The organism is Qipengyuania benthica (assembly GCF_030717865.1).
GTDB classification, from domain to species: Bacteria; Pseudomonadota; Alphaproteobacteria; order Sphingomonadales; family Sphingomonadaceae; genus Qipengyuania; species Qipengyuania benthica.
This window is the reverse complement of the sequence record NZ_JAVAIL010000002.1, coordinates 281764-735204: the sequence shown is the minus strand read 5'-3', so window position 1 is coordinate 735204 and position 453441 is coordinate 281764. Positions and strand designations below refer to the sequence as shown.

The following is a 453441-nucleotide window of genomic DNA, read 5'->3' as shown; positions in this document are numbered from 1 at the left end:
AAGATCGTCCACGCCGTACTGGCCGGTCAGATGCGCCGCGGCGGGGAGGACGCGCTTCTTGTCCTTGAGATAGCTCTCGGCCATCTGGATGGCGCTGGTGGCGGGGGCGTAGAAGGCCGAGCCGTTGCCCAGCAGCGCCACGATCTCGCCGCCGCCCTTGCGGGTGCGATCGACGATCGCATCCATCTTTTCCTGCGTCGACCAACCCATCTTGATGAGGTCGGGCACGGGGATGCCCGCGACGGTCGAATATTCCAGGATCGGCACCATGGTGTCACCGTGCCCGCCGAGCACGAAGGCGGTGACGTCTTCCATGCTGACGTCGAATTCCTCGGCGAGGAAGTGGCGGAAGCGTGCGCTATCGAGCACGCCGGCCATGCCGACCACCTTGTTGTGCGGGAGGCCCGAGAATTCGCGCAGCGCCCAGACCATCGCGTCCAATGGGTTGGTGATGCAGATCACGAAGGCGTCGGGGCAGTTGGCCCTGATGCCTTCGCCGACCGCCTTCATCACCTTGAGGTTGATGCCGAGCAGATCGTCGCGGCTCATGCCGGGCTTGCGCGGCACGCCGGCGGTGACGATCACCACATCCGCGCCCGCGATATCCTTGTAGTCGCTGGTGCCCTTGAGCTTGGCGTCGAAGCCTTCGACCGGACCGGCCTGGCTCAGATCGAGCGCCTTGCCCGCGGGCATGCCTTCGGCGATGTCGAACAGGACGATGTCGCCCATTTCCTTCATCGCGGCGAGATGGGCGAGCGTGCCGCCGATCATGCCGGCGCCGACGAGTGCGATCTTGTTGCGGGCGATTGTCTTGCTGGCCATGCGGGTGGTGCGTCCTTTTGAACCTGCGGGACGGGATCCTGCCGAACTGGCGCGCATCCGCATCCCGCGTGGATGCAGCGCCGGGCGTGTGCCCTGCGGGTTAGGCGGCGCCCCACCCGATTGCAACCGGAAAACCAGAGGCTTGCGGCACTATCTTTGCGATTGGTTCGCAATTGCAATAGGGGCGTGCGCAGCCGCTCCGCCCTCGCGGAAAGGAGCGCACTGAATCAGACGAGCGGGCTCGCGAGAGGTTCCCGACGAAGAGGTTCGCCGGCCACCGGGTTGCGGTCGCCCGAGAGCGGCTCAGCCCGTCTGCGTCTTGATATGAGTATGGTGCTCCTGCGCCAGCAACATGGCGGCGAGGTAATCGGGCACCGCGCGGCTGAAATAGAAGCCTTGGCCAAGCGTACAGCCCGCATCGCGCACCGCCTGGACCTGCTCGATGGTCTCGAGCCCTTCGGCGACGATGGTCATGTCGAGCGTGGCCGCCATCTGGGAGACCGCGCGGATGATCGCATCGCTCTTGCGCCCGACATGAGGGCCCGAAACGAAGCTGCGATCGACCTTGATCTTCGAAAACGGCCAATTGTGGATGTAGGCGAGCGAAGAATAGCCCGTGCCGAAATCGTCGAGCGCGAATTGCACCCCGACCTTCGACAGCACCTCCACGAAGCTGCGCACCACCGGGCTGTCTTCGAGGAACAGGCTTTCGGTCACTTCCAGCTCGAGCCGGGCAGGGTCGAGCTGGGCTTCCTTGAGCGCCTTGAGGATCCCCACCGCCGCGCCCGGCGCCTTGATCTGTAGCGGCGAGAGATTGACCGCAAGCGTCACATCGGCGGGCCATTGCGCCGCCGCCCGCGCCGCCTGCGCGGTGATCCAGTTTCCGAGCGCGACGATCACGCCCGATTCCTCGGCCACGGGGATGAATTCGTCGGGCTTGAGTTCGCCCTTCTCGGGATGGAACCAGCGGACCAGTGCTTCGAAGGTCCGGATCCGGCCGGTTTCCAGATCGACGATCGGCTGGAAGAAGATCGACAGCTCGTCGCGCTGCAGCGCCAGCCGCAGCTCGGCCTCGATCTCGCGGCGGCGCACGAGTTCGCGGGTCATCGTCGCATCGAAGAAGCAGGCCTGGTTCTTGCCATTGGCCTTGGCGCGATAGAGCGCCAGATCGGCCGCCTTCATCAGCGCATCGGCATCCTTGCCGTCGTCGGGAAGGCAGGCGATGCCGATCGAGGCCTGCATTTCCAGACGCTCGCCGTCGAGCCCGATCGGGCGGGTGATCTCGTCCTGGACGAGCGCTGCAATCTTTTCGCAGGCATGCTTGTCGGCCACGCGGGTGCAGATGACGAATTCGTCGCCGCCGAAGCGGGCGATCGTGTCGCCCGCAGGCAGGGTGGCGCGCAACCGTCGGCCGATCTCGGCCAGCACCCGGTCGCCGGTCTGATGGCCGAGCAGGTCGTTGACCTCCTTGAACCGGTCGAGGTCGATCCAGAATAGTCCCAGCGCCGCTTCGGCAGGCAGATCGACCAGCGCCTCGACCAGCGCGTGGTTGAGCCCTGCGCGATTGGCGAGGCCGGTGACCACGTCGGTGCGCGCGAGCACCTGCATCCGCTCGGCAAGCGCCTGGCTGCGTTCGGCTTCGGCGATCGATTCGCGCAGCACCTTGAAGACGTTCAGCGTGATCGACGACATAGCGGGCAGCAGCAGGAGCAAATTGACCGCCAGAAGGACCATCGCCAGCCCGCCGAGCATGATACAGGCAAGCATGATCGGAAGCACCACCAGCAGGAGCTGGCCCAGCGCGATGACGGGCCGCCCGGCGTTGCGCGCGCAGATGCCGATGCCGTAGCCCAGTGCGTTGGCCACCATCAGCAGCTCGATGCCCACGGGAAGTTCCATCAGCATCGTCGCTGCCGCGACCAGCCCGAGCACCAGCGAATAGGCGAAGGCGCCGACTTCGTAGGCGATCTCGAGCTTGCGGACGTCGCCAGACCCGGTGTGCGCCGGCAGGTAGAACGCCATCGCCACGCGGGCGATCGCTACCGCAGTAAGGGCTGCCGCGAGAATGAACAGCAAGCGCTCGCCGCCGAGAAACGCGGCGACGGCGCTCGAGATCGCGCCATTGGCGGCGCCGATCGCGAGGCTGGTCGGTTGGGTGTAGAGCGTGCGGACAAGCAGCATACGGACCCGGTCGCTCAGCGCGTCCGTGCCTTCCCGATGGGGCAAGAACCTTTCGAGGCTCCTTCGTGGCCTGGTGTTCGCCATCACATGGCTATAGGCACACAGACATCATAATTTGGTTAAGACCGAAACGGAGGTTTTACCCGCCGCGCTTGGAATATCGCGACCCGGACCTCCGCCGACCCGGCGCCTCTCGCCTCGCAGACCGGCTCAGCCGATCAGCGTCTCCCCGGTGCTGCGATCAACGGTGCTGCGGTCGAGATCCGCGGCGAGGCGGCGGTCGAGCGCGCGGCATACGCCCAGCCACCAGCGGTAGCCTTGACCATCGCCGCTGAAGAACGCCCGCTCCGCCTGCTTGCGCGCCTCGCGGGCGGCGCCCAGTCCATGTTCGGCGAAGTGGCGCAGCGCGGCCTTGAGCATGAAATCCTGCCCGCCCATCGCTCCGGCGGGATCGGTCTCGGCGCAAGGGTTGTCGTTGGCGGCGCGCCCGAGCGCTTTTTTGGCCAGCGCGCGGGCGATCGGCGAATGCGCGGTCGAGCGGGCGGCGGCGAAATGGAACGACATCGGAACAAGTCTCCTGGAGGCCTGATCGTGATCTAAGCGCCTCTTCCTAAAACAATCTTCGGAAGGAGGGTTTCCAACCTGTGAACGCGGTTGTTGGCCTGGACCTTGGCGGGGGCCTTGGCTGGCCTAGCGGGCTGCGGGCGCCTTGCCGGGCTGGGCGATCCACTGGCCGCTGCGGCGGTATTCCGCCTTGACCGTGCCGCCGTCGGGAAGCCGATCGTCGACCCTGGGCGCACGCGCCGGCTCGACCGGCCCATTGCCGGGCGGGGCCGAGAAAGCTTCGTTGGGCGCGGGCGGAGTGGCGAAGCTGCGCGGCGCGGGTGTGTCCGGCGTGCCGGAGGCGACCGGCTCCGCGCTCTCGGCGGTGCGCGGACGCGGCGCGGCGAAGGGTTCGCCGCCGCGATAGCTCATGGTGAAGGCATCGACCTGGCCCGCGCGGCCCTTCCAGCGATAGAAGCGGTGCGCGCCGATCGAGCCAATCAGGTCGAGGCTGGGCGCCCAATAGGGGTTCACCGCATGGGTGTGGTAGTGCGTCGCGGTGCCCACGGCGGCGAACACCTGGCCCGACAGCGCCGACAGCGCCACCGATTGCGCGGTCGCCCAGCTCGCGCGCGCGGGCTGACGCGCCAGGCTGCCGTCGCAGGTGAAGGTGAACTGGCAGCCGGTCCTGCGCTCCGATCCCTGGAACACCACTCCGCAGACGCTCGCGGGGTAGGCCGGATGCGCCACCCGATTGAGCACCACCTGCGCCACCGCGCGCTGGCCGTCGTAGCTCTCGCTCGCCGCCTCGTAATAGACCGCCATCGACAGGCATTGCAGCGCCCGCGCGCGGTCCACCGCCGAACCCGCCGACTGGAACGCGCGCGCCGCAAGCCCGGGATCGTGGCTCTGCGCGAAACGGATCGTGTCGCCCTGCACCGCCTCGGGCGAGCGCAGATCGTCGAGATCGTAGCCCTGCCCGGAGACATCCCCGGGAACACCGTCGAGATAGTAGAAGGCCGAGCCGGGAAAATTGGTGTCCGCGCGCTCGAACGGCATCGCGGCCAGCGGCGCGCTCTCGCTGCCGACACCGAAGGCGCGAGCCGTGAGATCGTCCAGACCCAGCGGCGCGGCCAGCGCAGGCACCGCCACCGCGATCGTCAGCGCGCCAACCGCGGCGAAGCGCCGGCGCAGCAACGAGCTGTGCGCCGTGCGCCGCCTGCGGCTGGCGGCGCGCCGGGCGACGCGCTCGGCACCGCGCCGCGCGGCCTCGTCGGCATCGCGCAGGGAGTGAGGCCCAGAACCCGAGGCGGACAGACGAGCAGGCTCGCGGGGATCGCTCCCCGGTACCGCGCCTGTGTCTGTCATGCCGTGCCGTTCCAATCGGGGATCCTCGAACCGGGTGAATGCGCCCGCGCCTCTAGCAGCGCAAAGCTTTCCCTAGCACTAATTTGCTTGTCCCGCGCGCGCTCTCGCTGCGGCCATCCCGAAATCGGACACGCTCGCTTGGACCCGTCGCTTGCCCGGCACCGCTTGCAAGCGCGCAAAGCTTGGCCTAGGGGCCGCCGCGCGTCATGGGTGCCGGTTCGCGCCGGCCTAAGAGGGAACGGAGTTCGATACTTCGGCTGCCCCCGCAACTGTGACCGGTGAGGTGCGCTCCAACATGCCACTGCGACAAGCGGGAAGGCGGGGCGCAGCGGTGATCCGGGAGCCAGGAGACCTGCCCATGCGTGTCGTTCAGCCGCGGGCGGGGTGTACCGATGGCAAACGGGTGAGCTGGCGTTTCGACGCAAGCTCCCTCCGTCGTGAGCGGCGTTCGTTCATGATAGGAGAATTCCGTGCGTAAATTTCCGTTTTTGCTGACCGTCGCCACGATTCCGGCTGCGATTCCCGCTGCGGCTACCGCCCAGCCCGTGCAGTCCCTCGACCAGGTCGAGGAGACGGTCCTCGCCGACGACGCCGACGACGCCGATGACGCCGACGCGACCGGGGAAGTCGAGGCGATCACCGTCACCGCCACCGGGCTGTTCACGCGCATCGAGAACACCGGCCAGGCTGTCACCGTGATCGGCCGCGACGAGATCGAGGCGGTGCAGGGCGCCGACATCACCCGCGTGCTCGCTCGCGCTCCGGGCGTCGCCTTCAGCCGCAACGGACCGCCCGGCGCCTTCACCGGCGTGCGCGTGCGCGGGGGAGAGGCCGAGCAATTGCTCGTCCTGATCGACGGCGTGCGGGTGGCCGATCCGGCCTCGCCGTCGGGCGGGTTCGACTTCGGCACGCTGACCACCGGTACGGTGGGCAAGATCGACCTGCTGCGCGGCTCCAACAGCACGATCTGGGGTTCGGACGCGATCGCGGGCGTGCTCGACATCTCGACCCGCGGGCGCAGCGGACTGGCGGGCAGCGTCGAATACGGCGCGCGCGACACGCTGTTCGCCAGTGCCACCGGCGGGCTCTCCGAAGACGCCTATTTTGCCGGGCTCGCCGCGTCCTTTTTCCGCACCGACGGCTTCTCTTCCGCCGCAGCGGGGACCGAAGCCGACGGATCGGAGCAGTTCACGCTGGGCGGGTCGGTCTTCGTCGATCTGACCGACCAGCTCGAACTGTTCGCCAACACGCGTTACGCCAACAGCGACATCGACATCGATGGCTTCCCCGCGCCCAGTTACACGCTGGGCGACACCTCCGAAACGCAGGAGACCGAGCAGCTCTCGGGCGCGCTGGGCCTCGCCTACTACGGGCAGGACCTGACCTTGCGCGCCTCCTATGCGCTGGCCGACACCGCGCGCGACAATTTCGACCCCGCGCTGGGTGCAGCGCCGCTGTTCACCAGCGACGGCAATTCGCAGAACCTGTCGCTGCGCGGCGAATACCGGCTGATCGGCGGGCTGACGCTGGCCTTCGGCGGCAATCGCGAATGGAGCGAATACCAGACCGACAGCGATACGGGCGAGGATGCCACGATCACCGGCGCCTATGTGCAGGCGGGCTGGGTGCTGGGTGGGCTGGCGGCGCATGTCGGCGCGCGGGTGGACGATCACGACCGCTTCGGCAGCGCCACCAGCTTCGGCGGCGATGTCAGCTACAGGGTCGGCGGCGGCTGGCGGCTCCGCGCGAGCGTCGGCGAAGGGTTCAAGGCCCCGACCCTGTACCAGCTCTATTCTCCCTACGGGAATCTCGACCTGCAGCCCGAGCAGTCCACCAGCGCCGATTTCGGGGTCGAACACGGCGTGCGCGGATCGGATTTCCACGCCGCACTCACGCTGTTCCGCCGCGACAGCGAGAACCTGATCGGGTTCGACAACGCCACTTTCACCTATGCCAACATCGCCCGCGCGCGGGCGCAGGGTATCGAGGCGGAACTGGGCGTCGATCTGGCACCATCGCTGCGCCTCGCGGGCGTCTACAGCCTCGTCGACACCGAGAACCGCGAGACGGATAACGAGCTCGCCCGCCGCCCGCGCCACAGCGCCACTTTGTTTGCCGACTGGCAGACCCCGCTCGGGCTGGTGATCGGCGGCGATCTGCGGCTGGTCGGCGACAGTTTCGACAATGCCGCGAACACCGTCCGGCTCGAAGGCTATGAGGTGTTCGACCTGCGTGCCTCCTACCCCTTCGGCGACGGCGTCGAACTGTTCGGCCGGGTCGAGAACGTCTTCGACGAGGAGTATCAGACCGCCGCGGGCTATGGTTCGCCCGGGCGAGGCGCCTTCCTCGGGGTGAGGGCGCAGATGTGATCCGGATCGGGCTGGCGGCGCTGCTGCTGGCGGGATGCGCGGAGAGTCGCGCGCCCGAGATTCAGAACGCGGCACTGGCCGAACGCCTGCCAGCCCGACCGAGCATCGTCAGCCTCAACCCCTGCAGCGATGCAGTGCTGGCGGAGGTCGCAGACCCGGCACAACTGCTCGCGATCTCGCATTACAGCCACGATCCGCGCGCCAGCTCGATGGATGTAGCGCATGCGCGCCGCTTCGCCGTCACTGGCGGGACGGCCGAGGAAGTGCTCGCGCTGGACCCCGATGTGGTGGTGGCGAGCCCTTTCCTCGCCCCCGCGACCCGCGCCGCGCTGGAGGACATGGGGATCGCAGTGGTCTCCTTCGGGATCGCCAGCGGGGTCGAGGACAGCATCGCGCAGGTCCGCGAACTGGCGCAGCTTGCGGGCGATGCGGCGGCGGGCGAGCGGCTGGCGGCGCGGATCGCGGCCGCCGCCGTTCCGGTCGAAGGCGAGCGCGTGGCTACCGTGCTGTGGCAATCGGGCGGAATCGTCGCGGGCGAGGCGGCGCTGGTCACCGATCTGCTCAGCCGCGCGGGTTTCACCAGCCATTCGGCGGCGCGCGGGCTGGGGCAGGCGGATTATCTCAGCCTCGAACGGGTCGCCGCCGATCCGCCCGAACTGCTGCTGGTCGCGGGCAACGAGCCGGGGCAGAACCATTCGCTGCTGGACCATCTCACCCGGACCCGCGTCGAGCCCTTCGATCCGGGCCTCGTCTATTGCGGCGGTCCGACGATCATCCGCGCGATGGACCGGTTGCGGAGCCTGCGGACCGCGATGCTCGACCGACGCCTCGCCAGCGCCGCGCCGCCGCAGTGACCCGCGCCATCGCCCTCTTCGCGCTGCTGCTCGCGCTGGCACTGCCGCTCTCGCTGCTCGCGGGCCGCGTCTGGCTCGACCCCGCGAGCACCCCCAATGCGACGCTCATCCTCGCCGAGTTGCGGCTGCCGCGCTCGCTGCTGGCGATCGTGGTCGGCGCCGGGCTGGGCGCGGCGGGCGCCGCGATGCAGGGCTATCTGCGCAATCCGCTCGCCGACCCCGGCCTGTTCGGCATCGCGCCGGGCGCGGCGCTGGGCGCGGTGGTGGCGCTGTGGTTCGGCTATGCCGCATCGCCGCTGCTGCTGCCGCTGTTCGCGCTGCTGGGCGCAGGGGGCGCGATGGCGCTGCTCGCCGCGATCGCCGGGCGCACCGGGGGCATCGCGCTGTTCACGCTCGCCGGACTGATGGTGGCGAGCCTCGCCGGCGCGCTCACCGCGCTGGCGATCAGCCTCGCACCCAACGCCTTCGCGATGAGCGAGATCGTGATGTGGCTCAACGGCGCGCTGACCGATCGCGGCTGGCGCGAGGTCTGGCTCGCCGCGCCGCTCGTCGCGCTCGGCGTGACGCTGCTGTGGCGCGCCGGGCCTTCGCTCGACGCGCTCACGCTGGGCGAGCCGGTGGCGCGCTCGCTCGGGATCGATACCTCCCGGCTGCTGTGGCTGCTGATCGCGGGGGTGGGCCTGACCGTGGGCGCCAGCGTCGCCGTAGCGGGGATCATCGGCTTCGTCGGGCTGATCGTCCCGCATCTGGTCCGCCCCTTCACCGACCGCCGCCCCTCGCGGCTGATTCTGCCCAGCGCGCTGGCGGGCGCGCTGCTGGTGCTGGTGGCGGACAGTCTGGTGCGGGTGCTGCCGCTGGTCACCGAACTCAGGCTCGGGATCGCGCTCAGCCTGCTCGGCGCGCCGTTTTTCCTGTGGCTGCTGCTGCGGCTGCGGAGGGGGCTGCTGTGAACGGGTCCGGCCAGGTGCTGAGCGCCGAGGGGCTGACCGTGACGGCGCGCCTCGATGCGGTCTCGCTCGAGCTTCAGCGCGGGCAGATCACGGCGATCTGCGGCCCCAATGGCGCGGGCAAATCGACGCTGCTCGAGACGCTCGCGGGGCTGATAACTCCCGACTCCGGCAAGGTGATGCTGGACGGCGAGGACCTCGCGCAGTTCCACCCGCGCGACCGTGCCAGGCGGCTGGGCTATCTGCCGCAGACCCCCGAGATCGCCTGGGACGTGCCGGTGCGCAGCCTGATCGAATTGGGGCGGATGCCGCATGGCGACCGGCTGGCAGCGCCGGTCGATGCTGCCATCGCCGCGCTCGATCTGGGCGCCTTCGCCGAGCGCCGCGCGCTCTCGCTTTCGGGCGGCGAGACCGCGCGGGTGCTGCTGGCGCGGGTACTCGCGGGGACGCCCGAATGGATCCTCGCCGACGAACCGCTCGCCGCGCTCGATCTTGCGCACCAGCATGCGCTGCTGCGTCATCTGCGCTGCGCAGCCGAGGCAGGGGCGGGGCCGGGAGCAGGGGTGGTGCTGGTGCTCCACGATCTCGCGCTGGCGATGAACCATGCCGACCGGGTGGTGGTGCTCGACGGCGGGAGCGTCGCCGCCGACGGCGCTCCTGAAGAGGCGCTCGCCGCAGAAGTCATCGCGCGCGTCTGGGATGTCGCGGTCGAGTGGATCGGCGAGCCGGGGCGCCGGGCGCTCGTCACCCGCTGACCGCGCGCACAGAAAAGGGGCCGGACCTCGCGGTCCGACCCCTGTTCTTGCATCTGGCGAAGGCTCAGTCCCTGATCGGACCCGTACCTGCATCGCCGACCTGCGCGGGGCCGTCGTCGGCCACTTCGCTGTCCGCCGCCTCGTCGCCCGGGATCAGCCCGCGCGCCTCGAGCATCGGGGCGATGTTCGGCTGGCGACCGGCGAAATTCTCGAACATGTCGAAATAATCCATCGTGCCGCCGCGGCTGAGCACGGTGGCGCGATAGTGATCGCCATTGGCGCGGGTCAGCCCGCCGTTCTCGCGAAACCACTTGCGGCTGTCGCGATCGAGCATCTCGGTCCACAGATAGCTGTAATAGCCCGCGCTGTAGCCGGCGGGCGAGCTGAAGATGTGGTTGAAATAGGTGCTGCGATAGCGCGGCGGCACCAGATCGACCTCGAGCCCCAGTTCGGTCAGCGCCTGCCGTTCGAAGGCATCGACCTTGGCCGGGGTATCGATCGCCCGCGCCTGTGCGGGGGTGAGCGCGTGCCACTTCATGTCGAGCAGCGCCGCGGCCACCACTTCGCCGAAATCATAGCCCTGGTTGAACTTGGCCGCGGCCTCGATCTTGGCGATCATTTCGGGCGGGATGGTCTCGCCGGTCTCGTAATGCTTGGCGTAGTTCGCCAGCACTTCGGGATAGGTCGCCCACATCTCGTGGACCTGGCTGGGATATTCGACGAAGTCGCGCGCCGTGGCGGTGCCCGACAGGCTCTCGTAGCGCTGGTCGGCGAAGAAGCCGTGCAGCGCGTGGCCGAACTCGTGGAACGCGGTGTTGACCCAGTCGAAGCTGACCAGCTGCGGTTCGCCCTCGGCGGCCTTGGGAATGTTGAGCACATTGTAGATCACCGGCTTGGTGCCCCACAGATCGCTCTGCTCGACGAAATTGCTCATCCATGCGCCGCCGCGCTTGGAGGGGCGCTGGAACGGGTCGAAATAGAACAGCCCCAGCTCCGAACCGTCGCGGTCGAACACGGTGTAGGTCCACACATCGGGGTGATAGACCGGCAGGTCCGTGCGTCGCTCGAAGGTCAGCCCGTAGAGCTTCTCCGCCATGTAGAAGATACCGTCCTCGAGCACGGGCTCGAGCTGGAAATATTCCATCACCGCGTCTTCATCGAGGTCGTAGCGCTCGGCCTTGACCATGTTGGCGTAGCGATACCAGTCCCACGGCTGGACCTCGAAATTCTCGCCGCTGGCTTCGATCACCTCGTTGAGCAGCGCGGCCTCGCGGCGTTGCGTCGCGGCGAGCGCGGGGACCATCTGGCCCATGAAGCCCAGCGCGGTTTCGGGGTTCTCCGCCATCCGGTCCCACATCGCATAGGTCGCCCAGTCGGGCGCGCCGAACAGCGCGGCCTTCTCGGCGCGCAGCGCGGCGATCTCGGCGATCAGCGGCCGCGTATCGACCGCGAGCTGGCCATCGGCGCGGTGATAGCTGAGCTTGAACAGCTTCTCGCGCACCGCCCGGTTTTCGAGGCTGGGGAGCACCGGCTGCTGGGTGGTGTTCTGCAGCGCGATCGCGAACTTGCCCGGATAGCCCTTCTCGGTCGCAAGATCGGCGGCGGCCTGGATATCGGCATCCGACAGGCCCGCCAGTTCCTCGCGGGTGTCGACCACCAGCGGCTGGTCGGTCATCGCCGAACGCACCTTCTGGCCCAGTTCGGTGGTGATCGTCGACAGCTGGGTGTTGATCGCCTTGACCTGCTCGCGCTGGGCGTCGGTCAGCATCGCACCGGCGTGGACCATGCCCTCGTAGGTGTTCTCGAGCAGCGTCGCGTCCTCGGGGGTCATCGCCATCGCGGCGCGGTTGTCGTAGACCGCCTTCACGCGCTGGAACAGCGCGGGGTTGAGCGTGATCGAATCGTAATGCGCCGACAGCACCGGGCTGATCTCGGTGTTGATTGCGTCGAGCCGATCGGTGGTGTTGGAGCCCGTCAGTGCGAAGAACACATTGCCGACGCGGTCGAGCATCCGGCCCGATTTCTCCAGCGCGACGATGGTGTTGGCGAAGGTCGGCGCAGCCGGGTTGGCGACGATCGCCTCGACCTCGGCCTTCTGGATCGCCATGCCCTGCTCGAAGGCGGGGAGGTAGTCGGCCTCGGAAATCTTGCTGAAATCGGGGGTCAGGAACGGCAGCGTGCTGTCGGCGGCGAAATAGCCGGTGCCTTGCGGGATTGCGACATCGGCGGCGGTCTCGGTCCCGGGGAGGGGACGATCCATCGCGCCGTCGGTCTGGGTGGTGGTGCAGCCGGCCAGCAGGGCAGCGGCGGCGGTCGTGGCCATGATCTGGGCCTTCATAGATATCTCCGGTTCGTTTCGCATGTCGAGGCGCGAGCGCGCCCATGGATAAAAAACGTATAGGCTGGCGCGCTTGAACAGGGGATTGCCAGCGAATGCAAGGGGCTGGCGCGGATCGCCGCGTCCTGCGGACCCTCAGCCGCCGGGGACCAGCTCGCCTTCGCGGTCCTGCGCCGCGCTCCTCGCCGCATCCGCCGCCTCGGCGAGCGCCTGCCGGTTGACGGTGACCAGCCGCGGGCGACCGCCCTCCTGATCGACCACCAGCCACAGCGAACCCAGTTCGAAGAACCCGCCGCGCTCGGGAACCACGGTCATGTCTGCAAGGTCGAGCCGTTCGAGCGTGCGCATCAGCTCGGCGTCGAAGACCTCGTCGGCCAGCGCCGCCGCGCGCGCCTCGTCGAGTTCCACGCTTTGCCCCGCGCGATCGATATAGAGCAGCGGGATCCCGACCTCGGCCAGCACGCGGCGGCTGTCGCCCGAACGGGCGGCTGCGCGCAGCGCCTCGATCGCCGCCTGGAACTGGCTCGGGCTGGTCCCGGTGGCGCAGGAAATCGCGCCGCCATCGACCAGATCATGCGCGCGGTCGAACTCGATGTCGCGCTCCTGCTGGTTCGACCACACCATCAGCAGGCAATCGTCGGGAGCGGTCGCCATCGCTTCCTCCAGCCCGCGCCGTTCCCGGGTTTCGGCGCTGGCAACGGCGGCAAGGGACTGGTCCTCTTCGGGTGCTGCCGAACAGCCGAAACTGCCCAGTGCCAGCATGGAGGCGAGCAACGGCGAAAGAGAGATCGGTCGGGTCATATCAGGCAAATCTGTAGCGCATTACGGGTTCGTAGGTCGATCCTCCGGGATCCAGCCGGCTTTCGTACAGCACGAAGGAATCCACCGGCCAGGGCTCCGAAGCCAGATCGGCGTGGCGCGCCAGCCATTCCTCGGGTGGCGCGGTCGAGCGGTTGAGCCGGGCGATGGTGATGTGCGGGGCGAACTTGCGTGTCTCGGCGGGAAACCCCGCCCGGCGGCAGGCCCGCTCGACACGGTTGCGCAGCACCGCGAGGCGTTCCGATTGCGTCACCCCCGCCCACAGCGTGTGCGGCACGCCCTTGCGTTCGAAGTGCCCGACGCCCGCGATCGCCAGCGCGAAGGGCGGGGCCGACACCGACTGCAGCGCCGCCATCAGATCGTCCACCTGCCGCGGGTCGGCTTCGCCCACAAAGCGCAGCGTGAGGTGGAGCTGGTCGTCGTCCTGCCAGCGCGCCCCGTCGAGCGCTTCCATCCGGTCGATCAGAGAATCGCGGATCTCGCCCGGTGGACGGATGGCGATGAAGAAGCGTTGCGCCATCGCGGCATCCTATCACACATCCACCCGTCACACATCGGTGCGCGTAGAGCGGATCTCGCGCGGATCGTCATAGACCGCGTCGAGAAAGATCGAGGCGCGCCGCTCGCTGCGGAATTCCAGCCCGCGCGCCACGCGTCCCGCGGCATGGGTGTAGTCGAGTTCGGAAGCGATCCGGTCGTAATCGCCGGCATCGATCGCCGCGTTGAGCCGCGGGCTTTCGGAAGCCGAGACATTGCCGGGCCCGACATTGTAGACCAGATCGACCAGCGCATCGAACTCGTGCTGGAACAGCGGCAGACCGCCCACCAGATCGCGGACGTGGCCTTCCGCCTCGGCGAGATCGGCATCGAGAAAACGCAGCACTTGCTGCTTGCTCACCCGGTCGCCGACGCGCAGATTGTCGTGCGGCTTGATCAGATGGCCGACGCCGACCGTGGGATAGCCCGCGACATCGCGATAGACCACCTGGCGGACGCCCTCTTCCTCGATCAGCGCCTGCTTGAACTGGTCGCTGGTCGAGATCCGGCTGGCGTGCACGCGGGTCTGGGTGGGGTCCTCGGGTTCCATCACGAAGCCGGTTTCGGCGTCGTCGGAACCCGTGCGCAGGGCCGATGGCCCGGTGAAGGCCGCAAGCCCGACCGCGCCGGCGGTGAGCATGGCGGTGGCCCGCTGGCGCGCCGAGCGCGAGGGGTTGACCCGGAATACCTTGCGCGCGGCGCGGCGCGCGCGCCGCAGATCGCCATCATCGCGGGCTTCATCGCGGGCTTTGGCCGAGTTCCGGTCGGGCGATGCGCCGAGCGGGGTATCGAGATCCTGCAGCAGCCGCCGCACGCGCTCTCGCGCCCCCGGTGTCGACGCCGACGACGCCGATGACGCCGATGATGCGGGGGAACGGCCCGACGACGGCTCGGAATCGGCCTGCACGGGCGAAGGTCGGTAAGTTCTGGCGTCGGCATTCCCGGCGCTAATGGGGTTCTCGACGCTCCTGGGGTTCTCGACGCTCTGGGGGTTGGGGTTGGACATGGGTGGCGAATGCTCCGGCGTTGCTGCTTGGGGCGGGCTTTGCGTCCGATTTTCCCGGGTCCCGCTTCGTTGGGCTCCCTTCTCTGGGCCCATTCGTGGGGGGTAGGGCGGGTCGGACAGGCGAAAAGCCCCCGTGGTTACCTAAAGAACGGCTCAACCCCGCCATCGGTCCTCAACTCGTCCGTCCTGAGGGGCGGTCTGCGACCCGAACCGGCTCTTTTCGGGTGCCGGATAGCTCGCCGGCCAGCAGGGCTTGGTCTGCGCCCGGAAGCCTGGCTAAGGGGGAGCATGACCGACCTCTCCACGCTTGCCCGCGACCCCGAATGGCTGCCGCACCGGATCGATCCCGCCGCCGGGACACTGCAATTCCTGCACATCCCCCGCGGCGATCTGTCCGGACCCCAATTCCTCGCCGAGCGCACCCCCGCGACCCCTGCCGACGAAGCCTTCCTCCCGCTCGATGCGCTCGATGCACTCGGCGCGGAGCAGCCCGACCCCGGCCCGCTGCATTTCATCTTCCACACCGCCTTCTGCCGTTCGACGCTGCTGGTGCGCGCGCTCGATATCCCCGGTCTCGCCACCGGGCTGAGCGAGCCGGGCATTCTGGTCAGCCTGACGAATATGGGCGACGCGGGTCGCCCGCTGGTTAAACCGATGCTCGATCTGCTGGCGCGCCGCCACGGGAGCGGCGACGGGGAAGGCGAGGCGGCGGTGGTGGTCAAGCCGACCAACCACGCCAACCGGCTGATCCCGGCGCTGCTCGACGCGCGGCCCGATGCGAAGGCGGTGCTGATGACCAACCCGCTGTCCGCCTTCCTCGCCGCGGTGGTGCGCAAGGGGATGATGGGCCGTCGCTGGGGCCGGCAGCTCTATCTCGAGACGATGGGCTATGCCGGGATGGATCTGGGGATGGATGCGCGCGAGCAATTCGCGATGACCGATCTCCAGGCGGCGGGGCTCGCGTGGTTCCTCAACCAGCGCTATTTCGCAGGCCTCGCGCAGGCCTATGGCGAGCGGGTGCGCGTGCTCGACGGCGACCGGTTCGATGCCGCCCGGGCGGAGACGCTGGCCGCCTTCGGCGCCTTCACCGGAATCGGGATCGACGCTGCCAGGGCGCAGGCGATCGCGGATGACCCCGTGTTCGCGCGCGACGCCAAGACGGGGGGCGATTTCGCCGATAAATCCGCCCGCGATGCCGCCGCCAGCCAAAGTGCGGTGGTGGAGGACGAGATCGCCAAGGTCGGCGAGTGGATCGGCCTGATCGCGCGGCAAGGCGGCATCGAAGCGCCGTTGCGGCAGACGCTGTTCTAGCTCCACTCGATCCGCAGAAAAGAGTACCTGCGTTAAATATTAGGGATTTTACTTTATCTACGCCTAATATAGCTTCTGAACTGTACGTACGGAGGCAAGGGGTGTTGAGATGATAGAACGGTTCTTTGTGGCGCTTGTTCTGAGCGCGAGCGGCCCAACAATAGTAGCAGCTCAAACAGAGCAGGGAGCAGCCAGCGTAACAACCGATGCGGAACTGGTAGCAGCGATAGCTAATGCAAGGGCTGCGCGCGATGACGCCGCGCGCGCATTGCTGAAGGCAGAACAGAGCGAAGCGCGGCTGCAGCAGCTGCGTACCGAACTCGCCGCCCCGGAGAGGAGTCAAGCGGTTGCGGCCGCCGCCAAGTCCCCGACCGTTCCGACGATCCCCGCTGATGTGAATAGCGGACGCAACGCAACTGCTCCCGTCGGTTGCGAAGGGATGCCGCTTACTGGCAAAGATCTGAATGATTGGGTCAGTGAATGTTTGAAACTCACTTCCCCCAAAGACTACAAGGCGACCGACGTTGCGTTCGCCACCGCAGTTTCGAAAAGCGACGAAGTGTTCGAGGCGAACTTGGGGCGGACGTTTCGGTATCCCTATAGTTTTCCGGCCTTAACCGGGGGCCAGAAAACCAATGGTGCGGAGACCGATGGTAAGACGTCGCGCGCGCGGTACTGGAAGGCCCAGGTCGGTGTCTTCGCGACCGAGGACGATGGAGTGGCGACCCTAGCACGTTTCGACGAGGCCACGAGCGGTTCCGGGATCGTTGTCGGTCTAGAACATGGCTGGTTCCGGCCTCAGACCAAAGCTGAGGCAGGGAAGCAGTTCAACAAGGCCGTCGAAACCGCACGCCAGGCATGTGTCGCCGATAAGCTGGTTTCAAAAGACGGGGCCGACTTGGCCGAGGCCAGGGCTGCATGTGCCGGAACCGGGCTTTGGAACTGGATCGGAACCGAGAAGAACGGCTCGACCTACTGGGCCTCCACGGCCGGCGCCCTCTACGGTGCTGATGCGACGCCGAGTTGGGTGGTGGGGGTCAAAGGCCGATTCGGATGGACATCGCGTAAGTACCTGACACCGGAAATCCTCGGCACACTTGATGCGACCAGCAGGTTCGGAGATCTCGACGCGCTCCAGCTTGAGGATGAGACCAATCCCTATTCCATCACGCTTTACGGCGGCGGCGCGATCACTCAGGTCAAAAACTATCTGCAGGACAAAAACGACGACGAGGACAGCTGGATCGAGGGACTCGGTGTGGGCTGGATCGCATCACTCGGCTACGTCCATGATTTCGAGTTCGCTAGCAGCGTGAAGGAAAAGACCGTCTGCCTGCCTGTCAAGGATGAGGTATATCAGAGCTGCGGCGAATTCAATCTGGCACCTCCAGTGCGGATCGACGAGTTTGTGCCCGGGCTCGCGGTCCATTTCAACTCGCCTGCGGTCTCCATTCTCCCGCAGTTCGGACTTTCGCTCGAAGGGACTTACAGCACGAGGACTGATCGATTGGGCATACAGATCCCGGTCTATTTCGCGCTGTCCGAAGGGAAGCTCACTGGCGGGATCAAGTACTTCCATCGTTCTTCAGGTACCGGATCTAGTGGCGAAATCCTTGAGCAGGAAGACGGATTGGTGGTGTTCCTCGGCACAACCTTCGATCTGCTTGGCGGTCGCTGACCGGCGGGGCCAAAACCCACATCCGGGAACGGGGGCATTCCTGCCAAGGGAGTCGTGAGCGTGTCCTTCAGCACTTATCTTGACATTCTTTCCGTCCCACAAGTCATGCACTGCGGTGGGCGATTGATCCGAGCCAAAGCCCCCTAGACTTACCTCTCTTCAGACCCCACTTGGGCTCGCCTATGGCACTTACTAAAATTTCCGTGCGCGGTGCGCGCGAGCATAACCTCAAGGGCATCGATATCGACCTGCCGCGCGATGCGCTGATCGTGATCACCGGGCTTTCGGGCTCGGGCAAGTCGAGCCTCGCTTTCGACACCATCTATGCCGAGGGGCAGCGGCGCTATGTCGAGAGCCTGAGCGCCTATGCGCGGCAGTTCCTCGAGATGATGCAGAAGCCCGATGTCGAGCATATCGACGGGCTCAGCCCCGCGATCTCGATCGAGCAGAAAACCACTTCGCGCAACCCGCGCTCGACCGTGGCGACCGTCACCGAGATCTACGATTACATGCGGCTTTTGTGGGCGCGCGTCGGCACCCCCTATTCGCCCGCCACCGGGCTGCCGATCGAGGCGCAGACTGTCTCCAACATGGTCGACCGGGTGATGGCGCTGCCCGAGGGCACGCGGCTCTATCTGCTCGCCCCCGCGGTGCGCGGGCGCAAGGGCGAGTACCGCAAGGAGCTCGCCGAATGGCAGAAATCGGGCTTTACCCGGGTGCGGATCGACGGGGAGATCTACCCGATCGAGGAAGCGCCCTCGCTCGACAAGAAGCTCAAGCACGACATCGAGGTGGTGGTCGACCGGCTGGCGGTGAAGGAAGGGCTCGAGACGCGGCTGGCGGACAGTTTCGAGCAGGCGCTCAGGCTCGCCGACGGGCTCGCCTATGTCGATCTGGCCGATGGCGTGGTTGCGGAGCTGCTCGCCGAAGGAAACGTCATCCCAGCGAAAGCTGGGATCGCTCACGAAGGCGCGCAACCGACAGAGACCCCAGCTTCCGCTGGGGTGACGACGACCAAGATGGTGGCGAGCGAAGCGAGCGGCGGCAAGATGAAGGGCGCCGGGGTGCCGCCCAACCGCATCGTCTTCTCCGAGAAATTCGCCTGTCCGGTCAGCGGCTTCACGATCGAGGAGATCGAGCCGCGATTGTTCTCCTTCAACGCGCCGCAGGGGGCCTGCTCGACCTGCGACGGGCTGGGCGAAAAGCAATTGTTCGACCCGCAGCTGGTCGTCCCCAACGAGGCGCTGAGCCTCAAGAAGGGGGCGGTGGTGCCCTGGGCCAAGTCCAACCCGCCGTCGCCCTATTACATGCAGGTGCTGGCCAGCCTCGCTGCGGAGTTCGGTTTCGACCTGACCACGCCGTGGCAGGAGCTGGCGCAGGAGCACCGCGAGGTGATCCTGCATGGCACCAAGGGCGCGCGGGTGCCGCTGACCTTCAAGGACGGGCGCAAGCAATACACCGTCAACAAGGCGTTCGAGGGGGTGATCGGCAATCTCAACCGAAGGCTGCTGCAGACCGAGAGCGCGTGGATGCGCGAGGAGCTGGCCAAGTTCCAGACCGCGCAGCCCTGCGAGGCGTGCGGCGGCAAGCGGCTCAACGACAAGGCGCTGGCGGTGAAGATTCCCGGCGGCTCCGGCCCCACCGACATCGCCACCCCGACGCAGATGAGCGTCGCCGACGCCAAGGTCTGGTTCCTCGGGCTCGACGATCACCTCAACCCGCAGCAGAGCCAGATCGCCAAGGCCATCCTCAAGGAGATCAACGAGCGGCTGGGCTTCCTCGACAATGTCGGGCTGGATTATCTAAACCTCGACCGAACTTCAGGAACGCTGAGCGGCGGCGAGAGCCAGCGCATCCGCCTCGCCAGCCAGATCGGCAGCGGCCTCAGCGGCGTGCTCTACGTCCTCGACGAGCCCAGCATCGGCCTCCACCAGCGCGACAACGACCGGCTGCTCGAAACGCTCAAGCGGCTGCGCGATCTGGGCAACACCGTCATCGTCGTCGAGCATGACGAGGATGCGATCCGCCAGGCCGACCATGTCGTCGATCTCGGCCCCGGCGCGGGGGTGCGCGGGGGCGAGATCGTCGCGCAAGGCACGCTCAAGCAGGTCCTCAAGGCCAAGAACTCGCTCACCGCCGACTATCTCACCGGCCGCCGCAAGATCGCGGTCCCCGAGACCCGCCGCAAGGGCAATGGCAAGAAGCTCACCGTCCACGGCGCGCGCGCCAACAACCTCCAGAACGTCACCGCCTCGCTCCCGCTGGGCACCTTCGCCTGCGTCACCGGGGTTTCGGGTTCGGGCAAGTCCTCCTTCACCATCGACACGCTCTACGCCGCCGCCGCGCGCCAGCTCAACGGCGCGCGAATCATCGCCGGCGCGCACGACAAGGTCACCGGGCTCGAACATTGCGACAAGGTGATCGAGATCGACCAGTCGCCGATCGGCCGCACGCCGCGCTCCAACCCCGCCACCTACACTGGTGCCTTCACCCAGATCCGCGACTGGTTCGCGGGCCTCCCCGAGAGCCTCGCGCGCGGCTACAAGCCCGGGCGCTTCAGCTTCAACGTCAAGGGCGGCCGCTGCGAGGCCTGCCAGGGCGACGGGCTGATCAAGATCGAGATGCACTTCCTCCCCGACGTCTACGTCACCTGCGAGGAATGCCACGGCAAGCGCTACAACCGCGAGACGCTCGAGGTGCGCTTCAAGGGCCTCTCGATCGCCGACGTGCTCGACATGACGATCGAGGATGCCGAGGAGTTCTTCAAGGCGGTCCCGCCGATCCGCGAGAAGATGCGGATGCTGGGCGAGGTCGGGCTCGGCTATGTCAAGGTCGGCCAGCAGGCGACGACCCTGTCGGGCGGAGAAGCCCAACGAGTCAAGCTCGCCAAGGAACTCGCGCGCCGCTCCACCGGGCAGACGCTCTACATCCTCGACGAGCCGACCACCGGGCTGCATTTCGAGGATGTCCGCAAGCTGCTCGAAGTGCTCCACCGGCTGGTCGACCAGGGCAATTCGGTGGTGGTGATCGAGCACAATCTCGACGTCATCAAGACCGCCGACTGGATCCTCGATCTCGGCCCCGACGGCGGCGTGCGCGGCGGGGAGGTGGTCGCGCAGGGCACCCCCGAACAGGTCGCGAAGGAAGAGCGCAGCGTGACGGGGCACTATCTGGCGCCGATGCTCGCGCGCTGATTCTCCGCGCGAGGAAGGCCCCGCCAAAGATCCTCCCCATCGCAGATGGGGAGGGGGACCATCCGCAGGATGGTGGAGGGGTAAAGCCCCAAGCGCGCGCCCCCGCAATCCCGCTCCCCCCGCTCCCCACACCCCGCGAAAACCCGGAACCTCCTCCGCCCGAGCCCATTGAATCGGCATCGCAAAAGGAGAAAACCCATGAAGAAACCCGCACTTGCCGCCGCCGCGCTGGCGGCTTTCGCCACCTCGGGCTGCGCCGCGCTGCTGGGCGCCGGAGCCGGCGCCGCTGCCGTCACCTGCGCCCCCGACGACGTCGATTGCGTCGAGGAAGTCGAGAACGAAGCCGAGGATGTCGCGGACGATATTTAGGCTCACATTAAGGACGCAAAGGTCCTCCCCATCTTACGATGGAGAGGGGGACCATCCGCAGGATGGTGGAGCGGTGCCGCGTTGCACGCGGCCGAGGCTTATCCACGGCTGACGAGCACGTCCTTCGATAAACTAAGGACAAAGGGATCGATAATTTTTGCCCACGGGCAGTTGGTCAAGGTATTGCGCGACTGAAAGCTAGACCTTCTCTCTTACACGGCGCCCTTACGCATAATCCGATCGCCAAATCTGCAGAGCGCGGTTTGCCATCGAGATCTGTCGCGCGTTTAATCTGGCGGGCGTCCAATCTTCTGGAGCGTATTCCGCGACCTTCTGCGTAAGCCGATATTGACTTGTAGGATAAACTAGCACCTTCTCGCCGTATGGCTTATTTCCAATGTCTCGATTTTTATTAACTTCGAGCAGGGTAAGATTGCCGACACGATATATCGATTGTTCCCAAAGCTCCTCTGGAAACATGATTGTCCAATCCTGTGACGGATTTTCTGGCAAGATATGCTCAATCGAACCGCTATCGGTTTCCGGGTCCCGCGGTATTCCAGAAACATGAGACTCAAGCTTTGCTAGAATGTACCGAACGAGCTTTTTGCTCTGGCCGCTACCGCTCACAGAGAAACTGGAGAAGTCGGATTTAAATTTGTCATCACCGACGTAAATGCGACGCAAGTCCCTCGCTGAATCACTTGCCCTTGTTGACGATCCATCCAAAATATTTTTAGCGCCTTCGTGGTAAATCGGCTCCAAGGTATTTGTATTCAAGTCGCTTATTACATTATATCTAAAAGAAATAATTGATATTAGTTTGAGGAGCTTGACAAATTCTTCGATGGAGTACTTTTCCCAAGCAGCGAATAGCGTTGGCGTCATTTGCCGTACTCGAAATAATTTGAAATCGAGTATATACGGCCGTGCAGAAGGCGTCTCCTGCCAATATCCGTGTGTCGGATCTTTTAGCGCTGCATAAATTTCCGCGCGGGGTTCAAGCTCATCTAGTAACTTAAATACGTCCTGCGGTTCTTTTATTTGCTCTCGGAATATCTTGAATAGCCGTTGAGTCCGAACCTTTGGGTATTTCGTAAGAAGGTGATAGCGGAGAAATTCCGGAAAGCTTGGGGCCGTTACTTTGGCGATCAAGGATTGCCACCGACGATGTAATACGTCACGATCGGTTTTTACAGAAATGCGAGAAAACATGTAATTCTTAAGGAGGTCTGTTGAAGTTAGCTCCAAGCCGCGCGCATTAAGTGTCTCGAAGACTGTATACGCATTTAACTCGTCATCGACACTGATCCGTATAAACATTAGTTGGCGGCCAATCGTCTCAGATAGTAGAGTGGCGAGCCTTTCTCCGTCTTCGCAAAACTCGAGTTGCGATAATTGCTTTGAAAAATATTCGAAGCATGTCCAAAGAAGCTTATTGGATTTTTCTAATCCTCTAGGATTTAGCGGGCTCTTTAGCTGTATTAAGTAGTCTTGGTAAAAGCTATTGTTGTTTTCGTTAAGATATAATTTGCTGGCCTCTATTAACGAGGCAGGGTCCTTTTGCCCAAGGAATATCGACCGCAGCGCTTGAGCGCGCTCTTGGTTTTTATCCCTCTCAATATCGCGGGCAGCTAGATTTTGGAGCCTAGCGATGATAGCGAGGGCAAGTAGACTGATTGTTGCTAGCCTTTGTTGTCCGTCGATAATCTCGAATTCACGGTCCGATTTGGCCTCTACTACAAGAGCCCCTAGGTAATGCTTATCGTCGGGCTTCTGAACGAGCTCCGTTACATCGGTCCATAGGTCTTCCCATTGCTCTTCACCCCACGAATAGTCGCGCTGATAGGGCGGAACGCGAAAGATTCTTCCGTTGCCAATTAGCTCCACGACGTTTGCGGTGTTTGTATCGAGCAAGTTTGCTTTGGCCATGGCGCGATTCATACCTGACGGACTAGCCGCAGCAATGTCAAAGTTTCGAACAAATCATTTTCCTACAGACCCCCACATGCCATAGATGGTTCGATTCGTTCATCCCCACGGAGATCGGATCATGCCTCAGAGTCTTTTTGTTTTCGCCTCAGGCGCCGGCGCGCGCATCCGCGCGCTAGGCTTTCGGCCTGACCGGCCGGCGCGCGGTCGCGCTTGCGGCGCTTCGCGCCGTTTAGCGTTCTCCGCTAGCTGTTCGGCGCTCTCTCGCACGGGAGGCGTGGCATGACCGACACTCCCGATATCGCCCACCGCTTCGACAAATTCACCATGCCTTGCGATAATCCCGATGGCGATGGGGCGGCGGGTAGCGAGCGGTCCGCTGGCGGCCTGAGGTCCCCGCCTTCGCGGGGACTCCCGCAGGATTACGGCGTCCCCACGCAGGACTGGTTGTCGCGCGGGCTCAAGAGCAAGGCCGGGCGGGGGTGGGAGGCGGAGGCGCCGTACGGCGACCCCGACCCCGAACCCGACACCGACGACGATCCCTACTACGGGCTGTCCTACGATTACGGGCAGGACCCCCGCAGCGCCGCGCAGGGTTCCGCCAGCCCCGCCGCCAAGACCCCCTACGACCATTACCCCTCCAGCGCCGCGCTGCTGCAGGCGCGGCAGGCGGGCCGGATGGGCGGCTCTGGTCGCAACTCCGCCGCCCCGCAATGGCCTGGGGGCTGGTTGCCCGGCGATCCGCCGCGCGAAATCGTGCTGGATTCCGACCCTTGGGCGGACCCCTGTTCCGGCCCCGGCGATCCCACGCCCGCCAACTCGAAATTCGGCGCGGCGCAGCAGGTGCGGTTTCTCGATGGCCTCGCGCTCCACGGCAATGTCCGCGCCGCGGCGGCGCGGGTCGGGGTGAGCCGCGACACCGTCTATCGGTTTCGCCGCCGCGAGCCCGCTTTCGCGAACTTGTGGGAGGCGGCGCTGGTCCATGCGCGCGCCGCGGGCGAGGCTGAGCTGGCCTCCCGCGCCTTCGACGGGGTGGCCGTGCCGGTGTTCTGCCGCGGCGAGCATGTCGCCACCTGGCGGCGCCACGATCCGCGCTATCTGCTCACCCATCTCGCGCGGCTCGACCGGCGGATTGCGGCGGGCGGGAGCGGCGAGCGCGAGGCGCAAGCGCGCGCGGAATGTTTCGACACGCTGCTCGCCGCGCGCGCCGGGCAGAGCGTCCCCGAGCACCATTCCCGCGCGGCGCAGCTCGGCGTGCGGCTGGCGGCGGAGGATTGCGAGCACGCCTGGCCCGAAACCGGAACCGCTGCGGGCGAGACGCCGACCGCGCCTGCCGCTCCGGTCTGCGCGGATCTTCCGCCCAGCCGCCTGGGGGTGTTCGGGCTCGCCTGCGAGGAGGCGCTCGAAGCGCAGGAGGCGGCGGTGGCGGCGGGTCGGAAGGACTACCGCGACGCCGCCGCGCGCCACCGCGCCGACGACCGCGCGGTCGAGCGCGCGACCGCCAAGGCGCTGGCGCGCTTCGAGCAATGGCAGGCCGAGGGCCGCGAACTGCTCGACCGCGTGCTGGCTGGGGAGGCTGGGGAAGGGGAGGCTGGGGAAGGGGACGCGGAGGACTTCAGAGCGGACGCGGCGCCGCAAGGTGACGGTTCGGGCGCAGCGCCTGCCTCGCAAGGTGACGCTTTGGCGGCAGGCTCAGTCAGCGATTCCAGTGGCTTGGCGGACGAGGCCGCGAGCGATTTCGCACAACCCGGGCCCCGCCGCGACCCCGTGTCGCAAGTGTCAGCCGCGCCCGGCTCCCCTCGCTCCGGTTCCTCTCGCTCCGGTTCCTCTCAGGCCGGCACTCCCTCCAGCACGACCGGGACATACATGCCGAAACCCAAGGCGGAGGCGGTCGCATCCAGCCCCACCGAGGCGAGCACCGTCAGCAGCAGCAGCAGGCTGAGCCAGCGCCGGCGGACGAAGGGCAGGGCGAGCAGGGCGACGATCCCCGCTGCGGTCGCGATGTCGCCCACCAGCCCGAGCGTCGCGAATTCGGGCGGCGCGGGCAGTTCGGGATATTCCACCTCCGCCAAGGTCAGCGCCGCCTCCTGCGCGAGCGACAGGCCGATCATCCCCAGCACCACGAATTTGCGGTGCGCGAAATAATAGTCGTCGAGATCGGCCCAGGCCTCGGGATGTTCGGGCCACAGCAGGCTGGCGATCACGTAATAGCTGCCGATGAACAGCAGCACGCACAGCACCGAAGCGAGGTTGAACGGGAGCTGGTTCTGGATCTGGTAGATGTCGAGCCAGAAGGTCGAGAGCATCGCGAGGAACATCAGGATCAGCAGCGGGAGCAGGAGGCCGATCCGCTGCGGATTCTGGGGGGGCGGATGGTCGCTCTCGGGAGCGCCCGGAACGCGGCGCCGAGCGCGCAGCTTGAGCATCGCGGCATACCCGCCCAGCGCCTCGGCCATCGCCAGCCCGAGCAGCAGCGTGAACCCCTCGAACAGGAAATCGAAACCCGCCATCGCTCGCGTCCTCCCCCGCGCGATCTATCGCGGGAAGCGCGGGCCCCGGCAAGCCGGAGAATGGTGCGGGGTAGTGAAGGGGGGGTAGTGGGGGAGGTGGTTAGCTGAGGAGCTCGAGCTCGACCGTGCCGTGGCCGCGGTTGACCAGCCCGATCTCCTGCGCGGCGGCGCGCGAGAGATCGATCGTGCGGTGGCGCGAGAACGGACCGCGGTCGTTGATCCGCACCGTGACCGAGCGGCCCGAGCGCGGATCGGTGACGCGGACCTCGCTGCCGAACGGCAGGCTGCGGTGCGCCGCGGTCAGCGCGTGCATGTCGAACCGCTCGCCGCTGGCGGTGCGGCGACCGTGGAACTTGGCGCCGTAATAGGAGGCGACCCCGCTGCCGAGCGACTGCGCATCGTCTTCGACGGCGGCTTCGGGAGCGGGAGCGGGCGGGACCTGCTGGACCACGGGGCCGGCTTCGAACCGGATCGGCGCGGCGGGAGTCTCGCCGGATTGGTCTGCATTGTGATCCACCGGAGTGGCGGCGCTGGCCGGAACCGCGATCGCGGCGGCCAGAAAAAAGAGCTTCAAACTGCGATGGGACAAAACTGTTCCCTCCAATTGTTGCGGCACCTCTCTAGCCCATTGCGGAGGGCTGTGCCGGAACCCCGGCGGCAACCGCCCCATTGCTGCCACAGTTCGTCGCGCTTTGCGGCGGTGCACAGCGGAAACCGAGCGCCGGGTGCGGTTTCCATTTTCCTGCAGCGGTGTGGAGAGCGCATCAGAAACGACCGATTCGCTGCGCGGAAGGATCCGGCGAACGAAGGAGCGAGCGAGCGAAGCGGGAGCGACGGAGAACGGAGAGCGCCGTCACGAGAAGGCGCGGTCTGCGGGGCATAGCAAAATGGGGCCGGCATCGCTGCCGACCCCACTCTCACCGATGCGTGGTCCCGCCGAAACGGGCGCTTGGCATCCGGCGGTTTCCCAGATGCGCACCGAAGCGCGCAATCGGGTCCGTCGCCGGCGCTCGCACCGGCATCCGGGAACACCCTCCTGTTATCCCGCGTGGCCGATCCGGGGCGAACCCCTTCGCAGGCCATGCGCGAAAACGCTCGACGGGCATTTCCGCGACCGGGATTTCCTTATGGCCGGCGCCGTTGGGACCTCGGTTCGGATCAAGGATCCTCCCCGATACCTCGCGGGCATCCGACCGGTCGGCCCGATCCGCAGCGACGCGCCTTTGCGCCTATCCGTCATCGACCGCCGAGCCTGCAGACAAAGTCCTTGTACTCGGCAATCTCGAGACAGGCGTGGACAGACTTCGCCACGTCTTTCCGGTTCGAATTTGTCGAGCGATCTCAGGTCGTTGGACCGTCGATCTCCCGGCATTTCCGCGCCGTTCCGATGGATTGAGACTGCGCCCGCGATGCCAACTCCACAAGCATTCCGAGCCCGGCTTATCCACCGCCGCCCGATTTCGCTGTGGACGCGAGTGGATAACTCAACGCTTCGGCGCAAGAGCAGGTGCTCTGCGCAAAGCTGCGAAACAATATTGCCGAGCTCGTCCGCTATCCCGCGCTGCGATCGCGTTGCGCCAGCAGCCTGAGTCGCAGCGCGTTCAATTTGATGAAGCCCTCGGCGTCCTTCTGGTCGTAGGCTCCGGCATCGTCCTCGAAGGTGACGTGCGCTTCGGAATAGAGCGAGTTCGCCGATTTACGCCCGACTACGCTGGTCGTGCCCTTGTAGAGCTTGAGTCGCACGGTGCCGTCCACCTTCTGCTGGCTGAGGTCCACCGCCGCCTGCAGCATCTCGCGCTCGGGGCTGAACCACAGACCGTTGTAGATCAGTTCGGCATAGCGCGGCATCAGCTCGTCTTTCAGATGCGCCGCGCCGCGGTCGAGCGTGAGCTGCTCGATCCCGCGATGCGCGCGGGCGTAGATCTCGCCGCCGGGCGTCTCGTACATCCCGCGGCTTTTCATGCCGACGAAGCGGTTCTCGACCAGATCGAGCCGGCCGATCCCGTGGCGCCGACCGAGCTCGTTGAGCGCGGTCAGCAGCGCGGCGGGGCTCAGCGCCTCGCCATTGAGCGCCACCCCGTCCCCGTGCTCGAACTCCAGCGTGATGTATTCGGGCGCGTCGGGTGCCTGCTCGGGATGCTCGGTGCGCGAATAGACATAGTCGGGCGTCTCCTCCCACGGATCCTCGAGCACCTTGCCCTCCGACGATGTATGCAGGAGGTTGGCATCGGTGGAGAAGGGGCTCTCGCCGCGCTTGTCCTTGGGCACCGCGATCTGGTGCGCTTCGGCCCAGGCGATCAGCGCGGTGCGGCTGGTCAGATCCCACTCGCGCCACGGCGCGATCACCGTGATGTCGGGCGCGAGTGCATAGGCGGACAGCTCGAAACGGACCTGGTCGTTGCCCTTGCCGGTGGCGCCATGCGCGATCGCGTCGGCGCCGGTCTCGCGCGCGATCTCGACCAGCCGCTTCGAGATCAGCGGGCGGGCGATGCTGGTGCCGAGCAGATAGTCGCCCTCGTAGCGGGCGTTGGCGCGCATCATCGGGAAGACGAAATCGCGCACGAACTCCTCGCGCAGATCCTCGATGAAGATGTTGGCGTCGGGGATCCCCATCGCGCGGGCCTTGTCGCGCGCCGGCTCGATCTCCTCGCCCTGGCCCAAATCGGCGGTAAAGGTCACGACCTCGCAGCCGCGCTCGACGCTCAGCCATTTGGCGATCACCGAGGTGTCGAGCCCGCCCGAATAGGCGAGGACGACTTTACGGGGATGGGCTTCGGAGGTGCTGGGCATGAAGGGCAGTTCCTGAAATACCGACCTGCAAGCCAGGCCCGGGGTGCGCGCGCCCGTTACCAGCGTGCGGCGCGAGCGGCAATCCAAACGGCGCATCACGAGCCGTGCGAAACATTTGGGCGGTTCAAGCGCTGCTATATCTCGAAAGGAACCATTTCATGGCTGCACGCGCCTATTGGCAGGGTCAGATCCGGCTCGCGCTGGTCTCGATCCCGGTCGAGCTTTATTCCGCGACGCAATCGGGAGCCAAGATCAGCTTCCGGCAGATCCACGAGCCTTCGGGCAAAAGGATCGCCTACGACAAGGTCGTCGCCGGGGTCGGTCCGGTCGACCGCGACGAGATCGTCAAGGGCTATGAATTGTCCAAGGGCAATTACGTGTTGCTCGAGGACGAGGAGATCGAGGCGGTCAAGGTCGAGAGCAAGCGCACGCTCGAACTGGTCCAGTTCGTCGAGGCGCATGAGATCGACGCGCTCTATTACGAGAAGCCCTATTACGTCGTCCCCAAGGACGAGCTCGCCGAGGAGGCCTTCATCGTGCTGCGCGATGCGCTGCGCGCAGCGGGCAAGGTCGGGCTGGGGCAATTGTCGGTGCGCGGCGCGGAGAAGCTGGTCGCGGTCAAGCCCTGCGGCAAGGGACTGCTGCTCGAGACGCTGCGCTATGCCGACGAGGTCCGCAAGGGTCAGTCCTTTTTCGGCGAGATCGGCGACGACAAGCCCGACGAGGATCTGCTCGAGCTCGCCACCAGCCTGATCGACAAGAAGACCGCCCCCTTCGATGCGGGCGAGTTCGAGGATCGCTACGCCCAGGCGCTGCGCAAGCTGATCGACAAGAAGGCCAAGGCCAAGGACGGCAAGCGGATCCTCGAGGAGGTCGACGAGCCCGGCGGTGCCGCGGGCGGCAATGTCATCGATCTGATGGCGGCGCTGAAGAAATCGGTCGCCGCCGAGAAGGGCACGGGCAAACCGGCGAAGGGGGCGGCAAAGAGCACCGCGCGCAAGAAGAAATCCGCTTGATCGATGGCGCGCACCGATCCCCTCGCCACCTACAACGCCAAGCGCGACTTCGGGAAGACGCCCGAGCCTTCTGGCAAGGCGCAGAGCAGCTCGGGCGGCGATCTCTTCATCGTCCAGAAGCACGATGCGACGCGGCTGCACTGGGATTTGCGGCTGGAAGTGGACGGCGTGCTCAAGAGCTGGGCGGTCACCAAGGGGCCATCACCCGATCCCGACATCAAGCGGCTGGCGGTGCGCACGGAGGATCATCCGATGTCCTATGCCGAGTTCGAGGGGACCATTCCGAAGGAGGAATATGGCGGCGGGACGGTGATGCTGTGGGATCGCGGGACCTGGGCGCCGATCGCAGGCAAGAGCGCTTCGGATCTCGACAAGGGCCATCTCCACTTCTGTCTTGAGGGCGAGCGGATGAAGGGCGAATGGCTGCTGATCCGGCTGAAGAAGAAGCCCGGCGAGAAGCGCGAGAACTGGCTCCTGCGCAAGCTGCAGGACGACCATGCGCAGGAGGGCGATGCGTTGGTCCAGCGCGAACTGACCAGCGTGCTGACCGGTCGCTCGATGGCGGAGATCGCGGCGGACCGCAAAGGCGAGTACTCGCTGGCGGGCAAGAAGGACGATGCCTTTCTGGCGCAGATGGAAAAGGCCGCCTCGCGCAATGCGGGGAAGGCCAGGACCGCCAAACCCGCCAAACCCGCTCCGCTGCCCAATTTTCGCAAGCCGCAGCTCGCCACGCTGGTCGACGATGTGCCCACCGGCAATCGCTGGATGCACGAGATCAAGTTCGACGGCTATCGGGCGCTGGTCGCGGCGAAGGGCGAGGAGGTCCGGGTCTACACACGCAATGGCAAGGACTGGACCGACAAGTTCGCTCCGCTGGTCGAGAGCTTCGCCGCGCTCGATCTCCCGAGCTGCCTGATCGATGGCGAGATCGTCGCCACCGACGCGGATGGCAACCCCGATTTCTCATCACTGCAGAGCGTGCTCAAGCGCGGGCATGGGGCGCAGGGGAAGGGCGATGATCTGCTCTTCTACGCCTTCGATCTGCTCGAGGCCGAAGGGGAGGACCTGACCGACCTGCCGAATGTGGAGCGCAAGGAGCGGCTCGAAGCGCTGCTCGACCGTGCCGAGCCGCCGATCCATGTCGCCCAGCATGTCATCGGGGCGGGGGAGAAGCTCTACCGCGCGATGTGCGGCGCGAAGCAGGAAGGGATCATCTCCAAGACCATCGACGGCCGCTATGCTTCGCGCCGGTCGAAATCCTGGGTGAAGGTCAAATGCACGCGGCGGCAGGAGTTCGTCGTGATCGGCTGGAAGAAGTCGTCGGCCAAGGCGCGTCCCTTTTCGTCGCTGCTGCTGGCGCAGCATGAGGGTGACGAACTCGTCTACAAGGGCAACGTCGGCACCGGCTTCTCGCAGGACGACATGGAGGAACTGGCGGGCAAGCTGAAGCGGCTGGCCCGCAAGACACCGCCCGCCGAGGTCGACAAGGTATCGAGCCGCGGGGTCTCCTGGGTGACGCCGAAACTGGTCGCCGAGATCGCCTTCGCCGAATTCACCGCCGCGGGAAATGTCCGCCACGGCAGCTATCTCGGTCTGCGCACCGACAAGCCGGCCGAGGACGTCACCCCGGAGCTACCCGCCGATCCCCCGGCGCCCGCCGCCCAGGTCGCGATCAGCAGCCGCGAGCGGGTCGTTTTTCCCGAGAGCGGGCAGACCAAGGGGCAGCTCGCCGACTACTACGAGATGGTCGCCTCGATCATGCTGCCGTTCGCTGCGGAACGCCCGGTCAGCTTGGTGCGCTGCCCGCAGGGGCGAGCCAAGAAGTGCTTTTTTCAGAAGCACGACAGCGGCAGCTTCGGCGACGCGGTGCGCCACGTGCCGATCGTCGAAAAAGACGGCGGCAGCGAGGATTATCTGTTCGTCGAGGATGCGCGCGGGTTGCTGCAATGCGTCCAGATGGGAACGATCGAGTTCCACGGCTGGGGATCGCGCAGCGGCGATGTCGAGGCGCCCGACCGGATGGTGTTCGATCTCGATCCCGACGAGGGGCTCGATTTCGAAGACGTAAAGAGCGCGGCACGCGATATCCGCGACCGGCTCTCCGATCTGGGACTGGTGAGTTTCGCCATGCTCTCTGGTGGGAAGGGCGTGCATGTGGTGGTCCCGCTGACTCCGGGCCACGATTGGAACGCGCACAAGGATTTCAGCCGCCGGTTTGCCGAGGCGCTCAGCCTTGCCGAGCCCGAGCGCTTCACCGCGACGATGAGCAAGGCCAAGCGCAAGGGGAAGATCTTCATCGACTGGCTGCGCAACCAGCGCGGCAGCACGGCGGTGCTGCCCTATTCCGCCCGTGCGCGCAGCGGCGCACCGGTTGCGGCACCGATCGCGTGGAACGAGTTGAAGGCCTTGAAGGATGCGAAGCTGTTTTCGATCGACGATGGCAAGCGCCTGATCGACCGCGCCGCGAGCAAGAGCCTAGCGGGATGGGGCTTCGCCAGCCAGCGCCTGCCCGACCTCTGAGGCACGCGCGGCTAGCGCAGCTGGCTGTCCTTGCTGCCGCGGCGGTTGATCCCCGAGGCGCGCGCGCTGGAATCGAGCCCCGATTGACAGGCGACGCAGCGCTTGACGCCGGGCAGGGCCTCGCGCCGCCGCTCGGGAATCTCCTCGCCGCACTCGACGCAATAGCGCTCGCTCTCGCCCACCGGCATTCGCGACCGCGCCGCCTTGACCGCGTCCGAAATGGTGTCGTCGATCTGATCCTGAACCGCGCCATCGCGCGCCCAACCACCGGCCATGCCGCTTATCTCCTTCCGGCTTCAAGAGAACTACGCTGGCGGAGGCCGCTAGATCCCCGCGTACCACTGATAGCCGCGATCTTCCCAGTAGCCGCCTTCTCCGCCGCCGATGTCGTCGAGGCTCGCCACTGCCATGATCGCGGTAAGATATTTGGCGTGCTTGTAACCCAATTGCCGCTCGATCCGCATCCGCAAGGGGGCGCCGTTGCGGATCGGCAGCGGCTCGCCGTTGAGGCTGTGCGCTACGATCGTCTGCGGGTGGAAGGCGTCGATCAGATCGATGCTCTCGTAATACCGGTCCCCATTGAGTTCATCGGCACAGAGGAACAGGATGTATTTCGCCTCGGGGCGCAGACCGGCAGCCTCGAGCAGCAGCGACAATTGCGGCCCGGTCCATTGCCCGATCGCGCTCCACCCTTCGACGCAATCGTGGCGAGTGATCTGGGTGCGCTGGGGCAGCCGCCGGATGTTGTCGAGCGACAGCGCCATCGGGGTCTCGACCAGCCCGCCCACCGCCAGCCGCCACTCGGCAAAGCCTTGCGTGGCATGGGCTTGATAGGCCGGGCTTTGCGGATCTGTGGTGCCATTGCCGCGAAAGAAGGGCGAGATCTCGCCGGGCGCGAACTCCGGCGCCAGCGCTTCGCGGTCGCGCAGGAAGCGATGCGCGCCCAGGTGCCAGCGCTCGGCGGCGGAAAGCAGTTTCGCTCCCGGCCCGCTCTCGGCGAATTTGTTGCAGCCCGCCAGCAGCGCCGCGCCTGCGGCGACGAGGAAGTTCCTACGGCGCATCGGCTTCTCCATCTTTGCCTTTGCCGCCTGTGATCATGTCGCTGACCTGCCGCGCCGGTCCGGCCAGCATCACCATCACCACATGGACGACGAAGAAACCGAACAACGCGAAGGCGAAGATGAAATGAAGGCCGCGCGCGGATTGCCGGCCGCCCAGCAGATCGATCAGCCAGCCGAAGGTCGGTCCCAGACCCGGGCTGATCGCGATGCCGGTGAAGATCATCATCGGCAGGAAGAGGCCGAACACCAGCCCATAGGCGAGTTTCTGGAAGAAGTTGTACTTGCCCGCGCCGTGGTCGAAGTCGAGCCGGAGATGCGCGGCGATGTCGCGGCGGATGTTTCGCGGCTGCCATTCCTCCGCCGTGGTCGCGATGTCGCGCTTGAAATGGCGGTTCGCCAGCATCGCGACCCAGATGAACAGCAGCATCAGCGCGAAAGGCCAGACCGCCAGATTGTGCCAGTCGCGCGCCACCGCGAGGCTGTAGTATCCCGGGATCGTCATCCAGTCGGGAAAGCGCGGCACGGCCAGCCACGCCTCTTGCGGCATGAAGCCCGCTTCGCCCCAATAGAGCCAGGGGTGGGCATTGGAGATGGTGAGGCCCGACATGAACAGGATCACCACGAGGACGGCGCTGATCCAGTGCCAGATGCGCGTGGTCAGGGCGTGGCGTTTCATGCATTCTCTCCGCTGCGGACCTGTTCGCGGGCAAGATAGATGACGTCGCGGTGCTGATCGAGCAGGTGCTGCCCGCTGTCGACGAACAGCGTCTGCCCGCTTGCGAGCCACCCCTGCGCCAGGAACAGCGCTGCGTTGGCGATTTCGATCGGCGCGGTCTTGCGCTTCAGCAGGTTGAGCCGGTGGGAAATCTCGGTTTCCTCCTGCGCCTGATCGTGGCTGGCGAGGATGGCACCCGGGGCCAATCCATATACCCGGTCCTGCGCCCGCTGGCGCGCCTTGCTCAACATGGCGATCGTGGCGTCGAGCGCGTGCTTGCTCATCGTGTAGCTGAAGAAATCCGGATTCGGATTGCGGATCTTCTGGTCGGTCATCTGGATGACGCGGCGTCCCGCGTCAGCTCCGGGATGCGCGAGAAATGCCTGGGCCATGCGCGCGGGGGTACGGGCGTTTACCTCCATGGCGCGGCGGTTGATCTGCGGATCGAGTGCGCTGGCCTCGTCGGGCTCGAACACGCTTGCGCAATTGACCAGCACCCGCCAATCGTTCCGTCGCTCCGCCAACCGCCCGACCAGCGCCACCGAAGCATCGCCATCGGAGAGGTCACAGGTCACCGTCTCGGCGCTGGACAGATCGTCGGCCAGAGCTTGAGCCGCCTCGCGCGAGCGTCCGTAGTGGATGATCACGTGCCACCCGGCTTCGCCGAATGCGCGAGCGATCGCGGCACCGAGGCGTTTCGCTCCGCCGGTTATGAGAACCGCCGGGGGCATCAGTCGATGGATATGCTGTTGCAAAGCATGGCCGACCTTCAACCATCATCGATAGGCCATGCAAAGCTCTTTCTCGGAACGCCTGCGCGGATGTAGCGCTTTGATTGCAACGGGAGATGGAGCTATGGCGCTCGAACGCTCGATGGGGCTGGGCACCCTAACATTCTACGGAACCGGAACCATACTGGGCGCGGGCATCTTTGTGGTGGTCGGCGAAGTCGTAGGCGAGGCGGGCGTCCTTGCGCCGATCGCCTATCTACTTGCCGGACTGGTGGCCTTCACCACGGCGCTGTCGTTTGCGGAGATGGGGGCGCGGGTCCCCGATTCGGGCGGTCCGATGGAATATGCCGCGAAGGGGTTTGGCCGCGAATGGCTGTCCGGGGCGACCGGTTGGATGTTGATCGTGGCCAATCTGGTGTCCGCCGCCACGATCGTCACCGGCTTCGTCAGCTACCTCGATACCTTCATCGAGGTGCCCGGCTGGATGGCCAAGCTCGGGCTGGTGGTCGCGATCACCGGAGTGTCGATCGCGGGCATGAAGCAGAGCGCCTGGTTCATGACCGTGACGACGCTGATCGGCATGGCCACGCTGCTGTTCGTGCTGTGGGTGACGAAAGACTCTTTGATCGCCGCACCTGGAAAGATCGTTTCGGCGGACGGTCTGGGAACCGGAGCAGCGACGGGTATCTTCGCCGGCGCCTTCCTCGCCATCTACAGCTTCATCGGTTTCGGCGACATGGGTCAGACGGCGGAGGAGGTGAAGGACGTCAAGAAGACGCTGCCGCGCGCCATGATTACCTCGCTGATCATCGTCTTCGCGTTCTACATCGCCATCTCGCTGGCTCTGGTCGGGAGCGACGACATCGAGGGCATCGCCGATGCGCGGGCCCCGCTGGTCGAAGCGGTGACCCAGGAGGGCTGGCCGAAGTTGCCCGTCGCGATCGCCAGCCTGTTCGTCATCGTCAACGGTGCGCTGGCGCAGATCGTTGCGGCCAGTCGCATGATGATGGACATGGCGCGCGACGATCGCAGCGTCATGCCCAAGCAGATGGAACGGGTCAGCGACCGGACCAACACGCCGATCAGGGCAACGGTCGTGTCCGGCGCCGTGGTCCTCGCCCTCGCGCTGTTCTTCCCGCTTGAGACTTTGGCGAGCGGAACCAGCCTGGCGATCCTGCTGGTGTTCGTAGTGGTCAATGCGGCTCTATGGCGCCTTAAGCGCAAGTCACAGCCGGAGGATGTGCCCGATATGTGGTTGGCGGTGCCGATCCTGGGAACTGCCTTTTGCGCGCTGGCGGTGGTCGGACAGGTCGCCTTGTGGGTGCTGGGTATTGGAGGCGGAGGCGGCCACTAGGTGGTGGGCATGCGCGGACCGTAGATCGGCTGGTTCCGGGGCGGAGCGAGGGACGGATGAAACAGGCTAGGCCGAACTGGCCCTCGCTGCCTGGTTCCGCCAAGTCTCGCACAGCCGGTCCAGCGCCGCAATCTCGCACAGTTCGTCGGCGCTTGCCCGCTGCGAAGGATCGTAGAGCCCGGCGAAGAGCCGCGCGACGCTCCAATCCCGGTGCCCGGTCTCGACGCGCCGTATGCTATCCCCGGATCGCGCCTCGCCTTCTTCGACTACGCGGTAATACCAGCCGCAATTGTGGTTCGTAACGATGCGCTTCACCATGCCCTTGCGACCGAAGCGATGCTCGAGTTTCCAGCATGGCTGGCGCGGCTGGCTGACCTCGAGCAGCGCGGAGCCCAGCCGAAAGCGGTCGCCGATATGAACATCGGTTTCGATCATCCCGCTCGCGACGATGTTCTCGCCGAAAGGCGCGTCGCAGCCGAGCACTTCATGGCCGCCCAGCCATTCGCTCCAACCGGCGTAATGCTCGCGAGGATAGTGATGGACCGCCATATCGGGTCCGCCATGGTGCTTGGTGTCGGCAACCATGTCGCCCTCGAGCCCGAAGCTGCGGATCGCGATCGGACCTGCGACGGCGCGTTTGGCGATGGCGCTAAGCTCGGCGCCATTGAACGGCTGCGGCTGGCCGATGCAGAGCGCATGAACCGTGGCCGCGCGAGTCATGGTTTGCGGACCGTCAGCGCGCTCCAGTCGCGCACCACTCCATCGGCTCCTTCGCCGGTGTAAACCGTGGATTCCTCAATCGCGAACTCGGCGCCGCGATAGACTTCCTCCAGCCAATCGCCGGAGGGGAAATTGTGCAACCTGCCGTGGCGATCGCGTCCCTCGCCATTGCCGAGCTTGTAGTTGGCGAAATGCCATCCGCCGGGCCTGAGCGAGCGGTGGATGGCCGACAGCACCGATGGCATTGCGGCGCGCTCCACATGGATCAGGCAGGCGTGCGCCCAGACGGCGTCGTAGGCTTCTTGAGCGTCGAGCTCCTCGAACCGCATCAACCGCGCGCCGACGTCGAATCGCTCGTTGGCCTTCCCGACCATCGCCGGCGTCGCATCGGTGGCGTCGAGATCGAAGCCCCGCTCGCGAATCCGGGCGGAATCCCGGCCGCCGCCGCAACCCAGCTCGAGGATGCGTGCGCCCGATGGCAGGCGATCGAGAAAACGGTCGAGATGGCGGCTGGGCGCCTGGCCGAAACTCATCGTGTAACGCGGCGCCTGCTCCTGATAGAAAGCAAGGGTCGCGGCGTCGGCCATCAGGCGACCGCAGCCTCCGCCGCTTCGCGGTCGCGCTGCGCCCGGCTCTTCTTCTGGGCCGAGGTCTTGAGCTGACCGCAGGCGGCATCGATGTCGCGACCGCGGGGTGTGCGCACGGGTGCCGAAATACCAGCATCGAACACGATGCTGCTGAAGGAGCGGATCCGCTCGGGTGTGGAGCATTCGTAAGCGGAACCCGGCCAGGGATTGAACGGGATCAGATTGACCTTGGCGGGCAGATCGTATTCGCGCAGCAGGCGGACGAGCTCGTGCGCATCCGCGTCGCTGTCGTTCTTGTCCTTGAGCATCACATATTCGAAGGTGATCCGCCGCGCGTTGTTGGCGCTGGGATAATCGGCGCAGGCCTGGAGCAGCTCCTCGATGCCGTATTTGCGGTTGATCGGAACGATCTCGTCGCGCACTTCCTTGGTCACCGCGTGGAGCGAAACCGCGAGATTGACGCCGATCTCCTCGCCGCAGCGCGCCATCATCGGCACCACGCCGCTGGTCGACAGCGTGATGCGGCGCTTGGACAGCGCCAGCCCCTCGCCATCCATCACCAGTTGCAGCGCGTCGCGAACATTGTCGAAATTGTAGAGCGGCTCGCCCATTCCCATCATCACGATGTTGGTGAGCAGCCTGCCGTCAGCGCGATAATCGGCCTCGGTCTCCTCGCCCGCGAAATCCATCTTGCCCTTGGGCCATTCGCCCAGAGCATCGCGCGCGAGCATCACCTGGCCGACGATCTCGCCAGGGGTCAAATTGCGGACCAGGCGCATCGTTCCTGTGTGGCAGAAGGTGCAGTTGAGCGTGCAGCCGACCTGGCTCGAGACGCACAGCGTGCCGCGATCGGCATCGGGGATGAAGACCATCTCGAACTCGTGCCCGTCGCTGGTCTGCAGCAGCCACTTGCGCGTGCCGTCGCTCGAATGCTGCGCCTCGACGATCTGCGGGCGGCCGATCACGAAACGCTCGGTCAGCCAGGGGCGCATCGCCTTGGCAATGTCAGTCATCTTGGCGAAATCGGTAATGCCGCGATGATAGAGCCAGTGGAACAACTGCTTGGCGCGAAGCTTGGCCTGTTTCGGATCGAGTCCGGCGTCCTCCAGCAGCGCGCGAAGGCGGGGGCGTGGCAGTCCGAGCAGATCGATGCGGCCGTCCGCTCGCGGCGTGATGTCGCGCGAGGTCGGGACCGGATCGACCTGTCCTGGAATGGTCATGAGGGTCGTGTCTGTCATTGGAGGCCTTCATATAGGCGTGCGCGAGGATTTGCGAAAGGCTCGCCCGTGCCTCCCCGCGTCAGCTGCCCGATCGGGATCTCCGTTCCTCAAAACCGTCGAAATATTTGCACAGGTCGGCGCACGATAGTTACTGAAATGCAACAGATCCTTGTTGTTTCCTGTTCATGAAACTGCGCTGCCCATCTTCCCGTTGATCAGGTCCACGCGGCAGAACCCGCGGGTTTACGATAACGGAGTATATTCAATGAAATACGCAACAGTCCTTCTGGTCGCAGGTTCGGCTCTTTCGATTTCCGCCCCGGCGATGGCCCAGAGCGCGGTCGACGGCACGTTCACCGGCCCCCGCGTCGAGATTCTCGGCGGTTATGACAGCAGTTCCGCTGGCAGCTCGATCGACGACGATTCGAGCGTCGACAATGATCAGTCGATCGAGGGCGTCGTCTATGGCGGCGGCCTGGGTTACGACTTCAACGCCGGCGGCGTCGTGCTGGGCGTCGAAGGCGAATACACTGGCTCGACCGCCGATGTCGAGTTCCAGGATGGCGACTTCGAGGGTTTCGGTCTGGGCAATGTCGAGACCGGCCGCGACCTCTACATCGGCGCGCGGGTCGGCCTTCTCGCTCAGCCTGACCTGCTGGTCTATGCCAAGGGCGGCTACACCAACGCCAAGTACAACATCCGGTCGACCTTCGGCACGGAGACCTTCGATGAGGATATCGACGCCGACGGTTACCGCGTTGGTGCGGGCGTCGAATATGCGATGAACGAACGCAGCTTCGTGAAGCTGGAATATCGCTATTCGAACTACAGCGATGCCGAGATCGACTATGCCGGCGATGCGCCCGACACGGCGAATTTCGACATCGACACCGATCGTCATCAGGTCGTGGCCGGGGTCGGCTTCCGCTTCTGATCGAAAGAGGTGCAAGGATCGGCGGGTCGCAGCCTCGTGCTGCGGCTCGCCTTTTCTTTTTGGTTCCTAGCCGCGTCTTGCGCAGCCGACGGTCGCGGCATCCATCGCCGATGCCACGCCGCTCAACGCGTAGCTGTCGACGAAGCGGCGCCCGCGCGTGTCGGTAGCGGTCACCCTCATCTGCTTTGCCGATCGCAACGCCGCAGTGATAGCGGCATCCATCCGGCGATCGGCCCCCCAGGCGTTCACGCCGCCGCCGGTCAGTTCGAAGCGTTCGCTACCGATCTGCAACGTCGCCGCGCTGTCGACCCGCCTTGCGCGCGACAGACGGAAATGAACTTGGCCGCGGATCTCGCGCTGCGGCCAGGTGGCGATGCTCGCAAAGGCTTGCGCATCGCGGGAACCGGTGTTCGCGCGCGGGACGGCAATCGCATAGCAGCGTGGCCCCGCCTCGTCCCGGAAGGCGCCCCAGCCATCGAAAACGCCTAGGCTCTCCTTGGCCGCTAGCGGCAGGGCGATGGCGAGCAGAAGAACGAGGAAGCCCAGCCTAGCCATAGGCGATATCGATCACTTCCCATTCCTTCACCCCGCGCGGCAGGCGGACCGAGCGCAGATCGCCGACCGAAGCGCCCTTTAACGCGCGCGCCAGTGGCGAAGACCAGCCGATTAGTCCTTGGGCCGCATCCTGCTCATCGTCGCCGACCAGGGTCACGCATTTCTGTTCGTCGTCCTCATCCGCAAGCGTCACCGTCGCGCCGAAAAAGGCGCGCTGCTTGTCAGGCTGCTCGCTCGGATCGATGACGCGCGCCGCCTTCAACCGCCGCGCCAGATGCGCGAGCTCGCGGTCGATCTCGCGCATCCGCTTGCGGCCATAGATGTAATCACCATTCTCGCTGCGATCGCCATTGCCCGCCGCCCAGCTCACGATCTCGACGATCGCCGGGCGTTCGGTGCCCAGCAGATGATCGTAGCGCGCCTTGAGCGCCTGGTGCCCGAATGGCGTGATGGGGTTGGCGGGCGCGGGCATGGTGCGCCTCCCTAACGCATTCTAGCGGAGGAAGTCACTCACCGTCCGCGCCCGGCCATAGGGCGTCCGATCGGGATAGAGCTGTTCGTAGACCGCCGCGTTCTCGATCACCCGGTGGATGTAGTTCTTGGTTTCGAAGAACGGCACCTTCTCGATCCATTCGAGCCAGCCGATCGCGCCCGTGCGCGGGTCGCCATTGGCGCGGAGCCATTTGTTCACATTGCCCGGTCCGGCGTTGTAGGCGGCGAAGGCGAGCGGATAGCTGCCGTCGTAATAGGAGACGAGCCGCTCGATGTGGTTGCTGCCCAGCCGGATGTTGTAATTCGCGTCCTCGATCAGGTCGGCGCTCATGTAATTCATGCCCGCGCGACCGGCTTCCTCGCGGGCGGTGCCGGGCATCAGCTGCATCAGCCCGCGTGCACCGGCATGGCTGATCGCGTTCTGCGCGAACTGGCTTTCCTGGCGGGCGATCGCGTGGACGAGCGTGAAATTCGCTCCCTGGGGCAGCGTGAGCGTGGGGAAGCCCTGCGCCACGAAGCTGTCCACTCCGTCCGCCGCAGCCGCTTCGGTGACGTTGACGGCGAGGTCGCGGCGCCCGATCTCGCGAGCGAGCTCGGCCACCAATGCGTGTTCTTCGGGCGTATCGGCGGATTGGGCCAGCTCGCGATAGAACTGGATTCCCGTGCTCCACGGTGCGCCCTGAGCAACCTGACGGGTCGCTGCCACCAGCGGCGAGTTGGCGAATTCGCGGCGCTGCTCTTGGGTCGGCGTGGCGACGGCGACGCGCTGCAGCGGCGGTACCGGTCGTCCGAGCTTGTCGAGCGCCAACTGGCCGTAGAAGCGGTCGGGATATTGCGCCGCGAGGTTGAAATAGCGCTCGGCCTCCTGCGTCATTCCCGCGCGCGAAGCCGCGAGCCCGGCCCAGTAGAAGCCCTTGGAGCGGGTTTGCGGGGTCTTGGCCGCCGCACCGTAGCGATAGAACAGGGGGGCGGCGCGCGCACCGTCGCCGAGATCCCACAATGCGCTGGTACCGCCCAGCCACATCAGCGAGGTGTAATCGTCGCGCAGACGATAGGCGCCATCGCTGACGTCGTAGCCGGGGGCGAACAGATCGTCGACCGAGGCGGCTATCCGCGCTGCCTGATCGGATCCGGCGCCGCGCGCGACGCGCAGCATCTCGCCGATCATGGCCTCTCCATCGAAAGCGGGACGGGTGAAGGTCGGACGGCTGGTCAGCAGCGCCGCCGCCTGCGGAATCTGATCGCTCGTGCGATAGTGGCGGAGGAGATTGTAGACATAGCCCGGATCGGACCGCGCATCGTCGGGAACCGCGAGGCCGGCGGAGGAGGGCGTCTCGCCCTGGATCAGCGCCAGCCGCGCCATGGCCAGATCGCGCTGCGCCGGAGAGACGCGCAGGACGTGCCGCGCGGCCCCTTCGCTATCGCCCTGCCACAGCAGCGCGTTCATTCGCTCGTCGTGATCCTCGGCGGTGAAGCGGGCGCCGTAGAGGCCCTGCAGATAGGCTTCAGCGGTGCCGCTCATCGTGCCGCCGCGCCAGGCATCGCGCGCCACTCCGAAGGCTTCGGGGCGGTTCTGGGTCGCCAGCGCCAGCGCGTAGCGCGCCTTCGCGGCATTGGTCACCGGCGGATTGCGATCGAAGAAGGCGACCAGCGTTTCGGGACCGACCGGATCGCTGTCCAGCGCGGCTTCGGCGCGTTGCTGCAACCGGTCCTGCATGGGGAAGCCGGGATAGGTGGTGATGAAATTGGCATAAGTCGCGAACGGCAGGTTCTGCTGTTCGCGCAGATAGTTCCAGCGGTCGACCGCTTCGGCCATCCGGGTGGGCTGCATCGCGACCATGTTCGAGCGAGCGTCCTGCGCAATGTCCATGGACTGCGCAGCCAACGGTGGGGCCAGCGCGGTGCCGGCGAGGAGTGCGAAAGATGTAAGTGTTTTGTGACCCATGCTGGACATAATGCCTCTCGGCTCCTTATCAGGCGCTGAACGATTTACCTCCCAGCGCGCAAGAATTCTGCGTTCATGGGACCAATGCAGGACTTCCGTAAATGTTCTCTGGCTCGATACCGGCCCTGGTGACTCCTTTTCGCGACGGAACGTTCGACGAGGGCGCTTTCCGGCGGCTGGTCGACTGGCAGATCGACAATGGCAGCTCGGCTCTGGTGCCTTGCGGCACGACCGGCGAGGCCTCGACGCTGTCCAACGCCGAGCACCATCGCGTGGTCGAGGTCTGCATCGAGCAGGCCGCGGGCCGCGTGCCGGTGATCGCCGGCTGCGGCAGCAACGACACCAAGAACGCGCTCCTGCACATGCATTTTTCGAAGAAGGCCGGTGCCGCGGCGGCGCTGTGCGTGGCGCCCTATTACAACCGCCCCAGTCAGGCGGGTCTGATTGCGCACTTCAGCCATCTGGCGGAGAACTGCGATCTGCCGATCGTGCTCTACAATGTCCCGGCGCGAACGGTGACAGATATCGCACCCGAAACCACGATCGCGCTGGCGAACAGATATCCCGACAACATCATCGCCATCAAGGATGCCAGCGAGGATCTGAGCCGGGTTGCCGATCATCGCATGGGGATCGGCAAGGAATTCTGCCAGCTTTCGGGCAATGACGAACTGGCGTTGCCGTTCAATGCCGCGGGCGGGAAGGGCTGTATCTCGGTCACGGCCAATGTCGCGCCCGCCCTGTGCGCCGAGTTTCAGCAGGCCTGCGCGGACAATGATCTGGTCAAGGCGCGCCAATTGAACGACCGGCTCTATCCCTTGCATTACGCCATGTTCGAGGACAGCTCGCCCGCCCCGGTCAAATACGCGCTGTCGCGGGTTCACGGCTGGCTGACCGACGAGGTGCGCCTGCCGCTGTGCGCCTGCAGTCCCGAGGCGCGCAAGGCGGTCGACGCCGCGCTGGAGCACGCCGGGCTGGTGTAACATCCCGCCTCTGGGTCTTTCCGGCCAGAGCGCCCCCGGGGGCAACATCGCACCCGGCCCCTTTCCCTTTGCCATCCGCCGTCCTAAGTGGCCGTCATCATGGCCCGTCCCAAGCCCGCCACTTTCGACAAGCAGAAGACCGTCGCCGACAACCGGCGCGTGCGGTTCGACTATCACGTCGAGGACACGCTCGAAGCCGGACTGGCGCTGTCCGGTACCGAGGTGAAGGCGCTGCGCGCAGGCCAGGCCTCGATCAAGGAAAGCTATGCCGAGATCCGCGGCGGGCAGGTCTGGCTGGTCAACGCCAACATTCCCGAATACGCGCATGGCAACCGCGAGAACCACGAGCCCAAGCGCCCGCGCAAGCTGTTGCTGCACGAGCGCGAGATCGAACGCCTGTTCGGCGCGATCGAGCGCAAGGGCATGACGCTGGTGCCGCTGTCGGTCTATTTCAACTCGACCGGCCGCGCGAAGGTCGAGCTGGCGCTGGCCAAGGGAAAGCAGGCGCACGACAAGCGCCAGACGATCAAGGATCGCGATTGGCAGAGGGACAAGGCGCGCCTGATGCGCGACCGCGGCTAGCCGCTTCGCGTTGTACGCACAATCTGTGGGTTGAATTCACGCAGCCGACAGGCCCGTGCCCCTAATCACCCAAGCTCGGATGCTCTTCATGCCGCCAACCTTTTCAGCCCCCTTGCGTCGCGCCATTTGGCGGCACAATGCTGCGGCGAAGCGATGAGCAGTCGGCGATCCAAGACCTTTTTGGCGGACTTTCTCCGCAAGCATATGCCGACGCGCGAGCAGATGGCGCGCAACAAATATCTGCAGCCGATCGGTCACCGCTTCCTCAGCCCGGAGCTGTGGCGGTTCACCCGGCGCTCGGTACCGCGGGGGGTCGCGCTCGGCCTGTTTGCTGCATTCATCGTGCCGTTGGGGCAAATATTCCTCGCTGCGTTCCTCGCGCTGCCATCCCGGGCCAATGTGCCGCTCGCGGCAGCGGTCACCTTCGTGACGAATCCGTTCACCTTCCCTTTCTGGGTGCTGGTGGCCAATAAGGTCGGCGCCACCGTCCTCAATATCGACGCCGCGGTCGGCGTCGGGGCTGCGTCCGAAATTGCCCACGACCGGGGGCCTCTGGCGGAGCTCTTCGAGATGGCGGGCACTACCGCGTTCGGCTTCATCGTCTTGGCGGTCGTGGGCGCGGCCTTGGGTTATCTTATCGCCGGGTTCGTCTGGCGAAATCTGGTGATACGTCGGCGCAAAAAGCGGCTCGATTCTATGGATGGGACGATTGTCCGATCAAAGGCGGAGGACGCATGATGACCGCGAACGAGGACGGTCTTTTGCGCCTGCCCCCGATCCCGCTGCTCATCGGCCTGCTGATTGCCATGGTTCTGTCGGCCGGGTTGCTCTGGCTGATAGGGTCGAGCGGTCTAATCGCGACTGCCTACGCCGGGGGGCTGCTCACTCTCGTGCTGGGCCTGCTGTTGGCCGGTCGCTTGAAGGCCACACAGACCGTGATCGATCTCGCGCCGCCCGATTGGTCGGTGACCCATGCGGCGATCGAGAACAAGCGGACCGCCATTGCGATCACCGATCGTGCGAACCGGTTGACCTGTGCCAATTCCACCTACCGCCACTGGTTCGGTATGGACGCGGAGCCGCAGGCGCTGGCTCTGGACGAGCATGGGCGGGAGGCCGCCAACGCTGCCGCGCGGGCGGCATGGCGCGACGGTGTCGGCGAGGCCGAGGCGCTTCGTCTCGCTCATGGCGAACGGACTTTTCGCGTTGCGGTAGAGCGCAGCGGGCGCGGCGAGAACTATCTGATCTGGCGGTTCAACGAGATCGTCGAGCACCGCAGCTACGACGGGTTGGGGGAGCGCATTTCCGGGCCATTCGGCGCGACGATATCGCGCGCCGGGCTGGAGGTCGCTCTGGTCGCGCCCGATGGCGTCGTGATCGACCACACCCCGGGGCTGGCCGAGCGGACGACCGGCAATGCGGAACGCTCGCTCTCGGGGAAGGATTTCGTCCAGCTGCTTCGTTCCGACGACCGCGACCGGATATATTTCGCCCGCGAAGGGCAGCAGGGATCGCCGCAGACTCTGGTTCACATCCCGCTCGACGAGCCCGGCCGCAGGCAGGTGAGCGGTGCCGACGAGGCGCCGTCGCTGATGTTGTTGGTCGACAGCAGCGTGGGGGTCGGCGGCTCTTGGGAGGGCAGCGGGCGCGCGGCGGTTCCGCAGCTCGAAGCCTTGCTTTCGGCATTGCCGCTGGGGCTGGCGTTGACCGACCGCGACGGCCGCTTCCTGTTCGCCAATAAGGCGTTCTTGCGCGCTATCGATCGGGAAAAATCCGGTCTGCCCCAATTTCCCTCCGACCTTGTCGTCGCCGAAGACAAGGCGGCGATCTCCGACACCGTACGACGCTTTGCCAAGGGCGTCGCGGCGAGCGGCGACATGGCGGTGCGACTGGGGGGCGACAAGGAAGAGCCGGTGAGCATCGGGCTTGCCGGGGTGCGCGGGCTGGGCGATGCGGCGGTCCTCCTGTCCTTGTCCGACTCGACGGAAGAGAAGCGCCTGAGGCGCCAGGTCGCGCAGGCCACCAAGATGCAGGCGGTGGGTCAGCTGGCAGGCGGCGTGGCGCATGATTTCAACAATGTGCTCACTGCGATCATCGGCTATTGCGACCTTATGCTGCTGCGCCACACGCCGGGCGACAGCGATTACGACGACATCCAGCAGATCAAGGCCAATTCAAACCGCGCCGCCTCGCTCACTCGCCAGCTGCTCGCCTTCAGCCGCCAGCAGACGCTGCGCCCGGTGGTGTTGCAGATGCCCGACGTGGTCAGCGAGGTGAGCCAATTGCTCAAGCGGCTGATGGGCGGCAAGGTCGAGTTCTCCGTTCGCCACGATCGCGAACTGGGGCCCGTTCGCGCCGACCCGCAGCAACTCGAGCAGGTCATCATCAATCTCGCGGTGAACGCTCGGGATGCCATGCAGGCCTATGCCGAGCGTAAGGGTCAGCCCGATCTCAAGGGTAGGCTGACGCTGGCGACGCGGCACGTCTCGGCGCGCGACGTGCGCAAGATGGGCATCGATATCATGCCCGCCAACGACTACACCGTCCTCATCGTCCAGGACACCGGCGGGGGCATACCCGAGAACGTGATCAACAAGATCTTCGAGCCCTTCTTCACGACCAAGGAGCAGGGCAAGGGCACGGGGCTGGGGCTTTCGACCGTCTACGGCATCGTCAAGCAATCCAACGGTTTCATCTTTGCCGACAATGTTCCGGGTCCTGACGGATCGCCTGTGGGCGCGCGGTTCACTGTCTATCTGCCGGTCCATAAGGGCGAAATGCCGGCTCCGCGGCAGCGCGAGGAGGTGGACGATGCCAAGGCCAGCGACTGGTCGGGCGGAGGCAATCTGCTGCTGGTGGAAGACGAGGACATGGTTCGCGCTGTGGCCGAGCGCGCTTTGACCCGCGCGGGCTACTCGGTCACCTCTGCCGCCGATGGCGAGGCCGGGCTCGCGGCGGTGGCCAACAGCGGGATCGAATTCGACCTCATCGTCTCGGATGTCGTGATGCCGGCGATGGACGGCCCGGCGATGGCGCGCGCGGTTCGCAGGGTGAAACCCAAGATCCCCATCCTGTTCATGTCGGGCTATGCCGAGGAACAGCTGCGCAACGACATCGATATCGAGAATATGCACTTCATTCCCAAGCCGTTCAGCGTCCAGCAGATCAACGCGAAAGTCGCCGAGGTGCTGAGCGAACAGGGCCAATTCGAGAGCTGAACTTCCGCTCGGACCGAATTTTTACGTTCCACTCTTGTTCTGCCGGAACAAAAGCGGTACACACTCTTTCGTTGATGAGTCGGCAGCGACTCTGGTCAAGCGCAGGAGGGAATGTCATGGCGGCAAGTCTGAAGCTCGTAAAAGACAAGGAAGTCGACGTGGACCGTCAAAAGGCACTCGATGCCGCACTTGCGCAGATCGATCGCGCATTCGGCAAGGGCTCGGCGATGAAGCTGGGCCAGAAGGAAGCGATGAGCATCGAGTCGATCTCGACGGGATCGCTCGGGCTCGACATTGCGCTCGGCGTCGGCGGCCTGCCCAAGGGGCGCGTGATCGAAGTCTATGGGCCGGAAAGCTCGGGCAAGACCACGCTCGCGCTGCATGTCATCGCCGAGGCGCAGAAGGGCGGGGGCACCGCCGCCTTCGTCGATGCCGAGCATGCGCTCGATCCGGTCTATGCCAAGAAGCTGGGGGTCGATATCGACGAATTGATCGTCTCGCAGCCGGACACCGGCGAGCAGGCGCTCGAGATCGTCGATACGCTGGTCCGCTCGAACGCGATCGACGTGCTGGTGATCGATTCGGTCGCCGCGCTGGTGCCGCGCGCCGAGATCGAGGGCGAGATGGGCGACAGCCATGTCGGGCTCCAGGCCCGCCTGATGAGCCAGTCGCTGCGCAAGCTGACCGGCTCGATCAGCCGCTCGAAATGCATGGTGATCTTCATCAACCAGCTGCGCATGAAGATCGGCGTCATGTACGGCAATCCCGAGACCACCACCGGCGGGAACGCGCTCAAGTTCTACGCGTCGGTCCGGCTCGACATCCGCCGCACCGGACAGATCAAGGATCGCGACGATATCGTCGGCAATTCCACCCGCGTCAAAGTGGTCAAGAACAAGGTCGCACCGCCGTTCAAACAGGTCGAATTCGACATCATGTATGGCGAGGGCATCTCCAAGATCGGCGAGATTCTCGATCTCGGCGTCAAGGCCGGGATCGTCGAGAAATCGGGTTCCTGGTTCAGCTACGACAGCATCCGGATCGGGCAGGGCCGCGAAAACGCCAAGACCTATCTGAAGGAGAACCCCGAAGTTTGCGACCGGTTGGAAGCCGCCATTCGCGGCCGCACCGACGAAGTCGCCGAGAAGATGATGACCGGTCCTGACGCGGAGGACTGAACGCATCTTCTCAAGCGGACGCCGCAGCCGTCACCCCCGGCTGTCCCCATAAGCGGTGTCCGGACACGCGGAAAGCCGCCGTGCGCAAGGACAGACCCTCCAAGGCCTCTTGTCGCGGCGGCTTTTCGCTGCGTGTCTCGCTGTGCGTCCCGCCGGGTGTTCAGGCCGCGAGGGCCCGAAGGGCGGCTGTCGGATGATCTCACATGGTAGTGGCCCCGCCGGTGCGGATGGCATAGGCTCGGTCGCGAACCATCACCCGAACCAGCGCCAGCGTCCGAACCAGTCAGGAATCCCAGCATGACCATCACCGTCCACCATCTCAACAACAGCCGTTCTCAGCGGATCCTCTGGCTGCTCGAGGAATTAGGCGCCGATTACACGATCGTCCCTTACCAGCGCGACGCCACCACCAATCTCGCGCCGCCCGAACTCAAGCAGGCGCACCCGCTCGGCAAATCGCCGGTGATCGAGGACGAGGGCCGGATGATCTCCGAAAGCGCCGCGATAATCCAGTATCTGTGCGAGCGGCATGGCGGCGATGCCTGGCTCCCGCCGCGCGACAGCGCGCAATGGGTGGAATACCTCGAATGGATGCAGTTCGGCGAGAGCAGCTTCTTCGTCCCCGTCATGCTCAAGCTCTATAGCGCCCGATTGGGCGAGGCCGCTGCACCGCTGATGCCGCGGATCGAGGAACAGCTCGAGGCGCATGTCCTGTTCACCGAACGCGAACTCGGCGAAGCCCTTCATTTCGTCGGCAACGACTGGTCCGCCGCCGACGTGCTGATGAGCTTCCCCGCCGAGATCGCGGTCATGCAGGGCTATGCCGAGCGCGCGCCAAAGCTGGCGCGCTTCGTCGAGGCGGTCCACGCCCGCCCCGCCTGGCAGCGCGCGCGCGAGCGCGGCGGTCCCTATTTCGCCTGGTAGGGGGGCTCGCCCCCCTCTCGCCGTCCCCGCGCCACCGCGCGCGATCACCGCAATCGCCTTTCCGCGCTTGTCGCTCGGGCGGCGATTGCCTAACTGCGCCTCATGACTTCGACCAACGACATCCGCCGGTCCTTCCTCGACTATTTCGCCGCCGCCGATCATGCGCAGGTGGCGTCCGCGCCGCTCGTGCCGTTCAGCGACCCGACGCTGATGTTCGTCAACGCCGGCATGGTGCCGTTCAAGAATGCCTTCACCGGGCTTGAAACCCCGCCGAGCCCCCGCGCGGCCAGCAGCCAGAAATGCGTCCGCGCCGGGGGCAAGCACAATGATCTCGACAATGTCGGCTACACCGCGCGCCACCACACCTTCTTCGAAATGCTCGGCAATTTCAGCTTCGGCGACTATTTCAAGGAGCAGGCGATCGAGCACGCCTGGAACCTGCTCACCAGGGAATGGGGCCTGCCCGCGGACCGGCTCACCGCCACCGTCTATCATACCGACGACGAAGCCTTCGATCTGTGGCGCAAGATCAGCGGCCTGCCCGAGGAGCGGATCATCCGCATCGCCACCGCCGACAATTTCTGGTCGATGGGCGACACCGGCCCCTGCGGCCCGTGCTCGGAAATCTTCTACGATCATGGCGAGCATATCTGGGGCGGCCCTCCGGGTTCGCCCGAGGAGGATGGCGATCGCTTCGTCGAGATCTGGAACCTGGTGTTCATGCAGTTCGAGCAGCAGGCCGACGGCAGCCGCGAAGCGCTGCCCAAGCCTTCGATCGACACCGGCATGGGGCTCGAACGCATCGCCGCGGTGTTGCAGGGCGTCCACGACAATTACGACACCGACACCTTCAAGGCGCTGATTGCGGCGGGCGAGAGCCTGACCGGCGTCCTCGCGCAGGGCGACAACACCGCCAGCCACCGGGTGATCGCCGATCATCTGCGCTCGACCGGCTTCCTGCTTGCCGATGGCGTGCTGCCTTCGAACGAAGGGCGCGGCTATGTGCTGCGGCGGATCATGCGCCGCGCGATGCGCCACGCGCATCTGCTCGGCACCGCAGAACCGCTGATGCATCGCCTGGTCCCCGCGCTGGTTACCGAGATGGGTCAGGCCTATCCCGAATTGCAGCGCGGCCAGGCGCTAATCGAGGAAGTGCTCGAGCGCGAGGAGACGCAGTTCCGGCGCACGCTCGACAAGGGGCTGCGCCTGCTCGACGAAGCCACCGGCGCAATGGGCGAGGGCGGCACGCTCGACGGCGCCACCGCGTTCAAGCTGTACGACACCTATGGCTTCCCCTACGATCTCACCGAGGATGCGCTGCGCAGCCGCGGCATCGCGGTCGATCGCACCGGCTTCGATTCCGCGATGGCGCAGCAGAAGGCCGCTGCCCGCGCGGCATGGAAGGGTTCGGGCGATTCCGCGAGCGAGGAGGTATGGTTCGACATTGCCGATCGCGAGGGCTCGACCGAGTTCACCGGCTACAGTTCGACTACCGGCGAGGGCGCCGTCATCGCCATCGTCCGCGACGGGGCCGAGGTCGAGAGCGCGAGCGAGGGCGAGAGCGTGATCTTGCTCACCAATCAGACGCCCTTCTACGGCGAGAGCGGCGGCCAGACCGGCGATGCCGGGCGGATCTGGACCCCAGAAGGGCTAGAATTCGCGGTCGAAACCACCAACAAGCCGCTCGGCCGGCTGCACACCCATGTGGGCCGCGTCACCAAGGGCGCGGTGAAGCGCGGGAACACGGTCCACCTCGAGGTCGATGCCCCAAGGCGCGACCGCATCCGCGCGAACCATTCCTCGACCCATCTACTCCACGCCGCGCTGCGCGATCAGCTCGGCGAGCATGTGACGCAGAAAGGTTCGCTGGTGGCGGACGACCGCTTCCGGTTCGATTTCTCGCACCCCAAGCCTCTCACGCCCGAGGAAATCGCGGCGATCGAGGCCGAGGTCAATGCGGAGATTCGCGCCAACGAGGCGGTCCAGACGCGGCTGATGACCCCCGACGACGCGGTCGCCGCCGGCGCGCTGGCGCTGTTCGGCGAGAAATACGGCGACGAGGTCCGCGTGCTGTCGATGGGCACCGGCCGCGAGGGCCGTCGCAACTATTCGGTCGAGCTGTGCGGCGGCATCCATGTCGAAGCGACAGGTGATATCGGTCTGTTCAAGATCGTCTCGGACAGCGCCGTGAGTTCCGGGGTGCGCCGGATCGAGGCGGTGACCGGCGAGGCGGCGCGCCAGTGGCTCGGCGCGCGCGATCAGGCGCTGCAGGCGATCGCCGGCACGCTGCGCACCTCGCCCGACGAGGCCGCGGCGCGGGTCGAGGCTTTGGTCGAGGAGCGCAAGAAGCTCGAAAAGGAACTCGCCGAGGCCCGGCGTGCGCTGGCGCTCGCGGGCGACGGAGCGAGCCCGAGCAGCGAGGCAACCGCGGACGAAGATATCGGCGGCGTGGCCTATTCGGGCAGGGTCATCGAGGGGCTAGACCCCAAGGATCTGCGCCCGCTTCTCGACGAAGCGAAGAAGCGGATGGGCTCGGGCGTCGCGGCGATCTGCGCGGTCAACGACGGCAAAGGTGCCTTCGCAGTCGCGGTCACCGACGATCTCACCGATCGCTTCGACGCTGTGGCGCTGATGCGTGCGGGTGTGGAGGCGCTGGGCGGAAAGGGTGGCGGTGGCCGCGTGGACATGGCGCAGGGCGGCGGTCCGGACGGCGCAAAGGCGGCGGGAGCCATCGCGGCAGTGCGCGAGACACTGGCGAGGCAGTCCGCCTAACTTTGCCCTGAGGTCTTGCTAGCGGCTCGGCGTTTCCTTGGTGACGCCGCTGCTGCCCTGCTCGATGTCCATTCCGCCCGTGTCGCCTGGCTTGCCACGGTCCTTCCCGCTCTGCTGCGGATCCTGGACGTTCTGCGGCTTGAACTTTTCCTTGTTCGGAGTCGGTTTGGTGGGGTCGTTGTCGGCCATTGCGATTTCTCCTTTCCTCCCCAACGCATGGAGCGGCGGAGAGTTCACCGATCGGTATCGCAACCCTCAGGATTGGGCGGTGCTGGTGCGCAGCTTGGGCTTGTAGGCCAGCGCGCCCTCTTCTTCGATCTGGACGCGATATTCGTCGCGCTTCTCGTGGATCGATGCGATCACCGGCCCCATTGCCACGCCGATATCGACCAGCACCGCTTCGCTGAGCTGGAGCGAGGCCTCGAGCGCTTCGGGCACCGCATGGCTGGCACCGGCACGGTAGAGTTCGGCGGCATGCCGCGTGTCGCGTGCGCGGGCGACGATCAGGAGATCGGGATAGTCCTTGCGCAGCCTAGTCACCAGGCGCTGCGCCAGGACCGGCTCGTCCATGGTCAGCACCACCGCCAGCGCGTCTTCGACCCCGAGCTTGCTTAGCGCGACGCCGCGCGCCGCATCGCCGAAGGTGGCGCGAATGCCAGCCCGCTTGGCGTCGGCAACAAGATCGGAATTGGAATCCAGCGCGACATAGGGCTTGCCGTGTTTTTCCAGCATGCGCGCGACGAGGCGACCGACCCGGCCCGCGCCGATGATGATGACACGAGGCTCGCCCGCGTCCTCGGGCGGCAAGTCCGGGACCGCTTCGACCTGACGGCCGATAACTCGGCCGAGGCGCGCAAGAAGCGGGGTAACCGTCAAGCCGATGGCGGTGACGATCTGCCAGAATTGCGCTGTGCCGGGCTGGATCAGCAATGCCGATCCTGCCGCTGCAAGCACGATGAGCGTTGTCTCCGAAGGACTCGCCATCAAGATGCCGGTCTCGGCGGCAGTCGAGCGGCGTGCGCCCATCAACCGCAGCAGCATGCCCGTCACGAGGGCCTTGAACACCAGCACGCCCACCACCGCGGCGGCCACCGCGCCGACGTTTTGCCAGATCGTGGTGAGATCGATGCTCATCCCGACGGTTATGAGGAAGATGCCCAGCGCCAGCCCCTTGAAGGGCTCGATGATCCCCTCGACCTCGGTGTGATATTCGGTCTCGGCGATCAGCAGGCCCGCGATCAGCGCACCGACGATCGGCGACAGGCCCGCGAGCGCGGTGGCCAAGCTCGCCCCGATCACCACCAGCAGGCTGGCGGCGAGGAACAGTTCGGGGCTCTTGGTGCGCGCGGCCTGCGCGAACAGGCGGGGCAGGGCGATCCGCCCGACGACCAACAGCACGGTGATGACCGCCGCTCCGAGCAGCAGCGTATCGAGCAATCCTTCCCAGCCTTCGGCTTGCGCAGTCGGTCCCATGGCGCCCAAAATGAAGATGATCGGGACGATCATGATGTCTTCGAACAATAGCATCGACAGCGCCGCGCGCCCGACTGGGCTGTTGGTGCCCGAGATCGGCAGGACGATCGCGGTGGAGGAGAAGGCGAGCGCCAGTCCGAGGGCCAGTGCGCCGGTCCAGTACTGCCCCATCATCCCGAGAAAGATCGCCAGCAAGGCGCCAATGATCACTAGCTCCAGCGCTCCGAGCCCGAACACCAGCCTGCGCATCTGCCACAATCGATTGAAGCTCAACTCCAGCCCGATCGTGAACAGCAGCAGGATGATGCCGAGTTCGGCGAAGGGCTCGAGCGCCTCCGGATCGGTGATGGTGATGTGGGTGAGCCAAGGTCGCTCGAACACCAGCTGGCCCAGGCCGTACGGCCCGACCGCAATGCCGATCAGGATGAAACCGATGACCGGGGTGATCCGGAACCGGGCGAAGATGGGGATCACGAGCCCCGCCGCGCCCAGAATCACCAGAGCATCGGACATCATCGGGGTTGCTTCGATTTCGCCAGCCATGATCAGCGACTAGCCGCAGCCTTGCCGCCTGTCACCCGGCACGCGTCTCTCTTGCATGCATGTGGGGTGCGGCTGGCTACCCGCCGCCGACGCTCTGAGGTCCCAGCGGCTCGGTGCGGGGCCGGGTCTTGCCGGGATGATCGCCATCCTCGTCCCATTCGATTCGGTAGAGATCGAAGCGACGATCCGCGAGATTGCGCACCGTGCCTTCCGCCCGGGCCCAGGACAGGTCCGCGAGATTGACGTCGCTGATGGTCAGCGTCTCGACGTTCTCGGTCGCCTCGGCTGCGATCCCGTCGCGTGCGAAGGGGAAGTCGCAAGGGGTGAGGATGCAGCTCTGCGCGTACTGGATATCCATGTTGGCGACGTTGGGCAGATTGCCGACATTGCCGCTCAGCACCACGAAGCACTGGTTCTCGATCGCGCGCGCGGCGGAGCAATAGCGGACCCTGAGATAGCCTTGGCGGCTGTCGGTGCAGAACGGCACGAAGATGATCCGCGCACCTTCGTCGGCCAACTTGCGCGACAGTTCGGGGAATTCGGAATCGTAGCAGATCTGCACCCCGATCGGGCCACAGTCGGTCTGGATCACGTTGATCTTGTCGCCGCCGCGGATGTTCCACCAATAGCGCTCGTTGGGCGTGGGGTGGATCTTCTCCTGCTCGTGGACCGAGCCGTCGCGCAGGCAGATATAGGCGACGTTGTGGATGTCGCCGTCTTCCATCCGGGTGGGATGCGAGCCCGCAATGATGTTGATGTTGTAGCGCATCGCGAAGTCCGAGATGTCGGTCTTCAGTCGCGGGGTGTATTCCGAAAGCCGCTCGATCGCCTCCATCGGCGAGAGTTCCTCTTCCTCGAAGCTCAGCAGCATCAGCGTGAAGAGTTCCGGGAAGACGATGAAATCGGCTTCGTAGTCGCTGGCGACATCGATGAAATAGCGGATCGCGCGCAGGAATTCGTCGTAATCCTTCACCGCGCGCGCCTGCAGCTGGCAGGTTGCGACGCGGACCGATTCGACCCCGCGCGGGATGCGCATCTTCACCGGCGTGTCGCGCTCGATATAGGGGTTGCGCCACACCATCTTGACCGCATTGCCCGCCGAACGCTTGTCCTCGGGCAGATAGCCTTCCAGAATCCCGACCGCCTCGAACCCGTTGGCGAGCTGGAAGCGCAGCACAGGATCGTGGATCTTGCCCGCGATCACCTGGTCGAGATAGTCCTGCGGGCCCTCGACCTTGCGCTGGTGGCGGCGGTAGTTGGGCATTCGCCCGCCGAACACGATGCCGGTCAGCTCGCGCTCCTCGGCCAGCGCGCGGCGTTCCTCGTAGAGCCGCCGACCGATACGCACGCCGCGCACCTTGGGGTCGACGCACATCTCGTAGCCGTAGAGCCAGTCGCCGGTCGGATCGTGGCGGCTGCCGTAGCCATTGCCCGAGATCTCGTCCCAATCATGCGGCGCGAACACCACCGGTTCGGGCAATTGCATCGAGGCGCAATAGCCCACGACCTGCTCGTCGAGCAGCGCCACGAAACAGCCTTGCGGGAAGTTGTTGATCTGGCCGCGAATTTCGCTCTGCTTGTAGGCGGGCAGATCGTCATAGGCGCGGCGGACAAGCGCGGCGATGCCGCGGATGTCCTTGATCATCGCCTGACGGACGATCAGCCGCGCCTTGCCGACCTTCTCGCCCGCCTTGCGCGCGGAAGGACGCTTCTTCGCAGCCTTGGCCATCGCGTTCAGCTCCCTGGAAAGGGGAACCGGAGCCTCAGCTCCAGTTCGCCATTTCCTGCTCGAGATTGGTCACGATCGCCTCGAAGAACTGCTCGGTGGTGAGCCAGTTCTGCTGCGGACCGATCAGCAGCGCGAGATCCTTGGTCATCTGGCCGTTCTCGACGGTCTGGATGCAGACCCGCTCCAGCGTCTCGGCGAAGCGCACCACATCGGGAGTTTCGTCGAACTTGCCGCGATACATCAGCCCGCGAGTCCAGGCGAAGATGCTGGCGATCGGGTTGGTGCTGGTCGCCTTGCCCTGCTGGTGCTGGCGATAGTGGCGGGTGACGGTGCCGTGCGCCGCCTCCGCCTCGACGGTCTTGCCGTCGGGGGTCATCAGCACGCTGGTCATGAGGCCAAGCGAGCCGAAGCCTTGCGCCACGATGTCCGACTGGACGTCGCCGTCGTAGTTCTTGCAGGCCCAGACGAACTTGCCGCTCCACTTGAGCGCGGAGGCGACCATGTCGTCGATTAGGCGGTGCTCGTAGCTGATCCCGGCCTTGTCGAAATCGGCCTTGTATTCGGCTTCGAAGATCTCTTCGAACAGGTCCTTGAAGCGCCCGTCGTATTTCTTGAGGATGGTGTTCTTGGTCGAGAGATAGACCGGCCATTTGCGGTCGAGCCCGTAGGCGAAGCTGGCGCGCGCGAAATCGCGGATCGAATCGTCGAGATTGTACATCGTCATGGCGACGCCGGGGCTGGGGAACTCGAACACGTCGATATCGATGTTCTTGCCGTCCTCGCCCTCGAACACCATCCGCAGCTTGCCCTTGCCGGGGATCAGCGTGTCCTTGGCGCGGTACTGGTCGCCATAGGCGTGGCGGCCGACCACGATCGGGTCGGTCCAGCCCGGCACCAGCCGCGGCACGTTGTCGATCACGATCGGCTCGCGGAACACCACGCCGCCCAGGATGTTGCGGATCGTGCCGTTGGGGCTGACCCACATCTTCTTGAGCCCGAATTCCTCGACCCGCTGCTCGTCGGGAGTGATCGTGGCGCATTTGACGCCGACGCCGTATTCCTTGATCGCATTGGCGGCATCGACGGTGATCTGATCGTCGGTCTCGTCGCGCTTCTCGATCGACAGGTCGTAATACTTCAGGTCGATATCGAGATAGGGGAGGATCAGCCGCTCGCGGATCCACTCCCAGATGATCTTCGTCATTTCGTCGCCGTCGAGTTCGACGACCGGGTTCTTGACCTGAATTTTTTGCATGAGTGCCCTGCTTGTCTAGAATGTCCGGGAATATGTGAGTCCCGCGCGCTTTAGCAGAGCGAGGGGAGGGCGCAAGGCGAGGGGGCCGACAGTCTGGCCGCAGTAGGCGGTCGCAGACGCCTATCGGCTCAGCAGTTTGCGATTCCATCCTCGATTCCGTCGTAGATCGACGCAAGATCCTCGTCCGAAATGCAGTAGGGCGGCATGACGTAGACGGCGTTGCCCAGCGGGCGCAGCAACAGGTCGGCCTGGCGGAAGCGCGACAGAAGCGCCGGACCGAGCCGGGACAGGTAGCCATCCTGCGCATCCTCGATCTCGACGGCGGTGATCGTGCCGGCGCGGCGGGGGTTGGCCACCCGGGGATTGCGCGCCAGCTTCTCGAGCTGTGTCGCCTGACGTTCGGCGAGGCCGCCGATCCGCTCGAGCACCGGTTCGTTCTGCCAGATCGCGATGTTGGCTGCCGCCGCGGCGCAGGCGAGCGGGTTCGCAGTGTAGCTGGACGAGTGGAAGAACATCCGCGCGCGGTCCTGCGACAGATGGGCCGCGAAGATCGGCTCGGTCGCCATCGTCACCGCCAGCGGCATGGCGCCGCCGGTCAGGCCTTTCGAGAGGCAGAGAATATCGGGGACGATCCCGGCCTGTTCGCAGGCCAGCAGCGTGCCGGTGCGTCCCCAGCCGGTCATCACCTCGTCGGCGATCAAGAGCACATCGTGAGCCGTGCAGATCCGGCGCATTTCGGCGAGGACATCCGCATCGTAGATTTTCATGCCGCCGGCGCCGCATATCAGCGGCTCGACGATCAGCGCGGCGGGTTCTTCGCGGCACAGGGCGGTGAGTTGTTCTAGAGTCGTCGAGCCGTCGCCGTGCGGAAAGGGCAGCGTTTCGACATCGAACAGCAGCGGCGCATAGGCGGCGTTGAAGACCCCGCGCGCGCCCACCGACATCGCGCCCACCGTGTCGCCGTGATAGGCATGCTCGAGCACCAGGATCTTGTGCCGGGGCCGACCGGTGTTCGCCCAATATCCGAGCGCCATCTTGAGCGCGACCTCCACGCTGGTGGATCCGGAGTCCGAAAAGAACACGCGGGTCAACTCGTTGGGCATCAATTGTAGCAGGCCCTGCGCAACCGCTTCGGCGGGTTCGTGCGTCCAGCCGGCGAAGATGATCTGGTCGAGCTTTCCGGCCTGTTCCGCGATCGCCGCCATGATCGCGGGATGGCAATGGCCATGGGTCGTCACCCACCACGACGAGATCGCATCGACGATTCGGCGGCCGTCGGCGGTGAAGAGCGCTGCGCCCTCGGCGCGGGCTATCCGCGGGATCGGCTCGCCAAGCCCGTGTTGCGTGAAGGGGTGCCAGACGGGTGAAGCACTCACCGGAAGTCCTCCAGCCGGAAACTGGCCGCGAAAGCGCTCGCCAGAGCAGCCGGGGTCAGGGGGTCGAGCAGGGGCAGCCGACCCAGCCTGCGAACGCCGCCGATATGCGCGATGGTGCTCTCGCTCTCCGCGTTGGGGTCTCCGACGAAGGCGATTCCGAGGATCGCGACGCCGCGATTGCGCAGCGCCTCGATGGTGAGCAGGCTGTGGTTGATAGTGCCGAGCCCCGTGCGCGCCACGACGATTGCGGGCAGGCCCCAGCGGGCGAAGACATCGGCGAACAACAGCTCGCGCGTCAGCGGCACCAGCGCGCCCCCCGCGCCTTCGATCACCAGCGGGCGGACCGCGGGCGGCGCGAGCCGGGACGGGTCGATCGCGATCCCGTCGCGCCGCGCCGCCTCGTGGGGGGAACACGGCGTGGTCAGCCGGTAGGCTTCGGGCAGGATGTTCGCCGCCGGCAAACCGCTCAGCGCCGCCACCCGGTCGCGATCGCCGCCGCCGTCCACGCCCGCCTGGACCGGCTTCCAGTAATGCGCCTGCAGTGCACCGGCGAGCGCGGCGGCGAACACGGTCTTGCCGATCTCGGTGTCGGTGCCGGTGACGACCCATGCCGGCCCGCTCATGGCAGGACCTCGGCCAGAGCCTCCGCCAGAGCATCCGCCAGAGCCGCGATATCCGGCTCGTCCGTGTTGAGCGTGATCGAAATGCGCAGGCGCGAGCCTCCTTCCGGGACCGTGGGGGGACGAATGCCGCGCACGTCGAAGCCGCTCTCCTGCAAAGCCTCCGCCAATGCTATCGTCCGCGCCGGGTCGCCGATCACCAGCGGCAGGATCGGCGAGGCGGTGCTGCGGACCCCCAGCGGCGCGAGCAGGTCTTCCGCCTGTGCGACCAGCGCTGCGAGCCCGGTCCGCCGCTCGGGTTCGTCCGCCAGGATGCGCAGCGCCTCGCGCACCGCGCTGGCCATCAAAGGCGAGGGCGCCGTCGAGAAGATGAACCCGCGCCCGCGATTGACGAGGAAGTCGGTCACGACCCGCGGACCGCACAGCAATGCGCCTTCGCAGCCCAGCGCCTTGCCGCAGGTCTTCAGCGTCACGACGTCCGGTCGCCCGTCGAGCGCGGCTGCCAGCCCGCGCCCGTCGGGTCCGAACACGCCGGTTGCATGCGCTTCGTCGATCAGCAGGATCGCTTCGCGACGCTCGGCGATCGCTGCCAGATCCGTCAGCGGAGCCCTGGTGCCGTCCATGCTGTAGAGGCTCTCCACCGCGATCCACGGGCGCCCGGTTCCTCCTCTACGCCGCCAGCCGGCTATCGCCTCGTCGAAGGCACCCGCATCATTGTGCGCAACCGTCAAAGCCCCGCAGCGGGCGAGACGGAGGCCCTCGTGCGCGCTGGCGTGGATCAGTTCGTCGTGAAGGATCAGGTCGTCCGGTTGCGGCAAGGTCGCGAGCAACGCGGAATTGGCCGCGAAGCCGGTCGAGAAGAACAGCGCGGCCTCGCTCCCGAAAAAACCCGCCGCCTCGGCCTCGAGCGCCTCGTGCTCGGGATGGTTGCCGCGCAGCAGCCGCGAACCGCCCGAGCCCACCGGGACGCCCCGCGCGATCGCATCGCCCACCGCGCGCGACAGTCGCGGCGAACCGGCGAGCGCCAGATAGTCGTTTGACGAAAAATCGATCCCCCGGCGCGGCTGCAAACGCCTCGTCCTGCCCTCGACCGCAAGCCGCTCGAGATCGGTCGCCTGGCTCGCGAACAGCCCACGATGGCTGGCAGGCGGCAGGACGGGAGGGTAGGGCGCACGCGTATCGGTCAGCATCGCGGCCCTCTGCATCAGCCGCCCCGGGAACTCAACCGGTCGCGACCCGCGTCGCTCCCTCAGCCGCTTTCGCTCAGATCGCAGCCCCGGCACCGGTGCGCGCGGTGCCGTTGTCGGTCCCGCAATAGCGTCGATATTCCTCGGCGTAGCGCTCCTGCAGCCGGGCCTTGCGTTCCGGGGCCATCTCCTTCGCGAGGTCGGGAAGCCAGCTGTCCTCTTCCTGATAGATATGCTGCGCGACCGCGCTCTCGATGTGCTCGAGCTTCTCCGTCCATTCCTTGCTGCCCGGCGCCATATCCTTGAGCTTGGCGAGCTGGATCTTGGTCATGGCATGCTCTTCATAGGCCATCCCCGCATGGAGCTTGCTGCTCTTGTCGGCGATGTCCGGATAGAGCACGGCTTCTTCCGCATTCGCATGGCCGGTGAGGACCGTGGAGAGCCGCTCCACCGCCTCGTGCGAGGGCGCGGCGTGGGCTTCGCGGAAGCAGGTTTCGATCTCCCGGTGCTGATCCACGATGGGCTGGATCCAGGGCTCGCGGGCGGCGAGCGCATCGATGTTGCGCCGCGCCTCGTTGCGGGATTCCTCGGAAGCGGCAGGCGTAACGGCGGCGGCGATGCGATCGAGAAATGACATGGTGATATTTCCTTGAATTGGTCGGGCGCCCTGGAAAGGTAGAGACAAGACGGATCAGGCGATCTGATCCCTCAACCGTTCCATGGCGGCGAGGTGACGCTCGACCACCGGAGCGGTGCCGGCCGCAAACGAGCGCAACTGGGCGTTGTCGCCGCTGTCCTTGAACCCGTTCATCAGATCGACCGTCTCCTTGTGAGCGAGGATCTGCTGATCGAGATAGGTCGCGTCGAACTTGTCTGCGGGGGCGGCCTGAAGATGGTCGAGCATCGTCTTGCGCCGCGCGTCGATCGAGTCGGGGAGCGCCGGAACGCCTTTGGTCTCGTTCATGATCATCGCCGAACGCAATTGATGCGTGCTGGTCGTGTGATCGGCGATCATCTTGAGGGCCGCAGCCTTTACCAGATCCGATTGGGCGTGCTGGAGGGCCACCTTCGCCGCCGCGATCTCGTACATGTCGCCGATCGCGGCGTTCTCCACGAAGCTGGCCGCCGAGGTCGAACCCGCCGTATTCGCCGCGGCGCGACCGACCATCCCGCCCAGGGCGTCGGAGGTCTTGTCGACCGCGCGGTGCAGGGTGCCGTGCTTCTCGTTGCGCTCGGTCATCATGCGTTCTCCGTTTGATTTTGGGCGGGATGCTGGCCGTGGCCGTGCCGGGCGTGGCGTTCGATCGTCTCCATGTAGATCGTCCCTTCGGCGGTGCCGCTTTCGTCCAGCGCCGCGATCGGGTGGCTGCCCTCGGTCGAGAAGCGGTACTCGCCGCCCAGTTCCTCGCGGTGGCGACGGATCACGTCCTCGCTGGGGACGCCGCCCGCATTGACGGTGGCCTGATAGTCGAAGAAGCGGTGATCCGCCGGAAGCTGGTCGACCGGAATGAATTGCGAATCGCTGGCCGAATTGGTGACCGTGCGGGCCAGCACGTCGCGGACATATTGCTTGTTCGGCTCGAAGGTCATCGGCGCGCTGACGCCTTCCTTGGGGAAGATGTCCGCCGGGTCGATCCGGTCGACTTCCTTCATCATCTCGCAGGCGAGCCGCAGATGCTCGATCTCCATCGCGAGATGGGTTTCCCAGACCTGCTTGATGCGCGGGTTGGTCTCGGTCTCCATGCACGACCAGTAGAGCCAGCACTCGTTGTATTCGTGCAGCGCCAGGTTGAGCAGTTCGGGCGTGCTCGGATCGAGGATCGATTCGTAATGCGAGACGTGCTGTTCCTCGACCATCGCGATCTCGAGATAGAGCGAGCGAGCCATCGGATCTTCCGGGCGATTGCCCGAATTCATGTAGAAGTTCATCGTCTGCTGTTCGGCCGAAACGACCGTCAGCGCGTTGAGGATCGACTGGAAGGAACTGGCCTCGACCGTCATCGGTCGGCGCAGCTCGTCATGCGGGTGGCGGTGATGGAAGATCGTCGGCCGTCCGGGAAGTACTTCGGTCAGATCGCCGGTGATCTCTTCGGCCTTGCGGCGTTCGCCCATCAGATCCATCAGATTGGCGTAGCGATAGAGGTGGTCGTAATCCTCGAGCACGCCGAATTCGTAGACCTGATTGAGATAGGGGTCGGGCTCGTGACGCGCGATCCAGCTGGTGAGGTCGACCGCGACCTGTTCGTAGCCGATGGTGTTGGCGATCGTACTCTCGCTTCCCGGGATCAGCCAGTTCACCGCCTTCTGCTGCTGCTGCTCGGCCTTGCGGACCAGCGCCAGCATCTGCTTGATACCGGTATCGGCGATCCGGCGCGCCGCATTGTGCGAATTGATGATCGCCTCGACCTCGATCCCGTTCATCAGGATCACCCGGCAGCGGGTGTAGGGATGCACATCGCGCGTGTCGTAAGGCTGGCTCGCCAGTTCCGACCAGCTGCGGAACTGGCGCTCGATCGGAATGCCTTTTTCGGTCAGCGGATTGAATGCCATCGGTATCTCCTGCGGGAAGCGATCGTAAATCGCATGGATACCCGAGGAATTGCCAAGTCAGGGAAGCGTTCCGCTCCAATTGATTATCAAATGCGAACAGCGATGTTAACAAAAGTAAGGGTATTTACATAAGTTAGACTATGGATTTGGAGAGTCATCCGCGATCACCCGGCTGTCGCGCAAAGAAAAACCCCGCAAATCCGACGATTTGCGGGGTTTTCGAATGGTGGGCGTAGAGAGAGTTGAACTCCCGGCCCCTGCGATGTCAACACAGTGCTCTACCACTGAGCTATACGCCCACGATATCGAGTGTATCGCGCCCCTGGAAGGGTGCTGCGACAGGCGGGCCATTTAGCGAGCAGGCCCCGCGCGCGCAAGAGGTCATTTGAGGCCCGACTAGAGGATCGCCGAAATCCGGTCTTCGAGCACGCGCTCGACCTCGAGCACCAGATCCTTAAGGTGGAAGGGCTTGGATAGCACCTTGGCCTGCGGCTGTTCGCGGCTGGCCTTGAGCGTCACCGCGGCAAAGCCGGTGATGAACATCACCTTGGTATCCGCACTGAGCTCGTTGCATCGCTGCGCAAGTTCGATTCCGTCCATCTCCGGCATGACGATGTCGGACAAAAGCAGGTCGTAATGCGTCGCCTCGAGGAGAGGCAGCGCCGCGGTCCCGCGATCGACCGCATCGACCGAGAAGCCCGCCTGCTCCAGCGCGCGGACCAGATAGGATCGCATGGCATCGTCGTCTTCGGCGAGAAGGATTTTGGCGCGCTGAAAATCTGTCATGGCCCTTCCCATACGCCATGCTCCTTAAAAAAGCCTTGGAAGTTGTGCACCTGTCCACGGCTGGGGCAGGTCGCCGGCGGGAATGGTTTTGACTTGCGCGCGCGATCCGTTCAGCAATCGGGCATGGCGTCTTCCAGGATCATCGCTTGGCCGCTGTCCGGCACCCACGAAGGAGGCTGCATCCCCGGGACGCAGGATCCCGCCTTCGTCTTGCACGTGCCCGAGCGGTTGACGCTGCCGATCGTGATCGCCGCGCCCCATGGCGGGCGCAACTATCCTCCCGGTATCGGTGCCACCATGCGCGAGCCCGAATGGTCGATGCTACGGCTGGAGGACCGGCTGGTCGACCGGCTGGCGCGCGAGGTCGCCAGGGCAAGCGGTGCGGCGCTGCTGGTTGCGCATGCCCCGCGCGCGCTACTCGACCTCAACCGCGCGTCCGACGATGTCGACTGGTCGATGGTGGAGGGCGCGTCGCGCGCGGAACGAGCCCCGAACGCATCCAATCGCCGGTCGCGCAGCGGCTTGGGACTGGTTCCACGACGGCTTCCGGGGCTGGGCGAAATCTGGCGCGAAGCGCTTGCGCCCGCAGATCTGACCGAGCGGATCGATACGATCCATCACCCCTACCACTCGGCCCTGCGTGGTGTCCTCGAACAGGTCCGCGATCAATGGGGCGCCGTGCTGTTGCTCGACCTGCATTCCATGCCGCCGCTCAAGGCGCGAAATGGCCAGGATCGTCCGGTCGAATTCGTGATCGGCGATCGTTTCGGCTCGTCGTGCAACGATCTGCTCTCCGCAACGGCGCTGCGGCATCTGTCGGCGGCGGAGCGCCGGGTGACGCACAACCGGCCCTATGCCGGCGGCTATGTGCTTGAGCAGCACGGCTCTCCGCGCCGCGGGATCCACGCGCTGCAGTTGGAAGTGTGCCGCACTGCCTACCTCGACGCGGAGCTGCGCGAGGCCGGGCCGCGAATGCCGGGAATGGTCCGGCTGCTGGCGGGTCTGGTGCGGGCGCTGGCGAGCGAAACCGCCGCGCTGGGCGCGGACGGCAGATTGCCCCAGGCGGCGGAGTAGCCGCTCTCTCCCAGAAAAAAACCACCTCGCGCAAGCTGCACGAGGTGGCCAAGGTTCAGGGAGGAGGTGCATGGTAATGCACCCAGCCGGGCAAGCTATGAGGGGGGATGCCGCCCGGCCCGCACAAGATGGCGCGCCTCCCGGAGGATTCAAGAGGCCGGCAACAGGTCGGCGCAGCCCGATCGGCGCACGTCTGCCCCGTCCTGTCGCAAACGGTTCCACACCCGCGCCAACCACAAGGCGCGGGTACTGGAAAATGCCGCCTAGTTGACGGTCTGGGCGGCTGGCGCTGCGGCGGCCGGAGCCGTACCCTGCTGCACCTGACGCGAGAAGATCGTGCGCATCAGGTCGAGCGAGAAGATATGAGCATGGATCAGCAGCATGAGGCCGTTCTGGTTCCAGGTGCGCAACTGATCGCCGCGAATTTCGAGCAGCTTCTCCTGATTGACCATCTGGAAGCCGCGATAGACGTAAGGCCTGTCGGGGTTATCCTGCTGCTGGATCGAGATTTCCCCATCCATCAGCAGATCGTGCTTCTTGAGCTCGTCGATGAAGGCCTTGGTGCGCTGGCCGGACTGTTCGAACTGCTCGCAGAATTCGAGGATTCGCTTGGTGTTGTCCGAGGCCTGGCCTTCCTCGTTGAACAGCGCTTCGCCTTCTTCGAATTCGCCAATGGCTTCGCTGGTCGGATCGAAGCACAGCGAAAGCTCGTCCTTGTCCTGCTGGAGCTTGGCGAGCATGAAGGGGTAGCGGCGGATGTAGGCCGGCAGGTAGACAGGCTCGTTGATCTTGCCCTTGTCGTCGACGAAGGTGTTGACGCCTTCGTTCATGCCCATCAACGCGAGCGGCAGCGGGTTTTCGCCCGAGGAGAAGACGATCGGATAATTGCGCTGCGCCTGGACGAATTCGTCCACGGTAAGAGGGATCGCATGGGCGTTCTTCATGAAGTCCGCGCTGTCCAGCGAACGCGTCCGCCATTTCTGGTGATCGCGGCTGTTGAGCGGCATGAGGTCGTTGTAGAACAGGGGCAGGCTGGGCTGCGGCGCGCTGGCCATGGAGCGTCTCCGGATCGGACTGGAATGTCGGTCGCGCCCCCGGAACGGGTCCCGGGGGAGCGCATGGAAAGCGCGCTTTAGGCGCTGCCGTTCGCGGGTGCAACCCGGACCAATTTGCCCGGATTGAGGATACCTTTCGGGTCGAGCGCCTGCTTAACCGCGCGCATCATCGTCAGCGCCACCGGATCGCCGAGCCGCTCCAACTCTTTCAGTTTGACCTGCCCGATTCCGTGCTCGGCGCTGATCGAACCTCCCCATCGGGTGACGAGATCGTGGACGAAGCGGCTGATCGCCTGGCCCTGATTGCGCTCCCATTCCCCGCGGACCACGCCGGGAGGGGCGAGAACATGGAAATGGACGTTTCCGTCGCCCAGATGACCGAAGGCGATGGCAGTGGATCCCGGAAAGCGGGCTTCGACTTGCGGGATGGCGGCCTCGACGAAATCGGCCATGGCGGCAACGGGTACCGAGACATCGTGCTGCATCGCCGGGCCGATCGCCCGTTCGGCCGGAGCGATCGCATCGCGCAGCAGCCAGAACGCCTCGGCCTGCGTTTCGCTGGCGGCGATGGTGGCATCCTCGATCAGGCCGCGGTCCAGCGCTGCGGCCAGCAGGTTTTCCGCCAGCGGCTGCAAGCGATCTTCCTCGTCAGCTTCCGCGACCAGTTCGATCAGTGCGTGCCAGCCGTGCCGGCCCTGTAGCGGCGCGCGCGCGTCGGGTAGATGGTCGAGCACCGCGGCGAGCGAATGCGCCGGAATTACCTCGAAGCCTTCGAGTTGGCCCGCCGCTTCGGATTGTGCGTGGAGCAGCAACTGCCGCGCCTGCGCGATCGTGCCGAGGCCAGCCCAGATCACCAGCCGACCGCCGATGTCGGGCAGCAGCCGCAGATTGGCCGCGGTCACAACACCGAGCGTTCCCTCCGAGCCGATCAGCATCTGCTTGAGGTCGAAGCCGCGATTGTCCTTCTTGAGCGGCGTCAGCGAATCGAACACGCTGCCATCGGCGAGAACGGCTTCGAGCCCCAGCACCTGCGCGCGCATCGTGCCGTGGCGCAGCACCTGCGTCCCGCCAGCATTGGTCGAGACCAGCCCGCCGATCGTGGCCGAGCCCTTGCCGCCCAGAGTGAGCGGGAAGCGCATCCGCGCCGCCGCGGCTGCCTCTTGGAGGTCCTGAAGGATCACGCCGGCTTCGCAGACGATCTCGCCGGCTTCGACGTCGAGCGTGCGGATCGTATCCATCCGCCTGAGGCTGAGGAGCAAGGCGCTGCCGCTCTCATCGGGGGTCGCGCCGCCGGACATGCCGCTGTTGCCGCCCTGCGCGACGATCGGCACGCCGTGACTGGCGCACAGCCTTACCAGCGCGGCGACCTTCTGGGTGTTGCACGGCGAGGCCAGCCCGAGGCACGCGCCGGTGTAGCGGCCTCGCCAGTCGGTGAGCCACGGCTCGATCAGTTCGGGATCGCGAGTGAAGCCGCGCTCGCCCAGCAGATCGGCAGCAGCGGAGAGAAACGGTCGATTCGCGTCGGGTTGGGCAGCCATGCCGGTCCCATGCCACATACTCTGCTCGACCCGCCACCACTTGTCGCCACCCCCTTGTCAAAGGGCGACGAGGGATTAAGCCGCTATTCAAACAGGGGAGGCCAACAGCGGATTTCATCGTCCGCTCGCCGCAAGCCCGGCGTGGCCAGGGAGCATCGTTTCGACAACGCAATGAATTCGCTTGCCGCCATTCTCGCGTCCTTCGGACTGCTGTTCCCCACTGCTGGCGGACCCTATCGCCCGGAGGCTTCTGAGGACGCAGGCGCGCGCCTGACCGAGCAAGCCGCTCTGGCAGAGACTCCGGAAGGACGCGCGGTGCGCCTGTTGCCGGCCGCGTATCTGCCGCTTCTGACGCCTCAACAGACACCGACCGTCGAACAGGTGCGGATCGAGCGGCGGGTGATCATCCGAATCTCTCCGCGAGCTGGCCCGATGCGCCAGAACCTGACGGCCACGATGGTGCCGCGCAGTTCTCAGCCGCGCTATCTCGAGCGCCCAATGGGCGATTGCCTGCCGGTGCAGAGCATCGCCGGCGTGCAGGCGGAGGGCAGCAATCGCCTGCTGCTGTTCCTGCGCGACCGACGACTGATTTCCGCCACTCTGGAAAAGGCCTGTTCGGCGCGCGACTTCTATTCGGGCTTCTACGTTGAAAACAGTTCGGACGGGCAGCTATGCGTGGATCGCGACCAATTGCACGCCCGCAGCGGCGCGAAATGCGAAGTGGCGCGGATGAGCCAGTTGATCAGAGTGGCCGAGTAGCCGAAGAATCGTTGTCGCTCCTTTCCTCGCCGGGGAATTCTTGACTTTCGCGAGGTTTCCGGCGATGGGCGCGGCGCTCGTGCTGCATTTGCGGACGCAGCGCCAATTATTCCTTTCCACTATCGGACCACGCGAAACCGCATGACATTTGCCGACCTCGGCCTCTCCCCGACCCTGCTCGAAGCGGTGGAATCTGCGGGCTATACCGTGCCCACCGATATCCAGGCCCAGGCCATTCCGCCGATCCTGATGATGAAGGACATCGTCGGGATCGCTCAGACCGGGACCGGCAAAACCGCCAGCTTCGTCCTGCCGATGATCGATATCATGGCCAGCGGCCGACGCCGCGCGCTGATGCCGCGCTCACTGATCCTCGCCCCGACGCGCGAACTCGCGGCGCAGGTCGCGGAGAATTTCGAGAAATACGGCAAGAACCACGATCTCAAGCTCGCGCTGCTGATCGGCGGGGTCCAGATGGGCGACCAGATCAAGGCGCTCAACGATGGCGTCGACGTGCTGATCGCAACCCCGGGCCGGCTGATGGACCTGTTCGAGCGGGGCAAGATCCTGCTCAACGGCTGCGAACTGCTGGTGATCGACGAGGCCGACCGGATGCTCGACATGGGGTTCATCCCCGATATCGAATTCATCTGCTCCAAACTTCCCGAACAGCGCCAGACCATGCTGTTCTCGGCGACCATGCCGCCGCCGATCGAGAAGCTCTCGAAGAAGTTCATGAACAATCCCAAGCGGATCGAGGTCAGCCGCGCGGCGTCCACCAACAAGGACATCACCGCCTTCAAGATCCAGGTCCCGGCGCGCAAGAAGCGCGAGACGCTCGAATGGCTGCTGCGCAACGATCATGTCGAGACCGCGATCGTATTCTCGAACCGCAAGACCACGGTGCGCGAACTCAACAAGCACCTGCAGCGCGAAGGCTTCTCCAGCGGCGAGATCCATGGCGATATCGATCAGGGAACCCGCATCCAGGAACTGGAGCGGTTCAAATCCGGCGCCATCAATATCCTGGTCGCCAGCGATGTCGCCGCTCGCGGGCTCGATGTGAAGGGCGTCAGCCACGTCTTCAATTACGACACCCCGTGGCACCCGGACGATTACGTCCACCGCATCGGTCGTACCGGTCGCGCGGGAGCCAAGGGACGCGCTTTCACCTTCGTCACCGACGAGGATGCCGAGGCGATCGACAATGTCGAGAAGCTGACGGGTCACAAGATTCCTGTGTTCGGCAAGGGCGATGTCCGCGTCGATCTGAAGGACAGTGGTTCCAGCGCGGAACAGGACAAGCCCTCACAGGCGAAGTCCGCCGAAGACAAGCCAGCTGGCGAGAAGCCCCGCCGCGCGCGCAAGCCGCGCGGTGAAACGGATCGCAGCCGGCGGGAAAACCCGCAGGACGCTCCCGCCGAAGAATCGGCCCGCGTCGAGACTGGCGAGGAGCGTCCCGCCAAGCCGCGCCGCGAGCGGGCGGCCAAGGCCGCTAAGCCCGCATCCCGGCCCGCGAAGTCGCAGCCTCGGGACGATGCTGCAGGCGAAGGCGAATGGAACGGGCCCAAGCCCGATTTCCTCGGCGTAGGTTTCCGCTGAGCGCCGTCCGCGGCCGGTAACGCTACTCCGCGAGCTTGACGAAGCTGTCGAGCACCCGCTTGGTACCGGCCTTCTCGAAGGCGATCTCGAGCTTGTTGCCGTCCTGATCGGCGACCGTCCCGTAACCGAACTTGTCGTGAAAGACCCGTGCGCCGATCGCGACATCGCTGCGCGGCTTGGCGGCGAAACTGGCCGCGCTGCGCTTGTTCTCCGCAACCCGGACCGGCTTGCTGTCGTAGCCGGTCGCCAGCGCCCGCTGCCAGCCGGGGCCGCGGGTCGCCGACTTGTCGGGGCGGGCGGTAGAGACATGCGCGAAGGGATCGTCCTGCTCGCTCCAGTTCGCGCGCCATAGGGAGGCGCCGCCGGTGAGCGTGGTTTCCTGCTCCACATGCTCGCTCGGCAATTCCTCGATGAAGCGGCTGGGGATCGAGCTGGTCCACTGGCCGTAGATCCGCCGGTTCGCGGCATGGAGGATGGTGCAGCGGCGCTTGGCGCGGGTGATCGCGACATAGGCGAGGCGGCGCTCCTCCTCGAGGCTGGCAAGCCCGCCTTCGTCGAGCGCGCGCTGGCTCGGGAACACCCCTTCCTCCCAGCCGGGCAGAAAGACATGATCGAACTCGAGCCCCTTGGCGGCGTGCATGGTCATGATGGTGACCTTCTCGCCCTGATCGCGAGCGTCGTTCTCCATCACCAGGCTGACGTGCTCGAGAAAATCGGTGAGGCTGTCGTAATCCTCCATCGCCCGCGCGAGCTCGGAGAGGTTTTCCAGCCGCCCTGCGCTTTCCGGGCCGCGATCCTTTTGCAGCATCTCCTCGTAACCGCTCTCGGTCACGATCCGGCGCAGCAGGTTGGCGGGCGTCTCGCTCTGCGCGTTCTCGCGCCAGAGCAGAAACTGCTGGAGCAGGGCCTTGAGCGAATTGCGCGCGCGAGCGGGCAGTTCATCACTGTCGCAAAGGTCTATCGAGGCGGCGGCGAGCGGCATGTCCGTGCGTTTCGCGTGGCGCCGCATGGCGTCGAGCGTTTTGGCGCCGAGGCCGCGTTTGGGCTGGTTGTAGATGCGTTCGAAGGCAAGATCGTCGGCGGGCTGCTCGATCACCCGCAGATAGGCGAGCGCATCGCGGATTTCGGCGCGTTCGTAGAAGCGGAAGCCGCCGATAATGCGATAGTTCAGCCCGATCTGAATGAAGCGGTCTTCGACCTCGCGCGTCTGGTATTGCGCGCGCACCAGGATTGCCACTTGGTCCAACGATGCGCCTTCGCGTTCGAGCCGCTCGATATCTTCGCCCAAACGGCGCGCTTCCTCGGGACCATCCCAGACGCCGATCGCCTTGACCCGGTCGCCTGCGGGCAGATCGGTCCACAGCGTCTTGCCGAGCCGCTGGCTGTTGGCATCGATCAGACCGGAGGCTGCGGCGAGGATCTGAGGGGTAGAGCGGTAGTTCTGTTCGAGCTTGATCACCGCCGCGCCGGGGAAGTCCTTCTCGAACTTGAGGATATTGGCCACCTCGGCCCCGCGCCACGAATAGATCGACTGGTCGTCATCGCCCACCACGCAGATGTTGCGGCGCTCCTGCGCCAGCAGGCGGAGCCACAGATACTGGACCTGATTGGTATCCTGGTATTCGTCGACCAGAATGTATTTGAAACGCTGCTGATACTGCTCGAGGACATCGCGGTGCCGCCGCAGGATATTGAGCATGTGCAGCAGCAGATCGCCGAAATCGCAGGCGTTGAGCGTCTTGAGACGTTCCTGGTAGAGCGTATAGAACTGCTGTCCGCGACCATTGGCATAGGCTTCGTTCTCGACCGCATCGAGGTCGCCGGGATTGAGCCCGCGGTTCTTCCAGCGATCAAGCAGGCTCGCGAGCTGGCGCGCCGGCCAGCGCTTCTCGTCGAGATCGTTTTCGCGGATCAGCTGTTTGAGCAGTCGCAGCTGGTCGTCGGTGTCGATGATGGTGTAATTGCTGGCCAACCCGACCAGCTCGGCATGGCGGCGTAGCATCTTCGCGCCGATCGAGTGAAAGGTACCGAGCCAGGGCATCCCCTCGACCGCGTCGCCGATGTGCCGTCCGACCCGCTCGCGCATCTCGCGTGCGGCCTTGTTGGTGAAGGTGACGCAGAGAATCTCGCTCGGCCAGGCGCGGCGCGTAGCGATGAGGTGCGCCAGCCGTGCAGTGAGCGCGGCGGTTTTGCCGGTTCCCGCGCCTGCCAGCATCAGCACCGGTCCCTCGGTGGTCAGCACGGCGTCCTTCTGCGGACCGTTGAGGTTTTTCGCATAGGCGGGCAGCGCACCCGGGTCGGCGGGCGGCGAGGAGGTTTCGAGAGAATTCATGATCATGCGAACAGTTAGGGAACGGCGGGGGGCAAGGCAAGGGTAACGGAACCCACGCGCCGATGCTGCGTAGAGAAGGGGGACAGCAATTGTAATCGGAGACGAATCCTATGCGTAACCTTATTCTTGCCGGCGCCGCAGCGCTGGCATTCTCAGCAGCTCCCGCCATGGCGCAGAATACCGCACAGGACATGGATGCAGGTGCCTACAACATGACCCCGGCTCAGCAGCAGATGTTCATGAACTGGGAAGACGACCAGCGGATCGCCTACACGCGCTGGCCCATCGAAGTTCAGGAATACTACTGGACTTTGAACGATAACCAGATGCGCGGCTGGTGGGTACTCAACGACGAGCAGCGTCTGCGTATCGTCGATATGCAGCCGCAGCAGCGTGCCGCAGCCTGGACCTCGATCATGAACCAGATGAGCGGTGCGACGCCGATGCCCGCCACGCCGAGCGCCACGACCACGGCACCCAGGACGGCGAATACCACGGTAGGTAACATTCAGTACCGGAGCACGGCGGTGGTTCAGAATACCCCTGGCGACCAAGGCCCGCCCACCGGCGATGTCCCGATCTGCTCGCCCAACGAGCAGGACAATTGCATCAATGCCTGGGAAGCCGGCAAGCGGGGCCCGGGTGTAACCAAGCCGCTCGGCTATTGGCCGGGCCAGCCCGCCAGCAACATGTAACGTTGGCTAACTGACGAAGAAGGGCGGGACCGTGCAGACGGTGCCGCCCTTTTCTTTTGTCCGGCACTGGCGCATCTGCGTTACGAAACCTCAAGGGATTCGATACGATGCTGACCGGAGGATGCCATTGCGGGGCGATCCGCTACGAGATTTCCGGCGTCCCGCTCAATCACGCGCTGTGTCACTGCGTCGATTGCCGCCGCGCCTCGGGTGCGCCGATGGTCGGTTGGGCGATGATGACACAGGAACGATTGGCGGTGTCGGGCGAGCCGTCTACTTATGCCTCATCGGAGCATGCCCGTCGCCATTTCTGCATCCAGTGCGGAACGGGCCTGTTCTACACCAACGACGCGATGCTGCCCGGGCTGGTGGACGTGCAGAGCGCCACGCTCGATGAGCCCGACGAGCTTCCTGCGCAGGCGCATATTCAGACGGCAGAGCGGCTCGGCTGGATAGCGGAGGCGCACCGTCTGCCCGAATTCGAGCGCTATCCTCCGCAGGAATGAAAGCTAGCTGGCGAGCCGCAGGAAGGTAAGCTTGGCCTTGCCGACGCGGCGTTCCGCCTCGATGTCGAGTTGCTTGATCGATACGATTTCGTTCACGCCGGTTTCTAGAACGATCCAGCTCGAGGCGTCGAACCAGCCGTAGCGCATCATCCGGTCGAGCGCGACCTGGCCAGCGCCGGTGCCATAGGGCGGATCGAGCAGGATAAGGTCGTGTGCCGAACGGGCAGCGCCCAGCGCCATGACCGAGCCGGCCTGAACGCTGGTCCGATCGCGCGCACCGAAGGCGGCAATATTGGCGCGAATGGCCTTGAGCGCCTCGGGCTCCTGTTCGACGAATAGGCAATGCGCCGCGCCGCGCGACAGCGCTTCCATGCCGAGCGCGCCGGATCCTGCGAAGAGATCGCCCACCGAAAGCCCCTCGAAGCTCCCGAGCCGGCTGGTGAGCATGTTGAACAGCGTCTCGCGCGTGCGGTCGGCGGTGGGACGGGTGGTCTCGCCCTTGGGCGCGACCAGCTTGCGTCCGCGCCAGGCCCCCGCGACGATTCTCATGATTTCGGCCTCATGCCTGCGGCTTCGCTTTCTTGGGTTTGGGCAGGGTGCCCATGAAGCGTTCGACATCGGCGTGGCGGATCTGGACCGCCTGTCCGCGCGGGAGGTCGGCGAGCTCGAAAGGGCCGTAGCCGGTGCGCAGCAGACGGTTCACCTCGAGCCCGAGATGTTCGAGCACGCGTCGCACTTCGCGGTTCTTGCCCTCGGTCAGCGTCAGCACGATCCAGCGATTGCGGCCCGAGCCGCGCTCGAGATCGGCTTCGATGCTGCCATAGCGCATTCCGTCGATTTCGATCCCGTGGGACAGATCGTCGAGCTGCGCCTGGGTGATGTCGCCGAAGGCGCGCGCGCGGTAGGTGCGCGGAATCCCCGAGGACGGCAATTCCATCGCCCGCTTGAGCTCGCCGTCATTGGTGAGCAGCAGCAGCCCCTCGGTGGTGAAATCCAGCCGACCCACCGGCATCAGCCGCGGGGTGTCCTTGGGCAGCGCATTGCGCAGCGCGTCGTAGATCGTCGGACGTCCCGCTGGGTCGCGCTCGGCGGTGATCAGGCCCGAGGGTTTGTGGAAGGCGTAGAGCCTGGCTTCTTCGGCGCGGCCGACCGGCTTTCCGTCCACGGTCACGCCGCGCAAATTGAGCAATTTCACCGCGGGCGTGTCGAGCACCTTGCCCTCGATCGCCACGCGACCATCGGCGATCATGCGCTCGACTTCGCGACGGCTGGCGACGCCGGCGCGGGCGAGCAGCTTGGCGATGCGATCACCGGCTTCGGGCAGTCTGTCGGGCATCTGCGCGCCGCTACGCGCTCACTCGGCGGCGCGCAAGGCTTCCGCCACCGTCTCGTGATAGCGCGCGATCCCGCCTTCGAGCGCACCGAGGATCAATTCGGGCACCGCGCCGGTCGCGAGCCCCTGCTGACCGAGCTCGGCGGCGCGGAAATCCTCGGCGGCGAAGACCCCGCCATCGAGCAGCGCCCAGCTACGCTCCCAATGCGCGCGCGCCTTGTCGGTTGCGGGCTCCTCGGGAATGAGCATGAAGTCTTCGACCAGCGTGAGGTCATGCGCCTGGGGCATCATCACCATGATGTTGAGATAGTCGGGACTGGGGATGATCAGCGCGCCGGGGACCAGTTGATAGGCGAAGGTCACCACCCGCCGGAGCGCAGCCATATCCGCCAGATCGACACTGGCCATGTCTTCCAGCCGTCCGACCGCCGAACGGTGGTGCGGGCCGATCAGATCGCCCGAGGTCACGCCATCCTTGAAGAACGGCCCGATGGTCTTCGCATGGAGCCGGGTGACGTGATAGCTTTCGAGGAAGGCGTCCATGATCAGCTTCCAGTTCGCCTTGACCGTGTGGGTCTTGCGCCGGAACAGCACGTGGTCGGCGGTGCCGAAAGCATCCATATCCTCGCCGATTTGGCGAACGTGGCCGAAATCTGCGCCCTCGACCGGGGCGAACCAGATCAGCCCGCCGCTTTCGCAGCTCGGCAGTTCGACCAGCCCATGCGAATCCTTGTCGATGCCGGGAAAGGTGTCGGGCCGGGGCAGGGCGAGCAGGCGACCATCCACCGAATAGGTCCAGGCGTGATAGGGGCAGACGAGCTTCTTGGTGCAGCGCACCTCTTCGCCCTCGACCAGCCGGGTGCCGCGGTGGCGGCAGACATTGAGGAACACATGGACCTGCCCTTGCGCGTCACGGGTGATCAGCAGCGGGCGTCCGGTGGCGTCGTGCGGCACCGCCATTCCGGGATCGGGCAGCAGGGCGGTGGGGCACAGAATCTGTGGCATCCGCTCGTAGAGCGCGGCCTTCTCGCGCGCAAAATGAGCCGGGTCGGTGTAGACGCTCGCCGGGACCCGCGTTACCGGCTGCTCTGGCGGCCTGCCGCCATCGGCGACCTCGCGGGCCAGCGCGAGCTGCCCGTCGGTGGGCCGGTGATGGGGGGATAGCGCGGTGGGATCGCCCATGCGTCCTGTTCCTTTTCCTGCAACCGACCTAGTGTCGCAAAAAATTCACCGATGCGAAAGGACCCAGACGAATGGCCGAAGCTGCCGAACCGGTTAAGCCTTCCAGCTGGAGCGTGCTCAAACTGGCGTTGAAGAACCGCAAGACCGGGTACATGGCGCTGTTCGGCTTTGCCAGCGGCCTGCCCTTCGCGCTGTTTCTCGGCACGCTCTACGCCTGGCTGAGCGAAGCGGAGGTCGATCTGGAGACGATGGGCGTCTTCTCGCTGATCGGGCTGGCCTACGCCTTCCAGTTCCTGTGGTCGCCGCTGGTCGACCGACTCGACATTCCCGGGCTGCGCCGCCTCGGCAAGCGCAAGCAGTGGATCGCACCGATGCAATTGCTGCTCGGGATCATTCTCGTCACGCTCTCGCTGCTCGATCCCAAGAGCCAGTTGGGCTGGTTCAGCCTTCTGGCCGGGATCGGGGCCTTCGCCAGCGCGACGCAGGACATCGTCATCAACGCCTGGCGTATCGACATCGCCGATGACGAAGCGACGATCGATATCCTCTCGACGGTCACCCAGATGGGCTTTCGCCTCGCCGCGCTGGTCGGCGGCGCGCTGGGGCTGATCATCGCCGAGCGGATCGGCTGGCCGCAGACCTATGTCATCATGGGCCTGATCATGCTGGGTATCGGCATCGCCGGCCTGTTCGCTCCCGACGCCGATGTCGACAAGGCTGCGGCAACGACGATGAACGAGGAAAAGACCGCCGAACTCTACGAGGTCGGCGAGATCGAGCCGCGGGTTCGGAACTGGGCGCTGCTGGCGGTCGGACTGCTGTGGGGCTGGGCGATCGTCACCGTGCTGATCTTCATGGTCCGCTCGCTCACCGCGCTGCCGGAAGACCGGCCCGATCCGACGCTTTTCACCGCGACCTACGGCCCGCTGATCATCGCCGCGACGATCATCGTCCCGGCCTTCATTGCCGCATGGCTGGTCAAGCTGAACCGCGACGGCAAGCATGTCATCAAGGAAGGGCGGGTGGCAAAGAAGGCGGACGGGCTGATCCTCGACCAGCTCTACCGCGCGCTGCTGCTGCCGCTGGTCGAGTTCGTCGGCCGGATGGGCTGGTCTCTGGTGCTCGTGTTCGCGCTCGTGCTGACCTACCGGATTACCGACGCGATCTGGGGCACCTTCGCCTATCCCTTCTATCTCGGCGAGCTGGAATACACGCTCGACGAGGTTGCGGTGGCGTCGAAATTCTTCGGCGTCGGGGCGATCCTGCTTGGCCTCGCGCTGGGCGGCTGGATGATCACCGCATTCGGACGGATGTTCACGCTGACGCTGGGCGCATTCCTCGCCGCGGCCACTAACCTGCTCTACGCCGATCTGGCGCTGGGCGGGGCCCGGATGCAGGCGGTCAGCGATGCGATCGGCTTCACCTGGGCAGTGCTGCAGTTTCCGGGCGGAAGCGAGCGACTGGCGCGGCTGATGATCACCATCGGCGGCGAAAACCTGGCGATCGGCATCGCCGGTGCCGCCTATATCGCCTGGCTCTCGTCGATCGTCGCCAAGGGCTATTCGGCGGTGCAATATGCGCTGCTCGCCTCGCTGACGCTGCTGGTCGGTACGCTGGGGCGCGGGGCATTGGGGCAGATGATCGAGGAGCGCGGCTATTACGACGTCTTCATCTTCACCATGCTGATCGGCATGGTGGCGGTGGTGCTGTGCATCCTCGAATGGATGCGCGAGCACCGGGCAGGGCGCAAATCCGGCGTCGTCGCTGCCGATCCTCCACCCCAGGTGGCGAGGAGCCAGTAATTCCTGCGCTCGGGCAAGCCCTCAGTCGGGCAGCGTTCCGTTGAGCCGCAGCACTTCGCCGGCGAGATAGAGCGAGCCGGACACCAGCACCGGCAGACCGTCATCGGGCAGGACGGCGAGCGCGGTGGGCACGTCCGGTGCCGCTCTGGCGGATGGTCCGAAGACGCTGGCGGGGTGGCACTCGTGCCCGGGAACCGGCACCACCGTGAGGCTGGCGATCGAATCCAGCAGAGGCGCGGTGAGCGCGCGCGGGTCCTTGGCATCGAGCATCCCGACGATCAGATGGAGCCGCTCGCCCGCGAAATGCCGGCCAAGCGCTTCGCCCGCGCTCGGGTTGTGCCCGCCATCGAGCCAGATCGCACGGTCCGCGCTTCCCGCGCTGCGTAGCGTGCCGGGCGCAAGCCCTTGCAGCCGCGCGGGCCAGTCGGCAGTGCGAATCCCCTCGGCCATCGCCTCGCGCGAGACGGAGACGAAGTCCTGATGTCGCAGCATGGCCACCGCCAGCGCCGCGTTCTCGGCCTGATGAGCGCCGGGAAGGGTGGGTAGCGGCAGGACGAGTTCGCCATGGCGGTCGGCGTAGTGGAGGCCGGTTGCGGTGGTGCTGCAATGCCAGTCCCGCCCCCGCATCGCCAGCGGCGCACCGGCGCCCAGCGCCGCCCGCTCGATTTCGGCCTGCGCTTCGGGCGGGTAGGACAGGGTCGCCAGCGAGGACCCGCGCTTAACGATGCCCGCCTTCTCGAAAGCGATCCGCGCGAGCGGTATCTGCGGCGTCCCCTCCTCGGGAGCGAGCAGGAATCGTTCGTGATCGATTCCCAGAGCGGCGATCGCGCAGGCGGCGGGGCTCTCGATCACGTTGGTCGCGTCGAACCGGCCGCCCAGACCGACCTCGATCACGCAGACATCCGCCGGAACCCGCGCGAATTCGGCAAAGGCTGCGGCGATGGTGACCTCGAAAAAGCTCGGCGCCAGACCGTGACCTGCGTCGAGCACTTCGACGAGCAGCGGGGCCAGCCGGTCGTCGGATATGAGCTCGCCCGCGAGCCGAATCCGCTCGTTGTAGCGCACCAGATGCGGACTGGTGGTCATGTGCACCCGCTGGCCATCGGCTTCGAGCATGGCGCGCAGGAAGGCGCAGGTGCTGCCCTTACCATTAGTCCCCGCGATATGGAGCACGGGCGGCAGGCGCTTGTGCGGATCGCCCAGCCGCGCCAGCAGCGCGCGGATCGTCTCCAGGCCCAGCCTGCCCTGCGGCACACTCAGCGCCGCCAGCCGGTCGAGCTGCGCCTGAACGGCGGGATCGGAAGAGGTGGCGAAGTCCTTCACGACCTCATCCCAAGCGGCTTGCGATTACGCCGCAACCTTTGGCTGCAGATAGTCGAGCACAGTCGCCAGCCGGTCCCTGAGATCGTGGCGGTGGACCACCATGTCGACCATACCATGCTTGTGCAGATACTCGGCGCGCTGGAAGCCTTCGGGAAGCTGCTCGCGGATCGTGTCCTGGATCACCCGCTGGCCGGCGAACCCGATCAGCGCACCCGGCTCGGCGATGTGGATATCGCCGAGCATGGCATAGCTGGCGGTGACGCCGCCGGTGGTCGGATCGGTCAGCACGACGATATAGGGCAGGCCTGCTTCCTTGAGCCGCCGCGTCATCACGGTGGCCTTGGGCATCTGCATCAGGCTGAGAATGCCTTCCTGCATCCGCGCGCCGCCCGCCGCGGTGACGACGATGTAGGGGCAACGCCGGGTCAGCGCGCGCTCGGCGCCCTGACAGAAGGCGGTGCCCACCGCCATGCCCATGCTGCCGCCCATGAAGCCGAAATCCTGCACCCCGACCACAGCCGGGCGCTCCTCGATCGTACCCGAGCCAACGGTGAACGCGTCCCTGTGCGGGTTCTTGGCGCGCGCCTGCTTGAGGCGGTCGGTGTATTTCTTGGTGTCGCGGAACTTGAGCGGATCCTCGCGCACCTCGGGCTGGGGCAGCACATCGTAGCCCTCGTCGAGCAATTGCCGCAGCCGCTCGTCGGCCCCGATCCGGCCATGATGCTCGCAGCGCGGGCACACCTGGAGGTTCTCGGCATATTCCTGCGCAAAAACCATCTGCTGGCATCCCGGGCATTTGACCCAGAGATCCTTTTCGGTCGCGCGCTTGGGGAGGAAAGCGAGCGAGTTGCGGACGCGATTGAACCAGTTCATGGGGCAAGCCTATAGGGCGCTGGCCCGGAACCGCCAAGACCGGTCGTTGCTACCTGCCTTCGTCATTGCGAGGAGCGAAGCGACGCGGCAATCCATGGACTAGTCGCGCAACTGGGGTGGTGGCTGAGAGGGCAATGCATAGATTGCCGCACGTCCTGACGGACGCTCGCAATGACGAGTACAGAGGCTAACGCGCCGAGTGGACCGCGTCAGCAAGCGAACGAGTGAGTGCCTGCAGATGCTCCGGCGCTTCCGGTCCGTGCTCGGCAACCAGCTCGACCAGCGCCGATCCGACCACCACGCCATCCGCGACCCGCGCGATTTCAGCGGCTTGCTCGGGTGTTCTCACACCGAATCCCACCGCGACGGGGATATCGGTGGAACGCTTGATGCGCGCGACGTTGTCCTCGATCGATCCGATCGCCGCCTGCTGCATGCCGGTGATCCCCGCCACCGCGACGTAATAGAGGAAGCCTTCGCCCCCCTCGATCACCGCCGGCAGCCGCGCGGCATCGGTGGTGGGGGTGGCGAGGCGAATCGGCGCGATCCCGGCGGCGCGAAGCTGCGGGCCGAGCGCATCGTCCTCCTCGGGCGGAATATCGACGCAGATCACCCCATCGACGCCTGCCTTCTTCGCCGCATCTGCAAACCATTCAGGGCCTCGCCGGATCATCGGATTGGCATAGCCCATCAGGACGAGCGGAACCTCCGGATGGCGCTGGCGAAAGCCCGTTGCGATGGCGAACACGTCGGCGGTGGTCGTGCCTGCCTTGAGCGAGCGAATGTTCGCGTTCTGGATCGCGGGGCCGTCGGCCATCGGATCGGTGAAGGGCATCCCCAGCTCGATCACATCTGCGCCGCCCGCGACCAGGGCGTCAAGATTGGCCGCAGTGTCGCCGTCGCCTGCAGTTACGAAGCAGACGAGCGCGGGGTGGGATTTGGCGAAGGTGGTGGAGAGACGGGTCATTTGTTACCCTGCAGTGCGCGTCGGCGGAAAGCCTCTCCGATCATCATCCCGATCGAAGTGCCGATCGCGACGATCCAGATGGTCGTGAATTGCTCCGGCCAACCGAGCAGATAATGCAGCGTCCCGAGGAGGCCGACGGTAACGAAAAAAGCTTCGGTTCCGCGTTTCAGGATCACCCGCGGATTCATATTTCCACTCCCAGCTTCTCTGCCACGGTGAAGATGTCCTTGTCGCCGCGTCCGCACAGGTTCGCGAGGATGATCGCGTTGCGGTCCATCTCCTTCGCGCGCTTCGTTACCGCGGCGATTGCATGCGCGGGCTCGAGCGCGGGGATGATCCCCTCGGTGCGGCACAGCAACTGGAAGGCTTCGAGCGCCTCGTCGTCGGTCACGGCGGTGTATTCGACGCGACCGCTGACCTTGAGCCAGGCATGCTCGGGCCCGATACCGGGATAGTCCAGCCCGGCGCTGATCGAGTGCCCCTCGGTAATCTGGCCGTCTTCGTCCTGCAGCAGATAGGTCTTGTTGCCGTGGAGCACGCCGGGGAAACCGCCGAGCAGGCTGGCGGCGTGCTCGCTGCCGTCGAGGCCATGCCCCGCTGCCTCGACCCCGAGCATCTTCACGTCGGCATCGTCGAGGAAGGGGTGGAACAGTCCGAGCGCGTTGGAACCGCCGCCGATCGCCGCCACCAGCAGGTCGGGCAGGCGGCCGATGCGGTCCTGCATTTGGCTACGCGCTTCCTTGCCGATGACGCTCTGAAAATCGCGGACCATCTCGGGATAGGGATGCGGGCCTGCTGCAGTACCGATGATGTAGAAGGTGTCGTGGACATTCGCGACCCAGTCGCGCAGCCCTTCGTTCATCGCGTCCTTGAGCGTGCCGCGCCCGCTGGTGACGGGCACCACTTCGGCACCCAGCAGCTTCATGCGGAATACGTTGGGCTGCTGGCGGCGGATATCCTCCGCGCCCATGTAGATCACGCAAGGCAGGCCGAAACGCGCGCAGACCGTGGCGGTGGCGACCCCGTGCTGGCCTGCGCCGGTTTCGGCGATGATGCGCGTCTTGCCCATGCGCATGGCAAGCAAAATCTGGCCGATGCAATTGTTGATCTTGTGCGCGCCGGTGTGGTTCAACTCGTCGCGCTTGAACCACACCTGCGCGCCACCCAGCGCCTCTGTCAGCCGCTCGGCGAAATAGAGCGGGCTGGGGCGGCCGACGTAATGTTCGAGCAGATCGTCGAAGTGCGCCTTGAACGCGGGATCGGCTTGCGCCTTGCTGTATTCGCGCTCGAGATCGAGCACGAGCGGCATCAACGTCTCGGCGACATAGCGACCGCCGTAATCACCGAAGTGGCCGCGTTCGTCGGGTTGGGTACGGAAGGAGTTGGGCTTGGTGTCCATCGGGTCCCCATGGCGGTCGTGCCCGACGAAGTCGAGACAGCTTGCGTTTGTCCCTGCGCACCGCGAGTTTACGCGCTCCGCACGGCCTCGCAGAAGGCGCGGATCAGGTCGACGCTCTTCTCGCCGGGCGCGGTTTCCAGCCCGCTCGAGGCATCCACCAGCGGCGCTCCGGTGGTGGCGATCGCCGCGGCGACGTTGTCGGGCGTCAACCCGCCCGCCAGCGCCCAGGGCATGAACGGCTCCCAGCCCTGCAACAGGTCCCACTGGAACGAGACCCCATTGCCGCCGGGCAACGACTTGGCCGGTGCGTCGAACAGCAGCAGATCGCAGCAGTCCTCGAACTGGCGCGCGCGTTCGAGCGTCGCGGCCTCGCGCAGACCGAGCGCGCGCCAGGTTTCGGTCTTGATCGTCTTGCGCACCAGCGCCATCCATTCGGGCGTCTCGGAGCCGTGGAACTGGATCACATCAGGGCGCAGCGCCTCGTAGCAGCGCGCGAGATATTGCGGCTGCATCGCCACGGTCACCAGCACCAGCTTTACGCCCTCGGGGACCCGGCGGCGCAGCTTGGCGGCGTCTTCCAGCTCGATGTGGCGCGGGCTCTTCTCGTAATGGACCAGTCCGACATGGGTCGCGCCGGCATCGATGGCGGCGTCCATCGTTTCGGGCGTCGAGAGCCCGCAAATCTTGATCTGCGTGGTCATGGGTATCCTACAATGTCGCTTCGATGTCTCTCGCCGCCTGCCGGGGATCGGCAGCCCGGCTGATCGGCCGACCGATCACCAGCACGCTCGCTCCGTCGTCGCGCGCCTGGCGCGGGGTGACGATGCGCTTCTGGTCGCCCGCCGCGCTGCCCGCGGGGCGCAGGCCCGGGACGACCAGGAAGCCATCCTTCCATTCGCGATGCACGGCCGCGACCTCGCGGCCCGAACACACGATTCCGTCGAGCCCGGACTCGCGCGCCAGATCGGCAAGGCGCATGACATGATCGTGAGGCGAACCTGCAACCCCGGTGCGCGCGAGATCGCGCTCGTCGAGGCTAGTGAGCATGGTCACCGCCACCACCTTGCACTGTTCACCGGCGGCCGCCTTGGCATCCTCCATCATCGCGCGCCCGCCGCTGGCATGGACGGTGACGATGGCGGGCTCGAGCACAGCCACGGCCTGCATGGCCCGCGCGGCAGTATTGGGGATGTCGTGCAGCTTGAGATCGAGGAAGATCGGCAGGCCGAGATGCGCAATGTCGAGCACGCCGTGATGGCCGTGCGCGTAGAAGAATTCCATCCCCAGCTTGACCCCGCCGATATGCGGCTTGGCGCGCTCGGCGAGCGTATGCGCTTCGTCAAGCCGGGGTTCGTCGAGCGCGAGATAGACTGGATTGCTCATGGGTTGGTCGTCACTGGCGAGGAAGTCGAAGGAGTTGGCGAAGTCGGCGCCGGGCTCAGCGGAACGGTAGATTCAGAGGTTGGCCGCGTAGGCGCCGGGTTGGCCACCGCATCGGGCTGCGTCGGCGCGCGCGAGCGGCTGCCGACCCGCGCCGCCGATTCCAGCGCCGCGATGCGCCGTTCCAGCCGCCATTTGGTACCGCGATGGATCAGCCACATCGGCACCAGCCCCAGCAGGAAGGCGGCGATCGCCAGCGCCGGGATCTTGGTTTCCAGGACGGTGTTGGTCCAGATCGTCACTTCGACCGGTCGCCAGTTGAAGGCCGTAAAGACGAGCAGCATCACCAGAATCAGCACCCATACGAGCGTGCGAATGATCTGCATGGCCTCCATTCCTTCCTGCTTCGAGGCGCCGATGCTAGGCTCGGGCGACGATTGCGTAAAGCCGCAAGCTCAGCCTTCCGGCTGCTCATCGAACACCCGCGCGAACAACGTGTCGACATGCTTGAAGTGATAGTCGAGGTCGAACTTCTCCTCGAGCTCGCCTTCGGGCAGCGCGGCGGCGACCTCGGAATCCTGCTTGAGCAGGTCGAGCAATTGCAGCCGCCCGTCCGAGTCCCACACCTTCATGGCGTTGCGCTGGACGATGGCATAGGCGTTCTCGCGGCTGACCCCGGCCTGGGTGAGCGCCAGCAGTACCCGCTGCGAATGGACGAGCCCGCCCATCCGATCCATATTCGCCTGCATCCGCGCAGGGTACACCAGCAGCTTTTCGATGACCCCCGTCAGCCGCGCGAGCGCGAAATCGAGCGTAACGGTGGCGTCGGGGCCGATAAAGCGCTCGACCGAAGAATGCGAGATGTCGCGTTCGTGCCACAGCGCCACGTTCTCCAGCGCGGGTAGGGCATAGGCGCGGATCATCCGCGCCTGCCCGGTGAGGTTCTCGGTGAGGATCGGATTGCGCTTGTGCGGCATTGCGCTCGAACCCTTCTGGCCGGGCGAGAAATATTCCTCCGCTTCGAGCACCTCGGTGCGCTGGAGATGGCGGATCTCGACCGCCATCCGCTCGATCGATCCGGCGACCACCGCCAGCGTGGCGAAATACATTGCGTGGCGGTCGCGCGGGATCACCTGGGTCGAAATCGTCTCCGGGACCAGTCCGAGTTTCTGGGCGACATAGGCTTCCACCTCCGGATCGACATTGGCAAAGGTGCCGACCGCACCCGAGATCGCGCAGGTGGCGATCTCGGCGCGCGCATCCCAGAGCCGGGCGCGGCAGCGTTCGAACTCGGCATAGGCCTGTGCCAGCTTGAGGCCGAAGGTCACCGGCTCGGCGTGGATGCCGTGGCTGCGCCCGATGGTGGGGGTGTATTTGTGCTCCATGGCCCGGGTCCGAAGCGCGGCGAGCAGCCCGTCCATGTCCTCGAGCAGCAGATCGGTGGCGCGCGCCAGCTGGACTGCCAGCGTGGTGTCGAGCACGTCGGAGCTGGTCATGCCCTGATGCATGAACCGCGCCCAGTCCTGCCCCGAATGCGCCGCGACCTGTTCTGACACCCAGGTGAGGAAGGCGATGACATCGTGCTTGGTGACCGCCTCGATCGCGTCGATCGCCTCGACATCGATTTGCGGGTCGGTGGCCCACCAGTCCCACAGCGCCTTGCCGGCTGCTTCCGGCACCACGCCCAATTCGCCCAGCTTCTGCGTCGCATGCGCCTCGATCTCGAACCAGATGCGATATTTCGCCTCGGGTTCCCAGATGGCGGTCATGGCGGGGCGGGCGTAACGGGGGACCATGGGAAACTCCGGGGGCAGGGGGATCGCTGCGCGGCTAGAAGGCCGCTGCCCGCTTGGCAAGTCGGCTGCATTCGCCAGACGATTGATCTTTGCGAGACTACGGGGCAGTGTCGCTCGAAGCCGGGGTGGGACGCCCGGTCGGGGGAACAGCATGCAATTCAACAGGGTCGCCGCCGCGCTTGCCACATCTTGCGCCGCCTTTATCGTCTTTCCGGCCTACGCCGGGGAGGTTCCGCTCTACGACACGCCGCCCTCCTGGGCCGAGGTCGCCGAGCTGGATGAGATGCGCGAAAGTCGCAATCCGCTGCTGCTGGCGGAAAAGCAGGTGCGGTTGGAAGAAGGGCGGCTGTGGGTCTACACCGACGCTGCGATCAGGCTCGATTCTCCGGAAATGCTGACGCAGATGGGGACGCTTCAGACGGCGTGGTTCCCGGACAAGGGCGATCTGACCGTCCACCGGGTCGAATTGCTGCGCGGCGACGAGGTGATCGACGTGCTGGCCGGCGGCACTCGCTTCGAGGTGCTGCGGCGGGAGGCGCGCCTTGAGCAGCGGGAGCTCAACGGTCTGCTGACTGCGACGATGCCGCTTTCGGGCGCGCAGATCGGCGATGTGCTGCGGATGGCTTTCTCCACAACAGTATCCGATCAGGCGCTGGGTCGCGAGGTTCAATGGACCGACCAGCTGATCGCCGAGCCGATCCCGCTGGAGAATGGCAGGGTAGTCGTATCCTGGCCCGAGGAATTGGACATCGAATGGAAGATCGGCGGTGTCGACGCCGAAATTGTCCCGCAAACCAGCGGCGGATATCGCGTGATCGATATCGATCTGCCGTTGGCCAAAGCACCCGAAAAGCCCGACAGCGCTCCGTTTCGCTATCTGCTGGGTCCGATGGTGCAGGTCACCAGCTTTGCGGATTACGCCGAAGTCTCCGCGGTGATGGCGCCGCTCTATCGCACCCAAGGCACGATCGCGCCGGATAGTGCGCTGGCCGCCGAAGTCGCGGAGATCGCTGCGCAGACCGACGATCCGCTCGAGCGCGCTGCGCTCGCAACCCGTCTCGTGCAGGACAAGATCAGCTATCTCGCGAACGGGATGGCGGGAGGCAATTATCTCCCCCAGTCGCCGCAGGAAACCTGGGATTATCGCTACGGCGACTGCAAGGCGAAAACCTATCTCCTGCTCGCGATGCTACGCGACCTCGGGATCGACGGCGAGGCTGCGCTGGTTCGCAGCAATGGCGGCGATGCGGTGGCCGAACTGTTGCCGATGGCGAGCAGTTTCGATCACGTCATCGTGCGCGCCTGGATCGCAGGCCGGAACTACTGGCTCGACGGGACGAGTGCCGGCACCCGGCTGGCGAACATCGACGAGGTCCCCCGTTTCTTTCACGCGCTTCCGCTGCGCGAAGGCGGCGCGGAGCTCGTCGAACTGGACGAACGCCCTCAATCCATGCCGGACCAGGTGATCCGGATCACACTGGACCAGAGTGCCGGGGTCGGGGTTCCCGCCCTGTTCGATATCGAGATCGTCCGCAGCGGGTCGATGGGTGCACAATTGCGCTCGACCGCCGATCTGGACGAAGGCAAATTGCAGCGCGACGCAGTCTACAAGGTCGTCGCTTCCGAGCTCGGCCCGGTGCAGATTGTCGACTACACGGTTGCCTATGACGACCAGCCCGGTCTGGCGACAATCACCGCGAGCGGGGTGATGACCTCGCCCTGGAAACAGGAGCGCGGCATCTACGAACTCTCTCCTCCGGCCCAGGTGGCGGCGCAGATCGACTTCGACGCCTCTCGTGCCCGCTCGGAATGGCGGGACATTCCGGTGCGTTTGAACGGCCCCTATTACGTCGCGACCGAGCTCGAGATATTGCTCCCGGAAGCGGGCGAGGGCTTCACCCTTCGCAATGCCGAGCCAATCGAACAGGAGATCGGCGGGGTCGAAGTTCGTTCGGATGTGACGCTGACGGGAGAGAGGTTGACGCTGAGTCAGTCGCGACGCGCCTATCGTGAAGAACTGCCCGCCTCGGAACTGACGGCGGTCAAGCGCCAGTTGGCGCAACATCTGCGGGCACTCCCAATCGCCCGCGCGCCCGCCACCACACGGCGTCAGTGGGATTACGGCACCGACCGATCGGCGCTTGCCGCTCTGGAAGAAGCCTACGCCGCGCTAATCGAGGATGCGGAGGAATTCGACAGCTCCGCTCTGATGAACCGCGCCGCCTTCCGCAGCGGTACGTTCGATCACGCAGGCAGCATCGCGGACTATGATGCGGCCATCGCCATGGACCCGACAGCCGATCTCTACTTCGCCCGCGCCAGCGCTCGCTTCATGCTGGGCGAATTGGAGGCGGCCCTGGAGGATCTTCGCCTGGCCGAAGATAGCGAGCCGGACGGCAGCACCTATTCCAGCCAGATCGAGATGCTTGGTCTGCTCGGCCGTGGTGAGGAAGCCCGGGCTCTTGCCGAGGATTATGCCGCTTTTGCCGAAGCACCGCACGAGGCGGACGAGGTTCTCGGCGTCGCCTTGGGATGGGCTGGAAATCCTCGAGAGGGAATCGAACTGATCCGTTCCACGCTCGCCGCCAGGCCGGGCGATGGCGATCTGCTCAACACGCTGTGCTGGGAGAGCGGCAAGTGGAATCTCGTGACCGCCGAGGTTCTCGAAACCTGTGTCGGGGCGGTCGAGAAATCCGACTTCTCGCCGTCCGCGCTCGATAGCCGGGCACTGGCGCATTATCGCCTCGGCAATTACGAAGCGGCTCTGACCGATGCGAACGCAGCGCTGGGCGAATACCGCGAGATGCCCGACACCCGCTTCCTCAAGGGCCTGATCCTGATCGCCATGGGAGACAGAAAGGCCGGACAGGCCTCGATCGCGGAGGCCAAGATCATGAAGCCGAGCGTCGAGCGTCAATATGCCGCCTGGGGGCTGACGCCCTAGCTACTGGCCTCTCGAACCCTTGGTCCTAGATCAGGCCCTTCGCCCGTAGGGAAACATGGCTGTCGCCCCCGACGATCACATGGTCGTGGACGGTGATGTCGAGATGGCGACCGGCCTCGGCGATGCGGTTGGTGATGTCGATATCGGCGCGGCTGGGTTCGGGGCTGCCGCTGGGGTGGTTGTGGACCAGGATCAGCGCGGTGGCGCCGATGTCGAAGGCCTTGCGGATCACCTCGCGCGGATGAATCGCCGCCTGGTCTATCGAACCTTCGCTGGCGAGATGGTCGAGCACGAGGCGGTTCTGCGAATTGAGGAACAGCACCCGCACGCGCTCGTGGTTGAGATGCGCCATGTCGAGCGCGAGGTAATCCAGCAGCGCCTGCCAGCTGCCCAGCACCGGCGCGTTCTGCACCCGTCCCCTGGCCATACGCCGCGCCGCGAGCGAAACGCTCCGTAAGGCTGCGGCACCGGCGTCGCCGACACCCTTGACCTGCTTCAATGCCGCCGGCTCCGCGCTAAGCACCGCGGAGATCGAACCGAAATGCGCGATCAGCGCCTTCGCCGTAGGTTTGGTGTCGCCCTGGCGTGCCGCAGCGAAGAGCAGGAATTCGAGCAATTCGTAGTCGGCAAGCGCATCGGGGCCACCGGCAAGCAGCCGCTCGCGCAGCCGGGCGCGGTGACCGCTGCCGGGATGGCCGCTGCCGGGGTGGATCGGTTTTCTGCCCGTCTCCTGCGGCAATCCCTTTGCTCCGCTCGACGTTGATCGACGCTGCATTGCCTTTCACCGGGCTTGCGCGCAAGGGCAGGCAAATGGACGGGGCCGATACCCAAGCGACCGCAGAGGCGGAGCAGCCTCGCGAACGGCGGTCGCGTTGGCGCAAGAAACGCTGGATGGGTCCGCTCGGCATCGTGCTGGCGATGCTGCTGGCGGTGCTCGCCACATGGCTGATGCGCGAACGCATCGCGGGCGACATCATCGAGGACCAGCTCGCGCTCTACGACATCCCTGCGAGCTACGACATCGCCGAGATCGGCGCGCAGAGGCAAATCCTGACCAATATCGTGCTGGGCGATCCGGCGCAGCCCGATTTCACCGCCGAACGCGTGGAACTGCGCCTGCGCCACCGTTTCGGCACCCCCACGATCGAGCGGGTTATCCTGTTCAAGCCGCGCCTCTACGGGGTGCTGCGGGGATCGACGCCGAGTTTCGGATCTCTCGATCCGCTGATCTTCGCCGAGACCGACGGGGAGCCGGGGCTGCCCGAGCTGAATCTCGCGGTGCGCGACGGGCGTGGGCTGCTCGAGACCGCTTACGGTCCGATCGGCATCAAGCTGGAGGGCGAGGGCCGGATCGACGACGGTTTCTCCGGAATCGCCGCCGCCGCCGCACCCGCGCTCGATCTGCCCGGCTGCGCGCTGCGCCAGGCGAGCGTCTATGGCAGGCTGACGACCGCTGATGGCGAACCCGCCTTCACCGGTCCGGTTCGGCTTGGCTCGGGAGCGTGCGGTGCGCTCACGCTGGCGCAGTTCGCAGCGGGTGTGCGGGCGAAGGCGAGCTCGGATCTCAGGGATTTCAGCGGCCGCGCATCGCTGCAGTCGAGCCGAATCGCCGGCAGCGGCTTTTCGGCGAAGGGGCTCGACGGGACCATGCGCGCAAGCTGGCGCGATGGCATCTTCGCCGCGAACCACACCCTGGCGCTTCGCGGCGTCGATACGCCGCAAGTGTCCGGTGCGCTTCTGACGCTGGAGGGCACCGCGCGCGCGACATCTGGCTTCGCGAATGCGACCTGGAGGGGCGATGTCGAGGCGAATGGCCTGCGCCCCGGGCGTCAGGCCGAAGCGGCACTGTCGGGACTGGCGGGGACGGGGGCGGGCACACTGGTCGAGCCGATCGTTCGCCGGATCGCTGCGGCTTTGCGGCGCGAGGCGCAGGGAAGCGCTTTCACCGCAGACCTGACCGCGCGTCGGAAAGAGGGCGGGATCGCGCTGTTTATGGCACAAGGCGAATTGCGGGGGGGCAGTGGCCGGAAACTCGTGTCTCTCTCGCAGATCCAAGCCAGCCAAGCAGGGGAGGCTCCGGCGCGGTTCTCGGGAAATTTCGCCATGGGCGGTTCGGATCTGCCCACCATGAGCGGCCGCATGGAGAGCGGCGGTGCCGGCGCGTTGGTTTTCCGGCTGGCGATGGCGCCCTACGAGGCGGACGGTTCGGAGATCGCCATCCCGCGGCTGGCGCTGGCCCAGCGCGCCGATGGGGGCTTCGACTTCACCGGCGAGGCCCTGATGAGCGGCGCGCTCCCAGATGGCTCGGGGCGCGAGTTGCAGTTGCCGCTTTCGGGGCGGTGGTCGCCCGGTCGCTCGCTGGCGCTGTGGCGGGAATGCACGGACATCCGCTTCGCGCAGCTGCAATTCTCCAACCTCAATCTCGATCGGCAGTCGTTGACTGTGTGCCCGCCGCCGGGTCGCGCAATCGTCGAGAACGGACCGCAAGGCGTGCGGATCGCGGCGGGCGCGCCCCGGCTCGATCTTGCGGGCAGGCTGGGCGCCACGCCGATCCGTCTGTCCGCCGGCGCGGTCGGTTTCGCCTATCCCGGGGTCCTCACCGCACGTCGGATCGATGCGTCGCTGGGCCCGGCGGACACCGCCAGCCGCTTCGCCATAGATAACCTCGATGCCCGCTTCGGCGATGTGATCGGGGGTCGGTTCGCCGACGCCGACGTCACGCTCCACGCGGTACCGCTCGATATTCGCGGCACCAGCGGCGAATGGCGCTATGCCGAGGGACAGCTGGATCTGACCGGCGGCAGCTTCCGGCTGGTCGATCGTGCGGAGCCCCACCGATTCGAGCCGCTCGAAGCGCGCGAAGCACGGCTCACGCTCGTCGAAAACATCATCACCGCCTTTGCCGAATTGCGCCATCCGGGCAGCGACCGGGTGGTGACCGCGGTGGATATCCACCACGATCTTTCGACCGGTCGGGGCGAGGCGGAGCTTGCCGTGGCGGGGCTGCGATTCGATCGTCAGCTACAGCCCGACGATCTCTCGCGGCTGGCGCTGGGCGTGATCGCAAATGCCGATGGCCTGATCGCGGGTACCGGCCGTGTCGAATGGGACGAGGCCGGCGTCACCAGTTCGGGGGTTCTCGAAACCGAGGAATTCGATTTCGCGGCTGCCTTCGGTCCGGTGCGCGGAGCCAGCGGCAGGATCGTGTTCACCGACCTGCTGAGCCTGACCACGGCTCCCGATCAGCGATTGAGCATCGGATCGGTCAATCCCGGGGTCGAGGTCACTGATGGCACGCTGGATTTCGCGCTTCGCGATTGGACATTGCTGTCGGTCGAAGGCGGGCGCTGGCCGTTCATGGGGGGCGAACTCATCCTGCGCGAGGTCGATCTCAATTTCGGGATCTCGGAACAGCGGCGCTATGTCTTCGAGATCGTCGGGCTCGATGCGGGGGTCTTCGTCGAACAGATGGATATCGGCAATCTGGCGGCGACGGGCATTTTCGACGGCACGGTCCCGATCGTCTTCGACGTCTCGGGAAACGGCCGGATCGACGAGGGCGAACTGGTCTCGCGCGCGCCCGGCGGCAACATCTCCTATGTCGGCGAGCTTACCTACGAGGACCTTTCGCCGATGGCCGATTTCGCCTTCGACGCGCTGCGCAGCCTCGACTATTCGCGAATGCGCCTGGTGATGGAGGGGCCGCTGACCGGCGAAATCGTCACGAGGGTGCGGTTCGACGGGATCAGCCAGGGTGAGGGCACCGCGAGCAATTTCATCACCCGGCGGCTGGCGCGTCTGCCCTTGCGGTTCCGGATCAACATCCGCGCGCAATTCTATCAGCTCATCAATTCGATGAAATCGCTCTACGATCCCGCAGCGGTGCGCGATCCTCGCGAACTGGGGCTGCTGTCCGACGACGGCAGCCGGTTGATCCGGCGCGAGATCACCGGCGAGGAAGCGGGACCGGAAGACGACCCGGACGATCCGTTCGCGGCGGAAGTCACCATTCAGGAGCAGGAAAGCGAGTGAGCGCTATGACAGGGCAAGAATTGACGGGCCGCGCGCGGCTTGCGACACCCGGCATCATGCAGCGGGCATGGGCGCAGGGGGTGGACAGCCAGCGGGGCCGCAAGGCGGGCGCAATCGGAAAGGCGTTGCCGATCTTGGGCGCGCTGGCGCTGGGAGGATGCATCACGGTCAACGCGCCCGAGGACGCGATCGTCATCGAGCTCAACGTGAACATCCGTCAAGAGGTGATCTACCGGCTGGCCGCCGATGCAGGCAATACGATCGAAGAAAACGCGGACATCTTCTGATCCGCAGTGCTAGACCGACCCGCGCGACATTCGCACCAGAGGTGACATGATGAACAGACTGACCAAATCGGCGCTGGGTTTTGCCGGCGCGACGCTCGCCCTCGGCGCGCTTGCTGCGCCTGCTTTCGCGCAGCGCGATCCCGCCTACGACAACGCCCGCTCGGCCGGCCATGTCGGCGAGAAGATGGACGGCTATCTCGGGATCGTGGTGCCGGAAACCGAGGCTCTGCGGCGGATCGTCAACAGCATCAACATCAAGCGTCGGGCGGTCTATTCGGACAAGGCGCAGGCCGCCAATGCGACGCTCGAGGAATACGCTTTTGCCGCCGGATGCCAGGCGATCCTCAAGACCGTCCCGGGGGAAAAGTACCAGGCGCCCGACGGCAGCTGGCAGACCCGCGGTCCCGGCGCACCCCAGCGCGATCCGCGCTGCCCCTGAACGACGCGGCGCAGCCGGGTGGTGCCGGCCCGCCTACGATAGGGCTTCTCACGGGCGCGCCGCGTGTTGACTCGTTTCCGACCCCCGCCTAAGGGGTCGGCGCCCTCGGCGGGCGGCTTTGCCCGTGCTGCGCATTCCCATCAAACGGAGGCTGGCATGAGCGACGAGAAGCCCGCAAGAGAACCCATCGGCGAAGATGCGCGGATCGACGCGCTCGAGGCGCGGCTCAAGGCCGCACGCGAGCGGGAAGAACAGCGCAACAAGCCGCGGAGTTCGGGTGCCGATGCGAATTACAGCAGCGGCAACCGCGTTCTGGCCGATTTGCTCGGCGGGATTCTCGGCGGTCTGGTGCTCGGCTGGTTGTTCGACTGGCTGTTCGGCACCTTGCCCTGGGGCCTGTTGACCGGACTGTTCCTCGGGATAGTCGTGGCCTTCAGAAACGTCATTCGTTCCGCGAGCAGGAGTTCGGACGAGCGTACCCGTGACGGGAACGCACCGAACTCGGGACCACAGGATTAGGGATTTTCTTCAAGTGGCAGAAGAAGCCAAGGTCGATCCGATGCGCCAGTTCACGATCGAGCCGCTAGGCGGCACGTCGGAATGGGAAGTCGCGGGCTACGCCATCCCCTTCACCAACAGTGCACTGTGGATGCTGATCACCACGGTGGTGCTGTTCGCGTTCGTGCTGCTGGGCATGAAGCGCGAACTCGTGCCCGGGCGCTGGCAGATGATGGTCGAGAGCCTGACCGGGTTTATCGACGACATGCTTGAAGCCAATATCGGCAAGGCCGGGCGCAAATACGTGCCCTATGTGTTCAGTCTGTTCATGTTCATCCTGTTCGCCAATCTGCTCGGGCTGATGCCGCTGGGCGTGGTGGGCGTGCACCCCTTCACATTCACCAGCCATTTCACCGTTACCGGTATCCTCGCGGTCATCTCGTTCTCGATCGTACTTGGGGTCGGTTTCTGGAAGCACGGGCTCAAGTTCTTCGGTCTGTTCGTGCCGCACGGCACCCCGCTGCCGATGATCCCTTTCATCGCGCCGATCGAGTTCATCTCCTTCATGGTGCGCCCGTTCAGTCTCGCACTGCGACTGTTCGTCGCGATGATGGCAGGTCATATCCTGCTCGAAGTGCTGTCCAGCTTCGTCATCGACGGCAGCAACGCAGGCTACGGCTTCGCCCTGCTGGTCGGCGTACCCAGTTTCATCCTGATGATCGGCATCTGCGCGCTGGAATTGCTCGTCGCCGGCATCCAGGCCTATGTCTTCGCGCTGTTGACTGCCCTGTACATCAACGACGCCGAGAACCTTCACTAAGCCTCAAGAACCACCTACGACGTTCACACGAAAGGAATATCTCATGGAAATGGAAGCAGCCAAACTGCTCGGTGCCGGCCTCGCCGCAATCGGAGCCGGACTCGCTTCGCTCGGCGTCGGCAATGTCTTTGCCAAGTATCTCGAAGGCGCTCTGCGCAATCCGGGTGCCGCCGACGGCCAGCAGGGTCGCCTGTTCATCGGCTTCGCCGCCGCCGAACTGCTCGGCCTGCTGGCCTTCGTCGTCGCGATGATCCTGATCTTCGTCGCCTAAGACACGAACACAATCGGGCGCGGGCCGGGGTTCTTGCTCCGGCCCGCGGCCGCTGCAAGAGCACGCCTCATGCCCCAGATTGCCCAAGCCGCCGAAACCTTCTCCAGCCAGCTGTTCTGGCTGCTGGTGTTCTTCGGCCTCACCTTCTTCGTGATCGGTCGCGGCATGGTGCCGCGGGTGATGGAAACCGTGTCGATGCGCGACAAGCAGATCTCCGACGATCTCGCTGCCGCGCAACTCGCGCGTGACCACGCCGATGCGGAAGAAGAGGCATGGCGTGAACGTGAGAATGCCAATCGTGCGGCTGCGCACGACCTCGTCGTCAAGGCCAAGGCCGATGCGGCGAGGAAATCCGAACAACACCTCGCCGAGGCGCAGGAGCGGCTCGATACGCAGCTGGCCGAGGCCGAGCAGCGGATCGAGACTGCGCGGACCGAAGCCATGAACGAGGTCGAGATGGTCGCCGCCGATGCCGCGCAGGACATCGTCCGGCGGCTGGCCGGGGTCGAGGTAAGCCGGCCGGTTGCAACCCAGGCCGTTAAGGAATCGCTTGCTCATGGCTAACGCTCCCGAAGTTTTCGCCACCGAAGCCGGCGCGGCCTACACCGAAATCGACGCCGGCGCGGCCAAGCACATCGAACCCACGCTGATGGGGCTGGCGCCCTACCAGTGGGTCTCGATCGCGATGCTGGTGCTGCTGCTCATCGCCTTCTTCGGCGCCAAGGTGCACAAGACCATCGCCGGCGGGCTCGACAGCCGGATCGCCGCGATCCGCGAGCAGCTCGACGAAGCCAAGAAGCTGCGCGCGGAGGCCGAGGCCCTGCGCGACGAATACGCCGCCAAGATCGCCGACGCACAGAAGGATGCCGAAGCGATGCTGGCCAATGCGCGCACCGAGGCCGGTGCGGTCCTCCAGCGGGCGGAAGAAGATAGCGCGGAAATGGTCGCGCGTCGCCAGCGGATGGCGGAGGACAAGATCGCCGCCGCCGAACGCGATTCGATCGAAGACGTGCGCAATCGCGCTGCACGGGCGGCGACCGCTGCCAGCCGCAAGCTGATCTCCGAAAAGCACGATGCCGCCAGGGATCGCGAACTGGCCGACGAGATCATCTCGGGACTGTAGGCTTTACGGTTCGAGGACGATCTTACCGACGATCTCGCCGCGCTCCATCGCCTGAAAGGCTTCCCGCCAGTCGGCGAGCTGCAGAATCCGGTCGATATGCGGGGCGATTTTGCCGGCGCTCGCCAGTTCGTCGATGGCCGCGGCGATCTGCCGGCCACGTTCGGGAAAGCGGCGGGCATATTCGCCGGCGCGCACTCCCACGACAGAGAACCCCTTGATCAGCGGTATGTTGACCGCGATCTCGGGTATCCGCCCGGCGACGAAGCCCACCACCAGCAGTTTGCCGCCGAATGCGACGCAGCGCGTGCTTTCATCGAAGACATCGCCGCCGACTGGATCGAAAACAAGATCGCAGAGGCGGTCTCCGGTCAGTTCGGCCACTTCCTCGCGGAACCTGCCGGTGTTGAGGATGGTCGCGTCGGGCCGGGCGATCGCCCCCAGCGCGTCGCGCTTGTCGCCCCGGTGGGTGGCGGCGATCACCCTCGCTCCCAGCGACCGCGCCAGATCGCAGGCCGCCAGACCGACCCCGCCGCTGGCCCCATGGACCAGCACCGCCTGGCCCGCCTGCAATTGTCCCAGTTCGACCAGCGCCACATAGGCGGTGTGGTAGGCAGCGCCCATCGCGGCAGCCTGCGGATAGGATAGGCCGTCTGGCACGGGACGGAGCGCGCCGGGGGGCAGGGCGGCGTATTCGGCGAACGCTCCGGTCTTGGCGCCGCCCATGACACGATCGCCGGCGGCAAAGCCGCTCTCGGCGTCGGCTTCGACGACATCGCCCGCCATCTCGAGACCCGAGACGAACGGCAGCGGCGGTTTGAACTGATACTCGCCGCGCGTCATCAGCAGGTCGGGATAGTTGAGCGAGGCGGCGCGGACCCGCACCAGCACTTCGCCGCGGCCCCGCTCCGGCCGCGGGATATCGGCCAGCGCCAGTCCGGAAAGATCGGGGCTGAGCGCGGTTACCCGGAGCGCCTTCAAGAGCGGACACCCACCGCCTGATCCAGGCTAGAAATTGTCCTTGCCTGCGCGCAGCGCGGCGAAGGTCTGCGCCGGGTCTTCTCCCCCCCATCGTGCCTGCAAGGCGGGCTCGTCCGCGCGCAGGAAGGGGTTGGTCGCAAGCTCGCGGTCGAGCCGGGTGGGAACGGTCGGCTCGCCGCGCGCGCGCTTGTCGTCGATCTCCTGCGCATAGGTCTGCAATGCCGTATTGCCGGGATCGGCGTGGAGCGCGAAGCGGGCGTTGGCCTGCGTGTATTCATGCGCGCAATAGAGCACCGTTTCGGCGGGGAGCGCCTTGATCCGCTGGAGACTGTCCCAGAACTGCGCCGGCTCGCCCTCGAACATCCGCCCGCAGCCCAGCGCGAAGACGCTGTCGCCCACGAAGGCGATGCCGTCCGCGGGCAGATGATAGGCGATGTGGCCATTGGTGTGGCCCGAGACGTCGATCACCCGCGCCTCGTGTTCGCCCAGCATCACCACATCCCCCTCGGCAATTTGGCGATCGATCGGTGCCAGCCGCTCGACTTCCTGAGGCGCAATCACGGTCGCGCCGGTCGCCTCGACGATCGCCGCATTGCCGCCCGCGTGATCGGGATGCCAGTGGGTGTTCCAGATCTGCGTGATCGTCCAGCCCTTGGCCGCAGCCTGGCGGAGGTATTCCGCGCCGTCGGGGGTGTCGATCGCCGCGGTCTCGCCGCTGGCGGGATCGTGGAGCAGGAAACCGTAATTGTCGGTCAGGCAGGGGAATTGGTGAATCTGGAGCATGGCGCAATTCTACGCGGCCATTCCCAAAAGGAAAGGCCCGCCTTCCCCGATGGGGAGGGCGGGCCTTGCCGTTCATTGTCGTGAGCTTCTTACGATTCGTCGGACTTCTTCAGCGCGGCACCGAGGATGTCGCCGAGCGAGGCGCCCGAGTCGGACGAACCGAACTGCGCCACGGCTTCCTTCTCGTCGGCGATCTGACGCGCCTTGATCGAGAAGGTCGGCTTCTTGGAACGATCGAAGCCGGTGACCAGCGCATCGATCTTCTGGCCGGTCTGGAAGCGGTCGGGACGCTGCTCGTCGCGGTCGCGGCCGAGATCCGAACGCTTGATGAAGCCGGTCGCGCCGTCTTCGCCGACCTGCACTTCGAGCCCGCCATCGCGCACTTCGAGGACGTTGACGGTGACCGTCTCGCCCTTGCGCAGCGAACCGGTGGCGGCGCCTTCGCTCGGCGCACCCTTTTCGAGCTGCTTCATGCCCAAGCTGATGCGCTCCTTGTCGACGTCGACGTCGAGCACGATCGCCTCGACCTCTTCACCCTTGCGGTGAAGCGCCAGCGCGTCTTCGCCCGAGATGCCCCAGGCGATGTCGGACATGTGGACCATGCCGTCGACGTCGCCGGGCAGGCCGATGAACAGGCCGAACTCGGTGGCGTTCTTGACTTCGCCCTCGACCTTGCTGCCGACCGGATATTTCTCGGCGAAATCGTCCCACGGATTGCCCTGGGCCTGCTTGAGGCCGAGCGAGATGCGACGCTTCTCGCTGTCGACCTCGAGCACCATCACGTCGACTTCCTGCGACGTGCTGACGATCTTGCCCGGGTGGACGTTCTTCTTGGTCCAGCTCATCTCGGAGACGTGGACGAGGCCTTCGATGCCGGCTTCGATCTCGACGAAGGCGCCGTATTCGGTGATGTTGGTCACCGTGCCGGTGAGCTTCATGCCGATCGGGTACTTGGCGCCGACGCCGTCCCACGGATCGCTTTCCAGCTGCTTCATGCCGAGGCTGATGCGCTGGGTTTCCTCGTTGATGCGGACGATCTGGACGGTCACGGTCTGGCCGATCTCGATCATTTCGCTGGGGTGGTTGACGCGCTTGTAGCTCATGTCGGTGACATGGAGCAGGCCGTCGATACCGCCCAGATCCACGAAGGCACCGTAATCGGTGATGTTCTTGACGACGCCGTCGATGACCTGCCCCTCGGCGAGATCGTTGATAAGCTCGCTGCGCTGTTCGGCGCGGGTTTCCTCGAGCACGGCACGGCGCGAGACGACGATATTGCCGCGGCGACGGTCCATCTTGAGGATCTGGAAGGGCTGCGGCATTTCCATCAGCGGGGTGATGTCGCGGACCGGACGAATATCGACCTGGCTGCCGGGCAGGAACGCCACGGCGCCGTCGAGATCGACGGTGAAGCCGCCCTTGACGCGGCCGAAGATGCGGCCCTCGACGCGCTTGCCTTCGCCGAACTCGCTTTCCAGCTTGTCCCAGGCGGCTTCGCGGCGGGCGCGGTCGCGGCTGAGCATCGCTTCGCCATCGGCGTTCTCGACGCGGTCGACATAGACTTCGACTTCGGAGCCGACGGCCAGGCCGTGCTCTTCGGTGCCGCGCATGAACTCCTTGAGATCGACGCGGCCTTCGCTCTTGAGGCCGACATCGATGGTCGCCATGCCATTGTCGATGGCGGTGACAGTGCCCTTGACGACGCGGCCTTCGAAGCCGCCTTCATCGGCAGAGCCGAGTTGCTCGTCGAGCATTTTCGCGAAATCGTCGCGGGTGGGATTGGGCGCAGTTGCCATGCGTGGGGTGGTCCTGTTCATTCGAATTTCCGGCCGCCGGTTCTACCGGGGTCTTTTCTCCACCGAGGCGGAATTGCCATCGGTGGGCCAAGAGGCCGTCGTTTTGCGCGGGGCCGGTTGCCGTCGCGCAAGCTCTCCGAGCGGAACGGGATGGCGGCGAAAAAGCGAGCGGCGGGGCGCGGGGCGCCCTCGGAAACATCGGTCCTGTCGCTTGACCTGCCGCGGACCTATTCTGTCCGTCGAACGGCGGCGCGCTTAGCCGAAGCGGGTGCTGTAGGCAAGCGAAATGAGGCGGGTGGCGGGATGGTCGGACACATCTGACACGGGCATCGCGAGACTGTTTGGCGACCCGTTGTTGGAGTGCCCCAACGGCAATCCTAATCCCGGCGCCTTCAGCGCTTCGCGTCGCCCATTGCGAAAGTCACAGCCTCGATCGCGGCGGCGATCGCCTCGTCGCGGTCGAGCGCGCTGGTGTCGATCACCATCGCGTCCTCGGCGGGGCGCAGCGGGGCGACCGAACGGTTGCGGTCGCGTTCGTCGCGGCGGCGCAGATCGTCCTGGATCTCGATCAGCGCAACCTTCACCCCGCGCTCGCGCATTTCGAGGAAGCGGCGGTGCGCGCGCGCCTCGACGCTGGCGGTGATGAACAGCTTGGCCGCGGCTTCGGGAGCGATCACCGTGCCGATGTCCCGTCCGTCGAGCACCGCGCCGCCATCTTGCGTGGCAAAAGCGCGCTGACGGGCGAACAGCGCCTCGCGCACTGGCGGGTGGACGGAGACCCGGCTCGCAAGCCCGCCGGTTTCCTCGTCGCGCAGCACCGGATCCTCGAGCAGCGCGTCCTCGAACCGGCAGGCGGCCAGCGCATCGTCGGGATCGCCGGGATCGCCCCCGGCCAGCAGCACCTGCCGCCCGACTGCGCGGTAGAGCAGCCCGGTGTCCAGATGCGGGACTCCGAAATGCGCCGAAAGCGCTTTGGCGATGGTGCCCTTGCCGCTGGCAGTGGGGCCGTCGACGGCGATGATCATGATCTACTCCTGTGGTCGCGAACCGCCTTTGCCAAGCCCCACAGCGCGATCGCTGCCCAGAATCCTTCCAGCACCAGGCTGGGCCAATTCGTGTGGACCACCAGCGATACCGTCAGCAGCGCCGCCCCGGCGAGATTGGTGCCATGCAGGAGGAAGGGGTTGGGTTCGGGTTTCCAGGTGAGATAGGCATAGGCGGCGATGATGCAGGCCATACCGAGAAAGCCGACGAAAGTGGCGACATCGGGGTGGATCATCGCCGCCATCACTGCGCGGCCCGAGCCAGCAGCTTGAGAAAGCCCGGAAAGCTGGTGGCGATTGGCGCGGCATCGTCGATTGCGACGCCATCGGTGCTGGCAAGCCCCGCCACCGCCATGCTCATTGCAATCCGGTGATCGAGCCGAGTGGCGACCGGCCCGCCACCCGCGAGCGGTCTGCCCGCCGAGCCTTCGATCACCAGCCCGTCCGCGCGCTCCTCGACGCCGGCGCCCACTGCGCTCAGCGCCGCCGCCATGGTCGCCAGCCGGTCGCTTTCCTTGACGCGCAACTCCTCCAGCCCCGAAGTGACCGTGCGCCCCTCGGCGAGCGCGGCGGCGACGAACAGCACGGGGAATTCGTCGATCATGCTGGGCGCGATAGCGGAATCGACCTCCACCCCCTTGAGCGCGGAATGCCGCACCCGCAGATCGGCCACCGGTTCGCCGCCCACCTCGCGGCACTCGAGTTCCTCGATCGATCCGCCCATTGCGCGCAGCACGCGGAAGATGCCGTCGCGAGTCGGATTGAGGCCGACGTTCTCGATCACCAGATCGCTGCCCGGCACCAGCAGCGCCGCAACCGCGAAGAAGGCGGCGGAGGAGGGATCGCCGGGCACGGTGAGCGTGCAGGGGGTCATGTCGCAGGGTCCGTGGATCGCGATGGTGCGCGCGCCGTCCCCATCCTCGGTGTTATCCTCGCCGATGGTTACATCGACCCCGAATGCCGAGAGCATCCGCTCGGTGTGATCGCGCGTCGGCACGGGTTCGATCACCGTGGTGATCCCCGGCGTGTTGAGCGCCGCGAGCAGCACTGCGCTTTTGACTTGCGCGCTGGCGACGGGGAGCCGGTAGGTGATCGGCACCGCCGGATGCGCGCCTTCCATAAGGATGGGCAGCCGGTCGCCGCCGCGCGCGGTAAAGCTCGCGCCCATCTGAGAGAGCGGCGCGATCACTCGCGCCATCGGCCGCGCGGAAAGGCTGGCATCGCCGGTGAAGCTGGCCTGGAAGCCGTGGCTGGCGAGCAGGCCCATCAAGAGTCGGGTCGAGGTGCCGCTATTGCCCATCTCAAGCGGAACAGCCGGTTCGAGCAACCCGCCGACGCCGACGCCATGGACCCGCCAGCGCCCGGCCTCGTCCTTCTCGATCCTAGCGCCCATCTGCTGCATCGCGCGCGCGGTGGCATGGACGTCCTCGCCCTCGAGCAGACCGTCGATCAGCGTCTCGCCGATCGCCAGGCTGGCGAACATCAGCGCGCGGTGGCTGATCGACTTGTCGCCCGGAACGCGGATGCGACCGGTGAGCGGGCCCTGGGGGACAAAGCGATGGGTGGAGAAGCGGTGAGCGGACACGCGCGGCTTTCGCTTGGTTTGGAGGGCGCGCGAGCAAAGCAGGCTTGCCGCGCGCCGAGGAGGGCGGGTAGGCGCCGGTCTTTGACAGTGGCATCGCCATCTGGCAAGGCGCGCGCGCAGTCGATCGCGCGCCCGATATCCCGTCTTGATTCTGGGTCAGCGCGATCCCATCACGTATGTAACAAATCATTCAACCTCGCCGCGACCGGCGGGGTCCAGCCAAGGATTACACATGGTCAAACCGGAATGGGGCACCAAGCGGACCTGCCCGAAATGCGGCACCCGCTTCTACGATCTGGGCAAGGACGAGCCCGCGACCTGCATCGAGTGCGGCGAGGAATGGAATCCCGAACCGGTTCTCAAGTCCAAGCAGCCGATTCCCTTCGAGGAAGAGAAGAAGGAGAAGGAAGGCGAAGCCGACTCCGATCTGGCCGATGACGATCTGGAAGACATCGACGAGGACGACGATTCGCCCGACAACGAGGTCGATCTCGGCGGCGACGACGATCTCGGCGTGTCCAAGGGCAAGGGCGACGAAGACGCCGAAGAGAGTTGATTTAGCGGTTGCAAAAGGGGAGCGTCCTGCATAAAGGGCGCTTCCCGCAAGGATAGTGCACCCGCAAGGGCGCGATATCCGCGAAGTGATTGGGGCCTTAGCTCAGCTGGGAGAGCGCAACACTGGCAGTGTTGAGGTCAGCGGTTCGATCCCGCTAGGCTCCACCATTTCCCATCACGCCGGGTTCCGGCGAGATGGCGAAGACAGAAAAAGTCGGCTCTCTCTATAATGAGGACCGCACGCTGGCCGACGAGGTTTCGTCCGCCGGCGTTTTTCGCTTATGGTCGGGGCATCGCGCGCGGCAGCGCCCGGTGCATTCGAAGAGGAGTTGGTGCAGCATGTTCGACAATCTGTCAGATCGGCTCGGCTCCGTCTTCGACAAGCTCAAGGGCCGCGGCGCGCTGTCCGAACAGGATGTCCGCGACGCGATGCGCGAAGTGCGGATCGCGCTGCTCGAGGCCGATGTCGCGCTCCCCGTGGTGCGCCGCTTCATCGATGCGGTCACCGAAAAGGCGATCGGCCAGGACGTGCTGCGCTCGGTCACCCCGGGGCAGCAGGTCGTCAAGATCGTCAACGACGAGCTGATCGAGATGCTCGGCGGCGAAGAGCCCGCCACGCTCAATCTCGATGCCAAGCCCCCGGTGGTGATCATGATGGTCGGCCTCCAGGGCTCGGGCAAGACCACCTCCACCGCCAAGATCGCCAAGCTGCTCAAGGAGAAGCACGGCAAGAAGGCGCTGATGGCCTCGCTCGATGTCAATCGTCCGGCGGCGCAGGAGCAGCTTGCGGTGCTCGGCCAGCAGGCCTCGGTCGCGACGCTGCCGATCATCGCGGGCCAGCAACCGGTCGATATCGCGCGCCGCGCGATGGAAAGCGCCCGGCTGCAATCCGCCGATGTGCTGCTGCTCGACACCGCGGGCCGGCTGCATGTCGACGAAGCGCTGATGGCCGAGATGAAGGCGGTCGCCGGGGTGTCCACCCCCACCGAAGTGCTGCTGGTGGTCGACAGCCTGACCGGGCAGGACGCGGTCAATGTCGCCAAGAGCTTCACCGACGAGGTGCCGCTGACCGGCGTCGTGCTGACGCGGATGGACGGCGATGCGCGCGGCGGCGCGGCGCTGTCGATGCGTTTCGTCACCGGCAAGCCGATCAAGTTCGCCGGCACGGGCGAGAAGCTCGACGCGATCGAGGCTTTCGATGCCAAGCGCGTGGCGGGCCGCATTCTCGGGATGGGCGATGTCGTCAGCCTGGTCGAAAAGGCCGCCGCGGCGGTCAATCAGGAAGACGCCGAGGCGCTCGCGCGCAAGATGGCCAAGGGCCAGTTCGATCTCGACGATCTGCGGATGCAGTTGCGCCAGATGCAGAACATGGGCGGGCTGGGCATGCTCGCGGGCATGATGCCGGGAATGAAGAAGGCCAAGGCGGCGATGGCTTCCAGCGGGATGGACGACAAGGTGCTCGTCCACATGGACGCGATCATCGGTTCGATGACGCGCAAGGAACGCGCGAACCCCGCGCTGCTCAACGCCAAGCGCAAGAAGCGCGTCGCGGCGGGCAGCGGGCGGCAGGTGCAGGAGGTCAACAAGGTGCTCAAGATGCACCAGGAGATGTCCCGCGCCATGAAGCAGATCAAGAAGATGGGCGGCTTGAAGGGCCTCGGCGCGCTGTTCGGCGGCGGAGGCATGGGCGGTATGGGTGGCGGTATGCCCGGATTGGACGGCCCCGGCCCCGGCGGACTCCCCGGCATGGGCGGGGGCAGCAAAAGCGGCCCGAGCGTCGATCCGAACACCCTCCCGCCAGACCTGCAGAAGCTCTTAAACAACAAGTAAATTCAATCATTTCCCTTTGAAAGGTACGATCCAATGGCAATTGCACTTCGTCTCAGCCGTGGCGGCGCCAAGAAGCGCCCCTATTATCGCATCGTGGCGGCCGACAACCGTTCGCCTCGCGACGGCAAATATCTCGAGCAGATCGGCGTCTACAATCCGCTGCTCGCCAAGGACGATCCCGCCCGCGTGACGATCAACGAGGACCGTGCGCGTCACTGGCTCGAAGTCGGCGCGCAGCCGTCCGACCGCGTGGCCCGCTTCCTCGACGCCGCGGGCGTCCGCGAGCGTGCGGCGCGCAACAACCCCAACAAGGCCAAGCCGGGCGAGAAGGCCACCGAGCGCGCCGAAGAACGGGCGGCCAAGGAAACCGAGCGCAAGGAAGCCGAAGAGGCGGCCAAGGCCGAAGCCGCAGCCAAACCTGCCGAGGAAGCCAAGGCTGAAGAGGCACCCGCCGAGGAAGCCGCTGCCGAAGCACCTGCCGATGAGGGCGCTGCTGCCGAAGCCACCGATCTCGCCGAAGAAGCCAAGACCGAGGACAAGGCGGAGGGCTGAGCCTTCCGTCCGAATCCGCAATCCGAGCCTGACATGTCCGACAAGCCCGTCACCCTTGCCGCCGTCACCGGTGCGCATGGCGTGGCGGGCGAAGTCCGTCTCAAGCTGTTCGGCGACGGCTGGGAAAGCCTCAAGCCGCACAAGGCGTTCAACGGCGGCGCGCTGACGCTCGCCAAGGTCCGCAGCGACGGCAAGGGCGGGGCGGTCGCCCGTTTCGCCGAAATCGCCGACCGCAACGCTGCCGAGGCGCTGCGGGGCACCGTGCTGACGGTACCGCGCGCCAGCCTCCCGCCGCTCGAAGAGGGCGAGTTCTATTTCTCCGATCTGCTCGATCTGGCGGTGGTCACCGATACCGGCGAGCCGGTCGGTCGGGTCAAGGCGGTCGAGAATTTCGGCGCCACCGATGTTATCGAGATAGAACGACCCGACGGGAAGGCCTTCATGGTCCCGCTGACGCGCGAGGCGGTTCCCGAGTGGGACGGCGAGAGGTTGATCGTCGCCGAGGGTTTCGTCGATTAGGAACTCCCGCCGAAACCGCTGCGTTGGGCGGATATGGCGATCTTTTCAAAAGCCCTAGTCTTGAGTTCCGCCGCGCTCCTTCTGGCGTGTTCGGAGGCCGGCCCCTCGTCTCCCGAGGTCGCTCCGCCGACGGTCGGCCAGGGCGAACCTGCAGCAGGCACCCGGCCGGCGGATCGGCCTCGCCCCGTCACGCTGGAGGGCAGGGTGGAGAGCGGCGTAGAATGTTCGCTCCTGCGAACGCCCGACGGCGAAACCTGGTCCTTCAATGCTCCGGACGGTGCCGACGAGATCGCCTCTGGCGACTACGTTCGGGTAACTGCCGAGATCGCCGACGCAAGCTTCTGCCAGCAGGGTCGCGGCACCTTGATCGTCGAGGCGATCGAGCGCGCCGATCCGCCCGCCAGAGATCGCGACCCGGCCCGCGCCGGGGGAATCGCCGTCACCTCGGAATATGTTCGCGGGAACTGGGTGGCGAAGGGAGTTGGCGCCGATTGTTCGCGGCCCGACTTCGCCGTCACGGCCAATTCGCGAGGGATGAGCATCATCGAGACCCGGATCGACGGGCTGCCCGAAACCGGCGTGGTCGATGTCGGCTCGACTCCCGGCTTGCAATGGGACGAGCCGATCCCGACGCTGCCGATCGAAACCCGAGGCCCCGACGGGCTCGCCGTTATGCCGCCCGACAGCGGTCAGGAGGTGACGCTGGCTGGCCACCCGATCCGAGGCGATGGCGTTGTTTTCGTGAAGTGCAGCGACTAGCGGCGGATTGGACGCTTCGCCGCGAGATGGTTGCGGATCGTCGTCGCGGCGACCCCGGCCTGGCCCATGGCGTGACTGATCTGGTCGAGCCCCACCACGACATCGCCGGCGGCGAACAGGCCGGGGACGCTGGTTTCCAGATGATCGTCGACCTCGATGCAGCCCGCCTCGCTGACACCGGCCCCGCACGCCACCGCGAGCCCTGAACGGATCCGCGATCCCAATGCGGGATAGATGCTGTCGAAGCGCAGTCGGCCCTCGGCGGTGTCGAAGCCGATCCCCTGCATATCCATCCCGAACTCGCCGCAGAGCCCGGCCACGCGTCGGATCCCCGCCTCGTCCAGCGCCGCGCTGCCTTCTTCCGACAGATCGTGGTCGCCATGGGGGCACACCAGCGTCAGATCGCTCGTGTAGCCGCGCAGGAACAGCGCCTCGGCGGTGCCGTGATCGCCGGTTCCCAGCACCGCGACACGCTTGTCGGTGACCTCGTAGCCGTCGCAGACGGGGCAACAGCGGATCAGTCCGCGTGCCAGCGCCTCGTCGTGGAAGGCGTCGTCCATTCCCTCGGGGCGGTTGTTCACCACCCCCGTGGCGAGCAGCACCGAGCGCGCGCGATAGCGCTCCTCGCCGCAATGGACGAGGAATACGCCGCCTTCGCACGATAGATCGGTCACCCGCTTCGGCTCGCGCAATGCACCGTATTTCGCCGCCTGCTCGCGCATCCGGTCGAGCAGTTCGTTGCCGTTGATGCCCTCGGGAAAACCGGCGTGGTTGTGGCTGGTCGGGATCCAGCTGGCGCGACTGGTGCCGCAATCGAACATCCGGATCGAAAGATGATACCTGGCCAGATAGATCGCCGCGGTCAGTCCGGCGGGGCCTGCGCCCACGATTATGCAGTCGTCGATCTCGTTACTCATGGCTCGGTGAACGCGCGGGATGGCAAATGGGTGCCCTTGGAGCTAGGCGGACCCACGTGAGAAGATTGTCGGATTTCGAAATGAAAGACAGTTTGCAATGAGTTTCGCCGCCAGCATCCTGACGCTCTACCCGGAGATGTTTCCCGGGCCGCTCGGGGTGTCGCTCGCCGGGCGCGCGCTCGAGCGGGGGGACTGGTCGTGCGAGACGCTGCAGATCCGCGATTTCGCCACCGACAAACACCGCACCGTGGACGATACGCCGGCGGGCGGCGGCGCGGGGATGGTGCTCAAATGCGATGTGCTGGCAGCGGCGGTGGATCATGCGGTGGCAAAATCGCGCGACAACGGAACGGGGGAAGCAGTTCCGATCCTCGCCATGACCCCGCGTGGGAAACCGATAACGCAGGAGCGCATTCGTGAGATCGCGTCCGGACCGGGTGTCGCTATCCTGTGCGGGCGGTTCGAGGGTTTCGACGAGCGCCTGTTCGAGGCGCGGCCGGAGATCGAGCAGGTGAGCATGGGCGACATCGTGCTCTCGGGCGGGGAGCCGGCCGCGCTGGCCATACTCGATGCTTGCATTCGGCTGCTTCCCGGAGTAATGGGCGCGCCTTCCAGCGGGGCCGAAGAGTCGTTCGAGAACGGCCTGCTCGAATACCCGCAATACACCCGACCTCAGCAATGGGAAGGGCGCACGATCCCTGAAGTGCTGCGGTCGGGGGATCATGCGAAAATCGCGGCGTGGCGCAAGGCACGCAGCGAGGACCACACACGGTTACGCAGGCCGGACCTTTGGGAGCGTTACAGTGACGCTCGGGACCGACCTGCCTCTGGCGCGCGGCGAAAAGACTAGAAAGACCAGGCATATGAACCTGATCCAGCAGCTCGAGGCGGAAGCCATCGAGAACCTCGGCAAGGAAATCCCCGAATTTCGCGCGGGCGACACCGTTCGCGTCGGCGTGAAGGTCGTCGAAGGCACGCGCGAGCGTGTCCAGAACTTCGAAGGCGTCGTGATCGCGCGCTCCAACCGCGGCATGGGTTCGAACTTCACCGTGCGCAAGATGAGCTTCGGCGAGGGCGTGGAACGCGTCTTCCCGCTCTATTCGCCGATCGTCGATTCGATCACCGTGGTCCGCCGCGGCATCGTGCGTCGCGCCAAGCTCTATTACCTGCGCGGTCGCACCGGCAAGCGCGCCCGTATCGCGGAACGCCGCGACAACGCCCCCAAGGCGTAAGGCTTTCGCCATCGCTCTACGAAAGGCGCTCCGGTCTCGTCCGGGGCGCCTTTTGCGTTGGGCGCGGCCCTGCACCTTTGCAAACGCACCTTTGCAAACCGGACGAATTGTCGTCATTGCGAGCGACCGAAGGTTGCGCGGCAATCCGGGGCGCGCCCTGGATTGCTTCGCTTCGCTCGCAATGACGAGGTTCGAATTGACATGCGTTCAATGCTGCTTGCCGCCGCCGCGCTTTGCCTTGCCGCTCCCGCAGTCGCGCAGGACCGCGCGATGACCACCGCTCCCGAGCTGACGTTCGAGCGCGTTTTCGCCAGCCCCGGTCTCGACGGGCCGAGCCCGCGGCAGGCGAAGCTGTCGCCCGATGGCCGCTTCCTGACGCTGCTGCGCAACCGCGAGAGCGATCGCGAGCGCTACGATCTGTGGGGCTACGACCGCACCAGCGGCGAATGGCGGATGCTGGTCGACAGCGAGGCGCTGGGGACGGGGCGCGAATTGTCCGAGGACGAGAAGATGCAGCGCGAGCGCGCGCGCGTCGGCAGCCTCAAGGGCATCATCGACTATCAATGGGCAAGCGACGGCTCGGGTGTGCTGGTCCCGCTCGATGGCGACCTCTATCTCGCGCGGCTCGATGGCAGCACGCTCCGGCTGACCGACACCGAGGAAAGCGAGCTCAACCCCGCGCTGAGCGAGACGGGTGAATACGTCTCCTTCGTGCGCGACCGGCGGCTGTGGGTGGGCGCGGTTGGCGGCGAGGCGGCACCGGTCACCCCTGCCGAAGCCAGCGAGGCGGTGCGCTGGGGCGAGGCGGAGTTCGTCGCGCAGGAGGAAATGGGGCGGCTCACCGGCTATTGGTGGAGCCCGCAGGACCGGCGTATCGCGGTCGAGCGGTTCGACGAGAGCGCGGTCGGCGTGGTTACCCGTGCGGCGATCGGTGCCACCGGGACCAAGGTCTATGATCAGCGCTATCCGGTGGCGGGCAGCGCCAATGCGCTGGTCGAACTGTTCATGATGGACCCCGATGGCGGCAACCGTGTGCAGGTCGATCTTGGCGAGGAGACCGACATCTATATCCCGCGCGTCGACTGGGCGCCCGATGGCAGCGCGCTCTATGTCCAGCGCCAGAACCGCGACCAGACCGTGCTCGACATGCTGCGGGTCGATCCGGCGACGGGTGCGAGCGAGGTGCTGTTCACCGAAAACGCAGCGGTCGAGGACTACTGGATCAATCTCTCCGACAATTACCAGTGGCTCGACGACGGCTCGCTGATCTGGTGGTCCGAGCGCGACGGCTTCGGCCACCTCTATCGCTATGCCGATGGCGAGTGGACGCAGCTCACGAGCGGCGACTGGATGGTCACCAAGCTGGTCGGGGTCGATCAGGTGGCAGGCCGGGTCTATTTCCAGGGCACGATGGACGATGTTCTGGCGCAGCAGGTCTATGCTTTCGATCTCGAGAATCCCGCCGCGATCGAGCGGCTAACCGATCCCGCTTTCGTCAATTCGGCGAGCATGGACTCCAAGGCGCAGACGCTGCTGGTGAGCCGGTCGAAACCCGACCAGCCGACGCAAAGCTATATCGCCGACACCTCGGGTCAGCGGCTGACCTGGATCGAGGAAAACGCTCTGGGCGGCGAGCATCCCTATGCGCCCTTCCTCGGCGGGCATCGCGCGCCCGAATTCGGCACGATCGAGGCCGAGGACGGCAGCACCCTGCACTGGAAGATGATCCGTCCCGAGATGGAGCCGGGGAAGCGCTACCCGGTCTATTACTATCACTACAGCGGCCCCGGCCCGCAGGTGGTGCAGCGAAACTGGAGCGCGCCGCTCGAGCAGGCGATCGTCGATCGGGGTTATATCTATTTCGCACTCGACAACCGCGGTTCGGCCAATCGCGGGGTCGCGTTCGAACAGCCGATCTATCGCGGGATGGGCGGGGTCGAGGTGCGCGACCAGAAGGCGGGGGCGGAATTTCTCAAGACGCTGCCCTTCGTCGATCCCGACAAAATTGCGATCGATGGCTGGTCCTATGGCGGCTATATGACATTGAAGCAGCTGCAGGCCGATCCCGGCCTCTATGCTGCGGGCATCGCGGGCGCGCCGGTAACGCGCTGGGAGCTCTACGACACCCATTACACCGAGCGCTACATGGGCACCCCGCAGGCCGATACCGCCGCCTACGCCGCCGCGTCCGCAATCCCGAATGCCGCAAGGATCACCGACCCGCTGCTGCTGATCCACGGCATGGCGGACGACAATGTCGTGTTCGAGAACGCCACCGAGGTCATCGCCGCGATGCAGGAGGCCAATGTGCCGTTCCAGATGATGCTCTATCCCGGCTACACCCACCGCGTCTCGGGCGAGCAGATCTCGCCGCATCGCTACAACACGGTGTTCCGCTTTCTCGAGCATCATGGGGTGACCCCGCCGGAGTGATCGCCCACTCGCACGGGCTAAGGTTGTGAATGGCACGGGCGTCGCTATGTCCCGCGCTGAAGATCTAGAGGAGACAGCATTTGGGTTATCGTGTGGCAGTCGTCGGTGCGACCGGGAACGTCGGGCGCGAGATGATGCAGGTTCTCGCCGAACGCGAATTCCCCGTCGACGAGATCGCGGCGGTCGCGTCGAGCCGCTCGCACGGCACCGAGGTCGAATATGGCGACACCGGCAAGATGCTGAAGTGCAAGAATATCGAGCATTTCGACTGGGCCGGCTGGGACATCGCACTATTCGCCGCGGGCAGCGGTCCGGCGAAGGAATACGCGCCCAAGGCTGCGGCCGCAGGCTGCGTGGTGATCGACAATTCCTCGCTCTATCGCATGGATCCCGATGTGCCACTGATCGTCCCAGAGGTGAACCCCGAGGCGATCCACGGTTATTCCAAGCGCAACATCATCGCCAATCCCAATTGCTCGACCGCGCAGCTGGTGGTGGCGCTCAAGCCGCTCCACGATGTCGCGCGGATCAAGCGCGTGGTGGTGGCGACCTACCAGTCGGTCTCGGGCGCGGGCAAGGAAGGCATGGACGAGCTGTTCCAGCAGAGCCGTGCGATCTTCGTCGGCGATCCGGTGGAGTCGGTGAAATTCACCAAGCAGATCGCCTTCAACGTCATCCCTCACATCGACAGCTTCCTCGACGACGGTTCGACCAAGGAAGAATGGAAGATGGTGGTCGAGACCAAGAAGATCCTCGACCCGAAGATCAAGCTCACCGCGACCTGCGTGCGGGTGCCGGTGTTCGTCGGCCATTCGGAATCGGTGAACATCGAGTTCGAGCGCGAAATGACCGCCGAGCAGGCGCAGGACATCCTGCGCGAGGCACCGGGCATCATGCTGATCGACAAGCGTGAGGACGGCGGATACGTCACGCCCGTGGAGGCCGCGGGCGACAGCGCGACTTATATCAGCCGGGTGCGCGAGGACCCGACGGTCGAGTTCGGGATCAATTTGTGGTGCGTCTCGGACAATCTGCGCAAGGGCGCGGCCCTGAACGCGGTGCAGATCGCCGAACTGCTCGGCCGCGAGTGTCTCAAGAAGGGGTAGGGGCAGGATGAGCATGCGTTGGACGATGATCGGGGCGGCTGCGCTCGCACTTGCGGGCTGCGGCGAGAGCGCGCCCGAGGAGGCTGCCGAAGGCGCGGACCTCGCCCTGCAGGAAACGCCCAACCTTCCCGCCGATCCGGCCGGCGTCGTCCGGCTGCGCGGCGACGGGCTCGAGGTCACCGGGCCGCTCGGGACCATGCTGACCTTCGGCAGCCTGCGCGCACCCGTCGAAACGGAAATGGCCAAGGTTTTTGGCGAGGCGCGCGATGCGGGGACCAACACCGAATGCGGCGCGGGCCCCATCGCGTTCACCGAATATCCCGGCGGGCTGTCGCTCAATTTCCAGGAAGGCGCGCTGGTCGGCTGGTCGCTGCGCGACAGCGATGCTGAGGGCGCCGATATCGCGACCGCCGAAGGGATAGCGCTCGACAGTAGCGAGGCCGAACTGGCCGAGGCCTACGAGGTCGAGATGATCGCCGACAGCACGCTGGGCGAGGAGTTCACCACCCCCGCTGGCATCTTCGGTTTCCTGACCGGCGAGGGCGCGACTCGGGAAGTGGAATCGCTCCACGCGGGGACGAATTGCTTCTTCCGCTGACCTGCGCGAGGAGGCCGCGATGACGCTGACCGCCGAACTTTATTTCAGCTTCCGCTCGCCCTACAGCTATCTCGCCGTGGGCCGCTATCGCGCGATGGCCGAGACCTATGATCTCGACATCGCGCTGCGCCCGGTCTGGCCATTGGCGATCCGCCAGCCCGATTTCTTCGAGCGCAACCATCCCAACTGGCTCGGCTACACGATGCGCGACATGATGCGCGTGGCGCAGTTCCACGAGATTCCTTTCGGGCCGCCGCGCCCCGATCCGATCGTCCAGGACACCGCGACAAGGAAAATCGCCGAAGACCAGCCGCATATCCGCCGGATCACCCGGCTTGGCCAGGCAGCGGCGCGGCGCGGCAAGGGTCTCGCCTTCGCGCATGAGGCCGGGCGGCTGATCTGGGGCGGGGCGGAAGGCTGGAACGAGGGCGAGCACCTGGCCCGAGCCGCAACCCGCGCCGGTCTCGACCTCGCGGAACTCGACGCGGAGGCGGAACGGGACGCCGAGGTGCTCGATGCCGAGATCGCCGCCAACCAGGACGCGCTCGAAGCCGCAGGCCACTGGGGCGTGCCCACGCTGGTGTTCGACGGCGAACCCTTCTTCGGCCAGGACCGCATCGAGATGGTGCGCTGGCGCATGGAGCAGCGCGGGCTGGCGAAGCGATGAAGTGGGATGCCTTTTTCCAGTATCTCGAGCGGTTCAATGCGATCGTCTTGTTCTGTTTTCTGGCGTTTGCCTCGGTTGCGACCGCGCTGTGGTTTTTCACTCTCGGGGCCGATGGCTTTGATCAGGGGTATCACGACCCCTACGCCGAACAGGGTTTTGCAAACCAGACGAAGTATGAAGGAGAGGAAATCGAGCTCGAGGACGGCTTGGTCGTGAAGTATCAAATCGAAGACGAGGACGAATACGATCTCGATGTCGCTGGATCGAACATCTCTCTAACGAACATGCAGACGGGCGACTCGCATCTGGTTCTCCCCGCAGATAGCGCCCAGATCATCTTGCGCTGGCAAACCATCGGCAGGGAAGGCGAAAATGACGAACACCCTTCCGCCTATCTCGCGTTCACCGGGACGGAGGAGGATTACGCTGCAGGCCTACTCGACGTGGTGGTCGGACGGCTGTCGGATTTTGAGCAGAGAACGCTCGCGCAGCGAGTGCATTTCGTGGACGCGCCGCGCATGATCGACAAGTCGACTCTCTCGATGATCGTATGGACGACACCCGATGACGCCCGCTTTTGGCTGGTCGATCTCGCAACGCTGGAGAAGACACTGGACAGGAAAGTCGAGGTGCCGGCTCCTGGCCGGATCATGAATTCCGGCGCCACCAATGACGATGTTGCCAGCTCTCGCGCGGCCCCGACCAATACTTTTTCCGCAGAGCCTTTTTGATGACCACCGAACGTTTCACCAGCTTCGACGGCATCGAGCTCGCGCTGCACCGGGTCGGCGAGGGGCGGCCGCTGGTGCTGCTCCACGGGTTGTTCTCGAGCGCGCAGATGAACTGGATCAAATGGGGTCACGACCGCGCCATCGCGGAGTTGGGCTACGAAGTGCTGATGCTCGATTTCCGCGTGCATGGCGACAGCGCCTCGCCGCGCGCGCCCGAGGCCTATCCGCCCAACGTGCTGGTCCGCGATGTCGCGGCGTTGGTCGGACATCTCGGGTTGGGGGATTACGATCTGGGCGGCTTCTCGCTGGGCGCGCGGACCTCCCTGCATGGCGTGGCGAGCGGTGCGCTGGCGCCGCAGCGACTGATCGTCGGCGGGATGGGGACTGCAGGGTTGGGCGAATGGCAGAAGCGCGCGGCGCATTTCAAGCGGGTGATCGACGAGTTCGACACGATTGCGCGCGGCGATCCTGCGTATTTCTCGGTGCAGTTCCTCAAGTCGCAAGGCGTCGACCGGGTGGCGGCGCGGCTGCTGCTCGACACCATGCCCGATCTCGATCTGGCGCAATTGGCGAATGTGGCCATGCCGGTGCTGGTGGTCTGCGGCGACGAGGACTGCGACAATGGCTCGGCGGAGGAATTGGCGGCGCTGTTGCCCGATGCGACCTACGTCGAGGTTCCCGGCACCCATATGGGCAGCGTGACCAAACCCGATCTGGGGCGGGCGATGGCCGAATGGCTCGGACCGGCCCAGAGCGCGGCGCGGCGCTTGTGAGCATCGCTCCGCGCAGGTAGGCTGGCGCCCATCGCAGACCGACGCGGCAGCGTGCCGAATCAGGGGAGCATCACGACCGTGCGTATCATTCCGACCCTCGCTTTAGCCTGGGCCCCCGCTGCGCTGGGCCTGGCTGCCTGCGCGCCGATCGCTGCGGATGCACCGACCGTTGCCGACGCGGCAGCGCAGGGCGGCACGCTGTTCGTCGCCAACAAGTTCGGCAACACGCTGACCAAGATCGATCTCGCCACGGGCGAGACGGTGCTGGAGGTTCCGAGCTGCACCAATCCGCACGAGCTGGCGACCTCGCCCGACGGCGCGCATGTTGCGCTCGCCTGCTACGGCGGCACCAGCGTCGATATCTTCCGCACCAGCGACCTCGCCCGCCTGAAGAGCGTCGAACTGGGCGCCAACGCGCGCCCGCACGGCATCGTCTGGCACGCCAATGGCGCGCTCTACGCCACCGCCGAAGGGCGCAAATCGGTGTTCTGGATCCGCGACCCTCTCGGCAAGGCCGAGACCTTCGAATACGGCACCGGGCAGGAGGGCAGCCACATGCTCGCCATTTCGCCCGATGCCCGCCACGCCTGGACCGTGGACATGGGGTCCGGGACGGTGACGCTGGTCGATCTGCTCACCCGCCGCGCGCCGCTGTCGGTCGCGGTCGGGGTCGAACCCGAGGGAATCGCGCTCGCCCCCGACGGCGAGACGCTGTGGGTCAGCGCGCGCGGCTCGGACAAGGCCTTCGCGCTCGATCCCATGAATCTGGAAATCCGCAGCGAGCTCGCCACCGGCGCGTTCCCGCTGCGGCTGGCGATCCGGCCGCAGGGCGATGTCGCGGTCACCTCGGATCTCGCCGACGGCGGGCTGACGGTGATCGATCTGGCGCGTGCCGAGGCAATCCGCTCGATCCCGGTCGCCGGCCCGGAGGGCGCGCAGGAGCGGATGCAGGTCACGGTGATCTGGTCGCAGGACGGGGAACGGATTTATGTCGCCGAGACCGGCGACGATACCATCGCCGAGGTCGATTACGCCAGCGGACGGGTGCGGCGGCGGCTCGAGGCCGGCGATGGCGGCGACGGGCTCGCGGTTCTGCCGTGAAGCAGAAGGTGGAGCCTCTCCCGGCGGTCGGCTGGCGCGAACTGGTGGCGCTGCCCGAACTCGGCCTGACGGCAATCCCGGCAAAGATCGACACCGGGGCGCGCACCTCCTCGCTCCACGGCACGATCCTCGAGCGGTTCGAGCGCGACGGCGAGGCCTATGTCCGTTTCGCGGTCGATTATGCGCGGCAGCACGTCCGGCAGGTGTGCGAGGCGGTGCATGTCGACTGGCGCGGGATCACCAGTTCCAATGGCGAGACCCAGCGGCGGATGATCATCAAGACCCCGATCCGGATCGGTGATGTCGAATTTCGCGCCGAGATCAGCCTTGCCGATCGCTCGGACATGAAATTCCCTATGTTGATCGGTCGCTCCGCTCTACGGCGCCATTTCCTCGTCGATTCGGGCCATTCCTGGCTGCAGACCCCCGGTCGCGAAGTCGCCGTTGGCCACAAACCGTGAGGGTCCCCCGATGAAAATTGCCATGCTCGCGCGCAATGCGAATCTCTATTCGCACCGACGACTGAAGGAGGCGGCGGAGGTACGCGGCCATCAGCTCGACATCCTCAACACGCTGCGCTGCACCGTGCATATCGCCAGCCACCGCCCCGAGGTGTTCTACAATGGCGAGCCGGCCGAAAGCTACGACGCGGTGATCCCGCGCATCGGCGCCTCGATCACCCAATACGGGCTCTCGATCCTGCGCCAGTTCGAGATGCGCGGCACCTGGTCGCTCAACGAAAGCGTCGCCATCGGGCGCAGCCGCGACAAGCTGCGCAGTATGCAGATCCTCGCCAAGCATGGGCTCGGCCTGCCGCTCACCGCCTACGCCAACGATCCCAAGCAGGCAGAGGAGATCATCAAGGCGGTCAAGGGACCCCCGGTGGTGATCAAGCTGCTCGAGGGGACTCAAGGCATCGGCGTGGTGCTGGCCGAGACCATGTCCTCGGCCAAATCGGTGATCGAGGCCTTCCGCGGCGCGAACGTGAACATCCTGGTGCAGGAATTCATCAAGGAAGCCGGCGGCACCGATATCCGCGCGCTGGTGGTTGGCGGCAAGGTGGTCGCCTCGATGAAGCGCACCGGGGCACCCGACGATTTCCGCAGCAATCTTCACCGCGGCGGCAGCGCGCAGCTGATCAAGATCACGCCGGCCGAACGATCGACCGCGGTCAGCGCGGCCAAGCGGATGGGGCTCAACGTCTGCGGCGTCGACATGCTGCGCTCGAACCACGGCCCGGTGATCATGGAGGTCAATTCCTCGCCCGGGCTCGAAGGCATCGAGAAGGCGACCGAGAAGGATATCGCCGGCCAGATCATCGATTTCATGGTTTCGCATGCCCAGGCAGGCAAGACCAAGACCAAGGGGGCGGGGTAACGTCCGAAAGGGAGGAAATGCGTGTGACACGGTCGAGCAGACTCGAATGGGGGCTGAGGCTGGCGCTGGGGATTGGCGCCGCGGGGTTGACGATCGCGGCACCGCTGGCGGCGCAGACCGAAACCTCCCGGCCTGCCGTCGCCGCAACCGAAACCATCCTGCGCGTCGCCGGGGTCGGCAGCATCGCGGCACATCCCGAAGTGATGACCGTGACCGTGGGCGTGGTCACCACTGGCGAGAGCGCCGCTGCTGCGCTCGATGCCAACAACCGCAAGCTCGCCCCGGTGATCGCGGTGCTCCGCGCTGCGGGAATCCCCGCCGAGCAGATTCAGAGCTCCGATCTTTCGGTCGAACCGCAATTCGCCGATACCCGCAACGCGGTGGTCGATCGCATCCTGGGCTTTCGCGCAAGCAGCGCCGTGACGGTGCAAAGCCGCGATCTGGGAAGCGCCGGCGATCTGGTCAGCGCGCTGTTCGATGCGGGGGCGAATTCGATCAGCGGACCCGAGTTCGCTGTGGCCGAGGAAAACGTCGAACGGCTGACGCGGCTCGCCGAGGCCGAAGCGCTGCGCGAAGCGCGTGCGCAGGCGGATGCGACTGCGGCTGCGCTGGGGATGCGGGTCGCCCGGGTGCTGTGGGTGTCGGACAGTCAGGTCCAGCTCGGTAAGGGCAGCGGCTACATCATTGTCACCGGCTCGCGGATCGCCCGGACCCCGATCGAGCCGGGCGAGATCACCGTGGAGGCAAGTTACAATCTCGAATTCGCGCTGGTGCCGCTGCCAGCACGCTGATCCTCCGAACCGGAGCTTGTTCGCCTTGCCGCGCATGAGACGCGTGGCAGTTTCCGCTCTTTGCGAAAGGAGGGCGCGATGGGCGATTTCTCGGTCGAATTCAAAAAGCGGATTTCCGCGGCCATGCTGGCGGACTTGGCCGGTTCGGTGCCGCTGTCGGTGCAGGGGCAGAAGCAGAAGGGCAAGACCTATGCCATCGAAGCACCGTTCGACACCGACAAGGCCTCGCTCAAGAGCCTGCGCCAATCGATCGAGCAGGTGACCGGCAAGGACAGTATCGAGGGGCTCGAGGCGCAGGACGGATGAGGCGCCGCAGGGCTCGGCCGCCCGCCCGCACTCAGCGGAACGGGGGCTCGTTGAAGGCGCGCAGCTTGCGGCTGTGCAGTCGCGGTCCTTCCTCGCGCAGCCGACGGCATGCGGTCACTCCGATCTGGAGATGCGCGGCGATCGCCTGTTCGTAGAACTTGTTGGCCTGTCCGGGCAGCTTGATCTCGCCGTGGAGCGGCTTGTCGCTGACGCACAGCAGCGTGCCGTAGGGCACGCGGAAGCGATAGCCCTGCGCCGCGATGGTGGCGCTCTCCATGTCGATACCGACCGCGCGGCTGAGCGACAGCCGCCGCGCCGAATTGGTGTAGCGCAGCTCCCAATTGCGGTCGTCGGTGGTCACCACGGTCCCGGTCCGCATCCGCCGCTTGAGATCCGAACCGTGTTCGCCCGAGACTTCCTCCGCCGCACCGGCCAGCGCCTGCTGGACTTCGGCGATCGCGGGGAGCGGGATCTCGGGGGGAAGCACCGGGTCGAGCACGTGATCGTCGCGCAGATACGCGTGCGCGAGGACATAGTCGCCGATCTTCTGGCTCGGGCGCAGCCCGCCGCAATGGCCGATCATCAGCCAGGCTTCGGGACGCAGCACCGCGAGATGGTCGCAGATCGTCTTGGCGTTGGAGGGGCCGACCCCGATGTTGACCAGCGTGACCCCCCCGCGACCTTCGCCGACGAGGTGATAGGCGGGCATCTGGTGGCGCCGCCACGCGGTGTCGGACAATTGCGCGCTGGCGTTGGCGGTCTGCTCGGACAGTCGCAACCCGCCTGCGCCGGCGAGTTCGGTATAGCCGTCCTTGCCCAGCTGCGCGCCTGCCCAGTCGACGAACTCGTCGACATAGCGGTGGTAATTGGTGAACAGGATGAAGCGCTGGAAATCCTCCGGCCGCGTGCCGGTGTAATGCGCCAGCCGGGCAAGGCTGAAATCGGTGCGCAGCCCGTCGAACAGCGACAGCGGGATGGGATCGTCCGGGCTTTCCAGCTCGATTCCGTCGGCCAGTTCGTCGCCGATGTCGGCGAGATCGGTGGAGGGGAAATGGCGCGCGACCTCGTTGGGATCGACCCCGGCCAACTCGGCGCCCGCCTGCCCGTCAAGGACGTAGGGGAAAGGGATTTCCTGCTGCGAGGAACCAACCTCGACTTCGACCTCGTAATTGGAGGAGATCAGCTGGAGCTGTTCGGTGAGATAGTCGCGGAACAGCGCGGGGCGGGTAACGGTGGTGGTGTAGAGCCCGGGAGCGTTGAGCCGGCCGAAGGCGCGGCTGCGATCCTCGGGCTGGTCGCCGCCGCGAAACCGCAGCCGCAGTTCGGGATAGGTGTAGGACCCGTCCTTGCGCCGCTCGGGTGCGGGCAGAGAGCGGTCGCGTCCGAAGGCCATCACGTCGCCGCGAAGCCGCTCGACCGCCGCATCGTAGATCGACTGCAGCTTGTCGAGGATGTGGTCGGTCGTTTCCATAAATGTTCCTCTTCGCCCGGCCTTATTCGCCTGACGCCTAATCCGCCAGCCTGACAGCCGAATGATCGCGTGTCTTACAAAAAGGGCGCGGAGACCGAAGCCGCCGCGCCCTGATTGGTGTCCTGAGACTGCGATCAGCCGTTGTCGGCGTCCGGGTCGGTCGCTTCGATCAGCGCTTCGCGACGGGTCATTTCGTCGGGAGTGCTGACACCATCCTCGAGCATGTCGGACGGAATTTCGCCCGGCTCGAGATTGGGATCGATGCGGTTCGATTCGGCCATCTTCTCGATCTCGGCCTGATCGTCCTCGAATGCCTGGGCGAGGACGTCGACGCCCTGGCTCTGCAGTTCGGCCTCGTCCTGCGAACGGGCGACATTGGCCTTGACCGTGATGTGGACCTCGGGGTGGAGCGCCACGGTCACTTCGTGCATGCCGAGCATCTTGATCGGGCTGCCGAGGATGACCTGCTTCTTGTCGACATCGTGGCCCTGGGCTTCGAGCCCGCTGACGATGTCGCGCACATTTACCGAACCGTAGAGCTGGCCGGCGTTCGACGAAGCGCGGATCAGCACGACTTCGGCACCGGCGATCTTCTCGCCAGCGGCCTCGGCTTCCTTGCGGCGGTCGGCGTTCTCGGTTTCGAGCCGCTCGCGATTGGCTTCGAAGACCTTCTTGTTGGTGGCGTTGGCGCGCAGCGCCTTCTTCTGCGGGAGCAGGAAGTTGCGCGCGAACCCGTCCTTGACGGAGACGACATCGCCGATCCCGCCGAGATTGCCGATGCGTTCGAGGAGTATGATATCCATGTCTGTTCTCCTCAGCGCACGATGTAGGGCAGCAGGCCGATCTGGCGTGCCCGCTTGATGGCCTTGGCCAGCTCGCGCTGCTTCTTGCCGCTGACGGCGGTGATGCGGCTGGGGACGATCTTGCCACGCTCGGACATGAAGCCCTGGAGCAGGCGCACGTCCTTGTAGTCGATGACGGGAGCGCCCTTGCCCGAGAACGGGCAGGACTTGCGGCGGCGGAAAAACGGACGGGCCATCAGTTGCGCTCCTCGCGGTCGCTGCGACGCTTCTTGTCGCGCTCGTTCTTGCGCATCATCACGCTGGGGCCTTCCTCGTGCTCGTCGACGCGGATGGTCATGTAGCGGATCACGTCTTCGTTGATGCGCGTCTGGCGCTCGAGCTCGTGGACGACTTCGCCGGGGCCCTCGATGTTGAGCATGACGAAATGCGCCTTGCGGTTGCGGTCGATCTTGTAGGCGAGATTCTTCAGGCCCCAGGTCTCCGTCTTGGTGACGCGGCCTTCGTTCTGCTCGACGATTTCGGTTGCATTGGCGGCCAGCTGGTCGACCTGACTCTGGGAGAGGTCCTGACGCGCCAAGAATACATGCTCGTAGAGAGCCATGTCTTGGTCCTTTCACTAATGCCGATCGCTGGCTTGTCCGCAGCGGTTCCGCGGGGCCCCTCCGGCTTTCTTCGAATCCCTGCACAGGCAGGGAAGCGGCGCACATAGCGCGACGGGTGCAGAAAGCAAGGCTTGTCGGGATGCACCCGGCAGGGCAGGGGCTGGGCGTTTCCAAATTTGACAAAGGATTCTCGATGCCCGGTGGACTGGTCGCACTGCTCGACGACGTATCCGTGATTGCCCGCGCCGCGGCGGCGTCGGTCGACGATATCGGCGTTGCCGCCAGCCGGGCCGGGACCAAGACCGCAGGCGTGGTCATCGACGATGCGGCGGTGACCCCCTCCTACGTGACCGGCTTCAACCCGGCGCGCGAGCTGCCGATCATCTGGGAGATCACCAAGGGCAGTCTCAAGAACAAGCTGCTGATCCTGCTTCCGGGCGCGCTCCTGCTGAGCTTCTTTCTGCCGTCGGCGATCATCTTCATCCTCATGGCCGGCGGGGCCTATCTTTCTTACGAAGGTGCGGAAAAGGTGATGGAGAAGCTGGGCGGTGCCAAGCACGGCAAGACGCTCGACGACCCGATCGAAGATCCGACCGCGTTCGAGAAGCAGCGCGTCGCCAGCGCAATTCGCACCGATCTGATCCTCTCGGCGGAGATCATGGCGATCACTCTCAACGAGGTCGCCGCCGAGGATTTCGTGACCCGCGCCGGGGTGCTGGCAATCGTCGGCATAGCGGTGACCGTCTTCGTTTATGGCGCGGTGGCGCTGATCGTGAAGATGGACGACGTCGGCCTGCATCTTTCCCGAAAACCTTCGCACCTGGCACGCAGGGTCGGTTGCGGTCTGCTCAAGGCCATGCCGGTGTTGCTATTGGTGCTGTCCTTCGTGGGGACCATAGCGATGCTCTGGGTCGGCGGCGGGATCCTCCTGCACGGCGTGCACGAACTCGGTTGGCATGCTCCTTCCGACTGGGCGCATGATGCGCAGTTGGCCGTCGAGACCGCCACCGGCAGTCTGGCGGGCATCCTCGGCTGGGCGACCTACGCCGCCCTGTCCGCACTGGTCGGACTGGTGTTGGGCGCAATCATCGCGCTGGTGCTGCACAAGCTGCTCGGGATCGGAAACGAAACGGCCGATCATTAGTACGACCGCGCAACAACAGGAACTGCGGAAAACCGCTGGCCATCCGGTTTCCCGATTTGGTACATTGACGACAATGGGAGGAAAGTCAGGCAGCGCGACTGCCAGACACGGCTCTCCATTCGCAGGGGAGAGCCGGTGAGGCTATATCGCATTCTTGGGAGGATAGCCTGTGCTCTGGGCCTGCTCTGTGCGGTGCCGAGCGTCGCACAGGCCCTTCCGCTCAAATCCCTGACCTGCACCGGCGGCGCCGAAACCGCTCGCGCCGCTTTCGACCTTTCGCGCGGGCAGCTGGAATGCAGCGGCAGCCGATTCGGATATCGCCATCGGTTCGTAAGAACTTCGGTCCAGTTCGACGGGCTCGTTCTTCACAGCAGCAAGGAACTGGTGTGGCAGACTGTCGCTTCTGACTTCGCGTCGATGCTGGTCCGCTTCACCTATGCCGACGGCACCCAGCGACTGGTCGATGTCGATCGCCAGATGGCGGCGCGCAACTGGTTCGCAGGCAACCGTTTCGATGTACCCATCCCCGACGAGACCGCACCCTTGTCTGCGGTGGATACCGTGGTGGAGCGTCCCTATTCCGCGGCAACCACTGCCAAGGCGCGAATCCTGACGCAGGCTCGCAGTGCCGAGATGCACTATCTGCGTTCGCTGGCCTATGTGCTGGTCATCGGCCTTCTGGTCCTGCCGATGATCTACGACCTTCTGTTCTTCCGTATCCTTCGCCAGTCCTTCGTCTTGTGGCATCTCGGCATGGTTGGCGCGATGACGCTCTACACCCTGCTGCAATCGGGCCTGATCTTCGAACTCGTACCGGATTTGGAGTTGGGCCTGCGCTGGCGAGCCACCGCTGTGGCCTTCGTCCTGGCGCTGTCGAGCGCGGTGATGGTGGTGCGCGGCCTGATCGAGGACCGCTTCCTGAGCAGGCGGATGAGTGCGGCCCTGATCGCTGCCGCGCTGATTCCCGTGCTGGTAAAGATCGTCTCGCTGATCGGCGGCGAGGCCCTGCGGATCACGGTCAACAGCTGGCTTATGGCCAGTCTTATCCCCAGTGCGCTGATCGTGACGACTGCGGTGACGATGGGGCTGGCGCGCGGCAGCCAAGGAGCGCGCTGGGCAGCGCTCGGGCTCTCGGTGCTGATCGCGGTCGGATTGCTGCGCTTGCTGGTGGGCATCGGTCTGATGGACTTCGGCTTTGCGCTCGAGGATGCCACCTTCCCGGCGATGGTCGTGCTTGCCATCTTCACGTCGCTCGGTGTCGGCGACCGCTTCCTGGCCCTGCGGCACGATCGCGACCAGGCCCGTACGCAGGCGGTCCGGTTGGGCCAGATGGCGAACACCGACGGACTCACCGGTCTCGCGAATCGCCGCGCCTTCGACATGGTTGCGCGTCTGAAGACGGGGCAGGGTCTGCTGCTCGCCGATATCGATCGCTTCAAGGCGGTGAACGACGAATACGGGCATCAGATCGGCGACGCGGTGCTGTGCCGGGTTGCTGCGATCTTGCGCGACGCGCTCAACGAGCAGCCGGGGGCGCAGGTCTATCGGCTCGGTGGGGAAGAATTCGCGGTCGTGGCCGACATCTCTGACGGGCAGGAACTGATGCAATTGGCCGACAGGCTGAGGCAAACCGTACTCAGTATCGAGGGGCCGGAAACGCCTGTCGATCTGCCCTCGGTGACGATCAGCATCGGCGCTGTGCTGGGGCATGGACAATTGATGCACCAGGCCTTCGCCGACGCCGATGCCGCGCTCTACCGGGCAAAAGACAGCGGCCGCGATCGCAGCGTCTTGTACAATGCGGGAACGGTTGCAAACGGCTACGGACGGCTCCCCGACGCGAGAGACCCGGCCTAGCGGATCGCGCCCGGCGGATCGCGATCGAGGGGCCGCGCCCGACCGTTCGCGCTTAGGCCAGCCGCTGGTAGAGTTCCCGCGCGAACACCGCGAGCGTGTCGTCGCGCGCGCCCATCACCACGATCCGGTCTCCCGGGCGCGCCAGTTCTGCCAGCCGTTCGCCGACATCGGCGCGCTGCGCAACATGCTCAGCCGCGCCGCCTGCCTGCTCGATCAGCCGGACGATCCGTTCGCTACCTTCGCTGCGATCGACGGTCCCGCCGAAATAGACCGGATCGCACAGGATCACGCGGTCCTCCGCGTCGAGCAGGTTCGCGAAGGTTTCCGCCAGTTCATCGCCCATCTGCCGCAGCGGCCCGTAGCCATGCGGCTGGAAGAAGGCGAGCACGCGGCCCTTGTGCGCTTTGAGCGTCCGCAAGGTCGCCGCGCATTTTTCCGGATTGTGGCCGAAATCGTCGATCACGGTGATGCCGCTGGCGGAGACGCCGACCAGCTCGAAGCGGCGCGCCAGCCCGTCGAAGCCCGCCAGCGCCTCGACCGCGGCGGCCACCGGGACGCCCGCAGCCGCCGCTCCCGCGATCGCGGCGAGCGCGTTGGCAAGGTTGTGCCGGCCCGGCAAGGCGAGCCGGAGCGCATGTTCGCTGCCATCGTGGCGGTCGACGACCATGGCCGCCTGGCGCATCGGTCCTTCCGCGATGGAACCCGGGATCACGCCGATCTGCGCTTTCTCCTGCGCGATCCCGAAGGTGATCGCCTCGCTGGCATGCGGCAGCAGCGCCAGTGCCTCTCTGTCGTCGGCATTGACCACCGCGATCCGGCTGCGGCTGAGATAATCGCCGAACAGCTGGCGCAGTTCCTCCATGCTCTTGTGGTCGAGGCTGACGTTGAGCAGCACGCCCACCGCCGGGCGATAAAGCGCGATCGAGCCGTCGCTCTCGTCGACCTCGCTGACGTAGAGGCTCTGGCTACCAACGACCGCGCTGGCGAAGGGGCGCTCGGGCGAGACGAAATTCTTCATCACCGCGCCGTTCATGATCGTCGGCTCGCGGCCCGTGGCGTGGAGAATCCAGCCGAGCATTCCGGTGACGGTCGATTTGCCGCTGGTCCCCGCCACCGCCAGCCCGGCGCCGCTGGTGTTGAACAGGATCGAATTGAGCTCGGCGCGGGTGAGGCGCAGGCAGTCGAGCGCCCTTGCTCGGGCGATCTCGGGTACGCTGTCTTCGACCGCCGCCGAGGCGACCACGATCTGATCGCGCGAGACGATCCCGCTCCCGTCCTGCGGATGGAGGATGAAGCCCTGCTTCTCCAGCGCGGCGAATTTCTCGGGTGAATGGCCCTGGTCGAAACTGCGATCGGACCCGGCCACCGATGCGCCGCGGCCGCGCAGGATCTGCGCCAGCGGCAGCATCCCCGAGCCGCCGATCCCGACGAAGAAAAAGGGGCGGGCCAGCAGTTCGTCGGGGGTGGGAAAGTCGCTCATCCTGCGATCCGCTATTGGGTTGTGCCGGCGATGACAAGCCGCGAGAGGCGCGCTAGAACGCTCGGCGATGACCCGGATCGCCATCTGCGCCCCCGCTACCCCGATCAAGCGCAAGCTCGCCCAGCGGGTCACGGCGCTAGCGGCGGAGGGCTACCCGCAGCTCGAACTGAGCTTCCACGAACAGTGCTTCGTCAGCGAAGGGCACTTCGCGGGTTCCGATGCGATCCGCCTTGCGGCACTGCTCGAATGCGCCAACGATCCCGGCTTCGATGCGGTCTGGTTCGCCAAGGGCGGTTACGGCTCGAACCGCATCGCCCGGGCGGCGCTGGCGGGAATAGACGAACACGCCGCGCGCAAGAGCTATCTGGGCTATTCGGATTGCGGCACGCTGCTGGGCGCGCTCTATCGCGCGGGAATTGGCCAGCCGGCTCATGCGCCGATGCCGGTCGATCTGAAACGCGAGGGCGGCGAGGCTGCAGTGCGCCGCGCGCTCGACTGGCTGGCGGGCGATCCTTCCGGAAAGGAAGAGAGCGTCGGCGGCGAGCCCGTGGTCGCCTTCAACCTGATGACGCTGGCCATGCTGGTCGGGACCGAATTCATGCCGCCGCTCGCAGGGCATGTGGTGATGATCGAGGAAGTCGCCGAGCATCTCTATGCGGTCGACCGGATGATGTTCCATGTGACCCAGCACCTTCACGGCATCGCGGGCATCCGGCTGGGCGAGGTGTCGAAGGTTCCCGAGAACGACCGCCCCTTCGGCGCCGATGCGGTGGAGATCGTGCAGGACTGGTGCGCCCGCTCGGGCATTCCCTATCTCGGGCGCGCGCAGATTGGGCACAGCGCCGATAACCGGATCGTCCCCTTCGGCCTTGTCGAACCGGCGGGCGCCGCATAGGGGCCTTGCCCCCAGAGGAGAACCGGCATGAGAGCATTCATTTTTCCCGGCCAGGGGAGCCAGAAGATCGGCATGGGCGCCGATCTCGCCGAAGCCAGCGCGCATGCGCGAGAGGTCTTCGAGGAAGTCGACGACGCGCTGGCGCAAAAGCTCTCGGCGGTCATGCGCGAGGGGCCCGAGGACCAGCTCACGCTGACCGCCAACGCCCAGCCCGCGATCATGGCCAACGCCATCGCCACCTTGCGTGTGCTCGAGCGCGAATTCGGCGTCTCGCTGGCGGAGACCGCCGATTGTGTCGCCGGCCATTCGCTCGGCGAATACACCGCGCTCTGCGCCGTGAATGCTTTCACGCTGGGCGATACCGCGCGGCTGCTCAAGCTGCGCGGCGAGGCCATGCAGGAAGCGGTACCCGTCGGCATCGGCGCGATGGCCGCGCTGCTCGGCGCCGATATCGACAAGGCCAGCGCGCTCGCCGAGGCTGCCGCCGAGGGTGAAGTCTGCGAAATCGCCAACGACAACGATCCCACGCAGGTGGTGATCTCGGGCCATACCGAGGCGATCGAGCGCGCCATTGCGCTGACCAAGGACCACGGCATCAAGCGCGGGATCAAGCTGCCGGTCTCGGCGCCGTTCCATTGCTCGCTGATGCAGCCCGCGGCCGAGCGGATGGCGCAGGCGCTCGAGCGCACCCCGCCGCAGGGTTTCGCGCTGCCGCTCTACGCCAACGTCACCGCCGCGCGCGTCACCGATCCGCAGGAGGAGCGCGACCTGCTGGTCCGCCAGGTCACCGGCCGAGTCCGCTGGCGCGAAAGCGTGCTTGCCATGCGCGCGGACGGGGTGGAGCATTTCGCCGAACTGGGCGGCAAGGTGCTCGGCCCGATGGTCGGGCGGATCGCCCCCGAGGCGCGGGTCACCAGCCTGGTGACGATGGCCGACCTCGAAGCTTTTGCAAAGGAGTGCTCGTGATGTTCAGTCTCGAAGGAAAGACCGCCCTCGTCACCGGTGCCAGCGGGGGGATCGGCTCGTCGATCGCCTATGCGCTGGCGCGGCAGGGCGCGCGGCTGGCGCTCTCGGGCTCGAACGGCGGCAAGCTGCGCACATTTCGCGAGCAGTTGATCGAGGAAGTCGGCGGCGACCATGTCGAGGTCACCTGCAACCTCTCGGACACCACGCAGGTCGAGGAACTGGTCCCCGCCACCATCGACACGCTCGGCAAGATCGACATCCTCGTCAACAACGCCGGCATCACCCGCGACAATCTGGCGATGCGGATGAAGGACGAGGATTGGGACGAGGTCATCCGGATCAATCTCGAAGCCGCCTTCCGGCTGATGCGCGCCGCCGCGCGGCCGATGATGAAGGCGCGCCACGGCAGGATCGTCTCGATCACCAGCGTGGTCGGCACCACCGGCAACCCCGGCCAGATGAACTACGCCGCCGCCAAGGCCGGGCTCACCGGCATGTCCAAGAGCCTGGCGCAGGAACTCGCCAGCCGCGGGGTGACCGTCAATTGCGTCGCGCCGGGTTTCATCCGCACGGCGATGACCGGCGAACTGCCCGACGCGCAGAAGGAGGCGCTCAACGCGCGGATCCCGATGGGCCGGATGGGCGAGGGCGAGGATATCGGCGCAGCGGTGGCCTATCTCGCCAGCGACGAGGCGAGCTATGTCACCGGGCAGACGCTGCATGTGAACGGCGGGATGGCGATGCTGGGCTGAGATGCCGGGTCGGTCCTTGTGCACTGGCCGGGTGAAATGGATTTCAGCCGCTTTATCCCCAAGCAATACCGCGCATTAGCGGTTGAACCTTGCCCGGTCTGGCAGCCCCGCTAAGGTCGCGCTGACATATTCCGGCGCTGGTGGGGCGATTCCGGCCTGTCCCGCGCCCTTCAGAGGGACGATAGTCGATACCATGAAGGCCACCATCGAACGCGCGACGCTGCTGCGCTGCCTCTCCCACGTCCAGTCGGTCGTGGAGCGGCGCAACACCATCCCGATCCTCTCGAACGTCCTCATCGAGGCGGGCACCGACAGCTCGCTCAAGGTCATGGCGACCGACCTCGATCTGCAGGTCGTCGAGCATATGGCCGCCGCCAGCGTGGACGATCCCGGCGCGATCACGGTCTCGGCGCATCTGCTGTTCGACATCGCCCGCAAGCTGCCCGAAGGCAGCCAGGTCAGCCTCGAAACCGCGGAAAACCGCATGGACGTCAAGGCCGGCCGCAGTCGTTTCAAGCTGCCGACGCTTCCGCGCGACGATTTCCCGATGATCGTCGAGGGCGATCTGCCGACCAGCTTCGCGCTTCCCGCCAAGGTGCTGGCGGAGATGATCGACCGCACCCGTTTCGCGATCTCGACCGAGGAAACGCGCTATTATCTGAACGGCATCTTCCTTCATGTCTCGGACGAGGACCAGCCGGTGCTGAAAGCCGCCGCCACCGACGGTCACCGGCTTGCGCGCTTCACGCTGCCGCGTCCCGAGGGTGCGGAGGGCATGCCAGACGTCATCGTCCCGCGAAAGGCGGTCGCCGAATTGCGCAAGCTGCTCGAGGAAGCGATGGACGGCGAGGTTCAGATCGATCTGTCGGCCAGCAAGATCCGCTTCACCTTCGGCGGCGCGGGCGGCGTGGTGCTGACCAGCAAACTGATCGACGGCACCTTTCCCGATTACAGCCGGGTCATCCCGACCGGGAACGACAAGCTTCTCAAGGTCGATCCGCGCAGCTTTTTCCAGGGCGTCGACCGCGTCGCGACCATCGCCACCGAGAAGACCCGCGCGGTCAAGATGGGGCTCGAGAAGGACAAGGTGACGCTCACCGTCACCAGCCCCGACAACGGCACCGCGGCCGAGGAGCTGTCGGCGGAGTATTCCTCCGAGCCCTTCGAGATCGGCTTCAACGCCGGCTATCTGAAAGACATCCTCAGCCAGATCGACAGCGACACGGTCGAGCTCCACCTCGCCGATGCCGGCGCGCCGACGCTGATCCGCAAGAGCGAAGACGCGCCCGCGCTCTACGTGCTGATGCCGATGCGGGTGTGACGGTCGGCTAGGCCGGGCGCTCGACTGGCCCGGCCTCGCGGGTGCCGAGCAGCAACCGTTTGAGCGCGCGTCGCGCCGGGGCATCGACTGCGCGATCCAGCCACAGCGCGAGAAAGGGCAGGGCGACCAGCATGGCGGTTTGGAATCCGGCCGCTGTCGCCCAGACGAGCAGCGGGAGGTGGATGCAATAGAGCGGGTAGGACAGCCCGCCCAAGATGGCGGCGGCGCGGGTTTGCGGCACTTCCCAGCAGGTCGCCAGCCAAGTCAGCGCGGGCACGACGAACAGGATTACCAGCAGGCCGGGCAGATTATCCTGCGTCACCAGCGCGCAGATGGTCACGAAGCCGAGCGGCAGCGCCCAGGCGATCGATGTCGCGCGACGTCGCGGCCCGTGCTTTCGCCAATGGTACAGCGCCACTCCGGTACCGAAGGCGAAGCCCAGCCGCGCCAGACCGGGCAGCAACACGCCCCATTCGGCGCCGAAGCTCAGCAGTTTGTCGGGACCCGAGGCGAACCACACCAGAATGGCTGCGCTGGCGAGGATCGAGGTGGCGAGGCCGCGCGCTCCAATCCGGCCCCAAGCCAGCGCCAACACTGCATAGGCCGCCATCTCGAGCAGCAACGACCAATAGGGCGGGTTGGCCGGATAGAGCATGCTGGGCGACAACGGATGGGGCAGCAGAAACAGCAACCCCGCATGTCCGCCATGCAGAACGATCCCTAACATCGCGCCCAGCGCCAGCATCGGCCACAGCCGCGCGATGCGCAACCGCATGAAGGTCCCGAACCCGATCCCTGCGGTCAGCCGCGCGGCATAGGAATGAGCGATGACAAAGCCGCTCAAGGCGAAGAACAGATCGACCGCGAGATAACCGCCAGGAACAGCCAGCCGCGCAGCGGGGTCGAGATGGAACAGCATTACCGCGATCGCCGCGACCCCGCGCAGCGCGTCGATCGTGGCGAAGCGGCCAGCGGACGGGGCGGAGAGGGCCGGACGCTCGAACATCGAGCCCCTGTTAGCGGTGGATTCTTAAAACCAGCTTAGAGCGGGTTGCTACCCGATCTCCACCGCGATCTTGCCGAAGTGCTTGTTGGCTTCCTGATGGCGGAAGGCATCGGCGAGTTCCTGCATCGCGAAACTGTCGCTGATCACCGGGCGGATGCCATTGGCCTCGATCGCGGCGATCAGGTCGAGCTGCATTGCCCGGCTGCCCACCGTTAGCCCCTGAACCTTCAGGTTTTTCGAGAACAGCAGCGCGGTCTGGACCGGGCCGGCCATCCCGGCCAGCACTCCGAGCAGCGCGACATGGCCGCCGATCCTGGTCGCCAGCATCGACTGATCGAGCGTACCCGCGCCGCCGATCTCGACGACGCAGTCGACGCCGCGCCCGCCGGTCAGTTCCAGCGCCCTTGGGCCCCAGGCCTCGACTTCCTTGTAATTGATCAGATGATCCGCTCCGAGTTCCTTCACCCGTTCGAGTTTGGCGTCTGAGGAACTTGTCGCAATCACCGTCGCACCCGCCGCTTTCGCCAGTTGCAGCGCGAAGATCGAGACACCGCCGGTACCTTGGACCAGCACCGTGTCGCCCGGCTTGAGCGAATAGTCGACGAACAGCGCTCGCCAGGCGGTCACTCCGGCGCAGGTCAGGGTAGCAGCCTCGGCATGCGAAAAGCCGGTGGGGGCGCGGGTGAAGGACGCCGCCGAGGCGGTCACATGCTCGCGGGCGTAGCCGTCGATGCCGTCGCCTGGAACGCCGGTAAAGGCGGAGCTGAGCGGCGCGCCATCGAGCCATTCGGGGAAGAAGGTGCTGACGACGCTGTCGCCGACCGAAAACTCGGTCACGCCATCGCCGACCGCGGTCACCTCTCCTGCTCCGTCGGACATCGGGATGCGGCCCTGCGGCGTGGGGATCATCCCCCTGACCACCGCATAATCGTGGTAATTCAGCGAGCTAGCTTTGAGGGCCACTATGATCTCGCCGGGGCCGGGAGCCTTGGCGTCGTCGATATCGACATATTCGAGCGCTTCGAGCGTGGAGGGCGTCGCTCCCGTGCGGATGGCCTTCATTCGGCGGCCTCCGCCAGCTCGACCCGCTGCGGACCGCGGATCAGCCCGCCGGGCGTGGCCCCGGTCCATGCGCCCTCGCGGAAGGTGACGGCGCCGTGTTTGATCGTTGCCACATAACCCTCGGCCTTCTGGAGCAACCGCTTGCCGCCCGCGGGCAGGTCGAAGGCCAGCCAGGGCTTGCCCAGCTTGAGCCGCTCGAAATCGATGATGTTGAGATCGGCGAGATAGCCCGGCGCGATGATGCCGCGATCCTCCAGCCCGTAGAGTCGTGCGGTATCGGCGCATTGGCGCTTGATCGCATTCTCGAGCCCGATCGTGCCGCGCGCCCGATCGCGCACCCAATGCTGGAGCATGAAGGTGGGTGAGGCGGCATCGCAGATCGTCCCGCAATGCGCGCCGCCATCGGAGAGCGAATTGACCGTGTCGGAATCCTGCTGGAGCGTCTCGAGGAAGTCGAGATTGCCATCGGCGTAGTTGAGGATCGGCAGATAGATGAAGCCCTTGCCCTCGTCGCTGCACAGCAGATCGTAGGCGTATTCCTCGCCCGTTCTGCCCGCCGCCTCCGCGCGCGCGGCGATACTTTCCTCGGGCTGGGGCTCGTAATCGAAATCGGAATCCATCTGATATTGCATCGCCCAGCCGCCGCACACCACCATCACCAGCGGCAGGATATCCTGATTGACCTGCGACATGTCGTTCTGTTCGGACAGCAACTGCGCCTTGAATTCGGGATCGAGCAGCTTCGCGCGCTGTTCCTCCCACGGCAGGGTCTCGATCGCCTGGAAGCTCGGGCGGAACCGGAACGGATGGACCGTGCCCTGCCACGCCATCACGATGCCATTGCCGCGCAGCGCGATCTGCGCGACGATATTGGCGCCATTGTCGTTCTCGGCGCGCATCGCGGCGATCTGCTCGTCGAGCGGCATTTCCTTGGCGATCGATTGCAGCGCGGCAAAGGTGACGGGAAGGCCGGTCTCGCGGCTCATGGCGCCCATCCAGCCGAATTCGTCCCACTCGCGCTTCATGTCGCTGGCCATCTCGAACACGCCGTGCCCGGCGCGCCCCATCGCACGGCCGATTTCGATCAATTCCTCGGCGGTGGCGGTGGTGCCCGGGACGACCTCGCCGTCGATATCGCGGTGGATCACGGTGCGGCTGGTCGAGAAGCCGAGAGCGCCGGCGCGCACGCCTTCCTCGACAATCTGCGCCATGCGCGCGATGTCGTCGGCGGTCGGGACCGCCCCGGGCCGCTCGCGCTCGCCCAGCACATAGGCGCGCACCGCGCCATGCGGGACATGAGTCGCGACATCGACCGTGCGCGGCAGTTCTTCCAGCGCATCGAGATATTCCGGGAAGCTCTCCCACTTCCACGTCATGCCTTCGGCCAGAGCGGTGCCGGGGATGTCCTCGACGCCTTCCATCAGCCCGATCAGCCATTCGTGCTGGTCGGGCCGCGCGGGCGCGAAGCCGACGCCGCAATTGCCCATCACCACGGTGGTGACCCCGTGCCAGCTCGAGGGCGCCATTTCCTGGTCCCAGGTCGCCTGGCCGTCGTAATGGGTGTGGATGTCGACGAAGCCGGGCGTCACGAGATGCCCTGCGGCATCGATTTCCTCCGCCGCATCGCCGGCGACGCTGCCGACCTGCGCGATCAGGCCGTCCTTGATCGCGATGTCTCCGGTAAAGCGGCTTTCTCCGGTGCCATCGACGATGGTGCCGTTGCGAATGATCAGGTCGAATGCGGGCATGTTGTGCTCCTCTCTCCGCCGAGGAAGGTTCCACATTGCAACCGATGAGTCCAGCCGGTTGTCGGCGGGATCGCGCTAGGCGGTGCTACTGCTACGCTCGGGCATGCGGACGAACAGCAGCGCGGTCAGCCCGATGGCGAACAGGATCGAGATCGAGGCCATGCCGATCCGCTGATCGGTGAACCACAGCGTGAAATACTCGACCAGCAGCGGCCCCATCCACACCGTGATCGTGCCGGCGATGGCGTAGAGCCCGAAGAACTCGCCGCTGCGCCCTGTCGGGGCAAGGGTCACGAGCATCGATCGGCTCGAGGAGATGCTCGCGGTGGCCGCGACCGCGACCACGCTGATCAGCGAGAGATAGACCACGTCGGACAAGGTCCGGAACGCCAACCCGTCCCAGACGGTGTAGTTGGCGATCAAGCCGAAGGCGAGGCTGTCGCGGGTGATGCTCAATTGGACGACCAGCGCGGCTACCATGGCGACGATCTCCACGATCAACGCGCGCTTCACCCCGAGCCTGGTGTCGAGCCAGCCGCCCAGCAGCCCGCCGCAAAAAGCGCAGGCCGAGGCGAAGATCGCGTAGCAGAGCATCTCGAGAAAGCCCCAGCCCAGGAACAGCGCGACATAGACCGCGCCCAGCGCCAGCAGCGCCGCCATCGCATCGGCATAGAACATCCGCGCGATCAGGAATTTCATCAGCTCGCGATATTGCGCCGCCTCGCGCAGAGTGCGCAGGACGCTCCTCGACCCGTCCACCAGCGCCGCGCGCCAGCTGGCTCCGGGGACACCGGGGTCCCTGGCGTTGAGGAAGAAGGGGATCGAGAAGAGCATCAGCCACACGCCGCAGATCGGTCCCGCAAGACGCATGTGTTCGAATTCGCCGACATCGATTCCGAACAGCGGCGCGGCGAAGGGCCAGCCGGTCAGCGCGGGGAGCACGAACAGCATCACCAGCGCGACGAAGATCAGTGTGGCGGCGAGATTTCCGAGTCCCAGGCCGAGCCCGGAAATCATCGACAGCCGGTCCGGTCGCCCCGCGACGCTGAGCATCGCGTTGTGGGTGACCTCGGAATAGGTGAAGGCGACATAGGCCACCACCAGCAGCGCCATGATTGCCGGGATCGGCAGGCCTTGGCCGCCGGGCCTTGCGAACCACAACAGGCACGAACTGATCGCGATCGTCGCCAGCGCGACCGCCAGCACCGGTTTGAGCCGCCCACCGCGATCGAGCGCGGCACCGAGGAAGGGGGCGGTCAGCGCGGCGATGATACCGGCCCATTTGGTGACCGAGGCGATCGTCGCCTGTCCCTGGGCATTGGCTGCGGCCAGCGCGGCTTCGGGACCGAGATCGGCCAGCGCCCCGCTCGCCAGCAGGTCCGCGCCGATGATGTCGCGCGCGAAATAGGGCGCGAAGACATAGATGACGATCAGAATGTAATAGGGATTGCGCGCCCATTCGAACACCGCCCAGGCGAAGCCCGCCCGGTCGAGCGCGCCGCCTTCGCCCCGGGAGAGACGAGGTGTTGGGTGAGAAGCTGCGGGAAATCCCCCCGAGAGCGGTCGGACGATCGGATCGGGCTGGGCTGATTCCATCGTATTCCTTCGAAATGTTGCCGGAGGTCGACGCGCCCCATGAAGATTCAAGCCGCGCGCTTCAGCTCCGCTGCGGATGGCGGAGCGTCGAGGAAGTCGCGCAGGCAGGCTACGGACTGGCAGGCATGCGTCAACAAGAACAGGTGACCGCCCCCCTCGAATACCTCCAGCCGCGAGTTCGGGATCGCTGTGGCCAGAATGTTGCCGTTGATCGGCGGCACTATGGTGTCGTCCGCCCCCATCATGATCAGCACCTCCTTGTTCAGGAGAGGCAGCGCCGGGAGGTTGGTCCACCCCGCGATCGCGAAGAGTTGATAGGCGTAACCGACGGGGGAAGGCGGCTTGAGCCTCCCGATATGGTCCGCCTCGATGCCTTCGCGTCGGGCCATCCCGCCATAGAGCGACATGAAGAGCTCGTTCAAAAACCTTGGATCGGCGTACCGGCTCGGATCGATCAGTTGGCCAAGGGAGGCGGGATCGCCCGGCACCATCGGCATGCCTGCCGTGGTCGCGGCCAGCACGAGGCGGCGGGTGCGCCCGGGATGCTGGAGCGCGAATTGCTGCGCGATTGCGCCGCCCCAGCTGATTCCCATCACATCGACCTGGTCCAGCCCGAGCCGGTCCAGGATTTGCGCGGCGGTCCAGCTGATGGTCGCAGGGTTGTAGGGTATTGCGGGATCCGGGCTCTCGCCGGTGCCCGGCATGTCGAACATCACGAACCCGCGCTCGGTCAGCCGCTCGGCCAGCGGGGAGAGTACCTCGATATTGGCACCGATGCCGTTGAAGAACAGGATCGGCGGGTGATCGGATGGCTCGCCCAGCCGCCAATGCGCAACGCGCAGGATGCGACCGCCGGCCCGGACCATTTCGATGGTGGCGGTCATGGTATTCGACGCAAATCGGGTCACGCGGTCATCCTGGGTTGCTTGTCGAGCTGCCCCATCGGCCAATCAGCCGCGCGCGGCAATCATGCTGGCGACATCGACGAATTTTTCGCGCGGCGCGCCCTCGCGCGCGGCGGCGATCTCCGCCTGCTCGATCTTCTTCCAGTCGTTGAATGTGACCACGTCGATCCCGCGCGCTTCGGCCAGTTCGTCGAAGCCCTCACGACCGCGCCTACCTTCGCCGGCGCCGATCTCCTCCGCCACCAGATCGATCACCGCATACCCATCGGGCCGATTGGTTCCGATGGTGCCCGAGGGACCGCGCTTGGCCCAGCCGACACAGTAGAGTCCCGGCCCGATCCGGCCATCTTCGTTTGAGAAGTGGCCGGCGCGCTCGTCATAGGGCACCTTGGGGATGGGCGCGGTGCGATAGCCGATACAGCTCACCACCAGATGGGCCGGCAGTTCGTAAGTCTCGCCGGTGCCGACCGGGCGCCCTCCCAACACCGCGGTGCGCTCGACCCTGACGGCGCGGACCTTCCCGTCTTCGCCCAGCAAGGCCTGCGGACTGCAATAGAAGTCGAAGTCGATGCTGACCGGCTTACCGGCGCGATCGCGGTCCGGGATTGCCGCGAAGCTGCGCAGAAGGGCGACCGATTTGCGCAGACCCGGGTCGAGCATGGCGTCTTCGTCGATCGGCGGCAGATCGGCCGGATCGACGCGGGGGCTGGCGCGTTCGAGCTGCGCCAGTTCGCCAAGTTCCTTGGGTGTCATGAGGATATTGTGCGGACCGCGACGGCCCAGGATGGTGATGGTCTCTATTCGGCTCGCAGTCAGCGCGTCGAGCGCGTGCGCGACGATGTCGGAAGCGGCGAATTCGCGCTCGGTCTTGGCGAGAATCCGTGCCACGTCGAGCGCGACGTTGCCCATCCCGATGACGACGGCATGGCGACCGGAGAGATCGGGATCGAGCCCTGCAAACTGGGGATGGCCGTTGTACCAGCCTACGAAGCCCGCGCTGCCAAAGACGTTATCGAGATTTTCTCCGTCGAGGCCGAGCGAGCGATCCTCGGGCGCGCCCGTGGCCAGAATGACGGCATCGTAAAGCGCCTGCAATTCGGCCACGGAGATATGGTCGCCGACAGCGACATTGCCGACGAAGCGGACATGGTCGGTCAGCGCGGTTTTTTCGTAGCGGCGCGCGACGCCTTTGATCGACTGATGATCGGGCGCGACCCCGGTGCGGATGAGGCCGAAAGGCACCGGCAGACGGTCGAAAATATCGATCCGAGCCTCGTCGTCCCAGCGCTTCTGGGCCGCTTCCGCCGTGTAATAGCCTGCGGGTCCGGAACCGATGATCGCAATATGACGCATGTTCGAAACTCCGGACGCGAGCATGGCGGGAGTGTCGGGCGCTGGCAAGCGCAAGCGCGAGCCGCGGGTGGTTATCCATTCGTCAAGAATTCCCGGCTAGGCCCATGCGTGACAACAACGGTTCGCGACCGGCAGCATGCAAATCAGGAGGCCTTGGCACATGGCCATGGGCGGTTTTTTCTCGCGCGTATCGCGCAATGCAGGAGCGAACGACGGGGCGGGTTCGATGCGGCAGGCCGTTCCCCTCGGGGACGACGAGGCCGCGCGCCGGCTCGAATTGCTCGATACCTTTGAAAAGGCCGGGCTCGGCTGGTTCTGGGCAACCGACGCCGATGGCCGTCTGACCTATCTGACGCATTCGGCCTGCGAAGCGCATGGCTGGGCGCCCGAGGACATCCTCGGTACGCCGTTGACCGAACTGTTCACCACCGATTCCGATGGCACCGAGGAGCGCGAGGGGCGTCCCCTCGCTTTCCTGCTCGGCGCGCGCAATTCCATCTCCGAACTGCCGGTGTCGGTAACCCGGGCAAGGGATACCACGTTCTGGGAGATCGCCGGCAAGCCGCAACACGATGATTCCGGCGAATTCACCGGTTACCGCGGCAGTGCCAAGAACATCACCTCCAGTCGCGAAAAGCAGCGCGATGCCGAGCGCATGGCGCAATTCGATTCGCTGACGGGTCTGTCCAACCGTCGCCGTATGGAGATGCGGCTCGACAAGACGCTTAAGTCCTATCGCAATTCCAAGCAGTGCTGCGCACTGATGATGCTCGATCTCGACCGCTTCAAGCAGGTCAACGATACGCTGGGCCACCCTGCGGGCGACGAATTGCTCAAGCAGTTCGCGGCGCGGTTGCAGCAGATGGTCGGCCACATGGGCGATATCGGCCGCGTCGGGGGCGACGAGTTCCAGATCATGCTGCCCAATATCGACGATCGCGGCGTGCTGGGGGATCTGAGCAGTCAGCTGATCCAGATGCTCTCGCAGCCCTATTCGATCAACGGCTTGCGCGCGATCGTCGGTGCTTCGATCGGCGTGGCGATCGCGCCTTATGACGGTCTCGATTCCGAGGAGATCGTCAAGGCCGCCGATCTCGCGCTCTACAGCGCGAAGGGCAGCGGACGCGGCAAATACCGGTTCTACTCGAGCGATCTGAAGGACGGAGCCAATCATCGCCGCCAGGTCGAGGAGGACCTGCGGGACGCACTCGTCAAGAACGAGATGGCGATGCATTACCAGCCGATCATCGACGTTTCCACCAACGAGGTCTCGTGCTTCGAGGCGCTGATGCGCTGGGAGCATCCGGACAAAGGCTTCATTCCACCGGCCGAGTTCATTCCGGTCGCCGAAGAAATCAACGAGATCAAGGCGCTGGGCGACTGGGCGCTGGAGCGGGCCTGCCGAGACGCCGCGGCCTGGCCGGTGCCGCTGCGCGTCGCGGTCAATGTCTCGGCGATCCAGTTCGTCCACGACGATTTTTCCGGCATCGTCGAGCGGGTGCTCAAATCGACCGGTCTCGACCCCAACCGGCTCGAGCTGGAAATCACCGAATCGGTGTTTCTGGGCGATACCGGTCGCACCCAGCGCATGTTCGAGGAGCTCAAGGCGATCGGCGTCAGGCTGGCGCTCGACGATTTCGGCACCGGCTATTCTTCCCTGAGCTATCTGCGCACCGCGCCCTTCGACAAGATCAAGATCGACCAGAGCTTCGTGCGCGGAGCGACCGAGTCGGGCAACAACAACCGTGCCATCATGAGCGCGATCGTCGGCCTCGCCGAAGCGCTCGACATGCAGACCGTGGCCGAAGGGGTCGAGACCAAGGACGAACTCGAACTGGTCAAGGAACGCGGCGCGAGCCATGTCCAGGGCTACATCTTCTCCGCTGCCCTGCCCAATGACGATGTGATGGCGCTGCTCCAGACCGGCTCGCTAGAATACGAAGCACGTGGCCCCGAGAAATATCGCGCGGATCGTCGTACCGTGTTCCGCCGCATCGGCGTGATCATCGAGGATTACCGTTATCGCGCGGTGATGCGCAATCTGTCGAAGACCGGCGCCATGATCGAAGGTCTGGCGGATGTCCCGGTCGGGACCGCTTGCGTGCTCGATCTGGGCGGCGGGCAATTGGCTGTAGGCACGGTGCGGCGCTCGCGCGGGGCGGTCCAGGGGATCGAGTTCGAACACCCGTTGATCAGCGACGGCGCCGAAGGCTGGTGCACGCGCCACCGCGTTTCGCCTTACGAGATCGAGGCAGCGGGCCGACCGCTTACCGCGCTGCCGCAGGATGCCTACACCATGCTGTTCGGCGATCAGCAGGCGAGCGACCCGGGGGGGCGGAAGTTCGCCGAGGTCGAAGTCGGTCCTCCGCGCGCGGCAACCGGGACCCGTCAGGCGGCTTGATCCGAGGGCGCGCATTCCTTCCCAATCTGTCGCTTGGCGCGCGGTGCCGGCGCGGCTATGCGCGGGGGCGATGACCGACCTTTCCAAGATCCGCAATTTTTCCATCATCGCGCATATCGATCATGGCAAGTCCACGCTCGCCGACCGGCTGATCCAGCATTGCGGCGGGCTGACCCTGCGCGAGATGAGCGAGCAAGTCCTTGATAACATGGACATCGAGCGCGAGCGCGGGATCACCATCAAGGCCCAGACCGTCAACCTTCGCTACACCGCCGAGGATGGCGAGACCTACCACCTCAACCTCATGGACACGCCCGGCCATGTCGACTTCGCCTATGAGGTCTCCCGCTCCCTCGCCGCCTGCGAGGGCGCGCTGCTGGTGGTCGACGCCGCGCAAGGGGTCGAGGCGCAGACGCTTGCCAACGTCTACCAGTCGATCGAGCACGACCACGAGATCGTCCCCGTGATCAACAAGATCGATCTCCCCGCCGCCGACCCCGACAAGGTCAAGGCCGAGATCGAGGACATCATCGGCCTCCCCGCCGACGACGCGGTGCTCACCAGCGCCAAATCCGGCATCGGCATCGCCGAGGTGCTGGAAGCCGTGGTCAAGCGCATCCCGCCCCCCGTGGGCGACCGCGAGGCACCGCTCAAGGCCATGCTGGTCGACTCCTGGTACGACCCCTATCTCGGCGTGGTCATCCTCGTCCGGGTGATCGACGGCGTGCTCAAGAAGGGCCAGGGCGTGCGCTTCATGCAGGGCGGCACGCAGCATCTGATCGACCGCGTCGGCGCCTTCACCCCCAAGCGCGTCGAGCTCCCCGAGCTGGGCCCGGGCGAAATCGGCTTCATCACCGCGCAGATCAAGGAGGTCGAGCAGGCCCGCGTCGGCGACACCATCACCACGGTCAAGGGCGGCGCGACCAAGGCGCTGGCGGGCTACAAGGAAGTCCAGCCGGTGGTGTTCTGCGGGCTGTTCCCGGTCGACGCCGCCGAGTTCGAGAAGCTGCGCGAGAGCATCGGCAAGCTGCGGCTCAACGACGCCAGCTTCTCCTACGAGATGGAAAGCTCCGCCGCGCTGGGCTTCGGCTTCCGCTGCGGGTTCCTCGGCCTGCTGCATCTGGAAATCATCCAGGAACGGCTGACCCGCGAATACGATCTCGACCTCATCACCACCGCGCCCTCGGTGGTCTATCGCATCGCATTGGGGCACACCAAGAACGAGGACGCCAAGGTCATCGAGCTGCACAATCCGGCCGATTACCCCGACCCCAGCCGGATCGAGATGATCGAGGAGCCGTGGATCAAGGCGGTGATCTACACCCCCGACGACTATCTCGGCTCGATCCTCAAGCTGTGCCAGGACCGCCGCGGGATCCAGACCGATCTCACCTATGTCGCCGGCCGCGCGCAGGTGACCTACGAGCTGCCGCTCAACGAGGTGGTGTTCGACTTCTACGATCGCCTGAAAAGCATCAGCCGCGGCTACGCCAGCTTCGACTACGAGCAGATCGGGCTGCGCGAGGGCGATCTCGTCAAGATGAGCATCCTCGTCAACAACGAGCCGGTCGACGCGCTCAGCCTGATCGTCCACCGCGCGGTCGCCGAGGAGCGCGGCCGCGGCATGTGCGAGCGGCTCAAGGACCTGATCCCGCGCCACCTGTTCAAGATCCCGATCCAGGCCGCGATCGGCGGCAAGGTGATCGCCCGCGAAACCATCGCCGCGCTGCGCAAGGACGTGACCGCCAAATGCTACGGCGGCGACATCAGCCGCAAGAAGAAGCTGCTCGACAAGCAGAAGAAGGGCAAGGCGCGGATGCGCGAGTATGGGAACGTGAGCATTCCGCAGGAGGCGTTCATTGCCGCGCTGCGGATGGGGGAGGAGTAGGTTTCCTCATCAGCGCAGAATGAGGGCAATGTGGGAGGATCAGAAAACAGTCCGGGGGACTGTTTTCCCGACCACACCGATGCGTGAGTATGGCAATGTGTCGATCCCGCAGGAGGCGCTTATTGCGGCGCTGCGGATGGGGAGGAGTAGGATGTTACTTAGCGAGAGGCTGCCAGTCGACTAATGGACGAAAGCGCTGACTACAATTCTGAGCTTCAGGCCGCTCTGGCGGGTGGCGACCTGCTAGCGTATTTGACAAACGTGTCATTTCGCGCAGCTGAAAACGTAGCTTCTGCACTAGTCCGACTCATGCAAGGTAAAGAAACTGAGCTATACTCCCAAATCAACGCTAAAACACTCTCCGACTTGACCCGAGAAAAGTCGCGCAGCGTTGAGCAAGTTTTGGCCGAAGTGTTGCCCAAGCTTGATGGTGAGCTTTCAGAGTTGCTTGGAATTAGCCATGCGTTGATAGATTTGTGCGAACAGCCGGGATCGGAACACAGTGCTATTTCGATGTTCGAGAAATGGCTGGAGTCTCACGCTTCGAAGAGCGAAGAAGCCCTCAGCGCTTTGGAGTCTGACACCCGTGATAGCCCACTCCTGCTAAGCACTTTACTGGCATTTGCCAAAGTGAACGCTGGCGAAGCGGTGAGCCGAGCTGTTGCGATCTGCGATGACCAGCGTCCTGTCATGCGCCGCCACGCCGTAATGGCACTCGGTTATATGGAGCTATGCGGCGAACACCTACAATCGGCTAATGACTTTCTCGTGGAGCGCTCTGGCCCCGAAACTATGGAACTTGATCGCGCGAACGCGATAAGCGCTATTCATCGCCGTTTGCAGGGCATCGAAGACCAAAAAGACAAACCCCCGCAATTGTTCGAGGCTCTGCAGTCAGCGTGCAACAACCCGTCGCCTGCGGTCGTTAACGAGATTGTCCGTGGGTTGATACTCGAAAAAATCAAGCATCCACCCTCACTCAAAGCGAGCATCTTCGACCTAATGTCCGATGTTCGGGCGGATCAGCCACAGACCATCGATTTGATCGATATGGTACTCTATGGGCTTGATCTTGATGCTGAGCGTGACTTGGTGTTGCGCGTTGTAAGTGGGATGCTGACCAATGGCCCGAAGGCCATTGGGATCGATGCACTTGATTCAACGAAGCACAAGTTAGCAGCGGAACCTCCGAGCGTTCTTGGTTGGTATATCGTTGAGCTGTTGCTTGATGGACGCCAACCTTTGGGCGAGGCGGCGTCGAGAATTTTCCCTCCGCTTGATGTAAAGCTCTATGCCTTCGATCTAGCCCCGCACAACCTTTCACAGAATGAAGTCTTCTATCTCGTTCGGAAGGTCTATGCGTATTTGATGCTTGATCGTGGTCCAGCGGTCTCCTTGCTCGCGGCGTGCCTCAAATTCCTTTCAGGAGAGGTGCTCAAGGCAATGGAAGGCGAGATTGCGTCATTCTGGCTTGAGAATTACCCCGGCGACATCGCCATGTTCGAGAGGGTGCTCGACACGTCACCGGAATTGAAGCCATCAGTGAAGCGGCTCAAGAAGGCGAAAGATGCATACCTGAAAGGCCTGTCTGATGGCCGAGGCAATGATGCCTTCAAGCCTTCACCGCCTGAGCGTCAAGCCCAATGGGATCGTAGGCGCAAAGAGCAGCATGAGATAGCGAAGCAAGCGCACAAATCGTCGGTCTTCCTATCGTTCATCCACACCAAAACGATGCTCTATGGGCGCGGTGCGGTTTCTTATATCTACGGGACCGGGGCGGATGAGCCGACCAGGCATGAAATGCTTTACCAATCGCACGAAACTTCGACACCTATTCCCCGAATGGATTTGCACTGCCCGGAAAGGCTTGCCTATTTGCGGTTGCGCTTTCGAATGGAGGAACGGCCCAAATGAAGGCACTCCTCAAACAATACCTAACATCGCTCAAGGAACGCGATGAACTGGATGTCATATTGCCAGACATTCTGAGTGAAGTCGGCTTCAACGTGATTTCTCGCCCCAAGAGAGGAACGAAGCAATATGGCGTCGATGTTGCCGCTATCGGCACATGGCCAAAGACTGGTGGCAAAGCGCTTTACCTGCTTTCAATTAAATCGGGCGATCTGAAGCGCACAGATTGGGATGTAGGCCAGCAAGCGCTCCGCCCATCACTCAACGAAATACTCGATTACTATATCCCGAAGCACATTCCGAAACGCTATCAGGACCTCCCGGTCGTTATCGCCATGTGTTTTGGCGGCGATATCCATGAGGATATTCGTCCGACGGTCGATAGCTTTGTCGATAAGCATACTGTTGCTCAGCAGATCGAGTTCGAGGAATGGAATGGAGATCACCTTGCGGACCTGATCGCAACGGGGCTCTTGCGTGAGAAAATATTCCCGAAGGAAGTCCAATCGAACTTCCGCAAGGCGGTTGCATTCGTTGATGAACCTCAAGTTTGCCTGACGCATTTCTACGGCGTCCTTGCCGGTCTTGCTTCTCAGGACTTCAAAACAAAGGCCGCCCGCCTAACGGCTGTACGCCAGATTTACCTCGCAGCGTGGACTATTTTTGTTTGGTGTCGCGACGTGAAGAACCTGGAAGCAGCCTACCTTTGCAGTGAGCTAGCGGTGCTTTGGACATGGCATTTCACGCGCGACCAGTTTGAGAAACAGTCAAAGGTCGCAACGGAGTTAGAGAGCGCGGTCAACAAGATCATTCAGCTCCAGCGGAGTATCGGCGGGGCTTACCTCGAAGAGCACGTTTATCCTCTAACCGAGGCCAGAGATGCCCTTGCATCATCGGTTCCATCTTCTTCGGCGCTGGATGTAAATCTGAAGCTCTTCGATGCGATGGGAAGGGTGGCGCTACACGGATTCTGGATATTGTTGACGCGAAATCGGCTTCCAGACGATACTGCTGATGAGGTTCTTCAGCAGTTCAGCGCGGAGATAGAGCGTGTCGAGCGAACGCTTATCAATATGGTTGAGAAAAACCCAGTCTATTTCACGCCGGTCAAAGATGACCACGCTATCGAAATCATGATGGCATGCCTGTTTCTTGCCCATCAGGATCGTCACGATTTCATTCATAAGTGGGTTGAGCAGATCACATACGCGACTATCATGGCCTATCGGCGTGGCGGGTATTATCCTTGCACTTTGCAGGAATACACCGACTTAGCGGAGCACCCGCAGCCTTCTGACGAATACCGAAAAGAAGTAACCGCCGGTTCGATCCTCTATCCTACCCTCGCGATCTGGTTGGCGATTGTTCGTCACGAGCAAGCCCTCAGCGACCTCGCTGATTTCAGTGCTAACAATATGGAGCATTGCACGTTTCAGCTTTGGCTTCCAGACTCCGCGACCGAAGAACACCTGTACCGGAACTCCGCGCGGCATGGCGTTGGCCTTGATGGCTTCGATCTCGAAAATGGGTCTGAGAAGGTTATTGAGTTGATCGACAAAGAGATCCAGGCGAGTCGAGCATTCTACGAGCTGTCAGCATCACGAACTAACCTTTGGCCGATCATTATGATGGCATGCCGACAGTACCGTCTTCCATTGCCGCCGCATTTTTGGACTCTGGCTCCCGTTGAATAAAAGGAGGGCGGCCTGCCATCTGCGCGTGAGTGGGTTTCCGAGGACGGAACTCGTATCTCCGGCTCAGACCGCCACCCGCCGTTCCGCGATTGCTGGGGCAATCGCTCCATGCGTCGCATGACATCGAACGGGTTTAGCTACCGCCGACCCGCCGGCCGGGTTGCGCGATGCGCTGCGCGCACCCGCTTCTAGCGCGTCGTTTGCGGCGCAAACTTTGGCGCTAAGCGCCTTCGCTCACTCCCACCCCTCATCCTTGAGCCCATGTCGGCGCGGGCCGGGCTCTTGCTCGGGCTCCTCCTCCTTTTCTCCCCAGCCGGGCGGGGGGAGGCGGATCGCTTCGGACTCGCCGGCGGCCGCGCGCGCGGCGGCGCCGTGGTAGTCGGGGTGCTCGGGGTCGTGCCACGGGTCGTAGCCCGCAGCGCGGTCCTCTTCCATGATCCTATTGTGCTCGTCGAGCGCGGCGCGGGCGCGCGGGCTCATCCGCCGCATCCGGTTGGTGTGCATAGTGTCGATCCAGGCGTCGATCCGCTCGTAGCTTTCCTGCTCCTCCTCGGTGTCGCGCAGCGCGCGCTCGGCTTCCCAGGTCTCGCGCCATTCCCTGTGCCACTGCTTCTTGAGCCGCGCGAGTTCCATCCGGTCGAGCGCGCTCAGCCCCCTGGCGCGGCCCTCGCTGAAGCGCTGGGGCGCGCGGTTGCGCAGGAGGAACATCAGCAGGCGGTCGTTGTGGACCGTGCGGGAGCCGACGAGCTTGCCGTAGGAATAGACCGGGACCTCGACCCCGTGGAGCGCGCGCTCCATCGCGACGTCCTCGATCCGCTGGATGCCGAGATCGAGCGCGGCAGCCCAAGCGGCGCGGAACTCGCCTGCCTCCGGGTGGCGGCGCAGCAGATAGGCGCCGTGATCGGCGCGCCCGACCGCGCGGCAGGCGCTCGACACGCTGCCGGTGTCGGCCAGCGCCTCGATGAAGGCGCATTGCACCGCGGGGGTCCAGCCGTTGGAGCGCTGCTTGAGCCGCGGGACGGGGGCGAAGGCGGGGAGCGTGCCGCGCGGGGAGTGCGGGGCGAGCGGGGCGGGGGTTTCTGGCGAGTCGGGGGCGGGCGGGGGCGAGTCGGGGGCGGTCATCCACGAGGATGAAGCAGATTTGGGGCGTGTAGGAAAATGCGGGGTTTTTTGTTTTTCGCACGCCCATCCGGGCGCGCGGTGTCCTCGGCCCTGGCGGGCCTGCGGGCGGCCGGTCGGCCTTGCGGACCCTTGCGGGTCCGTGCTCCGCCACCAGGCCGATGGCTTGTGCTGGGACGACGCCGCAGGCGTCGCAAGGGCGACCGCCCACCCGAGCCTATGCGAGGACAAGCCTAAGGGGCCGGATGGCCCCGCCGGCGCCTGAGGCTAGACAAAAAACAAACCCGTCACGGACGGGTTTGCCCGTCCCCATGCACCAGATATTTGAAGCTGGTGAGCTGTTCGAGCCCGACGGGCCCGCGGGCGTGCATCTTGCCCGTCGCGATGCCGATCTCGGCACCCATGCCGAATTCGCCGCCGTCGGAGAACTGGGTCGAGGCGTTGTGCATCACCACCGCGCTGTCGATCGCGGTCATGAAGCGGCGCGCGGCCTCGGCATCCTCGGTGAGGATCGCGTCGGTGTGGTGCGAGCTGTGCTGATCGACCCAGGCGATGCCCTCGGCGAGGCCATCGACGATCTTCACGCTGGCGATCGGGCCGAGATATTCGGTGTCCCAGTCCTCCTCGCTGGCGCGGGTGAGGCGCGAGTCGATCGCGACCGCCTCGTCGTCGCCGCGCAATTCGCATTCGCCCACCATGACGTCGGCGAGCAGCGGGATGACCTGCTTGGCCACCGCGCGGTCGACCACCACGCTCTCGGTCGCGCCGCACACGCCGGTGCGGCGCAGCTTGGCGTTGCGGATGATCGCGACCGCCTTGTCCACGTCGGCGGCTTCGTGGACATAGCTGTGGCAATTGCCGTCGAGGTGGAGCAGCGTGGGAACGCTGGCCTGGTCGCGGACCAGCTCGACCAGCCCGCGCCCGCCGCGCGGGATCACCAGATCGACGAATTCATCGGCCTGGAGCAGCGCGGCGACCGCGGCGCGGTCGGTGGTCTGGACGGTCTGCACCGCATCGGCGGGCAGCCCCGCGGCCTTCAGCCCGGCCTGCATGCAGGCGACGATCTCGCGGGTCGAATGCCGGCTCTCGCTACCCCCGCGCAGGATCACCGCATTGCCCGATTTGAGGCACAGCGCGCTGGCATCGGCGCCGACATTGGGGCGCGATTCGTAGATCATCCCGATCACCCCGATCGGCACCGCGACGCGCTCGATCTTCAAACCGTTGGGGCGGTCGAACTGCGCGAGCTGGCGGCCGACCGGGTCGGGCAGCTCGGCGATCTGCTCGAGCGCGGATGCCATGCCCTCGACTCGGTCCTCGGTCAGCTCGAGCCGGTCGATGAAGCTCGCGTCCTTCTTGCCCGCGACGCTGGCGACGTCCTTGGAGTTGGCCTCGAGCAAAGCGGGCATCGCCGCGCGCAGCGCCTTGGCGGCCTCGGTCAGCGCGGTGTTCTTGGCCTCGGTGCTGGCGGTGAGCAGCTGGCGCGCGGCGGCGCGGGCGCGGCTGCCGAGCTCGTGGATATGGAGCTGCGGGTCGAGTGTCTGGTCGTTCATCGGTTGTGTCCTTGCTTAAGGAGGAGGGAAGGGGACGGGAGCGGGCTGGTCAGCGCAGCTCCACCGCCCGGTCGTAAGCTGCGGCGAGCGTGTCGCGCAGCCTTGCGGAGATCAGCCCGTCGCCATTGAGCGCGTCGAGCCCGGCGGCGGTGGTGCCGCCCTTGCTGGTGACCGAATTGCGCAGGGTTTCCAGATCCGCCGCGCCATGCGCCTCGGCCATGGCGACCGCGCCGCCCATCGTGCCCAGCACCATCGCGCGCGCCTCGTCCTCGGAGAAGCCCATCTCGACCGCCGCTGCGACATAGGCGCGCGTGATCTCGAAGACGTAACCGGGGCCCGAGCCCGCGACAGCGGTCACCCGGTCGAGCTTGTCCTCGCCATCGACCGTCACGGTGGCACCCGTGCGGCGCATCATCGCTTCGGCATGGGTCAGCGGCGCAGCCTCGGCGCCATCTGCGGCGTAGAGCCCGCTCACCCCGCGCCCGACCGCGGCGGGCAGGTTGGGCATGACCCGCACCACCGGCGCGCCGCCCATCGCCCGCGCGATCCGGGCGGCGGAGGTGCCTGCCGCGATCGACAGGACATAGCCGCCCGGCGCGAGGTGATCGCGGTAGGGCGGAATTAGATCGTCGATCATCTGCGGCTTGATCGCGACCACGACGACATCGAAGCGCTCGTCCTCCAGCGCGTCGCGATCGGCAAGCAGCCGCGCGCCATCGGGTGCCTGTTCGAGGCCGGGGTCGACGATGGTGAAGTCCTCGTCGCCCGTCATCCAGTGGTCGAGCAAGGCACCGCCCATCTTACCACAACCGATCATGAGTACTCTTGAAAAAGTGATAAGTCGCTCCTTGCGATTAGGGGCCATTAAGTGAATATTTACTGCCGAGCGTAAAGCTCTATAAAGAAGATAATGTGCCTTCGCCCGCCCCGACAATTCAAAGTGCGCGGAGGGTGAAGAGTTTTCAACCTAGCGGGTTGTGCGCTGCACCATCGCTATCTATGTGGAAACCTCATTGCTTTCAACCCGGTGGATTTTGTCGTGACGACCCAACGCAGCGTAGTCGTAAAGATCGGTTCGGCCTTGCTGGCCAACCAGGACCTGCTCACCCCGCGGTTCGGCTTCCTCCAGCGCCTGCTCGAGGACGTGAACCGGCTGCGCGCGGATGGCTGCAACGTCATCATCTGCTCCTCGGGCTCGGTGGCGCTGGGGCTTCGTCTCGTGGGGGAAACGCCCGAAAGCGCGGGAGTATCCGACAAGCAGGCGGCGGCGGCCTGCGGGATGCCGCTGCTGCTCAACGCCTATCGCCAGGTCGGCCACGAATACGGTTTCGAGATCGCGCAGGTCCTGCTGACGCTGGGCGATTTCGAGGATCACCGCCGCTTCCTCAACACCCGCAACACCGTCCATCGGCTGCTGAAAGCCGGGGTGGTGCCGATCGTCAACGAGAACGACACCATCACAACCGAACAGATCCGGGTCGGCGACAACGACCGGCTGGCGGCCAAGGTGGCGCAGATGATCGGCGCCAAGGATCTGATCATCCTGACAGGCGTCGACGGGCTCTACGATCGCAATCCCGACGATCCCGACGCGGTCTTCATCCCCGAGGTCGAGGACGTGTCGCAATATATGGATGCGACCAAGGGCAAGAGCTCGCTGGGCACCGGCGGGATGGAGACCAAGCTGCTGGCCGCGAACATGGCGCAGGAAGCGGGCTGCACCACCTGGATCGCGCAAGGGGAGGTCGATCGTCCGCTGAGCACCGTGCTGAGCGGCGAGCGCCGCTCCACCAAGGTCCTGCCGCATCCCAATCCGCTGTCGGGCTGGGACAGCTGGATCGCCAACCGCTTGCAGATGGCGGGCAGCCTGTCGGTCAGCAAGGGCGTCGCCAAGGCGCTGGCCAGCGGCGAGCGGCCGATCTGCCGCGAGGACGTGGTCTCGATGGATGGCGATTTCGCGCGCGGCGACGTGCTCCACATCTACGACGGCACCGGGATCGAGCGCGCGCGGGGCCTGAGCGATTTCTCTTCCGAGGAATTGCGCGTGCTGATCAACAATCCCGATACCGAAGCGGAGCAATTGCTGGGCTATCGCACCAAGGGCGAGATCATCCGCAGCTCCAATCTGGTGATGCTGGAAAACCGCCATCTGCTGTGGGATGCGCCCGAAGGGGTGAACTGAGCCGGCGCTTGCCTGCGCTTGCGCCGCCGAAATGCAGCTTCCGTGCATTAAGCGCCGCCGGGTCCATACCTTCACTTGGCGTTCAGCGCGGCGCTGGCTATAGGCCTGCCCCATGACCACAAAGCCGATCCTCGCCGCCGCGCTCGCGGGCGCCACCCTGCTCACCGGCGCCTGCGCCTCCACCGGGAGCGGCGAGCGGGACACCGCCTATGTGGCCCGCGATGTCGAATCGCTCTACACCGTGGCCAAGCAGCGGCTCGACCGCAACCAGCCGACGCTGGCCGCGGCGCTGTTCGACGAGGTCGAGCGCCAGCACCCCTATTCGCCCTGGGCCCGCCGCGCGCAGCTGATGAGCGCGTTCAGCTATTACGCCGGTGCCGATTACAACAAGGCGATCCAGTCGGCGCAGCGCTTCCTGACGATCCACCCGGGCAACAAGGATGCGCCCTACGCTTATTACCTGATCGCGCTGAGCTATTACGAGCAGATCAGCGACGTCCAGCGCGACCAGAAGATCACCGAACAGGCGCGCACCGCGCTGACCGAGGTCAACCGCCGTTTCCCGCAGAGCGAATACGCCGCCGATGCGCGGTTGAAGCTCGACCTGGTGGAAGATCACCTCGCGGGCAAGGAAATGGAGATCGGCCGCTATTACCAGAGCAGCGGCCGCTGGATCGCGGCGCAGATGCGGTTCCAGAACGTGGTCGAGAACTTTCAGACCACCAGTCACGCCCCCGAGGCGCTCTACCGCCTGACCGAAACCAGCCTGGCGCTGGGGATTCCCGAGGAAGCGGTCAAATACGCGGCCGTGCTGGGCGCCAACTACCCCGGCAACAAATGGTACGACCGCGCCTACGAACTGGTGCAGGACCACGCAGCGGGCGTGACCGCGAGCTGATCGGCGAAGCCGGGGGCGGGGGACGCAGCTTCCCACCCCGACCGTCGTCCTCTGACTCACCCCTTCGTAATTGCGAGCCGCCGCAGGCGGCGCGGCGATCCATGGACGAAGCTATCCGCCTTGTCAGGCGAAGGAGACCACTCGCGCACTCAACCATGGATTGGCGCGTTCCTACGCTCCTCGCAATGACGAGAGCGGGTTTCCGGGGGCGAGCGGCGGCCCAGATAAGTCGGGCTCTCCGCTGGCCCGGAGGGTAGCGCGTCGATAAAGTCGGGCCGGAAGCGGAGCGACCGCTTGCTGCGATTCCGTGCCAAAAGCTGCCCGTCGCCAAACGACCCAGTTGCGGACAATAGGTATGCGTGCCACTTTCCTCGAAGGTGGTAAGGGGAGGTTGATGAGCGAGGACGGACGCAATTCGGTTTATCTCTGGTTGGGCACCTTAACGTTGTTTGGCGCCGTCTGGGCTTCCCTCCATTTCGATTTGTTCGAGGGAATCTCTGACACTTGGCTTTGGCCTGTCTTGACGGTGACGATTGTCGCGAACTTAGTTCAGACGGTTTGGGGCTTCTGGCAGCGCCGTGCCTCCAATCCGAAAAATCCAAATCGCCTTTAGCGACCGCTTTCCACCCACTATCGGACCTTCGCGCCGCGACGGGCGACCACCGAAAGTGGACTGACGGCTTGCCGCGATCCCGTGCCAAAAGCGGCCTGACGGGAAACGACCCAGTTGCCGACAGAGCTAAACTGCGCCATTCTTCTCTAACGTGGTGCCATTTATGGGTGATAGGGGATCCCGTATGCTCAATCGATTGCCGCCACGCTTACATTGGTTCCTTCGCAGCATGTTCTTTGCAGCACTAGGCTTTCTAGCTGGGGTCGGGGCTTTGGCTATATATTCTGGCGATGCGGACGGAACGAATTGGTGGCTACTCATACCGTTCAGCATTGGAGCTGCTCTAGCCGCGATTTTTCGCGAAGTGCCATCTCATATCCTGCGTGCTCATCAACAGGCCATAGGTGAACCCTAATGTCTGCTTTCCACCCAAATGTCGCCATTCGATGGGGGCCTTGGCTTTCCCGTAAGCGGACAGGCAGCTTGCGCAGGCGATTGGGAAAGAGCTGCCTGTCGGGTCGCGACCCACTAATAGACATCGGTATCTCTAAAGTGCTTTCATGGATTCCGAGATGCATGACCGGACCGCTCCGTAGAAAGAGACGGCTTTTTCGTCTCCTTCAATCTTCCAAATTAAGTCTTCGCTAGTGAAGCAAGAAATCTGCAAAACAAGGTCGTCCAAATTCTCAACCCAAGAGTCTCCATTCGGGATGTATTCTCCGGACCTGTCTCTGAAGTCCAACTTCCATCCACCCGGCATTTCCTTATAAAATGAGATAAATGTCGGTGGATCAGTCATGTTGGATTGAGCGATGAATGTTGACGTTGCCATCAGATGATGAGCTTCCCCGTTTTGACAACATCGGTTTGGCAGGAGTCAGGCTGTAGGACAACTTCCGCTTTCCACCCAAAGTCGGACATTCGTGCCGCGACGCGCTTTCACCGAAAGCAGCCGGGTGGGGCACCATGATCCGCCAAAAGGTGCCCGGCACGGCGAGGATCAGCCGGCTTTCCGCCCACAATTCGTCACCCTTTTTTCACCCATCTTCCTCGTCATTGCGAGCCACCGCAGGCGGCGTGGCAATCCATGGGTGGAGCCTTCCGCATTCGCGACCGTCGCGACCATGGGCGGCGCCCCGCCATGGATTGCCGCGTCGCTGCGCTCCTCGCAATGACGAGGCGGAGGTGCGGAGCGAGGAGCAAGCGGCGCTCTGCCCTTCGCGCCAAAGCGCGTCGGTCCCTCCGCCCTCGTCAGTCGCGGGTTCGATTGGCAACGCCCTCGCGCCCTTCGCCGCTTGTCTGCAGCCCGGCCAGAAGCTTCGTTTGCGCCTTGTCTCGCGGAATGATCCCCAGTTTTCCGTTGGATTCCAGCACGACCGCCATCACCCCGTCGAGCGAGGGCTGGCCGCTTTCACGCGCGGCGGATTCCAGATCCGCGCGGGCGACCCCTGTCTCGCGCATGGCGTCGTTCTTGCAAGCTCCGTCGAGGAACAGCAGCACCGGCTGGGCGGTGATCAGGCGGCGCAGCCGGGGAATGCGCAATTGCAGTCTCGCTACGACATATTGCAGCAGCACAAGCAGGGTGATCGCGGTCAGCAGTTCCACGAGCGCCACATGCCGCGCAGTGAGCGCGCGGCCGAAGGTGGCGCCGATCGCGATGGTGATGACGAAATCGAAGGAGTTCATCTGGCTGAGCGTGCGCGCGCCGCTCACTTTCAGGATGGCGACGATGGCCAGATAGCCGAGCGTGCCCACCACCAGGATGCGTGCGAGCGGCTCCCAGCCGCCGAACAGGAATACCGGATCCGCCATGGTGATTAGAAGGCGAGGCCTGCCGGTTCGTTCCTGCCGACCTTGTGAACAGCGCGCGTTTGCGGTCGTGACGAGGGGGCGGCGAGCGGCTAGAAGCGGGAGCGATGCTGACCCGGCTTTCCATCCGCAATATCGTGCTGATCGAGGCGCTCGAGCTGGAATTCGGGCGCGGGCTGGGCGTGCTCACCGGCGAAACCGGGGCGGGCAAGTCGATCCTGCTCGACGCGCTGGGGCTGGTGCTGGGCAATCGCGCGGAAAGCGCGCTGGTCCGCGGTGGGGAAGACAAGGCGAGTGTCACCGGCACTTTCGAGTTCGCCACGCTACCGCCGCCCGTGGCCGAGGCGCTGGACGACGCCGGGCTCGAGCTCGAGCCGGGCGAGCCGCTGCTGATCCGCCGCCAGTTGAAGGCCGATGGCGGGAGCAAGGCGTGGATCAACGATCAGCCCGCGGGCGTCGCGCTGCTGCGCGAACTGGCGCCGCATCTGGTCGAACTGCACGGCCAGCACGACGATCGCGGGCTGGTCAATCCGCGCGGCCATCGGCTGCTGCTCGACCGCTATGGCGGGGCGGATGCTGCCGCGCTGGCTGCGGCATGGAGCGCATGGCGAGGGGCGCAGGAGCGGCTGGAACAGGCGCGCGAGCGGCTCGATCAGGCCAAGACCGATCAGGATCTGCTGCTTGCGCATCTGGCGGAGCTGACCGCGCTCGAACCGCAGGCCGGCGAGGAAGCGCGGCTCGCCGGGACCCGCGCGGCGATGCAGAAGGGCGAGAAGCTGTCGGGCGATCTCGAGGAACTGCGCCATATCTGGGAAGGCTCGGATTCGCCGCTGGCGGCGCTGCGCGTGGCGGCGCGGCGGCTCGACCGGATCGCCGAGGAACACCCGCTGCTGGCCGAGGCGCTCGCGGCGCTCGACCGCGCGGTGATCGAGGCGGGCGAGGCCGAGGAGCGGCTGCAGCGCGCCGCCGAAGCGCTCGATCACGATCCCGCCGCGCTCGACGCCGCCGAGACGCGGCTGTTCGAGCTGCGCGCGATCGCCCGCAAGCATCGCTGCGAAGTGGACGAGCTCCCCGAGACGATGCGGAGGATGCGCGCCGCGCTCGATGCGATCGAGGGCGGCGAGGCCGAACTCGATGCGCTCGAGGACGCCGCGCGCCGCACCCGCGAGCGCTACGAGACGCAGGCGCGGGGCTTGCACGATCTGCGGGTCGAGGCGGCGCTGCGGCTCGATGCTGCGGTGGCGGGCGAACTCGCCCCGCTCAAGCTCGACGCCGCCAGTCTGCGCACCGCGGTGGTGGAACTGCCCGAGGAGCGCTGGGGCGCGCATGGCATGGACGGGGTCGAGTTCCTGATTTCGACCAATCCGGGCGCCGATCATGCTCCCTTGGGCAAGATCGCCAGCGGCGGCGAATTGTCGCGCTTCATCCTGGCGCTCAAGGTGGCGCTGGCCGAGCAGGGCGGCGCGGCGACGGTGATCTTCGACGAGATCGACCGCGGGGTCGGCGGCGCGGTGGCATCGGCGATCGGCGAGCGGCTGGCGCGGCTCGCAAGCGGCGGACAATTGCTCGCGGTCACGCACAGCCCGCAGGTCGCCGCCCGCGGGACCACGCATTACATGATCGCCAAGAGCTCCGACGGCACCGTCACCCGCACCAGCGTCGCCCGTCTCGACGAGGCCGGCCGCCAGGAAGAGATCGCGCGGATGCTCAGCGGCGCCGAGGTGACGCCCGAGGCGCGGGCGCAGGCGGATCGTCTGCTGGAGGGGGTGTGATGCGGCCGGGCGAGATTGTTTCTATCGCATTTTTCTTTGGTGCAATCGCTGGACTCACAGCGATCTCGTCGAAGAAAATAGGCGAGGCGGACAGGGAAGCGGCCTTGGCGGCGGCGATCAAGGCTGAATTCCATTGGGTTCCGGGGTTTTCCGTTTACTCCAAAGACCACGATCCATCGACGATCGACACTCTTTGTCTCGAAAGCCGAGAGGCTTACGATCTGAAATCGCTCTCCGGGCATTTGTCGGACACCATCTTACGACCTGTCCCTGTCAGTTTGTGCCGCCGGGAAATCGAGGAAGGCGATTTTGGAATGTTTACAGCTGTTTTTCATCACTTTGGACCCAGAGATGAAAGCGCAGCGCATCTTAAGGTCGCGCAGATCGAATGCCAAACTTCATCGTCATGCACGATCGATATAGACGGTTTCGGCGGTGGCAATCGACATTTTATCGAGCGTAAGGGCCAGGATTGGCAGGTGGTGAAGAGCCAAATGCTCTGGGTCGTATGAGCGCGCATTTAGACCCCACCGAAGCCCAGGCCGCCAACGAGTTGATGCGGCTCGCGCGGGCGATCGCGCGGCACGACCGGCTGTATCATGCCGAGGATGCGCCCGAGGTCAGCGATCAGGAATACGACGCGCTGGTGCGGCGCAATGCCGAGCTGGAGGCGGCGTTTCCGCAGCTGGTGCGCGAGGATTCGCCTTCGCGCAAGGTCGGGCATGCGGTCGCCGCCTCGCCGCTGTCCAAGGTCACGCACGAAGTGCGGATGATGAGCCTCGACAACGCCTTTGCTGCCGAGGAGGTGGGCGAGTGGCTGGCGCGGGTGCGGCGGTTTCTGGCGCTGGCGGAGGACGCGAAGCTGGCGATCACCGCCGAGGACAAGATCGACGGGCTGTCCTGCTCGCTGCGCTACGAGAAGGGTATGCTGGTGCGCGCGGCGACGCGCGGCGACGGACAGGTGGGCGAGGACGTCACCGCCAATGTCGCGCAGATCGGCGATATCCCGCAGCGGCTTGCGGGCGATGGCCCCGAGGTCTTCGAGGTCCGCGGCGAGGTCTATATGGCGCGCGCCGATTTCCTCGCGCTCAACGCAGCGCAGGAGGAAGCGGGCGCCAAGCTGTTCGCCAATCCGCGCAACGCCGCCGCGGGCTCGCTGCGGCAGAAGGACGCGAGCGTCACCGCCGCGCGGCCCTTGCGCTTCTGGGCACATGGCTGGGGCGCCGCGAGCGAGGTGCCGGGCGAGACCCAGCTCCAGGTGATGCGGCAGATCGAGCGCTGGGGTCTGCCGGTCTCGCCGCTGTTCGCGCGGGTCGAAAGCCTCGAGGCGATGCTCTCGCATTACGCGAAGATCGGCGAACAACGCGCTGAATTGCCATACGAAATCGACGGTGTGGTCTACAAGGTCGATCGGCTCGACTGGCAAGGGCGGCTGGGCTTCGTCGCCAAGGCGCCGCGCTGGGCGCTGGCGCATAAATTCCCCGCAGAGCGCGCCGAAACCACGCTGGAAAGCATCGATATCCAGGTCGGGCGCACCGGCAAGCTGACCCCGGTCGGGCGGCTCGCCCCGGTGCTGGTGGGCGGGGTGACGGTAACCAATGTCACGCTCCACAATCGCGACGAGATCGCGCGCCTCGGCGTTAGACCGGGCGACCGGGTGCTGGTCCAGCGCGCGGGCGATGTCATCCCGCAGCTGGTCGAGAACCTGACCCCGGAGGCCAAGCGCACCCCCTACCATTTCCCCGATCATTGCCCGAAGGAATACGGCGGGTGCGGCAGCGAGGCGGTGGCCGAGGAGGGCGAGGTCGATGTCCGCTGCACCGGCGGGCTGATCTGCCCGGCGCAGCGCACCGAGCGTTTGAAGCATTTCGTCAGCCGGGCGGCGCTCGATATCGACGGGCTGGGCGAGAAGACGATCGACCAGTTTTTTGCGCTCGGCTGGCTCGAAAGCCCTGCCGATATCTTCCGGCTGAGGAAGCGCCGGGCGGAGATCCTCGCGCTCGAGGGCTGGCAGGACAAGTCTGTGGACAATCTGTTGGCAAGTATCGAGGCCAAGCGCGCGCCCGATGCCGCGCGGCTGCTGTTCGGGCTCGGCATCCGCCATGTCGGCGCGGTGACCGCGCGCGACCTGTTGAAGGGGCTGGGCGATATTCGCCGCCTGCCGGAAAAAGCCGCCGAATTCGCCGCCTACCGCGAGGCGAACCCGCGCGGCGCGGAGGAAAAGGAAAGCCCGTTCAACAGCCGCATGGTCGAGGCCGTGAAGACCATCTTCGAGGTGCGTGCCGACGGGATCGGCACCGCGGTCGGGCACGCGCTTGCCGATTTCTTCCACGAGCAGCACAATCGCGCCGTGTGGGACGATCTGCTCTCCGAAGTCTCGCCCCCGCGCTATGAGGTCGAGACCAGGGACAGCCCTGTCACCGGCAAGACCGTCGTCTTCACCGGCAAGCTGGAAACCATGAGCCGCGACGAGGCCAAGGCGCAGGCCGAACGGCTGGGCGCCAAGGCTGCGGGCTCGGTCAGCGCCAAGACCGATCTGGTGGTGGCCGGGCCGGGCGCGGGATCGAAGCTCAAGAAGGCCGCGGAGCTCGGCATCGAAGTGATCGAGGAAAGCGAATGGGCGCGGATCGTTGCTGCCGCCCAGTGATCCCGCCCGAACTCGCGATGCGCCGCAAGCTGCCGGAACTTCTAAACAAATTGACGCGAGCGGGAACGCTACGCCCGTGCCACGTTGGACTCGTGTGACACCATGGATACGTTTTCTCGCCCTGTTCCTGCCCGTCCTGATGCTGGCTTTGTTGGTCGCCTGGCTTCCGCGCCTCGTCGGTGACGAGCAGGAGGATGCGAGCGAGCCGGTCGTGGTGCCGCTCGTCCTGACGCCCGCCGAACGCGCGCTGCAGGAGGAGCTGGTGGAACTGGCCGATGGCTTCGATGGCGAGGTCGGGCTGGCGGTGCAGGACGTTTCCACCGGGCGGATTCTCCATGCCAATGGCGATGAACTCTATCCGCAGCAAAGCGTCAGCAAGTTCTGGGTGGCGCTCGCGGCGCTGGGCGAAGCCGACGAAGGCGATTTCGATCTCGCCGAGCAGGTGACGCTGCGCCGCGAGGACATGACGGTGTTCCACCAGCCGCTGCGCGAGATCGTCCGCGCGCGCGGACGCTTCGACACCGATTACGGCGATCTGCTCGACCGCGCGCTCACCCGCAGCGACAACACCGCCAACGATCGCATCCTGCGCCGGATCGGCGGGCCCGAGACGGTCCAGGACTTCATCGACGATGCCGATCTGGAAGGGATCCGCTTCGGCACCGACGAGCGCACCAAGCAGAGCGCCATTGCCGGGCTCGAATGGGACCAGGACTACTCGATCGGCAATGCCTTTTTCGACGCCCGCGAGGAGGTCCCCGATGCGGTGCGCGCGGCCAGCTTCGAAGCCTATCTCGCCGATCCGATCGACGGTGCCTCGCCGATCGCCATCGCGCATGCGCTGGGCCAGCTCGCGCGCGGCGCATTGCTGTCCTCGGTCTCGACCGAGCTGATCCTGTCGACACTGGAGCAGACCCGCAGCGGCCCGCGCCGATTGAAGGGCGGGGTGCCGGCGGGCTGGACGATCGCGCACAAGACCGGAACCGGCCAGTTCTACGGCGGCGAGCAATCGGGCTACAACGATATCGGCATTCTCACCTCGCCCGAGGGGCGCGAATATTCGGTGGTGGCGATGATCCGGCGTACCGGTGCGCCCACCATCGCGCGGATGCAGATGATGCAGGAGGTCGTTCGCGCGATGGTGCGCTACGACGAGGCTGCCTATCCGGACAGCGGCGACGAACCTCAGGGCGACGAGGTCAACACGGAGCCCTGAGGTCTCCCGTCAGTCGTTGGGCATCAGGTGAATTTCGCGCACCGCCGAGGTCTTGCGCTGCGAGAGCGCGAAGACCACCGCATCGGCGACATCTTCGGGCTGGAGCTTTTCGGGCTTGGCCTCTTCGAAGAATGGCGTGTCGACCATGCCCGGCGAGATCACCGTGCAGCGGCCGCCCCATTCGCGCATTTCCTCGGCGAGATTGCCCGCCAGCCCGTGAACGAACCACTTGGTCGCACCATAGACCGAGCCCTTGAGATGGTCGCGGCCCGCTTTGGAGCCGGTGACGACGAAATGGCCTTGTGTCCGACGCAGATGCGGCAGCGTGGCGTGCGCGGTCTGCAATACCGCGAGCACATTGAGGTGGATCATTGCGTGCCATTGCTCGGGATCGCCTTGCTCGACGCCCGGCTTGCTCACACCCATCCCGGCATTGGCGAATACGGCATCGAGCCCGCCGAACTGATCGACAGCCTTGGCGACCGCATCGTCCAGCGCGGCGCGATCGGTGATGTCGCATTCCAGCGCCAGCGCGGAATCGCCGATCTCGCCCGCCAGCTCTGCGAGCTTGTCGCCCGAGCGCGCCAGCAGCGCGACGTTCCAGCCGGCTTTGGCGGCGGCGCGGGCGCTGGCGGCGCCGATCCCGCTGGAGGCGCCGGTGATGAGAAGTGTTCTGGCCATGTGGGTCCCTTTCCGGATGTGGCGTCGGAAGCGGAATGGGCGAGGGCGGAGGCTTGTTCCTGTCAGAGCGGGACGCCGGCTGCCGGATCGGGCTCGTCGATCCATTGCATGACCCCGCCCGCCAGCGGGGTCCACACGCCCATCGTCATGCCCGCATGGGCGAGCGCATCGCCGATCCACTGGTTGCAGGTGTTGGTGAGCGTGTACCGCCCCAGAGCGTCGTAATTCTGCGCGCCGATCTCGTAGCTGGAATAGCTGCGCGGCTTTACGCCGCGGGGCAGCGCCGGGAGCGCGGCCTCGATCCGCGCGACCAGCCGCGCGTATTCCTCCGGGCGCAGCGTCACAGGACGATGATGCTCGGAGGGCATCGGGCGGACGTAATGCCCCACGCGCATCAGCCCCTCGCCGCCGTACAGCACGATGCGGATCACCGTCGCGGGTTTCAGATCGCTCCAGGTCGGGGTCTCGAGGAACACCTCCTTCTCGCCCCAGCTCACCGCCATATGGGTGGGCAATTGCCCGTCGAGCGCGCGCGGCTGCCCGGCGGAGGGGAAGGTGGTGCGCCAGTCCTTCACCGCGCTGACCACCGGCATGACGATCCCGGTGTGGACGCCATTGGTCTCGACCATGATGGTCACGCCGCGCTCGGGCTCGCTCCAGCCGGGATTGCGCGGCAGCGCGGCGCCGATCCAGGCGGCGAGCAGGAAGGCGGCGGCGATGAGCAGCGGAGCCAGCACGACCCCTGCCAGCCAGATCCGCCAGCGCTTCAGCGGGTGCGGCTGTTGCGCAGCCAAAGGATCGACCAGTCGCCGCGCACCAGCCGCCGCGCCAGCCGCATCCCCTGGCGGCGGTAGGCGGCGCGGACCTCGGCTTCCTGCGTCTCGAGCAGACCCGCCAGCACCACATGGCCGCCGGGCGCGGTGGCGGCGGCGAATTCGGGCGCCAGCGCGATCAGCGGGCCGGCGAGGATGTTGGCGATCAGCAGATCGTAGGGACCGCGCGCGCGCAGCAGCGGATCGCCCATCCCGTCGGCAATGGTCGGCATCAGCTGACCGGGACCTTCGCCCAGCGGGATAGCGTTGCTGCGGGCGTTGGTCAGGATCACGTCGAGACAGACCGGGTCGATATCCGACGCGGTGGCAAGGGCGCGCGGCCACAGCTGCATCGCGGCGAAGGCGAGCAGCCCGGTCCCGGTGCCGATATCGGCATGGTTGCGCACCACCAGCCCCTCGCGCTTCATCAGGTCGAGCATCGCGAGGCAGCCTGCGGTGGTGGCGTGCTGGCCGGTACCGAAGGCCTGGCTGGCCGGGATCGCAAGGTTGACGGCGCCGGGATCGGGCGCGTGATCCGGGGTGTGGACGTGAAAGCGGCCGGCACGGATCGGCTCGATCCCCTGCTGGCTGCGCGTGACCCAGTCGGTCGGAGGCAGCTTTTCGACGGTGAAGGTGGGCGGATCGTCCTCGAACAAGGCATTGATGGCGCGCTTGTCCGCAGCGGTGGGGCGGCGCGGCAGCCACGCCTCGATCATCCACTCCTCTGGCCGCGGCTCGGCGATCTCGTGCGCGGAGAGGACGATATCGGGATCCCATCCCTCGTCCTCCGCCTGCCGATCGAGCGCGGCACTCGCCCGCTCGCGCGAGACTGCGCCCGAGATTTTCCAGCCGTCACTCATGGTTCGCTCCCCGCCTCATCAGCGCACATAGCTCGCGCCATTGGCGTCCAGCGTGGTGCCGGTCATGCTGGGCGGGGCGTCGAGCGCGCAGAAGGCGATCATCGCGGCGATTTCCTCGGGCTCGGCGACGCGGCCGAGCGGGATGTCGGCGAGCAGGCCGGGGCCGCCGCGGCTGTCGAGATAGTCGCCCGCCATCGCGGTGTCGGTGAAGCCGGGCGCGATCGCGAAGCTGAGGATGTTCTCGCCGGCATAGGCGCGGGCGATGGTCTTGTGCAGCGCCAGCATCCCGCCCTTGCTGGCGGCATAATGCCAATGCGCCGGGCTGTCGCCGCGATGACCCGCGCGGCTGGCGACATGGACGATCCGCCCGCCGCGCGTGTCGCCCTTGGCGGCGCGCTCCTGCCAGTGGCGCACCGCGAAGCGCGACAATTGCGCCGCGGCGGTCAAATTGATCCGCATGGTGTCCTCGAACGCCGCGAGCCAGTGAAGGTCGGTCGCGTCGATCGGATTGGGGGCGAACAGGCCGGCGTTGTTCACGAGCACATCGATTTCGCCGCCCGCGCGGGCAAGCGCCGCCTGCCACAATTCGTGCGGCGCGAAAGGCTCGGTGAAGTCCGCGGGCACGGTGTCGGTCGCCGAGCTGGTTGTCGCCTGGCCGACGACCGTGGCGCCGCGCGCCTCGAGCGCCGCCTTGGCCGCCGCGCCGATCCCGCGGCTCGATCCGGTGAGCAGGATGCAAGTCATGCAAGCGCCTATTCGCAAATTTGCGCCATTTGTCGAGGGTACCCGCCTTGTCTCTCCCGTCATGTCCGCTAAAGGAGGGCCTCCAATTTCCATCGACCGGACAAAAATCATGGCCGACCGCCCGCTTTCGCCGCACCTCTCGATCTGGAAATGGGGCCCGCATATGCTGGTCTCGATCCTCCACCGCGCCACCGGCGACGGGATGGCGACGCTCGGGCTGGCGCTGGTGCTGTGGTGGCTGGGCGCGCTGGCGGGGGGGGCGGAAAGCTACGCCATTTTCGCGGGCGTGATGGGCAGCCCGCTCGGGATCGTGGTGCTGGTCGCATTGAGCTGGGCGTTCTTCAATCACATGAGCTCGGGCATCCGCCACTTCGTCATGGACATCGGCGCGGGCTTTGAAATCGACAGGAACAAGACCGGAGCCTTCGTCTCGATCGCCTCGGGCATCGTCCTGACGATCCTGTTCTGGGCCGTCGTTCTCCTCACCTGAAAGACACGTTGAATCATGGGCAGACGCACAACACTCGAACGCTACGGCAGCAAGACCACCGCCATCGGGCGGGTTCGCGGGCTCGGCTCCGCGCATGACGGCGCGCATCACTGGCTGATGCAGCGCTTCACCGCGATCGGCAATCTGGTGCTGGTGAGCTTCCTGCTGATCAGCCTGGCGCTGCTCCCGGCGTATGATTACCTCGCCATGTTCGCCTGGGTCGCGCAGCCGCTGGTCGCCACCGCGCTGGCGCTGCTGGTCATCAGCGTGTTCTGGCACGCGCGGATCGGAATGCAGGTGATGATCGAGGATTACGTCGACACGCCGGGCAACAAATTCGCCGCGCTCGCCGCGCTCAATCTCGTCGCGGTCGGGGGCGTGGTCTTCGCCCTGTTCAGCATCGCCCGCATCGCTTTCGCAGGAGTTGCCTGATGGCCAATCCCGCTCCGCAGACCGGCTCCGCGCCGGGTCGCGGCTCGTCCAATGCCGCCTATCCGATCATCGAGCACACCTATGACGTCGTCGTCGTGGGCGCGGGCGGATCGGGGCTGCGCGCCACCATGGGCGCCGCCGAAGCCGGGTTGAAAACCGCCAATATCACCAAGGTCTTCCCCACCCGCTCGCACACCGTGGCGGCGCAGGGCGGCATTGCCGCCAGCCTGGGCAACAACACTCCCGATCACTGGTCGTGGCACATGTACGACACCGTCAAGGGTTCCGACTGGCTCGGCGATCAGGACGCGATCGAATATCTCGTGCGCGAGGCCCCGCAGGCGGTCTACGAGCTCGAGCATGCCGGCGTACCCTTCAGCCGCAACGAAGACGGCACCATCTATCAGCGCCCCTTCGGCGGCCACATGCAGAACATGGGCGCCGGCCCGCCGGTGCAGCGCACCTGCGCCGCGGCCGACCGCACCGGCCACGCCATGCTCCACGCGCTCTATCAGCAGAGCCTGAAGTACTCGGCCGATTTCTTCATCGAATATTTCGCGCTCGACCTGATCATGAAGGACACGCCTTCGGGCAAGGTCTGCGTCGGGGTGATCGCGATGTGCATGGACGACGGCACGATCCACCGCTTCCGCGCGCATTCGGTGGTGCTGGCGACCGGCGGCTACGGCCGCTGCTACTACACCGCCACCAGCGCGCACACCTGCACCGGCGATGGCGGCGGCATGGTGCTGCGCGCCGGGCTGCCGATGCAGGATATGGAATTCGTCCAGTTCCACCCGACCGGGATCTACGGCGCGGGCGTGCTCATCACCGAAGGCGCGCGGGGCGAGGGCGGCTATCTGACCAATTCCGAGGGCGAGCGCTTCATGGAGCGCTATGCGCCTTCCGCGAAGGATCTCGCCAGCCGCGACGTGGTCTCACGCTCGATGGCGCTGGAAATGCGCGAAGGGCGCGGCGTCGGCGCGGAGGGCGATCACATCTTCCTCCACCTCGACCATATCGATCCCGCGATCCTGGCTGAACGCCTTCCGGGAATCACCGAGAGCGGCAAGATCTTCGCCGGCGTCGATCTCACCCGCCAGCCGCTGCCGGTGACCCCGACGGTGCATTACAACATGGGCGGCATCCCCTGCAATTATCACGGCGAAGTGATGGCGGGCGATCCTTCCGATCCCGAGAAGATCGTTCCGGGCCTGTTCGCGGTGGGCGAGGCGGCCTGCGTCTCGGTCCACGGCGCCAACCGGCTGGGTTCGAACTCGCTGATCGATCTGGTCGTGTTCGGCCGCGCGACCGGGCACCGGCTGAACGAGCTGATCAAGCCCGGCGAAAGCCATGACGAACTGCCCGCCGACAGCGCCGATCTGGCGCTGACCCGGCTGGATCACTTCCGCCACGCGAATGGCGGTTCGCCCACCGCCGAGGTTCGCGCCGAAATGCAGAAGGGCATGCAGAAGCACGCCGCAGTGTTCCGCAACAGCGAATTGCTGGCGGAAGGCGTCGAGGCGCTCGCGCGGGTCAACAAGCGGATGGAGGACATTCACGTCACCGACCGCTCGCTGATCTGGAACAGCGATCTGATCGAAACGCTCGAGCTCGACAATCTCATGGCGCAGGCCAATGTCACCATCGCCTCGGCCGAGAACCGCAAGGAAAGCCGCGGCGCGCATGCGCATGAGGATTTCCCCGATCGCGACGACGCCAACTGGATGAAGCACACCATCGCCACCTTCGACGGCTGGGGCGGCAAGGGCGGCAAGATCGAGATCGGTTACCGCCCGGTGCATGAGTTCACGCTGACCGACGATGTCGATTATATCGAGCCCAAGGCGCGGGTGTATTGAGGCGACTGCCTCGAATGACATGACTTCGAAGACGGCCGGGGCGGAAACGCTCCGGCCTTTTTCGTTTACTGCAACCAGCGAGGATTGCCGCTCTCGACAGCGGTGTTTACAAGCGTAGTCCGATCGTCTACAAATGTAATCGAGAGGCCGTAGCAAGAGATTCGATCATGCCGAGCGACCCGTCCGGAGAGCGCATATCCGATGCCGAACATGCGGTGATGGAGGTGTTGTGGGACCAGAGCCCGCGCTCCGCCACCGATGTCTGCGACGCCATTTGCGAAACGCGCGATTGGTCGATCGCTACCGTCAAGACGCTGCTGTCGCGGCTGGTGGTCAAGGGCGCGCTGGCGACCGAGCCCGAAGGGCGCCGATTTCTCTACCGTCCCCTGATTGCCCGCTCGACCTATGTCGGCGGCGAATCGCAGCGGCTGGTCGATCGCCTGTTCGGCGGACGCGCGTCCTCGCTGTTCGCGCAGCTGGCGCAGAGCGAGGCGCTCACCGAGGAGGATCTCGCGGAGATGGAATCCCTGCTCAAGGAGTTGCGTCGATGACCCAATATCTGCTCGACACGCTGGTATGGACCGGGGCGCTGATCGCTCTGGTGCTGCTGCTGCGCCGTCCCGTGGCGCGGCATTTCGGGGCGCAGGCGGCTTATGCGCTGTGGGCGCTGCCGCTGCTGCGGCTGGCGATCCCGCCGATTATCCTGCCCGCCTGGCTTGGTCCCGCCGAGGCCGTGCCGTCGCCGTCGGTCGCAATGGTGTCGCCCGAATCCGCTGCCAGGCCCGCGGCCGATTTCTCCGCTCATGCCGATGGGTTGGCCACGCCCGTTGCCACGCTGCCTTCGCCGATCGACTGGCTTACGCCCTTGCTGGTCCTCTGGCTGGCAGGTGCCGCGATATTTGTGGTACGCCGCTTCGCGCTGTACTTCGCCATGCGAAGCGAATTGCTCGCGGGCGCGAAGCCGGTGGGCGAGGCGGGCCGCGTGCGGCTGGTCGAGACCCCGGCGACGCTCGGACCGGTGGCCTTCGGCGTCTTCGATCCGGTCGTCGCGCTTCCCGAAGGCTTTATGGCGCAGCACGATCGCCGCAGCCGCGATCTCGCCATCGCCCACGAGCTGGCGCATCACCGTGGCCACGATCTGCTCGCCAACGTGCTGGTCCAGCCGCTGTTTGCGCTGCACTGGTTCAACCCGCTCGGCTGGTTCGGCTGGACCGCGATGCGGCGCGATCAGGAGGCCGCCTGCGACACCCGCGTGCTGGCTGCGCGCAGCCGCGAGGAACGCGCCGCCTATGCCGCGATCATCGCCGGTTTCGCCACCGCAGCCGGTGCCGCGCCGCGGCTCGCGCTGGCGGCGCCGATGGCCTGCCCGGTGCTGGGCGACAAATCCATCATTCACCGTCTGAGGAGCCTGACCATGTCCGACATCTCCCCCCGCCGCCGCTTCGCCGCGCGCGCGCTGCTGACAGGTGCGGCGCTGGCGCTGCCGCTGACCGCCTCGATCAGCTACGCCGAGACCGCCGTACCCGAGGCTCCTGCAGCCCCCCAGGCACCGCCTGCGCCCGATGGGCCGATTGCGCCCGCTGCACCGCCCGCTCCCGATGCGCCGCTTGCACCCGCCGCGCCGCTTACACAGCCGCCTGCGCCGACACCGCCTGCGCCACCTGCACCCCCCACGCATCCGGCCGCCTCCGACAGGTCGATGGAGTTCAGCATCGAACGCCATATCGAAGCGCGGGTCGAGCGCGAGCTGGACGCCGCCGAGATCGCAGTGGAGCAAGCCGAGTTCGAGGTGGAGCGGATCCGCGAACACGCGCACGACCGCGCCGAACTGCGCGCCGAGATGGCCGAACTGCGCCGGGAACTCGCTCATGACGGCGAAATGCGGCGCGAGGTCCGGCTCGCCGCAAGCGAGGCTCGGGCCGCGGCGCCCGAGGTGGTGATGAGCTGCCAGCGCGGCCAGACGGAAGTGGTCCGCAGCGGCACCACACGCGGAGGCCGCGAGGCCCTGTTCGTCTGCAAATCCGCCGCGCTGAAAACCGCGCGCGCATCGATCGAGAGCATGCGTCGGACGATCCGCAGCGATCGCAACCTATCGGCGGCGGAGCGCGCCGAGGCGCTGCGCGCGCTCGACGAGGCGCTGGCGGAGATGCGCGCAGAGGGCTGACGCCCCGGCGCGCGCGTCAGCCGATCTGCGTGATCGCGTCGCAGGCGCGGTCGTCGCCGCCAAGGCCGAGGCGGAGAGCCTCGCTGCGCTGGCGGCTGGTGCCGTGGGTGAAATTCTTCTCGCTCACCCTGCCGCCGGTCAGACGGTCGTCGCCGATCGCCGCGGCGGCCTGCAGGCCTTCCTCGATATCGCCCGGTTCGATGAGATTGCGGTTCTTGCCCGCCCAGACCCCGGCATAGCAGTCCGCCTGCAGCTCCATCAGCACCTGCAGCGCATTGCCATCGCCGGATGACTGCTGCTGCGCGCTGCGGATATGACCGGACACGCCGGTCAGTGTCTGAACGTGGTGGCCGTATTCGTGCGCGAGGACATAGTAGCGCGCGAAATCGCCGCTGTTGCCCGCCATTCGCGCGAGCTCGTCGTAGAAGCGGGTGTCGATATAGATCGTCTCGTCGGCGGGGCAGTAGAACGGGCCCATCGCCGCGCTGCCGCTGCCGCAGCGGGTGTTCACTGTGTCGGCGCTGTAGAGATCGAGCGTCGGCCTGCGGAAGGCGGCGGCGAAACCCTGTTCCTCGAAGGTGCGGCTCCAGGTGCTGTCGAGCGATTCCAGCGCGTTGCAGGCTTCGGTCGCATATTGGCTGGCCGAGCACACCGCTTGCGCGTCGGTGTCGACGGCGCTTGCCTGCGAGCTTCCCTGCTGGACGTTTTCCACCGTGGCGGCGGTTTGGATCGGATCGAGCCCGAAGACGAAATAGCCCAGCGCCGCGAGGATGATCGTCCCGCAGCCCAGACCCCCTGCCTTGCCGCCGGGCATTCCGCCCCGGCCGCTCGAGCGCACCTTGATGTTGTTCGCGTTGAACGGATTGAGCCGCATGTCCTACTTCCCCGGTGATGTTCGTCGCTGGACAGCGCGACCCGCTTGCGCGATGCGGCTTGCAACATTGATCAACGTTTGGAGGCCGATTTGTTTCTCGAAGGAAAACGCGCGCTTGTCACCGGGTCGACCTCGGGCATCGGCCTCTCCATTGCGCGAGCGCTGCGGACCGAGGGGGCCGAGATCGTGCTCAACGGTTTCGGCGACGCAGGCGAAATCGCCGCGCTGTGCGAGGAGCTGGGCGCCAGCCATTCGGGTGCCGATCTCACCGATGTCGCGCAGATCGAGGCGATGATGGCCGAAGCGGGCGGAATCGACATTCTCGTCAACAACGCCGGGATGCAGCATGTCGCCCCGGTCGAAGAATTTCCGGTCGCCAAATGGGACACGATCATCGCGCTCAACCTGAATGCCGCTTTCCACACCATCAGGCTCGCGGTGCCGGCGATGAAGCAGCGCGGTTGGGGCCGGATCATCAACACCGCCAGCGCGCATTCCAAGGTCGCGTCGCCGTTCAAGAGCGCCTACAACGCCGCCAAGCACGGGCTCGACGGACTGACCAAAACGGTCGCGCTGGAACTGGCCGAACACGGCGTCACCGCCAATTGCATCAGCCCCGGCTATGTCTGGACTCCGTTGGTCGAGAACCAGATCCCCGACACCATGGCGGCGCGCGGACTGACCCGCGAGCAGGTCGTGAACGACGTTCTTCTGGTCAAGCAGGCGACCAAGAAATTCGTCCAGCCCGCCGAAGTCGGCGCGCTGGCGGTGTTCCTGTGCCGCGACGAGGCGCAGAACGTCACCGGCGCGAACTGGAGCATGGACGGCGGCTGGACCGCGGAGTAGCCGCAATGGGCTCGTTGCAGCTCGTCATGCTCGCCCTGTGCGCGGCAAGTCTGGCAGTGAGTATCGCGACTTTCGTCATGGCCGCACGCGAACCGGACCTGCGCTGGAAGCCTGCGTGGGCGCTGTTGGCACTTGTCGGGACGGGCGGTGCGGCGATGGTGTGGTCGGCACCCGGCAGCGTGTACTGGTTCTTCGGAGTGGCGGTCCCGACCGCATCCTACGCTTCCGTCGATGGCGGCTGGCAACCGGCGATGGTGCGCTGCCTGTTCCCGACGGGAGCGTTGATCGTGTTGCTCCGCCTGTATCTTCATCGTGCCAGGAGGCTGCGCTCGACTCGGCCGACCGAGCCCGTTTCCAGCCGCCCGACGCGAAGCGACGGTCGCGAGGCGTGAAACTCGGAACTTGCTGGCGTGCAACCCGTTCATTACACAAATCCTGCCGACGAACGGCAGTCACGCACGGCCGGCTTCGCAGTTCGGCCAACAGGAGGAAAGATTATGAAAAAGCTCGCACTTGCCATCGCCATTCCCGCCCTGTCGCTCGCGGCTTGCGGCGAAGACACTGCCTATGAGGAAACCGGCGATGCGCTCGAAGAGCGTGCCGATGCCGTCGAAGACGTAGGCGACGATCGTGCCGCGGCGCTCGAAGAAGCCGCCGACGAGGCGCCGACCGATGCCATGGAAGACCGTCTGAACGCCCGCGCCGAGGCGATCGACGATACCGGCGACGAGGCCGCCGACCGCATCAACGAAGTCGCCGACGAAATGGAATAAGCCGCATTCGGGGTGCGAACCCTGATCGCGATAGGAAAGGGCTCCGCCGAGGCGGGGCCCTTTTCGTTTGTGCAGTTCGTTTACGCGGCACGTTTGCGCTACACGTTTCTGCAGCACGCGCGCGCCGCACGCCCGCCTGCCACTAGCGCCCGTCACAAACCGTCGTTACATGGGCCGCCACCTTCCCTCCCGCAGGCGATTCTCAACGTGGCACATCTCGACATTCCCCTCGGCCTGACCTTCGACGACGTGCTGCTGCGCCCCGCCGAGAGCGATATCCTGCCTTCGATGGCGAACACCGCGACCAGGCTGACCCGCGCGATCGGGCTCAACATTCCGGTCATCTCCAGCGCGATGGATACGGTCACCGAGGCCGACATGGCGATCGCCATGGCGCAGATGGGCGGGATCGGCGTGCTGCACCGCAATCTGCTGGTCCCCGACCAGGTCGCCTCGGTGCGTGCGGTCAAGCGCTACGAGAGCGGCATGGTGGTCAACCCGATCACCATCCATCCCGATGCCACGCTGGGCGAGGCGCAGGAGCTGATGGCCGCCAACCGCATCAGCGGCATTCCCGTGACCGACCGCGACGGCAAGCTGGTCGGCATCGTCACCAACCGCGACGTTCGCTTCGCCGAGAACCCGCGCCAGCCGGTGCGCGAGCTGATGACCACCGACGATCTCGCCACCGTGCCGCTGGGCACCGGTCAGGAAGCCGCGCGCCGGCTGCTCCACCAGCGGCGGATCGAGAAGCTGCTGGTGGTCGACGACCACGGCAAATGCGTCGGGCTGATCACGGTCAAGGATATCGAGAAGGCGGTCGCCTATCCCAACGCCACCAAGGACGAGACCGGCCGCCTGCGCGTCGCCGCGGCGACCACGGTGGGCGATGCCGGATTCGAGCGCACCGAGGCGCTGATCGATGCCGAGGTCGATGTGGTGGTGATCGACACCGCGCACGGCCACAACAAGGAAGTCGCGCGCGCGGTCGAGCGGGTCAAGAAGCTGTCCAATTCGGTCCAGGTGATCGCAGGCAACGTCGCCACCGCCGAGGCCACCAGGGCGCTCGCGGGCGCGGGCGCGGATGCGATCAAGGTCGGGATCGGGCCGGGGTCGATCTGTACCACCCGCGTGGTCGCGGGCGTCGGCGTGCCGCAGCTCACCGCGATCATGGAATGCGCCGAGGAAGGCGAGAAGCACGGCGTCCCGGTTATCGGCGATGGCGGGCTCAGGACCAGCGGCGATGCCGCCAAGGCACTGGCTGCGGGCGCTTCCTGCGTCATGATCGGCTCGATGCTCGCGGGGACCGAGGAAGCGCCGGGCGAGACCTTCATCTACCAAGGCCGCAGCTACAAGAGCTATCGCGGGATGGGCAGCGTCGGCGCGATGGCGCGCGGCAGCGCCGACCGCTATTTCCAGCAGGACGTCTCGGCGCAGAAGCTGGTCCCCGAAGGCATCGAGGGTCAGGTGCCCTACAAGGGTCCGGCGAGCGCGGTGGTCCACCAGCTGGTCGGCGGGATCAAGGCGGCGATGGGCTACACCGGCGCCGCGAGCATCGAGGAATTGCGCAGCAAGGCGCAATTCGTCCGCATCACCGGAGCGGGTCTGACCGAGAGCCACGTCCACGACGTTGCGATCACCCGCGAGGCACCGAACTATCCGACGCGATGAATCCTCCCCATTTCCAATGGGGAGGGGGACCACGAAGTGGTGGAGGGGTATTTTGATGAAACGCAAGGCAGACCCCTCCACTGGCCTGCGGCCGGTCCCCCTCCCCAAGCTGGCTTGGGGAGGATCATGACGCCCGCCGCTCGCGTCCAGACCGCGATCGAACTGCTCGACGCGATCATCGCCGCCGCGCGCGGCAAGGGTGCGCCCGCCGACCGAATCCTCGCCGAATGGTTTCGCGCCAACCGGTTCGCCGGTTCGAAGGACCGGCGCGCGATCCGCGAACTGGTCTATCGCACGATTCGCGCCTGCGGGCCGGTTCCCGCCAGCGGGCGCGGGGCGATGCTGCGGCTGGCCGAGACCGATCCTGCCATCCCGCCGCTGTTTGACGGGTCGCAATACGGCCCGGCTCCCATTGACGCGGGCGAAGAGCCGGCGGCAGGCGGAGTGGCCCCCGACTGGCTGGTCGAGCGCCTCGCGCGTTCGGGGGTCGAGGGCGAGCGAGCCGAGGCGCTACTGGGCCGCGCGCCGCTCGATCTGCGTGTCAACGCGCTCAAGGCCGAGCGCGCCACGCTCGACCTGCCCGAACCGGCAGAACCCACCGCCGCGCCGCATGGGCTGCGCGTCGCAACCGGAACTGCGGTCGAGCGATGGCCGCAATGGGCCGACGGGCTGATCGAGGTGCAGGACACGGGCTCGCAGCTCGCCTGTCTGGCGCTGGCTGCGCAGCCCGGCGAGACGGTGGTGGATCTGTGCGCCGGGGGTGGGGGCAAGACGCTGGCGCTGGCCGCCGCGATGGACAATCAGGGCCGGCTGATCGCCGCCGACACGGATCGCAACCGGCTTTCGCGGCTCGCCCCGCGCGCCGAACGCGCCGGGGCCAGCCTGATCGAGACCCGGCTGCTCGATCCGGGCCGCGAGCTGGAAGCGCTCGGCGATCTCGCCGGTCTTGCCGACGCGGTGCTCGTCGATGCGCCGTGCTCGGGCACCGGCACCTGGCGCCGCAATCCCGAGGCGCGCTGGAGGCTCGACGAGACCGAACTGGCGCGGCTGGCGCAATTGCAGGCGCATATCCTCGATCTGGCGGTTGCGCTGCTCAAGCCCGGCGGAAGGCTGGTCTATGTCACCTGCACGCTGCTCGACGCCGAGGGGGCGGATCAGTTCGAGGCACTGCTCGCGCGCCATCCGCAGCTCGCGGCGCAGCCGCTCGCGCTCTCGCTGGGCCGCGAGCGGGGGCAGGGCACCCGCCTCACTCCGCTGCACGACGGGACCGACGGATTTTTCATCGCCTGTGCAGCTTCGGCGTGTTAATCCCGCCGGATCATGGCTGACCAGGCCCATTCCCGCCGTATCGGCACCCCGGAGACCATCATGCGCTTTGCCCCCGCCGCCGCCGCCCTTTCGCTGGCCCTCGTGATGACCGCGAGCGCGAGCATGGGTGCCGACCGCGAACCGGCCCCGCGCGCCGCGATGCTGATCGCCGAGGGCCGCGCCGCGCTCGAAGCGGGCGACACGCAGGTGGCGATCGACTCCTTCGAGGCGGCGCTGACGGTCGATCCGGGCTATACGCCGATCTTCCTCGAACTGGCGCGCGCCGCGCGCAGCGACGAGCTGCAGGGCAAGGCGATCCGCTATTATCGCGAGGCGCTGACCCGCGATCCGGGCAATCTCGCCGCGATATCGGGCGAGGGTGCGGCTCTGGTCGAGAAAGGCGCGGTCGAGAAGGCGCGGCTCAACCTGGCCAAGCTGGAGTCGCTGTGCGGCGAAGCCTGCCCCGAGACGCAGCGTCTGGCGCAGACGATCGCGCAAGGCACCAAGCAGCGCGTGCTGACCGCCGAAATGGTCCTGCCCGATACCGAAGTGGTTCAGTCCAACTGATCTCGGCAGGTCGCGCAGGCTCGCGGTTCAGACCAGTTCGCGGAAGGCCTCCAACACGGTGCGATAGACCCGCTTCTTGAACGGCACGATGAGCTCGGGCAATTGCTCGGGATCGACCCATTTCCAGTCGCAGAATTCGGGCGGATCATGCGCCTCGAGATCGATATCGTCATCGCTGCCGGTGAAGCGCGCGAGATACCAGACCTGCTCCTGCCCGCGATATTTGCCGCCCCACAGCTTGCCGATCAGCTCTTCGGGCAGATCGTAGCGCATCGCCTCGTCCATCCGCTTGAGCAGGGTGACATGCTCGGGCCTGGCGCCGGTTTCCTCGCCCAGTTCCCGCAGCGCTGCTTCCTCGAGATCCTCGCCTTCGTCGACGCCGCCCTGGGGCATCTGCCACCAGTCGCCTTCCTTGTTGTCGATCCGGCGCCCGACGAAGACGCGGCCTTGGGCGTTGACCAGCATCACCCCGACGCAGGGGCGATAACCCAGCTTGTCTTGCGCATCCTTCATCGGGTGAGACGCGCCAGCTTGACCTTGATCGCGCCGAGGAAGGCCTCGAGATCGGCCTGCCCGCTGGGGATCGCCTTGCGCAGCGTGACGAAGCCGTGGATTACGCCGGGAAATTCGAAATAGCTCACCTCGGTCCCCTGCTGGATCAGATGCGCGGCGTATTCGCGTCCGGAATCGCGCAAGGGATCGAGCCCGGCGGTGCAGATTACCGTGGGCGGAGTGTTGGAACAGTCGCCGACCATCGGGGTGTGGCGCGGGTCGCTGGCGTCGCCGCCATATTGCCGGGTGAACCACGCCATCGCCGCGCCGGTCAGCAAAAAGCCTTCGTTGAACAGCGCGAAGCTGCTGTGCTCGGTGATATCGCTCGCCACCGGGTAAATCGGCGCCTGCACCAGCACGGGCACTGCAGCGGGGGTGTTGACCAGCTGGTTGGTGGTGACGATGGTGAGATTGCCGCCGGCGCTGTCGCCGCTGATGACCAGCCCGGTGACCTCGCGGCCCAGCTCGGCGGGAGAGGAGGCGATCCAACGCGCCGCCGCCTCGCAATCGTCGGGCGCGGCAGGGAAAGGGTGTTCGGGAGCGAGCCGATATTCGACCGAGACCACCGGCAGGTCGAGCTGGTGGGCGATCTCGCTGCACAGCGAATCGTAAACCTCGATATCGCCGATCACGAAGCCACCGCCGTGGATGAACACCACGCAGGGTCCGGCCTTGCGGCTTTCCTTCGTGTCGTAGAGCCGCAGCGGGATATCGCCCTCGGGGCCGGGGCAGGTGAGATCGCGGTGCACGGCGAGCGCGCGATTATCGGCTTCGGCGACCGCTTTCATCGCCCGCATCTGCTGGCGGCCATCGACCGCGCCGACTTCCTCGACGCCCTTGCCGCCCATCTGCTCGAGCATGTCGAGAAATCCGCGCACATCCTCGCGCACGTAATGTTCGCTCTTGTCCATCGCCGGTCTCCCTGTTCCCTTTCGCGAAGGCTTAGCGTCTCGACCGGGCTTTGCCAGCCGCGTTTTTGTCGTCGGCGGAGAAAAACTTGATTGCGGGAGCAGGGGGCGGCTCCTAGGTCCCGACTATCGAATGACACCAGCGTCGGATGCGACGCGCGACAAGGAATTACCGGATGGCTACTGCCGCCACCGCGCCGCAGGACGGCATTTCTGACACTCCCGAAGCGGTCGTGGTCCGGTTCGCCGGCGACAGCGGCGACGGCATGCAGCTGACCGGCGGACAGTTCACCCTGTCCACCGCGCTGGCGGGCAACGATCTGGCGACCTTCCCCGATTTCCCCGCCGAAATCCGCGCGCCGCAGGGCACGCTGTTCGGCGTCTCGGCCTTCCAGATCAATTTCGGCAGCCGCGAGATCAACACCGCGGGCGATGCGCCCGACGTGCTGGTGGCGATGAACCCCGCCGCGCTCAAGGTGAACATCGCGGCCTTGAAGCCGGGCGGGCTGGTGATCGCCGACACCGGCGCCTTCACCAAGCGCAATCTCGACAAGGCGCATTACGACGCCAACCCGCTCGAAGACGGCAGCCTGGCCAAATACGACCTGCTCGCCTTCGACATCAGCGAGAAGACGATCGAGGCGGTCAAGCCCTATGGGCTGGGCAACAAGGATGCGCTGCGGTCCAAGAACATGTGGACGCTGGGCCTCGCGCTGTGGCTGTTCGATCGTGATCGCACCCCAATTCACGATTGGCTGCGGGCCAAATTCGCGCGCAAGCCCGATATCGCGGATGCCAATATCGCCGCGCTCGACGCCGGTCACGCCTATGGCGAGACGGCCGAGCTTTCCGGCCCGCTCAAGCAATTGCACATGCCCCCGGTGCCAAGCGAACCGGGGCTCTATCGCACCGTTACCGGCGCCGAGGCGGTGTCGCTCGGGCTGGTGGCGGGCGCGCAGCTGGCGCAACTGCCGCTGTTCTTCGGCGGCTATCCGATCACCCCTGCAAGCGCGATCCTGCACCATCTCGCGGGCCTGAAGGAATTCGGCGTCACCACCTTCCAGGCGGAAGACGAGATCGCCGCGATCTGCGCCGCGATCGGCGCGAGCTACGCCGGGAGCCTCGGGATCACCAGTTCGTCGGGTCCGGGCATCGCGCTCAAGACCGAGGCGATGGGGCTGGGCATCATGACCGAACTGCCGCTGGTGGTGGTCAATTCGCAGCGCGGCGGGCCTTCCACGGGGCTGCCGACCAAGACCGAGCAGAGCGATCTCTATCAGGCGGTCTACGGTCGCAACGGCGATGCGCCGATGCCGGTGATCGCGGCGCGCAGCCCGTCGGATTCCTTCGAATGCGCGATCGAGGCGTGCCGGCTCGCGGTGAAATACATGACCCCGGTGATGCTGCTGACCGATGGCTATATCGCCAATGCCGCCGAGCCATGGAAAGTGCCGGACCCTGCAGATTTCACGCCGTTTCCGGCCGAGTTCCTGACCGAGCCGCGCGGCGAGCAATTGCTGCCCTACAAGCGCAACGACGTCGGGGCACGCCCGTGGATCAAGCCCGGTACGCCCGGCATGATGCATCGCATCGGGGGGATCGAGAAGCACGAGCAAACCGGTAATATCGACTATTCGCCCGACAACCATCAGCGGATGACCGATCTGCGCAAGGCCAAGATCGAGAACATCCCGGTGCCCGATCAGGAGATCGCGCTGGGCGAGCCCGGCGGGACCCTTGCGGTGGTCGGCTGGGGCTCGACCTACGGGCCGATCCTCCAGGCGGTTCGCCGAAGCATCGCCAAGGGGCGCAAGGTCGCGCATATCCACGTCCGCCACATCTGGCCGCTGCCCGCGAATCTGGGCGAGCTGCTGCGCGGGTTCGACCATGTGCTGGTGCCCGAAATGAACACCGGCCAGTTCAAGACCGTGCTGCGCGACCAGTTCCTGATCGATGCCCGTCCGCTGACCAAGACCAGCGGGCAGCCGTTCCAGATCGCGGAGCTGGAAGAAGCGATCGGCAAGTTCTTCGACGGGATCGAAGGCAATGAAGGCGGCGAAGTCGCCGTCAACGAGCAGCAATTGCCCAATCTGGAATCCGGCCATGACGACGGCAGCCAGCCCGATGCGCCGTTCCACGGCGACGGGGCCGCGCTGCCGGGCACGGGAAATCCGAACAAGGCGGTAAACCAATGAACGACATGAGCCCCATCACCACCACGCTCAAGGACTGGGAAACCGACCAGGAGGTGCGCTGGTGCCCCGGTTGCGGCGATTACGCGATCCTGAAAGCGGTCCAGCGCACGCTGCCGCAGCTGGGATGCGATCCCAAGAACACGGTGTTCGTCTCGGGCATCGGCTGTTCGAGCCGCTTCCCCTATTACATCGAAAGCTATGGCTTCCACACCATCCACGGCCGCGCGCCGGCGGTGGCGACGGGGATCAAGCTCGCCAATCCGGCGCTCGACATCTGGCTGGTGACCGGCGACGGCGACGGGCTCTCGATCGGCGGCAACCATCTGATGCATGTGCTGCGCCGCAACGTGAACATGCAGATCATGCTGTTCAACAACGAGATCTACGGCCTCACCAAGGGCCAGGCCTCGCCCACCAGCCGCGAGGGCACGCGCTCGCCCTCCACCCCGATCGGCAGCTACGACCATCCAGCCCGGCCCGCCGCCTTCGCGCTGGGCAGCGGCGCGCGCTTCGTCGCGCGCGGGTTCGACGTGTCGAAGAAGCTCCCCGAAGTGCTGATCGCCGCGCATGCCCATCAGGGGGCGGCCTTCATCGAGATCTTCCAGAACTGCATCGTCTACAACAAGGACGTGTTCGACGATTTCGCCGCCCCCAAGGGTGCCGAGGATCGCCAGCTTTGGCTGGAGGATGGCGAGCCGATGCTGTTCGCGGGCGGGACCAAGGGGCTCGCGCTCGACACAGTCGATCTGCAGCTCGCGGTGGTCGATGTCATCGACGGCGACTGGCAGGCGGCAGGCGTGGTGGTCCACGACGTTCGCAACCGTTCGCTGGCGCATATGCTGGTCGAGATGCCCTTCGGACCGTTCCCGATGGCGCTGGGCGTGCTCTACGACCATCCGCGCCCGACCTACGAAGATGCGGTGATCGCCGAGCGCACCAAGGCGAGCGAGGGCAAGCAGGCGGATCTGGCGAAGCTGCTCGGGACGGGGCAGACCTGGACCGTTGATGCGGCGGGGGAGCCGGTCTGAGTTTGGTTCACACGAAGGCACGAAGATGTCGGACCCAGTCGATATCGAGGCGCTCGCCACCCAGGTGATCGATTGCGGCTTTCACCTGCATAAGGATCTCGGGCCGGGTCTACTGGAAAGTGCCTACGAGCAGTTGATGGCGGCGGAACTGGCGCGGCGCGGGATTGCGGTCTCGCGGCAGGTGGCCATGCCGCTGACATACAAGGGCGTTGTCGTAGACAACGCATTCAAGATCGATCTGCTGGTCGAACGCACGCTGATAGTGGATCTCAAATCGATCGAGCGGCTGGCGCCGGTCCACGGCAAGCAGGTGCTGACTTATCTGCGGCTGATGGGCCTACCGCTCGGACTGCTGATGAATTTCGGGCAAGCCACCTTCAAGGAGGGCCTCCGACGGATGGCCAATGATTACTGGCGGCCGTTGCGTTGAACTCGACATCTTCGTGGCTTCGTGTGAACCCGACTTCCTATGGATAATCTCACCCATTCGCTTGTCGGCGCGTTGATCGGGCAGGCGGGGCTCAAGCGTAAAACGGGGCTCGCGATGCCCGCGCTGATCGTCGGCGCGAACCTGCCCGATGTGGACGCAGCCTGCTTCTTCTGGCTCGACGGGGTGGAGCATCTCGGTTTCCGCCGCGGGATCACCCACGGGCCGATTGCGCTGGTGCTGTTGCCGCTGCTGCTTGCAGGCGGGCTGTGGTGGTTCGACCGCTGGCAGACCGGGCGAGGCAAGCGCCCTGACAAACGCCTGCCGATCCATTTCGGCTGGCTCTACGCGCTCGGCCTGATCGCCTGCCTGTCTCATCCTGCGCTCGATTGGCTCAATGTCTACGGCATCCGTCTGCTCGAGCCGTTCTCCAGCACCTGGTATTATGGCGATGTGCTGTTCATCATCGATATCTGGTTGTGGCTGGTGATGGGCTTTGCGACCTGGTTCTCGCTGCGGCGCGAGAAGCGCGGCGGCGAATGGCGCCGGCCCGCGCGGGTCGCGCTCTCCGTGGCGGCGCTCTATATCGGGCTCAACGGCTGGATCACCGCGCGCGCCGAGGCGGGTCTGGTGTCGAGCCCGGTCGGGACCGATGTCGTCATCGCCAGCCCGCCGCCCTTCTTTTCGCTCGCTCGCGAGATGATCTCCGGAGGCACCGGGCTCTATATGACCGATCGGCGCACGCTCGCCGGGGTGCCGCTCGATGGCTGCGATTTCACCCAAGCCCGGCGCGACAGCAGGGATATCGACGCCTTCCTGTTTTGGTCGCGGACTCCCTTCGTCGAACCGCGCGAGGACGGCACGCTGTGGCTGCGCGACGCGCGCTTCTCCGATTCCAGGGCGGGCGACCGCTTTTCGGTGCAGATTCCAGCCGGGGCCTGTCCGCAGGTGCGCACCGCGCCATGAGCGCTCCGCAGATCGTCTGGCTGCGGCGCGACCTGCGACTCGCCGACCAGCCCGCGCTGCATGCCGCCGCGCAGGCCGGACCGGTGATCCCGGTGTTCGTGCTCGACGAAGCCCGCGCGGGCGATCACGCCTATGGCGGTGCGGCGCGGGTTTGGCTGCATCACTCGCTCGACAGCCTCGCGCGCAGTTTCGGTTCGCGGCATTCGCGGATCGTTCTGCGCCGCGGCGATGCGCCGCAGATTCTCGCCGCCATCGCCGCGCAGACCGGGGCGCGCTGCGTCCACGCCATCCGCCATTACGAGCCTTGGTGGAAGGAGGCCGAGGACGAGTTACGCGATGCGCTGGGCGAGGATGCCGCGCTCGAGCTCTACGACGGCAATTACCTGCTCCCGCCGGGTGCGGTGACCACCGGATCGGGCGATCCCTACAAGATCTACACCCCATTCTCGAAGTCGCTGCTCGAGCGGATGCCGCCACGCGACACGCTGGGCGAGCCCGGGACGATCTCCTCGCCCGAGGCATGGCCCGAAAGCGACGATCTGGACGATTGGAACTTGCTTCCGACCGACCCCGACTGGGCGGGGGGGATCCGCGACTTCTGGCACATCGGTGAAGGCGCTGCGCAGGAGCGGCTGGCGCAATGGAGCGAGTCGGTCGCGGAGTACGACGAGGCGCGCAACCTCCCCTCCGAGGACGGTTCCAGCCGGTTGTCTCCGCATCTCCACTGGGGCGAGATCAGCCCCGCGCAGGTCTGGCATGCGCTCAAGGGGCGGCGCGGACAGGGCTGGCAGACCTTCGCCAAGGAACTGATCTGGCGCGATTACGCGCAGAACGTGATCGACCAGTTCCCCGATTACGCGCGGACGGGCTATCGCGAAGGCTATGACGAGGTCTGGCGCAATCCGAACCGCGGCCATCTGATCGCGGAGGATCTGCGCGCCTGGCAGCGGGGCATGACCGGCTATCCGATCGTCGATGCCGGGATGCGCCAGCTGTGGCGTACCGGCTGGATGCACAACCGCGTCCGGATGATCGCTGCGAGCTTCCTCGTGAAGCATTTGCTGATCGACTGGCGGCATGGCGAGCAGTGGTATTGGGACTGTCTGGTCGATGCCGATTACGCCAACAACGGCGTCAACTGGCAGTGGATTGCGGGCACCGGAGTGGACAGCAACATGTTCGTGCGGATCATGGCGCCGCTGACGCAGAGCGCAAAATTCGCCGCGGGCGATTACATCCGCGAATTCGTCCCCGAACTGGCGCATCTCTGCGATGCCGATATCCACGATCCGCCCGATGGCGAGCGCGGCAATTATCCGGCGCGGATCGTCGAGCACCGCGAAGCGCGCGAACGGGCGCTGACCGCATATCGGGACAGCCGGGGCGAGTAGCTTGCCTGTCGTGCAAGGCCGCGCGATAGGAACCGGCGATGGACATGCAGACCGCCCGAGCCAACAGCGAACCGCGCCCAGCCAATCTGGGTCAGAGCGAGCGGGGGCGCGAATTGCTGCAGGGGGCGCAGCGTTTCGCGCGCAAGCCCGGCCTGCTGGCGCGGCTGACCGCGCCGACGCTGGGCCGGCTGCTCGACCGGATCGACGCCGCGCTGACCCGGGGCACCATCCACGGCACGCTTCCCGACGGCAGCCCTCGCAGGCTCGGCGGGCGTGCACCGGGGTTCGAATGCACCGTCGAACTGCGCAGCTGGAACGCTCTGGTGCGACTGGCTTCCAACGGCTCGGTCGGCTGGTACCAGGCCTGGGAAGCGGGCGAATGGTGGAGCCCCGATCCGGTGCCGCTGTTCGCGCTGTTCATGCAGCATGCCGAGCGGCTGGGCGACACCGCCCGCGCCAAGGGGCCGTTCCGCCACGCGCTTCGGCTGGCGCATCTGTTCAACCGCAACACTCCTGCGGGCGCGCAGAAGAACATCGCGGCGCATTACGACCTCGGCAATGATTTCTACGCGGCCTGGCTCGATCCGACGATGAGCTATTCCTCGGGGGTCGATCTGGGGAATGGCGAATTGGGGGATGGCGATCTCGAGAGGGCGCAGCGGCGCAAGTGGAGCGCACTCGAGCGGCGGCTGGACGGGGCCGGGCGGGTGCTCGAAATCGGCTGCGGCTGGGGCGGGCTGGCGGGGCACCTTGCGCACAGCGGGGCCGATGTGACCGCGATCAGCCTCTCGGCGGAGCAATTGGCCTGGGCGCGGAAACATCACCCTCGCGGGGTCGATTTCCGGATGCAGGATTACCGCGCCACCGACGGGCGCTACGACGCGGTGGTCAGCGTCGAGATGGTCGAGGCGCTGGGGCGCGAATACTGGCCGACCTTCATGGATTGCCTCGCGCGCAATCTGAAGCCGGGCGGGCGCGCGGCGATCCAGTACATCTCCATGCGCGACGATCTCTTCGATGCCTATGCCGCGAGCGCGGATTTCATCCAAGCCTATGTTTTCCCCGGTGGGCTGCTGATCCGCACCAGCGAGTTCCGGCGCCTGGCCGAGCAGCGCGGGCTGCGCTGGACCGACCAGCGCGATTTCGGGCAGGATTACGCCGAAACGCTGCGATCGTGGCGCGCGCGCTTCGATACCGCCGTCGCCGAGCACCGCTTGCCGACCGGCTTCGACGCCAGCTTCGTCGAGCTGTGGCGCTACTATCTGATGTATTGCGAGGGCGGGTTCCGCGGGGGCGGGATCGACGTCCATCAGGTCACCTTGATCAAGGAAAACGAGGGAGAGAGACGATGAGGAAGCGGATGATTTCGAGCGCGCTGGCGGCAATGCTGCTGGCGTCGTGCGCCAGCGTGGAGACGGCCACGCCGCCCGCCGCTGGCGCGATGCTGGCCACGCACGGTGCGGCGGTGCTGCGCACACCCGCGGTCGAGCGCCCGCCCGAGGAATTGCAGGTGCTGTTCTGGGACGAAGCGGCGCGCTCGGCGCGGTTCCGCGACATGGAGAGCTGGTTCGCCGGCCACGAAGTCGCGGCCGATCCGCAACCCCGGCCGCTGCCGGAGGGCGCGCCGCTCCCCGATCCGCTCGCCGCCGAAATCCGTGCCGCCATGGCCACCACCGATGCGGTCGGGGTGATGGTGCTGAAGGACGGCCGGGTGCGCTTCGAGGATTATGCCGCCGGCTTCGGCCCCGAACAGCGCTGGACCAGCTTCTCGGTCGCCAAGAGCTTCACCTCGACCTTGCTCGGCGCGGCGCTGCGCGATGGCCATATCGCCAGCCTCGACGATCCGGTGACCCGCTATGTGCCCGGGCTCGTCGGCTCCGCCTATGACGAGGTATCGGTGCGCCAGCTGGCCACCATGACCTCGGGGGTCGCGTGGAACGAGGATTACACCGACCCCGCCAGCGATGTCGCGCAGCTCAACCGCTTTGTGCTCGAATACGGTCCCGATGCCATCGTCGCGCAGATGAAGGCGCTGCCGCGCGAGGCCCCTCCGGGCGAGAAATGGGTCTACAAGACCGGCGAGACCAATCTGCTCGGGCTGCTGGTCGAGAACGCCGTAGACATGCCGCTCGCCGCCTATGCCAAGCAGAACATCGTCGATCCCGCGGGCTTTGCGGGCGATATGTTCTGGATGACCGATCCGCGCGGCGGCAATGTCGGTGGCTGCTGCCTGTCGCTGCGGCTCGCGGATTATGCGCGCTTCGGCCAGTTCGTGATCGAGGGCGGCGGCGAGGTCGTGCCCGAGGGCTGGTTCGCGAAAGCGGGCGCGCAGCAGGTCGATTTCGGCGGGCAGGGCTTCGGCTATGGCTATCAGTGGTGGACCTATCCCGGTGGCAATTTCGGCGCTCAGGGGATTTTCGGTCAGTCGATCACGCTGGTGCCCGACAGCGATCTGGTGGTCGCGGTGGTCAGCAATTGGCCGACCGCCACCAGCAGCGATCTGCGGCGGCAGTGGCTGGGGATCGCCGCCAGCCTGGCTGAGCTCGACTGAGAAGACAAAGCGGCGGCGGGGATCAGCCTCCGTCGCCGCCATACCGCGCGACGATGTCGCTATGGACGATCGGGCTGAGCAGTTCGGTGAAGGCGCAACCGACGGTGCAATCCTCCCACCAGATCACCTGTGCGGGCAGCGAAGCCAGGCCGGGCATGGTCAGCCAGCACAGCTGGCCCTCGTGCATCCGGTTGATCGCCGCGGCGGAGAAGCCCGAGATCGACAGATCCTGCACGGTGGTGCGAAAACCGCGCCCGCCCGAAGCGCGCAGCTGGGCGGGAATGGCGAGCCGCGAACGAGGGCCGCAGCGATCCTCCTGCGCAGCGCGCTGGTAGCTGTCCTCGAAAGCTCTGGTCGTCATGGCAGCCGGTCCCGATCCGCAAAGGGCGAGGGCGGCGGATAGGGCCGCCCTCGAGTGCGGAGGTTGTCGGCGAAGTTGATTGCCAAACCGGTAGCGCGATTGGTTAATCGGGCTCCGCGACCCTCTCGCGGTGGGGCGTGTCGTAGCCGTTAACCACCAGCTCGACGATCCGGCTCGCGACCACGCCCGGCTGCTTGACCGTCTTGGGATCCTCGCCGGGATAGGCCTTGGCGCGCATCGCGGTGCGCGTGGCGCCGGGATCGAGCACGGCGACGCGGATATTGCCGATCTTCTCGACCTCGCGGGCGTAGGATTCGAGCAGATTGTCGAACGCCGCCTTGGTCGATCCATAGGCCGACCAATAGGCGCGCGGTCCGGCGCCGACGCTGCTGGTGAGGCCGATGACGCGGCCCGCCTCGGCGCGCTTGAGCAGCGGATCGAAGGCGGTGAGCAGCGCCTGGGTGGCCAGAATATTCACCGTCACCGCGCGTCCGAATTCCTTGCGGTCGATCTGGGTTACAGGGCTGAGCGCGGGCAGATAGGCGGCGGAGATGACCAGAATGTCGAGCACGTCCCAGCGCCCGGCGATCGCCTGCGCCAGCCGGGCGATCCCGTCGCTCTCCTCGAAATCGACCGGCGCGATGGTGGCGCTGCCGCCGAGCTCGTGGATGCGGTCCTCGACCTGCTCGAGCGCGCGGACATCGCGCCCCGTCAGCACCACATGCGCGCCGGCCTCGGCCAGCGCCAGCGCGGTGGCGGCGCCGATCCCCTTGCTCGATCCGGTGACGAGCGCGGTCTTGCCCGCAAGCGGCTGTGCGCGATCGGTCATCAGGCGACCTTTCCGACCGGCAGCGACAGCTGCCCCTGGGCATCGTCGCGCTTGGCGAGATCGGTCAGCGAGGTGGGGTAGTCGCCGGTAAAGCAGGCGTCGCAGAATTGCGGGCAGGCACTGTCGCGCGGCTTGTCGCCGACCGCCCGATAGAGCCCGTCGATCGACACGAAAGCGAGGCTGTCGGCCTTGATGAACTGCCGCATCGGTTCGAGATCCATCCGCGCGGCGAGCAGTTTGGAGCGTTCGGGGGTGTCGACGCCATAGAAGCAGCTGTGCGCGGTGGGCGGGCTGGCGACGCGGAAATGCACCTCGGTCGCCCCGGCGTCGCGCATCATCTCGACGATCGAGAGGCTGGTGGTGCCGCGTACGATCGAATCGTCGATCAGCACGATCCGCTTGCCTTCTACGAGGAAGCGATTGGCGTTGTGCTTGCGCTTGACCCCGGCGTGGCGGGCGCCGTCCGACGGCTGGATGAAGGTCCGCCCCACGTAATGCGACCGGATGATGCCCAGTTCGAAGGGCAGCCCCGATTGCTGGGCATAGCCGATCGCTGCGGGAACCCCGCTGTCGGGAACGGGCACCACCAGATCGGCCTCGCAGGGGCTTTCCACCGCCAGCTGTGCGCCGATCGCCTTGCGCGCCTCATAGACGCTGCGCCCGGCGAAGATGCTGTCGGGACGGCTGAAATAGACGTGTTCGAAAATGCAGGGACGCGGCGAGTGGCTGCCGAAGGGATGGAGCGAATCGACATTGCCGTCGAAATCGACCTTGATCAGCTCGCCCGGCTCGACCTCGCGCACCAGTTCGGCACCCATCACGTCGAAGGCGACGCTCTCGCTGGCGAAGACGGTGGCATCGCCGATCCGGCCCATCACCAGCGGGCGGATGCCCATCGGATCGCGGCAGGCGATCATTCCCTGCGGCGTCATGACGATGAGCGCATAGGCCCCTTCGAGCAGGCGCAGCGCGTCGATCAGCCGGTCGGTGATGGTGGGATAGCGGCTGGTGGCCACAAGGTGGATGATGACTTCGGTGTCGCTGGTCGACTGGAAGATCGACCCGCGCCGCACCAGATCCTCGCGCAGCGTCCCGGCGTTGGAGATATTGCCATTGTGCGCCACCGCGAATCCGCCGCCCGCCAGATCGGCATAGAGCGGCTGGACGTTGCGCAGGCCGGCGCCCCCGGTGGTCGAATAGCGGACATGGCCCGCGGCCATCATGCCGGGCAATTCGGCGATAGCGTCCTGACCCGAAAAATTGTCGGCCACATGGCCCAGGCCCCGACGGCTGTAGAATTCGCGCCCGTCGAAGGAGGTGATCCCGGCCGCCTCCTGGCCGCGATGCTGCAGCGCGTGGAGACCAAGCGCCGTCGCCGCGGAAGCGTCGGTCGCGTTGATCGCGCCGAACACGCCGCATTCCTCGCGCAGCTTGTCGCCGTCCGCATCGTGGAAGGGATGGGTAAAGTTCATCGCTCGCCTAATGGAGTGGCCGCTCCGATGGAGTGGTCCGTTCGCTCGCCCTGCCAATGGCGATGTTACGCGGCGATTACAAGGCCAGCGCGACGGATCGTGCAACGCTTGGCCCTGTAGTGATCGGTCGGGCAGTGGCGGCGGAACGCCCGGCGGTGGGTGCGACGGGCAGGGATTTCATTGCAGCGAAAGGAAAGCCTGCCTAGAGCGCTGCACTCCTGCAACCGCACGGTGAACACCCGATCTTGCTGCTCTCTCCCTTCGAATGGACCATCGCCAAGCGCTATCTGCTGCCCGGTAAGAGCGAGGCCTTCATCGCGCTCGTCGCCGGCATATCGGTGGGTGTGGTGATGCTGTCGGTCGCGATGCTGGTCATCGTGATGAGCGTGATGAACGGCTTTCGCGCCGAATTGCTCGACAAGATCGTCGGGCTCAACGGCCATGCCATCGTCCAGGCCTATGGCGGGCGGATGGACGATTGGGAGGATATTCTCGAACAGGTGCGCTCGACTCCCGGCGTGGTAGAGGCCTCGCCGCTGATCGAGCAGCCGCTGCTGACCAGCTTCAACGGCCGGGTCGAGGCGATTCTGGTGCGCGGCAACACCGCCGAGGACATCGCCGATATGGCGCCCAAGGTGGTGAGCGGCGATATCAGCGCGCTGCGACCGGGGTCGAACAACGTCGCCATCGGAGTGCGGCTGGCGCAGAACATCGGCGCGCGGGTCGGCGACACGATTACCATCATCAATCCGCAGGGCCGCTCCACCCCCTTCGGCACGGTCCCGCGGCAGGTCGGCTATACGGTCGCGGCGATCTTCGAGGTGGGGATCTACGAATACGACCAGGCCTTCGTCATGATGCCGATGGCCGATGCCCAGACGCTGCTGCTGATCGGCGATACGGTGGGCATGATCGAGGTGACGGTCGACGATCCCGACCGGGTGGGCGAAATCCTCGCGCCGGTCGCGCAGGCGGTGGCGGGCAGGGCGGTAGTCTCCGACTGGAAGACGATCAATTCCACGCTGTTCGAGGCGCTGCAGGTCGAACGCGTCGCGATGGCCTTCGCGCTCAGCTTCATGGTGCTGGTCGCCGCCTTCAACATCCTCTCCAGCCTGGTGATGCTGGTCCGCGCCAAGACCCGTGACATTGCGATCATGCGCACCATGGGGGCGACGCGGCGAAGCCTGCTCAAGATCTTCGTCACCACCGGCTTCACCGTCGGCGCGATCGGTACCGTGGCGGGGCTGATCCTCGGCACGATCGTCCTCTATTTCCGCCAGCCGATCGTCGAGTTCATCGGGCTGGTGACCGGTCAGGATCTCTGGGACCCCGAAGTGCGCTTCCTCTCGACGCTGCCGGCGCAGGCCGATCCGATCGAGATCGCGCTGATCGTGCTGCTGGCGCTGGGGCTGAGTTTCCTCGCCACGCTTTATCCGGCGCTCAAGGCCTCGGGCACCGATCCCGTGCAGGTGTTGCGTTATGAATAGTCCGGTTCTGGAATTGCGCGGGCTGACCCGCAGCTTCGAACAGGGCGGGGTGCGGATCGACGTGCTGCGCGGTGTGAACATGGCGATCCAGCCGGGCGAGATCGTCGCACTGCTCGGCCCGTCGGGCTCGGGCAAGTCGACGCTGTTGCAGGCGGTCGGGCTGCTCGAAGGCGGTTTCGGCGGCGAGATCCGCATTGCGGGCAAGACGGTCGACCAGAAGGATGCGCATGCGCGCACGCTGCTGCGTCGCGACCATCTCGGCTTCGTCTATCAATTCCACCATCTGCTGCCCGATTTCGATGCGCGAGAGAACGTCGTGCTGCCGCAGATGATCGCGGATCGTTCGCGCGCCGAAGCGGAGTCTCGCGCCGAGGAATTGCTCACCGCGCTCGGGCTGGACCATCGCCTGACCCACCGGCCCAGCCAGTTGTCGGGCGGCGAGCAGCAGCGCGTCGCGGTGGCGCGCGGGCTGGCCAACCGCCCCAAGTTGGTGCTGGCCGACGAGCCCACCGGCAATCTCGACGAGGCGACCAGCGACAAGGTACTGGCGCAATTCCTCGAACTGGTCCGCGGCGAGGGCAGCGCCGCGCTGGTGGCGACTCACAACGAGCGGCTGGCGGCGAAGATGGATCGCGTGCTGCGGCTGCACGAAGGCCTGCTCGAGTGACGGACCCAGCCGGCGGACCCACATTGTCGTCTGGGCGTTGATCCGTCGAAAAGGAGCAATGCATGACCGACCACCCGAGCACCTACAACGCCCGCGACACCCACCGCGCCGGAATCCAGTGGGACGACCGCGCCTCGCTTCACCAGGTCGGCGAGAACAACGGCCTCCTCGACGGCGCCAAGGCGTTGCGAACCGGTACTTTCGCCGAGATCGTCCGCCACATGATGAACCTGCCCGAGGAAACGCGTCGCCGCTATTACATCGAGAAGGCCGGCGACCGCGAATACCGCGCCGACGAAGTGGCCGAACTGGCGCAGCGCAACGATTTCCCACCCCCGGAATGAGCCACCAACCATGACCAATATCGCGGATTTCACCGTCATCACCAATCGCGGCGAGCCGCTCGATCTGGTGGAAAAGCAAGGCAGCGTCCTGCTGGTGGTCAACACCGCGAGCAAATGCGGGTTCACCCCGCAGTATGACGGGCTGGAGGAACTCCACCGCAGATACGGGGAGCGCGGATTTGAGGTGCTCGGCTTTCCCTGCAACCAGTTCGGCGGTCAGGAACCCGGCGATGCGGACGAGATCGCGCAGTTCTGCAAGGTCAATTTCGGCGTCAGTTTCCCGCTGATGGCGAAGGTCGATGTCAACGGACCCGGCGCCAGCCCGCTGTTCGACTGGCTCAAGGGGGAGGCCAGGGGCGTTCTCGGTTCCAAAGCCATCAAGTGGAATTTCACCAAATTCCTGATCGACCGCGACGGCACGGTGGTGAAGCGCTATGGCCCGAGCGACAAGCCCGCGGCGATCGCAGCGGATATCGAAGCGCTGCTCTAAGCACGGGCGCAGGAGAACCGCATGCTCGATGCCTTCAACGACTGGCTCCTGGCGCTCGGCGCGCAGTACAATGTGAACCCCTATGTCTTCGGGGCGATCTATGTCGGTGCGATCCCGTTCTTCTTCGCCTCGATCGCCTGGCTGGTGAAACGCGCGCGGGCGGGCCGCTCGACCGTGGTGCCGACGCTGCTCGCCGGCTTCTTCTTCGTCTCCGCCTACCTCTATCTGGGAATCTACGGACAGGACATCCCGCTGTGGGTGTGGATATTCCTCGGCGCACTGATCCTCTACGGCGCCTGGTCCACAGTGCGCGATACGCGCGCCAAGATCAGGTCCACCGACGAGGTCTGATCCTTTCCGGCGATGCCGGAAAAACTCCCCCGCTCCCTTGGCTAATCCACCCCGGCAGCGCATATCCGCGCCATGAGTTTTGCCCCCTTCGTTCCGCTGCGCGTCCTCTCCGCCTATTCCATGCTCGAGGGCGCGATCGAGCCCAAGGCGATGGCGAAACTGGCCAAGGAACGCGGCTTCCCGGCGATCGCGCTCGCGGATCGCAACGGGCTCTACGGCGCGGTCATGTTCGCCAAGGCCTGTCTCGACGAAGGTATCCAGCCGATCATCGGGACGCTGCTCGGAGTCGCGCGTAGCCGCGAGGACGGCAGCACCGGCAAGCAGGTCGATTACCTCCCGCTCTATGCGCAGGACGAGACCGGCTACGACAATCTGTGCCATCTCGTCAGCAAGGCGCATCTCGCCCGCCCGCTCGAATTCGAGCCGCATGTGGTGCTCGAAGATTTCGAGGGCCGCACCGAGGGGCTGATCGCGCTCACCGGCGCGAGCGAGGGGGCGGTGACCCGGCTGCTCGCCGAGGGGCAGACCGGCCATGCCGAACCCCTGCTCGACCGTCTGCAGGCGCTGTTCCCGGATCGGCTTTATATCGAACTCGCGCGCCGCGGCGATCCGGTGGAGATGGCCGCCGAGGAGGCGCTGATCGCGCTCGCCTATGCGCGCGACCTGCCGCTGGTCGCCACCAACCCCGCCAATTATGCCGAGCCGCATATGCACAAGGCGCATGACGCCATGCTCTGCATCGCCGGCTCGACGCATGTCGATGCCGAGGACCGGCTGCGCTCCAATCCGGAAAGCTTCGTCAAATCGGCGAGCATGATGGAGGAGGGCTTTGCCGATCTGCCCGAAGCCATCGCCAACACGCTGGTGATCGCGCAGCGCTGCGCCTTCGCGCCGCCCAACCGCGCGCCGATCCTCCCCAGCCTCGCGGGCGATGTCGAGGGCGAGGCGCGGATGCTCGCCGCCGATGCCCGCGCCGGGCTCGAGGCGCGGCTGGTGCCCTATGGCGCGATGAGCGAGGAGGAGCGGCGCGTCTATCTCGACCGGCTCGATTACGAGGTCGGGATCATCAACCAGATGGGCTTTCCCGGCTACTTCCTGATCGTTGCCGATTTCATCAAATGGGCCAAGGAACAGGACATTCCGGTGGGTCCGGGACGCGGCTCGGGCGCTGGCAGCCTGGTCGCCTGGGCGCTGACGATCACCGATCTCGATCCCATCAAGCTCGGCTTGCTGTTCGAGCGCTTCCTCAACCCCGAACGCGTGTCGATGCCCGACTTCGACATCGATTTCTGCGAAACCCGCCGCGGCGAGGTGATCCGCTACGTCCAGGACAAATACGGCCACGACCACGTCGCGCAGATCATCACCTTCGGCAAGTTGAAGGCGCGCGCGGTGCTGCGCGACACCGGGCGCATCCTGCAGATGAGCTACGGCCAGGTCGACCGGCTCTGCAAGATGGTGCCCAACCATCCGACCGATCCCTGGACGCTGCCGCGCACGCTCAACGGCGCCGCCGATTTCCGCCGCGAATACGAGAACGACAACGATGTGAAGCGGCTGGTCGATCTGGCAATGCAGCTCGAGGGCTTCCCGCGCAATTCCTCGACCCATGCCGCGGGCGTGGTGATCGGCGACAGGCCGCTGGCGCAGCTGGTCCCGCTCTACCGCGACCCGCGCTCGGACATGCCGGTGACCCAGTTTGACATGAAGCATGTCGAGACCAGCGGGCTGGTGAAATTCGACTTTCTCGGCCTCAAGACGCTGTCGGTGCTCAAGAAGGCGACCGACCTGCTGGAGAAGCGCGGTGTCAGCATCGACCTCGCGCTGCTCGAGCTCGACGATCCGGCGGTCTACGAGCTGATGAAATCGGGCCACACGGTCGGCGTCTTCCAGCTCGAATCCGAAGGCATGCGGCGCACGCTGACGGCAGTGAAGCCGACCAATTTCGGCGACATCATCGCGCTGGTCTCGCTCTATCGCCCCGGCCCGATGGACAACATCCCGCTGTTCGGCAAGCGCAAGGCGGGCGAGGTGCCGATCGAATATCCGCACCCCAAGCTCGAAGAGATTCTCGCCGAAACCTACGGCATCTTCGTCTATCAGGAGCAGGTGATGCAGGCCGCGCAGATCCTCGCGGGCTATTCGCTCGGCGATGCCGACCTGCTGCGCCGCGCGATGGGCAAGAAGGTCCAGGCGGAGATGGACGCGCAGCGCCAGCGCTTCGTCGACGGCTGCAAGACGGTCTCGAGGATCGATGCCCGCAAGGCCAACGAACTGTTCGACTTGATCGACAAATTCGCCGGCTACGGTTTCAACAAATCGCACGCCGCGGCCTATGCGCTGCTCGCCTATCAGACCGCCTGGATGAAGGCGCATTACCCGGAAGAATTCTTCGCCGCCTCGATGTGTTTCGACATGCATCAGTCGGAAAAGCTCGCGGTGTTCGTCGACGATGCGCGCCGATCGCCGCTGCGACCGGGCGGGGTGACGATCGCGCCGCCCTGCATCAACGCCTCGGTCGCCGAATTCGGGGTCGAGCAGACCGACGACGGCTATGCGGTGCGCTATGCGCTCGCCGGCATCCGCAATGTCGGCGGCAAGGCGATGGATGCGATCTGCGCCGAGCGCGAGGCCTCGGGGTCGTTCGAGAGCCTGTCCGACCTGTTCGGACGGCTGCCCAAGGGCTCGATGAATTCGCGCCAGCTCGAGGCGCTGGCCTGCGCGGGCGCACTCGATTCGCTCGAACCCAACCGCGCCAAGGTGTTTGCGAATGCCGACCTGCTGCTGGCGGTCGCCGACGCTGCCGAGCGCGAACGCTCGAGCGGACAGGCGGCGCTGTTCGGCGGCGAGGACACGCAGCAGGGCGAGACTTTGCGGCTCAAGGAGGTCGAGCCCTGGCCGCGCGCGACCATGATGGCGCATGAGCGCGACAATTTCGGCTTCTATTTCTCCGACCACCCGGTCCAGGCCTGGCGCCAGGTCGCCTCGGCCAATGGCGCGCGCAGCTATGCCTCGCTGATGACCGGCGGCGCGCCTGCGGGCGGACGCGCGCCCGCGGTAATGGCGGCGATGATCGAGAAGGTGAACAAGGGTACGACGCGCCGCGGGAAACCCTTCGTCCGCGCCGATTTCTCCGATGCCTCGGGCCAGTTCAGTGCCGCCTGCTTCGAGGAGAGCCTGGTCGAGAATTTCCTCCGCTGGGCCGAGGACCAGACTTGCCTGCTGTTGCAGGTCGAGCTCGACAGCCCGAGTCCCGACGAACCCCCGCGGATCACCGTGCGCGGCGGGGTGCCGCTGGAACAGGTCTCCAGCAGCGCAAGAATGATGCTCAGCCTCGACGTCACCGAGGAAGCCGCGATCGCGGCGCTCCAGCTGGAGCTGGGCGAGAGCGGGGGCACCGGCGAGGTCATCGCTACGCTGCGCACCGGACTGGCGATCGAGCCCACGCTGAAGCTGGGCAGCGGCTTCAAACTCGACGGCGAACTCGCCGAACGCTTGGCAAGCGTGCCCGGGCTTGCCAATGTGCATCTGACCACGCGGCGCGGTGGGGGTCATCTCCGTCTCGTCGCCTGAGCGCATGCCCGCCAATGGGCAGCGAACACGGGAGAGAGATGCGAATGTTCGGAGCCATGCAGGACTGGACCATGCGGGTGACGCATGTGATCGATCACGCCGCACGCGAAGCGGGAAGCCGCGAGATCGTGACCCGCTGGGCCGATGGCAGCGAGACCCGGACCGACTGGAACGGCATTCGCCGCGACGCGCTCAAGATGGCGCAGGCGCTCGAGGCGCTGGGGGTGAAGCCGGGCGACAGGGTCGCCAGCCTGGCGATGAATCATTCGCGCCATCTGGTCAGCTGGTACGGCGTCGCCGGGATGGGCGGGGTGCTCCACACGGTCAACCCGCGGCTGTTCGAGGATCAGCTCGAATATATCGTCAACCACGCCGAGGATAAGGTGCTGTGCTACGACGCGGCATTCCAGCCGATCGTCGACATGATGAAGAGCCGCTGGACCACGATCGAGCACTACATCTGCTACGATTCGGGCGAACACGCCCCCGCCTTCGAGGACTGGATCGGCGCGCAGAACGGTGACTACGCCTGGGTCGAGGGCGACGAACGCGATCCGTGCATGCTGTGCTACACCAGCGGCACCACCGGCCACCCCAAGGGCGTACTCTACGAACACCGTTCGACCGTGCTCCACGCGCTCGCCGGACTGCAGCCCGCCGCGTTCAACTTCAGCGCCTCGAGCGTGATGCTCCCGGTGGTGCCGATGTTCCATGCGGCGAGCTGGGGCCTGCCTTATGCGGGCGCGATGGCGGGGATCAAATTCGTGTTCTCGGCGGTCAACGATCCCGCGGTGCTGTGTGATCTGATGGAGCGCGAAGGCGTCACCGACAGCGCCGGGGTCCCGACCGTCTGGCTCGCGACTTTCCAATATTGCGACAGCGAGGGCAAGGACCTGCCCAGGCTCAAGGCGGCGACCATCGGCGGCTCGGCAGCGCCGCGCTTCATGATCGAGCGGCTGATGAAGAACGGCACCCGCGTCCAGCACGCCTGGGGGATGACCGAGACCAGCCCGATCGGCACCGTGGGCGGGCCGACGCACGATTGGGACCAGCTCAGCTTCGAGGAGAAGGTCGACAAGACCGCCATGCAGGGGCGCCCGACCTTCGGGGTCGAACTGCGCACGGTCAGCCTCGACGATCCCACGCATGTGCTGCCGCGCGACGGCGAAAGTTCGGGCGCGCTGCACATCCGCGGACCGTGGGTGATCCGCCGCTATTTCCGCGCCGAGGAAGACGCGTTGACCGCCGATGGCTGGTTCGACACCGGTGATGTCGCGATCCTGCACCCCGACGGCACGATGCAGATCACCGATCGCACCAAGGACGTGATCAAGTCTGGCGGCGAATGGATCAGCTCGGTCGAGCTCGAAAACGCCGCAGTCGGCCATCCCGCGGTCGCCGAAGCCGCCGCAATCGGCATCCATCACCCGAAATGGGACGAGCGCCCGGTGCTGTTCGTGGTCAAGAAGGCGGGCCAGGAGGTGACCGGCGGCGAGGTGATCGAATTCCTCGCCGACAAGGTCGCCAAATGGTGGCTCCCCGATGCGGTCGAATTCGTCGACGACATCCCGCACACCGCCACCGGCAAGATCAGCAAGAAGGATCTGCGCGACCGCTTCGCGGAGTACCGGCTGGAGGAGTGAACGTATGTCGTTGTTCTCCTCGTCATTGCGAGGAGCGCAGCGACGACGCAATCCATGGCGCGGCGGTGCCGAACCCGCGGCCCATGGATTGCCGCGCAGCCTGACGGCTGCTCGCAATGACGGAGTGAATGATGGCCAGTGAAACCTATATCGACCCCAGCCGCGCCAATTTCGACGCCTTCAAGGAACTGCCGCGCGACCGGCCGATCCACATGCTCAACCTGCTGCACTATCGCGACGTGGCGGAGTACCCGACGGGCCACGAACACGCCGGAAAGGGCTGGGACGGGCGCCGCGCCTATCAGGAATACGGCGCCACTTCGGGCCCGATCTTCAAGCGCGTGGGCGGCACCATCGTCTGGCGGGGCGTATTCGAGACGGTGGTGACCGGCCCCGAGGCGATGCACTGGCACGATGGCTTCGTCGCGCAATATCCCACCGCCAGCGCCTTCCTCGAGATGGTCACCGATCCCGAATACCAGAAAGCGGTGATCAACCGCACCGCCGCACTGACCGACAGTCGCCTGGTACGCTTCTCACCCGGCGAGGCGGGAGAGGGGTTCGGGTAATCTCGGCTGCTAGTGAGACCTCCCGATACGCTGAGCAGGAGAACTATCCGGCTCGGCGGAGCGCGACCGATTCATCGGGTCCAGCAACCGCGGAAGACGGCAAGTCGGCCCCGCGCAGGTGGGTCAAGTATGCGCTCAATTCCCTGGCCATCATGAGCGTGTCGAGGCGGACTCCCGCAACACCCGCTTCGATCCAGCGAATCCGGCCCGGCAGTTCCATGCCATCGTGTTCGACAATGATTTTGTCGTCGGCCACAAAATCGGAATCGCCGAGCCCGCTGACCCGGCATCCTTCGCTCGAGAGTTCAACCAGCAGGCCGCCGCAGTGTCGTCCATCGACGGGGCTCCGCAGGCGAATGGACCGGCGCACTGCATAGCGCCTGTGCGCACGAATTGTCAGGATCATCGATTGCCCCCTTGTCGTCCCTTCCGACCAAGGTCGCGCGATTCGGTTAAGATGTGGTTTCCTCACGGTTCAGCATCTGCGGCCCTTTGCCGCCGAGTCTGAAGCGGATCGGAGCTCACCACCACACGCGGTCCTAAAGCAACCGCATCTGCCCGCCGACCTCCGGCGCCCGAAACCGCGTACAATCCAGCTCGAACTTCGCCTTGCCGATACCGGCGCGCTTGCAGGCGAGGCGGAAGCGGGCGCGGAACAGGTCGGCCCAGACGCCGGTGGGTTTCATTCGGGTGAAGAAGTCGGGATCGTTGTCCTTGCCGCCGCGGATCGAACGGACGATGCCCATCACCTTGTCGCCGCGCTCAGGGTAGTGGACGCTGAGCCATTCGCGGAACAGCGGCGCCACCTCGTGCGGCAGCCGCAGCGGGATCCAACCGCAGCTGGCGATCCCCAGCGCCGCGGCGCGCTGGACGATCTCTTCCATGAACTCGTCGGTGATCGCGGGGATCACCGGGGCGATCGAGCAGTGCGTCGGCACCCCCGCCGCCGCCAGCTTTCCCAAGGCCGCCATGCGCTTGGCAGGCGAAGCGGCGCGCGGTTCGAGCTTGCCCGACAGCACCGGGTCGAGGCTGGTCACCGAAATCGCCACCGCCACCAGCCGCCGCCGCGCCAGTTCTTCGAGCAGATCGAGATCGGCCAGCACCCGGTCGGATTTGGTGGTGATGGTCACCGGGTGGCGGGCGTCGAGACAGACTTCCAGCAGCGCACGGGTGATCCGGTAGCGGTGCTCGATCGGCTGGTAGGGATCGGTGTTGGTCCCCATTGCGATCGGCCCGGGTCGATATTTCGGCTTCGCCAGCGTGGCACGCAGCAAATCTGCGGCCTCGGGCTTGGCGAACAGCCGGGTCTCGAAATCGAGCCCGGGCGAGAGATCGTGATAGGCGTGGGTGGGCCGCGCGAAACAATAGACGCAGCCATGCTCGCAGCCGCGATAGGCGTTAATGGCGCGGTCGAAGGGGATGTCGGGCGAGCGGTTGAACGACAGGATGGTGCGGGGCCGTTCCTCGGTGACCTGCGTGCGCAGCTTGACCGGCGGGCCGCCTTCGGCTTGCGCCAGCGCCGCCATATGGTCGCGCCAGTCGCCATCGGCCTCGCGCGCGGCGAGGCCGAAGCGGCTCGGCACGTTGCGCGATTGCGCCCCGCGGCCGGGGACCGGCGACTCACTGCTGGGTTCCATGAATGGGAACATACACGGAACAAATGCCCAGGTCGAGCCTCAACCCAGCATGATCTGCAGCGCCGCGCCGCCCGTCCACAGTCCCAGCAGCAGCACCGATTCCCAGCCGATACCGCCCGGACCCCGCCGTTCGCGCTGGAGCAGCCCCGTCAGCAGCACCGCGGTCATCACCACCACCAGCGCCATCCAGAATACGGTGCGCTCGGAGATGGCGTTGTAGATGCTGCCGTCGCGATAGGCGATGTCGCTGGAGGCGATGAACAGCGCGTCGAACATATTGCCGCCGATGATCCCGCCGATCGCCAGCTGCAGCGCGCCGCGGCGGACCGCGGCGATGGTGGTCACCAGTTCGGGCAGCGAGGTGACGATCGCGGTGCCCAGCGCGCCGACAACGCCTTGCGAGATGCCGAACCGGCGCGAGAGTTCGATTCCCGCTTCGCCGACCAGCCAGCCGGTAAAGCCGATCACCACCATCAGAACGGCGAACAACCCGCCGATCAGCCACAGCGAGCGCAGGTCGGTCGCTTCATCCGCCTCTTCGTCGCGGGTGTCGGCGGTCAGTCGCGGGAGCCACATCGGCCGCTGGTGCGTCCGGTGCGCGCCGTGCAGCCCGACGAGGTAGACGCCGACCAGCACCGGGGTCAGCGGATGAATTCCGAGGATGGTATAGGGCGGTGCCGCCCAGGCCATGATCGGCAGGGACACGAGAAGGATCAGCGTGGCCGCCTGGTCCAGATTTACCGGGCTGGCGGCGGCGTGCTCGAGATTGATCCTGCGGTAGAAGATATCGGCCAGAGCCAGAAACATCGTCTGCGCGGCGATCCCGCCCATCGCATTGGCGACGCTGAGGTCGGCGGCACCGCTCGCCGCGGTGCTGGTCGAAGTGACGATGCCCGAGATGCTGGTGCCCGCGCCCAGCAGTACCGAACCGATCAACGCCTCGCCGAACCGGGTGCGGTCGGCGATGGTGTCGGCATAGCCCGCCATCTTCGTGCCCAGCAGCGCGATGATCAGCGCACAGCCGGCGAAGATCAGGCAGACGGTCAGCGTCGAATAGGATGCGATGGCGAGCAAACCTGTCCCCCTGTGGCGCCGCGCCGCTGCCCCGCGACCGCGCTTCGTGCCGCTAGCGCTCGCGCAGCCGCGGCATCAGCTCGACGAAATTGCACGGGCGATGGCGGCTGTCGAGCTGCTGGACCAGGATCTTGTCCCAGCCGTCCTTCACCGCGCCGTTCGAACCCGGCAGAGCGAAGATGTAGGTCCCGCGCGCCAGCACCGCGCAGGCGCGGCTCTGGACGGTGCTGGTGCCGATGCTCTCGTAGCTGAGCCAGCGGAACAGCTCGCCGAAACCGGGGATCGCCTTGTCCGCGACCTGATCGAGCGCTTCGGGGGTGACATCGCGGCCGGTCAGCCCGGTGCCCCCGGTGGTGATCACGGCATCGACCTCGGGATCGTCGATCCAGCGATGGAGATGCGCGGCGATTGCGTTCTTGGAATCCTTGCTGATCTCGCGCGCGGCGAGAACATGACCCGCCGCCTCGATCCGCCCGGCGAGCAGATCGCCCGAACTGTCGTCGGCGAGGCTGCGCGTGTCCGAGACGGTCAGCAGCGCGATGCGGACGGGCTTGAAGGGGAGGCTTTCGTCGATCGGCATCTCAGCGCTCCTGCGGGAAGGTCGGCCACTGGTTCTGCGCCAGCGCGGTCCGGCTGGGTGCCTCGGCATCGGCCTGGCGCAGGTACATCCAGTAATTGCGCATCACGATCGCGACATAGGACCGCGTTTCCCAATAGGGGATCGATTCCATCCAGGTCAGCGGATCGCCCTGATCGCGAACCTCGTCGTTCCAGCGCGTCACCGGGGTCAGCCCGGCGTTGTAGGCCGCCATCACCTTAGGCAGGTGGCCCCGGGTCGCACCCGACTGGCTGAGCGCCTCGAGCGCGCGCTGACCGAAAGCGAGATTGGTGGCGGGCTCCTTGAGATCCGCCGTGTCGGCGTTGAGATTGATCGAGCTAGCGTATTCGCGCGCCGCGATCGGGCGGATCTGCATCAGCCCGATGGCATTGGCCGGGCTCACCACCCGCTCGCGGAAATTCGATTCCTGCAGCGCGTGCGCGAAAGCGAGCGCGGGATCGACCTGCCAGCCGCCGCGCGGGGTCTGGTAGGTCACCGGCCAGCGCAGCGAGGGCGGGGGCGCGGTCCCGGCGGGCGCGTTATAGGCCATGAAGCTTTGCGCTGCGGGCAGGCCGAGCGCGCGCGCCAGCCGCGCCAGCGCGGGGAATTCGTCCGGCTCGCCGATCCGCGCCTGATGGGTAAGCGCTTCGGAGGCCTGATCGCGGCGCCCGATCTCGGCGAGCATGACCGCAAGCCGCGGTGCCTGATCGTCGCTCAACCGCTGCCATTCGGCGGCCGTGAGATCGGGGCGGGTGTGGTCGGCGGGAAGCGCCTGCCCGAGCTGTTCGCGCGCCAGCATGCCGTAGAGCGTCTCGGTGAAGCGCGCCGCGCCGCGCAATTGCTCGGCCGCCTGCTCGGGCTCGCGGCAGCGGATCAGCGCGCGGCTGGCCCAGTAATGCGCGGCCGAGGTCAGCTCGGGATCGGTCGAACCCGTCGCTGCGCCGCGAAAGCCGTAGCCTGCGGTGGCGCAATCGCCCAGCCGCCAGGCGGCGAGCCCGACCACCCAGTCGCCCTCGGCGACCCAGGGTCCGCTGCCCTCGGCCACGGTGCGCGCCTGCGCCAGCGCTTCGGCATCGCGGTTCTCGATGTAATAGCTCCAGGCCACCCGCTGGCGCCATTCGGCGCGCGCCTGCGGCGACAGCGAGGCGTCGATTCCGTCGAGCAGCAGTCGCGCGCCGTCCGGATCGTCGTTGCGGATGCGTTCCAGAATGGCGCTGCCGACGCTGGCCGGCATGGTGCCGTCGTCCACCGAGCGCGGCAGCGTCCGGCGGGTCAGCCCCGGCTGGCTGCGCAGTTCGCGGCCGCGCGGCAGGACGGGCATCTCGACCAGCCCGCGTGTCGCCGCCAGTCGTGCGATCTGGTCGGCCTGCGGCAGGTCCGAATAGCGCGAGAGCCAGGCCGAAAGGCGCTCGAGCGGGATTCGCGGGCTTTCGGGATGGAGGAAATATTCGGCCAGCGCCGCGCCGTGGAGCGGGCCGTCGCCACGCTCGCCCAGCATGATTTCGGCGCGGTCCCAATTGCGCGCGTCGATCGCCTCGAACAGCGAGGCGTAGAACAGCCGGTCCTGGTTCGAGAGCAGCGCCGGCAGCGCCGCCGACTTGCCTTGCGAAAAATAGGCGATGCTCGCCTCGTTCGCCTGCGCCGGTCCGGCGACGCTGACAGCAAGTCCGGCGGCCATCGCGGAGGCGGCGAGGAAAAGGGTCTTAGGCATGGGCGCTCCACTCTAGCCATTTGGTCCAGAATTGCTTGCGATGACCGGGCATCCGCGCCAGCCGATCGAGCCGTGGCGCGATCATCAGCGGAATGGCGCGGCCCCCCAGCTGCAGCGCGGGAGCGGGCTCGCCGTTCTCTGCGAGCAACGGCGCCAGACCGCGCCCGAACACCAGCAGCCGCTGCGGTGCGGCCAGCGCGATATGATGGCGGGTGAGATCGCCCAGACCCTGGGCGGCCAGCGCGGTCCAGTCGGGCAGCGGCGCGGGGCGGGGCAGCGCGCTGGCGCAATAGGTATCCTCCTCGGCCAGCCCCATCGCGCGCAGGATGGCAGCGAGCAGCCTTCCCTGAGGCCCGCTCAGCAGCCGCTCGTCATCTTCGCCCTCGGGCTGCGCGACCAGCAGCATCAGCTTCGCGCCGTGCACGCCGCGCGGGGGCACCCGCCCGGACGGACCGCGGTCGTCGAGATCGGGCTGGTTGAGCCAGAAATCGGCAAAACCCTCGAACTTGTCCGGATAGCTCTCCCGCGCTCCGCCGATCCGCGCCCCCCTTGCAACTTCGAGCGCGCGCTGGATCGCGCTGCGCTGCGGTGGGGCTTTCACAACCGGCTCGATCTTGGGCGCTGGCACCTCCTCGGCGGCTTCCGCGCGCGCCAGCCAGTCGGTCGCCTCGTCGGCGAAGTCGCAGTCGACGCCCGCTTCGCGCCACCAGGCGAGCGCGCCGGCGAGCGCCTCCCGGCTCGAAAAATCCTGCAAATGCATGGCGGTCATGGTCATCCTGCGTCCTGGCAGGGTCTTGACCTGTCGCGCCCCGCCAATCAAGGCAGGGCAAAGCGCAATGCGACGAAAAGAGAGACTTATGAGCGAACGTGAATCGATGCCCTGCGATGTCGTCATCATCGGTGGCGGCGTAGCGGGCCTGGCCGCGGCGATCCGGCTCAAGCAGCTGAACGAGGAACTCGAGGTCGTGGTGCTCGAAAAGGGCAGCGAGATCGGCGCGCATGTGCTTTCGGGCGCGGTCGTCGATCCCAAGGCGCTCGACGAGCTGCTGCCCGAATGGCGCACGATGGACTGCCCGATGGCGCAGACCCCGGTGACCGACAATTGGCACTGGGTGATGAGCAAGACCGGCAAATGGGACATGCCGCATCTGCTGATGCCGCCCTTCATGTCCAACGACGGCAATTACACCGGCTCGCTGGGCAATCTGTCGCGGTGGCTCGCCGAACAGGCCGAGGCCCTGGGCGTGATGGTCTTCCCCGGCTTCCCGGCCTCCGAAGTGCTGTTCGACGACAGCGGCGCGGTTGCGGGGGTGCTGACGCAAGACATGGGCATTGCCGAGGACGGCTCGCACAAGCCCGACTACCAGCCGGGGATGGAAATCCTGGCGAAATACACGCTCTTCGCCGAGGGCGTGCGCGGCAACCTCACCAAGAAGATGAAGGCGCGCTTCGATCTGGAAGCCGATTGCCAGCCGCAGATCTACGGGCTCGGGGTCAAGGAATTGTGGGATGTCGATCCCGCCAAGCATGTCCCGGGCCGGGTGATCCACACGCAGGGCTGGCCGCTGTCCGAAAGCCACAGCTGGGGCGGCGGGTTCATCTACCACCAGGCTGACGGCCAGGTCGCGCTCGGCTTCGTCACCGCGCTCGATTACGAGAACCCCTACGTCTCGCCCTATCAGGAATTCCAGCGCTGGAAGCACCACCCCCAGATCGCCGAACTGCTCGAGGGCGGCAAGCGGGTCGCCTATGGCGCGCGCGCGATCAACGAGGGCGGCTGGCAGTCTGTCCCCAAGCTCGCCTTCCCGGGCGGCGCGCTGATCGGCTGCGCCGCGGGCTTCGTCAATGTGCCGCGGATCAAGGGCAGCCACACCGCGATGAAGAGCGGGATGCTCGCCGCCGAGAGCGTGGCCGCAGCCATCGCCGCGGGGCATGAGAAGACCGAGCTGGCCGATTACGACGCCGCCGTGCGCTCGAGCTGGATCGCCGAAGAGCTCAAGAAGGTGCAGAACGCGCAGCCCGCGGTCGCCAAATACGGCGCCGATATCGGCACCGTGCTCGCGGGCATCGACATGTGGATGCGCACGCTCAAGATCGGTCTTCCGATCTCGATGAAGCACGAACCCGATTACACGCATCTGCAGCGCGCGGATCTCTACAAGCCGATCGACTACCCCAAGCCCGACGGCGTGCTGAGTTTCGACCGGCTGACCAATGTCGCCTTCAGCTACACCAATCACGCCGAGAACCAGCCGGTCCACCTCAAGGTCTGCGACATGGAGCTGCAGCGCCGCAGCGAGTTGGAGGTCTTCGCTGGTCCCTCGACCCGCTATTGCCCCGCGGGCGTCTACGAATGGGTGCTGGAGGACGGCAAGGAGCCGGTCTTCGTGATCAATTCGCAGAACTGCGTCCACTGCAAGACCTGCGACATCAAGGACCCCAACCAGAATATCGAATGGGTGACTCCCGAGGGCGGCGGCGGGCCGAACTATCCGAATATGTGAGGCGGGTCCGGTCCCACTCCTTCGGGCGAAATTCTGCGATGCCTGGGGGCACCGGTAGCTAGGAGCGAGTTGATGGCGCGCGGTCTAATCGGTCTATCGGCGCTGCTGATCGTCAGCGTCGGCGGAGCGGCCCTTGCTCAGCCAAGCAAGAGCGACAGCGCACCCGCCGCCATAGAAGTACCAAAAATCGAACAGGAGGGCGTCTGGCAACCCACCCCTGGCGGCACTCAAGTGCCGCTGTGGGCCGAGGATGTCGTTCTGGCAAAGCCGGACTCCGGCGACCATCCCGAGACGACCGGCAACGGCTCCCCCCTCGTCGGCGGCAGGAAATGGCATTGGGCGACCTATGTTACCCGACCGACCATGACCATCTACCGGCCCAAGGGGACCAACACCGGCACGACCATCCTGGTTCTTCCCGGCGGCGGCTTCTACGCCGTGGCGACCGATCTGGAAGGCACCGAGATCTGCGACTGGGTGGTCGCGCAGGGCATGACCTGCGTCTTGCTGAAATACCGCTCGCCGCAGGTCTGGCCCAAGAAAGACGGTGTCGGGCAGCGCCCCGAGATGCTCTTGCCGCTCCAAGACGCGCAGCGTGCGATGGGCTTGCTCCGGCACCGAGCTTCCGAATACGATATCGATCCGCACAGGATCGGCGTCATCGGGTTTTCTGCCGGCGGCTACCTCGCCGCGAATATGAGCAATACCGACGAGCGCACCTATCCGCTGGCCGACGCTGCCGACCGCCAGTCTCCGGTGCCCGATTTCGCGATCATCGCCTACACTGCGCGGCTCTGGGAAGAGAGCGACGACAAGACGGATCTTACTCTGGCACCTTGGGTGGAGATCAGCGCGCAGGCGCCGCCGACATTGCTGATCCATGCGATGGACGACCGGGTCGACAACATCCGCCACCCGATGGCTTACGCTTTGGCCCTGAAAGAGGCAGGAGTAAGGGTGGACATGCGGATTTATGCCGAGGGCGGTCATGCGTTCGGCCTGCGACCGACCGAGCATCCGATCACGACGCAGTGGCCGGGACACGTCGAGCAATGGCTGCGCAACATCGGAATGCTCTAAAAGCGCGCGAAGCCGCTCTGCCAAGCGCCTTGGGCGAAGCTGCGGCTTCGGAAACCACCCACCTGAAGACAATCCCGCCCGCCGTTGCTAGGGCGCACCGATGATCCGCGAAACCGCCTACGCCAAGATCAACCTCGCGCTGCACATCCGGGCACGGCGCGAGGATGGTTATCATGAGCTCGAGACGCTGTTCGCCTTCGTCGATGCCGGCGATGTGCTGACGGCGCGTGCGGCCGAGGCGGACACGCTGGAGCAATATGGCGAATTTGCCGGCGAGCTCGGCACCCCCTTCGGCAATCTGGTGATCCAGGCGCTCGGCGCTCTGCCGCGCCCTGGCGGCCTAGCGATCCAGCTCGAGAAGAACCTGCCGGTCGCCGCGGGGCTGGGGGGCGGCTCGGCGGATGCCGGGGCGGTGTTCCGGATCGTGCGCGAACGCTTCGGTCTGCCCGAGGACTGGCGCGAGCGCGCCGCGAAACTGGGCGCCGATGTCCCGGCCTGCGTCGAAAGCCGGACCTGCATCGGGCGGGGGACCGGAACCGAACTCGAAGCGCTTGCCGACGACAGCCTTGCCGGTGTTCATGTGTTGCTGGTCAATCCGCGTGTGGCGCTGACCACCGGACCGGTGTTCGCGGGATGGGACGGCGTGGATCGTGGGCCGCTCCCAAAAGGGTCGGCGCGCGCCATCTCGCTGGCGGGACGCAACGATCTGACCAAGCCCGCAATTCGGTTGTGCCCGGTCATCGCCGACGTCCTCGCGGCACTCGAAAACACCGTGCCGGTGCTGGTCCGCATGTCGGGCTCGGGTGCGACATGCTTCGCGCTCTACGACAGTGAGGAAGCGCGCGATGCCGCCTCCGAAACAATCGCCACCGCCCATAGAGAATGGTGGCAGATGACGGGGATGCTGAGATGATGATCGACGACAAGCCCTATCGTCAGGTCGGACAGGCGAGCCCGGACGGGATCGTCTGCCTCGCCGATCATGCTTCGAACTTCGTCCCCGAGGACATCGACCTTGGCATCGATCCCGCGCTGCTGGGCGAGCATATCGCAGTCGATATCGGAGTGGAGGGCGTCGCCGATCGGCTCGCGCGCCAGCACGGCATCCCGGCGCATATCGCCTGTGTCAGTCGGCTGGTCTGCGACTTCCACCGCCGCGAGGACGAGCCCGCAGTGGTTCCGGCCGAGAGCGACGGGCATCTGATCCCCGGCAATATCGGTGCCGATATCGAGCGGCGGCTGGCGACCTATCACCGGCCCTATCACGCGGCGCTGGGCGAGTTTATCGCCGACCACTCTCCGCGACTGCTGCTCGCGCTGCACAGCTTCACCCCCAGCCTCGCCTCGCGCAAGGAGGAGCGGCCCTGGGAGGTCGCGTTGCTCTACAACCAAGACGACCGCGCGGCGCGCCACGCGATCAGCCTGTTCGCCGAGCACGGGCTGACCGTGGGCGACAACCAGCCCTATTCGGGAAAGCAGCTCAACGCGACGATGGATCGCCATGCCGAGGCGCGCGGCATACCCTATCTCACCATCGAGGTACGGCAGGATCAGATCGCCACCGAGGCGGGGCAGGCGCGCTGGGCCGCGCTGATCGCCGATGTCGCAAGCCGGACGCAGCTCGCGCTTGACAGGGCCTAAGAAAAGCTAGCCCGCGGGGCCTTGCCATCCTCCGTCACCCCAGCGAAAGCTGGGGTCTCTGGCCGCACGAGATCCCAGCTTTCGCTGGGATGACGAGGATCTTATGCCGACATTCGACAAATCCCGCCTGCCCAGCCGCCATGTCTCGGTCGGTCCCGAGCGCGCGCCGCACCGGTCCTATTATTACGCGATGGGGCTGACCGAGGAAGAGATCGCGCGGCCCTTCGTCGGCATCGCCAGCGCGGGCAACGACAGCGCGCCATGCAACACCACGCTCGATCCGCAGGCGAATATCTGCCGCAAGGGGGTCGAGGAGGGCGGCGGCATGCCGCGCCGCTTCAACACCATCACCGTCACCGACGGCATCGCGATGGGGCACCAGGGGATGAAGAGCTCGCTGGTCAGCCGCGAGGTGATCGCCGATTCGGTCGAGCTCTCGGTGCGCGGCCATTGCTACGACGCGCTGGTGGGCTTCGCGGGCTGCGACAAGAGCCTGCCTGGGATGATGATGGCGATGCTGCGGCTCAACGTGCCTTCGATCTTCGTCTATGGCGGCTCGATCCTGCCCGGCACCTACAAGGGGCACGATGTCACCGTGGTCGACGTATTCGAGGCGGTTGGGCAATATGCCTCGGGCAATTGCCCGCTCAAGGAACTGACCGCGCTCGAAAAGGTCGCCTGTCCCGGCCACGGCGCCTGCGGCGGCCAGTTCACCGCCAACACCATGGCCTGCGTCGGCGAGGCGATCGGTTTGTCCTTGCCCAACAGCAACATGACTCCCGCTCCTTACAAATCGCGCGAGGAAATAGCGGTCGCCGCCGGCCGCCAGGTGATGGCGCTGCTCGAGCGCAATCTGCGCCCGCGCGACATCTGCACCCGCGCTGCCTTCGAAAATGCGGCGCGCGTGGTCGCGGCGACCGGTGGCTCGACAAACGCCGCGCTCCACCTCCCCGCGATGGCGCAAGAGGCGGGGATCCAGTTCGACCTGTTCGATGTCGCCGAGATCTTCAAATCCACGCCCTATATCGCCGATCTCAAACCTGGCGGGCGCTATGTCGCCAAGGACATGCACGAGGCGGGCGGGGTCTATATGGCGATGAAGACGCTGCTCGACGGCGGCTTCATCGATCCCGAGCCGATGACCGTGACCGGCAGGACGCTGGGCGAGAACATCGAGGAGGTCACCTGGAACCCCGACCAGAAGGTGTTCTACGCCTTTTCCGATCCGATCACCCCCACGGGCGGGGTCGTCGGGCTGAGGGGATCGCTCGCGCCCGAGGGGGCGATCGTCAAGGTCGCCGGGATGGAACGGCTGCAGTTCACCGGCCCTGCACGCTGCTTCGATTGCGAGGAGGACGCCTTCGCCGCGGTCGAGGCGCGCGACATCGCCGAGGGCAGCGTGATCGTGATCCGCTACGAAGGGCCCAAGGGCGGGCCGGGGATGCGCGAAATGCTCTCGACCACCGCCGCGCTTTACGGGCAGGGGATGGGCGAGAAGGTCGCGCTCATCACCGACGGGCGCTTCTCGGGCGCGACGCGCGGCTTCTGCATCGGCCATGTCGGTCCCGAGGCGGCCGAGGGCGGTCCGATCGCACTGATCGAGGACGGCGACACCATCGCCATCGACGCCGAGGCGGGCACGATCGATCTGCTCGTCGATGCGGCGATACTGGACGAACGCCGCAAGGCGTGGCAGCCGCGCCGGCATGATTACCAGTCCGGAGCCTTGTGGCGCTATGCCCAGAACGTCGGAGCCGCACGCAGCGGCGCGGTCACGCATCCCGGCGGGGCGAGCGAGACGCATATGTTCGCCGATATCTAGCGCTTTGCTGCTGGCGCTCGCGCTGGCGGCCTGCTCCGACGTGCAGGAGCAGGCGGTCGAGGGTGCGGTGACGATAGATTGCGCGGTGGGCCCCGGCGCCGAGATGGGCGCGGACTGCATGGTCGAGCGCGTCGGCGACACGCTGGTGATCCGCCACCCCGATGGCAGTTTTCGTCGCCTGAACGCCGCCGACCTGAGTGCGGCGGATGGTTCGAATGCGGCGCAGGTCGTCGAGGATGACGAGAGGGTCGAAATCCGCATAGCGGGCGACCGCTATCGCTGGCCGAAGGGGGCTTTCGACAATGGCGAGTGATGCGGTTCTGACCGTTACGGAAATGCGCGCCGCTGAAGCCGCTGCGGTATCGCAAGGCACCAGCGAATGGGAACTGATGCAGCGCGCCGGAGAGGGGGCGGCGGATTATGTCTGGCGGATCGCGGCGGGGCGCGGGGTCACGGTGCTATGCGGCCCCGGCAACAATGGCGGCGACGGCTATGTCATCGCGGAGGTCTTGCGGGCGCGCGGACTCGATGTTGCGGTGGTCGCGCCGGTCGAGCCCGGGACCGAGACTGCCACCACGGCGCGCAAGAATCATCAGGGCGCCGTGCAGACATCTGTCGCCGGTCTCGCCAAGCCCGTCATGGTCGATTGCCTGTTCGGCTACGGCCTCTCGCGTCCGCTCGAAGGCGCCTTCAACCAGGTGTTCGCCGAGGCAACCGCGTCGCACCCCTATCGCATCGCGGTGGATGTCCCCAGCGGGGTCGCCAGCGACAGCGGCGAGCTGCTCGGCGAGGTGCCGCGCTGCGATCTGACGCTGGCGCTGGGTGCCTGGAAGCAGGCGCATTTCCTGATGCCTTCGCTTGCCGTGATGGGCGAGAAGCGGCTGGTGCCGATAGGGCTCGATTTGCCTGAGGATTCAGCACGCCTTGCCCCGCTTCCCGCGCTGTCGCCGCCCGCCGCCAACTCGCACAAATACACTCGCGGCCTGCTGGCGATCGTCGCCGGCGCGATGCCCGGTGCGGCGATGCTGGCTGCGCAGGCGGCGCTGCGCAGCGGCGCGGGCTATGTGAAGCTGATGAGCGAGCATTCGCACCCCGACGCGCCCGCCGAACTCGTGATCGAGGGCGGCGATCTTGCCAAGAGCCTCGATGACGAGCGGATCGCTGCCCTGCTGATCGGCCCCGGGCTCGGCCGCGACAACGGCGCGCGAGACCGGCTCTGCGCGGTGTTCGACACGCGCGTGCCCTGCGTTCTCGATGCCGATGCGCTGCACCTGCTCGATCCCGACCTGCTCGAAGGCTGCGATGCCGCGCGTCTGTTGGTCACGCCGCACGAGGGCGAGCTGGCGAAGCTGTGCGAAGCCTTCGGCATCGAGGAAGAGGGCAAGCTCGACCGCGCCCGCGCGCTGCACGAATCCACCGGTCTCGCGGTGCTGGCCAAGGGTCCGGACACTATCCTGATGGCGGCCGAGGGCCTGCGCTTCTTCCCGCGAGGCTCGAGCTGGCTCTCGGTCGCGGGCACGGGCGATGTCCTCGCCGGGATCGCCGCCGCGCGGCTGGCCGCCCATGGCGATCCCGCGCTGGCTGCGGAGGAAGCCGTGCATCTGCAGCACGAAGCCGCGGCGATTGCCGGTCCCGGCCTCACCGCAGGACAGCTCGCCCACGCCGTCCAGCCAGCCATGGAGCGCTTTTTGTGAGCGACACCGACACCATCCTCCGGATCGCCGCCAAGGGCGACGGGGTCACCGCCGACGGACGCCACGCCGCGGGCGCCGCGCCCGGCGATGTCCTGCTCCCCGATGGCACGCTCCAGCCCGGCCCTCACCGCGCCACTCCGCCCTGCCGGCATTTCGCGCGCTGCGGCGGCTGCCAGCTGCAGCATTGCGACGAGACCGCGCTGCGCGATTTCGTCACCGACCGGGTGGCGCATGCGGCGCAGGGGCAGGGGCTCGAGGTCGGCGAGTTGCTCCCGACCTATCTCTCGCCTCCCGAAAGCCGCCGCCGCGCGACGCTCCACGGCTTGCGGACGCACAAATTCATGCTCGGCTTTCGCGAGGGCCGTTCGCACCGGCTCGTCGATATCGCCGAATGCCCGGTGATGCGCCCCGAACTGTTCGCGATGGTTGCCCCCTTGCGCAAGCTGCTTGGCCCGATGGCGGGGCGCAATCCGGTCGATGTTGCGCTCACGCTGACCGATCAGGGGATCGACTGCCTGCTGACGGGGATCGAACTCGACGGGCTGGGGCCGACCGAGGCGGTGCTCGATTTCGCCCGCGACCGGGGCCTCGCGCGGCTCACGCTCGATCTCGGCTATGGCGCCGAGACGATGTGGGAGCCCGAGCCGGTGACGATCACGCTCTCGGGCGTCGCCGTGCCGTTCCCCGCGGCGGGCTTCCTGCAGCCGACCGCCGATGGCGAAGCGATGCTGGTCGCGGACGCGGTGGAATTCCTCGAAGGCAGCAAGGTCGTCGCCGATCTCTTCGCCGGGCTGGGCACTTTCGCCTTCGCATTGGCACCCCAGGCGCAGACGGTGGCGGTGGAGGCGGCGCGCGATGCCCATCTGGCGTGCAAGCTCGCCGCCGGGCGATCGCGGCTACCGATTGAATCGGTCCATCGCGATCTGTTCCGCAACCCGCTCCAGCCCGACGAACTCGCGCGTTTCGACGCGGTGCTGCTCGATCCGCCCCGCGCCGGCGCGCGCGAGCAGGTGGCGACGATCGCCGCGAGCAGCGTCGAGCGGGTCGCCTATGTCAGCTGCAATCCCTCGAGCTGGGCGCGCGATGCGAAGACGCTGGTGGAGGCGGGGTTCCGGCTCGAGAAGCTGCGCCCGGTGGGGCAGTTTCGCTGGTCCACCCATGTCGAGCTGACCAGCCTGTTCAGCCGCTAGAGCGTGGTGGCTCCGGATAGACCCGGCTTGCTCCTCCCCCTTGCGGGGGGGAGGCCGGGTGGGCGCGTGCAACACCGATTGGGCAGACGCGCATCTGAGGTGCGCTCCCCAGCTCGACCCTCCTCAAGGGGCGGGGGAGATGCCATTTGATGTCAGCCGAACTAGCCTCTCAGCGCTCCGAGCACCTGATCGCGCAGCCATTGTCGCGCATGCGGCTCGACATAGGCATGGCCCGCGCGTGGGCAGCTTGCGATCCGCGGGTCGTCGCCCCAGTTTTCGGCGAAGGCCTGCGCGGTACGATCGGCCTCGGCGAGCAGGATCCGCACCGGCCCGTCGAAAGTCTCGAGCCCGGTGCGCATCTCGGCGGCGAGCGAAGTGGGCGCGGGTTTCGGCTTCGCGGCTTTGGCGATCCCGCGCAGGAGCTTGCGCAGATCGACCTCGCCCGAAACCAGCCGAGCCACTTCGCGCGGGTTTTTCAGCTTGGCCAGATAGCGCGCGCGGATTGCGGAAGCCGGCGGCGTGACATCCGCACCCGCTTCTTCGCCCGTCTCCACGCCCGCTTCGTCGATCGTCCAGGGATTGCTCAGCACCAGCGCATCGCAGCGCGCGCCGCCGGCGAGCATCAGCGCGGACGCGGCATCGCAATTGCCCATTCCGACCACCCGGCCGAGCTGCGGGGCCAGGGCGCGAAAGGCGGCGAGCGCGGCGGCGATATCGTCGGCCTCGTGGCGGAAGCCGCGGTTGGCGCCCTCGCTGTCGCCGGTGCCGCGGCGGTCGAAGCGGAACACGGGGAAGCCCGCGCGCGCGATCTGTGCGGCGAAGCGCGCCTGCCCGGCGAAGGCGCCGCTGCGGATTTCGTTGCCGCCGTTCACCAGCAGCAGGCCAGCGGTCCCCGGCGCGGTGTCGAGGGTGCCTGCCAGCGTCGCGCCCTGGCAGTTGAAGGTGAGCGCCAGCCGGCTCACGAGGCGAGCATCCCGTTTGCGATGATGCGAGCGAGAGCCTCGGCCTGCTCAGGGTCTTCGCCGGGTTCGGCGCGCAGCCATAGCGGCGAGCCGCCCAGCTCGACCTGATCGACGATCCGGACCTGCGGCCCGATCGTCCACTCGGCGGCTTCGAATTCGCGGATCATAGTCGCGCCCAACTGCCAGCCGGCGAGTTCGAGCCCTTCCTCGCGGCCCTGCGCCAGCAGCGTCTCGACCTTCTCCTCGCGACCCGCCTCGCGCGCGGCGATGGTCCGGGCGCGCAGCATTGCGCGCAGCAGCGGTTTACCTCCCGCGGGCGCGTAGAAGAAGGCGGCGGTGTCCCGCGGCGCCAGCAGCGCGCCGCCGCGGATGGCGAGGATGTGGGTGCAGCGAAAATGGGCGAAGGCCGCGCGAGCCGCTTCGCGCCACGAGCTCACCGCCTGGTTATCGAGCGAGGCCAGGCTTTCGTTGCAGCCGGGCAGGTCGGGAAGGAAGCTGTCGATCCCCGCAGCATCTCCCGCCGCATCGAGTTTGCGCATCGTTTCGACGACTTGGCGGCGGGTCTTGTTATGTTCGTCGAACAGCGGCGGCAGCACCAGCAGGCGGCGATCGCGCGAGCTATCGAACCGCAGGACGATTTCCTCGGCGCGTTTCCCGTCGGGGAGGGGCGCGCTCCAGGAATCGTAGATCGCCAAGCTCAGCCCCTTACCGATTTGGCCCCGACCGATTTGGCCCCGACCGATTTGGCCTCGGCGAAGGCGAGCAGGCCGCCATAGGTCTCGAGCATTTCGCCATCGACATCCTCGTCCTCGATGACGATGTCGAGCCGGTCTTCCATCTCGGTCAGCAGCCCCGCCACCGCCATGGAATCGAGCTCGGGCAGATGGCCGAACAGACCCGTGTCGGCATCGAAATCCTCGACCTGCGCTTCGTCGAGGGCGAGCACATCGCGCAGGATCGCGCGCAGCACGGTGTCGATCTGGCTGCGGCTGGGCGCGGTCGCATCGGTCGAGAGGGCGGTCTGGCCGGGCATGAAGGGCGCTTTCGTGCGGTTTGCGGTGAGGATTGCAGGCGGTGCGGCTTAACCGCGTCGCAGGCGCGAGGCAAGCCGGTCGGCGAGCTTGCGCGCCAGCAGGCGCCAGGCGGCGGGTTGCAGCGGATCGATGCAGGTGAGGGTATAGCGCAGCCGCTCGGTGTCCATCCAGTCGCGCTTGTAGCCGTCCTGCCCGGTGCCGAAATCGACGGTTGCGACCGCGTCGATATCGATCACGTGCTCGAACAGTGCCGCGCTCAGCGTGGTCCCGGCGGAAAGCCGTTTGAATTCCTCGTCATAGGCGAGCTTGTGGATGAAGGCCGTGCCGCGTTCGACCGTCCAGAACTGCGCCGCGACCGGCACCCCTTCGTGCCGCGCCACGCCCATCCGCAGGTGCCCCAAGGCGCCCTCGCGGCGGGCGAAGGCCTCGAGCAGATCGGCGTCCTTTTCCCCGGTCTTCCAGCTGCGGTTGTAGATTTCGACATAGGCCTGCCAGGCGGAACTGTCGAATTCGACAAGGATCTCGACCTCGACCTTCTTCGCCTTGCGCCTGAGCGTTGTGCGCATCGGGCCGGGGCGCTGCGCCCAATAGGTTGCGAAGTCGCGCTGCCCCACATCGAGAACGTGGTTGACGTCGCGGGGCTCCATCCGGGTCAGCCAGCCCGCCTTGCGGAAGGCGGCGCGCAGCCGCTCGGCGGTGCCGTGTTCCTCGGGAAGGTAATCCATGGTGACCGAAGGCGCCTGCCTGCGCAGATCGCGGGCGATCGCGAGTAGCAGGGCATCGCCTTCGGGGCCCGGCGCGGCGAGCGGACGCCAGGCGAAGGCGAACCAGTGGTTGAGCGATGCCAGCCCGCTAGCGGTCCGGGTCAGCGGCAACGCGGCGGCATCGCGCCCCTGCTCGGCCATGGCGACCAGCGGCTGCGTGCCGAACCGCGCCAGCAGCCCGTACCAGTCGGAGCGGTCGAAGGGGCTGCGCGCACGATGGTCGAAGGCTTGCAGTTTGCTAACGCTATCGTGATAGCTGACTGTCACACCGCCCGTTCTCGCCATCATCGCTGCCGCCGTCGCTGCCGTCGCCATTGCATCCCCCAGGAGCATTCATGTCACTAGCGCCCGACCCCGTGCCCCGGCCACTGGATTGTCTCGTCGATCGAGGCGAAGCCGATGCCCCGGCGCTGGTCCTGCGCGACCGCATCCTTAGCTATGCCGGGTTAAGAGAGCGTGTCGCGCTGCTCGCGGGCTGGCTGGCGAGCCGGGCGCAGGCGGGCGACCGGGTGGCGAGCTGGGCCGCCAAGGGCGAGCTTACGTGCCTGCTCCCGCTGGCCGCCGCGCGCGCGGGGATGGTGCATGTCCCGATCAACCCGCTGCTCAAGCATGCGCAGGCCGCGCATATCCTCGCCGACAGCGGCGCGGTGCTGCTGATCGGGACCGGTGCGCGGCTGAAGTCGCTGGAACAGCAGGATGTGCCCGGAACTTGCGAGCTGATCGAGGAGGGCGAGGCCTGGCGCAGCGCGGAGGGGTTGGCCACGCCGCTGCCTGCCGCGACCCGCGATCCGCAAGAACTCGCCGCGATCCTCTACACCAGCGGCTCGACCGGGCTCCCCAAGGGGGTGATGCTCAGCCATGCGAACATGTGGCTCGGCGCGGCCAGTGTGGCGCATTACCTTGGCTTGGCGGCGGACGACGTCACGCTGGCGGTGCTGCCGCTGTCCTTCGACTACGGCCAGAGCCAGTTGCTTTCGACCTGGTATGCGGGCGGATCGGTGGTCCCGCTGGACTATCTCTTCCCGCGGGATGTCGCGAAGGCCTGCGCCCGGCATGGCGTCACGACGCTGGCCGCGGTCCCGCCGCTGTGGGTCCAGCTTACCGAGACCGAGTGGGCAGACGAGGCCACACAGACAATGCGCCGGCTGACCAACAGCGGCGGCGCGCTCACCGCCAAGCTGGTCCGTCGCCTGCGCGCACAGTTCCCCACAGCGCCGCTGTTCCCGATGTACGGACTGACCGAGGCCTTCCGCTCGACCTATCTCGACCCCGAGCTGGTCGATGCGCACCCCACCTCGATGGGCCGCGCGATTCCTTTCGCCGAAATCCTCGTGATCGACGACGCGGGCGAGCCCGCTGCTTCCGGCGAGGAGGGCGAGCTGGTCCATTGCGGTCCGCTGGTGGCGCAAGGCTATTGGCAGGATGAGGTGCGGACGGCGGAGAGGTTCAAGCCCGCTCCCACAGCGAGCGAATATGGCGGCATGGCGGTCTGGTCGGGCGACCGGGTTCGGCGCGATGCCGATGGCCTGCTCTATTTCGTCGGACGGCGCGACGCCATGATCAAGAGCGCGGGGAACCGCATCAGCCCCCAGGAAATCGAGGAGGCGGCGCTGGCGACCGGACTGGTGGCGGAAGCGATCGCGCTGGGCGTGCCCGACGAGCGGCTGGGGCAGGCGGTCCATCTCGTGGTCCGCGGCCCATCGGCGGGTTCGGCAGAAAACGAAATGCTTTCCAAGGCCTTGGCGAAGGAACTTCCCAACTTCATGCAACCCCAGGCGATCCACTGGCGCGAGACCATGCCGACCAATCCCAACGGTAAGCTCGACCGCACCGCGCTCGCCCGCGAGCTTGGGGCATGAGCGACAAGCCCAAACCCACCGGGCCGATCCCCGCCGGCTTCGAGGCGCGCGACGGTGCATTGCTGATCGGCACACGCACCGCCGATGAATGGGTCGAGCAGACCGGGCGCACTCCGCTGTTCCTCTATTCGCAAGCCCTGCTCGAGCGCCGGATGGCGGAGCTGCGCGCCGCGATGCCCGAACGATTGCGCATCAATTACGCCATCAAGGCCAACAGCTTCGAGCCGGTGCTGAAGCTGATGGCGACTCTGGTCGATGGGCTCGACATCGCCTCGGGCGGCGAGCTGGCGCTGGTCCAGCAGGCCGGGATCGACACCGCGCGGGTCAGCTTCGCCGGTCCGGGCAAGCGCGACAGCGAACTCGAGGCGGCGATCGCGGCCGGGGTCACGCTCAATCTCGAAAGCGAGGGCGAGGCGGCGCGCGCGCTGGCGATCGCCGAGCGGCTGGGCGTGACCCCGCGGCTCGCGATCCGGGTCAATCCCGATTTCGAGCTCAAGGGCTCTGGCATGAAGATGGGCGGCGGCGCCAAGCCTTTCGGGGTCGATGCCGAGCGCGTCCCCGCGCTGGCGCGCGAGGTGATCGCCGCCGGGGCTGAGTGGCGGGGCTTGCACATCTTCACCGGCAGCCAGGCGCTCGATGCCGAGGCGCTGGTCGAGACCCAGGGCAATGTCCTCGATCTCGCCGACCGAATCGCACGCGAGGCGGAGATCGCCATGCCCAAACTCAACATGGGCGGCGGCTTCGGCATCCCCTATTTCCACGGCGACCAGCCGCTCGACATCGTGCGGGTCGGCGAGGCTCTGGCCGAGCGCTTCGCCGCGCTCCCCGCCAGTCTTGCGGAGGCCGAACTCTACATCGAACTGGGGCGCTATCTGGTCGGCGAGGCCGGGGTCTATCTAACCCGCATCGTCGATCGCAAGGTGAGCCACGGCGAGACCTATCTGGTCACCGATGGCGGTCTGCATCACCAACTCGCCGCCTCGGGCAATTTCGGCACCGTGGTGCGGCGCAACTATCCCGTCGCGCTCGCCGCGCAGCTCGATGCACCGCCCGCTGAGATCGCCAGCGTCGTCGGCTGCCTGTGCACCCCGCTCGACCGGCTGGCGGATCGCGCCGCACTGCCGCGCGCGCAGGTGGGGGATCTGGTTGCGGTGTTCTGTGCCGGAGCTTATGGGGCAAGCGCATCCCCCAGCGCCTTCCTGGGTCAGGGGCCGGCGGCGGAACTGCTCGTCTGACCCTGTCCCGAAATGCGACAGGGGGTAGCGAATCGCCGGTTCGCCGCGGGTTGCACCACAAGGCTAACGGTCTGTTCACCTTTTTTCTGCATTAGGTTGGCTGAAATCCGGGGGAAATGGGTCTGCGATCGCAGCTCGAAAGCACCCCGAAGCGGCCGAGGAACATAAATCCATGCGCAAATTCCGCGTTTCCACTTCCCTCGCGAGCTGCGCGGTCGCAGCGCTGGCTCTGGCCGGTTGCGCAGGGTCCGGCGGGACCGAACTGCCGCCCGCGACCTTCGTCGCGCTGCAGGAAGGGCCGGGCGAGCAATATGTCATCGGCCCGCTCGACAATCTCACGATCCACGTCTGGCGCAACCCCGAGCTAGGGGCCGAGAAGATCCAGGTTCGTCCCGACGGGCGGATCACCATCCCGCTGGTCAAGGACATGCCCGCGGTCGGCAAGACGCCATCGATGCTGGAGGAGGATATCCGGCTCCAGCTTTCGCAATATATCGAGGATCCGCTGGTCTCGGTGATCGTCAACGAATTCGCCGGCACCTTCAGCCAGCAGGTCCGTATCGTCGGCGCCACCGAAAAGCCGGCCTCTATCCCCTATCGCGCCAATATGACCGTGCTCGACGCGATGATCGCGGTCGGCGGACTCAACGATTTCGCCGCGGGCAACCGCGCCAAGTTGATCCGCTTCGACAAGCAGGCGGGGCGCCAGCGCGAATATGCGCTGCGGCTGACCGATCTGCTGCGGCGCGGCGACAGCGAGGCGAATGTGATGCTGCGCGCGGGCGATGTGATCATCATCCCCGAATCGGTATTCTGAGAGCGCACCCGCTATGAACGAGGTCTTCGAGGAACTGCGCGGGGCGCTCCATCAGGTCTGGAACCGGCGCTGGATCGCGCTCGGCGTGGCCTGGGGCGTCTGCGTGCTCGGCTGGCTGGTGGTGGCGCTGATCCCCAACAGCTACGAGAGCCGCGCGCGTATCTATGTGCAGGTCGACGACGTCCTCTCGCAGCAGCTGGAAATCTCCGGCGACGGCAAAAAGGAACTGGTTCGCGTCCGCCAGACTCTGGCCAGCGCGGTCAATCTCGAAAAGGTCGTCCGCGCCACGAAACTGGGCGAGGATATCACCACCGATTCCGAATTGCAGGGCGCGATCACCAATTTGACCGAGAACGTCGTGGTCAAGGGCGAACAGGACAATCTGTTCGAAGTCAGCGCAACCATCGGCAAGGCGGATTTGAGCGATGCCGAAAACGCCAAGCTGTCGCAGGACGTCGTGACCAAGCTGCTCGACATCTTCCGCGAGGAGAACATCTCGGGCAATCGCGGCGAGGTCGCCGATACGCTGGTGTTCCTCGATCGCCAGCTCGAAGAGCGCAAGCAGGAACTCGAAGCCGCCGAACAGCGCCGCCTGACCTTCGAGGCGCAGTATCCCGAACTGATCGGCGGGACCGGCACGGTCTCGACCCGGCTGCAGACGCTGCGCACCGAGATGCGCGGCGTCGATGGCGATATTGCCGCCGCACAGAGCGCGCTGGCCGCCATCAACGGTCAGGTCGCGGGTACGCCGCGCTCGATCCAGATGCCCGGCATGGGCGGCGGCGGGGCGCGCGCCGCATTGATCCAGGCGCAGTCGCAGATGGCCGCGATGCGCTCGCGCGGGCTCACCGACAGCCATCCCGACATCCAGTCCACCCAGCGCCAGATCGAACTGCTCGAACGCCAGGCGGCGAACGAGGGCGATGGCGCCTATGGCCAGCCCAATCCCGCATACACCTCGCTGATCGCCATCCGCGCCGAGCGGCAGGCCAATGTCCAGGCGCTGAGCGCCCGCAAGGCGGCGTTGCAGGCCGACATCTCTGGCCTGATCGCCTCGCAGGCGCAGGAGCCGGAGGTCGCTGCCGAAGCCAACCGCATCTCGCGCGATTACGAGGTGCTCAAGACCAAATATGACGAGCTGCTGCGGGATCGCGAGGAAATGCGCCTGCGCGGCCAGGTCCAGACCGAGCGCAGCGCCTTCCAGTTCGAGGTGGTCGATCCGCCGACGATTCCGCGCAAGCCGGCGGCGCCCAACCGCCCGATCCTGCTGATCGGCGTGCTGTTCGTCGGCCTTGCGGCGGGGGCGGGGACGGCCTTTGTCCTCGGGCAGCTGAAATCCGCATTCTCGACCGCCGACCGGCTCGAGCGCGCGCTCGACCTGCCGGTGGTGGGGACGATCTCGCGATCGATGACCAAGGCGCGCGCCGAGCTTGCGCGCAAACGCTCGAAGCAGTTCGCCGCCGGTGCGGGCGCGCTGGGCGGTGTCTGCCTGCTGCTGCTCGCGGTCGAATTCATCCAGGTCGGAACGGTGGCGTGAGAGGATCGTGAGCGTGAACAAGCCGATCAACATCGTACCCCCCGGCGACGGGAAGGATGAGGCGGACACCCCGCAGGCTTCAGGCAAGCGCTCGTTGTTCGAGCGCGCCAGTGGGGCTTTCGGCTTCGACAGCCTCGCACCCGCCAGGGTTCCGGCCAAGCTGCCGCAGGGCAAGGCAGTTCGCATGCCTACACCGCCGCGCCGCGCGGTTGCGCCCGGCGATGCCGAGGACAGCGCAACGACCCGCGATCTGGCGCCTGCGTCGTCGCAGCCGCCCGTAGTCATCGACGCCGAAGCCGACGCCAGGCCGCCACGCCAGCGCGAAGTCGGAGGTCGGAAGGTCGAATTTACCGGACCGCTGCACCCGGTTTCCCGCGTTCATCTGCGCGAACAGGGGCTGATCGACCCCGATCTGGGATCGAGCGGGCTGGTCGAGGAATTCCGCATCGTCAAACGCCAGGTGCTCGCCACCGCCGAAGCCGACGGCACCGCGAAAGCGCGCCGCGTGCTGATCTGTTCGCCGCATCCGGGCGAAGGCAAGACGTTCTGCGCCACCAATCTCGCCATCGCGCTGGCGGGCGAGCGCGAATCCGAAGTGCTGCTGGTGGATGCCGATTTCGGCAAGCCCTCGATCATGAAGACTTTCGGGCTCGATCCCGCCCCGGGCCTCATGGATGCGCTGCGCGATCCGAGCATCGACGCCGAGAAGCTGGTCGTGGGAACGGACATCCCGGGCCTGTGGATCCTGCCCGCCGGCCAGCGCAGCGGCTCGGATGCCGAGTATCTCGCCAGCGAACGGACCTGGGAAGTGCTCAACCGCCTCAGCCGGGGCGCGCACGACCGCATCCTGATCTTCGACAGCCCCCCCGTCCTCGCAGCCTCGCCCGCAGCCGAGCTCGCCAAGCATTGCGGCCAGACCTTGCTGGTCGCGCGCGCCGAGCAGACCGCGCGCGCCGCGCTGGAAGACGCGATCGATCTTCTCTCGGGCTGTCCCGACATCCGCCTGCTGCTCAACGATGCGACCTTCAGCCCGAGCGGGCGCAGGTTCGGCAAGTATTACGGATACGGGGAGTCGGAATCATGAAGACCCGCTTCATCGCCAGCCTGACGGCCGGCTGCGCGCTGATCGCGCCGCTGCCGCTGATGGCGCAAAGCTATCAGGGCCGCGGTTCGCAGGCCGAGACCGGGGCGGCCGAGGAACCGGGCACGCAGGTCGCCCCGACCGGACGGCGGCTCTCGGTCGAACCCTATATCGAAGTCTCGCAGATCCTCACCGCGCAGCTCTCGCCCTTCGACGACGTGCTGACCTACACCCAGGTCGCCGCCGGGGTCGATGCCTCCTACATCGGGCGCAACAGCGGCGCTTCGGTGTCGCTGCGCTACGAGCACAATTTCGGCTATGGCGACGCCAGCGACAGCGACACCGTCAGCGGGATCGCGCGCGGCTACACCACCCTGGTCCCGCAGATGCTCACGCTCGAAGCGGGGGCGCTGGCCAGCCGCACAACGGTTACGAGCGGCGGTGCGAACGTCTTTGCCGGGCAGAACAATCTCGACAATTCGACCCAGACCTATTCCGCCTATATCGGGCCCAATCTCTCCGCCGAGATCGACCGAGTCGACATCACCGGCAATTACCGGCTGGGCTACACCCGCGTCGACTCGCCCGATTTCGTCGCCCCGGGGGGCAGTCCCGCCGATGTTTTCGACGAGAGCGTCACCCACAGTGCGCAATTGCGCGCGGGAACCCAGCCTGGCGAATACCTCCCCGTCGGGATCGGCGTGGGCGGCGGCTATTTTCGCGAGGATATCGACAATCTCGACCAGCGGGTGATCGATTCCTACCTTCGCGCCGATGTCACCGTGCCGATCACGCCCGCGCTCGCGGTGATCGCCGGGGTCGGCTACGAGGATGTCGAAGTATCGAGCCGCGATGCCTTGCGCGATGCGGCGGGCAATCCCGTCATCGGCCCCGACGGAAGGCTGGTGACCGACGAGACCGGTCCGCGCCGGATCGCCTTCGAAGCCAGCGGCCTGATCTGGGACGTCGGCGTGCTGTGGCGCCCGAGCCAGCGCACTTCGCTCCAGGCGGTCTATGGCCGCCGCTACGACAGCGACACCTATTACGGCAATTTCAGCTGGCGCCCGAGCCGCAACTCCACGCTGGGCGTCAACGTCTACGACACGCTTAGCGGCTTCGGCGGTCGGCTGACCAATTCGCTCGCCGCGCTGCCGACCGATTTCGAGGTCGTCCGCGATCCGATCAGCGGCGCGATCGTCGGCTGCGTCAATTCGGTCAGCGGCGCGAGCTGCCTCGACGGCTTGCTCGGATCGGTGCGCTCCTCGGTGTTCCGCTCGCGCGGGGTCTCGGCCTACTATTCGCGCCAGGTCGGTCGGACCACCGCCGGGATCACCGCGGGCTACGACCGTCGCACCTATCTGGGCGCGCCGGGCACCGTGCTCGAGGCTTCCGACGGCGTCTCGGACGAAAGCCTCTACATCGCCGGCACCGTCACCGGACCGTTGGGACGCGATGCGGGCTATACCATCGCCACGTATGCCAGCTATATCGACAGCGGCTTCGTCGGGGTGGGCGATGCGCTCGCGCTCGGCAGTTCGGCCGCCTACAACCGCAGTTTCACCCGCAATCTCACGGGGCGGGTCGCGGTGGCGGTGAACTATCTCGACAGCGAAGTGTCTGCCGAGGACCTCAAGAGCGCGTCGGCCCTGGTGGGCCTGCGCTACGGCTTCTGATAGGAAGATCCGACCATGTACGAACAATATTACGGCTTCTCGGAACGCCCCTTCCAGCTCACCCCGGATCCGGCCTATTTCTTCGAGAGCATCACCCACAAGAAGGCGCTCTCCTATCTCGGCTACGGGCTGAACCAGGGCGAGGGCTTCGTCGTCATCACCGGCGAGGTCGGCTCGGGCAAGTCGACGCTGGTCGCGCATCTCAAGGAGAAGCTCGACGCCGACCGGATGACCGTGGCCGAAGTGGTCACCAGCGCGCTCGACGGCGAGGAGATGATCCACGTCGCCGCGCGCAGCTTCGGTCTCGATGTCGAGGGCCGCGACAAGGCCGCCGCGCTCGCCGCGATCGAGCATTTCCTCCATGAGGAAGCGCGCAACGGCAAGCGCTGCCTGCTGATCGTCGACGAATCGCAGAACCTGACGATCGGCGCGCTCGAGGAACTGCGGATGCTGTCGAACTTCCAGCTCGGTTCGCATCCGTTGCTGCAGACGCTGCTGCTCGGCCAGCCCGAGTTCAAGCGGCTGCTCGCCGGTTCGCCCGAACTCGAGCAATTGCGCCAGCGGGTGATCGCGGCGCATCACCTCGAACCGATGCAGCCCGGCGAGATCGAACCCTATGTTCGCCACCGGCTCGAACATGTCGGCTGGGACGGCAATCCCGAACTCGACCATGCGATCTTCACCAGGCTCCACCGCGCCACCGGCGGCATCCCGCGCAAGATCAACCAGGTGATGACCCGCCTGCTGCTGCTCGGCGCGGTCGAGGAGCAGGCGGTGATCGATGCCGACATGCTGCAAGCGGTGATCGAGGAAATGGAAGGCGACAGCGCCGCCGAGGAGGATGTCGCGGTGGACGCGATCGCGCCCGATCCTTCGCTGCCCGCATCGCAGGCGATCGCGCAGGCGCGGCGCGCCCAGGCCGAGCGCCAGGCTCCCGAGCGCTCGCAGCACGATGGCCTCGCCGAAGCGCAGATCGTCGCGATCGAACGCGCCTTCGCCGAGCGCGACCGCGAGCTCGACGAATTGCGCCGCGAGATCGGCGAGACCCGCGCCAGCTTTGCGGCGGGTCTCGATTACGATGCCGAGGGAGCCCGCGAGGGCTCCGGCGCGATCGACGAACGGCTTGGGCGGATCGAAGCGCGGCTCGACGAGCAGGAGCAGTCGCTGCGCCACGTGCTCGGGCAGCTGATCGAATTGCTCGAAGCCGGCGGACGGCGCGAAGCCGCCTGAGCGGCGCGAGGGGCAGGCAATTGGAACAGCGCACGATCTCGGCGGCGGGCATCCTCAACGGGCTTTCGGTCGATGTCGAGGACTGGTTCCAGGTCGGCGCCTTCGAATCCACGATCGCCCGCTCGGACTGGGACGGCATGGCGCTGCGCGTGGGCGACAACATCCGCCGCGTGCTCGACCTGTTCGACGAGGTCGGGGTCAAGGCGACCTTCTTCACGCTGGGCTGGGTTGCCGAACGCGATCCGGCCATGGTGCGCTCCATCGTCGAGCGCGGGCACGAGCTTGCCAGCCACGGTTACGACCACACGCGGGTCTTCACCTTCGATGCGCGGGAGTTCGGCGCCGATCTGAGCAAGTCGCGCGCCATCCTCGAGGATGCCGGCGGCACCGAGATCAGCGGTTATCGCGCGCCCAGCTTCTCGATCGACCAGCGCACGCCCTGGGCGTACGAGGTGCTGGCCGAACACGGCTATGCCTATTCCTCCAGCGTCGCGCCGATCCGCCACGATCACTACGGCTGGCGCGAGGCCCCGCGCTTCGCCTTCCGACCGCTTGCCGACGGCGGACTGGTCGAGATTCCCGTGACCACCGCGCAGCTGGGCGAGCGCCGGCTGGCGGCGGGCGGGGGCGGGTTCTTCCGCGTCCTGCCCTATGCCTTCTCGCGCTGGGCGATCGCGCGGGTCAATCGCGACGATCGCCGCCCGGCAGTGTTCTATTTCCACCCCTGGGAAATCGATCCCGGCCAGCCGCGCGTGGCCGATGCCCCGTTGCGCTCGAAGCTGCGGCATTACACCAATCTTTCCGGAATGGCGGACAAGCTGCGCCGGCTGGCGGGGGATTTCCGCTGGGGTCGGATGGACGAACTTGCCAGGATCGAGGCGCAGCGCTGCGTCGAGTTCGCGCCGTGAATGCGCTGCCGCAGGATCTCCGCACCACCCCGGCCGCAGGCGTGACGCTCGCCGATCTGCACGACCCCGACGAGATCGCGCGGATCGAGCGTTTCGTGGCCGAGCAGCGAGGTTCGGTATTCCACCGTCCGGCATGGCTGGCGGCGATCGAGCGCGGCACCGGGCAGCAGGCGCTGGGCCTGATCGCAACCTGCGCGGGCCGGCTGACCGGCTGGCTCCCGCTCAGCGATGTGCATTCGCCTCTGTTCGGGCGGGCGCTGGTGTCGAGCGGCTTTGCGGTCGGCGGCGGGCCGCTGGCAGTGGCGGAGGACGAGAGCCAGGCGCTGTGTCGCGTGGCCGAGGAACTCGCGCTGCGGCGCGGCGCAAACACGATCGAATTGCGCGGCGGACAGGCACCGCAGGACTGGACCGCGACCTGCACCGCGCATTGCAATTTCGCGCGCGATCTTGCCGCCGACGACGAGGCGGAACTGCTCGCCATACCGCGCAAAGCGCGCGCCGAGGTTCGCAAGGGGCTGCGCAACGAGCTGGCCATCGCCATCGGCAGCGATGCCGAGGATCGCACTGCGCATTACGCGGTCTATTCCGAGAGCGTCCGCAATCTGGGTACGCCGGTGTTCCCGCGCGCGCTGTTCGACGCGGTGCTCGACACATTCGGCGCGGACGCCGACATTCTGACGGTGCGCCATCGCGGGGAACCCGTGGCGAGCGTGCTCTCGCTCTATCACCAGGGCGCGGTGATGCCGTTCTGGGGCGGGGGGCGGTATGTCGCGCGCGATCTGCGCGCCAACGAGGTGATGTATTACGAATTGATGCGCCATGCCCGCCAGCGCGGCTGCACCCGCTTCGATTTCGGCCGCTCCAAGACAGGAAGCGGGCCCTATTTCTTCAAGAAGAACTGGGGCTTCACCCCCGAACCGCTGACCTATTCGAGCTGGAATACCCCCGGCGTGGCGCCGCGCAACATCGATCCAACCGACGAGGGCTATTCGCGCGGGATCGCGCTGTGGAAGCGGCTGCCGCTGCCGCTCGCCAATTTTATCGGACCGTTCATCGCCCGCGGGCTGGGCTGATGGGCGAGATCCTGTTTCTTTGCCACCGGGTGCCGTTTCCACCCGACCGGGGCGACAAGATCCGATCCTACCACCTGCTCGAGGCTCTGGCGAAGCTTGCCCCGGTGCATGTCGGGACCTTCGCCGAGACCGCGCAGGACCGCGCGCAGGAATCCGCGCTGGCCGAAGGGACCGCAAGCCATCTGCTGCTCGATCGCGATATGTCGCTGCCAAAGGCGGGGCTGCGCGCGGTCGTAAGCGGCAGGCCCGTCAGCCTGCCAGCCTTTGCCGACGCGAGGCTGTCGCGCTGGGTCGCGCAGACGCTCGCGACCCGTGATATCGACACCATCGTGATCTTCTCGGGCCAGATGGGGCAATATATCCCCGACACCTTCGCCGGGCGCGTGGTGGTCGATCTGTGCGATGTCGATAGCGCCAAGTTCGAGAGCTATGCGCGCGAGGCCGCGTTCCCCCGATCCTGGCTGATGGCGCGCGAGGCGCGTCTGCTGGCGCAAGAGGAGGCGCGGATCGCGCACCGCGCCGATTGCACACTGCTGATCACCGAGCACGAGCGGGCGCTGCTGCACAGCCGCCTGCCGGCGTGGGGGGAGCAGTGCGATCTGCGGGCGCTCGGCAATGGCATCGACGCCGGTTTCTTCGATCCCGCCAAAAGCGAACCGCATCCCGAACTCGCGGCGGAACCGGGGCCGCATTTCGTCTTTACCGGGCAGATGGACTACCCCCCGAATATCGCGGCGGCGAAGCGTTTTGCCCGCGCGATCCTGCCGAGCCTGCGCGAGACTGCGGCTGCGCAGTTCCACATCGTCGGCCGCGCCCCGACTGCGGAGGTGACCCGGCTGGGTGCTCTACCCGGTGTGCGCGTCTGGGGCGAGGTTCCGGATGTCCGGCCGTTTCTCGCAAGCGCGAGCGCGGTGGTGGCGCCGCTGACCATCGCGCGCGGGGTGCAGAACAAGGTCCTCGAGGCGATGGCGATGGCGCGGCCCGTCCTGCTCAGCGCCGAAGCGGCCACCGGGATCGACGCGGCCGATGGCGAGCATTTGGCGATCTGCCGAGACGACGACTCTTTCGTCGCTGCCGCTCACGCGATCGCTGCCGAGCCCGATCGGGCGCAGGCCATGGGGCAGGCCGCGCGGGATTTCGTCGTCGGCAACATGGGCTGGGAAGCGATCGCGGCGCAACTGGCGGCGATAGTCGGGCGCGGGCGGGGCGGGGCGCGCCATGCCGCCTGATCGCGCCGCGACTGTCGAAGTTTCATCGGCCCTGCCGCAGGTTTCCGCGTGGCGCGCGGCGCTGGTGCGGCTGTCGCTCGCAACGCTCGCGCTGATCGCGCTGGCGCTGCGCGAATGGGGCGAGATGGTGCAGATATGGTGGCACAGCGAGAGCTATTCGCACATCCTGCTGATCCCGCCGATCATCGCCTGGCTGGTGTGGATCCGTCGCGAGGATGTCGCGCAAGTGGCTCCGCGCGGCTGGTGGCCGGGGCTGGTGACTGTGGCGCTGGCTCTGACGCTGTGGCTGGCGGGGCGCTATTCGGAGCTCAACCTGCTTGCGCATGCGGGCGCGGTCGCGATGCTGCCGGCGGCGGTGCTTGCGCTGCTTGGTCCGCGCGTCGCGGCGTTGCTCGCGCTGCCGCTGGGTTTCGCGGTGTTCCTCGTGCCCTTCGGCGACGAGATCGTCCCGCCGCTGCAATTTCTCACCGCCGAGATGGCGATCGCGCTGACGCACGCGGTCGGCGTGCCCGCGCGGATCGACGGGATCTACATCCATACGCCCGCCGGGCTGTTCATCGTCGCCGAGGCTTGCGCGGGCGTGCGGTTCCTGATCGCCATGATCGCGCTGGGTGTTCTGACCAGCTTCACCAGCTTCGCCAGCTGGCGCCGCCGCGCAGCTTTCATGCTCGCCTGCTTGGTGGTGCCGGTCGTTGCCAACGGCATCCGCGCCTGGGCGACGATCTACATCGCGCAATTCGTCGGCGCGGAGGCGGCGGGCGGGTTCGACCACATCGTCTACGGCTGGATATTCTTCGCGCTGGTGGTGGCGCTGATCCTCGGCGTCGCCTGGCGCTGGTTCGAGCGCGAGCCCGAGGATGCGGGCTGGTCGCTCGAGGAGTTGCGCGCCAGCGCCATGCTCGCAGCGCTGGAACGGCACTCGGGCGGGACGCGCGCGCTGCTGCTCGGCACCCTTGCGCTGGCGGCGGCAGCGGCGGCGCTCGCCTTCGGCCTTCGGGCGGGCTAGGAACCGCCGCCTATGTGCGGGATCGCAGGCATCTTCCATTGTGGCACGCCCAAGCCGGTCGATCCCCGCCGGGTCGAGCGGATGACCGACGCGCTCGCGCATCGCGGGCCCGACGGTTCGGGCGTCTGGACCGCGCCCGGGGTCGGGCTGGGGCACCGGCGGCTCTCGATCATCGATCTCGCCGGCTCGCCGCAGCCGATGCATTCGGTCGACGATCGCGCGGTGATCGTCTTCAACGGCGAGATCTACAATTACCGCGCGCTGCGCCGCGAGCTCGAGGCGGGCGGCGCGCGCTTCGCCACCAACGGCGACACCGAGGTGATCCTCGCCGCCTGGCAGCGCTGGGGCCCCGACTGCCTCACGCGGCTCGAGGGCATGTTCGCGCTGGCGCTCTACGACCGCGGAAGCCGCCAGCTGTTCCTCGCCCGCGACCGCTTCGGGGTGAAGCCGCTGTTCCTCGCGCGGCTGTCCGACGGCAGCATGGCCTTCGCCTCGGAACTCAAGGGCCTGCTCGCGCATCCGCTGGTCCGCCGCATCGCCGATCCGCTGGCGATCGAGGACTACATGACCTGGGGCTACGTCCCCGATCACCGCTCGATCCTCAAGGGCGTCGAGAAGCTGCCCGCCGGACACTTCCTGTTGCTCGACCACGGGCGCGAACCGCCCGCGCCGCGGCAATGGTGGGACATCTCGTTCGAGGATCGCGCCGGCGGCAGCACCGCCGATCTTTCCGCCGAACTGCTCCACCGCCTGCGCGAGGGCGTCACCAGCCGGATGGTGGCCGACGTACCGCTGGGCGCCTTCCTCTCGGGCGGGGTCGACAGTTCCAGCGTGGTCGCGCTGATGGCCGAGGCCAGCCGCGATCCCGTCCGCAGTTGCTCGATCGGCTTCGATGTCGCCGCGGTGGACGAGACCGGCTATGCCCGGCAGATCGCCGAACGCTTCGGCACCGATCACCGCGAGCGGATCGTCTCGCCCGACGACATCGCCGATCTCGACCGCATCGCCGGCATCTTCGACGAACCCTTCGCCGATGCCTCGGCGCTGCCCACACTGCGGGTCTGCGAACTGGCGCGCGAAAGCGTCAAGGTGGCACTCTCGGGCGATGGCGCGGACGAGGCGCTGGCGGGCTATCGCCGCCAGGTGTTCCATCACCGCGAGAGCCAGGCCCGCGCAATCCTCCCGCAAGGCCTGCGCGCACCGCTATTCGGGACGCTGGGACGGCTCTGGCCCAAGGCCGACTGGGCGCCGCAGGCTTTGCGCGCCAAAACCACGTTCCTCTCGCTCGCCGAGAGCGATGCGCAAGGCTACGCCCGCGCGCTCGCCATTCTCGACGCCCCCGCCCGCGCGCGGCTCTATGGTGCCGACATGCTGCGCGAGCGCGGCGATTATCGCGCCGAAGACCCGCTGATTGCGCTGATGGCGGACGCGCCCGCTCGCAGCGGGCTCGACGCCGCGCAATATGCCGATCTCAAGTTCTGGCTCCCCGGCGACATCCTCACCAAGGTCGACCGCACCAGCATGGCGGTCGGGCTAGAGGCGCGCGAGCCGCTGCTCGACCATCGGCTGGTGGGCTTCGCCGCCAGCCTGCCCGAGCGCCAGCGGGTCCGCGGGCGGCAGGGCAAATGGCTGATGAAGCGCAGCATGGAACGCTATCTGCCGCAGGAGATCCTCTACCGGCCCAAGCAGGGCTTCGTCACCCCGCTGGCGCAATGGTTCCGCGGCCCGCTGGCAGCCACCGCGCGCAGCATCGCCGCGAACGACAGGCTGATCGACAGCGGCTGGTTCGACCGCAATGCGCTGGCGACGCTCACCGAGCAGCATATTTCCGGCCAGTCGGACCACGGGCGGGTGCTGTGGCAATTGGTGATGCTGGAAAAATCCCTGTCCGGCATGGGGTTACGCGGCTGACACACTGGTGCGCCAGGGCAACACCCGTGCCCGCCGGCCTTGTTTCGAGGCGCTATCTTACAGATTCAGGACGATTATTTCATTTGCCAAGCGAGTCCCCCATGGCCTAGATTCTTGGTTAACAAAGTATATCCACCTGATTTTATTGGGATGGGACGGGCCGAAACTTTCGCCGAGGGGGCGCAGATGGAACGGTTGATCAGCGAAACGCATCGTTCTTCACCGGGGTCTTCCCCGGACTTGGACACGTCCGAAGACGCGCATATTCTCCTCTCCGACGAGGCCGAACTCCACGTCGAAAGCGCGCGCCATCTGGCGATCCCCGAGGAACTGTTCCGGCTGAACCAGCTCGATGTCCTCTACGACGGCGATGCCCAGACGCTGTGGACCTATATGCGTCCGCAGGGCCGCCCCAGCTTCACCCCGCCGATGCTCGCCGATTTCGCCAATTGGCAGCGGCTGATCGAGCTGGGCTTCGGCCCCGACAAGGTGCCGCTCAAATTCCTGGTGTTGGGCAGCCGGTCGCCTGGCGTGTTCTGCTTCGGCGGCGATCTCGACCTGTTTCGGCGGCTGATCGAGGCGCGCAACCGCGAGGGGCTGGTGACCTATGGCCACCGCTGCTGCCAGATCCTCCACCGCAACATGAATTCGCTCGATCTGCCGATCGTCACGGTGGGCATGGTCCAGGGCGATGCGCTGGGCGGCGGCTTCGAAGCGCTGCTGTCCTTCGACTACATCGTCGCCGAGCGCGGCGCGAGCTTCGGCCTGCCCGAGATGATGTTCGGTCTGTTCCCGGGGATGGGCGCGCATTCGCTGCTCAGCCGCAAGCTGGGAAGCGCAATGGCCGACCGGCTGATCGTCTCGAACGAGAGCTACAGCGCCGAGCAGCTCTACGATCTCGGCCTCGTCCACGTCCTCGCCGAGAAGGGCGAGGGGTTGCAGGCGACGCGCGATTTCATCCGCAAGAGCGGCCGCAAGCATGCCGGTCTGGTCAATTCGCGCCGGGCGATGAAGCTGTGCTGGGATCTCCAGCTCGAGGAACTGACCCGGATCACCGAATTGTGGGCCGATGCCGCGCTCCAGCTCGGGGCCAAGGATCTCAAGCTGATGGACCGGCTGGTGACCGCCCAGACGAAGCTCGTCCGGGCGGCCTGATCGCCTGACCGGCGCGCCCCGCTAGCGCGCGTCGACCATCACCACTTCGGCATCCTCCAGCGCGAGCACGGTGATCTCGTCCTCGCCGGTGATCGCCACTCCGTCGCGCGGATTGGCCTCGTGGCCATTGACCGAAATCCGCCCGACCGGGGCGACCAGATACTGATGCCGCGCGCCGTCGGTCTTCCAGACCGCCGACTGGCCCGCGCTTAGCGTCGTGGCGAGCACCTTGGCATCGGTGCGGATCGACAGCGCATCGTCTTCCTCGGGGGTGCCGCTGGCGAGCACTTCGAAACCGCCCTCGCGGCTGGCCTTGGGAAACTCGCGCTGGCCCCAGCCGGGCGCCTCGCCGGTGCGGGTGGGCATGATCCAGATCTGGAACAGCGTGGTCTCTTCGTCTTCCTGGTTGAACTCGGCATGGGTGATACCGGTGCCCGCGCTCATCACCTGGACGTCGCCAGCAGCGGTGCGGCCTTCGTTGCCGAGGCTGTCGCGATGCGTGATCGCGCCGCTGCGCACGAAGGTGACGATCTCCATGTCGCGGTGCGGATGCGGCGGAAACCCGCTCCCGCCGGCGATAGTGTCGTCGTTCCACACCCGGATCGGGCCCCAGCCCATCCGCTCGGGATCGTGGTAGGAAGCGAAGCTGAAGTGATGGCGGGCATCGAGCCAGCCGTGATCGGCATGGCCAAGGCTGGCGAAGGGTCGGATATCGATCATGGATGTTCTCGCATCGGCGGGGTGTTGACGCCGGTAAGGGGCATATTTGGGAAGCGGCGGCGCGATATCAACGGGAGGCGGGGAGCGGGGCCCACTCCCCCTCGTCATTGCGAGGAGCCGCAGGCGACGAAGCGATCCAAGGCGCAGGTCCATGGATTGGTAGGCCTCCGGCCGCCTTCGGCCCCCCTTCGCTCGCAATGACGAAACAGGGGCGTAACCGCCAAAACCCGTTCGCCTCGAGCGAAGTCGAGAGGCGCGGGCGCAGCGTGTCTGGGCGGTGCTCGACACGAACGGGGCTGGATTTGCTCTTACCTCGTCATTGCGAGGTGCCGCAGGCGCCGCGGCAATCCAAGGCGCAGGTCCCTGGATTGCTTCGCTACGCTCGCAATGACGACAAGGGTGGGCGGCCAGAGCGAATAGGGTCCGCCTTCAGCCTCCGCTGCCGTGCCCCCGCGCCATATATTCGTCGCTCTGCATCTCCATCAACCGGCTGACGGTGCGGTCGAATTCGAACAGCCCGCCGCCCTCGCTGTGAAGCGCTTGCGGTTCCGCCGCGGCGGTGGCGAAAAGCTTCACGCCGTTCTCGTAGAGCGCATCGATCAGCTTGACGAAGCGCAGCGCCTCGTTGCGCTTCTCGGGGCCGAGCACCGGGATGCCGACCACGATCACCGTGTGATAGGCATGCGCGATCGCGAGGTAATCCGCCGCGCCGCGGTTCTCGCCGCACAAGCGCTTGAAGCTGAACACCGCGACGCCCTTGAGGTCCTTGGGCACGGTCAGCACCCGTCCGCCGCCCAGCGCGAGTTCGCCCGAGGGGACGTGCTCGGCATCCTCCGGGGCGTAGTCGGTCAGGCGGAAGAAGGCCTCGCGCACCTGCGCGGTGGCTTCCTCGCCTAGCGGGGTGTGCCAGGTGTCGAGATCGCCCAGCCGGTCGAGCCGGTAGTCGGTCGGGCCGTTGAGCGGCAGCACATCGAGCTCCGCCAGCACCAGATCGATGAAGGGCAGGAACAGCGAGCGGTTGAGCCCATCCTTGTAGAGATCGCGCGGCGGGCGGTTGCTGGTGGTGACCACGGTCACGCCTTCGTCGCGGATCAGCGCGGTGAACAACCGGCTCATGATCGCGGCATCGGCGGTGTTGGCGACCACCATCTCGTCGAAGGCGAGACAGCGGATGCCTGCGCCCAGCCGCGCGGCGACCGGCGCGATCGGATCGCCGCTCTCGCGCTTGCGCTCCTCGCCGATCATCCGGTCGACCTCGAGCATGAATTCGTGGAAATGGACGCGCCGCTTGGCCTCTATATCCAGAGTGGCGACGAACAAATCCATCAGCATGGATTTCCCGCGCCCGACGCCGCCCCACATATAGACGCCGCGCGGGCGCTCTGGCTGGCGGCCCAGCAATTTGCCGAGGAAGCCGGGCGTTTCGCCGCCCCCCTTCTCGAGCTGGCGCTGGAGCGCATCGAGCCGCTCCGCCGCGGCGCGCTGGTCGGCATCGGGGCGCAATTCGCCCGCTTCGATCAGCGCATCGTAACGCGCCAGCATGCCGGTCATGGTTGGAATTTCACGATCGCTTCACTGCTCGGCGGCGCGCGGGCGCATCTTGCGGACGATGCCCGAGAAGGCCGCGACACGATCCCCCTCCTGCTCGACCGTGCCGCGCACGAACACCAGCTTTCCGGTTTCCTGGACGATCTCGGTCACCGCATCGAGCGGGCGCGCCGGATCGCCCGCGCCGACGAATTGCGTCGAGAGTTCGAGCGTCACCGAAGGCCCGGCATTCCCGCTGCCCAGATTGTGCATGGTGGTGAACAGCGCGATGTCGATCAGCGACAGCGTCACCGCACCATGGACGATGCCCTGCAGATTCTCGTGCCGCCGCTCGGGAAACATGCGCAGCCGCGCGCGGCGCGCATCGCCCTCACCCTCCACGCGGGTGAGGAGCTTGCCCATCACCGCGCCGTTGAACAGCGTCTGGTCCTTCAGGTTCCAGTGGTTCCAGCCCGGATTTTCCGGATCGGGACCGTGTTCGAACACGTCTTCGCTCAAAGCCATCTGCGATCAAAACCTGCCGATCAGAGCGCGCGTTCGACGAGCATCTTCTTGGTCTCGGCGATCGCCTTGGCCGGGTTCAGCCCCTTGGGGCAGACATTGGCGCAATTCATGATCGTGTGGCAGCGATAGAGCCGGAACGGATCCTCGAGCTGGTCGAGCCGCTCGCCGGTCATCTCGTCGCGGCTGTCGGCCAGCCAGCGGAACGCCTGGAGCAGGATCGCCGGGCCGAGGAACTTGTCCGAATTCCACCAATAGCTGGGGCAGGCGGTCGAGCAGCAGGCGCACAGGATGCACTCGTAGAGACCATCGAGCTTCTCGCGCTGCTCGGGGGTCTGGAGCCTCTCCTTGCCGCTGGGCGTGGTCGAGACGGTCTGCAGCCACGGACGGATAGAGGCGTATTGGGCGTAGAAATGGGTGAAGTCGGGGACCAGATCCTTGACCACTTCCATATGCGGCAGCGGGGTGATGCGGATCTCGCCCTTGAGATCGTCGATCGCGGTGGTGCAGGCGAGCCCGTTCTTGCCGTTCATGTTCATCGAGCACGAACCGCAGATGCCCTCGCGGCACGAGCGGCGGAAGGTCAGCGAGGGATCGACCTCGTTTTTGATCTTGAACAACGCGTCGAGCACCATCGGGCCGCAATCGTCGAGGTCGAGCTCGAAGGTGTCGTAGCGCGGGTTCTCGCCGAGATCGGGGTCGTAGCGGTAGATCTTGAACGATTTGACCCGACCCGAGCTGGTCGCGGCGTGCTTGCGGGCCTTGCCGGTGATCTTGGAGTTCTTCGGGAGGGTAAAGGTCGCCATGTTCGTTCCTGTATTCCTGCTTGCGGACGCTCTTAACGCCCCTGCGTCGCGGCACAAGGGAAACGGGCGATAACGCCGCTTCCGGCACTGTAGGGAAAATGGCGGTTTCTGCTGGAAAAACAACACTCCTCACCCATGCTCCCCGCATGTGTTTCATGAACCAGCCTTTTCCCTTTTTGCATCTCCCGCCCGCCGCTCTAGGATCGGCAGGATGAACCACCAGCCATTCGAGCGCGCCGCGATCGTCGGTGCCAGCGGCGGAATCGGCCGCGCGCTGTGCCTGGCGCTGGCAGAGCGGGGCACCCAGGTTTGGGCGCTTTCCCGCTCGGCGACGACCGATTGGCCCGCCGGGATCGACCCGCTGCGCTTCGATCTCGAAGACGAGAACTCGATTGCGCGGGCGGCCGAGACAATGCGGGATGCGCCGCCGCAGCTGGTGGTGGTCTGCACCGGCGCGCTGACGCTGGCCGACGGCACCGGACCCGAGCGCAGCTATCGCCAGCTCGACGGTGCGGCGATGGCCGAGGCGTTCCGCATCAACACCATCGGCCCAGCGCTGATCGCCAAGCACCTGCTCCCGCTGCTGCCCCGCGACCAGCGCACGGTGTTCGCGGCGCTCTCCGCCCGGGTCGGCTCGATTGCGGACAACCGGCTGGGCGGCTGGCACAGCTACCGCGCCAGCAAGGCCGCGCTCAACATGCTGGTGCGCAATTTCGCGATCGAGCTGGCGCGCACGCACCGGGAGGCAAGCGTCGTCGCGCTGCATCCCGGAACGGTCGATACCGGCCTGTCCGAACCCTTCCAGGCCAATCTGCCATCGGGCCAGCTCACCGCTCCCCCCGAGGCCGCGCACCATCTGCTGAATGTGATCGACGGGCTCACCCCCGCCGAGAGCGGCAAGGCCTTCGACTGGAAGGGCGAGGAAATTCCTAGCTGATCAGCGCGTTGCGACGGAAGGATTCGGCCAGGATCGTCTCGAGCAGGTCGGCATGGCTGAACCCGGCCTGCGCCGCGGCCTTGGCCATGACTTTTTCAGACCACAGATTGCAGTTCAGATTGATCTCGATGAAATTGATGTCGCCCGTCTTGGGATCGAAGCGGAACTCGATCCGGCCGTAGTCGAAGGGGTGGAACTCCTGAGCGACCCGGGCGGCGAGATCGGCCATGCGCGGCTCGAACTCGGGATCGTCGAACCGCTTGAGCGCGCTTTTCTCGGTGTTCTGGATCAGGTCGCGCTTCTCGTAATAGGTCCAGAGCCGCTGCGTATCTTCGCGCTCGTACCACAGCATCGGCAGTTGCACCGGTCTGCCGTCGATGGTGATGAAGGCGACCTGGACATCGTAGCCGTCGAGATAGGGCTCGACGATGGCATCGTGACCCTGACCGTGGATATCGGCGACCGCATTGGCGATACCGGCGAAGTCATGCGCGTCGGAAATGCCCCAACTGGCGGAGGAGGCATTGGGCTTGATCACCCAGCGACCGGCGGGCGAGGGCGGGACGTTCGCCTCGTCCACCGAAGCGCCGCGGCGGAAGCAGAACCAGGGTGCGGTCGGCACGCCCGCGTGGGTCGAGACCAGCTTGGAAACCGATTTGTCGTCGCCGAGCCCGCGCAGAAAGGGCATCGCGCCGATGTAGGGAATGCGGTGCATGTTGCACAGCAGCGGGATCAGCATCTCGGAGTTCACGAAGCCGCCGCGATTGAGCAGCGGGAAGACGAAATCCGCCTCGGGCTGTTCGAACAGCACCTTGTAGCTGTCGGCCAGCATCAGGTTGAGACCCATTTGCTCCAGCGTGGTCCGCACTTCGTGGTGATAGATGGCGTGATTGCCGTCCTCGGGGTGCATCCCGCCGCCCCACAGCGCGTGCTTGGCCATGAACAGGACGCGCAACCTCTCCTTGGCGTCTTCGGGAATGCGAAGCGGAGCGATATTCATGGCGGGGGTTATCCTGTTTGGGAGCTTTCGATCGAGCCTCTAGGCGGAATGGTTCGGCGCTTCCAGCCCCCGCAAGAGGAACGAAAAACATTGAGCCGAGCGAATGCGCGGCTAGTCTGCCCCAATCGGGTTTCGAGGAGAGATGCGCAATGGGCCTGGCCAATTGGTACGACCGGCACGTCATGCCGCGGCTCATCACTTTTGCCTGCGGTCAGAAGGGCATCGAAAAACGCCGGCGGCTGGTCCTGCCCCTCGCCTCGGGGAAGGTGTTCGAGCTGGGCTGCGGGGGAGGACTCAACCAGCAGTTCTACGACTGGAGCAGGGTGACGGCATTCTCGGGCATCGACCCTCACGAAGCTCTGCTGGAAAGCGCATGCGAGACGGCCCGGGCGCAGGGGCGGGCGGTCGATCTGCGCCAGGGCCATGGCGAGGACATTCCGTTCTCGAGCAGCAGTTTCGATACGGTGGTGTGTACCTATACGCTGTGTTCGGTGCAGGACCATGGACGGGTCGTTTCCGAACTGCACCGGGTGCTGAAACCCGACGGTCAGCTCTTGTTTCTCGAACACGGACGGGCGCCCGACGAACGGGTCGCCGCATGGCAGGAACGGATAGAGCCCGTCTGGAAACCGCTGGCCGGCGGTTGCCATCTGACCCGCCTCGTGGGCGGTTCGTTGCGCGCCGGGGGGTTCGAGGTCGAGCCGCTGGGCCAGGGCTATCTGGAGAAAGCCCCACGGGTCATGGGCTGGATGGAGTGGGGCATCGCCCGCAAGCGCGGGTACTGATTTCAGACCGCCGACAATAGCCCTCTCCGGGTAGCGCAGTTGCGCCAGTCCGGAGAGGGTTCCGTCCTATTCGCCGAAGGTGCGCTGCCACCAACCGCGGCGCGGCTTTGCAGTCGTACCGTCGTCGGCACCGCCATCTGCCTCTGCGCCGCGGTCGGTAGCGGAATCCACAGGAGCCGTTTTGCCGGTCGGGGCAGTTGCGGGGGATGCGGACGAGGCAACCGGTTCGGGAGCCGGCTTTGCTGCCTCGGTATCGGGAGCAGCAGTCTCGGACGAGCGCGTCGCATCTTGCGCCTTGGCATCCTTAGCCGCTGCAGCCGCAGGCTTGCGCGCACGAGGCTTGCGCCTTTGCTTCGGCTTTTCCTCGCCAGCTTCGGCCTGCGCTTCGGATTCGCCCGAAGGCGCTTCGGCGACTTCCTCCGTGGGCTTCTTGCGGCGAGTCCGCTTCGGCTTGGCAGGGGCCTCTTCCGCTTCTTTCCCCGCAGTGGATTCGGCTGCCGTCACGTTGTCCGACTGGCCACCTTCGGTTTCCGCAGGATCCTCGGCACCCTTCCGGCGCCGCGGCTTGCGCTTGGGCTTGGCTTCCTGCTCATTCGCTGCTTCGGCGGCTTCCGGAGTGCCCTCGGGGCCGGCCACCACCGCCATGTCTTCCACGACCTGCTCGGAAACCTGTTCGAGCTCTTCGGCGTGATTGGCGGTGACTTCGGCCGACTTTTTGCGGCCGCGTCCGCCCCGGCGACCGCGGCGTCGCTTCTTGCGCGAATTGCCGTCGCCCTCGTCGTCGTTTTCGCCGCGATGTTCGTCATTGGGTCCATCATTGCGGTCGTCGCGGCGTTCGCTCTCGTCGCTCTCGTCTTCGTTGTGGCCCGCGTTGCGATCCTCGCCGCCATTCGAGCCCTGCTGATCGTCGCGATCGTTGTTGCGGCTGCGATTGCGACCGCCACGGCGGCGGCGACGTTTCTGATCGCCATCGCGGTTGTGGCGATTGCCGCGGTGTTCGTCGCGGTCGCCGTCTTCGTCGTCGCTCTCGTCGCTTTCGCCGTCGGCGTCGTCGTCCTCGAACTCTTCGTCGTCGTCATCGTCGTCGACGATGGGTTCGAACTTGGGAGCATTGGTCGGACGCGGGCCGGAACTGGACACCGCCATCTTGGCGCCCTCGTCCTCGCCCTCGGGGACCACTTCGATCGTAACTCCGTAGCGATCCTCGATTTCCATCAGATCGCCGCGCTTCTGGTTGAGCAGATAGACCGCCGCCTCGGTGCTCGCCGAGAGGGTGATGATCGTGCCCTTGCCCTTGGCCGCCTCGTCCTCGATCAGGCGCAAGGCCGAGAGGCCCGCGCTCGATGCGGTACGGACCAGCCCGGTACCGTCGCAATGCGGGCACTCGCGCGTCGTCGCCTCGAGCACACCGGTGCGCAGCCGCTGACGGCTCATTTCCATCAGCCCGAAGCTGGAAATCCGCCCGACCTGAATGCGGGCGCGGTCGTTCTTGAGCGCGTCCTTCATCGCCCGTTCGACCTTGCGGGTGTTGCCGCTGCGTTCCATGTCGATGAAATCGATCACGACCAGCCCGGCCATGTCGCGAAGGCGCAGCTGGCGGGCGATTTCGCGCGCCGCCTCGAGATTGGTGGCGACCGCGGTCTGCTCGATCCCGTGCTCCTTGGTGGAACGACCCGAGTTGATATCGATCGAGACCAGCGCCTCGGTCGGGTTGATGACCAGATAGCCGCCCGATTTGAGCTGGACCACCGGGTCGTACATCGCCTTGAGCTGATCCTCCGCGCCGTAGCGCTGGAACATCGGCACCGGATCGCTGTAGCTCTTCACGCGCCGGGCGTGGCTGGGCATCAGCATCTTCATGAAGGATTTGGCGAGCTTGTAGCCCGCTTCGCCCTCGACGATCACTTCCTCGATCTCGCGATTGTAGATGTCGCGGATGGCGCGCTTGATCAGATCGCTGTCCGAATGGATCAGCGCCGGTGCGCTCGAGGCGAGCGTCTTCTCGCGGATGTCGTCCCACAACCGCGCCAAATAGTCGAAGTCGCGCTTGATCTCGGGCTTGGTCCGGCTGAGGCCGGCGGTGCGCACGATCAGACCCATCGACTTGGGCAGCGTCAGATCGGAAACGATCTGCTTCAACCGCTTGCGGTCGTTGGCGGAGTTGATCTTGCGGCTGATGCCGCCGCCGTGGCTGCTGTTGGGCATCAGCACGGTGTAGCGCCCGGCGAGGCTGAGATAGGTGGTCAGCGCGGCGCCCTTGTTGCCGCGCTCTTCCTTGACGACCTGAACCAGCAGCACCTGGCGGCGCTGGATGACGTCCTGGATCTTGTAGCGGCGGCGCAGTTCCATCCGGCGCGCGCGCGCATCGTCGACTTCCTTGGCGCGGCTGCGGCCTTTGCCCTGACGCGGGTTGCGCCCGCGGCCCTTGGCCCTGCGGCCACGACCGTTGCCGCCGCTGCCGCCATTGTCCTCGTCGTCGCTGTCGTCGTCGGAATCATCGTCGTCGTCCTCGCGATCGAGCTGGCCTTCCTCGATCGTGGCGACATCGTCCTTGTCGGAGGTATCGACTTCCTCGAGCCCGTCCTCGGCGAATTCCTCGGCCAGCGCTTCGGAGCTTTCCTCGTCGGCGTCGTATTCGTCGCCGGGCATCTCGCCGCGCTCTTCCTCTTCGGCGCGCAGGCGTTCTTCCTCTTCGGCGACTTCGGCTTCGGCAGCGAGCAGCGCGTCGCGGTCGTCCTTGGGGATCTGGTAGTAATCGGGGTGGATTTCGCTGAACGCGAGGAAACCGTGACGATTGCCGCCGAAGTCGACGAAAGCCGCCTGCAGCGAGGGTTCGACGCGGGTTACCTTGGCGAGATAGATATTGCCTTTGATCTGCCGGTGATCGGCGGATTCGAAATCGAACTCCTCAATCCGATTTCCCTTGAGAACCGCCACCCGGGTTTCTTCCGAGTGGCGCGCATCGATAAGCATGCGCGTTGCCATGTAGATTTCTCCATGCGCAAGGGGCCGGGACGAGCCCGGCAGCCGACTTGCGCCTTGTGATGTGAAAACTGCCGCCGAGAAGCGGATCGGCAGTCGTGGATGACCGGCATCCGCGCCCTGGGGTGCGGAGCCGGAATGTCGTGTCTGCAGCTTGGAACCTGCGCCAATCGAGCGCTGTCCGGCCCGCAATTCCCTCGCGGCAGGCGATTGCCTGTCGAGGGAACAACGAGGGGGAACGGTTCTTGTCCTGCATCAACCTGTCTCAGGGCCACCGATCGAAAAGGGTAGCCGAATTGGCGTATAGCGGGCGGACTGTGGAACGAGAGGCGTTCGCCGCCGGAGCCCGGCTATTACAGCTGAGGCGCTAGCACCGTGGGTATCTTACGGCAACCATATTGCGAGAAAGGGCGCCGCAGCCCTAGGGGAGCGCCATGGCGCGGATCCTGCTCCCAATCGTGCTTACGCTGATCCCGATGGCCCTTCTCACGGTACTCGTCTGGGCGGTCGCGGTCGACCGCTCGCTCGACCTGCCGCAGTTCGGACGCGGCTACGTCCTGCGGGTCGAACTGCCTCCCGCCGGCGACGATCTGCCGCTGCCTGAGATCGCCGGGCAGGGCGCGGGATCGGGCGATGGCAACCGACCGCTGGTCGTGATCGACGCCGGGCACGGCGGCCACGATCCGGGCGCCTCGAATGAGGGGCTGCAAGAGAAAGACCTTGTTCTGCGCCTTGCGCGCGCGCTGCGGGCCCGGTTGCTCGAAGCCGGAGACGTGCGGGTTGCGCTGACTCGCGACGAGGATCGCTACCTCCTGCATGCCGAACGCTACGAGATCGCGCGCCGCTTGGGAGCCGATCTGTTCGTCTCGATCCACGCCGATTCCGCGGGCGAGGCGAGCGAGGTGGCGGGTGCCAGCATCTACACCCTGTCCGAGAGCGCATCGAGCGAGGCGGCGGCGCGCTTTGCCGAACGCGAAAACCGCTCGGACCGGATCAACGGTCAGGACATCGCGGGACAGAGCGATGCGGTGAACACCATCCTGGTCGAACTGTCGCAGCGCCGCACCCAGGCCGAATCCGCCGAATTCGCCTCGCTGATCCAGCGCGAGGGGGAGGGCACGATCCGCTTCCACCCGCAGGCGCGTCGTTCGGCAGCGCTCAAGGTGCTGCGCGCGCCCGACGTGCCCTCGGTGCTCTACGAAAGCGGCTTCATCAGCAACGCCGACGAGGCGCAACGGCTCGCCTCGCCCGAAGGCCGCGCCCGCTTCGCGGAGGTGATGGCGCGCGCCATCCGCATCTATTTCATCCGCCAGCGCGAAGATCTGCTGGAACAGCCGTCCGGCCCGAGCGACGCAGCGAACACGGAAGGCTGACCGGGCGCGTTCCCCATCTGTCGCTTCGTTATGGCGCGAGACAGATTTGCCGTGCTAGGGGCCGGCCTGCAGATTTTGGGACCCCGATGGCCGAGCAATCCAGACTACAGACGATCCGCCAACGCATGCGCGACGACCTGACCGCCGCGCGCGGCTGGTTTGTGCGCAATTGGCGGGAGCATCGCTGGTTTCGCTGGGGCTCCGCGCTGCTGGCGCTGGGTGTGATCGTCCTTGTGCTGGGCTGGACCCTGCTGGCGCGGGGATTGCCCGATGCCGAGAGCCTGCTCGACTACGAGACGCCTTTGCCCACCGTGGTGCGCGGAGTCGACGGCGAGATCGTCCATTCCTACGCGCGCGAACGACGCGTCCAGCTGCAATATGTCGATTTTCCCACCACGCTGGTGGAAGCCTTCCTCGCGGCGGAGGACAAGACCTTCTTCAGCCATGGCGGCGTCGATCTGGCGGGTACGGCCAATGCGGTGTTCGACTATGCCAGCAAGATGGGTTCCGGCGAGCGCGCGGTGGGTGGTTCCACGATCACCCAGCAGGTCGCCAAGAACGTGCTGCTCGGCGATGAATATTCGGTCACCCGCAAGCTCAAGGAGATGATCCTCGCGCGGCGGATCGAAGACGTGTTGAGCAAGCGCGAAATCCTCGAACTCTATCTCAACGAGATTCCGCTCGGACGGCGCAGCTTCGGGGTGCAGGCCGCCAGCCGCGCCTATTTCGACAAGGACGTCGGCGATCTCGATCTGCACGAGATGGCCTTCCTCGCGATCCTGCCCAAGGCTCCCGAGCGCTACGGGCGCCCCCAGCACGAGCAATTGGCGCTCGCACGCCGCAATTTCGTCATCGACCAGATGGTCGCCAACGAGTTCATCACGCCCGAGCAGGGTACGAGCGCGCGCCGCGAGGATCTCGGACTGGTCCAGCAGCGGCAGGAACGATCGGCGGATGCGGGCTATTTCCTCGAGGAAGTGCGGCGCCAGCTGATCGACAAATTCGGCGAGACCGCGGAGGACAGCGGCAACAGCGTCTATGCCGGCGGATTGTGGGTGCGCACCTCGCTCGACATGGAGTTGCAGGATGCGGCGCGCGATGCGTTGCGGACGCAGTTGCTCAGCTATCAAGGCAATCGCGGCTGGAGCGGTCCGGTGGCCACGCTCAATCCCGACAATGGCGACCTGATCGGCCAGTTGCGCTCCTCCAATCTGGGGATCAATTACGAGGACTGGCGCATCGGCGTGGTCACGCAAGCGGGCGGATCGTCGCCCACGATCGGGCTCACCAACGGCGAAACCTATCCGCTGACCGGCGCTCCCGATGCGTTGAAGGTCGGCGATGTGGTCGCCGCGCAGCCAGCGGGCGATGGCTATCGCCTGCGCGCTGTCCCCGAAGTTTCGGGCGCCTTCCTGGCGCAGAACCCGCAGACAGGACGCGTTCTGGCGATGCAGGGCGGGTTCGACGCGCGGCTGGGTTCGTTCAACCGGGCGACGCAGGCGCTTCGCCAGCCGGGATCGACGATCAAGCCTTTCGTCTACGCCACCGGGCTCGAGCACGGCCTGACCCCCGCGAGCCAGGTGCCCGACCAGACCTTCTGCTATTATCAGGGCGCCAATCTGGGCGAAAAATGCTTCCGCAACTTCGGAGGCGGCGGTGGCGGGGTTCACACGATGCGCTGGGGGCTCGAACAGAGCCGCAATCTGATGACCGTCCATATCGCGATGGACGCAGGAATGCCCAATGTTATCAAGACCTTCGAGCAACTCAACATCGGCAGTTACGAACCCTATCCGGCGTTCGCGCTCGGCGCAGGGGACACGACGGTCGAGCGGATGGTCAACGCCTATTCCGCGCTGGTGAACTGGGGGCGGCTCCACCAGCCCAGCGTGATCGACTACGTCCAGGATAGGCGAGGCAAGGTGATCTGGCGCTCCGACCAGCGTGAATGCACCAATTGCAACATGCCCGAATGGGACGGCCAGCCGATGCCCCGCCTCGGCATCGCCGGCAAACAGGTCATGGACCCGCGGACGGCGTTCCAGACCGTTCACATGCTCGAAGGCGTGGTCACGCGCGGCACCGCCGTGCGCTTGCGCGCGCTGGAGATGCCGCTGTTCGGCAAGACCGGAACCACCAGCGGTCCGACCGATGCATGGTTCGTCGGCGGGTCGCCGCAGATCGTGGCCGGCATGTATGTCGGTTTCGATCAGCCGCGCAATCTGGGCGGCTGGGTGCAGGGCGGCAATACCGCGGCGCCGATCTTCAAGCGGTTCGTAGAGGCATCGCGCGAGCGCTGGGACGGCGACGAGTTCGTCGCGCCGGCCGGGGTTCGGATGGTCCGGATCGATCGCCGCAGCGGCAAACGAGTGTTCGACGGCACGCCCAGCGACGATCCCAAGGCGGCGGTCATCTGGGAAGCCTTCAAGCCCGATACCGAGCCCGCCCGGGCCACCAGGCAGGACGAGATCGCCGCCAAACGCAACGCGATCCTCGAACAGATCCGCCGCGGCCGGGTCGCCCAGACCCGCTCGACCGCTCCGGCACGTCGCGAGGAAGCGCCGAGCGATTTCGTCGAACAACAGGGCGGCATCTACTAGCCGGACCGACCCGTATCACCGTCCTGTTGGCGTAAACTTCAGTAAACTTTACAAACGGCGCCTGCGCGTTAAGCGGGCGCTCCCGAGCTTAAACCGAGGAATTGTCCATGCGTGCCGAGGGGCAGGCCTATATCGACCGCATTCAGGCCGCGCTGGCGCTGGTCCGCCAGTCGCTCGACTGGGAGCAGGCGCTGCGCCGTCTCGACGAGCTCAATGCGCGCGTGCAGGATCCCACCTTGTGGGACAATCCCAAGGATGCGCAAGCCGTCAGTCGCGAGCAGAAGCGGCTCGAAGATGCGGTGAACACCGTCAACGAGATCTCCTCCGAAATGGCCGATGCGGTCGAATTCGTCGAGATGGGCGATGCCGAGGGCGACGAGGACGTGGTCAAGGACGGGCTCGCCAGCCTCGAAAAGCTCGCCGCGCGTGCGGATGCCGACAAGGTGCGTGCGCTGCTCTCGGGCGAGGCGGATGGCAACGATACCTACGTCGAAATCCATGCCGGTGCCGGCGGGACCGAGAGCCAGGACTGGGCGGAAATGCTGTTCCGCATGTACACCCGCTGGGCTGAAAGTCGTGGGTTCAAGGTCGAGACGGTGGAGTATCAGGCGGGCGATCAGGCCGGGCTCAAGAGCGCGACGATCCTGGTCAAGGGCGAGAACGCCTATGGTTACGCCAAAACCGAGAGCGGGGTCCACCGACTGGTGCGGATCAGCCCCTACGACAGTTCCGCACGCCGCCACACCAGCTTCAGCTCGGTCTGGGTCTATCCGGTGATCGACGACGATATCGAGATCGAGATCAACGAAAGCGATCTCAAGATCGACACCTATCGCGCCTCGGGCGCCGGCGGGCAGCACATCAACACCACCGACTCCGCAGTCCGGATCACCCATCAGCCGACCGGCATCGTGGTGGCATCGCAGAGCGGACGCTCGCAGCACAAGAACAAGGCCGAGGCGATGAGCATGCTCAAGGCCCGTCTCTACGAGCGCGAGATGGCCGAGCGCGAGGCGGCGGCCAGCGGCGAATATCAGGAGAAGAGCGAGATCGGCTGGGGCCACCAGATCCGCAGCTATGTTCTCCAGCCCTATCAGATGGTGAAGGATCTGCGCACCGGCGTGGTTTCGCCGTCGCCCGACGCGGTGCTCGACGGTGGGATCGACGATTTCATTTCCGCGGCCTTGGCGCAGCGCGTAACCGGTGAGCAGGTCGAGGTGGAAGACGTCGAATAGGCGGTCGGATCTGGGAGACTGCGAATTCTTTGCGCGTCGACCGCACTGGCGCTAGGGCTCGGGCCGATGATCGTATTCAGGCCCCCCCTTTTGCTGCTCGCCTCGGCAGCCGTGCTGGCTGCAACTGGCTGCGAAAAGGTCGACACCACTCGGCCGGAAACCGCGCTCGACTTCCCCTTGCCGGATCGTCCGGTTTCAGATCTGGGTGGCAACGAGTTTTCTACCGAAACGGCGCGCGACAATCGCGGCGAAGCGGAGACGGTGATGGAACTCGCCGGCATAGAAAAAGGCATGACCGTTGCCGACATTGGTGCAGGCGAAGGTTACTACACCGTCCGGCTTGCCGAGCGCGTCGGCGAGGATGGGCGTGTGCTGGCGCAGGATATCGACCGGGCGGCGCTGCAGCGGCTCGGTCAGCGCGTCGAGCGCGAACGGCTCGACAACGTCGCGATCAAGCCGGGGGCTGCCGACGATCCACACCTGCCCGAGAACAGTTTCGACCGGATATTCATGGTCCACATGTACCACGAGATCAGCGAACCCTACGCGCTGTTGTGGCGGATGTGGCCATCGCTGCGCGAGGGCGGCCAGGTCGTCGTGGTCGATGTCGACCGGCCGACCGACCAGCATGGCATCGCTCCGATGCTGCTCGCCTGCGAATTCGAGCGGGCTGGTTACCGCCTGGTGGCGTTCAGGGACGCGCCTCAGCTGGCCGGGTACTATGCACAGTTCGAAAGGGCCGCTAACAGGCCCGAGCCGGACGAAATTCGCCCCTGTCGCGATACGCCGACGGAGGCAGAAACCGCGAGCCGCTAGCTCGCCGAGACGAAAGATTTTTCAATGGCTTTCAAGGGGCTCAGCCCGATAAATTACGGTGGCCGCGAAGTATGGCCGCTGATCGAAGGCGGCAAGGGCGTTTCCGCTTCCAATCACGCGAGCTCGGGCGCCTGGGCCGCCGCGGGCGGAATCGGCACGGTCAGTGCGGTCAATGCCGACAGCTACGATGCCGAGGGCAAGATCGTGCCCCAGGTCTACGACGCGCTGACGCGCAAGGAGCGCCACGAGCAGCTGATCCGCTACGCCATCGACGGCGCCACCGAACAGGTGAAGCGCGCGCATGAGATCGCCGATGGGCAGGGCGCGATCAACATCAACGTGCTGTGGGAAATGGGCGGCGCGCAGCAGGTGCTCGAAGGCGTGCTCGAGAACACCCCCGGCATGATCGCCGGCGTCACCTGCGGCGCGGGCATGCCCTACAAGCTGGCCGAGATCGCGCAGCGCCACAATGTCAGCTACTTGCCGATCATCAGCTCGGCGCGCGCTTTTCGCGCATTGTGGAAGCGCAGCTATTCCAAGGTGCCCGAACTGATGGCCGCGGTGGTCTACGAGGACCCGTGGCTGGCTGGCGGACACAACGGCCTTTCCAACGCCGAAGACCCGACCAAGCCCGAAGATCCCTATCCCCGCGTCAAGGCCTTGCGCGAGACGATGCGCGCCGAAGGCGTTTCGGAAGACGTCGTCATCGTGATGGCGGGCGGCGTGTGGTTCCTGCGCGAATGGAACGACTGGATCGACAATCCCGAGCTGGGCAAGATCGCCTTCCAGTTCGGTACGCGGCCGCTGCTGACCGAGGAAAGCCCGATCCCGCAGGAATGGAAGGACATGCTGCGCAGGGTCGACGAGGGCGAGATCCTGCTGCACAAATTCTCGCCGACGGGGTTCTATTCCTCCGCAGTCAAGAACCCCTTCCTCTACGATCTGATCCATCGCTCGGAGCGTCAGATCCCGATCTTCAAGCGCGGCGAACAGGAGGGCACCATCCCGCTTGCCGATGAAGGCAAGGCGAAGAATTTCTGGGTCTCGCCCGACGACCGACCCAAGGCGCAGGAATGGATGGCGAAGGGCTTCACCGAAGCGCTCAAGACGCCCGATGGCACCGCCGTGTTCGTCACCCCCGACAGCCGCGACACGATCCGCAAGGACCAGCAGGACTGCATGGGCTGCCTGTCCCACTGCCTGTTCTCGAGCTGGAAGGATCACGACGACTACACCACCGGGCGCCTCGCGGATCCGCGCAGCTTCTGCATCCAGAAGACGCTGCAGGATATCGCCCATGGCGGTCCGGTAGACGAGAATCTGGCCTTCGCCGGCCACTCGGCCTACCGTTTCAAGCAGGACCCGTTCTACTCGAACAATTTCACGCCATCGGTGAAACAACTGGTCGATCGAATCCTGACCGGAGACTGATCCCTCAGCGTTCCAGCCCGGTCAGGACCTGGTCGGGCGGGCGGTGCCCGTCGACCCACATCCGGATGTTGGCGATCACCTTGAGGCCCGATTCCTCCCGGCCCTCGCGGGTCGCGCTGCCGATATGGGGCAGGGTCATCACATTGGGATGCGCAATCAGCCGCGGATCGACGTTCGGTTCGTCGGGATAGACGTCCAGCCCCGCGCCGGCGAGCTGGCCGCTCTCCAGCGCCGCGATCATCGCTTCCTGCTCGATCAGGTCGCCGCGCGCGGTGTTGATGATACAGGCGCCTTCCTTCATCAGCCCGATTCGCCGTGCATCGATCATCCCCCGGCTATCGGAATTGGCGGGACAATGCAGGGTGAGGATATCGGCCTGCGCCACCAGCTCGTCGAGGCTCTCCACGAAGCGCGCCGCGAACATCCGCTCGACCGCCTCGGGCAGCCGCTTGCGATTGTGATAGGCGATTTCCAGCCCGAAGGCGCGCGCGCGATGGGCGACCGCCTGACCGATGCGGCCCATTCCGACGATGCCGAGCACCTTGCCGCCCAGTTTGCGCCCGAGCAGCGAAGTCGGGGTCCAGCCGGTCCATTCCCCGCTGCGGATCAATTGCACGCCCTCGCGGATCCGGCGCGGCACGCCGATAATCCCGGCCATCGTGAGGTCGGCCGTGTCGTCCGTGAAGACGCCGGGGGTGTTGGTGACGATGATCTTCCGCTCGGCGGCGGCTGCAAGATCGATATGGTCGGTCCCGGCGCCGAAGCTGGCGATCAGCCCCAAATTGCTTCCCGCCGCCTCGATGAGGTGTCGATCGATCCGGTCGGTGACGGTAGGGACCAGCACATCGCATGCGGCCATAGCCTCGGCCAGCTCTGCGCGCGAAAACGGTTCATCGGGCGTGTTGAGGCGTGCGTCGAACAGCTCGCTGAACCGCGCCTCGACTTCGGGCAGAAGACGGCGGGTAACCACCACGCGCGGCGGGCGGCTGAGGCGGCGTGTAGGGCGGTCGGGCGTGTCGGTCATGGTGAGCCTCGGGCTAGGCGCTGGGGTGGCGGAGGGTCAAGCGCCGGATTGAGCACGGCAATCGTGACCGGCTGCCTTGCCGGGCCGAGTCGATTGCGGTAAATCGCTGATCAGCCATGAGAACCTGCCTTGCTCTCCTGCTTGCCGCCGCGGCGCTCTTTGCCGCTCCTGCCCAGGCGCAGGAGCGAAGCGTACCCTATTGGGCCAGCATCCGTGCCTCGGAACTCAACATGCGGGTCGGGCCCAGCCGCGACTACAAGGTGTCCTGGGTCTATCGTCGCCCGGGTCTGCCGGTGAAGGTGGTCCGGGTGATGGAGGGCTGGCGACTGATCCGCGATCCCGACGGCGAACAGGGCTGGGTGGTGGCGCGGCTGCTCAGCCCCGATCGCACGGCGATGGTGATCGGGGAAGGACCGCTCGAGATGCGCGATGCACCCGACGCCAGCAGCGGATTGCGCTGGCGCCTCGCTCCCGGCGTCGTCGGACTGCTCGACGATTGCTCGGAAGGCTGGTGCGCCTTCGAAGTCGATGGACGCGAGGGCTGGGTGCGGCAGGACCGGCTTTTCGGTGCGCAGGAACCCTGACGAAGAACCTCATGTGCGCCTCTCGATCGCCGTGGTGAGAGCTACCATCGGATAATCGCGGATAATCGGGGCCTCAGCCGGCTGCGCTTTCTCCATTCCGCCGATCTGGCGGGCGCTATCCTACTGTTCCAATACGCCGCATGCCGGCCCCCCGAGGCGATCGGTGCGCGCGGCGCTTTGTCTGCGTCAGACCAGCTCGACCGCGATTGCCGTCGCCTCTCCGCCGCCGATGCACAGGCTTGCGATCCCGCGCGTCTTGCCCTGCCGCTTGAGCGCGTTGAGCAGGGTCACGATGATCCGCGTCCCGCTGGCGCCGATCGGGTGGCCCAAGGCAGTGCCGCCGCCGTTGACGTTGATCCGGTCGTGCGGGATGCCGATGTCGCGCATGGTGAACATGGCGACGCAGGCGAAGGCTTCGTTGACTTCCCACAGCTCGACATCGCCCGCGTCCCAGCCGGCTTTCTCGAGCACCTTGTTGATCGCACCGATGGGCGCAACGGTGAACTTGGCGGGTTCCTGCGCATGCGCTGCCATCGCCACGATCCGCGCGACCGGCTGCTGGCCGTTCTGTTTGGCCACGCTCTCGCGCGTCAGCACCACCGCCGCCGCGCCGTCGGAGATCGAGCTCGAGGTCGCCGCGGTGATCGTCCCGTCCTTGGCGAATGCCGGGCGAAGGGTCGGGATCTTGTCGGGCAGGCCCTTGCCGGGCTGCTCGTCGTGTTCGACTTTGTGTTCGCCCTTGCGGGTGGTGATCGTCACCGGGACCACTTCGTCGGCGAAGGCACCCGACTCGATCGCGGCGTTCGCGCGGCGCAGCGATTCGATGGAATATTCGTCCATCTCCTCGCGCGTCATCTGATATTCGTCGGCGGTGTCCTGCGCGAAGGTGCCCATCGCGCGGCCTTCCTCATAGGCGTCTTCGAGTCCGTCGAGGAACATGTGATCATAAGCCGTGTCGTGGCCCAGCCGGGCGCCCGAACGGTGCTTCTTGAGCAGATAGGGTGCATTGGTCATGCTCTCCATTCCGCCCGCGACCACATAATCGATCGATCCGCTGGCCAGCGCCTCGGCGCCCATGATGACGGTCTGCATGCCGCTGCCGCAGACCTTGTTCACCGTCGTCGCCTGCACCGATTTGGGCAGGCCGGCCTTGATCGCCGCCTGGCGCGCGGGCGCCTGGCCGAGCCCGGCGGGCAGCACGCAGCCCATATAGGCGCGGTCGAACTTGTCTCCCGCGACGCCGGAACGCTCCACCGCCGCCTTCACTGCCGTCGCGCCCAGATCGGTCGCGGAAGCCTCGGCCAGAGCGCCCTGCATGCCGCCCATCGGGGTGCGCGCGTAGGAGAGAATGACGACGGGGTCTGCGGCGCTGAACTGGGTCATGCTTGTGCTGGTCCTTCGGTTCTGGAATATCGGTACGCGAGCGATCTAGTGCTGCAACGCATCAATTTCAAACGGAGAGCAATATGACGGACAACCGCAAGAGCGACATGGAAGATGTCCTGCGCAGGCAGCGCTCCGCTCACCACCAGACCCGGCCGGAACCGATGGCTCTGCGCAAGGACCGCATCGAGCGCGCGATCAAGCTGCTCAAGGACAATGCCGAGGATCTGACCAAGGTGATGAGCGCCGATTTCGGCAGCCGTTCGCCCCAACAGTCGATGATTACCGATATCGCCGGGACGATCGCTTTCGGTCGCTATTGTCTCAAGCACATGGATGGCTGGGCCAAACCCGACAAGCGGCACGTCCAGTTCCCGCTCGGCCTGCTCGGGGCGAAAGCCGAGGTGCGCTACGAGCCCAAGGGCGTGGTCGGCATCCTCAGTCCGTGGAATTTCCCGGTCAATCTGACCTTCGGGCCGCTGATGCAGGTCTTCGCCGCGGGCAACCGCGCGATGATCAAGCCCAGCGAGTTCACCGAGCGGACTAGCATGCTGATGCGCGAACTGGTGGCGAAGGTTTTCACGCCCGACGAATGCGCGGTGTTCACGGGGCCGCCGGAAGTGGCCGCGGCGTTCAGTTCGCTGCCGTTCGATCATCTGGTCTTCACGGGATCGACCGCCACCGGACGCAGGGTGATGGAGGCGGCTTCTGCCAATCTGGTCCCGGTAACGCTGGAGCTGGGCGGCAAGAGCCCGGTGTTCATGGGCCGCAGCGCCGATTTCACCAAGGCCGGCGAACGGGTCGCGATGGGCAAGATGCTCAATGCGGGGCAGATATGTCTTGCGCCCGACTATCTCTACGTCCCCGAGGACAAGCAGGACGAGGCGATCCACGGCGTCTGGCAAGGCACGGCGAACATGTATTCTTCGCTGCTCGACAACGAGGACTACGCCAGCGTCGTGACTGACCGGCATTTCGACCGGCTCAAGGCGATGGTCGCCGATGCGCGCGACAAGGGTGCCGAGGTGATCGAGGTCAATCCGGGCAATGAGGATTTCTCCAACACCAACGCGCGCAAGATGCCGCTGACGATCCTGAAGAACGTCACCGACGACATGCAGGCCATGCAGGAGGAAATCTTCGGCCCTGTCCTGCCGGTGAAGACCTATCGCGAGATCGACGAGGCGATCGACTACGTGAACGCCAACGACCGTCCACTGGGGCTTTATTATTTCGGCAGCGACCGGAAGGAGCAGGAAAAGGTGCTCAAGCGGACGATCTCGGGCGGTGTGACCGTCAACGACGTGATCTTCCACGTCTCGATGGACGACCTGCCGTTCGGCGGAGTCGGGCCCTCGGGAATGGGCAGCTATCACGGGGTCGAGGGATTCCGCGAATTCAGCCACGCGCGCAGCGTCTACACGCAGACCAAGGTCGATGTCGCCAAGCTCAGCGGGCTGAAGCCTCCCTATGGCGCCAAGACGCTTAAGACCGTGAAGTCGATGATGAAATAAGCTTCACGCACACATGCGCAGCTTGCAAGGGCCGGACCCTTGCACCCGCGCGGCGAGGGGCCTAGAGGCGAGCGCAACTGGCGCCTCCAGGCTTAGGAATCACACGTGGTCGATCTCGAGCAGTATCTGCCGATCCTCATCTTTCTGTTCATCGCGGTCGCTTTGTCGGCGGCGTTCGTGTTCCTGCCAATGGGCGTTTCGCGCCTGACGGGTACGCACAATCCCGATGCGGAAAAGCTCAGCGAGTATGAATGCGGCTTCCCCGCCTTCGAGGAGCCGCGCAGCCAGTTCGACGTGCGGTTCTACCTCGTCGCGCTGCTGTTTATCGTTTTCGACCTCGAGGCCGCCTTCCTGTTTCCATGGGCGGTCAGCCTCCAGTTCACGGGCTGGGAGGGCTGGATCGGGATGATGGTCTTTCTGACGATCCTCGCCATCGGGCTCGCGTATGAGTGGAAGAAAGGAGCGCTGGAGTGGGAGTAGATCGCACAGGCGATGCGCAGCCGCGCGTGGATCACTATCGTCCGCTGACCGCCGATCACAACCAGTCGCTGCACGACGCGCCGACGGCCCGTGCCGGCGAGCTTCGCCAGCCGGATCCGGAATATTTCAACGCGCTCCAAACCGAAGTGAACGACAAGGGCTTCCTCGTCGCCAGCACCGAGGACCTGTTCCAGTGGGCGCGCACCGGTTCGCTGTGGTGGATGACCTTCGGCCTCGCCTGCTGCGCGGTGGAGATGATCCACGTCAACATGCCGCGTTATGATATGGAGCGGTTCGGCGTCGCCCCGCGCGCCAGCCCCCGCCAGTCGGACGTGATGATCGTCGCAGGGACGCTGTGCAACAAGATGGCGCCGGCGCTGCGCAAGGTCTACGACCAGATGTCGGACCCGAAATACGTGATCAGCATGGGATCGTGCGCCAATGGCGGCGGCTATTATCACTATAGCTATTCGGTCGTGCGCGGTTGCGACCGGATCGTGCCGGTGGATATCTATGTGCCGGGCTGCCCGCCGAGCGCCGAGGCGCTGCTCTACGGTGTGATGCAGCTGCAGCGGAAGATCCGTCGCAGCGGAACGATCGAACGGTAAGGTAGGCGCATGACCGTATTTCATCCCGCGCCCCGTTTCACCCGGATCGAGGGCCTCAAGGGCACGCTTTCGCGCGCGCTGGGCGATCATCTGATCCGGGCCCATGAAGAGCATGGCGAACTGATGCTGACCGTCCGGCGCGGCAGCATCGAGGATGCGCTCCGCACTTTGCGCGACGATCACGCCTATCAGCAGCTGATGGAAATCGCCGGAGTGGATTATCCCGGGCGCCCCGAGCGCTTCGAGGTTGTCTATATGTTGCTCAGCCTCACCACCAACAGCCGCATCATGGTGAAGGTGACGACGAGCGAAGAGGTGCCTGTTCCGACGGTCACGACGCTTTGGCCCAACGCCGGATGGCTCGAGCGCGAGGTGTTCGACATGTTCGGCGTGCTGTTCGACGGCAACACCGATCTGCGCCGGATCCTCACCGATTACGGTTTCGAGGGGCATCCCTTCCGCAAGGATTTCCCGCTGACCGGCTATCAGGAATTGCGCTATTCCGAAGACGAGAAGCGGGTGGTCTACGAACCCGTCGATCTGCCGCAGGATCTGCGCCAGTTCGATTTCCTGTCACCCTGGGAAGGCGCGGACTATGTTCTGCCCGGCGACGAGAAGGCTGAAGTTCCGCCGGTCGACGAGGTCAAGACGACCGACAGCACCAAGGACACCGGCGCTGGCAAGAAGACCGACGAGAAGGCAGCCGAACACGTGGCTCCCGCCAAGCTCAGGAGCGGGATTGCCGGTCAAGGCGATGGCGAACCCGCGCCCGTGGATTCCGACATAGACGAGCCGGGCGCGCCCGACCCGACCGAAGATCGCCTCGACCAGCCGGCGCGGGAAAACACCGCGAAAGATACCGGCGGTGCGACCGAAGTCGACAAAGAGGAGCGTGACACGTGAACAGGATCCTGACCGTCGCGACCGCGCTTCTGGTCGCCGGATGTTCGCAAGAACCCGCCAGCAGCGAAACCGCGGGTGATTTCGCCGATCGCGTCGGCGCCCCGGGTGCGGTCGCGGAAGGCGTGCCCGCACCGGTCGAAACCACGGCAGTCAAGGCTGCACCGCCCGCGAATGCCGATGTTTTCCAGCTCGAGAAGCTGGGCAATATTGGCGGGGTCGATCTGGGTCCGCGCGCAGGCGGCTGCACCTTCAGCGTCGAGGGGCAGGAAATGCTGATCGCCGCAGCCCCCGCCGACCGCGCGCTGCCGGGCAAGGCAACCGTTCGCATCGGCGGCCAGTTGCTGCTGCTCGACGCGCCTCCGGGCGGGATCGAGCAGGTGCGCTCGGGCACCACCTTCACGGGCGAGGGCTTCTCCGCGCTCGTCACGCGCACCGGCCCCGATCGGGCTTCGCTGACAGTCGCCGATGCGGCGGGCACGCAAAAGGCATTCGCCGGAAACTGGGTCTGCTCATGAGCATGCAACTCGAAGCCTCGCCCACCACCGATGGCGAGGTCATCTCCAACTACACGATCAACTTCGGGCCGCAGCATCCCGCGGCGCACGGCGTGCTGCGCATGGTGATGGAGCTCGACGGCGAGATCATCGAGCGGATCGACCCGCATGTCGGCCTGCTCCACCGCGGCACCGAGAAGCTGATCGAGCACAAGACCTATCTGCAGGCGCTGCCCTATTTCGATCGGCTCGATTACTGTTCGCCGATGTGCATGGAGCACTCCTGGGTGCTCGCGATCGAGAAGCTGCTCAACGTCGAGGTGCCGATCCGCGCGCAATATCTGCGCGTGCTGTTCGCCGAGCTGACCCGGATCAAGAACCACCTGCTCAATATCGGCGCGCATGTCATGGACGTCGGCGCGATGACGCCCAATCTGTGGGTGTTCGAACTGCGCGAAGACTGCATGAATTTCTACGAGCGCGCCTCGGGTGCCCGGATGCACGCGGCCTATTTCCGGCCCGGCGGGGTCCATCAGGACGTTCCGCTCAAGCTGCTCGCCGATATCGGCGACTGGGTCGACAAGCGGCTGCCCGAACTGTTCGGCGACGCGATGAGCCTGGTGATGGACAACCGCATCTTCAAGCAGCGCAACGTCGATATCGCCGTCGTCAGCAAGGAGGACGCCATCGCCTGGGGCTTTTCCGGCCCGATGATCCGCGCCGCCGGCATTCCCTGGGATCTGCGCAAGTCGCAGCCCTATGACGTCTACGAGCGGATGGAATTCGACATTCCCGTGGGCACCAATTCGGATTGCTACGACCGCTTCATGGTCCGCGTCAAAGAAGTCTACGAGAGCGCGAAGATCATCAAGCAGTGCCTCGCCGAAATGCCCGAAGGGCCGGTGGCGAGCGACGATCGCAAGGTTTCCCCGCCCAAACGCGGCGAGATGAAGCTGTCGATGGAAGCGCTGATCCACCACTTCAAGCTCTACACCGAAGGCTTCCACGTGCCCGCGGGCGAGGTCTATGTCGCGACCGAGAGCCCCAAGGGCGAGTTCGGTGTCTATCTGGTCAGCGACGGCAGCAACAAGCCGTACCGCTGCAAGATCCGCCCGACCGCCTTCAGCCATCTTCAGGCGATGGACTTCATGGCCAAGGGGCACATGCTGCCCGACGCGACCGCCATTCTCGGCGCGATCGACGTTGTGTTCGGGGAGTGCGACCGGTGACCGTGTCCGATATCCTCGTCATTGCGAGCCTCGCGCAGCGAGGCGCCGCAATCCAGGGCACGGCGATGGATTGCTTCGCTTCGCTCGCAATGACGAGCGAGGGCGCTCCCGCTGTCCTTCTCGGGGAGTGCGACCGGTGATCCTGCGCGAACTCGGTATCTTCGTTCTCGCCTTCGCCGCCTTCGCTTCGGCGGTGGCCGCCTATCTGGCGGCCTTCCACGGCGAGGCGCCGCTCAAGGAAATTCTCTCGACGGCGTTTGCCGCCGTCATCGGCCTCTATATCGGCCGCTATGTCGAACGCAGGTTGATCAATGGCTGACCGCTCTCCCGCTCCCGATACGCCCGAACTGCGCGCCCGCTGGGGTGCGTTCGAGTTCTCGAGCGAATACAAGGCGAAGGCCGACAAGGCGATCGCGCGCTATCCCGAAGGACGGCAGAAGTCGGCGGTGATGCCGCTGCTCGATCTCGCCCAGCGGCAGGTCGGCGAGGAAACCGACACGCAAGGATGGTTGCCGATCCCGGTGATCGAATATGTCGCCGGCTATCTCGGCATGCCCGCGATCCGGGTGCTCGAGGTGGCGACCTTCTATTTCATGTACAATCTCGTGCCGGTCGGCAAATATCACGTCCAGGTCTGCGGCACGACGCCGTGCATGCTGCGCGGTTCGGACGCGCTGTTCGAGACCTGCGCCGCGCGCGGCATGGTCAAGGGGCATGTGTCCGAAGACGGGTTGTGGACGCTGACCGAAGTCGAATGCATGGGCAATTGCGCCACGGCGCCGATGGTCCAGATCAATGACGACAATTTCGAGGACCTGACCCCCGAGCGGCTCGACGCGGTCCTCGATGCACTGGCTGCGGGCGAAAGCCCCAAAGCGGGAACGCAGGAGCCCGGTCGCCACACCAGTGAGCCCGCCAATGCGCTTTCCTCGCTTACCGCGATGGTGGGCGAGAACCACGATTACCGGGGTCAATGGTGATGAGGCTGAAGGAACTCCTCGAAAACCCGCGCGGTGGTCAGATGCTTAGCGCTTACGTGCTGCTGTTCGCCGCTATCGGTCTCGCTCTAACGGTCTTCGGAAAGGCCGCCTTGAAGTTCTTCCAGGGCGAAGCAATCGAGTTCAATCGTGATGGGATTCTTTTGTTGTTGCTTCTCGCAACTTCGATTCCTGCGTTGGTCAAATTTGTGAGATCGCGTCATGTTCGCTGAAATCAGCATTGCCAACCACGATTATCGGAGCGAGTGGTAATGGATATCGTCACCATCGCGATCGCCGTCGTGGCAATCATCGTCGCCTGGAAGGTGCTCGCAGGGCTCGCCAAGACGCTCGCACTGCTGGTGATCCTCGCGCTCGCCGCCTTCGTGGTGTTCGGGGGAGTGATCTGATGCTCGCCGATAAGGACCGCATCTTCACCAATCTCTACGGCTTCCAGGACTGGGGGCTGAAGGCGGCGCAACAGCGCGGCGATTGGGACGACACCAAGGCGCTGATCGCGCGCGGGCAGGATTCGATCATCGACGAGATGAAGGCCAGCGGCCTGCGCGGCCGGGGCGGGGCGGGTTTCCCGACCGGGCTCAAATGGTCCTTCATGCCCAAGGAGAGCAAGGACGGCCGTCCGAGCTTCCTCGTCATCAACGCCGACGAATCCGAGCCGGGTAGCTGCAAGGACCGCGAAATCCTGCGCCACGATCCGCACAAGCTGATCGAGGGCGCGCTGGTCGCGGGCTTCGCGATGCGCGCGCGCGCCGCCTATATCTACATCCGCGGCGAATATATCCGCGAGGCCGAGACGCTGCAGGCGGCGATCGACGAGGCCTATGACGCCGGTCTGCTGGGCAAGAACGCGGCGAAATCCGGCTATGATTTCGACGTCTTCATGCATCGCGGCGCAGGCGCCTATATCTGCGGCGAAGAAACCGCGATGATCGAAAGCCTCGAAGGCAAGAAGGGCCAGCCCCGGCTCAAGCCGCCGTTCCCGGCGGGTGCGGGCCTCTATGGCTGCCCGACGACGGTCAACAATGTCGAGAGCATCGCGGTGGTGCCCACGATCCTGCGGCGCGGAGCGAGCTGGTTCAGCTCATTCGGGCGCGAGGGCAATGCCGGCACCAAGCTGTTCCAGATCAGCGGTCATGTCGAAAAGCCCTGCGTGGTCGAGGAAGCGATGAGCATTCCGTTCCGCGAGCTGATCGAGAAGCATTGCGGCGGCATCACCGGCGGATGGGACAATCTGCTCGCGGTGATCCCCGGCGGCTCCTCGGTGCCGCTGGTCCCCGCCGAGCAGATCATGGACGCGCCGATGGATTTCGACGGGTTGAAGGCACTCGGCTCGGGCCTCGGCACCGCGGCGGTGATCGTGATGGACAAGTCCACCGATATCGTCCGCGCAATCAGCCGCTTGAGCTATTTCTACAAGCACGAGAGCTGCGGCCAGTGCACGCCGTGCCGCGAAGGCACCGGCTGGATGTGGCGGATGATGGAGCGCCTGCGCACCGGCGACGCTGCGGTGGAGGAGATCGACATGCTCCAGCAGGTCACCAAGCAGGTCGAAGGCCACACCATCTGTGCATTGGGCGACGCTGCCGCCTGGCCGATCCAGGGGTTGATCCGTCACTTCCGCCCCGAGCTGGAGCGCCGGATAGCCGAGCACAATGCGCAATTCATGGAGGCGGCGGAATGAGAGCTCTGCTTGCCCTCGTCGTTGCACCGGTGCTGATCTGGGGCGTCCCGGTAACCGCTCAGGACGATGCCGAACGTTTCCTCGAGCCGGGTCTGCAGACCGGCACGCGCTTCAAGCAGGTGCCCGAAACCGCCGAACAGGGAGAAGCGCGCGGCCTGCAGAAGCGTGTCGCCAAATGCGTGTACTTCCGCAATAAGGACGTGGTTCGCACGCTGCTCGCGCATAGCGACATGGATCGAATCGATTTCGACGCTTTCGATCAGGAATCGGATACGTTGTTCGACGACCTCGATGTGGCCGAATGTATCGGAACGGTGATGCGCAGCTCGCAGTACCGGATGTATATGCGAATTCCCTATGCCACCCTGCGCAATCTGTTGGCGGAAGAGGTCTATCTGCAGGACAATAAGAAAGCCCTCGTCCTGCCGACCGACGCGCCGCGGGATCTGGAAAACCGCTATGGCTACGAGGGCTTGAACCCCCGTACCGCCGCACTGACGCAGGTCGGCGATTGCGTCGCTCATTCGGGTGTCGGCAATGCCCACGCCTTCCTCGAAAGCCGTCCGGGTTCGAGCGACGAAGAGCAGGCCTTCGAAGCGCTAGCACCGATCGTCGTCGCCTGCCTCGACACCGAGGAGGAAGAGGTCGCCTTGCCGATTTCGATGATACGCCAACTTACCGCCGATGCCCTCTGGGCGCGGAGCCATTATGGCGCTGCTGCGGCGAAGGGAGCCGACTGATGCCCAAAGTCATCGTAGACGGCCAGGACATCGAGGTTCCCGATGGCGCCACCGTGCTCCAGGCCTGCGAGCTTGCGGGCAAGGAGATCCCGCGCTTCTGTTACCACGAGCGGCTGAGCATTGCGGGCAATTGCCGCATGTGTCTGGTCGAGGTGAAGCCTGGGCCGCCCAAGCCGCAGGCGAGCTGCGCCTTGCCCGCTACCGAAGGCCAGGAAATCCGCACCGACAGCGAAATGGTCAAGACCGCGCGCGAAGGCGTGATGGAATTCCTGCTCATCAACCATCCGCTCGATTGCCCGATCTGCGATCAGGGCGGCGAATGCGATCTCCAGGACCAGTCGATGATGTATGGCCGCGGCGGTTCGCGCTACCGGGCCGACAAGCGGGCCGTCTCCGAGAAATACATGGGGCCGTTGATCAAGACGATCATGACCCGCTGCATCCATTGCACCCGCTGTGTCCGGTTCTCCGAGGAGATCGCGGGGGTCGACGAAATCGGCGCGCTGGGGCGCGGCGAAGACATGCAGATCACCACCTACCTCGAACATGCGGCCGAGCACGAACTTTCGGCCAATGTGATCGATCTGTGCCCCGTGGGAGCGCTGACCAGCCGGCCCTATGCCTTCGAGGCGCGGCCGTGGGAGCTCAAGAAGACGCTCTCGATCGACGTCTCGGACGCGGTCGGCGCCAACATCCGGCTCGACAGCCGCGGGCGCGAAGTGATGCGCGCGCTGCCGCGCAACAACGACGAAGTGAACGAGGAGTGGATTTCGGACAAGGCGCGCTATCAGATCGACGGGCTCCAGCGCCGCCGGCTCGACAGCGTGTGGATTCGCAGGAACGGTTCGCTGCAGAAGGCCGGCTGGGACGACGCCTTCGCCGCGATCGCTGCGGCTGATCCGGGCAAGAGCATCGCGGCGATTGCGGGCGATCTGGTCGATTGCGAGACGATGTTCGCCGCCAAGGCCCTGCTGTCCGCGATGGGGTCCGACCTGCTCGAAGGTCGCCAGACCGGCATGAGCTACGATGTTTCGAACCTGGCCGCGGTCAATTTCAACTCGACCCTTGCCGGGATCGAGACCGCCGATGCGATCCTGATCGTCGGCAGCCACATCCGCTGGGAAGCGCCGCTGGTCAATGTCCGCCTGCGCAAGGCGGCCAAGCGCGGAGCGAAGATCTTCGTGGTCGGTGAGCGCTGGGATACAACCTACCCGGCTGAATTCCTCGGCGAGAATCTCGGCTTGCTCGACGATCTTCCCGAAGGCTTGCGCGAAGCGATGGCAGGGGCCGAGCGGCCCGCGATCATCCTCGGCGGTGCGGCACTTGCATCTGGCGCGCTCGCTCCCGCGCTCGATCTGGCGGGCCGGTTGGGGCTCGTGAAGGACGGGTGGAACGGTTTCAACGTGCTGCATATGGCGGCCAGCCGCATGGGCGGGCTGATGCTCGGCTATGCGCAGAAGGGCGGCATCGCCGATATCGCCGAGGCTTCTCCCAAGGTGTTGCTTGCGCTGGGTGCCGACGAGGTGGATTTCGCCCGCTTCCCGGACAGTCTGAAGGTCTATATCGGCCACCATGGCGACAAGGGCGCGCATGCGGCGGATATTATCCTGCCTGCTGCCTCCTATGCCGAGAAGGACGGGACCTACGTCAACACCGAGGGCAGGGTGCAGTTCGCCGAGAAGGCGGTGTTCGCGCCTGGCGATGCGCGCGAGGACTGGACGATCCTGCGCGCCCTGGCCGATGCGCTCGGTGTCGAACTCGGGTTCGACACTTTCGGACAGCTGCAGTCGAAAATGGTCGAACATGTTCCGGCACTGGGCGTCGAGGGGCTGGCCGATCTCGGCGCGCTGCCCGCCGCGGATACGCAAGCCAAAGCGAGCGGGACCATCGGCGGCTATCCCATCAAGGATTTCTATCTCACCAACCCGATCGCCCGCGCCAGCGCGGTGATGCAGCGTTGCTCGGCCGAGCTGCTGCACAAGGACGACCTGCTGGAGGCAGCGGAGTGACCGAGTTCTTTCTCTCGCTGGGCATGAGCTATGGCTGGGCCTGGAGCGTCGCGACGGTGGCCGGCGTGCTGCTGATCGCGCTGCCGCTGATGCTGGCGGTGGCCATGATCATCTATGTCGATCGCAAGGTCTGGGCGGCGATCAATCTGCGGCGCGGGCCCAATGTGGTGGGTCCCTTCGGGCTGCTGCAAAGCTTTGCCGACGGGCTCAAGGTGTTCCTGCAGGAAACCATCGTTCCCAGCGCGGCGAACAAGGGCATATTCCTGCTTGCGCCGATCGTGACCTTCACCGTGGCATTGGCCGCCTGGGCGGTTATCCCGTTCGATTTCGGGGTGGTGCTGGCGGACATCAACGTCGGCCTGCTCTACATCCTCGCGATCAGTTCGCTGTCCGTTTACGGCATCGTGATGAGCGGCTGGGCGTCGAATTCCAAATACCCGTTCTTCTCCGCCATGCGCGCCGCCGCGCAGATGATCAGCTACGAAGTCTCGATCGGCTTCATTCTCGTCTGCGTGGTGCTGTGGGCGGGGAGCTTCAACCTCACCGAAATCGTGATGGCGCAGGTCGGCCACGGCTTCGGGATCATCAACGGTTATTGGTTCAACCTGCTGCTGTTTCCGATGTGGGTGGTGTTCTTCATCTCCAGCCTGGCCGAGACCCAGCGCGTGCCCTTCGACCTTACCGAGGCCGAAAGCGAGTTGGTGGCGGGCTATCAGACCGAATATTCCAGCATGAGCTTCGCGCTGTTCTGGCTGGGCGAATACGCCAACATCCTGCTGATGTGCTCGCTCAACACGCTGCTGTTCTTCGGTGGCTGGCTGCCCCCGATCAATTGGGAGCCGCTCTATCTGGTGCCCGGCATCGTCTGGTTCCTGCTCAAGACCTTCTTCTTCTTCTTCATGTTCAGCTGGGTGATGGCGACCGTGCCGCGCTACCGCTACGATCAGCTGATGCGGCTGGGCTGGAAGGTCTTCCTGCCGATGAGCCTTGGGTTCGTCGTCCTTATCTCCGGCTATCTGATGCTAACGAGGTATGACTGCGACGGCGTCTGGGTCCAGGCAGTCGATCTGGAACCGGCGGGTGAAAATCTGGAGATGACATTCGTTCGTGGTACTTGGGATGGAGGTATGTGCGTCGAGTCCAATTCTCCGGTGGCTAGAGGACTGACACGATGACTATCGCCCATCTGATCAAATCGTTCACCCTGTGGGAGATCGTGCGGGCGCATGCGCTCACGCTGAAGTATTTCTTCAAGCCCAAGGTGACGATCAACTACCCTTACGAGAAGAACCCGATCAGCCCGCGCTTCCGCGGCGAGCATGTGCTGCGACGCTATCCCAATGGCGAAGAACGCTGCATCGCCTGCAAGCTGTGCGAGGCGGTCTGCCCGGCGCAGGCGATCACGATCGAGAGCGAACCGCGCGAGGACGGCAGCCGCCGGACCACGCGCTACGACATCGACATGACCAAATGCATCTATTGCGGCTTCTGCCAGGAAGCCTGCCCGGTGGATGCCGTGGTCGAGGGGCCGAACTTCGAATATTCCACCGAGACGCGTGAAGAGCTGCTCTACGACAAGGCCAAACTGCTGGCGAACGGGGACAAGTGGGAGCGGGCGATCGCCGCGAACCTTGAAGCCGACGCGCCCTACCGCTAACCGCCGCGCAACCGAAGCTGGGGCTCCCAAGAAATTCGATGATTCAAACCTTCGCCTTCTACCTGTTTGCCGTGCTCGTGATCGCCTCGGCGGTCATGGTGATCATGTCGCGCAACCCGGTGCATTCGGTGCTCTGGCTGATCCTCGCCTTCTTCAACGCGGCGGGTCTGATGGTGCTGGTCGGGGCCGAGTTCATCGCGATGCTGCTGGTGATCGTCTATGTCGGCGCGGTCGCGGTGCTGTTCCTGTTCGTGGTGATGATGCTCGACATCGATTTCGCCGAACTGCGCGCCGGCTTCATCCGCAACTTCCCGCTCGGCATCGCGATCGCGCTGGTGCTGCTGGCGGAGCTGGTGCTGGGGATCGGCGCCTATCGCGCGGGGGCGATCGCGCTCGGCACCCCGACGGGGGCCGCGGTCCAGCTGATCGGCGCCAGCAACACCGAGGCGCTGGGTGCGTTGCTCTACTCCAGGTATCTGTTCCTGTTCGAAGCGACCGGCCTGGTGCTGCTGGTTGCAATGGTCGGTGCAATCGTCTTGACGCTGCGTGAACGCGCTGATGCGCATCGCGGCCATCAGAATATCGGCAAGCAGGTCCGCCGCAACCCGAACGAGGCGACGGTGATGAAACGTCCGACCATCGGCAAGGGGATCGACCTGTGATCGGCATTGAACACTACATCGTCGTCAGCGCAATCCTGTTCGTGCTCGGCGTGCTGGGGATCTTCCTCAACCGCAAGAACATCATCGTCATCCTGATGGCGATCGAACTCATCCTGCTCGCGGTAAACATCAATCTGGTCGCCTTCAGCGCTTTCCTCGGCGATCTGACCGGGCAGATCTTCGCGATGTTCGTGCTCGCGGTAGCGGCGTCGGAAGCGGCGATCGGGCTGGCGATCCTGGTGATCTATTTCCGCGGTCGCGGCACGATCGCGGTCGACAGCGTCGATCGGCTCAAGGGGTAAGCGCGCGTGCAATCGATTCTGCTCATCGTCTTCCTGCCGCTGCTGGCCGCCATCGTCGGCGGGTTGGGCAATCGCGCGCTCGGCAATACGCTTGTCAAGCTGATCACCACCGGCGCGCTGTTCGTCTCCTGCGCGCTGAGCTGGCCGATCTTCCTGGCTTTTGTCGGCGGCAGTGCCGAACCGGGCGTGGTCCCGGTGCTGCAATGGGTGCAATCGGGCGCTCTGTCGTTCGACTGGGCGCTGCGGGTCGACACGCTGACGGCGGTCATGCTGGTGGTGATCACCACCGTCTCTGCGCTCGTCCACCTCTACAGCTGGGGCTATATGGACGAAGATCCGGACCAGCCGCGCTTCTTCGCCTACCTCTCGCTGTTCACTTTCGCGATGCTGATGCTGGTGACCGCCGACAACCTCGTCCAGATGTTCTTCGGCTGGGAAGGCGTTGGGCTTGCGAGCTACCTGCTGATCGGCTTCTGGTTCAGGAAGCCCACGGCCAATGCCGCTGCGATCAAGGCTTTCGTGGTCAACCGCGTGGGCGATCTGGGCTTCATGCTCGGCATCTTCGGCACCTTCGTGGTGTTCGGCACCACCTCGATCCCCGAGATCCTGGCCGCCGCACCCGCGATGAGCGGGGCGACGATCGGTTTTCTGGGTTACCGGGTCTCGACGATGGATGTGTTGTGCATCCTGCTGTTCATCGGCGCGATGGGCAAATCGGCACAGCTGGGCCTCCACACCTGGCTGCCCGACGCAATGGAAGGCCCGACGCCCGTTTCCGCCCTGATCCACGCCGCGACGATGGTGACCGCGGGCGTGTTCATGGTCTGCCGCCTCAGCCCGATGTTCGAGACCGCCCCGGTGGCGCTCGGCGTCGTCACCTTCATCGGCGCAGCCACCTGCATCTTCGCCGCGACGATCGGGACCACGCAGTGGGACATCAAGAGGGTGATCGCCTATTCGACCTGTTCGCAGCTGGGCTACATGTTCTTCGCCGCGGGCGTCGGCGCCTATGGCGCGGCGATGTTCCACCTGTTCACCCACGCCTTCTTCAAGGCGCTGCTGTTCCTTGGCGCAGGCAGCGTGATCCACGCGATGCATCACGAGCAGGACATGCGTTATTACGGCGCCCTGCGTAAGGAAATTCCCTTTACCTTCTGGGCGATGCTGGCGGGTACGCTGGCGATCACCGGGGTCGGGATCTACTGGCTCCATGCCGGCTTCGCAGGCTTCCATTCCAAGGACGCGATCCTCGAAGTGGCCTTCGCGCGCGGTACCGAGATGGCGACCTTTGCCTTCTGGATGGGTACCTTCGCCGCGCTGCTGACCAGCTTCTACAGCTGGCGGCTGATGTTCCTGACCTTCTGGGGCAAGCCGCGCTGGGCCGACAGCGAGCATATCCAGCATGCCGTCCATGCGGGGCACGACGAGCCGGAAGATCACAATCCGGCGATCCAGGAAGATTCCGGCCACGACGTGCAACATCATGTTCCCTCACCCAATTACGAAGCAGGGACAGCGGGCTATCATCCGCACGAAAGCCCGGTCACGATGCTGATCCCGCTGGGGGTTTTGACGCTCGGCGCAATTTTCGCGGGCTGGGTGTTCAGTCACGCCTTCCTCGACGATGCTGGATTCTGGCAGGGCTCGATCTTCTACAACGAGGCGCTGATCCACGAGATGCACGCGGTGCCGCTGCTGGTGAAGCTGGCCGCGACCATCGTCATGCTGATCGGTCTCGCGATCGCCTGGCTGGCCTATATCAAGGACACGTCGATCCCGGCGAAAGCGGCCGATCAGCTCGGCCCGGTCTACCGCTTCTTCTACAACAAGTGGTATTTCGACGAACTCTACAATCTGCTTTTCGTCCGGCCCGCCTTCTGGTTCGGGCGCCAGTTCTGGAAGATCGGCGATGTCGGCACGATCGACCGTTTCGGTCCCGATGGTGCAGCCTGGGTCGTCCAGCGCGGCAGCGTGCTCGCGCGGCGGGCGCAGAACGGGCTGGTCTATAGCTATGCGCTGGTGATGCTCCTGGGCCTGATTGCCGCGATTACCTGGGTGCTGTTCTGATGGATTTCCCGATCCTCTCGCTGATGCTGCTGGTCCCGCTGGCCGCCGGGATCGCCTGTCTGTTCCTGAGTGCGCCCGCGGCGCGGCTCACGGCGCTGGTGGCGACCCTGATCGACCTCGCGCTGGGTGTTCTGCTCTGGGTGAACTACGACATCGGCGGCGCCCAGTGGCAGTTCACCGAACGCGCCGAACTTTTCGCGGTGTTCGATTACGCGCTGGGGATCGACGGCATCGCGCTGATGCTGATCATGCTCAGCGTCTTCCTGATGCCGATCTGTATCCTTGCCAGCTGGCAGGGCATCACTCGCCGCGTCGGCGAGTACATGGCCGCCTTCCTGTTCATGGAAGTGCTGATGATCGGCGTCTTCGCCGCGCAGGACATGTTCCTGTTCTACATCTTCTTCGAGGCCGGCCTCATTCCGATGTATCTGATCATCGGCGTGTGGGGCGGCGACAACCGCATTTACGCCAGCTACAAATTCTTCCTCTACACGCTGCTCGGCTCGGTGCTGATGCTGATCGCCATGCTGTGGATGGTGAATGTGGCGGGCACCAGCAGCATTCCGGTGCTGATGCAGTTCGATTTCGCGCCGTCCGCGCAAACCTGGCTGTGGCTGGCCTTCTTCGCCAGCTTCGCGGTCAAGATGCCGATGTGGCCGGTGCACACCTGGCTGCCCGACGCGCACGTCCAGGCACCCACCGCGGGGTCGGTGATTCTTGCGGGCGTCTTGCTCAAGCTGGGCGGCTACGGTTTCATCCGCTTCAGCCTGCCGATGTTCCCCGAGGCATCGGCGCAGCTTTTGTGGCTGGTGTTCGCGCTCTCGATGATCGCGGTGATCTACACCTCGCTGGTCGCGCTGGTGCAGCACGACATGAAGAAGCTGATCGCCTATTCCTCGGTCGCGCATATGGCGATCGTCACGGGCGGGCTATTCGCCTTCAATGTGCAAGGCCTCGAGGGCGCGATGATCATGATGCTCAGCCACGGGCTGGTCTCGGGCGCGCTGTTCCTGTGCGTCGGCGTGATCTACGATCGGCTGCACACGCGCGAGATCGACCGCTACGGCGGCCTGGCGATCAACATGCCGCGCTACGCGCTGTTCTTCCTGTTCTTCACCATGGCAAGCATCGGTCTGCCCGGCACCAGCGGCTTCGTCGCCGAATTCCTCGCGCTGGCGGGCGTCTATCAAGTGTCGACCTGGGCTGCACTGGTACTGACCACGGGCATCATCCTGGGCGCCGCCTACATGCTCTATCTTTACCGCCGGGTCGCCTTCGGCGTGCAGAAGAACGCCGACGCCGCCGCCATGCCCGACCTGTCCTTGCGCGAATGGGTCATGCTCGGGCCGATCGTGGCTGCGGTGCTCTGGATGGGGATCTATCCCGAAAGCTTTCTTGCGCCGATGCGCGCCGATATCGCGGCGCTTGATGCGCGGCTTGCCCGCGCGGCGCCCGCAGGGGACTCGCGTCCGCAGGTCGGCACGCCGCGTGCGCATGAAGCCAATTATATCGAAGGCGCCCATGGCGCCGGTGCAGGCGCAAGCGAGGGCGCCCATTGATGGATTACGCAGCTTCCTTCTACATCGTCGCGCCCGAGCTCATCCTGTCGGCCGCGGCGCTGATCCTGCTGCTGGTCGCCGCCTGGGTGCGCGACGCGGCAAAGATCGTCACGATCGCCGCGGTCGCCGCGCTGTTCGGTGCGACTTTCTGGACCGGGCACCTGCTGTTCGATCCCTCTTTCGCGCTGAGCGACGATGCCTTTGGCGGGCTCTACCGGATGGACGATTTCGGCAGTATCGCCAAACTACTGATCTATCTCGCGACCATCGCCTGTCTGATCGTCACCCCGCGCTATTTCGAACACCGCAGCGCCTATCGCGCCGAGTATCCTGTCTTGCTGCTGCTCAACGCGGTCGGTATGGGGATGATGGTCTCGGCAGTCGATCTGATGACGCTGTATATCGGTCTCGAACTGTCGAGCCTGTCGTCCTACGTTCTGGCCTCGTTCCTGCGCGACGACACCCGATCGAGCGAAGCTGGTCTCAAGTATTTCATCCTCGGCGCGCTTGCCTCTGGTATCCTCCTTTACGGTATGAGCCTGGTTTACGGCTTCTCGGGCACCACACAATATCTCGGCATCCGGATCGCCTTCGCCGACGGGCTCTCGACCGGCGCACTGTTCGGCGTGGTCTTCGTGCTTGCAGGTCTGGCGTTCAAGATCTCTGCGGTTCCGTTCCACATGTGGACACCCGACGTCTATGAAGGCGCACCGACGCCGGTTACCGCCTTCTTCGCCAGTGCCCCCAAGGTTGCGGCGGTGGCGATGCTGGTGCGCATGGCGATCGAGGCCTTCGGCGCGCAGACCGATGCCTGGCAGCAGATCGTGATCTTCGCGGCGCTGGCATCGATCGTGGTCGGCGCGCTGGGGGCGATCGGTCAGGATAATCTCAAGCGGGTGCTGGCCTACAGCTCGATCAACAATGTCGGCTTCATCCTCATCGGCCTCGCAGTGGCGACGCCCGAAGGCATAAGTGCCGTTCTGGTCTATCTTGCGATCTATGTCGTCATGACCATCGGTGCATTCGCGGCGGTGCTGATGCTGCGCGATCGGGAGGGCGAGCAGCTCGAGACCTTCGGCGACATCGCCGGCCTGTCCACGGTACGCCCGGTCGTCGCCTGGGGCGTATTGCTGCTGATGTTCAGCCTTGCGGGCATTCCGCCGCTGTTCGGCTTCTGGGGCAAGTTCGTGGTCTTCCAGGCCGCAGTCCAGGCCGATATGATCGTGCTTGCCGCGATCGGTATCGCCGCGAGCGTCATCGGCGCGTTCTATTATCTCAAATTCGTCAAGGTGATGTTCTTCGACGAGCCGGGGCGCGACGCCGAGAGGCACAGCCCTGCAGGCCATTGGGCGGTGCTCGGGATCTGCATGGTGATCGTCTCGCCGCTCGGCTATCTGCTGACGCCCTGGCTCGGCGCGGTCGCCGATCGCGCTGCCGCAGCGCTCTTCATCGTCGTTTGATCCGCACCCTCCCGCAGACCGGCTCGACCAATGCCGACCTGCTCGCGGCGCTGCGCGCGGGCGAGCGGGTGGGCGAGGGCGAGTGGCTGGTGGCGGATCGCCAGACTGCGGGGCGCGGGCGTCAGGGCCGTGACTGGTTCGACGGTGCGGGCAATTTCATGGGCTCGACGATCGTCCGGCTGAGCCCGCGCGATCCCTCTCCCGCGACGCTGGCGCTGGTCGCCGGGGTAGCGGTTCACGAGGCGGTGCTGCCGCAGCTGGCCCAGCCTTCGGCGTTGGCGATCAAATGGCCCAACGATCTGCTCTATGCCGGAGCCAAGCTCGCAGGCATCCTGCTCGAGCGCCAGGACGAGGCGATCGTCGTCGGGATCGGGGTCAATCTCGCCGCCGCACCGCAATTGCCCGATCGCAAGACGATCGCGCTCGCCGAACTCGGGCCCGCGCCTGCGCGCGATTTCTTCGCGCGGGAACTCGCCGTGCGCTTCGCCTCCGAGCTCGAGCGCTGGCGCACCTACGGGCTGGAACCGCTGGTCCGCCGCTGGGAGGCTGCGGCGCATTCCGCAGGCACGCGGCTGACGGTCGCTCCCCCCGGCGAACCGGCGATCACCGGCGCCTTTGCGGGCCTGACCCCGGATGGCGCACTCAGCCTGCGCTTGGACAACGGGTCGCAGCGTGTCATTCACGCGGGCGACGTGATGCTCGCCAGTTAGGAAATGCCCATGTTGCTCGTCGCCGATGTCGGAAACACCAACGTCGTCTTCGCCCTGTTCGAAATGGACGGGAAGGGAGGGCGCACGATTCGGACCCGCTGGCGGATCGCCACCGATCCGCGCCGGACGGGCGACGAATATGCGGTCTGGCTGCTCCAGCTGCTCCAGATCGAGGGCTACAGCCGCGACGACGTCGACCGGTTCATCATCGGTTCGGTGGTTCCGCGGGCGATCCACAATCTGACGCTGTTCGCGCGCAAGTATTTCGACGTCGAGGCGATCGTTGCCGGGGCGGGCGAAGACGGCTGGGGCTTCGAGGTCGATGTCGAGGAGCCACGCTCGCTCGGCGCCGACCGCGCGCTCAACGCCATCGCCGCGCACGCCCGCTACCAAGGCGATCTGATCCTGATCGATTTCGGCACCGCCACCACCGTGGATGCAGTGGATTTCACCGGCGCCTACAAGGGCGGCATCATCGCTCCGGGGATCAATCTGTCGCTCGACGCGCTGGTGGGGAACACCGCCAAACTGCCGCGCATTGCCATAGAGAAGCCGCGCAGCGACAGCGTCATCGGTCGCAACACCGAGGATCAGATGCTGATCGGCGTTTTCTGGGGCTATATTGCCATGATCGAAGGACTTGTTGCCCGGATGAAAGCGGAAATCGGAAGACCCTGCAAAGTGGTCGCCACCGGCGGACTCGCGGTCCTGTTCGACGATCACACCACCCTCTTCGACCATGTCGACAGCGAGCTGACGCTCGAAGGCCTGGCCATTCTAGCAGATCGGCACATATCTTGAAAAAAGACTTCACCCCCGAAGACGAATTGCTGTTCCTGGCGCTCGGCGGTTCGGGCGAAATCGGCATGAACGTCAATCTCTACGGTTGCCGCGGTCGCTGGCTGATGGTCGATCTGGGGATGACCTTCTCGGGAGGGCAATATCCCGGCGTCGATCTGGTGTTTGCCGACCTCGACTTCATCGAAGAACGCGCCGACACCCTCGACGGGGTCGTGCTGACCCACGCCCATGAGGACCATATCGGCGCGATCCCCTATTTCGCCTCCGAACTGGGCGTGCCGCTCTATGCCACGCCTTTTACGGCCGATCTGATCCGCCGCAAGTTGCAGGAGGCGGGGTTGGTCGACGAGGTGGAACTCAACATCATCGATCACGATCACGGCCAGTTCTCGGTCGGCGCATTCGAGGTGACCTATATTCCCTTGGCGCACTCGATCGCCGAGGGCCATGCGCTGCTGATCGACACGCCCCATGGCACCGTGTTCCACACCGGCGACTGGAAGCTCGACGAGGACCCGATAGTGGGCGAGCCCACCACCGAGGAAGAATTGCGCGAGATCGGCGAGGAGGGCGTGCTGGCGATGGTCTGCGACAGCACCAATGTATTCAACCCCAAGCCGAGCGGTTCCGAAGGTGCCGTCTATCGGGGCCTGCTCGAGGAGGTCCGCAAGCACTCCGGCCGCCGCGTGCTGGTCACGACCTTCGCCAGCAATGTCGCGCGGCTGCACACGCTGGGCGAAGTTGCGCGCGAAACCGGCCGCCAGCTCTGCGTTGCCGGGCGGTCGCTCGACCGCATCATCGAGGTGGCGCAGGACAATGGCTATCTCCAGGACCTGCCCAAGCCGATCGACTTCGACACCGCGATGGGCCTCCCGCGCGGGGAGGTGCTGATCGTCGCCACCGGCGGGCAGGGCGAACCTCGCGCGGCGCTGGCGCGGATCGCCGAGGGTAATCATCCGATCGAATTGTCGCCAGGCGATGTGATCCTGTTTTCCAGCCGCCAGATTCCGGGCAATGAAGTCGCGATCGGCGCAATCCAGAACAAATTGGCCGAGAGCGGGATCGTGCTGGTGAGTGGTCGCGAGGGCGAGATCCACGTCTCCGGTCATCCCGGTCGCCCGGAACTCGAAGCGCTCTACGAATGGCTGCAGCCCGAGGTGCTGGTGCCTGTCCACGGCGAGGTCCGCCATATGCAGGAGCAGGCGCGGCTCGGTCGCGCGCACGGCATCCCGCATTCGGTCTATCAGAAGAACGGCGATGTGGTTCGCATCGCTCCGGGCAAGCCGGGCAAGATCGCCGAGGTTCGCACCGGCCGTCTGCTCCTCGATGGCGACATCATTCTCCCCGCCGATGGCGATGCGATCACCATGCGTCGCCGAATTGCGCTCGACGGCGTGCTGATCGTGGCGCTCGACGAGCGCCTGCAGCCGCGCATCGAGGGTGTCGGCCTCCCGTTGGACGAGGATTACGACGCATTCGTGGCCGAAGCGGAGGCCGATGTGGTCAAGGCCATCGCTCGCCTGAAGGGCAAGTCGCGCCAGAATCGCGGAGAAATCCACGAGGCCGCGCGGCTTGCCGCGCGCCGCGCCGCACAGCGCTGGTCGGGCAAGAAGCCGCAGGTGCGCGTGCTGATGCCGCGCGAGGCTTGACGCCATGCAGTGGACTTCGATCGTCGCGATCTATTTCCTAGTCTGGGTGATGACGGCGTTCCTGTTGCTGCCCTTCGGGGTTCGAACGCATGACGAACTCGGCGTGGAGAAGGTGCCGGGCCAGGCCGACAGCGCACCTGCCAATTTCCGGCCCGGCAGACTGATGCTGCGTGCAACGGTCATCGCCGCCGCGCTGACCGCGCTCTATGTAGCCAATTACGAGTCCGGGTGGATCACCGCCGACGATCTCGATTTCGCCGGAATCGGCAGAGAAGACTAGACTACTCGCGCAATCGTTCGATGGCTTGCGCCAGCGCAACGTAGAGCTTGCCGATATCCGAGCTCAGCACCGTCACCCCCAGCGCATGCCCGTCGCGCGTGGACAGCAGCGTGCGCAACATAGCCTCGAAATCGTGGATGTAGCGGCTGACATGCTCGCGGAAATCCGGATCGGCGTCGTAGATTTCGGCGATTTCGCGTGCCTCTGTGTTGTCCAGCAGTCGCACCGCGCGCCGCGTGAAGATACCCCGGTCGCCCCGCAGGTATGACGTCCACGCCCGATCGGTGACATCGGTCGACAGTGCCTTGCCGATATCGATGGCGTTGGAATTGAGCGATTCGGTGATCAGGGCGACCCGGCGGCTGAAATCATTGTCGACCTGTTCCTCCGCCATTTCGCGCGCGCGGCTGACCCGATTCTCCAGATTGCTCGCCAGCTCGTTCACCTTGATCAATTGATCGCGCAGGAACAGCGCCGCCTCGCGGCTTGCGGAGGTGGCGCGGTCGCTGGCCTCGTCGAGCGAGCCGATCGCCGCTCCGGCGCGCTCTTCCACCGCGCGGTCGATCGCCGCCGCGCTGGCTTCGCCGACCCGGTCGGCCAGCTTGCGAATGCGGATCGCCTGTTCGTCCTCGACCGCAACGAGCGCTTTGCGCGCGCGTTGTTCCAACTCGCCGATCGCCGCGGTCAGTTCCTCGCGGGCCCGCTCGGCCACGCTGGCGTTTTGCGCATCGAGATTGTCGAGGCGATCGCGCAGACTGTCGAGCGCCTCCGCCTGCTCGGCGATCGTACCCGAAAGGCTTGTGCGGAATTCGCCGATGGCAGCGATGGCTTCGCGGCTGTGTTCGCCCGCCAAATCGACGGCCTCGGTGAGCGCGGTGCCCGCCTCCCGGGCTTCGTCCATCGTCGCCCGCAGGCGATCGGTGCGCCCTTCGGCATCGGCGAGGCGGTTTTCGAAACCGGCGATCGCTGAGGGCAGATCGTCCTTGGCATGGCGGGCGCTCGCCTGGATCAATTCGAGGAGCCGCACGCTGGCATCGGTGAGTTCGGCCACGGCATTGTCGGTGCCGTCGAGCGAGCCGCGGCTCTGCGCCAGCGTGTCGCGCAGATTGGCGACTGCGAGAGCGAGAACGTCTCCGGTTTCGCGACTCTGATCGGACACCGCGCCCATCTGCGCGCCGAGTTCCGCGATTCGCTCCGCCAGCGCTTCGCCCTGTTCGGCGAGGGTGCGGATATGCACAGCCTGCCGGTCGCGCCGGTCGGCCAGCGTACGGTCGAGTTGGACAAGACGCTCGTCGAGCGCCGCCAGGGCGGCGTCCTCCAACCCGGCCAATTCCTCACGGCGTTCGGCGAGGCTTGTGCCGAAGGCCTCCTCGCGTTGCGCGAGACCGCGGTCGGCATCCTCGGCCTCGGCCACAAGCGCGGCCAGCTTGCGGCTCGATGCATCGCGCGTCCGGTCCTCCATCCCCGAAACCTCCTCGATCACCGAGGTCAGCCGCTCGTGCAGTGCATCAATCTGGCCGCGCCATGCCGCCAGTGCCGCTTCCTCGCCATCGCGGACCGCTCGAGCGGTGGCGGCAGCGTCGTCGCGCAGTACCCGGACCCTTGCGCGCAGATCCACGAGGGCGGTGTCCTCGTTTTCACGCTGGGCCTGCGCAAGTTCGTTCATCTCGCTCCGCAAGGCGGTCGCGCGTGTCCGGATGTGGGCGAGCGCATCGATCTCGCGCGTGTCGAGCTCGGTTCGGAAAGCTTCGCTGTCGGTGCGCAGTGCCGCGAAGCGTTCCGAAGCTGCGGATTCGATCTGGTCGAGCCGCGCAGCAAAATCGTCGAGCGCACCTTCGATCCGCCCCCGCAGCGACCCCACCTGCCGTTCGCTCGCTTCGCCGAACTCGTTGAGGCGTGAAAAACCAGACACCAGATCGTCGAGTTGGGCTGTCGCGGTGCGGCCCGCGCTGCCGATCTGGTTCGAGACATCGCGCGCGGAGGTGGCGATGACGGGGAGGTTGTCGCGCAGCCTCGCCATGTTCTCCATCGCGGTGGTACTCACGTTGGCGATCGCTTCGACCTGAGCACCATTGTCCTGCACCAGCTCTTGCAGGTGGTTTGCATGTTCGGAGATGCGTTCGCTCGCCGACCGGCCGAGGAATTCCAGCTCGCGGCTCTGCGTCGTCAGAAAATCGCGCGCCATGCTGAGTTCGCGATTGATCCTGTCCAGCCGCTCCTCGAGCCGCTGAGATTCCACGCCGAGTACCCGCGCTGCATCGCCGAAGCGATGCGCTTCGCGTGCCGAGGTGCGCATCGCCAGCAACCAGACGGCCAGCACCAGCAGCACGGGTATGGCCCAAGCGGAGATCCAGCCGATCCATTGCTGCGCCGTGCCGTCCGTCAGCATGGTGGCACGGTTGGCCCAGCCGAAAAATGCTGTCCAGCCCAAGATGACAAGTATCGCCGCGGCAGGGATTAGCCAACCAAAAGCGTCGCTTGAAGATGCAATCTCGACCTCTTCGAGATCTTGTTCAAGCGCGTATTCCTCTACGGGAGCACCGCTCTCCGCTTCCTCCTGGACGAGCGTTTCGGAAGACGGTTCGGATCCGTCCCCCTCGATGGCGCGAATATGCGGACCTGTGTTCATGTCTCGAAACTATCACACAAGTGCCGGGGTTAAACCCTGTTTTAACCACGGCCGACTAGGGATTTCGCATGGCATTCCAATCAGGGCCCTTCGAAGCCGCACTGGCGGCCGCCGCTGGCGACGACGGGGCGCTCCACGGCGAACTGCGGGCGGGGTTTCTGGAAGGCGCCGAACGCCAGCTCGATCTCATGCACCGCGCGCGCTGCGACGCGAATTGGCAGATGGCGGCGCGGCGGCTGCATGCGCTCGCGGGCGGGTTTCATGCGACGCAATTGATGGCTTTCGCCGAACAGGCGCGTAGTGGCGCGCCCGGCGATCCTTCGATCATGCGAGAAATCTCGGCGCATCTGGACGAGATTGGCGGGCGGGTGAACCGATAGCGGCGCTTTGAGATTTGGCAGGCGCTACGCTTGTCCCTATCGTTCGCGGCCAATTGCGAACTCAAGCCGATCCGGGGAAACCGCCAGTTTTGCGCATCGCCATCCTGACTGCCCTTGCCGAAGATCCCGACCAGCGCGGCCGCAAGCGGGCGTTCCGGATATTCGCCGGACGAACGATCCTGTCGCATCAGCTCGATTGCGCGATCGACCTGGGCTGCGAGAGCGTCGCCTGTCTGGTGGGCGGACTGGGACAGGATGTCATCGCCTGCCAGCATCGCGCCGAAGCGGTGGGTGTCCGCTTCCAGGCGATCGAAGATCTTCGTCGGCTGTCGGGTCTGGTCAAGGCAGGCGACGATGTGTTTGTGATCGCCGACGGTCTGCTGCCCTCTGCCGTAGAGGCCGTGGGGCAGCTTGCCGAACGGCCAGCGGTGCTGACCTTTCCGATTGATCCGGCGCTTCGCCTGGGTTTCGAGCGGATCGATGGCGAGCGCGCATGGGCGGGCATGCTGCGGACGCGTGGTCAGGCTGTCGAACGGCTGTCGGACCTGCCGCCGGACGCCGACGCCGCCTCGGCGCTGCTGCGGATCGCTCTGCAGGCGGGAAGCCGCCAAACGCCGCTCGATCCGGCGCTGCTCGCGAATGGCGACTGGCTCCAGCGGGCCGATCAGGCGACAATCCTGGCGCGCGAGAAGCGCTGGATTTCCGAGCAGGTCTCGCCGGTTTCCTTTGCGGCACCGGGTCTGGCTACGGCGGAGCGGATCGGCGGCCGGTTGGCGCGCGACATCGTCGGTACCCGATTCGAACGAGTTCCGCTCTTCGCTGCGGTCGGCGCAGGGGTGCTGGCCGGGCTGCTGGCGGTTATCGGCAAGCCGCTGGTGGCGCTGTCGCTGGGAACGATCATGGCTGCGCTGCTACCGCTTGCCGGGGTGGTCCAGCGGTTGGGACGCGTGCCGCGCAATCGCGCGAGGCGCTTCGGTGTCGATGCGACGCTGCGCGCTGGCGCCGACCTGCTGCTGGTCGCCCTGATTGGCTTGAACATGCCGGTCCAAGGGCCCGACTGGCTGCGCCTCTTCATTCCCACGCTTCTGTTCGGCCTGCTGCGGCTCGGCGAGCACCTCACGCTGCAATCCGAAACTCGGGGCCGCCCGGCCAGCTGGCATGCACTCTACGCCGACCGGATCGTTCTGCTCGCCGTGCTGCTGCCCGCCGCCTTTTTCGGCATCGCCCAATTCGCCTGTGCGGCGCTCTCCCTGCTCGTGCTGGGCTCGCTCTTCCTCCGCGATGCAGGAGAGCGCGAGCTAACGGCGGGTTAACCACGCCATGCTACGCGCAACCCATGATCGAGCCCCGACCGATGGCTGAAACCGAGTGGCCCGAAGGCGACGCGCTGCGCGTCGCGCTGGCGCGGGGGGACCGGGCGCTGGGCCGGACCGCTCCGATTCTAGGGCACCTGCTCTCCGCGCGCGATCAGTCGCTGTTCAGCGACGCGATCGTGGCCCGAGTCCGCGGTATGCTGATCCATCTCGCGTGGCAGATCCTGCGCATCCAGGCCGAGGCGACGGGTCGGAAGGGGCGCGAGCAGTTCGCCGCCGAACAGGGTGAGTCGCTGGCCGAGCATTTTTTCGCAAATCCCCTTCTGGTGGCGCATTGCCATGCGCTCGCGATGGAATGGCGGCTTGCCGCGGCGCTGGAAGAAGAGGGCGCGCTCGACCCGGTGCTGTCGCCGCTCATGCAGACGCTGATCGGACACCAGGACACGCAGATCGCTAGCGCCGCGATGGCCGCGATGGCCGCGCAGGCACGCTTTGCGCAAGCACAACGGAGGATGGAAATGCCGCTCGCGGAGCTCCCTGGCGATCTGCTCCATGAAGCGCTGCTCGCCTGGCGCAGCTTCAACCGCGACGAACGCTCGGATGCACTCACGCGAGCCGAAGGCAAGCTGCGCTCGGATTTCGACGAGCGGGCGGGACGGCTGTCTCTGCTCGGCCGCTTGGTCACGACGCTGGGGTCGGGCGCCAGCGCTGCGCTGGCTATCGATCAGGGCGGGGTGGCGCTGTTCCTGTCCGCGCTGGCGCTGCGTTCGGGACAAAGCCGCGACATTGTGGCGCTGGCGACCAATGAGCAGCAGGCTGCGCGATTGGCGCTGTGCTTGCGCGCGGTCGGCCTCAAGCCTCAGGAAGTCGAAGCGCAGTTGTTGCGTATCCATCCCCACGAACTGCCGCCGCAAGGTCTCGAACAGATCGGCACGCGCGAGGCCGCGCAATTGCTTGCGCAGGCAACCAGCCTTGGCCTGGTCCGGGACGGGACCTGAACGATGGCAACGATGGGAACACGCTATCTGGCGCATGGCATGGTCGATGCCGAGGGCCTGTTGACCGCAGCCGACGAGCCGCTTGCGGGACTGCAGCACGCCTGTGGCGGGGACATCGGCGGAACGGTCGCCATCCCCGAGCTGCTGGCTCTGGTCACCAAAGCTCAGCGCTACGGCTTGCGATTGGCCCGGCAGTTCTGCGCTATCGATGGCGAGGAGAGGATTACCGCGTGGGTGGAGATCGAGCCGACCACCGCGACGGACGGTTCGGTGGCCGGTTGCGAACTGGCGATCGTCTCGTGGCAGACCGAGGAGATGCCGCGCGAAGACGAGGTCGAAGCGGCCCGGCGGCGCAGCGAGATCGCCCGCAATTTGTCGGATCTCGCCGCCCGGCTCGATCCCGATCAGAACGTCCTCTCGGTCGAAGTCGATGCACCCGACCTCACCCGGCTGGAACTGGCGATGCAGGGCGGTACCGGCCGGCCATGGACCGATTTCGTCGATTTCCCGGGGAACACCCACCTCCAGCCGCTACACTGGCGGCTGCTCGACGGTGCAGAATGTACGGTTGAGGGATCGAAGCGGAGTTGGACGGCGCATCTGGAACCGCTCGGCCAGCCCGAGCCCGGAAGTGCAGGCTTCGTGCTGCACCTTTCGGCGAACAAGCCGCTCGGCTTTCACGAATTTGACCTGGGCGAGACGAAAACCCCTGACGCCCCTTCGCTGGGTAGGGATATCTCCCCGGTGTTGCGCCAACCGATCAACCGGATCATCGCCAATGCGGAGACCATCCGCACGAAGCTCGCTGGGCCGCTGGCGGAAGAATACAGCGATTACGCTGCCGACATCGCCAGTGCCGGCCAGCACCTGCTGTCGCTGATCGACGATCTGTCCGATCTCGAAATCGTCGAGTCGGAAGATTTCGTCACTGCCCCCGACCGGATCGATCTGGGCGACGTGGCGCGGCAGGCCTGCGGGATACTCGGGGTCCGCGCGCGGGAAAAGGGCACCACGCTGGTTCCGCCGGTGAAGGGCGAGGGGCAGCTGGCGATCGCCGAATTCCGCCGGGTGCTGCAGATCCTCATCAATCTGATCAACAATGCGATCCGCTACTCACCCGAAGGCAGCCAGGTGTGGATCCGACTCGACCGCATCGGGCAACGCGCGATGATCACGGTGGCCGATCAGGGCCATGGCATCCCGGAGGATCAGCAGGAAAAGGTGTTTGAAAAGTTCGAGCGCCTGGGACGCAGCGGCGATGGCGGCTCGGGGCTGGGACTCTATATTTCGCGTCGGATCGCCCGCGCGATGGATGGCGACCTGACCGTCGAAAGCGCTCCTGGACAAGGTGCCCGCTTTACCCTGTCCGTGCCCGCAGCGGAGGAACTGCGAAGCCGACCGCGCGAGGGGCCCGACGCAACTATTGTCGAAGTGCCCGAGGGCAAGTGACACAAAAAAGGGGCGCCGAAGCGCCCCTTTCCTTCAAATCGGTATGATCGACGCTCAGCGCTTGTCGATTGGCACATAGTCCCGCTCGGTCGGGCCGGTGTAGAGCTGGCGTGGACGACCGATGACCTGGCCGGGATCGGAGATCATCTCGTTCCACTGCGACACCCACCCGACGGTGCGCGCCAGCGCGAACAGCGCGGTGAACATCGTGGTCGGGAAGCCGATCGCGGAAAGGATGATCCCGGAGTAGAAATCGACATTGGGGAACAGCTTCTTCTCGCGGAAATAATCGTCGTTGAGCGCGATCTCTTCCAACTGCATCGCGGTCTCGAAGACGGGGTCGGTGACGTTGAGCGCTTCGAACACCTCGCGCACGGTCTTCTGCATCACCGTCGCGCGCGGGTCGTAATTCTTGTACACGCGATGACCGAAGCCCATCAGGCGGAACGGGTCGTTCTTGTCCTTGGCGCGCTCGATATAGTGCGGGATGCGGTCGGGGGTGCCGATTTCCTTGAGCATGTTGAGCGCCGCCTCGTTCGCGCCGCCATGCGCCGGACCCCAAAGGCAGGCGATGCCCGCCGCGATGCAGGCGAAGGGGTTGGCCCCCGACGAACCCGCCAGGCGCACGGTCGAGGTCGAGGCGTTCTGCTCGTGATCGGCATGGAGGATGAAGATCCGGTCCATCGCCTTCTCCACCGCCGGGTGCAGTTCATATTCCTCGGCGGGGACGCCGAAGGTCATGCGCATGAAATTGCCGGTGTAGCTGAGCGAGTTGTCGGGCTGCAGAAACGGCTGACCGATCGAGTATTTATAGGCCCAGGCCGCGATCGTCGGCATCTTGGCGATCAGACGGTGCGAACTGATCTTGCGATGCTCTGGGTCCGAGATATCGGTGCTGTCGTGATAAAAGGCCGAGAGCGCGCCGACGACGCCGCACATGATCGCCATCGGATGCGCATCGCGCCGGAAGCCCTGATAGAACTGTCGCAGCTGATCGTGCAGCATGGTGTGCCGCGTGATCGTGTAGTCGAAATCGTCGAGTTCGGCCTGGCTGGGCAGTTCGCCATTGAGCAGCAGGTAGGAGACTTCCATGAAGCTGGAACTCTCGGCCAGTTGCCCGATCGGGTAGCCGCGATGAAGCAGGACGCCTTCCTCGCCATCGATGAAGGTCAGCGCGCTTTCGCAGCTTGCGGTCGATTTGTAGCCGGGATCGAATGTGAACTTGCCGGTCGATCCGTAGAGCTTGCGAATGTCGACTACGTCGGGTCCGCAACTGCCCTGGAGCACGGGGAAGTCGACACTGTCGTTGCCGATCTCGAGTTTGGCCTGCTTGTCGGTCATGGCTGCCTCCTTGGCTGTTAACTGTTGTTCCGTACGCCTGCGGGATCGGTGGCCTGCGCGTCGATTCGCGCGAGCGACTCGTCCTTCCCCAACAGGACCAATACGTCGAAAATGCCCGGGGATGTGGTCGTCCCGGTGAGCGCGGCGCGCATGGGCTGGGCTAGCTTGCCGAGCCCGAGTTCGAGGCGTTCCGCAAGCGCCTTGATACTGGTCTCGAGGGGGTCGATTGTCCAGTCATTTTCACCGCGCAAAGCGGCGCCGACATGACCCAGCCGGACCCGGCTTTCGTCGTCCAGAAGCGCCTCGGCCTTCTCCGTCATTGCGAGCGGGCGGGTGGCGAAAAGGAAGCTCGCGCTCTCGGCCAGTTCGCCCAGCTGCTTGGCCCGCGGTTTGAGCACGGGCATCGCGCGGGTGAGCAGATCGCGGTCGGCTTGCGCGCCGATCCGCTCGGCGACCAGTTCGGCCAGCCGCGCATCGTCGGCCTCGCGGATATAGTGGCCGTTGAGGTTCTGGAGCTTCTTGATGTCGAAGCGCGAGGCGCTCTTGCCGACGCCGTCGAGATCGAACAGCTCGACCGCCTCGTCGCGGGTGATCTCCTCGCGATCGCCATGGCCCCAGCCGAGCCGCAAGAGATAGTTGAACAGCGCCTCGGGCAGCACGCCTTCCTCGTCGCGATAGGCCTCGACGCCCACGGCCCCGTGGCGCTTGGAGAGCTTGGCGCCATCGGCGCCATGGATCAGCGGGACATGGGCGTAGACGGGCTGAGGCCAGCCGCCCTCGATCGCGTCCATCGAATGGTAGATCGGCAGCTGGCGGAAGGCGTTGTTGAGGTGGTCGTCGCCGCGGATCACATGGGTAACCCCCATGTCGTGATCGTCGACCACGACCGCGAGCATATAGGTCGGCGTCCCGTCGGCGCGCAGCAGGATGTAGTCGTCGATCTCGGCGTTACGCACCGTCACTCGGCCCTGAACGGCATCGTCGATCGCCGTTTCGCCCTCGGTCGGGGTCTTGAGGCGAACGGTGTAGGGCGCGCCTTCCGGTGCCTCCGCCGGATCGCGGTCGCGCCAACGCCCGTCGTAGCGCATCGGCTGCTTGGCGGCACGCTGCTCCGCGCGCATCGCCTCCAGATCCTCGGGCGTCGCGAAGCATTTGTAGGCGTGCCCCGCCTCGAGCAGCGTGAGCGCCACTTCGCGGTGACGACCGGCGCGCTGGGACTGGTAGACGGGCGGTTCGTCATAATCGAGGCCGAGCCAGTCGAGCCCCTCGAGGATCTTGTCGATCGCCTCCTGCGTCGAGCGCTTGGCGTCGGTATCTTCGATCCGAAGCAACGTCCTGCCGCCGTGATGCCGGGCGAACAACCAGTTGAACAGCGCCGTACGTGCGCCCCCGATATGCAGGAAACCGGTTGGCGAGGGGGCGAAGCGCGTCACGACCTGTTGTGCTGTCGCAATGCTATCGCTTGCCATCGTCTCGCGTTTCCCTTCAAGTGGCTGCATGGCGACGCAGACAGCGCCGGAGGTGCCGCATCCGGGGGCCGGGGGGCCAGGCGATGCTGCAGTGCAGCGCCCATGGCGCAAGCGGCTCCGCTTGTCCAGCTTGGGCGATGCCGGCGAAGCATTCCTCGCCAGATCGGGGTTCGACCGGGGACCCTGGCTCACTGTGGGTTTCGCGGCCGGAATCGGCAGCTGGTTCTTGCTCGACAGCGCCTTGCAATGGCTGGGTTTTGTCGCGCTGTGCATGCTGTCCGCGATGGCTGCGGTAGCCCTATGGCGCGGCCGCGACGACCGTGTGCGACTGCTTGTGACCGCGGTGTCGCTCTGCATCGTGTTGCCGGCGGGCTTGACCACCATCTGGGTGCGTTCGGAGATGGTCGGCGCGCCGGCGATCGCCTTCGCGCGCGCGGCCCAACTCGACGCGCGAATACTCGAGCGCGACGAACAGCCCGCGGAGGGCCGGGTCCGGCTGGTACTGGCGGTTCGCGAGGCGGAGCGAGCGCGAGCCATGAAGGTGCGTGTCAACGTCCCGCTGGGAAAGGATTCCGCGACCTTCACGGAAGGCGCGCGAATCCGGCTGCGGGCACGGCTGATGCCACCGGCATCGCCGATCCTGCCGGGGACCTATGATTTCGCCCGCGCCGCCTGGTTCGAGGGCTTTGCCGCGACGGGATCGCTGATCGGCGACATCGAACTGGTCGAACCTGCCACCCAGGACGACGCGCTGGCGCTCGCGCAGCGACGGCTCAGCGCGCATGTCCGCGAGAGACTGGACGGATCGCCGGGGACGATCGCCGCAGCCTTCGCGAGTGGCGATCGCGGCTCGATCGCGGAGGGGGACGATGCGGCGATGCGCGACTCGGGGCTCTACCATCTGCTCTCGATCAGCGGCGTCCATGTCAGCGCGGTGATCGCCGCAGCGTTCTTTCTCGCGATGAAGCTGCTGGGGGCGTGGCCATGGCTGGTGCTGCGGGTGCGTCTGCCGCTGGTCGCCGCCGGCATCGGGGCGTTCGCGGGGATCGGCTATACGCTGCTGACCGGTGCCGAGGTGCCCACGGTGCGCAGCTGCATCGGGGCCTTGCTGGTACTTCTGGCGATCGCATTGGGGCGTGAGCCGCTGTCGATGCGGATGGTCGCGGTCGCGGCATTCGCGGTGCTGCTGCTTTGGCCCGAGGCGCTGGTGGGGCCCAGCTTCCAGATGAGCTTTTCCGCAGTGATCGCCATCGTGGCATTGAGCGGCGCGGGCTGGGTCAAGCGCTTCCTCGCCGCGCGCGAGGAGAGCTGGCTCGCGAGAACGGGGAGACGCGTGGCGATCCTGTTCCTCACCGGCCTGCTGATCGAATTCGCGCTGATGCCGGTGGTGCTGTTCCATTTCCACCGCGCCGGTTTCTACGGAGCCTTCGCCAATGTAGTGGGAATCCCACTCGTGACATTCGTCACGATGCCGCTGCTTGCGCTGGCGCTGATGCTCGATCTGGTCGGCCTCGGGCAGCCGGTGTGGTGGCTGGTGGGACAATCCCTCGACCTGCTGCTTGCGCTTGCGCGCTTCGTTGCCGAACAACCCGGAGCGGTGCAGTTGATGCCGCAGATGCGCCTGGGCACGCTGCTGGTGATGTTGGCCGGGCTTTTGTGGATCGCCCTATGGCGGGGACGGGTGCGCGCCTGGGGCCTAGTGCCGGTGGTGCTCGGGGTGGGAATGTTCCTTGCCACGCCCAAGGCCGATTTGCTGATCACTCGCGACGGGCGCCACCTCGGCATCGTCGGCGAGGACGAGCGTTTGCTGGTCCTGCGCGAAAGCCGCAGCTCCTACGCACGTGACAATCTGCTCGAGATGGCGGGTTCCGATGGAGCAGTGATCCCGCTCGACCGCTGGCCGCAGGCGCGTTGCACGCCGGAATTCTGCACCATCACACTGCGCCGCAGGGAACGTGTCTGGCATGTGCTGATCGGACGAAATCGCCAAATGGTCGAGGAGCGCGCGCTCGCGGCGGCCTGCGATCGTGCGCATATCGTGGTGGCCGACCGGTTCCTCCCGCGCAGCTGCCGCCCGCTGTGGCTCAAGGCCGACCGGCGGTTTCTCGAGCGCGAGGGCGGGACACTGGTCTATCTCGCGGATGGCGAAGTGCGCACGGTGGCACAAAGCCAGGGCACGCATGGCTGGTGGCGTGGAACACCCGACTGACGTGGCGCTCGGCGGCGCTCAGTGGTAGCGGCGCAGGAGCCCCGCGAGCCTGCCCTGGACCTGCACCTGCTCCGCACGATAGACCTGCGGCTCGTAGGAGGAATTGGCCGGGTCCAGCGTGATCCGACCGTCCTGCCGGCGCAGATATTTGAGCGTCGCTTCCTCGTTATCGACCAGAGCCACGACGATTTCGCCATCGCGCGCCGTATCGGTGCGGCGGATGAGCGCGAAATCGCCGTCGAAAATCCCCGCCTCGATCATGGAATCGCCCGAGACCTCGAGCGCATAATGGTCGCCGGGGCCGAGCAGCGCAGCGGGCACGGGAAGGCTGGTCTGCCCCTCGATCGCCTCGATCGGCGCGCCCGCAGCGATCCGTCCGTGCAGCGGAAGTTCGATTATGTCGTTGGCCGGTTCGCGCGCCACCGTTTTCGCGGCGAGTTGCGGCAAAACCGTATCATTGGCGGGCTTTGGGCTGCGGTTGGGGGGCACGGCGTCCTCGGGAGTACGGATCACCTCGAGCGCGCGTGCGCGGTTGGGCAGACGACGGATGAACCCGCGCTCCTCCAGTGCGCTGACAAGGCGATGGACACCCGATTTCGACTTGAGGTCGAGCGCTTCCTTCATCTCCTCGAAGGACGGAGAGATGCCGTTTTCTTCCAGCCGCAGCTGGATGAAGCGGATCAGCTCGTGTTGTTTGCGGGTCAGCATCGCATGGTCCTTGTGTCAGATGCCTGGCTTACCGGGCGAACGAACACGGAACAAGTACGAAACAAATGCAGCGCCGTCAAGCCCGCTCAGGAGAGGAGCAGGCAGGCGATGGGGTCGCCGGTCGTGGCTGCGGCGGCGTGCGGCGGACGGATCGCGAGCGCATCGGCCCGCCGCAGCGTGTGGAGCGCGCCGCTGTCCTGATTGTCGAGTGGGTGGATCGCGCCGCCGATGATCCTCGCGCGGACGAAATCCTGGCGATGGCCCACCGCAGGAAACGGCGCGCCCGCGGGCAGCAGGGTGGGCTGCGGAAGCGCCACGGCCGCGCCGAGCATGGTGCGCAGCAGCGGCAGGACCAGCATCTGCGCGGTGACGAAGGCAGAAACCGGATTACCGGGCAGGCCGACGGCGATGGACTTGCCGAGCCTCGCCACCATGACGGGCCTACCCGGGCGCATCGCGATGCGCCAGAAATCGACGCTGCCGCCTAGCCGCTTCAGCGCGGGCTGGATCAGATCGTGATCGCCCACCGATGCTCCGCCGGTGGTGATGACGACATCGGCATCGGCGTGCGCCGACAGAGCCTCGATCACTGCTTCGAGCCGGTCGGGAACGATGGCGGACGAAGCCGTATCGACCGGCAATTGTGCCAGCATCGCCCCAAGCATGATTCCATTGCTCGCCGGGAGATGCGCCGGGCTCGGCAGAGCCATGCCCGGTTCGACCAGTTCGTCTCCGGTGTCGAAGATCGCAACGCGTATTCGCCGATGGACTGGAAGCGTGCCATGCCCGGCCATCGCAGAAAGCGCGATCAACCGCGCGTCGATCATTTCACCTGCGGATGCCAGTGCTGTGCCGGGCATGAAATCATGTCCGGCACAGCGGATATGCGCGCCTCGACCGGGGGGACCCTCGCCGGTTAGCCGCAGCGTCTGTTCGTCGCGCTCGGCATCTTCCTGGACGAGGATCGTGTCGGCACCGGCAGGCAGGATCGCTCCGGTCGAGATCCTCGCCGCCTGACCGGGCTGCAGCATACCTTCGAACGGCCGTCCCGCCGCGCTTTCTCCCGCGAGGGACCAGGGGCCGGGCAGATCCACCCAGCGGATTGCGTAGCCGTCCATCGCCGACAGATCGGCAGCAGGCTGGCCGCGCACCGCGGTCAAGGGACGTGCGAGATAATGACCCAGGCAGCGCCCGAGCGGCAGTTCGACTACCGGGGTGGGGCGGGCGAGCGCCAGCAGGCGCTGCTGCGCTTCGGAGAGCGGCAGCAGGCCGGCGCCGCTCACGTGTCCTTGGCCAGCCACTCGCCCGATTTGCCGCCACTCTTGGCGAGCAGGCGCAGCGGACCGATGGTCATCCCCTTGTCGATCGCCTTGGCCATGTCGTAAATCGTGAGCAGGGCGGTGCTCGCGGCGGTCAGCGCCTCCATCTCGACGCCGGTCTTGCCGCTGGTGCGCACCTTGGCTTCGACCCGGATACCGATATCGACGTAGTAGAAATCCAGAGTGATACCGTCGATCGAAAGCGGATGGCACAAGGGGATCAGATCGCTGGTGCGCTTGGCCGCCATGATCCCGGCGACGCGTGCGGCGCCGAGCACATCGCCCTTCTTGATATCGCCCGCGCGGATCGCCGCGATAACCTCGGGCGCCATCGCTATGAACCCCTCGGCGATCGCTTCGCGCGCACTGTCGGGTTTGCCCGAGACATCGACCATCCGCGCGGCCCCCTCCGAGTCGAGATGGCTCAGCCCGCTCATCAGTTGGGCGTTCCGGTGAGCAGGCGGCGAGTGGCGTCCTCGATATCGCTCTGCCGCATGAGCGCTTCGCCGACGAGGAAACTGCGCACCCCGTGCCGCGCCATCCGCCGGCAGTCGTTGTGTGTGAAGATGCCGCTTTCGCAGACCACCATGCGGCCCTCCGGGATCAGCCGGGAGAGCCGTTCGGTCGTCGCCAGATCGATATCGAAACTGCGCAAATCGCGATTGTTGATCCCGATCAGACGCGAGCTGAGCTTGAGTGCTCGATCGAGCTCGGCCTCGTCGTGGACCTCGATCAGCACATCCATGCCATAGGCCAGAGCGGCGCTTTCGATCTCGGCCATCCGGGAATCGTCGAGCGCGGCGACGATGATCAGCACCGCGTCGGCACCCAGCGCGCGGCTTTCGGCGACCTGCCAGACATCGACCAGGAAATCCTTGCGCAGGCAAGGAAGCGCGCAAGCGGCGCGCGCCGCTACGAGGAAATCGTCATGTCCCTGGAAGTACGGACTGTCGGTGAGCACCGAGAGGCATGCGGCGCCGCCGGCCTGATAGGCGGCGGCATGCGCAGCGGGATCGAAATCCTCGCGGATCAGGCCCTTGGAAGGACTGGCGCGCTTGATCTCGGCGATCAGTCCGAAGCCGGTCTGCGAGGCCAGCGCCAAAGCCTTAGTGAAGCCGCGCGGCGCGCTTTGCTCGACCACCAGGCGCTCGAGCTCGTCAAGCGAGCGGTCTTGCCGGCGTCTGGCAACCTCGTCGCGCTTCACTGCGCAGATTTCCTGCAGCTTGTTCATGCTGCCGCCGCCATCGCGATCCAGCGCTCGAGCAAGCGCTCTGCAGCGCCGCTGTCGAGGGCCTCACGGGCGATCTCGGCGCCATCGCGCCAATCGGTTGCCTTGCCAGCGACGATCAGGGTCGCGGCCGCGTTGAACAATACGGCATCGCGATACGGACCAGGTGCGCCGGTCAGCAACTGCCGAAGCGCCTTGGCGTTGTGAGTGGCATCGCCGCCGCGGATCGCCTCGACGGAAGAATGGGGCAGCTGCGCCATTGCTGCGTCCACGCGGCGCATCTCGAAAACTCCGCCGCGCACATCCGCGAGCTCGTTGCCGCCCGCGAGGCTCAATTCGTCGATCCCCTCGTCACCCGAGGCGATGAAGGTGCGTTCGGTGCCCAGCCGCGCCTTGGCGGCGGCGTAGATGGGCACGTAGCCGGGGCGTGCGATACCGATCAGCTGGCGCCGGACGCCCGCCGGATTGGAGAGCGGCCCCATAAGGTTGAAGATCGTCCGCCTGCCGATGCGCTGACGGATCGGCTGAATGCGCGCCATTGCGGGATGGTGGTTCTTGGCGAACAGGAAGCAGATGCCGAGCTCGGCGAGCGATTTTTCCGCGCTGCGTCCAGCGGCTTCCATGTCGAGCCCGAGAGCTTCGAGCGTGTCCGCCGCTCCCGATTTGCTGCTGGCCGCGCGATTGCCGTGCTTGGCGACCGGCACTCCGGTCGATGCGACCACCAGGCTGACCGCTGTCGAGACGTTGAGCGTGTGGTGCCCATCGCCGCCGGTGCCGCAGCAATCGACCGCATCGGCTGGCGCGGCGACCGGGATCAACCGGCTGCGCAGCGCCCGAGCGGCGCCGGCGATCTCGTCGCTGGTTTCGCTGCGCTCGGTCATCGCGACCAGGAAGCGCGCGATGTCGTCGTCTGCGACTTCGCCATCGAGGATCCAGCCGAAGACTTCCTCCGCTTCGGTCTCGTCGAGCCGTGCCTCGGCGGAGGGAAGCTGGTTCATGCCGGCACCTTTGGATCCATGCCGCAGAGGCGCAGGAAATTTGCCAGAAGCGCGTGGCCATGCTCGGTGGCGATGCTCTCGGGGTGGAACTGGACGCCGTGGATCGGCAGATCGCGATGGCGGAAACCCATCGAGCTCGTTCCGTCGAGTCCGGGGGTCTCGCTGGTGGCATTGACTACCAGACTCTCGGGAACATCCTCGACCACCAGCGAATGATAGCGTGTGGCGACGAAGGGCGAGGGCAGGTCCGCGAAGACACCGCCGCCGTCGTGGGTAACCGCGCTGGTCTTGCCGTGCATCAGTCCGCCCTGGACTACGCGCCCGCCGAAATGCTGGCCGATCGCCTGATGGCCGAGACAGACCCCGAGCAGCGGCAGCTGTGCATCCGCGCAGGCGCCGACCAGATCGAGGCTGATACCCGCTTCGTCGGGTGTGCATGGCCCAGGCGAAATGAGCACGCCTCGCGCGCCGCTCGCGATCACCGCGCTCGCCGCGAGCGCATCATTGCGTTCGACCCGCACCTCGGCACCGAGCTCCATCAGATAGTGGACCAGATTGAAGGTGAAGCTGTCGTAATTGTCGAGGACGAAGATCATTCCTCGGCGCTCGCCCTTTTCTCGACCACGATCAAGGGACCGATCGCCGCGCCGCTGTCGAGCCGCCCGGTGGCGGGGTTCCAAAGCGCCGACACATTGCCGTCGAGATAGAGCGCGTTGGAGACCGACAATTCGTCGCGATAGAACCGCGCCAGCTTGCCAAACGAAATCGGCGCATTGGATATGACGAAATGCGCGCGGCCCTTGGCATCGATGCCGACGCTGTTGCGGATCAGACGGGACTCGCCATCGGTCGAAATCTCGGGGTGAAGCTTGCCGTCGATGACCAGCATTGGCCCCGATTGCGTGCCGAAATCGGGGCGTTCGCTGACATTGGCGAGGAAATCGGCGGTGGTGCGGATCTCCCATTTGTCGCCGCTACCGAAGAAGACGCCGTTGGGATCGAGGTGGAAATTGCCCTCGCCATCCTGGGTGTTGAGCGTCTTCAGCCGCTCGGAATCCTCGACGTAATAGCCGATCGGGTCGCCCTCGTCGTCGAACATGCCCGCGTTCATCGCAAAGGCGACGGTCTCGGGATCGCGCGCTCCGGCAAGCGCTGAGAGGCTGCGGTAGTTCTCACCATCGCCCTCCGCGAGTGCGGTGGAGATGCGATGGCGCGAGGGTACCGCAAGGCAGTGCGTAAGCGAGCTATCCTCGAAGATCACCGAACGACAAGCAGACTCGACCTGGCTGGCAATCGTCGCCTGGGCGTCTTCTGGCGAGGCAGTCTGCGCCGGGGTGCCGAGAGCATTGCCGCCGATCTCGGCGCGGGCGATCGGTTCGCCTTCGGGCTGTTGCTCGCAGCCGGCGAGCGCGCAGGCCGCAAGCGCCAAGGTGACGAGGCTCCGCTTCACTGGCTTTCTCCATTCTCTCGGGTGATGCGAAAGGCTTCGTCGGCTGCGGCGCGCAGCGCGCCCGCCTTGGCGAAGCATTCGCGCAATTCATAGTCCGGATCGCTGTCGGCGGTAATCCCGGCGCCGGCCTGGACATGCATCGTGCCGTCTTTCAACACCGCGGTGCGCAGCACGATACAACTGTCGAGCGAGCCATCGGGTGCGAAATAGCCGACCCCGCCGGCATAGGGGCCACGGGCTTCGGGTTCGAGCTCGGCGATGATCTCGCAGGCGCGCAATTTGGGTGCGCCGCTGACCGTGCCAGCGGGAAACCCCGCAAACAGCGCGTCCAGCGCATCCTTTGTCGGATCGAGCCGACCGACGACATTGCTCACGATATGCATGACATGGCTGTAGCGCTCGATGGTGAAACTGTCGGTCACGGCAACGCTGCCAGCCGCCGCGACGCGGCCGACGTCGTTGCGCCCAAGATCGAGCAGCATCAAGTGTTCTGCGCGTTCCTTCGCGTCTCCCAACAGCGATTCCTCGGCGGCGCGATCGGCTTGCGAGGTCGCGCCGCGCGGCCGCGTCCCGGCGATCGGGCGGATGGTGACTTCGCCATCGCGAACCCTGACGAGGATTTCTGGGCTCGAGCCGACGACAGAAAATCCTGGAAGATCAAGGAAATAGAGAAAGGGAGAGGGGTTCACCCGACGCAGGGCGCGATAGAGTTCGATTGGCGGCAAGGGGAAAGGGCAGGTAAAGCGCTGGGCGAGCACGACCTGAAAGATATCGCCGGCGACGATATAGTCCTGCGCTTTCAAGACCATCGAGCGGTAAGCGGCGGCCTCGACCTCCGGCTTCAGCACCGCCCGTGCAGGAATGCTGGCGACCGCTGCCGACGCCGGAGCAGGTTGGGCGAGCCGCTCGAGCGTCTCGTCGATGCGGTTTTCGACCGACTCTATCCTCTCGGCGATTGTCGAATCGACATTCGACCACAGCGGCGCGACGCAGAACAGCATGTCGGTCAGATTGTCGAACACGAGTATCAGCGTCGGCCGCACGAAGATCATGTCGGGCAGACCGAGCCCGCCGCCCGAGGACCGCGGCAGATCCTCGCCCAGCGCGACGGTCTCGTAGCCGAAATAGCCGACCAGACAGGACAGCACCGGGGGAAGATCGTCGGGGACATCGATCCGGCATTCCGCGACGAGCGCGCGCAGGGCGGCGAGGGTATCGCAGCCGCAGGGCGCAAAGCTCTCGCGATCCTGTGACCAGTCGCGATTGATCTGCGCCTCGTTCCCGTCCGCGCGAAACACCAGATCGGGAGCCAGCCCGAGCAGGCTGTAGCGCCCGCGGACCTCGCCGCCTTCGACCGATTCGAGCAGGAAATCTCCGCGCTCCGGCTCGATCAGCTTGAGCGCCGCGCCGATCGGCGTCTGCGTGTCGGCAAGCACGCGGCGCCACACCAGCGCCGGACGTCCGGCGCTCAGTTCGGCTGCGGCGTGCTGAGCCCCCTGCGACCGGGTCAGCGCCGCCTCCTAGCGCTCGCCGGCCAACTGGCGACGGACCGCGTCGATGGCGGTCTCGTTGCGCTCGACCCCCATCGCTTCGCGCATCGCGATCACCAATTGATCGGCGTATTCCTGGCCCACGGTCTCGCCGAGCTGCGACTGCGCCTGCGCGATCAGCGGATCGTCGCCGGCCATCTCGCCGAGTTCGATATCGTCCAGATCGACAACGAACCAGCCAAGATTGTTGGTCGCCTCGAGCCGTTTGCTCGTCCCCTCTGCCATGCTGAACAGCAAAGCGAGCGGCGGCGGAATGCGCTGGTCGCCGCGCCGGGCGAGATCTTCGCGTGTCAGTGCGATCTGCTCGGCGGCGGGAAGACGTACGTCTTCGGCTGCAAGCGCACTCGCCATCGTGGCGCCATCCCGCAGCCGCGCGAGCACCCGGTCCGCCGCAGCACGGGCCGCTTGCGAACCCTGCGCCAGTTTCCAGCTGGTGATCACATCCTCGCGGATCTCCGCCAGCGGCGCGGCGGCCGAAGCGGTGATGTCGGCGGTCTCGAAGATGGCAAAGGTATCCCCGCGAGCCACTTCGCCGACCTGCGGTTCGCTCTCTTCCATCTGAAACGCCGTCTCGAGAACGGGTGCGATCTCTTCCGAGATGGTCTCGCCCTGCGTTCCATAGACGCCTCCATCGGCGGTGACGGGAGGGGTGCTGCGAACGGTGAGGCCAAGGTCCTGCGCGATCGCGGTCAGCGTCTCGCCATCGTCGATCCGCTCCTCGATCTGCGCCGCGAGGTCGACCAGCGCGCGCACGCGCTTTTCCTCGCGGATGGTCGACGCCAGTTCGTCGCTGACCTGCGCGAGGCTACGGCCCGGCGTGGTCTCGACCGAGTCTACTCGCGCGACATGCCAGCCGAGCGGACTGCGCGTCGGTTCGGTGATTGCCCCGCGGGCCGCGTCGAAATAGGCTTGCGCGACGGCCGGGGAAGCATCGTCGGCCACTTGCGCGCGCGACTGGGCCTCAAGCGTGGAGGTGCGGAAGCCGGCTTCCTGAGCGACCGAAGCGAACGACGCGCCAGCGGCGACGCGTTGGCGGATCGCCTGCGCCGCCTGCTGCGTCGGCACGATCAACTGGGTGAAGCTGCGTGCCTCGCTGGCAGCGTATTCAGCGCTATTCTCCCGATAACGCGCGGCGATCTCGGCATCGGTGGGCGCGATCGCATCCTCGATCTCTTCCTCGCCGAACAGCGCATAGCGAATTACGCGCCGCTCGGGACGGATGAAATCGCCGCGGTTTTCCTGGTAGTAGGCCTGCAGCTGCGCCGCACTGGGATCGCCTTCGGGGAAGAATGCGCCCGAGGGCAGGAAGCCGATCGCGCCCTCGCGGCGCTCCTTGAACAGACGGGCATAGCGGGTCGCCAGGGAAAGCGGAATGGTCGCACCGAAGCTGGCCGGGACCAGCATCTGCTGCGCGAGCAGGCCCGAACCGATGTCCTGCCGGACCATGGCGTCGGTCAGTCCTTGCGCGGCAAGCGTCTGATTGTAGGCATCCGCGCTGAAATTGCCGTCGGGGCCGCGGAATGCTCCGATCTGACGGATCTCGCTGTTGATCAGATTGTCGCCGGCCCGCAGACCAAATCGTTCGGCATAGGTCGCGATCGCATAGCGTGCGATCAGCTGATCCAGCACCTCTTCCAGTCCTCCCTGGGCAATGAAAGCCGGCATCGACAACGCCGGATTGTCCTGCCGCAGCCGGTCCAGCGCGGTGCTCGCCGATTGCGCCAGTTCGGCGCTGTCGATCCGCTCGTCGCCCACCACGGCCACGCGTTCCCCGCCGGCGACGCCGCCGAACATCCCCGTATTGGCGACATCGCTGCTGGCAAATGCGAAAGCGATCAGAGCAAGGAAGGCAAAGGTGATCGCCAGGCCGAACTTCGACTTGAAGAAACTGCGGAAAAAAAGAAGCATGACAGGGAAGCTATCCGAAAGGTGCAAAGTGCAGGGCGAAACCGCCGGCTCCGGGCGGGGCCGTTGCGGTTCGCTTTATCCGCGCTGCGACCTTGCCGCAACAGGTGGCGAAGGTTTTGACGCGGAACGTCCGGTCGGCTAGCGGAGCCTCCCCGCCGAGCCCATATTGGCGGCCTACTCGAACATCACAGCAGGAAGAACGCATGGCCGAACGGCCCTACATAGTCGGAAACTGGAAGATGAACGGCACCCGCGCCATGCTTCCCGAAGCACGCGCGATCGATCGTGCCGCGCAGCGCAACATGAAGGTGGAGGTGGCGATCGCGCCGCCGTTCACGCTGATCCATGCCGTTCACCGCGAGGCCGAGCAGATCGGCGTCGGCGCGCAGGATTGCAGCTGCGATCCCGATGGCGCGCACACGGGCGATATCTCGGCGGCCATGGTGGCCGATTCGGGCGCGAAATTCGTGATTCTCGGACACAGCGAACGCCGCAGCGCGCATGGCGAAACCGATTCGCTGATCGCGAGCAAGGTTCGCTCGGCACTCGACGCCGGGCTGCGAATCATCCTGTGCTGCGGCGAAAGCGAAGCGACGCGGGATGCGGGCGAGGCCGAGAACTTCGTCCTCGATCAGCTCCGTAGCAGCCTTCCCGATACCGACAATGCCGCCGAGAAGGTCACCGTCGCCTACGAACCGATCTGGGCGATCGGCACCGGCAAGACCGCGGGTCTCGAGGATATCAGCGCGATGCACGGCGCGATCCGCGCCTTGCTGGTCGAGACTTATGGCGAGGAAGCCGGCACAGCGGTGCGAATCCTCTATGGCGGTTCGGTAAAGCCCGAGAACGCCCGCGAGATCCTGGCGCTCAGCGATGTCGACGGAGCGCTGGTAGGCGGGGCGAGCCTGTCCGCGGAGAGCTTCCTGGGTATCGCGGTGGCCGCCTCGGAAACCGAAGAGGCCTAAAAACCGCCGCTCCCCCGGCGCGGTCTTGTCGCGGCGCGCGGCTGCGCCTAGATGCGCGGTGCAGATCCTGATACGGAATTTCCATGTTTCTCTTCCTGACCATCCTACAGGCGATCGTCGCCGCAGCCCTCGTCGGTGTCATCCTGATGCAGCGTTCGGAAGGCGGCGGCCTCGGCATCGGCGGCAGCCCGACCGGAATGCTCAGCGCCCGCGGGGCGGCCGATTTCCTGACCCGCTCGACCCGCTGGCTCGCGGTGCTGTTCGTGGCGCTTTCTATCGCGCTGGCCGCAGTCGCCGCCAGCAGCGGCGGCGCGGACACGCTGGAAACGACGCTCGACCGTGATGTTGCGCCGATCGAGCGTAGCGATCCCCTCGGTAGCGATCCTCTGGGTAGCGATCCTCTGGGCGGTGCTCCGGCTCCGGTCGCCGATCCGGTAGCGCCGGCCCAGCCGATCGAGCCCGCGACCGACCCGCTCGCGCAATAAGGGTTCGTCGGCGCGCATAGTTCTGTGGATGGAACGCGTCGAAGCGCGTTCGCTCTTCCGAATGCGCTTGCGCCGACTCCCGATGCAGGACTAACAGCCACCTCCCATGGCGCGGTACATTTTCATCACCGGCGGCGTGGTCTCCTCGCTCGGCAAAGGTCTTATGGCGGCTTCGCTCGCAGCTCTGCTGCAGGCGCGTGGCTACAAGGTCCGGATTCGCAAATTCGACCCCTATCTGAACGTCGATCCGGGGACGATGAGCCCCTATCAGCACGGCGAAGTCTATGTGACCGACGACGGGGCCGAGACCGATCTCGACCTCGGCCATTACGAGCGCTTTACCGGCGTTTCCGCACACCAGTCGGACAATGTCACCTCGGGTCGGATCTACCAGCAGATCATCACTCGCGAGCGCCGCGGCGACTATCTCGGCGCCACCGTGCAGGTGATCCCGCATGTCACCGATGCCATCAAGCAATTCGCGCTGGCTGATCAGGGCGATCACGATTTCATCCTGTGCGAGATCGGCGGGACCGTCGGCGATATCGAGAGCCTTCCGTTCATGGAGGCGATCCGTCAGATGCGGAACGAGCTCGAGCCGCTGCAGACGCTTTCGATCCACGTCACGCTGGTGCCCTATATCGCCGCCGCAGGCGAGCTGAAGACCAAGCCCACGCAACACTCGGTCCGCGAGCTGGCGAGCCTTGGCATCAAGCCAGACATGCTGCTGTGCCGCGCCGAGCGCCCCATTCCCGAGAGCGACCGCCGCAAGATCGCGCAATTCTGCAACGTTCGCGCCGAAGCGGTCATCCCGGCGCTCGATGCGCCATCGATCTATTCGGTGCCGCTGCAATATCACGGCGAGGGGCTCGATCGCGAAGTGCTGCGCGGGTTCGGCATCACCGATGCCCCCGAGCCCGATCTGTCGCGCTGGTACGATGTGGTCGATCGCTATTCCAATCCCGAGGGCGAGGTCACGATCGGCGTGGTCGGCAAATATGTCGGCCTGCCCGACGCCTACAAATCGCTCAACGAAGCCCTAGTCCATGGCGGCATGGCGCATCGCGTGAAGGTCAACATCCGCTGGATCGATGCCGAGGTGTTCGAGCAGGACGATGGCGACATCGCCGCCCAGCTCGAACCGCTGCACGCCATTCTGGTGCCCGGCGGGTTCGGCGAGCGCGGGTCTGAGGGCAAGATCGCCGCCGTGCGCTTCGCGCGGCAGCGCAAGGTGCCGTTCTTCGGCATCTGCCTCGGCATGCAGATGGCGTGTATCGAAGGTGCGCGCGAGGCCGGCTTCGCCGCCGCCTCCTCCACCGAATTCGGCGCCACAGGTGAGCCGGTGGTCGGGATCATCACGGAATGGATGAGCGAAGCGGGCCTGCAAAAGCGTGCCGAAGACGGCGACCTGGGAGGCACCATGCGGCTGGGCGCTTACGACGCGGCGCTGACCGGCAACAGCCATGTCTCGCGGATTTATCATGGCGCCCGGACGATCTCGGAACGGCATCGCCACCGCTACGAGGTCAACAGCGCCTACATCGAACCGCTGGAAAAACAGGGTCTGGTGTTCTCCGGAATGTCGCCCGACGGGCTGCTGCCCGAGATCGTCGAACGACCCGACCATCCGTGGTTCGTCGGGGTGCAATTCCATCCCGAGTTGAAGTCGAAACCCTTCGATCCGCATCCGCTGTTTTCCGGATTCGTAGGCGCGGCGCTCGAACAGGCGCGATTGGTCTGAGTTTTTTGCTGCCGAGCGGTGGGACCGCTTCGGTTCTAACGTTCTGAAAAGCGGCGCAATACGGATCAGCTTGGCATCGACCGAGTGGTCCACGATGGCAGCGAGCCTCCATCAGCCCTTTATCTTTTGACATAGTTGTTGCAAAGATCGCGTCCGCAATGCCTGCGGCATCGCGAACGGCTTATTGTGCGACAGATTGTTGCGCGAACGGGGCTTGCTTCGACGTTGGTTGTCTTCTGCGACCCGGACGATCGACATCGGGGCTTGGCGGCGTCATGCGTCGCGGGGGCGGAGCGCAAGCTCCGCCCCCTATTCGTTTCAGGTCGTTACTGCTGGGTAAGGGAGGGGAATTACGCCGCTGCGGCGCTGTCCTCCTCGTCATCCTTCACCACCTCCAGCGCGGCCTTGCCGCCGATGGCGATCTTCTTGGGCTTCATCGCCTCGGGCACTTCGCGCACCAGATCGATGGTCAGCATCCCGTCGGCGAGGTCGGCGTTCGCGACCCGGACGAAATCGGCCAGTTCGAAGCGGCGCTCGAACCCGCGGTTGGCGATGCCGACATGCAGCATCTCGCCATCGGGCTGGTCGTCGCGTTTACGGCCCTGAACGGTCAGCAGGTTCTGCTGCGCGACGATGTCGAGATCGGCATTCCGGAAGCCAGCCACCGCCAGCGTGATGCGATAGGAGTCCTCGTCGCGCCGCTCGATGTTGAAGGGAGGGTAGTTCTCGCTCGAACTGTTGCGCGCCTGGCTTTCGAGCAGATCGAAAAGCCGGTCGAAGCCCACGGTCGAGCGGCGATAGGGGGTAAGATCGATACGGTTCATAGAAACAAATCCTCTTCTGAGCAATTTGATACACTGAGGGAACCCGCACTCGGCGGCGCTCCCGCGATCGTCCATCGCGCCCTTGTGGGCCACGTCGGACGGTATCGAGATAGGTGGGTGCAGAGCCTTGTCAAGACAGCTATGCAGACTGCCAAAGTCAATTTGTTCGAAGGGTTTTCATGTCCACTCCCCCCGTCACGATCTACACCAAGTTCAGCTGCGGCTTCTGCTCGCGCGCCAAGCGCCTGCTCGACGAAAAGGGCGTCGAATATACCGAGCACGACATAACCATGGGCGGTCCGATGCGCGACGAAATGCAGGCGCGGGCTCCGGGTGCGCGGACCGTGCCGCAAATCTTCATCGGCGACACCCACGTAGGCGGATCGGACGATCTGGCTTCGCTTGAGCGCACGGGAAAGCTCGACGCGTTGCTCGCCGGGTGAACGCTTTCGGATGATCCGGATTGCCATCCTCCAGATGACCGCCGGGATCGACCCGGAGGTCAACTTCTCTGCCATCCGGGATGCCGCCCACGAGGCGCGCCGGGCGGGCGCAGAGGTGCTCTTTACACCGGAAATGTCGTTGCTCTTGGACAAGGACAGACAGCGTGCCGCCGAGCATGTCGTGCTTCATGAAGAGTCCAGATACGTTCCTCTGCTCAGGAACCTCGCCGAAGATTGCAAATTGCACATTGCGCTGGGCTCGATGGCCGTCGCTCTTCCCGATGGACGCTGGGCCAATCGCTCGATGCTGTTCCGGCCCGGCGGCGAGGAGCCGGCGTGCTACGACAAGATCCATATGTTCGATGTCGACCTTGCGAGTGGCGAGAGCTGGCGTGAATCCAATGCCTATCGTGCGGGCGAGGACGTCGCCGTCGAAGAAATGACGATCGTCCGGAAAACAACCGATGGCGAGGAAGAGCAAACGCTCAAGCTCGGCATGACCATCTGTTACGACATCCGGTTCCCTGGCTTGTTCGATGCTCTTGGTCGAAAGGGCTGCGACGTGATCGCCATCCCCGCTGCTTTCACCGTCCCCACCGGCGAAGCGCATTGGCACGTCCTCCAGCGGGCGCGAGCAATCGAGGCGAGCGCCTATGTCGTCGCCGCGGCGCAGGTCGGTGATCACGAAGACGGCCGCCGCACCTATGGCCATAGTCTGGTGGTCGATCCCTGGGGCGAGGTGGTGCTGGACATGGGCGGCGAAAAACCAGGACTGGGCTTCGCCGATATCGACCTCGACCGCATCGCGGAGGTACGCCAGCAGGTGCCGAGCCTTGCGAATCGGCGCGAAATCGCCAACTAGCGCGCCTCCATGATCGTTTACGACCTCCATTGCGCGCACGGCCACCGCTTCGAAGGCTGGTTCGGCTCATCCTCCGATTTCGCCGAGCAACACGGCAGCGGGCTGGTCCAATGCCCCGAATGCGGTTCGCAGGACGTCGGCAAGGCGCCGATGGCGCCCGCAGTTCCTGCCAAGGGCAATCAACGGACAGGCGACGCCGTGAGGAAGCCCGTCAAGGCGGTCACCAATGGCGAGATCCCCTCCGAGGTGCGCCAGGCGATGCGCGCGCTCGCCGAAGCGCAGGCCAAGGCGCTGCGCAAGAGCACCTATGTCGGCGACGGTTTCGCCGAAGAATCGCGGGCGATGCATTACGGCGAGAAGCAGGTGGAGGCGATCCACGGCAAAGCCACCGTACGCGAAGCCAAGGAACTGATCGAAGAAGGGATATCGGTGGCCCCGCTGCCGTTCCCGATCGCCGAAGCCGACGAACTCAACTGATCCGCCGCCGATGGGTAGAGCGGACACCCGTTGTCAGCCGTACGAGGCTCGCTTATTGGCGAAGCGGACGCGCCCGTAGCTCAGCAGGATAGAGCATCGGATTCCTAATCCGGGGGCCGGAGGTTCGAATCCTCTCGGGCGCACCACACAAGGCCATCCTTCCGGCGGAAGGGTGGCCTTGTGTGGTTCTGGGTTCGGCAGACTGCCTATCCGGGGTTGCAGAATGGCTAGGCTTCGTCCTCGAGCCGATGCATGTCGTCGTCGGAAAATCCGAAATGATGCCCTGCCTCGTGGATGACGACATGGCGGACAAGTTCCTCCAGCCCCACTCCGGTCTCGCGCATTTCGGCCAGCAGCGGTTGCCGGAACAGCCAGATGCGCGGCGGGAGCTCGCCGCTTTCCCAGATCGAAGCTTCGGAAACGGGGCGACCCTCGTAGAGGCCGCTCAACTGCCATTTGTCGGTGAGATCAACCGAGGCGAGCTGTTCGGGCGTGGCGAAGTCCTCCACCCGCATGACCGCCCGATCGAGTTCGGTGCGGAACTGTTCGGGAAGCGTGCGGAGCACGGTCGCGGCAAGGCGCTGCATCTCGTCTTTGCTGGCTGCGAAGTCTTGTGTCATCCGATGCGGGATATGGCCATCCGAGGCAGGCTGTGCAACCGATGGAGCGCAACCGCTGGAACCAGGGCGCGCCACACCTGTTTGACTGTCGCACTCGCAAAATTATCAAAGGATACGAAAGATGTCCCAGGACGACGAAATCTTCGCGCGGCTCAAGCGGGATCACGACAAGCATCGCGAGCTGCTTGATCGCCTGCTCAAAACCGAAGGCGACACGGCAGAACGCCGATCGCTGTTCGAGGAACTGACCAGGGAATTGAAGAGCCATGCTTCCGCGGAAGAGCAGGCGCTCTATTCGACGATGATGCGCAAACCGCCGACTACCGACGAAACCCGCCATTCGGTGGCCGAGCATCACGAGATCGAGGAAGCGCTCAACGATCTCGCAGCCACCGATATGTCGGCTGGTGCCTGGCTGCACAAATTCAAGGATCTCGACCACGATTACCGTCATCATATCGACGAGGAAGAAGAAGAGCATTTCCCCGATTTCGCGGATCATCTCGACGAGAAGGATCGCGAACACATGCGCGGCGTTTTCGAGCGCCGGAAAAAGGAGGAGAAGGCCGAGGCCGAGGTGACGCCCGAAGCGAAGGAAGATGCCAAGGAATAGCGCTGGTCGGCGGAGGGCCAGCGTGAGCGAAGAACCGGTCGATCCCACACGCGTTACCCGGCTCGACGAAGGCGTCGAGCCGGGTGTCTGGCGTTATGCCAGGGCGGAGCGGGCGGAATTGATGATCGATGCGGCGGATTATTTCGCTGCGATGCAGACCGCGATGCTCAAGGCGCGTCATCGGATTTTCCTCGTGGGCTGGGATTTCGACACGCGTATCCATCTCGCCGCGGGGCGCCGCTGGTGGCAGCGCACCTACAAGGACGAATATCCGTCGCGGCTCGGCAGTTTCATTGCCTGGCTCAGCCGCAACCGTCCGACCATGGAAATCCGGATCCTCAAATGGAGCTTCGGAGTCTTCAAATTCGCGATCCGCGGTTCGATGTGGTGGGATCTGGTGCGCTGGGCTCGGCATCGACGGATCGACTTCAAGTTCGACAGCGCGCATCCCGTGGGCTGCTGCCATCATCAGAAGATCGCCGTGCTGGACAACAAGCTGGCGGTGTGCGGCGGGATCGACATGACCGTGCGGCGCTGGGATACGCGCGAGCACAAGGAGGTGGACGAGCGCCGCACTACACCTCGCGGTGATCAGTACGGGCCGTGGCACGACGCCTCGATGATGATGGAAGGCGATGTCGCGGAGGCGCTGAGCGAGCTTGGCCGCGATCGCTGGATCAAGGCTGGCGGCGTGCCGCTGCTGCCGCTCAAGCCGCGCGAGGAATCTCTGTGGCCCGAGGGGCTCCGGGCGGGGTTCGAGAATGTCGAGATCGGCATCGCCCGTACCTGTTCCGCCTATCGCGAATGGGACGAGGTGACCGAGATTGCCGAATTGTTCCTGACCCACATCAAGCGGGCGAGGCATCACATCTACGCCGAGAGCCAGTACTTCGCCTCGCGCGCGGTGGCCGAGGCGATCATGGCGCGTCTGGCCGAGGACGATCCGCCCGAAATCGTGATCGTCCATCCACAGCATGCCGACGGCTGGCTCGAACAGCAGGCGATGGACCACGCGCGCGCCGAGCTGGTGAAATGCATCGAGGCGGCGCCAAATGGCGATCGGTTTTCAATCTGGTGTCCTTATACGGGCGATACGCCGATCTACGTCCATGCCAAGATCATGATCGTCGACGACCAGATCCTGCGGATCGGTTCGGCCAATCTCAACAACCGCTCGCTGGGGCTGGACAGCGAATGCGACGTCTTCATCGACTCCACCCGCGAGGGCAACAGCCATGCCGCCGAGGAAATCGCGCGGATCAGGCGGTCGCTGCTCGCGGAGCACTGCGGAGTGGAGGAAGACGCGATGCCGAAACTGCTCGATCGGCACGGTTCGATGGCGGCGCTGATCGCCGCGAACGGCGGCGGCGCACGGGCACTGAGGCGCTATGTGCCGCCCGAACTCGACACGGTGCGGGAAACCGTCGTTCGGTCCGAGATACTCGACCCTGAGAACGCCGAGACAATGTTCGAGCCCTTTGCCGAGGGCGGACTTTTCCGTAAGGGCAGCCGACTTGGCCGCATCCGCGCCCGGCTCCGGAGGAAAAAGAAGAAATGAGCAGTCTTGTCGGACCCGACGAAGACGATCCGCGCGGCAAGCCGCCGGTTCCGGAGGAAGTGCAGGAAGCGATCCGCACGCTGATCCGCTGGGCGGGCGACGATCCGTCTCGCGAAGGTCTGCTGGATACGCCCGCCCGCGTCGCCCGTGCATGGAAGGAATACTGCCTCGGCTATGCGGAGGACCCTGCCTATCATCTGCAGCGGGTGTTCGAGGAGGTGGGCGGCTATAACGAGATCGTTCTGCTGAAGGACATTCCCTTCCAGAGTCATTGCGAACACCATATGGCGCCGATCATCGGCAAGGCGGCGATCGCCTATCTGCCCAACGATCGGGTGGTCGGCATCTCAAAGCTGGCGCGCGTGCTCCACGGCTTCGCCAGGCGGCTGCAGGTCCAGGAACGGCTCACCGCCGAGGTCGCGGACTGCATCTGGGAAAGCCTCGAGCCTCAAGGGGTCGCGGTGGTGATCGAGGCGTCGCACAGCTGCATGACAGCGCGCGGGGTCCGTACACCGGGGGTGGGCATGATTACCAGCCGCATGATGGGCACCTTTCTGCAGGACGAGCGCAGCCGAAAGGAAGTGCTCAGCCTGATGGGCTACTGAGCCGGGCGTTCGGACGGGCGATCTCTGCGAATCAAAAGGGGCGCCCTGGGCGCCCCTTTTTCGCTCGACTTCCTTTTCCTTAGAGCTGCTTAAGCATGTGCTCTGCGCTCGAGACCGAGAAATCACCCGGCTGTTCGACGTTGAGTTCCTTCACCACGCCATCCTCGACGATCATCGAGTAGCGCTGCGCACGTTGTCCCATGCCGAAGCCCGATCCGTCCATCGTAAGTCCGACTGCCTGCGCGAAATCGCCATTGCCGTCGGCGAGCATGGTAACCTCTTCCGACCCGGCGGCGTCCTTCCATGCACCCATCACGAAGGCATCATTGACCGAGGTGCAGGCGATCTCGTCGACGCCCTTGGCGCGCAGCTCATCCGCCTTTTCGACATAGCCCGGCAGGTGCTTGGCCGAACAGGTCGGGGTGAAAGCGCCGGGCACCGAAAACAGTGCCACCTTGCGACCGGCGAAGAAGTCGCTCGAAGCGACTTGCTCGGGACCGTCCTGGGTCGCCTTGACCAGCTTTACATCGGGTAGTTTGTCGCCCACCGAAATCGTCATGATCGCGTCTCCTGTTGCATTGAATATCCGTCCGCAGGCGGCTTAGCCCAGCGCCAGTTCCGTGCAACCGGTTTTCCGGCGAGCGCGGCTCGAAGCGGCCCGCGCGGTTGCCCTGCGCGGGGGGAGCGGTTAGGGGCTGCGACAATTCCGCGCCGCCGCGTTTCTGCCGTACGGCGTGCGTCTCTTTCCATCCGACAACAGACCGAGGACCGCCCGTGACCGCCTTCACCGATTACGTCATCAAGGACATCGCGCTCGCCGATTACGGCCGCGCGGAAATCGCCATCGCTGAAACCGAAATGCCCGGCCTGATGGCCACCCGCGAGGAGTATGGCGCAGCCAAGCCGCTCAAGGGCGCGCGGATCACCGGCTCGCTGCACATGACGATCCAGACAGCGGTGCTGATCGAGACGCTGGTGGCGCTGGGCGCCGAAGTGCGCTGGGCGACCTGCAACATCTATTCGACCCAGGATCACGCCGCCGCCGCGATCGCCGCTCAGGATATTCCGGTCTTCGCCATCAAGGGCGAGAGCCTGGCCGATTACTGGGACTATGTCGGCAAGATCTTCGACTGGTCGACCGAAGACGATCAGGACCTCACCACCAATCTCATTCTCGACGACGGCGGCGATGCGACCATGTTCGCGCTGTGGGGTGCGCGGATCGAGGCCGGCGAAACCATGCCCGAGCCGCAGAACGCCGAAGAGATCGAGATGCAGCGCGCGCTCAAGGATTTCCTCAAGCGCAAGCCGGGCTATCTGACCAAGAGCGTCAAGGCGATCAAGGGCGTCTCGGAAGAGACCACCACCGGGGTTCACCGTCTCTATCACCTCGCCAAGCAGAACAAGCTGCCGTTCCCGGCGATCAATGTGAACGACAGCGTGACCAAGTCGAAATTCGACAATCTCTACGGCTGCCGCGAGTCGCTGGTCGATGCGATCCGCCGCGCCACCGACGTGATGCTTTCGGGCAAGGTCGCCTGCGTCGCCGGCTATGGCGATGTCGGCAAAGGCTCGGCGCAGTCGCTGCGCAATGGCGGCGCGCGCGTGCTGGTGACCGAGATCGACCCGATCTGCGCGCTGCAGGCGGCGATGGAGGGCTTCGAGGTGACGACGATGGAGGACGCGGTAACCCGCGCCGACATCTTCTGCACCACCACCGGCAATGAAGACGTCATCACCGCCGAGCACATGAAGGCGATGAAGCCGATGGCGATCGTGTGCAACATCGGCCATTTCGACAGCGAGATCCAGATCTCGGCGCTCGACAATTACGAATGGACCGAGCTCAAGCCGGGCACCGATCTGGTCAAGTTCCCTGATGGCAAGGAGATCATCATCCTCGCCAAGGGCCGGCTGGTGAACCTCGCCTGCGCCACCGGCCATCCCAGCTTCGTGATGAGCTGTTCCTTCACCAATCAGGTGCTGGCGCAGATCGAGCTGTGGGAAAACGACAACAAGTACGAGAACGACGTCTATGTCCTGCCCAAGCATCTCGACGAGAAGGTCGCCGCGCTGCATCTCGACAAGCTCGGGGTCAAGCTGACCAAGCTGACAAAGGTCCAGGCCGACTATATCGGCGTGCCGGTCGAGGGGCCGTTCAAGCCCGAGCATTACCGCTACTGAGGCTTCGAGTTTGGGGACCTGCCCGGGCTTGCACGACTCTAGGCCCGCGACCCTAAGCCATTGCATCGCCGTCCACTCGCGCATAGCTGGACGGCGATGCAATCCTCGCCCTTCTTGCTGACGCTGATCGGTCTGCTCCTCGCGCTGTGGACCGTCGCGGCGGGATGGATCATGATCCGCGCCAGCACGCGGGTGCAGGCCGCGGAAGGGACCAAACGCGCGGTGCGGCGGCTGTCGCGGATGATCGAAGACTCACCCGCGATCCCGCTGCTGGTGCGCGCCGATGGCCGGATAGAGGCACCCGACCGGCTGGCCGGCTGGCTGGGTCTCGATGCAGTGCCGCAATATCTCAGCGAGCTGGCACCATCTGGAGCCGGAGGGCTGAGCGAAGACCAGCTCGAACAGCTCACCACCCGTGTCCGGCGCACGCAGAAGACTGCCGCACCCTTCCAGATGACGGTCAAGCCCAGAGGTTCGAAGCGGGCGCTGGCGCTGCGCGGATCGCTGGCCGATCCCAATGTTTCGCCCAGCGGTGCCGCGCTGGTCTGGGTGTTCGACCTTACCGAGAGCGAGGAAGAAGTCGCTGCGCTCCGCGAGGAGACCGCGCGTGCGCGCGAGGATTTCGGCGCGCTGGTCGGCCTGATCGAGGCAGCGCCGATGCCGATGTGGTTTCGCAGCCCGCAGATGCAGCTCAGACTGGTCAACACCGCCTATGTCGCGGCGGTCGGTGCGCAGAGCCCCGACGAAGTGGTCGCGAGGCAGATCGAACTCATCGAGACGGTCGACGGGGTTAGCGCCGCAGAAGTCGCGCAGCAGGCTGGCGAACGCCGCAAGCCGATCGAACGCATCGTCAGCGCCACGATCAAGGGCGCGCGGCGGACCATGCGCGTGACCGATCTGCCGCTGATCGGCGAGGGGATCGCGGGCTATGCGGTGGATATTGAGGAGATGGAGGAACAGGCGCGCGAGTTCCGTGCCTTCCGCGAGGCGCAGCGCTCGATGCTCGACCAGCTCTCGATCGGCGTGGCGCAGTTCGATTCGCGGCGGCGGATGACCTTCGCCAACCAGCCGTTTCACCGCGTCTTCGCGCTCCCGCCGGGAATCGTCAACGACCGCACGAGCTTCGAACAGATGCTGATGGTGGCGCGCGAGAACGGACGCATCCCCGAGGTCCGCGATTTTCCCGCCTGGCGTGCCGAGCTGGGAGAATGGTTCCTTTCCGATGAAACGCAGGACGAAGCCTGGCCGCTGCCCGATTCCACCCATTTGCGGATTGTCGCGCAGCCCATGCCCGATGGCGGGCTGGTGATGATCGCGGAAGACCGCACCGAGCAACTGGCGCTGTCCGCTACTCGCGACACGCTGTTGCGGACCCGGACCGCTACCTTCGACAATCTGTTCGAGGCGCTGGCGGTGTTTGCGCCCGACGGCCACCTCGAATTATGGAACCGGGGGTTCACAGGGGTGTGGGGCCTCGATCCCGAAGCGCTCGACGGGCACCCGATGGCGGAGGATCTGCTCGAGGCGATCGCCCAGCAACTCGCCGACCCCAAGCAGGTAGCCACGATCAACCTAGTGATCCGGTCGGCAACGCTCGATCGCAAGAAGAAGCAGGGCAATGTCCAGCTCAGCGACGGACGGACGCTGGATTTCGCGAGTGTGCCGCTACCCGATGGCAATGGCCTGCTCACCGTGCTCGACGTCACCGCCTCGCGCCAAGCCGAGGAGGCCTTGCGCGAACGCAATCGGGCACTGGAGGAGGCCGATGCGGTGATGACCCGCTTCCTCGCCAATATGAGTTATGAGTTCCGCACGCCGCTGACCTCGATCGGCGGCTTCGCCGAATTGCTCACCAGCGGGGTGGCGGGCGAGCTGACCCCGCAGGCGCGCGATTATGCCGAGGCGATCTCGCTGTCGGTGGGCAAGCTGACCGAGCAGGTCGAGAACGTACTCGACCTGTCGCAGAGCGAGGCGGGGCTGATGCCGCTTTCCAAGCAGAAGCTCGACCTGCTGCCGCTGATCACTCAGGTGGTGCGCAAGCGCGAGGGGGCGATCGTCGACGCGGGCCTGACGCTCGATCTGCGCGGCGATCCGGGCAAGAAGGTGGAGGCCGACCCCCAGCAGATCCGTCGCGCGATCGCCCATCTGCTCGACAACGCCATCGCCGCCACTGCGCGCGACGGCAAGATCACGGTCGAGTTGCGGCAGAACAGGGCCGGGACCAAGATTACACTGTCGGACAATGGCCGCGGCATGACCCAGCACGAGCTGGCGCGCGCGCTCGAGGGCATTCGGCCGACGCGGGACGGCAAGGGGATCGAGCGGCGCCAGGGGCTGGGCATTCCGCTCGCGCGCCACCTGATCGAGGCGCATGGCGGCACGCTCGAGATCCACACCCGCAAGGGCGTGGGCACCAGCGCGACGATCACCCTGCCATGACGCTCGACCTGCCCGATCTTGCGGCGATGGAGCGCCTAGGCGAGCGTATTGCGGCAAAGTTGCGCGTCGGCGACGTCGTCGCGCTCTCCGGAGAATTGGGCGCGGGCAAGACCACGCTGGCGCGTGCCGTGCTGGCCGCGCTCGGCCATCGCGGCGAGGTTCCCTCGCCCACCTTCACCATCGTCGAGAGCTACGATAGGCTCGACCCGCCCGTCATCCACGCCGATTTCTACCGGTTCGAGCAGCCGCGCGAGGCGGAGGAAATCGGGCTGGAGGATTACCGCCATGGTGCGGCGCTGCTTGCCGAGTGGCCCGAGCGCGCCGGCGGGTTTGCGCAGGAGCCTGGCTGCCTCTCGGTTACGCTGGAAAAAGTGGGCGAGGCGCGGCGCGCCATTGTGGAAGGAGGCGGAGATTGGCAAGGCCGCATGCCATGAGTGAATTTCCCGACGGGCTCGAGCCTTTTATAGAACATGCCGGCTGGGGCGGGGCGACGGTCGTTCCGCTCCCGGGCGACGCCTCGTTTCGCCGCTATTTCCGCATTCATCGCCATGGTGAAACGGCGATGCTGATGCATGCGCCGCCGCCCGAGGAAGACCCGCGCCCGTTTCTCTATGTAGCGCGGTGGCTGGACGAGCACGGTATGCGCGCGCCGCGCATCATTGCGGAGCGGGCGCAGGAAGGTTGGGTGCTGACCGAGGATTTCGGCGAGCAGCGGATGCGCGAATGGCTCGACGAATACCCTGAGCAGGAGCAGTCGATCTACGCCGCGGCGGTGGATTCGCTGGTCGAGCTGCATCGTAAGCCCCCCGGCAGTTTCGAGCCCTACGATATGGCGACCTATCAACGCGAGGCGGGTCTGCTGACCGAGTGGTACTGCCCCGCCGCGGGCCTGTCGGTCGATGAGGAGGCTTATGCCGCCGCGTGGAGATCAGTCCTCGAACCGCTGTTGGCGCGTCAGAGGCCCGGCGTCACGGTGCTGCGCGACTATCATGCGGAGAATATCATGCTGCCCCCCGACGGCACGCAGGGTCTGATCGATTTTCAGGACGCGCTGATCGGGCATCGGGCCTATGATCTGGTCTCGCTACTGCAGGATGCGCGGCGCGAGGTTTCGCTCGAGCTCGAACGCGCGATGCTCGACCGCTATTGCGAAGCCGTCGGCGCAGACAGCGAGTTCGAGGCCGATTACGCGCGGCTGGGTGCGCAGCGCAACGCCAAGATTGTCGGCATCTTCACTCGCCTTGCGAAGCGCGACGGCAAGCCGCGCTATCTCGAATTGATCCCCAGAGTGTGGGCCGCAATGGAACGCGATTTGCGCCATCCGGCGCTGGGGCCGGTGGCGCGCTGGTTCGATTCCAACATCCCCCAGGATCTGCGCGACCGCTGCGGGGAGACGGTCTCGTGAACGGCTTGGCATCCGACACCGCGATGGTCATGGCGGCAGGGCTCGGCAAGCGGATGCGGCCGCTCACCGCCAGTCAGCCCAAGCCGCTGGTCCGGGTCGCAGGCAAGGCGCTGATCGACTACACCTTCGACCGGCTCGCCGATGCGGGAATCGCGCGCGCGGTGGTCAATGTCCACTACCTCGCGGATGCGCTTCAGGCGCATGTCCGCGACCGCCAAGCGCCCGAAGTGGTAATCTCCGACGAGCGCGAGGCGCTGCTCGAAACCGGCGGCGGGCTGGTCAAGGCGCGTGACGCCGGGCTGCTGCCCGACCCGGTGTTCTGCACCAATGCCGACAGCATCTGGCTGGACGGCCCGCGCAACGCCTTCGCCGATCTTTCGGCGGTGTGGGATGCGGAGCGGATGGACGCGCTGCTGCTGCTGGTACCGCACGATCAGACGCATAATTTCAGCGGGCCGGGCGATTTCTACATGGACGGCGGCGGGCGGCTGAGCCGCAAGCTGCCCTCGCGGATCGCGCCTTTCATCTACACCGGCATCCAGTTGCTGTCGCATCGCCTGCTGCGCGACCCGCCCGCAGGCAAGTTCTCGACCAATGTGCTGTGGGATCGCGCGATCGGCGAGGGGCGGCTCTATGGTGCGGCCTTCACCGGGCGCTGGATCGAGGTCGGGCGGCCCGGGCATGTCGCGAGCGCCGCCGAAGTGCTGCGGGGTGGCTGACGCGCGCCACCCGCAGATCTATTCGATCGCCGCGCATCGCGGCTTCGCCGATGCGCTGGTGGCGGGGCTGGTGCCGCGCTACCGCGAAGCGGAATTCGGACTGGCGCGGCTGACGCTGCTGCTGCCGAGTTCGCGCGCGCAGCGGATCGTCACCGAAGCCTTCATCCGCCATGCCGGCGAGGAGGACCGTGCCGGACTGCTGATGCCGCGCATGGCGGTGGTCGGCGATCTCGATCTCGACGAGGCGCTGGGGGCGCTGCTCGACCCGCTGGGGGCGCCGGACATCCCGCGGGCCATCGATCCCACCCGCCGCTGGCTGGCTCTGGCGCAACTGATCCGCGAGGAAATGGGCAGCGATGCCCCCAAGGGGGCGACGCTGCTGCGGCTCGCGCGCGAGACCGGCGCCACGATGGACCGGCTGCTGGTCGAAGGCATCGGTCCCGAAGAGCTCATTGGCGACAACGTGCTGCAACTGGTGGGTGATCTCTCGGCCCATTGGCAGGCTTCGTTGCGGACTTTTGCGCGGGTGCAGGCGCGCTGGTTGGCCTGGCTCGGCGAGGAGGGCGCGGTCGATACGGCGGCCCGCCGCAACCGGCTGTTCGAACACGCCGCCCGCCGCTGGCGAGAGTCTCCGCCCGAGACGCCCATTGTCGCCGCGGGGGTGACCAGCGCGGCGCCCGCGCTCGCCGGTCTGCTCCGCGTCGTCAGCCTCTTGCCCGATGGCGCAGTTGTGCTCCCGGATCTCGACCTGTCGCTGTCCGATGCGGTGTGGGACGAGCTGGGCCGCGCGGGCGCCGCGCCCGAGCCGGGGGCCGAGCCCTTCGCACGCGGCGACGCGGTGGCGCATCCGCAATACCATCTCAAGCTGCTGCTCAACCGGATGGGCGTTGCGCGCGAGGAAGTGCAGCCATGGCACCGCAGGGGCGCGGCCGCGGCACCGCCCGAGCGCAGCCACGCGATCTCCAACCTGTTCCTGCCGCCGGTGGCAAGCCGCGAATGGGTCGATCTGCCCGCCGACAAGCGCCGCCTGTCCAACGTCCGCATCATGCAGGCCGCCAATCCCGAGGAGGAGGCGCAGGCGATCGCACTGCTCGTGCGCGAGGCGCTCGAGACGCCCGAGAAGCGCATCGCGGTGATCACCCCCGACCGCGCGCTGGCGCGCCGCGTGGTCCATCACCTCGCGCGCTGGGAGATCGTCGCCGATGATTCGGCGGGTCGCCCTCTCTCGGACACCGCCGCCGGGCGCCTGCTGCTTTTGCTGGCAGAGGTCGCCGCCAAGGGCGCCGCACCGGTCGCGCTGATGGCGCTCGCGATGCACCCGCTGGTGCATGGCGGAATGGATCGCCGCGACTGGCTGGCGCAGGCGCGGATCGTCGAGCGCGAATTGCGCGGGCCGATACCGCGCGAGGGGCTCGAACCGCTCGACGATCTGGTGGCGAAGCTGGGCAAGCATGCGGCAGGGCTGGCCGAGTGGTGGAGTGCGTTGCGCTCGGCGCTGGTGCCGCTGGTGGAGAGTGCGGGCGCGGAACCCTTGGCCGATCTGCTCGACCGTCTCGCCAACGCCGGCGAGGCGCTGTGCGGCGACAGCCTGTGGGCACGCGAAGACGGGCGGGCGCTGGCGCGCTTCGTCGAGGATCTGCGCTTTCATGCGCGCGCTACCGGAACCCCGGTCGACGCCGGCGATTGCGACATCGTGCTGCGCGATGCGATGGACGATATCGCGGTCCGCCCGCCCTATGGCGGTCACCCGCGCGTGGCGATCTACGGACTGCTCGAATCGCGGATGAGCCGCGCCGAGCTGGTGATCTGCGTGGGGCTCAACGAGGGCGTCTGGCCGCCGCGCGGCGGAGTCGATGCGCTGCTGGCACCGACGGTGCTGCGCGCGCTGGGCGTGCCCGGGGCCGAGTTCCGCAGTGGGCTGTCCGCGCATGATCTCGCCGGCGCGCTGGGCGCGCCCGAGGTGGTGCTCAGCCGCGCCGCGCGCGACGAGGCGGGGCCGGCGATCCCCTCGCGCTTCCTGTTGCGCGTCCAGGCGCTGCTGGGCGAATTGTTGCCGCGCCACCAGGAGACCGGCGCGATCGAGCTCGCCCGCGCGATGGGCCGACCCCGGTCTCTGCCCGTACCCTATCCGCGGCCCAGACCCATGCCCAGCGCAGCGCAGCGCGACGTGCCGATCGCGGTCACCGCGCTCGACCGGCTGCGTGGCGATCCCTACCAGTTCTACGCCGGTTCGATCCTCGGCCTGCGCACGCTCGACGCGCTCGAGGCCGCGCCCTCGCCGGCATGGCAGGGTGAGGTCGCGCATGCGATCCTGGAACGCTGGCACGAGGCGCGCAAGAGCGATCCGGCCGCGAAGCTGGCACCGATCATGGATGCGGTGATGATCGAGAAGAACGCCCACCCGCTGATGCGCGGACTGTGGCAGCCGCGCCTGCTCGCCGCGCTCGAATGGGTCGAGGACAGCGTCTCAAGCTACGAAGATCGCGTGGTTGCCGCCTGGGAACGCAAGGGCGAGATGCAGGTCGACGGGGTCAAGCTCCACGGCCGCGCCGATAGGATCGACCGCTTCGCCGACGGCACGCTGGCCGTAGTCGACTACAAGACGGGCTCGCCTCCCTCCGCCAGCATGGTCGAACAGGGCTTCGCGCTCCAGCTCGGGCTGCTCGGGATGATCGCGCGCGCGGGCGGGTTCGGCACCGTCTCGGGCGAGCCGAGCGCGTTCGAATACTGGTCTCTCGGCAAGGCGAAGGACGAGGAGAACCGCTTCGGCTTCGGCTATGTCGAGACCCCGCTCAAGCTGGGCAACAAGCGCAGCGGGCTCGCGCCCGAGGACTTCCTCCCCGAGACCGAACGCTATCTCAGGGGCGCCATTGCCGACTGGATCAAGGGCGATCAGCCCTTCACCGCGAAATTCAACCCCGACTACGCCGGCTATTCGGATTACGACCAGCTGATGCGGCTCGAGGAATGGCTGCCACGTCTTGCCGACGACGAAACGGAGGAAAGCGCATGAGCGGCGCGGTCTATCCGCTCGCCGGCGCGCAGCGCGACGCGGTCGATCCGCGCGAAAGCGTCTGGCTCTCGGCTTCGGCGGGGACGGGCAAGACCCAAGTACTTTCCGCGCGAGTACTCCGCTTGCTGCTCCAAGAGGGAGTCGAGCCTTCCGACATCCTCTGTCTGACCTTTACGAAGGCCGGTGCCGCCGAAATGGCGGTGCGGGTCAACGAGGTGCTCGCGCGCTGGGTGCGGCTGCCCGACGCGAGGCTGGCCGAGGAGCTGGCCTATCTCGGCGCGCCGGTCGATGCCGCGACCCGCTCGCATGCGCGCTCGCTCTTCGCCAGCGTGCTCGACAGCCCCGGGGGCGGCCTGCGGATCGACACCATCCACGCCTTCGCGCAATATCTGCTTGCCGCCTTCCCCGAGGAAGCGCGGATCGCACCGGGATCGCGGCCGATGGAGGACCGCGAGCGCGAATTGCTGAGCGAGGAAGTGCTCGGCGACCTGCTGACGGGCGCCGAAGCGAGCAACGACCGTCGCACGCTCGACGCCATCGCCGAGATGAGCCGCCGCAAGGGCGCCGACGGGGTGCGCCGCTGGCTGATGCGCTGCGCCGGGGCGATCCAGCTGTGGACCGGACCCGCTGGCTGGCAGGCGCCGATGCACGCGCGGGTCTGCGGCCTGCTCGGAATCCCCGCCGATGCCGACGAGCACTGGGTTGCGCAGGCCTGCGCCGACGAGGGCTTCCCCGTCGCACTGCTGCGCGCCTGCCGCGAAGGCAATGCGCAGTGGGGCACCAAGACCGGTCTCGCCTGTGTGGAATTCGTCGACAGCTGGCTGGCCGCCGGGCCGATCGAGCGCGTCGCGTTGCTCGACGGATTCTACGGCACGCTGCTGACCAAGACGGGCGAGCCCAAGAGCCTCAAGAACCTCGAAAAGCTCGACCCCGATTACGGCGGCCGCGTCGCCGAAGTGGTGGAGGCGATCGGGCAGGTCGCCGAACGGCGCACGCTGGTCGAACTGGCCGGTTTCCTCGCCCCGCAGCTCGAAGTCGGGCGGCAGTTCGCGTTGATGTGGGACGAGGCCAAATCGCGCGAGGCGCTGGTCGATTTCGACGACCAGATCCGCCGCGCCGCCGCGCTGCTCGCCGACAGCGCGATGGGCGACTGGATCCGCTACAAGCTCGACCGCCGCTTCGATCATATCCTGATCGACGAGGCGCAGGACACCAACGCCGATCAATGGGCGATCATCTTCGCGCTGACCGACGATTTCTTCTCCGGCCTGGGCGCGCAGGGCGATGCTATCCGCACGATCTTCACCGTGGGCGATTACAAGCAGGCGATCTTCGGCTTCCAAGGCACCAGCCCGGAGAATTTCGCTTCAGCGCAGCGCTGGGTGGCCGACGACATGGCGCGGCTCGGGCAGGGGGAGATTATGGCGGGTGCCCCCGAACCGCGGCGCCTGCGCGATCTGGATCTGGGCCAGTCGTTCCGCACCGCCGAACCTATTCTGCAATTCGTCGACAAGGCCATCGCCGCGATCGGGCCCGCCTCCTTCGGTCTCAAGCGCGCCCCCGAGCCGCATGTCGGGCAGGACCGCCCCGGGCTGGTCACACTCTGGAACACCGTCGCCGATATCCGCGACGGCGACGAGGACGGCGCCGAAGGCTGGCTCGCGCGGCACGACCGGCGGTTGGCCGATCGCATCGCGCAGCAGATCCGCGTCTGGATGGACCCCGCGGGTCCCGGCTTCCCGTTGGTCAAGGGCGAGAAACCCGGCCAGGCACGGCGCGCAACCCCGGGTGATGTCATGATCCTGGTCCGCAAGCGGCGCGAGCTAGCCTCGCTGATCGTCGCCCGGCTCTATACCCATGGCGTGCCCGTGGCGGGGGTCGACCGGCTGCGGCTGGGCGCGCCGCTGGCGGTCAAGGATCTGATGGCCGCGCTCCGCTTCGCCGCGCAGCCGCTCGACGATCTCAACCTCGCGAACCTGCTGGTCTCGCCGCTGGGAGGCTGGACGCAGGAGCAGTTGCTCGAACACGGCTACCGGCCAAGGCAGCAGCGCTTGTGGGAGCATCTGCGCCAGTCGGGCGATCCGCAGGTTGCGCGCACCGTCGCGGCTCTGCGCGAAATCCTGCGCCGCGTCGATTTCGACAGTCCGCAGGCGCTGCTGCACTGGCTGCTGGTCGGGCCTTTCGACGGGCGCCGCAGGCTGGTCGCGCGGCTCGGCGCCGAGGCCAACGACCCGATCGACGAATTGCTCAACGCCGCCAACGCCTATGCGAGCGCGCACACCGCCAGCCTGCAGGGCTTCATCCGCTGGTTCGATGCCGGCGACGGCGAATTGAAGCGCGAGGCTGGCGCGAATCGCGATCAGGTGCGGGTGATGACCGTCCATGGCTCCAAGGGGCTGCAGGCGCCGATCGTGATCCTCGCCGATGCCGCGATCGGTCCCGATGCGCCGGGCGAGCTGGCGCTGGTCGATCCCGCAGACGAGCGCAACAAGGTACCGCTGCCGGGGCTGTCGGCGGAGCAGCGGGTCGGCCCGATCGCCACGGCTTACGAGATTGCCGCGCGGACCGAGAGGGAGGAGCACTGGCGGCTGCTTTATGTCGCGATGACCCGCGCCGAGGAGGCGCTGTTCATCGGCGGCTCGCTGGGCCCGCGCGAGGCAAAGCGCGGGACGCCGCACGAGGACAGCTGGTACGCCCAGCTCGAGCCGCTGTTCGCGGGCGATCCGGTCGAAGATTCGATCTGGGGCGCCCGGCGCGAATGGGGAGCGACCAGCACGATCGTGCCGCGCCCGGCAGGGAACGCCGGGCAAGCCGCAGTCGATCTCCCCGCCTGGACAGAATCGCCCCCTCCGGCCGAAGCGCGCCCCCCGCGGCCGCTCTCGCCCTCGGGGCTGGGCGAGGTCGAGGGCAGCGATCCCCCGCTGCCGCCCGAGCATTCGGCGATCGCGGCGCAGCGCGGGGTGCTGATCCACGCGCTGCTCGAGCGTCTGCCCGCAGTGCCGGTGGCCGAGCGCGCGGCGAGGGCGGGGCAGTGGCTTGCGCGTCAGGCTCCCGACCTCGCGGAGGCCGATCGCAGCGAAATGCTCGACCGTGCGCTCGCCGTGCTCAACCACGAGGAATTCGGCGACATCTTCGCTGCGGGCGCGCTCGCCGAGGTTCCGCTGGCGGCGGTGGTCGGCGGCGAAGTGGTGGTGGGCGTGGCCGACCGGTTGCTGGTGACGCCCGAGCGCGTGACGGTGGTCGATTTCAAGACCGCGCGCCGCCCGCCCGAGTCGCTCGAACGGGTGCCCGATGCCACGCTGCGCCAGATGGCCGCCTATGTCGCGGCGCTGGAAACGATCTATCCCGGGCGCGAGGTGCGTGCCGCGCTGCTCTACACCCAGACGCCGCAGCTGATCGCGCTTTCCGCCGATCTGCTCGCCGCTCACAAAGCGCGGTTTTCCGCTCCGCAGGAAAGCTTTGCCTTACCGCCCGTTGAGTAACCGCAGCTTGGGCCTACATGACCCGAATAGGGGCCAAACCCCACAGGAGAACCACCATGCCGACCGTCGCCGTTACCGATGCCAGTTTCCAGACCGATGTCCTCGAATCGGACAAGCCCGTGCTGGTCGATTTCTGGGCCGAATGGTGCGGCCCGTGCAAGATGATCGCACCGGCGCTCGAGGAATTGAGCGACGAGATGGGCGATCAGGTCACCATCGCCAAGATGGACATCATGGAGAACACCGGGGTCCCCGGGCAGATGGGTGTCCAGTCGATCCCCTATCTGGTGCTGTTCAAGGACGGCAAGCCCGCCGCTCAGATGCGCGGCGCAGCGCCCAAGGGCCAGCTCAAGAGCTGGCTCGAAGGCGAGCTCTAAGCCATTTTGGAATAAAGCGCGGCGAGTTCGGCCCACAGGGCCGGGCTCGCCGCGCCGATCAGCCCACTGCGCTCGGGCTCGTCTACGCGATAAGGTGAGCCATCGGGCCGCGCGGCCTTGCCGCCCGCCTCGTTGAGCCACAGCACTCCCGCGGCGTGGTCCCATGCCAAGGTGCGCTCGAACAGCGATACATCGTTTTCGCCCAGCGCCAGCCGCGGATATTGCTCGGCGGCGCAACGCGGCGTGTCGACCACGCGGTAGTGCGGCGCGATATGGGTCTTGACCGCCGTGCGCCGTGTGGGGTCGAGAAAGATGGTCGATATGGCGGCAACCGGCCGAACCTCGCCGCTCGTTTGCGCCGTTATGCGATTGCCGTTCACGTAGGCCCCCTGGTGGAGATGCGCCGCGCAAAAGCGGCCGGACAGACAATCATAGATCCAGCCCGATTGGCAGATTCCGCCGGCGCAGCGCGCCAGCAGGATGCCGAACGGCGGGCGACCGTGAGCAAAATTGTGGGTCCCGTCGATCGGATCGACGATCCAGCAATCCTGGTGGAGACCGGCTAGCACGGCGGGATCGGCATGCGCCGCTTCCTCGCCGACGATGGCGAGAGAGGCGTCGATAGCGGCGAGGCCCTCATTAAGCATGACCTCGGCTTCGCGGTCGGCGACGGTCACCAGCTCGTCTTTGGCCTTCTCGATGATCTCGTTGCTCGAGAGATTGCGATAGCGCGGCAGGATCGCCGCTTCGGTCACGCTTCGCATCAGCGCCTGGATGTCGCGATCAAGCGCGCTCACGAGCGGTAATCCGCGTTGATGGCAATGTAGCCATGCGTCAGGTCGCAGGTCCACACCGTCGCTCGCCCCGCGCCGAGCCCGAGATCGACCTCGATTGTGATCTCCTCGCCCTGCAGATGCCGGGAGACCGGCGCCTCGTCGTAATCGGCCAGCGGCTGGCCATCTCGCGCCGCCCAGACCCCACCGAAGCCGATCGAGAGCCGGTCGCGATCAGCGGGTTCGCCGGCCTTGCCCACCGCCATGACCACGCGGCCCCAGTTCGCATCGCCGCCTGCGATTGCGGTTTTCACCAGCGGCGAGTTCGCGATCGACAGCCCGACCCGCCGCGCGCTGTCATCGCTCTGCGCGCCCGACACGCTCACCGCGATGAATTTGCGCGCGCCTTCGCCATCGCGGACCACCAGCTGCGCCAATTCGCGGCAGACCGAAAGCAGCGCAGCGTAGACCGCGTCGGCGCCGGCATCGTCCCACGAGCGGATCGGCGGATGGTCAGCCCTGCCGGTTGCGAACGCCAGCACGGTGTCGCTGGTCGAGGTGTCGCCATCGACGGTGATGCACGAGAAGGTGGCGGCATTGGCGCTTGAGAGCATCTCCTGGAGCAGCTCGGGCGCAATCCGGGCATCGGTGAACACATATCCCAACATCGTCGCCATGTCGGGCGCGATCATCCCGCTGCCCTTGACGATTCCGGCGAATTCCACCCGCGTCTCGCCGACCATCGCGCTGGCACCGGCACCCTTGGTGAAGGTGTCGGTCGTGCCGATCGCCGCGGCCGCATCCTCCCAGCCGCAGGGCGGCGCCTGCAACGCCGCCGCGACTCCGGCACGGGCGATGTCGCGGGGCAAGGGCACGCCGATCACGCCGGTCGAGGAGACAAACACCTCCTCACGCTCACAATCGAGAGCTTCCACAACCTGCGCCACGATCTGCTCGACCGCCTCGCGCCCGCGGTAGCCGGTAAAGGCGTTGGAGTTCCCCGCATTGACCACCAGCGCCCGTGCCTTGCCCTGGCGCAGCTGTTCGCGGCCCATCTCGACTTCGCTCGATGCGCAGGCGCTTCGGGTGAAGACCCCTGCCACCGCCGTGTCTTGGATAAGCTCGATCAAGGTAAGATCGGCACGATCCCACGCTTTGTAGCCTGCGCGGACGGTGCGCAGCGTCATCCCTTCGATGGTCGGCAGTTCGGGGAAGGGGCGGGCAAGGGGAGAGCGATCAAGGTCCATTCACGCGTCCTTACGAAGGATGGCGCGGCGGGTAAACGCGGTTCGGGGGTGGACGCGATGGCGTTGAAAACCTATTTACGCCAGACGATGCTTCGCCGTCTCCTCACCTGCCTCGCGATCGCGACCGGCCTTGTGGCGGTTTCCGCACCTGCGCAGGCTTCGGTGATCGGCGCGCTGGAGGCCCAGATCGAGCAGTCCCAGAGGGCGTGCGAGAAGGACCGCAGCGAGGAATGCGCCTGCATCGAACGCCAGCGTCAGCAGCGCGCCCGAGGCGAAAAGCCCGCGCCCTGCCGTACCGCCAATCCCGTCCGGATCTATATTCCGACCGTACATCTCGGTGTGGATCGCGCCCACGAATAGGCGCAGTCGAGGGTCGCTCCCTCGGCCCCTAACTATTTTTCCAGCCTGAGCAGCCACGGAGCGCTCGGGTTATTTCCCATAAATTCATTCGCGAGATCGCGCCCATGCTCAAATCGCTTACCAAGGCCTTCTTCGGCTCGTCCAACGAACGTTACGTGCGCTCGATGCGCAAGACGGTCGACCAGATCAACGCGCTCGAGGAGCAGATCCAAGCGCTCTCGGACGAAGAACTCACCGCTCAGACCGATAAGTTTCGCGAGCAGCTCGCCTCGGGCAAGACGCTCGACCAAATCCTGCCCGAGGCCTTTGCCACGGTGCGCGAGGCTTCGATCCGGGTGCTGGGAATGCGCCATTTCGACGTCCAGATGATCGGTGGCATCGTGCTCCATCGCGGCGAGATCTCCGAGATGCGCACCGGCGAGGGGAAGACGCTCGTCGCGACGCTGGCGACCTATCTCAACGCCATCGAGGGCAAGGGCGTCCATGTCATCACAGTCAACGACTATCTCGCCCGGCGCGATGCCGAATGGATGGGGCAGCTTTATCGCTTCCTCGGCCTCACCGTCGGGGTGATCGTCCCCAATATCGACGAGTTCCAGCGCCGCGACGCCTACAATGCCGACATCACCTATGGGACCAACAATGAGTTCGGTTTCGACTATCTGCGCGACAACATGAAGCACGAGCGCGGCCAGATGGTCCAGCGCCCCTTCAACTATGCGATCCTCGACGAGGTGGACTCGATCCTAGTCGACGAAGCCCGGACGCCGCTGATCATTTCCGGTCCGACCGAGGACAAGTCCGATCTCTACGTCTCGATCGACGCCATCGTGAAGGATCTCGATCCCGATTGGTACGAGGCCGACGAGAAGTCGAAGAACATCACCTGGACCGAAGAAGGCACCGATGCGATCGAGGCCAAGCTGAGCGAGGCGGGGCTGCTCGAAACCGAGAACCTCTACGACGTCGAGAACACGCTGGTGATCCACCATCTCGACCAGGCGCTGCGCGCGAACATCATGTTCAAGCGCGACACCGATTACATCGTCAAGGACGACAAGATCGTCATCATCGACGAGTTCACCGGTCGCATGATGGAAGGTCGCCGCTGGTCGAACGGTCTGCACCAGGCGGTCGAGGCCAAGGAAGGCGTCAAGATCGAGCCCGAGAACCAGACGCTCGCCTCGATCACCTTCCAGAATTATTTCCGCATGTATCCCAAGCTCTCGGGCATGACCGGCACCGCCGCCACGGAGGCGGCCGAGTTTTGGGATATCTACAAGCTCAACGTCGCCGAGATCCCGACCCACAAGCCGGTCGCGCGGATCGACGAGGACGACCAGTTCTACAAGAACACGATGGACAAGTTCCAGGCCATCGCCAAGGCGATCCGCGAAAAGAACGAGATCGGCCAGCCGGTGCTGGTGGGCACGGTCTCGATCGAAAAGTCCGAACTGCTCAGCCAGTTTCTTGACAAGGAAGGCGTCAAGCACGCGGTCCTCAACGCGCGGATGCACGAGCAGGAAGCGCACATCGTGGCGCAGGCCGGCCGCATCGGCTCGGTCACAATCGCGACCAACATGGCCGGTCGCGGCACCGACATCCAGCTGGGCGGCAATCTCGAATTTCGCATCGAAGACGAACTGGGCGACATGCCCGAAGGCCCAGAGCGCGACGAGGCGGTGGCGCGTATCAAGCAGGAGATCGCCGAGGAGAAGGAGCGTGTGATCGAGGCGGGCGGCTTGTTCGTGCTCGGCACCGAACGCCATGAAAGCCGTCGTATCGACAATCAGCTGCGTGGCCGCTCTGGCCGCCAGGGCGACCCCGGCCTCTCGCGCTTCTACCTGTGCCTCGAAGACGATCTGCTGCGCATATTTGGCCCCGACACGCTGTTCTCCAAGATGATGAATTCCAACCTTGAGGACGGCGAGGCGATCGGCTCCAAATGGCTCTCCAAGGCCATCGAGACGGCGCAGAAGAAGGTCGAGGGCCGCAATTACGAGGTCCGCAAGAACGTCGTCCAATACGATGATGTGATGAACGACCAGCGCAAGGTCATCTATGAACAGCGCGCCGAAATCATGGACAGCGAGACGGTGGACGAAGTGGTCCTCGACATGCGCTACGACACGATCAACGCGCTGGTCGAGGAAGCCTGCCCGCCGGGCTCCTATCCCGAGCAGTGGAAGATCGAGGGTCTCAAGACACGGCTCGACGAGGTTCTCGGCCTGTCGCCGCCCCTCGACGCGTGGCTGGAAGAAGACACGCTCGAACCCGAGATCATCGAGGAGCGGATTCGCGCCGAAGTCGATCAGCAGATGGATGCCAAGGTGGCCCGCGTCGATCCCTCGATGTGGCGCACGATCGAGAAAAGCGTGCTGCTCCAGACGCTCGATCACCATTGGAAGGAGCATCTCGCCACGCTCGACGCACTGCGCCAGGTCGTCGGTCTGCGTGCCCATGCGCAAAAGCAGCCGATCAACGAATACAAGCAGGAAGCCTTCGGCCTGTTCGAGCGCCTGCTCGAGACGCTGCGCGAGGATGTCACCACCAAGCTCATGAAGCTCGATGTGCGCGAACCCGAGCCGATGCCGCAAGGCAGCCTGCCCGATCTGCCCGATTTCCTCACCGGCCATATCGATCCGCTCACCGGGCTCGACAATTCCAACGATGGTGACGGATCGAGCCGCCAGGCGGGCCTGTTCGGCTCGCTGGCGGGCAGCTCTCGCGCAGCGGTCGGTCCCGGCGGGTCCGAAACCTCCAATCCCTATGCCGGGATGGAGATCAGCCGCAACGCGCCATGCCCTTGCGGTTCGGGCAACAAGTACAAGCATTGCCACGGAGCGGTTTCCGCACGGGCCTGACCTAGGGGAGCGGGAGCGGTAAGGCGCAGACATGCTTTGGCTGGCCGCCGCCTTCCTCGCGACCGCATTGCTTTATGCCTCGGTGGGGTTCGGCGGCGGCTCGACATACAATGCGCTGCTGGCGCTTGCCGGGACCGACTACCGCATCCTCCCGCTGATCGCGCTGTCCTGCAATATCGTGGTCGTGGCTGGCAGCAGCATCCGCTACGCTCACGCCAAGATCACACCGTGGCGCGGCGCGCTGGCGCTGACGGCCCTGGCCGCGCCCGCCGCGCTGTTGGGCGGTCTCACGCCGATCGGCGAGCGCAGTTTTCTGCTGCTACTCGGCGCGAGCCTGCTGCTCACCAGCCTGACCCTGCTGATCCCGGTGCGCGAAACGCACGCAGCCGAGCCGACCAGCCTGGCGCGCTACATACCCTTCACGGCCGCGCCGCTAGGCTATCTTGCAGGGATCGTCGGGATCGGCGGCGGGATTTTTCTCGCACCGCTGCTTCATCTCGTCCGCTGGCGCGATGCCCGCGCCATCGCCGCCGCGGCGAGCTTTTTCATCCTGGTCAATTCGCTGTTCGGACTGACAGGGCAATTGCTTAAGGGCGGGGCGGAACGGCTCGAGGCCGCGGTCGCCTTCGGCCTGCCGCTGCTGGTCGCGGTGGCGATCGGGGGGCAGATCGGGAGCCTGCTGGCTGTCAGGCTATTGCCGAAACACTGGATCCGCTGGCTGACCGCCGCTTTGACCTTCTGGGTCGGCCTGCGCCTGCTCCTGGGCGCATGACAGAGCGGCGCCGCATCCGAAATGCGGCGCTGTCGTTCTGGCTGTAGCGGAAAATGGCTCCCCGAGTTGGATTCGAACCAACGACCAAGTGATTAACAGTCACCTACTCTACCGCTGAGCTATCGGGGAGCAGCCAGGTCGGCAGGGGCGCGCTATATGGGGGCTCGGAGGGTTTGGCAAGCGGGCGCAGCGCGATTTTTCGTACCCTTGGCGATCAGACCAGAAACTGTTCCGCCACGATCCGTTCGTCGAGCGCATGGCCGGGGTCGAACAGCAATCGCAGCTCCTGCTCGCGCGCGATGTGGAGCGAGACTTCGGCGATATCCCGGACCTCCTTCTGATCGGCGACGACCGACACCGGACGCTTTTCGGATTCCAAGACGCGGAAGCGGATCGTGCTGCGGTCGGGCAGGAGCGCGCCGCGCCAGCGCCGCGGGCGGAAGGGGCTGATGGGGGTGAGCGCCAGAAGGTTCGAATCGAGCGGCAGGATCGGCCCGTTTGCGGAAAGGTTGTAGGCGGTCGAACCGGCGGGAGTGGCCACCAGCACGCCATCGCAGACCAGCTCCTTGATCCGCACCTTCTCGTCCACCGACACCTCGATCTTGGCCGTCTGGCGGGTTTCGCGCAGCAGCGAGACCTCGTTGATCGCGCAGAACTCCTGGGTGCGTCCATCCTGCGTGACGGCATCCATGCACAAGGGGGCAACAGCGACACTGCGCGCGCGTTCGATCCGGCGCAGCAACTTTTCCGGCGCCCGGTTGTGGTTCATCAGAAAACCTACCGTGCCCAGATTCACTCCGTAAACCGGTTTGATGATACCGGAGTCGAGCATGGCATGGAGTGCCTGGAGCATCGCGCCGTCGCCGCCGATCACGACAGCGGCCTCGGCGTCCTCGAGCGGTACCCAATCCGTCAGATCGCGATACATCGGCGCGACCTCGTGGGCGCGTTCGGTATCCGAAACGATCAGGGCCAGCTTCTCGAAAATCGGCATCGCGCTTTCCCGTCGTGAAGGTCCTTGCCGCAACGCGTTTGCTTGTGGCGGCGGTGTGCGGTTGCGCGCGTGTGTATGGATGGCCGTCCCATTTGGCAACGTGGGGAAACTTCTGGCGTATTTCTCCGATCCGACGGATAGGGAAGGCCTATGGCCAGCCTCGCCTCAGCGACAGACGACGAAACGCGCGACCGGCTCACCGGGCTTGCGACCCTCGGGCACGCCCGCAAGACGCTCGACCGTTGGTGGCGCGATTGGCCCCAAGGGGGGATCGAATGCCCGATCCACGCCATGTTGATCTCGGTTGGTCGTATCGACCGGGTCAATGTCGCCTTCGGCGAGACGGCAGGCGACGGGGCGCTGATCGAGATCGCCCAGCGGATCCGTCATTTCGCCACCGACGAACTCGAAAGCGGCGTCTGGATCGCGGCGCGCAGTTCGGGCGACACCTTCCTCCTGGCGCTACGCGAGGAATGCAATCGCGAGCGCTGGCAGTGGCTCGCCGAGGCGCTGGCCGATGCGATCGCCATGCCGATCAGCGACCCGGACACCGCGCACAGCCTGCGGCTATGGCCGCGGGTGGCGCTGATCCGCGCGGTCGAAGGCGATACCTCGGGATCGCTGCTCGACACTCTGTCCGAAGCTTCGGCGCGGATCCGGGCGCTGCAGGGCCACCGCGTGGTCTGGACCAGCGGCGAACTCACCAAGGACGGCCGGTCGAGCCAGCAGCTCGAGGCCGATCTGCTCGCGGCGATCGACCATGACGAAATCTCGATCCGCTACCAGCCGCAATATGCGCTCGAAAGCGACGAGATGATCGGTGCGGAGGCGCTTGCGCGCTGGGATCATCCGTTGCTCGGACGGGTCGGCGCAGCAACTTTGTTCACCATCGCCGAACGCGCCGATCATACCGCGCAACTGTCGCGCCATATCGCCCGCAAGGCATTGGAAGCGGCGCGCGCCTGGCCCGCAGGACTGCGATTGTCGATCAATGTCACCCCCGCCGATCTGGCGGCCGGCAGCTTCGCCCGCGAGTTCCTTGCGCTGGTAGAGCGCAACGGGATCGATCCGCACTCGCTTACGCTCGAGATCACCGAGCAGGTGCTGCTCGCCGATCTCGATCAGGTGAGCGAAGCACTCGCGGACCTCAAAGCCTCCGGCATCAGCCTCTCGCTCGATGATTTTGGCGCCGGCTTCTGCAATTTCAGGTATTTGAAAGTGCTTCCGATAGATCATCTGAAGCTCGACCGTTCGATGATCGAAGGCGTGCTCGAGGACGATCGCGATCTGGCGGTGTTTCGTGCGATCGTCGCCATGGCCAAGGCGCTCGAGCTCAAGGTGGTCGTCGAAGGGGTCGAGACCGAAGCGCAGCGGGCATTGGTCGCCCGCGAGGGATGCGAAGTCTATCAGGGCTTTCTGCGCGCCGAGCCGCTGTCCGCCGAAGAATTCCTCGCGCTCGCCTCGAGCTAGGACGGCTTCACCGTCTTGCGCGCCTTGCGTGCCACCCCGCCGAGCCCCTTGGTCAGCTGATAGAGTCCGTTCAGCCGACTCTCGGGCGAGTTCCAGGCGCGACTGATCACCAACTTCATGTCGGGTCGCAGCTTGGCCGTGCCCTTGAGACGATCGACATAGGCCAGCAGCCCCATAGGATCGGGGAAATCGTCATTGTGGAAGGTGACCAGCGTGCCGGCATTGCCGACGTCGATCTTGGCGATGTTCGCCTCGATCGCCTGGTGCTTGATCTCGATCAGACGGACCAGATTGGCTGTGGCCGCGGGCAGATCGCCGAAGCGGTCGATCATCTCGGCGGCCAGCGCCTCGATCTCGCCCTTGTCGCGCGCGTCGTTGAGGCGGCGGTAGAGCGCCATCCGCACCGCCAGATCGGGAACGTAATCCTCGGGGATCATGATCGGCGCATCGACGGTGATCTGCGGGCTCACGCTTTCGGGTTTGGCGTCGAGCCCGGCTTCGCCCGCCTTGGCCGCCAGGATCGCATCCTCCAACATAGATTGGTAGAGCTCGAAGCCGACTTCGCGGATATGGCCCGACTGTTCGTCGCCGAGCAGATTGCCCGCGCCGCGGATGTCGAGATCGTGGCTGGCGAGCTGGAACCCGGCGCCCAGACTGTCGAGATCGCCCAGCACCTTCAAGCGCTTCTCGCCGACCTCGGACAGCAGGGTGTCCTTGGCGTAGGTGAGATAGGCATAGGCGCGCAGCTTGGCGCGCCCAACGCGTCCGCGCAGCTGGTAGAGCTGGGCGAGACCGAAGATGTCCGCGCGGTGGATGATGATCGTGTTGGCGCTGGGAATATCCAGCCCGCTCTCGACGATCGTGGTCGCGAGAAGCACGTCGTATTGGCGGTCGTAGAAGGCGCTCATCCGCTCTTCCACCTCGTTGGGCGCCATCTGGCCGTGCGCGGTGACGGTCTTGATCTCGGGCACCGCCTCGCGCAGCCATTTCTCGATCTCGGGCATGTCGGCGATGCGCGGGACGATGATGAAGCTCTGCCCGCCGCGATGGTGCTCGCGCAGCAGCGCCTCGCGCATCACGATCTCGTCCCACTCCATCACATAGGTGCGCACCGCGAGACGGTCGACCGGCGGGGTCTGGATGGTCGAGAGTTCGCGCAATCCCGTCATCGCCATCTGCAGCGTGCGCGGGATCGGGGTCGCGGTGAGCGTGAGCATATGCACGTCGGCGCGCAGCTGCTTGAGCTTTTCCTTGTGAGTCACCCCGAAGCGCTGTTCCTCGTCGACGATGACGAGGCCGAGGTCCTTGGAAGCGGTGCTCTTGGAGAGGATCGCGTGGGTGCCGACGACGATGTCGAGCGCGCCGCTCGCGAGCCGCTCGCGGGTTTCCTTCATCTCCTTGGCGGGAACCAGGCGGCTGAGCCGTCCGACCTCGATCGGGAAACCGGCGAAGCGCTCGGAGAAGCCCTGAAAATGCTGGCGCGCGAGCAGCGTGGTGGGGGCGATCACCGCCACCTGCTGGCCGTTCATCGCCGCGACGAAGGCGGCGCGCAGCGCCACCTCGGTCTTGCCGAAGCCGACATCGCCGCAGACCAGCCGGTCCATCGGGTGGCCGCTTTCGAGGTCGCGCAACACATCCTCGATGGCGCGCTCCTGGTCCTCGGTCTCTTCCCACGGGAAACGGTCGAGGAACTGGTTGAAAGGTCCTGATTCGACTTCGAAAACCGGTGCCTTGCGCAGCGCCCGGGCGGCGGCAGTGCGGAGCAGTTCGTGCGCGATTGCGCGGATGCGCTCCTTGAGCTGCGAACGGCGCTTCTGCCACGCCTCGCCGCCGAGCCGGTCGAGCATGACCGCCTCCTCGGACGAACCGTAGCGGCTGAGCACGTCGATGTTCTCGACCGGGATGAACAGCTTGTCGCCGCCGCGATAGGCCAGCATTACGCAATCGTGCTTGCTCTTGCCGACCGCGATCGCCTCGAGCCCGAGATATTTGCCGATGCCGTGCTCGGTATGGACCACCAGATCGCCGACCGAGAGCGCCTGCAATTCGGCGAGGAAGGCGTCCGAGCTCTTGCGCTTCTTGCGCCGCCGCACCAGCCGGTCGCCGAGGATGTCCTGCTCGGTCAGGACCTCGAGCTCGTCATTGGCGAAGCTGGTGTCGAGCGGGACGATCATCGCCGCGGGCACGCCCTTGGCCGAGAGGCCCAGAGCTTCCTGCCAGCTCTCCGCCAGCTGGATCGCGATTCCGGCTTCCTCGAGGATCGAGACCATCCGCGCGCGGCTGCCCTTGGAATAGGTCGCCAGCAGCGGCCTGCGCCCGGCCTTGCCGACCGCTTTCAGATGATCGGCGAGCAGCGGATAGACGTTCTCGCCCCGCGCGCGGTCCGGCCCGAAATCGCGCCCCGAGCGGAAGCCGAAATCGAGCACCTTCTTGCTTTCGGGCTCGTCGAAACCGGTGCTGCGGTGGACCGGGTGGGAATCGAGCGCGCGGGTCAGCTCGTCCTTCTCGAGATAGAGCGAGGCGGGCTCGACCGGACGGTAGCTGCCCTTGGCCTGCCCCGTCGCCTGGGTGCGCGCGGCGTAGTAATCCGCGATATCGCCAAGCCGCTCCTCGGCGGCCTGCATCGCCGCACCATCGATCACGACCACATCGCGATCGTCGAGATGGTCGAACAGCGTCGCCATCCGCTCCTCGAACAGCGGCAGCCAGTGCTCCATGCCCGCAAGCCGGCGCCCTTCGCTGACCGCCTCGTAAAGCGGATCCTGCGTCGCATCGGCGCCGAACAATTCGCGGTAGCGCCCGCGGAAGCGCTTGATGCTGGCCTCATCGAGCAGCGCCTCGCTGGCGGGGAGCAGCAGATGCGACTCGATCCGCGCGGTGGTCATCTGCGTGTTCGGATCGAACAGCCGCAGGCTTTCCAGCTCGTCGCCGAAGAAATCGAGCCGCAGGCCCTCGTCGAGCCCCGAGGGGAAGACATCGACGATCGAACCGCGGATCGCGTATTCGCCCTTGTCCGCCACCGTGTCCGTGCGGCTGTAGCCCTGCCGCTGGAGCAGCCGCGCGAGGCTGTCGCGGCCGATCTCGCTCCCGATCGCGAATTCGCGCACGCCCTCGCGGATGCGGAAGGGGGTGAGCACGCGCTGGAGCACGGCGTTGATCGTGGTGACCAGCAATTGCGCGCCCGATTTGCCGGTCTGCAACCGGTGGAGCGCGGCGAGCCGCTTGGCGCTGACCGTCAGCGCGGGGCTGGAGCGGTCGTAGGGCAGCGCGTCCCACGCCGGAAACTCGATCACCTCGAGTTCGGGGGCGAAATAATGCGCTGCATCGCTGACCGCGCGCATGGCGGTGTCGTCGGGGGCGATGAACACCGCGCGGCCCGCACCGGCGCGCGCAAGATCGGCCATTACCAGCGGCTGGCTGCCGCGCGCGACCTGGGCCAGCGTCAGCGGCGCAGTAGCGTCGAGGATACGGGAGAGGTCGGCCATCTTGATGGTCAGCGCGGCATGGGTGCTGGCGTTCCCGTCAGCGGGGAATATCGACATAGTCGAGCAGCATCATGCGCTCGATCAACTCGCCCTGAAAGCGCGGCGGGACGGGCTGGGTGCCAAGCGCCCAGGCCATGACATCGACATCGTCCTCTTCGAGCAGCGCCTCGAACCAGGTCAGTTCTTCGCCCTTCCATTCGCCGTGGTAGCGGTCGAAAAACCCGCCGAACATGTAATCCGCTTCGCGCGTGCCGCGGTGCCAGGCGCGGAAACGGGCGCGCTGGATGCGGCCTTGGAAGGTGAGGGCTTCGGGCATGGCGCGCGCCTATCCTGCACGCCATGCCAGCGCAAGCGGCGATCGCTGTCCACAGGCGAGGCGGAGGCGGGCGCAATCGGGCTTTCGCTGGATCGGCCACTGGGGCTAGACGAACGCGATGCGCCCCGATGTCCTCAATCCGCTGTTCGCCGAGACCGAGACGCTCGAGGGCGTGGGACCCAAGCTGAAGAAGCCGCTCGACCGGCTCGGGCTCACCCGGCTGCGCGACCTCGTCTATCACTTCCCCGAACGCTTCGTGACCCGGCGCGCGGTCGGGACGATCGACGAAGCGGGCCAGGGCGAGCAGATCGTGGTCAAGCTGCTGGTGATCGAGCACCGCGGGGGCCGCAATCCGCGCGCTCCCTACCGCGTGCTCGCGCAGGACAGCGTGGGCAATGTGCTGTCGCTGACCTATTTCGGACGCGCCTCCTACACCGCGAAGAAGCAACTCCCCGTGGGCGAAAGCCGCTGGGTCGCGGGCAAGCTCGAACGTTATGGCGACATGATGCAGATCGTCCACCCCGACCATGTGCTCGAGGAAGGCGGCGACACGCTGCAGCGGCTGTGCGAGCCGGTCTATCGCCTTGCCGAAGGGCTTACCCAGCCGAAGGTGGCCGGGCTGGTCGAACAGGCGCTGGCGCGCGCGCCCGAGCTGCCCGAATGGTGCGAGAGCGGCCAGGTCGAGCGCGAGGGCTGGCCCGCCTGGCGCGAGGCGCTGCGGCGGGCGCATGGCGGCGAGGACGCCGCGGCGCGCGATCGGCTCGCCTATGACGAACTGCTCGCCAATGCGCTCGCGCTGATGCTCGTCCGCGCGGATAACCGCCAGCGCAAGGGCCAGCCGCTCAAGGGCGACGGCAGCCTGCGCGACCGGCTCGCGCTGCCGTTCCCGCTGACCGGCGCGCAGACCCGCTCGATTGCGGAGATCGAGGGCGATCTGGTGCAGGACACCCCGATGCTGCGGCTGCTGCAGGGCGATGTCGGCGCGGGCAAGACCGTGGTTGCACTGGCGGGAATGCTGATCGCGGTCGAGGCGGGGGCGCAGGCGGCGCTGCTCGCCCCAACCGAGATCCTCGCGCGCCAGCATTACGAGAGCCTGCGCCGGCTCGCCGAGCCCACCGGCGCGCGCGTCGCGCTGCTGACCGGGCGCGACAAGGGCAGGGCGCGCGAATCCACGCTGATGGGGTTGCTCGACGGCAGTATCGATATCGTGATCGGCACCCATGCGATCTTCCAGGACAAGGTCGGTTACCGCAATCTGGCGATGGTGGTGATCGACGAGCAGCACCGCTTCGGGGTCGGCCAGCGGCTGATGCTGGCGAGCAAGGGCCGCACCGCGCCGCATGTCCTCGCGATGACCGCCACCCCGATCCCGCGCACGCTGACGCTGGCGCAATATGGCGAGCTCGACGTCAGCAAGCTCGACGAACTGCCGCCGGGGCGGCAGGCGATCGAGACCCGCGTCGTCCCGCTCGCGCGGCTCGACGAGGTTGCCGCCGGTGTGGAGCGTCATCTCGCCAGTGGCCAGCAGGCCTATTGGGTCTGTCCGATGGTCCGCGAGAACGAGAATGACGACACCGCCGCTGCCGAGGCGCGCTATGCTGCGCTGAAAGAGCGCTTCGGGGATGATGTGGTGCTGGTCCATGGTCAGCTCGCGCCCGAGATGAAGGACGCGGCGATGGAGCGCTTCGCCCGCGGTGACGCCAAGCTGCTGATCGCGACCACGGTTATCGAAGTCGGGGTCGATGTCCCCAAGGCGACGCTGATGGTGATCGAACAGGCCGAGCGCTTCGGGCTGGCGCAGCTCCACCAGCTGCGCGGGCGGGTCGGGCGCGGGAGCGAGAAGTCGACCTGCCTGCTGCTGCGCGGCGACCAATTATCGGAGACCGCGCGCGACCGGCTGGCGCTGATGCGCGAGACGCAGGACGGGTTCCGGCTGGCCGAGGAGGATCTGCGGCTGCGCGGCGGGGGCGAATTGCTCGGGACGCGCCAGTCGGGTGACAGTGCGTTTCAGATCGCCGATCTCGACCAGATCACCCGGCTGCTGCAGGTCGCGCATGACGATGCGCGGCTGCTGATGGAGCGCGACGGCGGGCTGGAAGGCAAGCGCGGCGCGGCGGCGCGGGTGCTGCTCTATCTGTTCGAACGCGACTTCGGGGTGAAGACGCTGCGCGGCGGCTGAGTATGATGACCGACCTCGCTCCTCCCCCTTGAGGGGGAGGTCGGGTGGGGGTGCTCGGCGCTCGTGGCTACGCGCGCCGTACCCCCACCCCCGGCCCCTCCCCACGGGGAGGAGGGAAGGGGCCCCATCCTATCCCTTCGCGCTCTGGTCGCGCCGTTCGGACAGTAGAACCGCGATCAGCGCTTCGGCAGCGGCATCGACTTCTTTCCAGGTGGCGGTGAAATCGGCTTCGGTGCCATGCCACGGATCGGCGACCGAGCGACCGCGGGAACCCGGTACGACATCGAGCAGCAGCCCGATCTTCGCTTTCGAATCCGCAGGCGCGAGGGCGCGGACATCGGCGAGATTGTCCTCGTCCATCACCAGAATATGATCGAATTTTGCAAAGTCATCGAGGGCGAGCTGGCGCCCGCAATAATCGCTGATGTCGATCCCCTGTCGCTTGGCTTCGGAAATGGCGCGGAGGTCTGGCGGTTCGCCGACGTGGTAATTCGCAGTGCCGACACTGTCGGCATCGACCACCAGATCGGCGGCAGCCGCGCGGCGGCGCAGCGCCGCTTCGGCGAGCGGGGAACGGCAGATATTGCCGAGGCAGACGAACAGGATCGATGGTTTGGTCATCCCCGGACCCTACTGGACCCGGGCGGCGCCTCGCAATAGGAAGCTCGCCAACAGGGAGAAACGACCATGAAATACCTCGCCGCCGCCTTCGCCTTCGCCAGCGTCGCGCTCGCCCCGATGGCTCACGCCGCCCCCGCCGACGATTACCGCGAATTGCGCGACGATGTCTGGGAATGGACGCTCGACAATTCGCCGCTGACCGCAACGCAGGTCGGCGACCGTCGGGGCGACGGCAAGCTGGGCGATATGTCGCTGGCGCGGTACGAAGCTTCGATCGCCGAAACCCGCGCCTTTCTCGCCCGGCTGGAGGCGATCGACGAGAACGCGTTGCCTGAAGACCTGCGGATTGATCACGCGATACTCAAACGCAGCTTCGAGGACGAAATTGCCGGCGCCGAATTCGATCACGACCGGTTCGTCGTCTTCACCAATCGCGGCGGCTGGTTCGCCTATTTCGGCTCGCTGCCCTATGGTTCGCCGCTGTTCACGCTGGCTGATTACGAAAGCTATGTCGGCCGGCTCGAGAGCTTCGCCGCGGTCAACCAGCAGGGCATCGCCCGCAGCCGCGAGGCGGTCGCGCGCGGGCTGACGCAGGCCTGCGAACCCATGCAGGGGCTCGAGGCGCGGCTCGAGAGCATGATCGTCGAGGACCCCGTGGAATCGCCGCTGTGGCTACCGTTCAAGGAGCGTCCCTCGACCATTTCCGAAGCGCAATGGACGCAATTGCAGGCGCGTGCGCGGACTGCGCTCGAGACCGGGGTAATGCCCGCCTATCGCGATTTCCGCGACTTCTATGTCGAGGAATACGCTCCCGAATGCCGCACCGGAATGCCCGGCGTGCTCGCCACGCCGCGCGGCGACGAGTATTACGCCTACCGGGTGAAGAGTTTCACCACCACCGACATGACCCCGGACCAGATCCACGAACTCGGACTGTCCGAAGTGGCGCGGATCCGGGCGGAGATGGAGACCGTGGCCGAGGAGGCCGGGTTCGAGAGCCGCGAGGCCTTCATCGAGCATCTGCGCACCGATCCGCAATATTATCCCGAAACCCCCGAAGAACTGCTCGAAGCGGCGGGCGCACTGGCCAAGCAGATCGACGGCTGGATGCCCAAGCTGTTCGGCACGCTCCCGCGCCAGCCCTACACCGTGCTCCCGATCCCCGCCGCGCAGGCTCCGGGCAACACCACCGCCTATTACGAAAGCGGCAGCCTCGCGACCGGGCAGCCGGGCATCTACCGCGTCAACACCACCGAGCTCGATCAACGCCCGCTGTGGGAACTGCCCGCGCTGGGGGTGCATGAAGCTGTCCCAGGGCATCACCACCAGATCGCGCTGCAGCAGGAACTCGACATCCACCCGCTGCGCCAGCACGGCACCTTCTTCACCGCCTTCGTCGAGGGCTGGGGGCTCTATTCGGAGCGGCTCGGGATCGAGATGGGTCTCTACGACACCCCAGCCAAGGAAATGGGCCGGCTGAGCTACGAGATGTGGCGGGCCAGCCGGCTGGTGGTCGACACCGGCATCCATTCCAAGGGCTGGAGCAAGCAGCGCGCGGTCGATTTCATGCTCGACAACACCGCGCTCAGCCCCGGCAATATCGACGCGGAGGTCAATCGCTACATCACCTGGCCGGGCCAAGCGCTCGCCTACAAGATCGGCGAACTGAAGATCCGCGAATTGCGCACCCGCGCCGAAACCGCGCTGGGGAGCGAATTCAGCCTGCGCGATTTCCATGATGCGGTGTTGGAAAACGGTGCGGTGCCGCTCGATGTTCTCGAGGCGCATATCGACCGTTGGATCGAACAGCAGCAGGCTGGCTGACGAGACGGTCGGTGGGGAATCCGGCGCTGCCCGCGCCGGGTTCCCGGCCATTCGTCAGGGCTGCGACCAGCGGGGCGCGAGGGTTGCTTGCGTAGAAAAACGCGAGCCTACATCCACAACGGCCATCTAAGGCGCCCTATCAGCGGCGCAACGCCCAGTCGGCATGGAAAGCCGCGAAATTGGTCGGGGAGAGAGGATTCGAACCTCCGGCCCCTGCCTCCCGAAGACAGTGCTCTACCAGGCTGAGCTACTCCCCGACCGGATCGGCCCCGCGAAAAACACTCTCGCGGGTCGAGGCAAGGCGCGCCCTATAGGTGTGGATGGTTGGCGGTGCAAGCGGGCATTTGCCGGTTACCGCGGCTAGGAGTGCGAACACAATCGCTCACCTGCAGGAAACCTGTCGCCGTGCACCCCGAACAGCAATATCTCGATCTCATGCGCCGCATCTGGGAGCACGGCAGCGAACGGGTCGACCGCACCGGAATCGGCACCCGTTCGGTGATGGGAGCGATGCTGCGCTACGATCTGGCCGATGGCGCCATGCCGCTGGTGACTACCAAGCGCGTCTACTGGAAAACCGCGACGCGCGAATTGCTGTGGTTCCTGACCGGTGAGACCAACATCCGTCCGCTGGTTCTCCAGGGGGTCAAGATTTGGAACGACTGGCCGCATGCGCGCTACGTAAAAGAGACCGGAGACGAGATCGCGCTGGAGGAGTTCGTCCGGCGGATCGCCGAGGACGAGCAATTCGCCGCACGCTGGGGCGATCTTGGCCCGGTCTATGGCAAGCAGTGGGTCGATTGGCCGACCTATCGCTACCGCCCCGACGGGCTCTACGAAAGGGGGCCGGGGATCAATCAGGTCGCGCTGCTGGTCGAATCGCTGCGCGACAACCCGGGCAGCCGGCGCCACATCCTCGAAGGCTGGAACGTCGCCGAACTCGATCGCATGGCCTTGCCGCCGTGTCACAAGACCTATCAATATCACGTCGCCGACGGACGGTTGAATTGCGTGCTCTACCAGCGCAGCTGCGACGTCGCGTTGGGGCTGCCGTTCAACATGTGGTCGGCGGCGTTGCTGCAGAGGCTGCTGGCGCAGCAATGCGAACTGGAGCCGGGCGAGCTGGTGTGGATGGGGGGCGACACGCATCTCTATCTCAACCATGCGGAGCTGATCGCCGAGCAGCTATCGCGCGAACCGCAGAGCCGCCCGCGGCTCGAGATCCTGCGTAAGCCGCCGACGATCTTCGATTACCGGATTGAGGATTTTGCGGTTCGCGACTACACGCCGCATGCGCCGCTCAAGGCGCCAGTGGCGGTGTAAGCCGGGTGCCTTGACCCCGCCGCATTGCTGAAATATTATAACGCGTTCACGCAAGATTGCTTGCAACCGCGTTCGTCGCAAAGGGAGAGCGCCACATGGCCGACAGGCCCGAGAGCGCAGCGGGCCAGGGTTCCAACAAGCCCTCGCTTTCGCTGCATGTTCCCGAACCCCATTACCGCCCCGGCGACGCCGTGGATTTCAACCATGTCGATGCCGGCGAACCCGGACGCGATCCGCGGCCTGACGAGACCTGCGATCCCGCCGATATGCGCGATCTCGCCTATGGTCTCGTCCGGGTGCTGGGCGACGACGATCGCGCGCATGGCCCCTGGGATCCCAAGCTCGATGCCGACACTTTGCGCACCATGCTCAAGAACATGGCGATCACCCGCGCCTTCGACGAGCGGATGTTCCGCGGCCAGCGGCAGGGCAAGACCAGCTTTTACATGAAGTGCACCGGCGAGGAGGCAACCAGCATCTCCGCCGCGATGGCGCTGGCGAGCGACGACATGGTGTTCCCCAGCTATCGCCAACAAGGCATCCTGCTGTCGCGTGGCTATCCGATGATCGAGATGATCAACCAGATCTATTCGAACCGGGGTGACAAGCTCAAGGGCCGCCAGCTGCCGATCATGTATTCCAGCCGCGAGCACAGCTTCTTCACCATCAGCGGCAATCTCGCCACCCAGACTCCGCAGGCGGTGGGCTGGGCGATGGCGAGCGCGATCAAGGGCGATTCGCGGATCGCCGCGACCTGGGTTGGCGAAGGCAGCACTGCGGAGGGCGACTTCCACGCCGCTTGCACCTTCGCCGCGGTCTACAACGCGCCGGTGATCCTCAATGTGGTCAACAACCAGTGGGCGATCTCGAGCTTCTCGGGCTTCGCCGGAGCCGAACGGACGACCTTCGCCGCGCGCGGGTTGGGCTATGGTGTCGCGGCGCTGCGGGTCGACGGCAATGACGCTCTGGCCTGCTACGCCGCCGAGCGCTGGGCCGCGAACCGCGCTCGCGCCAATGCCGGTCCGACGCTGATCGAATTCTTCACCTATCGCGCCGAGGGGCATTCCACCTCGGACGACCCCTCGGGCTACCGCAGCGCTCAGGAGCGCGAGGAGTGGCCGCTGGGCGATCCGGTGATGCGCCTCAAGCGCCACCTCATCGCGTTGGGCGAATGGGACGAGGAGCGCCAGGAGGCGATGGATCGCGAGGCCGCCGAGATGGTCCGCGCCACCACCAAGGAGGCCGAGGCCAACGGCATTCTGGGCCATGGCCTGCATCATCCCTTCCGCACCATGTTCGAGGACGTGTTCGAGGAGCTGCCCTGGCATCTCAGGGAACAGGCCGAGCAGGCGATCAAGGAACGCGAAATCAAGTTTCCGGAAGGGCTGCCGAAATGAGCGCGACCGAAACCAAGTCTGGCAGCGCTGGCGAGGGCGAAGGCACGACCGAACGCCGCCTCAACATGATCGAAGCGATCAACGAGGCGCTCGATGTCACCATGGGACGCGATCCCGATATCGTGGTGATGGGCGAGGATGTCGGCTATTTCGGCGGAGTGTTCCGCTGCACTGCAGGGCTGCAGGAGAAATACGGCAAGACCCGCGTCTTCGACACGCCGATCTCCGAATGCGGGATCATCGCCGCGGCGGTGGGGATGGGGGCCTATGGGTTGCGCCCGGTGCCGGAAATCCAGTTCGCGGACTACATCTACCCGGGGCTCGACCAGCTGATCTCCGAGGCGGCGCGGCTGCGCTATCGTTCGGCGGCGGAATATATCGCGCCGATCACCGTGCGCACGCCGTTCGGCGGCGGTATCTTCGGCGGGCAGACCCACAGCCAGAGCCCCGAAGCGATCTTTGCACACGTCTCGGGTCTCAAGACCGTCGTCCCCTCGACGCCCTACGACGCCAAGGGTCTGCTGATCGCGGCGATCGAAGACAATGATCCGGTGATCTTCTTCGAGCCCAAGCGGATCTACAACGGCCCGTTCAACGGCTATTACGACAAGCCGGCGCAGCCGTGGAAGAAGCACGATGCCAGCGTGGTCCCCGAGGGGCATTACACCATCCCGCTAGGCAAGGCGCGCACGGTCACCGAGGGCGAGGCGCTGACCGTGCTCGCCTATGGCACGATGGTTCATGTCGCCGAGGAAGTCTGCCGCCAGAAGGGCGTCGATGCCGAAATCCTCGATCTGCGCACGCTGGTGCCACTCGACATCGAGGCAATCGAAGCCTCGGTCGAGAAGACCGGGCGCTGCCTGATCGTCCACGAGGCGACCCGCACCGCCGGTTTCGGCGCCGAGCTATCGGCGCTGGTGACCGAGCGCTGCTTCTATCATCTCGAAGCCCCGGTGCTCCGCGTGACCGGTTTCGATACGCCCTATCCCCACAGTCTCGAATGGGCCTTCTTCCCCGGACCGGCCCGCATCGGCGAGGCCATCGACAAGATCTTGAGCGAGTAAGCACCATGGCGAATTTCACCTTCACAATGCCCGATATCGGCGAAGGCATCGCCGAGGCGGAGATCGTCGCCTGGCACAAGGCGGTCGGCGATCGGGTCGAGGAAGACGAAGAATTCGTCGACATGATGACCGACAAGGCCACCGTGCCGCTCGAAAGCCCGGTGACCGGCAAGATCGTCGAGATCGCCGGAGAAGAGGGCGAAATGGTCTCGATCGGCGCTATGCTGGTGGTGATCGAGGTCGAAGGCGAAGTTCCCGAGGATATCGCCGAACAGGTCGACGGTGACAGCCCGGCACCCGCGAAGGCTTCCGGCGATGCGCCGGGACCCAAGGACGAAGCCGTCGAGCAGCGGATCGAGACCGAGAACCCCGACGCTTCCGACGCCGACGACGCGCATGCCGCCGACCCCGAGCCGGTCGATCTGCCCGCGCCGACGCCCGCACCCGCGCCCACCCCCACCCTCACCGCGAGTGCCAAGGTCCTCGCCTCTCCGGCGGTGCGCAATCGCGCCAGAGAACTCGGTGTCGATCTGGGCGATGTGAAGCCCGCGGAGGACGGCCGCGTTCGTCACGGCGATCTCGACAGCTTCCTGTCGTACAGCGGCGGCTATTCGCCCGCAGGTCGGGCGCGCGAGGACGAGCAGCGCAAGGTCATTGGCATGCGCCGCCGCATCGCCGAGAACATGGCCGCTTCCAAGCGCAACATCCCACATTTCTCCTATGTCGAGGAAGTGGACGTCACCGATCTGGAAGTGCTGCGTGCGCAGCTGAATTCCAACAGGGGAGACCGGCCCAAGCTGACGATGCTGCCGCTGCTGATCGCGGCGATCTGCAAGACCGTGCCCGATTTCCCGATGATCAACGCCCGCTACGACGATGGCGATGGTCCTGGGGGCGGGGTGGTCACCCGCCATGGCGCGGTGCATCTCGGCATGGCGGCGCAGACCGATTCCGGACTGATGGTTCCGGTCATCCGCGATGCACAGTCGCGCAATCTGTGGCAGCTCGCGAGGGAGATCGTCCGCCTCGCCGAAGCCGCGCGCGACGGTAAGGCGAGCAGCGAGGAAATGCAGGGCGGCACCCTGACCGTGACCTCGCTCGGCCCGCTGGGCGGCGTGGCGACCACCCCGGTGATCAACCGTCCGGAGGTCGCGATCATCGGCCCCAACCGGATCATCGAACGCCCGATGTATGTCAGCGACGGGCAGGGCGGCGAGCGGATCGAGAAGCGCAAGCTGATGAACATCTCGATCAGCTGCGATCACCGCGTGGTCGATGGCTATGATGCGGCGAGCTTCGTTCAGGCTCTGAAGAAGCTGCTCGAGTCGCCTGCGCTTATCCTGGTGGATTGATCGGAATTCGAGCGGCTTCAGCGCACGATCGCGCTGAAGCTGCGCATTCCGCTGCCGTCGTCGGCACCGATGCGCCAGCGCAGATTGGTGACGTCGTCGGCCCTTGCAGCGCGTGTGCCTTGGCGCAATTCACCGAGCCGGCCCCAGCGGCGCCCGCCATCGGCGGAGACCTCGACTGCATCGTCGCCGCTGCGCTGATACGAGAGCGTCTCGGGCACGCGGCTTGCGAGCACGAACGGTCCGGTTGCCCTGCCTGGCTGCCATTGCATCACCAGCACCACCCGGTCGCCGCGCGAGAGCGTATCCGCCGGTTCGAGCGCGATGCCGTCCTGCTGCGCGGTCTCGACGAATACAGAGCGCGTGATCGACAGCGCCGAACCGGTCGCCGTCGCGGCGGTTGCCAGGAACAGGATGCTTGCGACAAGCAGGATCGAACGCATGGATTTGCCCCCGTAGTGTTCGCGAACAACCATGCACCCGCGACCTCAAGATAGGGTTAATCGGCGTTGACCATGACGCTTTTTCGAGGGCTGCCGGACGGGTGTGGACAAAGCTTTTGCAATGCCCTGCTTTTTCCGCCGCAGGGGCATTGACAGGAATCGGGGGCTGCCTTAGTGGCCCGGCTCCCAAGCGGCGCTGGTCGCTCCCGGTCGCTTCTTAGATGCGCGGGTGTAGCTCAGTTGGTTAGAGCGCCGGCCTGTCACGCCGGAGGTCGCGGGTTCAAGTCCCGTCACTCGCGCCACTTGGGAACCTACCTTTTCACGATTGATGGACCGGACAATAATAGGCCGTCCGGCCGCCCACCTTGTGATGGGTCAGCGAGCCGCCGCACCCGGTGCGCGGGCAGGGTTCGCCGTCTTTGCGGTTGGGAATCAACCAATCGTCCGGAAGGCGGGAATAGTCGGCTTCGACATCGACACCTTTCGACAGTGCCGCCCGCATAGTGTCGAACAGAGTGTCGAGCGTTTGATCATCGAGATCGCTTCCCCTCGATGCCGGATCGCGACCCGTCTGGAAGAGGATTTCGTCCGACCACAGATTGCCGATCCCGGCGATGCGGTTCTGATCCATCAGCGCGGATTTGATCGCCGCTTTCGAACCGCCGATGAAATCGGTGAAGACGTCGCGGTCCATCGCCAGCGCGCCGGGACCAAGATCCTGTGCGGAGATGTAGGCGTCGGGATCGTCGACAATCTTCACATGGCCCAGCTTGCGCGGGCAGCGGAAGGCGAGCCGCCGGTCGCCTTCGAAGACGATCCGGAACTTGGTGTGGTCGGGCTCCGGCTCGGGCGCGTCGTAGGGGATCAGCCAGCCGCTCATCCCGAGATGGACGGTGATCCAGGGGCCGCTCTTGCTGCCGAGGAAGATGTTCTTGCCGTGGCGGCGGGTCTCGGTGAACTGGCGGCCCTTGAGACGACCCAGCTCGTTGTCGCCGGGCAGGTCGATATGGGTGATGTTCTCGCCCAGCTCGGCCGCCTCGATGGTGCGGTGAAGGCACTCGCGCTCGAGCGTCAGGCGCTGGGCTTCGTTTTCAGGCAGTTCGGGCATGATCGTAGAACCATGGCGCGATTGGCCCGGTTCCCGGCGGCGGTTCCGGCGGCTAGCCCCAGCGGCCGGTTTCCATCCAGATCAGGAAGCGCCGCAGCGGCAGCAGCCAGATCACGCCGAGGACCAGATAGACCAGCGCCTGCGCCAGGACGTGCCAGTTTGCGATCACGGGCAGGACGAAGGTGGCCACAGCGATCCCGTAAGCGAGCAGGGCCACGAGCAGCGCGAGCACGCCCAAGGGAATCCGCAGGGTCGGTTCCTCGCGCATCAGAACGGGCCGTAGAGGCGGGTGGGAGTAACGATGGCGCTGAGCGGCACGTCGTGGCTCTCCTGCGGGATTTCGTCGAGCTTCTGGACGTCCCAGGCAAGTCCGATCGCTCTCGTACCCGGATGCTCCGCCAGCCAGCGATCGTAATGACCGCCACCCTGACCAAGCCGCGCACCCTTTTCGGTAAAGCCGATCAGCGGAACGAACAGCAGGTCCGGAATCAAGGCCTCCGCGGCTGCCAGAGGCTGAAGCAGGCCGAAGGGGCCGATCTCGCAATCGGCTTCCTCGTAGGGATCGTCGTGACGCGCGAATTCCATGGCGGAATTGCGTGTCGCGAAGCGCGGCAGCGCGAGTGTATGGCCCGCCTCGAAGAAGAACCTGGCGTAGGCATTGGCGGGAGCCTCGAAGGGGCCGGCGCGGTAGAGGCCGACCGTCGCGTCGGCAGGCACCAGTTCCAGCAAGGGGGCGGGTGGCCGATGGAAGATCAGCGCCTGCATGCTGCCGGGAATGGTCTGCACGTGCGCCCGGCGCAAGCCGCGCATCCGGGTCCTGAGTTCACTCTTGCCAGCCACGCGGCGCCCCTGTCGCCCGGACGGGCCGGGGTGAATTGGATAGGTGACGGAACCACCATGGGTCGTTTGCCATGAAATCCTCTGACGCGTGGACGTCAGGTGGGCGCCGTGTGCACCGGACCCGCAGGACGAACCCGTGATCCGGACAGGGACAGCTCCCTAGGTATTTACTTATAGCCTCAGGGATGTTCATGTGGCTCGTGCCGGGCAGTCCCGCCAAGTGCCTATTTAGGCGTTCGGATGCGCTTGCTCAAGGGCTTCGGCAGTCTTTTCGAGCCGGACCGCCAAAGCCTCGAGCCAATCGGCAATCTTGCCGCGGTCGTCGGCCGCGCCGGCTTTGCGCGTTTCCTCGAGCTCGTCGGCGAGAAACAGGGCCGCAAACAGCAGGTTCTTGGCTTCCATGGCGGGCAATTGGCTTGCGCCATCGCCGAGCTTGGCATCGACCACCGCAGCGAGACGGCGGATATGGTCTTCCTGTCCGTCTTCACAGCGCAAAGTGTATTTGCGCCCGCCGACCGTCAGCACGACCTCGCTCATCCCTGAAGTATTTCGATAAGCTGATCCAACTCTACGAGGCTCGCGCCCACCGACTTGCGCAGCTGGGCATGGCGCGCTTCCAGATCGGCGTCGGCTTGCGGAGATCGAGGGGGCATCGGCAGCGGCGCGCGGGCGCTGAGCTCGATCCTGCCCAGGGCAGCCTCGATCCTGTCGAAGGCAGAGGCGATGCGATCGTCCGGCATAACCGCCGCAGAATACGCCGATTGAACCATGTATGCAAAGGCTTGGCGGGCCCTGTTGATAACTGCTTCCAAGGCCTGCAGCGGCGCCGTTGCCCGACCGCCCCGCTTGACCTTGCGCCACGCCTTCGCGATGGCTTCGCGCGCGCCGAATCGCCCCCATTTTCCGGAGAATTGCAGCATGAGCCTCGAGACACCGCGCATGGTCCAGATGGCCAATGCCATCCGGGCTCTTTCGATGGATGCGGTGCAGGCGGCCAATTCCGGCCACCCGGGAATGCCCATGGGCATGGCCGATGTCGCGACCGTGCTGTGGAGCGAATATCTCAAGCATGATCCCGACGCCCCCGACTGGGCCGATCGCGACCGCTTCGTGCTCAGCGCGGGTCATGGCTCGATGCTGATCTACAGCCTGCTGCACCTCTCGGGCTATGCCGCGCCGACGATGGACGACCTGCGCAATTTCCGGAAGCTGGGCAGTCCCTGCGCCGGACACCCGGAGAATTTCCTGCTCGACGGTATCGAATGCACCACCGGTCCGCTGGGCCAGGGCCTCGGCATGGCCGTGGGCATGGCGATCGCCGAACGCCATCTCAACGCGCAGTTCGGCGACGAGCTGGTCGATCACCGCACATGGACGATCGCGGGCGACGGCTGTCTGATGGAAGGTCTCAACCACGAGGCGATCGGTCTCGCCGGTCACCTCAAGCTTGGCCGGTTGATCGTGCTGTGGGACGACAACCGGATCACTATCGACGGCGCCACCGATCTCTCGACCAGCGAGGACATCAAGGCGCGCTACGAAGCGACCCATTGGCACGTGGTCGCCTGCGACGGGCATGATTTCGCCGACATCCGCCGCGCAATCGACGAGGCGGTCGCCGACGAGCGCCCCTCGCTGATCGCCTGCCGTACCGTGATCGGCAAGGGCGCCCCGGGCAAGCAGGGCACCAGCGCCACCCATGGCGCGCCGCTCGGCGACGAGGAGATCGCCGCAGCGCGCAAGGAACTGGTCTGGGACTCGCATCCCTTCGAACTGCCCGAGCAGGTCGAGGCCGACTGGCGCGCAACCGCCAATCGCGGGGCGAAGCTGCATACCGAATGGCTCGGTCGCCTCTCCACCGCCGCCCAGCGTGGCGAATTCGGCCGTCGGATGGCCGGCGATCTGCCCGAGGGTTTCGACCTGCAGTCCTATATCGACGGGCTGATCGCGCAGCCGCAAAAGGTCGCCACCCGCAAGGCCAGCGAGATGGCGCTTGGCGCGATCAATGAGGCGCTGCCCGAGACGATCGGCGGCAGCGCCGATCTGACCGGTTCGAACAACACCAAGACCGGCGGGATGGAGGCTTTCACCGCCGATAATCGCGGCGGGCGCTACATCTACTACGGCATCCGCGAATTCGGCATGGCCGCGGCGATGAACGGCATGGCGCTGCACGGCGGGGTGATCCCCTATGGCGGCACTTTCCTGGTGTTCACGGACTATTGCCGCGCCGCGATCCGGCTCTCGGCGCTGCAGCAGGCGCGGGTGGTCTATGTCATGACCCACGACAGCATCGGGCTGGGCGAGGACGGCCCGACGCACCAACCGATCGAGCATGTCCAGTCGCTGCGGATGATCCCCAATCTGCTGGTGATGCGCCCCGCCGATGTGGTCGAGACCGCCGAATGCTGGCAGATCGCGCTGGAACAGAAGGATCGCCCAACCGTGCTGGCGCTCAGTCGTCAGAACCTCCCGCAGGTGCGGACCGCTGCGGAACGGACCGGCAGCAGCGCACAGGGCGGCTACCGGCTCAAAACTCCGGATGGCAAGCCGCAGGTCACGCTGATCGCCACCGGCTCGGAAGTCCATCTGGCGCTCGAATGCGCCGAGCGGCTCGAGCAGGAAGGCATCGCCGCCGCAGTGGTGTCGATGGTCTGCACCCAGCTCTTCGACGAACAGCCGCAAGCCTATCGCGCCGAAACCATTCCGGCGGACAGCCTGCGCGTCTCGATCGAGGCGGGCACGACTTTCGGCTGGGAGCGCTATACCGGTGAGGGCGGGCTCAATATCGGGCTCGATCGCTTCGGCGCCTCCGCTCCGGCGCAAGATCTGTTCGACAAATTCGGCTTCACGGCGGATGCCATCGTTCCGAAAATCATGAACAAAATCAAAGCCTAATCAGGAGTTATTTGCATGACCACCAAGGTTGCAATCAATGGTTTCGGACGGATCGGCCGGCTCGTGGCGCGCGCCATTCTCGAGCGCGACGATCACGATCTCGAGCTGGTCTCGATCAACGATCTCGCCGACACCAAGGCCAATGCGCTGCTGTTCCAGTACGACAGCACCCACGGTCGCTTCCCCGGCAGTGTCGAGACCGGCGACAAGACCATCACCGTCAACGGCAAGACCATCCAGGTCACCTCCGAGCGCGAGCCGGGCAATCTGCCGCACGCTGCGCAAGGCATCGACATCGTGCTCGAATGCACCGGCTTCTTCCAGTCGCACGAGGCAGCCGAGCCGCATCTCAAGGCGGGCGCCAAGCGGGTGCTGATCTCGGCTCCGGCCAAGAACGTGACCGCCACGGTCGTCTACGGCGTGAACCACGAGGTGCTCACCAGCGACGATGTGATCGTCTCCAACGCCAGCTGCACCACCAATTGCCTCGCCCCGGTGGCCAAGGTGCTGCACGACACCGTGGGGATCGAGCGCGGCTTCATGACCACGATCCATTCCTACACCAACGACCAGCGGATGCTCGACCAGATGCATTCGGACATGCGCCGGGCGCGCGGCGGGGCGCAGAACATGATCCCCACCACCACCGGCGCGGCGCGCGCGGTCGGGCTGGTGCTGCCCGAGCTCAACGGCAAGCTCGACGGCAGCTCGGTCCGCGTGCCGACCCCCAATGTCAGCCTGATCGATCTGGTGTTCACGCCCACCCGCGACACCAGCGCCGAGGAGCTCAACGCCGCATTGAAGGCCGCTGCCGACGGTGCGATGAAGGGCGTGCTCGACTATACCGACCAGCCGCTGGTCTCGAGCGACTTCAACCATTATCCCGCCAGCTCGACCATCGACAGCCTCGAGACCTCGGTCATGGAAGGCAAGCTGGCGCGCGTCGTCAGCTGGTACGACAATGAATGGGGCTTCTCCAACCGCATGATCGATACCGCCGGCGAGATGGCGAAGCACATCTGATCCGAGCGAAGGGAGGGCAGTCCACCGGCTGCCCTTCTTCGTTCAATTTCGAGGAACTGCGATGCCGTCTTTCAAGACTCTGGACGATCTGGGCGATCTCACCGGCAAGGTTGCGCTGGTGCGCGTCGATCTCAACCTGCCGATGCAGGATGGCTCGGCGACCGACGTCACCCGCGTCGAAGCCTCGAAGGACACCATTCTCGAACTCGCCGACAAGGGCGCCAAGGTGCTGCTGCTGGCGCATTTCGGGCGTCCCAAGGGGCAGCGCAATTCGACCATGAGCACCAGCTACGTCCAGGGCGACGTCGGCAAAGTGCTGGGCCGCGAGATCATGTTCATCCCCGAGGTCATGGGCCCGGTGGTCGAACAGTCGATCGGGATCCTGCGCGCGGGCGATATCGGCCTGCTCGAGAATGTCCGCTTCTGGCCGGGCGAGGAGGCCAACGACCCCGAATTCGCGCGCGGGATCGCGGCGCATGGCGATTTCTACGTCAACGACGCCTTCTCGGTCTCGCACCGCGCGCATGCCTCGACCGAGGGGCTGGCGCATCTGCTGCCCGCCTATGCCGGGCGCTCGATGGAGCGTGAGTTGAAGGCGCTCGACGCGGCGCTGGGCAATCCGCAGACCCCGGTCGCGGCGGTGGTCGGCGGCGCCAAGGTCTCGAGCAAGCTCGATGTGCTCAGCCATCTTGTGGGCAAGGTGCGGCATCTGATTATCGGCGGCGGGATGGCGAACACCTTTCTCGCCGCGCGCGGGGTGGCGGTAGGCAAGAGTCTCGCCGAACACGATCTCACCGCCACCGCCAACCGCATCATGGACGAGGCCGAGCATGCCGGCTGCACGGTGCACCTGCCCTACGACGTCGTGGTGGCGAAAGAGTTCGCCGCCAATCCGCCCGGGCTGCGCACCTGCAACGTCCATGAGGTCGGCGAAGACGAGATGATCCTCGATATCGGCCCGCTCGCGGTCGAGGCTCTCGCCGATGTGCTCAAGACCTGCCGCACGCTGGTCTGGAACGGTCCGCTGGGCGCGTTCGAGACCGAACCCTTCGACGCCGCCACCGTCGCGCTGGCGCGGACCGCAGCGGCGCTGACGCAGGATGGCTCGCTGGTCTCGGTCGCGGGCGGGGGCGACACCGTCGCGGCGCTCAACCACGCGGGCGTGGCGGCGGATTTCAGCTATGTTTCAACCGCTGGCGGCGCTTTCCTCGAATGGATGGAAGGCAAGGACCTGCCGGGAGTGGCGGCGCTGACACGCTGATCCGGACCGGTTAGCCCCCCAATTCAGCGATGCTCGGGGTTGGGCGCGTCGAAGCGGCGGCCCTCGTTCCACAGATCGACCGAATTGCCATGGCAGGGGATGCCCCCGGCGTCCTTGAGCATGCGCGCCATATGCATCAGGTTCCAGGTCGCGAAAGTGGTGTTGCGGCGGGTGAAGTCGTTGTCGAAGCCGACGCGGCTCTGGCCGTCCTCGGACTCGTCGCCATAGCTGGGTCCGGGGCCGGCTTCTCCGATCCAGCCGGCATCGGCCTGCGGCGGGATGGTGTAGCCGATGTGCTGCAGCGAGTAGAGAACACCCATCCCGACGTGCTTAATGCCGTCCTCATTGCCGGTGACGATACAGCCGCCGACCTTACCGTAAAAGACATATTGACCCTTGTCGTTGGTCTGCCCCGAATGCGCATAGAGCCGCTCGATCAGCTGCTTGCAGACCGAACTCTTCTCGCCCAGCCAGATCGGAGAGCCGATCACCAGAATATCCGCGGCGGCGACCTTCTCCCAGATCTGCGGCCAGTCGTCGCGCTCCGCGCCATGCTCGGTCATGTCGGGATAGACGCCCGGCGCGATGTCGTGATCCACGAGCCGGACTTGCTCCAGTTGCACCAGGTTGCGCACCAGGATCGCTTCCACCACGCCGAGCAGCTTGGCGGTATGCGAACCTTCGGGCGAGCGCTTGAGCGTACAATTGATCGTCAGCGCCTTCAGGTCGGAAAAATCGCTGGGGTTGGTGTCGCAAAGTCGTTCTTGGGTCGCGTCGAGCATCGGTTTCTCCTTGGCTTGCCATGAGAATACGCGCGATTGCCGCCAAAGTTACCCGCATTGGCCAGTTGCCGCGGCTCCGGGGGCTGGGTATGGCCCGCGCATGATCCGAAAATGACGCCAACAGCAGGGATTGTCTTATGAATTTCGAGGAAATGAAGGCCCGTATCGCCACCGGTCAGGGCTTTATCGCTGCGCTCGACCAGTCGGGCGGTTCGACCCCCAAGGCGCTGAATGCCTATGGCGTCGAGGACAGCGAGTGGAAGGGCGAGGACGAGATGTTCGCCAAGATCCACGAGATGCGCTGCCGCATCATCGATTCGCCTTCCTTCTCCAATGGCAAGGTGCTCGGCGCGATCCTCTTCGAAAAGACCATGGAAGGCTGCGGCAAGGACGGTTCGCCGATCCCCGCACTGCTGGCCCGGCGCAACGTGGTCCCCTTCCTCAAGGTCGATAAGGGGATGGAGGACGAGGCCGACGGCGTTCAGCTGATGAAGCCGATCCCCGAGCTCGACGCCATGTGCGCCCGGGCCAAGGAACTGGGCGTCTTCGGTACCAAGATGCGCTCGGTGATCCACGAAGCGAACCGCGACGGCGTCGCCGCCATCATCCGCCAGCAGATGGATTTCGGGCTGCAGATTCTCGCCAATGGCCTGATGCCGATCCTCGAACCCGAGGTCAGCCTCAAGAGCGAAAGCCGGCCCCAGGCCGAGGCGCAGGTGCTCGCCAATGCACTCGATCAGCTCGAGCGGGTGCCCGAAGGCCAGCAAGTGATGTGGAAGCTTACCATCCCCAGCGAACCCGATCTCTACAAGCCGCTGATCGAGCATCCCAAGGTGCTGCGCGTGGTCGCGCTGTCGGGCGGCTACAGCCGCGAACAGGCCTGCCGCGAGCTGGCGAAGAACGACGGCATGATCGCCAGCTTCAGCCGCGCACTGCTCGAAGTGCTGCAAGCGAAGATGGACGATCAGCAGTTCGACCAGGCGCTGGGCAATGCGATCGACGAAATCGCCTGCGCCAGCACGGGTGAAGCCGCAGCCTGACCTCGGCTCCGGCGGACTAGCTTCCGCCGGTGAAGGTGAAACGATAGGCGCCGGGCGGGATCTCCTGCCCGGCGCTTTTCGTGGGCGAGACGGCGGCCAGCAGGAAGCTGCGGTTCATGGCCTGATGCGGCTCGCCCAGCGTCAGCGGGACCGTCTGCTGCCAGTGCGTCGCGGTGATCCGCGTCCTCACGGTGAGCTTGCCTGCCTGGATGCACTGCGCGTCCACCGGGCAACGGCTGTCCTCCACAACCGCCAGCGGCGTGACGATCGCATCGCCTAGCCAGGCCGATTGCCCGAGCGCGATCGGCCTACCCTGGCTGGCGGCCTCCTGCCCGACGCGCGGTGTATCGGGAATGATCGCGCAGCCGCCCAGCACGGGCAGGGCGAACAGCAGGGCGGAGCGAGCGAGGATGCCGATTGTCATCCAACCCGCTTGCGGACGGGTCGCTGTCGCGCGGCTGAATGGGAGTCTCCAAAGCGATGCTTGCGGGCGTGACGAAGCCGCCGCCCGGCGCTAACAGCCGCAGCATGACCGATATTGGATGCCAGCTTTACCTGATTTCGCCGCTCGACGTCGGCGGCGACTTCCCGACCCGCCTCGAACGCGCGCTGCAGGCGGGCGCCGGGCTCGTCACCGCTTTCCAGCTGCGGATCAAGAATCTCGACCAGCACGAGGCGGCGCGGCTCGCCCAGCCGCTGCAGGCGATCTGCGCGGCGCACGATGTCGCCTTCATCGTCAACGACAGCGTGCCGCTGGCCAAGCGGATCGGGGCCGACGGGGTGCATCTGGGGCAGGGCGACGGCGATCCGCGCGAGGCGCGCGAGGAACTGGGGCTCGAAGCGCAGATCGGCGTCACCTGTCACGCCTCGCGCCACCTGGCGATGGAAGCGGGCGATGCGGGCGCCGATTACGTCGCCTTCGGCGCCTTTTTCGACAGCACGACGAAATCGAGCGAACACCGCGCCGACACCGAGATGCTCGAATGGTGGAGTGGACTGTTCGAAATACCCTGCGTCGCGATCGGCGGGATCACTCCCGACAATTGCCGCCCGCTGGTCGAGGCCGGGGCGGATTTCCTCGCGGTTTCGGGCGCGGTCTGGAACGGTGACGAAGTCGCGGCGGTGAAGGCTTTCGCGGCGCAGATCGAAGCGGCCCAGGCGGACCGCGCCGACTAGATGGCTGGCTTCTTGGCCGATGGCGCTGGAATTCGCGCGCCGATCGGGTCTAAGAGGCTGCATGGGCATGGTCGATCGCATCCTCACCATCATCGTCACCGCGACCCTGACCAGTGCGGTCTGGATCGTGGTCGGGGGCAGTCTGATCGAGAACGCTACCAGCGAAGGTCAGCGCGCCGCGACGCGCCCGGCCGAAGCGGCCCCGAGCCCATCTCCCACTACCGATATCGCCAGTTCCGGCATGCCTACGTCCGAGCCGCTCGACGCCGAGCCGACCCGCGAGCCCGAAGCCGGCAATAGCGACAATCTGATGATCCCGGTGCTCAACGTCCGGGCTTCCGATCTTACCGATACTTTCACCCAGGCGCGCGGCGACGGTGCGCGCTTGCACGAAGCGCTCGACATCATGGCGCCATTGGGCACCACGGTGCGTGCGGCGGGTGCCGGCAAGGTCGAGAAGCTCTTCCGCTCGAAAGCCGGCGGCAACACGATCTATGTGCGGACCAGCGACGGCAGCACGATCCATTATTACGCCCATCTGGGCGAATATGCCGAAGGTCTGAAAGAGGGCCAGCGGATCCGGCGCGGCCAGCGGCTCGGCACGGTGGGGAGCAGCGGCAATGCTGCGCGCGACACGCCGCATCTGCATTTCGCTATCCTTCAGACCACCGCCGATGCGCAATGGTGGGAACCCGCAAATGCGATCAATCCCTACTCGCTGCTGGCCGGAGAGTGATTGCCGGCTACATAATTTGACGTTTCGGGGCCTAGTCGCCGACGCGGTGGCAACGCAGGCGCCCGAGCTCGCCCTCGGCATTCACCTGCTGCAACAGCCCCGAGGCATGGCGGCGCATCCGCATGTTCTTCATCGGGCCGCGGGTGAAGATCACATCGCGCCCGGTCATCAGATAGGTGCCCTTGCCCTCGGCGCTGATGTAGCGAGAGGCGCTCGAAATCGTGAAATTGTAAGCCGGATCGACCACCCAGGCCCGGCCGGTCGCGTCGCCGGGCAGCCCGCATTCGTAGCGCCCCTGCGGCAGCGTGCCGATCCGGTCGCGCGCATCGTCGGCATGCGCCGCTTGCGCTCCGAACAGAGCGAGGCCACAGGCGGCGAGAAGGGCGGTTTTGTGCGTCATAATGGTGTGCGTATCCGATAGCGCAGTGGCGCCGCTAGCGCCAGCCACCTTGCTCCAGCCTGAGTGCTCGGCTAAGCGCCCCGGCACAACCGGTTGCGCGCCCTCGCGCGCCGTTCCCCAATCGAAGGCACAAACCCCATGAAGATCAGCGGTGTGGACATCCGTCCCGGCAATATTCTCGAATACGAGAAGGGCATCTGGAAGGTGGCCAAGATCCAGCACACCCAGCCGGGCAAGGGCGGCGCCTATATGCAGGTCGAGATGAAGAACCTGCAGGACGGCCGCAAGACCAACGTCCGCTTCCGCAGCGCCGACACCATCGAAAAGGTCCGGCTCGAGACCAAGGATTACCAGTTCCTGTTCCAGGACGGCGAAGCGCTGGTGTTCATGGATCAGGAAAACTACGAGCAGATCAATCTCGACACCGATCTGCTGGGCGACGAGCGCCCGTTCCTCGAGGACGGCATGGTGGTGACGCTGGAACTGTGGGAAGACCGCCCGATCTCGGTGCAGCTGCCCGACCAGATCGAAGCCACCATCGTCGAGGCCGATGCGGTGGTGAAGGGGCAGACCGCTTCCTCCAGCTACAAGCCCGCGGTACTCGAGAACGGCGTCCGGGTCATGGTCCCGCCGCATATCGAGAGCGGCACGCGGATCGTGGTCGACGTCTACGAGCGCAGCTACGTCGGCAAGGCCGGCTGAATCGAGGCGCGGCCCGATCGGGCCTGCCGCCGCCAGAATGAACGAACAGGAATAGCATGGCAGCCTTATCCGGACTGATCCGCGTCATGGAACGCGCCGCGCGCAAGGCGGGCAACCGCCTGCGCCGCGATTTCGGCGAGGTCGAGCATCTCCAGGTGAGCCGCAAGGGCCCGGCCGACTTCGTCTCCAAGGCCGACCAGATCGCCGAACGTACGCTCTATGACGAACTGCTCAGCGCGCGCCCCGACTGGGGCTTCGTACTCGAGGAAGGCGGCACGATCGAGGGCGACCCCGACAAGCCGCGCTGGATCATCGATCCGCTCGACGGCACCAGCAATTTCCTCCACGGCATTCCCCATTTCGCGATTTCGATCGCGGCTCAGGAACCCAGGTTGGGCGGCGGCGGCTGGGGCGAGGTCACCGCCGGCGTCATCTACCAGCCGATCACCGACGAAACCTTCTGGGCCGAGAAGACCCGCGGCGCCTGGCTCCACGACGGCCGGCTGCGCGTCTCGGCGCGCTCTCGGCTGTCGGACGCGCTGGTCGCCACCGGTATTCCCTTCCAGGGGCATGGCGATTTCGGCGAATGGACCAAGATCTTCGCCGCGATCGGCCCGCAGGTGGCGGGCATCCGCCGCTATGGCGCAGCCTCTCTTGACCTCGCCTGGCTCGCCGCCGGACGCTTCGACGGCTTCTGGGAAAGCGGATTGAGCGACTGGGATACCGCTGCCGGCTGCCTTATCGTGCGCGAGGCGGGCGGCTTCGTCTCCGACTTCCGTGGTCGTTCGAGCCCGATCCATTCGGCGCAGGTGCTGGCCGCCAACGATGCGCTGCATTCGCGGCTGCACAAGCTGCTGGCGGGCGCGCTCAGATAGCGCCGCGCGGCGCCTCAAGCCGCTTGAAAGCGCGCGGCGGTCCCGCTATCCGCCGCCTTCGCGGGAATGCCCCTGTGGTGGAATTGGTAGACGCGCTCGACTCAAAATCGAGTTCCTAACGGAGTGCCGGTTCGAGTCCGGCCAGGGGCACCACTCCCGCACGATCCTCGAATATTCTCACATTCCCGTTCCGAAAGCGGTATAGCCGTCGCCCTGCGTAGCGGGAGGATGCCGATGCCGGGGAGGGTGACTGGAGTGGTGGCGGCGGGGGTTGCGCTGCTGCTGACGCCAGCGCTGCTGGCGCAGACGCCGGGACAGCAGGCGCTCCTCGAGGAGGCGGGCCAGCTGTTCACCATGGGCGATCGCGCCGGGCAGGGCGGCGACCACACCGCCCGGATCGCCAATTACCGCGCCGCCTTGAGGCTGGTCGATCGCGCCATCGCGATGGAAGGCCCGTCCGCCGAGATGATCGTCAATGGGCGGCGCGAAATGCTGCTCTCGCTGGGCGAAGCTCAGGCCGAGGCGCGGCAGCACGATGACGCTCTTGCCACCTATTCCGGCCTCGCTCGCGAGATCGAAGGCGAGGGGGGCGCTATCCCTTCGGGCCGGGTCGAACGGCTCCACTACGCGCGCGCTCTGCGCGGTCTCGTCGATGCGGGGGTCAATTCGGGCAATCCGCTTGCTTCGCGCGAGGCTTTGCCGCGGCTGATTGCCACCGGACGGGCGATGCATGCGGCCGAGCCGGGCAACAGCTACCTCACCCGCCGCCTCGCGCAGGACATGCAGGCCGAGGTGATCTTTCGCTGGGTGCTCGAGGACGGGCCCGGGGGCGCCGCAATGGCGCGGGAGACGCTGGCGCTGTTCCGCAGTCTGGCGCTGAGCAATCCCAACAGCGTAGAAGCGCTCGGCAGCCGCTTTCTCTGGGCCTATGGCGCTGCCGAACTCACGGGCGACGACATTGAATTGTGGCGCGAAGCGGTCGAAGCGGGCGAAGATCTGGCAGGTCGTCGCCAGTTGAAACCCGAACACGTGCCATTTCTGCGCGCCGCTCGCTCACGGTTGGACGTCCTGGAGCGATCCGGCCGCTGATCCATCGGGCGCATGGCCGCAATTCTTACATCCCCCGTCGATTTGGCTTGTGTTCCCCCGCATCTTTGAAGATCGCGGCGCGATATGATGCCCGGCATACCCAATCCCCACGCGATCGCGGCGCTCGTCGTGACGATCGCGATGTTCATCGGTTTTGCGCGGGGGCGGCTGTCGGTCGAGATCGTCTCGCTGCTCACGATCGCGGTGATCGCGGTCGGGCTGTATTTCTTTCCGCTGCCCGGCACCGGGCCGACCGAGGGGCTGCAGCTCGCCTTCGCCGGCTTCGGCCATTACGCGCTCATCACCATCTGCGCGCTGATGATCATGGGACGGGGTCTGGTGGTGACCGGCGCGCTCGAACCGGCGGCGCGCTTTCTCGAGCGGGTGTTCAAGTTCAACCTCCAGATCGGCTTGCTGGTATCGCTGGTGCTGGCGATGCTGCTCTCCATGGGCGTCAACGATACGCCCGTGCTGGTGCTGCTGCTGCCGATCTTCGTCACTCTGGCCGCGCGCGGCGCAATGCCCGCGTCCAAGACGCTGATCCCGCTCAACGCCGCGGTGCTGATCGGCGGAATGGCGACCACGATCGGCACCTCGACCAACATCCTCGTGGTTTCGATCGCCAGCGATCTCGGCATGCCCCCGGTCGGGGTGTTCGACTTTACCCCGATCGTGCTGGTCGCCGCGCTGGTGGCGCTGCCCTATCTGTGGCTGGTGATGCCGCGGTTGCTTGGCGACAATTCGGTGGCGGAGACCGGAATCAAGCGGCGCTTTTCCGCACGGTTGCGGGTGACCGAGGGCAGCATGCTCAACGGCAAGGTGCTCGCGGAGATCCTCCCGCGCCTGCCCGCCGACATCGAGTTTCACGAAGCGCCTGCGGGCTTGCTGCGCCCGCAGCAGCGGTTGCGCATGTCGGGCCCCCACGAAGCGCTGGAAGAGGCGCTCCGGGTGCTCAAGGGCGAGGCCGCGCCCAATTGGGTGCTCGACCGCATCCGCCGCAAGGCTCAGGAAACCAGACAGGACATCGTGGTGGTCGAAATGACCGTCACCGCCGATTCGCGCCTGATTCACCGGACGCTGCCCAGCTCGGGGATCGCCGATCTCTACGGCGTCGCTGTTGTCGGGGTTCATCGTCCCGAACGGCTGATGGCCGCGAAGGATCAGTTTAGCGAAGGCGGCGATATGCGCTTCGCCGAAGGCGACGTCCTGCTGGTGATGGGGCTCCCCGACGAGCTCCAGGCCTTTGCCCGCGGCGACAGCCTGCTCACGCTCGAGGGCATGCGGGAGCTGCCGCGCCGCTCCAAGGCGGTGCTCTCGGCGGCCATCATGCTCGGTTCGGTGGGGACCGCGTCGGTGGGTCTGCTGCCCATTGCCATCGCGGCATTGGGCGGGGCGATCCTGATGTTCGTCACCGGATGCGTCAAATTCGACCGCGTAGGCCGCGCGCTATCGGCCAAGGTCATCGTGCTGATCGCCGCCAGCATTGCGATCGGGCGGATCGTCGACGACAGCGGCGCGGCGCAGTGGCTGGGGCAATTGCTCGCCTACGGGCTGCAATATCTCGCCCCGGCGGCGGTACTCGCCGCGATCATGCTGTTCGTGACCGTGCTGACCAATTTCGCCTCCAACGCCACCGCCGCTACGGTCGGCACGCCTATCGCCTTCGCCATCGCCGCGCAGCTCGGTCTGCCGCCCGAACCGCTGATCCTTGCGGTGCTGTTCGGTTGCAATCTTTGCTACGCCACCCCGATCGCCTATCAGACCAACATGCTGATCATGGCCGAAGGCTCCTACGAATTTCGCGATTACATCCGCACCGGCGTGCCGCTCGTCATTCTGATGGTGACGACGCTTTCGATCATGCTGGTGCTGACCTACGAGCTGTGAGGACTTCCCTGGGCGGGCCCGGTCTGCAACACTGATCCCGACGATTTCATCATACCGGGGGAGAAAACTTGCCATGAGAACTTCACGACTGAGTCTGGCCGCCACGATATCGGCCGTGGCGCTGGCGTCCGCCGCATCCGTGCAGGCCGACGAACTGCGCGACGATCTGATGGCGGACATGCCCGAACTGATGGAGCTCTACCGCGATCTCCACGCCAATCCCGAGCTCAGCTTCGAGGAGCACGAGACCGCCGCCAAGCTGGCCAAGCGGATGCGCGCGCTGGGTTTCGAGGTGACCGAGGGCGTCGGGCAGACCGGCGTGGTGTCGGTGATGCGCAATGGCGAGGGACCGGTGGTGTTGCTGCGCGCCGATATGGACGGGCTGCCGGTGGTCGAGCAGACCGGGCTGCCCTACGCCTCCACCCAGACCGCCACCCCGGCCAGCGGGGTCACCACCGGGGTGATGCACGCCTGCGGCCACGATACGCACATGGCCGGCTTCATCGGCGCGGCGCAGCTATTGGTCGAGCGCAAGGACCAGTGGCAGGGAACGCTGGTGATGATCCTCCAGCCCGCCGAAGAGATCGGGCTGGGCGCGCTCGCCATGCTCGAGGATGGGCTCTACACCCGCTTTCCCAAGCCCGACTACGCGGTTTCCTTCCACGATGCGGCGCAGTTTCCCGCCGGGATGATCGGCTATTCGCCGGGCTTTGCGCTCGCCAACGTCGATAGCGTCGACATCACCGTGCCCGGGGTCGGCGGCCACGGCGCCTATCCGCACACCACCAAGGATCCGGTGGTTCTGGCCAGCGCGATCGTGATGAAGCTGCAGACGCTGGTCAGCCGCGAAACCTCGCCGCTCGACCCGGCGGTGGTCACCGTCGGCAGCTTTCACGCCGGCGCCAAGCACAACATCATTTCCGACGAGGCCAAGCTGCAGCTTACCGTGCGCAGCTATTCGGACGAATCGCGCAAGCTGCTCCTCGACGGCATCGCCCGGATCGCGCGCGGCGAGGCGATGGCGGCGGGCATGCCCGAGGACAAGATGCCGCTCGTGACGGTCGAAGATCCCTATACCCCCTCGACCTATAACGATCCCGATTTCACCGAGACGGTAATGGGCCATTTCCGCACCCGCTTCGGCGAGGACCGGGTGATGCAGGTCCCTAGCGTGATGGGGGGCGAGGATTTCGGCCAGTTCCGCCGGGCTGCGCCCGATGACGTCGAATCGCTGATCTTCTGGGTCGGCGGCGTGCCGCAGGAGCAACTCGACAGGGCGGCTGCGGGCGAAACCACATTGCCCTCGCTGCACTCGCCATTCTGGGCGCCGGACGCGGAAAAGGTCATCGCCACGGGTGCGGAGGGTCTCGCCAGCGCAGCGCTTACGCTGATGCCCGTGCAGGGCGGCTGAGCGGAGCCTCAAACGATTACGGCCGCCGGCGTGCGAAGAGCACTCCGGCGGCCGCTTTCTCCTCCCCAGGAGAAAAGGGTCGGCTATTCGGCGTCGGGCACATAGGTGCCGAGCCGGTGGTGAAGCGCATTGATCTTCGCCAACTCCTCGCGGTCGTCGGTCTGCCGCGCGTGGCTCGACAGCGCGGTGCGCAAGAGGCGGAAATCGGCGGTCGATAGCAAGGCCCGGGCGCGGCCAGGTTCCTTGCCAGGCTCGCGCGCCGGTTCGGGTGTCGTATCGGTGGTCATGGGATAATCCTCTCTCCGGCGCGGCTCAAGCGGCCGCGAACTGGTTCATGGTATTGTCCTTGCCGCCCGCCTTCAATGCCGCTTCGCCGGCGAAGTATTCCTTGTGGTCGTCGCCGATGTCGGAGCCCGCCATGTTCTGGTGCTTGACGCAGGCGATACCCTCGCGGATTTCTCGGCGCTGGACCTGCTCGACATAGCCCAGCATGCCCTGTTCGCCGAAATAGCGCTTGGCGAGATTGTCGGTGCTGAGCGCGGCGGTGTGATAGGTCGGCAGCGTGATCAGATGATGGAAGATGCCGGCGCGCTTGGCCGCATCCGCCTGGAAGGTGCGGATCTTCTCGTCGGCTTCGATCCCCAACTCTGTCTCGTCGTAATCCACGCTCATCAACCGGTCGCGCTCGTAGGGCGAGACATCCTTGCCTGCTTCCTGCCAGGCGTCGTAGACCTGCTGGCGGAAGTTGAGCGTCCAGTTGAAGCTGGGCGAGTTGTTGTAGACCAGCTTGGCGTTGGGCACCTCCTCGCGGATGCGATCGACCATGCTGCCGATCTGGTCGACATGCGGCTTCTCGGTTTCGATCCAGAGCAGATCGGCGCCGTTCTGCAGTGCGGTAACGCAGTCGAGCACCACCCGGTCGACCCCGGTGCCGGCGCGGAACTGGTAGAGGTTGGAGGGCAGCCGCTTGGGGCTCAGCAGCTTGCCGTCGCGGCTGATGAAGACCTGACCGTTGGTGACATTGGCGGGATCGACCTCCTCGGCATCGAGGAAGGCATTGTACTGATCGCCCAGATCGCCCGGTTCCTTGGAGTAGGCGATCTGCTTGGTCAGCCCCGCGCCCAGCGAATCGGTGCGCGCGACGATGATGCCTTCGGGAACGCCGAGTTCGAGGAAGGCGTAGCGGATCGCGCGAATCTTCTGGAGAAAGTCCTCGTGCGGGACTGTGACCTTGCCGTCCTGATGGCCGCACTGCTTTTCGTCGGAAACCTGGTTCTCGATCTGCAGCGCGCAGGCGCCGGCCTCGATCATCTTCTTGGCGAGCAGATAGGTGGCCTCGGCATTGCCGAAGCCGGCGTCGATATCGGCGATGATCGGTACGACATGCGTCTCGTGATTGTCGATCGCGGACTTGATGCGCTTGGCCTCGACCTCGTCGCCGCGCTCCTTGGCCGCGTCGAGTTCGTGGAACATCATGCCCAACTCGCGGGCATCGGCCTGCTTGAGGAAGGTGTAAATCTCACCGATCAGCCCGGAGACGCTGGTCTTCTCGTGCATCGACTGGTCGGGGAGCGGTCCGAACTCGCTGCGCAGCGCGGCGACCATCCAGCCCGAGAGATAGAGATAGCGGCGCTTGGTGCTGCCGAAATGCTTCTTGATGGAGATCATCTTCTGCTGCGCGATGAAGCCGTGCCAGCAGCCCAGCGACTGCGTGTATTGCGCCGGATCGGCGTCATAGGCCTCCATATCCTCGCGCATGATGCCAGCGGTGTAGCGCGCGATGTCGAGCCCGGTGGGGAAACGGTTCTGAACCTGCATCCGCGCGGCGCTCTCGGCGTCGATCGCCGCCCATGGCGCGCCATTGCCCTCGATGGTCTTGGCAAAATCGTCGATGGTGGCTTGATAGGTCATGTGCATCTCCTGTGAATCTCGTCGCACTCAACTTGCGCGTTGCGGGCTCGAATGACAGGAAAAATGACAAAATAACTTGTAACTATGGGCCTCTGACCGCAAAATACCCTGTAACAATGTAAAGGAAATTACAAAACTCTTGGCCGATCCCTCCGTCTTTGCCGGCCCCGCGCTGCGCCGTATCCGCCGTCGCGAAGGTCTCACCCAGGCGGCGACTGCGGCGCGCCTGGCCATCTCCCCGAGCTATCTCAACCTGATGGAGCGCAACCAGCGCCCCGTCAGCGCCCGGGTGATGATGCGTCTGATCGAGGAGTTCGATTTCGACCCTCGGTCCTTGCGCGAAGACGCGTCGATCGGTGGACTCGACGGCCTCGCGCGGCGCTTCGCCGACGAACGCTTCGCCGATCTCGCCATCGATCGCGAGGAGGTCGACGAGCTCCTGTCCGCCGCTCCACAAGCCGCCGCCGCCTTCGCCCGGCTCTACGACCGAGCGCGTGAGGCGAGTGCATCGGCATCCGATGCCATCGTCGCCGCACGCCGCGAGATCGAGCGCTGGCGCAACCATTTCGGCGATCTCGATCACGCGGCGGAAGAACTGTCCGACGAGATGCGGCTCTCGCGCGGCGATCTCTCGGTCGCGCTGACGGAGCGATTGCGCGAGCGTCATCAGTTCGCCGTTCGGTTTCTCCCCCGCGAGATCATGCCTGGCATGGTCCGGCGGCTCGATCTTCATGCGCGCCAGGTGCAGCTGTCCGAAATGCTGCCCCCCGAATCGCGCACGTTCCAGCTGGCGGTACAGCTCGCCCAGCTCGAGCAGCGCGAGGCGATCGATACCATCGCGCAAGGGGCCAGGTTCGACGACGAAACGGCGCGCGAGCTCTTCATCCATCATCTGACCGGCTATTTCGCCGCCGCGCTGATCATGCCCTATGGCAGGTTCCTGCGTGCTTGCGACGCTACCGATTACGACCTGCCGGTGCTGCAGCGCCGCTTCGGCGTGAGCTTCGAGCAGCTTGCCCATCGCCTCACCACGCTCCAGCGCGTGGGACAGCGGGGTCTGCCCTTTTTCATGGCCCGCCTCGACCGCGCCGGACAGTTCTCCAAACGGATCGTCGGAGCAAGCGGCGCGGAACTGATCGAGGCCGAGCATAGCTGTCCGCTGTGGATCGTCCACAAAACCTTCGAGCGATCGGGCGAGCTGCTTGTCCAGCTGGTCAACTCCCAGAGCGACGGGCAGACCACGGATGTCTGGTTCACAGTGGGAAGGACGGTCGAAGGGATGGGCACGAGCGGCGCAGCGAAATTTTCGGTGGTGCTCGGACTCGATGCTTCCTTGGCCGGATCGCTGGCGCAGGCGCGCGGCGTTTCGCTGAGGCCGGAAGATGCGGTGCCGATCGGTCCCGGCTGTCGCCGCTGTCACATCGAGGGTTGCGAGCAGCGGTCACTGCCGCCGATCGGACGACGGCTGCGCTTCGATCCGGTGAGCCGCGGGGCCACTCCTTTCGAATTCGGCGATCGAGGCATCACGCTTTAACGTCGATCGGGAACGAGGTGCCGCGCCGCCGGTCGTTGCTCCAAGCCGCTCTACCAAAGACCAACATGCCACGCAGAGGTGCAGGGGTGGGGAGAGCTTCGACGCTCCTCTGGGCTGGCTCCGGTTGTTTCGCCCCGTGCTGTAAAATTTACCGACAGTTCACCTGTAAAGCCTATAGACGGTCGGCAATGAGCGATCGGGCCGGCCACGCATGATCAGACTGTTCAAACATTACATCCCGTATCCGGTGGTCGTGCTTGGTCTGGTCGATGTGCTGCTGTTGCTGCTGGCCGGCGAGGCGGCATGGCACTTTCGAGTGTGGCAGATCGATACCGACCCTGGCCCGTTTCTCGATCGCTTCCCTGAAATCCTCGCCTTTGCGGTGGTGGTCAATCTGGCGATGATCGCGGTGGGCAGCTACGGGCCCGAAGCGCTGCGTTCGCTGCGCTTCGCGACCGCGCGGCTGCTGGTGGCGGTCAGCCTCGGCGTGCTGGGTATCTCGCTGCTCGACTTCCTCATTCCCGGCAACATGTTCTGGCGCTCGGTGCTGCTCTACGCGATGCTCCTGGCGATCGCGCTCCTGATCCTCAACCGCGTGATACTCGGGCCCTTACTCGGGACTTCGACGTTCCGGCGCCGAGTGCTCGTTCTGGGGGCGGGGGTGCGCGCAGAGCGGTTGCGCCTCCTTTCCGCCCGACCGGGCAGCGGCTTCGATGTCGTCTCCTGCATCGCGATGGACGAAGGCCCGGCAGTCGTTGAGGATGCAGTACCGCGCCAATCCATCGCCGATCTGGGGCGCTATGTCGAACGGGTGGGTGCGATCGAAGTGATCGTCGCGCTCCAGGAGCGACGCAATTCGCTCCCACTCAAGGACCTGCTCAGGGTCAAGACCCGTGGCGTCCACGTCAACGATTTCAGCAGCTTCCTCGAGCGCGAAACCGGACGTGTCGATCTCGATACGCTCAACCCGAGCTGGCTGATTTTCTCCGACGGCTTTTCCGCCGGTCGGGCAATCTCGAGCGCGGGCAAGCGCGCCTTCGACGTGATCGTCAGTCTGCTGCTGCTGCTGGTAACGGTTCCCGTGATCGGGTTCTTCGCACTGCTCGTTAAGATCGAGAGCAAAGGGCCGGCCTTCTTCCGCCAGTCCCGGATCGGACTGTTCGGTCAGCCCTTCGTGGTGATCAAATTGCGCTCGATGGCGCAAGATGCCGAGAAGGACGGGGCCCAATGGGCGATCCAGAACGACCCCCGCGTAACCCGCATCGGCCGGTTCATCCGCAAGGTGCGGATCGACGAGCTGCCGCAGCTGTGGACGGTTTTGAAGGGCGAGATGAGCTTCGTCGGACCGCGCCCCGAGGTTCCGCAATTCGTCGCCGATCTCGATGAGCAACTGCCCTATTACGCCGAGCGGCACATGGTGAAGCCCGGCATAACCGGCTGGGCCCAGATCAACTATCCCTACGGCGCCTCCATCGAAGACGCGCGCCACAAGCTGGAATACGATCTCTATTACGCCAAGAACTACACCCCCTTCCTCGATATCCTCATTCTGCTGCAAACCCTTCGCGTGATCCTCTGGCCGGAAGGTGCGCGCTAGGCTCGTGGAAGAGATATTCGCCTTTCTCGCCTTCGGAATCGCCGCGCTGGCATGCGTGTTCGCCGCGGTGTGGATCGCGCGCTGCGGGCGGCGCGATCGTTCGGATCGTGGCGCCACTCTGGTTGCGCTGTCGATCACCTGTTTGTGGTGCTTGGCTGTAGCGTCGCTCGGAGCCGACCGGGCGCTGTCCTATTTCGCCGAAACGGCGCGGGATCTCGCCTGGACGGTCGTGCTGTTTCGCCTGTTTGCGAATGATGGCCGGGATGCAAGCTTGCGCCTGGTGCGCCCGGTGATCGGGTCGCTCGTGTTCGTGCAGTTGCTGCAGGTGTTTGTAGTCTTCGTCGCCATGGGCGGCCTGCTGGATCGCGAGAGCGCAAGCCTGGCGTTACAGACCCTGGCGCTGTTGCACCTTCTGAGCGCAGCGGGCGCGCTGGTCTTACTGCACAATCTCTACGCCGGCGCGGCCGACATGTCGCGCCGCCTGCTGGCATGGAGCGCAGGTTCGCTAGGGCTGTTCTGGGGTTTCGAGCTCAATTTCCATACCGTCGCATACCTGGGCGGCGCAGCGCTGAACGAAGTCAACGGTTTGCGCGGGCTGGTCATGGCGGGGATGGCCTGCGGCATAGCGATCGGTTTTTCGCGGTCGGAGCGGGGGCTGACCTTCCGCCCTTCGCGCGCAGTCACGTTTCAGTTGCTGTCGCTGGTGTTGATCGGCGGTTATCTCGCCGCCATGGTACTCTTGTCAGGGTGGGCGGCGGACCGCTTTTCCGGGGACCTGGGGCGGATAACCCAGGTGGGCTTCTTGCTGGCCGCTGCGGTCTTCACGGTTCTCTGGCTGCCGTCGCCAAGGTTCCGCGACTGGGCAAGGGTCATGGCGACGAAGCACCTGTTCAAGCATCGCTACGATTATCGCTCGGAATGGATCCGCTTCACCCATACGATCGGTCGGCCCGCAGGCGAGGAGGGAAGCCTTTCCGAGCGCGCAATCCAGTCTCTCGCCGACATCACCGATAGCCCCTGCGGATTGCTGCTGGTACCAGACGAGGATGATGCACTGACCCTCGCGGCGCGCTGGCGTTGGCCGCAAATCGAAGTACCGGCGCCGGCGGTGCCGCTCGAGCTCGCCCGGCTGCTGGAGCGCGAAGGTCTGATCCTGGATCTCGACAAGAGCAGGCAGGGCATCTCCCATCGCGGCGAGGCGGCGATGGTTCCAGCCTGGTTGCGCGATGAACACCATGGCTGGGCCGCAGTGCCGCTCATTCACCATCATCGTCTTGTCGGCGTGATCGTGCTGGGCCGCCCGCCCGTCCATCGCGGGCTCGATTGGGAGGATTTCGATCTCCTCGGTGTCGCCGGCAAGCAGGTCGCGAGCTATTTAGCCGAACAGGCCGGACAGGAAGCGCTGGAGGAAGCGCGCCGTTTCGACGAGTTCAACCGGCGGATGGCCTTCGTGATGCACGACATCAAGAATCTGTCGAGCCAGATGGCGCTGCTGCTGGCCAATGCGGAGAAGCATTCCGAGAATCCGGAATTCCGCAAGGACATGCTCATCACGGTCCGCAACAGTTCGGACAAGCTCAACGCTCTGTTGGCGCGTCTGGGACGTTATGGCGGAGCGGACAGCGGTCGGCGCGAGCGGGTCGACCTGGCGGATCTGGGCCGGAGTCTTGCGGCGCGCTTCACCCATACTCATCCGGTCAGCTTCTCGGGCTGTGGGCGATGTCCGGTACTGGCCGACCGCGAGTGTCTCGAACAGGCTTTGGTCCATCTCGTCCAGAACGCCATCGATGCCAGTCCGGCGCGATCGCCGGTCGAGATCCAGGTGACAAATCACGGCCTGCGCGGAGCCATCGTGATTGCGGATGCGGGCCGCGGCATGAGCGCGCAATTCGTTCGCAACGAACTGTTCAAGCCCTTCGTCTCGACCAAGGAGGGCGGTTTCGGCATCGGTGCGCATGAAGCGCGGGCGATGGTCCGAGCGATGGGTGGACGCCTCGATGTCGAGTCGCGCGAAAGCTTCGGCAGCCGCTTTTCGATCAGCCTGCCGACCGATGCCGCAGAAAAGCTGCTTGCCTCGAGGTTCGACGACTCGCCGATCGGGGCGGAGCGGCTCGACGAGGTGCATACCAAAAGAAACGAGGTTGCATGATGGCGAACGCCAAGCCGAAACTGTTGGTGGTAGAGGACGACGAAGGTCTGCAGGCGCAGCTCAAATGGGCCTATGACAATTTCGATGTGCTGATTGCCGGCGACCGGGAATCGGCGCTGACCGCCTTGCGTGCCGAAACGCCAGCAGTCGTCACACTCGATCTCGGCCTGCCCCCGGACCCCGACGGCATCAGCGAGGGCTTCGCCGTGCTGGATGCGATTATGGCGCTCAAGCCCGATACCAAGGTAATCGTGGCCTCGGGTCATGGCGCGCGCGACAGCGCGCTCCAGGCGATCCAGCGCGGCGCCTATGATTTCTACCAGAAGCCGATCGACATCGAGGCTCTGGGGATGATCGTCGACCGCGCATTGCGGCTGCATGCGATCGAACAGGAAAACCGGCGGCTGGCCGAGCGGGTCGGCGATGATCGCACCGTTCTGGGAACCATGATCACCGCCGCTCCCGAAATGCTCAAGGTCTCGCGGACCATCGAGCGGGTTGCGCAGACCAGCGTGTCGGTGATGCTGCTCGGCGCGAGCGGAACCGGAAAGGAATTGCTCGCACGCGGCCTCCACGATGCCAGCGACCGTCGTGACTCCCCTTTCGTCGCGATCAATTGCGCGGCGATTCCCGAGAACCTGCTTGAGAGCGAACTGTTCGGGCACGAGAAGGGCGCTTTCACCGGGGCCGTCAAGACAACCGAAGGCAAGATCGAACTCGCACATGGCGGTACGCTGTTCCTCGATGAAATCGGCGACATCCCGCTGCAGTTGCAGGTCAAGCTGCTGCGCTTCCTGCAAGAGCGTACGATCGAGCGGATCGGCGGTCGCAAGCCGATTGCGGTCGATACGCGGATCGTTTGTGCGACGCATCAGGATCTCGAGGCAATGATCGGCGAGGCGACCTTCCGCGAGGATCTGTTCTATCGCCTGGCCGAAATCGTGGTGAAGATCCCGCCGCTGGCCGAGCGCGCGGGGGATTCGATCCTGCTCGCCAAGGCTTTCCTGGCTCAGCACGCAAAGGAGATGAACCCGCAAGTGCAGGGTTTCACCCCCGACGCGCTGGCTGCGATCGACGGTTGGGGTTGGCCCGGTAATGTCCGCGAACTCGAAAATCGGGTGAAGCGGTCGGTCATCATGGCCGACGGCAAGCTGGTGACGCCCGAGGATCTCGATCTGTCGAGCAGCGAGGACGACGAGGGCGAAATGCCGCTCAATCTCAAGAGCGCGCGCGAACAGTCCGACCGCAAGGTTATCCGCCAGGCGCTGGCGCGGAGCGAAGGGAACATTTCCAGCACCGCCAAATTGCTCGGTATCAGTAGGCCCACCCTCTACGATCTGCTCAAGCAATATGATCTGCAGGGCTAACCTTCGGCGAACATCGCTTGCGGTTGGCATAATGGCGGCGCTTCTCGCCTCCTGCTCGGCGCGGGAAGAGCAAAAGCCGGGTTTCGAGGCCGCTCGGGTCGCACTTGCGGGCGGCGATGGTCTGACAGCCGAAAACCGTTTGAACGCTCTGCTTGAACAGGGTCACGGCGCACCCGAACTTGCAGCCTACCTTGGCGAAGCCGCCCTGCAGCAGGACGACCTTGCCAAAGCCCGCCGCTGGCTCGGCGACGGCACTTTCTCGCCGAGCACCGCTGCGCTCGGCTTTCGCATGCTGGGCCAGCTCGAGATGCGGGAAGATCGTCTTGCTGCAGCTGGCGCCGCCTTCGATCGAGCGCTGAGGGCTGATCCGCAGAACGCCGAATTGTGGGTGGACATCGGCCGGCTGCGCTATCGCGGCGGCGAGCAAGTGCAGGCGATCGCCGCCGCCGAGAGAGCGCTGGCGGTCGATCCCGGAAACTCCGCCGCATTGCGTTTTCGGGCCCAGCTGGTGCGCGATTCACAGGGGCCGCGCCATGCGATACCATGGCTCGAAACGGCGCTTGAAGCGACACCCGGCGATGTTGGATTGCTGACCGACTATGCCGCCACACTGGGTGATGCGGGCGAAGCGGCGGAAGCGTTGGCTGCCCTGCGAAGGGCGAGCGAACTGTCTCCGCACGCGCCGCGGCTCGCCTTTCTCAATGCGGTCATCGCTGCACGGGCCGGCGAATTCGACCTCGCTCGCTCGCTGTTGATGCGGGCGCCCACCACAGAGATCGAAACGCCTGCAGCATTGCTGCTGAGCGGCATCCTCGATCTTGAACTGGGGCAATACGCGAGCGCTGCGCAGACCTTCGACCGGCTGGCGCAAATTCAGCCCGACAACCAACGCGTGGTTCGTCTGCTCGCCCGCTCACTGATGCTGAGCGGAGGCGAGCGCGAATTGGTCGCGCGGCTGGCGGAGCGAGCTGCAGAGCCCCGCGCCTCTCCCTATCTCAAGACGCTGGTCGGAAGAGCGCTGGAGACCCTCGACAGACGCCAGGACGCGGCGGTGTTGCTGGATGCGGCCGCTCGCCCCTCGGTTTCGGCGATCACCCCTCTGCCCAGCCGCACCCGGCCCGAAGCCCTGCGTTTCGACCACCTTGCCCACGGTGCCGATCTGCGCGACTTCGTGCGCGAGTATCTGCGCACCGGGCAGACTGATCGCGCAGTGGCCGAAGCCGGAAGATTTGCCCGTCAGCATGCAGGATCGGGCGATGCCCAGGCCCTTCTGGGCGATGCTTTGTTGGCCGCTGGCGAAGGCGAGAGGGCCACCCGGGCCTATCTGCGTGCGGCACAAATCCGCCGGGACTGGCCGCTAATCCGTCGGCTGGTGGCGGCCCATATGATGGAGGACGACGCAGAAGCGGCGCGCAATGCGCTCGAGCGGTATCTCTCGGGCGGCGCTAGCGAGGCATCGGCGGCGGGCTTCTATGGCGGATTGCTCGCGGAGCGCGGAGAATTCGCTTCGGCAGCTGCGGTCCTCGACAGCGCCCTCGATCACGGCGCTCGCAGCGATCCGGCGATCCTTGCGCTGCGCAGCGAGATGGCGGCGCAGCTCGGCGATGATGCCGGAGCCCGTCAATTCGCGTGGCGAGCCTATAAATTGCAGCCGCTTTTTCCACCGGCGATTCGCGCGCTTGCTCGCGTGACCGAGGACCAGGCGCTGGCGGCACGGCTCGAAGACAAATACGAGAAGGTAAATAACCGCTAGACGACTGCGGAGGCCAGTGCTCGACACGGACGGGCGAAAGCGGCAGGGGCGGGCCATGGCGCTGCGCACCGTCTTGTCCGATCCGATGCTGCGCATGCTCGCGCTTGCCGTACTGCTGGCCGTGATCATTCCAGTCGGCAGCCAAACTCGCCCCGCTGCCGATCTGCTCGTCAGCGCCGGTGTCTTCGTCCTGTTCCTGCTCAACGGGATGCGTATCGCCCGCAGCGAAATTCGGTTGGGCCTGCGCAACTGGCGGTTCCTGCTGCCGCTACTGCTGTGGGTGTTCGGTGCAATGGCGCTGGCAGGAATGGCTCTATCGAGCCTGGGACAAGGGCTGATCCCCCCGCTTATCGCGGTGGGCTTTCTTTACCTCGGCTCGCTTCCTTCGACGGTCCAGTCGGCCACCTCCTACAGCGCACTCGCCGGAGGCAATCTCGGACTCTCGGTCATCAGCGCAGCCTTGGTCAATATCGCAGGAATTTTCGTGACCGTGCCGGTGTTCTTCCTCCTCGGCGGTACCGGGAGCGAAGCGCAAATCGGATGGGAGAGCGCAGAGCGGATCCTGCTGATATTGCTGCTCCCTTTCGTCATCGGACAAATCGTCCAGGGATGGACGCGAGACTTTATCGCCCGACACGGCAGACACATCATCTGGATCGATCGACTCGTCATCGCGCTCGCCGTCTACGTAGCCTTTTCGGGCGCGGTGGAGCAGGGGATCTGGCAGAGGGTGGATGCCAGCGCATGGACGTGGCTTGGCGGCATGGTCGCGGTGTTCCTGCTGTTCGGCCACCTCGGCTCTTGGGTGGTCGCAGGTGCGCTGCGCCTCCCGCGCCCGGACAGGATATCGTTCCTGTTCGCCGGGACTCAGAAGAGCACCGCAGTCGGCGTTCCGCTCGCCGCCATCCTCTTCCCGCCCGAGATAGCAGGCTTTCTGGTTGTGCCGCTCATGCTCTATCATCTGACGCAGCTCGTTGTCGCGGCGCCGGTCGCCGGAGCGCTCAGGCGTGCGGGTTAGGCCGTCGCCTCGAGGGTGCCGTGGCGCTTGTTCCAGCGGACCGACCACCACAGCGAAATGACGATCAGCGTGGCTCCGATCAACCCCGTCAGCGCCTCGGGAATATGCACCACCACCGAGGCCAGCATGATCCCGCCCAGAGCGATGATCGCCCAGAAGGCGCCGTGCTCGAGGAAGCGATACTCCGCCAGCGTGCCTTTCCTGACCAGATGAATCGTCATCGAGCGCACGAACATCGCGCCGATCGACAGACCCAGTGCGATCACCACCATATTGTTCGACAGAGCGAAGGCTCCGATCACACCATCGAAGCTGAACGAGGCATCGAGGACTTCGAGATAGAGGAAACCGCCGAGACCCGAACGCATGATCACGCCGCTGGCTCGCTTGGCCTGCTCGCGCATGTCGAGAAACGTGCCCAAGGCGTCGACGGCGATAAAGGTGACTGTCCCGAGCAAACCTGCGGTGAGGAATGTCAGCGCCTCTTCATCGGGCAACAGGGTCGAAATCCCCCACATCACCAACAGCAGCAGCGCAATTTCCACCGCGGGCAGAGCGGAAACGCGGGTCAGCTTTTCCTCGATTACGGCGATCCAGTGCACTTCCTTGTCGGCGTCGAAAAAGAACTTCAGCCCGACCATCGTGAGGAAAGCGCCGCCGAAACCGGCGATGCCGACATGCGCGCCCGAGACGATCCGCTCGTATTCCTGCGGATTGTTCAAAGACAGTTCGATGGCTGCCAGCGGCCCCAGTCCGGCGGCGATCGCGACGATGGCGAGCGGGAAGATGATCCGCGTGCCGAACACCGCGATCGCGATCCCCCAGACGAGGAAGCGCCGCTGCCAGACCTCGCTCATGTCTTTCAAAACCGTGGCATTCACCACGGCGTTGTCGAAGCTGAGCGACACCTCGAGGATCGACAGGATCACGACGATCCACAGCAGCCCGAGCGTTCCGACCAGCGTGCCGGTGCTCGCGGCACCGTACCATACGGCCAGCCCGAGGCAGACCAGGGTGAAGACGAGCGAAAATTTGTAGAATTGCAGAAGCGTGGACACGCAGGGGTGATCCTTCAGGATTTGGGCTGGTAAGTCTGGTCTTCGCCGGGGAAGCTGCGGTTGCGCACATCCTCGGCGTAGCTGGCGGCGGTTCGCTCGATCAGTGCCGCAATATCTTCATATTTCTTCACGAAGCGCGGGACGCGCTCGAACATTCCGAGCATGTCCTCGGTGACCAGCACCTGGCCATCGCATTGCGCCGAGGCACCGATGCCGATGGTCGGAGCGGAAACGGCCTTTGTCGCGGCGACGGCGATACTCTCGACCACGCCCTCGATGACGATTGCGAACGCACCCGCCGCGTCGAGCGCCTTGGCGTCGCCGACGATCTTTTCGGCCTCGGCATCGCTGCGGCCCCGCGCGGCATAGCCGCCCAGGACATTGACCGCCTGCGGAGTCAGGCCGACGTGGCCCATCACCGGAATGCCGCGTTGCGACAAAAATGCGACCGTATCGGCCATAGCCTCGCCGCCTTCCAGCTTCACTGCGGCCGCGCCGCTCTCCTTGAGCAGTCGCGCGGCACTGTCGAAGGCTTGCTCGGGCGAGCGCTCGTAGCTGCCGAAGGGCATGTCGACCACGACTACCGCATGGTAGCTTCCGCGCACGACTGCGGCGGCATGGTTCGCCATCATCTCCATCGTGACAGGGATGGTGGAGGGCAGACCGTAGATCACCTGACCCAGCGAATCCCCGACCAGCAGCAGGTCGCAATGCGCGTCGAGCAATTGCGCCTGCCGCGCAGTATAGGCGGTCAGCATGACCAAAGGCTCGCCGGTCGCGCCGTCGGTCTTGCGCGCGCGAATCTTGGGCACGGTGAGCCGCTTCATCGGTGCTGGGGTGGGGGTGGCCCTGCTGGTCGCAGTATCGATCTGAAAGGTCGTGGACATGGTCGCAACGCCTAGCGCCCTGTGAACGCAAAGGCAAAGCACCCTCGACGCGGCGGTCGAAACATTGCAGATGGGCCCCAGGGCACACGCGCCGGACCGCAGGCGCGCGATGGAGAGGTTCGAACAATGGTCGCGACTACGACAAGCACGAGCGAGGGCTGGTCCTCTCGCTGGGCATTCATTCTGGCGGCGATCGGCGCAGCGGTCGGGCTGGGGAATATCTGGCGCTTTCCGACGCTGGCTGGCGAAAGCGGCGGCGGGGCCTTCGTGATCTTCTACATCGGTTGCGTCTTCCTGATCGGCCTGCCCTTGATCCTCTCGGAAATCTTCATCGGCCGGGCCGGACAGACCGATGCGGTCGGTTCGATCAAGCGCGTCGCAGCGCAGTCGAACGCCTCGACCAATTGGTCGATCTTCGGCGCGATCGGCGCGACCGCGGCTTTTCTGATCCTGTCTTTCTATTCGGTCGTGGCGGGCTGGGTGCTCTACTACGCCGGCGTGATGGGCGGCGACCTGCTGCAGGCGATCGGCTCGGGCGAGCCTTTCCGCGGCGCGCTCGAAGGGGAAAACCAGGCGCAGGTGCAGCAACGGCTTACCGACATGTTCGCCAATCCCGGGCTGCTGCTCGCGATGCATCTCGCCTTCATGGGGGCCACGCTCTTCATCGTCGCGCGCGGCGTTCACGCCGGTATCGAAAAGGCGGCGTTGTATCTGATGCCGATGTTCTTTGCGCTGCTGATCGGGCTTGTGCTCTACGGTGCTATCGAAGGCGACATGGGCGATGCCTTTACCTTCCTGTTCACCCCCGACTGGTCGAAGCTGACCCCGCAGGTGATGAATGCCGCGCTGGGTCAGGCGCTGTTCTCGCTCTCGTTGGGTGTCGCCGGACTGATCACCTATGGTTCCTACATCAAGGAAGGCAGCGGGCTGGGCTCGACCTCGGCGCTGATCGCCTTCGCCGATATCGGGGTGGCGCTACTGGCGGGCCTGATGATCTTCCCGATCGTCTTCGCGGTCGGGCTCGACCCCGCCGCGGGGCCGACGCTGGTGTTCCAGACGCTGCCCTTCGCCTTCCAGACCATGCCTGCCGGCGCGCTGTTCGGCTTTCTGTTCTTCGTGCTGATCCTCGTCGCGGCGGTGACCAGCTCGATCTCGCTGCTCGAGGTGCCGACCGCCTGGGGTATCGGCGAGCGCGGCTGGAGCCGGGCCAAATCGGCGACGATCTTCGGGGGCGGTGCCTTCGTGATCGGCATCTTGTGCCTGCTGGGCTACAACGTCTTGTCCGAGGTCCGCCCGCTCGGCTTCTGGCCGCTGTTCGAGAACACCGACATCCTCGACACGATCGACGGCTTTACCGGCAAGGTGATGCTTCCGCTCGGCGCTCTGCTGACCTCGCTGTTCGTGGGCTGGAAGGCCGACCGTACGCTGGTGCGCAGCGTCACCGGCCTCTCCCCCCTAGCGTTCGGCCTGTGGCGGTTCCTGATCGCCTGGCTGTGTCCGATTGCTGTGGCCGTTATCCTGATAACCGGCCTTTTTCCGGGCCTTCTGGGCGCCTGATCTTTTCTGTTGCCGGGCCTGCAAAAGGCATTAAATCACGGCGTTGCAGGTTGGTTGGGCGGAAGCGTTCCGCTGCGGACCTGGGGGTCTCCGGCCAATGCTTCTGGACAGGGTAAAGCCGCTCGACGCGATTCTCGCGACGGCGAAGAAGAAAGCACTAAAACGCACTCTCGGACCGATCCAGCTCATGCTGTTCGGGATCGGCTGCATCATCGGCACGGGCATTTTCGTGCTGACCGCGGCCGGCGCGCAAAAGGCGGGCCCAGGCCTGATGCTCGCTTTCGTGATCGCCGGGCTGGTCTGCATCGTCGCGGCGCTCTGCTATGCGGAGATCGCGTCAATGATCCCGGTCGCAGGTTCAGCCTACACCTATTCCTACGCCACCATGGGCGAGTTTCTGGCGTGGACGGTGGGGTGGGCGTTGATCCTCGAATATGCCATCGCAGCCTCGGCGGTTTCCGTCGGTTGGTCGGGCTATTTCGCCGGCACGATCCTCAATGAATTCCTCGGGATCGAGCTCCCGCAATGGCTGGCGGCAGGACCGCTGGCGCTAGGCGGGGAGCCGGGCGGATTCATCAACCTCCCGGCGATGGTGATTGCGCTGCTGGTCACCTGGCTGCTGATGATCGGCACCAGCGAGAGCGCGCGGGTCAATGCGGTCCTGGTCGCGATCAAGGTGGCGGCGCTCACCATCTTCATCGCACTGACCTTCACCAGTCCCGAATTCGACGTCGACAAGTTCAATCCCTTTCTGCCTGCGGGCGTTTTCGGGGGCTTTGGCACCGGGGTCGGCGCAGTCGGTGCGGCGGCGACGATCTTCTTCGCCTATGTGGGATTCGATGCGGTCTCGACCGCGGCGGAAGAGACCAAGAACCCGCAGCGCAACGTGCCGATCGGCCTGGTGGGTTCGCTGCTGTTCTGCACCCTCTTTTACATCCTCGTGGCCGCGGGTGCGGTCGGCACGATCGGCGGGCAGCCGATCATGGGGCCGGGCGGGATTCCCTTCCCGGCGGGTTCCGAGGAACTGGCACTTCAATGCGCGATGCCGCAATATGCCGCCGCGCTGGTCTGTTCGGACGAGGCGCTGGCCCATGTGCTACGCCAGATCGGCTTCTCGGGCGTCGGCAACATGCTCGGCATCGCGGCGTTCTTCGCGCTGCCCTCGGTCATTCTGGTGCTGCTGTTTGCGCAGACCCGCATCTTCTTCGTGATGAGCCGCGACGGTCTGCTTCCCGAAGGATTGTCCAAGGTCCACCCCAAGTGGAACACGCCCTATGTCGTGACCGCCATCACCGGTGCGATCGTGGCGGCCGGCGCGGCATTCTTCCCGGTGGGGCAACTGGCCGACATCGCCAATGCGGGTACGCTCTACGCTTTCCTGATGGTGGCGGTGGCGGTGATGCTGCTGCGCCGCAGCGACCCTGGCCGCAAGCGGGATTTCCGGACTCCGGCGCTGTGGCTGGTCGGTCCGGCGACGATCTTCGGTTGCGCCTTCCTGTTCCTCAACCTGCCCACCGAAGCGATGCTGGTGCTACCGGTATGGTCGCTGATCGGTCTGGTCGTCTATTTCGGCTACAGCCGCCGCCACAGCCATCTGGGTCGCGGCATCGTCGAGGTGCACGAGCCCGAATATGCCGAGGTCGAACCGGGTATCCCGGGTGTCGGTCACCACGAAGCTTCATAGCTGAACGAAGAAGGGCCGCTCGCGGGAACGGCCCTTCTTTGGATAGGCTGGCGGCAGTTCAGAGCGGCGTGCGCTTCACGTGCTGTTCCTCGGCGTCTTCGTGGACATCCATGCCCAGCGCCATCTTCGCGGTGCTGAGCAGCCCCATGTCGCCATCCCAGATCTCGGCATTGCCCAGATCCATGCGCAGGAAGAGAATATCGGGGTCGGTCTTGCCGCCGTCGTACCAGGCTTCGACGAAATTGTTCCAGAACTGATCGAAGCGTTCACGACTGGTTTCCTCGACCAGGGTCCCGCCGAAGCGGGCGTAGATCCCGTGATCCTTGCCCTTGAAGGTCGCGGTAGCCGGGCCGAGGGCGCGGAAGGGACTCTTGGTGTGGGTGAAGAACCAGATCGCGCTGTTGGCATCCTTGTCCAGCTGGGGGCTCATCGGAACCGCGGTGTCGGGCTGGCCGTCGAGCTGGAGGAAGAGGAAGGGCGAATCGGCGAGAGACTTCCAGAATTTGGTCTTGAGCTCGTCGGGATTGCCTTCTGCGTACTTCATACCTGTCTCCTGTTGAATGGTTCATCGGGACAATGATCCAAGCGGGCGTTCGGTCCCGACAAGAGCGAAGCGAGCGGCTGTGGCGGGGATGAATCCAGCGCCGGGATTGCGAATCGGAGCACGTCGGAACATAAGAAGAACATATGAGTCGTTCCCCCATGCCTCTCGAGACGTTTTCGCAGACCTGCGACGTCGGCGCACTTTCGGCGCGGCGCAGCGCACGCTGGCAACCCGGCCTTGCCGCGCGGGCGGGGCCGGTTGCGCATAGCGAAGTCTTTGCCTCCGCCAATCACGCCGGGGGCGCGGCGGTAGCGCTGGCGCTGGCGCTCGACGACTGGCGCCACGCCCCGCGCGGTGAAACCCGCGAAACGCAGGACCGGCGCGCGGTGCTCTGGGTGCAGACGCGCGAGGCGGCGCGGCTGACCGGGCGCCCCTATCGCGCGGGCCTGCCCGAGGATCTGCGCCACCGCGTAATCCATGTGCTCGCCCAAAAGCCCGAGGATGCGCTGTTCGCGCTGGAAGAAGGCGTGCGCTGCCGCGAGATCGCCTTCGTCATCGGCGAGCTGTCGGGCAATCCCAAGGCGCTCGACTTCACCGCCTCGCGTCGGCTGACGCTGGCGGCGGAACGGCACGGCGTCCCGCTCTATCTCGTTCGTCTGGAGGCGCAGCGCGATCTCAGCTCGGCGCGGATGCGCTGGGAGGTGGCCTCTGCGCCCTCTGCCACGCCCGTCTGGAATGCACAGGCGCCCGGTGCGCCCGCCTGGCGGGCCGAGCTGTTCCGCGCGCGCACCCATCCCCCTGGCGAATGGCTGCTGGGCGAGGAAAGTGGCCTATTGCGCACCGAGCGCAAGCGCAAAGATGAGGACGAGACGAAGGGTCGCAACTGGAGCGATGGATTGCAGCCTCGGCGGCGCGCTCGCGCCGCAGGGCGGTGAGCGACGGGCAGGGGGCATCCTCGCCGCCGCCCCGCCGCATCCTCTCGATCTGGCTGGGTGCGCTGGCGATGGACCGCTGGCATCTGACGCAGGAGGCGGGCGAAGACGGACCGCTCGTGCTGATCTGCGATACGGCGCACGGCCCGCGCATCGAAGCCGCCAATGACGCGGGTCGCGCTGTCGGTGCCCGCCCGGGAATGATGCTGGCCGATGCACGTACGCTGTGCCCGCAGATCCGCACCGCGCCTTCGGACCCCGCGGGCGATCGCGCGATGCTCGAAAAGCTCGCCGAATGGGCGATGCGTTGGGGCCCCTGGTCGGCGCTCGATCCTCCCGACGGCCTGCTGGTCGATGTCACCGCGGTGGCGCATCTGTTCGGCGGCGAGCCGCAGCTGTTGGAGGATGTCCGGACTGCCTTCGCGCGCCGTCGCCTGACCATTCGCAGCGCGATCGCCCCGACCGCCGGGGCCGCCTGGGCGCTGGCGCATTTCGGTGCGGAGCGCAGCATTCTCGAAGCCGCCGAATGGGGGCATGAGAATATGCCGGCCCGGCTCGCCGAGCTCCCCGTTGCGGCGCTGCGGCTCGACGGGGATGTGCTCACCCTGTTGCGGCGTCTCGGGCTCAAGCGGCTGGGCGAGCTTACCACCATCGGCCGCGATGCGCTCCAGCGGCGCTTCCGCAACCGCCGGGCGCCCGCCGCCAATCCGCTGATCCGGCTCGATCAATTGCTAGGCCGGGTGCCCGAACCGCTGCTTCCGGTGGTGCCGCAGTCAATGCCGCTGGTGCAGCGCCGCCTGCTCGAACCGATCCGCCATCGCCCGCTGCTCGACCGGGTGCTGACCGATCTGGGAGAGGATATGGCGCGCGAGCTGGAGGGCAGGGCGCAAGGCGCACGGCGGCTCGAACTCGGCTTGTGGCGCGTCGATGGCGAGGTGGTGGTGCGCCGCCTCGAACTCGCTGCCGCGACCCGCGATCCCGCGCATATCTGCCGCCTGTTCGCCGCCAAGCTCGACGATGTCGAAGCCGGTTTCGGGATCGAGATGATGCGTCTGCGCGCGAGCTGGGCCGAGCCGCTGGCGCTGGCGCAGCAGGATCTCGAAGCGGCGGCGGAGCGGCACGGCACCTCGCTCGCCGCCTGCATCGATCGGTTGTCGGTGCGGCTGGGCGAAGGCGCGGTGACTCGCCCCGTACTCCATGCCAGCCATATCCCCGAACGCGCGCAGCGTTGGCAGCCCCCGCTTGCGCCGCAAACCCCCTCGCAGACCGAACTCGCCTTTCACCAGCGCCCGCTCAAGCTGCTCGACAGACCCGAGCGGATCGCGGTGCTCTACGCCACTCCCGACGGCTATCCGCAACGCTTCCGCTGGCGTGGCAACGTCCACGATGTGGCCCGCGTCGAGGGGCCCGAGCGGATCGCGCCAGAATGGTGGCGCGAACGCGGCGCAGCGCGGCTGCGCGACTATTATCGCATCGAGGATGGGGAAGGGCGGCGCTACTGGATCTATCGCCAGGGTCTGGTGGGCGATGGCCGCGGCGGGCTGCCCGACTGGTATCTGCAGGGCCTGTGCGCGTGAGCGCGGCCGCGACCGTTTGTTGTGTCGACCCGGCTCCGAAGGCTTGCTTTCCCGCCGCCGCGCGATCTAGACCCGGCGTCATGCTCTCCGCTTCTCGCGCCGCTTTCGCTCTCATCCTCACGGCGCTGCTGCTTGCGCTGAGCCCGGGCTCCGCAATCGCACAGGAGACCGTGGTGGTGACCGAACTGCCGCCCTACACGACGCAGCAGGCCGACGGACGATGGAGCGGGCCCGCGATCGATCTCTACCGCGCCGCGGCAGACCGAACGGGCAAGGACTATCGGTTCGTCGCCGCCAGCCAGGGCACGGGAGAACCGGATTTTCCCGTCTATGCCGATCCCAATCTGCCCTCGGGGCAAATCCGCAGCCTGCCGCTTCACACCGATTCGATCGGCCTGATCGGGATCGGCAACCGCTCGGGCTTTACAATGGGATTGCTCGGTCTTCTCACACCCGGCTTTTTCAAGACCGTCGCCATCGTTGCGCTGCTGGTCCTGATCGCGGGGACGATCTTCTGGCTGGTCGAACGACGGGGCAACGACAATCTCCAGGCCGATGGCAGCAAGAGCAGGGGGATCGGTCAGGGGTTTTGGTGGGCAGGTGTGACCGCCACCACCATCGGCTATGGCGACGTCGTGCCGCGCACGGGCGGGGGGCGCATCGTGGCGATGATCTGGATGCTGTTCTCGATGGCGCTGACCGCGGTTTTCACCGCCTATCTGGTGTCGCTCACAGGCCAGCAGGGTGGAAGCCGCAGCCTGAGCGAGGCTGTGGCCGGCAAGCAGATCGGCATCGTCGCAGGGGGGGCGGTAGTCCGGTCCGATCTCTCGCAAGCCGAAGCCGTTCAGACATTCGCCACTCTCGACACCGCGCTTGCCGCTTTCGATCGCGGCACAATCGATGCGGTCGCCTATCCCTATCAGCCAGCGCGCAAGGCGGCCGGAGACCGAAACGTCAGCGCTACCGACGGATCGATCGCGCTGCCGGTGTTCCGGGTCTCCTCGGACGAGTTGCGCCAGGAACTGGACCGGGCAATCCTCTCTCCCGCATGGCAGGAACGGGTCCAGCAAGCCTTCTCCCGCTGAGCAGCTCTCAAGCCGCCGCGCACCGCTTTACCCCCTGACAAAAGAGGCTTGCCGGTCTTCCGCCGGTCATCGTGCTTGCATAAAGTTATGCGGAACATATAAAGAACATATGGCGTCGCAAACCACCCTCGAAAAGCTCGCAATCCTGGCCGATGCGGCCAAATACGACGCATCCTGCGCCTCGTCGGGAACCGCGAAGAAGGATTCGCTCGGCGGCAAGGGTCTCGGCTCGACCGAGGGGATGGGGATCTGCCACGCCTATGCGCCCGATGGTCGCTGTATCTCGCTGCTCAAGATCCTGCTGACCAATCACTGCATCTTCGACTGCCACTATTGCATCAACCGCAAGAGCAGCAATGTGCGCCGCGCGCGCTTCACCCCGCAGGAAGTGGTCGATCTGACGCTGGCCTTCTACCGGCGCAATTACATCGAGGGGCTGTTCCTCTCCTCGGGGATCATCAAGAGCTCGAACCACACGATGGAACAGATCGTAGAAGTCGCCCACATCCTGCGGGTGGAGCACGATTTTCGCGGTTACATCCATCTCAAGACCATCCCCGAGGCGGATGCCGAACTGGTGCATCAGGCGGGGCTTTATGCCGATCGGGTCTCGATCAATGTCGAATTGCCCACCGATGCCGGGCTCACCCGGTTGGCGCCCGACAAGAATGCCCGCCAGATCGAAAGGGCGATGGGCAAGGTCAAGGCGGACCTCGTCGAGGCCAAGGATGCGCGCAGGCGCTTCCGCCACGCCCCGCGCTTCGCCCCGGCGGGCCAGTCCACCCAGATGATCGTCGGCGCCGATAAGGCCAGCGATGCGGAGATCGTCGGCAAGGCGAGCCGGTTGTACGACAATTTCGGCCTGCGCCGGGTCTATTATTCGGCCTTCTCGCCGATCCCCGATGCCAGCGCGGTGCTCCCGCTCAGCCGCCCGCCGTTGATCCGCGAGCATCGGCTCTATCAGTCCGACTGGCTGATGCGCTTCTATGGCTACAAGCCCGCCGAGGTGATGCAGGCGACCGATGTTGATGGCAATCTGCCGCTCGATATCGACCCCAAGTTGGCCTGGGCGCTCAAGTTCCGCGAGAATTTCCCGCTCGACGTCAACCGTGCGAGCCGCGAGCAAATGCTGCGCGTGCCGGGGCTGGGAGTGAGGGCGGTCGATCGCATCGTCGCGAGCCGTCGCCACCGCACGCTGCGGCTCGACGATGTGGCGAAGCTCACCGTGTCGATCGCCAAAGTGCGCCCCTTCATCTGTACGGTGGACTGGCGCCCGGTGACTCTGACCGACCGCGCCGATCTGCGCAGCTTGCTGGCACCCAGGCGCGAGCAACTTGAGCTGTTCGCGGCATGAAACCTCGCACTTTTCCGTCATCCCAGCGAAAGCTGGTATCTGCGTCCGCCCGGTCCTGCCCTAATTCACCAGACCCCAGCTTTCGCTGGGGTGACGACGGGACGAACGCGGCATGACTGCACTCCAGCATCTCGCTGCCGGCAACCGCTATCTGGTTCATTTGACCGAGCCAGACGATTTCGAGGCCTGGCGCGAGCGGGCGCGGGCGCTGGTCCAGAGCGATATCCCGCCCGACCGGATCGCCTGGGTCGAGCCGGGCGGCAGCGGCGACCTCTTCGCCTCGGTGGCCACCGCGGGTCAGCAGCGTCTTCCTGCGCCGGCCGCGGATGCTCCGCCGGTGCGCGCCAATCGTCGTTTCGTCGAGCTGGCGCGCGCTGCGCTGCTGCATCACGATCCGGAGCGGTTCGGGCTGCTCTACCGCCTGCTCTGGCGTTTACAGGCCACTCCGCGGATCATGGAGGACGGCGCCGATCCCGATATCCGGCGCGTGGAGGAACTCGCCAAGGCGGTGCGCCGCGACAGCCACAAGATGCACGCCTTCGTCCGCTTTCGCCTCGTCGAGAACGAGGATGGCAATGAGGCGCACGGAGCGGGCGAGCGTTACGTCGCCTGGTTCGAGCCCGAGCATCATATCCTGCGCGCCAATGCCGGCTTCTTCATGCGTCGCTTCGCCAATATGCGCTGGTCGATCCTCACCCCGGCGGGCTCGCTGCACTGGGATGGCGCGGCCATGCAGGAAGGTCCTCCTGCCGACCGTTCGGATGCGCCCGGGGGCGATCCGATGGAGGACCTGTGGCGCACCTATTACGCATCCATTTTCAATCCGGCGCGTTTGAAGGTCGGGGCGATGCTCAAGGAAATGCCCCGCAAATACTGGAAGAACATGCCTGAAACCGCGCTCATTCCCAAGCTGATCGCGGGGGCACAGAAGCGGGAAAGCGCGATGGTGGAAGCAGGAGCAGTGGAATTCGGAGAGCGGCCCAACTCGCTTGCCGGAATCGAACGGGCGATCCATCAATGCCGCCTGTGTCCGATCGGTCTGCTCGACAATCAGGCGGTGCCGGGCGAGGGATTGAAGCGATCCACGCTGATGGTCGTCGGCGAACAGCCGGGCGATCAGGAAGACCTCGCCGGCAAGCCCTTCGTCGGGCCTTCTGGGCAGTTGCTCGACCGCTATCTCGAACAGGCGGGGATCGACCGGAAGCAGACCTATGTCACCAATGCGGTCAAGCATTTCAAATTCGTCCAGCGCGGCAAGCGGCGGCTGCACCAATCGCCGACCGCGAAGGAAATCGACATCTGCCGCTGGTGGCTCGAAGGCGAGCGCGAGATCGTCAGACCCCGCGTCGTGCTGGCGCTGGGGGCAAGCGCGGCGCGCAGCCTGCTAGGCAAGACTGTCAGCATCTCCAAGGCGCGCGGCGAGCCGCATCCGCTCGAAGACGGCAGCGAGCTGTGGATCACCGCACACCCCTCGTATCTGCTGCGGCTCGATGGCGAGGCGAAGGAGAAGCAGGAGCGCTTGTTCCGCGCCGATCTCGCCGCGGTGAAGGAGCGGCTCGAGGAACTGGCGGGGTGATGTGCCCGAAGCCGCCACCACCCCCGACAAGCGCCGGATCGAGATCGATCCCGATGCCCTAGATCCGCCGCCGCGCGCGCCCTTCGTCGAACTGGGGATGGTCTCGTGCTTCAGCTTCCTGCGCGGCGCATCGGATGCGGTCGATCTCGTCCTTGCTGCCCGCAAGCTGGGGTACGATGCGCTCGGGATCGCCGATGCCAACAGCATGGCGGGAGTAGTCCGGGTACACACTGAAGCGAAAGCGCTTAAACTCAAGCCGCTTATCGGCTGCAGGATAGAAACGGTCGAGGGCCTGACCTTCCTCGCCTATCCTCAGGATCGCGCTGCCTATGGACGTCTGTGCCGGTTGATCTCGGCGGGTCGCATGGCGAAGCTCGATGGCGAATGGCAAGCCAAGGGTGCATGCGAGATCTCGCTCGCCATGCTGGCGGATCATGCGGAAGGCGTGCAGCTTGTGCTGGTGCCGCCGCGCGATCTCGAACAACGCTTCGCCATCGCCGTGCCGAGCACCGTGGTGTCGTTTCGCGAATTGGGTTCGCACGAAGACACGAAGCTGTCGTATCCACGGCGAAGCTGTCCGCCAACTCGCACTGGGGTTCCGGAGGGTAAGATGCCGAGAAGGGCTGCGCCTGCGGCGCCGAACGGCATTTTCGTGGCTTCGTGCGAAAAGACAGGACCTCTGGCCGAGATACTCTCCGATCTCGCCGTTCAACTCCCCACGCTGCACCATATCGCCGCCGCCTATCTCTACACCGGGGACGATAGCGCGCGGATCGAACGGCTCGATGCCTTGGCGCGCGCCACAGGACTGTCGATCCTCGCCACCAACGATGTCCACTACCATACACCCGCGCGGCGACCGTTGCAGGATGTGATGACCGCGATCCGCCACAAGACCACGGTCGCAGCGGCGGGGCATTTGCTCGCCGCCAATGCGGAGCGCTATCTCAAGCCACCCGAAACCATGGTGCGGCTGTTCACGCGCTGGCCTCATGCCGTCACAGCGACACGCGAGGTGGCGGATGCATGCAATTTTTCGTTGGACGAGCTAACCTACGAATATCCCGAGGAAATATATCCCGACGGCATGACGCCACAGGAATTCCTGGAGTGCGAGACATGGTGGGGCGCACAGGATCGCTATCCCTCGGGTCCGCCCGACACCATCGTGGACACGCTGGAGCGCGAGCTCGCGCTGATCGCCAAGCTGAACCTCGCGCGCTATTTTCTAACCATCAAGGACATCGTCGATTTCGCTCGCGGGCAGGAGCCGCCGATCCTGTGTCAGGGGCGCGGCAGCGCCGCCAATTCGGCGGTCTGCTATTGCCTCGGCATCACCAGCGTCGATCCGGCCAAGCACGCGCTATTGTTCGACCGCTTCATCTCCGAGGAGCGCAAGGAGCCTCCCGATATCGATGTCGATTTCGAACACGAGCGGCGCGAGGAGGTGATCCAGTACATCTATGAGAAATACGGCCGTCGTCGCGCCGGGCTCTGCGCCACGGTGATCCACTACCGCCCGCGGATGGCGATCCGCGAGGTGGGCAAGGCGATGGGGCTGACCGAGGATGTCACCGCCGCGCTGGCCAAGACCGTATGGGGCGGATGGGGCCGCGAGATCAGCGAGCGAGATGCGCAGGAAACCGGCATGGATGTCAGCGATCCGCACCTGCGGCGGGTTCTCAAGCTGACCGAGCAAATGATTGGTATGCCACGCCATTTGTCGCAGCATGTCGGGGGTTTCATCCTCACCGAGGGACCACTGACCGAGACCGTCCCGATCGGCAACGGCGCCATGCCCGCGCGCAGTTTCATCGAATGGGACAAGGACGATATCGAGGCGCTGGGCATCCTCAAGGTCGATGTGCTGGCGCTCGGCATGCTCACCTGCATCCGTAAATGCCTCGACCTGCTCGAGGATCACCACGATCGCGCGCTGACGCTGGCCACCGTACCGCGCGAAGATCCCGAGACCTATGCCATGTTGCGCAAGGGGGATTCGCTCGGCGTGTTCCAGGTCGAGAGCCGGGCACAGATGAACATGCTCCCCCGCCTGCGACCACGCGAGTTCTACGATCTCGTGATCCAGGTGGCGATCGTACGCCCCGGGCCGATCCAGGGCGATATGGTCCACCCCTATCTCAAGCGCCGCCGCGGCGCCGAGCAGGTGGTGATCCCCGCGCCGTCGCCCGAGCACGGCCCGCCCGACGAGCTGTCGAGCATTCTCGCGCGCACTCTGGGGGTGCCGATCTTCCAGGAGCAGGCGATGAAGATCGCGCTCGATGCGGCGCGCTTCTCTAGCAAGGAAGCCAACCGCTTGCGCAAGGCGATGGCGACCTTCCGCAGCCGCGGCATGGTCGACGAATTGCAGGACATGATGGTCGAGCGGATGGTGGCGCGCGGCTACGATCGCGACTTCGCGCAGCGCTGCTTCAACCAGATCCGCGGCTTCGGCGAATACGGGTTCCCTGAAAGCCACGCCGCCAGTTTCGCGCATCTGGTCTATGTCTCGAGCTGGCTCAAATGCCACTTCCCCGCCGCCTTTGCCTGCGCGCTGCTCAATTCGCAGCCGATGGGGTTCTATGCCCCGGCGCAGATCGTCCGCGATGCGCGCGAACACGGGGTCGAGGTGCTGCCGGTGGATGTGAACTTCTCGCAGTGGGATTGTACGCTGGAGGAGAAGGGGACGGACGCCCACCCCTCTGCGACTAGCACCCGCGTTGCGGGCGCAAGTCTCTTTGCCCCTCCCGCATGCGGGAGGGGAGCGAAGCTTGGCGAGCCGAAGACGAACCAAGCCGCAGCGGGGTGGTCAGGGGACCAGACCGAACCGGACCGCTCGCTCGCCCTCCGACTCGGCCTGCGCCAGGTCGATGGCCTGCCCGAGGCCGTGGCGGCAAAGCTGATTGCCGAGCGCGAAGAGAACGGCCCCTATCCCGACGTCCGCGCGCTGCGCGATCGGGCGCGGCTTTCGCCCGCCCATATCGAGCGGCTTGCCAACGCCGACTGTTTCGGCTCGATGGCGCTCTCGCGGCGGCAGGCGCTGTGGGATGCGCGCAGCCTGGTCGGGGGCGAGGACCTGCCGCTGTTCGCGGCCGCGGCGGCGCGCGACGAGGGCGCCGAACGCGCCGCCACGCAGCTGCCGCGCATGCCGCTTTCCGAAGAGGTGGTCGCCGACTACCAAACCACCCGGTTGAGCCTCAAGGCGCACCCGCTGGCCTTTCTGCGCGCTTCTCTGGGCGAACGCGGGTTCGTCCGCGCCTGCGATCTGCGCGCTCGCAAATTCCGCTCGATGGTTCAGGTCGCCGGCGTAGTGCTGATCCGCCAGCGACCGGGATCGGCCAAGGGGGTCTGCTTCATCACGCTCGAGGACGAGACCGGGGTTATCAATCTCGTGGTCTGGCCCGATCTCAAGGAAAAGCAGCGCCGGGTGGTGATGGGGGCGCGGCTGATGGAGGTGCGCGGGCGGGTGGAATATGACGACGAAGTGATCCATGTCATCGCGCAGCACATGACCGATGCCAGCCACGAGCTCTACCGCCTGTCGGACGATCTGCTCGATTCGCCCGTCGCGCGCGCGGATCATGTGAGTTCGCCCCTGCCGGGCAGGCCGATTGCGCCCGGTGCCGACGAAGGCTCGGGGCAGGGCCGCAAAGCCGCGCAGAAACCCTACGCTCCGGTCGAACCCTGGCAGGAGCCCCCGCCGGGCAATCGCGAATGCGGTTGGCACGATCCGCAATCGCCCGGCCATCCGCGTGATGTCAGGATCATTCCCAAATCCCGCGACTTTCATTGAGCATGGACGACAGCCCGTTTCGCATTTCCCGGCGCGTGGGCCGGCTCGCGGGCGATCGGCGGGCTGTGGGCCTGTTGCTTCTCGGGGCGCTATTCGTCGGCGGCCGCGGCTGGCTCGCCGAAAACCCGCAACACAACCCTTGGGCGCCACTCGACCTCAACGATCCGCCCGGGTTTGCGACCGAGACCAAGCTTGCCGCCTTGCGCGACGATGTCGCCGAATGTCGCGCGGTGCTCGAACGCTCAGACATCGCGCACAACGTCCTCGATCCGCGGGGGGAGGGCGCTTGCGAACGCCCCGACCGCACGCAGCTCGCCACCTACCCGCTGACACCCGCTCCGCCGCCGACGACATGCGGAGTGGCGATCGCGCTCGAATTGTGGCGCCGCAATTCCATCCAACCGTTCGCCGAGGAGATTCTCGGCAGCGAAGTGGAGCAAATCGAGCATCTTGGAGCCTATTCCTGTCGTCGTCTCTACGGGCGTGATAACGGCGCCTGGAGCGAACACGCGACCGGCAATGCGATCGATATCGCTGGCTTCGTTCTGACCGACGGGACGCGGATCAGCGTGCTGGACGATTGGGGCGACGAAGCCGAGCAGGAGGGAGAAGACGGGAACGAAAAGGCCGCCTTCCTGCGCCAGGTCCGCGACGGCGCCTGCGACAGCTTCGCCACAGTCCTCTCGCCGGACTACAATGCGGCGCACGCGGACCATCTCCACCTCGACATGTCGCCGAGATGGGGCGGTGTCTGCCGCTAACCTCGAGTCGAGATCAGACCGCCTCGAAGGCGTAGCCAGCCGAACGCACGGTGCGCACGGGATCCTTGGCATTCCTCACTTCGAGCGCCTTGCGCAGACGGCGGATATGCACGTCGACGGTCCGCAACTCGATATCGCTGCCGGTGCCCCAGACCCCGTCGAGCAGTTGACTGCGGCTGAACACGCGGCCGGGGCTTTCCATGAAGAATTTGAGCAATCGGTATTCGGTGGGCCCGAGCTGCAGCGTCTGGCCGCGGCGCGACACCTTGTGCGCCACCGGGTCGAGCGTGATGTCTCCGACTTCGATCGTCTCGCCCGCGAGCGCGGGACGGATGCGGCGCATCACAGCCGCGACCCGGGCGAGCAGTTCGCGCGGGCTGAACGGCTTCGTGATGTAGTCGTCGGCGCCGGTGTCGAGCCCGCGGATACGGTCGTCCTCGGCCTCGCGCGCGGTCAGCATGATGATCGGGACATGCGCGGTCGCCTTGTCGCGGCGCAGCCGCCGACACACTTCGATGCCGCTGGTTCCCTCGATCATCCAGTCGAGAATCACCAGATCGGGGGTTTCCTCCGAGGCCAGGATCAGCGCCTCGTCGCCATCGGCGGTGGTGCGCACCGCATAGCCTTCGTTGGTGAAACGATATTCGAGAAGTTCCAGCAGCGCCGGATCGTCTTCGACGAGGAGTAGACTTGCCGCGTTCACACCATGAGCCTGACGTCGATTGAGAGAAACTGATCGCGTGATATGACGCTCAAGCTACAATAATGTGTCAGCTGTCGATATCGGGTGCGTAAAAGCCGGTGGCGGCAAAATGCACCATTTCGGCCACATTGGTCGCGTGGTCCCCGATCCGTTCCAGATTGCGGGCGACGAACAGCAATTGCGCCGCGCTGCTGATCGAGGAGGGATTTTCGACCATGTGGCTGACCAGATTGCGAAAAATCGAATTGTAGAAGGCATCGACCTTGTCATCGGCGGCGATCACTTCCTTGGCGAGTTCGGCATCGCGCGCGGCATAAGCGGTCAGCACGTCGTGGACCATTTCCGAAGTCAGCTCGGCCATGGCGGGGAGCAGGGTGAGCGGTTCGTATTTCTTCCGGTCGGGTCCGATCTCGCGGCTCGCTTTGGCGATGTTCTTGGAATAATCGCCGATCCGCTCGATCACGCCGGCGATCTTGAGCGCGGCGATCACCTCGCGCAGATCGTCGGCCATCGGCGCACGCAGCGCGATGATCCGCACCGCGAGCTTGTCGACCTCGCTTTCGAGTTCGTCGATCTTGCGGTCGCCCTTGACCACGCGCTTGGCCAATTCGTCGTCGCCCCGCACCAGCGCTTCGATGGCGTCCTGGGTGGCGACTTCCGCAAGTCCGCCCATCTCCGCGATCAGACCGCGCAGTCGGGTGATGTCCTCGTCGAAGGCCTTGACGGTGTGTTGCATATTCGATCGTGATCCTAGCCGTAGCGTCCGGTGATGTAGTCCTTGGTGCGCTCTTCAAGGGGATTGGTAAAGATGTCGGATGTCCGGCCATATTCCACCACCTTGCCGAGATGGAAGAAAGCCGTGCGCTGCGACACCCGCGCCGCCTGCTGCATCGAGTGGGTGACGATGACGATAGCATAACGACCCGCGAGGTCGTCGATCAGTTCCTCGATCTTTGCGGTCGCGATCGGATCGAGCGCGGAACACGGCTCGTCCATGAGGATCACCTCGGGATCTACCGCGATCGCGCGGGCGATGCACAGCCGCTGCTGCTGGCCACCCGATAGAGCGGTGCCACTGTCGGTCAGCCGGTCCTTGACCTCGTTCCACAGGCCCGCGCGGACCAGCGAACGCTCGACGATAGCATCGAGATCGGCCTTGTCCTCGGCGAAACCGTGGATCTTGGGGCCATAGGCGATGTTGTCGTAGATCGACTTGGGAAAGGGATTGGGCTTCTGGAACACCATTCCCACGCGGGCGCGCAATTGCACCACATCCATTCCCGACTTGTAGATATCCTCGCCATCGAGCTCGATGGTGCCTTCGACCCGCGCCGAGGCGATCGTGTCGTTCATCCGGTTGAGCGAACGCAGGAACGTCGATTTGCCGCAGCCCGAGGGCCCGATGAAGGCGGTGACGTATTTCTGCGGAATGTCGATCGACACCGAATCGATCGCGAGCTTGTCGCCATAATAGACGCTCACGTCGCGCGCGGCCATCTTGGCCTCGGTGGGCTCGAGGTTGTCGTGGATTACAGTCACCAGCTCTTCTCGAATTTGTTGCGCAGGTAGATGGCGAGGCCGTTCATAAGCAGCAGGAACAGCAATAGCACGATAATCGCCGCGCTCGTGCGTTCGACGAAGCCGCGGTTGATTTCGTCGGACCACAGGAAGATCTGAACCGGAAGCACGGTGGCGGGCGATGTAAAGCCGTCGGGCGGGGTAGCGATGAAAGCGCGCATCCCGATCATCAGCAGCGGCGCGGTCTCGCCCAATGCGCGCGCCATCCCGATAATCGTCCCCGTGAGGATGCCAGGCAGCGCCAGCGGCAGGACATGGTGGAACACCACCTGGACCGGGGAAGCGCCGATCGCCAGCGCGCCGTCGCGGATGCTGGGCGGCACCGCCTTGATCGCGTTGCGCCCGGCAATGACGATTACCGGCATCGTCATCAGCGCCAGCGTCATGCCACCGATCAACGGCGCCGAACGCAGATTAGGAAATATCCACAGGAACACCGCCAGACCGAGCAGACCGAAGATGATCGAAGGCACTGCCGCCAGATTGTTGATCGAAACCTCGATCACGTCGGTCCAGCGATTGCGCGGCGCGTATTCCTCCAGATAGAGCGCAGCGAGGACGCCGATCGGAAACGCCAGCGCGAGCGTTACCAGCATCGTCAGGATCGAGCCCTTAAGCGCCCCCCAGATACCGACCTGCTGCGGATTGGTGGCATCTGCTCGCAGCAGAAAGCCGGGATCGAAGTTCTTGGCGAGCACTCCGCTTTCGGTGAGCTGTGCCGCCAACTGGCGCATCTCGGGCGAGCCTTCGCCGGCATAGCCCGCGGCGAGATCGGAGCTGGCGGGCAGCTCGAAGGTCGCGGTCCCGCGGAGGATGCCAGGTTCGGCGACGATCGCCTGGGCGACTTCGCGCCAGGCATTGGGATCGAGTTGCGCTGCGGCCTCTTCCCCCAGCGCTTCCTCGGCGGAGAATTCCACCACCGCCTGCAATCCCTGTGCACCCAGGTTCTGGATCGCGGCGCCTTCGTCCGTCTGGGCGGGATCGCCCGAGATGCCCATCTGTGTGAAATCGATCGGCACCTCGAGTTCGGCGCGCTGGAAGCCGCCGATGCCGTTGAAGGTCATGTTGGCGAGCAGGAAGAGCAGCACCAGCACCGAGAACACGATGGCGCCAAGACCCAGCGCCTTGAAGCGTCGCTCCGACGCGTAGCGCTGCTTCAGCCGTTTCTCGAAGGCGGGGGTGCGGGTGGGGGCGGTGCGATCAGTCATACGCTTCGCGGAACCTCTTGACCACGCGCAAGGCGATGAAGTTGAGCGCCAGCGTCACCAGGAACAGCACGAAGCCGAGCGCGAAGGCGCTGAGCGTCGCGGGATGATCGAAACTGCCCTCGCCGGTCAGCATGGCGACGATCTGCACCGTCACCGTCGTCATCGCCTCGAGCGGATTGGCGGACAGGTTAGCGGCGGTCGAGGCGGCCATCACGACGATCATGGTCTCGCCGATGGCCCGGCTCACCGCCAGCATCACGCCCGCCACGATCCCCGGAAGTGCGGCGGGGACCAGCACCTTGCGGATCGTTTCCGATTTGGTCGCGCCCATGGCCAGACTGCCGTCTCGCATGGCGCTGGGCACCGCGGCGATGCTGTCGTCGGCCATCGAGCTGACGAAGGGAATGATCATCACGCCCATGACCAGCCCGGCGGCCAGCGCGCTTTCGCTCGATGGGTTGGAGGCACCGAAGAACAGCGCAATGTCGCGGATCGAGGGTGCGATGGTGAGCGCGGCGAAATAGCCATAGACCACCGTCGGGACGCCGGCCAGAATCTCCAGCGCCGGCTTGACCCAGCGACGCATCGAGGGCGCGGCGTATTGGGTAAGATAGATCGCGCTCATCAGACCGAGCGGAATGGCCACGATCATCGCGATGATCGCCCCGATGAAGATCGTGCCCCAGAACAGCGGCACCGCGCCATAGCGCGTGGGATCGGGACTGTCGGGACTGCTCATCGGGTCCGGACCCCAGTGCAGTCCGAACAGAAAATCGAGCGGGTTGACCATGCCGAAGAAGCGAATGGTCTCGAACACCAGGCTGACCACGATGCCGATCGTGGTGAGGATCGCCACCAGAGATGCAAGCAGCAGGATCGTCATCACGATCCGTTCGACTCTGGTGCGCGCACGGAAGTCGGGCTTCAGCTTGAGGAAGGACCATGCTCCTCCGAGAAAGGCGAGTACCAGGCTGACCGCGATACCGATCCAGGCGTAGCGGGCCATCGCCTCGCGGTAGGGTTCGACCAGCGCCTGCGCTTGTGGGTTGAAGACCGCCGCAGAAGCGCCGCTCGCCACGTTGCGCGCTTCGGCCAACAAGGTGTCGCGCTGAAAACCGAAGGCCGGCAGATCCGCAGCCACCGGGCTGGCGAGCACCGCCTGATCCACCAGGTTCGGCGCCAGGATCGTCCAGACTACTCCGAACAGCAGCATCGGCAGCGCTATCCACAGCGCGACATACCAGGCGTGATAGGTCGGTCGCGCGGCCATACGCACACCGGGATCGGCGCGCCGAAAGCTCCACGCCCGGGCCCGCGCCGCCAGCCAGCCTGCCAGCGCGAGCCCGAGCGCAAGAAGAAAGATAATGGCGGGCGACATGCGCTAGGTCGGACCTATTCGAGCTCGGAGCCGTCGAGAGTGACGTATTCGGTCGCCACGCGCTGGCTCTGCGCTCTCACGTCCTCGGGCGAAGGCACCAGACCGATGCGCGCCAGCGGACCATCCTTGTCCCAGCTCCGTGTCCACTCGAGCAGATACTCTTTGAGCCCGGGAATAGCATCGAGATGCGCTTTCTTGACATAGATGAACATCGGGCGCGCGCCAGGGTAGGCGAAGCTGGTAATGTTCTCGTAGGTCGGGGCAACCCCGTTAATGGGGAGACCTTGCACCTTATTGGCATTTTCCTCGAGATAGGAATACCCGAAGATGCCGATGGCGCGCGGATTGTTCTCGATCTTCTGAACGATAAGATTGTCCTGCTCGCCCTGATCGACATAGGCGCCGTCGGACCGGACTTCGGTACAGGTGCGCGAGTAGGCCTCCTCGTCGCTCTCCTCGAGCGTTTCCATCTCCGGATCGGTCTTGCAGCCGACTTCGAGGATCAATTCCTTGAGCGCATCGCGCGTCCCCGAGGTGGAGGGCGGTCCATAGACCAGGATCGGAACATTCGGGAGCGAAGGGTCGATGTCGGACCAGGTCTCGTTGGTCTGCTCGTTCCCATAGGGGTTCGCGGCGATAGCTTCGTAGACGATCTCGGGGGTCAGATCCATCATGATGCCGCCCTGGGCCGAACCGAAGGCGATGCCGTCGAGCCCGACCTGCATTTCCATGATCTCGGTCACGCCATTGCTCTGACAGCCGGCGAATTCCTGCGGCTTCATCCGACGCGAAGCATTGGCGATGTCGGGGGTGTCGGGACCGATGCCCTGACAGAACAGCTGGATCCCGCCGCCGGTGCCGGTCGATTCGACGATCGGCGATTTGATCCCCGGATTCGAGCGCGACAGCGATTCGGCCACGGTCTTGGCGAAGGGGAAAACGGTGGAGGATCCCACGGCGCGCACCCAGTCGCGCGAACCGCCGCCTCCAGCGTCTCCGCAGGCGGTCAGCGCCATGGCAAAAATGGTCGCGGCTAAGGCTGCTTTGGTCTTACGCATCCCGGATATTCCTTCGAATGTAGCTATGCCCGCGCGAAAGCGAGGAATTGTTACATGTTCGCGACAAAAGCATGACTTGTCATTTTTGCAATCTGTCGCCGGCCGAATCTGACTGGCGCTCTAACGCCGTCCGGCTGGCAAGGCGAGGTGCGCAATCCGGTTCAACTTTCGCTGTGCTCGGATCGCTCGGATCGCTCGATCGGAAAGCGGACGGTGACGGTGGTGCCCACGCCCATTTCGCTCACGATATCGAGCTTGGCCCTATGGCGTTCGACGATGTGCTTGACGATGGCGAGGCCGAGGCCGGTCCCGCCAGATGCACGGCTGCGACCCGGATCGGTGCGATAGAACCTGCGCGTAAGATGGGGGATGTGCTCGGCGGCGATGCCGTCGCCGCGGTCGCGGACCACCAGCCGGACCCGGCGCTTGCCGGAGGGGTGCACCCGAACCGTCGCCATCTGTGTCGGATCGCCGTATTTGAGCGCGTTGTCGACCAGATTGCGGACCAATTGTTCGAGCTGCTGAACATCGCCCATGATGTGGAACTCGCCCTCGATCGCGAGATCGAGACGATCGGTCCGGTCCGGTCCGGCCCCTTCCGCAGCAGCGCGCGCAACCAGCGGCCCCAGATCGACGATCTCGCTCGGCCGGTCGTGCTTCTCGGCTTCGATTCGTGACAGCGACATCAGATCGCTGACCAGATGCTGGAGCCGCTGCGCCTCGCGGCTGATCGTGTCGAGGAACTTGCGCGAGGTCTCGTGGTCGAGCGCGGTCACATCCTCCTGCAAGGTCTCCACATAGCCGATGATCGAGGCCAGCGGCGTGCGCAATTCGTGGCTCGCATTGGCGACGAAATCGGTATGCGCGCGGCTGATGTCGGCTTCGGCGGTCTTGTTGATGAACTCGTAGACGCCCATTCCGCCGTCGAGCTGCTTGGTGTTGATCCGCCAGATGTCGCGCACGCTCGTGAGTCCGCGCACCGTTACCGAGCCGCTCTCGTCCGAATCGATGAGCTGAATGGCATCGGGATTGCGCAGCGAAATGCGGATATCCTGTTCGAGGATATGAACGCCGAACAGTTCGCGCGCTGCGCGGTTGGCGATGATCACGCGGTTGCGGCGCGTCACCAGCAGCGGGGTGTCGGCGCTCTCGAACAGTTCGCCCATGCGGTCGGTGGTCAGCGCGGAAGGCTCGATCTTCTCGCTCGGCGGCGGCGGCGAACCGACCCGCAGCCACAGCGTTCCGGCCCAGATCAGCAGTACCGACAACGCCACTACAGGCGCGACACCGATCGCGATCATGACCACGCAGCACACGAAAGCCAGGATCAGACCAGGAAGGGGGAGGGGACGAGCGCTCATCTGGTCCGCGCCTTAGCTCCGGCGCTACCGAATTGCCAAGCCGGGTTCGGCTTTGTTCCCGCTTGCGCTGGTAGTGGTTGGTGACCCCTACGGGAATCGAACCCGTGTTTCAGCCGTGAGAGGGCCGCGTCCTAACCGCTAGACGAAGGGGCCCGTCGATCCGACACTCACCAAGGGGCGCCGGTACCCAACGAGAAACGCCACCGTGGTGACCCCTACGGGAATCGAACCCGTGTTTCAGCCGTGAAAGGGCCGCGTCCTAACCGCTAGACGAAGGGGCCACATCGGTGGCGTGGCGGGCCATCTACGGTCGCGCGGGCAACCCGTCAAGTCTTGGCACTGCCACAATTTGGCTGCGGAGCAAGCTGGCGCTCAATCGGCCCAGGCGGCGTCCTCGAGATGGAGCTCGGCCTGGCGGCGCGAACCCCAGTCGTCGATCTTCGCGCGGCCCGCCAGCCACAGCCGCCGACCGCCGACGCCATGGAGCAGGGTCTGTCCCAGGTCGCTCTCGGCCATGCGGAAGCCGATCGCCTTGAAGCTGCGCCCGTCGCCGCCCGAGGCGACGATCCGGACATGGCCGGTGCCCACGACATCGCATTTGATCAGCCGCACCGGACCGACCGCGATCCGTGGCCCGGGCCAGCCGACGCCGTAGGGCCCGGCGACATCTAGCGATTCGACCAGTTCGGGCGTCAGTCCGCCCGACGCGACAGAAAGATCGAGCAGCGTCGTCATGCTGGCGGTGGCGAGTGCCACCTGTGCGGACAGGCGCTCGTCCAGCCAGGCCGCCAGATCATCAATCCGATCTGAGGCAACGGTAAGACCCGCGGCCATGGCATGACCGCCGCCAGCGATCAGCAGACCCTGCTGGCGTGCCTCGATGATCGCCGCGCCGAGATCGACCCCGGCGATCGAACGTCCCGAGCCCTTGCCGAGCCCGGTCTGCTCGTCGAGCGCGATCACCACCGAAGGCTTGCCGCTCGATTCCTTGATCCGCCCGGCGACGATGCCGATCACGCCGGGGTGCCAGCCAGCGCCCGCGATCACCGCCACCGTCCGGTTGTGCTGGCCCCCAAGCTGCTGTTCGGCAGATTCCTGAACCGCAGCCTCGATTGCGCGGCGGTCCTCGTTGAGTTCCGAAAGCTGTGCCGCGATCGCTTGCGCCTCGGCAGGGTCTTCGGTGGTGAGCAACCGCACTCCCAGCGTCGATTCGCCCACGCGCCCGCCGGCGTTGATTCGCGGCCCGAGCGCGAAACCCAGATCGCTGCAGACGGGCGCGCGCTTCAACCGGCTGGCGTCGATCAGCGCCGCCATGCCGATGTTCTGCCGCTTGGCCATGACCTTGAGACCCTGCGCCACGAAAGCGCGATTGAGTCCGTGCAGCGCCGCGACATCCGCCACCGTGCCCAGCGCCACCAGATCGAGCAGCGCAAGAAGATCGGGTTCGGCGCGGGTCTCGAAATACCCGCGCTCTCGCAGCGTACGGACCAGCGCGATGGCGAGCAGGAAAGCGACTCCGACCGCAGCGAGATGACCGTGCGATGCTGCCTCGTCCTCTTCGTCGAGGCGGTTGGGATTGACCAGTGCCACGGTGCGCGGGAGCTCGGGGGAGCACTTGTGGTGATCGACCACGATGACGTCTATCCCGGCGTCATGCGCCTGCTGCAGCGCGTCGTGCGCCATCGCGCCGCAATCGACGGTGACGATCAGGCTGCTACCCGATTCCCCGAGACGGACGAGCGCCTCGCCCGAGGGACCGTAGCCTTCGAGCAGCCTGTCGGGGATATAATAGTCTGCATGGTGACCGAGATCGCGCAACAGCCGGATCAGCAGCGCCGAACTGGTCGCACCATCGACGTCGTAATCGCCGTAGATGGTGACCTTCTCGCCGCTGAGGACCGCCTGCGCAATTCGATCGGCGGCGGCGTCCATATCGTTGAAGGTGCTGGGGTCGGGCAGGAAACCGCGCAGGGTCGGATTGCGGTGGCGTTCCAGATCGCTTTCCTCCACCCCGCGGGCCAGCAGCAATTGGGTGACGATATCGCGGTCGAGCGGGATCGCGCCTTCGGCCATCTCCATATTGCCGCGCCGCCACCGCCAGCCACGGCCCGAGAGCGAATGGGAAACCCCGAAGACGTGATTTGCGCCAGGGGTGTTTGCGATGTTGGTGGCCATGATCGCATCCTATCCCGCCGGGCCCGGCAGGCATAGTCGTGTGTGTTGACAATGCCCCGGTGGAAGCGATGCTAGCCCGATGCTCGAACGCCCGCTTCTCATTGCCTGGCACGGCCGCACCGGAACCAGCGCGGCGCTGGCGCAGGCCGCCAAGGATGGTGCCGGAGAACGCGCCGTCCTGATGGAGGCCCACGCGGTCATGCCGGAGCATCTGCTCGAGGCCGAAGGGTATCTGTTCGTCTGCCCCGAAAACCTCGCCAGCATGAGCGGCGAGATGAAGGAGATGTTCGACCGCTGCTATTACCCGGTGCTCGGACGGATCGAGGGACGACCCTTCGCCACCATGATCGCCGCCGGCTCGGACGGCGAGGGTGCGCAGCGCCAGCTCGACCGGATCGCGCAAGGCTGGCGCCTGAAGCGCGTCGCCGAACCGGTGATCGTCAACACCCAGGCGCAGACGCCCGAGGAAATCCTCGCCTCCAAGACTGTACCGGAAGAGCGTCTGGGCGAAGCGCGGGAACTCGGTGCCGGGCTGGCCGAGGGACTGGCGCAGGGAATTTTCTAGGCGGTCGCCTCGGCCAGAGCAGCCTTGGCAGCCTCGTATTCGCGTTCGAAGCGAGCCACCATGTCGGCAACCGGACCCACGGATTTGACCGAGCCGATCCCCTGGCCCGAGCCCCAGATGTCCTTCCAGGCCTTGACCTTGGTGTTGCCGCCGCTGCCGAAATTCATCTTGCTAAGATCGCTGGTGGGCAGCGCATCGGGGTCGAGCCCGGCGGCCTCGATGCTCGAGCGCAGGTAATTGCCGTGAACCCCGGTGAACAAATTGGTGTAGACGATTCCGTCGGCGCTGCCGTCGACGATCCCTTCCTTGTAGCCACTGTCGGCATTGGCTTCCTCGGTCGCGATCCAGGGCGAGCCGATATAGGCGAAATCCGCGCCCAGCGCCTGCGCCGCGAGGATCGAACGGCCGTGCGCGATCGAGCCCGAAAGCGCGACCAGCCCGTCGAACCATTCGCGGATCTCCTGCATCAGAGCGAAGGGGCTGAGCGTGCCCGCATGACCGCCGGCACCCGCCGCCACCGGGATGAGCCCCGTCGCCCCCTTCTCGATCGCCTTGTGCGCAAAGCGGTTGTTGATGACGTCGTGCATCGATATCCCGCCCCAGCCCTCGACCGCGGAGAAGACCTCCTCGCGGGCGCCGAGCGAAGTGATCACCAGCGGCACCTGCCATTTGGCGCAGGTGGCCATGTCGGCCTCGAGCCGGTCGTTCGACTTGTGAACGATCTGGTTGACCGCATAAGGCGCGGCGGGGCGATCGGGATGATCGCGATTGTGCGCCGCCAGTTCCTCGGTAATGCGGTGGAGCCATTCGTCGAGTTCGGATTGCGGCCGAGCGTTCAGCGCGGGAAAGCTGCCGACGATCCCCGCCTTGCATTGCGCGATCACCAGTTCGGGGCCGGAGACGATGAACAGCGGCGATCCGATCACCGGCAGGCGCATTCTGTCGAACGGGGCGGGCAGGGGCATGAGCGTTCCTCTCGTCATAGGGCGTATTCCGCGACGGGCTTACGAAGCGCGCCGCGGACTGTCGAGATTGACGTAACGGAAGGCGTCAGGCGGCGGGGAGGACGTGCTCGATATCGTAGATCCGCGCCGCCGTGCCCGCGAAAAGCGCGCGCTTCTCCGCCTCGGACGCGCCATTGGCGAGCCGCTTGAAGGCGTTCCACAGCACCGCATAGCTCGCGCCCCAGCGATCGACCGGATAATTGCTCTCGAACATCGCGCGTTCGGGGCCGAAGGCTTCGATGCAGTGGGTGATATAAGGGTCCCATTGTTCCGCCAGCTCTTCCGAACTGCAGCCGCGTTCGGGGCCGTCCTCCGGCATGCCGCAGAATGCCATCGCCAGCCCGCCCAGCTTGACCGCGACATTGGGACATTCCGCGAGGTCGTGGATACTCTCCTGCCAGCGGCTGAAGTTCTCCCCCAGCTTCCCGCGATAGCTGGCGATGTTGAGCGGCGTGCCGCAATGATCGAGCACGATCTGCTGCTCGGGAAAGGCGCGCGCAAGATCGACCACATCGCCCAATTGGGGTTCGAGCAGCCAGGCGTCGAAGGTCAACCCGTACTCGGAGTAGGCGGCGAAACCGGCGCGGAAATCGCCCGAGCCATAGAGCCCCTGCGGCGCGTGGAAGGGCGGCCCGAGAACCTCGGGATCGGCATCCCAGGCGCCCGCGTGGCGTATGCCCTTGAACCGCCCGTTGCCCGCCGCGATCAGCGCCTCGACAACCGGCTTGACCGCATCGCCCAGCGTGAGGTCGGCATGACCGACGATGCCTGCGCAGGGGCGGTAGTCGCCATAGAGCCCGCTCGCACCCTGGGCTGCGACCCCGTTCACGAATTCGACCTCGCCGACCGGCTTCATCGCTTCGCCGCGCGCCGGATCGTAGAAGGCGCCGCATTCCATGAACACCGTGGCGATCACATTGTGGCCGCTGTGAGTATCGGCATGGAGCTGGTCGAAAGTGTAATAGGCCGCGCCTGCGATCGCCTCGATGAAGTCGTGGCGGGGCTCGGGAAAGGCGGGCACCAGCGCGCGCAGATCCCACAGATGATGGTGCGGATCGACGATCGCCAGATCGGGTTCGATGATCTCTTCGGTCATGTGCAGCCGCTCCAAGTCCTCTGATTCGTAGCGACCGTATCAGCGCCGATCCGCGCCGCCCAGACGGATCATCCGGCAACCGCCGAATTCGCGGCACTCAGCACCGCACGCACGCTGGCGGTGGCGACGTCCTCGTCGATGCCGACACCCCAGATCGTCGCGCCTTCAGGAGTGCGGCATTCGAGATAGGCGGCGGCGCGCGCATCGCGCCCGGTGCCCAGCGCATGCTCGGTATAATCGGCGACTTCGAGGCTGAGGCCGAAGGCGTCCTCGATGGTGGTCAGCACCGACGAGATGAGTCCGTTGCCGCGCCCGCTGACAGTGCGTTCCTCGCCCTCGACCGCGATCGTTCCGGTGAACAGGCGGGCACCGTCGGCGGCGCGGCGTTCCTCGTAATCGACCAGTTGAAAATGCTTGTCCGAAGTGTGCACATGATAGGCGTCGCGGAACGCTTCCCAGATATCCGCTGCGGTGAGTTCGCGTCCCAGCAAATCCGCCATCCGCTGGACGTGCGGACTGAAATTGGCCTGCATCCGTTTGGGCAGCTTGAGCCCCTGATCCTGTTCCAGCACCCAGGCGAATCCGCCCTTGCCGCTCTGCGAATTAACCCGGATCACCGCCTCGTAGCTGCGCCCCAGATCGGCGGGATCGATCGGCAGGTAAGGGACGCGCCAATGTTCGTCGTTCTGGCGCTCGGCGGCGGCGAACCCCTTCTTGATGGCGTCCTGATGGCTGCCGGAGAACGCGGTGTAGACCAGTTCGCCGCCATAGGGATGGCGCTGGTGAACGGGGATCTGGTTGCAATATTCCACCGTCTCGATGACCCGGTCGATATCGGAGAAATCGAGTTCGGGATTGACGCCTTGCGTGTACATGTTGAGCGCCATGGTCACGAGACAGCAATTGCCGGTCCGCTCGCCATTGCCGAACAGGCATCCCTCGACCCGGTCCGCGCCCGCCATCAACGCCAGCTCCGCCGCCGCGACACCCGTGCCGCGATCGTTATGCGTGTGCAGGCTGATCACCGCGCTTGCGCGATTTGGCAGATTGCGGATGAAATATTCGACCTGATCGGCATAGATATTGGGTGTCGCCGCTTCGAGCGTGGCGGGCAGGTTGAGGATGATCGGGTGGTCGGGGGTGGGGGCCAGCACCTCCATCACCGCCTCGCAGACCTCGAGGCTGAAATCGAGTTCGGCGGTGGAGAAGGTCTCGGGCGAATATTCGAAATGCCATCGGGTGCCCGGCTGTTTCGCCGCCTCGTCGCGCATCACCTTGGCGCCCGCCACCGCGATGTCGCGCACCTGCTCGCGGGTCATGCCGAAGACGATCTCGCGCCAGGCTGGGCTGACTGCGTTGTAGAGATGGACGATCGCGGCGCCCGCGCCCTCGAGGCTGGCAAAGCTGGTGCGGATCAGATCCTCGCGGCTCTGGGTCAGCACCTGCACCAGCACGTCATCGGGGACACGACCCGAGCGCACCAGCCCGGCGATGAAGTCGAATTCGGTCTTTCCCGCGCTGGGGAAGCCGATCTCGATCTCTTTTACTCCAATCTCGCACAGGAGGTCGAAAAACCGGTTCTTCTTGTGCGCATCCATCGGATCGACGATCGCCTGATTTCCGTCGCGCAGATCGGTGGAGAGCCAGCGCGGCGGCGCGGTGATGGTGCGGGTGGGCCACTGCCGGTCTGTCAGGGGCACTTGCGGGAAGGGCGCGTATTTGCGGGCGGGATCGCTCAGCATGGACATGGGGCAGGCTCTGCAATGGCGAAGAGGAGAGGCGGTTGGCGGCTGTCCCTTGGGCGTTCAGCGCGCCGCAGCAGGCACGCGAACTGTCACGCCCAAGGGCGCGTAAGTCGTAGCAGCAGGCCAATCTCGCTTCGCATGTTTGGGACCATGAAGACGCGCAGCGGGCTTGTAAAGCAAAAGACCGCGCGGCAAGGGAAGCAATATTCTGTCGCAACGCCCTCCGGAGATCTCATGGCCAAAACCCACTTGCTTTACGAAACCATGGGTCTGATCCGCGTCGTCGCCATGGAACCAGAGGGGCGCGCCACGCTGGAATATGAGGCCAAGCCGGAGCAGTGCCATTCGGGCGGGGTGGTGCAGGGCGGCTTCATCAGCGGCTGGATCGATGCTGCGATGGCGCATGCGGCATTGGCGAAGAACGGGATGGAGATCGTGCCGATGTCGCTGGAGCTTAAGGTGAGCTTCTTCGCGCCCGCGCGGCCAGGCAAGGTGATCGCCGAAGGCTGGGTCGAGCGGCACGGGCGACGCACCGGCTTCTACGAAGGCCATCTCAAGGACGAGCACGGCACCGTCCTTGCGAAGGGGACGAGTACGATCCTGCTGGCGGACAAGAGCCGCGTCGAACAGGCTGCGAAGAAAGCACGGCAGGAGTAACGCAGAGCTATCGCCAGCGCAGCCGATCGGCAGTGAGCTGATCGATGCGCGTCACCCCCATCAGCCGCATGCCGCGCTCAATCTCATCTTGGAGGATCGCCAGCGCGCGCTCTACCCCCTCCTGCCCGGCAGCTGCCAGCGCGTAGAGATAGAGGCGCCCACCCGAAGCGGCGGTGGCGCCGCCGCACAGGCTTTTGAGCACATGGGTGCCTCGGCGCACGCCCCCGTCGCAGATGATCTCGATCTCGCCGCCGACCGCATCGACGATCTCGCGCAGCTGGTCGAAGGGCGCGCGGCTGCCGTCGAGCTGGCGCCCGCCGTGGTTGGAAACCATGATCGCGTCCGCGCCGATCTCGACCGCGCGGCGCGCATCGCCCGCGCTCATGATTCCCTTGAGGCAGAAGGTGCCGCCCCAGTCCTGCCGGATCCGCGCAGCGGTGTCCCAATCCATGCCTGTGTCGAGCATGGTGTTGAAATAATCCTGGATGCTGACCGGCTTTCCCGTTCCCTCGACCACATGGCCGTCGAGATTGGGGAGGCGGAACTTGGGACCGAAGACATAGCCCGCTGTCCAGCGCGGGCGGGTGGCGAAGCTCCACAGCGAGGAGGCCGAGAAGCGGGGCGGGGTGGTGAAACCCGAGCGCAGGCAGCGCTCGCGCTTGCCCGAGACGATCGTGTCCACCGTCAGCGCCAGCGCATCGAATCCGCTTTGCTGGCAGCGCTCGATCATCGCGGCGTTGAGCCCCTTGTCCTTGTGGACATAGAGCTGGAACAGCTTGGGCCCTGCGGTCAGCGCCGCGATCTCCTCGATCGAATGCGTCGCCAGGCTGGAGATGCCGAACCACACCCCGAACCTGTCTGCCGCGCGTGCCACCGCGCGCTCGCCGTCGCGGTGGAAGGCGCGCTGCAGCGCCGTCGGGCTGAGCATCAGCGGGAGCGCGCTGCGGCGTCCCATGATCGTGCAGGAGGTGTCGATGGTGCCGACGCCCGCGAGAATATCGGGCACCAGATCGACATCGTCGAAAGCGGAGGTGTTGCGCGCCTTGGTTAGCTCGTCGTCGGCGGCGCCGTCGATATAGTCGAACACCGGCCAGGGCAGGCGCTTTCGCGCCAGCCGCCGGAAATCCTCGATATTGTGGCAGTCGCCCGGACGCATCGCGCGGTCAGTCCGCCCACGCCATCAAACCCGCAGCGCTCACTGCTTTTCGAAGGCGACGCTGATCTTGAGATCGACCGCATCCGAGACCATCGGGATGGCGTAGCCGATCCCCCAGCTCGAACGGTCGATGGTGGTGGTGGCGGTGAAGCCGACGGTCTCCGCCTCGCTCATCGGATTGGCGCCCGCGCCGCTGAATTCGGTCAGTAGCACGACGGGGCCGGTCTGCCCGTTCATGGTCAGATTGCCCGCGATCAGCGCACGGGTCGCGCCAAGCTGCGTGACCTCGGTCGAGACGAAACGCGCCATCCCCGGTTCGGCGCCGAAGAAATCGGGGCTGCCGCCGTCCTTGCCCGGGCGCAGCAGATGATCGCGCAGGCCCGCGCTCGGCACCGCGACCGAAGCAATCGGAATCTGCACATCGACCGTGGCGTCCTCGATCGCCGCGGGGTCGAGCGTCAGCGTGCCCGCGACATCGCCGAAGACGCCGAAATAGGGATTGAAGCCGAAGTGATCGACGCTCCACTGCACCAGCGAATGCGCCGGATCGGTGGTGTAGGTCCCCGCGGTGACGCGCGAGACGTCCATCGCGCCGGGCGTGGTCGCATCCTGCGCGGTCAGGCCGGTCAGGGCGAGCGTGGTGATGCCGGTGGCTGCGGCGGCGGTGAGGATCGTCTTGCGCATGGTGGAATCTCCGGGAGGGATCGGTTGGCGAAGGGGATGACGACTGGCGGTGTATCTCTTGCGCGGCATAGTGGCTCGCAGGAGGGGGCTTGTCCACCCGGCCTTTGGTGTATCCGGGACCGCAGCGAAGCGGATTATCGGGTTGGTCCACTTGGTGTGGATGCGCTGTAGGTGCAGTCCCAGTGGATTTGGCACGAGACTGGCCTGTCGGCTAACGACCCAATTGCGGCACTCGCCGATTTCGTCGCCCCGGGCTCGACCCGGGGTCCCGCTGCCTTCGTGCCGAGAGGCTCGACACCGGCAGGCGCGCCTACGTGGACAAACCCATCCCCTCGTCATTGCGAGCCGCCGCAGGCGACGCGGCAATCCATGACCGAAGCTTGCCGCCCGGCACCAACGCAGTCGCTCAGCCGCGACGTGACGCCCTCGATTGCTTCGCCGCTGCGCTCCTCGCAACGAAGAAAGCGGGACCCCGGGTCAAGCCCGGGGCGACGAGAAGTGAGGGCGGCGCTTCGATTTCTGAGGATCATGTCACCACGGGCAGCCACCGGCCAAGAAAGGCTGCTTGCCACGGTCCACCGCCATTAGCCGCTTGGCAGGTACCGACCCATTAGCGGACTCAATCGTTCATCCACTCGAGGCCAGATTAGATGCCGCAATCAGAATTAGTGCTATGCCAAGCAAGCGTGTCCGCCAAGCACTGCTGTCCGGGTAGGCTTCGAGGGACCTGCGCTCCTCAAAAAAAGCCTCGTGAGCACCTTCACTGAGCGCCTTATGTCGTCTCTCGTCCCTGCGCCTTCGGATACTGGCGATCCACGAGGCGTAGACTGCTAGAAGCAGTCCTAAGGCGATCAAGATCAGCGACAACATCATGCTTCATGGTATCAAGCGGATATTGAACGTCAATGGCAGCTTCCCACCCAATACCGGAACTGCCCCCTCGTTCTACTCCCCAACGCAAGCCGTCGTTCCGCGAGCACTCGCTGGCTCAGTTCTTCTCCTTGTCCACCAGCCGGTTCGCCCCGATCCACGGCATCATCGCCCGCAATTGCGCGCCGGTCTCCTCGATCGGATGCGCCTGCGCGGCCTTGCGGCTGGCCTTGAGCTCGGGCTGGCCGGCCTGATTGTCTAGCACGAAGTCGCGGACGAAGCGGCCCGACTGAATATCGGCGAGCACGCGCTTCATCTCCGCCTTTGTCTCGTCGGTGATGATTCGCGGCCCCGTCTTGATGTCGCCGTATTCGGCGGTGTTGCTGATCGAATAGCGCATGTTGGCGATCCCGCCTTCGTAAAGCAGGTCGACGATCAGCTTGGTCTCGTGGAGGCATTCGAAATAGGCCATTTCGGGCGCGTAGCCCGCCTCGACCAAAGTCTCGAACCCGGCTTGGATCAGATGGGTGATCCCGCCGCACAGCACCGCCTGCTCGCCGAACAGATCGGTCTCGCATTCCTCCTTGAAATCGGTCTCGAGGATGCCGGCGCGTCCGCCGCCCACGGCGCTGGCGTAGGAGAGCGCGAGCTGCTTGGCGTAGCCGTTTCCTCCATCGCCGCCGCTGGCGCTGCTCTCCTGATGCACCGCGATCAGGCAGGGTACGCCGCCGCCTTTCAAATATTCGCTGCGCACGGTGTGTCCCGGACCCTTGGGGGCGATCATGATCACGTCGAGCTCGGCGGGAGGTTCGATCAGCCCGAAATGGACATTGAGACCATGCGCGAAGGCAAGCGCGGCGCCGGGCTTCATCTGCCCCGCGATCTCCCCGGCATAGATTTTCGCCTGATGCTCGTCGGGGGCGAGCACCATCACCAGATCGGCCCATTGCGCTGCCTCGGCGACCGATTTGACCGTAAAGCCAGCTTCGCGCGCCTTGGCGGCGCTCGCAGAGCCCTCGCGCAGCGCGACGGCCACTTCGCTGACTCCGCTGTCGCGCAGGTTCTGCGCATGCGCATGACCCTGGCTGCCATAGCCGATGATCGCGACCTTCTTGTCCTTGATCAGCTGCTGGTCGCAATCGGCATCGTAATAGACTTGCATATTCACCTCTTTGGTCTTGCCGGCGACGGCCGGTTGCGGTGCGGGAGATCGCACCCGCTGAAACGGTCCGGCGGGTGCCGGAGTGTATTAGTCCTGATCTGCGCCGCGCATCATTCCCACGATCCCGGAGCGACCGACCTCGACCAGCCCGAGTTCGCGCATCAGCGCAATGAAACTGTCCAGCTTGGCGGGCGAGCCGGTCAATTCGAAAACGAAACTCGCGGTGGTGGTGTCGACGACATTGGCGCGGAACAGCTCGGCGATCCGCAATGCCTCGACGCGCGACTCGCCCTTGCCGGCGACCTTGACCAGCGCCAGCTCGCGCTCGACGTGCGGCCCGTGCTCGGTGAGATCGATGACCTTGTGCACCGGGATCAGCCGCTCGAGCTGCGCGCGAATCTGGTCGATCACCGGCTCGGGCCCGCGGGTGACGACGGTGATCCGGCTGACGGCATGGTCCTCCGAGATATCGGCCACCGTCAGGCTGTCTATATTGTAGCCGCGCGCGGTGAACAGCCCCGCGATCTTGGCGAGGATACCCGCCTCGTTGTCGACGATGACGTTGAGGACGTGGCGCTCGGAAGGATGGTCGCTCGCGCCCATCAGACCAGCGCCTTTGCTTTGTCGTCCATCGTCCCGCCGACCTGATCGCCATGCATCAACATTTCGGTATGCGCCGCGCCGCTGGGGATCATTGGGAAGCAGTTCGCATCGGGAGAAACCCGGCAATCGACCATCACCGGGTCGTCATGCGCCAGCATCGCCTCGATACCGGGATCCAGTCCCGCCTCGTCCTCGATGCGGATGCCCTTCCAGCCATAGGCCTCGGCCAGCGCGACGAAATCGGGCAGCGAGTCCGAATAGGAATTGGAATAGCGGCTCTCGTAGGTCAGCTCCTGCCACTGGCGGACCATGCCCATATATTCATTGTTGAGGATGAAGACCTTGACCGGCAGGCGGTACTGGCTTGCGGTGCCCAGTTCCTGGATGTTCATCTGGATCGAGGCCTCGCCCGCGATGTCGATCACCAGCGCGTCGGGATTGCCGAGTTGCGCGCCGATCGCTGCTGGGAGCCCATAGCCCATCGTTCCCAGGCCCCCGCTGGTGAGCCATTTGTTCGGCCCGAAGAAGCCGAAATATTGTGCCGCCCACATCTGGTGCTGACCGACCTCGGTGGTGATGATCGGGTCGCGATGCTTCGTCAGCGCGAACAGCCGCTCGATCGATTTCTGCGGCATGATGGAATCCGACCGGTCGGGGTAGGCGAGGCACTGGCGCGCCTTCCAGCCCGCGATCCGCGCCTTCCATTCGCCCAGATCGCGCGGCTCCCGGGAAGCCCAGCCCGCGACCATCTGCTCTAGCACCTGCGCGCAATCGCCCACAATGCCCAGCTCGACGGGCACGACCTTGTTGATGTTAGCGCGATCGATGTCGATGTGGATCTTCTTCGCCTGCGGCGCGAAGGCATCGAGCCGCCCGGTCACGCGGTCGTCGAAGCGGGCACCGACGGCGACGATCAGATCGGCGCGGTTCATCGTCATATTGGCTTCGTAGGTGCCGTGCATGCCGAGCATCCCGAGCCAGTCGGCATGATCGGCGGGGAAGGCGCCCAGACCCATCAACGTGCTGGTGACGGGAGCACCTGTCGCCTGCTGGAGCTGGCGCAACAGATCCGAGGCGCGCGGGCCAGCATTGATGACCCCGCCGCCGGTGTAGAACACCGGGCGCTCCGCCGCCGCAAGCATGTCGATGGCTTCTGCGATCTCATCGGGCTGGGCCAGCGTCCGGGGCCGATAGCGGGTCGAAGGAAGCGTCTCTTCCTGCCGCTCCGTCTCGACCAGCGCGATCTGCACATCCTTGGGGATGTCGACCAACACCGGGCCGGGCCGTCCGGTGGTGGCGATGCGAAAGGCTTCCTCGATCGTCGCGGCGAGCCGGGCGGGGTCCTTCACGAGGTAATTGTGCTTGGTGCAATGGCGAGTGATGCCGACCGTGTCGGCTTCCTGGAAGGCATCGGTGCCGATCAGGCCGGTGGGGACCTGGCCGGTGATGACCACCATCGGGATGGAATCCATCCAGGCATCGGCGATCCCTGTGACCGCATTGGTCGCCCCGGGGCCGCTGGTGACCAGTACCACGCCGGGCTTGCCGGTGGAGCGGGCGTAACCCTCCGCAGCATGCGCCGCGCCGGCCTCGTGGCGGACGAGGATGTGGCGCAGGCGGGTGTCGGCGAACAGCTCGTCGTAGATCGGCAGCACCGCGCCGCCCGGGTAGCCGAAAACGAATTCGACCTCCTGCGCCGCGAGACTATCGATCAATATTTGCGCGCCGTTGCGCTGGACAGTCACGGTTTTCTCCAATGGTTTTGTGCCCGTAGGTTCGGACGATAACCCGCAGGCGCAGATCGGCCCGACGCGGGGGTCACGCGCCGGGCCGACAAAACCTGCTATGCAATTCGAAAAGTGCGCTGTCAACGCGTGGTTTGAAACAAAGAAACAAAAATACTGCGTGGGGAACAATCAGCGCTATCGTATCGAGCCCAGTTCGACGGGGGTTGGTTGCGGAACCAGGTATATTGCCGCTTGGCATATTGTCGGGTTGCAGTCTGACCAGCAGCGATCGCCTCTTCGCGCGTCGCGTCGCCGCTGATCAATGCCGCCAGTTCTGGAACGCCGATCGCGCGCATGACGGGGAGCGCGGGGTCGAGACCTCGTGCGAGCAGCGCTGCCGCTTCGCGCTTGGCGCCGTGGTCGAGCATCTCGACGAAGCGGCGATCGCAGCGGGCGAACAGCCAGTCGCGATCGGGCAGTACAATCGCCGGATGAAGCTCGATTTCCGCCGCAATTCCGCCCGACTTGCGAGTCTGCCAGTGCTGCAACGTTAGCCCGGTTGCCCGAACCACCTCCAGCGCGCGGCTCGTCCGCGAGCGATCGGCCCGAGCGAGACGCGAAGCCGCCCCGGGATCCTCGCGTTCGAGCGCAGCGCGCGCCTTCTCCGGCGCGAGCGCGCGGACTGCCGCCCGTGTCGCGGGATCGATCTCCGGGATCGGCGCGATCCCGTCGAGCAGCGTGCGCATATAGAGCCCCGTGCCGCCGCACAGGATCGGCACCGCGCCGGCTTCGTGGAGTTCGGCAATCGTGCGCTTCGCCGCTGCAGCCCAGTCCGCCGCCGAGCAGGGGACAGCGCCGTCCCAGGTGCCGAACAAACGGTGTTCGATCCCGGCCATTTCGGCCGGCGAGGGCCGCGCCGAGATCACCCGCAGATCGGCATAGACCTGCGCGCTGTCGCAATTGATGACGACCGCGCGCCTGCCGTCGGCCTCCAGCTCTCGCGCTAGGCGCACCGCCAGATCGCTCTTGCCGCTCGCGGTCGGCCCTGCAATGAGCGCGACCGGCTTGTTTAGCGGTTTCTCGGGAGTTTCGCGCGTGCTCATTGTCAGGATGATAGCAGACCAGAACGGCCTAGAAACCCGCCTCGAAGCCGCCATGACGGCTCTGGATGCGGCAGGCATGCCCGTGGCGATGGCGGGGATGCTCGAATTCTGCGGCGACGTTCTGCAACTCTCGTTTCCCCAGGCCGAGCTGGCCCCGGCGCGAGCGCTTCTCGACGAGCACTTCGGCGCCTGCGACATGCTCGCCGCCAACCATCGGATCGAATTACCGCATCTGCTGGTGTCGGATATGGATTCCACCATGATCGGGCAGGAATGCATCGACGAGCTGGCGGATTATGCTGGGATCAAGGATCGGGTCTCTGCCATCACCGAGCGCGCCATGCGCGGCGAACTCGATTTCGGACAGGCGCTGACGCAGCGGGTCGGACTGCTCGAGGGTCTGGATGAGGATGCGATCGCGCGCTGCCTAGCCGAGCGGATCGCGCCGGTGGATGGCGCTCGCACGCTCGTGGCGACGCTCCGATCGCGCGGCTGCCGCGCAGTGCTTGTCACTGGAGGATTTCATCATTTTGCCGACGAAGTGGGCGCGCAACTCGGCTTCGACCGCGTGGTCGGCAATCGGCTCGCGGTCGCGGATGGCCGTTTGACGGGCGCGCTCGCGGGGCCGATCAGCGATGCCGGGACCAAACGCGCCACTCTGGAAGAAGAGCGCGGTCAGCTTGGCGCGGGCGCGCGCGTGCTCGCCATGGGCGACGGAGCCAACGACATCCCCATGCTGCAGGCGGCGGACTACGGCATCGCCTATCGCGCCAAGCCAAAGGCGCGCGATGCCGCAAACGGGCGCATCGACAGCGGCGATCTGTCCGCGGTGCTCAAGCTGTTCGACATTCCCGAGAACGAATGGGTCGCACGATAGCTTCCCTTGGACGGACGATAAGGCTATATTGACATTTCTGTTAGTAGAGGCACGTCCATGACCGATCAGAACGCCATCGAGCCTGCCCACGAATGCGCCCGCGACGGCACGCTGTTGCGCGATCCGCGGCGGGTGGAGCCGAGCTATTCGCTGCTTCGGGCCTATGGCCATTTCCGCGACCTGCTCAAGGACAAGGAAGAGACCAGTCACGTCTTCAAGATCTTCGAAGCGCTTCCGTCCAAGAGCTTCATACCGCGCGTCCGCGCCCTCACGCTGAGCGAACGGGGCGAGAAACTGCGGGCCGAAGAGCCGTTCCTGCCGCCGATTCTCGATGATCACGAAGCCTTGCGCCGCCTGCCCGAGGGTTCGGTGGCGCAGGCCTATTGCGATTTCATGGAGCGCGAAGGCCTGTCCGCTGCCGGTCTGGTCGCCGAAGCGGACAAGCTCGGTCGGCCCAAATATGGCGACCTGGTGGAATGGTTCGGCGCTCGCTCGCGCGACACGCATGATCTGATGCATGTGCTGACCGGCTATGGCCGCGACGGTTTGGGCGAACAATGCGTGTTGCTGTTCACCCATGGTCAGTCGCCCAGCCACGGCCATCTGCTGATCGGCTATGCGGGCGCTTTCAACATAAAGAAAACGGTCAAGAGCAAGGCGCCGGTCTATCGCGCCTGCCGTCAGGCACAGCGGACCGGAGTCGCCTGTCCGCCACTGGTGGAAATGTCGATCCGCGAATTGCTGGCCAAGGATCTCGAGCAGGTCCGGACCGAGCTCAACATCCCCGAGCCGTATTGGTATCGCGAGTGTCACCGAATCTGGCGCGAAGAGGGAATCGATCCCTACGATCTGCTGGCCAAGAACCAGGAGCCGGAACTGGCCGCGGCCTGATCAGCGCAGTTCCTTGCGGATCACCAGCTTGATGCCGCACCAGCCTTCGCCGATCGACGCTTGCTTCGTATCAAGGAAACCGAGCGGCTGACTTGCGGCGCGGATCTTGTCCAAGTCGATGTCGGTTGCGGTGGGCGGGGAGGACTGCGGCCAGCTTACCCACACCTGCCCATCGGGCGCGATCTGCTCTCTTAGAAACGCGAGTTTGGCGATGAGATCACCCAGCTCGGTCACGAAAATATGTGCCGCATCAATACCCTCGACAGGGTCGGCGACGAAGATCAGCTCGAGCGCGTATTCGTCGATTTCGTCGATAACGTGCTCGGGCATGGCGTCGAACCAGACCCGCTGCCCGTCGCGCAGGCCCAGCGTGCGAACCAGCGGAGGCGCGGGATTTGCGCCGGTCACGCGCGCTTGCCGCGCGGGATCATGCTTCCATCCAGTCGCGGAAGAAGCTGGCGTGCGCTTCGCGCAGTTCGGCCAAGGCGATCGCCTTGCCGTTGAACACCAGTGAATCGCCCCCGGTTCGACCGATCTCGGTAAGGGGAACATCTTCAGGGTCGAGTTCGACATCATCGCGATAGGTCACGACATAGAGCGCCTGGGTTTCGCTGAAGGCGAATTCGCCGGTCATCTCCCTGAGCTGTGCGCCGATCCCGCTCGCCAGAGCCATCTCGGCCAGTGCCACCGCCAGCCCGCCATCGCTGACATCGTGCACCGCGGTCAGCTTGCCTTCCGCGATCAGCCGGCGGACGATTTCGCCGCACAGCCGCTCGTCCTCGAGGTCGACCATCGGGCTCTCCCCATCTTCGCGGCCGCAAATCTCGCGCAGCCACAGCGACTGGCCGATAGCCTCGTGATGGAAGCCGATGGTGGCGATCCGCTCGCCCGACGCCTTGAAGGGCATGGTCATCATCGCGGAATAATCCTCGAGGATGCCGACGCCGCCGATCGCCGGTGTGGGTAGGATCGCGCTGCCGCCTCCGGTGGCCTTGCTCTCGTTGTAGAGGCTGACGTTGCCGCTCACGATCGGGAAATCGAGCGCGCGGCAGGCGTCGCCCATGCCTTCGAGCGCGTGGACGAACTGGCTCATGATCTCGGGCCGCTGCGGATTGCCGAAATTGAGGCAATTGGTCACCGCCAGCGGGCGGGCACCAACCGCGCTGAGATTGCGATAGGCCTCGGCGATCGCCTGCTTGCCGCCCTCGTAGGGGTCGGCATAGACGTAACGCGGGGTGCAATCGGTGGTGATCGCCAGCGCCTTCTTCGTGCCGTGGACCCGGACCACGCCGGCATCGCCGCCGGTCTGCAGCGTGTCGGCGCCGACCTGGCTGTCGTATTGTTCGGCGATCCAGCGGCGCGAGGCGAGGGCGGGACTGGCCATCAGCTTCAGCAGGTCGGAGGCGATGTCGTCGCTTTGCGGAACCTCGCCCAGCGGTGCGACCCTGGCCCACTCATTGTATTCTTCTTTCGAGAGATGGGGCCTGTCGTATTCGGGAGCATCGGCGGCGAGCGGGCCCAGCGGGATGTCGCAGACCACTTCCCCGTCGAACTCGAGTACCATGTGGCGGGTATCGGTGACCTCGCCGATCACCGCGAAATCGAGCTCCCATTTATGGAAGATCGCCTCGGCCTCGGCTTCGCGTCCGGGCTTCAAGACCATGAGCATCCGCTCCTGGCTCTCGCTCAGCATCATCTCGTAGGGCGTCATCCCCTCCTCGCGGCAGGGGACCATGTTCATGTCGAGACGGATACCCGCCTTGCCATTGGTCGCCATCTCCACGCTGGAGGAAGTCAGCCCGGCGGCGCCCATGTCCTGGATCGCGACGATCGCATCGGTCGCCATGAGCTCGAGGCAAGCCTCGATCAGCAGCTTCTCGGTAAAGGGATCGCCGACCTGCACCGTGGGCCGCTTGGTATCCGAATCCTCGCCGAAATCGGCGCTCGCCATGGTCGCGCCGTGGATCCCGTCGCGCCCGGTCTTGGAGCCGACATAGACGATCGGATTGCCCACCCCGGTGGCGGCGGAATAGAAGATCCTGTCCGCATCGGCGACGCCGACGGTCATGGCGTTGACGAGGATGTTGCCATCGTATGCGGGGTGGAAATTGGTCTCGCCCGCGACCGTCGGCACCCCGACGCAATTGCCGTAGCCGCCGATCCCGGCGACAACGCCCTGGACCAGATGCTTCATCTTGGGATGCTCGGGACGCCCGAAGCGCAGTGCATTGGCGTTGGCGACGGGCCGCGCGCCCATGGTGAAGACATCGCGCAAAATGCCGCCAACCCCGGTCGCCGCGCCCTGATAGGGCTCGATGTAGCTGGGGTGGTTGTGGCTCTCCATCTTGAAGATGGCAGCCTGACCATCTCCGATATCGATTACCCCGGCATTTTCGCCCGGACCGCAGATCACCCAAGGCGCCTCGGTGGGCAGCTTCTTGAGATGCAGCCGCGAGCTCTTGTAGGAGCAATGCTCCGACCACATCACCGAGAAGATGCCGAGCTCGACCATATTGGGCTCGCGTCCCAGCGCGTTGAGCACGCGCTCGTATTCCTCGGGGCTGAGACCATGCTGCTCGACGGTCTCGGCGGTGATTGGGGGGGCGATCGCGGACTGTGGGTTTGCCATGCGCGCGCGCTTAGCGCCGCACGCTCGCTACCGCCAGCCCCACGTGGCGGTTGTGCCACCGCGTCCGTCCGACCCAGAAGGCCAGCGTGGTGAGGATTGCGAAGGCGGTCATCATGGTCAGCACCATCGCCGTGGGCGATCCTTGCGGCTCGGGCCCGAACCAGCTGAAGGCCTGGAATGCGAGCATCGCGGCGATCAGGATCAGCGGCGGCCCCAGCGGACCCTTCGTCGCGCGGACATACCACACGAAGCAGCCCAGCGTGATCGCCAGCTCGAGCGGAATCGCGACTCCGGGGACGTTCCACAGACCCCAGCCGAGCTTGTCCTCTCCACCGACGAGGGTGAGGTCGGGGCGGTGCACCACGAGGTCGAGCAGCCAATGGCTCAGCACCACGACCGCGGCCCAAAATCCGGCGACCGTATTGCGCAGCCCGGCGCCGATCGCCACCCCGAACACCAGCGCGAACACGGCAGTCCCCAGCAGGCTGTGCGACAGCGGCATGTGGTAGAGATCGAGCGGGTTCATCGCGGTGATTCCCGGAACCAGACGCAGATGTTCGACCCCACCCAGCACGAAGAGGGCGAAAGCCCAGTCGACCAGTTGCGCGGCGACGAAGAGCGTCCCGAGACGAGGGCTTTCGGGAGCGGCGGCCGCGACGGCGAAGGCGGGAGCCCAATGTCCGATGAACATCGTTCTACTCCGGAGTGCGCGGCATCGCCGGCGCAATGGCTGCGGCGGCACGAATGGCGACAATCCACGTCATTAAGCATTCCCCCCGGAGGTGGTTACTTGACCCCGCAGAGCCGCGCGGTCAATGCTCTTGCCCATGGATACGGGACCGGTAGGAGGGGGCGCTTCGGATATCGCCCCGATGAATTTCGAGGATGCGCTGAAGGCGCTCGAAGAGGTGGTACGCCGGCTCGAGAGCGGCGACGTGGCGCTCGACGAGAGCATCGATCTCTACGAACGCGGTGCGGCCTTGCGCGAACATTGCCAGGCGCGGCTCGACGCGGCGCAGGCGCGGATCGAGAAGATCGTCACCGACGGTGCGGGCAAGCCGTCGGGCACGGAACCCTTCGACGCAGAAGGATGAGCGTGACCGCGATCCCGGATGCGCGCGCCGAGCTCAAGGAGGCGCTGGAGCGGATCCAGTCCGAGATCGATTCCGCTTTCGATGCGCTTCTGCCGGTTCCCGAGGACACCAGCGCGCGGCTGGTCGAGGCGATGCGCTATGCCGCCATCGGCGGCGGCAAGCGGGTCCGCCCGCTGCTGCTGGCGGCGGTGGCCGATCTCTACGGGGTGGATCGCACCGCGGCGATCCACGCGGGGTGCGCTGTCGAGGCGATCCATGCCTATTCGCTGATCCACGACGATCTGCCGTGCATGGACGACGACGATCTGCGCCATGGCAAGCCCACAGTCCACCGTGCCTTCGACGAGGCGACCGCGGTGCTGGCGGGCGATGCGCTTCATGCGCTCGCCTTCGACATTCTGGTGCGCCCGGAAATCACCGGCGATCCCTTCGTCCGCGCCGAATTGGTCGGTGCGCTCGCGCGCGCCAGCGGGCACGAGGGCATGGCGGGTGGCCAGATGATGGATATGGTCGCCGATGGTCAGGACTACGATCTGCGCCAGGTCACGCGTCTGCAACAGCTCAAGACCGGCGCGCTGCTCGCCGCCAGCGTCGAAATGGGCGCGATCCTGGGTCGCGTGGCGCCCGAGGGCCGGGTCCACTGGCGCGCCTATGCCCGCGATATCGGGCTGGCCTTCCAGATCGCCGACGATTTGCTCGACGTCGAAGGCGACCCCGCCAAGGCGGGCAAGGCGCTGCGCAAGGACGAGCGGCAGGGCAAGGCGACCTTCGTCACGCTGATGGGGCTCGAACCCGCCCGCGAGCAGGCCCGGATGCTGACCGAGCAGGCGATCGCCCGGCTTGCGTCGCATGGCGAGGATGCCAGCCTGCTCAAGGCGCTGGCACGCTATATCGTCGAGAGAGACAGGTAGGTTCAATGAGCAAGCGCATCGGTATCTATCCCGGGACCTTCGACCCGATCACGCTCGGCCATGCCGACATATTGCGGCGCGGCTGCAAGCTGGTCGACTGGCTGATCGTCGGGGTGACCACCAATCCGTCGAAAAACCCGATGTTCGACACCGCGGAACGCCTCGCGATGGTCCAGCGCGAAGTCGCCACCATGGGGCTGGGCAACGTCGAAGTCGTCGGCTTCAACGCGCTGCTGATGAAATTCGCCAAGGCGCAAGGGGCGAGCGTGATCGTGCGCGGACTGCGCGCGGTCGCGGATTTCGAATATGAGTATCAGATGGCGGGGATGAACCAGCAGATCGACGAGGACATCGAGACCGTCTTCCTGATGGCCGATGTCTCGCTCCAGCCGATCGCCTCGCGGCTGGTAAAGGAGATCGCGCTCTATGGCGGCGATATCGCGCCCTTCGTCAGCGAGCAGGTGCGCGAAGATGTCGTGGCCCGGGTCGAGAAGCTCGGGCTCAAGGGCGACTACTGAACCATTCATTGAACCGACAGCGCACCGAGGCTAGACCGCGCGCCGATCCCATGCCCCAACAAATGGACTATCCATGTTGAAGTTTTCGCCTGCTCTTGCCGCGCTCGCAGCGTTTGCCGTCACGCCGCTGGCGGGGTTTTCCACGGCCGCCCATGCCCAGGAGGCGCCCGCCGAGGCTGCGCCCGTCTACGCGCCGATCAACTACAGCATGGAGGAGGACCGCGAGAACATCCTCCTGCTCGACCTCTCCAATGGCGAGCGGGTGGCGATCCGGCTGATGCCGAGCTGGGCGCCCAACCATATCGAGCGGATCAAGACGCTGACCCGCCAGGGGTTTTACGACGGGGTGATCTTCCACCGCGTGATCGACGGCTTCATGGCGCAGACCGGCGATCCGACCGGGACCGGGCAGGGCGGGTCGTCGCTCCCCGATCTCGAGGCCGAATTCAATCCGATGCCGCATGTCCGCGGCACGCTGTCGATGGCGCGCGCGCAGGGCGAGGACAGCGCAAACAGCCAGTTCTTCGTCGTGTTCTATCCGCGCTTCAGCCTCGACAAGCGCTACACCAATCTGGGCCGGGTGATCGCGAACATGGCCGCGGTCGATGCGATCAATCGCGGCGAACCGCCCGCCGACCCGACCCGGATCGTGCAGGCTTCGCTGGCGAGCGACAACCGCCCGGTGCCGCCGCCGCAGGCCTACCAGGCCCCTCCGGCAGCCGAGATCTCCGCCGACGATCTCAACGCGCCGATCGCACAATAAGCTTGCACGCGGCTCGGCCCGCGTCGGCGGGACCGGTGATGCCATGAACATCGACCTTTTCGATTTCGCGCTTCCGCCCGAGCGGATCGCGCTGCGCCCGGTTCGCCCGCGCGATGCGGCGAAGATGCTGGTCGTGAGAGGCGAAGGCGCTTTCGAGGATCGCGGGGTACGCGACCTGCCCGATCTGCTGCGCGCCGGCGACGTTCTGGTGTTCAACGACACCCGCGTGATCCCCGCGCAGCTCGAGGGGCGTCGGGGCGAGGCGACAATCGGCGCGACGCTGCACAAGCGGGTCGATCTGCGCCGCTGGCAGGCCTTTGTCCGCAACGCCAAGCGGGTCCGGGAAGGCGATCTTCTCACCTTCGGCGGCGGGGTGACCGCCACGGCCGAGGCGCGCCATGAGGACGGCAGCTTCACGCTGTGCTTCGCTGGCGAAGAACCCGTCGAACTGCTGCTCGAACGCGCGGGCACCATGCCGCTGCCGCCCTATATCGCAGGCAAGCGCGGCACCGATGCGCAGGATCGCGAGGACTACCAGACCATGTTCGCACGCGAGGACGGCGCGGTGGCGGCACCCACCGCCTCGCTGCATTTCACCGCCGAACTGGTGGGTGCGCTCGATCGCGCGGGCATCGGACGCGAGACGCTGACCCTTCATGTCGGGGCGGGGACCTTCCTGCCGGTCAAGGCGCAGGACACCGCCGATCATGTGATGCACGCCGAATGGGGGCGGATCGAACCGGAGGTCGCAGAGCGGCTCAACGCTGCGCGGCGAGCGGGCGGGCGGATCGTCGCGGTCGGCACCACCTCGCTGCGCCTGCTCGAAAGCGCGACCGGCGAGGACGGCGTGATCGCACCCTTCGCCGGCGACACCGCCATCTTCATCACCCCTGGCTATAGCTTCCGCGCGGTGGACGGGCTGATGACCAATTTCCACCTGCCCAAATCGACTCTGTTCATGCTGGTGAGCGCGATGATGGGCCGTGAGCGGATGCAGGAAGCCTATACCCATGCGATCGCGAACGAATATCGCTTCTACAGCTATGGGGATTCCAGCCTCCTGCTTCCCTGACCGGCGCTCCTGGCGGGTGGCTTCATCATCGCTGCTTGCAATCCTGTCCCGGCGGGCACACTTGCACGCCATGTCCGAACCCATTCTCGAGCTCACCGGCCTGACCAAGGTCTATCCCGGCGGGCTGCGAGCGCTCGACAACGTCGATCTCACCATCAACAAGGGCGAGATATTCGCGCTGCTTGGGCCGAATGGAGCGGGCAAGACCACGCTGATCGGCGCGGTCTGCGGGATGGTCACACCAAGCTCCGGCACGATCCGCGCATTCGGTCACGATCTTGCGCGCGACTGGCGCCAGGCCCGCAAGCGGATCGGGCTGGTGCCTCAGGAACTTGCCACCGACATGTTCGAACCCGTGCGCCGCGCGGTAGCCTTCTCGCGTGGGTTGTTCGGCCTCCCGCCCAACCCCGAGCGGATCGAGGAGATCCTGCGTTCGCTCAGCCTGTGGGACAAGCGCGACGAGCGGATCATGGCGCTCTCGGGCGGGATGAAGCGCCGGGTGCTGATCGCAAAGGCGCTGGCGCACGACCCGGATTTGCTGTTTCTCGACGAGCCCACCGCGGGCGTCGACGTCGAATTGCGCAAGGGCATGTGGCAGCTGATCGACGAGATGCGCGGGCGCGGGGTCACCGTGATCCTCACCACCCACTACATCGAGGAAGCCGAGGAAATGGCCGACCGCGTCGGAGTGATCCGCAACGGCCGCCTGCTGATGGTCGACGAGAAGGCCAAGATGATGGCGCGGCTTGGAAGGACGGAGGCGCATATCGCGCTGGCGGAGCCGATGGCCGCGATCCCGCCGGCGCTCGCGCATTTCCCGATCGAGATCGAGCAGGACGGGCTCGGCCTGTGCTATCGCGGCGGCGACGGGACCGGCAAGGGCAAGCAGGAAGTCGCCGCGCTGACCAAGGCGCTGACCGGCGCCGGAATCGACTATGTCGGGATCGACGTGCGCGAAAGCAGCCTCGAGGACATCTTCGTCTCGGTGCTGGGCGAGAACGACGTGCCGCAGCAAACCAAGGTCGAGAGGGAAGCCGTCTGATGCATTTCAGTGCCCGTTCGGCCTGGTCGATCTTCATCCGCGAGATCATGCGCGCGTTTCGCACCGCCTTTCAGTCGATCATCGCCCCGGTGCTCACCACATCGCTTTATTTCATCGTCTTCGGCGCGGCGATCGGCGGCCGCATGCCCGATCTCGGCGGCGTGGATTACGGCGCCTTCATCATCCCCGGCCTGCTGATGCTGACGCTGCTGGGGGAGACCACCAGCAACGCCAGCTTCGGCATCTACATGCCGCGGTTTACCGGCACGATTTACGAACTGCTGTCGGCCCCGGTCGGGGTGGGTGAGACCTTGGCGGGCTTCGTCGGGGCGGCGGCGGTCAAGAGCCTGATCCTGGCCGCGATCATCTTGCTGACCGCGCGGCTGTTCGTCGATTACTCGATCGCGCATCCGGTGCTGGCCTTCGTCTACATCATCCTGGTTGCGGCGAGTTTCAGCCTATTCGGCTTCATCCTCGGGGTCTGGGCCGACAATTTCGAGAAGCTGGGGATCATCCCGCTGCTGTTCCTCACCCCGCTGACCTTCCTCGGCGGAACTTTCTACTCGATCGAGATGTTGCCTCAGCCCTGGGACACGATCGCGCTGTTCAATCCGATCGTCTATCTGGTCAGCGGCTTGCGCTGGACGTTCTACGGCAGCGCGGATGTCGACATCTGGATCAGTTTCGCGATCACGCTGGGCTTCCTCGCGACCTGCATCGCCATCATCGCCACCATCTTCAAGACGGGCTGGCGACTGCGCGCCTGATTGGCTAGGCCCACCGGGTCATGACTCTGAACGCACGGCATTTTCTCCTTCCGGCGATGGCGTCGGTCGCGCTGCTCGCCTCGCCTGCCCGGGGCGAACTTCCGCAAGGAGTGAGCAAGATGATCGAGGCTGCGCGCGCCACGGGCGATGCGGCCAAGGTCGCCACCGCGCTCGAACTCGCGCGCAGTGCCTTTCCCGAGAAGGCGGAAGATATCGCCGCGATCGAAGCCGAATGGGCAGCGGCCAAGGCCGAGCGCGATGCGCTTGCCGCCGCGCAGCATGAAGAGAAAATCCGCACTGCGAGTGCGTTCGACCTTTGGAGCGGCGAAGGCGAGCTGGGCGGTTTCCAGTCGAGCGGCAACAGCGAAACGGCCGGCCTCACGGCCTCGCTATCGCTCGTGCGCAAGGGCATAGACTGGACGCACCGGGTGCGTGCCCGGGCGGATTATCAGCGTCAGAACGGCGTCACCAGCCGCGAGAACTTTCTCTTTGCCTACGAGCCGCGCTGGCAATTCGGCGAGGACGTGTTCGCCTACGGACTGGCGCAATTCGAGCGCGACCGGATCCAGGGCTATACCGGTCGCTATGCGATCTCGGGCGGGCTGGGATACAACATCGTCGACAACGGTGACCTCTCGCTCTCCGTCAAGGCGGGGCCCGCCTTCCGGGTCACCCAATCCACCGACGGCAGCAGCGAGAGCCGCATCGCCGGACTGGTGGGGGTCGATTTCGACTGGCGGATTCTCGAGCGGCTGACGCTCACGCAGGATGTCAACGCACTCGCCGAGACCGGCGGTCAGGCGGTGGCGGTGTTCGATGCCGCCGGCACCACCCTCAATCTGATCACCGGGCTGGATTTCCGGGTCACCGACAGTCTGCGCGCGCGACTGTCCTATCAGGTGGACTACGACAGCAATCCTCCCATCGGCAACGTCACCACGGACACGCTGACGCGCGCCACCATCATCTACGGGTTCTGACCATGACCGAACGGTTCTCCTTCCGCATCGACGCCACCGACGGCAAGGCGCGCACCGGTCGCATCGCAATGTTGCGCGGTGAGATCCGCACGCCCGCCTTCATGCCCGTCGGAACCGCGGCGACGGTCAAGGCGATGAAGCCCGAAGCCGTGCGCAAGACCGGTGCCGACATCATCCTGGGCAACACTTATCATCTGATGCTGCGCCCCGGTGCAGAGCGGATGGCGCGACTTGGTGGGCTCCACTCTTTCATGAACTGGCAGCGCCCGATCCTGACCGACAGCGGCGGCTATCAGGTGATGAGCCTGTCCGAGCTCAACAAGCTCACCGAGGAAGGCGTCGAGTTCCGCAGCCATCTCGATGGCTCGAAGCACATGCTGACCCCCGAACGCTCGATGGAAATCCAGCGGCTGCTGGGATCCGACATCGTCATGGCCTTCGACGAATGTCCGCGCGCCGATCGCCCGTTCGCCGAGATCGAGGCGAGCATGGAAATGTCGATGCGCTGGGCGAAGCGCAGCCGCGACGCCTTCGACACCGGCGGCGATCACGCGGCGCGCGCCGCATTGTTCGGTATCCAGCAGGGTGCGCTCGACGAGGGCCTCCGCGCCCGCTCCGCCGCAGCGCTGCGCGAAATCGGCTTCGACGGCTACGCCATCGGCGGACTGGCGGTGGGCGAGGGGCAGGAGGCGATGTTCGCCACGCTCGATTTCGCGCCCGATCAATTGCCCGAGGACGCGCCGCGTTATCTCATGGGGGTCGGCAAGCCCGACGATCTGGTCGGCGCGGTCGAACGCGGGATCGACATGTTCGACTGCGTGCTGCCGAGCCGTTCGGGCCGCAACGGCCAGGCCTTTACCTGGAACGGGCCGATCAATTTGCGCAACGCGCGCTTCGCCGAGGATCTGGAGCCCCTGGATTCGCGCTGCGCCTGCGACACCTGCGCCACCTACTCGCGCGCCTATCTCCACCATCTGATCAAAGCCGGCGAAATCCTCGGCGCGATGCTGATGACCGAACACAACATCGCTTTTTACCAGCAGCTGATGCAGGCAATGCGCGATGCGATCGGTGCAGCTCGTTTCGCCGGCTTTGCGGATGATTTCCGGCGGAATTATTGCAAGACCTGAAAGGCTTGCGCCTTCTTCGCGCGCCGGTAGACTGCCCTGGAGATTGAAATCGGGGGGGTCTTTTCCATGAATTTGCGCTTTTCTCTAGCTACAGCAGCGTCTGTCATCGCGGTGGCCGTCGTCGGGAGCTTTCCTGCGCCGGTTGCGGCCGAAACTCTGGAGGAGACTGCGGCGCGTTTCGGGATCCGCCAGACGGTGCAGCAAATCAGCCTCTCTCCTTCGGGCCAGAAGATCGCCTTCATCGAGCCCGGTCCACAAGGGAGCGAAATCCTCAACGTGATCGATCTCGCCGGAGATGGCACGATCGAACCGATCCTCACCAACAGCGAGCAACGCGCGGATTTGACGCGATGCGACTGGGCTACCGATCAACGTCTGGTTTGCATGATCGACAGCGTCAGCGAAGGTTCGGGGGTGCTGATCGGGTTCTCTCGGGTTTTCGCGGTCGGCCCGGATGGATCCGAGCCAGTGCTGCTCACACCCCCCAACAATATGCGTGCGCTGGGCTATCGACAGGACGGCGGCAGCGTTCTCGCGCTCGATGTCCCGGGCGAAGACGACACCGTCCTGATGACGAAGGAATTCGTTCCGGAGCGGACGATCGGTACCCGTCTCGCCAACGAAGCGAGCGGGCTCGGCGTGGAAGAAGTCAATGTTATCAACGGCCGCCGCAAGAAATTGGAGAACCCGGATAGCGATGCGGTCGACTATATAGCCGATGATACGGGCGCGCTGCGGATGAAGGTGCGTCATCCCAAAGGCGTCGGCGCCAATCTGGGCGACAAGCAGTTTTTCTATTATCGCGACCCGGGCGAATCCAAGTGGAACCTGCTTTCCGAGGTGACTCTCGACGCGCAGAGCGCGGCGGGCTTCATCCCCGTCGCGATCGATTCGCGACGCAACGCGGCTTTCGGGTTCGACACCGTCGAGGGATACACGGGCGTAGTCGAAGTGCCGCTCGATGGCGTCGGCGAACCCAGCATCGTAATGGCGCGCGACGACGTAGACGTGGATCGCCTGATTCGCATCGGGCGCCAACGCCGGGTGGTGGGCGCGAGTTATGCCACCGAGAAGCGGGCGGTCGAATATTTCGATGCCGAGTTGAAGACATTCGCTGCGCAGTTGCAGGCTGCGCTGCCCGGCAAGCCCCTGATCAACATCGTCGGTGCCAATGCGGATGAGAGCCGCCTGCTGATAGTGGCATCGAGCGACGTCGATCCCGGGATGGTCTATCTTTACGATCGCGCCAGCCGCGAATTGAGCGAGGTGATGCCGGTGCGCCAGCATCTCCAGGATCGGACGATGGGCACGATGACGCCCACCTCCTTTCCCGCGGCGGATGGTACGCAAATTCCGGGCTATCTGACATTGCCGCCCGGTTCGGACGGAAAGAATCTCCCCGCGATCGTCCTCCCGCACGGTGGACCGAGCGCGCGCAACGAATGGGGCTTCGACTGGCTGGTGCAGTTCTTCGTCGCGCGTGGCTACGCCGTTCTGCAGCCCAATTATCGCGGTTCCAGCGGCTATGGAAGCGCGTGGTTCGGACGGAACGGCTTTCAGGCTTGGGAAACCGCCATCGGCGACGTCAACGATGCCGGACGCTGGCTGGTCGCAGAGGGGATCGCCGATCCCGACCGTCTGGCCGTCGTGGGCTGGTCCTATGGGGGTTACGCGGCCCTGCAATCGCAAGTGCTCGATCCGTCGCTATACCAGGCCGTGGTGGCGATCGCTCCGGTGACCGACCTCGAGCAATTGCGCGACGATGCCCGCCCCTATACCAGTTCCGCTCTCGTCGACGCTTTCATCGGTCGCGGCCCGCATGTGCGGGCCGGCAGCCCGGCCGAGCATGCGGATAGGTTCGCCGCGCCCGTGATGCTGTTTCACGGGACGCTCGATCAGAACGTCGCAGTGGGCCAGTCGCGGCTGATGGAAAAACGCCTCAAAAGCGCTGGCAAGCCGGTGCAATACGTCGAGTTCGATGGTCTCGACCACTCGCTTTCGGACAGTAGTGCACGCGCCGATATGCTCGAGCAGATCGATATTTTCCTGGGCAGCCGACTGGGCGATTGAGCGCTCGGCCCATTCGCCACCAACAAAAAAGGCGGCCCCTGCGGGCCGCCTTTTCTTTGAAGTCGGTGCTCGCCGATCAGCGCGAGTAGAACTCGACGACCAGATTGGGTTCCATCGTCACCGGATAGGGCACTTCGTCGAGCTTGGGCACGCGGGTGAAGGTCACCTTCTCGGTGCCGTCGGGCGCGACGTAGTCGGGGATGTCGCGCTCGGGCAGGCTCTGCGCTTCGATGATCAGCGCCATGTCCTTGGCCTTGGTGCCCAAGCTGATGACATCGCCCACGTCGCAGCGGCGCGAGGGGATGTTGCACTTCACGCCGTTCACATAGATGTGACCGTGATTGACGATCTGCCGGGCCGACCAAACGGTCGGGGCGAATTTGGCGCGATAGACGATCATGTCCAGGCGGCGCTCGAGGAGGCCGATCAGGTTCTGGCCCGTGTCGCCCTTCATCCGCGTCGCGTCCGAATAGGTGCGCTTGAACTGCTTCTCGGTCACGTCGCCATAGTAGCCCTTGAGCTTCTGCTTGGCGCGCAGCTGCAGGCCGAAATCGCTGACCTTGCTCTTGCGGCGCTGGCCATGCTGACCGGGGCCGTAGGAGCGCTTGTTGACCGGGGAATTCGGACGACCCCAGATGTTTTCGCCCATCCGGCGGTCGAGTTTGTGCTTGGCGCTCTTGCGCTTCGACATAAGTCTTTCCTTCGATTTGCTGTCGCCACCCCGATGGTGGCGCTTGAACCCGGTATCGCACCGCTGGAGCTATTCTCCAGCGCGGCCGCCGCTTCACCGGGGTGCGGAGCCAATTCGCGAAGCGCGCGCCTTAGCAGGCCTGCGCTGCGGGTCAAGATGCGAGATCGGCACTCGACAAATGGGGGAGCGAACGGCAGTGCGCCTCGCCATGACCAGCGATACCAAACGCCCGGAAGACTGCAACGACATGCGCGAGGTGCGCGCCGGCGTCGATGCCACCGATCGCGCGCTGATGGAGATGCTCGACCGTCGCTACGGCTACATGCGCGCCGCCGCGCGGATCAAGCAGGATCGCGGCGCGGTTCGCGACGAGGCGCGCAAGGCCGAGGTGATCGCCAATGCGCGCACCGATGCCGAGGCGCGTGGACTTCCTGCCGACCAGCTGGCGGAAATCTGGGACCGCCTGGTCGAAAGCTCCATCGCCTATGAAGCGCTCGAGTGGGACCGGATCAGAGAGGCCGGCTGAGCCCTCCGGCCCTCTCAATTCCCGCGATTGAATTCGCGCCATTGCTCGCTGGTCATGCACACCCTTTCGCGCTGACGGCTGCCGGTCTGGATGGCCACCCGACGGCAAATCTGCTTTGCTTCGGAAGCCTGCTGGGGCGCCGCTTCCGGTTTCTTTTCGCCCTGGACTTCCTTCTGCGCGGGCTCTGCCGCGGATGCGGGAGCTCCGGTCAGTACGAGCGCGAGTGCAAGCGAGGAGAAAAGGTTGCGCATAATGGGTCCTTGGCAATTCCGGTGTGATTACCGGCGGCTAACCGGCATGGGACCGCACCGCCAGCGAATTGTGCGACCCGGCTCAATCAATCGCGCCGCTTTCGCGCAAGCGTGGTGAGAACTCCGCGCAAAGTCCTCACCTCGAGATGATTCCAGCCCGGCTTGGTGAGTACATTGCGCAGCGTGGTTCGCGTCACTTGCTCGCGGATTTCGGGTTGGAAATAGCCCTTGGGCTCGAGCATCGACTCCAGGTGCCCGATCAGCCCGTCGAGCTCCTCCTGCGGGGCCGGGGGCAGGATTTCCTCGCGCGTGGGCTGGGTAAGGCTGCGGGTCTTGGACCATTCATAGGCGCATATTATCACCGCCTGCGCCAGGTTGAGCGAGCCGAATTCCGGATTGATCGGAACGGTGATGATTGCCCGCGAAAAACCGACGTCCTGGATATCCAGGCCCGAGCGTTCGGGGCCGAACAGCAGCGCGCTCTTACCCGGCGCGGTCGCGATCGTGCCCGCCGCTTCCTTGGGCGTGACCACCGGCTTGGTGATCCCGCGCTTGCGCACCGTGGTGGCATAGACATGCGCGCAATCCGCCACCGCTTCCGCGACGGTATCGAACAGCTGCGCCTCGGCCAGAACGCAATCCGCGCCCGCCGCCGCTGGCCCGGCGCTGGGATTGGGCCAACCATCGCGCGGCGCGACGAGGCGCATCTCGGTAAGGCCAAAATTGAGCATCGCCCGCGCCGCCTTGCCGATGTTTTCGCCCAGCTGCGGCCGGACGAGGACGATGGCGGGGGGCTGCAACCCCTGCGCGTCAGTCACTCGCAATTCCGCCCGACAGTTTTGCGGGCGCGGCGTTCTGCACCGTGCTGGCGAATTCCTCGAAATCGCGCGCTTCGCTGAAATCGCGATAGACGCTGGCGAAGCGGATATAGGCGACGCTGTCGATCTGGCGCAGCCCGTCCATAACCATCTCGCCGATGCGGTTGGATGGGATTTCGGCCTCTCCGGCGGTTTCGACCTGGCGCTGGATGCCCGAGACGAGCTGGTCGATGCGTTCGGGCGCGACATCGCGCTTGCGACAGGCGAGGCTGATCGACTGCTCGAGTTTGCGCCGCTCGAACGGCTCGCGCCGTGCAGCCTCGCCATCGCTGCCCGACTTCACCACCGTCACCTCGCGCAATTGCACGCGTTCGAATGTGGTGAAACGGGCGCCGCAATGCGAACACTGCCGCCGCCGGCGGATTGCGGCATTGTCCTCGGCAGGACGCGAATCCTTAACCTGACTGTCGTCATGGGCACAAAACGGGCAGCGCATTCAGGAGGTTACTTCTTGATCCTGTTGTAGAATGCGAACCCCGCACCCGCGACGAGACCCAAGGGCAGGCTCACCACCGGCAGCAATGCGCCGGCCAGCGCGCCGATTGCGGCTCCCGCCAGCACCGGCTTGGTGGAAGGATGGCTCATCCCGTCCTTCGCCATGCCGGAAATCTCGGCCTTCGCATCATCGACCCAGTTGGGATCGTTCGGATTGTGTTCGCTCATAGTGCTACATCCCTGGATAGACTGGGAAAGCCCGGCACAGTTTACTCACCCGGCTGCGCACGCTTTCCTCCACGCGTTCATCGCCCTCGGGACCGCTGCTGGCAAGCCCATCGACGACTTCGGCGATCAATTTGCCGATCGTGCGGAATTCCTCCGTGCCGAAACCGCGCGTGGTTCCGGCTGGGCTGCCGAGACGCACGCCGCTGGTGACGAAGGGGCTGCGCGTGTCGAAGGGGATGCCGTTCTTGTTGCAGGTGAGCCATGCGCGGTCGAGCCCGGCTTCGGCCGCCTTGCCGGTGACATCCTTGGCGCTGAGATCGACCAGCATCGAATGATTGTCGGTCCCGCCGGAAACCACGCGCAGGCCGTGCTCTTCGAGGCTGGCCGCCAGCGCGCGGGCGTTGTCGACCACGCGCTGGGCGTAATCGGCGAATTCGGGCCGCAAGGCTTCGCGAAAAGCCACCGCCTTGGCGGCGACGACATGCATCAGCGGGCCGCCCTGCATTCCCGGGAACACCGCCATGTCGATCGGCTTGGTGAGCGCCTCGTCGTTCCACAGGATAACGCCCGAGCGCGGACCGCGCAGGCTCTTGTGGGTCGTGGTGGTGACGACATGTGCGTGAGGAACCGGGTTGGGGTGCGCGCCGCCCGCGACCAGGCCCGAGATGTGGCTCATGTCGACCAGCAGATAGGCGCCGACCTCGTCGGCGATTGCGCGGAAGCGCTGCCAGTCCCACACGCGCGAATAGGCGGTGCCGCCGGCGATGATCAGCTTGGGGCGGTGCTCGCGCGCGGTCGCGGCGACCGCATCCATGTCGATCAACTCGTCATCCTGGCGCACGCCGTAGGAGACCGGGTTGAACCATTTGCCGCTCATATTGACCGGCGAGCCGTGGGTGAGATGGCCGCCCGAATTGAGATCGAGCCCCATGAAGGTGTCGCCCGGTTCGAGCAGCGCGAGGAACACCGCCTGGTTCATCTGGCTGCCGCTGTTGGGCTGGACGTTGGCGAACTGGCAGCCGAACAATTCCTTTGCGCGGTCGATCGCCAGCGTCTCGACGACATCGGCATAGTCGCAGCCGCCGTAATAGCGCTTGCCCGGATAGCCTTCGGCATATTTGTTGGTGAAGACGCTGCCGGTCGCCTCGAGCACCGCTCGACTGGCGATGTTCTCGCTCGCAATCAGCTCGATCTTGTCCTGCTGGCGCGCCAGTTCGTTGCGGATCGCCTCGTGAATCTGCGGATCCGCCTGGGCCAGAGTGTCGTGCCAGAAGCCGTCCATCGGGGATGCGTCGGTGGGGGGGGCGGGAGCGGGCTGGGTGCTCATGAGCGGTCCTCGATCTGGGGTGCGGAAAGCTTGTCGACGCGGCGCTGGTGGCGGCCGCCGGCGAACTCGGTGTCGAGAAAGGCCGCGGCACAGGCCTTGGCCATGTCGATGCCCGTGAGCCGCGCGCCCAGCGCGAGGCAATTGGCGTCATTGTGCTCACGGGCCAGCTTTGCCGACAGCGGCTCTGAAACCAGTGCGCACCGCAGAGCGGGATGGCGATTAATCGCGATCGAGATTCCGATCCCCGACCCGCATAGCGCGATGCCGCGCTGCGCCGTGCCATCGGCAACGACCTCCGCGAGGCGATAGCCGAAATCGGGATAATCGACGCTGTCGGTTGTGTCGGGACCAAGATCGGCGACCTCGTGTCCCTCTTCGATCAGCCAGTCGCGCAATGCGGCCTTGAGGTCGAGCGCGGCATGGTCGGAGGCAATGGCGATACGCATGGCGGCCTCATAGGTCAGCGGGGCGATTCTCTCCACCCCGCAAAGCGCGTTTTCGCCCGGGAAGCGCGCCCCCGACAGCAAGCCGCGCTTCAGCCATCGCCGATCTGATCTGCTGGTGCGTGTAGGGTTTCGAAACCGTGGGTATATGGCCGAACTCGTGCGGGTGCGACGCGTCCCCATAACCTGTCGCGAAAACGAAGGGGATGCCGAGCCTTCCCAATAGCTCTCCGACGCCATAGCTCTTCTCGCCATGGACGTTGACGTCGAGCACGGCGAAATCGATCCCGCCCTGCTCGATCGAGGCCGCCGCCTCTGTCACGGACCCAACCATCAGCACCTTAGCGCCGTCGGCAACGAGCATGTCCTCGAGCGCGAAGGCGATGATTGCCTCGTCCTCCAGCAAGAGAATCGTGTTTCCGGCTTCGATCATATCTCTCCCTCGATGCGACAATGCAGTCCGCTACGCTCGTAATCGATCGAAACCGAGCCTCTGCGCCCGCCCAACCCGCTCTGGATCAACCGGCTCCCGAAGCCCTTCCTCTCGGGACGATCGACCGGCGGACCGCCGGATTCCGTCCAGTCCAGCGCAATCGAGATCGGGTCATCCCCGGCCAGCGCGATCCACTCGATTGCGACCCGTCCTTCGGGGACCGACAAAGCGCCGTATTTCAGTGCATTGGTGGCCAGTTCGTGAACGATCATCGCCAGCGCTACCGCTTGTTGGGGGCGAAGCACGAGATCGGGACCCTTGAGCGCACAGCGGAGCGCGGTATCGCCAAGCGCCGCGGCGAGCGATCCTTCGATCAGGCTGCGCACTTCTGCCGATTCCCAATTGCACGACGTCAGCAGATTGTGCGCCGCAGACAGGGCACCCAGCCGCGCCGCAAAGGCATCGCGGCCAGCCCGGTTTCCTTCTTCGAGCCCGAAGGACTGTTGCGCGAGGCCCTGGACGATCGCGAGCGTGTTCTTGACGCGGTGGTTGAGTTCGTGGATCAGGAGCGACTGACGCTGCGCCGCCTCCACCTCCTCGGTCACGTCGTGGCCTTGAACGAAAACTCCGGTGACCTGCCGCTCGCCGTCAAGGATCGGCTGATAGACGAATTCCAGATAGACCTGTTCGGGCTCGGCCCCCGGCTGCATCTGCAGGAACAATTCTTCCTGTCGTCCGAAATAGGGTTCGCCGGTGCGATACACTTCCTCGAGAATCTCGACGAAGCCCTGCTCGACGACCTCGGGCAGGGCCTGTTCGACGGTCAAGCCCACCAGCCGGCGGTTGCCGGTCAGCCGCCGATAGGCCGCATTGGCCATTGCGAAACGCAGTTCGGGACCCAGCAGGACCGCAGTGAAGCCGGGCGTGTTCTCAAGCAGATTGCGCAGTTTGCGCGTTTCTTCGGAAAGGTCGCGATTGCGCGTTTCGACCTGCTGCGCGCGTTCGAACACCCGCATTTCCTCGCGCATCCCGCGCAGCTCGTGCAGCTCGCTGATATCGACTGTGTGCTGGAGGATGTGGGTTACGGTGCCGGCATCGTCCTTCAGAGGCGTGTGCGTCGCGCTCCAGTAGCGTTCCACCATCGTCCCGTCGGCCTGCTCGATATCGTAACGGATATGTGCGATCTCGTCGGTCTCGCCGCTGTCAAGGACCCGTTCGAAGGAGGAGCGGAGCTGACGGTTGCTTTCCGAGGCCGGCGCGCTCGGGAAAGCATCGAACATAGGGCGCCCGAGGATTTCCGCGCGGGTCCGGCCAGTGGTCTGCAGATAGGAATCGTTCATCCATACGATCACGAGATCGCGATCGAGCACCACATAGGGATTGGGCGACCGTTCGAACAAAGCTTCGAAGTCGAGGCCTGGACATCCGGCCGCCCGTCGGCTGGCCGGACCCACAGGTGGTTGCCCTTCTGAGGTCTGCACCAATCTGCCTTCGTCGATCCGCGCCAACCTACTGGTCGAGGAAGCTGCGCATCTTCCGGCTGCGGCTGGGGTGCTTGAGCTTGCGCAGTGCCTTGGCCTCGATCTGACGGATGCGTTCGCGGGTGACCGAGAACTGCTGCCCGACCTCTTCCAGCGTATGATCGGTGTTCATGCCGATGCCGAAGCGCATCCGCAGCACGCGTTCCTCGCGGGGAGTGAGGCTGGCGAGGACGCGGGTGACGGTTTCCTTGAGGTTCGCCTGGATCGCGGCATCCACCGGGATGATCGCGTTCTTGTCCTCGATGAAATCGCCCAGATGCGAATCCTCCTCGTCGCCGATCGGCGTTTCGAGGGAGATCGGCTCCTTCGCGATCTTCATCACCTTGCGGACCTTCTCGAGCGGCATTGAAAGCCGCGCGGCCATCTCTTCCGGTGTCGGTTCGCGGCCTTCCTCGTGGAGGAACTGGCGAGAAGTGCGGACCAGCTTGTTGATCGTCTCGATCATGTGGACCGGGATGCGGATGGTTCTTGCCTGATCAGCAATACTGCGAGTGATCGCCTGACGGATCCACCAGGTGGCATAGGTGCTGAACTTGTAGCCGCGGCGGTATTCGAATTTGTCGACCGCCTTCATCAGGCCGATATTGCCCTCCTGGATCAGGTCGAGGAACTGAAGCCCGCGATTGGTGTATTTCTTGGCGATGGAAATAACGAGGCGCAGATTGGCCTCGACCATTTCCTTCTTGGCGATGCGCGCCTCGCGCTCGCCCTTCTGCACCATGTTGACGATGCGGCGGAACTCGGGGAGCGCCATTCCGGTCTGGCTGGCGATATCGCTGATCTCGGTGCGGATGCGATCGATCGCATCGGCTTCCTTTTCGGCGAAGGCCGCCCACTTCTTGTCCTTCTTGACCCGCGAGGTCAGCCAGTCGTCGTCCATCTCATTGCCGATATAGGCATCGAGGAAATCGACCCGCTTGACCTTGTGGCGCTCGGCCAAGCGCAGCATCTGCCCGCCCAGCGCGGTCAGGCGACGGTTGAAGGCATAGAGATTGTCGACCAGAAATTCGATCTTGTTGGCGTGGAACTGGACGCTCTCGACCTCGGCGGTGAGCTGCTCGCGCAGCGCCTCGTATTTCCTTTCCTTGGCGGCAGGGAAATCCTCGCCGCGAGCGAGCAGGTCGACGCGCTCGCCCTGGAGCTTCTCGAATTTCTTGAACAGATCCTTGATGCGGGCGAAGCGTTCGATGGCGTCGGGCTTGAGCGCGGCTTCCATCTGAGCAAGGGACATGGTGTTGTCCTCTTCCTCGTCGTCGTCCTTCTTGGCCGAGCCTTCCTCGCCGTCCTCGTCCTCGGAATCGCTGTCGTCGTCCTCGTCCTCGTCGTCTTCGCGGATGGTGGGGCCGGCGGTTTCCTCGGAGATCTCGCCGTCGTCGTCATCCTCGGAATCCTCGGCCATCTTGTCGGCCGGGGGCTCCTTGGAGAGCATGGCGTCGAGATCGAGGATCTCGCGCAGCTGCATTTCCTCGGAGTTGAGCGCTTCGGACCAGTGGATGATCGCGTGGAAGGTGATCGGGCTTTCGCACAGACCCATGATCATCATGTCGCGCCCCGCCTCGATCCGCTTGGCGATGGCGATTTCGCCCTCGCGGCTGAGCAGTTCGACCGCGCCCATCTCGCGCAGGTACATGCGCACCGGATCGTCGGTACGTTCGCCCACGGCGAGTTTCTTGGTGACGTTGGTGGTGGGCTTCTTGGGGTCCTTCTTGTCGCCGGTGGTGGCGATTTCCTCGACCTCGTCGTCGCGGTCGGCCTCGGCCTCGGCTTCCGCTTCCTCGTCGTTCTCGACGATCTGGACGCCCATTTCGCTCAGGGCGGTCTGGATATCCTCGATCTGGTCCGGGCTCATTTCGGCCGAAGGCAGGCCATCGTTGAGCTCGTCATAGGTGACGTAGCCCTTCTTCTTCGCCTTCGCGATGAGCTTCTTGATCGATGCCTCGTTGAGGTCGATCAGGGGAGCGTCTTCCTTTTCGGCGGTCTTCGACTTGCTGGCCATATGTGTCGCGTCAGTCCGTATTGTGGGCCGCACCCGCTCAATCGGCGGGGCGGCTGTCTGATTCCTGCCGGGCCCTGCTGGCCCGCTTGCTTGCCATTTGCCCGAGTCGCGCCTCGAATTCCAGCTTGCGCCTGAGCAGGCGCTGCTGCTCGGCGAAAGCGCCTTCGGGATCGCTTTCGAAACGCGCCGTGGCATCGGCCAAGGCGGCTTCGAGCGCGGGTCTCTCGACCAGCAACGACACGGCTTCGGCCAGCTCCTCGCGCGCATCAACCGGGTCTGTGCCTTCATCGAGGAAGGCGAAACGAGATGTTTCCGGTGGGGCAGGCAGGCCTTGGATAGGCGATATGGGCGATCCGCCGGACGAATCAAGCGCTTCCGCCGCTTCGAGCAGCAAATCGATCGCCGGACCGACATTTTGGTCACGCATCGCGAGATCGCTCAAGCCCTCTTCGTGGCGGACGATCTGGTCGGGGAAGCGCGCCAGACCGGCGATCACCGCCGCCGCCAGCGAATCGCGGGCGCCGCCCGAGATGACATGACGCAGTCGTGCTGCGGCTTCCGGTGCAAGCGTGGGAGCGGGGCGGGGCGGTCCGCCCTTCTTCCAAGGTGCGCGCGGGGTCCATTCGCGCTTGGGAAAGGCAAAGGCGGAGAATCGCTCGGTCAGTTCGCGGCGATAGAGCGCGCGGATATCGGGATCCTGGATCGCTTCGGTGTGGTCGAGCAGACGCTGCTTGAGCCCGGCCTTGTCCTCGGGCGAGGCGAGCGGCGCAGCATCGCTCTCGAACTGCCACAGCGTCTCGAGCAGGCTGCGAGCATCGACGAGCAGGTTCTCCAACGCCTGCCGCCCTTCCTGGCGGAGCAGATCGTCGGGATCGAGGCCGGAGGGCAATTGCACGATCGCCAGCGAATGCGAGGGGCGCAGCAGGGGCAGCGCGCGCTCGATCGCGCGCATCGCCGCCCGCTGACCGGCGGCATCGCCATCGAAGCACAGGATCGGCCGCTCGACATGACGCCAGAGCAGTTCGAGCTGTTGCTCGGTCAGGGCGGTGCCCATCGGCGCCACCGCCTCGCCGATCCCCGCCTCGGCGAGGGCGATCACATCCATATAGCCCTCGACCACGATCATCCGCCCCGACTGGCGCGCGGCGGGCGCGGCACGGTGGAGGTTGTAGAGCGTGCGCCCCTTGTCGAACAAAGGCGTGTCGGGGCTGTTGAGATATTTGGGCGCCTTGGGATTGCTCGTCGCATCCAGCATCCGCCCCCCAAAGGCGATCACCCGCCCGCGCGCATCCTGGATCGGCAGCATCAGCCGGTCGCGGAAACGATCGTAGGGATCGCGTTCCTCGACCGCGATCCGCATCCCCGCCTCGACCAGCAGCGGCTCCTCGAACCGCGCCAGCGCGCGCCCCAGCGCCTGTCGGCCTTCTGGCGCATAGCCGAAGCCGAATTCGCGCATGGTCGCCGGCGAGAATCCGCGCTTGGCGAGATAGGCGCGCGCCGCCGCCCCGTCGGCCGAGCGCAGATTATCGACGAACCATTCCTGTGCCGCCGCGGTGACATCCTGCAGACCGGCGCGCTCCTCGGCGCGGCGGGCGGATTGCGGATCGGGGGCCGGGACCTCCATCCCCGCCTCGACCGCCAGTTCCTTGACCGCATCCATGAACGCGAGCCCGCGCTGGTCGGTCATCCAGCGGATCGCATCGCCATGCGCCCCGCAGCCGAAGCAATGATAGAAGCCCTTGGCATCGTTGATGGTGAAGCTGGGGGTCTTCTCGTCGTGGAACGGGCAGCACGCCTTGAACTCGCGTCCTGCCTTCTGCAGTCGCACATGGCGCCCGATGACGGTGCTGAGCGTAATCCGCGCCCGCAATTCGTCCAGCCATTGGGGGGAAAGTGCCATCGGCGCAGCCTAGTGCCGTTCCGCCCCGACCGCTAGCTGACAGCCGAGCCGATTACTCCACAGGCATGTCGGCGGGCGGGAAGGGGGCGGATGCGTTGGCGGACATGCTGCGGGTCTCGAACTGCCAAGCCTCGGCCGGGCCCTCGGGGGGCAGGGTGGACTGCCACCAGAAGGTGATCGTCGCGCCCGGTTTCCAGCCTTCGCCCGAAGTGACGCGCCAGATCAGCTCTCCCTGATCGGACGTGACGCCGATCGCGTCCGCATCGCCCAGAGCGGCTTGCGCCTGCTCGCGCGAATAGCCGATCGAGCCGTTGAAGCCGGTTGCGCGGCGGGTCGAGCGAAAGATCGTCGCGGGCGCCTCCACCGCGGGGTCGGTCTCCTGCAAATCCGCGACGTCTTCATCCACCGTCACTCGATGCACATAGGTGTAGACCGTCCCTTCGGGCATGGCGGCGGGGTCGCAATCCGCGGTCTCGCGCGGACAGGCGACGAAGCTCACCAAGCGTCCGATTGCGCGCCCCTGCGCGGTCAGCACCGATTCGAGCTCCGTTCCCTGCGCCCCCTCGATCTTCGCGCCCAGCATCGCTTCGTCATAATTCGCCGCGAGCAGCGTGCGCGGTGCCGCGACCGTGGCGGTGGGGGTCGGCACGGCCACCGGATCGGCTTCGGGACTCTCGCCGCAAGCGACCAGTACCAGCGAGGCCAACATCGCCGCACCCGCGCCCAGCATCACCCGGGTCCGGCTCATGCGAGGCTCGCCTTGACCATCGCGCTCGCCTTGGCGCCGTCGAGAACGGCGCCGTGGCGCGATTTGAGCTCGGCCATGACCTTGCCCATGTCCTTCATGCCTTGCGCCCCGGTGGCCGCCTTGGCCTCCTCGATGGCGACGCGCATTTCTTCCTCGCTCATCATCTGCGGCAGGAATTCCTCGATCACCGCGAGTTCGTCGCGTTCCTTCGCCGCCAGTTCCTCGCGCCCGCCGTCCTCGTACATCTGGATCGATTCGCGGCGCTGCTTGGCCATCTTCTGCAGCACTTCGATCACCAGCGTATCATCGTCGGGCTGTTTGGCGGCGGTGCGCAGTTCGATGTCGCGATCCTTGATCTTGGCGGCGACCATCCGCAGCGTTGCGGTGCGTTCCTTGTCGCCGGCTTTCATCGAGGTGACGGTGGCGGTCTTGATGGTGTCGCGGATCATGGGGCCTGCTGCTTGTTAAGAGTGGATGGATCGGCGCTGACATAGAACGGCGGGCCGCAAAGCCAAGCGTTCCCGTAAAAGGCCAAGCGTTCCTGTTGACGGAACGCCCGCCGCGCTCTAGCCGCTGGGCCTTAGCACACATTGCCGAAACCCCTGACACCGGAGCGCCCATGGCCCGTCCCGCACCTTCGCACGCGCAACCGCCAGGGGCCACCGGAGTCGTCGTCTTCGCCGACGGGAGCTGCATCTGGGGCAAGGGCTTCGGCGCCAGCGGCAGCGCGGTGGGCGAGATCTGCTTCAACACCGCGATGACCGGCTATCAGGAGGTGATGACCGATCCCTCCTACGACAGCCAGATCGTCACCTTCACCTTCCCGCATATCGGCAATGTCGGCGCGAACGAGGAAGATCACGAGAGCCGCGGTCTGGGCGCGGTCGGCTGCATCGTCCGGCAGGAAGTCACCCCGCATTCCAATTTTCGCGCCCAGCAGGAATTCGCCGACTGGATGGTCGCGCATGGCAAGATCGGGCTTTCGGGCGTCGACACCCGCGCGCTGACCCGCCGCATCCGCATTCATGGCGCGCCCAATGCGGTGATCGCGCACGATCCGCGCGGGCAGTTCGACATCGCGGCGCTGCAGGCGCAGGCGGCGGGCTGGTCGGGGCTCGAAGGGCTCGATCTGGTCCCGCGCGTCACCCGCGAGGGCCATGAGGACTGGAGCGGCGGACACTGGCAACTAGGCCATGGCTATCATACCGGCGGGGCCGAACGGCCGCATGTCGTGGCGCTCGATTACGGCGCCAAGGACAACACCTTCCGCTATCTGGTCAGGGCCGGTGCGAAAGTGACCGTGGTCCCGGCACGCAGCACGCTGGAGGAAATCCTCGCGCTGAAACCCGATGGCGTGTTCCTCTCCAACGGACCGGGCGATCCGGCGGCGACGGGCGAATATGCGGTGCCGGTGATCCGGGCGCTGCTCGAGCGCGACGTGCCGCTGTTCGGCATTTGCCTTGGCCACCAGCTGCTCGGGCTCGCGGCGGGGGCGAAGACCGCCAAGATGTTCCAAGGCCACCGCGGCGCCAACCACCCGGTCCAGCGGGTCGGCGGGGGCTGGGGCGCCAGCGAGGGACTGGTCGAGATCACCAGCATGAACCACGGCTTCGCGGTCGATGGCGACAGCCTGCCCGCGGGCGTCGAGCAGACCCATGTCTCGCTGTTCGACGGCACCAATTGCGGCATCGCGATCAACGGCAAGCGCGCCTTCGGGGTGCAATACCACCCCGAGGCGAGCCCGGGCCCGCAGGACAGCTTCTATCTGTTCGAGAAGTTCGTGGGGATGTTTTGATGCCTCGTATCAGCCCTAAGAACCCCGCGGGGTTTGTTTACTGCATACGAGCTTTGAATGCCCCAGACGGCCCGCCTTACCATACGAAAATTGGTTCGAGTTCCAAATCCTTCGACGCATCTAGCGGACGCGGTTTTATAGCTCGATTTTGGATCGAAGCACTTGGTCTCGGTGAATTGGAGGTCTTCGAACAACCTCATCAAAACGCCTATAGCTTAGAGAAAGAGGTTCACTCAAAGCTAAAAAAAACACTCGGCTGTGGTCGTTCGACTGAAGTCTTCAACATAACATTCGCTGAGGCGGTTTCCTTGATCAAAGATCTCGCGCAGAAAGTATCATAAATGCCCAGAGGCACCGACATCTCCTCGCTCCTCGTCATCGGCGCCGGGCTGGCGCTCTACGGTTGCGGCGACGCGGAGACCTCGCGCAGCGAACAGGTTTCGTTCGGCGGGGAGCGACCTGCTTCGGTTTCCGAATGTCTCGAGAGACTGGCTGAGGGCGGCGAAATTTGGGGCGAGGAGAGCGTTCGCGCTTCCTTCGTTTACGATGTTAGCGCGCTGGGTCCGGATGCCGTGAAGCAGTTCGCGAAGCGATCGATCGAAGGGGGGCGCCATTCGATGGCGGTGCACCATGGCGAAGCGAGCGATCAAGCGCTCAAGAATTTCCTCGATCGAACCCCTGAAGGCGACACCGAGATGTTCGGCACCGATGATCTCGTTCTCCTGCGCGTCAACGACGCAATGGCAAGACCCTTCGATGCGGCCCTGCGCACCGGCTGCCAAAGGTTGCGCGAAGGCGTGACCATCCGGCAATACACATTCTCACGAGGCAATTTCTAAATGCCCAAACGCACTGACATCTTCTCGATCCTCGTCATCGGCGCCGGGCCGATCATCATCGGCCAGGCCTGCGAGTTCGACTATTCGGGCACGCAGGCGATCAAGGCGCTGCGCGAGGAGGGTTACCGGGTCGTCTTGGTCAACTCCAACCCCGCCACGATCATGACCGATCCGGACATGGCCGACGCGACCTATATCGAGCCGATTACCCCCGAGATCGTCGCCAAGATCATCGCCAAGGAGCGGCCCGATGCGGTGCTGCCGACGATGGGCGGGCAGACCGCGCTCAACTGCGCGCTGGCGCTCGATGCCGATGGCACGCTGGAGAAATACGGCGTCGAGATGATCGGCGCCAAGGCCGATGCCATCGACAAGGCCGAGAACCGCAACCGGTTCCGCGAGGCGATGGATGCGATCGGGCTCGAAAGCGCGCGCAGCGGCATCGCCACCTCGGTCGATGAGGCGCATGCGGTGCTCGAGCGCACCGGGCTGCCTTCTATCATCCGACCCAGCTTCACGCTCGGCGGGACCGGCGGCGGCATCGCCTACAACAAGGCGGAGTTCGAGCGGATCGTCCGCGAAGGGCTCGACGCATCTCCCACCAACGAGGTCCTGATCGAGGAATCGCTGCTCGGCTGGAAAGAGTTCGAGATGGAGGTGGTGCGCGACGCAAAGGACAATTGCATCATCGTCTGCGCGATCGAGAACGTCGATCCGATGGGGGTCCATACCGGCGATTCGATCACCGTCGCGCCCGCGCTGACGCTGACCGACAAGGAATACCAGATCATGCGCTCGGCCAGCATCGCGGTGCTGCGCGAGATCGGGGTCGAGACCGGCGGCTCGAACGTCCAGTTCGCGGTCAATCCCGCGGACGGGCGGCTGATCGTGATCGAAATGAACCCGCGCGTCTCGCGCAGCTCCGCGCTGGCGTCCAAGGCGACCGGTTTCCCGATCGCGCGGATCGCCGCCAAGCTGGCGGTGGGCTACACGCTCGAGGAGCTGACCAACGAGATCACCGGCGCCACTCCGGCGAGTTTCGAGCCGACGATCGACTATGTCGTCACCAAGATACCCCGCTTCGCCTTCGAGAAGTTCAAGGGCGCCAAGCCCGAGCTCTCGACCGCGATGAAATCGGTGGGCGAGGTCATGGCGATCGGGCGCTGCTTCGCCGAAAGCATGCAGAAGGCGCTGCGCGGGCTGGAAACCGGGCTCGACGGGTTCAACCGCGTGCCCGAACTCGAGGGCGTGTCGAAGGACAAGATCACCGCCGCGCTGTCGCAGCGCACCCCCGAGCGCATCCTGCGGATCGCGCAGGCTTTCCGCGAGGATCTGACGGTGGAGGAAATCCAGACCATCACCGGCTTCGACCCGTGGTTCCTGCGCCAGATCGAAGCGATCGTCTATGAAGAGCGCATGCTCGCGCACAATGGCCTGCCGCGCGACGCAGTGGAGATGCGGCGGCTCAAAGCGATGGGCTTTTCCGACAAGCGCCTGGCCACGCTGGCGGTGCGTTCGGTCGGGGTCGCGGGCGGGCTGGGCGAGACCCAGGCGCGCCGCTCCGGCCTGCTCCACGATGCTCTGCGCGCCATGGCCGGCGCCACCAGCGAACGCGAGGTGCGCGATCTGCGCCGCAAGCTCGGCGTCGAACCGGTGTTCAAGCGGATCGACAGCTGCGCCGCCGAGTTCGAGGCGGTCACGCCCTACATGTATTCCACCTACGAGGCGCCCAGCTTCGGAGTGGCCGAGGACGAGGCGCAGCCTTCCGACCGCCGTAAGATCGTCATCCTCGGCGGCGGACCCAACCGCATCGGGCAGGGCATCGAATTCGACTATTGCTGCGTCCACGCCTGCTTCGCGCTGGCCGAGGCGGGCTACGAGACCATCATGGTCAATTGCAATCCCGAGACCGTCTCGACCGATTACGACACCTCCGACCGGCTCTATTTCGAGCCGTTGACCGAAGAAGACGTGCTCGAGATCCTGCGCGTCGAGCAGCAGGCGGGCGAGCTCGTCGGGGTGATCGTCCAGCTCGGCGGGCAGACCCCGCTCAAGCTCGCCGCAGCGCTCGAGCGCGAGGGCATTCCGATCCTCGGCACCAGCCCCGACGCGATCGACCTTGCCGAGGATCGCGAACGCTTCGCCCGACTGGTCAACAAGCTCAAGCTCAAGCAGCCCGATAACGGCATCGCCAAGAGCCGCGACGAGGCGGCGGCGGTGGCGCGGACCATCGGTTATCCGGTGCTGCTGCGCCCCAGCTATGTGCTCGGGGGCAGGGCGATGGAAATCGTCGATTCAGAAGCCCAGCTCGACGATTACATCGCCACCGCAGTCAACGTCTCGGGCGACAGCCCGGTGCTGGTCGATCAGTATCTGCGCGACGCGATCGAATGCGATGTGGATGTCATATCCGACGGAGTCGAAGTCCGAATCGCCGGGGTGATGCAGCATATCGAGGAAGCGGGCGTGCATTCGGGCGACAGCGCCTGCACGCTGCCGCCCTACAGTCTCTCCGACGAGATCGTTGCGGAGATGGAACGCCAGGCGCATCAGCTGGCGCTCGCGCTCGATGTGCGCGGCTTGATGAACGTCCAGTTCGCGGTGCAGGACGGACCCGACGGCCAGGAAGTGTTCCTGATCGAGGTCAACCCGCGCGCGAGCCGCACGGTGCCCTTCGTCGCCAAGGCGATCGGCCGCCCGGTTGCCAAAATCGCCGCTCGAGTCATGGCGGGCGAACCGCTGTCCAATTTCGAGCCCTTCGATATCCGCCCGGCCCATATGAGCGTGAAAGAGGCGGTGTTCCCCTTCGCGCGCTTCCCCGGCTCCGACCCGGTCCTCACCCCCGAGATGAAGAGCACCGGCGAGGTGATGGGGATCGATGCCGATTTCCCCGCCGCCTTCCTCAAGTCGCAGATGGGCGCTGGGATGAGCCTGCCGCGCTCGGGCACGGTGTTCGTCTCGGTCAAGGACAGCGACAAGCCGGTGATCGTCCCCGCCGTCCGGACGCTGATCGAACAGGGCTTCGCGATCATCGCGACCGAGGGGACGCAGAGCTATCTGGCCGAGCAGGGTCTCGCGGTCACCCGGGTCAACAAGGTGGCCGAGGGGCGCCCCCATGTGGTCGATGCGATCATCGACGGCGAGGTCGATCTGATCTTCAACACCACCGAAGGCTGGCAGTCGCTGCTCGACTCGCAATCGATCCGCGCCTCAGCGCTGGATCGCAAGGTGCCTTCCTACACCACTGCGGCCGCCTCGCTGGCGGTGGCGCGTGCGATCGCGGAAGTTAAGCCCGACGCGCTTGAAGTGCGCTCGCTGCAAGACTATTATAGTTAGCTGACAATTCCCCTTCCGGACATTCCGCGCTGATCGACCCGCTCCCCCGAGCGGCGCAGCCGCGAATTGCCGGAATCGCCAGAACAGATCGCCGAAACAGATCGACAGACAGGAAGGACACTGGTCCGCATGGATAAGGTACCGATGCTCGCCGACGGTTATGACAAGCTCATGACCGATCTCAGGGCCCTGCGCGAAGAGCGCCCGCGCGTGGTCGACGCCATCGAGGAAGCGCGCGCGCATGGCGATCTGTCCGAAAACGCGGAATACCATGCCGCGAAGGAGCGCCAGGGCCAGATCGAGATGAATATCGCGGACATCGAAGACAAGGTGACCCGCGCCCAGATCATCGATCCGACCACCCTCACCGGCGACCGGATCCAGTTCGGCGCGACCGTCACGCTGCTCGACGAGAACGACAAGCCGGTCAAATACCAGATCGTCGGCGTGGTCGAGGCCGATGCAAGCAAGGGCCGCATCTCCTACAATTCGCCAATCGGCCGCGCACTGATCGGCAAGCGCGTCGATGACGAGGTCGAGGTGACGGTGCCTTCGGGCGACAAGTTCTACCTCGTCGAGAAGATCGAATTCATCTGAGCGACTTTTCCATCGCGTAATTGTGGATCGGCACGCGCCGGTTGCGATAAGCGATGGTGAAATCTCGCCGATGCGTGACTGCATAGCCGGCCCGTTCGAATGCGGGCCGGGCGAGTTCGCTCGCTTCGGTGTAGAGGCGAACGACGCCCCTTTCACGAGCATGCTGTTCCGCTGCGGCTAGCAATCGATCGGCCAAGCCTCGTCGCGAATGGTCGGGGTGGCAGTAGAGCTGATCGAGATGACCCTCAGGTTCCAGCACCGCGTGGGCGACCGACCTGTCCCGGTCGTCGACTGCAACGAGGATCAGCGCCCCCGCCAGCGCACGCGCACGAAAGCGAGCGGGCTCGGTGTGAAACGCGGCCCAGGCTGCCACCTGTTCTTCCGAATAGGACCCTACGCCGATCGTCCAAATGGCGGCCACGGTAAGCTCCGCCAACATCTCGGCATCATCTAGCCGGAACGACCGTATCGAATAGTTCACCTGTTCAGGCCGGCGAACATTGGCTCGGGCATTAAGCCTTGGGATTGAGCAGCTTGTGCAGGTGGACGACGACGTATTTCATCTCGGCATCGTCGACCGTGCGCTGCGCATTGGCGCGCCACGCTTCGACGGCGGCCTCGTAATCGCCATAGACGCCCGCCACGTGGATGCTCTCGGGATCCTTGAACTCCATGCTGCGCGGATCGGCGACGCGGCCACCCATCACGAGATAGAGCGGCTGTTTGGCGGTGGTTTCTTCCATGGCGATCGGCTTTCATCCTGGGGGAGGGGAATGACGCGGCCCATAAAGCAAGCGGCGCGACAGGCAAGCCCGTCGCGCCGCTCGGAAAATTGCGCCCGGCAAGAACCGGACGGGGCCGGAAATCAGTGGTCGAGGTGCGAACGCAGGTCACGTACCGTGCGCGAAGCCTTGCGACCGGCGCGACGTTTGGTGCTGCGCAGCGCATCACCGACGCCATCCGCGCGATAGGCCGCCTCGCGGCGCATGCTCCGCGCTGCCGAACTCAGCGAGTCGCCGAGATCCTGCAACCCGTCCGAGCCGGCGCGCGCTGCTGCCGAGGTCGCGGTACCGGCGCGGTCGAAAGCATCGAGGCCGTAAGCGAGCGCGGTGTCCGCAGCCATTGCGGCGAACGCGCCGGTACGTCGCGTCAGGCGACGACCGGGCCGGGTCATCGCGCCGATTGCGAGGCCGAGGCCGATCGCGCCGGCGACCGTCGCCAGCGGATGGCGCCGGGCAAACCCGGTGATCGTATCGGCGGCGTCTCGCGCGATCTCGGCAACACCGCGATCTTCGTTGCGCTGTTCGGCGGCGCCGATCTTCTCGCGCAGCTCCGCGCGCTTTTCCTGGTCGGTCAGGATTTTGGTTCCTGTCTCTTCACTCATGGGATTCTCCGAATTTGTGTCTGTTCGTTCAACGGCGCCAGCGACTTTCTTGTTCCGCGTCGTCATAGGAGCGCTCGTCATCGTAAGGATTGTCATCGCTGCCGTCGTCGTAACCCTCGTCGGGATCGTCGTCGTCACTCGCGAAAAGCGCATCGAGAATGGGATTGCGTGCGAACCACAGCACCAGGGCCGCGATCAGCGCGGCCAGCGCGCCCTTGTTGTCCGACGCCACCTCGACAGCCTCGTCGTAGACCTCGCTCGCGCCGTCCGCGATGCGGTCGGCAGCGCGCGCGCCGAGGCCGCGTTCGGCGAGATCGCTCTTGATATGCGCAATGTCTGCCTCGACGAGAGCCTTGGCCGAATTGCGCAAATGGCGATCTTCGAGCATGCGGATTCGAAGCGCACTCATTCGTGATCCTCCGCCAAGGCCGAGCGGATATCGTCGACCTTCTTCTTCATCATGCTCAGCAACACCACGCCCACGACGACAAGCGCCAGGGTCACGATCGCGGTTGCCAACCACGGACCGACCAAGGGTATCAAGGCGATGACCAGACCGACGGTCAACGCGATAAGCGCGAGGTGAAACACCCCCAACGCCGCAGCGCCATAGGCGACGAGGAACTTGACCCGGTTGGCGACAAAACCGGCGCGGCTCTTTTGATAGGCGAGCTCGGCCTGCGCGTAGGTTTTCCCGTCGTCGAACAGTGCCACCAGATCGTCGAAGAGGGACGGAGGGGGAGGACCAGCCTCCCTCTCCTCGCCCTCATATTGCTCGGGCAGATCGGTGGTGCCGACAGGCGACTGCCTCGGTTCGGTTTCGCTGTCCAATGCCGTCATCTTCCGGTCCTGCGCGCGATCAGCGACGCGAGCCGCCAAAGATGCGCGAGAGCATGTATCCCGCGACCGCGGCCATGCCGATCGCCAGACCCGGGCTCTTGCGGACGAATTCGCGGCCATCCTCGGTCAGCTCGTCGAGCGACTTCTGATCGAGCCGGTTCGCCGTGTCGTCGAGCGAGCGCGATGCGGTGCGGGCGTAATCGCCATATTGCGCGCCGAGTTTCTCATCGACAACATGGGCGTTGTCGGCAACCATCCGGCTGAGCGAGGCGATTCCACCGCTCAGCTTCGCCTTGCCTTCATTGGCGAGTTCGCGACCCTTGGTCTTGGCTTCCTCGCCATAGCCCTTGGCATCGGCGGCGAGCGAACCGCTCTTGCCGCGCGCCTGGCTGCGATAGGCATTGGCGCGCTCGCCGGCTTCGGCGCGCAGCGCGGCAGCCCCTGCCTTGGCTTCCTGGACTGCGGCGTTGAAGCGCGTCTTGGCCTCGGCCCGGTGCTCGCTGCCGCCGGTAGCGGAAGTGTTCGTGCCCGCCGAAGTGGCAGGCGTTGCGGGAGTGGTGGTGGTTGCGGTGTTGGTCATGGGTGCGGTCTCCTTCGCTGTGCCGGTCTTCGCCACGGTCTTGCGCGGCTTGGCGGCGCTGGTTTTCTTGCTTGCGGACTTGGTCGACGCCTTTGCACTATTGTTATCGGGCGTTTTTGCCATCGGTCATACCCCTCGATCGTTCGTTCTGGTCCGGACACCCCAGAGGGCTCGGACTTCGATATTGCAACGCAACTTGCGGTGCTTTGTTCCGCAGCATAGAGCGACCCGAATCCCCATCTGGGGGTGTATTAGAGAATTGCAACACATCGACGGAGTCCGCCGCAATGACCCTGATAATCGACTTGCACGCCCGCGAGATCCTCGACAGCCGCGGCAATCCCACGGTCGAGGTCGATGTGCTGCTCGACGATGGCAGCTTCGGGCGCGCGGCGGTACCTTCGGGGGCCTCGACCGGGGCGCACGAGGCGGTCGAACTGCGCGACGGCGACGATAGCCGCTATCATGGCAAAGGCGTCCGAAAGGCGGTCGAAGCCGCCAACACCGAGATTGCCGATGCGATCCTCGGGCTCGACGCGGAGGACCAGCGGGACATCGACATGGCGATGATCGAGCTCGACGGGACCCAGAACAAGAGCCGCATCGGCGCCAATGCGATCCTGGGCACCAGCCTCGCGGTCGCCAAGGCGGCGGCCAATGCGCGCGGGCTGCCGCTCTATTCCTACATCGGCGGCGTGTCGGCGCATCTGCTCCCGGTGCCGATGATGAACATCATCAACGGCGGCGAGCATGCCGACAATCCCATCGACATCCAGGAATTCATGGTCATGCCGGTGGGCGCCGAAAACCTTGCCGAGGGCGTGCGCTGGGGCGCGGAGATCTTCCACACGCTTAAGAAGGGACTGGCGCAAAAGGGCCTGTCCACCTCGGTCGGCGACGAGGGCGGCTTCGCGCCCGACCTTGCCAGCACCCGCGACGCGCTCGATTTCATCATGGAATCGATCCGCACCGCCGGGTTCGAGCCGGGCACGGACGTCGTCCTTGCGCTCGATTGCGCCGCCACCGAATTCTACCGCAACGGTCGCTACGAGATCTCGGGCGAGAAGCTGTCGCTCGATGGCGTCGAGATGGCCGAATATCTCGACCGGCTGTGCCGCGACTATCCCATCCGCTCGATCGAGGACGGGATGGCCGAGGACGATTTCGAAGGCTGGAAGGCGCTGACCGACCGGATCGGCGACACGGTCCAGCTGGTCGGTGACGATCTGTTCGTGACCAATCCGACACGTCTGACCGACGGGATCGGGCGCGGCCTCGCCAATTCGCTGCTGGTCAAGGTCAACCAGATCGGGACGCTGTCCGAAACGCTCGATGCGGTCGATATCGCGACGCGCGCAGGCTACACCTCGGTGATGAGCCACCGCTCGGGCGAAACCGAGGATGCGACCATCGCCGATCTCGCGGTGGCCACCAATTGCGGTCAGATCAAGACCGGCTCGCTCGCCCGCTCGGACCGGCTCGCCAAATACAACCAGCTGATCCGCATCGAGGAAGAACTCGGCAATAGCGCCCGCTATGCGGGGAAGGCCTGTTTCGGCGCGAACAAGCGGTAATCTGCCACACCTGCTTCTGGGCCGCGCCCGAATCGAGCGGATCAGCTCTGTTCGGCGCGGTTCTTGGGGTGAAACCAGTATTGCCACACGCCCCAAGCATTGATCAGCAGCAGCACGCCGTTCATCAGCGCCAGCGGGATCGCGTCGGAAGTCAGGCCGATATAGATCCAAAGCACCGCCACCACGCAGAACAGCACGAAGCCCCAGGCGGTGGCGCGGCGACCCAGGTCGAAAGCGATCAGCGAGGCAGCCAACACCGTGCCGATCGAGGCGATCCAGTCGATCGGTCCGTTCATTGTCTCGTTCCCTCCTGCATGATTGTCAGGACGCATCGTCCCGACTAGCGTTCCACCCATCAGCAAGGACAAGCCCAATAAGGGCTGCCTGCAGGGAGGAAAGCGGCTTGGCAGAATTTCCCACGCATCCCGATGCGGTTACGCCCGATTGGCTCGGCCGGGTGCTCGGCATATCCGTCGCCGGAGTCGAATGGAAACCGATCGGGACGGGCCAGGTCGGCGACAGCGTTAGATTGACGATCAGCTTTCGGGATTTGCCCGAGACGCAGACGCTTGCGGCGAAATTTCCCGCCGAGGATGCGACGAGCCGCGGAACGGCCGCGATGTTCGGTCTCTATCGCAAGGAGGTGGAATTCTACCGGCAGGCGGCGCCGCTGCTCGAAGTGCGGGTTCCGCAGGTGCATTTCGCCGCTGTCGCGGAGGACGGAGCGGATTTCATCCTGCTGTTCGAGGATCTCGGGCCGGCGCGGCAAGGCGACCAGATCGCCAGTTGCAGCTCCGATGACGCGAAAGCCGCGATCCGCCAGGCGGCGGCGATCCACGCACCGAGCTGGGGCAGGGCGGATCTGCTCGAGGCGGCATGGCTGCAACCGCCTCCAGGACAGGCCGAGCGGATCGCGCAAATGTATCCGCAGGCGCAGGCCATATTCCGCGAGCGTTACGGCGATATTCTCGATCCGGCCCTGATGGCGCTGTGCGACGAACTGGCAGAGCTGAGCGAGCGGTACTTCATCCGCGGCGAGCCGCCGCAATGCCTCGTCCATGGCGATTTCCGGCTCGACAACATGCTGTTCGATATCCGCGGCGGGCAGGAGCCGGTCGCGGTGCTCGACTGGCAGACCGCTGCCATCGGCCACGCGATGACCGATGTCGCCTATTTCCTCGGCTGCGGGCTCGGCGAGGCGATGTGGCGCAAGCATGAAAGCGAATTGCTCGATCTCTACCTCGATGAAATGGCGGCGCGCGGTGTCGAACTGTCTCGCGGGGATATCGAGCAAGACTATCGCCTTGGCGCGCTCCATGGCGTCTCGACCGCGGTGTTCAGCGCCGCCTTTGTCGAACGCACCGAGCGCGGCGATGCCAATTTCCTGTCGATGGCACGCGGGGCCTGTTCGCTGGCTCTGGAGCATGGCAGTATCGCCGTCTTGAGGGGAGAGAACTGATGGTCTTGTCCAGGGGCGACGAATTCCCGATCCACCAGACGCCGGAGCCGGTCGCCTTTGCAGGCACCGATCGCAATTTCTACGACCGCTATTTCTTCAACGGCTACGCGCCTGACGGCAGCGGCTTCTTCGCCGCGGCGCTCGGCGTCTATCCGCACCTCGATATCATCGACGCACATTTCAACGTCGTCCGCGATGGGGTCCAGCATTGCATCCATGCGAGCCGGGAACTGGGCATGGAGCGGATGGATCTCTCGGTCGGCCCCTTCCATATCGAGGTCATCGAGCCCCTGAAGCGCCTCAAGGTGCGGCTCGAGCCGTTCGAGGGGATAGCTGCGGAAGTGGTCTTCAGCGGGCGCTCCTTTCCGATCGAGGAACCACGCTTCATCCATCGGATCGGCCCGCGCGCCTTCATGGATTACACGCGCATGACGCAGAACGGCCATTACGAGGGCTGGATCGAGGTCGACGGCGACCGGCGCGAACTGACGCCTGGCACCTGCGGCACGCGCGACCGCAGCTGGGGCGTCCGCCCGGTGGGCGCGCGCGATGCGCAGCCGATCCCCGGCCATCCTTTGCCCGGTTTCTTCTGGCAATGGACCCCGATCAATTTCCCCGACGGCAGCCTGTTCTTCCACGTCAATGCCGACAGCCATGGCCAGGCCTGGAACACCCGCGCGGTCTGGGCACCCGACGGGGCCGAAGAGGCGGGACTCAACGGGGGTGCGGGGGGGATGCGCGCGCGGCTTGCCAGCGGCACGCGATGGCCGAGCGGCGGCACGCTGTCGCTGGCGGTCAAGGGAGCGGCCGAGCAGCTCAAGTTCGAGCCGCTCGGTCGTTTCCAGATGCGCGGGCTGGGCTACACCCATCCCGAATGGGGCCACGGCATCCACCACGGCGCTTCGAAAGCCGAGCGCGAGGATATCGATCTAGCCGGCCTCGATCCGCTCGCGCCCGAAAACCTGCATGTGCAGATGCCGGTGGCGGTGACAGGCGTCGATGTCGATGGTGCCGATGTCGAAGGCATCGGGGTGTTCGAACAGCTGGTGATCGGACCCTTCTCCCCGCTCGGGCTCGAGCAGGTGCTCGACGGTGCGCCCTAGGCGCCGAAGCGGTCCGCCAGTTCGAGCAGCGCGATCGCGGCCCTTGCCGCTTCGCCACCCTTGTCCTTCTGCGCCGGATCGGCGCGCACCCGCGCCTGCGCGTCGTTCTCGACGGTGAGGATGCCGTTGCCGATCGCGATCCCGTCCATCGTCAGCGCCATGATCCCGCGCGCGCTTTCGCCGGCGACGATCTCGAAATGATAGGTTTCGCCGCGGATCACCACGCCCAGCGCGACGAAGCCGTCGTAGCGCGCATCCTCCGCCGCCAGCGAGATCGCACCGGGTATCTCCAGCGCGCCCGGCACCCTCAGCACCTCTGCCGAATGACCCGCGTCCTCCAGCGCAGTCCTCGCGCCGGCAATCAGCAGATCGTTGAATTCGTCGTAAAAGCGCGCCTCGACGATGAGGAAATTGGCCATGTTTCGGGCTCCGTTCAGGCGGGGATGGGGTGCTGGCCGGTGACGCTGAGGCCGTAGCCTTCCAGCCCGACGACGGTCTTCTCGTGATCGCTCAGCAGGATCATGTCGCTGACCCCGCGATCGACCAGGATCTGCGCACCGATGCCGTAGTCGCGCAACTCGCCACTGGCGTGAGGGGTGCGGGCGATCTCGGCCTGCAACTGCTCGGGCCGGTCGGGCATGATGCACACGATCACCCCGCTGCCGTGTTCGCCGATCGCCGCCATCGAGCGCTGCAAGGTGCGCTTGCGCGGACCCGATTGGCCCAAGATGTCGTCGAAGATCGAGATCGAATGCATCCGCACCAGCGTCGGCTGTTCGGGATCGACATGGCCCTTCTGCAGCACGACATGTGTCGCGCCGCCGACCTTGCTGCGATAGGTCATCGCGCGCCAGTCGCCGCCGTAATCCGAGGTCAGCGCACTTTCGCTCACCTGTTCGACGAGATGATCGTTGCGCATGCGGTATTCGATCAGATCGCGGATGGTGCCGATCTTGAGCCCGTGCTTGCGCGCGAAAGCGACCAGATCGTCGAGCCGCGCCATGGTCCCGTCCTCGTTCATGATCTCGCAGATCACGCCCGAGGGGTTGAGTCCGGCAAGCCGCGAAATATCGACCGCGGCCTCGGTATGACCGGCGCGAACCAGTACGCCACCATCGCGCGCTGCGAGGGGAAAAACGTGACCGGGGGTGACGATGTCGTCCGGCCCCTTGGTCGAATCGATCGCCACCGAGACGGTGCGCGCGCGGTCGGCGGCGGATATTCCCGTGGTCACGCCCTCGCGCGCCTCGATCGAGATCGTGAAGGCGGTCTGCATGCTCTCGCGATTGTTGCGCGTCATCGGCTCGAGCCCGAGCGCATCGACACGTCGGCGGTCGAGCGAGAGGCAGATCAGCCCGCGACCGTGAGTGGCCATGAAATTGATCGCTTCGGGGGTTGCCATCTGCGCGGGCACGATCAGATCGCCCTCGTTCTCGCGATCCTCGTCATCGACCAGCACATACATCCGCCCGTTGCGGGCCTCGTCGATGATTTCCTCGATCCCGACGAGCACCGGAGTCTCGTCATTGGCGTCGAGAAAGAGATCGAGCTTGCGCAGCGTGTCGGAGGTGGGGTTCCAGCTCTCCAGCGCGCAATCGCGCAGCGTGTTGGCGTGGAGCCCGGCAGCGCGGGCGAGGCCGGCGCGGGTCATGGTTCCGTCCGCGATCAGGGCGCGGACCCGTTGGACGGTGGTGTTCATGAGATCCCGCTATCACATCATAATGTGTTAGAGCAAGCGCCTGTCACATCGAACGGTGATCGAGCCGCAATCCTTTCCGAGAGTGCGCTAGATGAACACCGTTATCGCCAGGCAGGCGGCTGCCCCGACCACGAAGGTCATCGGCAGACCAATCTTTACAAAGTCGGTGAACCGATAGTTGGCGGCGCCATATACCAGCGTATTGGTCTGGTAGCCGATGGGCGTGGCAAAGCTGGCGCTGGCCGCGAACATCACCGCCACCAGCAACTGGCGCGGATCGCCCCCGGTTGCGGCCCCGAGTTCGATGACCAGCGGGGTCATGATCACCGCGACCGCATTGTTGGTGACCGTCGCCGTGAGAACGGAGGTTATCGCATAGACGGCGATCAGGACCGCGAACGGGGAAGCGCCCAGCAGCATCGGCTCGAGAAACCCGACGATCAGCTCGATCGTCCCGGCATTCGCCAGCCCCAGTCCGAACGCCAGCATGGCGAAGATCAGGACCAGAACGTCGCCGTCGATCGAACTCCATGCCTCTTCGGGTTCGATGCATCTCGTTGCGAGGACGATGGCCACGCCGCCAAGGGCCAGGGCCTCGATCGGCATTCCGAAAACGGCAGCGCAAATTACCACGAAGGCGATCGTCGCCAGCGCGATCGGCGCCTTGGCGCGGCGGAAGGGCACCGCCTGCGCGTCGTCCACCACCGCGAAGCCCATGTTCCGCTTGAGCGACAGCGCCGCGTCCGCCCCTGCTGCGATGAGCAGCCGGTCTCCCGGCCGCACCCGCGCCGTGCCAAGGTCGGGGCCCGCCACATGCCTCGGGCGGGAAAGCCCCAGGATCCGAACCTTGAGCCGGGACAGCAGCGGAATCTGCGAAAGGCGGCGGCCGATGATCGGGTGCGAAGGCGAGATCACGGCCTCGATCAGCCGCAGGTCCTCGGGGCGGGCCGGGCCGGCGGTTGCGACGCTGCCGCCGAGGCCGGTCAGCCCGGTAGCGAAATCGCTGGATTCCGCCAGCGATGCCAGTTCGGCGGGGCTGGCCGAAATCACCAGCTGATCGCCTGCCTCCAGCCTCCACGAACTTAGGTCGCGCCTGTTCACTTCGGCGCCCCGCCGGATCGAGACCACATTGATCCCGGGCCTGCGGCTGAGCGGAATCTCGTCGAGCACCAGCCCGACAAGAGGGCTCTGCTCAAGCACGACCAGATGGGAGAGATAGACGTCGCTCTCGCTTTCCTCGTCGAACATGCGCTCGGGTCTGTCGGGCAGCAGCTTGGGCCCAAGCAGTCCCAAGAGGGCCAAGCCGGCGGCCGCCGCCACCAGCCCGACCAGCGTGATATCGAAGATGCCGAAGGCCAGCTGCCCTTCCTGCCGCGCAATGCCGTCGACCAGGAGATTGGTCGAGGTTCCCACCAGCGTCAGCGTCCCGCCCAGGATCGACACGTACGACAGCGGCATGAGCAGCCGCGTCGCCGAGATCTTGAGTATCCGTGCAAGCCGCTTCACGATCGGGATCATCACGATCACGACCGGCGTGTTGTTCATGAAGGCGGAAGCGAACAGAGTGCCGCTGCCGATCTCCGCGATCGCGAGGCGGGGCCGGCGCAAGGTGCGCCGGATCACCCACCCGGTGACCCCCTCCAGCGCTCCGGTTCGCAGCAGAGCGCCGCTGAGGACGAACATCGCCGCGATGGTGACCGGAGCGGGATTGCCGAACACGCTGCCCAGTTGATCGGTCGGCAGGTAACCCAGCGCGAGCATCGCCACTCCGCCCAGCACGGCGACCACCACGGGAGGATAGCGCTCCGTCGTGAAGGCGACGAGCGTGGCGACCAGCAGCGCGAGACCGATATAGGCGCTATGCTGGACCAGAAACGCTTCAATCACGAATGCACGACCAGGATTTGTTGGGCGGATGGGGGATCACCGCGCTGGCTTACTATGATCATGGCGTTGCTGGCTAGGCGATCGAGGGGACGCCCGGGTCGAGACCGGGATCTGCCGCACCGCCCGGTCACAACGCCGGCCTCAACGCCGCTGGAAACGAAGCGCTTTCCTTGCTCGCAAATCACTCCTCGGTGACGAGATGGACCGTCCGCGTCGGGAAGGCGATCGACAGGCCCGCCTCCTCCAGTCGCGCGAATATCTCGAGCATCAGCTCCTGCCGGATGAAGCGGCTCTCTGCGAAGTCGATCACCGTGATATAGGCGAACACCTCGATATCCAGCGAACTCGCCCCGAAATCCGCAAAGCGCGCGCGCAGGCCGTCGTTCTCGACCAGCTCGTGATCGATCAGGACCTGCTCGATGATCTCGACCCCCTCGCGCAGCTTGGCCGAAGAGATGCCGTATTCCACCCCGATCGTCGGATTGAACAGGAACCGGTCGCGCTTGGCGTAATTCTCGATCTCGCGCGAGGAGAAGTCGCCATTGGGGATGGTGACGAGGGTGCGCTCGAGCGTGCGGACCCGGGTCGAGCGCATGCCGACATCCTCCACCGTTCCGATCACTTCGCCCACGCGGCAGAAATCGCCGACCTCGACCGGCTTGTCGGCGATCACCGTCACGCTGCCGACGAGGTTCTCGACCGTCTTCTGGGCGCCCAGCGCCAGCGCCAGTCCGCCGATGCCGAGCGCAGCGACGCCGGCGGTCACATCGAAACCGAAAGTGTCCAGAATGGCGACGAATGCGATCGCGAGCAGCGCCAGCTTTGCCGCGCGCCGCGCCAGGGCGACGATCGACGCGCCCTGCCGCCTTTGCTGCCGCTCCATCCTGTTGGTGGCCAGATGCGCGATCGCATCGACCAGTCGCAGCGCGAACCACGCGAGCGCGATCCAGGCGACGATCCCGATATAGCGCAGCAAGGTCTGCCGGGCGACGATCGAAGCCTCGACGCTGCCGGCCCACAGATTGAAGCCCACGACCGCCAAAAACAGGCTGAGCGGCGGCAAGGCGGCGCGAACCAGGCGATAGGCTGTGCTCTCTTCCGTGTCCGCAACGGCAGCCCGCATCAGCGCGAGGATTGCCGCCGAGAGCACCCACAGCAGGAGAAAGCTGCCCGCCGCGATGCCGAGCAGCAGCAACCAGTCTGCAAGCGGTGCGCCAGCAATGATCGGCGTTGCCTCGGCGTCGGCAGCAGGGAGGTCTTCGGCTGCCGGCATCAGCGTATCGATCGCCTCGAGCGTATCTTCAGAAACGCGCCAGATTTCCTGACCCTCGGGACCTTCGCTGCGTTCCAGCAGGATCGGTGCGTCCGCATCGCCGGGGAGGGTGCCCACCCGCTCGCTCGCAGGGGGCAGGCCGTCGTCGAGGCGCCCGGTGGCGTCGTTGGAGAGCACGCTGAAAGGCAGCAGACTACCCCCGCTGTCCAACGCGGCCTGCAACTGGCGCGCCTGCTCGGCGGCCTGCTCGAGACTGGCGGAATCGTCGGGACCAGCGGAGGAGAGATATTGCGCCGCGCGGGTGTAATCGGCCTCGGCGAGCGCCCGGATGAGCCCGGTGACTGCGGAGCGCGGCGTCTCGCGACCGAACAGATCGGCGGGCGTCGTCTCTTCCACTTCTGGTTGCTGGACGAGCTGGGCCGACGCAGGCATCGCCAGCGCGATCAGTGCCAGCCACGCCAGGGCCCGGATTATCGTCATAGATCCCAAAACTGCATTCTTCCGACCATTCCCGCCTGCGGCCCGCTGATACCAGCCCAGCCGCGATTGTGAAGCGTTGAAGCCGGATTGCCTCGGTCGGCAGGGCCATTCGCCGCCTCGCTGCAGCGATGGGTGCTCGCGATCACCCCTGATCGGGTGGGCGCGCTCGCATCTTCAGGAACGACGTTTCTGCAGCCATCCCAGCAGACCCGTGCCCAGACCGAGCAGTGCGACCGCGGAGAGGGCCGGGTGCCGGCGCAGCTTCGAATAGACGCTCGTTTCGCGCATCCATTCGCTCTGTTCGCCATAGATATCGCCTTCGCCGCCCGAACGATGGAAGCCCCCGTCGCGCGCGCGTTTGGGATTGTCCTTGTCGAGAGCCAGCTTGAAGAATGCCGATGAGAAGACCCGATCGGCGAGCCCGGGTGCGAGATTGGCAAGCAGGGTCATCGACCGCCCCGCGCCGCCCACGATCTTGTCGCGGGTCGGGTGCTGGGCGGCGCGGCAGATCGCCTCGGCGACCAGATCGGGCGAGTAGACCGGCGGCGGTACCATCGCGCGGCCCTCCATCTGGTTGAGCGCGTGTTCGCCGAAGGGCGTGTTGATCCCGCTGGGTTGGATCAGCGTCACCGAAACCGGCGCGTTCTCGTGCATCAGCTCGAGCCGGAGCGAGTCGATATAGCCTTTCACCGCATATTTGCTGGCGGTGTAGGACGAGAGAACCGGGGCGGGCATCTGCGAGGAGATCGAGCCGGTGGTGATCAGCGCTCCGCCGTGCCGCTTGAGGTGCGGAAGCGCCTCGGTCGCGCAGTGGACGACGCCCCAGTAATTGGTCTCGAACACCCGGCGGTGATCCTCGTCGCTCAAATCCTCGAGCTTGGTATAGACCGCGACGCCGGCATTGCTGACCCAGGTGTCGAAACGACCGTGCCTTTCGAGCACCGCTTCGACCACGCCGCGAACCTGGTCGCGCGATCCGACATCGGCGCACAGATAGTCGCATTTGCCGCCAGCGGAGCGGATCCGGTCGGCGGCGGATTTGAGGCCGTCCTCGCCGCGCGCGACGATCACCACCGTCGCACCCTCGCGCGCCGCCATTAGCGCGGTGGCAAGGCCGATCCCGGAGGATCCGCCGGTTATGACCACGACCTGCTCGTTCAGAGGTTTGAGATTCATTTTTCGTGTTCCAACAGCCTAGGGGGGACCCAAGGTCAAACCACCCCCTGCTGCATCGTTCCCCCGACGGTGCCGTCGCGGCTAGCCTGGAGGGCCGATGGATCCGTCGTTGAGGATCCAGATGCCGGCGATGAGCGCCAGGCCGCCGACGATGATCGACCAGCTCATCCAGCGGATGTTGGGGGTTTCGGGCCGATCGATCTCGTGACTGGAAAGCCGCGAGAAGCTGCTGCGAGCGCGCCTCTCCGCGGTGAAGGCGATCGTCATTCCCAGCACGATGAACAGCGAGGCGATCGCTTGCGCCAGCCAGGGTGGCTCGAATTCGCCGAACACGACGTGAAAGGCGATGCCCACGCCGATGGCGGCGAAGCCGGTGCGCAGCCAGCCGGCGAAGGTCCGCTCGGTCGCCTGGATCGTGCGGTCTTCGGCCAGGTCGGTGCGGAACTCGGCCCATTCCGTGCTCTTGTCGGAATCGTCCCGGTCGTCGTCGTCGTTGTCGTCTTGCGCCATGGGTTCAGAATAGCCTCATTGCCGCTCGGTGCAATTGCGCGAGGTCCGATCCCGAACACGGCACAACCTCAAATCACCGCCAGCTGCCGATTGGTCAGCGTTCCGCCATATTGCCGCTGCAACCGGACCTTGCGTTCGAGATCGTCCAGGATCGCGCCGCTGAAATCGACCCCGCTGAGATCCTCCATGAAGTTGATCCCGCCGGGCGTATCGACGTTGAGCTCCATCATCTTGTCGCCCGCGATGTCCAGTCCGGTCAGATACATCCCGTCGTCGATCAGCTTGGGGCCGACGATCTCGGCGATCCGCAGAGCGGTCTCGTCCGGTTCCACCATCTCCACGCCCCCGCCTGCGGAGATGTTCGAGCGATGATCCTCGGTCTGGCTGAAGCGGTGCATGCAGGCGTAGGTATCGGCCACCTTGAGCGGGCGTCCGTTCAGCGTGAGCATACGCAGATCGCCCTCGGCGGCGGCGGGCAGATATTCCTGGACGATGGCATAGCCGTCGCGGATCACCGCCTCGACGATCTGATTGAGGTTCTGGCGATTGCCTTCGTCGATCAGGAACACGCCCTGACCGCCCGAACCCTGCAACGGTTTGATGACGCCCTTGCCCCCATGCGCATCCAGAAAGCGGCTGATCTGGTCAGGCTCGCGCGTGATGCTGGTCGCCGGTCGGACCGATCCGGGGAAGCCCTGGAAATAGGTCTTGTTGACGGCGTCGGTCAGTTGGCTGGGATCGTTCAGCACGATCGTGCGATCCAACGAGGCGAGCTGCGCGAACAGCAGTCCCGAGGACGGCGCCCAATTGCGCGTCGTCAGCTCCGCCGCCGGGTCGCTGCGCAGCATCAGGATATCATATGCGGACAGATTGATACGCGTCCGCTCCATCTCCGGATCCTGCAAATGCGCGAGATAGGCGGTGTCGTCTGCGAACTCGGCGATCTTGCTCATGGTCGCCATCGCGCAGATGCCGTCCTGCCAGTCGTAGATGAAATCGCCGAGCCCGATCAGCGCCACCTCGTGACCGCGCGCCACCGCTTTGCGGGCCAGGCGGATCGTCGTGTAATTGTCCTGTTCGGTCGCGACCTCGTTTACGACGAAGGCAATCTTGATGGTGGTGTCGTTGCTCTTGCCCGAAGAATTGCCCGTAGACTTGCCAGGGGACTTGCCCGGGGACTTGCTCTTCGGTTTCGCCTTTTGTTTGGATTCGGTCATGCTGGGGTGCTTTCCTGATAGAATTGCGCGAGCGGCACCTGGCGCGCCTTCGCGAGCCGGTCGAGCGCGGCAGGGTCGTCGAGGTAGGAGGGCAAGACTTCGGGCCGGTGCAAAATGCCGTCCTCGATCAGCGTCTCCAGACTGTGGAGATGCTTGAGCGCGAATTTGCCCAGAAAAAGGATCTCGAAATCGCCGCCCTCGCGCAGATAGGCCAGCAGTTCCGCCAGGCCTTTGAGATAGAGCGCGTCCTTGGTCAGCCCGCCGCCGCGCTTGGCGCGCAAGGCGGTGTCGAACGCGGTTTCGGAATCGATGCTATGTTGATCGACCAGGCACGCGTAGATTTCGGGCCCCGCCCGTTCCTCCACCGCCATATGCGCGGCGACCACGCGCGCAGCCAGGGTGCGCAATCTCTGCGCCGGAAGATAACCGGCCAGATACTCGGCCAGCACCGCGACTCCTTCCTGAAGCTCGTCGTAATCGGCGAGCCCCCCGGCGAGAGTGTGAAGGGGCTGTCTGCGACCATTGTACCGCGTGATGGCGTGGGTGCCGATCTCATGCTGGATCAGCGGATCGACCCGCGAATGCGAGGTGCGAAAATCATGCGCGACGTGAAAATCGCCGTGCGACACATAGAGCGACGTTCCCGGGGTCGGATCGACCACGACCTCGCACTCGAAGTGGGGGTAACGCGCACGGTATTTCGCCACCTCGTTGCGCGCCGCCGCACAGATCTCGGCAGCGCCCGCGTCGTCGGGATCGGGCTCGGCCGGCGGCACCTCGGCGAGCAGGCTTCGTGCGTCTTGCAGCAAGCGGTCGCCAACATGTCCGAACAGGTCGATGCTGGCGAGAATGAAGCCGTCCTTGTCGCGCATCCGCACCAGTTCGATCTGCTGATCGATCTCGCGCTGCTTCTCCAGCAGCAGGGCGCGGAGCAGATCGTTTTCGACCTCGCGGACCGGCAGGGCGAAGAGATCGCGGCGTAGCACGGGCGCATCGTTCTCCAGCCCCTCGCTGAAGCGACTGTCGGGCATGTGGCGATAGTTCGAGCTGCGGAAACCGTCCCAGATCTCGGCGATATTGACGGGCGTGAGGCGCTCGAGCCAATCCACCTCCTCGTCCATCCGGGCGAGCGCCCGATCGACCGCGATCGCCGCGGAACACAGTCCCGGCGCCCCCTGGTGGCCTTGTTCGTCGGACGTTTCTCTCATTTCGCACCCGCCGATTGCGCCAGCCATCTGCGGGCGTTGGCGACTCCGGCGAGAAACCCTTCCCGCAGGTCCTGCAAGGCGAGAATATCGGCGGTGCGCCCCCACTCGTCCATGAAGATCTTCTTGTATTCCAGGGTGATCACACAGGCCGCATCGCCATAGGTAGCGTGGAGCCATTCGGGGAAATTGCCGCCGTCTTCCCAACGCACGTTCACGCGGACGTCGGGCGATTTGCCTCCGACCGGGCGCGAACGCAGCCCCTGCGCGAACTCTTCGAGCAATCCGCCATAGATCGTCTTGTCGAGCGTGGTGGCCCCGAGATCGATATCCGGGCTCTCGGCCTGCGGATCGGCGGGCGCTTCGGCGCCGTTGCGACGATGGTTGTAGCTGTGGATGTCGAGCACGAGGATCTGCCCGTATTCGGCAATCATGGCCTCCACCCGCTCGCTCATCAGCGCATAGAACCGGCGATGCAGTTCGAGCGAAGCATCCATCTCTTCCTGGGGAAGATCCTGGTCCCATATCTGCAATCCCCAGGTGTCGGCGGGATCCACCGTCACGGCTTTGGCTGCGGGGCGATTGAGATC

At 65.6% G+C, this 453441-nt stretch carries 411 protein-coding genes, 9 tRNA genes and 1 riboswitch (2 of these 421 cut by a window edge); of the genes, 233 read left to right on the top strand and 187 right to left on the bottom strand.

Annotated elements, in window-relative coordinates; genetic code table 11:
• The 4 genes from mdh to Q9K01_RS08740 form a co-directional block, all read right to left on the bottom strand.
• A protein-coding gene (gene mdh, locus Q9K01_RS08755) for a malate dehydrogenase (protein WP_305929908.1) crosses the window boundary here: on the bottom strand, positions 1 to 807 show its 5' portion. It extends 156 nt beyond the left edge of the window; 807 of the gene's 963 nt are visible here — the first part of the coding sequence; the start codon lies at positions 805 to 807; the stop codon falls past the left edge of the window.
• Positions 808 to 1125: 318 nt separating this feature from the next.
• Positions 1126 to 3048 (bottom strand): putative bifunctional diguanylate cyclase/phosphodiesterase, encoded by a 1923-nt coding sequence (locus tag Q9K01_RS08750; RefSeq protein ID WP_305929826.1) that lies wholly within the window; start codon positions 3046 to 3048, stop codon positions 1126 to 1128.
• Between the two features lie 165 nt (positions 3049 to 3213).
• Positions 3214 to 3567, bottom strand: a complete 354-nt coding sequence (locus Q9K01_RS08745) for a hypothetical protein (protein WP_305929825.1) — start codon at positions 3565 to 3567, stop codon at positions 3214 to 3216.
• 126 nt (positions 3568 to 3693) lie between these two features.
• Entirely contained in the window at positions 3694 to 4914 is a 1221-nt protein-coding gene (locus Q9K01_RS08740; RefSeq protein WP_305929824.1) for a cell wall hydrolase, read from the bottom strand.
• A gap of 191 nt (positions 4915 to 5105) precedes the next feature.
• A riboswitch (cobalamin riboswitch) is annotated at positions 5106 to 5288 on the top strand.
• A 96-nt stretch (positions 5289 to 5384) separates the two neighbouring features.
• Between Q9K01_RS08740 and Q9K01_RS08735 the strand changes: the two genes are divergently transcribed.
• From Q9K01_RS08735 to Q9K01_RS08720, 4 genes are read left to right on the top strand one after another with little or no spacing between them, the layout of a single operon-like run.
• Positions 5385 to 7283 carry a TonB-dependent receptor plug domain-containing protein gene (locus Q9K01_RS08735; protein WP_305929823.1) on the top strand — a complete coding sequence of 633 codons (1899 nt, stop codon included), beginning with the start codon at positions 5385 to 5387 and terminating at the stop codon, positions 7281 to 7283.
• Positions 7280 to 8137: a helical backbone metal receptor gene (locus Q9K01_RS08730; protein WP_305929822.1), complete on the top strand. Its 858-nt coding sequence runs from the start codon at positions 7280 to 7282 to the stop codon at positions 8135 to 8137. The genes Q9K01_RS08735 and Q9K01_RS08730 overlap by 4 nt, the downstream gene beginning before the upstream one ends.
• On the top strand, positions 8134 to 9087 hold the full coding sequence (locus tag Q9K01_RS08725) for a FecCD family ABC transporter permease (RefSeq protein ID WP_305929821.1): 954 nt from the start codon (positions 8134 to 8136) through the stop codon (positions 9085 to 9087). The genes Q9K01_RS08730 and Q9K01_RS08725 overlap by 4 nt, the downstream gene beginning before the upstream one ends.
• Positions 9084 to 9839 carry an ABC transporter ATP-binding protein gene (locus Q9K01_RS08720; protein WP_305929820.1) on the top strand — a complete coding sequence of 252 codons (756 nt, stop codon included), beginning with the start codon at positions 9084 to 9086 and terminating at the stop codon, positions 9837 to 9839. Before Q9K01_RS08725 ends, Q9K01_RS08720 begins: the two co-directional genes overlap by 4 nt.
• A gap of 64 nt (positions 9840 to 9903) precedes the next feature.
• Here Q9K01_RS08720 and Q9K01_RS08715 read toward each other — a convergent pair whose 3' ends face one another.
• The 4 genes from Q9K01_RS08715 to Q9K01_RS08700 form a co-directional block, all read right to left on the bottom strand.
• Positions 9904 to 12177 (bottom strand): M3 family metallopeptidase, encoded by a 2274-nt coding sequence (locus Q9K01_RS08715; protein ID WP_305929819.1) that lies wholly within the window; start codon positions 12175 to 12177, stop codon positions 9904 to 9906.
• 135 nt (positions 12178 to 12312) lie between these two features.
• Positions 12313 to 12978, bottom strand: coding sequence for a hypothetical protein (locus tag Q9K01_RS08710; protein ID WP_305929818.1), 666 nt, complete (start codon positions 12976 to 12978; stop codon positions 12313 to 12315).
• A 1-nt stretch (position 12979) separates the two neighbouring features.
• Positions 12980 to 13516, bottom strand: a complete 537-nt coding sequence (gene thpR / locus Q9K01_RS08705) for an RNA 2',3'-cyclic phosphodiesterase (RefSeq protein WP_305929817.1) — start codon at positions 13514 to 13516, stop codon at positions 12980 to 12982.
• 27 nt (positions 13517 to 13543) lie between these two features.
• Positions 13544 to 14347: a lysozyme gene (locus tag Q9K01_RS08700; RefSeq protein ID WP_305929816.1), complete on the bottom strand. Its 804-nt coding sequence runs from the start codon at positions 14345 to 14347 to the stop codon at positions 13544 to 13546.
• Between the two features lie 480 nt (positions 14348 to 14827).
• On the opposite strand from Q9K01_RS08700, the gene Q9K01_RS08695 reads away from it, so the two are divergent.
• From Q9K01_RS08695 to Q9K01_RS08680, 4 genes are all read left to right on the top strand, one after another.
• Positions 14828 to 15850 carry a hypothetical protein gene (locus Q9K01_RS08695; protein ID WP_305929815.1) on the top strand — a complete coding sequence of 341 codons (1023 nt, stop codon included), beginning with the start codon at positions 14828 to 14830 and terminating at the stop codon, positions 15848 to 15850.
• A 109-nt stretch (positions 15851 to 15959) separates the two neighbouring features.
• Positions 15960 to 17528 (top strand): hypothetical protein, encoded by a 1569-nt coding sequence (locus Q9K01_RS08690; protein WP_305929814.1) that lies wholly within the window; start codon positions 15960 to 15962, stop codon positions 17526 to 17528.
• 182 nt (positions 17529 to 17710) lie between these two features.
• Entirely contained in the window at positions 17711 to 20722 is a 3012-nt protein-coding gene (uvrA, locus tag Q9K01_RS08685; protein ID WP_305929813.1) for an excinuclease ABC subunit UvrA, read from the top strand.
• Positions 20723 to 20920: 198 nt separating this feature from the next.
• Positions 20921 to 21091 carry a hypothetical protein gene (locus Q9K01_RS08680; protein ID WP_305929812.1) on the top strand — a complete coding sequence of 57 codons (171 nt, stop codon included), beginning with the start codon at positions 20921 to 20923 and terminating at the stop codon, positions 21089 to 21091.
• 225 nt (positions 21092 to 21316) lie between these two features.
• Here Q9K01_RS08680 and Q9K01_RS08675 read toward each other — a convergent pair whose 3' ends face one another.
• A complete protein-coding gene (locus Q9K01_RS08675) occupies positions 21317 to 23023 on the bottom strand; it encodes a DUF262 domain-containing protein (protein WP_305929811.1) in 1707 nt (568 codons plus the stop codon).
• A 282-nt stretch (positions 23024 to 23305) separates the two neighbouring features.
• On the opposite strand from Q9K01_RS08675, the gene Q9K01_RS08670 reads away from it, so the two are divergent.
• Positions 23306 to 25168 (top strand): hypothetical protein, encoded by a 1863-nt coding sequence (locus tag Q9K01_RS08670; protein WP_305929810.1) that lies wholly within the window; start codon positions 23306 to 23308, stop codon positions 25166 to 25168.
• A gap of 465 nt (positions 25169 to 25633) precedes the next feature.
• On the opposite strand, the gene Q9K01_RS08665 is transcribed toward Q9K01_RS08670, so the two are convergent.
• Positions 25634 to 26107: a septal ring lytic transglycosylase RlpA family protein gene (locus Q9K01_RS08665; RefSeq protein ID WP_305929809.1), complete on the bottom strand. Its 474-nt coding sequence runs from the start codon at positions 26105 to 26107 to the stop codon at positions 25634 to 25636.
• A 977-nt stretch (positions 26108 to 27084) separates the two neighbouring features.
• Entirely contained in the window at positions 27085 to 28323 is a 1239-nt protein-coding gene (locus tag Q9K01_RS08660; RefSeq protein WP_305929808.1) for an argininosuccinate synthase, read from the bottom strand.
• A gap of 158 nt (positions 28324 to 28481) precedes the next feature.
• On the opposite strand from Q9K01_RS08660, the gene ku reads away from it, so the two are divergent.
• Positions 28482 to 29339, top strand: coding sequence for a non-homologous end joining protein Ku (ku, locus tag Q9K01_RS08655; RefSeq protein ID WP_305929807.1), 858 nt, complete (start codon positions 28482 to 28484; stop codon positions 29337 to 29339).
• Between the two features lie 3 nt (positions 29340 to 29342).
• Positions 29343 to 31859 carry a DNA ligase D gene (ligD, locus tag Q9K01_RS08650; RefSeq protein WP_305929806.1) on the top strand — a complete coding sequence of 839 codons (2517 nt, stop codon included), beginning with the start codon at positions 29343 to 29345 and terminating at the stop codon, positions 31857 to 31859.
• Between the two features lie 11 nt (positions 31860 to 31870).
• On the opposite strand, the gene Q9K01_RS08645 is transcribed toward ligD, so the two are convergent.
• Genes Q9K01_RS08645 through Q9K01_RS08630 form a run of 4 tightly spaced genes read right to left on the bottom strand, consistent with a single transcriptional unit; the run spans position 31871 to position 34366 of the window.
• The gene (locus Q9K01_RS08645; RefSeq protein WP_305929805.1) at positions 31871 to 32134 is read right to left on the bottom strand and encodes a DksA/TraR family C4-type zinc finger protein; all 264 of its coding nucleotides are present in this window, start codon (positions 32132 to 32134) and stop codon (positions 31871 to 31873) included.
• 48 nt (positions 32135 to 32182) lie between these two features.
• Positions 32183 to 32920: a molybdopterin-binding protein gene (locus Q9K01_RS08640; protein WP_422785303.1), complete on the bottom strand. Its 738-nt coding sequence runs from the start codon at positions 32918 to 32920 to the stop codon at positions 32183 to 32185.
• Positions 32910 to 33596, bottom strand: a complete 687-nt coding sequence (locus Q9K01_RS08635) for a cytochrome b/b6 domain-containing protein (RefSeq protein ID WP_305929803.1) — start codon at positions 33594 to 33596, stop codon at positions 32910 to 32912. Before Q9K01_RS08635 ends, Q9K01_RS08640 begins: the two co-directional genes overlap by 11 nt.
• A complete protein-coding gene (locus Q9K01_RS08630) occupies positions 33593 to 34366 on the bottom strand; it encodes an SDR family oxidoreductase (protein ID WP_305929802.1) in 774 nt (257 codons plus the stop codon). The genes Q9K01_RS08635 and Q9K01_RS08630 overlap by 4 nt, the downstream gene beginning before the upstream one ends.
• 124 nt (positions 34367 to 34490) lie before the next feature.
• On the opposite strand from Q9K01_RS08630, the gene Q9K01_RS08625 reads away from it, so the two are divergent.
• Positions 34491 to 35720, top strand: coding sequence for an APC family permease (locus Q9K01_RS08625; protein ID WP_305929801.1), 1230 nt, complete (start codon positions 34491 to 34493; stop codon positions 35718 to 35720).
• A 66-nt stretch (positions 35721 to 35786) separates the two neighbouring features.
• On the opposite strand, the gene Q9K01_RS08620 is transcribed toward Q9K01_RS08625, so the two are convergent.
• The 3 genes from Q9K01_RS08620 to rlmN are packed head-to-tail and all read right to left on the bottom strand — an operon-like array spanning position 35787 to position 38265.
• Positions 35787 to 36440: an MOSC domain-containing protein gene (locus tag Q9K01_RS08620; protein WP_305929800.1), complete on the bottom strand. Its 654-nt coding sequence runs from the start codon at positions 36438 to 36440 to the stop codon at positions 35787 to 35789.
• Positions 36437 to 37027: a class I SAM-dependent methyltransferase gene (locus Q9K01_RS08615; protein ID WP_305929799.1), complete on the bottom strand. Its 591-nt coding sequence runs from the start codon at positions 37025 to 37027 to the stop codon at positions 36437 to 36439. The genes Q9K01_RS08620 and Q9K01_RS08615 overlap by 4 nt, the downstream gene beginning before the upstream one ends.
• A complete protein-coding gene (gene rlmN / locus Q9K01_RS08610; RefSeq protein ID WP_305929798.1) occupies positions 37027 to 38265 on the bottom strand; it encodes a dual-specificity RNA methyltransferase RlmN in 1239 nt (412 codons plus the stop codon). The genes Q9K01_RS08615 and rlmN overlap by 1 nt, the downstream gene beginning before the upstream one ends.
• A 247-nt stretch (positions 38266 to 38512) precedes the next feature.
• Between rlmN and Q9K01_RS08605 the strand changes: the two genes are divergently transcribed.
• Positions 38513 to 39181, top strand: coding sequence for an outer membrane protein (locus Q9K01_RS08605; RefSeq protein ID WP_305929797.1), 669 nt, complete (start codon positions 38513 to 38515; stop codon positions 39179 to 39181).
• 66 nt (positions 39182 to 39247) lie between these two features.
• Here Q9K01_RS08605 and Q9K01_RS08600 read toward each other — a convergent pair whose 3' ends face one another.
• The 3 genes from Q9K01_RS08600 to Q9K01_RS08590 are packed head-to-tail and all read right to left on the bottom strand — an operon-like array spanning position 39248 to position 42113.
• A complete protein-coding gene (locus tag Q9K01_RS08600) occupies positions 39248 to 39736 on the bottom strand; it encodes an invasion associated locus B family protein (protein ID WP_305929796.1) in 489 nt (162 codons plus the stop codon).
• The gene (locus tag Q9K01_RS08595) at positions 39729 to 40208 is read right to left on the bottom strand and encodes a GreA/GreB family elongation factor (RefSeq protein ID WP_305929795.1); all 480 of its coding nucleotides are present in this window, start codon (positions 40206 to 40208) and stop codon (positions 39729 to 39731) included. The genes Q9K01_RS08600 and Q9K01_RS08595 overlap by 8 nt, the downstream gene beginning before the upstream one ends.
• Positions 40209 to 40229: 21 nt before the next feature.
• Positions 40230 to 42113 (bottom strand): lytic transglycosylase domain-containing protein, encoded by a 1884-nt coding sequence (locus Q9K01_RS08590; protein ID WP_340324265.1) that lies wholly within the window; start codon positions 42111 to 42113, stop codon positions 40230 to 40232.
• A gap of 161 nt (positions 42114 to 42274) precedes the next feature.
• Between Q9K01_RS08590 and dapA the strand changes: the two genes are divergently transcribed.
• From dapA to alaS, 7 genes are all read left to right on the top strand, one after another.
• Positions 42275 to 43156: a 4-hydroxy-tetrahydrodipicolinate synthase gene (gene dapA, locus Q9K01_RS08585; RefSeq protein WP_305929793.1), complete on the top strand. Its 882-nt coding sequence runs from the start codon at positions 42275 to 42277 to the stop codon at positions 43154 to 43156.
• A gap of 99 nt (positions 43157 to 43255) precedes the next feature.
• Complete coding sequence (gene smpB, locus Q9K01_RS08580) at positions 43256 to 43738, top strand: SsrA-binding protein SmpB (RefSeq protein WP_305929792.1); 483 nt, start codon at positions 43256 to 43258, stop codon at positions 43736 to 43738.
• 204 nt (positions 43739 to 43942) lie between these two features.
• Complete coding sequence (locus Q9K01_RS08575) at positions 43943 to 44476, top strand: DUF2062 domain-containing protein (RefSeq protein ID WP_305929791.1); 534 nt, start codon at positions 43943 to 43945, stop codon at positions 44474 to 44476.
• Positions 44476 to 46956 carry a hybrid sensor histidine kinase/response regulator gene (locus Q9K01_RS08570; RefSeq protein WP_422785304.1) on the top strand — a complete coding sequence of 827 codons (2481 nt, stop codon included), beginning with the start codon at positions 44476 to 44478 and terminating at the stop codon, positions 46954 to 46956. The genes Q9K01_RS08575 and Q9K01_RS08570 overlap by 1 nt, the downstream gene beginning before the upstream one ends.
• A 116-nt stretch (positions 46957 to 47072) precedes the next feature.
• Positions 47073 to 48134 (top strand): recombinase RecA, encoded by a 1062-nt coding sequence (gene recA, locus Q9K01_RS08565; protein ID WP_305929789.1) that lies wholly within the window; start codon positions 47073 to 47075, stop codon positions 48132 to 48134.
• 297 nt (positions 48135 to 48431) lie between these two features.
• Positions 48432 to 49058: a glutathione S-transferase family protein gene (locus Q9K01_RS08560; protein ID WP_305929788.1), complete on the top strand. Its 627-nt coding sequence runs from the start codon at positions 48432 to 48434 to the stop codon at positions 49056 to 49058.
• Between the two features lie 102 nt (positions 49059 to 49160).
• On the top strand, positions 49161 to 51830 hold the full coding sequence (gene alaS / locus Q9K01_RS08555) for an alanine--tRNA ligase (protein WP_305929787.1): 2670 nt from the start codon (positions 49161 to 49163) through the stop codon (positions 51828 to 51830).
• An 18-nt stretch (positions 51831 to 51848) separates the two neighbouring features.
• Here alaS and Q9K01_RS08550 read toward each other — a convergent pair whose 3' ends face one another.
• From Q9K01_RS08550 to cpdR, 12 genes are all read right to left on the bottom strand, one after another.
• On the bottom strand, positions 51849 to 52019 hold the full coding sequence (locus tag Q9K01_RS08550; RefSeq protein WP_305929786.1) for a hypothetical protein: 171 nt from the start codon (positions 52017 to 52019) through the stop codon (positions 51849 to 51851).
• A gap of 66 nt (positions 52020 to 52085) precedes the next feature.
• Complete coding sequence (locus Q9K01_RS08545) at positions 52086 to 53846, bottom strand: cation:proton antiporter domain-containing protein (RefSeq protein WP_305929785.1); 1761 nt, start codon at positions 53844 to 53846, stop codon at positions 52086 to 52088.
• A gap of 76 nt (positions 53847 to 53922) precedes the next feature.
• On the bottom strand, positions 53923 to 55575 hold the full coding sequence (locus tag Q9K01_RS08540) for a bifunctional GNAT family N-acetyltransferase/carbon-nitrogen hydrolase family protein (RefSeq protein ID WP_305929784.1): 1653 nt from the start codon (positions 55573 to 55575) through the stop codon (positions 53923 to 53925).
• 34 nt (positions 55576 to 55609) lie between these two features.
• Positions 55610 to 56830, bottom strand: a complete 1221-nt coding sequence (locus tag Q9K01_RS08535; protein WP_305929783.1) for an NADP-dependent isocitrate dehydrogenase — start codon at positions 56828 to 56830, stop codon at positions 55610 to 55612.
• A gap of 128 nt (positions 56831 to 56958) precedes the next feature.
• Positions 56959 to 58206 (bottom strand): adenosylmethionine--8-amino-7-oxononanoate transaminase, encoded by a 1248-nt coding sequence (locus Q9K01_RS08530; protein WP_305929782.1) that lies wholly within the window; start codon positions 58204 to 58206, stop codon positions 56959 to 56961.
• Positions 58203 to 58829 (bottom strand): dethiobiotin synthase, encoded by a 627-nt coding sequence (gene bioD, locus Q9K01_RS08525; RefSeq protein WP_305929781.1) that lies wholly within the window; start codon positions 58827 to 58829, stop codon positions 58203 to 58205. The genes Q9K01_RS08530 and bioD overlap by 4 nt, the downstream gene beginning before the upstream one ends.
• A complete protein-coding gene (locus tag Q9K01_RS08520; protein ID WP_305929780.1) occupies positions 58826 to 60016 on the bottom strand; it encodes an 8-amino-7-oxononanoate synthase in 1191 nt (396 codons plus the stop codon). The genes bioD and Q9K01_RS08520 overlap by 4 nt, the downstream gene beginning before the upstream one ends.
• Positions 60017 to 60089: 73 nt before the next feature.
• Positions 60090 to 60650, bottom strand: a complete 561-nt coding sequence (locus Q9K01_RS08515; RefSeq protein ID WP_305929779.1) for a hemerythrin domain-containing protein — start codon at positions 60648 to 60650, stop codon at positions 60090 to 60092.
• Positions 60651 to 60704: 54 nt separating this feature from the next.
• A complete protein-coding gene (locus tag Q9K01_RS08510; protein WP_305929778.1) occupies positions 60705 to 61256 on the bottom strand; it encodes a DUF4142 domain-containing protein in 552 nt (183 codons plus the stop codon).
• Entirely contained in the window at positions 61253 to 62563 is a 1311-nt protein-coding gene (locus Q9K01_RS08505; protein ID WP_305929777.1) for a hypothetical protein, read from the bottom strand. Before Q9K01_RS08505 ends, Q9K01_RS08510 begins: the two co-directional genes overlap by 4 nt.
• A 224-nt stretch (positions 62564 to 62787) precedes the next feature.
• A tRNA-Val gene (locus Q9K01_RS08500) sits at positions 62788 to 62862 on the bottom strand.
• Positions 62863 to 62959: 97 nt separating this feature from the next.
• Positions 62960 to 63349, bottom strand: a complete 390-nt coding sequence (cpdR, locus tag Q9K01_RS08495; RefSeq protein WP_305929776.1) for a cell cycle two-component system response regulator CpdR — start codon at positions 63347 to 63349, stop codon at positions 62960 to 62962.
• Positions 63350 to 63472: 123 nt separating this feature from the next.
• Here cpdR and Q9K01_RS08490 point away from each other — a divergent pair, with 123 nt between their 5' ends.
• Positions 63473 to 64423 carry an N-formylglutamate amidohydrolase gene (locus Q9K01_RS08490; protein WP_305929775.1) on the top strand — a complete coding sequence of 317 codons (951 nt, stop codon included), beginning with the start codon at positions 63473 to 63475 and terminating at the stop codon, positions 64421 to 64423.
• A gap of 263 nt (positions 64424 to 64686) precedes the next feature.
• On the opposite strand, the gene Q9K01_RS08485 is transcribed toward Q9K01_RS08490, so the two are convergent.
• On the bottom strand, positions 64687 to 65478 hold the full coding sequence (locus tag Q9K01_RS08485) for a SapC family protein (RefSeq protein WP_305929774.1): 792 nt from the start codon (positions 65476 to 65478) through the stop codon (positions 64687 to 64689).
• 77 nt (positions 65479 to 65555) lie between these two features.
• Positions 65556 to 67016 (bottom strand): FAD-binding oxidoreductase, encoded by a 1461-nt coding sequence (locus Q9K01_RS08480; RefSeq protein WP_305929773.1) that lies wholly within the window; start codon positions 67014 to 67016, stop codon positions 65556 to 65558.
• Between the two features lie 171 nt (positions 67017 to 67187).
• On the opposite strand from Q9K01_RS08480, the gene Q9K01_RS08475 reads away from it, so the two are divergent.
• Together Q9K01_RS08475 and Q9K01_RS08470 are read left to right on the top strand one after the other, a co-directional pair.
• Positions 67188 to 67775, top strand: coding sequence for a hypothetical protein (locus Q9K01_RS08475; protein WP_305929772.1), 588 nt, complete (start codon positions 67188 to 67190; stop codon positions 67773 to 67775).
• Between the two features lie 141 nt (positions 67776 to 67916).
• A complete protein-coding gene (locus Q9K01_RS08470; protein ID WP_305929771.1) occupies positions 67917 to 69377 on the top strand; it encodes a DEAD/DEAH box helicase in 1461 nt (486 codons plus the stop codon).
• 22 nt (positions 69378 to 69399) lie between these two features.
• On the opposite strand, the gene Q9K01_RS08465 is transcribed toward Q9K01_RS08470, so the two are convergent.
• A complete protein-coding gene (locus Q9K01_RS08465; RefSeq protein ID WP_305929770.1) occupies positions 69400 to 71709 on the bottom strand; it encodes an ATP-dependent helicase in 2310 nt (769 codons plus the stop codon).
• A gap of 110 nt (positions 71710 to 71819) precedes the next feature.
• Here Q9K01_RS08465 and Q9K01_RS08460 point away from each other — a divergent pair, with 110 nt between their 5' ends.
• Together Q9K01_RS08460 and Q9K01_RS08455 are read left to right on the top strand one after the other, a co-directional pair.
• On the top strand, positions 71820 to 72404 hold the full coding sequence (locus tag Q9K01_RS08460) for a hypothetical protein (RefSeq protein ID WP_305929769.1): 585 nt from the start codon (positions 71820 to 71822) through the stop codon (positions 72402 to 72404).
• 107 nt (positions 72405 to 72511) lie between these two features.
• Positions 72512 to 72910 (top strand): GFA family protein, encoded by a 399-nt coding sequence (locus Q9K01_RS08455; RefSeq protein ID WP_305929768.1) that lies wholly within the window; start codon positions 72512 to 72514, stop codon positions 72908 to 72910.
• 3 nt (positions 72911 to 72913) lie between these two features.
• Here the strand turns inward: Q9K01_RS08455 and rsmD are convergent, their stop codons facing one another.
• From rsmD to Q9K01_RS08440, 3 genes are read right to left on the bottom strand one after another with little or no spacing between them, the layout of a single operon-like run.
• The gene (rsmD, locus tag Q9K01_RS08450) at positions 72914 to 73459 is read right to left on the bottom strand and encodes a 16S rRNA (guanine(966)-N(2))-methyltransferase RsmD (RefSeq protein WP_305929767.1); all 546 of its coding nucleotides are present in this window, start codon (positions 73457 to 73459) and stop codon (positions 72914 to 72916) included.
• A gap of 10 nt (positions 73460 to 73469) precedes the next feature.
• Positions 73470 to 74246 (bottom strand): pseudouridine synthase, encoded by a 777-nt coding sequence (locus Q9K01_RS08445; protein ID WP_305929766.1) that lies wholly within the window; start codon positions 74244 to 74246, stop codon positions 73470 to 73472.
• Between the two features lie 18 nt (positions 74247 to 74264).
• Positions 74265 to 75425, bottom strand: a complete 1161-nt coding sequence (locus Q9K01_RS08440) for an aromatic ring-hydroxylating oxygenase subunit alpha (protein ID WP_305929765.1) — start codon at positions 75423 to 75425, stop codon at positions 74265 to 74267.
• A gap of 71 nt (positions 75426 to 75496) precedes the next feature.
• Between Q9K01_RS08440 and Q9K01_RS08435 the strand changes: the two genes are divergently transcribed.
• A complete protein-coding gene (locus Q9K01_RS08435) occupies positions 75497 to 77227 on the top strand; it encodes an AmpG family muropeptide MFS transporter (RefSeq protein ID WP_305929764.1) in 1731 nt (576 codons plus the stop codon).
• A gap of 21 nt (positions 77228 to 77248) precedes the next feature.
• On the opposite strand, the gene Q9K01_RS08430 is transcribed toward Q9K01_RS08435, so the two are convergent.
• The 9 genes from Q9K01_RS08430 to purB all read right to left on the bottom strand — a co-directional run bounded on the left by Q9K01_RS08430 (position 77249) and on the right by purB (position 84965).
• Positions 77249 to 78550, bottom strand: a complete 1302-nt coding sequence (locus tag Q9K01_RS08430; RefSeq protein WP_305929763.1) for a bifunctional folylpolyglutamate synthase/dihydrofolate synthase — start codon at positions 78548 to 78550, stop codon at positions 77249 to 77251.
• Positions 78551 to 78574: 24 nt separating this feature from the next.
• Positions 78575 to 79423 (bottom strand): acetyl-CoA carboxylase, carboxyltransferase subunit beta, encoded by an 849-nt coding sequence (gene accD, locus Q9K01_RS08425; RefSeq protein WP_305929762.1) that lies wholly within the window; start codon positions 79421 to 79423, stop codon positions 78575 to 78577.
• Between the two features lie 187 nt (positions 79424 to 79610).
• Complete coding sequence (trpA, locus tag Q9K01_RS08420) at positions 79611 to 80390, bottom strand: tryptophan synthase subunit alpha (protein WP_305929761.1); 780 nt, start codon at positions 80388 to 80390, stop codon at positions 79611 to 79613.
• Positions 80387 to 80578 (bottom strand): hypothetical protein, encoded by a 192-nt coding sequence (locus Q9K01_RS08415; RefSeq protein ID WP_305929760.1) that lies wholly within the window; start codon positions 80576 to 80578, stop codon positions 80387 to 80389. Before Q9K01_RS08415 ends, trpA begins: the two co-directional genes overlap by 4 nt.
• On the bottom strand, positions 80575 to 81789 hold the full coding sequence (trpB, locus tag Q9K01_RS08410; RefSeq protein ID WP_305929759.1) for a tryptophan synthase subunit beta: 1215 nt from the start codon (positions 81787 to 81789) through the stop codon (positions 80575 to 80577). The genes Q9K01_RS08415 and trpB overlap by 4 nt, the downstream gene beginning before the upstream one ends.
• A 68-nt stretch (positions 81790 to 81857) precedes the next feature.
• A complete protein-coding gene (locus Q9K01_RS08405) occupies positions 81858 to 82490 on the bottom strand; it encodes a phosphoribosylanthranilate isomerase (protein WP_305929758.1) in 633 nt (210 codons plus the stop codon).
• 7 nt (positions 82491 to 82497) lie between these two features.
• The gene (gene pyrF / locus Q9K01_RS08400) at positions 82498 to 83172 is read right to left on the bottom strand and encodes an orotidine-5'-phosphate decarboxylase (RefSeq protein WP_305929757.1); all 675 of its coding nucleotides are present in this window, start codon (positions 83170 to 83172) and stop codon (positions 82498 to 82500) included.
• A complete protein-coding gene (locus tag Q9K01_RS08395; protein WP_305929756.1) occupies positions 83169 to 83564 on the bottom strand; it encodes a LapA family protein in 396 nt (131 codons plus the stop codon). The genes pyrF and Q9K01_RS08395 overlap by 4 nt, the downstream gene beginning before the upstream one ends.
• Positions 83565 to 83624: 60 nt before the next feature.
• Complete coding sequence (gene purB, locus Q9K01_RS08390; protein ID WP_305929755.1) at positions 83625 to 84965, bottom strand: adenylosuccinate lyase; 1341 nt, start codon at positions 84963 to 84965, stop codon at positions 83625 to 83627.
• Between the two features lie 151 nt (positions 84966 to 85116).
• Between purB and Q9K01_RS08385 the strand changes: the two genes are divergently transcribed.
• Entirely contained in the window at positions 85117 to 87909 is a 2793-nt protein-coding gene (locus Q9K01_RS08385; protein WP_305929754.1) for a DUF3857 domain-containing protein, read from the top strand.
• 25 nt (positions 87910 to 87934) lie between these two features.
• On the opposite strand, the gene radC is transcribed toward Q9K01_RS08385, so the two are convergent.
• Positions 87935 to 88648, bottom strand: a complete 714-nt coding sequence (gene radC, locus Q9K01_RS08380) for a RadC family protein (RefSeq protein ID WP_305929753.1) — start codon at positions 88646 to 88648, stop codon at positions 87935 to 87937.
• A gap of 71 nt (positions 88649 to 88719) precedes the next feature.
• On the opposite strand from radC, the gene Q9K01_RS08375 reads away from it, so the two are divergent.
• The 8 genes from Q9K01_RS08375 to Q9K01_RS08340 all read left to right on the top strand — a co-directional run bounded on the left by Q9K01_RS08375 (position 88720) and on the right by Q9K01_RS08340 (position 95379).
• Positions 88720 to 91941 (top strand): intermembrane phospholipid transport protein YdbH family protein, encoded by a 3222-nt coding sequence (locus Q9K01_RS08375; protein ID WP_305929752.1) that lies wholly within the window; start codon positions 88720 to 88722, stop codon positions 91939 to 91941.
• Between the two features lie 5 nt (positions 91942 to 91946).
• On the top strand, positions 91947 to 92228 hold the full coding sequence (locus Q9K01_RS08370) for a YnbE family lipoprotein (protein ID WP_305929907.1): 282 nt from the start codon (positions 91947 to 91949) through the stop codon (positions 92226 to 92228).
• 46 nt (positions 92229 to 92274) lie between these two features.
• The gene (locus Q9K01_RS08365; RefSeq protein ID WP_305929751.1) at positions 92275 to 92667 is read left to right on the top strand and encodes a YdbL family probable chaperone protein; all 393 of its coding nucleotides are present in this window, start codon (positions 92275 to 92277) and stop codon (positions 92665 to 92667) included.
• 156 nt (positions 92668 to 92823) lie between these two features.
• Positions 92824 to 93186, top strand: coding sequence for an AtpZ/AtpI family protein (locus Q9K01_RS08360; protein WP_305929750.1), 363 nt, complete (start codon positions 92824 to 92826; stop codon positions 93184 to 93186).
• Between the two features lie 13 nt (positions 93187 to 93199).
• The gene (locus Q9K01_RS08355) at positions 93200 to 93985 is read left to right on the top strand and encodes a F0F1 ATP synthase subunit A (protein WP_305929749.1); all 786 of its coding nucleotides are present in this window, start codon (positions 93200 to 93202) and stop codon (positions 93983 to 93985) included.
• Between the two features lie 43 nt (positions 93986 to 94028).
• Positions 94029 to 94256, top strand: coding sequence for a F0F1 ATP synthase subunit C (locus tag Q9K01_RS08350; RefSeq protein ID WP_305929748.1), 228 nt, complete (start codon positions 94029 to 94031; stop codon positions 94254 to 94256).
• Positions 94257 to 94325: 69 nt separating this feature from the next.
• Positions 94326 to 94820 (top strand): F0F1 ATP synthase subunit B family protein, encoded by a 495-nt coding sequence (locus tag Q9K01_RS08345; protein WP_305929747.1) that lies wholly within the window; start codon positions 94326 to 94328, stop codon positions 94818 to 94820.
• Positions 94813 to 95379: a F0F1 ATP synthase subunit B family protein gene (locus tag Q9K01_RS08340; RefSeq protein WP_305929746.1), complete on the top strand. Its 567-nt coding sequence runs from the start codon at positions 94813 to 94815 to the stop codon at positions 95377 to 95379. The genes Q9K01_RS08345 and Q9K01_RS08340 overlap by 8 nt, the downstream gene beginning before the upstream one ends.
• A gap of 3 nt (positions 95380 to 95382) precedes the next feature.
• On the opposite strand, the gene Q9K01_RS08335 is transcribed toward Q9K01_RS08340, so the two are convergent.
• The 6 genes from Q9K01_RS08335 to aroA all read right to left on the bottom strand — a co-directional run bounded on the left by Q9K01_RS08335 (position 95383) and on the right by aroA (position 101564).
• Positions 95383 to 96357, bottom strand: coding sequence for an NADPH:quinone oxidoreductase family protein (locus Q9K01_RS08335; RefSeq protein ID WP_305929745.1), 975 nt, complete (start codon positions 96355 to 96357; stop codon positions 95383 to 95385).
• Between the two features lie 27 nt (positions 96358 to 96384).
• On the bottom strand, positions 96385 to 97140 hold the full coding sequence (gene gloB / locus Q9K01_RS08330; protein WP_305929744.1) for a hydroxyacylglutathione hydrolase: 756 nt from the start codon (positions 97138 to 97140) through the stop codon (positions 96385 to 96387).
• Positions 97141 to 97229: 89 nt separating this feature from the next.
• Positions 97230 to 98936 (bottom strand): 30S ribosomal protein S1, encoded by a 1707-nt coding sequence (gene rpsA / locus Q9K01_RS08325; protein ID WP_305929906.1) that lies wholly within the window; start codon positions 98934 to 98936, stop codon positions 97230 to 97232.
• Between the two features lie 392 nt (positions 98937 to 99328).
• Positions 99329 to 99961: a (d)CMP kinase gene (gene cmk / locus Q9K01_RS08320; RefSeq protein ID WP_305929743.1), complete on the bottom strand. Its 633-nt coding sequence runs from the start codon at positions 99959 to 99961 to the stop codon at positions 99329 to 99331.
• A complete protein-coding gene (locus Q9K01_RS08315) occupies positions 99958 to 100224 on the bottom strand; it encodes a CBU_0592 family membrane protein (protein WP_422785302.1) in 267 nt (88 codons plus the stop codon). Before Q9K01_RS08315 ends, cmk begins: the two co-directional genes overlap by 4 nt.
• Positions 100224 to 101564: a 3-phosphoshikimate 1-carboxyvinyltransferase gene (aroA, locus tag Q9K01_RS08310; protein WP_305929742.1), complete on the bottom strand. Its 1341-nt coding sequence runs from the start codon at positions 101562 to 101564 to the stop codon at positions 100224 to 100226. The genes Q9K01_RS08315 and aroA overlap by 1 nt, the downstream gene beginning before the upstream one ends.
• Before the next feature lie 232 nt (positions 101565 to 101796).
• Here aroA and Q9K01_RS08305 point away from each other — a divergent pair, with 232 nt between their 5' ends.
• The 6 genes from Q9K01_RS08305 (at position 101797) to Q9K01_RS08280 (ending at position 105779) form a co-directional block, all read left to right on the top strand.
• Complete coding sequence (locus Q9K01_RS08305) at positions 101797 to 102120, top strand: TIGR02300 family protein (protein WP_305929741.1); 324 nt, start codon at positions 101797 to 101799, stop codon at positions 102118 to 102120.
• Positions 102121 to 102211: 91 nt separating this feature from the next.
• Positions 102212 to 102287 (top strand) — tRNA-Ala (locus Q9K01_RS08300).
• 171 nt (positions 102288 to 102458) lie between these two features.
• Positions 102459 to 103949 (top strand): signal recognition particle protein, encoded by a 1491-nt coding sequence (gene ffh, locus Q9K01_RS08295; protein ID WP_305929740.1) that lies wholly within the window; start codon positions 102459 to 102461, stop codon positions 103947 to 103949.
• A gap of 33 nt (positions 103950 to 103982) precedes the next feature.
• Positions 103983 to 104501: a 30S ribosomal protein S16 gene (rpsP, locus tag Q9K01_RS08290; protein ID WP_305929739.1), complete on the top strand. Its 519-nt coding sequence runs from the start codon at positions 103983 to 103985 to the stop codon at positions 104499 to 104501.
• Between the two features lie 33 nt (positions 104502 to 104534).
• A complete protein-coding gene (rimM, locus tag Q9K01_RS08285; protein WP_305929738.1) occupies positions 104535 to 105020 on the top strand; it encodes a ribosome maturation factor RimM in 486 nt (161 codons plus the stop codon).
• Between the two features lie 60 nt (positions 105021 to 105080).
• Entirely contained in the window at positions 105081 to 105779 is a 699-nt protein-coding gene (locus Q9K01_RS08280) for a DUF5818 domain-containing protein (protein WP_305929737.1), read from the top strand.
• On the opposite strand, the gene Q9K01_RS08275 is transcribed toward Q9K01_RS08280, so the two are convergent.
• On the bottom strand, positions 105776 to 106696 hold the full coding sequence (locus Q9K01_RS08275; protein ID WP_305929736.1) for an NAD(P)/FAD-dependent oxidoreductase: 921 nt from the start codon (positions 106694 to 106696) through the stop codon (positions 105776 to 105778). The two genes, Q9K01_RS08280 and Q9K01_RS08275, sit on opposite strands and share 4 nt — an antisense overlap.
• 97 nt (positions 106697 to 106793) lie before the next feature.
• On the opposite strand from Q9K01_RS08275, the gene trmD reads away from it, so the two are divergent.
• The 13 genes from trmD to Q9K01_RS08210 all read left to right on the top strand — a co-directional run bounded on the left by trmD (position 106794) and on the right by Q9K01_RS08210 (position 117811).
• The gene (gene trmD / locus Q9K01_RS08270; protein ID WP_305929735.1) at positions 106794 to 107546 is read left to right on the top strand and encodes a tRNA (guanosine(37)-N1)-methyltransferase TrmD; all 753 of its coding nucleotides are present in this window, start codon (positions 106794 to 106796) and stop codon (positions 107544 to 107546) included.
• A 13-nt stretch (positions 107547 to 107559) separates the two neighbouring features.
• Positions 107560 to 107928: a 50S ribosomal protein L19 gene (gene rplS, locus Q9K01_RS08265; RefSeq protein WP_305929734.1), complete on the top strand. Its 369-nt coding sequence runs from the start codon at positions 107560 to 107562 to the stop codon at positions 107926 to 107928.
• Between the two features lie 201 nt (positions 107929 to 108129).
• Positions 108130 to 110361 carry a S9 family peptidase gene (locus tag Q9K01_RS08260; RefSeq protein ID WP_305929733.1) on the top strand — a complete coding sequence of 744 codons (2232 nt, stop codon included), beginning with the start codon at positions 108130 to 108132 and terminating at the stop codon, positions 110359 to 110361.
• Positions 110362 to 110441: 80 nt separating this feature from the next.
• Positions 110442 to 111467: an aspartate-semialdehyde dehydrogenase gene (locus Q9K01_RS08255; protein WP_305929732.1), complete on the top strand. Its 1026-nt coding sequence runs from the start codon at positions 110442 to 110444 to the stop codon at positions 111465 to 111467.
• Between the two features lie 13 nt (positions 111468 to 111480).
• A complete protein-coding gene (locus Q9K01_RS08250; protein WP_305929731.1) occupies positions 111481 to 112065 on the top strand; it encodes an aspartate-semialdehyde dehydrogenase in 585 nt (194 codons plus the stop codon).
• Positions 112066 to 112084: 19 nt separating this feature from the next.
• A complete protein-coding gene (locus Q9K01_RS08245; RefSeq protein ID WP_305929730.1) occupies positions 112085 to 112732 on the top strand; it encodes a 2-hydroxychromene-2-carboxylate isomerase in 648 nt (215 codons plus the stop codon).
• On the top strand, positions 112729 to 113463 hold the full coding sequence (locus Q9K01_RS08240; protein WP_305929729.1) for a hypothetical protein: 735 nt from the start codon (positions 112729 to 112731) through the stop codon (positions 113461 to 113463). The genes Q9K01_RS08245 and Q9K01_RS08240 overlap by 4 nt, the downstream gene beginning before the upstream one ends.
• The gene (locus Q9K01_RS08235) at positions 113463 to 114236 is read left to right on the top strand and encodes an alpha/beta fold hydrolase (RefSeq protein WP_305929728.1); all 774 of its coding nucleotides are present in this window, start codon (positions 113463 to 113465) and stop codon (positions 114234 to 114236) included. Before Q9K01_RS08240 ends, Q9K01_RS08235 begins: the two co-directional genes overlap by 1 nt.
• Positions 114237 to 114314: 78 nt before the next feature.
• Entirely contained in the window at positions 114315 to 115337 is a 1023-nt protein-coding gene (locus tag Q9K01_RS08230) for a YncE family protein (protein ID WP_305929727.1), read from the top strand.
• Complete coding sequence (locus Q9K01_RS08225; RefSeq protein ID WP_305929726.1) at positions 115334 to 115798, top strand: ATP-dependent zinc protease family protein; 465 nt, start codon at positions 115334 to 115336, stop codon at positions 115796 to 115798. Before Q9K01_RS08230 ends, Q9K01_RS08225 begins: the two co-directional genes overlap by 4 nt.
• Positions 115799 to 115808: 10 nt before the next feature.
• The gene (gene rimK, locus Q9K01_RS08220; protein WP_305929725.1) at positions 115809 to 116714 is read left to right on the top strand and encodes a 30S ribosomal protein S6--L-glutamate ligase; all 906 of its coding nucleotides are present in this window, start codon (positions 115809 to 115811) and stop codon (positions 116712 to 116714) included.
• A gap of 23 nt (positions 116715 to 116737) precedes the next feature.
• The gene (locus tag Q9K01_RS08215; protein ID WP_305929724.1) at positions 116738 to 117505 is read left to right on the top strand and encodes an SIMPL domain-containing protein; all 768 of its coding nucleotides are present in this window, start codon (positions 116738 to 116740) and stop codon (positions 117503 to 117505) included.
• A gap of 78 nt (positions 117506 to 117583) precedes the next feature.
• The gene (locus Q9K01_RS08210; protein WP_305929723.1) at positions 117584 to 117811 is read left to right on the top strand and encodes a hypothetical protein; all 228 of its coding nucleotides are present in this window, start codon (positions 117584 to 117586) and stop codon (positions 117809 to 117811) included.
• Between the two features lie 31 nt (positions 117812 to 117842).
• Here Q9K01_RS08210 and Q9K01_RS08205 read toward each other — a convergent pair whose 3' ends face one another.
• From Q9K01_RS08205 to rpsF, 4 genes are all read right to left on the bottom strand, one after another.
• The gene (locus Q9K01_RS08205; protein WP_305929722.1) at positions 117843 to 119282 is read right to left on the bottom strand and encodes an AMP nucleosidase; all 1440 of its coding nucleotides are present in this window, start codon (positions 119280 to 119282) and stop codon (positions 117843 to 117845) included.
• A 134-nt stretch (positions 119283 to 119416) separates the two neighbouring features.
• Positions 119417 to 120085 carry a 50S ribosomal protein L9 gene (gene rplI, locus Q9K01_RS08200; protein WP_305929721.1) on the bottom strand — a complete coding sequence of 223 codons (669 nt, stop codon included), beginning with the start codon at positions 120083 to 120085 and terminating at the stop codon, positions 119417 to 119419.
• Positions 120086 to 120096: 11 nt separating this feature from the next.
• Positions 120097 to 120321: a 30S ribosomal protein S18 gene (rpsR, locus tag Q9K01_RS08195; RefSeq protein ID WP_305929720.1), complete on the bottom strand. Its 225-nt coding sequence runs from the start codon at positions 120319 to 120321 to the stop codon at positions 120097 to 120099.
• Positions 120321 to 120686, bottom strand: a complete 366-nt coding sequence (rpsF, locus tag Q9K01_RS08190) for a 30S ribosomal protein S6 (RefSeq protein ID WP_305929719.1) — start codon at positions 120684 to 120686, stop codon at positions 120321 to 120323. The genes rpsR and rpsF overlap by 1 nt, the downstream gene beginning before the upstream one ends.
• A gap of 194 nt (positions 120687 to 120880) precedes the next feature.
• On the opposite strand from rpsF, the gene Q9K01_RS08185 reads away from it, so the two are divergent.
• A complete protein-coding gene (locus Q9K01_RS08185; RefSeq protein WP_305929718.1) occupies positions 120881 to 121831 on the top strand; it encodes a DUF808 domain-containing protein in 951 nt (316 codons plus the stop codon).
• Positions 121832 to 122023: 192 nt separating this feature from the next.
• Positions 122024 to 123688: a GGDEF domain-containing protein gene (locus tag Q9K01_RS08180; RefSeq protein WP_305929717.1), complete on the top strand. Its 1665-nt coding sequence runs from the start codon at positions 122024 to 122026 to the stop codon at positions 123686 to 123688.
• A gap of 52 nt (positions 123689 to 123740) precedes the next feature.
• Here Q9K01_RS08180 and Q9K01_RS08175 read toward each other — a convergent pair whose 3' ends face one another.
• A complete protein-coding gene (locus tag Q9K01_RS08175; protein ID WP_305929716.1) occupies positions 123741 to 125168 on the bottom strand; it encodes a glutamate ligase domain-containing protein in 1428 nt (475 codons plus the stop codon).
• Between the two features lie 67 nt (positions 125169 to 125235).
• Between Q9K01_RS08175 and Q9K01_RS08170 the strand changes: the two genes are divergently transcribed.
• The 4 genes from Q9K01_RS08170 to dnaN all read left to right on the top strand — a co-directional run bounded on the left by Q9K01_RS08170 (position 125236) and on the right by dnaN (position 129102).
• Complete coding sequence (locus tag Q9K01_RS08170) at positions 125236 to 126063, top strand: LD-carboxypeptidase (protein WP_305929715.1); 828 nt, start codon at positions 125236 to 125238, stop codon at positions 126061 to 126063.
• A 27-nt stretch (positions 126064 to 126090) separates the two neighbouring features.
• Positions 126091 to 127029 carry an ACP S-malonyltransferase gene (gene fabD, locus Q9K01_RS08165; RefSeq protein WP_305929714.1) on the top strand — a complete coding sequence of 313 codons (939 nt, stop codon included), beginning with the start codon at positions 126091 to 126093 and terminating at the stop codon, positions 127027 to 127029.
• On the top strand, positions 127029 to 127781 hold the full coding sequence (gene fabG, locus Q9K01_RS08160; protein WP_305929713.1) for a 3-oxoacyl-ACP reductase FabG: 753 nt from the start codon (positions 127029 to 127031) through the stop codon (positions 127779 to 127781). The genes fabD and fabG overlap by 1 nt, the downstream gene beginning before the upstream one ends.
• 193 nt (positions 127782 to 127974) lie before the next feature.
• The gene (gene dnaN, locus Q9K01_RS08155) at positions 127975 to 129102 is read left to right on the top strand and encodes a DNA polymerase III subunit beta (RefSeq protein WP_305929712.1); all 1128 of its coding nucleotides are present in this window, start codon (positions 127975 to 127977) and stop codon (positions 129100 to 129102) included.
• Positions 129103 to 129109: 7 nt separating this feature from the next.
• Here the strand turns inward: dnaN and Q9K01_RS08150 are convergent, their stop codons facing one another.
• The 6 genes from Q9K01_RS08150 to Q9K01_RS08125 all read right to left on the bottom strand — a co-directional run bounded on the left by Q9K01_RS08150 (position 129110) and on the right by Q9K01_RS08125 (position 136772).
• On the bottom strand, positions 129110 to 130108 hold the full coding sequence (locus Q9K01_RS08150; RefSeq protein ID WP_305929711.1) for an acyltransferase family protein: 999 nt from the start codon (positions 130106 to 130108) through the stop codon (positions 129110 to 129112).
• A 48-nt stretch (positions 130109 to 130156) separates the two neighbouring features.
• On the bottom strand, positions 130157 to 131170 hold the full coding sequence (locus Q9K01_RS08145; protein WP_305929710.1) for a zinc-dependent alcohol dehydrogenase family protein: 1014 nt from the start codon (positions 131168 to 131170) through the stop codon (positions 130157 to 130159).
• The gene (locus tag Q9K01_RS08140) at positions 131167 to 132918 is read right to left on the bottom strand and encodes an N-acyl-D-amino-acid deacylase family protein (RefSeq protein WP_305929709.1); all 1752 of its coding nucleotides are present in this window, start codon (positions 132916 to 132918) and stop codon (positions 131167 to 131169) included. The genes Q9K01_RS08145 and Q9K01_RS08140 overlap by 4 nt, the downstream gene beginning before the upstream one ends.
• A gap of 75 nt (positions 132919 to 132993) precedes the next feature.
• Positions 132994 to 134514, bottom strand: coding sequence for an MFS transporter (locus Q9K01_RS08135; RefSeq protein ID WP_305929708.1), 1521 nt, complete (start codon positions 134512 to 134514; stop codon positions 132994 to 132996).
• Between the two features lie 47 nt (positions 134515 to 134561).
• Complete coding sequence (locus tag Q9K01_RS08130; protein ID WP_340324264.1) at positions 134562 to 135422, bottom strand: alpha/beta fold hydrolase; 861 nt, start codon at positions 135420 to 135422, stop codon at positions 134562 to 134564.
• 42 nt (positions 135423 to 135464) lie between these two features.
• Positions 135465 to 136772 (bottom strand): FAD-dependent oxidoreductase, encoded by a 1308-nt coding sequence (locus tag Q9K01_RS08125; protein WP_305929707.1) that lies wholly within the window; start codon positions 136770 to 136772, stop codon positions 135465 to 135467.
• A gap of 160 nt (positions 136773 to 136932) precedes the next feature.
• Between Q9K01_RS08125 and Q9K01_RS08120 the strand changes: the two genes are divergently transcribed.
• From Q9K01_RS08120 to Q9K01_RS08105, 4 genes are all read left to right on the top strand, one after another.
• A complete protein-coding gene (locus Q9K01_RS08120) occupies positions 136933 to 139173 on the top strand; it encodes a putative bifunctional diguanylate cyclase/phosphodiesterase (protein ID WP_305929706.1) in 2241 nt (746 codons plus the stop codon).
• Positions 139174 to 139243: 70 nt separating this feature from the next.
• A complete protein-coding gene (gene lepA, locus Q9K01_RS08115; protein WP_305929705.1) occupies positions 139244 to 141061 on the top strand; it encodes a translation elongation factor 4 in 1818 nt (605 codons plus the stop codon).
• 183 nt (positions 141062 to 141244) lie between these two features.
• Positions 141245 to 142975: a hypothetical protein gene (locus tag Q9K01_RS08110; protein WP_305929704.1), complete on the top strand. Its 1731-nt coding sequence runs from the start codon at positions 141245 to 141247 to the stop codon at positions 142973 to 142975.
• A complete protein-coding gene (locus Q9K01_RS08105) occupies positions 142972 to 144666 on the top strand; it encodes a hypothetical protein (RefSeq protein ID WP_305929703.1) in 1695 nt (564 codons plus the stop codon). Before Q9K01_RS08110 ends, Q9K01_RS08105 begins: the two co-directional genes overlap by 4 nt.
• 234 nt (positions 144667 to 144900) lie before the next feature.
• On the opposite strand, the gene Q9K01_RS08100 is transcribed toward Q9K01_RS08105, so the two are convergent.
• From Q9K01_RS08100 to Q9K01_RS08090, 3 genes are all read right to left on the bottom strand, one after another.
• A complete protein-coding gene (locus tag Q9K01_RS08100) occupies positions 144901 to 145788 on the bottom strand; it encodes a hypothetical protein (protein ID WP_305929702.1) in 888 nt (295 codons plus the stop codon).
• A 284-nt stretch (positions 145789 to 146072) separates the two neighbouring features.
• A complete protein-coding gene (locus Q9K01_RS08095; RefSeq protein WP_305929701.1) occupies positions 146073 to 147338 on the bottom strand; it encodes a glutamate-5-semialdehyde dehydrogenase in 1266 nt (421 codons plus the stop codon).
• A gap of 49 nt (positions 147339 to 147387) precedes the next feature.
• Entirely contained in the window at positions 147388 to 148155 is a 768-nt protein-coding gene (locus Q9K01_RS08090) for a pyrroline-5-carboxylate reductase family protein (RefSeq protein WP_305929700.1), read from the bottom strand.
• A 222-nt stretch (positions 148156 to 148377) separates the two neighbouring features.
• Here Q9K01_RS08090 and proB point away from each other — a divergent pair, with 222 nt between their 5' ends.
• From proB to Q9K01_RS08075, 3 genes are all read left to right on the top strand, one after another.
• Positions 148378 to 149520 carry a glutamate 5-kinase gene (gene proB, locus Q9K01_RS08085; protein ID WP_305929699.1) on the top strand — a complete coding sequence of 381 codons (1143 nt, stop codon included), beginning with the start codon at positions 148378 to 148380 and terminating at the stop codon, positions 149518 to 149520.
• A 112-nt stretch (positions 149521 to 149632) separates the two neighbouring features.
• On the top strand, positions 149633 to 150418 hold the full coding sequence (locus Q9K01_RS08080) for an outer membrane protein assembly factor BamD (RefSeq protein WP_305929698.1): 786 nt from the start codon (positions 149633 to 149635) through the stop codon (positions 150416 to 150418).
• A gap of 394 nt (positions 150419 to 150812) precedes the next feature.
• Entirely contained in the window at positions 150813 to 151031 is a 219-nt protein-coding gene (locus Q9K01_RS08075) for a hypothetical protein (protein WP_305929697.1), read from the top strand.
• 1251 nt (positions 151032 to 152282) lie between these two features.
• Here the strand turns inward: Q9K01_RS08075 and Q9K01_RS08070 are convergent.
• A complete protein-coding gene (locus Q9K01_RS08070) occupies positions 152283 to 152843 on the bottom strand; it encodes a DUF421 domain-containing protein (protein WP_305929696.1) in 561 nt (186 codons plus the stop codon).
• A gap of 104 nt (positions 152844 to 152947) precedes the next feature.
• Between Q9K01_RS08070 and recN the strand changes: the two genes are divergently transcribed.
• The 4 genes from recN (at position 152948) to Q9K01_RS08050 (ending at position 158475) form a co-directional block, all read left to right on the top strand.
• The gene (recN, locus tag Q9K01_RS08065; RefSeq protein WP_305929695.1) at positions 152948 to 154612 is read left to right on the top strand and encodes a DNA repair protein RecN; all 1665 of its coding nucleotides are present in this window, start codon (positions 152948 to 152950) and stop codon (positions 154610 to 154612) included.
• A complete protein-coding gene (locus Q9K01_RS08060) occupies positions 154612 to 155124 on the top strand; it encodes a hypothetical protein (protein ID WP_305929694.1) in 513 nt (170 codons plus the stop codon). Before recN ends, Q9K01_RS08060 begins: the two co-directional genes overlap by 1 nt.
• Entirely contained in the window at positions 155121 to 157259 is a 2139-nt protein-coding gene (ligA, locus tag Q9K01_RS08055; RefSeq protein ID WP_305929693.1) for an NAD-dependent DNA ligase LigA, read from the top strand. Before Q9K01_RS08060 ends, ligA begins: the two co-directional genes overlap by 4 nt.
• A 76-nt stretch (positions 157260 to 157335) precedes the next feature.
• Positions 157336 to 158475: a serine hydrolase gene (locus tag Q9K01_RS08050; RefSeq protein ID WP_305929692.1), complete on the top strand. Its 1140-nt coding sequence runs from the start codon at positions 157336 to 157338 to the stop codon at positions 158473 to 158475.
• A gap of 9 nt (positions 158476 to 158484) precedes the next feature.
• Here Q9K01_RS08050 and Q9K01_RS08045 read toward each other — a convergent pair whose 3' ends face one another.
• The 4 genes from Q9K01_RS08045 to Q9K01_RS08030 form a co-directional block, all read right to left on the bottom strand.
• A complete protein-coding gene (locus Q9K01_RS08045) occupies positions 158485 to 159156 on the bottom strand; it encodes an SDR family oxidoreductase (RefSeq protein ID WP_305929691.1) in 672 nt (223 codons plus the stop codon).
• Positions 159157 to 159218: 62 nt separating this feature from the next.
• Positions 159219 to 159950 carry a DUF2459 domain-containing protein gene (locus tag Q9K01_RS08040; RefSeq protein ID WP_305929690.1) on the bottom strand — a complete coding sequence of 244 codons (732 nt, stop codon included), beginning with the start codon at positions 159948 to 159950 and terminating at the stop codon, positions 159219 to 159221.
• Entirely contained in the window at positions 159923 to 160828 is a 906-nt protein-coding gene (locus Q9K01_RS08035) for a 50S ribosomal protein L11 methyltransferase (protein WP_305929689.1), read from the bottom strand. Before Q9K01_RS08035 ends, Q9K01_RS08040 begins: the two co-directional genes overlap by 28 nt.
• 18 nt (positions 160829 to 160846) lie before the next feature.
• Positions 160847 to 161572, bottom strand: coding sequence for an SDR family NAD(P)-dependent oxidoreductase (locus Q9K01_RS08030; protein WP_305929688.1), 726 nt, complete (start codon positions 161570 to 161572; stop codon positions 160847 to 160849).
• Between the two features lie 109 nt (positions 161573 to 161681).
• Here Q9K01_RS08030 and sdhC point away from each other — a divergent pair, with 109 nt between their 5' ends.
• From sdhC to Q9K01_RS08005, 5 genes are all read left to right on the top strand, one after another.
• Positions 161682 to 162062 (top strand): succinate dehydrogenase, cytochrome b556 subunit, encoded by a 381-nt coding sequence (sdhC, locus tag Q9K01_RS08025; RefSeq protein ID WP_305929687.1) that lies wholly within the window; start codon positions 161682 to 161684, stop codon positions 162060 to 162062.
• A 15-nt stretch (positions 162063 to 162077) separates the two neighbouring features.
• A complete protein-coding gene (gene sdhD / locus Q9K01_RS08020) occupies positions 162078 to 162494 on the top strand; it encodes a succinate dehydrogenase, hydrophobic membrane anchor protein (protein ID WP_305929686.1) in 417 nt (138 codons plus the stop codon).
• Entirely contained in the window at positions 162494 to 164356 is a 1863-nt protein-coding gene (sdhA, locus tag Q9K01_RS08015) for a succinate dehydrogenase flavoprotein subunit (protein ID WP_305929685.1), read from the top strand. Before sdhD ends, sdhA begins: the two co-directional genes overlap by 1 nt.
• A gap of 167 nt (positions 164357 to 164523) precedes the next feature.
• Positions 164524 to 164907: a BlaI/MecI/CopY family transcriptional regulator gene (locus Q9K01_RS08010; RefSeq protein ID WP_305929684.1), complete on the top strand. Its 384-nt coding sequence runs from the start codon at positions 164524 to 164526 to the stop codon at positions 164905 to 164907.
• Complete coding sequence (locus Q9K01_RS08005; RefSeq protein WP_305929683.1) at positions 164904 to 166520, top strand: M56 family metallopeptidase; 1617 nt, start codon at positions 164904 to 164906, stop codon at positions 166518 to 166520. Before Q9K01_RS08010 ends, Q9K01_RS08005 begins: the two co-directional genes overlap by 4 nt.
• A gap of 16 nt (positions 166521 to 166536) precedes the next feature.
• Here the strand turns inward: Q9K01_RS08005 and ypfJ are convergent, their stop codons facing one another.
• Complete coding sequence (gene ypfJ / locus Q9K01_RS08000) at positions 166537 to 167394, bottom strand: KPN_02809 family neutral zinc metallopeptidase (protein ID WP_305929682.1); 858 nt, start codon at positions 167392 to 167394, stop codon at positions 166537 to 166539.
• Positions 167395 to 167484: 90 nt separating this feature from the next.
• Here ypfJ and Q9K01_RS07995 point away from each other — a divergent pair, with 90 nt between their 5' ends.
• The 6 genes from Q9K01_RS07995 to Q9K01_RS07970 all read left to right on the top strand — a co-directional run bounded on the left by Q9K01_RS07995 (position 167485) and on the right by Q9K01_RS07970 (position 172559).
• Entirely contained in the window at positions 167485 to 168240 is a 756-nt protein-coding gene (locus Q9K01_RS07995) for a 3-hydroxybutyrate dehydrogenase (protein WP_305929681.1), read from the top strand.
• Positions 168241 to 168245: 5 nt separating this feature from the next.
• Complete coding sequence (locus tag Q9K01_RS07990; protein WP_305929680.1) at positions 168246 to 168632, top strand: hypothetical protein; 387 nt, start codon at positions 168246 to 168248, stop codon at positions 168630 to 168632.
• A gap of 105 nt (positions 168633 to 168737) precedes the next feature.
• Complete coding sequence (locus tag Q9K01_RS07985; protein ID WP_305929679.1) at positions 168738 to 169013, top strand: hypothetical protein; 276 nt, start codon at positions 168738 to 168740, stop codon at positions 169011 to 169013.
• 207 nt (positions 169014 to 169220) lie between these two features.
• Positions 169221 to 170684 carry an IMP dehydrogenase gene (guaB, locus tag Q9K01_RS07980; protein WP_305929678.1) on the top strand — a complete coding sequence of 488 codons (1464 nt, stop codon included), beginning with the start codon at positions 169221 to 169223 and terminating at the stop codon, positions 170682 to 170684.
• A 126-nt stretch (positions 170685 to 170810) separates the two neighbouring features.
• Positions 170811 to 171992, top strand: a complete 1182-nt coding sequence (locus Q9K01_RS07975) for an RsmB/NOP family class I SAM-dependent RNA methyltransferase (protein WP_305929677.1) — start codon at positions 170811 to 170813, stop codon at positions 171990 to 171992.
• 12 nt (positions 171993 to 172004) lie between these two features.
• Positions 172005 to 172559 carry a tetratricopeptide repeat protein gene (locus Q9K01_RS07970; protein WP_305929676.1) on the top strand — a complete coding sequence of 185 codons (555 nt, stop codon included), beginning with the start codon at positions 172005 to 172007 and terminating at the stop codon, positions 172557 to 172559.
• Between the two features lie 27 nt (positions 172560 to 172586).
• Here the strand turns inward: Q9K01_RS07970 and Q9K01_RS07965 are convergent, their stop codons facing one another.
• Entirely contained in the window at positions 172587 to 173072 is a 486-nt protein-coding gene (locus Q9K01_RS07965; protein ID WP_305929675.1) for an RNA pyrophosphohydrolase, read from the bottom strand.
• Complete coding sequence (locus tag Q9K01_RS07960; protein WP_305929674.1) at positions 173069 to 174022, bottom strand: alpha/beta hydrolase; 954 nt, start codon at positions 174020 to 174022, stop codon at positions 173069 to 173071. The genes Q9K01_RS07965 and Q9K01_RS07960 overlap by 4 nt, the downstream gene beginning before the upstream one ends.
• Positions 174023 to 174195: 173 nt before the next feature.
• On the opposite strand from Q9K01_RS07960, the gene Q9K01_RS07955 reads away from it, so the two are divergent.
• Genes Q9K01_RS07955 through Q9K01_RS07925 form a run of 7 tightly spaced genes read left to right on the top strand, consistent with a single transcriptional unit; the run spans position 174196 to position 182577 of the window.
• Positions 174196 to 176214, top strand: a complete 2019-nt coding sequence (locus tag Q9K01_RS07955; RefSeq protein WP_305929673.1) for a 2-oxoacid:acceptor oxidoreductase subunit alpha — start codon at positions 174196 to 174198, stop codon at positions 176212 to 176214.
• Positions 176211 to 177242, top strand: coding sequence for a 2-oxoacid:ferredoxin oxidoreductase subunit beta (locus Q9K01_RS07950; RefSeq protein ID WP_305929672.1), 1032 nt, complete (start codon positions 176211 to 176213; stop codon positions 177240 to 177242). Before Q9K01_RS07955 ends, Q9K01_RS07950 begins: the two co-directional genes overlap by 4 nt.
• Positions 177243 to 177267: 25 nt before the next feature.
• The gene (locus tag Q9K01_RS07945; protein WP_305929671.1) at positions 177268 to 177672 is read left to right on the top strand and encodes a GxxExxY protein; all 405 of its coding nucleotides are present in this window, start codon (positions 177268 to 177270) and stop codon (positions 177670 to 177672) included.
• 39 nt (positions 177673 to 177711) lie between these two features.
• Entirely contained in the window at positions 177712 to 178635 is a 924-nt protein-coding gene (locus tag Q9K01_RS07940; protein ID WP_305929670.1) for a metal-dependent hydrolase, read from the top strand.
• Positions 178632 to 180026 carry a cryptochrome/photolyase family protein gene (locus tag Q9K01_RS07935; RefSeq protein WP_305929669.1) on the top strand — a complete coding sequence of 465 codons (1395 nt, stop codon included), beginning with the start codon at positions 178632 to 178634 and terminating at the stop codon, positions 180024 to 180026. Before Q9K01_RS07940 ends, Q9K01_RS07935 begins: the two co-directional genes overlap by 4 nt.
• A 44-nt stretch (positions 180027 to 180070) precedes the next feature.
• A complete protein-coding gene (locus Q9K01_RS07930; RefSeq protein ID WP_305929903.1) occupies positions 180071 to 181378 on the top strand; it encodes an SAM-dependent methyltransferase in 1308 nt (435 codons plus the stop codon).
• Positions 181375 to 182577 (top strand): serine hydrolase domain-containing protein, encoded by a 1203-nt coding sequence (locus Q9K01_RS07925; RefSeq protein WP_305929668.1) that lies wholly within the window; start codon positions 181375 to 181377, stop codon positions 182575 to 182577. Before Q9K01_RS07930 ends, Q9K01_RS07925 begins: the two co-directional genes overlap by 4 nt.
• A 22-nt stretch (positions 182578 to 182599) precedes the next feature.
• Here Q9K01_RS07925 and Q9K01_RS07920 read toward each other — a convergent pair whose 3' ends face one another.
• From Q9K01_RS07920 to purF, 3 genes are all read right to left on the bottom strand, one after another.
• Positions 182600 to 182938, bottom strand: a complete 339-nt coding sequence (locus Q9K01_RS07920) for a PilZ domain-containing protein (RefSeq protein WP_305929667.1) — start codon at positions 182936 to 182938, stop codon at positions 182600 to 182602.
• A 103-nt stretch (positions 182939 to 183041) separates the two neighbouring features.
• A complete protein-coding gene (locus Q9K01_RS07915; protein WP_305929666.1) occupies positions 183042 to 183767 on the bottom strand; it encodes an SDR family NAD(P)-dependent oxidoreductase in 726 nt (241 codons plus the stop codon).
• Positions 183767 to 185239, bottom strand: a complete 1473-nt coding sequence (gene purF, locus Q9K01_RS07910) for an amidophosphoribosyltransferase (RefSeq protein WP_305929665.1) — start codon at positions 185237 to 185239, stop codon at positions 183767 to 183769. The genes Q9K01_RS07915 and purF overlap by 1 nt, the downstream gene beginning before the upstream one ends.
• 245 nt (positions 185240 to 185484) lie before the next feature.
• Between purF and Q9K01_RS07905 the strand changes: the two genes are divergently transcribed.
• The 8 genes from Q9K01_RS07905 (at position 185485) to Q9K01_RS07870 (ending at position 194363) form a co-directional block, all read left to right on the top strand.
• Positions 185485 to 186726 carry a lipoprotein-releasing ABC transporter permease subunit gene (locus Q9K01_RS07905; RefSeq protein ID WP_305929664.1) on the top strand — a complete coding sequence of 414 codons (1242 nt, stop codon included), beginning with the start codon at positions 185485 to 185487 and terminating at the stop codon, positions 186724 to 186726.
• A complete protein-coding gene (locus Q9K01_RS07900) occupies positions 186719 to 187393 on the top strand; it encodes an ABC transporter ATP-binding protein (RefSeq protein WP_305929663.1) in 675 nt (224 codons plus the stop codon). The genes Q9K01_RS07905 and Q9K01_RS07900 overlap by 8 nt, the downstream gene beginning before the upstream one ends.
• A 62-nt stretch (positions 187394 to 187455) precedes the next feature.
• Positions 187456 to 187737, top strand: a complete 282-nt coding sequence (locus tag Q9K01_RS07895; protein WP_305929662.1) for a hypothetical protein — start codon at positions 187456 to 187458, stop codon at positions 187735 to 187737.
• A 10-nt stretch (positions 187738 to 187747) separates the two neighbouring features.
• On the top strand, positions 187748 to 188227 hold the full coding sequence (locus Q9K01_RS07890) for a glutathione peroxidase (RefSeq protein WP_305929661.1): 480 nt from the start codon (positions 187748 to 187750) through the stop codon (positions 188225 to 188227).
• Positions 188228 to 188248: 21 nt separating this feature from the next.
• A complete protein-coding gene (locus Q9K01_RS07885) occupies positions 188249 to 188578 on the top strand; it encodes a hypothetical protein (RefSeq protein WP_305929660.1) in 330 nt (109 codons plus the stop codon).
• A gap of 72 nt (positions 188579 to 188650) precedes the next feature.
• On the top strand, positions 188651 to 192151 hold the full coding sequence (dnaE, locus tag Q9K01_RS07880) for a DNA polymerase III subunit alpha (RefSeq protein ID WP_305929659.1): 3501 nt from the start codon (positions 188651 to 188653) through the stop codon (positions 192149 to 192151).
• A gap of 44 nt (positions 192152 to 192195) precedes the next feature.
• On the top strand, positions 192196 to 193794 hold the full coding sequence (locus tag Q9K01_RS07875; protein WP_305929658.1) for a long-chain fatty acid--CoA ligase: 1599 nt from the start codon (positions 192196 to 192198) through the stop codon (positions 193792 to 193794).
• Between the two features lie 131 nt (positions 193795 to 193925).
• A complete protein-coding gene (locus Q9K01_RS07870; RefSeq protein ID WP_305929902.1) occupies positions 193926 to 194363 on the top strand; it encodes a DUF1330 domain-containing protein in 438 nt (145 codons plus the stop codon).
• Between the two features lie 43 nt (positions 194364 to 194406).
• Here Q9K01_RS07870 and Q9K01_RS07865 read toward each other — a convergent pair whose 3' ends face one another.
• The 6 genes from Q9K01_RS07865 to Q9K01_RS07840 form a co-directional block, all read right to left on the bottom strand.
• Complete coding sequence (locus Q9K01_RS07865; protein WP_305929657.1) at positions 194407 to 194769, bottom strand: hypothetical protein; 363 nt, start codon at positions 194767 to 194769, stop codon at positions 194407 to 194409.
• Between the two features lie 133 nt (positions 194770 to 194902).
• Positions 194903 to 196000: a PA0069 family radical SAM protein gene (locus tag Q9K01_RS07860; RefSeq protein WP_305929656.1), complete on the bottom strand. Its 1098-nt coding sequence runs from the start codon at positions 195998 to 196000 to the stop codon at positions 194903 to 194905.
• Between the two features lie 39 nt (positions 196001 to 196039).
• Positions 196040 to 197074, bottom strand: a complete 1035-nt coding sequence (locus tag Q9K01_RS07855) for a sodium:calcium antiporter (RefSeq protein WP_305929655.1) — start codon at positions 197072 to 197074, stop codon at positions 196040 to 196042.
• 52 nt (positions 197075 to 197126) lie between these two features.
• Positions 197127 to 197654, bottom strand: coding sequence for a molybdenum cofactor biosynthesis protein B (gene moaB / locus Q9K01_RS07850; RefSeq protein WP_305929654.1), 528 nt, complete (start codon positions 197652 to 197654; stop codon positions 197127 to 197129).
• A 1-nt stretch (position 197655) separates the two neighbouring features.
• Positions 197656 to 199383 (bottom strand): lytic transglycosylase domain-containing protein, encoded by a 1728-nt coding sequence (locus tag Q9K01_RS07845; RefSeq protein WP_305929653.1) that lies wholly within the window; start codon positions 199381 to 199383, stop codon positions 197656 to 197658.
• Positions 199376 to 200158 (bottom strand): uracil-DNA glycosylase family protein, encoded by a 783-nt coding sequence (locus tag Q9K01_RS07840; protein ID WP_305929652.1) that lies wholly within the window; start codon positions 200156 to 200158, stop codon positions 199376 to 199378. The genes Q9K01_RS07845 and Q9K01_RS07840 overlap by 8 nt, the downstream gene beginning before the upstream one ends.
• Positions 200159 to 200240: 82 nt before the next feature.
• On the opposite strand from Q9K01_RS07840, the gene Q9K01_RS07835 reads away from it, so the two are divergent.
• From Q9K01_RS07835 to Q9K01_RS07800, 8 genes are all read left to right on the top strand, one after another.
• Positions 200241 to 201887, top strand: coding sequence for an electron transfer flavoprotein-ubiquinone oxidoreductase (locus tag Q9K01_RS07835; RefSeq protein WP_305929651.1), 1647 nt, complete (start codon positions 200241 to 200243; stop codon positions 201885 to 201887).
• A gap of 72 nt (positions 201888 to 201959) precedes the next feature.
• Positions 201960 to 202967, top strand: coding sequence for an alpha/beta hydrolase (locus Q9K01_RS07830; protein ID WP_305929650.1), 1008 nt, complete (start codon positions 201960 to 201962; stop codon positions 202965 to 202967).
• A gap of 100 nt (positions 202968 to 203067) precedes the next feature.
• Positions 203068 to 203880, top strand: coding sequence for a 4-(cytidine 5'-diphospho)-2-C-methyl-D-erythritol kinase (locus tag Q9K01_RS07825; protein ID WP_305929649.1), 813 nt, complete (start codon positions 203068 to 203070; stop codon positions 203878 to 203880).
• The gene (locus Q9K01_RS07820) at positions 203880 to 204608 is read left to right on the top strand and encodes an N-formylglutamate amidohydrolase (protein ID WP_305929901.1); all 729 of its coding nucleotides are present in this window, start codon (positions 203880 to 203882) and stop codon (positions 204606 to 204608) included. The genes Q9K01_RS07825 and Q9K01_RS07820 overlap by 1 nt, the downstream gene beginning before the upstream one ends.
• Positions 204609 to 204711: 103 nt before the next feature.
• Complete coding sequence (ilvD, locus tag Q9K01_RS07815) at positions 204712 to 206430, top strand: dihydroxy-acid dehydratase (protein ID WP_305929648.1); 1719 nt, start codon at positions 204712 to 204714, stop codon at positions 206428 to 206430.
• Positions 206431 to 206434: 4 nt separating this feature from the next.
• Positions 206435 to 206743, top strand: coding sequence for a hypothetical protein (locus tag Q9K01_RS07810; RefSeq protein ID WP_305929647.1), 309 nt, complete (start codon positions 206435 to 206437; stop codon positions 206741 to 206743).
• Complete coding sequence (locus Q9K01_RS07805) at positions 206733 to 208124, top strand: NAD(P)H-hydrate epimerase (RefSeq protein ID WP_305929646.1); 1392 nt, start codon at positions 206733 to 206735, stop codon at positions 208122 to 208124. The genes Q9K01_RS07810 and Q9K01_RS07805 overlap by 11 nt, the downstream gene beginning before the upstream one ends.
• Positions 208121 to 209314 carry a class I SAM-dependent RNA methyltransferase gene (locus Q9K01_RS07800; RefSeq protein WP_305929645.1) on the top strand — a complete coding sequence of 398 codons (1194 nt, stop codon included), beginning with the start codon at positions 208121 to 208123 and terminating at the stop codon, positions 209312 to 209314. The genes Q9K01_RS07805 and Q9K01_RS07800 overlap by 4 nt, the downstream gene beginning before the upstream one ends.
• Positions 209315 to 209475: 161 nt before the next feature.
• Here the strand turns inward: Q9K01_RS07800 and Q9K01_RS07795 are convergent, their stop codons facing one another.
• From Q9K01_RS07795 to Q9K01_RS07780, 4 genes are read right to left on the bottom strand one after another with little or no spacing between them, the layout of a single operon-like run.
• Positions 209476 to 210276 carry a hydrolase 1, exosortase A system-associated gene (locus Q9K01_RS07795; protein ID WP_305929644.1) on the bottom strand — a complete coding sequence of 267 codons (801 nt, stop codon included), beginning with the start codon at positions 210274 to 210276 and terminating at the stop codon, positions 209476 to 209478.
• Positions 210273 to 210971: an alpha/beta hydrolase family protein gene (locus Q9K01_RS07790; RefSeq protein WP_305929643.1), complete on the bottom strand. Its 699-nt coding sequence runs from the start codon at positions 210969 to 210971 to the stop codon at positions 210273 to 210275. The genes Q9K01_RS07795 and Q9K01_RS07790 overlap by 4 nt, the downstream gene beginning before the upstream one ends.
• A gap of 2 nt (positions 210972 to 210973) precedes the next feature.
• On the bottom strand, positions 210974 to 211309 hold the full coding sequence (locus tag Q9K01_RS07785) for an acyl carrier protein (RefSeq protein WP_305929642.1): 336 nt from the start codon (positions 211307 to 211309) through the stop codon (positions 210974 to 210976).
• 48 nt (positions 211310 to 211357) lie between these two features.
• Complete coding sequence (locus tag Q9K01_RS07780; RefSeq protein ID WP_305929641.1) at positions 211358 to 212389, bottom strand: GNAT family N-acetyltransferase; 1032 nt, start codon at positions 212387 to 212389, stop codon at positions 211358 to 211360.
• 20 nt (positions 212390 to 212409) lie between these two features.
• Between Q9K01_RS07780 and Q9K01_RS07775 the strand changes: the two genes are divergently transcribed.
• The 13 genes from Q9K01_RS07775 to Q9K01_RS07715 all read left to right on the top strand — a co-directional run bounded on the left by Q9K01_RS07775 (position 212410) and on the right by Q9K01_RS07715 (position 228788).
• Positions 212410 to 213933, top strand: a complete 1524-nt coding sequence (locus Q9K01_RS07775; RefSeq protein ID WP_305929640.1) for an acyl-CoA ligase (AMP-forming), exosortase A system-associated — start codon at positions 212410 to 212412, stop codon at positions 213931 to 213933.
• Positions 213930 to 215168 (top strand): pyridoxal-dependent decarboxylase, exosortase A system-associated, encoded by a 1239-nt coding sequence (locus tag Q9K01_RS07770; RefSeq protein WP_305929639.1) that lies wholly within the window; start codon positions 213930 to 213932, stop codon positions 215166 to 215168. The genes Q9K01_RS07775 and Q9K01_RS07770 overlap by 4 nt, the downstream gene beginning before the upstream one ends.
• A 172-nt stretch (positions 215169 to 215340) precedes the next feature.
• The gene (locus tag Q9K01_RS07765; protein ID WP_305929638.1) at positions 215341 to 215985 is read left to right on the top strand and encodes an XrtA/PEP-CTERM system exopolysaccharide export protein; all 645 of its coding nucleotides are present in this window, start codon (positions 215341 to 215343) and stop codon (positions 215983 to 215985) included.
• 13 nt (positions 215986 to 215998) lie between these two features.
• Complete coding sequence (locus Q9K01_RS07760; RefSeq protein WP_305929637.1) at positions 215999 to 217522, top strand: XrtA system polysaccharide chain length determinant; 1524 nt, start codon at positions 215999 to 216001, stop codon at positions 217520 to 217522.
• Between the two features lie 13 nt (positions 217523 to 217535).
• Positions 217536 to 218606 carry a P-loop NTPase family protein gene (locus Q9K01_RS07755; protein ID WP_340324263.1) on the top strand — a complete coding sequence of 357 codons (1071 nt, stop codon included), beginning with the start codon at positions 217536 to 217538 and terminating at the stop codon, positions 218604 to 218606.
• Positions 218603 to 220276, top strand: a complete 1674-nt coding sequence (locus Q9K01_RS07750) for a TonB-dependent receptor (protein WP_305929635.1) — start codon at positions 218603 to 218605, stop codon at positions 220274 to 220276. The genes Q9K01_RS07755 and Q9K01_RS07750 overlap by 4 nt, the downstream gene beginning before the upstream one ends.
• Positions 220277 to 220291: 15 nt before the next feature.
• Positions 220292 to 221506, top strand: a complete 1215-nt coding sequence (locus Q9K01_RS07745) for an XrtA/PEP-CTERM system-associated ATPase (protein ID WP_305929634.1) — start codon at positions 220292 to 220294, stop codon at positions 221504 to 221506.
• Between the two features lie 50 nt (positions 221507 to 221556).
• Positions 221557 to 222414: an XrtA system polysaccharide deacetylase gene (locus Q9K01_RS07740; RefSeq protein WP_305929900.1), complete on the top strand. Its 858-nt coding sequence runs from the start codon at positions 221557 to 221559 to the stop codon at positions 222412 to 222414.
• Positions 222411 to 223487: a FemAB family XrtA/PEP-CTERM system-associated protein gene (locus Q9K01_RS07735; protein WP_305929633.1), complete on the top strand. Its 1077-nt coding sequence runs from the start codon at positions 222411 to 222413 to the stop codon at positions 223485 to 223487. Before Q9K01_RS07740 ends, Q9K01_RS07735 begins: the two co-directional genes overlap by 4 nt.
• Positions 223487 to 224716: a TIGR03087 family PEP-CTERM/XrtA system glycosyltransferase gene (locus Q9K01_RS07730; RefSeq protein WP_305929632.1), complete on the top strand. Its 1230-nt coding sequence runs from the start codon at positions 223487 to 223489 to the stop codon at positions 224714 to 224716. The genes Q9K01_RS07735 and Q9K01_RS07730 overlap by 1 nt, the downstream gene beginning before the upstream one ends.
• On the top strand, positions 224706 to 225722 hold the full coding sequence (gene xrtA, locus Q9K01_RS07725; RefSeq protein WP_305929631.1) for an exosortase A: 1017 nt from the start codon (positions 224706 to 224708) through the stop codon (positions 225720 to 225722). The genes Q9K01_RS07730 and xrtA overlap by 11 nt, the downstream gene beginning before the upstream one ends.
• Positions 225723 to 225734: 12 nt before the next feature.
• Positions 225735 to 227633: an XrtA/PEP-CTERM system amidotransferase gene (locus tag Q9K01_RS07720; RefSeq protein ID WP_305929630.1), complete on the top strand. Its 1899-nt coding sequence runs from the start codon at positions 225735 to 225737 to the stop codon at positions 227631 to 227633.
• A gap of 240 nt (positions 227634 to 227873) precedes the next feature.
• Positions 227874 to 228788: a crotonase/enoyl-CoA hydratase family protein gene (locus Q9K01_RS07715; RefSeq protein WP_305929629.1), complete on the top strand. Its 915-nt coding sequence runs from the start codon at positions 227874 to 227876 to the stop codon at positions 228786 to 228788.
• 21 nt (positions 228789 to 228809) lie between these two features.
• On the opposite strand, the gene Q9K01_RS07710 is transcribed toward Q9K01_RS07715, so the two are convergent.
• From Q9K01_RS07710 to Q9K01_RS07695, 4 genes are all read right to left on the bottom strand, one after another.
• Positions 228810 to 229508: a pirin family protein gene (locus Q9K01_RS07710; protein ID WP_305929628.1), complete on the bottom strand. Its 699-nt coding sequence runs from the start codon at positions 229506 to 229508 to the stop codon at positions 228810 to 228812.
• A 429-nt stretch (positions 229509 to 229937) separates the two neighbouring features.
• Positions 229938 to 231059, bottom strand: a complete 1122-nt coding sequence (gene zapE, locus Q9K01_RS07705; RefSeq protein WP_305929627.1) for a cell division protein ZapE — start codon at positions 231057 to 231059, stop codon at positions 229938 to 229940.
• A 21-nt stretch (positions 231060 to 231080) separates the two neighbouring features.
• The gene (locus Q9K01_RS07700; RefSeq protein WP_305929626.1) at positions 231081 to 231560 is read right to left on the bottom strand and encodes a PaaI family thioesterase; all 480 of its coding nucleotides are present in this window, start codon (positions 231558 to 231560) and stop codon (positions 231081 to 231083) included.
• 20 nt (positions 231561 to 231580) lie between these two features.
• On the bottom strand, positions 231581 to 232363 hold the full coding sequence (locus tag Q9K01_RS07695) for a succinate dehydrogenase iron-sulfur subunit (protein ID WP_305929625.1): 783 nt from the start codon (positions 232361 to 232363) through the stop codon (positions 231581 to 231583).
• Between the two features lie 211 nt (positions 232364 to 232574).
• Between Q9K01_RS07695 and Q9K01_RS07690 the strand changes: the two genes are divergently transcribed.
• Positions 232575 to 233300 (top strand): SDR family NAD(P)-dependent oxidoreductase, encoded by a 726-nt coding sequence (locus Q9K01_RS07690; RefSeq protein ID WP_305929624.1) that lies wholly within the window; start codon positions 232575 to 232577, stop codon positions 233298 to 233300.
• On the opposite strand, the gene Q9K01_RS07685 is transcribed toward Q9K01_RS07690, so the two are convergent.
• Entirely contained in the window at positions 233293 to 234300 is a 1008-nt protein-coding gene (locus tag Q9K01_RS07685) for a D-alanine--D-alanine ligase family protein (protein ID WP_305929623.1), read from the bottom strand. The genes Q9K01_RS07690 and Q9K01_RS07685 overlap by 8 nt on opposite strands.
• Positions 234301 to 234449: 149 nt before the next feature.
• Here Q9K01_RS07685 and Q9K01_RS07680 point away from each other — a divergent pair, with 149 nt between their 5' ends.
• Positions 234450 to 235085 (top strand): class I SAM-dependent methyltransferase, encoded by a 636-nt coding sequence (locus Q9K01_RS07680; protein WP_305929622.1) that lies wholly within the window; start codon positions 234450 to 234452, stop codon positions 235083 to 235085.
• A 66-nt stretch (positions 235086 to 235151) separates the two neighbouring features.
• Here the strand turns inward: Q9K01_RS07680 and Q9K01_RS07675 are convergent, their stop codons facing one another.
• Positions 235152 to 238070 (bottom strand): Rne/Rng family ribonuclease, encoded by a 2919-nt coding sequence (locus Q9K01_RS07675; protein ID WP_305929621.1) that lies wholly within the window; start codon positions 238068 to 238070, stop codon positions 235152 to 235154.
• 431 nt (positions 238071 to 238501) lie between these two features.
• Between Q9K01_RS07675 and Q9K01_RS07670 the strand changes: the two genes are divergently transcribed.
• From Q9K01_RS07670 to Q9K01_RS07650, 5 genes are all read left to right on the top strand, one after another.
• A complete protein-coding gene (locus tag Q9K01_RS07670) occupies positions 238502 to 239440 on the top strand; it encodes an N-acetylmuramoyl-L-alanine amidase family protein (RefSeq protein ID WP_305929620.1) in 939 nt (312 codons plus the stop codon).
• A gap of 86 nt (positions 239441 to 239526) precedes the next feature.
• Positions 239527 to 242040, top strand: a complete 2514-nt coding sequence (locus Q9K01_RS07665; protein WP_305929619.1) for a penicillin-binding protein 1A — start codon at positions 239527 to 239529, stop codon at positions 242038 to 242040.
• A 107-nt stretch (positions 242041 to 242147) separates the two neighbouring features.
• Entirely contained in the window at positions 242148 to 243275 is a 1128-nt protein-coding gene (gene prfB, locus Q9K01_RS07660) for a peptide chain release factor 2 (RefSeq protein ID WP_305929618.1), read from the top strand.
• Between the two features lie 66 nt (positions 243276 to 243341).
• On the top strand, positions 243342 to 244091 hold the full coding sequence (locus Q9K01_RS07655; protein WP_305929617.1) for a class I SAM-dependent methyltransferase: 750 nt from the start codon (positions 243342 to 243344) through the stop codon (positions 244089 to 244091).
• A 24-nt stretch (positions 244092 to 244115) separates the two neighbouring features.
• Positions 244116 to 245522, top strand: a complete 1407-nt coding sequence (locus Q9K01_RS07650) for an NAD(P)H-dependent flavin oxidoreductase (protein WP_305929616.1) — start codon at positions 244116 to 244118, stop codon at positions 245520 to 245522.
• 4 nt (positions 245523 to 245526) lie between these two features.
• Here Q9K01_RS07650 and Q9K01_RS07645 read toward each other — a convergent pair whose 3' ends face one another.
• On the bottom strand, positions 245527 to 246546 hold the full coding sequence (locus tag Q9K01_RS07645) for a 2-hydroxyacid dehydrogenase (protein WP_305929615.1): 1020 nt from the start codon (positions 246544 to 246546) through the stop codon (positions 245527 to 245529).
• Between the two features lie 116 nt (positions 246547 to 246662).
• Here Q9K01_RS07645 and Q9K01_RS07640 point away from each other — a divergent pair, with 116 nt between their 5' ends.
• Positions 246663 to 247130, top strand: coding sequence for an SH3 domain-containing protein (locus tag Q9K01_RS07640; RefSeq protein ID WP_305929614.1), 468 nt, complete (start codon positions 246663 to 246665; stop codon positions 247128 to 247130).
• A 186-nt stretch (positions 247131 to 247316) separates the two neighbouring features.
• Here the strand turns inward: Q9K01_RS07640 and Q9K01_RS07635 are convergent, their stop codons facing one another.
• A complete protein-coding gene (locus Q9K01_RS07635; protein ID WP_305929613.1) occupies positions 247317 to 248513 on the bottom strand; it encodes a thiolase family protein in 1197 nt (398 codons plus the stop codon).
• Positions 248514 to 248596: 83 nt separating this feature from the next.
• Between Q9K01_RS07635 and Q9K01_RS07630 the strand changes: the two genes are divergently transcribed.
• The 24 genes from Q9K01_RS07630 (at position 248597) to Q9K01_RS07515 (ending at position 270316) form a co-directional block, all read left to right on the top strand.
• A complete protein-coding gene (locus Q9K01_RS07630) occupies positions 248597 to 250027 on the top strand; it encodes a coniferyl aldehyde dehydrogenase (protein ID WP_305929612.1) in 1431 nt (476 codons plus the stop codon).
• Positions 250028 to 250132: 105 nt separating this feature from the next.
• Positions 250133 to 250507 (top strand): NADH-quinone oxidoreductase subunit A, encoded by a 375-nt coding sequence (gene ndhC / locus Q9K01_RS07625; protein WP_305929611.1) that lies wholly within the window; start codon positions 250133 to 250135, stop codon positions 250505 to 250507.
• A 68-nt stretch (positions 250508 to 250575) separates the two neighbouring features.
• Positions 250576 to 251115 carry a NuoB/complex I 20 kDa subunit family protein gene (locus Q9K01_RS07620; RefSeq protein WP_305929899.1) on the top strand — a complete coding sequence of 180 codons (540 nt, stop codon included), beginning with the start codon at positions 250576 to 250578 and terminating at the stop codon, positions 251113 to 251115.
• A gap of 9 nt (positions 251116 to 251124) precedes the next feature.
• A complete protein-coding gene (locus Q9K01_RS07615; RefSeq protein ID WP_305929610.1) occupies positions 251125 to 252018 on the top strand; it encodes an NADH-quinone oxidoreductase subunit C in 894 nt (297 codons plus the stop codon).
• A complete protein-coding gene (locus Q9K01_RS07610) occupies positions 252015 to 252533 on the top strand; it encodes a hypothetical protein (protein WP_305929609.1) in 519 nt (172 codons plus the stop codon). The genes Q9K01_RS07615 and Q9K01_RS07610 overlap by 4 nt, the downstream gene beginning before the upstream one ends.
• Positions 252530 to 253741 (top strand): NADH-quinone oxidoreductase subunit D, encoded by a 1212-nt coding sequence (locus Q9K01_RS07605; RefSeq protein ID WP_305929608.1) that lies wholly within the window; start codon positions 252530 to 252532, stop codon positions 253739 to 253741. Before Q9K01_RS07610 ends, Q9K01_RS07605 begins: the two co-directional genes overlap by 4 nt.
• Positions 253742 to 253877: 136 nt before the next feature.
• The gene (locus tag Q9K01_RS07600) at positions 253878 to 254060 is read left to right on the top strand and encodes a hypothetical protein (RefSeq protein WP_305929607.1); all 183 of its coding nucleotides are present in this window, start codon (positions 253878 to 253880) and stop codon (positions 254058 to 254060) included.
• Positions 254053 to 254721 carry an NADH-quinone oxidoreductase subunit NuoE gene (gene nuoE, locus Q9K01_RS07595; RefSeq protein ID WP_305929606.1) on the top strand — a complete coding sequence of 223 codons (669 nt, stop codon included), beginning with the start codon at positions 254053 to 254055 and terminating at the stop codon, positions 254719 to 254721. Before Q9K01_RS07600 ends, nuoE begins: the two co-directional genes overlap by 8 nt.
• Positions 254721 to 254951: a hypothetical protein gene (locus Q9K01_RS07590; RefSeq protein ID WP_305929605.1), complete on the top strand. Its 231-nt coding sequence runs from the start codon at positions 254721 to 254723 to the stop codon at positions 254949 to 254951. Before nuoE ends, Q9K01_RS07590 begins: the two co-directional genes overlap by 1 nt.
• Before the next feature lie 39 nt (positions 254952 to 254990).
• Positions 254991 to 255128: a hypothetical protein gene (locus Q9K01_RS07585; protein ID WP_305929604.1), complete on the top strand. Its 138-nt coding sequence runs from the start codon at positions 254991 to 254993 to the stop codon at positions 255126 to 255128.
• A complete protein-coding gene (gene nuoF, locus Q9K01_RS07580) occupies positions 255128 to 256420 on the top strand; it encodes an NADH-quinone oxidoreductase subunit NuoF (RefSeq protein WP_305929603.1) in 1293 nt (430 codons plus the stop codon). Before Q9K01_RS07585 ends, nuoF begins: the two co-directional genes overlap by 1 nt.
• Positions 256417 to 257160, top strand: coding sequence for a hypothetical protein (locus Q9K01_RS07575; protein WP_305929602.1), 744 nt, complete (start codon positions 256417 to 256419; stop codon positions 257158 to 257160). The genes nuoF and Q9K01_RS07575 overlap by 4 nt, the downstream gene beginning before the upstream one ends.
• Complete coding sequence (nuoG, locus tag Q9K01_RS07570; protein ID WP_305929601.1) at positions 257160 to 259169, top strand: NADH-quinone oxidoreductase subunit NuoG; 2010 nt, start codon at positions 257160 to 257162, stop codon at positions 259167 to 259169. Before Q9K01_RS07575 ends, nuoG begins: the two co-directional genes overlap by 1 nt.
• Positions 259166 to 260344 (top strand): NADH-quinone oxidoreductase subunit NuoH, encoded by a 1179-nt coding sequence (gene nuoH / locus Q9K01_RS07565; protein WP_305929600.1) that lies wholly within the window; start codon positions 259166 to 259168, stop codon positions 260342 to 260344. The genes nuoG and nuoH overlap by 4 nt, the downstream gene beginning before the upstream one ends.
• Positions 260341 to 260826 (top strand): NADH-quinone oxidoreductase subunit NuoI, encoded by a 486-nt coding sequence (nuoI, locus tag Q9K01_RS07560; protein ID WP_305929599.1) that lies wholly within the window; start codon positions 260341 to 260343, stop codon positions 260824 to 260826. Before nuoH ends, nuoI begins: the two co-directional genes overlap by 4 nt.
• A 38-nt stretch (positions 260827 to 260864) precedes the next feature.
• Positions 260865 to 261488: an NADH-quinone oxidoreductase subunit J gene (locus tag Q9K01_RS07555; protein ID WP_305929598.1), complete on the top strand. Its 624-nt coding sequence runs from the start codon at positions 260865 to 260867 to the stop codon at positions 261486 to 261488.
• Complete coding sequence (gene nuoK, locus Q9K01_RS07550; protein ID WP_305929597.1) at positions 261485 to 261790, top strand: NADH-quinone oxidoreductase subunit NuoK; 306 nt, start codon at positions 261485 to 261487, stop codon at positions 261788 to 261790. The genes Q9K01_RS07555 and nuoK overlap by 4 nt, the downstream gene beginning before the upstream one ends.
• 6 nt (positions 261791 to 261796) lie before the next feature.
• On the top strand, positions 261797 to 263857 hold the full coding sequence (gene nuoL / locus Q9K01_RS07545; RefSeq protein ID WP_305929596.1) for an NADH-quinone oxidoreductase subunit L: 2061 nt from the start codon (positions 261797 to 261799) through the stop codon (positions 263855 to 263857).
• Positions 263857 to 265416, top strand: a complete 1560-nt coding sequence (locus Q9K01_RS07540) for an NADH-quinone oxidoreductase subunit M (protein WP_305929595.1) — start codon at positions 263857 to 263859, stop codon at positions 265414 to 265416. The genes nuoL and Q9K01_RS07540 overlap by 1 nt, the downstream gene beginning before the upstream one ends.
• A complete protein-coding gene (gene nuoN / locus Q9K01_RS07535) occupies positions 265416 to 266876 on the top strand; it encodes an NADH-quinone oxidoreductase subunit NuoN (protein WP_305929594.1) in 1461 nt (486 codons plus the stop codon). Before Q9K01_RS07540 ends, nuoN begins: the two co-directional genes overlap by 1 nt.
• Positions 266873 to 267586 carry a biotin--[acetyl-CoA-carboxylase] ligase gene (locus Q9K01_RS07530; protein ID WP_305929593.1) on the top strand — a complete coding sequence of 238 codons (714 nt, stop codon included), beginning with the start codon at positions 266873 to 266875 and terminating at the stop codon, positions 267584 to 267586. Before nuoN ends, Q9K01_RS07530 begins: the two co-directional genes overlap by 4 nt.
• A 9-nt stretch (positions 267587 to 267595) precedes the next feature.
• Positions 267596 to 268387, top strand: coding sequence for a type III pantothenate kinase (locus tag Q9K01_RS07525; protein WP_305929592.1), 792 nt, complete (start codon positions 267596 to 267598; stop codon positions 268385 to 268387).
• A complete protein-coding gene (locus Q9K01_RS07520) occupies positions 268384 to 270036 on the top strand; it encodes a ribonuclease J (protein WP_305929591.1) in 1653 nt (550 codons plus the stop codon). The genes Q9K01_RS07525 and Q9K01_RS07520 overlap by 4 nt, the downstream gene beginning before the upstream one ends.
• 4 nt (positions 270037 to 270040) lie before the next feature.
• A complete protein-coding gene (locus tag Q9K01_RS07515) occupies positions 270041 to 270316 on the top strand; it encodes a DUF1467 family protein (protein WP_305929590.1) in 276 nt (91 codons plus the stop codon).
• A 1-nt stretch (position 270317) separates the two neighbouring features.
• On the opposite strand, the gene Q9K01_RS07510 is transcribed toward Q9K01_RS07515, so the two are convergent.
• Positions 270318 to 272945, bottom strand: a complete 2628-nt coding sequence (locus tag Q9K01_RS07510) for a coiled-coil domain-containing protein (protein WP_305929589.1) — start codon at positions 272943 to 272945, stop codon at positions 270318 to 270320.
• 68 nt (positions 272946 to 273013) lie between these two features.
• Between Q9K01_RS07510 and Q9K01_RS07505 the strand changes: the two genes are divergently transcribed.
• The 4 genes from Q9K01_RS07505 (at position 273014) to Q9K01_RS07490 (ending at position 277085) form a co-directional block, all read left to right on the top strand.
• A complete protein-coding gene (locus Q9K01_RS07505; RefSeq protein WP_305929588.1) occupies positions 273014 to 273325 on the top strand; it encodes an Hpt domain-containing protein in 312 nt (103 codons plus the stop codon).
• An 89-nt stretch (positions 273326 to 273414) separates the two neighbouring features.
• Positions 273415 to 274638 carry a hypothetical protein gene (locus Q9K01_RS07500; RefSeq protein WP_305929587.1) on the top strand — a complete coding sequence of 408 codons (1224 nt, stop codon included), beginning with the start codon at positions 273415 to 273417 and terminating at the stop codon, positions 274636 to 274638.
• A gap of 41 nt (positions 274639 to 274679) precedes the next feature.
• Positions 274680 to 275636: a hypothetical protein gene (locus tag Q9K01_RS07495; RefSeq protein ID WP_305929586.1), complete on the top strand. Its 957-nt coding sequence runs from the start codon at positions 274680 to 274682 to the stop codon at positions 275634 to 275636.
• A 12-nt stretch (positions 275637 to 275648) separates the two neighbouring features.
• Entirely contained in the window at positions 275649 to 277085 is a 1437-nt protein-coding gene (locus Q9K01_RS07490) for a sensor histidine kinase (protein WP_305929585.1), read from the top strand.
• A gap of 54 nt (positions 277086 to 277139) precedes the next feature.
• Here Q9K01_RS07490 and Q9K01_RS07485 read toward each other — a convergent pair whose 3' ends face one another.
• A complete protein-coding gene (locus Q9K01_RS07485; protein WP_305929584.1) occupies positions 277140 to 278426 on the bottom strand; it encodes a citrate synthase in 1287 nt (428 codons plus the stop codon).
• A gap of 17 nt (positions 278427 to 278443) precedes the next feature.
• On the bottom strand, positions 278444 to 279895 hold the full coding sequence (gene gltX / locus Q9K01_RS07480) for a glutamate--tRNA ligase (RefSeq protein WP_305929583.1): 1452 nt from the start codon (positions 279893 to 279895) through the stop codon (positions 278444 to 278446).
• A 28-nt stretch (positions 279896 to 279923) separates the two neighbouring features.
• On the opposite strand from gltX, the gene Q9K01_RS07475 reads away from it, so the two are divergent.
• Positions 279924 to 282104, top strand: a complete 2181-nt coding sequence (locus Q9K01_RS07475; protein WP_305929582.1) for a ComEC/Rec2 family competence protein — start codon at positions 279924 to 279926, stop codon at positions 282102 to 282104.
• A gap of 18 nt (positions 282105 to 282122) precedes the next feature.
• Here Q9K01_RS07475 and lexA read toward each other — a convergent pair whose 3' ends face one another.
• From lexA to Q9K01_RS07430, 9 genes are all read right to left on the bottom strand, one after another.
• Positions 282123 to 282812 carry a transcriptional repressor LexA gene (lexA, locus tag Q9K01_RS07470; RefSeq protein WP_305929581.1) on the bottom strand — a complete coding sequence of 230 codons (690 nt, stop codon included), beginning with the start codon at positions 282810 to 282812 and terminating at the stop codon, positions 282123 to 282125.
• Between the two features lie 86 nt (positions 282813 to 282898).
• Positions 282899 to 284095, bottom strand: a complete 1197-nt coding sequence (locus Q9K01_RS07465; protein ID WP_305929580.1) for a molybdopterin molybdotransferase MoeA — start codon at positions 284093 to 284095, stop codon at positions 282899 to 282901.
• The gene (moaC, locus tag Q9K01_RS07460; protein WP_305929579.1) at positions 284092 to 284568 is read right to left on the bottom strand and encodes a cyclic pyranopterin monophosphate synthase MoaC; all 477 of its coding nucleotides are present in this window, start codon (positions 284566 to 284568) and stop codon (positions 284092 to 284094) included. Before moaC ends, Q9K01_RS07465 begins: the two co-directional genes overlap by 4 nt.
• Positions 284568 to 285362, bottom strand: a complete 795-nt coding sequence (gene trpC, locus Q9K01_RS07455; RefSeq protein ID WP_305929578.1) for an indole-3-glycerol phosphate synthase TrpC — start codon at positions 285360 to 285362, stop codon at positions 284568 to 284570. The genes moaC and trpC overlap by 1 nt, the downstream gene beginning before the upstream one ends.
• Entirely contained in the window at positions 285359 to 286357 is a 999-nt protein-coding gene (gene trpD, locus Q9K01_RS07450; RefSeq protein ID WP_305929577.1) for an anthranilate phosphoribosyltransferase, read from the bottom strand. Before trpD ends, trpC begins: the two co-directional genes overlap by 4 nt.
• Positions 286354 to 286953: an anthranilate synthase component II gene (locus tag Q9K01_RS07445; protein ID WP_305929576.1), complete on the bottom strand. Its 600-nt coding sequence runs from the start codon at positions 286951 to 286953 to the stop codon at positions 286354 to 286356. Before Q9K01_RS07445 ends, trpD begins: the two co-directional genes overlap by 4 nt.
• Positions 286950 to 287807 (bottom strand): phosphodiester glycosidase family protein, encoded by an 858-nt coding sequence (locus tag Q9K01_RS07440; RefSeq protein WP_305929575.1) that lies wholly within the window; start codon positions 287805 to 287807, stop codon positions 286950 to 286952. Before Q9K01_RS07440 ends, Q9K01_RS07445 begins: the two co-directional genes overlap by 4 nt.
• Entirely contained in the window at positions 287804 to 289318 is a 1515-nt protein-coding gene (gene trpE / locus Q9K01_RS07435; RefSeq protein WP_305929898.1) for an anthranilate synthase component I, read from the bottom strand. The genes Q9K01_RS07440 and trpE overlap by 4 nt, the downstream gene beginning before the upstream one ends.
• Positions 289319 to 289327: 9 nt before the next feature.
• On the bottom strand, positions 289328 to 291265 hold the full coding sequence (locus tag Q9K01_RS07430) for a peptidyl-prolyl cis-trans isomerase (RefSeq protein WP_305929574.1): 1938 nt from the start codon (positions 291263 to 291265) through the stop codon (positions 289328 to 289330).
• 203 nt (positions 291266 to 291468) lie between these two features.
• Between Q9K01_RS07430 and tpiA the strand changes: the two genes are divergently transcribed.
• The 3 genes from tpiA (at position 291469) to Q9K01_RS07415 (ending at position 294456) form a co-directional block, all read left to right on the top strand.
• Positions 291469 to 292230, top strand: coding sequence for a triose-phosphate isomerase (gene tpiA / locus Q9K01_RS07425; RefSeq protein WP_305929573.1), 762 nt, complete (start codon positions 291469 to 291471; stop codon positions 292228 to 292230).
• An 83-nt stretch (positions 292231 to 292313) separates the two neighbouring features.
• Entirely contained in the window at positions 292314 to 292715 is a 402-nt protein-coding gene (secG, locus tag Q9K01_RS07420; protein ID WP_305929572.1) for a preprotein translocase subunit SecG, read from the top strand.
• Between the two features lie 106 nt (positions 292716 to 292821).
• Positions 292822 to 294456 carry a CTP synthase gene (locus Q9K01_RS07415; RefSeq protein WP_305929571.1) on the top strand — a complete coding sequence of 545 codons (1635 nt, stop codon included), beginning with the start codon at positions 292822 to 292824 and terminating at the stop codon, positions 294454 to 294456.
• Positions 294457 to 294806: 350 nt separating this feature from the next.
• Here the strand turns inward: Q9K01_RS07415 and Q9K01_RS07410 are convergent, their stop codons facing one another.
• Positions 294807 to 295280, bottom strand: coding sequence for an Hsp20 family protein (locus Q9K01_RS07410; protein WP_305929570.1), 474 nt, complete (start codon positions 295278 to 295280; stop codon positions 294807 to 294809).
• 179 nt (positions 295281 to 295459) lie between these two features.
• Between Q9K01_RS07410 and grxC the strand changes: the two genes are divergently transcribed.
• From grxC to Q9K01_RS07390, 4 genes are all read left to right on the top strand, one after another.
• Positions 295460 to 295723: a glutaredoxin 3 gene (gene grxC / locus Q9K01_RS07405; RefSeq protein WP_305929569.1), complete on the top strand. Its 264-nt coding sequence runs from the start codon at positions 295460 to 295462 to the stop codon at positions 295721 to 295723.
• Positions 295724 to 295733: 10 nt separating this feature from the next.
• Entirely contained in the window at positions 295734 to 296585 is an 852-nt protein-coding gene (locus Q9K01_RS07400) for a carbon-nitrogen hydrolase family protein (protein ID WP_305929568.1), read from the top strand.
• A gap of 9 nt (positions 296586 to 296594) precedes the next feature.
• Positions 296595 to 297062: a DUF1178 family protein gene (locus tag Q9K01_RS07395; protein ID WP_305929567.1), complete on the top strand. Its 468-nt coding sequence runs from the start codon at positions 296595 to 296597 to the stop codon at positions 297060 to 297062.
• 69 nt (positions 297063 to 297131) lie between these two features.
• A tRNA-Arg gene (locus tag Q9K01_RS07390) sits at positions 297132 to 297208 on the top strand.
• A gap of 81 nt (positions 297209 to 297289) precedes the next feature.
• Here Q9K01_RS07390 and Q9K01_RS07385 read toward each other — a convergent pair.
• The gene (locus Q9K01_RS07385) at positions 297290 to 297682 is read right to left on the bottom strand and encodes a metallopeptidase family protein (protein WP_305929566.1); all 393 of its coding nucleotides are present in this window, start codon (positions 297680 to 297682) and stop codon (positions 297290 to 297292) included.
• A 121-nt stretch (positions 297683 to 297803) separates the two neighbouring features.
• On the opposite strand from Q9K01_RS07385, the gene Q9K01_RS07380 reads away from it, so the two are divergent.
• Genes Q9K01_RS07380 through folE form a run of 3 tightly spaced genes read left to right on the top strand, consistent with a single transcriptional unit; the run spans position 297804 to position 300458 of the window.
• Positions 297804 to 298295, top strand: coding sequence for a hemerythrin domain-containing protein (locus Q9K01_RS07380; protein WP_305929565.1), 492 nt, complete (start codon positions 297804 to 297806; stop codon positions 298293 to 298295).
• Between the two features lie 22 nt (positions 298296 to 298317).
• The gene (locus tag Q9K01_RS07375) at positions 298318 to 299853 is read left to right on the top strand and encodes a phospholipase D-like domain-containing protein (RefSeq protein WP_305929564.1); all 1536 of its coding nucleotides are present in this window, start codon (positions 298318 to 298320) and stop codon (positions 299851 to 299853) included.
• Positions 299850 to 300458 carry a GTP cyclohydrolase I FolE gene (gene folE / locus Q9K01_RS07370; protein ID WP_305929563.1) on the top strand — a complete coding sequence of 203 codons (609 nt, stop codon included), beginning with the start codon at positions 299850 to 299852 and terminating at the stop codon, positions 300456 to 300458. The genes Q9K01_RS07375 and folE overlap by 4 nt, the downstream gene beginning before the upstream one ends.
• Positions 300459 to 300537: 79 nt before the next feature.
• On the opposite strand, the gene Q9K01_RS07365 is transcribed toward folE, so the two are convergent.
• Positions 300538 to 301017, bottom strand: a complete 480-nt coding sequence (locus Q9K01_RS07365) for a peroxiredoxin (protein WP_305929562.1) — start codon at positions 301015 to 301017, stop codon at positions 300538 to 300540.
• A 215-nt stretch (positions 301018 to 301232) separates the two neighbouring features.
• On the opposite strand from Q9K01_RS07365, the gene ahcY reads away from it, so the two are divergent.
• From ahcY to trxA, 8 genes are all read left to right on the top strand, one after another.
• A complete protein-coding gene (gene ahcY, locus Q9K01_RS07360) occupies positions 301233 to 302642 on the top strand; it encodes an adenosylhomocysteinase (RefSeq protein WP_305929561.1) in 1410 nt (469 codons plus the stop codon).
• Positions 302643 to 302738: 96 nt separating this feature from the next.
• Positions 302739 to 305081 carry a PAS domain-containing sensor histidine kinase gene (locus Q9K01_RS07355; protein WP_305929560.1) on the top strand — a complete coding sequence of 781 codons (2343 nt, stop codon included), beginning with the start codon at positions 302739 to 302741 and terminating at the stop codon, positions 305079 to 305081.
• On the top strand, positions 305078 to 305515 hold the full coding sequence (tsaE, locus tag Q9K01_RS07350) for a tRNA (adenosine(37)-N6)-threonylcarbamoyltransferase complex ATPase subunit type 1 TsaE (RefSeq protein WP_305929559.1): 438 nt from the start codon (positions 305078 to 305080) through the stop codon (positions 305513 to 305515). Before Q9K01_RS07355 ends, tsaE begins: the two co-directional genes overlap by 4 nt.
• A complete protein-coding gene (locus tag Q9K01_RS07345; protein WP_305929558.1) occupies positions 305512 to 306486 on the top strand; it encodes an aminoglycoside phosphotransferase family protein in 975 nt (324 codons plus the stop codon). The genes tsaE and Q9K01_RS07345 overlap by 4 nt, the downstream gene beginning before the upstream one ends.
• Complete coding sequence (locus Q9K01_RS07340; RefSeq protein ID WP_305929557.1) at positions 306483 to 307205, top strand: nucleotidyltransferase family protein; 723 nt, start codon at positions 306483 to 306485, stop codon at positions 307203 to 307205. The genes Q9K01_RS07345 and Q9K01_RS07340 overlap by 4 nt, the downstream gene beginning before the upstream one ends.
• Positions 307198 to 310218: a double-strand break repair protein AddB gene (addB, locus tag Q9K01_RS07335; protein ID WP_422785301.1), complete on the top strand. Its 3021-nt coding sequence runs from the start codon at positions 307198 to 307200 to the stop codon at positions 310216 to 310218. Before Q9K01_RS07340 ends, addB begins: the two co-directional genes overlap by 8 nt.
• Entirely contained in the window at positions 310215 to 313700 is a 3486-nt protein-coding gene (gene addA, locus Q9K01_RS07330; protein WP_305929555.1) for a double-strand break repair helicase AddA, read from the top strand. The genes addB and addA overlap by 4 nt, the downstream gene beginning before the upstream one ends.
• Positions 313701 to 313756: 56 nt before the next feature.
• Positions 313757 to 314077 (top strand): thioredoxin, encoded by a 321-nt coding sequence (gene trxA, locus Q9K01_RS07325; protein ID WP_305929554.1) that lies wholly within the window; start codon positions 313757 to 313759, stop codon positions 314075 to 314077.
• On the opposite strand, the gene Q9K01_RS07320 is transcribed toward trxA, so the two are convergent.
• Both Q9K01_RS07320 and argJ read right to left on the bottom strand, forming a co-directional pair.
• A complete protein-coding gene (locus Q9K01_RS07320; RefSeq protein WP_305929553.1) occupies positions 314074 to 314874 on the bottom strand; it encodes an inositol monophosphatase family protein in 801 nt (266 codons plus the stop codon). The two genes, trxA and Q9K01_RS07320, sit on opposite strands and share 4 nt — an antisense overlap.
• On the bottom strand, positions 314871 to 316097 hold the full coding sequence (gene argJ, locus Q9K01_RS07315) for a bifunctional glutamate N-acetyltransferase/amino-acid acetyltransferase ArgJ (RefSeq protein WP_305929552.1): 1227 nt from the start codon (positions 316095 to 316097) through the stop codon (positions 314871 to 314873). The genes Q9K01_RS07320 and argJ overlap by 4 nt, the downstream gene beginning before the upstream one ends.
• Positions 316098 to 316154: 57 nt before the next feature.
• Here argJ and Q9K01_RS07310 point away from each other — a divergent pair, with 57 nt between their 5' ends.
• The 3 genes from Q9K01_RS07310 to Q9K01_RS07300 all read left to right on the top strand — a co-directional run bounded on the left by Q9K01_RS07310 (position 316155) and on the right by Q9K01_RS07300 (position 320093).
• Complete coding sequence (locus tag Q9K01_RS07310) at positions 316155 to 316457, top strand: hypothetical protein (RefSeq protein ID WP_305929551.1); 303 nt, start codon at positions 316155 to 316157, stop codon at positions 316455 to 316457.
• 104 nt (positions 316458 to 316561) lie between these two features.
• Positions 316562 to 319321, top strand: coding sequence for a preprotein translocase subunit SecA (gene secA / locus Q9K01_RS07305; protein WP_305929550.1), 2760 nt, complete (start codon positions 316562 to 316564; stop codon positions 319319 to 319321).
• Between the two features lie 31 nt (positions 319322 to 319352).
• The gene (locus Q9K01_RS07300; RefSeq protein WP_305929549.1) at positions 319353 to 320093 is read left to right on the top strand and encodes a TSUP family transporter; all 741 of its coding nucleotides are present in this window, start codon (positions 319353 to 319355) and stop codon (positions 320091 to 320093) included.
• A 54-nt stretch (positions 320094 to 320147) separates the two neighbouring features.
• Here the strand turns inward: Q9K01_RS07300 and Q9K01_RS07295 are convergent.
• Positions 320148 to 320222, bottom strand: a tRNA-Asn gene (locus Q9K01_RS07295).
• Between the two features lie 85 nt (positions 320223 to 320307).
• Complete coding sequence (locus Q9K01_RS07290) at positions 320308 to 321087, bottom strand: NAD kinase (protein WP_305929548.1); 780 nt, start codon at positions 321085 to 321087, stop codon at positions 320308 to 320310.
• 150 nt (positions 321088 to 321237) lie between these two features.
• Between Q9K01_RS07290 and Q9K01_RS07285 the strand changes: the two genes are divergently transcribed.
• Entirely contained in the window at positions 321238 to 322557 is a 1320-nt protein-coding gene (locus Q9K01_RS07285; RefSeq protein ID WP_305929547.1) for a GGDEF domain-containing phosphodiesterase, read from the top strand.
• On the opposite strand, the gene mfd is transcribed toward Q9K01_RS07285, so the two are convergent.
• Both mfd and Q9K01_RS07275 read right to left on the bottom strand, forming a co-directional pair.
• Complete coding sequence (gene mfd / locus Q9K01_RS07280; protein ID WP_305929897.1) at positions 322554 to 326042, bottom strand: transcription-repair coupling factor; 3489 nt, start codon at positions 326040 to 326042, stop codon at positions 322554 to 322556. The genes Q9K01_RS07285 and mfd overlap by 4 nt on opposite strands.
• 37 nt (positions 326043 to 326079) lie before the next feature.
• Positions 326080 to 326358 carry an FAD assembly factor SdhE gene (locus Q9K01_RS07275; protein WP_305929546.1) on the bottom strand — a complete coding sequence of 93 codons (279 nt, stop codon included), beginning with the start codon at positions 326356 to 326358 and terminating at the stop codon, positions 326080 to 326082.
• A 118-nt stretch (positions 326359 to 326476) separates the two neighbouring features.
• On the opposite strand from Q9K01_RS07275, the gene recG reads away from it, so the two are divergent.
• Positions 326477 to 328537, top strand: a complete 2061-nt coding sequence (gene recG, locus Q9K01_RS07270; RefSeq protein WP_305929545.1) for an ATP-dependent DNA helicase RecG — start codon at positions 326477 to 326479, stop codon at positions 328535 to 328537.
• A 129-nt stretch (positions 328538 to 328666) separates the two neighbouring features.
• Here recG and Q9K01_RS07265 read toward each other — a convergent pair whose 3' ends face one another.
• Positions 328667 to 329158, bottom strand: a complete 492-nt coding sequence (locus Q9K01_RS07265; RefSeq protein ID WP_305929544.1) for a low molecular weight protein-tyrosine-phosphatase — start codon at positions 329156 to 329158, stop codon at positions 328667 to 328669.
• Between the two features lie 66 nt (positions 329159 to 329224).
• On the opposite strand from Q9K01_RS07265, the gene Q9K01_RS07260 reads away from it, so the two are divergent.
• The gene (locus Q9K01_RS07260) at positions 329225 to 330982 is read left to right on the top strand and encodes a DUF885 domain-containing protein (protein WP_305929543.1); all 1758 of its coding nucleotides are present in this window, start codon (positions 329225 to 329227) and stop codon (positions 330980 to 330982) included.
• Positions 330983 to 331162: 180 nt separating this feature from the next.
• Here the strand turns inward: Q9K01_RS07260 and Q9K01_RS07255 are convergent.
• Positions 331163 to 331239 (bottom strand) — tRNA-Pro (locus Q9K01_RS07255).
• Between the two features lie 148 nt (positions 331240 to 331387).
• Here Q9K01_RS07255 and Q9K01_RS07250 point away from each other — a divergent pair.
• The 4 genes from Q9K01_RS07250 (at position 331388) to Q9K01_RS07235 (ending at position 336118) form a co-directional block, all read left to right on the top strand.
• Positions 331388 to 332305 carry a thymidylate synthase gene (locus Q9K01_RS07250; protein ID WP_305929542.1) on the top strand — a complete coding sequence of 306 codons (918 nt, stop codon included), beginning with the start codon at positions 331388 to 331390 and terminating at the stop codon, positions 332303 to 332305.
• 95 nt (positions 332306 to 332400) lie between these two features.
• Positions 332401 to 333702, top strand: a complete 1302-nt coding sequence (locus Q9K01_RS07245; protein ID WP_305929541.1) for a thiamine pyrophosphate-dependent enzyme — start codon at positions 332401 to 332403, stop codon at positions 333700 to 333702.
• Complete coding sequence (locus tag Q9K01_RS07240) at positions 333699 to 334766, top strand: alpha-ketoacid dehydrogenase subunit beta (RefSeq protein WP_305929540.1); 1068 nt, start codon at positions 333699 to 333701, stop codon at positions 334764 to 334766. Before Q9K01_RS07245 ends, Q9K01_RS07240 begins: the two co-directional genes overlap by 4 nt.
• Before the next feature lie 5 nt (positions 334767 to 334771).
• Positions 334772 to 336118 carry a dihydrolipoamide acetyltransferase family protein gene (locus Q9K01_RS07235; RefSeq protein ID WP_305929539.1) on the top strand — a complete coding sequence of 449 codons (1347 nt, stop codon included), beginning with the start codon at positions 334772 to 334774 and terminating at the stop codon, positions 336116 to 336118.
• A gap of 17 nt (positions 336119 to 336135) precedes the next feature.
• Here the strand turns inward: Q9K01_RS07235 and Q9K01_RS07230 are convergent, their stop codons facing one another.
• Positions 336136 to 336558: a hypothetical protein gene (locus Q9K01_RS07230; RefSeq protein WP_305929538.1), complete on the bottom strand. Its 423-nt coding sequence runs from the start codon at positions 336556 to 336558 to the stop codon at positions 336136 to 336138.
• Between the two features lie 225 nt (positions 336559 to 336783).
• Here Q9K01_RS07230 and Q9K01_RS07225 point away from each other — a divergent pair.
• Positions 336784 to 336860: transfer RNA gene (locus Q9K01_RS07225), tRNA-Asp, on the top strand.
• 17 nt (positions 336861 to 336877) lie between these two features.
• On the opposite strand, the gene Q9K01_RS07220 is transcribed toward Q9K01_RS07225, so the two are convergent.
• From Q9K01_RS07220 to Q9K01_RS07200, 5 genes are all read right to left on the bottom strand, one after another.
• Positions 336878 to 337666, bottom strand: coding sequence for a DNA-formamidopyrimidine glycosylase family protein (locus tag Q9K01_RS07220; protein WP_305929537.1), 789 nt, complete (start codon positions 337664 to 337666; stop codon positions 336878 to 336880).
• A gap of 52 nt (positions 337667 to 337718) precedes the next feature.
• On the bottom strand, positions 337719 to 337934 hold the full coding sequence (locus Q9K01_RS07215) for a DUF2842 domain-containing protein (protein ID WP_305929536.1): 216 nt from the start codon (positions 337932 to 337934) through the stop codon (positions 337719 to 337721).
• Complete coding sequence (locus tag Q9K01_RS07210; RefSeq protein WP_305929535.1) at positions 337934 to 338506, bottom strand: 5-formyltetrahydrofolate cyclo-ligase; 573 nt, start codon at positions 338504 to 338506, stop codon at positions 337934 to 337936. The genes Q9K01_RS07215 and Q9K01_RS07210 overlap by 1 nt, the downstream gene beginning before the upstream one ends.
• 228 nt (positions 338507 to 338734) lie before the next feature.
• Positions 338735 to 339043, bottom strand: a complete 309-nt coding sequence (locus tag Q9K01_RS07205; RefSeq protein WP_305929534.1) for a cell division protein ZapA — start codon at positions 339041 to 339043, stop codon at positions 338735 to 338737.
• Positions 339040 to 339426 (bottom strand): hypothetical protein, encoded by a 387-nt coding sequence (locus tag Q9K01_RS07200; protein WP_305929533.1) that lies wholly within the window; start codon positions 339424 to 339426, stop codon positions 339040 to 339042. Before Q9K01_RS07200 ends, Q9K01_RS07205 begins: the two co-directional genes overlap by 4 nt.
• On the opposite strand from Q9K01_RS07200, the gene tkt reads away from it, so the two are divergent.
• From tkt to Q9K01_RS07185, 3 genes are all read left to right on the top strand, one after another.
• Complete coding sequence (gene tkt, locus Q9K01_RS07195; protein WP_305929532.1) at positions 339425 to 341404, top strand: transketolase; 1980 nt, start codon at positions 339425 to 339427, stop codon at positions 341402 to 341404. The genes Q9K01_RS07200 and tkt overlap by 2 nt on opposite strands.
• 15 nt (positions 341405 to 341419) lie before the next feature.
• Positions 341420 to 342427: a type I glyceraldehyde-3-phosphate dehydrogenase gene (gene gap / locus Q9K01_RS07190; protein ID WP_305929531.1), complete on the top strand. Its 1008-nt coding sequence runs from the start codon at positions 341420 to 341422 to the stop codon at positions 342425 to 342427.
• Positions 342428 to 342488: 61 nt separating this feature from the next.
• Positions 342489 to 343688, top strand: coding sequence for a phosphoglycerate kinase (locus Q9K01_RS07185; RefSeq protein WP_305929530.1), 1200 nt, complete (start codon positions 342489 to 342491; stop codon positions 343686 to 343688).
• Between the two features lie 23 nt (positions 343689 to 343711).
• Here Q9K01_RS07185 and Q9K01_RS07180 read toward each other — a convergent pair whose 3' ends face one another.
• On the bottom strand, positions 343712 to 344470 hold the full coding sequence (locus Q9K01_RS07180) for a flavodoxin family protein (protein ID WP_305929529.1): 759 nt from the start codon (positions 344468 to 344470) through the stop codon (positions 343712 to 343714).
• 137 nt (positions 344471 to 344607) lie between these two features.
• Between Q9K01_RS07180 and Q9K01_RS07175 the strand changes: the two genes are divergently transcribed.
• Positions 344608 to 345510 (top strand): fructose bisphosphate aldolase, encoded by a 903-nt coding sequence (locus tag Q9K01_RS07175; protein WP_305929528.1) that lies wholly within the window; start codon positions 344608 to 344610, stop codon positions 345508 to 345510.
• 16 nt (positions 345511 to 345526) lie between these two features.
• Here Q9K01_RS07175 and Q9K01_RS07170 read toward each other — a convergent pair whose 3' ends face one another.
• Entirely contained in the window at positions 345527 to 345934 is a 408-nt protein-coding gene (locus Q9K01_RS07170) for a hypothetical protein (protein WP_305929527.1), read from the bottom strand.
• A 104-nt stretch (positions 345935 to 346038) separates the two neighbouring features.
• On the opposite strand from Q9K01_RS07170, the gene thiE reads away from it, so the two are divergent.
• Both thiE and Q9K01_RS07160 read left to right on the top strand, forming a co-directional pair.
• On the top strand, positions 346039 to 346686 hold the full coding sequence (gene thiE, locus Q9K01_RS07165; protein ID WP_305929896.1) for a thiamine phosphate synthase: 648 nt from the start codon (positions 346039 to 346041) through the stop codon (positions 346684 to 346686).
• Positions 346687 to 346753: 67 nt separating this feature from the next.
• On the top strand, positions 346754 to 347422 hold the full coding sequence (locus Q9K01_RS07160; protein ID WP_422785300.1) for a M23 family metallopeptidase: 669 nt from the start codon (positions 346754 to 346756) through the stop codon (positions 347420 to 347422).
• A 31-nt stretch (positions 347423 to 347453) separates the two neighbouring features.
• On the opposite strand, the gene Q9K01_RS07155 is transcribed toward Q9K01_RS07160, so the two are convergent.
• The gene (locus Q9K01_RS07155) at positions 347454 to 347822 is read right to left on the bottom strand and encodes an elongation factor P (protein ID WP_305929526.1); all 369 of its coding nucleotides are present in this window, start codon (positions 347820 to 347822) and stop codon (positions 347454 to 347456) included.
• Positions 347823 to 347960: 138 nt separating this feature from the next.
• On the opposite strand from Q9K01_RS07155, the gene efp reads away from it, so the two are divergent.
• The 6 genes from efp (at position 347961) to Q9K01_RS07125 (ending at position 353786) form a co-directional block, all read left to right on the top strand.
• Entirely contained in the window at positions 347961 to 348524 is a 564-nt protein-coding gene (gene efp, locus Q9K01_RS07150; RefSeq protein WP_305929525.1) for an elongation factor P, read from the top strand.
• A 56-nt stretch (positions 348525 to 348580) separates the two neighbouring features.
• Positions 348581 to 349399: an inositol monophosphatase family protein gene (locus Q9K01_RS07145; RefSeq protein WP_305929524.1), complete on the top strand. Its 819-nt coding sequence runs from the start codon at positions 348581 to 348583 to the stop codon at positions 349397 to 349399.
• A 68-nt stretch (positions 349400 to 349467) separates the two neighbouring features.
• Positions 349468 to 349552: transfer RNA gene (locus tag Q9K01_RS07140), tRNA-Leu, on the top strand.
• An 81-nt stretch (positions 349553 to 349633) separates the two neighbouring features.
• A complete protein-coding gene (locus Q9K01_RS07135) occupies positions 349634 to 350488 on the top strand; it encodes a hypothetical protein (protein WP_305929523.1) in 855 nt (284 codons plus the stop codon).
• 84 nt (positions 350489 to 350572) lie between these two features.
• Complete coding sequence (locus Q9K01_RS07130; RefSeq protein WP_340324262.1) at positions 350573 to 352375, top strand: SLC13 family permease; 1803 nt, start codon at positions 350573 to 350575, stop codon at positions 352373 to 352375.
• Positions 352376 to 352448: 73 nt separating this feature from the next.
• Positions 352449 to 353786: an amidohydrolase gene (locus tag Q9K01_RS07125; RefSeq protein ID WP_305929522.1), complete on the top strand. Its 1338-nt coding sequence runs from the start codon at positions 352449 to 352451 to the stop codon at positions 353784 to 353786.
• Positions 353787 to 353869: 83 nt separating this feature from the next.
• On the opposite strand, the gene Q9K01_RS07120 is transcribed toward Q9K01_RS07125, so the two are convergent.
• Positions 353870 to 354073 (bottom strand): hypothetical protein, encoded by a 204-nt coding sequence (locus tag Q9K01_RS07120; protein ID WP_305929521.1) that lies wholly within the window; start codon positions 354071 to 354073, stop codon positions 353870 to 353872.
• Between the two features lie 25 nt (positions 354074 to 354098).
• Complete coding sequence (locus Q9K01_RS07115; RefSeq protein ID WP_305929520.1) at positions 354099 to 355697, bottom strand: isocitrate lyase; 1599 nt, start codon at positions 355695 to 355697, stop codon at positions 354099 to 354101.
• 139 nt (positions 355698 to 355836) lie between these two features.
• On the opposite strand from Q9K01_RS07115, the gene Q9K01_RS07110 reads away from it, so the two are divergent.
• From Q9K01_RS07110 to Q9K01_RS07085, 6 genes are all read left to right on the top strand, one after another.
• Entirely contained in the window at positions 355837 to 357231 is a 1395-nt protein-coding gene (locus tag Q9K01_RS07110; RefSeq protein WP_305929519.1) for a helix-turn-helix domain-containing protein, read from the top strand.
• A 211-nt stretch (positions 357232 to 357442) separates the two neighbouring features.
• Positions 357443 to 358828 carry a TIGR03013 family XrtA/PEP-CTERM system glycosyltransferase gene (locus Q9K01_RS07105; RefSeq protein ID WP_305929518.1) on the top strand — a complete coding sequence of 462 codons (1386 nt, stop codon included), beginning with the start codon at positions 357443 to 357445 and terminating at the stop codon, positions 358826 to 358828.
• A 4-nt stretch (positions 358829 to 358832) separates the two neighbouring features.
• Positions 358833 to 360977 (top strand): XrtA/PEP-CTERM system histidine kinase PrsK, encoded by a 2145-nt coding sequence (gene prsK / locus Q9K01_RS07100; protein ID WP_305929517.1) that lies wholly within the window; start codon positions 358833 to 358835, stop codon positions 360975 to 360977.
• Positions 360977 to 362344: a PEP-CTERM-box response regulator transcription factor gene (gene prsR / locus Q9K01_RS07095; protein WP_305929893.1), complete on the top strand. Its 1368-nt coding sequence runs from the start codon at positions 360977 to 360979 to the stop codon at positions 362342 to 362344. The genes prsK and prsR overlap by 1 nt, the downstream gene beginning before the upstream one ends.
• Positions 362345 to 362375: 31 nt before the next feature.
• Positions 362376 to 364097: a tetratricopeptide repeat protein gene (locus Q9K01_RS07090; protein ID WP_305929516.1), complete on the top strand. Its 1722-nt coding sequence runs from the start codon at positions 362376 to 362378 to the stop codon at positions 364095 to 364097.
• Positions 364098 to 364152: 55 nt separating this feature from the next.
• Positions 364153 to 365115, top strand: coding sequence for a bile acid:sodium symporter family protein (locus Q9K01_RS07085; protein ID WP_305929515.1), 963 nt, complete (start codon positions 364153 to 364155; stop codon positions 365113 to 365115).
• Here Q9K01_RS07085 and Q9K01_RS07080 read toward each other — a convergent pair.
• The gene (locus tag Q9K01_RS07080) at positions 365112 to 366173 is read right to left on the bottom strand and encodes a DUF475 domain-containing protein (RefSeq protein WP_305929514.1); all 1062 of its coding nucleotides are present in this window, start codon (positions 366171 to 366173) and stop codon (positions 365112 to 365114) included. The two genes, Q9K01_RS07085 and Q9K01_RS07080, sit on opposite strands and share 4 nt — an antisense overlap.
• 14 nt (positions 366174 to 366187) lie before the next feature.
• Positions 366188 to 367060: a 3-methyl-2-oxobutanoate hydroxymethyltransferase gene (gene panB / locus Q9K01_RS07075; protein ID WP_305929513.1), complete on the bottom strand. Its 873-nt coding sequence runs from the start codon at positions 367058 to 367060 to the stop codon at positions 366188 to 366190.
• A gap of 126 nt (positions 367061 to 367186) precedes the next feature.
• On the opposite strand from panB, the gene Q9K01_RS07070 reads away from it, so the two are divergent.
• Together Q9K01_RS07070 and Q9K01_RS07065 are read left to right on the top strand one after the other, a co-directional pair.
• Positions 367187 to 368617, top strand: a complete 1431-nt coding sequence (locus Q9K01_RS07070) for a sodium-dependent transporter (RefSeq protein WP_305929512.1) — start codon at positions 367187 to 367189, stop codon at positions 368615 to 368617.
• 97 nt (positions 368618 to 368714) lie between these two features.
• Positions 368715 to 370301 carry an amino acid permease gene (locus Q9K01_RS07065; protein ID WP_305929511.1) on the top strand — a complete coding sequence of 529 codons (1587 nt, stop codon included), beginning with the start codon at positions 368715 to 368717 and terminating at the stop codon, positions 370299 to 370301.
• Between the two features lie 58 nt (positions 370302 to 370359).
• Here the strand turns inward: Q9K01_RS07065 and Q9K01_RS07060 are convergent, their stop codons facing one another.
• A complete protein-coding gene (locus tag Q9K01_RS07060) occupies positions 370360 to 370845 on the bottom strand; it encodes a pyridoxamine 5'-phosphate oxidase family protein (RefSeq protein WP_305929510.1) in 486 nt (161 codons plus the stop codon).
• Between the two features lie 143 nt (positions 370846 to 370988).
• On the opposite strand from Q9K01_RS07060, the gene Q9K01_RS07055 reads away from it, so the two are divergent.
• The 7 genes from Q9K01_RS07055 to Q9K01_RS07025 all read left to right on the top strand — a co-directional run bounded on the left by Q9K01_RS07055 (position 370989) and on the right by Q9K01_RS07025 (position 381923).
• Positions 370989 to 371780, top strand: coding sequence for an ImuA family protein (locus tag Q9K01_RS07055; protein ID WP_305929509.1), 792 nt, complete (start codon positions 370989 to 370991; stop codon positions 371778 to 371780).
• A gap of 68 nt (positions 371781 to 371848) precedes the next feature.
• A complete protein-coding gene (locus tag Q9K01_RS07050; RefSeq protein WP_305929892.1) occupies positions 371849 to 373354 on the top strand; it encodes a Y-family DNA polymerase in 1506 nt (501 codons plus the stop codon).
• Between the two features lie 80 nt (positions 373355 to 373434).
• Positions 373435 to 374439, top strand: coding sequence for an ion channel (locus Q9K01_RS07045; RefSeq protein WP_305929508.1), 1005 nt, complete (start codon positions 373435 to 373437; stop codon positions 374437 to 374439).
• Between the two features lie 109 nt (positions 374440 to 374548).
• Positions 374549 to 375793 (top strand): putative DNA modification/repair radical SAM protein, encoded by a 1245-nt coding sequence (locus tag Q9K01_RS07040; protein WP_305929507.1) that lies wholly within the window; start codon positions 374549 to 374551, stop codon positions 375791 to 375793.
• 112 nt (positions 375794 to 375905) lie between these two features.
• Positions 375906 to 377369: a UdgX family uracil-DNA binding protein gene (locus Q9K01_RS07035; RefSeq protein WP_305929506.1), complete on the top strand. Its 1464-nt coding sequence runs from the start codon at positions 375906 to 375908 to the stop codon at positions 377367 to 377369.
• 1 nt (position 377370) lies between these two features.
• Positions 377371 to 381162, top strand: coding sequence for an error-prone DNA polymerase (locus tag Q9K01_RS07030; RefSeq protein WP_305929505.1), 3792 nt, complete (start codon positions 377371 to 377373; stop codon positions 381160 to 381162).
• Between the two features lie 2 nt (positions 381163 to 381164).
• Positions 381165 to 381923, top strand: a complete 759-nt coding sequence (locus Q9K01_RS07025; protein ID WP_305929504.1) for an extensin-like domain-containing protein — start codon at positions 381165 to 381167, stop codon at positions 381921 to 381923.
• Between the two features lie 13 nt (positions 381924 to 381936).
• On the opposite strand, the gene phoB is transcribed toward Q9K01_RS07025, so the two are convergent.
• The 10 genes from phoB to recJ form a co-directional block, all read right to left on the bottom strand.
• Complete coding sequence (gene phoB, locus Q9K01_RS07020; RefSeq protein WP_305929503.1) at positions 381937 to 382626, bottom strand: phosphate regulon transcriptional regulator PhoB; 690 nt, start codon at positions 382624 to 382626, stop codon at positions 381937 to 381939.
• Between the two features lie 67 nt (positions 382627 to 382693).
• On the bottom strand, positions 382694 to 383362 hold the full coding sequence (gene phoU, locus Q9K01_RS07015; protein WP_305929502.1) for a phosphate signaling complex protein PhoU: 669 nt from the start codon (positions 383360 to 383362) through the stop codon (positions 382694 to 382696).
• 14 nt (positions 383363 to 383376) lie between these two features.
• Complete coding sequence (gene pstB / locus Q9K01_RS07010) at positions 383377 to 384123, bottom strand: phosphate ABC transporter ATP-binding protein PstB (protein WP_305929891.1); 747 nt, start codon at positions 384121 to 384123, stop codon at positions 383377 to 383379.
• A gap of 38 nt (positions 384124 to 384161) precedes the next feature.
• Positions 384162 to 385412, bottom strand: coding sequence for a phosphate ABC transporter permease PstA (pstA, locus tag Q9K01_RS07005; protein WP_305929501.1), 1251 nt, complete (start codon positions 385410 to 385412; stop codon positions 384162 to 384164).
• Positions 385405 to 386790 (bottom strand): phosphate ABC transporter permease subunit PstC, encoded by a 1386-nt coding sequence (pstC, locus tag Q9K01_RS07000; RefSeq protein WP_305929500.1) that lies wholly within the window; start codon positions 386788 to 386790, stop codon positions 385405 to 385407. The genes pstA and pstC overlap by 8 nt, the downstream gene beginning before the upstream one ends.
• Positions 386791 to 386804: 14 nt before the next feature.
• Complete coding sequence (locus Q9K01_RS06995) at positions 386805 to 387848, bottom strand: substrate-binding domain-containing protein (protein WP_305929499.1); 1044 nt, start codon at positions 387846 to 387848, stop codon at positions 386805 to 386807.
• Positions 387849 to 388009: 161 nt separating this feature from the next.
• Positions 388010 to 389209: a sensor histidine kinase gene (locus tag Q9K01_RS06990; RefSeq protein WP_305929498.1), complete on the bottom strand. Its 1200-nt coding sequence runs from the start codon at positions 389207 to 389209 to the stop codon at positions 388010 to 388012.
• A 78-nt stretch (positions 389210 to 389287) separates the two neighbouring features.
• Positions 389288 to 389362, bottom strand: a tRNA-Glu gene (locus Q9K01_RS06985).
• A 53-nt stretch (positions 389363 to 389415) separates the two neighbouring features.
• Positions 389416 to 389490 (bottom strand) — tRNA-Glu (locus Q9K01_RS06980).
• A 91-nt stretch (positions 389491 to 389581) separates the two neighbouring features.
• On the bottom strand, positions 389582 to 391384 hold the full coding sequence (gene recJ / locus Q9K01_RS06975; RefSeq protein WP_305929497.1) for a single-stranded-DNA-specific exonuclease RecJ: 1803 nt from the start codon (positions 391382 to 391384) through the stop codon (positions 389582 to 389584).
• Positions 391385 to 391463: 79 nt separating this feature from the next.
• Here recJ and Q9K01_RS06970 point away from each other — a divergent pair, with 79 nt between their 5' ends.
• On the top strand, positions 391464 to 391949 hold the full coding sequence (locus Q9K01_RS06970; RefSeq protein ID WP_305929496.1) for a flavodoxin family protein: 486 nt from the start codon (positions 391464 to 391466) through the stop codon (positions 391947 to 391949).
• On the opposite strand, the gene Q9K01_RS06965 is transcribed toward Q9K01_RS06970, so the two are convergent.
• The 3 genes from Q9K01_RS06965 to leuA form a co-directional block, all read right to left on the bottom strand.
• On the bottom strand, positions 391946 to 392914 hold the full coding sequence (locus tag Q9K01_RS06965; RefSeq protein WP_305929495.1) for an NAD(P)H-dependent flavin oxidoreductase: 969 nt from the start codon (positions 392912 to 392914) through the stop codon (positions 391946 to 391948). The genes Q9K01_RS06970 and Q9K01_RS06965 overlap by 4 nt on opposite strands.
• Positions 392915 to 392999: 85 nt before the next feature.
• A complete protein-coding gene (locus Q9K01_RS06960) occupies positions 393000 to 394049 on the bottom strand; it encodes an amidohydrolase family protein (RefSeq protein WP_305929494.1) in 1050 nt (349 codons plus the stop codon).
• Positions 394050 to 394117: 68 nt separating this feature from the next.
• Positions 394118 to 395797 carry a 2-isopropylmalate synthase gene (gene leuA, locus Q9K01_RS06955; protein WP_305929493.1) on the bottom strand — a complete coding sequence of 560 codons (1680 nt, stop codon included), beginning with the start codon at positions 395795 to 395797 and terminating at the stop codon, positions 394118 to 394120.
• Positions 395798 to 396028: 231 nt separating this feature from the next.
• On the opposite strand from leuA, the gene Q9K01_RS06950 reads away from it, so the two are divergent.
• Positions 396029 to 396451 carry a PaaI family thioesterase gene (locus Q9K01_RS06950; protein WP_305929492.1) on the top strand — a complete coding sequence of 141 codons (423 nt, stop codon included), beginning with the start codon at positions 396029 to 396031 and terminating at the stop codon, positions 396449 to 396451.
• Positions 396452 to 396458: 7 nt separating this feature from the next.
• Here the strand turns inward: Q9K01_RS06950 and Q9K01_RS06945 are convergent, their stop codons facing one another.
• From Q9K01_RS06945 to miaA, 6 genes are all read right to left on the bottom strand, one after another.
• A complete protein-coding gene (locus tag Q9K01_RS06945; RefSeq protein ID WP_305929491.1) occupies positions 396459 to 397607 on the bottom strand; it encodes an alpha-hydroxy acid oxidase in 1149 nt (382 codons plus the stop codon).
• A 39-nt stretch (positions 397608 to 397646) separates the two neighbouring features.
• Positions 397647 to 398291 (bottom strand): YceI family protein, encoded by a 645-nt coding sequence (locus tag Q9K01_RS06940; protein WP_305929490.1) that lies wholly within the window; start codon positions 398289 to 398291, stop codon positions 397647 to 397649.
• A gap of 988 nt (positions 398292 to 399279) precedes the next feature.
• Positions 399280 to 400323 (bottom strand): ketol-acid reductoisomerase, encoded by a 1044-nt coding sequence (ilvC, locus tag Q9K01_RS06935; RefSeq protein ID WP_305929890.1) that lies wholly within the window; start codon positions 400321 to 400323, stop codon positions 399280 to 399282.
• A gap of 87 nt (positions 400324 to 400410) precedes the next feature.
• Positions 400411 to 400926, bottom strand: a complete 516-nt coding sequence (ilvN, locus tag Q9K01_RS06930) for an acetolactate synthase small subunit (protein ID WP_305929489.1) — start codon at positions 400924 to 400926, stop codon at positions 400411 to 400413.
• Positions 400926 to 402671, bottom strand: coding sequence for a biosynthetic-type acetolactate synthase large subunit (ilvB, locus tag Q9K01_RS06925; RefSeq protein WP_305929488.1), 1746 nt, complete (start codon positions 402669 to 402671; stop codon positions 400926 to 400928). The genes ilvN and ilvB overlap by 1 nt, the downstream gene beginning before the upstream one ends.
• 122 nt (positions 402672 to 402793) lie before the next feature.
• On the bottom strand, positions 402794 to 403756 hold the full coding sequence (gene miaA / locus Q9K01_RS06920) for a tRNA (adenosine(37)-N6)-dimethylallyltransferase MiaA (protein WP_305929487.1): 963 nt from the start codon (positions 403754 to 403756) through the stop codon (positions 402794 to 402796).
• A 7-nt stretch (positions 403757 to 403763) separates the two neighbouring features.
• On the opposite strand from miaA, the gene serB reads away from it, so the two are divergent.
• Complete coding sequence (gene serB, locus Q9K01_RS06915; RefSeq protein ID WP_305929486.1) at positions 403764 to 404633, top strand: phosphoserine phosphatase SerB; 870 nt, start codon at positions 403764 to 403766, stop codon at positions 404631 to 404633.
• Positions 404634 to 404690: 57 nt separating this feature from the next.
• The gene (locus Q9K01_RS06910) at positions 404691 to 405524 is read left to right on the top strand and encodes a Coq4 family protein (protein ID WP_305929485.1); all 834 of its coding nucleotides are present in this window, start codon (positions 404691 to 404693) and stop codon (positions 405522 to 405524) included.
• Here Q9K01_RS06910 and Q9K01_RS06905 read toward each other — a convergent pair whose 3' ends face one another.
• From Q9K01_RS06905 to Q9K01_RS06895, 3 genes are read right to left on the bottom strand one after another with little or no spacing between them, the layout of a single operon-like run.
• Positions 405525 to 405932 (bottom strand): DUF3052 family protein, encoded by a 408-nt coding sequence (locus Q9K01_RS06905; protein WP_305929484.1) that lies wholly within the window; start codon positions 405930 to 405932, stop codon positions 405525 to 405527.
• A 19-nt stretch (positions 405933 to 405951) separates the two neighbouring features.
• Positions 405952 to 408153 (bottom strand): phosphoribosylformylglycinamidine synthase subunit PurL, encoded by a 2202-nt coding sequence (gene purL / locus Q9K01_RS06900; protein WP_305929483.1) that lies wholly within the window; start codon positions 408151 to 408153, stop codon positions 405952 to 405954.
• 10 nt (positions 408154 to 408163) lie between these two features.
• Entirely contained in the window at positions 408164 to 408844 is a 681-nt protein-coding gene (locus Q9K01_RS06895) for a hypothetical protein (protein WP_305929482.1), read from the bottom strand.
• Between the two features lie 136 nt (positions 408845 to 408980).
• Here Q9K01_RS06895 and Q9K01_RS06890 point away from each other — a divergent pair, with 136 nt between their 5' ends.
• The 10 genes from Q9K01_RS06890 (at position 408981) to Q9K01_RS06845 (ending at position 418500) form a co-directional block, all read left to right on the top strand.
• Positions 408981 to 409247, top strand: coding sequence for an exodeoxyribonuclease VII small subunit (locus tag Q9K01_RS06890; protein WP_305929481.1), 267 nt, complete (start codon positions 408981 to 408983; stop codon positions 409245 to 409247).
• On the top strand, positions 409244 to 410158 hold the full coding sequence (locus Q9K01_RS06885) for a polyprenyl synthetase family protein (protein WP_305929480.1): 915 nt from the start codon (positions 409244 to 409246) through the stop codon (positions 410156 to 410158). Before Q9K01_RS06890 ends, Q9K01_RS06885 begins: the two co-directional genes overlap by 4 nt.
• A gap of 5 nt (positions 410159 to 410163) precedes the next feature.
• Positions 410164 to 410676, top strand: a complete 513-nt coding sequence (gene coaD / locus Q9K01_RS06880) for a pantetheine-phosphate adenylyltransferase (protein ID WP_305929479.1) — start codon at positions 410164 to 410166, stop codon at positions 410674 to 410676.
• Positions 410677 to 410749: 73 nt separating this feature from the next.
• The gene (locus tag Q9K01_RS06875; RefSeq protein WP_305929478.1) at positions 410750 to 411439 is read left to right on the top strand and encodes a peptidylprolyl isomerase; all 690 of its coding nucleotides are present in this window, start codon (positions 410750 to 410752) and stop codon (positions 411437 to 411439) included.
• Positions 411440 to 411482: 43 nt separating this feature from the next.
• A complete protein-coding gene (gene queA, locus Q9K01_RS06870; RefSeq protein WP_305929477.1) occupies positions 411483 to 412511 on the top strand; it encodes a tRNA preQ1(34) S-adenosylmethionine ribosyltransferase-isomerase QueA in 1029 nt (342 codons plus the stop codon).
• A 70-nt stretch (positions 412512 to 412581) separates the two neighbouring features.
• Positions 412582 to 413553 carry an ABC transporter ATP-binding protein gene (locus tag Q9K01_RS06865; protein ID WP_305929476.1) on the top strand — a complete coding sequence of 324 codons (972 nt, stop codon included), beginning with the start codon at positions 412582 to 412584 and terminating at the stop codon, positions 413551 to 413553.
• Positions 413553 to 414320 carry an ABC transporter permease gene (locus tag Q9K01_RS06860; protein ID WP_305929475.1) on the top strand — a complete coding sequence of 256 codons (768 nt, stop codon included), beginning with the start codon at positions 413553 to 413555 and terminating at the stop codon, positions 414318 to 414320. Before Q9K01_RS06865 ends, Q9K01_RS06860 begins: the two co-directional genes overlap by 1 nt.
• A 20-nt stretch (positions 414321 to 414340) precedes the next feature.
• On the top strand, positions 414341 to 415300 hold the full coding sequence (locus Q9K01_RS06855; RefSeq protein WP_305929474.1) for a DUF481 domain-containing protein: 960 nt from the start codon (positions 414341 to 414343) through the stop codon (positions 415298 to 415300).
• 2 nt (positions 415301 to 415302) lie between these two features.
• Positions 415303 to 416430, top strand: coding sequence for a tRNA guanosine(34) transglycosylase Tgt (gene tgt, locus Q9K01_RS06850; protein ID WP_305929473.1), 1128 nt, complete (start codon positions 415303 to 415305; stop codon positions 416428 to 416430).
• Between the two features lie 66 nt (positions 416431 to 416496).
• Positions 416497 to 418500: an alpha/beta hydrolase family protein gene (locus Q9K01_RS06845; protein ID WP_305929472.1), complete on the top strand. Its 2004-nt coding sequence runs from the start codon at positions 416497 to 416499 to the stop codon at positions 418498 to 418500.
• Positions 418501 to 418576: 76 nt separating this feature from the next.
• Here Q9K01_RS06845 and rpsD read toward each other — a convergent pair whose 3' ends face one another.
• On the bottom strand, positions 418577 to 419191 hold the full coding sequence (gene rpsD / locus Q9K01_RS06840; protein ID WP_305929471.1) for a 30S ribosomal protein S4: 615 nt from the start codon (positions 419189 to 419191) through the stop codon (positions 418577 to 418579).
• A gap of 208 nt (positions 419192 to 419399) precedes the next feature.
• Here rpsD and Q9K01_RS06835 point away from each other — a divergent pair, with 208 nt between their 5' ends.
• A complete protein-coding gene (locus tag Q9K01_RS06835; RefSeq protein ID WP_305929470.1) occupies positions 419400 to 419717 on the top strand; it encodes a chorismate mutase in 318 nt (105 codons plus the stop codon).
• Between the two features lie 14 nt (positions 419718 to 419731).
• Here Q9K01_RS06835 and Q9K01_RS06830 read toward each other — a convergent pair whose 3' ends face one another.
• From Q9K01_RS06830 to Q9K01_RS06775, 12 genes are all read right to left on the bottom strand, one after another.
• Positions 419732 to 419968 carry a hypothetical protein gene (locus Q9K01_RS06830; RefSeq protein ID WP_305929469.1) on the bottom strand — a complete coding sequence of 79 codons (237 nt, stop codon included), beginning with the start codon at positions 419966 to 419968 and terminating at the stop codon, positions 419732 to 419734.
• An 86-nt stretch (positions 419969 to 420054) separates the two neighbouring features.
• Entirely contained in the window at positions 420055 to 420786 is a 732-nt protein-coding gene (locus Q9K01_RS06825) for an RNA methyltransferase (RefSeq protein ID WP_305929468.1), read from the bottom strand.
• Positions 420779 to 421282 (bottom strand): transcriptional regulator NrdR, encoded by a 504-nt coding sequence (nrdR, locus tag Q9K01_RS06820; protein WP_305929467.1) that lies wholly within the window; start codon positions 421280 to 421282, stop codon positions 420779 to 420781. Before nrdR ends, Q9K01_RS06825 begins: the two co-directional genes overlap by 8 nt.
• 8 nt (positions 421283 to 421290) lie before the next feature.
• On the bottom strand, positions 421291 to 421509 hold the full coding sequence (locus tag Q9K01_RS06815; RefSeq protein WP_305929466.1) for a hypothetical protein: 219 nt from the start codon (positions 421507 to 421509) through the stop codon (positions 421291 to 421293).
• Positions 421510 to 421513: 4 nt separating this feature from the next.
• Complete coding sequence (gene glyA, locus Q9K01_RS06810) at positions 421514 to 422836, bottom strand: serine hydroxymethyltransferase (protein ID WP_305929465.1); 1323 nt, start codon at positions 422834 to 422836, stop codon at positions 421514 to 421516.
• Positions 422833 to 423282: a ribose 5-phosphate isomerase B gene (gene rpiB, locus Q9K01_RS06805; RefSeq protein ID WP_305929464.1), complete on the bottom strand. Its 450-nt coding sequence runs from the start codon at positions 423280 to 423282 to the stop codon at positions 422833 to 422835. Before rpiB ends, glyA begins: the two co-directional genes overlap by 4 nt.
• Before the next feature lie 7 nt (positions 423283 to 423289).
• A complete protein-coding gene (locus Q9K01_RS06800; RefSeq protein ID WP_305929463.1) occupies positions 423290 to 423712 on the bottom strand; it encodes a response regulator in 423 nt (140 codons plus the stop codon).
• Entirely contained in the window at positions 423709 to 425112 is a 1404-nt protein-coding gene (locus Q9K01_RS06795) for a PAS domain-containing protein (protein ID WP_305929462.1), read from the bottom strand. Before Q9K01_RS06795 ends, Q9K01_RS06800 begins: the two co-directional genes overlap by 4 nt.
• 109 nt (positions 425113 to 425221) lie before the next feature.
• On the bottom strand, positions 425222 to 427249 hold the full coding sequence (rpoD, locus tag Q9K01_RS06790) for an RNA polymerase sigma factor RpoD (protein ID WP_305929461.1): 2028 nt from the start codon (positions 427247 to 427249) through the stop codon (positions 425222 to 425224).
• Positions 427250 to 427286: 37 nt separating this feature from the next.
• The gene (gene dnaG / locus Q9K01_RS06785) at positions 427287 to 429149 is read right to left on the bottom strand and encodes a DNA primase (RefSeq protein ID WP_305929460.1); all 1863 of its coding nucleotides are present in this window, start codon (positions 429147 to 429149) and stop codon (positions 427287 to 427289) included.
• Between the two features lie 52 nt (positions 429150 to 429201).
• Complete coding sequence (locus Q9K01_RS06780) at positions 429202 to 429897, bottom strand: hypothetical protein (protein ID WP_305929459.1); 696 nt, start codon at positions 429895 to 429897, stop codon at positions 429202 to 429204.
• A complete protein-coding gene (locus tag Q9K01_RS06775; protein ID WP_305929458.1) occupies positions 429894 to 430346 on the bottom strand; it encodes a GatB/YqeY domain-containing protein in 453 nt (150 codons plus the stop codon). The genes Q9K01_RS06780 and Q9K01_RS06775 overlap by 4 nt, the downstream gene beginning before the upstream one ends.
• A 170-nt stretch (positions 430347 to 430516) precedes the next feature.
• Between Q9K01_RS06775 and carA the strand changes: the two genes are divergently transcribed.
• The 4 genes from carA to greA all read left to right on the top strand — a co-directional run bounded on the left by carA (position 430517) and on the right by greA (position 436464).
• Positions 430517 to 431692 (top strand): glutamine-hydrolyzing carbamoyl-phosphate synthase small subunit, encoded by a 1176-nt coding sequence (gene carA, locus Q9K01_RS06770; RefSeq protein WP_305929457.1) that lies wholly within the window; start codon positions 430517 to 430519, stop codon positions 431690 to 431692.
• A 341-nt stretch (positions 431693 to 432033) separates the two neighbouring features.
• Positions 432034 to 432531 (top strand): hypothetical protein, encoded by a 498-nt coding sequence (locus Q9K01_RS06765; protein WP_305929456.1) that lies wholly within the window; start codon positions 432034 to 432036, stop codon positions 432529 to 432531.
• Positions 432532 to 435867 (top strand): carbamoyl-phosphate synthase large subunit, encoded by a 3336-nt coding sequence (carB, locus tag Q9K01_RS06760; RefSeq protein ID WP_305929455.1) that lies wholly within the window; start codon positions 432532 to 432534, stop codon positions 435865 to 435867. It abuts the gene before it with no gap.
• Positions 435868 to 435996: 129 nt separating this feature from the next.
• Positions 435997 to 436464 carry a transcription elongation factor GreA gene (greA, locus tag Q9K01_RS06755; RefSeq protein ID WP_422785299.1) on the top strand — a complete coding sequence of 156 codons (468 nt, stop codon included), beginning with the start codon at positions 435997 to 435999 and terminating at the stop codon, positions 436462 to 436464.
• Here greA and Q9K01_RS06750 read toward each other — a convergent pair.
• The 6 genes from Q9K01_RS06750 to Q9K01_RS06725 form a co-directional block, all read right to left on the bottom strand.
• Complete coding sequence (locus tag Q9K01_RS06750; protein ID WP_305929454.1) at positions 436457 to 436885, bottom strand: GNAT family N-acetyltransferase; 429 nt, start codon at positions 436883 to 436885, stop codon at positions 436457 to 436459. The genes greA and Q9K01_RS06750 overlap by 8 nt on opposite strands.
• 91 nt (positions 436886 to 436976) lie before the next feature.
• Positions 436977 to 437207, bottom strand: a complete 231-nt coding sequence (locus Q9K01_RS06745; protein ID WP_305929453.1) for a DUF4170 domain-containing protein — start codon at positions 437205 to 437207, stop codon at positions 436977 to 436979.
• Positions 437208 to 437329: 122 nt separating this feature from the next.
• Positions 437330 to 437848, bottom strand: coding sequence for a hypothetical protein (locus tag Q9K01_RS06740; protein WP_305929452.1), 519 nt, complete (start codon positions 437846 to 437848; stop codon positions 437330 to 437332).
• Between the two features lie 28 nt (positions 437849 to 437876).
• The gene (locus tag Q9K01_RS06735; RefSeq protein ID WP_305929451.1) at positions 437877 to 438257 is read right to left on the bottom strand and encodes a hypothetical protein; all 381 of its coding nucleotides are present in this window, start codon (positions 438255 to 438257) and stop codon (positions 437877 to 437879) included.
• Entirely contained in the window at positions 438254 to 438688 is a 435-nt protein-coding gene (locus Q9K01_RS06730; RefSeq protein ID WP_305929450.1) for a phage holin family protein, read from the bottom strand. Before Q9K01_RS06730 ends, Q9K01_RS06735 begins: the two co-directional genes overlap by 4 nt.
• 19 nt (positions 438689 to 438707) lie before the next feature.
• Positions 438708 to 439268 (bottom strand): hypothetical protein, encoded by a 561-nt coding sequence (locus Q9K01_RS06725; protein WP_305929449.1) that lies wholly within the window; start codon positions 439266 to 439268, stop codon positions 438708 to 438710.
• Between the two features lie 287 nt (positions 439269 to 439555).
• Between Q9K01_RS06725 and eno the strand changes: the two genes are divergently transcribed.
• Positions 439556 to 440842 carry a phosphopyruvate hydratase gene (gene eno, locus Q9K01_RS06720; RefSeq protein WP_305929448.1) on the top strand — a complete coding sequence of 429 codons (1287 nt, stop codon included), beginning with the start codon at positions 439556 to 439558 and terminating at the stop codon, positions 440840 to 440842.
• Between the two features lie 41 nt (positions 440843 to 440883).
• On the opposite strand, the gene Q9K01_RS06715 is transcribed toward eno, so the two are convergent.
• Entirely contained in the window at positions 440884 to 441138 is a 255-nt protein-coding gene (locus tag Q9K01_RS06715) for a hypothetical protein (RefSeq protein ID WP_305929447.1), read from the bottom strand.
• A 107-nt stretch (positions 441139 to 441245) separates the two neighbouring features.
• Between Q9K01_RS06715 and Q9K01_RS06710 the strand changes: the two genes are divergently transcribed.
• Both Q9K01_RS06710 and Q9K01_RS06705 read left to right on the top strand, forming a co-directional pair.
• On the top strand, positions 441246 to 442301 hold the full coding sequence (locus tag Q9K01_RS06710) for a phosphotransferase family protein (protein ID WP_305929446.1): 1056 nt from the start codon (positions 441246 to 441248) through the stop codon (positions 442299 to 442301).
• Positions 442301 to 443404, top strand: coding sequence for an Rv3169 family protein (locus Q9K01_RS06705; protein ID WP_305929445.1), 1104 nt, complete (start codon positions 442301 to 442303; stop codon positions 443402 to 443404). The genes Q9K01_RS06710 and Q9K01_RS06705 overlap by 1 nt, the downstream gene beginning before the upstream one ends.
• Here the strand turns inward: Q9K01_RS06705 and ribH are convergent.
• The 9 genes from ribH to Q9K01_RS06660 form a co-directional block, all read right to left on the bottom strand.
• Positions 443401 to 443823 (bottom strand): 6,7-dimethyl-8-ribityllumazine synthase, encoded by a 423-nt coding sequence (gene ribH, locus Q9K01_RS06700; protein WP_305929444.1) that lies wholly within the window; start codon positions 443821 to 443823, stop codon positions 443401 to 443403. The genes Q9K01_RS06705 and ribH overlap by 4 nt on opposite strands.
• Positions 443824 to 443837: 14 nt before the next feature.
• Positions 443838 to 445103 carry a 3,4-dihydroxy-2-butanone-4-phosphate synthase gene (ribB, locus tag Q9K01_RS06695; RefSeq protein WP_305929443.1) on the bottom strand — a complete coding sequence of 422 codons (1266 nt, stop codon included), beginning with the start codon at positions 445101 to 445103 and terminating at the stop codon, positions 443838 to 443840.
• Positions 445104 to 445190: 87 nt separating this feature from the next.
• Positions 445191 to 446990, bottom strand: a complete 1800-nt coding sequence (locus Q9K01_RS06690) for an SLC13 family permease (protein ID WP_305929442.1) — start codon at positions 446988 to 446990, stop codon at positions 445191 to 445193.
• Between the two features lie 181 nt (positions 446991 to 447171).
• Positions 447172 to 448743 carry a mechanosensitive ion channel family protein gene (locus Q9K01_RS06685; protein ID WP_305929441.1) on the bottom strand — a complete coding sequence of 524 codons (1572 nt, stop codon included), beginning with the start codon at positions 448741 to 448743 and terminating at the stop codon, positions 447172 to 447174.
• A 174-nt stretch (positions 448744 to 448917) separates the two neighbouring features.
• On the bottom strand, positions 448918 to 449919 hold the full coding sequence (locus Q9K01_RS06680; RefSeq protein ID WP_305929440.1) for an SDR family oxidoreductase: 1002 nt from the start codon (positions 449917 to 449919) through the stop codon (positions 448918 to 448920).
• Positions 449920 to 450000: 81 nt separating this feature from the next.
• On the bottom strand, positions 450001 to 450429 hold the full coding sequence (locus tag Q9K01_RS06675; protein ID WP_305929439.1) for a YidH family protein: 429 nt from the start codon (positions 450427 to 450429) through the stop codon (positions 450001 to 450003).
• 68 nt (positions 450430 to 450497) lie between these two features.
• On the bottom strand, positions 450498 to 451646 hold the full coding sequence (locus Q9K01_RS06670; RefSeq protein ID WP_305929438.1) for an ATP-grasp domain-containing protein: 1149 nt from the start codon (positions 451644 to 451646) through the stop codon (positions 450498 to 450500).
• Complete coding sequence (locus tag Q9K01_RS06665) at positions 451643 to 452854, bottom strand: tyrosine/phenylalanine carboxypeptidase domain-containing protein (RefSeq protein WP_305929437.1); 1212 nt, start codon at positions 452852 to 452854, stop codon at positions 451643 to 451645. Before Q9K01_RS06665 ends, Q9K01_RS06670 begins: the two co-directional genes overlap by 4 nt.
• On the bottom strand, positions 452851 to 453441 hold the 3' portion of the coding sequence (locus Q9K01_RS06660) for an N-formylglutamate amidohydrolase (RefSeq protein ID WP_305929436.1). The gene runs 246 nt beyond the window's last position; the window shows 591 of its 837 coding nt (coding positions 247-837); its start codon lies off the right edge, out of view — the gene reads right to left on this strand; the stop codon is at positions 452851 to 452853. Before Q9K01_RS06660 ends, Q9K01_RS06665 begins: the two co-directional genes overlap by 4 nt.

What these genes read in the sequence shown, in the direction of transcription:
- Q9K01_RS08745 (WP_305929825.1), bottom strand. Translation starts at nt 3,567, where the DNA reads ATGTCGTTCCATTTCGCCGCCGCCCGCTCGACCGCGCATTCGCCGATC.
- Q9K01_RS08740 (WP_305929824.1), bottom strand. Translation starts at nt 4,914, where the DNA reads ATGACAGACACAGGCGCGGTACCGGGGAGCGATCCCCGCGAGCCTGCT.
- Q9K01_RS08715 (WP_305929819.1), bottom strand. Translation starts at nt 12,177, where the DNA reads ATGAAGGCCCAGATCATGGCCACGACCGCCGCCGCTGCCCTGCTGGCC.
- Q9K01_RS08710 (WP_305929818.1), bottom strand. Translation starts at nt 12,978, where the DNA reads ATGACCCGACCGATCTCTCTTTCGCCGTTGCTCGCCTCCATGCTGGCA.
- thpR (WP_305929817.1), bottom strand. Translation starts at nt 13,516, where the DNA reads ATGGCGCAACGCTTCTTCATCGCCATCCGTCCACCGGGCGAGATCCGC.
- Q9K01_RS08695 (WP_305929815.1), top strand. Translation starts at nt 14,828, where the DNA reads ATGACCGACCTCTCCACGCTTGCCCGCGACCCCGAATGGCTGCCGCAC.
- Q9K01_RS08690 (WP_305929814.1), top strand. Translation starts at nt 15,960, where the DNA reads ATGATAGAACGGTTCTTTGTGGCGCTTGTTCTGAGCGCGAGCGGCCCA.
- uvrA (WP_305929813.1), top strand. Translation starts at nt 17,711, where the DNA reads ATGGCACTTACTAAAATTTCCGTGCGCGGTGCGCGCGAGCATAACCTC.
- Q9K01_RS08680 (WP_305929812.1), top strand. Translation starts at nt 20,921, where the DNA reads ATGAAGAAACCCGCACTTGCCGCCGCCGCGCTGGCGGCTTTCGCCACC.
- Q9K01_RS08675 (WP_305929811.1), bottom strand. Translation starts at nt 23,023, where the DNA reads ATGGCCAAAGCAAACTTGCTCGATACAAACACCGCAAACGTCGTGGAG.
- Q9K01_RS08670 (WP_305929810.1), top strand. Translation starts at nt 23,306, where the DNA reads ATGACCGACACTCCCGATATCGCCCACCGCTTCGACAAATTCACCATG.
- Q9K01_RS08660 (WP_305929808.1), bottom strand. Translation starts at nt 28,323, where the DNA reads ATGCCCAGCACCTCCGAAGCCCATCCCCGTAAAGTCGTCCTCGCCTAT.
- ku (WP_305929807.1), top strand. Translation starts at nt 28,482, where the DNA reads ATGGCTGCACGCGCCTATTGGCAGGGTCAGATCCGGCTCGCGCTGGTC.
- ligD (WP_305929806.1), top strand. Translation starts at nt 29,343, where the DNA reads ATGGCGCGCACCGATCCCCTCGCCACCTACAACGCCAAGCGCGACTTC.
- Q9K01_RS08645 (WP_305929805.1), bottom strand. Translation starts at nt 32,134, where the DNA reads ATGGCCGGTGGTTGGGCGCGCGATGGCGCGGTTCAGGATCAGATCGAC.
- Q9K01_RS08640 (WP_422785303.1), bottom strand. Translation starts at nt 32,920, where the DNA reads ATGCGCCGTAGGAACTTCCTCGTCGCCGCAGGCGCGGCGCTGCTGGCG.
- Q9K01_RS08635 (WP_305929803.1), bottom strand. Translation starts at nt 33,596, where the DNA reads ATGAAACGCCACGCCCTGACCACGCGCATCTGGCACTGGATCAGCGCC.
- Q9K01_RS08630 (WP_305929802.1), bottom strand. Translation starts at nt 34,366, where the DNA reads ATGCCCCCGGCGGTTCTCATAACCGGCGGAGCGAAACGCCTCGGTGCC.
- Q9K01_RS08625 (WP_305929801.1), top strand. Translation starts at nt 34,491, where the DNA reads ATGGCGCTCGAACGCTCGATGGGGCTGGGCACCCTAACATTCTACGGA.
- Q9K01_RS08620 (WP_305929800.1), bottom strand. Translation starts at nt 36,440, where the DNA reads ATGACTCGCGCGGCCACGGTTCATGCGCTCTGCATCGGCCAGCCGCAG.
- Q9K01_RS08615 (WP_305929799.1), bottom strand. Translation starts at nt 37,027, where the DNA reads ATGGCCGACGCCGCGACCCTTGCTTTCTATCAGGAGCAGGCGCCGCGT.
- rlmN (WP_305929798.1), bottom strand. Translation starts at nt 38,265, where the DNA reads ATGACAGACACGACCCTCATGACCATTCCAGGACAGGTCGATCCGGTC.
- Q9K01_RS08605 (WP_305929797.1), top strand. Translation starts at nt 38,513, where the DNA reads ATGAAATACGCAACAGTCCTTCTGGTCGCAGGTTCGGCTCTTTCGATT.
- Q9K01_RS08600 (WP_305929796.1), bottom strand. Translation starts at nt 39,736, where the DNA reads ATGGCTAGGCTGGGCTTCCTCGTTCTTCTGCTCGCCATCGCCCTGCCG.
- Q9K01_RS08595 (WP_305929795.1), bottom strand. Translation starts at nt 40,208, where the DNA reads ATGCCCGCGCCCGCCAACCCCATCACGCCATTCGGGCACCAGGCGCTC.
- dapA (WP_305929793.1), top strand. Translation starts at nt 42,275, where the DNA reads ATGTTCTCTGGCTCGATACCGGCCCTGGTGACTCCTTTTCGCGACGGA.
- smpB (WP_305929792.1), top strand. Translation starts at nt 43,256, where the DNA reads ATGGCCCGTCCCAAGCCCGCCACTTTCGACAAGCAGAAGACCGTCGCC.
- Q9K01_RS08575 (WP_305929791.1), top strand. Translation starts at nt 43,943, where the DNA reads ATGCCGACGCGCGAGCAGATGGCGCGCAACAAATATCTGCAGCCGATC.
- Q9K01_RS08570 (WP_422785304.1), top strand. Translation starts at nt 44,476, where the DNA reads ATGACCGCGAACGAGGACGGTCTTTTGCGCCTGCCCCCGATCCCGCTG.
- recA (WP_305929789.1), top strand. Translation starts at nt 47,073, where the DNA reads ATGGCGGCAAGTCTGAAGCTCGTAAAAGACAAGGAAGTCGACGTGGAC.
- Q9K01_RS08560 (WP_305929788.1), top strand. Translation starts at nt 48,432, where the DNA reads ATGACCATCACCGTCCACCATCTCAACAACAGCCGTTCTCAGCGGATC.
- alaS (WP_305929787.1), top strand. Translation starts at nt 49,161, where the DNA reads ATGACTTCGACCAACGACATCCGCCGGTCCTTCCTCGACTATTTCGCC.
- Q9K01_RS08550 (WP_305929786.1), bottom strand. Translation starts at nt 52,019, where the DNA reads ATGGCCGACAACGACCCCACCAAACCGACTCCGAACAAGGAAAAGTTC.
- Q9K01_RS08545 (WP_305929785.1), bottom strand. Translation starts at nt 53,846, where the DNA reads ATGGCTGGCGAAATCGAAGCAACCCCGATGATGTCCGATGCTCTGGTG.
- Q9K01_RS08540 (WP_305929784.1), bottom strand. Translation starts at nt 55,575, where the DNA reads ATGGCCAAGGCTGCGAAGAAGCGTCCTTCCGCGCGCAAGGCGGGCGAG.
- Q9K01_RS08535 (WP_305929783.1), bottom strand. Translation starts at nt 56,830, where the DNA reads ATGCAAAAAATTCAGGTCAAGAACCCGGTCGTCGAACTCGACGGCGAC.
- bioD (WP_305929781.1), bottom strand. Translation starts at nt 58,829, where the DNA reads ATGAGCGGGCCGGCATGGGTCGTCACCGGCACCGACACCGAGATCGGC.
- Q9K01_RS08520 (WP_305929780.1), bottom strand. Translation starts at nt 60,016, where the DNA reads ATGCTGACCGATACGCGTGCGCCCTACCCTCCCGTCCTGCCGCCTGCC.
- Q9K01_RS08515 (WP_305929779.1), bottom strand. Translation starts at nt 60,650, where the DNA reads ATGTCATTTCTCGATCGCATCGCCGCCGCCGTTACGCCTGCCGCTTCC.
- Q9K01_RS08510 (WP_305929778.1), bottom strand. Translation starts at nt 61,256, where the DNA reads ATGATGACCGAGCGCAACGAGAAGCACGGCACCCTGCACCGCGCGGTC.
- Q9K01_RS08505 (WP_305929777.1), bottom strand. Translation starts at nt 62,563, where the DNA reads ATGGCATTCAATCCGCTGACCGAAAAAGGCATTCCGATCGAGCGCCAG.
- cpdR (WP_305929776.1), bottom strand. Translation starts at nt 63,349, where the DNA reads ATGACAGATTTTCAGCGCGCCAAAATCCTTCTCGCCGAAGACGACGAT.
- Q9K01_RS08490 (WP_305929775.1), top strand. Translation starts at nt 63,473, where the DNA reads ATGGCGTCTTCCAGGATCATCGCTTGGCCGCTGTCCGGCACCCACGAA.
- Q9K01_RS08485 (WP_305929774.1), bottom strand. Translation starts at nt 65,478, where the DNA reads ATGGCCAGCGCGCCGCAGCCCAGCCTGCCCCTGTTCTACAACGACCTC.
- Q9K01_RS08480 (WP_305929773.1), bottom strand. Translation starts at nt 67,016, where the DNA reads ATGGCTGCCCAACCCGACGCGAATCGACCGTTTCTCTCCGCTGCTGCC.
- Q9K01_RS08475 (WP_305929772.1), top strand. Translation starts at nt 67,188, where the DNA reads ATGAATTCGCTTGCCGCCATTCTCGCGTCCTTCGGACTGCTGTTCCCC.
- Q9K01_RS08470 (WP_305929771.1), top strand. Translation starts at nt 67,917, where the DNA reads ATGACATTTGCCGACCTCGGCCTCTCCCCGACCCTGCTCGAAGCGGTG.
- Q9K01_RS08465 (WP_305929770.1), bottom strand. Translation starts at nt 71,709, where the DNA reads ATGAATTCTCTCGAAACCTCCTCGCCGCCCGCCGACCCGGGTGCGCTG.
- Q9K01_RS08460 (WP_305929769.1), top strand. Translation starts at nt 71,820, where the DNA reads ATGCGTAACCTTATTCTTGCCGGCGCCGCAGCGCTGGCATTCTCAGCA.
- Q9K01_RS08455 (WP_305929768.1), top strand. Translation starts at nt 72,512, where the DNA reads ATGCTGACCGGAGGATGCCATTGCGGGGCGATCCGCTACGAGATTTCC.
- rsmD (WP_305929767.1), bottom strand. Translation starts at nt 73,459, where the DNA reads ATGAGAATCGTCGCGGGGGCCTGGCGCGGACGCAAGCTGGTCGCGCCC.
- Q9K01_RS08445 (WP_305929766.1), bottom strand. Translation starts at nt 74,246, where the DNA reads ATGCCCGACAGACTGCCCGAAGCCGGTGATCGCATCGCCAAGCTGCTC.
- Q9K01_RS08440 (WP_305929765.1), bottom strand. Translation starts at nt 75,425, where the DNA reads ATGGGCGATCCCACCGCGCTATCCCCCCATCACCGGCCCACCGACGGG.
- Q9K01_RS08435 (WP_305929764.1), top strand. Translation starts at nt 75,497, where the DNA reads ATGGCCGAAGCTGCCGAACCGGTTAAGCCTTCCAGCTGGAGCGTGCTC.
- accD (WP_305929762.1), bottom strand. Translation starts at nt 79,423, where the DNA reads ATGAACTGGTTCAATCGCGTCCGCAACTCGCTCGCTTTCCTCCCCAAG.
- trpA (WP_305929761.1), bottom strand. Translation starts at nt 80,390, where the DNA reads ATGACCCGTCTCTCCACCACCTTCGCCAAATCCCACCCCGCGCTCGTC.
- Q9K01_RS08415 (WP_305929760.1), bottom strand. Translation starts at nt 80,578, where the DNA reads ATGAATCCGCGGGTGATCCTGAAACGCGGAACCGAAGCTTTTTTCGTT.
- trpB (WP_305929759.1), bottom strand. Translation starts at nt 81,789, where the DNA reads ATGGACACCAAGCCCAACTCCTTCCGTACCCAACCCGACGAACGCGGC.
- Q9K01_RS08405 (WP_305929758.1), bottom strand. Translation starts at nt 82,490, where the DNA reads ATGACCACGCAGATCAAGATTTGCGGGCTCTCGACGCCCGAAACGATG.
- pyrF (WP_305929757.1), bottom strand. Translation starts at nt 83,172, where the DNA reads ATGAGCAATCCAGTCTATCTCGCGCTCGACGAACCCCGGCTTGACGAA.
- Q9K01_RS08395 (WP_305929756.1), bottom strand. Translation starts at nt 83,564, where the DNA reads ATGGAGGCCATGCAGATCATTCGCACGCTCGTATGGGTGCTGATTCTG.
- purB (WP_305929755.1), bottom strand. Translation starts at nt 84,965, where the DNA reads ATGGTCCCCCGTTACGCCCGCCCCGCCATGACCGCCATCTGGGAACCC.
- Q9K01_RS08385 (WP_305929754.1), top strand. Translation starts at nt 85,117, where the DNA reads ATGCAATTCAACAGGGTCGCCGCCGCGCTTGCCACATCTTGCGCCGCC.
- Q9K01_RS08375 (WP_305929752.1), top strand. Translation starts at nt 88,720, where the DNA reads ATGGACGGGGCCGATACCCAAGCGACCGCAGAGGCGGAGCAGCCTCGC.
- Q9K01_RS08370 (WP_305929907.1), top strand. Translation starts at nt 91,947, where the DNA reads ATGACAGGGCAAGAATTGACGGGCCGCGCGCGGCTTGCGACACCCGGC.
- Q9K01_RS08365 (WP_305929751.1), top strand. Translation starts at nt 92,275, where the DNA reads ATGATGAACAGACTGACCAAATCGGCGCTGGGTTTTGCCGGCGCGACG.
- Q9K01_RS08360 (WP_305929750.1), top strand. Translation starts at nt 92,824, where the DNA reads ATGAGCGACGAGAAGCCCGCAAGAGAACCCATCGGCGAAGATGCGCGG.
- Q9K01_RS08350 (WP_305929748.1), top strand. Translation starts at nt 94,029, where the DNA reads ATGGAAATGGAAGCAGCCAAACTGCTCGGTGCCGGCCTCGCCGCAATC.
- Q9K01_RS08345 (WP_305929747.1), top strand. Translation starts at nt 94,326, where the DNA reads ATGCCCCAGATTGCCCAAGCCGCCGAAACCTTCTCCAGCCAGCTGTTC.
- Q9K01_RS08340 (WP_305929746.1), top strand. Translation starts at nt 94,813, where the DNA reads ATGGCTAACGCTCCCGAAGTTTTCGCCACCGAAGCCGGCGCGGCCTAC.
- gloB (WP_305929744.1), bottom strand. Translation starts at nt 97,140, where the DNA reads ATGCTCCAGATTCACCAATTCCCCTGCCTGACCGACAATTACGGTTTC.
- rpsA (WP_305929906.1), bottom strand. Translation starts at nt 98,936, where the DNA reads ATGGCAACTGCGCCCAATCCCACCCGCGACGATTTCGCGAAAATGCTC.
- cmk (WP_305929743.1), bottom strand. Translation starts at nt 99,961, where the DNA reads ATGATCATCGCCGTCGACGGCCCCACTGCCAGCGGCAAGGGCACCATC.
- Q9K01_RS08315 (WP_422785302.1), bottom strand. Translation starts at nt 100,224, where the DNA reads ATGGCGGCGATGATCCACCCCGATGTCGCCACTTTCGTCGGCTTTCTC.
- Q9K01_RS08305 (WP_305929741.1), top strand. Translation starts at nt 101,797, where the DNA reads ATGGTCAAACCGGAATGGGGCACCAAGCGGACCTGCCCGAAATGCGGC.
- ffh (WP_305929740.1), top strand. Translation starts at nt 102,459, where the DNA reads ATGTTCGACAATCTGTCAGATCGGCTCGGCTCCGTCTTCGACAAGCTC.
- rpsP (WP_305929739.1), top strand. Translation starts at nt 103,983, where the DNA reads ATGGCAATTGCACTTCGTCTCAGCCGTGGCGGCGCCAAGAAGCGCCCC.
- rimM (WP_305929738.1), top strand. Translation starts at nt 104,535, where the DNA reads ATGTCCGACAAGCCCGTCACCCTTGCCGCCGTCACCGGTGCGCATGGC.
- Q9K01_RS08275 (WP_305929736.1), bottom strand. Translation starts at nt 106,696, where the DNA reads ATGAGTAACGAGATCGACGACTGCATAATCGTGGGCGCAGGCCCCGCC.
- trmD (WP_305929735.1), top strand. Translation starts at nt 106,794, where the DNA reads ATGAGTTTCGCCGCCAGCATCCTGACGCTCTACCCGGAGATGTTTCCC.
- rplS (WP_305929734.1), top strand. Translation starts at nt 107,560, where the DNA reads ATGAACCTGATCCAGCAGCTCGAGGCGGAAGCCATCGAGAACCTCGGC.
- Q9K01_RS08260 (WP_305929733.1), top strand. Translation starts at nt 108,130, where the DNA reads ATGCGTTCAATGCTGCTTGCCGCCGCCGCGCTTTGCCTTGCCGCTCCC.
- Q9K01_RS08250 (WP_305929731.1), top strand. Translation starts at nt 111,481, where the DNA reads ATGCGTTGGACGATGATCGGGGCGGCTGCGCTCGCACTTGCGGGCTGC.
- Q9K01_RS08245 (WP_305929730.1), top strand. Translation starts at nt 112,085, where the DNA reads ATGACGCTGACCGCCGAACTTTATTTCAGCTTCCGCTCGCCCTACAGC.
- Q9K01_RS08240 (WP_305929729.1), top strand. Translation starts at nt 112,729, where the DNA reads ATGAAGTGGGATGCCTTTTTCCAGTATCTCGAGCGGTTCAATGCGATC.
- Q9K01_RS08235 (WP_305929728.1), top strand. Translation starts at nt 113,463, where the DNA reads ATGACCACCGAACGTTTCACCAGCTTCGACGGCATCGAGCTCGCGCTG.
- rimK (WP_305929725.1), top strand. Translation starts at nt 115,809, where the DNA reads ATGAAAATTGCCATGCTCGCGCGCAATGCGAATCTCTATTCGCACCGA.
- Q9K01_RS08210 (WP_305929723.1), top strand. Translation starts at nt 117,584, where the DNA reads ATGGGCGATTTCTCGGTCGAATTCAAAAAGCGGATTTCCGCGGCCATG.
- Q9K01_RS08205 (WP_305929722.1), bottom strand. Translation starts at nt 119,282, where the DNA reads ATGGAAACGACCGACCACATCCTCGACAAGCTGCAGTCGATCTACGAT.
- rplI (WP_305929721.1), bottom strand. Translation starts at nt 120,085, where the DNA reads ATGGATATCATACTCCTCGAACGCATCGGCAATCTCGGCGGGATCGGC.
- rpsR (WP_305929720.1), bottom strand. Translation starts at nt 120,321, where the DNA reads ATGGCCCGTCCGTTTTTCCGCCGCCGCAAGTCCTGCCCGTTCTCGGGC.
- rpsF (WP_305929719.1), bottom strand. Translation starts at nt 120,686, where the DNA reads ATGGCTCTCTACGAGCATGTATTCTTGGCGCGTCAGGACCTCTCCCAG.
- Q9K01_RS08185 (WP_305929718.1), top strand. Translation starts at nt 120,881, where the DNA reads ATGCCCGGTGGACTGGTCGCACTGCTCGACGACGTATCCGTGATTGCC.
- Q9K01_RS08175 (WP_305929716.1), bottom strand. Translation starts at nt 125,168, where the DNA reads ATGAGCGACTTTCCCACCCCCGACGAACTGCTGGCCCGCCCCTTTTTC.
- Q9K01_RS08170 (WP_305929715.1), top strand. Translation starts at nt 125,236, where the DNA reads ATGACCCGGATCGCCATCTGCGCCCCCGCTACCCCGATCAAGCGCAAG.
- fabD (WP_305929714.1), top strand. Translation starts at nt 126,091, where the DNA reads ATGAGAGCATTCATTTTTCCCGGCCAGGGGAGCCAGAAGATCGGCATG.
- fabG (WP_305929713.1), top strand. Translation starts at nt 127,029, where the DNA reads ATGTTCAGTCTCGAAGGAAAGACCGCCCTCGTCACCGGTGCCAGCGGG.
- dnaN (WP_305929712.1), top strand. Translation starts at nt 127,975, where the DNA reads ATGAAGGCCACCATCGAACGCGCGACGCTGCTGCGCTGCCTCTCCCAC.
- Q9K01_RS08150 (WP_305929711.1), bottom strand. Translation starts at nt 130,108, where the DNA reads ATGTTCGAGCGTCCGGCCCTCTCCGCCCCGTCCGCTGGCCGCTTCGCC.
- Q9K01_RS08145 (WP_305929710.1), bottom strand. Translation starts at nt 131,170, where the DNA reads ATGAAGGCCATCCGCACGGGAGCGACGCCCTCCACGCTCGAAGCGCTC.
- Q9K01_RS08140 (WP_305929709.1), bottom strand. Translation starts at nt 132,918, where the DNA reads ATGCCCGCATTCGACCTGATCATTCGCAACGGCACCATCGTCGATGGC.
- Q9K01_RS08135 (WP_305929708.1), bottom strand. Translation starts at nt 134,514, where the DNA reads ATGGAATCAGCCCAGCCCGATCCGATCGTCCGACCGCTCTCGGGGGGA.
- Q9K01_RS08125 (WP_305929707.1), bottom strand. Translation starts at nt 136,772, where the DNA reads ATGCGTCATATTGCGATCATCGGTTCCGGACCCGCAGGCTATTACACG.
- Q9K01_RS08120 (WP_305929706.1), top strand. Translation starts at nt 136,933, where the DNA reads ATGGCCATGGGCGGTTTTTTCTCGCGCGTATCGCGCAATGCAGGAGCG.
- lepA (WP_305929705.1), top strand. Translation starts at nt 139,244, where the DNA reads ATGACCGACCTTTCCAAGATCCGCAATTTTTCCATCATCGCGCATATC.
- Q9K01_RS08110 (WP_305929704.1), top strand. Translation starts at nt 141,245, where the DNA reads ATGGACGAAAGCGCTGACTACAATTCTGAGCTTCAGGCCGCTCTGGCG.
- Q9K01_RS08105 (WP_305929703.1), top strand. Translation starts at nt 142,972, where the DNA reads ATGAAGGCACTCCTCAAACAATACCTAACATCGCTCAAGGAACGCGAT.
- Q9K01_RS08100 (WP_305929702.1), bottom strand. Translation starts at nt 145,788, where the DNA reads ATGACCGCCCCCGACTCGCCCCCGCCCGCCCCCGACTCGCCAGAAACC.
- Q9K01_RS08095 (WP_305929701.1), bottom strand. Translation starts at nt 147,338, where the DNA reads ATGAACGACCAGACACTCGACCCGCAGCTCCATATCCACGAGCTCGGC.
- Q9K01_RS08090 (WP_305929700.1), bottom strand. Translation starts at nt 148,155, where the DNA reads ATGATCGGTTGTGGTAAGATGGGCGGTGCCTTGCTCGACCACTGGATG.
- Q9K01_RS08080 (WP_305929698.1), top strand. Translation starts at nt 149,633, where the DNA reads ATGACCACAAAGCCGATCCTCGCCGCCGCGCTCGCGGGCGCCACCCTG.
- Q9K01_RS08075 (WP_305929697.1), top strand. Translation starts at nt 150,813, where the DNA reads ATGAGCGAGGACGGACGCAATTCGGTTTATCTCTGGTTGGGCACCTTA.
- Q9K01_RS08070 (WP_305929696.1), bottom strand. Translation starts at nt 152,843, where the DNA reads ATGGCGGATCCGGTATTCCTGTTCGGCGGCTGGGAGCCGCTCGCACGC.
- recN (WP_305929695.1), top strand. Translation starts at nt 152,948, where the DNA reads ATGCTGACCCGGCTTTCCATCCGCAATATCGTGCTGATCGAGGCGCTC.
- Q9K01_RS08060 (WP_305929694.1), top strand. Translation starts at nt 154,612, where the DNA reads ATGCGGCCGGGCGAGATTGTTTCTATCGCATTTTTCTTTGGTGCAATC.
- ligA (WP_305929693.1), top strand. Translation starts at nt 155,121, where the DNA reads ATGAGCGCGCATTTAGACCCCACCGAAGCCCAGGCCGCCAACGAGTTG.
- Q9K01_RS08045 (WP_305929691.1), bottom strand. Translation starts at nt 159,156, where the DNA reads ATGGCCAGAACACTTCTCATCACCGGCGCCTCCAGCGGGATCGGCGCC.
- Q9K01_RS08035 (WP_305929689.1), bottom strand. Translation starts at nt 160,828, where the DNA reads ATGAGTGACGGCTGGAAAATCTCGGGCGCAGTCTCGCGCGAGCGGGCG.
- Q9K01_RS08030 (WP_305929688.1), bottom strand. Translation starts at nt 161,572, where the DNA reads ATGACTTGCATCCTGCTCACCGGATCGAGCCGCGGGATCGGCGCGGCG.
- sdhC (WP_305929687.1), top strand. Translation starts at nt 161,682, where the DNA reads ATGGCCGACCGCCCGCTTTCGCCGCACCTCTCGATCTGGAAATGGGGC.
- sdhD (WP_305929686.1), top strand. Translation starts at nt 162,078, where the DNA reads ATGGGCAGACGCACAACACTCGAACGCTACGGCAGCAAGACCACCGCC.
- sdhA (WP_305929685.1), top strand. Translation starts at nt 162,494, where the DNA reads ATGGCCAATCCCGCTCCGCAGACCGGCTCCGCGCCGGGTCGCGGCTCG.
- Q9K01_RS08010 (WP_305929684.1), top strand. Translation starts at nt 164,524, where the DNA reads ATGCCGAGCGACCCGTCCGGAGAGCGCATATCCGATGCCGAACATGCG.
- Q9K01_RS08005 (WP_305929683.1), top strand. Translation starts at nt 164,904, where the DNA reads ATGACCCAATATCTGCTCGACACGCTGGTATGGACCGGGGCGCTGATC.
- ypfJ (WP_305929682.1), bottom strand. Translation starts at nt 167,394, where the DNA reads ATGCGGCTCAATCCGTTCAACGCGAACAACATCAAGGTGCGCTCGAGC.
- Q9K01_RS07990 (WP_305929680.1), top strand. Translation starts at nt 168,246, where the DNA reads ATGGGCTCGTTGCAGCTCGTCATGCTCGCCCTGTGCGCGGCAAGTCTG.
- Q9K01_RS07985 (WP_305929679.1), top strand. Translation starts at nt 168,738, where the DNA reads ATGAAAAAGCTCGCACTTGCCATCGCCATTCCCGCCCTGTCGCTCGCG.
- Q9K01_RS07975 (WP_305929677.1), top strand. Translation starts at nt 170,811, where the DNA reads ATGACGCCCGCCGCTCGCGTCCAGACCGCGATCGAACTGCTCGACGCG.
- Q9K01_RS07970 (WP_305929676.1), top strand. Translation starts at nt 172,005, where the DNA reads ATGGCTGACCAGGCCCATTCCCGCCGTATCGGCACCCCGGAGACCATC.
- Q9K01_RS07965 (WP_305929675.1), bottom strand. Translation starts at nt 173,072, where the DNA reads ATGAAGGATGCGCAAGACAAGCTGGGTTATCGCCCCTGCGTCGGGGTG.
- Q9K01_RS07960 (WP_305929674.1), bottom strand. Translation starts at nt 174,022, where the DNA reads ATGGACAAGAGCGAACATTACGTGCGCGAGGATGTGCGCGGATTTCTC.
- Q9K01_RS07955 (WP_305929673.1), top strand. Translation starts at nt 174,196, where the DNA reads ATGGCTACTGCCGCCACCGCGCCGCAGGACGGCATTTCTGACACTCCC.
- Q9K01_RS07950 (WP_305929672.1), top strand. Translation starts at nt 176,211, where the DNA reads ATGAACGACATGAGCCCCATCACCACCACGCTCAAGGACTGGGAAACC.
- Q9K01_RS07945 (WP_305929671.1), top strand. Translation starts at nt 177,268, where the DNA reads ATGTCGGACCCAGTCGATATCGAGGCGCTCGCCACCCAGGTGATCGAT.
- Q9K01_RS07940 (WP_305929670.1), top strand. Translation starts at nt 177,712, where the DNA reads ATGGATAATCTCACCCATTCGCTTGTCGGCGCGTTGATCGGGCAGGCG.
- Q9K01_RS07935 (WP_305929669.1), top strand. Translation starts at nt 178,632, where the DNA reads ATGAGCGCTCCGCAGATCGTCTGGCTGCGGCGCGACCTGCGACTCGCC.
- Q9K01_RS07930 (WP_305929903.1), top strand. Translation starts at nt 180,071, where the DNA reads ATGCAGACCGCCCGAGCCAACAGCGAACCGCGCCCAGCCAATCTGGGT.
- Q9K01_RS07925 (WP_305929668.1), top strand. Translation starts at nt 181,375, where the DNA reads ATGAGGAAGCGGATGATTTCGAGCGCGCTGGCGGCAATGCTGCTGGCG.
- Q9K01_RS07920 (WP_305929667.1), bottom strand. Translation starts at nt 182,938, where the DNA reads ATGACGACCAGAGCTTTCGAGGACAGCTACCAGCGCGCTGCGCAGGAG.
- Q9K01_RS07915 (WP_305929666.1), bottom strand. Translation starts at nt 183,767, where the DNA reads ATGACCGATCGCGCACAGCCGCTTGCGGGCAAGACCGCGCTCGTCACC.
- purF (WP_305929665.1), bottom strand. Translation starts at nt 185,239, where the DNA reads ATGAACTTTACCCATCCCTTCCACGATGCGGACGGCGACAAGCTGCGC.
- Q9K01_RS07900 (WP_305929663.1), top strand. Translation starts at nt 186,719, where the DNA reads ATGAATAGTCCGGTTCTGGAATTGCGCGGGCTGACCCGCAGCTTCGAA.
- Q9K01_RS07895 (WP_305929662.1), top strand. Translation starts at nt 187,456, where the DNA reads ATGACCGACCACCCGAGCACCTACAACGCCCGCGACACCCACCGCGCC.
- Q9K01_RS07890 (WP_305929661.1), top strand. Translation starts at nt 187,748, where the DNA reads ATGACCAATATCGCGGATTTCACCGTCATCACCAATCGCGGCGAGCCG.
- Q9K01_RS07885 (WP_305929660.1), top strand. Translation starts at nt 188,249, where the DNA reads ATGCTCGATGCCTTCAACGACTGGCTCCTGGCGCTCGGCGCGCAGTAC.
- dnaE (WP_305929659.1), top strand. Translation starts at nt 188,651, where the DNA reads ATGAGTTTTGCCCCCTTCGTTCCGCTGCGCGTCCTCTCCGCCTATTCC.
- Q9K01_RS07875 (WP_305929658.1), top strand. Translation starts at nt 192,196, where the DNA reads ATGTTCGGAGCCATGCAGGACTGGACCATGCGGGTGACGCATGTGATC.
- Q9K01_RS07870 (WP_305929902.1), top strand. Translation starts at nt 193,926, where the DNA reads ATGGCCAGTGAAACCTATATCGACCCCAGCCGCGCCAATTTCGACGCC.
- Q9K01_RS07865 (WP_305929657.1), bottom strand. Translation starts at nt 194,769, where the DNA reads ATGATCCTGACAATTCGTGCGCACAGGCGCTATGCAGTGCGCCGGTCC.
- Q9K01_RS07860 (WP_305929656.1), bottom strand. Translation starts at nt 196,000, where the DNA reads ATGGAACCCAGCAGTGAGTCGCCGGTCCCCGGCCGCGGGGCGCAATCG.
- moaB (WP_305929654.1), bottom strand. Translation starts at nt 197,654, where the DNA reads ATGCCGATCGACGAAAGCCTCCCCTTCAAGCCCGTCCGCATCGCGCTG.
- Q9K01_RS07845 (WP_305929653.1), bottom strand. Translation starts at nt 199,383, where the DNA reads ATGCCTAAGACCCTTTTCCTCGCCGCCTCCGCGATGGCCGCCGGACTT.
- Q9K01_RS07840 (WP_305929652.1), bottom strand. Translation starts at nt 200,158, where the DNA reads ATGACCATGACCGCCATGCATTTGCAGGATTTTTCGAGCCGGGAGGCG.
- Q9K01_RS07835 (WP_305929651.1), top strand. Translation starts at nt 200,241, where the DNA reads ATGAGCGAACGTGAATCGATGCCCTGCGATGTCGTCATCATCGGTGGC.
- Q9K01_RS07830 (WP_305929650.1), top strand. Translation starts at nt 201,960, where the DNA reads ATGGCGCGCGGTCTAATCGGTCTATCGGCGCTGCTGATCGTCAGCGTC.
- Q9K01_RS07825 (WP_305929649.1), top strand. Translation starts at nt 203,068, where the DNA reads ATGATCCGCGAAACCGCCTACGCCAAGATCAACCTCGCGCTGCACATC.
- Q9K01_RS07820 (WP_305929901.1), top strand. Translation starts at nt 203,880, where the DNA reads ATGATCGACGACAAGCCCTATCGTCAGGTCGGACAGGCGAGCCCGGAC.
- ilvD (WP_305929648.1), top strand. Translation starts at nt 204,712, where the DNA reads ATGCCGACATTCGACAAATCCCGCCTGCCCAGCCGCCATGTCTCGGTC.
- Q9K01_RS07805 (WP_305929646.1), top strand. Translation starts at nt 206,733, where the DNA reads ATGGCGAGTGATGCGGTTCTGACCGTTACGGAAATGCGCGCCGCTGAA.
- Q9K01_RS07785 (WP_305929642.1), bottom strand. Translation starts at nt 211,309, where the DNA reads ATGCCCGGCCAGACCGCCCTCTCGACCGATGCGACCGCGCCCAGCCGC.
- Q9K01_RS07780 (WP_305929641.1), bottom strand. Translation starts at nt 212,389, where the DNA reads ATGGCGACGGCAGCGACGGCGGCAGCGATGATGGCGAGAACGGGCGGT.
- Q9K01_RS07775 (WP_305929640.1), top strand. Translation starts at nt 212,410, where the DNA reads ATGTCACTAGCGCCCGACCCCGTGCCCCGGCCACTGGATTGTCTCGTC.
- Q9K01_RS07770 (WP_305929639.1), top strand. Translation starts at nt 213,930, where the DNA reads ATGAGCGACAAGCCCAAACCCACCGGGCCGATCCCCGCCGGCTTCGAG.
- Q9K01_RS07765 (WP_305929638.1), top strand. Translation starts at nt 215,341, where the DNA reads ATGCGCAAATTCCGCGTTTCCACTTCCCTCGCGAGCTGCGCGGTCGCA.
- Q9K01_RS07760 (WP_305929637.1), top strand. Translation starts at nt 215,999, where the DNA reads ATGAACGAGGTCTTCGAGGAACTGCGCGGGGCGCTCCATCAGGTCTGG.
- Q9K01_RS07750 (WP_305929635.1), top strand. Translation starts at nt 218,603, where the DNA reads ATGAAGACCCGCTTCATCGCCAGCCTGACGGCCGGCTGCGCGCTGATC.
- Q9K01_RS07745 (WP_305929634.1), top strand. Translation starts at nt 220,292, where the DNA reads ATGTACGAACAATATTACGGCTTCTCGGAACGCCCCTTCCAGCTCACC.
- Q9K01_RS07730 (WP_305929632.1), top strand. Translation starts at nt 223,487, where the DNA reads ATGGGCGAGATCCTGTTTCTTTGCCACCGGGTGCCGTTTCCACCCGAC.
- xrtA (WP_305929631.1), top strand. Translation starts at nt 224,706, where the DNA reads ATGCCGCCTGATCGCGCCGCGACTGTCGAAGTTTCATCGGCCCTGCCG.
- Q9K01_RS07720 (WP_305929630.1), top strand. Translation starts at nt 225,735, where the DNA reads ATGTGCGGGATCGCAGGCATCTTCCATTGTGGCACGCCCAAGCCGGTC.
- Q9K01_RS07710 (WP_305929628.1), bottom strand. Translation starts at nt 229,508, where the DNA reads ATGATCGATATCCGACCCTTCGCCAGCCTTGGCCATGCCGATCACGGC.
- zapE (WP_305929627.1), bottom strand. Translation starts at nt 231,059, where the DNA reads ATGACCGGCATGCTGGCGCGTTACGATGCGCTGATCGAAGCGGGCGAA.
- Q9K01_RS07700 (WP_305929626.1), bottom strand. Translation starts at nt 231,560, where the DNA reads ATGGCTTTGAGCGAAGACGTGTTCGAACACGGTCCCGATCCGGAAAAT.
- Q9K01_RS07695 (WP_305929625.1), bottom strand. Translation starts at nt 232,363, where the DNA reads ATGGCGACCTTTACCCTCCCGAAGAACTCCAAGATCACCGGCAAGGCC.
- Q9K01_RS07690 (WP_305929624.1), top strand. Translation starts at nt 232,575, where the DNA reads ATGAACCACCAGCCATTCGAGCGCGCCGCGATCGTCGGTGCCAGCGGC.
- Q9K01_RS07685 (WP_305929623.1), bottom strand. Translation starts at nt 234,300, where the DNA reads ATGAATATCGCTCCGCTTCGCATTCCCGAAGACGCCAAGGAGAGGTTG.
- Q9K01_RS07680 (WP_305929622.1), top strand. Translation starts at nt 234,450, where the DNA reads ATGGGCCTGGCCAATTGGTACGACCGGCACGTCATGCCGCGGCTCATC.
- Q9K01_RS07675 (WP_305929621.1), bottom strand. Translation starts at nt 238,070, where the DNA reads ATGGCAACGCGCATGCTTATCGATGCGCGCCACTCGGAAGAAACCCGG.
- Q9K01_RS07670 (WP_305929620.1), top strand. Translation starts at nt 238,502, where the DNA reads ATGGCGCGGATCCTGCTCCCAATCGTGCTTACGCTGATCCCGATGGCC.
- Q9K01_RS07665 (WP_305929619.1), top strand. Translation starts at nt 239,527, where the DNA reads ATGGCCGAGCAATCCAGACTACAGACGATCCGCCAACGCATGCGCGAC.
- prfB (WP_305929618.1), top strand. Translation starts at nt 242,148, where the DNA reads ATGCGTGCCGAGGGGCAGGCCTATATCGACCGCATTCAGGCCGCGCTG.
- Q9K01_RS07655 (WP_305929617.1), top strand. Translation starts at nt 243,342, where the DNA reads ATGATCGTATTCAGGCCCCCCCTTTTGCTGCTCGCCTCGGCAGCCGTG.
- Q9K01_RS07650 (WP_305929616.1), top strand. Translation starts at nt 244,116, where the DNA reads ATGGCTTTCAAGGGGCTCAGCCCGATAAATTACGGTGGCCGCGAAGTA.
- Q9K01_RS07645 (WP_305929615.1), bottom strand. Translation starts at nt 246,546, where the DNA reads ATGACCGACACGCCCGACCGCCCTACACGCCGCCTCAGCCGCCCGCCG.
- Q9K01_RS07640 (WP_305929614.1), top strand. Translation starts at nt 246,663, where the DNA reads ATGAGAACCTGCCTTGCTCTCCTGCTTGCCGCCGCGGCGCTCTTTGCC.
- Q9K01_RS07635 (WP_305929613.1), bottom strand. Translation starts at nt 248,513, where the DNA reads ATGACCCAGTTCAGCGCCGCAGACCCCGTCGTCATTCTCTCCTACGCG.
- Q9K01_RS07630 (WP_305929612.1), top strand. Translation starts at nt 248,597, where the DNA reads ATGACGGACAACCGCAAGAGCGACATGGAAGATGTCCTGCGCAGGCAG.
- Q9K01_RS07615 (WP_305929610.1), top strand. Translation starts at nt 251,125, where the DNA reads ATGACCGTATTTCATCCCGCGCCCCGTTTCACCCGGATCGAGGGCCTC.
- Q9K01_RS07605 (WP_305929608.1), top strand. Translation starts at nt 252,530, where the DNA reads ATGAGCATGCAACTCGAAGCCTCGCCCACCACCGATGGCGAGGTCATC.
- nuoE (WP_305929606.1), top strand. Translation starts at nt 254,053, where the DNA reads ATGGCTGACCGCTCTCCCGCTCCCGATACGCCCGAACTGCGCGCCCGC.
- Q9K01_RS07590 (WP_305929605.1), top strand. Translation starts at nt 254,721, where the DNA reads ATGAGGCTGAAGGAACTCCTCGAAAACCCGCGCGGTGGTCAGATGCTT.
- Q9K01_RS07585 (WP_305929604.1), top strand. Translation starts at nt 254,991, where the DNA reads ATGGATATCGTCACCATCGCGATCGCCGTCGTGGCAATCATCGTCGCC.
- nuoF (WP_305929603.1), top strand. Translation starts at nt 255,128, where the DNA reads ATGCTCGCCGATAAGGACCGCATCTTCACCAATCTCTACGGCTTCCAG.
- Q9K01_RS07575 (WP_305929602.1), top strand. Translation starts at nt 256,417, where the DNA reads ATGAGAGCTCTGCTTGCCCTCGTCGTTGCACCGGTGCTGATCTGGGGC.
- nuoG (WP_305929601.1), top strand. Translation starts at nt 257,160, where the DNA reads ATGCCCAAAGTCATCGTAGACGGCCAGGACATCGAGGTTCCCGATGGC.
- nuoI (WP_305929599.1), top strand. Translation starts at nt 260,341, where the DNA reads ATGACTATCGCCCATCTGATCAAATCGTTCACCCTGTGGGAGATCGTG.
- Q9K01_RS07555 (WP_305929598.1), top strand. Translation starts at nt 260,865, where the DNA reads ATGATTCAAACCTTCGCCTTCTACCTGTTTGCCGTGCTCGTGATCGCC.
- Q9K01_RS07540 (WP_305929595.1), top strand. Translation starts at nt 263,857, where the DNA reads ATGGATTTCCCGATCCTCTCGCTGATGCTGCTGGTCCCGCTGGCCGCC.
- nuoN (WP_305929594.1), top strand. Translation starts at nt 265,416, where the DNA reads ATGGATTACGCAGCTTCCTTCTACATCGTCGCGCCCGAGCTCATCCTG.
- Q9K01_RS07525 (WP_305929592.1), top strand. Translation starts at nt 267,596, where the DNA reads ATGTTGCTCGTCGCCGATGTCGGAAACACCAACGTCGTCTTCGCCCTG.
- Q9K01_RS07515 (WP_305929590.1), top strand. Translation starts at nt 270,041, where the DNA reads ATGCAGTGGACTTCGATCGTCGCGATCTATTTCCTAGTCTGGGTGATG.
- Q9K01_RS07510 (WP_305929589.1), bottom strand. Translation starts at nt 272,945, where the DNA reads ATGAACACAGGTCCGCATATTCGCGCCATCGAGGGGGACGGATCCGAA.
- Q9K01_RS07505 (WP_305929588.1), top strand. Translation starts at nt 273,014, where the DNA reads ATGGCATTCCAATCAGGGCCCTTCGAAGCCGCACTGGCGGCCGCCGCT.
- Q9K01_RS07495 (WP_305929586.1), top strand. Translation starts at nt 274,680, where the DNA reads ATGGCTGAAACCGAGTGGCCCGAAGGCGACGCGCTGCGCGTCGCGCTG.
- Q9K01_RS07490 (WP_305929585.1), top strand. Translation starts at nt 275,649, where the DNA reads ATGGGAACACGCTATCTGGCGCATGGCATGGTCGATGCCGAGGGCCTG.
- Q9K01_RS07485 (WP_305929584.1), bottom strand. Translation starts at nt 278,426, where the DNA reads ATGACCGACAAGCAGGCCAAACTCGAGATCGGCAACGACAGTGTCGAC.
- gltX (WP_305929583.1), bottom strand. Translation starts at nt 279,895, where the DNA reads ATGGCAAGCGATAGCATTGCGACAGCACAACAGGTCGTGACGCGCTTC.
- Q9K01_RS07475 (WP_305929582.1), top strand. Translation starts at nt 279,924, where the DNA reads ATGGCGACGCAGACAGCGCCGGAGGTGCCGCATCCGGGGGCCGGGGGG.
- lexA (WP_305929581.1), bottom strand. Translation starts at nt 282,812, where the DNA reads ATGCTGACCCGCAAACAACACGAGCTGATCCGCTTCATCCAGCTGCGG.
- moaC (WP_305929579.1), bottom strand. Translation starts at nt 284,568, where the DNA reads ATGAGCGGGCTGAGCCATCTCGACTCGGAGGGGGCCGCGCGGATGGTC.
- trpC (WP_305929578.1), bottom strand. Translation starts at nt 285,362, where the DNA reads ATGAACAAGCTGCAGGAAATCTGCGCAGTGAAGCGCGACGAGGTTGCC.
- trpD (WP_305929577.1), bottom strand. Translation starts at nt 286,357, where the DNA reads ATGAACCAGCTTCCCTCCGCCGAGGCACGGCTCGACGAGACCGAAGCG.
- Q9K01_RS07445 (WP_305929576.1), bottom strand. Translation starts at nt 286,953, where the DNA reads ATGATCTTCGTCCTCGACAATTACGACAGCTTCACCTTCAATCTGGTC.
- Q9K01_RS07430 (WP_305929574.1), bottom strand. Translation starts at nt 291,265, where the DNA reads ATGCTTCTTTTTTTCCGCAGTTTCTTCAAGTCGAAGTTCGGCCTGGCG.
- tpiA (WP_305929573.1), top strand. Translation starts at nt 291,469, where the DNA reads ATGGCCGAACGGCCCTACATAGTCGGAAACTGGAAGATGAACGGCACC.
- secG (WP_305929572.1), top strand. Translation starts at nt 292,314, where the DNA reads ATGTTTCTCTTCCTGACCATCCTACAGGCGATCGTCGCCGCAGCCCTC.
- Q9K01_RS07415 (WP_305929571.1), top strand. Translation starts at nt 292,822, where the DNA reads ATGGCGCGGTACATTTTCATCACCGGCGGCGTGGTCTCCTCGCTCGGC.
- Q9K01_RS07410 (WP_305929570.1), bottom strand. Translation starts at nt 295,280, where the DNA reads ATGAACCGTATCGATCTTACCCCCTATCGCCGCTCGACCGTGGGCTTC.
- grxC (WP_305929569.1), top strand. Translation starts at nt 295,460, where the DNA reads ATGTCCACTCCCCCCGTCACGATCTACACCAAGTTCAGCTGCGGCTTC.
- Q9K01_RS07400 (WP_305929568.1), top strand. Translation starts at nt 295,734, where the DNA reads ATGATCCGGATTGCCATCCTCCAGATGACCGCCGGGATCGACCCGGAG.
- Q9K01_RS07395 (WP_305929567.1), top strand. Translation starts at nt 296,595, where the DNA reads ATGATCGTTTACGACCTCCATTGCGCGCACGGCCACCGCTTCGAAGGC.
- Q9K01_RS07385 (WP_305929566.1), bottom strand. Translation starts at nt 297,682, where the DNA reads ATGACACAAGACTTCGCAGCCAGCAAAGACGAGATGCAGCGCCTTGCC.
- Q9K01_RS07380 (WP_305929565.1), top strand. Translation starts at nt 297,804, where the DNA reads ATGTCCCAGGACGACGAAATCTTCGCGCGGCTCAAGCGGGATCACGAC.
- folE (WP_305929563.1), top strand. Translation starts at nt 299,850, where the DNA reads ATGAGCAGTCTTGTCGGACCCGACGAAGACGATCCGCGCGGCAAGCCG.
- Q9K01_RS07365 (WP_305929562.1), bottom strand. Translation starts at nt 301,017, where the DNA reads ATGACGATTTCGGTGGGCGACAAACTACCCGATGTAAAGCTGGTCAAG.
- Q9K01_RS07355 (WP_305929560.1), top strand. Translation starts at nt 302,739, where the DNA reads ATGCAATCCTCGCCCTTCTTGCTGACGCTGATCGGTCTGCTCCTCGCG.
- tsaE (WP_305929559.1), top strand. Translation starts at nt 305,078, where the DNA reads ATGACGCTCGACCTGCCCGATCTTGCGGCGATGGAGCGCCTAGGCGAG.
- Q9K01_RS07345 (WP_305929558.1), top strand. Translation starts at nt 305,512, where the DNA reads ATGAGTGAATTTCCCGACGGGCTCGAGCCTTTTATAGAACATGCCGGC.
- addA (WP_305929555.1), top strand. Translation starts at nt 310,215, where the DNA reads ATGAGCGGCGCGGTCTATCCGCTCGCCGGCGCGCAGCGCGACGCGGTC.
- trxA (WP_305929554.1), top strand. Translation starts at nt 313,757, where the DNA reads ATGCCGACCGTCGCCGTTACCGATGCCAGTTTCCAGACCGATGTCCTC.
- argJ (WP_305929552.1), bottom strand. Translation starts at nt 316,097, where the DNA reads ATGGACCTTGATCGCTCTCCCCTTGCCCGCCCCTTCCCCGAACTGCCG.
- Q9K01_RS07310 (WP_305929551.1), top strand. Translation starts at nt 316,155, where the DNA reads ATGGCGTTGAAAACCTATTTACGCCAGACGATGCTTCGCCGTCTCCTC.
- secA (WP_305929550.1), top strand. Translation starts at nt 316,562, where the DNA reads ATGCTCAAATCGCTTACCAAGGCCTTCTTCGGCTCGTCCAACGAACGT.
- Q9K01_RS07300 (WP_305929549.1), top strand. Translation starts at nt 319,353, where the DNA reads ATGCTTTGGCTGGCCGCCGCCTTCCTCGCGACCGCATTGCTTTATGCC.
- Q9K01_RS07290 (WP_305929548.1), bottom strand. Translation starts at nt 321,087, where the DNA reads ATGCCGATTTTCGAGAAGCTGGCCCTGATCGTTTCGGATACCGAACGC.
- Q9K01_RS07285 (WP_305929547.1), top strand. Translation starts at nt 321,238, where the DNA reads ATGGCCAGCCTCGCCTCAGCGACAGACGACGAAACGCGCGACCGGCTC.
- mfd (WP_305929897.1), bottom strand. Translation starts at nt 326,042, where the DNA reads ATGGCCGACCTCTCCCGTATCCTCGACGCTACTGCGCCGCTGACGCTG.
- Q9K01_RS07275 (WP_305929546.1), bottom strand. Translation starts at nt 326,358, where the DNA reads ATGCCCGAAGCCCTCACCTTCCAAGGCCGCATCCAGCGCGCCCGTTTC.
- recG (WP_305929545.1), top strand. Translation starts at nt 326,477, where the DNA reads ATGCGCCCCGATGTCCTCAATCCGCTGTTCGCCGAGACCGAGACGCTC.
- Q9K01_RS07265 (WP_305929544.1), bottom strand. Translation starts at nt 329,158, where the DNA reads ATGACCAAACCATCGATCCTGTTCGTCTGCCTCGGCAATATCTGCCGT.
- Q9K01_RS07260 (WP_305929543.1), top strand. Translation starts at nt 329,225, where the DNA reads ATGAAATACCTCGCCGCCGCCTTCGCCTTCGCCAGCGTCGCGCTCGCC.
- Q9K01_RS07245 (WP_305929541.1), top strand. Translation starts at nt 332,401, where the DNA reads ATGGCCGACAGGCCCGAGAGCGCAGCGGGCCAGGGTTCCAACAAGCCC.
- Q9K01_RS07240 (WP_305929540.1), top strand. Translation starts at nt 333,699, where the DNA reads ATGAGCGCGACCGAAACCAAGTCTGGCAGCGCTGGCGAGGGCGAAGGC.
- Q9K01_RS07235 (WP_305929539.1), top strand. Translation starts at nt 334,772, where the DNA reads ATGGCGAATTTCACCTTCACAATGCCCGATATCGGCGAAGGCATCGCC.
- Q9K01_RS07230 (WP_305929538.1), bottom strand. Translation starts at nt 336,558, where the DNA reads ATGCGTTCGATCCTGCTTGTCGCAAGCATCCTGTTCCTGGCAACCGCC.
- Q9K01_RS07220 (WP_305929537.1), bottom strand. Translation starts at nt 337,666, where the DNA reads ATGCCCGAACTGCCTGAAAACGAAGCCCAGCGCCTGACGCTCGAGCGC.
- Q9K01_RS07215 (WP_305929536.1), bottom strand. Translation starts at nt 337,934, where the DNA reads ATGCGCGAGGAACCGACCCTGCGGATTCCCTTGGGCGTGCTCGCGCTG.
- Q9K01_RS07205 (WP_305929534.1), bottom strand. Translation starts at nt 339,043, where the DNA reads ATGAGCGAGGTCGTGCTGACGGTCGGCGGGCGCAAATACACTTTGCGC.
- tkt (WP_305929532.1), top strand. Translation starts at nt 339,425, where the DNA reads ATGAGCCTCGAGACACCGCGCATGGTCCAGATGGCCAATGCCATCCGG.
- Q9K01_RS07200 (WP_305929533.1), bottom strand. Translation starts at nt 339,426, where the DNA reads ATGCTGCAATTCTCCGGAAAATGGGGGCGATTCGGCGCGCGCGAAGCC.
- gap (WP_305929531.1), top strand. Translation starts at nt 341,420, where the DNA reads ATGACCACCAAGGTTGCAATCAATGGTTTCGGACGGATCGGCCGGCTC.
- Q9K01_RS07185 (WP_305929530.1), top strand. Translation starts at nt 342,489, where the DNA reads ATGCCGTCTTTCAAGACTCTGGACGATCTGGGCGATCTCACCGGCAAG.
- Q9K01_RS07180 (WP_305929529.1), bottom strand. Translation starts at nt 344,470, where the DNA reads ATGCTCGACGCGACCCAAGAACGACTTTGCGACACCAACCCCAGCGAT.
- Q9K01_RS07175 (WP_305929528.1), top strand. Translation starts at nt 344,608, where the DNA reads ATGAATTTCGAGGAAATGAAGGCCCGTATCGCCACCGGTCAGGGCTTT.
- Q9K01_RS07170 (WP_305929527.1), bottom strand. Translation starts at nt 345,934, where the DNA reads ATGACAATCGGCATCCTCGCTCGCTCCGCCCTGCTGTTCGCCCTGCCC.
- thiE (WP_305929896.1), top strand. Translation starts at nt 346,039, where the DNA reads ATGACCGATATTGGATGCCAGCTTTACCTGATTTCGCCGCTCGACGTC.
- Q9K01_RS07160 (WP_422785300.1), top strand. Translation starts at nt 346,754, where the DNA reads ATGGTCGATCGCATCCTCACCATCATCGTCACCGCGACCCTGACCAGT.
- Q9K01_RS07155 (WP_305929526.1), bottom strand. Translation starts at nt 347,822, where the DNA reads ATGACGCACAAAACCGCCCTTCTCGCCGCCTGTGGCCTCGCTCTGTTC.
- efp (WP_305929525.1), top strand. Translation starts at nt 347,961, where the DNA reads ATGAAGATCAGCGGTGTGGACATCCGTCCCGGCAATATTCTCGAATAC.
- Q9K01_RS07145 (WP_305929524.1), top strand. Translation starts at nt 348,581, where the DNA reads ATGGCAGCCTTATCCGGACTGATCCGCGTCATGGAACGCGCCGCGCGC.
- Q9K01_RS07135 (WP_305929523.1), top strand. Translation starts at nt 349,634, where the DNA reads ATGCCGGGGAGGGTGACTGGAGTGGTGGCGGCGGGGGTTGCGCTGCTG.
- Q9K01_RS07130 (WP_340324262.1), top strand. Translation starts at nt 350,573, where the DNA reads ATGATGCCCGGCATACCCAATCCCCACGCGATCGCGGCGCTCGTCGTG.
- Q9K01_RS07125 (WP_305929522.1), top strand. Translation starts at nt 352,449, where the DNA reads ATGAGAACTTCACGACTGAGTCTGGCCGCCACGATATCGGCCGTGGCG.
- Q9K01_RS07120 (WP_305929521.1), bottom strand. Translation starts at nt 354,073, where the DNA reads ATGACCACCGATACGACACCCGAACCGGCGCGCGAGCCTGGCAAGGAA.
- Q9K01_RS07115 (WP_305929520.1), bottom strand. Translation starts at nt 355,697, where the DNA reads ATGACCTATCAAGCCACCATCGACGATTTTGCCAAGACCATCGAGGGC.
- Q9K01_RS07105 (WP_305929518.1), top strand. Translation starts at nt 357,443, where the DNA reads ATGATCAGACTGTTCAAACATTACATCCCGTATCCGGTGGTCGTGCTT.
- prsR (WP_305929893.1), top strand. Translation starts at nt 360,977, where the DNA reads ATGGCGAACGCCAAGCCGAAACTGTTGGTGGTAGAGGACGACGAAGGT.
- Q9K01_RS07090 (WP_305929516.1), top strand. Translation starts at nt 362,376, where the DNA reads ATGGCGGCGCTTCTCGCCTCCTGCTCGGCGCGGGAAGAGCAAAAGCCG.
- Q9K01_RS07085 (WP_305929515.1), top strand. Translation starts at nt 364,153, where the DNA reads ATGGCGCTGCGCACCGTCTTGTCCGATCCGATGCTGCGCATGCTCGCG.
- panB (WP_305929513.1), bottom strand. Translation starts at nt 367,060, where the DNA reads ATGTCCACGACCTTTCAGATCGATACTGCGACCAGCAGGGCCACCCCC.
- Q9K01_RS07070 (WP_305929512.1), top strand. Translation starts at nt 367,187, where the DNA reads ATGGTCGCGACTACGACAAGCACGAGCGAGGGCTGGTCCTCTCGCTGG.
- Q9K01_RS07065 (WP_305929511.1), top strand. Translation starts at nt 368,715, where the DNA reads ATGCTTCTGGACAGGGTAAAGCCGCTCGACGCGATTCTCGCGACGGCG.
- Q9K01_RS07060 (WP_305929510.1), bottom strand. Translation starts at nt 370,845, where the DNA reads ATGAAGTACGCAGAAGGCAATCCCGACGAGCTCAAGACCAAATTCTGG.
- Q9K01_RS07055 (WP_305929509.1), top strand. Translation starts at nt 370,989, where the DNA reads ATGAGTCGTTCCCCCATGCCTCTCGAGACGTTTTCGCAGACCTGCGAC.
- Q9K01_RS07050 (WP_305929892.1), top strand. Translation starts at nt 371,849, where the DNA reads ATGGACCGCTGGCATCTGACGCAGGAGGCGGGCGAAGACGGACCGCTC.
- Q9K01_RS07045 (WP_305929508.1), top strand. Translation starts at nt 373,435, where the DNA reads ATGCTCTCCGCTTCTCGCGCCGCTTTCGCTCTCATCCTCACGGCGCTG.
- Q9K01_RS07040 (WP_305929507.1), top strand. Translation starts at nt 374,549, where the DNA reads ATGGCGTCGCAAACCACCCTCGAAAAGCTCGCAATCCTGGCCGATGCG.
- Q9K01_RS07035 (WP_305929506.1), top strand. Translation starts at nt 375,906, where the DNA reads ATGACTGCACTCCAGCATCTCGCTGCCGGCAACCGCTATCTGGTTCAT.
- Q9K01_RS07025 (WP_305929504.1), top strand. Translation starts at nt 381,165, where the DNA reads ATGGACGACAGCCCGTTTCGCATTTCCCGGCGCGTGGGCCGGCTCGCG.
- phoU (WP_305929502.1), bottom strand. Translation starts at nt 383,362, where the DNA reads ATGCAACACACCGTCAAGGCCTTCGACGAGGACATCACCCGACTGCGC.
- pstB (WP_305929891.1), bottom strand. Translation starts at nt 384,123, where the DNA reads ATGGCCGCGCGCGACGTGAGCGTCTATTATGGCGACAAGCTCGCGATC.
- pstA (WP_305929501.1), bottom strand. Translation starts at nt 385,412, where the DNA reads ATGACTGATCGCACCGCCCCCACCCGCACCCCCGCCTTCGAGAAACGG.
- pstC (WP_305929500.1), bottom strand. Translation starts at nt 386,790, where the DNA reads ATGTCGCCCGCCATTATCTTTCTTCTTGCGCTCGGGCTCGCGCTGGCA.
- Q9K01_RS06995 (WP_305929499.1), bottom strand. Translation starts at nt 387,848, where the DNA reads ATGCGTAAGACCAAAGCAGCCTTAGCCGCGACCATTTTTGCCATGGCG.
- Q9K01_RS06990 (WP_305929498.1), bottom strand. Translation starts at nt 389,209, where the DNA reads ATGAGCGCTCGTCCCCTCCCCCTTCCTGGTCTGATCCTGGCTTTCGTG.
- recJ (WP_305929497.1), bottom strand. Translation starts at nt 391,384, where the DNA reads ATGGCCACCAACATCGCAAACACCCCTGGCGCAAATCACGTCTTCGGG.
- Q9K01_RS06970 (WP_305929496.1), top strand. Translation starts at nt 391,464, where the DNA reads ATGCTCGAACGCCCGCTTCTCATTGCCTGGCACGGCCGCACCGGAACC.
- Q9K01_RS06965 (WP_305929495.1), bottom strand. Translation starts at nt 392,914, where the DNA reads ATGCCCCTGCCCGCCCCGTTCGACAGAATGCGCCTGCCGGTGATCGGA.
- Q9K01_RS06960 (WP_305929494.1), bottom strand. Translation starts at nt 394,049, where the DNA reads ATGACCGAAGAGATCATCGAACCCGATCTGGCGATCGTCGATCCGCAC.
- leuA (WP_305929493.1), bottom strand. Translation starts at nt 395,797, where the DNA reads ATGTCCATGCTGAGCGATCCCGCCCGCAAATACGCGCCCTTCCCGCAA.
- Q9K01_RS06950 (WP_305929492.1), top strand. Translation starts at nt 396,029, where the DNA reads ATGGCCAAAACCCACTTGCTTTACGAAACCATGGGTCTGATCCGCGTC.
- Q9K01_RS06945 (WP_305929491.1), bottom strand. Translation starts at nt 397,607, where the DNA reads ATGCGTCCGGGCGACTGCCACAATATCGAGGATTTCCGGCGGCTGGCG.
- Q9K01_RS06940 (WP_305929490.1), bottom strand. Translation starts at nt 398,291, where the DNA reads ATGCGCAAGACGATCCTCACCGCCGCCGCAGCCACCGGCATCACCACG.
- ilvC (WP_305929890.1), bottom strand. Translation starts at nt 400,323, where the DNA reads ATGCAAGTCTATTACGATGCCGATTGCGACCAGCAGCTGATCAAGGAC.
- ilvN (WP_305929489.1), bottom strand. Translation starts at nt 400,926, where the DNA reads ATGGGCGCGAGCGACCATCCTTCCGAGCGCCACGTCCTCAACGTCATC.
- miaA (WP_305929487.1), bottom strand. Translation starts at nt 403,756, where the DNA reads ATGAGCACGCGCGAAACTCCCGAGAAACCGCTAAACAAGCCGGTCGCG.
- serB (WP_305929486.1), top strand. Translation starts at nt 403,764, where the DNA reads ATGATAGCAGACCAGAACGGCCTAGAAACCCGCCTCGAAGCCGCCATG.
- Q9K01_RS06910 (WP_305929485.1), top strand. Translation starts at nt 404,691, where the DNA reads ATGACCGATCAGAACGCCATCGAGCCTGCCCACGAATGCGCCCGCGAC.
- purL (WP_305929483.1), bottom strand. Translation starts at nt 408,153, where the DNA reads ATGGCAAACCCACAGTCCGCGATCGCCCCCCCAATCACCGCCGAGACC.
- Q9K01_RS06895 (WP_305929482.1), bottom strand. Translation starts at nt 408,844, where the DNA reads ATGTTCATCGGACATTGGGCTCCCGCCTTCGCCGTCGCGGCCGCCGCT.
- Q9K01_RS06890 (WP_305929481.1), top strand. Translation starts at nt 408,981, where the DNA reads ATGGATACGGGACCGGTAGGAGGGGGCGCTTCGGATATCGCCCCGATG.
- Q9K01_RS06885 (WP_305929480.1), top strand. Translation starts at nt 409,244, where the DNA reads ATGAGCGTGACCGCGATCCCGGATGCGCGCGCCGAGCTCAAGGAGGCG.
- coaD (WP_305929479.1), top strand. Translation starts at nt 410,164, where the DNA reads ATGAGCAAGCGCATCGGTATCTATCCCGGGACCTTCGACCCGATCACG.
- Q9K01_RS06875 (WP_305929478.1), top strand. Translation starts at nt 410,750, where the DNA reads ATGTTGAAGTTTTCGCCTGCTCTTGCCGCGCTCGCAGCGTTTGCCGTC.
- queA (WP_305929477.1), top strand. Translation starts at nt 411,483, where the DNA reads ATGAACATCGACCTTTTCGATTTCGCGCTTCCGCCCGAGCGGATCGCG.
- Q9K01_RS06865 (WP_305929476.1), top strand. Translation starts at nt 412,582, where the DNA reads ATGTCCGAACCCATTCTCGAGCTCACCGGCCTGACCAAGGTCTATCCC.
- Q9K01_RS06860 (WP_305929475.1), top strand. Translation starts at nt 413,553, where the DNA reads ATGCATTTCAGTGCCCGTTCGGCCTGGTCGATCTTCATCCGCGAGATC.
- Q9K01_RS06855 (WP_305929474.1), top strand. Translation starts at nt 414,341, where the DNA reads ATGACTCTGAACGCACGGCATTTTCTCCTTCCGGCGATGGCGTCGGTC.
- tgt (WP_305929473.1), top strand. Translation starts at nt 415,303, where the DNA reads ATGACCGAACGGTTCTCCTTCCGCATCGACGCCACCGACGGCAAGGCG.
- Q9K01_RS06845 (WP_305929472.1), top strand. Translation starts at nt 416,497, where the DNA reads ATGAATTTGCGCTTTTCTCTAGCTACAGCAGCGTCTGTCATCGCGGTG.
- rpsD (WP_305929471.1), bottom strand. Translation starts at nt 419,191, where the DNA reads ATGTCGAAGCGCAAGAGCGCCAAGCACAAACTCGACCGCCGGATGGGC.
- Q9K01_RS06835 (WP_305929470.1), top strand. Translation starts at nt 419,400, where the DNA reads ATGACCAGCGATACCAAACGCCCGGAAGACTGCAACGACATGCGCGAG.
- Q9K01_RS06830 (WP_305929469.1), bottom strand. Translation starts at nt 419,968, where the DNA reads ATGCGCAACCTTTTCTCCTCGCTTGCACTCGCGCTCGTACTGACCGGA.
- nrdR (WP_305929467.1), bottom strand. Translation starts at nt 421,282, where the DNA reads ATGCGCTGCCCGTTTTGTGCCCATGACGACAGTCAGGTTAAGGATTCG.
- Q9K01_RS06815 (WP_305929466.1), bottom strand. Translation starts at nt 421,509, where the DNA reads ATGAGCGAACACAATCCGAACGATCCCAACTGGGTCGATGATGCGAAG.
- glyA (WP_305929465.1), bottom strand. Translation starts at nt 422,836, where the DNA reads ATGAGCACCCAGCCCGCTCCCGCCCCCCCCACCGACGCATCCCCGATG.
- rpiB (WP_305929464.1), bottom strand. Translation starts at nt 423,282, where the DNA reads ATGCGTATCGCCATTGCCTCCGACCATGCCGCGCTCGACCTCAAGGCC.
- Q9K01_RS06800 (WP_305929463.1), bottom strand. Translation starts at nt 423,712, where the DNA reads ATGATCGAAGCCGGAAACACGATTCTCTTGCTGGAGGACGAGGCAATC.
- rpoD (WP_305929461.1), bottom strand. Translation starts at nt 427,249, where the DNA reads ATGGCCAGCAAGTCGAAGACCGCCGAAAAGGAAGACGCTCCCCTGATC.
- dnaG (WP_305929460.1), bottom strand. Translation starts at nt 429,149, where the DNA reads ATGGCACTTTCCCCCCAATGGCTGGACGAATTGCGGGCGCGGATTACG.
- Q9K01_RS06780 (WP_305929459.1), bottom strand. Translation starts at nt 429,897, where the DNA reads ATGAGCCGGACCCGGGTGATGCTGGGCGCGGGTGCGGCGATGTTGGCC.
- Q9K01_RS06775 (WP_305929458.1), bottom strand. Translation starts at nt 430,346, where the DNA reads ATGATCCGCGACACCATCAAGACCGCCACCGTCACCTCGATGAAAGCC.
- carA (WP_305929457.1), top strand. Translation starts at nt 430,517, where the DNA reads ATGGCCCGTCCCGCACCTTCGCACGCGCAACCGCCAGGGGCCACCGGA.
- Q9K01_RS06765 (WP_305929456.1), top strand. Translation starts at nt 432,034, where the DNA reads ATGCCCAGAGGCACCGACATCTCCTCGCTCCTCGTCATCGGCGCCGGG.
- carB (WP_305929455.1), top strand. Translation starts at nt 432,532, where the DNA reads ATGCCCAAACGCACTGACATCTTCTCGATCCTCGTCATCGGCGCCGGG.
- greA (WP_422785299.1), top strand. Translation starts at nt 435,997, where the DNA reads ATGGATAAGGTACCGATGCTCGCCGACGGTTATGACAAGCTCATGACC.
- Q9K01_RS06745 (WP_305929453.1), bottom strand. Translation starts at nt 437,207, where the DNA reads ATGGAAGAAACCACCGCCAAACAGCCGCTCTATCTCGTGATGGGTGGC.
- Q9K01_RS06740 (WP_305929452.1), bottom strand. Translation starts at nt 437,848, where the DNA reads ATGAGTGAAGAGACAGGAACCAAAATCCTGACCGACCAGGAAAAGCGC.
- Q9K01_RS06735 (WP_305929451.1), bottom strand. Translation starts at nt 438,257, where the DNA reads ATGAGTGCGCTTCGAATCCGCATGCTCGAAGATCGCCATTTGCGCAAT.
- Q9K01_RS06730 (WP_305929450.1), bottom strand. Translation starts at nt 438,688, where the DNA reads ATGACGGCATTGGACAGCGAAACCGAACCGAGGCAGTCGCCTGTCGGC.
- Q9K01_RS06725 (WP_305929449.1), bottom strand. Translation starts at nt 439,268, where the DNA reads ATGACCAACACCGCAACCACCACCACTCCCGCAACGCCTGCCACTTCG.
- eno (WP_305929448.1), top strand. Translation starts at nt 439,556, where the DNA reads ATGACCCTGATAATCGACTTGCACGCCCGCGAGATCCTCGACAGCCGC.
- Q9K01_RS06715 (WP_305929447.1), bottom strand. Translation starts at nt 441,138, where the DNA reads ATGAACGGACCGATCGACTGGATCGCCTCGATCGGCACGGTGTTGGCT.
- Q9K01_RS06705 (WP_305929445.1), top strand. Translation starts at nt 442,301, where the DNA reads ATGGTCTTGTCCAGGGGCGACGAATTCCCGATCCACCAGACGCCGGAG.
- ribH (WP_305929444.1), bottom strand. Translation starts at nt 443,823, where the DNA reads ATGGCCAATTTCCTCATCGTCGAGGCGCGCTTTTACGACGAATTCAAC.
- ribB (WP_305929443.1), bottom strand. Translation starts at nt 445,103, where the DNA reads ATGAACACCACCGTCCAACGGGTCCGCGCCCTGATCGCGGACGGAACC.
- Q9K01_RS06685 (WP_305929441.1), bottom strand. Translation starts at nt 448,743, where the DNA reads ATGACGATAATCCGGGCCCTGGCGTGGCTGGCACTGATCGCGCTGGCG.
- Q9K01_RS06680 (WP_305929440.1), bottom strand. Translation starts at nt 449,919, where the DNA reads ATGAATCTCAAACCTCTGAACGAGCAGGTCGTGGTCATAACCGGCGGA.
- Q9K01_RS06675 (WP_305929439.1), bottom strand. Translation starts at nt 450,429, where the DNA reads ATGGCGCAAGACGACAACGACGACGACGACCGGGACGATTCCGACAAG.
- Q9K01_RS06670 (WP_305929438.1), bottom strand. Translation starts at nt 451,646, where the DNA reads ATGACCGAATCCAAACAAAAGGCGAAACCGAAGAGCAAGTCCCCGGGC.
- Q9K01_RS06665 (WP_305929437.1), bottom strand. Translation starts at nt 452,854, where the DNA reads ATGAGAGAAACGTCCGACGAACAAGGCCACCAGGGGGCGCCGGGACTG.